The organism is Anaerotignum propionicum DSM 1682 (genome assembly GCF_001561955.1).
Taxonomy (GTDB): domain Bacteria; phylum Bacillota; class Clostridia; order Lachnospirales; family Anaerotignaceae; genus Chakrabartyella; species Chakrabartyella propionicum.
In genome coordinates this window covers 1,211,103-1,672,475 of sequence record NZ_CP014223.1, presented here as the reverse complement: position 1 = coordinate 1,672,475, position 461,373 = coordinate 1,211,103, and the positions used below count along the sequence as shown (strand labels likewise).

The 461,373-nt window shown below is 37.7% G+C and carries 412 protein-coding genes, 3 rRNA genes, 5 pseudogenes, 4 riboswitches and 5 other annotated features (1 of these 429 cut by a window edge); of the genes and pseudogenes, 140 read left to right on the top strand and 280 right to left on the bottom strand.

The annotated features are described in order from the left end of the window. Window positions 1-48 precede the first annotated feature (48 nt). From CPRO_RS07840 to CPRO_RS07810, 7 genes are all read left to right on the top strand, one after another. Entirely contained in the window at window positions 49-417 is a 369-nt protein-coding gene (locus tag CPRO_RS07840; RefSeq protein WP_066050001.1) for a VOC family protein, read from the top strand. A gap of 1,673 nt (window positions 418-2,090) precedes the next feature. After that, window positions 2,091-3,624: ribosomal RNA gene (locus CPRO_RS07835) — 16S ribosomal RNA — on the top strand. 237 nt (window positions 3,625-3,861) lie between these two features. Then, window positions 3,862-6,759: ribosomal RNA gene (locus tag CPRO_RS07830) — 23S ribosomal RNA — on the top strand. Between the two features lie 216 nt (window positions 6,760-6,975). Then, window positions 6,976-7,093, top strand: a 5S ribosomal RNA gene (gene rrf, locus CPRO_RS07825). Together the 16S, 23S and 5S rRNA genes form the textbook arrangement of a ribosomal RNA operon. Window positions 7,094-7,309: 216 nt before the next feature. Beyond that, entirely contained in the window at window positions 7,310-7,783 is a 474-nt protein-coding gene (locus CPRO_RS07820; protein ID WP_066049998.1) for a pyridoxamine 5'-phosphate oxidase family protein, read from the top strand. 91 nt (window positions 7,784-7,874) lie between these two features. Continuing rightward, window positions 7,875-8,870, top strand: a complete 996-nt coding sequence (locus tag CPRO_RS07815) for an SPL family radical SAM protein (protein WP_066053870.1) — start codon at window positions 7,875-7,877, stop codon at window positions 8,868-8,870. A 450-nt stretch (window positions 8,871-9,320) separates the two neighbouring features. Beyond that, on the top strand, window positions 9,321-9,962 hold the full coding sequence (locus CPRO_RS07810) for a peroxiredoxin (protein WP_072743579.1): 642 nt from the start codon (window positions 9,321-9,323) through the stop codon (window positions 9,960-9,962). A gap of 223 nt (window positions 9,963-10,185) precedes the next feature. Here CPRO_RS07810 and CPRO_RS07805 read toward each other — a convergent pair whose 3' ends face one another. After that, on the bottom strand, window positions 10,186-10,749 hold the full coding sequence (locus tag CPRO_RS07805) for a TetR/AcrR family transcriptional regulator C-terminal domain-containing protein (RefSeq protein ID WP_159430662.1): 564 nt from the start codon (window positions 10,747-10,749) through the stop codon (window positions 10,186-10,188). A gap of 165 nt (window positions 10,750-10,914) precedes the next feature. On the opposite strand from CPRO_RS07805, the gene CPRO_RS07800 reads away from it, so the two are divergent. Together CPRO_RS07800 and CPRO_RS07795 are read left to right on the top strand one after the other, a co-directional pair. After that, on the top strand, window positions 10,915-12,135 hold the full coding sequence (locus CPRO_RS07800; RefSeq protein ID WP_066049993.1) for an efflux RND transporter periplasmic adaptor subunit: 1,221 nt from the start codon (window positions 10,915-10,917) through the stop codon (window positions 12,133-12,135). After that, window positions 12,132-15,227 (top strand): efflux RND transporter permease subunit, encoded by a 3,096-nt coding sequence (locus CPRO_RS07795; RefSeq protein ID WP_066049990.1) that lies wholly within the window; start codon window positions 12,132-12,134, stop codon window positions 15,225-15,227. Before CPRO_RS07800 ends, CPRO_RS07795 begins: the two co-directional genes overlap by 4 nt. Before the next feature lie 200 nt (window positions 15,228-15,427). On the opposite strand, the gene CPRO_RS07790 is transcribed toward CPRO_RS07795, so the two are convergent. The 5 genes from CPRO_RS07790 to CPRO_RS07770 form a co-directional block, all read right to left on the bottom strand. After that, window positions 15,428-16,192 carry an MBL fold metallo-hydrolase gene (locus tag CPRO_RS07790; protein WP_066049987.1) on the bottom strand — a complete coding sequence of 255 codons (765 nt, stop codon included), beginning with the start codon at window positions 16,190-16,192 and terminating at the stop codon, window positions 15,428-15,430. A gap of 374 nt (window positions 16,193-16,566) precedes the next feature. Continuing rightward, window positions 16,567-17,901, bottom strand: coding sequence for an adenosylmethionine--8-amino-7-oxononanoate transaminase (gene bioA / locus CPRO_RS07785; RefSeq protein ID WP_066049985.1), 1,335 nt, complete (start codon window positions 17,899-17,901; stop codon window positions 16,567-16,569). A gap of 2 nt (window positions 17,902-17,903) precedes the next feature. Next, window positions 17,904-18,578 carry a dethiobiotin synthase gene (gene bioD, locus CPRO_RS07780; RefSeq protein ID WP_066049983.1) on the bottom strand — a complete coding sequence of 225 codons (675 nt, stop codon included), beginning with the start codon at window positions 18,576-18,578 and terminating at the stop codon, window positions 17,904-17,906. Beyond that, window positions 18,571-19,542, bottom strand: coding sequence for a biotin synthase BioB (gene bioB, locus CPRO_RS07775; protein WP_066049981.1), 972 nt, complete (start codon window positions 19,540-19,542; stop codon window positions 18,571-18,573). The genes bioD and bioB overlap by 8 nt, the downstream gene beginning before the upstream one ends. Before the next feature lies 1 nt (window position 19,543). Next, entirely contained in the window at window positions 19,544-20,110 is a 567-nt protein-coding gene (locus CPRO_RS07770) for a biotin transporter BioY (RefSeq protein ID WP_066049978.1), read from the bottom strand. Between the two features lie 521 nt (window positions 20,111-20,631). After that, window positions 20,632-20,752, top strand: a riboswitch (TPP riboswitch). 65 nt (window positions 20,753-20,817) lie between these two features. Here CPRO_RS07770 and thiS point away from each other — a divergent pair. The 7 genes from thiS (at window position 20,818) to CPRO_RS07735 (ending at window position 27,549) form a co-directional block, all read left to right on the top strand. After that, window positions 20,818-21,012 carry a sulfur carrier protein ThiS gene (gene thiS, locus CPRO_RS07765; protein WP_066049975.1) on the top strand — a complete coding sequence of 65 codons (195 nt, stop codon included), beginning with the start codon at window positions 20,818-20,820 and terminating at the stop codon, window positions 21,010-21,012. Continuing rightward, on the top strand, window positions 21,005-21,655 hold the full coding sequence (gene thiF, locus CPRO_RS07760; RefSeq protein ID WP_334292468.1) for a thiamine biosynthesis protein ThiF: 651 nt from the start codon (window positions 21,005-21,007) through the stop codon (window positions 21,653-21,655). The genes thiS and thiF overlap by 8 nt, the downstream gene beginning before the upstream one ends. 23 nt (window positions 21,656-21,678) lie before the next feature. After that, complete coding sequence (locus CPRO_RS07755) at window positions 21,679-22,452, top strand: thiazole synthase (protein ID WP_066049972.1); 774 nt, start codon at window positions 21,679-21,681, stop codon at window positions 22,450-22,452. A gap of 11 nt (window positions 22,453-22,463) precedes the next feature. Next, a complete protein-coding gene (gene thiH, locus CPRO_RS07750; protein ID WP_066049969.1) occupies window positions 22,464-23,717 on the top strand; it encodes a 2-iminoacetate synthase ThiH in 1,254 nt (417 codons plus the stop codon). After that, on the top strand, window positions 23,710-24,324 hold the full coding sequence (locus CPRO_RS07745; RefSeq protein WP_066049965.1) for a thiamine phosphate synthase: 615 nt from the start codon (window positions 23,710-23,712) through the stop codon (window positions 24,322-24,324). Before thiH ends, CPRO_RS07745 begins: the two co-directional genes overlap by 8 nt. Before the next feature lie 91 nt (window positions 24,325-24,415). Next, window positions 24,416-24,514: riboswitch (TPP riboswitch) on the top strand. 70 nt (window positions 24,515-24,584) lie between these two features. Then, entirely contained in the window at window positions 24,585-25,889 is a 1,305-nt protein-coding gene (thiC, locus tag CPRO_RS07740; RefSeq protein ID WP_066049962.1) for a phosphomethylpyrimidine synthase ThiC, read from the top strand. A gap of 598 nt (window positions 25,890-26,487) precedes the next feature. Further along, window positions 26,488-27,549 carry an NAD(P)H-dependent flavin oxidoreductase gene (locus tag CPRO_RS07735; RefSeq protein WP_066049960.1) on the top strand — a complete coding sequence of 354 codons (1,062 nt, stop codon included), beginning with the start codon at window positions 26,488-26,490 and terminating at the stop codon, window positions 27,547-27,549. A 281-nt stretch (window positions 27,550-27,830) separates the two neighbouring features. Here CPRO_RS07735 and CPRO_RS07730 read toward each other — a convergent pair whose 3' ends face one another. Continuing rightward, window positions 27,831-28,181, bottom strand: coding sequence for a hypothetical protein (locus tag CPRO_RS07730; RefSeq protein ID WP_066049957.1), 351 nt, complete (start codon window positions 28,179-28,181; stop codon window positions 27,831-27,833). Window positions 28,182-28,757: 576 nt separating this feature from the next. After that, the gene (locus tag CPRO_RS07725) at window positions 28,758-29,393 is read right to left on the bottom strand and encodes a GntR family transcriptional regulator (protein WP_066049954.1); all 636 of its coding nucleotides are present in this window, start codon (window positions 29,391-29,393) and stop codon (window positions 28,758-28,760) included. 282 nt (window positions 29,394-29,675) lie between these two features. Here CPRO_RS07725 and iorA point away from each other — a divergent pair, with 282 nt between their 5' ends. The 5 genes from iorA to brnQ (CPRO_RS07700) are packed head-to-tail and all read left to right on the top strand — an operon-like array spanning window position 29,676 to window position 35,929. After that, window positions 29,676-31,457, top strand: a complete 1,782-nt coding sequence (gene iorA, locus CPRO_RS07720) for an indolepyruvate ferredoxin oxidoreductase subunit alpha (protein ID WP_066049951.1) — start codon at window positions 29,676-29,678, stop codon at window positions 31,455-31,457. A gap of 5 nt (window positions 31,458-31,462) precedes the next feature. After that, on the top strand, window positions 31,463-32,035 hold the full coding sequence (locus CPRO_RS07715) for an indolepyruvate oxidoreductase subunit beta (RefSeq protein ID WP_066049949.1): 573 nt from the start codon (window positions 31,463-31,465) through the stop codon (window positions 32,033-32,035). Between the two features lie 19 nt (window positions 32,036-32,054). Beyond that, a complete protein-coding gene (locus CPRO_RS07710; RefSeq protein WP_066049946.1) occupies window positions 32,055-33,401 on the top strand; it encodes an acetyl-CoA hydrolase/transferase family protein in 1,347 nt (448 codons plus the stop codon). Window positions 33,402-33,419: 18 nt separating this feature from the next. Next, on the top strand, window positions 33,420-34,610 hold the full coding sequence (locus CPRO_RS07705) for a pyridoxal phosphate-dependent aminotransferase (protein ID WP_066049943.1): 1,191 nt from the start codon (window positions 33,420-33,422) through the stop codon (window positions 34,608-34,610). Between the two features lie 44 nt (window positions 34,611-34,654). Next, window positions 34,655-35,929, top strand: coding sequence for a branched-chain amino acid transport system II carrier protein (brnQ, locus tag CPRO_RS07700; protein WP_066049940.1), 1,275 nt, complete (start codon window positions 34,655-34,657; stop codon window positions 35,927-35,929). A gap of 574 nt (window positions 35,930-36,503) precedes the next feature. Here brnQ (CPRO_RS07700) and CPRO_RS16130 read toward each other — a convergent pair. Continuing rightward, window positions 36,504-36,877 (bottom strand): annotated as a pseudogene (locus CPRO_RS16130) (SDR family oxidoreductase); the annotation flags it as partial. 141 nt (window positions 36,878-37,018) lie between these two features. On the opposite strand from CPRO_RS16130, the gene CPRO_RS07690 reads away from it, so the two are divergent. From CPRO_RS07690 to CPRO_RS07665, 6 genes are all read left to right on the top strand, one after another. Continuing rightward, a complete protein-coding gene (locus CPRO_RS07690; RefSeq protein ID WP_082754282.1) occupies window positions 37,019-37,966 on the top strand; it encodes an AEC family transporter in 948 nt (315 codons plus the stop codon). Between the two features lie 901 nt (window positions 37,967-38,867). Continuing rightward, a complete protein-coding gene (locus tag CPRO_RS07685) occupies window positions 38,868-39,899 on the top strand; it encodes a lysylphosphatidylglycerol synthase transmembrane domain-containing protein (protein WP_082754281.1) in 1,032 nt (343 codons plus the stop codon). Further along, a complete protein-coding gene (locus CPRO_RS07680) occupies window positions 39,896-40,582 on the top strand; it encodes a CDP-alcohol phosphatidyltransferase family protein (protein WP_066049935.1) in 687 nt (228 codons plus the stop codon). The genes CPRO_RS07685 and CPRO_RS07680 overlap by 4 nt, the downstream gene beginning before the upstream one ends. Before the next feature lie 100 nt (window positions 40,583-40,682). Then, window positions 40,683-41,477 carry a phosphatidylserine decarboxylase gene (locus tag CPRO_RS07675; RefSeq protein WP_330383818.1) on the top strand — a complete coding sequence of 265 codons (795 nt, stop codon included), beginning with the start codon at window positions 40,683-40,685 and terminating at the stop codon, window positions 41,475-41,477. Between the two features lie 664 nt (window positions 41,478-42,141). Further along, complete coding sequence (locus CPRO_RS07670; protein WP_159430661.1) at window positions 42,142-43,722, top strand: methyl-accepting chemotaxis protein; 1,581 nt, start codon at window positions 42,142-42,144, stop codon at window positions 43,720-43,722. Between the two features lie 67 nt (window positions 43,723-43,789). Next, window positions 43,790-45,526, top strand: a complete 1,737-nt coding sequence (locus CPRO_RS07665; RefSeq protein ID WP_066053859.1) for a GGDEF domain-containing protein — start codon at window positions 43,790-43,792, stop codon at window positions 45,524-45,526. A gap of 155 nt (window positions 45,527-45,681) precedes the next feature. Here the strand turns inward: CPRO_RS07665 and CPRO_RS07660 are convergent, their stop codons facing one another. The 3 genes from CPRO_RS07660 to CPRO_RS07650 are packed head-to-tail and all read right to left on the bottom strand — an operon-like array spanning window position 45,682 to window position 50,477. Next, entirely contained in the window at window positions 45,682-46,923 is a 1,242-nt protein-coding gene (locus CPRO_RS07660) for a peptidoglycan-binding protein (protein ID WP_066049925.1), read from the bottom strand. Between the two features lie 22 nt (window positions 46,924-46,945). Then, window positions 46,946-48,676, bottom strand: coding sequence for a S8 family peptidase (locus CPRO_RS07655; RefSeq protein ID WP_066049920.1), 1,731 nt, complete (start codon window positions 48,674-48,676; stop codon window positions 46,946-46,948). Between the two features lie 13 nt (window positions 48,677-48,689). After that, window positions 48,690-50,477 (bottom strand): S8 family peptidase, encoded by a 1,788-nt coding sequence (locus CPRO_RS07650; protein WP_066049917.1) that lies wholly within the window; start codon window positions 50,475-50,477, stop codon window positions 48,690-48,692. Window positions 50,478-51,393: 916 nt separating this feature from the next. Between CPRO_RS07650 and CPRO_RS07640 the strand changes: the two genes are divergently transcribed. Both CPRO_RS07640 and CPRO_RS07635 read left to right on the top strand, forming a co-directional pair. Beyond that, window positions 51,394-52,038, top strand: coding sequence for an HD-GYP domain-containing protein (locus tag CPRO_RS07640; RefSeq protein ID WP_066049911.1), 645 nt, complete (start codon window positions 51,394-51,396; stop codon window positions 52,036-52,038). A gap of 686 nt (window positions 52,039-52,724) precedes the next feature. Continuing rightward, window positions 52,725-54,899 carry a methyl-accepting chemotaxis protein gene (locus CPRO_RS07635; protein ID WP_066049908.1) on the top strand — a complete coding sequence of 725 codons (2,175 nt, stop codon included), beginning with the start codon at window positions 52,725-52,727 and terminating at the stop codon, window positions 54,897-54,899. Window positions 54,900-55,144: 245 nt separating this feature from the next. On the opposite strand, the gene CPRO_RS07630 is transcribed toward CPRO_RS07635, so the two are convergent. Further along, window positions 55,145-55,819, bottom strand: a complete 675-nt coding sequence (locus CPRO_RS07630; protein WP_066049905.1) for a YoaK family protein — start codon at window positions 55,817-55,819, stop codon at window positions 55,145-55,147. A gap of 17 nt (window positions 55,820-55,836) precedes the next feature. Next, window positions 55,837-57,369 carry a YifB family Mg chelatase-like AAA ATPase gene (locus tag CPRO_RS07625; protein ID WP_066049903.1) on the bottom strand — a complete coding sequence of 511 codons (1,533 nt, stop codon included), beginning with the start codon at window positions 57,367-57,369 and terminating at the stop codon, window positions 55,837-55,839. A 197-nt stretch (window positions 57,370-57,566) separates the two neighbouring features. Between CPRO_RS07625 and dprA the strand changes: the two genes are divergently transcribed. The 12 genes from dprA (at window position 57,567) to CPRO_RS07565 (ending at window position 73,823) form a co-directional block, all read left to right on the top strand. Then, window positions 57,567-58,661, top strand: a complete 1,095-nt coding sequence (gene dprA / locus CPRO_RS07620; protein WP_066049901.1) for a DNA-processing protein DprA — start codon at window positions 57,567-57,569, stop codon at window positions 58,659-58,661. A gap of 13 nt (window positions 58,662-58,674) precedes the next feature. After that, window positions 58,675-60,819 (top strand): type I DNA topoisomerase, encoded by a 2,145-nt coding sequence (gene topA / locus CPRO_RS07615; RefSeq protein ID WP_082754280.1) that lies wholly within the window; start codon window positions 58,675-58,677, stop codon window positions 60,817-60,819. Between the two features lie 190 nt (window positions 60,820-61,009). After that, window positions 61,010-61,732 carry a 30S ribosomal protein S2 gene (gene rpsB / locus CPRO_RS07610; protein ID WP_066049897.1) on the top strand — a complete coding sequence of 241 codons (723 nt, stop codon included), beginning with the start codon at window positions 61,010-61,012 and terminating at the stop codon, window positions 61,730-61,732. A 90-nt stretch (window positions 61,733-61,822) separates the two neighbouring features. After that, on the top strand, window positions 61,823-62,758 hold the full coding sequence (tsf, locus tag CPRO_RS07605) for a translation elongation factor Ts (RefSeq protein WP_066049894.1): 936 nt from the start codon (window positions 61,823-61,825) through the stop codon (window positions 62,756-62,758). 200 nt (window positions 62,759-62,958) lie between these two features. After that, a complete protein-coding gene (gene pyrH / locus CPRO_RS07600; protein ID WP_066049892.1) occupies window positions 62,959-63,666 on the top strand; it encodes a UMP kinase in 708 nt (235 codons plus the stop codon). Window positions 63,667-63,692: 26 nt separating this feature from the next. Then, window positions 63,693-64,250: a ribosome recycling factor gene (gene frr / locus CPRO_RS07595; RefSeq protein ID WP_066049889.1), complete on the top strand. Its 558-nt coding sequence runs from the start codon at window positions 63,693-63,695 to the stop codon at window positions 64,248-64,250. Between the two features lie 63 nt (window positions 64,251-64,313). Further along, window positions 64,314-65,054, top strand: coding sequence for an isoprenyl transferase (locus CPRO_RS07590; protein WP_082754279.1), 741 nt, complete (start codon window positions 64,314-64,316; stop codon window positions 65,052-65,054). A 17-nt stretch (window positions 65,055-65,071) separates the two neighbouring features. Beyond that, window positions 65,072-65,890 (top strand): phosphatidate cytidylyltransferase, encoded by an 819-nt coding sequence (locus tag CPRO_RS07585; RefSeq protein WP_066049886.1) that lies wholly within the window; start codon window positions 65,072-65,074, stop codon window positions 65,888-65,890. A 14-nt stretch (window positions 65,891-65,904) separates the two neighbouring features. Beyond that, window positions 65,905-67,053: a 1-deoxy-D-xylulose-5-phosphate reductoisomerase gene (locus tag CPRO_RS07580; protein WP_066049883.1), complete on the top strand. Its 1,149-nt coding sequence runs from the start codon at window positions 65,905-65,907 to the stop codon at window positions 67,051-67,053. 18 nt (window positions 67,054-67,071) lie between these two features. After that, complete coding sequence (locus tag CPRO_RS07575; protein ID WP_082754278.1) at window positions 67,072-68,142, top strand: M50 family metallopeptidase; 1,071 nt, start codon at window positions 67,072-67,074, stop codon at window positions 68,140-68,142. Window positions 68,143-68,403: 261 nt separating this feature from the next. Further along, window positions 68,404-69,462: a flavodoxin-dependent (E)-4-hydroxy-3-methylbut-2-enyl-diphosphate synthase gene (gene ispG / locus CPRO_RS07570; RefSeq protein WP_072743576.1), complete on the top strand. Its 1,059-nt coding sequence runs from the start codon at window positions 68,404-68,406 to the stop codon at window positions 69,460-69,462. 29 nt (window positions 69,463-69,491) lie between these two features. Next, a complete protein-coding gene (locus tag CPRO_RS07565) occupies window positions 69,492-73,823 on the top strand; it encodes a PolC-type DNA polymerase III (protein WP_236782324.1) in 4,332 nt (1,443 codons plus the stop codon). Window positions 73,824-74,008: 185 nt separating this feature from the next. On the opposite strand, the gene CPRO_RS07560 is transcribed toward CPRO_RS07565, so the two are convergent. Continuing rightward, window positions 74,009-74,590, bottom strand: coding sequence for a DUF1836 domain-containing protein (locus CPRO_RS07560; RefSeq protein WP_066049879.1), 582 nt, complete (start codon window positions 74,588-74,590; stop codon window positions 74,009-74,011). A gap of 174 nt (window positions 74,591-74,764) precedes the next feature. Between CPRO_RS07560 and trhA the strand changes: the two genes are divergently transcribed. The 8 genes from trhA to CPRO_RS07520 all read left to right on the top strand — a co-directional run bounded on the left by trhA (window position 74,765) and on the right by CPRO_RS07520 (window position 85,077). Continuing rightward, a complete protein-coding gene (gene trhA, locus CPRO_RS07555) occupies window positions 74,765-75,418 on the top strand; it encodes a PAQR family membrane homeostasis protein TrhA (protein ID WP_082754277.1) in 654 nt (217 codons plus the stop codon). Window positions 75,419-75,566: 148 nt separating this feature from the next. Further along, the gene (locus tag CPRO_RS07550; RefSeq protein WP_066049877.1) at window positions 75,567-76,058 is read left to right on the top strand and encodes a MarR family winged helix-turn-helix transcriptional regulator; all 492 of its coding nucleotides are present in this window, start codon (window positions 75,567-75,569) and stop codon (window positions 76,056-76,058) included. Beyond that, window positions 76,055-77,791, top strand: coding sequence for an ABC transporter ATP-binding protein (locus CPRO_RS07545; protein WP_096348661.1), 1,737 nt, complete (start codon window positions 76,055-76,057; stop codon window positions 77,789-77,791). Before CPRO_RS07550 ends, CPRO_RS07545 begins: the two co-directional genes overlap by 4 nt. Further along, window positions 77,784-79,580 (top strand): ABC transporter ATP-binding protein, encoded by a 1,797-nt coding sequence (locus CPRO_RS07540; protein WP_066049874.1) that lies wholly within the window; start codon window positions 77,784-77,786, stop codon window positions 79,578-79,580. The genes CPRO_RS07545 and CPRO_RS07540 overlap by 8 nt, the downstream gene beginning before the upstream one ends. An 82-nt stretch (window positions 79,581-79,662) precedes the next feature. Beyond that, window positions 79,663-79,881, top strand: a binding site (T-box leader). A 155-nt stretch (window positions 79,882-80,036) separates the two neighbouring features. Beyond that, a complete protein-coding gene (leuS, locus tag CPRO_RS07535) occupies window positions 80,037-82,448 on the top strand; it encodes a leucine--tRNA ligase (RefSeq protein ID WP_066049871.1) in 2,412 nt (803 codons plus the stop codon). Between the two features lie 78 nt (window positions 82,449-82,526). Further along, a complete protein-coding gene (locus tag CPRO_RS07530) occupies window positions 82,527-83,192 on the top strand; it encodes a 4'-phosphopantetheinyl transferase family protein (protein WP_066049868.1) in 666 nt (221 codons plus the stop codon). Window positions 83,193-83,282: 90 nt separating this feature from the next. Next, window positions 83,283-84,458 carry a murein hydrolase activator EnvC family protein gene (locus CPRO_RS07525; protein ID WP_066049865.1) on the top strand — a complete coding sequence of 392 codons (1,176 nt, stop codon included), beginning with the start codon at window positions 83,283-83,285 and terminating at the stop codon, window positions 84,456-84,458. A 142-nt stretch (window positions 84,459-84,600) separates the two neighbouring features. Then, window positions 84,601-85,077: a GNAT family N-acetyltransferase gene (locus tag CPRO_RS07520; RefSeq protein WP_066049863.1), complete on the top strand. Its 477-nt coding sequence runs from the start codon at window positions 84,601-84,603 to the stop codon at window positions 85,075-85,077. Between the two features lie 187 nt (window positions 85,078-85,264). On the opposite strand, the gene CPRO_RS07515 is transcribed toward CPRO_RS07520, so the two are convergent. Beyond that, window positions 85,265-88,174 (bottom strand): insulinase family protein, encoded by a 2,910-nt coding sequence (locus CPRO_RS07515; RefSeq protein WP_066049860.1) that lies wholly within the window; start codon window positions 88,172-88,174, stop codon window positions 85,265-85,267. Between the two features lie 204 nt (window positions 88,175-88,378). On the opposite strand from CPRO_RS07515, the gene CPRO_RS07510 reads away from it, so the two are divergent. Beyond that, window positions 88,379-88,921, top strand: a complete 543-nt coding sequence (locus CPRO_RS07510; RefSeq protein WP_066049858.1) for an NADH peroxidase — start codon at window positions 88,379-88,381, stop codon at window positions 88,919-88,921. Window positions 88,922-89,393: 472 nt separating this feature from the next. Next, a complete protein-coding gene (locus tag CPRO_RS14900) occupies window positions 89,394-90,071 on the top strand; it encodes a hypothetical protein (RefSeq protein ID WP_236782323.1) in 678 nt (225 codons plus the stop codon). A 310-nt stretch (window positions 90,072-90,381) separates the two neighbouring features. Here CPRO_RS14900 and CPRO_RS07500 read toward each other — a convergent pair whose 3' ends face one another. The 8 genes from CPRO_RS07500 to tgt form a co-directional block, all read right to left on the bottom strand. Beyond that, window positions 90,382-91,314, bottom strand: a complete 933-nt coding sequence (locus CPRO_RS07500; RefSeq protein ID WP_066049855.1) for a nucleoside hydrolase — start codon at window positions 91,312-91,314, stop codon at window positions 90,382-90,384. Continuing rightward, the gene (locus CPRO_RS07495; protein WP_066049853.1) at window positions 91,311-92,252 is read right to left on the bottom strand and encodes a nucleoside hydrolase; all 942 of its coding nucleotides are present in this window, start codon (window positions 92,250-92,252) and stop codon (window positions 91,311-91,313) included. The genes CPRO_RS07500 and CPRO_RS07495 overlap by 4 nt, the downstream gene beginning before the upstream one ends. Window positions 92,253-92,323: 71 nt before the next feature. Next, on the bottom strand, window positions 92,324-93,268 hold the full coding sequence (locus CPRO_RS07490) for an ABC transporter permease (protein ID WP_066049851.1): 945 nt from the start codon (window positions 93,266-93,268) through the stop codon (window positions 92,324-92,326). Then, window positions 93,268-94,380, bottom strand: a complete 1,113-nt coding sequence (locus CPRO_RS07485; protein ID WP_066049849.1) for an ABC transporter permease — start codon at window positions 94,378-94,380, stop codon at window positions 93,268-93,270. The genes CPRO_RS07490 and CPRO_RS07485 overlap by 1 nt, the downstream gene beginning before the upstream one ends. Further along, window positions 94,370-95,941 carry an ABC transporter ATP-binding protein gene (locus CPRO_RS07480; protein WP_066049845.1) on the bottom strand — a complete coding sequence of 524 codons (1,572 nt, stop codon included), beginning with the start codon at window positions 95,939-95,941 and terminating at the stop codon, window positions 94,370-94,372. Before CPRO_RS07480 ends, CPRO_RS07485 begins: the two co-directional genes overlap by 11 nt. A gap of 275 nt (window positions 95,942-96,216) precedes the next feature. Further along, the gene (locus CPRO_RS07475; protein ID WP_066049842.1) at window positions 96,217-97,344 is read right to left on the bottom strand and encodes a BMP family ABC transporter substrate-binding protein; all 1,128 of its coding nucleotides are present in this window, start codon (window positions 97,342-97,344) and stop codon (window positions 96,217-96,219) included. 485 nt (window positions 97,345-97,829) lie between these two features. After that, entirely contained in the window at window positions 97,830-98,294 is a 465-nt protein-coding gene (gene yajC / locus CPRO_RS07470; RefSeq protein WP_066049839.1) for a preprotein translocase subunit YajC, read from the bottom strand. A 116-nt stretch (window positions 98,295-98,410) separates the two neighbouring features. Beyond that, window positions 98,411-99,547: a tRNA guanosine(34) transglycosylase Tgt gene (gene tgt, locus CPRO_RS07465; protein WP_066049836.1), complete on the bottom strand. Its 1,137-nt coding sequence runs from the start codon at window positions 99,545-99,547 to the stop codon at window positions 98,411-98,413. Between the two features lie 374 nt (window positions 99,548-99,921). Between tgt and CPRO_RS07460 the strand changes: the two genes are divergently transcribed. After that, the gene (locus tag CPRO_RS07460; protein WP_066049833.1) at window positions 99,922-101,055 is read left to right on the top strand and encodes a THUMP domain-containing class I SAM-dependent RNA methyltransferase; all 1,134 of its coding nucleotides are present in this window, start codon (window positions 99,922-99,924) and stop codon (window positions 101,053-101,055) included. Window positions 101,056-101,162: 107 nt separating this feature from the next. On the opposite strand, the gene CPRO_RS07455 is transcribed toward CPRO_RS07460, so the two are convergent. From CPRO_RS07455 to uvrC, 6 genes are read right to left on the bottom strand one after another with little or no spacing between them, the layout of a single operon-like run. Next, window positions 101,163-101,405 carry an HPr family phosphocarrier protein gene (locus CPRO_RS07455; RefSeq protein WP_066049829.1) on the bottom strand — a complete coding sequence of 81 codons (243 nt, stop codon included), beginning with the start codon at window positions 101,403-101,405 and terminating at the stop codon, window positions 101,163-101,165. Continuing rightward, window positions 101,402-102,361, bottom strand: coding sequence for a DNA-binding protein WhiA (whiA, locus tag CPRO_RS07450; RefSeq protein ID WP_066049826.1), 960 nt, complete (start codon window positions 102,359-102,361; stop codon window positions 101,402-101,404). The genes CPRO_RS07455 and whiA overlap by 4 nt, the downstream gene beginning before the upstream one ends. A 39-nt stretch (window positions 102,362-102,400) precedes the next feature. Then, a complete protein-coding gene (rapZ, locus tag CPRO_RS07445) occupies window positions 102,401-103,279 on the bottom strand; it encodes an RNase adapter RapZ (RefSeq protein WP_066049824.1) in 879 nt (292 codons plus the stop codon). 27 nt (window positions 103,280-103,306) lie between these two features. Then, the gene (gene murB, locus CPRO_RS07440) at window positions 103,307-104,215 is read right to left on the bottom strand and encodes a UDP-N-acetylmuramate dehydrogenase (protein WP_066049822.1); all 909 of its coding nucleotides are present in this window, start codon (window positions 104,213-104,215) and stop codon (window positions 103,307-103,309) included. Window positions 104,216-104,227: 12 nt separating this feature from the next. After that, a complete protein-coding gene (gene hprK / locus CPRO_RS07435) occupies window positions 104,228-105,160 on the bottom strand; it encodes an HPr(Ser) kinase/phosphatase (RefSeq protein ID WP_066049821.1) in 933 nt (310 codons plus the stop codon). Between the two features lie 54 nt (window positions 105,161-105,214). Beyond that, window positions 105,215-107,077, bottom strand: a complete 1,863-nt coding sequence (gene uvrC / locus CPRO_RS07430) for an excinuclease ABC subunit UvrC (protein WP_066049819.1) — start codon at window positions 107,075-107,077, stop codon at window positions 105,215-105,217. A 376-nt stretch (window positions 107,078-107,453) separates the two neighbouring features. On the opposite strand from uvrC, the gene CPRO_RS07425 reads away from it, so the two are divergent. Next, window positions 107,454-109,040, top strand: a complete 1,587-nt coding sequence (locus tag CPRO_RS07425; protein ID WP_066049816.1) for a CotH kinase family protein — start codon at window positions 107,454-107,456, stop codon at window positions 109,038-109,040. A gap of 184 nt (window positions 109,041-109,224) precedes the next feature. Here CPRO_RS07425 and CPRO_RS07420 read toward each other — a convergent pair whose 3' ends face one another. The 22 genes from CPRO_RS07420 to CPRO_RS07310 all read right to left on the bottom strand — a co-directional run bounded on the left by CPRO_RS07420 (window position 109,225) and on the right by CPRO_RS07310 (window position 140,615). Next, the gene (locus CPRO_RS07420) at window positions 109,225-110,853 is read right to left on the bottom strand and encodes a putative polysaccharide biosynthesis protein (RefSeq protein ID WP_066049813.1); all 1,629 of its coding nucleotides are present in this window, start codon (window positions 110,851-110,853) and stop codon (window positions 109,225-109,227) included. 27 nt (window positions 110,854-110,880) lie between these two features. Further along, complete coding sequence (gene typA, locus CPRO_RS07415; RefSeq protein WP_066049811.1) at window positions 110,881-112,710, bottom strand: translational GTPase TypA; 1,830 nt, start codon at window positions 112,708-112,710, stop codon at window positions 110,881-110,883. Window positions 112,711-113,009: 299 nt separating this feature from the next. Continuing rightward, complete coding sequence (locus CPRO_RS07410) at window positions 113,010-116,033, bottom strand: EAL domain-containing protein (RefSeq protein ID WP_159430660.1); 3,024 nt, start codon at window positions 116,031-116,033, stop codon at window positions 113,010-113,012. Between the two features lie 567 nt (window positions 116,034-116,600). Further along, window positions 116,601-118,241 carry a flagellin N-terminal helical domain-containing protein gene (locus CPRO_RS07405; protein ID WP_066049806.1) on the bottom strand — a complete coding sequence of 547 codons (1,641 nt, stop codon included), beginning with the start codon at window positions 118,239-118,241 and terminating at the stop codon, window positions 116,601-116,603. A 466-nt stretch (window positions 118,242-118,707) separates the two neighbouring features. Beyond that, window positions 118,708-121,107, bottom strand: a complete 2,400-nt coding sequence (gene pheT / locus CPRO_RS07400; RefSeq protein ID WP_066049804.1) for a phenylalanine--tRNA ligase subunit beta — start codon at window positions 121,105-121,107, stop codon at window positions 118,708-118,710. 40 nt (window positions 121,108-121,147) lie between these two features. After that, complete coding sequence (gene pheS, locus CPRO_RS07395; RefSeq protein ID WP_066049801.1) at window positions 121,148-122,167, bottom strand: phenylalanine--tRNA ligase subunit alpha; 1,020 nt, start codon at window positions 122,165-122,167, stop codon at window positions 121,148-121,150. Between the two features lie 49 nt (window positions 122,168-122,216). Next, window positions 122,217-122,428 (bottom strand) — a binding site (T-box leader). A 341-nt stretch (window positions 122,429-122,769) separates the two neighbouring features. After that, entirely contained in the window at window positions 122,770-124,092 is a 1,323-nt protein-coding gene (locus CPRO_RS07385) for an AAA family ATPase (protein WP_066049796.1), read from the bottom strand. A 12-nt stretch (window positions 124,093-124,104) separates the two neighbouring features. Next, window positions 124,105-125,139, bottom strand: a complete 1,035-nt coding sequence (gene queA, locus CPRO_RS07380) for a tRNA preQ1(34) S-adenosylmethionine ribosyltransferase-isomerase QueA (RefSeq protein ID WP_066049793.1) — start codon at window positions 125,137-125,139, stop codon at window positions 124,105-124,107. A 216-nt stretch (window positions 125,140-125,355) separates the two neighbouring features. Further along, on the bottom strand, window positions 125,356-125,622 hold the full coding sequence (locus tag CPRO_RS07375) for a hypothetical protein (RefSeq protein WP_066049790.1): 267 nt from the start codon (window positions 125,620-125,622) through the stop codon (window positions 125,356-125,358). 2 nt (window positions 125,623-125,624) lie between these two features. Further along, window positions 125,625-127,244: a SpoIID/LytB domain-containing protein gene (locus tag CPRO_RS07370; RefSeq protein WP_066049787.1), complete on the bottom strand. Its 1,620-nt coding sequence runs from the start codon at window positions 127,242-127,244 to the stop codon at window positions 125,625-125,627. Between the two features lie 503 nt (window positions 127,245-127,747). Continuing rightward, window positions 127,748-128,668, bottom strand: a complete 921-nt coding sequence (gene metA, locus CPRO_RS07365; protein WP_066049785.1) for a homoserine O-acetyltransferase MetA — start codon at window positions 128,666-128,668, stop codon at window positions 127,748-127,750. A gap of 279 nt (window positions 128,669-128,947) precedes the next feature. Continuing rightward, window positions 128,948-130,231: an O-acetylhomoserine aminocarboxypropyltransferase/cysteine synthase family protein gene (locus tag CPRO_RS07360; RefSeq protein WP_066049783.1), complete on the bottom strand. Its 1,284-nt coding sequence runs from the start codon at window positions 130,229-130,231 to the stop codon at window positions 128,948-128,950. Between the two features lie 58 nt (window positions 130,232-130,289). Beyond that, window positions 130,290-130,532: a binding site (T-box leader), on the bottom strand. A 295-nt stretch (window positions 130,533-130,827) separates the two neighbouring features. Further along, on the bottom strand, window positions 130,828-131,406 hold the full coding sequence (locus CPRO_RS07355; protein ID WP_066049779.1) for a dipicolinate synthase subunit B: 579 nt from the start codon (window positions 131,404-131,406) through the stop codon (window positions 130,828-130,830). A 17-nt stretch (window positions 131,407-131,423) separates the two neighbouring features. Beyond that, a complete protein-coding gene (gene dpsA / locus CPRO_RS07350; protein ID WP_066049776.1) occupies window positions 131,424-132,290 on the bottom strand; it encodes a dipicolinate synthase subunit DpsA in 867 nt (288 codons plus the stop codon). A gap of 162 nt (window positions 132,291-132,452) precedes the next feature. Beyond that, a complete protein-coding gene (locus tag CPRO_RS07345; protein ID WP_157881694.1) occupies window positions 132,453-133,133 on the bottom strand; it encodes an SbcC/MukB-like Walker B domain-containing protein in 681 nt (226 codons plus the stop codon). Window positions 133,134-133,213: 80 nt separating this feature from the next. Continuing rightward, the gene (locus CPRO_RS07340) at window positions 133,214-135,544 is read right to left on the bottom strand and encodes an AAA family ATPase (protein ID WP_066049771.1); all 2,331 of its coding nucleotides are present in this window, start codon (window positions 135,542-135,544) and stop codon (window positions 133,214-133,216) included. Further along, entirely contained in the window at window positions 135,541-136,671 is a 1,131-nt protein-coding gene (locus tag CPRO_RS07335) for an exonuclease SbcCD subunit D (RefSeq protein ID WP_066049767.1), read from the bottom strand. Before CPRO_RS07335 ends, CPRO_RS07340 begins: the two co-directional genes overlap by 4 nt. A gap of 337 nt (window positions 136,672-137,008) precedes the next feature. Then, window positions 137,009-138,055 carry an alcohol dehydrogenase gene (locus CPRO_RS07330; RefSeq protein ID WP_082754410.1) on the bottom strand — a complete coding sequence of 349 codons (1,047 nt, stop codon included), beginning with the start codon at window positions 138,053-138,055 and terminating at the stop codon, window positions 137,009-137,011. A 120-nt stretch (window positions 138,056-138,175) separates the two neighbouring features. After that, a complete protein-coding gene (locus CPRO_RS07325; protein WP_066049761.1) occupies window positions 138,176-138,766 on the bottom strand; it encodes an NAD(P)H-dependent oxidoreductase in 591 nt (196 codons plus the stop codon). A gap of 15 nt (window positions 138,767-138,781) precedes the next feature. Next, complete coding sequence (locus tag CPRO_RS07320) at window positions 138,782-139,705, bottom strand: ribokinase (protein WP_066049758.1); 924 nt, start codon at window positions 139,703-139,705, stop codon at window positions 138,782-138,784. Beyond that, window positions 139,702-140,178: a DMT family transporter gene (locus CPRO_RS07315; protein ID WP_066049755.1), complete on the bottom strand. Its 477-nt coding sequence runs from the start codon at window positions 140,176-140,178 to the stop codon at window positions 139,702-139,704. Before CPRO_RS07315 ends, CPRO_RS07320 begins: the two co-directional genes overlap by 4 nt. An 11-nt stretch (window positions 140,179-140,189) precedes the next feature. Beyond that, window positions 140,190-140,615, bottom strand: a complete 426-nt coding sequence (locus CPRO_RS07310) for a DMT family transporter (protein WP_066049752.1) — start codon at window positions 140,613-140,615, stop codon at window positions 140,190-140,192. Window positions 140,616-140,769: 154 nt separating this feature from the next. On the opposite strand from CPRO_RS07310, the gene CPRO_RS07305 reads away from it, so the two are divergent. Together CPRO_RS07305 and CPRO_RS07300 are read left to right on the top strand one after the other, a co-directional pair. Then, entirely contained in the window at window positions 140,770-141,516 is a 747-nt protein-coding gene (locus tag CPRO_RS07305; protein ID WP_066049749.1) for a nucleoside phosphorylase, read from the top strand. A 97-nt stretch (window positions 141,517-141,613) separates the two neighbouring features. After that, window positions 141,614-142,393, top strand: coding sequence for a hypothetical protein (locus CPRO_RS07300; RefSeq protein WP_066049746.1), 780 nt, complete (start codon window positions 141,614-141,616; stop codon window positions 142,391-142,393). Between the two features lie 119 nt (window positions 142,394-142,512). Here CPRO_RS07300 and CPRO_RS07295 read toward each other — a convergent pair whose 3' ends face one another. From CPRO_RS07295 to CPRO_RS07215, 16 genes are all read right to left on the bottom strand, one after another. Next, on the bottom strand, window positions 142,513-143,862 hold the full coding sequence (locus CPRO_RS07295) for an aminotransferase class III-fold pyridoxal phosphate-dependent enzyme (protein ID WP_066049743.1): 1,350 nt from the start codon (window positions 143,860-143,862) through the stop codon (window positions 142,513-142,515). Window positions 143,863-143,904: 42 nt separating this feature from the next. After that, a complete protein-coding gene (locus tag CPRO_RS07290; protein ID WP_066049741.1) occupies window positions 143,905-144,999 on the bottom strand; it encodes a YkvI family membrane protein in 1,095 nt (364 codons plus the stop codon). Window positions 145,000-145,391: 392 nt separating this feature from the next. Continuing rightward, the gene (locus CPRO_RS07285) at window positions 145,392-145,949 is read right to left on the bottom strand and encodes an XRE family transcriptional regulator (protein ID WP_066049738.1); all 558 of its coding nucleotides are present in this window, start codon (window positions 145,947-145,949) and stop codon (window positions 145,392-145,394) included. A gap of 229 nt (window positions 145,950-146,178) precedes the next feature. After that, window positions 146,179-147,096: an AEC family transporter gene (locus tag CPRO_RS07280; RefSeq protein ID WP_066049736.1), complete on the bottom strand. Its 918-nt coding sequence runs from the start codon at window positions 147,094-147,096 to the stop codon at window positions 146,179-146,181. A 95-nt stretch (window positions 147,097-147,191) separates the two neighbouring features. Beyond that, window positions 147,192-147,545, bottom strand: a complete 354-nt coding sequence (rplT, locus tag CPRO_RS07275) for a 50S ribosomal protein L20 (RefSeq protein WP_066049733.1) — start codon at window positions 147,543-147,545, stop codon at window positions 147,192-147,194. Between the two features lie 30 nt (window positions 147,546-147,575). Then, the gene (rpmI, locus tag CPRO_RS07270) at window positions 147,576-147,776 is read right to left on the bottom strand and encodes a 50S ribosomal protein L35 (protein WP_066049731.1); all 201 of its coding nucleotides are present in this window, start codon (window positions 147,774-147,776) and stop codon (window positions 147,576-147,578) included. A 77-nt stretch (window positions 147,777-147,853) separates the two neighbouring features. Next, the gene (gene infC / locus CPRO_RS07265; RefSeq protein WP_066049727.1) at window positions 147,854-148,348 is read right to left on the bottom strand and encodes a translation initiation factor IF-3; all 495 of its coding nucleotides are present in this window, start codon (window positions 148,346-148,348) and stop codon (window positions 147,854-147,856) included. Between the two features lie 281 nt (window positions 148,349-148,629). Continuing rightward, entirely contained in the window at window positions 148,630-150,537 is a 1,908-nt protein-coding gene (gene thrS, locus CPRO_RS07260; protein WP_066049724.1) for a threonine--tRNA ligase, read from the bottom strand. 497 nt (window positions 150,538-151,034) lie between these two features. Next, complete coding sequence (locus CPRO_RS07250) at window positions 151,035-151,955, bottom strand: magnesium transporter CorA family protein (RefSeq protein ID WP_066049719.1); 921 nt, start codon at window positions 151,953-151,955, stop codon at window positions 151,035-151,037. Between the two features lie 46 nt (window positions 151,956-152,001). Beyond that, complete coding sequence (locus tag CPRO_RS07245) at window positions 152,002-152,313, bottom strand: YbjQ family protein (RefSeq protein WP_066049716.1); 312 nt, start codon at window positions 152,311-152,313, stop codon at window positions 152,002-152,004. 225 nt (window positions 152,314-152,538) lie between these two features. Further along, window positions 152,539-153,285: an amino acid ABC transporter ATP-binding protein gene (locus tag CPRO_RS07240; protein WP_066049713.1), complete on the bottom strand. Its 747-nt coding sequence runs from the start codon at window positions 153,283-153,285 to the stop codon at window positions 152,539-152,541. Continuing rightward, entirely contained in the window at window positions 153,275-154,003 is a 729-nt protein-coding gene (locus CPRO_RS07235) for an amino acid ABC transporter permease (RefSeq protein ID WP_066049710.1), read from the bottom strand. Before CPRO_RS07235 ends, CPRO_RS07240 begins: the two co-directional genes overlap by 11 nt. A 265-nt stretch (window positions 154,004-154,268) precedes the next feature. Further along, window positions 154,269-155,075: a transporter substrate-binding domain-containing protein gene (locus CPRO_RS07230; RefSeq protein WP_066049707.1), complete on the bottom strand. Its 807-nt coding sequence runs from the start codon at window positions 155,073-155,075 to the stop codon at window positions 154,269-154,271. Between the two features lie 278 nt (window positions 155,076-155,353). Then, window positions 155,354-156,616, bottom strand: coding sequence for a chloride channel protein (locus CPRO_RS07225; RefSeq protein ID WP_330383882.1), 1,263 nt, complete (start codon window positions 156,614-156,616; stop codon window positions 155,354-155,356). A gap of 424 nt (window positions 156,617-157,040) precedes the next feature. Continuing rightward, window positions 157,041-158,162, bottom strand: coding sequence for an aminopeptidase (locus tag CPRO_RS07220; protein ID WP_066049704.1), 1,122 nt, complete (start codon window positions 158,160-158,162; stop codon window positions 157,041-157,043). Window positions 158,163-158,171: 9 nt separating this feature from the next. Continuing rightward, window positions 158,172-158,693: a cysteine hydrolase family protein gene (locus CPRO_RS07215; protein WP_066049700.1), complete on the bottom strand. Its 522-nt coding sequence runs from the start codon at window positions 158,691-158,693 to the stop codon at window positions 158,172-158,174. Between the two features lie 180 nt (window positions 158,694-158,873). Further along, window positions 158,874-159,077 (top strand) — a binding site (T-box leader). Window positions 159,078-159,338: 261 nt separating this feature from the next. Here CPRO_RS07215 and proS point away from each other — a divergent pair. After that, on the top strand, window positions 159,339-160,775 hold the full coding sequence (proS, locus tag CPRO_RS07210) for a proline--tRNA ligase (RefSeq protein WP_066049697.1): 1,437 nt from the start codon (window positions 159,339-159,341) through the stop codon (window positions 160,773-160,775). Window positions 160,776-160,823: 48 nt separating this feature from the next. Here the strand turns inward: proS and CPRO_RS07205 are convergent, their stop codons facing one another. Continuing rightward, window positions 160,824-161,096: a hypothetical protein gene (locus CPRO_RS07205; protein ID WP_066049695.1), complete on the bottom strand. Its 273-nt coding sequence runs from the start codon at window positions 161,094-161,096 to the stop codon at window positions 160,824-160,826. Window positions 161,097-161,349: 253 nt separating this feature from the next. On the opposite strand from CPRO_RS07205, the gene CPRO_RS07200 reads away from it, so the two are divergent. Genes CPRO_RS07200 through CPRO_RS14895 form a run of 3 tightly spaced genes read left to right on the top strand, consistent with a single transcriptional unit; the run spans window position 161,350 to window position 162,958 of the window. Then, window positions 161,350-161,634 carry a UxaA family hydrolase gene (locus tag CPRO_RS07200; RefSeq protein ID WP_066049692.1) on the top strand — a complete coding sequence of 95 codons (285 nt, stop codon included), beginning with the start codon at window positions 161,350-161,352 and terminating at the stop codon, window positions 161,632-161,634. 1 nt (window position 161,635) lies between these two features. After that, window positions 161,636-162,799, top strand: coding sequence for a UxaA family hydrolase (locus CPRO_RS07195; RefSeq protein ID WP_066049690.1), 1,164 nt, complete (start codon window positions 161,636-161,638; stop codon window positions 162,797-162,799). Window positions 162,800-162,817: 18 nt separating this feature from the next. Continuing rightward, a complete protein-coding gene (locus CPRO_RS14895; protein ID WP_072743557.1) occupies window positions 162,818-162,958 on the top strand; it encodes a VOC family protein in 141 nt (46 codons plus the stop codon). A gap of 284 nt (window positions 162,959-163,242) precedes the next feature. On the opposite strand, the gene CPRO_RS07190 is transcribed toward CPRO_RS14895, so the two are convergent. Continuing rightward, the gene (locus tag CPRO_RS07190) at window positions 163,243-164,919 is read right to left on the bottom strand and encodes a methyl-accepting chemotaxis protein (protein WP_066049688.1); all 1,677 of its coding nucleotides are present in this window, start codon (window positions 164,917-164,919) and stop codon (window positions 163,243-163,245) included. A gap of 451 nt (window positions 164,920-165,370) precedes the next feature. Here CPRO_RS07190 and CPRO_RS07185 point away from each other — a divergent pair, with 451 nt between their 5' ends. Genes CPRO_RS07185 through CPRO_RS07175 form a run of 3 tightly spaced genes read left to right on the top strand, consistent with a single transcriptional unit; the run spans window position 165,371 to window position 166,918 of the window. Continuing rightward, the gene (locus CPRO_RS07185; protein ID WP_066049685.1) at window positions 165,371-165,823 is read left to right on the top strand and encodes a MarR family winged helix-turn-helix transcriptional regulator; all 453 of its coding nucleotides are present in this window, start codon (window positions 165,371-165,373) and stop codon (window positions 165,821-165,823) included. Between the two features lie 58 nt (window positions 165,824-165,881). After that, window positions 165,882-166,370, top strand: coding sequence for a permease (locus CPRO_RS07180; RefSeq protein WP_066049683.1), 489 nt, complete (start codon window positions 165,882-165,884; stop codon window positions 166,368-166,370). Beyond that, complete coding sequence (locus CPRO_RS07175) at window positions 166,367-166,918, top strand: permease (RefSeq protein ID WP_312070280.1); 552 nt, start codon at window positions 166,367-166,369, stop codon at window positions 166,916-166,918. The genes CPRO_RS07180 and CPRO_RS07175 overlap by 4 nt, the downstream gene beginning before the upstream one ends. Before the next feature lie 136 nt (window positions 166,919-167,054). Here CPRO_RS07175 and CPRO_RS07170 read toward each other — a convergent pair whose 3' ends face one another. Then, window positions 167,055-168,302 (bottom strand): shikimate kinase, encoded by a 1,248-nt coding sequence (locus CPRO_RS07170; protein ID WP_066049681.1) that lies wholly within the window; start codon window positions 168,300-168,302, stop codon window positions 167,055-167,057. Between the two features lie 315 nt (window positions 168,303-168,617). Here CPRO_RS07170 and CPRO_RS07165 point away from each other — a divergent pair, with 315 nt between their 5' ends. The 3 genes from CPRO_RS07165 (at window position 168,618) to CPRO_RS07155 (ending at window position 171,784) form a co-directional block, all read left to right on the top strand. Beyond that, the gene (locus CPRO_RS07165) at window positions 168,618-170,222 is read left to right on the top strand and encodes a family 10 glycosylhydrolase (RefSeq protein WP_066049678.1); all 1,605 of its coding nucleotides are present in this window, start codon (window positions 168,618-168,620) and stop codon (window positions 170,220-170,222) included. Between the two features lie 373 nt (window positions 170,223-170,595). Next, on the top strand, window positions 170,596-171,156 hold the full coding sequence (locus CPRO_RS07160) for a PadR family transcriptional regulator (protein WP_066049675.1): 561 nt from the start codon (window positions 170,596-170,598) through the stop codon (window positions 171,154-171,156). Beyond that, on the top strand, window positions 171,134-171,784 hold the full coding sequence (locus tag CPRO_RS07155; protein WP_066049673.1) for a class I SAM-dependent methyltransferase: 651 nt from the start codon (window positions 171,134-171,136) through the stop codon (window positions 171,782-171,784). Before CPRO_RS07160 ends, CPRO_RS07155 begins: the two co-directional genes overlap by 23 nt. A gap of 255 nt (window positions 171,785-172,039) precedes the next feature. Here the strand turns inward: CPRO_RS07155 and CPRO_RS07150 are convergent, their stop codons facing one another. Next, the gene (locus tag CPRO_RS07150; RefSeq protein ID WP_066049670.1) at window positions 172,040-172,525 is read right to left on the bottom strand and encodes a metal-dependent transcriptional regulator; all 486 of its coding nucleotides are present in this window, start codon (window positions 172,523-172,525) and stop codon (window positions 172,040-172,042) included. A gap of 111 nt (window positions 172,526-172,636) precedes the next feature. Here CPRO_RS07150 and CPRO_RS07145 point away from each other — a divergent pair, with 111 nt between their 5' ends. Together CPRO_RS07145 and CPRO_RS07140 are read left to right on the top strand one after the other, a co-directional pair. Next, the gene (locus CPRO_RS07145) at window positions 172,637-172,870 is read left to right on the top strand and encodes a FeoA family protein (protein WP_066049667.1); all 234 of its coding nucleotides are present in this window, start codon (window positions 172,637-172,639) and stop codon (window positions 172,868-172,870) included. A gap of 25 nt (window positions 172,871-172,895) precedes the next feature. Next, window positions 172,896-174,290 (top strand): ferrous iron transporter B, encoded by a 1,395-nt coding sequence (locus CPRO_RS07140; protein ID WP_082754272.1) that lies wholly within the window; start codon window positions 172,896-172,898, stop codon window positions 174,288-174,290. A 253-nt stretch (window positions 174,291-174,543) separates the two neighbouring features. Here the strand turns inward: CPRO_RS07140 and CPRO_RS15750 are convergent, their stop codons facing one another. From CPRO_RS15750 to CPRO_RS07120, 5 genes are all read right to left on the bottom strand, one after another. Beyond that, window positions 174,544-174,909 (bottom strand): hypothetical protein, encoded by a 366-nt coding sequence (locus CPRO_RS15750; protein WP_236782408.1) that lies wholly within the window; start codon window positions 174,907-174,909, stop codon window positions 174,544-174,546. Window positions 174,910-174,966: 57 nt separating this feature from the next. Then, window positions 174,967-175,131: a hypothetical protein gene (locus tag CPRO_RS15285; protein ID WP_157881647.1), complete on the bottom strand. Its 165-nt coding sequence runs from the start codon at window positions 175,129-175,131 to the stop codon at window positions 174,967-174,969. A gap of 44 nt (window positions 175,132-175,175) precedes the next feature. Then, window positions 175,176-175,439, bottom strand: coding sequence for a hypothetical protein (locus CPRO_RS07130; protein ID WP_066049664.1), 264 nt, complete (start codon window positions 175,437-175,439; stop codon window positions 175,176-175,178). A gap of 79 nt (window positions 175,440-175,518) precedes the next feature. Then, the gene (locus CPRO_RS07125) at window positions 175,519-175,749 is read right to left on the bottom strand and encodes a hypothetical protein (protein ID WP_143148977.1); all 231 of its coding nucleotides are present in this window, start codon (window positions 175,747-175,749) and stop codon (window positions 175,519-175,521) included. Window positions 175,750-176,159: 410 nt separating this feature from the next. Continuing rightward, window positions 176,160-176,591: a VOC family protein gene (locus CPRO_RS07120; protein ID WP_066049654.1), complete on the bottom strand. Its 432-nt coding sequence runs from the start codon at window positions 176,589-176,591 to the stop codon at window positions 176,160-176,162. Window positions 176,592-176,728: 137 nt separating this feature from the next. Between CPRO_RS07120 and CPRO_RS07115 the strand changes: the two genes are divergently transcribed. Next, entirely contained in the window at window positions 176,729-177,223 is a 495-nt protein-coding gene (locus CPRO_RS07115; RefSeq protein WP_066049652.1) for an amidase domain-containing protein, read from the top strand. A gap of 40 nt (window positions 177,224-177,263) precedes the next feature. Here CPRO_RS07115 and CPRO_RS16215 read toward each other — a convergent pair whose 3' ends face one another. The 8 genes from CPRO_RS16215 to CPRO_RS07085 all read right to left on the bottom strand — a co-directional run bounded on the left by CPRO_RS16215 (window position 177,264) and on the right by CPRO_RS07085 (window position 185,500). Next, complete coding sequence (locus CPRO_RS16215; protein WP_422664669.1) at window positions 177,264-177,416, bottom strand: hypothetical protein; 153 nt, start codon at window positions 177,414-177,416, stop codon at window positions 177,264-177,266. After that, the gene (locus CPRO_RS16210; protein ID WP_422664673.1) at window positions 177,371-177,523 is read right to left on the bottom strand and encodes a hypothetical protein; all 153 of its coding nucleotides are present in this window, start codon (window positions 177,521-177,523) and stop codon (window positions 177,371-177,373) included. Before CPRO_RS16210 ends, CPRO_RS16215 begins: the two co-directional genes overlap by 46 nt. A 414-nt stretch (window positions 177,524-177,937) precedes the next feature. Next, complete coding sequence (locus tag CPRO_RS07110) at window positions 177,938-178,717, bottom strand: hypothetical protein (RefSeq protein ID WP_066049649.1); 780 nt, start codon at window positions 178,715-178,717, stop codon at window positions 177,938-177,940. Next, on the bottom strand, window positions 178,695-179,282 hold the full coding sequence (locus CPRO_RS07105; RefSeq protein ID WP_066049647.1) for an RNA polymerase sigma factor: 588 nt from the start codon (window positions 179,280-179,282) through the stop codon (window positions 178,695-178,697). The genes CPRO_RS07110 and CPRO_RS07105 overlap by 23 nt, the downstream gene beginning before the upstream one ends. A 446-nt stretch (window positions 179,283-179,728) precedes the next feature. After that, window positions 179,729-181,204: a Na+/H+ antiporter NhaC family protein gene (locus tag CPRO_RS07100; protein ID WP_066049643.1), complete on the bottom strand. Its 1,476-nt coding sequence runs from the start codon at window positions 181,202-181,204 to the stop codon at window positions 179,729-179,731. A gap of 409 nt (window positions 181,205-181,613) precedes the next feature. After that, window positions 181,614-182,966 carry an aldehyde dehydrogenase family protein gene (locus CPRO_RS07095; protein ID WP_066049640.1) on the bottom strand — a complete coding sequence of 451 codons (1,353 nt, stop codon included), beginning with the start codon at window positions 182,964-182,966 and terminating at the stop codon, window positions 181,614-181,616. A 155-nt stretch (window positions 182,967-183,121) separates the two neighbouring features. Then, the gene (locus CPRO_RS07090; RefSeq protein ID WP_066049637.1) at window positions 183,122-184,474 is read right to left on the bottom strand and encodes a putrescine aminotransferase; all 1,353 of its coding nucleotides are present in this window, start codon (window positions 184,472-184,474) and stop codon (window positions 183,122-183,124) included. 300 nt (window positions 184,475-184,774) lie between these two features. After that, on the bottom strand, window positions 184,775-185,500 hold the full coding sequence (locus tag CPRO_RS07085; protein WP_066049635.1) for a helix-turn-helix domain-containing protein: 726 nt from the start codon (window positions 185,498-185,500) through the stop codon (window positions 184,775-184,777). 788 nt (window positions 185,501-186,288) lie between these two features. On the opposite strand from CPRO_RS07085, the gene CPRO_RS07075 reads away from it, so the two are divergent. Genes CPRO_RS07075 through CPRO_RS07055 form a run of 5 tightly spaced genes read left to right on the top strand, consistent with a single transcriptional unit; the run spans window position 186,289 to window position 190,494 of the window. After that, the gene (locus CPRO_RS07075) at window positions 186,289-186,993 is read left to right on the top strand and encodes a lantibiotic protection ABC transporter ATP-binding protein (RefSeq protein WP_066049629.1); all 705 of its coding nucleotides are present in this window, start codon (window positions 186,289-186,291) and stop codon (window positions 186,991-186,993) included. Then, window positions 186,986-187,711 (top strand): lantibiotic immunity ABC transporter MutE/EpiE family permease subunit, encoded by a 726-nt coding sequence (locus tag CPRO_RS07070; protein WP_066049626.1) that lies wholly within the window; start codon window positions 186,986-186,988, stop codon window positions 187,709-187,711. Before CPRO_RS07075 ends, CPRO_RS07070 begins: the two co-directional genes overlap by 8 nt. Beyond that, window positions 187,712-188,464 carry a lantibiotic immunity ABC transporter MutG family permease subunit gene (locus CPRO_RS07065; RefSeq protein WP_066049621.1) on the top strand — a complete coding sequence of 251 codons (753 nt, stop codon included), beginning with the start codon at window positions 187,712-187,714 and terminating at the stop codon, window positions 188,462-188,464. It begins immediately after the preceding gene. Window positions 188,465-188,479: 15 nt separating this feature from the next. Beyond that, the gene (locus CPRO_RS07060) at window positions 188,480-189,139 is read left to right on the top strand and encodes a response regulator transcription factor (protein WP_066049618.1); all 660 of its coding nucleotides are present in this window, start codon (window positions 188,480-188,482) and stop codon (window positions 189,137-189,139) included. Further along, window positions 189,130-190,494 (top strand): sensor histidine kinase, encoded by a 1,365-nt coding sequence (locus tag CPRO_RS07055; RefSeq protein WP_066049615.1) that lies wholly within the window; start codon window positions 189,130-189,132, stop codon window positions 190,492-190,494. The genes CPRO_RS07060 and CPRO_RS07055 overlap by 10 nt, the downstream gene beginning before the upstream one ends. A gap of 249 nt (window positions 190,495-190,743) precedes the next feature. Here CPRO_RS07055 and CPRO_RS15275 read toward each other — a convergent pair whose 3' ends face one another. Then, entirely contained in the window at window positions 190,744-190,908 is a 165-nt protein-coding gene (locus tag CPRO_RS15275) for a BOW99_gp33 family protein (protein WP_157881646.1), read from the bottom strand. A 681-nt stretch (window positions 190,909-191,589) separates the two neighbouring features. Between CPRO_RS15275 and CPRO_RS07050 the strand changes: the two genes are divergently transcribed. From CPRO_RS07050 to hydF, 5 genes are all read left to right on the top strand, one after another. Then, on the top strand, window positions 191,590-192,993 hold the full coding sequence (locus CPRO_RS07050; protein WP_236782407.1) for a recombinase family protein: 1,404 nt from the start codon (window positions 191,590-191,592) through the stop codon (window positions 192,991-192,993). A gap of 394 nt (window positions 192,994-193,387) precedes the next feature. Beyond that, on the top strand, window positions 193,388-193,654 hold the full coding sequence (locus CPRO_RS07045) for a TM1266 family iron-only hydrogenase system putative regulator (RefSeq protein ID WP_066049612.1): 267 nt from the start codon (window positions 193,388-193,390) through the stop codon (window positions 193,652-193,654). A 1-nt stretch (window position 193,655) separates the two neighbouring features. After that, the gene (gene hydE, locus CPRO_RS07040) at window positions 193,656-194,699 is read left to right on the top strand and encodes a [FeFe] hydrogenase H-cluster radical SAM maturase HydE (protein ID WP_066049609.1); all 1,044 of its coding nucleotides are present in this window, start codon (window positions 193,656-193,658) and stop codon (window positions 194,697-194,699) included. Window positions 194,700-194,749: 50 nt separating this feature from the next. After that, window positions 194,750-196,168, top strand: coding sequence for a [FeFe] hydrogenase H-cluster radical SAM maturase HydG (gene hydG, locus CPRO_RS07035; RefSeq protein ID WP_066049606.1), 1,419 nt, complete (start codon window positions 194,750-194,752; stop codon window positions 196,166-196,168). A 9-nt stretch (window positions 196,169-196,177) separates the two neighbouring features. Further along, entirely contained in the window at window positions 196,178-197,389 is a 1,212-nt protein-coding gene (gene hydF, locus CPRO_RS07030; protein WP_066049603.1) for a [FeFe] hydrogenase H-cluster maturation GTPase HydF, read from the top strand. Window positions 197,390-198,053: 664 nt separating this feature from the next. Here the strand turns inward: hydF and CPRO_RS07025 are convergent. Then, window positions 198,054-199,076, bottom strand: coding sequence for a PQQ-dependent sugar dehydrogenase (locus CPRO_RS07025; protein WP_236782406.1), 1,023 nt, complete (start codon window positions 199,074-199,076; stop codon window positions 198,054-198,056). Between the two features lie 438 nt (window positions 199,077-199,514). Here CPRO_RS07025 and CPRO_RS07020 point away from each other — a divergent pair, with 438 nt between their 5' ends. Continuing rightward, window positions 199,515-199,709, top strand: a complete 195-nt coding sequence (locus CPRO_RS07020; protein ID WP_066049597.1) for a hypothetical protein — start codon at window positions 199,515-199,517, stop codon at window positions 199,707-199,709. 418 nt (window positions 199,710-200,127) lie between these two features. Here the strand turns inward: CPRO_RS07020 and CPRO_RS07015 are convergent, their stop codons facing one another. Continuing rightward, window positions 200,128-201,924, bottom strand: coding sequence for a methyl-accepting chemotaxis protein (locus CPRO_RS07015; RefSeq protein WP_082754409.1), 1,797 nt, complete (start codon window positions 201,922-201,924; stop codon window positions 200,128-200,130). Window positions 201,925-202,591: 667 nt separating this feature from the next. On the opposite strand from CPRO_RS07015, the gene CPRO_RS07010 reads away from it, so the two are divergent. The 3 genes and pseudogenes from CPRO_RS07010 to CPRO_RS07005 all read left to right on the top strand — a co-directional run. Next, window positions 202,592-203,737, top strand: a complete 1,146-nt coding sequence (locus CPRO_RS07010) for a recombinase family protein (RefSeq protein WP_236782405.1) — start codon at window positions 202,592-202,594, stop codon at window positions 203,735-203,737. Continuing rightward, a complete protein-coding gene (locus CPRO_RS15745; protein ID WP_236782404.1) occupies window positions 203,629-204,216 on the top strand; it encodes a hypothetical protein in 588 nt (195 codons plus the stop codon). Before CPRO_RS07010 ends, CPRO_RS15745 begins: the two co-directional genes overlap by 109 nt. Before the next feature lie 49 nt (window positions 204,217-204,265). Further along, a pseudogene (locus tag CPRO_RS07005) lies at window positions 204,266-205,018 on the top strand (nucleoside recognition domain-containing protein); the annotation flags it as partial. A 407-nt stretch (window positions 205,019-205,425) separates the two neighbouring features. On the opposite strand, the gene pflB reads toward CPRO_RS07005, so the two are convergent. Together pflB and pflA are read right to left on the bottom strand one after the other, a co-directional pair. Further along, complete coding sequence (pflB, locus tag CPRO_RS07000; RefSeq protein ID WP_066049590.1) at window positions 205,426-207,657, bottom strand: formate C-acetyltransferase; 2,232 nt, start codon at window positions 207,655-207,657, stop codon at window positions 205,426-205,428. 22 nt (window positions 207,658-207,679) lie between these two features. Next, window positions 207,680-208,393 (bottom strand): pyruvate formate-lyase-activating protein, encoded by a 714-nt coding sequence (gene pflA / locus CPRO_RS06995; RefSeq protein ID WP_072743541.1) that lies wholly within the window; start codon window positions 208,391-208,393, stop codon window positions 207,680-207,682. Between the two features lie 56 nt (window positions 208,394-208,449). Continuing rightward, a riboswitch (ZMP/ZTP riboswitch) is annotated at window positions 208,450-208,531 on the bottom strand. A 424-nt stretch (window positions 208,532-208,955) separates the two neighbouring features. Here pflA and CPRO_RS06990 point away from each other — a divergent pair. Next, on the top strand, window positions 208,956-209,840 hold the full coding sequence (locus tag CPRO_RS06990) for a LysR family transcriptional regulator (protein WP_066049587.1): 885 nt from the start codon (window positions 208,956-208,958) through the stop codon (window positions 209,838-209,840). Between the two features lie 474 nt (window positions 209,841-210,314). Here CPRO_RS06990 and hcp (CPRO_RS06985) read toward each other — a convergent pair whose 3' ends face one another. The 10 genes and pseudogenes from hcp (CPRO_RS06985) to CPRO_RS06935 form a co-directional block, all read right to left on the bottom strand. Further along, on the bottom strand, window positions 210,315-211,943 hold the full coding sequence (gene hcp / locus CPRO_RS06985) for a hydroxylamine reductase (RefSeq protein ID WP_066049585.1): 1,629 nt from the start codon (window positions 211,941-211,943) through the stop codon (window positions 210,315-210,317). Window positions 211,944-212,277: 334 nt separating this feature from the next. Beyond that, a complete protein-coding gene (locus tag CPRO_RS06975; protein WP_066049580.1) occupies window positions 212,278-213,078 on the bottom strand; it encodes a nitroreductase family protein in 801 nt (266 codons plus the stop codon). Window positions 213,079-213,604: 526 nt separating this feature from the next. After that, the gene (locus tag CPRO_RS06970; protein ID WP_066049577.1) at window positions 213,605-213,841 is read right to left on the bottom strand and encodes a thioredoxin family protein; all 237 of its coding nucleotides are present in this window, start codon (window positions 213,839-213,841) and stop codon (window positions 213,605-213,607) included. A gap of 118 nt (window positions 213,842-213,959) precedes the next feature. Continuing rightward, a complete protein-coding gene (locus CPRO_RS06965) occupies window positions 213,960-216,074 on the bottom strand; it encodes a methyl-accepting chemotaxis protein (RefSeq protein ID WP_159430659.1) in 2,115 nt (704 codons plus the stop codon). Window positions 216,075-217,088: 1,014 nt separating this feature from the next. Continuing rightward, complete coding sequence (locus tag CPRO_RS06960; protein ID WP_066049572.1) at window positions 217,089-218,300, bottom strand: AfsR/SARP family transcriptional regulator; 1,212 nt, start codon at window positions 218,298-218,300, stop codon at window positions 217,089-217,091. 368 nt (window positions 218,301-218,668) lie between these two features. After that, a complete protein-coding gene (locus tag CPRO_RS06955) occupies window positions 218,669-219,742 on the bottom strand; it encodes a type IV pilus twitching motility protein PilT (protein ID WP_066049569.1) in 1,074 nt (357 codons plus the stop codon). Between the two features lie 1,353 nt (window positions 219,743-221,095). Next, window positions 221,096-222,290: pseudogene (gene coaBC / locus CPRO_RS06950) on the bottom strand (bifunctional phosphopantothenoylcysteine decarboxylase/phosphopantothenate--cysteine ligase CoaBC). Between the two features lie 97 nt (window positions 222,291-222,387). After that, a complete protein-coding gene (locus CPRO_RS06945; RefSeq protein ID WP_066049566.1) occupies window positions 222,388-223,191 on the bottom strand; it encodes a DUF4397 domain-containing protein in 804 nt (267 codons plus the stop codon). A gap of 216 nt (window positions 223,192-223,407) precedes the next feature. Further along, complete coding sequence (locus CPRO_RS06940; RefSeq protein ID WP_066049563.1) at window positions 223,408-223,920, bottom strand: ferritin; 513 nt, start codon at window positions 223,918-223,920, stop codon at window positions 223,408-223,410. Between the two features lie 42 nt (window positions 223,921-223,962). After that, the gene (locus CPRO_RS06935; protein WP_066049560.1) at window positions 223,963-224,868 is read right to left on the bottom strand and encodes a hemolysin family protein; all 906 of its coding nucleotides are present in this window, start codon (window positions 224,866-224,868) and stop codon (window positions 223,963-223,965) included. Between the two features lie 220 nt (window positions 224,869-225,088). Between CPRO_RS06935 and CPRO_RS06930 the strand changes: the two genes are divergently transcribed. Further along, window positions 225,089-225,790: a beta/alpha barrel domain-containing protein gene (locus CPRO_RS06930; protein WP_066049556.1), complete on the top strand. Its 702-nt coding sequence runs from the start codon at window positions 225,089-225,091 to the stop codon at window positions 225,788-225,790. Window positions 225,791-226,050: 260 nt separating this feature from the next. Here CPRO_RS06930 and CPRO_RS06925 read toward each other — a convergent pair whose 3' ends face one another. From CPRO_RS06925 to CPRO_RS06910, 4 genes are all read right to left on the bottom strand, one after another. Further along, window positions 226,051-226,236 (bottom strand): FeoB-associated Cys-rich membrane protein, encoded by a 186-nt coding sequence (locus CPRO_RS06925; protein WP_066049551.1) that lies wholly within the window; start codon window positions 226,234-226,236, stop codon window positions 226,051-226,053. A 12-nt stretch (window positions 226,237-226,248) separates the two neighbouring features. Then, the gene (locus CPRO_RS06920) at window positions 226,249-227,403 is read right to left on the bottom strand and encodes a radical SAM protein (protein ID WP_066049548.1); all 1,155 of its coding nucleotides are present in this window, start codon (window positions 227,401-227,403) and stop codon (window positions 226,249-226,251) included. A 330-nt stretch (window positions 227,404-227,733) separates the two neighbouring features. Next, window positions 227,734-228,657, bottom strand: coding sequence for a pseudouridine-5'-phosphate glycosidase (locus tag CPRO_RS06915; protein ID WP_066049545.1), 924 nt, complete (start codon window positions 228,655-228,657; stop codon window positions 227,734-227,736). After that, complete coding sequence (locus tag CPRO_RS06910) at window positions 228,654-229,751, bottom strand: PfkB family carbohydrate kinase (protein WP_066049542.1); 1,098 nt, start codon at window positions 229,749-229,751, stop codon at window positions 228,654-228,656. Before CPRO_RS06910 ends, CPRO_RS06915 begins: the two co-directional genes overlap by 4 nt. Before the next feature lie 137 nt (window positions 229,752-229,888). On the opposite strand from CPRO_RS06910, the gene CPRO_RS06905 reads away from it, so the two are divergent. After that, a complete protein-coding gene (locus CPRO_RS06905; RefSeq protein WP_066049538.1) occupies window positions 229,889-230,503 on the top strand; it encodes a polysaccharide deacetylase family protein in 615 nt (204 codons plus the stop codon). A gap of 8 nt (window positions 230,504-230,511) precedes the next feature. On the opposite strand, the gene CPRO_RS06900 is transcribed toward CPRO_RS06905, so the two are convergent. Then, window positions 230,512-231,090, bottom strand: coding sequence for an SOS response-associated peptidase (locus CPRO_RS06900; RefSeq protein ID WP_066049535.1), 579 nt, complete (start codon window positions 231,088-231,090; stop codon window positions 230,512-230,514). A gap of 142 nt (window positions 231,091-231,232) precedes the next feature. On the opposite strand from CPRO_RS06900, the gene CPRO_RS06895 reads away from it, so the two are divergent. Both CPRO_RS06895 and CPRO_RS06890 read left to right on the top strand, forming a co-directional pair. Then, complete coding sequence (locus CPRO_RS06895) at window positions 231,233-232,471, top strand: DNA polymerase Y family protein (protein WP_066049532.1); 1,239 nt, start codon at window positions 231,233-231,235, stop codon at window positions 232,469-232,471. Between the two features lie 18 nt (window positions 232,472-232,489). Beyond that, the gene (locus tag CPRO_RS06890) at window positions 232,490-232,735 is read left to right on the top strand and encodes a hypothetical protein (protein WP_330383879.1); all 246 of its coding nucleotides are present in this window, start codon (window positions 232,490-232,492) and stop codon (window positions 232,733-232,735) included. Window positions 232,736-232,792: 57 nt separating this feature from the next. Here the strand turns inward: CPRO_RS06890 and CPRO_RS06885 are convergent, their stop codons facing one another. From CPRO_RS06885 to CPRO_RS06685, 43 genes are all read right to left on the bottom strand, one after another. Next, window positions 232,793-233,923, bottom strand: a complete 1,131-nt coding sequence (locus CPRO_RS06885; RefSeq protein ID WP_066049529.1) for a DUF4268 domain-containing protein — start codon at window positions 233,921-233,923, stop codon at window positions 232,793-232,795. Window positions 233,924-234,004: 81 nt separating this feature from the next. Continuing rightward, window positions 234,005-234,613 carry an ADP-ribosyltransferase gene (locus CPRO_RS06880; RefSeq protein ID WP_066049526.1) on the bottom strand — a complete coding sequence of 203 codons (609 nt, stop codon included), beginning with the start codon at window positions 234,611-234,613 and terminating at the stop codon, window positions 234,005-234,007. A 215-nt stretch (window positions 234,614-234,828) separates the two neighbouring features. Beyond that, window positions 234,829-235,167: a DUF6054 family protein gene (locus CPRO_RS06875; RefSeq protein WP_066049523.1), complete on the bottom strand. Its 339-nt coding sequence runs from the start codon at window positions 235,165-235,167 to the stop codon at window positions 234,829-234,831. A gap of 130 nt (window positions 235,168-235,297) precedes the next feature. Beyond that, window positions 235,298-235,726: a hypothetical protein gene (locus CPRO_RS06870; protein ID WP_066049521.1), complete on the bottom strand. Its 429-nt coding sequence runs from the start codon at window positions 235,724-235,726 to the stop codon at window positions 235,298-235,300. Window positions 235,727-235,796: 70 nt separating this feature from the next. Then, window positions 235,797-235,988: a hypothetical protein gene (locus CPRO_RS06865; protein WP_066053814.1), complete on the bottom strand. Its 192-nt coding sequence runs from the start codon at window positions 235,986-235,988 to the stop codon at window positions 235,797-235,799. Window positions 235,989-236,107: 119 nt separating this feature from the next. Next, window positions 236,108-237,139, bottom strand: a complete 1,032-nt coding sequence (locus CPRO_RS06860) for an HNH endonuclease family protein (RefSeq protein ID WP_066049518.1) — start codon at window positions 237,137-237,139, stop codon at window positions 236,108-236,110. Next, the gene (locus tag CPRO_RS06855; RefSeq protein WP_066049515.1) at window positions 237,120-238,607 is read right to left on the bottom strand and encodes an AAA family ATPase; all 1,488 of its coding nucleotides are present in this window, start codon (window positions 238,605-238,607) and stop codon (window positions 237,120-237,122) included. Before CPRO_RS06855 ends, CPRO_RS06860 begins: the two co-directional genes overlap by 20 nt. A gap of 53 nt (window positions 238,608-238,660) precedes the next feature. Continuing rightward, entirely contained in the window at window positions 238,661-240,811 is a 2,151-nt protein-coding gene (locus CPRO_RS06850) for an ATP-binding protein (protein WP_066049512.1), read from the bottom strand. Window positions 240,812-240,819: 8 nt separating this feature from the next. Further along, window positions 240,820-241,245, bottom strand: coding sequence for a hypothetical protein (locus CPRO_RS06845; RefSeq protein WP_066049509.1), 426 nt, complete (start codon window positions 241,243-241,245; stop codon window positions 240,820-240,822). A gap of 422 nt (window positions 241,246-241,667) precedes the next feature. Further along, window positions 241,668-241,916, bottom strand: a complete 249-nt coding sequence (locus CPRO_RS06840; RefSeq protein ID WP_066049506.1) for a helix-turn-helix domain-containing protein — start codon at window positions 241,914-241,916, stop codon at window positions 241,668-241,670. Window positions 241,917-242,024: 108 nt separating this feature from the next. Then, window positions 242,025-242,786: a DNA adenine methylase gene (locus tag CPRO_RS06835; RefSeq protein ID WP_066049503.1), complete on the bottom strand. Its 762-nt coding sequence runs from the start codon at window positions 242,784-242,786 to the stop codon at window positions 242,025-242,027. A gap of 119 nt (window positions 242,787-242,905) precedes the next feature. Next, a complete protein-coding gene (locus CPRO_RS06830; RefSeq protein WP_066049500.1) occupies window positions 242,906-243,619 on the bottom strand; it encodes a C39 family peptidase in 714 nt (237 codons plus the stop codon). After that, complete coding sequence (locus CPRO_RS06825) at window positions 243,619-243,873, bottom strand: hypothetical protein (RefSeq protein WP_066049496.1); 255 nt, start codon at window positions 243,871-243,873, stop codon at window positions 243,619-243,621. The genes CPRO_RS06830 and CPRO_RS06825 overlap by 1 nt, the downstream gene beginning before the upstream one ends. Next, the gene (locus tag CPRO_RS06820; protein WP_066049494.1) at window positions 243,839-244,156 is read right to left on the bottom strand and encodes a hypothetical protein; all 318 of its coding nucleotides are present in this window, start codon (window positions 244,154-244,156) and stop codon (window positions 243,839-243,841) included. The genes CPRO_RS06825 and CPRO_RS06820 overlap by 35 nt, the downstream gene beginning before the upstream one ends. Then, window positions 244,149-244,481 carry a serine/threonine protein kinase gene (locus CPRO_RS06815; protein ID WP_236782402.1) on the bottom strand — a complete coding sequence of 111 codons (333 nt, stop codon included), beginning with the start codon at window positions 244,479-244,481 and terminating at the stop codon, window positions 244,149-244,151. Before CPRO_RS06815 ends, CPRO_RS06820 begins: the two co-directional genes overlap by 8 nt. A 70-nt stretch (window positions 244,482-244,551) precedes the next feature. After that, window positions 244,552-244,692: an XkdX family protein gene (locus CPRO_RS14890; protein ID WP_236782401.1), complete on the bottom strand. Its 141-nt coding sequence runs from the start codon at window positions 244,690-244,692 to the stop codon at window positions 244,552-244,554. Next, window positions 244,692-245,024 (bottom strand): hypothetical protein, encoded by a 333-nt coding sequence (locus CPRO_RS06810; protein ID WP_066049490.1) that lies wholly within the window; start codon window positions 245,022-245,024, stop codon window positions 244,692-244,694. The genes CPRO_RS14890 and CPRO_RS06810 overlap by 1 nt, the downstream gene beginning before the upstream one ends. Window positions 245,025-245,038: 14 nt before the next feature. Beyond that, the gene (locus tag CPRO_RS06805) at window positions 245,039-246,337 is read right to left on the bottom strand and encodes a hypothetical protein (protein WP_066049487.1); all 1,299 of its coding nucleotides are present in this window, start codon (window positions 246,335-246,337) and stop codon (window positions 245,039-245,041) included. 3 nt (window positions 246,338-246,340) lie between these two features. Next, window positions 246,341-247,009, bottom strand: coding sequence for a tail fiber protein (locus tag CPRO_RS06800; RefSeq protein WP_066049484.1), 669 nt, complete (start codon window positions 247,007-247,009; stop codon window positions 246,341-246,343). Between the two features lie 13 nt (window positions 247,010-247,022). After that, window positions 247,023-247,586: a phage tail protein gene (locus CPRO_RS06795; RefSeq protein ID WP_066049481.1), complete on the bottom strand. Its 564-nt coding sequence runs from the start codon at window positions 247,584-247,586 to the stop codon at window positions 247,023-247,025. Beyond that, window positions 247,579-248,727 carry a baseplate assembly protein gene (locus CPRO_RS06790; protein ID WP_082754268.1) on the bottom strand — a complete coding sequence of 383 codons (1,149 nt, stop codon included), beginning with the start codon at window positions 248,725-248,727 and terminating at the stop codon, window positions 247,579-247,581. The genes CPRO_RS06795 and CPRO_RS06790 overlap by 8 nt, the downstream gene beginning before the upstream one ends. Then, on the bottom strand, window positions 248,720-249,010 hold the full coding sequence (locus tag CPRO_RS06785) for a GPW/gp25 family protein (protein ID WP_082754267.1): 291 nt from the start codon (window positions 249,008-249,010) through the stop codon (window positions 248,720-248,722). Before CPRO_RS06785 ends, CPRO_RS06790 begins: the two co-directional genes overlap by 8 nt. Window positions 249,011-249,022: 12 nt before the next feature. Continuing rightward, window positions 249,023-249,412, bottom strand: coding sequence for a phage tail protein (locus CPRO_RS06780; RefSeq protein WP_066049480.1), 390 nt, complete (start codon window positions 249,410-249,412; stop codon window positions 249,023-249,025). A 12-nt stretch (window positions 249,413-249,424) separates the two neighbouring features. Next, window positions 249,425-250,015: a hypothetical protein gene (locus CPRO_RS06775; protein ID WP_066049479.1), complete on the bottom strand. Its 591-nt coding sequence runs from the start codon at window positions 250,013-250,015 to the stop codon at window positions 249,425-249,427. A 28-nt stretch (window positions 250,016-250,043) separates the two neighbouring features. Continuing rightward, window positions 250,044-251,042, bottom strand: coding sequence for a phage late control D family protein (locus CPRO_RS06770; RefSeq protein WP_143148974.1), 999 nt, complete (start codon window positions 251,040-251,042; stop codon window positions 250,044-250,046). Beyond that, on the bottom strand, window positions 251,030-251,227 hold the full coding sequence (locus tag CPRO_RS06765; protein ID WP_066049474.1) for a tail protein X: 198 nt from the start codon (window positions 251,225-251,227) through the stop codon (window positions 251,030-251,032). The genes CPRO_RS06770 and CPRO_RS06765 overlap by 13 nt, the downstream gene beginning before the upstream one ends. Before the next feature lie 54 nt (window positions 251,228-251,281). Next, a complete protein-coding gene (locus CPRO_RS06760) occupies window positions 251,282-253,357 on the bottom strand; it encodes a phage tail tape measure protein (RefSeq protein WP_066049471.1) in 2,076 nt (691 codons plus the stop codon). Then, a complete protein-coding gene (locus CPRO_RS15910) occupies window positions 253,341-253,463 on the bottom strand; it encodes a hypothetical protein (protein ID WP_257721895.1) in 123 nt (40 codons plus the stop codon). The genes CPRO_RS06760 and CPRO_RS15910 overlap by 17 nt, the downstream gene beginning before the upstream one ends. A 38-nt stretch (window positions 253,464-253,501) precedes the next feature. Continuing rightward, a complete protein-coding gene (locus tag CPRO_RS06755; protein WP_066049469.1) occupies window positions 253,502-254,077 on the bottom strand; it encodes a phage tail assembly protein in 576 nt (191 codons plus the stop codon). Beyond that, window positions 254,077-254,595 (bottom strand): phage major tail tube protein, encoded by a 519-nt coding sequence (locus CPRO_RS06750; RefSeq protein WP_066049466.1) that lies wholly within the window; start codon window positions 254,593-254,595, stop codon window positions 254,077-254,079. The genes CPRO_RS06755 and CPRO_RS06750 overlap by 1 nt, the downstream gene beginning before the upstream one ends. Before the next feature lie 2 nt (window positions 254,596-254,597). Further along, entirely contained in the window at window positions 254,598-256,052 is a 1,455-nt protein-coding gene (locus CPRO_RS06745) for a phage tail sheath family protein (protein ID WP_066049463.1), read from the bottom strand. After that, window positions 256,042-256,332, bottom strand: coding sequence for a hypothetical protein (locus CPRO_RS06740; protein ID WP_066049460.1), 291 nt, complete (start codon window positions 256,330-256,332; stop codon window positions 256,042-256,044). Before CPRO_RS06740 ends, CPRO_RS06745 begins: the two co-directional genes overlap by 11 nt. Continuing rightward, entirely contained in the window at window positions 256,326-256,793 is a 468-nt protein-coding gene (locus CPRO_RS06735) for a hypothetical protein (RefSeq protein WP_066049457.1), read from the bottom strand. Before CPRO_RS06735 ends, CPRO_RS06740 begins: the two co-directional genes overlap by 7 nt. Further along, entirely contained in the window at window positions 256,790-257,401 is a 612-nt protein-coding gene (locus CPRO_RS06730; protein WP_082754266.1) for a phage tail protein, read from the bottom strand. The genes CPRO_RS06735 and CPRO_RS06730 overlap by 4 nt, the downstream gene beginning before the upstream one ends. After that, on the bottom strand, window positions 257,398-257,742 hold the full coding sequence (locus CPRO_RS06725; protein ID WP_066049453.1) for a hypothetical protein: 345 nt from the start codon (window positions 257,740-257,742) through the stop codon (window positions 257,398-257,400). Before CPRO_RS06725 ends, CPRO_RS06730 begins: the two co-directional genes overlap by 4 nt. Beyond that, the gene (locus tag CPRO_RS15570) at window positions 257,739-258,089 is read right to left on the bottom strand and encodes a hypothetical protein (RefSeq protein WP_066049452.1); all 351 of its coding nucleotides are present in this window, start codon (window positions 258,087-258,089) and stop codon (window positions 257,739-257,741) included. The genes CPRO_RS06725 and CPRO_RS15570 overlap by 4 nt, the downstream gene beginning before the upstream one ends. Before the next feature lie 11 nt (window positions 258,090-258,100). Beyond that, window positions 258,101-258,430, bottom strand: coding sequence for a DUF2190 family protein (locus tag CPRO_RS06715; protein ID WP_066049449.1), 330 nt, complete (start codon window positions 258,428-258,430; stop codon window positions 258,101-258,103). Window positions 258,431-258,450: 20 nt separating this feature from the next. Next, window positions 258,451-259,902 (bottom strand): phage major capsid protein, encoded by a 1,452-nt coding sequence (locus CPRO_RS06710; protein WP_066049447.1) that lies wholly within the window; start codon window positions 259,900-259,902, stop codon window positions 258,451-258,453. 11 nt (window positions 259,903-259,913) lie between these two features. Further along, window positions 259,914-260,495, bottom strand: coding sequence for an HK97 family phage prohead protease (locus tag CPRO_RS06705; protein WP_082754264.1), 582 nt, complete (start codon window positions 260,493-260,495; stop codon window positions 259,914-259,916). Next, complete coding sequence (locus CPRO_RS06700) at window positions 260,470-261,936, bottom strand: phage portal protein (RefSeq protein ID WP_066049444.1); 1,467 nt, start codon at window positions 261,934-261,936, stop codon at window positions 260,470-260,472. The genes CPRO_RS06705 and CPRO_RS06700 overlap by 26 nt, the downstream gene beginning before the upstream one ends. A 5-nt stretch (window positions 261,937-261,941) precedes the next feature. Continuing rightward, complete coding sequence (locus tag CPRO_RS06695) at window positions 261,942-262,160, bottom strand: hypothetical protein (protein ID WP_066049441.1); 219 nt, start codon at window positions 262,158-262,160, stop codon at window positions 261,942-261,944. A 12-nt stretch (window positions 262,161-262,172) separates the two neighbouring features. Next, entirely contained in the window at window positions 262,173-264,008 is a 1,836-nt protein-coding gene (locus CPRO_RS06690) for a terminase gpA endonuclease subunit (RefSeq protein ID WP_082754263.1), read from the bottom strand. Further along, window positions 264,008-264,544 (bottom strand): DNA-packaging protein, encoded by a 537-nt coding sequence (locus tag CPRO_RS06685; protein WP_066049439.1) that lies wholly within the window; start codon window positions 264,542-264,544, stop codon window positions 264,008-264,010. The genes CPRO_RS06690 and CPRO_RS06685 overlap by 1 nt, the downstream gene beginning before the upstream one ends. A 333-nt stretch (window positions 264,545-264,877) precedes the next feature. On the opposite strand from CPRO_RS06685, the gene CPRO_RS06680 reads away from it, so the two are divergent. Next, window positions 264,878-265,066, top strand: a complete 189-nt coding sequence (locus CPRO_RS06680) for a hypothetical protein (RefSeq protein ID WP_066049437.1) — start codon at window positions 264,878-264,880, stop codon at window positions 265,064-265,066. A gap of 165 nt (window positions 265,067-265,231) precedes the next feature. On the opposite strand, the gene CPRO_RS06675 is transcribed toward CPRO_RS06680, so the two are convergent. From CPRO_RS06675 to CPRO_RS06640, 10 genes are all read right to left on the bottom strand, one after another. After that, window positions 265,232-265,687: a hypothetical protein gene (locus CPRO_RS06675; protein WP_066049435.1), complete on the bottom strand. Its 456-nt coding sequence runs from the start codon at window positions 265,685-265,687 to the stop codon at window positions 265,232-265,234. A 31-nt stretch (window positions 265,688-265,718) separates the two neighbouring features. Then, the gene (locus CPRO_RS06670) at window positions 265,719-266,060 is read right to left on the bottom strand and encodes a hypothetical protein (protein ID WP_066049432.1); all 342 of its coding nucleotides are present in this window, start codon (window positions 266,058-266,060) and stop codon (window positions 265,719-265,721) included. Beyond that, window positions 266,057-266,587 carry a Holliday junction resolvase RecU gene (locus CPRO_RS06665; protein ID WP_066049429.1) on the bottom strand — a complete coding sequence of 177 codons (531 nt, stop codon included), beginning with the start codon at window positions 266,585-266,587 and terminating at the stop codon, window positions 266,057-266,059. Before CPRO_RS06665 ends, CPRO_RS06670 begins: the two co-directional genes overlap by 4 nt. Next, a complete protein-coding gene (locus CPRO_RS06660) occupies window positions 266,587-267,387 on the bottom strand; it encodes a DNA adenine methylase (RefSeq protein WP_066049426.1) in 801 nt (266 codons plus the stop codon). Before CPRO_RS06660 ends, CPRO_RS06665 begins: the two co-directional genes overlap by 1 nt. After that, window positions 267,384-267,548 (bottom strand): hypothetical protein, encoded by a 165-nt coding sequence (locus CPRO_RS15265; RefSeq protein WP_157881643.1) that lies wholly within the window; start codon window positions 267,546-267,548, stop codon window positions 267,384-267,386. Before CPRO_RS15265 ends, CPRO_RS06660 begins: the two co-directional genes overlap by 4 nt. Beyond that, on the bottom strand, window positions 267,517-268,245 hold the full coding sequence (locus tag CPRO_RS06655; RefSeq protein WP_066049423.1) for a rolling circle replication-associated protein: 729 nt from the start codon (window positions 268,243-268,245) through the stop codon (window positions 267,517-267,519). Before CPRO_RS06655 ends, CPRO_RS15265 begins: the two co-directional genes overlap by 32 nt. Before the next feature lie 238 nt (window positions 268,246-268,483). Further along, on the bottom strand, window positions 268,484-268,618 hold the full coding sequence (locus CPRO_RS15905) for a hypothetical protein (RefSeq protein WP_257721894.1): 135 nt from the start codon (window positions 268,616-268,618) through the stop codon (window positions 268,484-268,486). Window positions 268,619-268,743: 125 nt separating this feature from the next. After that, the gene (locus CPRO_RS06650) at window positions 268,744-269,016 is read right to left on the bottom strand and encodes a hypothetical protein (protein WP_066049420.1); all 273 of its coding nucleotides are present in this window, start codon (window positions 269,014-269,016) and stop codon (window positions 268,744-268,746) included. 26 nt (window positions 269,017-269,042) lie between these two features. Continuing rightward, complete coding sequence (locus CPRO_RS06645; RefSeq protein ID WP_066049417.1) at window positions 269,043-269,330, bottom strand: AbrB/MazE/SpoVT family DNA-binding domain-containing protein; 288 nt, start codon at window positions 269,328-269,330, stop codon at window positions 269,043-269,045. Window positions 269,331-269,377: 47 nt separating this feature from the next. Continuing rightward, window positions 269,378-269,557 carry a hypothetical protein gene (locus CPRO_RS06640; protein ID WP_066049413.1) on the bottom strand — a complete coding sequence of 60 codons (180 nt, stop codon included), beginning with the start codon at window positions 269,555-269,557 and terminating at the stop codon, window positions 269,378-269,380. A gap of 200 nt (window positions 269,558-269,757) precedes the next feature. Between CPRO_RS06640 and CPRO_RS06635 the strand changes: the two genes are divergently transcribed. Further along, window positions 269,758-270,039, top strand: a complete 282-nt coding sequence (locus tag CPRO_RS06635) for a hypothetical protein (protein WP_066049411.1) — start codon at window positions 269,758-269,760, stop codon at window positions 270,037-270,039. Here the strand turns inward: CPRO_RS06635 and CPRO_RS15260 are convergent. Both CPRO_RS15260 and CPRO_RS06630 read right to left on the bottom strand, forming a co-directional pair. Next, the gene (locus CPRO_RS15260) at window positions 270,023-270,193 is read right to left on the bottom strand and encodes a hypothetical protein (RefSeq protein ID WP_157881642.1); all 171 of its coding nucleotides are present in this window, start codon (window positions 270,191-270,193) and stop codon (window positions 270,023-270,025) included. The two genes, CPRO_RS06635 and CPRO_RS15260, sit on opposite strands and share 17 nt — an antisense overlap. Window positions 270,194-270,206: 13 nt before the next feature. Beyond that, window positions 270,207-270,425 (bottom strand): helix-turn-helix domain-containing protein, encoded by a 219-nt coding sequence (locus tag CPRO_RS06630; protein ID WP_066049407.1) that lies wholly within the window; start codon window positions 270,423-270,425, stop codon window positions 270,207-270,209. Between the two features lie 152 nt (window positions 270,426-270,577). On the opposite strand from CPRO_RS06630, the gene CPRO_RS06625 reads away from it, so the two are divergent. The 6 genes from CPRO_RS06625 to CPRO_RS06600 all read left to right on the top strand — a co-directional run bounded on the left by CPRO_RS06625 (window position 270,578) and on the right by CPRO_RS06600 (window position 276,059). Next, window positions 270,578-271,081 (top strand): helix-turn-helix domain-containing protein, encoded by a 504-nt coding sequence (locus tag CPRO_RS06625; protein ID WP_066049404.1) that lies wholly within the window; start codon window positions 270,578-270,580, stop codon window positions 271,079-271,081. Window positions 271,082-271,155: 74 nt separating this feature from the next. Beyond that, window positions 271,156-271,431: a nucleotidyltransferase family protein gene (locus CPRO_RS15740; RefSeq protein ID WP_236782400.1), complete on the top strand. Its 276-nt coding sequence runs from the start codon at window positions 271,156-271,158 to the stop codon at window positions 271,429-271,431. After that, window positions 271,424-271,816, top strand: a complete 393-nt coding sequence (locus tag CPRO_RS15735) for a nucleotidyltransferase substrate binding protein (protein WP_066049397.1) — start codon at window positions 271,424-271,426, stop codon at window positions 271,814-271,816. The genes CPRO_RS15740 and CPRO_RS15735 overlap by 8 nt, the downstream gene beginning before the upstream one ends. Before the next feature lie 127 nt (window positions 271,817-271,943). Next, a complete protein-coding gene (locus CPRO_RS06610; RefSeq protein WP_066049395.1) occupies window positions 271,944-273,098 on the top strand; it encodes an exonuclease domain-containing protein in 1,155 nt (384 codons plus the stop codon). A gap of 182 nt (window positions 273,099-273,280) precedes the next feature. Continuing rightward, window positions 273,281-274,465 carry a DUF4236 domain-containing protein gene (locus CPRO_RS15730; RefSeq protein WP_066049392.1) on the top strand — a complete coding sequence of 395 codons (1,185 nt, stop codon included), beginning with the start codon at window positions 273,281-273,283 and terminating at the stop codon, window positions 274,463-274,465. Between the two features lie 115 nt (window positions 274,466-274,580). Continuing rightward, window positions 274,581-276,059 (top strand): recombinase family protein, encoded by a 1,479-nt coding sequence (locus CPRO_RS06600; protein ID WP_066049390.1) that lies wholly within the window; start codon window positions 274,581-274,583, stop codon window positions 276,057-276,059. Window positions 276,060-276,966: 907 nt separating this feature from the next. Here CPRO_RS06600 and CPRO_RS06590 read toward each other — a convergent pair. Continuing rightward, window positions 276,967-277,959, bottom strand: coding sequence for a lipoate--protein ligase (locus tag CPRO_RS06590; RefSeq protein WP_236782399.1), 993 nt, complete (start codon window positions 277,957-277,959; stop codon window positions 276,967-276,969). A 149-nt stretch (window positions 277,960-278,108) separates the two neighbouring features. Beyond that, window positions 278,109-280,805 carry a transglycosylase domain-containing protein gene (locus tag CPRO_RS06585; protein WP_157881641.1) on the bottom strand — a complete coding sequence of 899 codons (2,697 nt, stop codon included), beginning with the start codon at window positions 280,803-280,805 and terminating at the stop codon, window positions 278,109-278,111. Between the two features lie 192 nt (window positions 280,806-280,997). Between CPRO_RS06585 and yunB the strand changes: the two genes are divergently transcribed. Further along, on the top strand, window positions 280,998-281,651 hold the full coding sequence (yunB, locus tag CPRO_RS06580) for a sporulation protein YunB (RefSeq protein WP_066049382.1): 654 nt from the start codon (window positions 280,998-281,000) through the stop codon (window positions 281,649-281,651). 66 nt (window positions 281,652-281,717) lie between these two features. Further along, window positions 281,718-282,293 (top strand): hypothetical protein, encoded by a 576-nt coding sequence (locus tag CPRO_RS06575; RefSeq protein WP_066049379.1) that lies wholly within the window; start codon window positions 281,718-281,720, stop codon window positions 282,291-282,293. A gap of 267 nt (window positions 282,294-282,560) precedes the next feature. Here the strand turns inward: CPRO_RS06575 and CPRO_RS06570 are convergent, their stop codons facing one another. From CPRO_RS06570 to CPRO_RS06530, 9 genes are all read right to left on the bottom strand, one after another. Continuing rightward, window positions 282,561-286,022, bottom strand: a complete 3,462-nt coding sequence (locus CPRO_RS06570) for a pyruvate carboxylase (RefSeq protein WP_066049376.1) — start codon at window positions 286,020-286,022, stop codon at window positions 282,561-282,563. A gap of 144 nt (window positions 286,023-286,166) precedes the next feature. After that, window positions 286,167-287,567: a DNA repair protein RadA gene (gene radA / locus CPRO_RS06565; protein WP_066049373.1), complete on the bottom strand. Its 1,401-nt coding sequence runs from the start codon at window positions 287,565-287,567 to the stop codon at window positions 286,167-286,169. A gap of 254 nt (window positions 287,568-287,821) precedes the next feature. Continuing rightward, window positions 287,822-288,235: an endosialidase gene (locus CPRO_RS06560; RefSeq protein WP_066049371.1), complete on the bottom strand. Its 414-nt coding sequence runs from the start codon at window positions 288,233-288,235 to the stop codon at window positions 287,822-287,824. Between the two features lie 157 nt (window positions 288,236-288,392). Continuing rightward, entirely contained in the window at window positions 288,393-290,840 is a 2,448-nt protein-coding gene (locus CPRO_RS06555) for an ATP-dependent Clp protease ATP-binding subunit (protein ID WP_066049368.1), read from the bottom strand. Window positions 290,841-291,080: 240 nt separating this feature from the next. Further along, window positions 291,081-291,749: an RluA family pseudouridine synthase gene (locus CPRO_RS06550; protein WP_066049365.1), complete on the bottom strand. Its 669-nt coding sequence runs from the start codon at window positions 291,747-291,749 to the stop codon at window positions 291,081-291,083. Window positions 291,750-291,751: 2 nt separating this feature from the next. Further along, the gene (locus tag CPRO_RS06545) at window positions 291,752-293,800 is read right to left on the bottom strand and encodes a glycoside hydrolase family 13 protein (RefSeq protein ID WP_236782398.1); all 2,049 of its coding nucleotides are present in this window, start codon (window positions 293,798-293,800) and stop codon (window positions 291,752-291,754) included. A gap of 340 nt (window positions 293,801-294,140) precedes the next feature. Then, window positions 294,141-294,680: a hypothetical protein gene (locus CPRO_RS06540; protein ID WP_066049362.1), complete on the bottom strand. Its 540-nt coding sequence runs from the start codon at window positions 294,678-294,680 to the stop codon at window positions 294,141-294,143. Window positions 294,681-294,776: 96 nt separating this feature from the next. Beyond that, window positions 294,777-296,000: a 6-phosphofructokinase gene (locus CPRO_RS06535; protein WP_066049360.1), complete on the bottom strand. Its 1,224-nt coding sequence runs from the start codon at window positions 295,998-296,000 to the stop codon at window positions 294,777-294,779. A gap of 408 nt (window positions 296,001-296,408) precedes the next feature. Further along, window positions 296,409-297,746 (bottom strand): NCS2 family permease, encoded by a 1,338-nt coding sequence (locus tag CPRO_RS06530; RefSeq protein WP_066049357.1) that lies wholly within the window; start codon window positions 297,744-297,746, stop codon window positions 296,409-296,411. A gap of 270 nt (window positions 297,747-298,016) precedes the next feature. Between CPRO_RS06530 and guaA the strand changes: the two genes are divergently transcribed. Beyond that, a complete protein-coding gene (gene guaA / locus CPRO_RS06525; protein ID WP_066049354.1) occupies window positions 298,017-299,555 on the top strand; it encodes a glutamine-hydrolyzing GMP synthase in 1,539 nt (512 codons plus the stop codon). A 204-nt stretch (window positions 299,556-299,759) separates the two neighbouring features. Here guaA and CPRO_RS06520 read toward each other — a convergent pair whose 3' ends face one another. Both CPRO_RS06520 and CPRO_RS06515 read right to left on the bottom strand, forming a co-directional pair. Then, entirely contained in the window at window positions 299,760-300,074 is a 315-nt protein-coding gene (locus CPRO_RS06520) for a hypothetical protein (RefSeq protein WP_066049351.1), read from the bottom strand. A gap of 51 nt (window positions 300,075-300,125) precedes the next feature. Next, window positions 300,126-300,638 (bottom strand): helix-turn-helix domain-containing protein, encoded by a 513-nt coding sequence (locus CPRO_RS06515; protein ID WP_066049348.1) that lies wholly within the window; start codon window positions 300,636-300,638, stop codon window positions 300,126-300,128. A gap of 145 nt (window positions 300,639-300,783) precedes the next feature. On the opposite strand from CPRO_RS06515, the gene CPRO_RS06510 reads away from it, so the two are divergent. From CPRO_RS06510 to CPRO_RS06440, 15 genes are all read left to right on the top strand, one after another. Next, window positions 300,784-300,972, top strand: a complete 189-nt coding sequence (locus tag CPRO_RS06510; protein WP_066049345.1) for a helix-turn-helix transcriptional regulator — start codon at window positions 300,784-300,786, stop codon at window positions 300,970-300,972. Beyond that, on the top strand, window positions 300,973-302,058 hold the full coding sequence (locus tag CPRO_RS06505; RefSeq protein ID WP_066049342.1) for a site-specific integrase: 1,086 nt from the start codon (window positions 300,973-300,975) through the stop codon (window positions 302,056-302,058). It begins immediately after the preceding gene. Continuing rightward, window positions 302,039-302,368 (top strand): plasmid mobilization protein, encoded by a 330-nt coding sequence (locus CPRO_RS06500; RefSeq protein WP_066049338.1) that lies wholly within the window; start codon window positions 302,039-302,041, stop codon window positions 302,366-302,368. Before CPRO_RS06505 ends, CPRO_RS06500 begins: the two co-directional genes overlap by 20 nt. 72 nt (window positions 302,369-302,440) lie before the next feature. Continuing rightward, a complete protein-coding gene (locus CPRO_RS06495) occupies window positions 302,441-303,442 on the top strand; it encodes an AAA family ATPase (RefSeq protein WP_422664672.1) in 1,002 nt (333 codons plus the stop codon). 216 nt (window positions 303,443-303,658) lie between these two features. Continuing rightward, window positions 303,659-303,892 carry a complexin-2 gene (locus tag CPRO_RS06490; RefSeq protein WP_066049335.1) on the top strand — a complete coding sequence of 78 codons (234 nt, stop codon included), beginning with the start codon at window positions 303,659-303,661 and terminating at the stop codon, window positions 303,890-303,892. Between the two features lie 73 nt (window positions 303,893-303,965). Then, window positions 303,966-305,153, top strand: a complete 1,188-nt coding sequence (locus CPRO_RS06485; protein ID WP_066049332.1) for a plasmid recombination protein — start codon at window positions 303,966-303,968, stop codon at window positions 305,151-305,153. A gap of 4 nt (window positions 305,154-305,157) precedes the next feature. Beyond that, the gene (locus CPRO_RS06480; RefSeq protein ID WP_066049329.1) at window positions 305,158-305,538 is read left to right on the top strand and encodes a TnpV protein; all 381 of its coding nucleotides are present in this window, start codon (window positions 305,158-305,160) and stop codon (window positions 305,536-305,538) included. A 391-nt stretch (window positions 305,539-305,929) separates the two neighbouring features. After that, window positions 305,930-306,205 (top strand): hypothetical protein, encoded by a 276-nt coding sequence (locus CPRO_RS06475; protein ID WP_066049326.1) that lies wholly within the window; start codon window positions 305,930-305,932, stop codon window positions 306,203-306,205. Continuing rightward, window positions 306,202-306,510 carry a DUF6809 family protein gene (locus CPRO_RS06470; RefSeq protein WP_066049323.1) on the top strand — a complete coding sequence of 103 codons (309 nt, stop codon included), beginning with the start codon at window positions 306,202-306,204 and terminating at the stop codon, window positions 306,508-306,510. Before CPRO_RS06475 ends, CPRO_RS06470 begins: the two co-directional genes overlap by 4 nt. A 163-nt stretch (window positions 306,511-306,673) precedes the next feature. After that, a complete protein-coding gene (locus CPRO_RS06465) occupies window positions 306,674-307,588 on the top strand; it encodes a Fic family protein (RefSeq protein WP_066049320.1) in 915 nt (304 codons plus the stop codon). Between the two features lie 24 nt (window positions 307,589-307,612). Then, entirely contained in the window at window positions 307,613-308,185 is a 573-nt protein-coding gene (locus CPRO_RS06460; protein WP_066049318.1) for a TIR domain-containing protein, read from the top strand. An 8-nt stretch (window positions 308,186-308,193) separates the two neighbouring features. Beyond that, window positions 308,194-308,610: a hypothetical protein gene (locus tag CPRO_RS06455; RefSeq protein WP_066049317.1), complete on the top strand. Its 417-nt coding sequence runs from the start codon at window positions 308,194-308,196 to the stop codon at window positions 308,608-308,610. A gap of 121 nt (window positions 308,611-308,731) precedes the next feature. Next, entirely contained in the window at window positions 308,732-310,159 is a 1,428-nt protein-coding gene (locus CPRO_RS06450; RefSeq protein ID WP_066049314.1) for an SIR2 family protein, read from the top strand. Between the two features lie 11 nt (window positions 310,160-310,170). Further along, the gene (locus CPRO_RS06445) at window positions 310,171-310,665 is read left to right on the top strand and encodes a TIR domain-containing protein (protein ID WP_066049311.1); all 495 of its coding nucleotides are present in this window, start codon (window positions 310,171-310,173) and stop codon (window positions 310,663-310,665) included. Window positions 310,666-310,718: 53 nt separating this feature from the next. Continuing rightward, window positions 310,719-311,216 carry a TIR domain-containing protein gene (locus CPRO_RS06440; protein ID WP_066049308.1) on the top strand — a complete coding sequence of 166 codons (498 nt, stop codon included), beginning with the start codon at window positions 310,719-310,721 and terminating at the stop codon, window positions 311,214-311,216. Window positions 311,217-311,451: 235 nt separating this feature from the next. Here CPRO_RS06440 and CPRO_RS14870 read toward each other — a convergent pair. After that, window positions 311,452-311,673: pseudogene (locus CPRO_RS14870) on the bottom strand (tyrosine-type recombinase/integrase); the annotation flags it as partial. A gap of 87 nt (window positions 311,674-311,760) precedes the next feature. Here CPRO_RS14870 and CPRO_RS06435 point away from each other — a divergent pair. Further along, complete coding sequence (locus tag CPRO_RS06435) at window positions 311,761-312,111, top strand: hypothetical protein (RefSeq protein WP_066049306.1); 351 nt, start codon at window positions 311,761-311,763, stop codon at window positions 312,109-312,111. A gap of 180 nt (window positions 312,112-312,291) precedes the next feature. On the opposite strand, the gene CPRO_RS06430 is transcribed toward CPRO_RS06435, so the two are convergent. From CPRO_RS06430 to CPRO_RS06385, 11 genes and pseudogenes are all read right to left on the bottom strand, one after another. Continuing rightward, a complete protein-coding gene (locus CPRO_RS06430; protein ID WP_066049303.1) occupies window positions 312,292-312,954 on the bottom strand; it encodes a TMF family protein in 663 nt (220 codons plus the stop codon). A gap of 137 nt (window positions 312,955-313,091) precedes the next feature. Then, entirely contained in the window at window positions 313,092-314,519 is a 1,428-nt protein-coding gene (locus tag CPRO_RS14865) for an S-layer homology domain-containing protein (RefSeq protein WP_082754256.1), read from the bottom strand. A gap of 131 nt (window positions 314,520-314,650) precedes the next feature. Then, window positions 314,651-314,914 (bottom strand): hypothetical protein, encoded by a 264-nt coding sequence (locus tag CPRO_RS06420; RefSeq protein ID WP_066049300.1) that lies wholly within the window; start codon window positions 314,912-314,914, stop codon window positions 314,651-314,653. A 102-nt stretch (window positions 314,915-315,016) separates the two neighbouring features. Further along, window positions 315,017-315,163, bottom strand: a pseudogene (locus CPRO_RS16205) (DUF4275 family protein); the annotation flags it as partial. Between the two features lie 55 nt (window positions 315,164-315,218). Continuing rightward, window positions 315,219-315,608 (bottom strand): hypothetical protein, encoded by a 390-nt coding sequence (locus CPRO_RS06415; RefSeq protein ID WP_066049297.1) that lies wholly within the window; start codon window positions 315,606-315,608, stop codon window positions 315,219-315,221. Window positions 315,609-315,706: 98 nt separating this feature from the next. After that, the gene (locus tag CPRO_RS06410) at window positions 315,707-316,012 is read right to left on the bottom strand and encodes a hypothetical protein (RefSeq protein ID WP_066049292.1); all 306 of its coding nucleotides are present in this window, start codon (window positions 316,010-316,012) and stop codon (window positions 315,707-315,709) included. Between the two features lie 178 nt (window positions 316,013-316,190). Then, window positions 316,191-316,781 carry a hypothetical protein gene (locus CPRO_RS06405; RefSeq protein WP_066049289.1) on the bottom strand — a complete coding sequence of 197 codons (591 nt, stop codon included), beginning with the start codon at window positions 316,779-316,781 and terminating at the stop codon, window positions 316,191-316,193. A 10-nt stretch (window positions 316,782-316,791) separates the two neighbouring features. Beyond that, window positions 316,792-317,679, bottom strand: a complete 888-nt coding sequence (locus CPRO_RS06400; RefSeq protein ID WP_143148989.1) for a hypothetical protein — start codon at window positions 317,677-317,679, stop codon at window positions 316,792-316,794. Then, a complete protein-coding gene (locus CPRO_RS06395) occupies window positions 317,664-319,634 on the bottom strand; it encodes an SIR2 family protein (protein WP_066049284.1) in 1,971 nt (656 codons plus the stop codon). Before CPRO_RS06395 ends, CPRO_RS06400 begins: the two co-directional genes overlap by 16 nt. Before the next feature lie 113 nt (window positions 319,635-319,747). Then, window positions 319,748-320,149 (bottom strand): hypothetical protein, encoded by a 402-nt coding sequence (locus tag CPRO_RS06390; RefSeq protein WP_066049281.1) that lies wholly within the window; start codon window positions 320,147-320,149, stop codon window positions 319,748-319,750. Between the two features lie 114 nt (window positions 320,150-320,263). Continuing rightward, window positions 320,264-321,208, bottom strand: coding sequence for a DUF2971 domain-containing protein (locus CPRO_RS06385; RefSeq protein ID WP_066049277.1), 945 nt, complete (start codon window positions 321,206-321,208; stop codon window positions 320,264-320,266). Between the two features lie 842 nt (window positions 321,209-322,050). On the opposite strand from CPRO_RS06385, the gene CPRO_RS06380 reads away from it, so the two are divergent. Beyond that, the gene (locus tag CPRO_RS06380; protein ID WP_066049274.1) at window positions 322,051-322,617 is read left to right on the top strand and encodes a recombinase family protein; all 567 of its coding nucleotides are present in this window, start codon (window positions 322,051-322,053) and stop codon (window positions 322,615-322,617) included. Between the two features lie 652 nt (window positions 322,618-323,269). On the opposite strand, the gene CPRO_RS06375 is transcribed toward CPRO_RS06380, so the two are convergent. From CPRO_RS06375 to CPRO_RS06365, 3 genes are all read right to left on the bottom strand, one after another. Next, window positions 323,270-323,533 carry a Txe/YoeB family addiction module toxin gene (locus CPRO_RS06375; RefSeq protein WP_066049271.1) on the bottom strand — a complete coding sequence of 88 codons (264 nt, stop codon included), beginning with the start codon at window positions 323,531-323,533 and terminating at the stop codon, window positions 323,270-323,272. Continuing rightward, on the bottom strand, window positions 323,526-323,792 hold the full coding sequence (locus tag CPRO_RS06370; RefSeq protein WP_066049268.1) for a type II toxin-antitoxin system Phd/YefM family antitoxin: 267 nt from the start codon (window positions 323,790-323,792) through the stop codon (window positions 323,526-323,528). The genes CPRO_RS06375 and CPRO_RS06370 overlap by 8 nt, the downstream gene beginning before the upstream one ends. Window positions 323,793-324,502: 710 nt before the next feature. Beyond that, on the bottom strand, window positions 324,503-324,685 hold the full coding sequence (locus CPRO_RS06365; RefSeq protein WP_066049265.1) for a hypothetical protein: 183 nt from the start codon (window positions 324,683-324,685) through the stop codon (window positions 324,503-324,505). Here CPRO_RS06365 and CPRO_RS06360 point away from each other — a divergent pair. Continuing rightward, window positions 324,660-325,283, top strand: coding sequence for an SLOG family protein (locus CPRO_RS06360; RefSeq protein ID WP_082754254.1), 624 nt, complete (start codon window positions 324,660-324,662; stop codon window positions 325,281-325,283). The two genes, CPRO_RS06365 and CPRO_RS06360, sit on opposite strands and share 26 nt — an antisense overlap. A 322-nt stretch (window positions 325,284-325,605) precedes the next feature. On the opposite strand, the gene CPRO_RS06355 is transcribed toward CPRO_RS06360, so the two are convergent. Continuing rightward, window positions 325,606-326,061, bottom strand: a complete 456-nt coding sequence (locus tag CPRO_RS06355; protein ID WP_066049260.1) for a DMT family transporter — start codon at window positions 326,059-326,061, stop codon at window positions 325,606-325,608. A gap of 14 nt (window positions 326,062-326,075) precedes the next feature. Beyond that, window positions 326,076-326,498, bottom strand: a complete 423-nt coding sequence (locus CPRO_RS06350; protein ID WP_066049257.1) for a DMT family transporter — start codon at window positions 326,496-326,498, stop codon at window positions 326,076-326,078. A gap of 94 nt (window positions 326,499-326,592) precedes the next feature. Between CPRO_RS06350 and CPRO_RS06345 the strand changes: the two genes are divergently transcribed. Further along, window positions 326,593-327,282, top strand: a complete 690-nt coding sequence (locus CPRO_RS06345) for a Crp/Fnr family transcriptional regulator (protein ID WP_066049255.1) — start codon at window positions 326,593-326,595, stop codon at window positions 327,280-327,282. Window positions 327,283-327,464: 182 nt separating this feature from the next. Here the strand turns inward: CPRO_RS06345 and CPRO_RS15560 are convergent, their stop codons facing one another. Then, window positions 327,465-327,602, bottom strand: coding sequence for a hypothetical protein (locus CPRO_RS15560; RefSeq protein WP_200777669.1), 138 nt, complete (start codon window positions 327,600-327,602; stop codon window positions 327,465-327,467). Between the two features lie 557 nt (window positions 327,603-328,159). Continuing rightward, on the bottom strand, window positions 328,160-328,291 hold the full coding sequence (locus tag CPRO_RS15900) for a hypothetical protein (protein ID WP_257721890.1): 132 nt from the start codon (window positions 328,289-328,291) through the stop codon (window positions 328,160-328,162). A gap of 101 nt (window positions 328,292-328,392) precedes the next feature. Between CPRO_RS15900 and CPRO_RS06340 the strand changes: the two genes are divergently transcribed. Further along, entirely contained in the window at window positions 328,393-328,638 is a 246-nt protein-coding gene (locus CPRO_RS06340) for a helix-turn-helix domain-containing protein (protein ID WP_066049252.1), read from the top strand. 155 nt (window positions 328,639-328,793) lie between these two features. Here the strand turns inward: CPRO_RS06340 and CPRO_RS06335 are convergent, their stop codons facing one another. The 3 genes from CPRO_RS06335 to CPRO_RS06325 are packed head-to-tail and all read right to left on the bottom strand — an operon-like array spanning window position 328,794 to window position 330,593. Further along, window positions 328,794-329,267, bottom strand: a complete 474-nt coding sequence (locus tag CPRO_RS06335) for a flavodoxin family protein (protein WP_066049249.1) — start codon at window positions 329,265-329,267, stop codon at window positions 328,794-328,796. A gap of 55 nt (window positions 329,268-329,322) precedes the next feature. Next, window positions 329,323-330,036: a 4Fe-4S binding protein gene (locus tag CPRO_RS06330; RefSeq protein WP_066049246.1), complete on the bottom strand. Its 714-nt coding sequence runs from the start codon at window positions 330,034-330,036 to the stop codon at window positions 329,323-329,325. Then, entirely contained in the window at window positions 330,033-330,593 is a 561-nt protein-coding gene (locus CPRO_RS06325; RefSeq protein ID WP_066049243.1) for a PadR family transcriptional regulator, read from the bottom strand. The genes CPRO_RS06330 and CPRO_RS06325 overlap by 4 nt, the downstream gene beginning before the upstream one ends. A 413-nt stretch (window positions 330,594-331,006) precedes the next feature. On the opposite strand from CPRO_RS06325, the gene CPRO_RS06320 reads away from it, so the two are divergent. From CPRO_RS06320 to abc-f, 3 genes are all read left to right on the top strand, one after another. Beyond that, window positions 331,007-331,840 carry an undecaprenyl-diphosphate phosphatase gene (locus tag CPRO_RS06320; protein WP_066049241.1) on the top strand — a complete coding sequence of 278 codons (834 nt, stop codon included), beginning with the start codon at window positions 331,007-331,009 and terminating at the stop codon, window positions 331,838-331,840. A gap of 110 nt (window positions 331,841-331,950) precedes the next feature. Then, window positions 331,951-332,373 carry a GNAT family N-acetyltransferase gene (locus CPRO_RS06315; RefSeq protein WP_236782397.1) on the top strand — a complete coding sequence of 141 codons (423 nt, stop codon included), beginning with the start codon at window positions 331,951-331,953 and terminating at the stop codon, window positions 332,371-332,373. 410 nt (window positions 332,374-332,783) lie between these two features. Continuing rightward, window positions 332,784-334,250, top strand: coding sequence for a ribosomal protection-like ABC-F family protein (gene abc-f, locus CPRO_RS06310; protein WP_066049238.1), 1,467 nt, complete (start codon window positions 332,784-332,786; stop codon window positions 334,248-334,250). Window positions 334,251-334,385: 135 nt separating this feature from the next. On the opposite strand, the gene CPRO_RS06305 is transcribed toward abc-f, so the two are convergent. From CPRO_RS06305 to CPRO_RS06230, 16 genes are all read right to left on the bottom strand, one after another. Then, window positions 334,386-335,843: a sensor domain-containing diguanylate cyclase gene (locus tag CPRO_RS06305; protein WP_066049235.1), complete on the bottom strand. Its 1,458-nt coding sequence runs from the start codon at window positions 335,841-335,843 to the stop codon at window positions 334,386-334,388. A gap of 465 nt (window positions 335,844-336,308) precedes the next feature. Beyond that, window positions 336,309-337,424 (bottom strand): hypothetical protein, encoded by a 1,116-nt coding sequence (locus CPRO_RS06300; RefSeq protein WP_066049233.1) that lies wholly within the window; start codon window positions 337,422-337,424, stop codon window positions 336,309-336,311. Further along, window positions 337,421-338,029: a TetR/AcrR family transcriptional regulator gene (locus CPRO_RS06295; RefSeq protein WP_066049230.1), complete on the bottom strand. Its 609-nt coding sequence runs from the start codon at window positions 338,027-338,029 to the stop codon at window positions 337,421-337,423. Before CPRO_RS06295 ends, CPRO_RS06300 begins: the two co-directional genes overlap by 4 nt. Before the next feature lie 206 nt (window positions 338,030-338,235). After that, window positions 338,236-338,532 (bottom strand): hypothetical protein, encoded by a 297-nt coding sequence (locus CPRO_RS06290; RefSeq protein ID WP_066049227.1) that lies wholly within the window; start codon window positions 338,530-338,532, stop codon window positions 338,236-338,238. Window positions 338,533-338,543: 11 nt separating this feature from the next. Continuing rightward, a complete protein-coding gene (locus tag CPRO_RS06285; RefSeq protein ID WP_082754253.1) occupies window positions 338,544-339,623 on the bottom strand; it encodes an FAD:protein FMN transferase in 1,080 nt (359 codons plus the stop codon). Between the two features lie 152 nt (window positions 339,624-339,775). Then, window positions 339,776-341,734, bottom strand: coding sequence for a complex I subunit 5 family protein (locus CPRO_RS06280; RefSeq protein ID WP_066049224.1), 1,959 nt, complete (start codon window positions 341,732-341,734; stop codon window positions 339,776-339,778). Between the two features lie 18 nt (window positions 341,735-341,752). Further along, window positions 341,753-343,231, bottom strand: coding sequence for a complex I subunit 5 family protein (locus tag CPRO_RS06275; protein WP_066049221.1), 1,479 nt, complete (start codon window positions 343,229-343,231; stop codon window positions 341,753-341,755). A 16-nt stretch (window positions 343,232-343,247) separates the two neighbouring features. Continuing rightward, window positions 343,248-344,714, bottom strand: coding sequence for a complex I subunit 5 family protein (locus CPRO_RS06270; protein ID WP_066049218.1), 1,467 nt, complete (start codon window positions 344,712-344,714; stop codon window positions 343,248-343,250). A 31-nt stretch (window positions 344,715-344,745) separates the two neighbouring features. After that, a complete protein-coding gene (locus CPRO_RS06265; protein WP_066049215.1) occupies window positions 344,746-346,251 on the bottom strand; it encodes a complex I subunit 5 family protein in 1,506 nt (501 codons plus the stop codon). Beyond that, window positions 346,251-346,625, bottom strand: coding sequence for a sodium:proton antiporter (locus tag CPRO_RS06260; RefSeq protein ID WP_066049213.1), 375 nt, complete (start codon window positions 346,623-346,625; stop codon window positions 346,251-346,253). The genes CPRO_RS06265 and CPRO_RS06260 overlap by 1 nt, the downstream gene beginning before the upstream one ends. A gap of 2 nt (window positions 346,626-346,627) precedes the next feature. Then, window positions 346,628-347,533, bottom strand: a complete 906-nt coding sequence (mbhE, locus tag CPRO_RS06255) for a hydrogen gas-evolving membrane-bound hydrogenase subunit E (protein WP_066049212.1) — start codon at window positions 347,531-347,533, stop codon at window positions 346,628-346,630. A 1-nt stretch (window position 347,534) separates the two neighbouring features. Further along, window positions 347,535-347,789: a hydrogenase subunit MbhD domain-containing protein gene (locus CPRO_RS06250; RefSeq protein WP_066049207.1), complete on the bottom strand. Its 255-nt coding sequence runs from the start codon at window positions 347,787-347,789 to the stop codon at window positions 347,535-347,537. Then, window positions 347,786-348,091 carry a monovalent cation/H(+) antiporter subunit G gene (gene mnhG / locus CPRO_RS06245; protein ID WP_066049203.1) on the bottom strand — a complete coding sequence of 102 codons (306 nt, stop codon included), beginning with the start codon at window positions 348,089-348,091 and terminating at the stop codon, window positions 347,786-347,788. Before mnhG ends, CPRO_RS06250 begins: the two co-directional genes overlap by 4 nt. Continuing rightward, window positions 348,088-348,408: an MrpF/PhaF family protein gene (locus CPRO_RS06240; RefSeq protein ID WP_066049200.1), complete on the bottom strand. Its 321-nt coding sequence runs from the start codon at window positions 348,406-348,408 to the stop codon at window positions 348,088-348,090. The genes mnhG and CPRO_RS06240 overlap by 4 nt, the downstream gene beginning before the upstream one ends. Continuing rightward, window positions 348,405-348,869, bottom strand: a complete 465-nt coding sequence (locus tag CPRO_RS06235; protein ID WP_066049196.1) for a Na+/H+ antiporter subunit E — start codon at window positions 348,867-348,869, stop codon at window positions 348,405-348,407. The genes CPRO_RS06240 and CPRO_RS06235 overlap by 4 nt, the downstream gene beginning before the upstream one ends. A gap of 854 nt (window positions 348,870-349,723) precedes the next feature. After that, window positions 349,724-351,052 carry an APC family permease gene (locus tag CPRO_RS06230; RefSeq protein ID WP_066049194.1) on the bottom strand — a complete coding sequence of 443 codons (1,329 nt, stop codon included), beginning with the start codon at window positions 351,050-351,052 and terminating at the stop codon, window positions 349,724-349,726. A 160-nt stretch (window positions 351,053-351,212) separates the two neighbouring features. Next, window positions 351,213-351,317: riboswitch (glycine riboswitch) on the bottom strand. Window positions 351,318-351,496: 179 nt separating this feature from the next. Between CPRO_RS06230 and CPRO_RS06225 the strand changes: the two genes are divergently transcribed. Continuing rightward, on the top strand, window positions 351,497-353,032 hold the full coding sequence (locus CPRO_RS06225) for a putative polysaccharide biosynthesis protein (protein WP_066049191.1): 1,536 nt from the start codon (window positions 351,497-351,499) through the stop codon (window positions 353,030-353,032). A 126-nt stretch (window positions 353,033-353,158) separates the two neighbouring features. On the opposite strand, the gene CPRO_RS14855 is transcribed toward CPRO_RS06225, so the two are convergent. The 3 genes from CPRO_RS14855 to CPRO_RS06215 form a co-directional block, all read right to left on the bottom strand. Continuing rightward, window positions 353,159-353,311, bottom strand: a complete 153-nt coding sequence (locus CPRO_RS14855) for a hypothetical protein (RefSeq protein WP_082754252.1) — start codon at window positions 353,309-353,311, stop codon at window positions 353,159-353,161. A 67-nt stretch (window positions 353,312-353,378) separates the two neighbouring features. After that, window positions 353,379-354,659 (bottom strand): methionine gamma-lyase family protein, encoded by a 1,281-nt coding sequence (locus CPRO_RS06220; protein WP_066049188.1) that lies wholly within the window; start codon window positions 354,657-354,659, stop codon window positions 353,379-353,381. Window positions 354,660-354,665: 6 nt separating this feature from the next. Continuing rightward, window positions 354,666-356,852, bottom strand: coding sequence for a DNA topoisomerase III (locus tag CPRO_RS06215; protein WP_066049185.1), 2,187 nt, complete (start codon window positions 356,850-356,852; stop codon window positions 354,666-354,668). 145 nt (window positions 356,853-356,997) lie between these two features. Here CPRO_RS06215 and CPRO_RS06210 point away from each other — a divergent pair, with 145 nt between their 5' ends. After that, a complete protein-coding gene (locus CPRO_RS06210) occupies window positions 356,998-357,882 on the top strand; it encodes a DegV family protein (RefSeq protein ID WP_066049182.1) in 885 nt (294 codons plus the stop codon). Window positions 357,883-358,043: 161 nt separating this feature from the next. On the opposite strand, the gene CPRO_RS06205 is transcribed toward CPRO_RS06210, so the two are convergent. The 8 genes from CPRO_RS06205 to CPRO_RS06170 form a co-directional block, all read right to left on the bottom strand. Further along, window positions 358,044-359,585 carry a D-alanyl-D-alanine carboxypeptidase family protein gene (locus CPRO_RS06205; RefSeq protein WP_066049179.1) on the bottom strand — a complete coding sequence of 514 codons (1,542 nt, stop codon included), beginning with the start codon at window positions 359,583-359,585 and terminating at the stop codon, window positions 358,044-358,046. A gap of 16 nt (window positions 359,586-359,601) precedes the next feature. Beyond that, window positions 359,602-360,510, bottom strand: coding sequence for a putative ABC transporter permease (locus CPRO_RS06200; protein ID WP_066049176.1), 909 nt, complete (start codon window positions 360,508-360,510; stop codon window positions 359,602-359,604). Window positions 360,511-360,529: 19 nt separating this feature from the next. Further along, window positions 360,530-361,474, bottom strand: a complete 945-nt coding sequence (gene miaA / locus CPRO_RS06195; RefSeq protein WP_066049173.1) for a tRNA (adenosine(37)-N6)-dimethylallyltransferase MiaA — start codon at window positions 361,472-361,474, stop codon at window positions 360,530-360,532. Between the two features lie 11 nt (window positions 361,475-361,485). Continuing rightward, window positions 361,486-363,423, bottom strand: a complete 1,938-nt coding sequence (gene mutL / locus CPRO_RS06190) for a DNA mismatch repair endonuclease MutL (protein ID WP_066049171.1) — start codon at window positions 363,421-363,423, stop codon at window positions 361,486-361,488. A gap of 17 nt (window positions 363,424-363,440) precedes the next feature. Beyond that, window positions 363,441-366,062 (bottom strand): DNA mismatch repair protein MutS, encoded by a 2,622-nt coding sequence (gene mutS, locus CPRO_RS06185; protein ID WP_066049169.1) that lies wholly within the window; start codon window positions 366,060-366,062, stop codon window positions 363,441-363,443. A gap of 267 nt (window positions 366,063-366,329) precedes the next feature. After that, window positions 366,330-366,731 carry a YlbF/YmcA family competence regulator gene (locus tag CPRO_RS06180; protein ID WP_066049166.1) on the bottom strand — a complete coding sequence of 134 codons (402 nt, stop codon included), beginning with the start codon at window positions 366,729-366,731 and terminating at the stop codon, window positions 366,330-366,332. Between the two features lies 1 nt (window position 366,732). Then, window positions 366,733-368,172, bottom strand: coding sequence for a tRNA (N6-isopentenyl adenosine(37)-C2)-methylthiotransferase MiaB (miaB, locus tag CPRO_RS06175; RefSeq protein ID WP_066049164.1), 1,440 nt, complete (start codon window positions 368,170-368,172; stop codon window positions 366,733-366,735). A 229-nt stretch (window positions 368,173-368,401) separates the two neighbouring features. Continuing rightward, complete coding sequence (locus tag CPRO_RS06170) at window positions 368,402-368,896, bottom strand: prolyl-tRNA synthetase associated domain-containing protein (protein WP_236782396.1); 495 nt, start codon at window positions 368,894-368,896, stop codon at window positions 368,402-368,404. A gap of 430 nt (window positions 368,897-369,326) precedes the next feature. Between CPRO_RS06170 and CPRO_RS06165 the strand changes: the two genes are divergently transcribed. Beyond that, window positions 369,327-370,574 carry a glycerate kinase type-2 family protein gene (locus CPRO_RS06165; protein ID WP_066049161.1) on the top strand — a complete coding sequence of 416 codons (1,248 nt, stop codon included), beginning with the start codon at window positions 369,327-369,329 and terminating at the stop codon, window positions 370,572-370,574. Between the two features lie 77 nt (window positions 370,575-370,651). On the opposite strand, the gene CPRO_RS06160 is transcribed toward CPRO_RS06165, so the two are convergent. The 10 genes from CPRO_RS06160 to CPRO_RS06115 all read right to left on the bottom strand — a co-directional run bounded on the left by CPRO_RS06160 (window position 370,652) and on the right by CPRO_RS06115 (window position 380,029). Then, a complete protein-coding gene (locus tag CPRO_RS06160) occupies window positions 370,652-372,160 on the bottom strand; it encodes a glutamate synthase-related protein (protein ID WP_066049158.1) in 1,509 nt (502 codons plus the stop codon). A gap of 419 nt (window positions 372,161-372,579) precedes the next feature. Continuing rightward, window positions 372,580-373,464: an SPL family radical SAM protein gene (locus tag CPRO_RS06155; protein ID WP_066049156.1), complete on the bottom strand. Its 885-nt coding sequence runs from the start codon at window positions 373,462-373,464 to the stop codon at window positions 372,580-372,582. Next, window positions 373,464-374,222: an N-acetyltransferase gene (locus CPRO_RS06150; RefSeq protein WP_066049154.1), complete on the bottom strand. Its 759-nt coding sequence runs from the start codon at window positions 374,220-374,222 to the stop codon at window positions 373,464-373,466. The genes CPRO_RS06155 and CPRO_RS06150 overlap by 1 nt, the downstream gene beginning before the upstream one ends. 15 nt (window positions 374,223-374,237) lie before the next feature. After that, the gene (locus CPRO_RS06145; protein ID WP_066049151.1) at window positions 374,238-374,696 is read right to left on the bottom strand and encodes a GyrI-like domain-containing protein; all 459 of its coding nucleotides are present in this window, start codon (window positions 374,694-374,696) and stop codon (window positions 374,238-374,240) included. A 67-nt stretch (window positions 374,697-374,763) separates the two neighbouring features. Beyond that, the gene (locus tag CPRO_RS06140; RefSeq protein ID WP_066049147.1) at window positions 374,764-375,663 is read right to left on the bottom strand and encodes a helix-turn-helix transcriptional regulator; all 900 of its coding nucleotides are present in this window, start codon (window positions 375,661-375,663) and stop codon (window positions 374,764-374,766) included. A gap of 156 nt (window positions 375,664-375,819) precedes the next feature. Continuing rightward, window positions 375,820-376,257 carry a hypothetical protein gene (locus CPRO_RS06135; protein ID WP_066049144.1) on the bottom strand — a complete coding sequence of 146 codons (438 nt, stop codon included), beginning with the start codon at window positions 376,255-376,257 and terminating at the stop codon, window positions 375,820-375,822. Window positions 376,258-376,356: 99 nt separating this feature from the next. Beyond that, entirely contained in the window at window positions 376,357-376,782 is a 426-nt protein-coding gene (locus tag CPRO_RS06130) for a DUF2000 domain-containing protein (protein ID WP_066049141.1), read from the bottom strand. Next, window positions 376,769-377,689 carry a DMT family transporter gene (locus tag CPRO_RS06125; RefSeq protein WP_066049138.1) on the bottom strand — a complete coding sequence of 307 codons (921 nt, stop codon included), beginning with the start codon at window positions 377,687-377,689 and terminating at the stop codon, window positions 376,769-376,771. The genes CPRO_RS06130 and CPRO_RS06125 overlap by 14 nt, the downstream gene beginning before the upstream one ends. A gap of 21 nt (window positions 377,690-377,710) precedes the next feature. Next, on the bottom strand, window positions 377,711-378,529 hold the full coding sequence (locus CPRO_RS06120) for an AraC family ligand binding domain-containing protein (protein ID WP_066049135.1): 819 nt from the start codon (window positions 378,527-378,529) through the stop codon (window positions 377,711-377,713). An 849-nt stretch (window positions 378,530-379,378) separates the two neighbouring features. Beyond that, on the bottom strand, window positions 379,379-380,029 hold the full coding sequence (locus CPRO_RS06115) for a YigZ family protein (RefSeq protein ID WP_066049132.1): 651 nt from the start codon (window positions 380,027-380,029) through the stop codon (window positions 379,379-379,381). Between the two features lie 214 nt (window positions 380,030-380,243). On the opposite strand from CPRO_RS06115, the gene CPRO_RS15255 reads away from it, so the two are divergent. Continuing rightward, window positions 380,244-380,420 carry a hypothetical protein gene (locus tag CPRO_RS15255; RefSeq protein WP_157881639.1) on the top strand — a complete coding sequence of 59 codons (177 nt, stop codon included), beginning with the start codon at window positions 380,244-380,246 and terminating at the stop codon, window positions 380,418-380,420. A 1-nt stretch (window position 380,421) separates the two neighbouring features. Then, entirely contained in the window at window positions 380,422-380,601 is a 180-nt protein-coding gene (locus CPRO_RS06110) for a hypothetical protein (protein WP_066049129.1), read from the top strand. 137 nt (window positions 380,602-380,738) lie between these two features. On the opposite strand, the gene CPRO_RS06105 is transcribed toward CPRO_RS06110, so the two are convergent. After that, window positions 380,739-381,833 (bottom strand): GGDEF domain-containing protein, encoded by a 1,095-nt coding sequence (locus CPRO_RS06105; protein ID WP_066049126.1) that lies wholly within the window; start codon window positions 381,831-381,833, stop codon window positions 380,739-380,741. Between the two features lie 356 nt (window positions 381,834-382,189). Continuing rightward, window positions 382,190-384,772, bottom strand: a complete 2,583-nt coding sequence (gene clpB / locus CPRO_RS06100) for an ATP-dependent chaperone ClpB (RefSeq protein ID WP_066049123.1) — start codon at window positions 384,770-384,772, stop codon at window positions 382,190-382,192. 1,118 nt (window positions 384,773-385,890) lie between these two features. Here clpB and CPRO_RS06095 point away from each other — a divergent pair. After that, complete coding sequence (locus tag CPRO_RS06095) at window positions 385,891-386,412, top strand: HD domain-containing protein (protein WP_200777668.1); 522 nt, start codon at window positions 385,891-385,893, stop codon at window positions 386,410-386,412. A gap of 591 nt (window positions 386,413-387,003) precedes the next feature. Here the strand turns inward: CPRO_RS06095 and CPRO_RS06090 are convergent. The 5 genes from CPRO_RS06090 to CPRO_RS06070 form a co-directional block, all read right to left on the bottom strand. Beyond that, a complete protein-coding gene (locus CPRO_RS06090; protein WP_066049121.1) occupies window positions 387,004-387,204 on the bottom strand; it encodes a cold-shock protein in 201 nt (66 codons plus the stop codon). Window positions 387,205-387,310: 106 nt separating this feature from the next. Beyond that, window positions 387,311-387,778 carry a ribonuclease HI gene (gene rnhA, locus CPRO_RS06085; protein WP_066049118.1) on the bottom strand — a complete coding sequence of 156 codons (468 nt, stop codon included), beginning with the start codon at window positions 387,776-387,778 and terminating at the stop codon, window positions 387,311-387,313. Further along, complete coding sequence (gene ispD / locus CPRO_RS06080) at window positions 387,775-388,476, bottom strand: 2-C-methyl-D-erythritol 4-phosphate cytidylyltransferase (protein WP_236782395.1); 702 nt, start codon at window positions 388,474-388,476, stop codon at window positions 387,775-387,777. Before ispD ends, rnhA begins: the two co-directional genes overlap by 4 nt. An 86-nt stretch (window positions 388,477-388,562) precedes the next feature. Next, the gene (locus CPRO_RS06075; protein ID WP_066049115.1) at window positions 388,563-389,642 is read right to left on the bottom strand and encodes a PIN/TRAM domain-containing protein; all 1,080 of its coding nucleotides are present in this window, start codon (window positions 389,640-389,642) and stop codon (window positions 388,563-388,565) included. Window positions 389,643-389,711: 69 nt separating this feature from the next. After that, window positions 389,712-390,179, bottom strand: coding sequence for a CarD family transcriptional regulator (locus tag CPRO_RS06070; RefSeq protein ID WP_066049113.1), 468 nt, complete (start codon window positions 390,177-390,179; stop codon window positions 389,712-389,714). A gap of 483 nt (window positions 390,180-390,662) precedes the next feature. Between CPRO_RS06070 and CPRO_RS06065 the strand changes: the two genes are divergently transcribed. The 3 genes from CPRO_RS06065 (at window position 390,663) to CPRO_RS06055 (ending at window position 395,125) form a co-directional block, all read left to right on the top strand. Beyond that, entirely contained in the window at window positions 390,663-391,556 is an 894-nt protein-coding gene (locus tag CPRO_RS06065) for a DegV family protein (RefSeq protein WP_066049110.1), read from the top strand. A gap of 359 nt (window positions 391,557-391,915) precedes the next feature. After that, window positions 391,916-392,608 (top strand): anaerobic ribonucleoside-triphosphate reductase activating protein, encoded by a 693-nt coding sequence (locus tag CPRO_RS06060; RefSeq protein ID WP_066049107.1) that lies wholly within the window; start codon window positions 391,916-391,918, stop codon window positions 392,606-392,608. A 120-nt stretch (window positions 392,609-392,728) separates the two neighbouring features. Next, window positions 392,729-395,125 carry a ribonucleoside triphosphate reductase gene (locus CPRO_RS06055; RefSeq protein ID WP_066049104.1) on the top strand — a complete coding sequence of 799 codons (2,397 nt, stop codon included), beginning with the start codon at window positions 392,729-392,731 and terminating at the stop codon, window positions 395,123-395,125. A 368-nt stretch (window positions 395,126-395,493) separates the two neighbouring features. Here the strand turns inward: CPRO_RS06055 and CPRO_RS06050 are convergent, their stop codons facing one another. Continuing rightward, window positions 395,494-396,858: a PhoH family protein gene (locus CPRO_RS06050; RefSeq protein ID WP_066049101.1), complete on the bottom strand. Its 1,365-nt coding sequence runs from the start codon at window positions 396,856-396,858 to the stop codon at window positions 395,494-395,496. Between the two features lie 37 nt (window positions 396,859-396,895). After that, entirely contained in the window at window positions 396,896-397,672 is a 777-nt protein-coding gene (locus CPRO_RS06045; RefSeq protein WP_066049099.1) for an HAD-IIA family hydrolase, read from the bottom strand. Between the two features lie 408 nt (window positions 397,673-398,080). On the opposite strand from CPRO_RS06045, the gene CPRO_RS06040 reads away from it, so the two are divergent. Continuing rightward, entirely contained in the window at window positions 398,081-398,632 is a 552-nt protein-coding gene (locus CPRO_RS06040) for a DUF2238 domain-containing protein (RefSeq protein ID WP_066049096.1), read from the top strand. Window positions 398,633-399,156: 524 nt separating this feature from the next. On the opposite strand, the gene CPRO_RS06035 is transcribed toward CPRO_RS06040, so the two are convergent. Continuing rightward, window positions 399,157-400,203 carry an FAD-binding protein gene (locus tag CPRO_RS06035; RefSeq protein WP_066049093.1) on the bottom strand — a complete coding sequence of 349 codons (1,047 nt, stop codon included), beginning with the start codon at window positions 400,201-400,203 and terminating at the stop codon, window positions 399,157-399,159. 403 nt (window positions 400,204-400,606) lie between these two features. Between CPRO_RS06035 and CPRO_RS06030 the strand changes: the two genes are divergently transcribed. After that, the gene (locus CPRO_RS06030; RefSeq protein ID WP_066049090.1) at window positions 400,607-400,957 is read left to right on the top strand and encodes a helix-turn-helix transcriptional regulator; all 351 of its coding nucleotides are present in this window, start codon (window positions 400,607-400,609) and stop codon (window positions 400,955-400,957) included. A 215-nt stretch (window positions 400,958-401,172) separates the two neighbouring features. Here the strand turns inward: CPRO_RS06030 and CPRO_RS06025 are convergent, their stop codons facing one another. The 21 genes from CPRO_RS06025 to CPRO_RS05925 form a co-directional block, all read right to left on the bottom strand. Next, on the bottom strand, window positions 401,173-401,520 hold the full coding sequence (locus tag CPRO_RS06025; protein ID WP_066049087.1) for a four-helix bundle copper-binding protein: 348 nt from the start codon (window positions 401,518-401,520) through the stop codon (window positions 401,173-401,175). 204 nt (window positions 401,521-401,724) lie between these two features. Next, window positions 401,725-402,126 (bottom strand): pyridoxamine 5'-phosphate oxidase family protein, encoded by a 402-nt coding sequence (locus CPRO_RS06020; RefSeq protein ID WP_066049084.1) that lies wholly within the window; start codon window positions 402,124-402,126, stop codon window positions 401,725-401,727. Window positions 402,127-402,367: 241 nt separating this feature from the next. Beyond that, window positions 402,368-403,291, bottom strand: a complete 924-nt coding sequence (locus CPRO_RS06015) for a diguanylate cyclase domain-containing protein (protein ID WP_066049081.1) — start codon at window positions 403,289-403,291, stop codon at window positions 402,368-402,370. Next, window positions 403,263-405,677 (bottom strand): ATP-binding protein, encoded by a 2,415-nt coding sequence (locus tag CPRO_RS06010; protein ID WP_066049078.1) that lies wholly within the window; start codon window positions 405,675-405,677, stop codon window positions 403,263-403,265. Before CPRO_RS06010 ends, CPRO_RS06015 begins: the two co-directional genes overlap by 29 nt. Beyond that, complete coding sequence (locus CPRO_RS06005; RefSeq protein ID WP_066049075.1) at window positions 405,670-406,602, bottom strand: diacylglycerol/lipid kinase family protein; 933 nt, start codon at window positions 406,600-406,602, stop codon at window positions 405,670-405,672. Before CPRO_RS06005 ends, CPRO_RS06010 begins: the two co-directional genes overlap by 8 nt. 21 nt (window positions 406,603-406,623) lie before the next feature. Further along, window positions 406,624-408,060: an alanine/glycine:cation symporter family protein gene (locus tag CPRO_RS06000; RefSeq protein WP_236782394.1), complete on the bottom strand. Its 1,437-nt coding sequence runs from the start codon at window positions 408,058-408,060 to the stop codon at window positions 406,624-406,626. Between the two features lie 591 nt (window positions 408,061-408,651). Next, entirely contained in the window at window positions 408,652-409,368 is a 717-nt protein-coding gene (locus CPRO_RS05995) for an FprA family A-type flavoprotein (RefSeq protein WP_066049072.1), read from the bottom strand. A gap of 178 nt (window positions 409,369-409,546) precedes the next feature. After that, on the bottom strand, window positions 409,547-410,212 hold the full coding sequence (locus tag CPRO_RS05990) for a Crp/Fnr family transcriptional regulator (RefSeq protein WP_066049069.1): 666 nt from the start codon (window positions 410,210-410,212) through the stop codon (window positions 409,547-409,549). Window positions 410,213-410,373: 161 nt separating this feature from the next. Further along, the gene (locus CPRO_RS05985) at window positions 410,374-410,931 is read right to left on the bottom strand and encodes a hemerythrin domain-containing protein (protein ID WP_066049066.1); all 558 of its coding nucleotides are present in this window, start codon (window positions 410,929-410,931) and stop codon (window positions 410,374-410,376) included. After that, window positions 410,932-411,537 carry a hypothetical protein gene (locus CPRO_RS05980; RefSeq protein ID WP_066053759.1) on the bottom strand — a complete coding sequence of 202 codons (606 nt, stop codon included), beginning with the start codon at window positions 411,535-411,537 and terminating at the stop codon, window positions 410,932-410,934. Between the two features lie 65 nt (window positions 411,538-411,602). Further along, the gene (gene hcp, locus CPRO_RS05975) at window positions 411,603-413,447 is read right to left on the bottom strand and encodes a hydroxylamine reductase (protein ID WP_066049063.1); all 1,845 of its coding nucleotides are present in this window, start codon (window positions 413,445-413,447) and stop codon (window positions 411,603-411,605) included. Window positions 413,448-413,503: 56 nt separating this feature from the next. Beyond that, window positions 413,504-413,845, bottom strand: a complete 342-nt coding sequence (locus CPRO_RS05970) for a cupin domain-containing protein (RefSeq protein ID WP_066049060.1) — start codon at window positions 413,843-413,845, stop codon at window positions 413,504-413,506. A 12-nt stretch (window positions 413,846-413,857) separates the two neighbouring features. Then, complete coding sequence (locus tag CPRO_RS05965) at window positions 413,858-414,046, bottom strand: ferredoxin (RefSeq protein ID WP_066049057.1); 189 nt, start codon at window positions 414,044-414,046, stop codon at window positions 413,858-413,860. A 369-nt stretch (window positions 414,047-414,415) separates the two neighbouring features. Beyond that, window positions 414,416-414,877, bottom strand: coding sequence for a chemotaxis protein CheX (locus CPRO_RS05960; protein WP_066049054.1), 462 nt, complete (start codon window positions 414,875-414,877; stop codon window positions 414,416-414,418). Next, window positions 414,870-415,733: a response regulator gene (locus tag CPRO_RS05955; protein WP_066049051.1), complete on the bottom strand. Its 864-nt coding sequence runs from the start codon at window positions 415,731-415,733 to the stop codon at window positions 414,870-414,872. The genes CPRO_RS05960 and CPRO_RS05955 overlap by 8 nt, the downstream gene beginning before the upstream one ends. Before the next feature lie 259 nt (window positions 415,734-415,992). Beyond that, window positions 415,993-417,117 (bottom strand): radical SAM protein, encoded by a 1,125-nt coding sequence (locus CPRO_RS05950; protein ID WP_066049048.1) that lies wholly within the window; start codon window positions 417,115-417,117, stop codon window positions 415,993-415,995. Between the two features lie 481 nt (window positions 417,118-417,598). Then, complete coding sequence (locus CPRO_RS05945; protein WP_066049045.1) at window positions 417,599-420,073, bottom strand: FAD-dependent oxidoreductase; 2,475 nt, start codon at window positions 420,071-420,073, stop codon at window positions 417,599-417,601. 333 nt (window positions 420,074-420,406) lie between these two features. Next, window positions 420,407-420,769 carry a CoA-binding protein gene (locus CPRO_RS05940; RefSeq protein WP_066049043.1) on the bottom strand — a complete coding sequence of 121 codons (363 nt, stop codon included), beginning with the start codon at window positions 420,767-420,769 and terminating at the stop codon, window positions 420,407-420,409. 435 nt (window positions 420,770-421,204) lie between these two features. Then, window positions 421,205-422,398, bottom strand: a complete 1,194-nt coding sequence (alr, locus tag CPRO_RS05935; protein WP_066049039.1) for an alanine racemase — start codon at window positions 422,396-422,398, stop codon at window positions 421,205-421,207. Between the two features lie 144 nt (window positions 422,399-422,542). Beyond that, a complete protein-coding gene (locus CPRO_RS05930) occupies window positions 422,543-424,456 on the bottom strand; it encodes an oxidoreductase (RefSeq protein ID WP_066049036.1) in 1,914 nt (637 codons plus the stop codon). A 483-nt stretch (window positions 424,457-424,939) separates the two neighbouring features. Then, window positions 424,940-425,425, bottom strand: a complete 486-nt coding sequence (locus CPRO_RS05925) for a QueT transporter family protein (RefSeq protein WP_082754247.1) — start codon at window positions 425,423-425,425, stop codon at window positions 424,940-424,942. Window positions 425,426-426,135: 710 nt separating this feature from the next. Here CPRO_RS05925 and brnQ (CPRO_RS05920) point away from each other — a divergent pair. Beyond that, the gene (gene brnQ, locus CPRO_RS05920; RefSeq protein ID WP_066049034.1) at window positions 426,136-427,455 is read left to right on the top strand and encodes a branched-chain amino acid transport system II carrier protein; all 1,320 of its coding nucleotides are present in this window, start codon (window positions 426,136-426,138) and stop codon (window positions 427,453-427,455) included. Between the two features lie 610 nt (window positions 427,456-428,065). On the opposite strand, the gene CPRO_RS05915 is transcribed toward brnQ (CPRO_RS05920), so the two are convergent. The 3 genes from CPRO_RS05915 to CPRO_RS05905 form a co-directional block, all read right to left on the bottom strand. Next, the gene (locus tag CPRO_RS05915; RefSeq protein ID WP_066049031.1) at window positions 428,066-428,743 is read right to left on the bottom strand and encodes an HD-GYP domain-containing protein; all 678 of its coding nucleotides are present in this window, start codon (window positions 428,741-428,743) and stop codon (window positions 428,066-428,068) included. Window positions 428,744-429,211: 468 nt separating this feature from the next. Beyond that, a complete protein-coding gene (locus tag CPRO_RS05910) occupies window positions 429,212-430,231 on the bottom strand; it encodes a tyrosine-type recombinase/integrase (RefSeq protein ID WP_236782420.1) in 1,020 nt (339 codons plus the stop codon). A 586-nt stretch (window positions 430,232-430,817) separates the two neighbouring features. Next, window positions 430,818-432,614 carry a methyl-accepting chemotaxis protein gene (locus tag CPRO_RS05905; protein WP_066049026.1) on the bottom strand — a complete coding sequence of 599 codons (1,797 nt, stop codon included), beginning with the start codon at window positions 432,612-432,614 and terminating at the stop codon, window positions 430,818-430,820. A gap of 975 nt (window positions 432,615-433,589) precedes the next feature. Between CPRO_RS05905 and CPRO_RS05900 the strand changes: the two genes are divergently transcribed. Continuing rightward, entirely contained in the window at window positions 433,590-434,303 is a 714-nt protein-coding gene (locus CPRO_RS05900; protein ID WP_066049023.1) for a LytR/AlgR family response regulator transcription factor, read from the top strand. A 1-nt stretch (window position 434,304) separates the two neighbouring features. Continuing rightward, window positions 434,305-435,576 (top strand): sensor histidine kinase, encoded by a 1,272-nt coding sequence (locus CPRO_RS05895; protein WP_066049021.1) that lies wholly within the window; start codon window positions 434,305-434,307, stop codon window positions 435,574-435,576. Between the two features lie 271 nt (window positions 435,577-435,847). Here the strand turns inward: CPRO_RS05895 and CPRO_RS05890 are convergent, their stop codons facing one another. The 4 genes from CPRO_RS05890 to CPRO_RS05880 form a co-directional block, all read right to left on the bottom strand. Then, entirely contained in the window at window positions 435,848-436,456 is a 609-nt protein-coding gene (locus CPRO_RS05890) for an accessory gene regulator ArgB-like protein (RefSeq protein WP_066049015.1), read from the bottom strand. A 44-nt stretch (window positions 436,457-436,500) separates the two neighbouring features. Next, entirely contained in the window at window positions 436,501-436,656 is a 156-nt protein-coding gene (locus CPRO_RS14850; protein WP_082754245.1) for a cyclic lactone autoinducer peptide, read from the bottom strand. A gap of 535 nt (window positions 436,657-437,191) precedes the next feature. Further along, complete coding sequence (locus CPRO_RS05885; protein WP_066049012.1) at window positions 437,192-439,744, bottom strand: EAL domain-containing protein; 2,553 nt, start codon at window positions 439,742-439,744, stop codon at window positions 437,192-437,194. A 7-nt stretch (window positions 439,745-439,751) separates the two neighbouring features. Next, window positions 439,752-440,114 carry an Hpt domain-containing protein gene (locus tag CPRO_RS05880; RefSeq protein WP_066049009.1) on the bottom strand — a complete coding sequence of 121 codons (363 nt, stop codon included), beginning with the start codon at window positions 440,112-440,114 and terminating at the stop codon, window positions 439,752-439,754. A 787-nt stretch (window positions 440,115-440,901) separates the two neighbouring features. On the opposite strand from CPRO_RS05880, the gene CPRO_RS15250 reads away from it, so the two are divergent. From CPRO_RS15250 to CPRO_RS05870, 3 genes are all read left to right on the top strand, one after another. Next, window positions 440,902-441,078, top strand: coding sequence for a hypothetical protein (locus CPRO_RS15250; RefSeq protein ID WP_157881638.1), 177 nt, complete (start codon window positions 440,902-440,904; stop codon window positions 441,076-441,078). Between the two features lie 309 nt (window positions 441,079-441,387). Then, window positions 441,388-442,134 (top strand): ABC transporter ATP-binding protein, encoded by a 747-nt coding sequence (locus CPRO_RS05875; RefSeq protein ID WP_066049006.1) that lies wholly within the window; start codon window positions 441,388-441,390, stop codon window positions 442,132-442,134. Continuing rightward, window positions 442,124-442,945 carry an ABC transporter permease gene (locus tag CPRO_RS05870; protein WP_330383875.1) on the top strand — a complete coding sequence of 274 codons (822 nt, stop codon included), beginning with the start codon at window positions 442,124-442,126 and terminating at the stop codon, window positions 442,943-442,945. The genes CPRO_RS05875 and CPRO_RS05870 overlap by 11 nt, the downstream gene beginning before the upstream one ends. Window positions 442,946-443,177: 232 nt before the next feature. Here the strand turns inward: CPRO_RS05870 and ligA are convergent, their stop codons facing one another. From ligA to CPRO_RS05845, 5 genes are all read right to left on the bottom strand, one after another. After that, a complete protein-coding gene (ligA, locus tag CPRO_RS05865) occupies window positions 443,178-445,151 on the bottom strand; it encodes an NAD-dependent DNA ligase LigA (protein ID WP_066049001.1) in 1,974 nt (657 codons plus the stop codon). Window positions 445,152-445,172: 21 nt separating this feature from the next. Beyond that, window positions 445,173-447,443, bottom strand: coding sequence for a DNA helicase PcrA (gene pcrA, locus CPRO_RS05860; RefSeq protein ID WP_066048998.1), 2,271 nt, complete (start codon window positions 447,441-447,443; stop codon window positions 445,173-445,175). A 254-nt stretch (window positions 447,444-447,697) separates the two neighbouring features. Further along, window positions 447,698-448,006 carry a YerC/YecD family TrpR-related protein gene (locus CPRO_RS05855; protein WP_066048995.1) on the bottom strand — a complete coding sequence of 103 codons (309 nt, stop codon included), beginning with the start codon at window positions 448,004-448,006 and terminating at the stop codon, window positions 447,698-447,700. 77 nt (window positions 448,007-448,083) lie between these two features. Next, entirely contained in the window at window positions 448,084-448,812 is a 729-nt protein-coding gene (locus CPRO_RS05850; RefSeq protein WP_066053753.1) for a phosphatase, read from the bottom strand. A 492-nt stretch (window positions 448,813-449,304) separates the two neighbouring features. Continuing rightward, window positions 449,305-450,546 (bottom strand): serine hydroxymethyltransferase, encoded by a 1,242-nt coding sequence (locus tag CPRO_RS05845; RefSeq protein WP_066048989.1) that lies wholly within the window; start codon window positions 450,544-450,546, stop codon window positions 449,305-449,307. Window positions 450,547-450,911: 365 nt separating this feature from the next. On the opposite strand from CPRO_RS05845, the gene CPRO_RS05840 reads away from it, so the two are divergent. Continuing rightward, window positions 450,912-451,937: a hypothetical protein gene (locus tag CPRO_RS05840; protein WP_066048986.1), complete on the top strand. Its 1,026-nt coding sequence runs from the start codon at window positions 450,912-450,914 to the stop codon at window positions 451,935-451,937. A 296-nt stretch (window positions 451,938-452,233) separates the two neighbouring features. On the opposite strand, the gene CPRO_RS05835 is transcribed toward CPRO_RS05840, so the two are convergent. Then, window positions 452,234-454,864: a valine--tRNA ligase gene (locus tag CPRO_RS05835; protein WP_066048984.1), complete on the bottom strand. Its 2,631-nt coding sequence runs from the start codon at window positions 454,862-454,864 to the stop codon at window positions 452,234-452,236. Between the two features lie 327 nt (window positions 454,865-455,191). Continuing rightward, window positions 455,192-455,412: a binding site (T-box leader), on the bottom strand. Window positions 455,413-455,659: 247 nt separating this feature from the next. On the opposite strand from CPRO_RS05835, the gene CPRO_RS05830 reads away from it, so the two are divergent. Continuing rightward, window positions 455,660-456,484 carry a chemotaxis protein CheW gene (locus tag CPRO_RS05830; protein ID WP_066048981.1) on the top strand — a complete coding sequence of 275 codons (825 nt, stop codon included), beginning with the start codon at window positions 455,660-455,662 and terminating at the stop codon, window positions 456,482-456,484. Window positions 456,485-456,593: 109 nt separating this feature from the next. On the opposite strand, the gene ftsW is transcribed toward CPRO_RS05830, so the two are convergent. The 4 genes from ftsW to CPRO_RS05810 form a co-directional block, all read right to left on the bottom strand. Further along, the gene (gene ftsW, locus CPRO_RS05825; RefSeq protein WP_082754244.1) at window positions 456,594-457,733 is read right to left on the bottom strand and encodes a putative lipid II flippase FtsW; all 1,140 of its coding nucleotides are present in this window, start codon (window positions 457,731-457,733) and stop codon (window positions 456,594-456,596) included. A gap of 288 nt (window positions 457,734-458,021) precedes the next feature. Beyond that, window positions 458,022-459,377 carry a UDP-N-acetylmuramoyl-L-alanine--D-glutamate ligase gene (murD, locus tag CPRO_RS05820; RefSeq protein ID WP_066048978.1) on the bottom strand — a complete coding sequence of 452 codons (1,356 nt, stop codon included), beginning with the start codon at window positions 459,375-459,377 and terminating at the stop codon, window positions 458,022-458,024. Between the two features lie 207 nt (window positions 459,378-459,584). Next, the gene (gene mraY, locus CPRO_RS05815) at window positions 459,585-460,571 is read right to left on the bottom strand and encodes a phospho-N-acetylmuramoyl-pentapeptide-transferase (protein ID WP_330383874.1); all 987 of its coding nucleotides are present in this window, start codon (window positions 460,569-460,571) and stop codon (window positions 459,585-459,587) included. Continuing rightward, window positions 460,572-461,373 carry the 3' portion of a UDP-N-acetylmuramoyl-tripeptide--D-alanyl-D-alanine ligase gene (locus CPRO_RS05810; protein WP_066048975.1) on the bottom strand. The gene runs 584 nt beyond the window's last position, so the window shows 802 of its 1,386 coding nt (coding positions 585-1,386); the start codon falls outside the window, past its right edge; the stop codon is at window positions 460,572-460,574.

Genomic DNA, 461,373 nt, shown 5'->3' with positions numbered 1-461,373 from the left:
ATTACCTTAGGCTTTTCTATCAATTTATATAAAGGAGAGATAAATATTATGAAGTTTTTATGGACAACAGTACATGTGAAAAATCTAGAAGAATCCATCGCTTTCTATACCCAAGTGATTGGCCTTCAGGTTGTGAACCGTTTTAAAGCAGGAAAAGGAGTGGAAATCGCATTCATGGGGAACGGGGTTGATGGAGAAACGTTGGTAGAACTTTTAGAAGATGAGAATCATGATAATGTCACCTTTGGCGGAGGTGTCTCAATAGGGTTTGCCATTAAATCTGTGGAAGATATGATTAAATCTTTAGAAGAGAAAAATATAAAAATATACTCAGGTCCTTTTGAGACTCCTGATGCAACATTTTTTTTCATAAAAGATCCCAGTGGTTTCAATGTTCAACTATTCCAATATAAATAAGTATTATAATACTGAGGTAATCTTAAAGTTTAAGATATGTTCTTCTTTATCCTCAGGAATTTAGAAGCTTTTGAAATCAAAGATATAAAACTAGAAATATAATTTTCATGACATAGAAAAAGTTGTTTACTTTATGATTAGTAAACAACTTTTTTTTGTATCTATAGAATTAGGAAAAGACAAGGGTAGTGGAAATGTAAGGAGTGTTCTGTTTTATGCATCTTCGTATAGCATACCAGCGGAAAAGTATACAGTGGGTTTTATATAAGTCTCAAAAGTTATAATTTGGACTGAATTCTGTCTAAAAGTCTTGAAGAGAAAAGCAGTCAATTTTAATTGGTAATGTAGCTCTCACAAACACATTAGACCTGAAAATCTATTTTTATATGTCGATTTTAATAGAAAAGAGGTTCTAATAATTAAAGCTTTTTCTTATGCCCTTTGGGGTATGGCTCTAAATAATATTGGCTGGCTCTTCGTTGTATATATTTTAGGTCATAGAATGAGCAAGGTTGTAACTAGTTTGAATGAGAAATATGATCCGGCATAGGTTAAAAAGCACCGTTTAAATATTATGAGAAAACACTAAGCGATTTTGTGTCATGTGACTATTTACCTCGTCATGATACTAACTTATACCGTGTTCTTCTGGAGATTACTTACTTTTTAAAATATGATATCAGCCAACTGAGCGTGATACTTTTGATAAGAAGATGACGAGAAGTTTTATAAAGAAATAGGTGTTGAATTTAGAGATCAGGGAAAAAAGAGGATAATTTTGATGAGCGTTTTTATCAAATTGCAAGGAGACAGGATTGAGTGCCAATACGGTTTACACAATATTCAGTAATATTACGAAGGAAGGAAAAACTGAATATACCTCAAAGGAATTATTGCCGTGTGAGTATTCGCACTATGTATAGAATTATTTTACGATTAACAGATGTAGGGTACTGCCAGGTGGTAGGTGAAAATTAATGAGCAAATATGGTAGACCTAGTAGAATCCTTCGATTCAAACCCCTGTTGCTATTCTGATACTTAAATAGATGATAGGGGAGATCAAGGAGTAGTAGGGAGCGTTATAAGATCGTTTTTGAAAGGGACGAAACATCAAGATGTAACAGGCTTTAAGGTGAGCACTTTTAGATGAGACATATTTTAATAGGCATGGATAATATAGTTTTTAGACGATTGATAATTTTTAAAAAGAAAAAGACATATTTTTGCTTGACAGAATAGAAAGGGCATGTTATTATATGATTCCTTGCTAAACAGCTTGGTAAATTTAAATATTTTTTGGCAGTAAGATTTTTATCCATATGATGAAAAAATGCGACAAAAAAGTTTAAAAAAATTGAAAAAAATATTTGACAAGATTGAATAAATCTGATAAGATAAACTTCGCTGCTGAAACAGCGACTTGATCCTTGAAAACTAAACAGTAGAGATACAAACACACAACCCATAGTCAATTCTGTCAGTGAGTTTCGAGCTGATTGCGAAGGACCGACCAACGCCGTAAGGCGAAAGAGGAAGCTGAGCGGCGAGAAACGAGCGGTTTTTCACGAAGTGAAAAAGACGACCGCAGCTGACAATAAAGAAGACAAAGAGTTTACCGATTTCGAAAAAATCGGAAGTAAGCCAGACATTAAGACTGGCAGGACAAAACTTTAATATAAGAGTTTGATCCTGGCTCAGGATGAACGCTGGCGGCGTGCTTAACACATGCAAGTCGAGCGGAAATATGCAATCGGAGAGCTTCGGCAGGAAGATTACATATTTTAGCGGCGGACGGGTGAGTAACGTGTGGGCAACCTGCCCTGTACTGTGGAATAATCACTGGAAACGGTGACTAATACCGCATGTCATTGCGAGAGGGCATCCTCTTGCAAGAAAAGGATTTATTCGGTACAGGATGGGCCCGCATCTGATTAGCTAGTTGGTGAGATAACAGCCCACCAAGGCAACGATCAGTAGCCGACCTGAGAGGGTGATCGGCCACATTGGGACTGAGACACGGCCCAAACTCCTACGGGAGGCAGCAGTGGGGAATATTGCACAATGGGCGAAAGCCTGATGCAGCAACGCCGCGTGAAGGAAGAAGGGTTTCGGCTCGTAAACTTCTATCAACAGGGACGAAAAAAATGACGGTACCTGAATAAGAAGCCCCGGCTAACTACGTGCCAGCAGCCGCGGTAATACGTAGGGGGCAAGCGTTATCCGGAATTACTGGGTGTAAAGGGAGAGTAGGCGGCATGGTAAGTTAGATGTGAAAGCCCGAGGCTTAACCTCGGGATTGCATTTAAAACTATCAAGCTAGAGTACAGGAGAGGTAAGTGGAATTCCTAGTGTAGCGGTGAAATGCGTAGATATTAGGAAGAACACCAGTGGCGAAGGCGACTTACTGGACTGAAACTGACGCTGAGGCTCGAAAGCGTGGGGAGCGAACAGGATTAGATACCCTGGTAGTCCACGCCGTAAACGATGAGTGCTAGGTGTCGGGGGGGAACCCTCGGTGCCGCAGCTAACGCAATAAGCACTCCACCTGGGGAGTACGATCGCAAGATTGAAACTCAAAGGAATTGACGGGGGCCCGCACAAGCGGTGGAGCATGTGGTTTAATTCGAAGCAACGCGAAGAACCTTACCAAGGCTTGACATCCCTCTGACCGGTGTAGAGATACACCTTCTCTTCGGAGCAGAGGTGACAGGTGGTGCATGGTTGTCGTCAGCTCGTGTCGTGAGATGTTGGGTTAAGTCCCGCAACGAGCGCAACCCCTATTCTTAGTAGCCATCATTCAGTTGGGCACTCTAGGGAGACTGCCGTGGATAACACGGAGGAAGGTGGGGATGACGTCAAATCATCATGCCCCTTATGTCTTGGGCTACACACGTGCTACAATGGCTGGTAACAAAGTGACGCAAAACGGCGACGTCGAGCAAATCACAAAAACCCAGTCCCAGTTCGGATTGTAGTCTGCAACTCGACTACATGAAGCTGGAATCGCTAGTAATCGCGAATCAGAATGTCGCGGTGAATACGTTCCCGGGCCTTGTACACACCGCCCGTCACACCATGGGAGTTGGAAGCACCCGAAGTCGGTGACCTGACCGTAAGGAAGGAGCCGCCGAAGGTGAAGCCAGCGACTGGGGTGAAGTCGTAACAAGGTAGCCGTATCGGAAGGTGCGGCTGGATCACCTCCTTTCTATGGAGTATTGGTTGTTAATGTATACTACTGTTTGGTTTTGAAGGATCAAACCTTCAATGCTGCACCTTGAAAACTGAATACAAGAAAAAAGAGTCAATCGAGAAAAAGTAAAATTTTCTTTAGAAATAAAAGTAATAAACGTTGGCAGACGATGCCAACAAAACCGTAGTATCGCTACTACGAAACATTCCAAAGAACAAGCTATTGTTTTGAATTTATTCAAAGCAAAAAACTGGTCAAGCAAGAAAGAGCACAAGGAGAATGCCTTGGCACTAGGAGCCGATGAAAGACGTGATAAGCTGCGATAAGCTTCGGGGAGGCGCAAATAGCCATCGATCCGGAGATTTCTGAATGGGGAAACCTACTTGAGCAAACCTCAAGTATCCATACGTAAATACATAGCGTATGGAAGGGAACGCTGTGAACTGAAACATCTAAGTAGCAGCAGGAGGAGAAAGAAAACTCGATTTCCTAAGTAGCGGCGAGCGAAAGGGAAAGAGGCCAAACCGAAGGACCTAGTTCTTCGGGGTTGCGGACTGTATAAGGTATTGGCAAGAGATAGTCGAACTGTTTTGGGAAAGCAGACCAAAGACGGTGAAAGTCCGGTAGACGAAATTTTGAGCCAGCTGACAGAATCCAGAGTACCACGGGACACGAGAAACCCTGTGGGAAGCCGGGGGGACCACCCCCCAAGCCTAAATACTCCCTAGTGACCGATAGTGAAGCAGTACTGTGAAGGAAAGGTGAAAAGAACCCCGGGAGGGGAGTGAAAGAGAACCTGAAACCTTGTGCTTACAAACAGTCAGAGGGCTTTGTGCCTGATGGCGTACTTTTTGTAGAACGGTCCGGCGAGTTACTAATGCTAGCAAGGTTAAGTGGTCAGAAGCCACGGAGCCGAAGGGAAACCAAGTCTGAATAGGGCGTATAGTTAGTATTAGTAGACCCGAAACCGGGTGACCTATCCATGTCCAGGTTGAAGGAGCCGTAAAAGGCTTTGGAGGACCGAACACACATCTGTTGAAAAAGGTGGTGATGAGGTGTGGATAGCGGAGAAATTCCAATCGAACTCGGAGATAGCTGGTTCTCCTCGAAATAGCTTTAGGGCTAGCCTCGAGAGGAGTCTAACGGAGGTAAAGCACTGAACTGACGCGGGGCCCAAAAAGGTTACCAACTCATATCAAACTAAGAATGCCGTAGAGATACCCTCGGGAGTCAGTCTGCGTGAGATAAGTCGCGTGGACAAAAGGGAAAGAGCCCAGACCGACAGCTAAGGTCCCAAAGTACGTGTTAAGTGGAAAAGGATGTGGGATTTCATAGACAACTAGGATGTTGGCTTAGAAGCAGCCACTCATTTAAAGAGTGCGTAATAGCTCACTAGTCGAGAAAACCTGCGCCGAAAATGTAACGGGGCTAAAACACGTCACCGAAGCTACGGATTTCCTACGAAGAGTAGGAAGTGGTAGAGGAGCATCCTGCAAGGACGAAGCCAAAGTGAAAACAATGGTGGACGAAACAGGAGAGAGAATGCCGGAATGAGTAGCGAGATACATGTGAGAAACATGTAGGCCGAATATCTAAGGTTTCCTGAGTAAAGCTAATCTTCTCAGGGTTAGTCGGGGCCTAAGGCGAGGACGAAAGTCGTAGTCGATGGACAACAGGTTGATATTCCTGTACTACGTATAATCAGAACTGTGGGGACGCAGGAGGATAGGAAAACCGGGGAATGGAAATACCCGGCTAAGCACAAAGTCAAGGGAGATAGGCAAATCCGTTTTCTGATGATGAAGTGCGATGGGGACTGAAAAAAAGTAGGGAAGTTTCCGAATCCACACTGCCAAGAAAAGCCGCTATTGTATTATACGTACCCGTACCGTAAACCGACACAGGTAGATGAGGAGAAAATCCACAGGCCGACGGGAGAAGTGTTGTTAAGGAACTCGGCAAAATAACCCCGTAACTTAGGGATAAGGGGAGCCACGAAAGTGGCCGCAGAAAAGAGGCTCAAGCGACTGTTTAGCAAAAACATAGGTCTATGCGAAACCGTAAGGTGATGTATATGGGCTGACACCTGCCCGGTGCTGGAAGGTTAAGAGGAGAGGTTAGCGTAAGCGAAGCTTTGAATTCAAGCCCCAGTAAACGGCGGCCGTAACTATAACGGTCCTAAGGTAGCGAAATTCCTTGTCAGGTAAGTTCTGACCCGCACGAAAGGTGTAACGATTTGAGCACTGTCTCGACAACACGCCCGGTGAAATTGAAGAACCAGTGAAGATACTGGTTACCCGCAACAGGACGGAAAGACCCCATGGAGCTTTACTGCAGCCTGATACTGGGATTCGATGATATATGTACAGGATAGGAGGGAGGCTATGAAGCCAGGACGCTAGTCTTGGTGGAGCCGCCGGTGGGATACCTCTCTTATGTCATTGGATTTCTAACCCATGTCCATTATCTGGATAGGGGACAATGTCAGGCGGGCAGTTTGACTGGGGCGGTCGCCTCCTAAAAGGTAACGGAGGCGCTCGAAGGTCACCTCAGAATGATTGGAAACCATTCAAAGAGTGTAAAGGCAAAAGGTGGCTTGACTGCGACAGCGACGGCTGGAGCAGGTACGAAAGTAGGACTTAGTGATCCGGTGGTAATAAGTGGGAATGCCATCGCTCAACGGATAAAAGCTACCCTGGGGATAACAGGCTTATCTCCCCCAAGAGTTCACATCGACGGGGAGGTTTGGCACCTCGATGTCGGCTCATCGCATCCTGGGGCTGAAGTAGGTCCCAAGGGTTGGGCTGTTCGCCCATTAAAGCGGTACGCGAGCTGGGTTCAGAACGTCGTGAGACAGTTCGGTCCCTATCCGTTGTGGGCGCTGGAAATTTGAGAGGAGCTGTCCTTAGTACGAGAGGACCGGGATGGACGTACCTCTGGTGTACCGGTTGCAGACCAACTGCACAGCCGGGTAGCTATGTATGGAACGGATAAACGCTGAAGGCATCTAAGCGTGAAGCCGCCCTCAAGATAAGATTTCCCATTCTTCGGAAGTAAGGTCCCTTGAAGATAACGAGGTAGATAGGTTGGAGGTGTAAGCATGGTAACATGTTCAGCTGACCAATACTAATAGACCGAGGGCTTGACCAATAAATCGATTGATAAAGGCGAGGTAATTTCTTTTCCTAACGGAAAAGACCGCTATATTTCCTTCGCATCAATCACCTCTTCACACCTTAGGTGTCTGGTCGGTGATTGGTAAACGCTTAGGAAAGCACTAATATTCTTGTATTCAGTTTTGAAGGTGTAGAGATACATCTGATAGGACAAAGAGGAAGCGAGAGCTTGCTCTAAGTCTTAAATATTTCTGGTGATGATGCGTTTAGGGGACACACCCGTTCCCATTCCGAACACGTCGGTTAAGACCTAAGCGGTCGATGATACTTGGTGGGAAGCTGCCTGGGAAAGTAGATGGTTGCCAGATTTCAATTTCGAAAAGAACTGCTGAGGCAGTTCTTTTTTTGTATTTATATCTAGAACTTTAGTAAAGAAAAATAAAAAAAAGGGAAATAGAGTTGCCAGCCACATTGAAAAATCACTTCTTTTGTCCAATACTGTATATGAATCAAAAACAAGTCTTAAAAACAAACGGCCTTTATGGTACAATAAAAATAAAAGCCAAAGTTGAGGAGAGATTTTTATGCAATATCGAATGAAAACACATCCATTATCTGAAGAACAAATAACCAAATTACTGGAGCGCTCACAGACTGGTAGCCTAGCTACAATAAATACTGATGGAACGCCATATGTGACGCCAATCCATTTTGTTTATTACAACAATAAAATTTATGCCCATGGACTACCAAAAGGAAAGAAGCTTGATAATATTGCCCATGACCAACGAGTAGGATTTTCTGTTTATGAAATGAATGAATTATTGCTAGATCCTAATGAGAAACCCTGCGACACAAATACGAAATATGAGAGTATTATTATTTCCGGAAATGCAAAACGCGTTGAGGATATTCAAGTTAAAGAAGATATTCTGAAAAAAGTGGTGGAAAAATACACACCTCATTTAGCAGGTAAGGAACTTCCTGCTCCGATGGTTAAAGGTACGGCAGTAATAGAAATTGATATAATGGAAATGACTGGAAAATACTATTCATAAAATGATACAAGTTTTAATTTGCCCTCTCTTGACGGAATATTTTTAGTTACTTACGGTAAACTATAACCGTTAGGAGGTGGTCTGCATGGACATGTTTTTTGATGCGGTATATTATGAGCCGGGTGCTCTTGATTATCAATTAGGGCAGATGTTACGGCATAAATTTGCAAGTTTATCATGGAGAGAGATAGAAAATCATAACCGCATAACGGAAATGACATCAGCAGAAAACCGAGATTTTCCAAAGTTAAAAAACCATCTAATTATTGGAATCAGAAAGACTCACAGATATGTACCCAATCATAAGGTTTCTGACTGGTTAGTTCCATATACATCCTCTGGGTGCAGGGCTATGTGCTTATATTGCTATCTTGTTTGTAATTATAATAAATGTGCCTATCTGCGGCTTTTTGTAAATCGTGAGCAAATGTTGGACAGATTGCTGAAAAAGGATGCAGCAGCTGATGTACCCCAAACTTTTGAAATTGGCAGCAACAGTGACTTGTTGTTGGAAAACACAATAACGGATAATTTGATCTATACAATCGAGCGTTTTGGGCGAGAGGGCCGGGGTAAGCTGACGTTTCCCTCAAAATTTGATATGGTTCAACCATTGTTGGGTCTTGACCACCGCCAAAAGACTATCTTTCGTATGAGTATGAATCCCCAGGAAATCATAAATAAAGTGGAGATAGGAACTTCCTCTCTGTCTGCAAGGATTCGTGCACTGAATGACATGGCAGAGGCAGGATATCCCGTGGGTATGTTGATTGCCCCTGTGATATTGCTACCAAATTGGAAGCAGCTATATGGCGAATTGATAGACCGTCTGGCAGATGAACTGAGTTCAAAGGTGTTGCAAAAAGGTTTTATTGAAATCATTTTAATGACTTATAGCTTCGTACAAAATGCTATAAATACGGATGCTTTCCCTAATGCTGTACAGCTGTACGATCGGGAAATCATGACAGGACGTGGGCGGGGTAAATATTGTTATCGTAACGATATTCGTGGAGAGGCAGAATCTTTTTTACGTCAAAAGCTTTCACAGAGATTAGGAACTATGCCAATACTGTATATTTCATAGATTTTGATAATTCAATTTGAATCTCAGAAAACAACTAGATAGTATGTCGTTTATATTGAAGATAATACTGAGATATTTTTGACTCTTTTGGAAAAAAGTCTTCAATGAATTCTAACAAAACAAAGTATTACAACCCCTTTGATTTTAGTATTGCCTAGATTTTAATTAGGAATTTAATTATGGTATCTAAGAGTCTTGAGTCGTCGTTAGATGAAAGGCTCTTTTTTATAGGTTGCGTTAAGTTATGAAGTTATAAATTATTATTGATGCCAAATAAATTTTCACTTTATACTATTAGATAATGAAATTGTCAAATTAGATAAGTAAGCAAAATAGTTTTTCAAGGGTATAAGTAAATGAAATAGTTTCAATTAAGAAAATGATTTGTATTTTATTGGATATGGTGTATAATTTTCATAGAAGAACAATTACTTTGTAAGGAGGAATTATATGAAAATATCACTTCGAGACAAGTTTCCAGAAATTACAGTACAAACTACAAAAGGAACGATACACTTACCAAATGATTATCAAGGGAAGTGGTTTGTATTATTCAGTCATCCGGCAGATTTTACGCCTGTATGTACCACTGAATTTGTTGCATTCCAAAAAAGAAAAAAACAATTTAACGATTTAGGCGTTGAATTGATTGGATTAAGTGTAGATAATTTAGAATCACATGAAAAATGGGTTCAATGGATTAAAGAAAATATTTATGTTCAGATAGAGTTTCCCATTATAGATGATGAGAAAAGAAAAATATCTGAAACTCTTGGCTTAATTCATCCAAATGAAGATGATACTGCCGCAGTCAGAGCAGTCATTATTGTAGATCACAATGGGAAAGTAAGGACTATTCTGGAATATCCCAAAGAGATTGGAAGAAATGTTGATGAAATATTAAGAACGGTGAAAGCATTAAAATTAGCATCGATCAAGAAGGTTTTTTCTCCCGCAAATTGGCCTCATAATGAAATTATTGGAGATAAGGTCTTATTCCACAGAGGCGAAAATGATGATCCGGAATTGGACAGGGAAAGAGGAATCTATAGTTTGTCTGATTGGTTTGTGTATAAGAATTTAGAAGAGTAAAAACGATTAGCGAAGTAAATACAAAGCATCAGAGTTAACCAGGTATCCATTATTCTGATTGATTAAAGCAAGACGTTTTGACTCTGACCAAGCTTGCAATAGTTCTATGGGTATTAATCTGATTTTCAGAAAGGTTAATTTAAGATATGTACATGAAAAGGAGTATTTTCATATGAGAATACTCCTTTTTTCTTACTCATCTTCGGCAAATCTAGGATTAAAATTACCAAACAATCATCAAACTTATGTAGTCCACCATTTGTTCTATGGAAATTTCCATGCCGTTTTGCAGCCACCACATAACCAATGCAATGGCGGCGCCTGTATAATACTCCGACATAATGGGAATAGGAATTGCACTGGGAACACCCAAACGTGTTTCATCCATTCGAAAACACCGTTCAAGATAGGTGCGAACAGTATTTCGTAGGAGATTTGCCATAAAGTCGTTTTTAATATGAGAAGCACTTTGTACGAAAAAAACTCTATTGTTTTTCACATATTCAAACATTTGCCTCAGGACACGTCGATAATATTCTTTTTCTGTTTCTCCTTCGCTAATATGTAATTCACTGAATTTACGCTGTTCTTCTGAAAATATAGTCTCCAGTAATTGATATTTATCTTGAAAATGCTTATAAAATGTGGTGCGGTGCACCATTGCCTTTTTACAGATATCTGTCACTGAAATTTCTTCAAAGGGCTGCTTCAGAATCAGTTCATAAAGGGCTTCACTAAGAAGCTTATAGGTTCTTTGCATACGCAAATCAATTGACTGTTCATCCATATTTTCGTTCTCCATTCTACACTTTTTTGGAAAATGTAGTTTACGCTACACTTTGCAAAGTTTGTTTCTTGCTTTTTCTTACAAAAAATAATATCATGCAATTCAACAAGTGTAAACAAAATACTTTTGAAAACTGAGAGACAAAAATAATAAAGGAGAAATGCAATGATTCAGAGAATGAGAAAATCCATTTGGGTGGCAGTACCCGTTTTATGTGCATTGCTACTAACCAGCTGCAACAGCGGCAAGGAACAAGAACAAGAGGACGGAAGAAGCGTTTCTGTTGCAACCGTAGGCGAGACGGCTTATACAGATACACTGAATCTGAGTGGCAATGTTGTTCTAATTGAAACTGCAAATCTTTCTTTTAAACTTGATGGAAAACTGAAAGATGTATATGTAAGGGAAGGCGATTCGGTGGAAATGGGGGAAAAGGTAGCTGAACTTTCAATGGATGATTACTCGTTACAGGTTCGGGCTGCTCAGGCACAGGTTCGGGCCGCCGATGCCCAGTATTCCACTGCAAAATTGCAGGCAAATACAGATGTTCCCTCAAAAATTGCCCAAGCAAAGGCACAGTTGGAGCTCACACAAAAAACTTATGACAGAGTAAAAAGCTTGTGCGATGCCCAAGTAGTGTCTCAAAGTGACCTTGATGAAATAGCGGCGAAGCTGACGGCAGATTTTGAGATATATCAGCAGGCATTGGAAGGTAAAAATATGGCTACTGCACAGCTTGAGGCGGCAGCAGCTCAAAAAGATCAGGCAACTGTGGCCGCAGATAAAGCAGTGAAGGATTTGAAAGATACAACACTAAATAGCCCTATGAGAGGTGTGATCTTAAAAAAGCTTATGAATGGAGGAGAGACGGCAGCGGCGGGATATCCTGTTGTGGTTATTGGACGAACAGATGAAGTTTACATAGAAATTGGTGTTCCCGATGAACGAATTAATGAAATGAAGCAAGGGCAGACAGCAGAAGTTTCGGTGTATGGCATAAAAAGAACCTTTCAAGGAAGTGTTTCTGAAATCGGTGCATTGGCAGACAGCAATACCCGTACATTTACTGTGAAAATCAACGTTAAGAATCCCGATGGCTTGTTAAAACCGGGGATGATTGCCAATGTGACAATTCATACCGGTTCACAAAGGGCAGTTTTGATACCCTTAGACAGTGTTTTGCAAAGGGCTGATGGTTCAGTGGTTTTTGTGTATGATTCCGTCAATAAGACGGTTAAGAGAAAAGTGATAACAACGGGAGAAATCTGTGGTAGCTCCATTGAAATTCTTTCCGGATTGGAATTTGGAGAACAAATTGTGACAGAAGGGCAATTTTTATTATATGACGGCGATGTTGTTCAGCTTGCAGAGGAGGTTAAGCCATGATTTCATGGAGTGTAAAGCACAAAAGTATTCTTGCTCTGCTGACCGGACTATTTATGATACTTGGTATTTATACCTTCACTGTGATGGAACGTCAGGAGAATCCCGAGGTGATCAGCCCCGTTGCCTCCGTTACCTGCATTTATCCGGGCGCAAGCCCCGAGGATATAGAAAAGCTGATTGTTAAGCCCATGGAAGAGAAAATTGACACCATAGCGGGAATTAAGAAGCTGGAAAGCTATTCTGTAGATTCAGCTGGGGTAATTCAGATTACGCTGAAAGATATGAGCGACAATGAGATCAATAAAAAGTGGGATAAACTGCGGGAAAAAATTGATGACATTAAGCCTGAGCTACCCGCTGATGCAGAGGCTCCTGTGATCAATACGGACTTTTCCAGCTCCTATGGACTCATTATGGGACTATCCGGAGAAGACAACACCAATCAGGAGATTGCTGATGTAGCAAAACAGATGAAAAATATGCTTTCCAAGGATACAGATGTGAAAGCAGTAGATATCATGGGGGATGAAAAACAGCAAGTAGAAATTGCATTAAATATGTCAAAGCTTCAACAGTATGGAATTGCACCTGCTACAGTGGCGGCTCAACTTACTGCCCGCAACATTAATATTCCCGGTGGAAATCTTGAGCTCTCAGGAATGAAGATTCCCATTCAGGTTTCCGGAGAATATCAATCTATGGAGGAAATTAAGGATACCATTGTTTTTGTTTCAGTGGATTCAGGCACTTCTGTTTATTTGAAAAATGTGGCTGAGGTTTTTCAGACAGAGGTAAAGCCTGAAAAACAGGTCTATGTGAATGGAAAACAAGGGGTTCTAATCGGTGTGAAATATGCAGATGGTATCAATATATTAAATGTTGAAAAGCGCCTTCAAGATAGCATTCGTGAGTTTGAAAAAACAAAACTGTATGCTGGAATGAAACTGACTGAGTTAAACAATCAGGCAAGCTTTGTAAAGAGTTCCATCGACATGTTTTCAGATAATCTAATGGTAGGAATTCTGTTGGTTTTCGTAGTTGTGTTGATATCTATGGGGTTGCGGTCAGCGGCTGTTGTATCGATTCCTATTCCGATTATCTGTATCCTTGTTTTTGGCTATATGTATCTTACCAGAATCCCCCTACATCAGGTGGCAGTTGCATCACTGATGATTTCACTGAGCTTAATGGTTGCCAATGGAATTGTCGCCAACGATAATATCCACGTTTATCTGGCTAAGGGTGAGTCACTGACAAACGCCTGCATCAATGGCGTAAAAGAGGTAAGCATCCCAATTTTAACCTCATCACTAACAACGGTTGCATCATTTCTTCCGTTGGCAATGATGAACGGAGATGCGGGGAAATTTGTAAAAACCCTTCCAATACTGGTTAGTGTGGCTCTGGCAGGTTCCTACCTGACTTCTTTGACCATCGTTCCGGCTCTGGGACATTTGCTTTACAAACATTCCGTTGACGACAAGCCTGTCAATACCAAATTCTCAAATATTAATGTTTGGAAACAAAAGATAATGAAAAAATTGCGTCTTAAGGCATTTTTTGAGAAGGGGAAAGCGTTATATGGGCAGTTACTGAATTTTGCATTGAAAAAGCCAAGGGAAGTACTGTTGTTTTTTGTTGCTCTCCTTGTTGTTTCCACCCTTATTATCCCCACCTTATCCGTACAGCTTTTTCCCCCGGTGGAGCGGGATCAGTATGTGTTGAATGTTACAACCCAAGATGGGAGTACACTGGAAAAGACGCTGGCACAATGTAAGAAGGTTGCTGGGGTGCTCGAGAATGAAAAATCCGTACAATCTTTTTCGAGTACTGTTGGAGATGGCTTTATGAAATATTATGTGACTTTTGAACCGGAACAGCAGGCTACGAATAAAGCACAATTTCTGATTAATGGAACCCGTGCAGAGGCAGCGGCTGTAGAAAAGAAAATTCTTCGAGAGGTTCCGGGAATTACTACGACGCTGAAATATTTGGAAATCAGTTTGCCTTTAACCTATCCCATACAAGTAAGAATATCCGGTGATGATATTGAAAAACTACGGAGTCTTGAAGTTGATATTGAAGATCGATGCCGTACTGTACCCGGTACCAGAAATGTGAAAGACAACTATGGAGATAACAGCTATCGCCTAAATGTTAATGTTAATGAGGAAAAGGCAAACCTTGTGGGTATCACCAACTATGATGTTGCCAGTACAGTAAGAATGGCTGTAAATGGACTAGAAATTGTGAAAATGAAACAGAAGGACTTGGAGAAAGACTCTCTGCCTGTGATTGCCAAAATATCAGATAAAGATAAAACAAGCCGTGAAATACTAAATACCATTTTTCTGACATCTCAGATTACAGGAAAAAATGTTCCCTTGACTCAGATTGCCACCATAGAAACCCAATCCTCGTTAAATCAGATTATTCGCAGAAACAGCCAACGGACGATTACCATTGGCAGTTATGTGGAGGATGGTTATAACACTGCGGCGGTGATGGAAAATGTGGAAAAGAGCATGGAAGGATTGAATCTTCCCGACGGATACACCTTGGAATACGGCGGTGAAAGCGAAAACAGCAAAGATGCATTTTCTTCTATGACATTACCAACAATTATTGCGGGTATTCTGATTTATATCATATTGGTATTTCAATTTGGTGATCTTTTGGAACCACTGATTATCATGGGCACTATTCCCCTGTCCTTTATTGGGATAATTTGGGGACTAAAGTGGATGAACTATCCCATTGGATTTATGGCGTTGCTTGGTGCAATCAGCTTAATGGGAGTTGTTGTAAATAATGGTATCGTTCTTCTGGATTATATCAAGGTGCTCCTTCCCCAGTCTAATGATTTTCGGGAAGCCATTGTTCAAGCATGTGAAACACGTATGCGCCCGATTATGATTGGAATGATTACAACAGTTTTCTCTCTTCTTCCTCTTATGATTTCAGGGGGACCGTTGTGGGCACCAATGGCTACGTCAGTCATATTTGGAATGATGCTGTCCACAGTTCTAACTATGATTGTTATTCCTTGTGCCTATGCCCTGATTGCCACTAGGCGAGCAGAACAAAAATAATTTCAAAGTTTCAAAAAAGTTGGGTAAGATTATATAAAAAGGCTTTGCTTATTCTGTTATGAACAAAGCCTTTTTTGCATTCACAGAAAGTTATCTTAAGCTGGGATTCTAGTAGAGGACTCTTGTGAAATCTTTTCTTACTTAATCGGAATAAAGAATAATAAGCAGAGAGTGATTGCTCTCTGCTTATTATTATACATCTACATCCAGATTGCCCAGTCGCCATAATCAAACGTACCACTTCCGTGGTGCAGCTTTCCCTCTGCTTTTAGCTTTCTCAAAGCATCTCTCATACGAATTATAATTTCAGGCTGAATGTCCAGTGTATGATGTGCCGGAAACACCTTTTCAACGGAAAGGCTTGAAATACTTTCGAGAGAACAAAGATAGGCCTGTGGATCTGTGGAAGGATAGTAAGCAAACAAGGTGTCCTTATAGATTAAATCCCCTGTAAAGAGATAGCCTCTTGCCGCCTCATAAAAACAAATATGCCCAGGGGAATGTCCGGGAGTATGGATTATCTCAATGCTTCTGCCTCCCAGGTCTATAACTTCATTACCATATAATACTTTTGTGGGCTCACCTTGGAAAAATTCATAAGTACCCACATCATATCCTTCGGGCGGGTCACAGCGATCTAATACCATTTCACGTATTGTGTCCATGGATAAAGGAAATCCTCCTCTCAACCAGACGAGTTCTTCTTCGTGGGCATAAAAATCCGGGAAATATTTGTGTCCACCGATATGATCCCAATGGATATGCGTTGCAACTGCCGTTATAGGTTTATCCGTCAACAGTTTCACTACATCATAAATATTAGAAATACCAAGTCCTGTGTCAATGAGCAAACTGCGGTCTTCTCCGTTTAGTAAGTAACAGTGTGTTTCCTCCCAGTGACGATATTCACTGATTATGTACGTAGCGTTATCGATTTTATCTATTGTAAACCAGTCTTCCTCCATTTCCACCCTTCTTTCATTAATTTCAAATTATTCTATCCACTTAAATCACCTAAAGTGAATTAAGCCATTCCATAAGTATACTACCAAGTAATTCGAAAAGAAAGGAAAATCTTGTAAAAAAGTATTTTGAGTTCATGCATGTTCAGGAAGCAGATCTTTTAAACTTATGCAGAAGTATTTAATTAACTGTATGATCTAATCTTATTCAACCACCAGGATATGTAATGAAAAATCATTGACTGCTATTGCAAGATGCAGGCAGAAGCGGTCTTGGAAGGCCTTGTCTGATTTCTCTGCCCCAAGCTGGGAAAATTGTGTGGGAGAGTGATGAATCAAAGGGAACAGGGATTTTGTTTCTCTTTTTTTATATAAACCTATAAGATTTTACGAATTGCTGCCATGCAACGTTCTACTGCTTTGTCAATTTCATCTTCATTGATAATCAGAGGAGGATTGAAATATAGCACATTTCCAAGGGGGCGCAACAGCAAACCTTCTTGGAGTGCAGATTTATAAATTTGATATCCAATGCGTAGACGGGGATCAAACCCGATTTTTTTTTTGTCTGTAACAAGCTCTATAGCATTGATAAGACCAATATTGCGAATTTCGCCTACATTAGGATGATCCATAAGGTTTTCCCATAGCTTTTGATGCAAATATTTTCCCCGAATAGCTGCTTTTTCCAGAACATTATCTTCTTTCAGAACTTTTTGCACTGCCAATGCCGCACTGCACCCCAGGGGATTCCCACTGTAGGTGTGACTGTGCATAAATGCTTTTCCTTCGTTGTAGTCTGCATAAAAAGCATCATAGATTTTGTTGGTGGTGATGGTAATAGCCATTGGTAAATATCCGCCGGTAAGCCCTTTGGATAAACACATGATATCCGGTGTGATTTGGGCATAATCACAGGCAAACATTTTTCCCGTTCTGCCAAAGCCTGTGGCGATCTCATCAACAATGAGCAAAACATCATATTGCTTACAGAGGGTATCCAGTTTTTTAAGATATATGGGAGGGTAGATGCGCATGCCCGCACTGCCTTGCAGCAATGGTTCAATGATGATTGCACAAGTTTCCTCAGCATACTGTTCAAAGGCTTTTTCAGCATGTTCAAAGCACTCGGCACCACAGGTATTGCGGCATTTACCGTAGGAACAACGGTAGCAATCCGGTGCTTCAATATGAATGGTATCCATCAGCATGGGTTTGTAGATACTGGCGTATAGATCCATACTGCCCACAGATAGGGCACCAATTGTTTCTCCATGATACCCTTCGGATAAACACATAAATCTTTTTTTTCTCGGTTTTCCTGTCTGATGCATATACTGAAAAGCCATTTTAAGAGCGCATTCCACGGAAGCAGAACCATTGTCGGAAAAATTGAATTTCGTCAATCCTTTTGGAATAATATCACTGAGTTCCTCGCAGAGTGATATTGCTGGCCCATGGGAAAAGTTTGCAAATATGACATGTTCTAGTTTATCAAGTTGTTTTTTGATGCTGTCATTGATTTTTTCATTACAGTGCCCCAGCAGATTGCACCACCAAGAGCTGACGATGTCTATATATTCCTTGCCATCTACATCATACAGATAGATACCTTTACCACGATCAATGATGATTGGAGGAAGTGCTTCATAATCCTTCATTTGAGAGCAGGGATGCCAAATATATTTGAGGTCTTTTTTAGCTAAGTCCATTTTTACTTCTCCTTAAAAATTTCGGATAACATAGTTGGATCTATCGTCAGTTCTTCATCATTTGGTGCAACCAAAGAGATAACTGTCAATCCAGTGAGTGCTTCAATCATTTTTATGTTGTCCTTTTGTAGTATAGTGCCGGTATAATGATTCATAATAATTCCTTTTATGCCGATATTTTTTTGACGCATGTATTCAACGGTAAGGACAACGGCATTGATGGTTCCCAGTCCCGCATTTGCAACAATCAGCGTGTCAAGTTCAAGGTTTTTGATGATATCTTCTAGAAAAATGTGTGCCTCATCATCATAACGGATGGGACAAACGATACCTCCACTTCCTTCAACGACTACATAATCGTACTTTTCGCTAACATGAATGAAATCCCTCTTTATCTGATTAAGCTCCACAGGATTTCCTTTAAGCTTTGAAGCAAGATGGGGAGAAACAGCATCTTTGTACAAATAGGATACAAGGGTTTCGGGCTCTTGACCTATTTGTGCCAGGTCATTGACATAGCCTGCATCGCTTTCGGAGATGTTTTTGGCTCCGCTAAGCACACCCTTATAATAGCCAGTGTTCATACCCATATCCCGCATTTTTTTAATCAAAAGTGCTGCAACATAGGTTTTTCCGATATCTGTTCCTGTTCCTGTAATGAAAATACCTTTACCCATTCCAGCGCACCACCTTATATCCAAGGTTTTGCAGCATTTTCATATCAGAGGATATTGAAATTCCTGCTGTGGTCAGCATATCTCCGGAAATGGCAGCGTTTCCACCGGAAAGGAAACAACTTTCTCCTTTGTCTGCCAAAAGACCACGTCCACCGGCAAGGCGAATAGATGCTTTTGGAAACAAAAACCGATAAACTGCAACAATGCGGCACATGTCGTCATTTGTTAATGGGGGATTATTTTCAAAGGGTGTACCGGGGATTGGGTTCAGCAGATTAATGGGAATGGAGTTTACACCCAGTTCCCTCAAAGTCAGTGCCATATCAACGCGGTCTTCTGCAGTTTCGCCCAAACCCATAATTCCACCGCTGCAAACCTCAAGCCCCACCCTTTGGGCAGCTTGGATAGAGGCGATTTTTTCATCATAACTATGGGTGGAGCAAACATTTGGAAAATATCTACGGGAGGTCTCCAAATTGTTATGTATACGTGTGACCCCTGCCTCCTTCAGTTTTTGAAATTGGCTTTCCTTGAGAAGCCCAAGAGAGGCGCAGACGGAAATTTTAGTTTGTTTTCCAATGATATGCACGCTTTCGCACAGGGAATCTAGCTCTGCATCATTCAGTGCCTTTCCGGATGTAACGATGGAATATCGCAGAACTCCGTTTATATCATTGTATTTTGCCTCAGTCAAAAGGGTATCTGTACTCAACATAGAGTATGACTGAATCTTTGTGTGATAGTGGGCGGACTGGGCGCAAAATTTACAGTCCTCTGAACAACGACCGCTTTTTCCATTGATAATGGTGCAAATATCAAAGGCAGAACCACAAAAATGAATGCGAATCTCATTTGCGGCTTGGCACAACTCTTCCAGTGGAGCATCATAGAGAGCCAGTGCTTCTTTTTTGGTTATGAGAGAGTTATTGAACACCTTTTCCTTTAATTCTGAAATGTACTCCATTTTATACCTCCAATTTTAGATTATGTAAAACAGGGATTAGCCTTTTGGCCAATATTGCAGCTAGAATGCAAAGCACGATGTCCCCCGGAACTGCAAGAAGGAAACAATATAGAAACAGAGGCCATAGGCCAATACCTGTACCTAGATAAAATGTGCTTATCAACCAATAATAAGCCATTCCAAAAAGATAAACGATAAAAAGACCTATAAAGTTAGCGATAAGCAGCCTTTTAAACGAAGGGATGGGGGAGTCTCTCCCAACCTTTCCGATAACAAGCGTACTGACGCAAAAACCAATTAAATATCCGAAGCTGGGTTTGAGAATATAAGCCAAACCGCCACCCTCTGCGAATATGGGCAGTCCCAAAAGACCCAGAATGATGTAAAGAAGGACGCTGATAGAACCGCGTTTTCCCCCTAATAATAGCCCCGCCAGCATTGTAAAGAGGAATTGTAGCGTGAATGGTACCATGGGAACTGGGATACGTATGAATGCCCCAATGGCAGTCAGAGATGTGAAAATGGCACACAGAATCATAGATTTTATTGAGAACTGTTTTTTTATCATTAAGATGCTCCTTCAAATTTTTTATGATGCTAGTCAATTTCTCTACGTAATTCAGATTTCAACGTTGAAATTTTTCATTTCTTTCTATGGAGAAATTAGATTGGTGATTTGGGTGACGCAGCTACCTCTTGCAAAAGTTAGTTATTGGAAAAAGTATAATAAGAACAGTTGCTATTGTCAACTTAATGAATTAAAAAGGTTTACAATAAATTTTGTAGTCTATGCTGAGAGATTTCACATATAGGATGATGTTAACTCAATTAGATGACATGAAAAACAATTTGGTTTATAGATTCATTAAATCTGGATTCTGAAATATCTGTGAAAACTCCGAAAGTTGTGGCCTTTCAAATTTTCTCGTCACTCCAACGAATGTTTCTTTCTTTTATCTAAGGTTGGTGGTACATAAGGTGAAATGGTTTTCGTTGTATTCACCAACTTTCATCAGAAATTATTATGAAATAAAAAAATTTAATATTTTTCTTGCGAAATGCTATATATCGTAGTATTATTGTGAATAACAATTAAATAAGGGGAGCTTGAGGGTGTTTACATCCAAACAGGCTGAGAGGAAGGTATGACCTTCGACCCATTAACCTGATTTGGATAATGCCAACGTAGGGACGACTGAGTTTAAATTTTATGGGAAGTTGCCAATCAGGTAACTTCCCATTTTTAATTTATTTTTATTAAGGAGGTTTTAAGCCATGGTAAAAATCAATGGAACATTCCATGAAGTTGTAGGAAAGACTCTGATGGAGTATTTGTCTACGACAAGCTATGATTCCAAACGGATTGCCGTTGAAAGAAATGGTGAAATCGTTCCCAAAGGGAGTTATGGCACAGTTGAGTTAAAAAAGGGTGATGTGATTGAAGTTGTTAGTTTTGTAGGAGGTGGTTGAATTGAACGGCATTCCAACAAAGGATGAAATGCGGCAGGCTCTTGATAATCGAAATGGAAGGAACCTGCAGGATAAATTTGCAAGAGCAACCGTTGCAATCTGTGGGCTTGGAGGACTTGGCTCAAATATCGCCGTCTCTCTTGCTCGTGCAGGGGTGGGTAAGCTGATTTTGATTGATTTTGATGAAGTGGATATTACCAACCTTCACCGCCAGCAATATAAAGCATCTCAAATTGGGTGTTTCAAAACCAAAGCCCTTGCTGACAATTTAAAGGAAATTTCGCCGTATCTTGCTATTACAACCTATACCCAACGAATTGACGAAAATAATTTTCAGGAGTTATTGCAGGGGGCAGATATCATTTGCGAAGCCTTTGATGTAGCCGAAGCAAAAGCTCTGTTGGTAAACGGTGTGCTGGAAAAGATGCCGGAGAAATATCTGATTGCAGCTTCCGGAATGGCTGGGATTGATTCAGCAAATAACATTCATACAAGAAGGGTAACAAACTGTTTTTATCTCTGCGGAGATGAAGTCAGCGATGTGGCTGATAATATTGGACTTTTTTCCTCCCGTGTTATGTTATGTGCCGCACATCAGGCTCATATGGTTCTGCGTATTCTTGGAGGAAAATTTGAAGTTTAAAATTGAGAAAGAAGGTATACATAATGCAATCAAACGATAAACTGACCATCGGAGGTAAGGCGTTTCAATCCAGATTCATTCTGGGTTCCGGCAAGTATTCTTTAAATTTAATCGAAGCGGCTGTAAAAGATGCCGGTGCGGAAATCATTACCCTTGCCGTTCGCCGTGCCAACACCAAGGAACAGGAAAATATCTTAGACTTCATTCCGGAGGGCGTTACGCTATTGCCCAATACCTCGGGAGCTAGAAATGCCCAGGAAGCGGTGCGTATTGCCAGACTTGCAAGAGAACTGGGATGTGGAAATTTTGTGAAAATCGAAATTATGCGAGACTCCAAATATCTGTTGCCCGATAATCAGGAGACAATCAAGGCCACAGAGATTCTTGCAAAAGAAGGATTTGTGGTTATGCCTTATATGTATCCGGATTTAAATGTAGCAAGAGATTTGGTGAATGCCGGTGCTGCTTCCATTATGCCCTTGGGTTCGCCCATTGGCTCCAACAAAGGACTTGTAACAAAAGAGTTTATTCAGATTCTAATTGAAGAAATTGACCTTCCCATCATTGTTGACGCTGGCATAGGCAGACCCTCTCAGGCTTGCGAGGCAATGGAAATGGGCGCCGCTGCAATTATGGCGAATACTGCCCTTGCCACAGCGGGTAATCTCCCCATGATGGCATCTGCATTTCGACAGGCAATCGAAGCAGGACGCAAGGCGTATCTCTCCGGTCTTGGCAGAGTCCTTGTACGAGGGGCATCTCCTTCCGATCCACTGACGGGTTTCCTACATAACTAGGAGGTAATTTTATGGAAAATCAATTTTTTGTAGATTCAGAGCATTTGTCTGAATCTGCCCTTGAAAAGAAACATTTGTTGGAAACTGATCCATCTTATCGTAAAAACCACATGGAGTATTTACCCGGGATGGAGCAAATTCAGTCCGACATCTGCAAAGATGTTATGACTCAGATGCATTCCTATGATTACACCCAATATACTGCATTTGATGTAAAAACGGCGCTAGAGCATGAGACTTGCTCCCTGGATGATTTCAAGGCTTTGCTATCCCCAGCGGCAGAGCCATTCCTTGAGGAGTTAGCTCAAAAAGCAAGACTGGAAAGCAGCAAGCATTTTGGTAATACAGTGTATCTTTTTACGCCACTTTATGTTGCAAATTATTGCGAGAACTATTGTGTTTATTGCGGTTTCAACTGCTACAATCACATCAAACGAGTAAAATTGACTATGGAGCAGATTGAGCATGAGATGAAGGTGATTGCAGAAAGTGGGATGGAGGAAATTCTGATTCTTACTGGGGAAAGTCGTAGTCAGAGTGATGTGGCCTATATTGGTGAGGCATGCAAATTGGCACGAAAATTTTTCCGTATGGTTGGGCTGGAAATCTATCCCGTTAATACTGACGAATATAGATATCTTCATCAATGTGGCGCTGACTACGTGACTGTGTTTCAGGAAACCTATGACCCAGAGAAATACGAAACCATTCATCTTTGTGGGCATAAGCGTGTTTGGCCATATCGTTTTGATGCCCAAGAACGTGCCCTTAGAGGGGGTATGCGGGGCGTGGGATTCTCTGCTTTGCTGGGTCTTTCGGATTTTAGAAAGGATGCCCTTGCCAGCGCACTTCATGTGTATTATTTACAAAGAAAATATCCTCAGGCAGAGATGTCTCTATCTTGCCCAAGACTTCGACCCATCATCAATAACGATAAGATTAATCCTATGGATGTGGGTGAAAAACAACTCTGTCAAATGATATGTGCATATCGTATTTTTTTGCCTTTCGTGGGAATTACGGTGTCTTCTCGTGAAAGTGCGTCTTTCCGTAATGGTATTGTGAAAATTGCGGCTACTAAAGTTTCAGCCGGTGTCTCAACGGGTATTGGAGACCATGAAAACAAATACAGAGGAAAGGAATCAGATGGGGCACAAGGCGACGAGCAGTTTGAGATTGATGACAGCCGCAGTTTAGATCAAATGTATCAGGATATTTCAGAGGATGGCTTGCAACCCGTTCTGAACGATTATCTTTATGTATGATTTTATTTGTGTTACCAACCGTCTGCTGTGTAAAGAAGAATTTCTGCACCGCATAGAAAAGATTGCCTCCAAACATCCAGCCGGTATTATTCTGCGGGAAAAAGATTTATCAGAAGAAGAATATAAACAGTTGGCAAAACAGGTGTTGGAAATTTGTGCGAAACACCAAGTGCCATGTATTCTACACAGTTTTGTGGATGTGGCCATGGAGCTGGGTGCCGAGGCAATTCATCTGCCGCTGCCTATGCTAAAAGAAGTCACCGAAACACAGAAAGTCCGCTTTAAAGTAATGGGTAGCTCCTGTCATTCGCTAGAGGAGGCCCTGGAGGCTCAGCGCCTTGGGTGTACTTATATTATTGCAGGGCATATCTTTCAAACTGACTGCAAAAAGGGTTTAGCAGGACGAGGGCTCCACTTTTTAGAACATATTTGTAACAGTGTATCCATCCCTGTTTATGCCATTGGAGGGATTGACTATCATAACATTTATTCTGTCTATGAAGCAGGGGCCAAAGGCGCTTGCGTCATGAGCGGCCTGATGAAATGCGATGATGTAGCGTTATATTTAATAGGTTTCGAAAAAGCAGATGGAAAATATAGTGTTTAGCAAGGCCAGCTTGTTCTTCTAAAGAAACTGCAAGGATTAACAAAGTATAGAAGAAACAGTTTTATAATAGACTTTCGACGTAAAAAAAATTGAATAGAAGCAGGGGGGCTTTATAGCTGAAAGGAAGTTTTACTTCGACCCTTAACCTGATTTGGATAATGCCAACGTAGGGAGCACAGTGCTGTTATAGAAGCAGAAAGTACCCTAATCAGGGTGTTTTCTGTTCTTTTTTTAACTAACTTTTTAAGAAAAGGGGATAAATTATGAATTATAACACCCAAATGGAAGCAGCAAAAAATGGAATTATTACACCACAAATGGAACTTGTTGCCAAAAAGGAATGCAGAGAGCCAGAGTTTATCAGACAGCATGTGGCAGAAGGTAAAATTACAATTTGTGCAAATAAAAATCATAAGTGCTTAGACGTAAATGGTATTGGCTCTATGCTCAGAACAAAAATAAATGTAAACCTCGGTGTTTCCAGAGATTGTAAGGATTATGATATTGAAATGAAAAAGGTTATGGCAGCTGTCAATATGGGGGCAGAGGCAATTATGGATTTGTCATCTCATGGAGATACATCAGGCTTTAGAAGAAAGCTGACTTCGGAATGCCCTGCCATGATAGGTACAGTGCCTGTATATGATTCTGTAATACACTATCGAAGAGATTTAGCAACTTTAACAGCAAAAGATTTCATAGATGTGGTACGACTTCATGCGCAAGACGGAGTTGACTTTCTAACTTTACATTGTGGAATAACACGCAAAACAATTGAGCAGATAAAATTACACAAAAGAAAAATGAATATTGTTTCAAGAGGTGGTTCGCTGATATTTGCTTGGATGTGTATGACAGGAAATGAAAACCCATTTTACGAGTATTACGATGAAATTCTTGAGATTTGTAGAGAATATGATGTTACGATTTCATTAGGTGACGCTTGCCGCCCAGGTTGTCTTGCAGACGCAGGGGATGTTTGCCAAATAGATGAGCTGGTTCGTTTGGGCGAATTAACAAAAAGGGCGTGGGCAAGGGATGTTCAAGTTATGGTAGAGGGCCCCGGACATGTTCCCCTAGATCAAGTTGAAGCAAATATGAAAATACAACAAACGATTTGTATGGGAGCACCTTTCTATGTGCTTGGCCCTATCGTTACAGATATTGCTCCGGGGTATGACCACATCACTGCGGCAATCGGCGGTGCGGTTGCAGCAATGGCAGGGGCGGCGTTCTTGTGCTATGTGACCCCGGCAGAACATCTTGCACTACCTAATATTGATGATGTGAAGCAAGGGATTATAGCAAGTAAAATTGCGGCACATGCGGCGGATATCGCAAAAAAAATTCCGAATGCAAGAGACATAGATGACAAAATGGGGGATGCAAGAAAAAAATTGGACTGGGAGGGACAATGGCAATGCGCCCTTGATCCGGAATATGCAAAATCTATCCGTGATGAAAGAACACCTGAATTTGATGACACTTGTTCCATGTGCGGTAAGTTTTGTGCTGTTAGAAGTATGAATAAAGCCTTAAATAATGAATATATTGATATTTTGTAATCGAAATATAAAAAAATGGAAATTGTAAGCATTGGTGATATGCAGGAAAATGGCATATTAGAACTGTTTCCTTAGAAATTTTTCCGAAAAGGCAGAAAAAATTAAAAAAATACCGTGACTGGTTCCTTGCACAACCAACGCAATTATCATTAATAGTACCCCCTCAATTCCCATAAAGTGAAGCTTGAAAAAGAAGGATCAACTAGAAAAAACGTGCAGAATCACAAAGTAAAAGGGTTTCCGAGGGGTGGAATGTATTTTTCCATCTCTCGGTTTTTGTTTTAGTTAAGGAAAAGTGGCATTTGAGGATGAAAGCTATGAAAGAAATCAAACATCGTTTTTTAAATGCCAAAAACTGAATTAAAGGAGGTGGTTATAATCTTTTTATAGAGTAATAAATTGAAATTCAAATGGGGAATATAGATTTGAAACCGCAGCGAAATAGTATCTGGATCAGAAGTACTCCAGCAACAAAAAAGATTACATTGATTGTTACAGAGGGCAGGCAAGATGATGTAGTTTCTATTGACAGATGATATGGTATATATTATCATATTATAAGAAAAGTGCTATCAATAAATACAAAACGAGGTGTATCATGATTAAACTCAAAGGGGTACGAATTGGTGACTTAGAAATAAAAGTGCCCATTATTCAAGGCGGAATGGGTATTGGTATAAGCCTTTGGCGTTTAGCCGGAGCGGTTGCTGCACAAGGTGGGGTAGGTGTCATTTCAGCGGCACAGCCCGGTTTTTTAAAAGAAAACTTTGGCAAAGAGCCCTTGAAAGCGAACTTAGAGGCATTGGCAGAAAATATAAGAAAGGCCAAAGAAATAAGTAACGGCGGCGTTATTGGTGTCAATATCATGCGTGTATGCAGAAACTATGACCAATATGTACAATGCTGCGTTGAAAGCGGTGCTGATGCTATTATTTCTGGTGCGGGGTTGCCTTTGGAGCTTCCTGAATTACTTAAGGATACAAAGGTGAAGTTTGCACCCATTGTTTCCTCTTTGAGGGCCATTCAATTAATGTTCAAAAGATGGGATAAGAAGTTTGGGCGGGTGTCCGACTTTGTGGTTATAGAGGGGCCAAAAGCAGGTGGTCATTTAGGTTTTACGCCGGAAGAAGCAGAAAATTTGACCAATGAGGAATACGACCAAGAGGTTGTAAAGATTGTTGAATATGTGAATAGCTTTGAAGAAAAATATGGACATATTCCAGTGTTTTTTGCTGGTGGTGTTTATGACAGAGCTGATATTGACCATTATATAAGCTTGGGGTGCAGTGGCGTACAGATGGCAACCCGATTTGTGGCAACGGAAGAGTGTGATGCAGCTGATGCCTACAAAGAAGCATATATTAATGCAAAAAAAGAGGATGTCATGATTGTGAAAAGTCCGGTAGGCTTACCTGGCAGAGCAATTCGCAATACCTTTACAAAGGAAAGAGAAGCAGGACGTCAGCCTGTGGAAAAATGTTTTGGATGCATCGAGAACTGTGATCCGGCAACAACTCATTACTGCATTTCTCGTGCTCTCATGGAAGCAGCAGTAGGAGAAAAAGAGAATTCTCTCCTTTTCTGTGGTGAGAATGTATGGCGGGTGGATAAAATCACAACGGTAAAAGAAATCTTTGATGAATTAAATGGTAATTCTTAAGTTTTAAATTCTTAAGTTTCAAAAGGAGATTAAATTTAAACAGCTTTTCCATAAACTGAAAGAGAGAAAGGTACTACTAATTTATTTGATATTTGAGAGAGGGAAAATGACAGATAGTTATTTTGACCATTGGATAGGTTAGTGGCTGGCTAATATCGCTGGTATGTCATCTCAGATTTGCTTTGAAACAAATAGAAGTGATATTTTTCTTCAAATCTAATGTCTCATCTTCATAAATTGGAATTTGAATGAAATGGTTGAATCAAAAAGAAGCACTGTTCTTACTTTAGAACAGTGCTTCTTTCGTATGCATAGACAAAAGAAGAGTTAACGCTTTCAACTCCACTTACTGTTTGAGTAACATAATACGCAGTTTTTTTAGGCACTACATTTGTAAAGGTATATGTTGATTCGGTTACATTTGTTGCAGTTGCGCATACTGTGTTGCTAACGATATCGTATAATTTAAGTATAGCCCCTGAAGTAAAATTATCTACCAATATGCTTTCTAGCTTTGGAGTTACCCCAGGTGCATTTGGTGCATCGGCAAGCGCAGTAAAAGGTATCATAGTTATTACCATAATCATTGTTAAAGCAAGTGCAATTGTTTGTCTGAATAATATTTTTTTCATTAGCAGCCCCCATTTAATTTGTTTGTATGAATTCTCCATTCTTGCATTTTATTTCGTAAAAATTTCAAATTAAATGTCCTTTTTCAACCTTCTTTCTAAAAAGATTACAATATTATATCACTATAAATTTAATATAAAACGTGATGGCATATTTTGTCAATCTATTAAAAAAAATATCAATTAAAGTTGTTTAAAAACATTTTATTTTTTGTTTCAGCGATATTTAATGGAGTTTTTTTAGATAGTCTTTGGAGTCAGCTTTTAGAAAATATGAATCATTGCTTTTTCTTTTAAGCTGCAAAATGAGCTAGTTTAAATATTACCTGCGAAAGATATTCACGCAAATATGAAAACTTTCGTTCCTTGCAGAGTAATAGTCCTAAGGTATAAGAAACCTCCTACACGCTATTGGATTGCTTAAATTTCAATAGAGCGAAGGAGGTTTTTATAATACGAACAAACAGCAGGGCAAATTGTTGATTAAGACCCTTAATATTGGATCAGTATAGGCGTCAGCGAGTGGCTAACACCTTTAAATTAATTAGCTTTTTTTATAAGACCAGACCATTTAGGCTTTCATACATGTTTATCATAATGAATAAAGAACCAATGTTTTGCAGCAGCAATATCATTTTTTTCAATACTTTCTAAAATCATGGAATGTTCAAAAATATTTCTTTGATGTTCCTCCTCGTTTCTTTGATTGATGTGTAAAGCCATTAAAAAGAAAATATCCTCCATTTGTTCATAAATCGAAAGCAGATAGGTGTTTTGTGTTGCGTAAACAATGCTTTTGTCAAAGGCAAGGGCATATTTGATAGAGGTTTGCATATCGGAATGATCATCAATATCTTTTTGCGCTTGCAAAAGCTGTCTCATTTTTTCGATAGCAATATCTATTTTATTTTGTGACAAGCATAACTCATATGCACCGTAAACAACGGTAAATAAAGAAAAACAAATTTCACGAAAAGCAGTAGGAGAGAAAGAAATAATGCGTGAGCCTACGTTGGGAACATATTCCACCAAGCCTTGCTTTTCCAGCATGGTGAGTGCTTCACGTATGGGGGAATTGCTCACATTTAATTCAGTTGCTAATGTGTCAATATTGATTTTTTCTCCTAATTGGTATGTCTGATTCAGAATCATTTCTTTGATTATTTCGTATACTTGGTCTTTCATTGTTGATTTTTGTATTTTTATTGAAGGCATTATTTAAAATAGCCTCCTTTCTTAGGCTTAAACTTATGATTGTAACTGAAATTATGTCATATTTTAAAGAAAAAATCAATGAATAAATGGGTGTATCAGTACCAAAGGAAACTTAGAAAGAATGAAAAGTAATATGTAAAAGCAATTTTTGCGATAATATGTTGACAAAACTTGTATGGTATGGTAATTATTTCATAGAAATCGTGCATGATGCACAATGCATCATGCATAATATATAAAGATTAGAGATATATAACGTTTTTTTAGGGAAGGAGAATGAAGATGAAACAGTTATTAACTGGGGATGAGGCAATTGCCCGAGGTGCATATGAAGCAGGTGTCCATTTTGCGTCTGCTTATCCGGGGACACCCTCGACAGAAATTTTGGAGAGTATTTCAAATTATAAGGAAGTTTGTGCTGAATGGGCACCAAATGAAAAAGTGGCACTGGAATCTGCCATTGGTGCTTCTATTGTAGGAGGGAGAGCATTGGCGGCAATGAAGCATGTGGGGCTGAATGTGGCAGCTGATCCTTTCTTTACATTTGCTTATACCGGGGTAAATGGCGGTACAGTTATTATTACCGCAGACGAACCGGGACAGCATTCTGCACAAAATGAACAGGATAACCGTAACTATGCCAAGGCTGCAAAAGTACCTATGTTTGAACCTGCTAATAGCCAAGAATGCAGAGATATGGTCATTGAAGCATATCACATCAGCGAACAGTATGACTGTCCAGTTCTTATCCGTATGACAACAAGGGTTTGTCATGGGAAATCAATTGTGACATTGGGCGAAAGAAAAGAAGTTCCCATCAAAGAATACTTAAAAGATGTAAAAAAATATGTATGTGTTCCTGCAAATGCTAAGGGTCTGCGCAGAAATTTAGAAGTGAAACTAGAAAAATTGAAAGCATTCGCAGAGACAACAGCATTTAACTTTACAGAGATGAATGACTCAAAAATAGGCGTTATTACCTCAGGTGCATGCTATCATTACGCAAAAGAGGTTTTTGAAGATAAGGCATCATACTTAAAATTAGGTTTTACATATCCTATGCCTGACGAAAAAATCATTGATTTCTGCCGCAAAATGGACACGATTTATATCATAGAAGAAAACGATCCCTATATCGAGGAACGAGTAAAGATTCTTGGCTTTAATTGCCATGGTAAGGATTTACTGCCAAAATACGGTGAAATGACCCCTGATGTAATCAAAAAAGCTTTTTTCAATTTAGAAAATTCTTTGATTACCTATCCCGATGGGATGATTGTAGACCGACCTCCCACTCTGTGCGCAGGTTGCCCTCATAGAGGATTTTTCTTTGAACTGGGAAAACGTAAAAATGTTATGGTCTCGGGGGATATCGGGTGCTATTCTCTAGGATTTGCAAAACCATATAATGCAATGGATTCATTAATTTGCATGGGTGGTGGATTTAGTATCGGTCATGGTGCCCAGAAAATCTTCAATATGAAAAAAGAAGAAAAAATGCGTGTGGTATCCGTTTTGGGCGATTCAACATTCTTACATTCGGGTATTACTTCATTAATGGATGTTGTTTATAACAATAGCAATACCGTAAGTGTGATTTTGGATAACCGCATCACAGGTATGACAGGTCATCAGGAAAATCCGGGAACAGGCTATAATGCAAAGGGTGAGGAAGCGTCTGCGGTGGACATAGAAGGCATTGTTCGCGCATTGGGCATTAAACATATTCGCACTGTTAATCCGAATCAGTTAAAAGAAATGGACAAAGTTTTAGATGAATTCTTGGAATTGGATGAACCTTCTGTTATCATTACAAAATGGCCTTGCGCACTTAAAAAATTCTCTATAGAAGATAAAAAAGAATTTGCTGGGGCTTTTACCTTAAAAATGGTGATTAATGAGGATAAATGTATTGGCTGCAAACTATGTATGAAGTGCGGCTGTCCGGCAATTCGTTTTGATAGTGATAAGAAACAGGCTGCAATTGACGGAATTCAGTGCTTAGGCTGTGGCATATGCAACCAGTTGTGTCCGAAGAATGCGATTGAGTGGAAGGAGGCGTGAGTGCCATGACAAAGAATGTTTTACTGGTTGGTGTAGGTGGTCAGGGTACCATTTTGGCAGCAAAGCTTTTAACACAAGGATTGATGGAAGCAGGCTATGATGTTAAGATGAGTGAAATTCATGGTATGTCTCAGCGTGGCGGCAGTGTTTCCTCTCATGTTCGTTTTGGTGATAAAGTAGAAGCAACTACCATTGATCCTGGTGAAGCGGATTTGTTGGTTTCCTTTGAAAGAATGGAAGCACTCAGGGCGCTGGCATACCTTAAACCTGAGGGGTTGGCTGTAGTCAATGAACATGAAATCCCGTCTATGCCAATTTTAACAGGGGATGCCGTTTATCCCAAAAATGCCGTGGAAGAAATACAGAAGCATGTGAAAACAATAGTGCTGGATGCTACCCGGATGGCATTGGATTTAGGGAATGTGAAGGCTGCAAATATCGTTTTATTGGGTACAATAATTAAAGCTATGGGACTAGAACATTTAGATTGGGAAAATATCATCAGAAAACAGGTAAAACCTGGGTTTGTTGATGTGAATTTGAAAGCGGTTCGCTGTGGCATGGATGCTGTTAAATAACGAAAATGGAGGAGCAACAATGGGTTTAAATCAGTTTTATCAGGAATATAAAGCAAAATTAAGGACACCGGATGAGGCTGTGCGCCTAGTGAAACATGGAGATTGGGTAGATTACAGTACAGGGGTCGGAGCTCCTTATTTACTGGACTTTGCGTTAGCCAAAAGAAAGGGAGAATTGAGGGATGTAAAAGTCAGAGGCAGTTTGGCGTTAAGTCCCATCCAAATTGTAGAGCAGGATAGGGAGCAGGAGTCTTTTACTTACCAAAGCTGGCATTGCACCGGCTATGAAAGAAAATTATGCGAAGAAGGACTTTGCTACTATATGCCAATGCTTTTTCGCAATGAGGCCTCCTATTATAGAAAATATTTAACTGTAAACGTAGCAATGATTTGTGTTGCACCAATGGATAGATTGGGTTATTTCAGCTTTTCATTTGTAAATTGCACAACAAAGGCTATTTTGGATACAGCGGATATTATTATTTTGGAAGTCAATGAAAATCTTCCCAGTGTATACGGCGGTAAGGATGATTGCATTCATATTTCACAGGTGGATGCGGTTGTGGAGGGGAAGCATCCCCCCCTTGCCCAATTACCCACTGCAAAAGCAACACAGATTGATGAAAAAATTGCTATGCAAATTATGCCCCATTTGTCTGATGGGGTAGTGCTGCAATTGGGAATTGGCGGAATGCCTAATTCTGTTGGAAAATTGATTGCAGAGTCAGATTTAAAGCATCTGGGCATGCATACAGAATTATTGTCTGATGGTTTTGTGGAGTTATATGAGGCAGGGAAATTGGATCATAGCTGTAAAACGCTCCATAAAGATAAAGGTGTGTTTGGTATTGCACTGGGCACGCAGAAATTGTATGACTGGGTTGAGGAAAATCGTGGGCTAATTTCTTTTCCCATGGACTATGTAAACAGCCCTGAGGTCATGTCTCAAATTGATGGGTTGATTTCCATCAATAGCTGTATCGGTGTGGACCTTTATGGTCAAGTATCTTCTGAAAGCTCGGGTACACGCCATATCTCTGGTACAGGTGGACAGGTGGACTTTGCCACAGGGGCATATATGTCTAGAGGGGGTAAAAGTTTTATTTGTATGAGTTCAGCATTTACAGATAAAAATGGGCAGACCCATTCCAGAATCGTTCCTAAGTTTACAGGGGGCGATATTATTACAACCCCTCGTACACAGGCATCTTATATCGTAAGTGAATATGGATGTGTAAATTTAGCGGGACGTTCAACTTGGGAACGGGCGGAAATGCTGATTTCTTTGGCACATCCTGATTTTAGGGATGGTTTAATTCAAGGAGCTGAAAGTCAGAAAATCTGGCGTCGTTCTAACCGAAGGTAAAATAGGGAGGGAATTCATTTGATAGCTGAAAAGATGAAAGAGCTCGTATCAAACAGTTCGGTCATTCGAAAAATGTTTGAAGAAGGTAAGCAAATGGCACAGATTCATGGGGCTGAAAATGTATGCGATTTTAGCTTGGGAAATCCCAATTTGGCAGCACCCAACACAGTGAATGAAGCACTGGAAGCTGTTATTAAGGAAGAGGATCCTGTTTTTCTCCATGGTTATATGAATAATTCAGGGTACGAAGATGTGCGCAATACCGTTGCAGATTCCTTAAATCGTCGGTTTCAAACGAATTTTACGTCAGAGTCCATTGTCATGACAGTGGGGGCTGCGGGAGGCATGAATGTTGCAATGAAGGCATTGCTAAATCCCGGTGATGAGGTTTTGGTTTTTGCTCCGTTTTTTGGGGAATACCGATGTTATGCATCAAATGTGGAGGCGAAACTGGTGATAGTTCCTCCCAATATACCATCTTTTATTCCGGATGCACATATCCTTGCAAATTACATTACACCCCGAACGAAAATGGTCATTATCAATTCCCCTAATAATCCTACAGGAGTAATATATCCTGAAAGTACCATTATTGAAATAGCAAAAGTGTTGGAGGAAAAACAGAAAGAGTATTCCACAGAAATCTATATTTTTGCAGATGAGCCATATCGTGAGCTGGTTTATGACGAAACAGTAAAACCGCCTTTTATTACAAAGTATTATGATAATACCATCGTGGGCTATTCGTGGTCCAAATCCCTTTCTTTGCCAGGGGAACGTATCGGCTATCTTGCAGTATCAGAAAATATCGTTGATTTTAAAGAGCTGATGAGTGCTTTAAATGTGGCAACAAGAATATTAGGCTTTGTCAATGCGCCATCCTTACAGCAAAGAATGATTGCACGCTGTGTGGATGAGGTTGCGGATTTGAATTTTTACAAAAAGAATCGGGATTCCCTCTATTATGGTTTGTCAGAGATGGGTTACACTTGTATCAAACCCGATGGCGCCTTTTACCTTTGGGTGAAAACACCAATTGCAAAGGATACAGAATTTGTAGATTTGGCAAAGAAATATCTCCTTTTAACAGTTCCGGGCTCTGCCTTTGGGTGTGGAGGCTACATAAGGTTATCCTATTGTGTCAGTCCTGAAACGGTTCAAATAGCACTGCCGAAATTTAATTTGTTGTTGGAGGAAATAGAAGGATAATAAACGAAACTCATTCCATAAAAGGGAAAAGTAGGAGGGTTTGGATGAAGACGAGCAAAGGGAAAACAATACTTATTATGGGTTTGGCACTTTTTGCAACTTTTTTCGGTGCAGGAAATTTGATTTTCCCCCCATACCTAGGGCGTGAAACCGGTTCATCTTGGTTTTTGGGATTCTTTGGGTTTTTTATTATGGATGTTGGACTTGGGGTTCTTGCTATTTTGGCGACGGTTTTTAATCGTCAAGGAAATATTCAAGGCGTAGTAGGTAAGATTGGCAAAATCCCAGGGGAAATTATGGCGGCAATCATTATTATCTGTATTGCCCCAGGTTTATGTATTCCAAGAACAGCAGCAACGACTTTTGAAATGGGAGTTTCCACACTGTTACCTGCTATCAATCCATGGATTTTTGGTGCAGTATTTTTTGCAGTTGTATTGTTATTAACGATTCGCCCAACAAAAGTTGTTGATATTGTTGGGAATTATCTAACACCGGTTTTGCTAGCCGTTATGCTGGCCTTGATTGTTTTAGGCATCATATCGCCCATTGGCCCCATAACTGCTACATCTCAGGTTGTTCCTTTGAAAGAGGGGATGCTATCTGGATATCAGACCATGGATGGCATTGGTGCTCTTCTCTTAACAGGTATTTTTACAACAGCGGCGTATCATAAAGGCTTTACGGAGAAACAAGAAGTGAGCCGAATGGTTGGTATGGCGGGGATTATCGCAGGTGGTTTGCTCATGCTGGTATACTGCGGATTAACCTATCTTGGTGCCACCTCGTCTGGGGGTGGTTTTGAAGATTTGAACCAAGCAGCTTTACTGTTGGCTATTGCACATGCTCTGACTGGGCAGTCGGGCATGGTTTTATTGGCTGTCATTGTCTTCTTAGCATGTTTGACCACTGCGGTGGGGTTGACTTCCGTAGCTGCCGATTATTTTCAAAATCTATTCAACAAAAAAATAAAATATAGCCATCTTGTAATTGGCATTTGTATCTTCAGTTTTGTGGTTTCCAACTTTGGCTTAACCAAAATCATTAATGTTTCTGCACCCATTCTTGGTTTGCTGTATCCGCCTATATTGGTTTTGGTGTTGTTGACATTTTTTGATGACGTTTTCAAGAATGACAATATTGCTCGTTTCGGTGCATATTTTGCATTTTTGACAAGTGCTTTAGAACTTGCCTCAAAATATGGGGTTCCGGTGGATTTCGTGAATCATATCCCCTTTGCAACGTATGGCTGTGCATGGATTTTACCCTCCCTTATTGGTTGCGCATTAGGTGCATGTTTAAGGAAAAAAGCTGTATAAAGTTAAAGTGTAGTCTAATGATATCTCTGATATAGAGGCGGACTGAAATTGTCTCTCGATCTATAAGGGTGTTTTCGACTTAAGAAAAGCCGTAGGATTTAAATTTCCTTCGGCTTTTCATTTGTCCCAAGCCTTGCCCATAAAAAAGAAAATCTTGATAGGAATGGTTTTTCTTCTAAAGCCTGCCGTGCTCATGCATAACAGACTCCTTCATCTTTTCAGGAATCAGTCTCTCTTATAAACACCGTTATCATTATGGGGATATTTTATAAAAAATGAGAAGGCATACTCCTATATTCCATAATAGGACACTCACTGTAGATAATTTTTTCTGTGTAAATATAAAGTTATATTTTAATAAATGATATTGGACAAACAGTAGGGATATGAGCCCTATTTTAAGATAGACTCGTGAGAAAGTTTGTGGTTTGACCTAGGTAATAATTAGTACTCTTGATACTGGAGGATGACAGGGTTGCATGATACCATGCAAAAGTAAAAAGACGATTCACAAAAGGAACCGTCTTTTTACAATGTAAAAAAGGAGACAAAGTAATGAAAAATCTTTTTTTAATTAACCGCTATTGACGGGAATTACCGCTCCGTTTTAGATAGTCAGATGCTTGGGATGCCAAGAAGATGGTTATGCCCTTCATATCTTCGCCATTTCCCCATCGTTTGGCAGGAATGCGACCTAAAATTTCTTTGTTTCTACTTTCATCATTGATCAAAGCAGTGTTCATATCGGTTGCCATATAGCTGGGAGCAATGGCATTACATTAACACCTCTAGAAGCCCATTCGTTGGACAGAGCTTTCGTAAGCTGGGCAACGGCGCCCTTGGATGCTCATAGGCGGGTACGGTAAAACCGCCAAAAAAGCTAAGCATGGAAGCCACATTAATTATTTTTCTATAACACTGCTTTAGCATCTCTCTGCCTGCCAATTGGCAGGTGCAGCAACATATGAAGCCAGCAGTGAAATGGGGGTTATGGCGGCGCTAAACATTCTGGACATTTTTCAAAAGTGAAAATGCACCTATACAGTGAACCCATAATGGGTTAAAATTTACATAAAAACTTGTAAGGGGATGGTCAGTGGCATGGGAGCAATTCTAACAGTGCTAAATAAATTATTGATTATATTCTTTTTGCTCTTAATAGGATATTTCTGTCGGAAGAAAAAAATAATGGGAGATAGCTTTGTGGAAGATTTTGCAGGGTTTTTAACCCGCATTATTATTCCTTGCTTTGTGATTTCTTCTTTACAGATTGACTATTCCTCTGAACTGTTTCGAGGTGGTGCTACGGTATTTCTTGTTTGTGTGATTATGCACTTTTGGGGGCTGATTGTAGGCTGGATTTCATTTCGTGTTTTAAAGGTACCTGAGAAAGCAAAGGGCATTTGGATTTTTAGCTGTATGTTTGCCAATATCGGTTTTATGGGGGTGCCTGTCATTGCTATGATTTTTGGTGGCAACAGTGTGTTTTACTGCGCCTTTGCCAGCTTTGCTTTTAATACAACGGCCTATACTTTGGGCGTGATTGTTTTGCAAAGATGTGGTGACAATCCGGAGGGAAGTAAGGTGGATATGAAAAAGCTGTTGCTGGCCCCTGTAAATGTGGCAACACTGGTAGGGCTTTTGCTTTTTCTAGGAAATATTCGCTTGCCGGCGCCCATCAAAGATACTGTTAGTATGGTGGGTGGGATGCTTTCTCCTTTGGCTATGATTTATATTGGTGCTATTCTTGGAAAATTTGATTTTAAGGAAACAATTATGGAAAAATGGGCGTATCCGGTCTCCTTTTTTCGTTTGATTTTCATGCCGTTATCTTCTTACATAATATTAAAACCCTTTATTCACGATCAGTTGATTTTGGGAGTAATTGTAGTGGGGCTGTCAACCCCCATAGGGGCATTTTGCGCCATATTGGCAGCGGAATTTGGTGCGGATGAAGCTTTGGCAAGTAAGTATATTTTTGTAACGACGGTACTTTGTATTTTTACAATGCCTATCTTTTTTATGCTTTTTCTATAAAAAGTTCTTATTTGAAAAATGTATCCTTTTGAATAAAGTCTTGAATGCTGAGAATTCTTTCAGAAAGAAATCATATGAGTGAATAAAAAGTAATGTAAGAAAGCTGTTATCAATTTCTCTGAGGCAAGATTTATTAGACAAAATAATATTGAAATTTTAGCAAATTTGCATTACCCCATCAAATTAAATATTAATCGTATGATAGCAGTCTGAGATATTCCTTTGGGAGGATTGACACGGAAAGTCGAACCATCTAACGAGTGATTCGGCGAAACTGACAGGTAAAGAAAAGGCTGTTTGATGTCACCCCGAGAAAGACCATCTTAGATGGAGCCAATGAGGCGATAACCAACTGGCAAAAAAGACAGAAGAAATTTTAGATTAGTAGATTTTCTCTATCTTTTTTATATATGCCGAGTAATTTTTGTTTTTGTAAAATGGGAACTTTATTTCCTTGTGTTGCAGAAGGTCCGTATTGCTCTATCTGCGATGATTATTGGCTTAGCGCAAAGCAGTTTTGATCCTATTTACTATTTAATGGCGACAATTGGGTGGGAGGAAATGCTAATGTGTTAAGATTCGTTTCTGTTGTGTCATGATGTTTATTGGTATTGCAGCATAGCACTGTATTCAGAATGGAAAATTTGAAGAACAATGATAACAGTCTAGCTGATTGAGGGTATTATTATTTGAAAAAAGATGGTAATATAATATAGCAATTTTTATTTTTAAATAATACCCAAATAATACCCTTTTTCAATTGCAGATATATACAAAATTATGTGAGGTAGTATCACTGTTCTTAAACTAAAGTTTTAAGTAACATAGGATGAAATAAATAAATCAGTAATCTGGGATACTGTGATATGCATGGTCCATGATTATTAGAAAGAGACTAATTATGAGTAAAAGAAAAATAGTTGGAAACTTTTTGTTTTTGGTTTTCCTTTTTATAGGTATGGTGTACTATGTTTTTCATGGTAAAGACATGGCAAAAATTATGGATCAGATAAGTAACGCAAATATGTTTTACTGGATATGCGCGGTTATTTGCGTTATTATGTTTATTGGATGTGAATCAGTTATTATATTTTACCTTATGAGAAATATTCGGCAAAAGATTAAGCTTACCCATTGTTTTCTTTATTCATTTATAGGCTTTTTCTTTAGTTGCATAACACCCTCGGCCAGCGGGGGGCAACCTGCTCAAGTTTATTTTATGAGAAAAGATAACATTCCTGTAGAAATATCTACATTAGTACTTATGATTGTGACTATCACTTACAAAATGGTATTAATCGCTCTAGGCATAGGCGTTTTAATTGCTAGACCACAGCAAATTCTGCATAGTATTGCTCCTGCCAAAGGGATTTTTTATTTAGGGTTGATTCTAAATATTGTGGTAGTTGGGTTTATGATTTTTATGATTTTTGATACAACCTTGGCAAAACACATATTAAACAATGTGATAGAGTTCCTTAGTAGTTTCAAGGTAATTAAAAAAACAGAAAAATTAAATATCAGAGTGCATACGGCAATTGAAAAGTACAAAGATGCCGCTTCTTATTTTAGAAGAAATAAAGTTGTTGTATGGAATGTATTTCTGATATCGGTTTTGCAACGCTTGTTTTTATTTTATGTTACTTATTTAGTGTATAAATCATTTGGTTTGCGTGGAACCGGCTTTTTAACAATTATTTTTTTACAAGGTGTAATATCGGTTGCGGTAGATATGTTGCCGTTTCCGGGGGGCGTGGGAATCAGTGAGAAATTGTTTTTATTGATTTTTACACCAATCTTTGGACATATTACGTTACCGGCTATGGTGGTAAGTAGAGGACTTAGTTATTATACTGAATTATTGCTGAGTGCTTTATTAACTGCTGTTGCTTATTTTAGAATGGTTTTAGACAGAAGGGAAGAAATAAAATGATTGGTTTTTATGATTATACGGTCATAGCTACTTATATTGGTTTGGCGAGCACTGTATTTGGTATGACACAGGTGATTGATGGCAGGTTTAGGACAGCTATTTTTTGTCTTGCATTATCAGGTCTTTGTGACATGTTTGATGGGAAAATTGCCAGGACCAAAAAAAATCGTACTGATGATGAAAAAATGTTTGGAATACAAATTGATTCTTTAAGTGATGTTGTTTGTTTTGGAATATTTCCGGCGATGATTGGTTATGTGCTGGGGGTTAAAGGTGTTTTTGGTGGACTTATTATAACATTTTATTGTGTTGCAGCTGTAATTCGATTGGGTTTCTTCAATGTTCTGGAAACAGGAAGACAACAAGTGGAAGGGGGCGGAAATAAGTATTATCATGGACTACCCGTTACCTCAATCGCAGTAATTTTACCACTGGTATTTCTTCTAAACTTCTTATTACCAACGGGGATGATTGAGTATGTACTTATGGGAACACTTCTTTTAGTGGGAATACTATTTATTGTAGATTTTAAATTTAAGAAGCCAACAAACAAACAACTTTTTGTTTTGGTTTTGATTGTTGCGTGTGCAGTTATAACAAATATGCTCTTTTCTGAGTATCGCATAAAGCATACCACAGAACGAGAAAGACCTTTGATTCAGACCATAGAGGATAATAAATGAGCAGGGGAGGGGTTAGATGAAATACGCTGACCGAAAGGGGAACATCGTTGAAAAAAATGGAGGGCAAGATGGTGTCCTCTCCTTTTTATATAGAAGCAGAATGGGAATGCTTTTGCTCCGTGAAATTGTAAAACCGAAATATTCAATTCTAATGGGCCGTTTCCTAAACCTCAGGATTTCAAAAATACTGATTACACCATTTATTGTTTTAAACAAGATTGATATGACAGAATATAAAGTGTGTAAGTTTAAATCCTACAATGATTTTTTTACTAGGGAAATTAAAAAAGAGAAACGAAAAGTAGACTTTTTACCTGAGCATTTTATTGCCCCCAGTGATGGCAAATTAAGCGTATTTGCAATTGATGACTCCAGTCATTTCAAAATCAAAAATACTTCCTACACGATAAGAAGTTTGCTAAGAAGTACAAGTTTAGCCGAAAAATATCAAGGTGGGACTTTATTGGTTTTTCGATTAACAGTAGATGATTATCATAGATATTGCTATATTGATGATGGACATAAATCGAAGAATTATCATATACCGGGCGTATTACACACAGTAAACCCCGTTGCAAATGATAAATTGAAAATTTATAAAGAAAATACCAGAGAGTTTACAATACTGAAGAGTAAAAACTTTGGGAATCTACTCATAATGGAAGTTGGCGCATTGTTTGTAGGAAAGATTATGAATCATCATGAAGAGGGTACTGTTGTACGTGGTGAAGAAAAAGGCAAATTTGAATTTGGAGGATCGACAATTATTGTCTGTGCAGAAAAAGGAACAATAAAAATTGATCAAGATATTTCGAAAAATACAAGCTTAGGCATTGAAACTATCGTAAAAATGGGAGAGAAGATTGGAACTGCTCAAACAGCAAAAAGTAGATAGTGTATTTATACAGATTTAATTGAGAAGAATCAGTGGATACTTTTAAAATTAGGTTAAGTCATGGTCAACTAAAAAGGACCTTTCGACTTAGCCTATTTTTTGCGAAAATTAGAAAGAGTGGTATTTTTTAGAGAAATGATTCCCACATCCTATGGGATTAATTCGTTTACCAATTCATTACTCCATTGGGATGGGGAAAGTTGTGTTATGCATAATAATTGCTAGTTGGGATAGCGGTGTTTATTATTCTGTTTTGATAATTCTTCTATCCACTTAGGCGACGTTTCTTTTACCCTATGATGAAATCTGATTAACATAAATTTAATAAATTATTTACCGGTCTTTGATAGTAGAAAAAATTTACCATTGTTATAATTATGGAAAGTTATGCAATTATTTGTTGTCTAGGTTTCATCATGGAGAAAAGAATATGAAAAAATATTTCGCTTTTATTATGCAGTGTTATTTAAAAATAAAAAAATTAATATTAAATTCCTTTCATGGTATCAAGATAAATACATTTCAATTTAATGTAAAAAAACTTCAAATGAAAGGGAAGTTGAAAATAAGTCAAAAATTGCGTCTAGTAAGTATTATTGCAATTGGGATGAATATTTTAACGATTTCCATTGTTTTCGGAGCACTAAAATCAGCGGAGGAAAGAATGGGATCTTTTTATAATATTGAGTATAAAAACAGCATTCAGCAAATGCAGATCCGTAATGATGTGGCTATGCTTGATCGTGGAATTATATCCGCTGTTTTTCGTAATGACCATTCGCAAAGCAATCAAGACGTAGAGCTTGCAGTGCAAAAGACCGTGGCAGATATCAATATTTTGAAAAAGAGTTTTCATGAAGAACAATTGATGCGAGAACTAAATACTGCTTTAAACAACTTTTTAACACAAGAAATGAAGGTTATGTCTTTTGCTTTTGCAGGACAAACAGAAAGGGCATTTGCCACGATAAATGGAGATTATGAAAAAAGCGTAGATGATTTGTATTTGATTTTGGATTCGGTTTCAGCAAAGGCAGAAGAGGCTTCAACGAAAGCTCTAGAAAAAACCGTACAGCAGCGAAAGCATATGACATTACTACTGATTTTTGTCATGGGCATATCTGCGGCTGTATTGGTATCTGCGGCGGGGATGCTGGAGAAAACATTACGCAAAGCCACACGTAAAATTTTACATATTGCTGATTCCATAGAAAAAGGGGAGTTAGCCATTCTGGAAAAAGGGCACTTGCCCGGTGATGAGTTGGATGAGGTAATTTGTTCTTCTGAGAAAATGGTACAGACGTTGCAGATACTTATTTCGGATGTTGCATGTTTGTTAGACGAAATGGCAAAAGGCAATATGGTTTATCAAACCTCTAACCGAGAATATTATGTTGGGGACTATCAAAGCTTGCTGATAGCGGCAGAAAATATGCAAGCTTATATCAATTATGCACTGAATAACGTGAGTGCCGCTACACTAAAGGTGGAGGATCATGTGAAGGAAGTTTTTGACGGAGCGCAGAATCTATCTTACCATGCCATCAAGCAGGATACCTCCATTACCCAGCTTTCAACGACACTTAATTCGATTTCTGACAGTGCAAATCTAAGTGGACAAAAGATTCAGAATATGAATCTGGCTGCTACGGAAATGAATGAACAGGTAAGTATTACGAGGGAGTATATGATGGAAACAACAAAAGCCATTCAGGATGTGACGGCACATACGGATAAGATTAAACGAATCATACGCACAATTAACGAAATTGCATTTCAAACAGATATTTTAGCCCTTAATGCTGCAATTGAAGCAGCCAGAGCAGGGGACTCGGGCAGAGGGTTCTCCGTGGTGGCGGGAGAGGTAAGGCTTTTGGCCAAGAAGGTAGCCGAAGCTGCCAAGGAAACCACAGAGTTGATTGATAATTCCTTGCAATTAACAGACAATTGTGGAAATATTGTTATTAATACAGCCCAGTCTTTGGATGCAGTTGTGCAGCGCACGGATGAAATTGCAGAAATGATAGCCCTAGTTTCAGAGGCCATTCAAGAGGAACAAGGTGAGATAGAAAGCATTTCTAGAGAGGCGGAGAAAATTCAACAGATTGCCCGGATGAATACGGAGACAGCCAAACTATTTGCTGATGGAAGCGAAGAGGGATATCAACAGGTTCATATTTTGAAAAAACAAATGCTGCAATTTGTTCGCCAGGAGGATTGTAGTTGTGATGCTGAAATCGGTTGACATAAATTTGAAAAGGTGTTTTACTTTGGATTTAGGAAGAAGGAAAGTAAATAGGGGGGAGCGAACGTTGAATGTAAATAAATTGAATGACGACTTATTCAAAATACTTTCAATCGGGGCTATTCATACAGTGTATCAGCCTATTGTTTCCCTTGATAACGGCAGTATTCTTGGCTATGAAGCCCTCAGCAGAATTGCGCTGAAGGAATGCGAATTAAATATAGAAGAGCTTTTTCAACTGGCATCACGCCAATATAAGCTTTGGGAGCTTGAGCGGCTTTGTCGGTCAAAGGCTCTTGAAAATGCCATCCATAAGCCATATCATGCAAAATTATTTATTAATGTAGATCCAAATGTGATTCACGATCCTGAGGTTTTTGCCGGATTCACTTGGGAAAAACTAAATCAGTATGGATTGCGCCCCGATGATATTATTTTCGAAATTACGGAAAAAAGTGCCATTAGCCACATGGATACCTTCACTGCTGCGGTCAACCATTACCAATCACAGCAATTTAAAATTGCCATTGATGATTTTGGGTCAGGCTACTCGGGGATGAATCGAGTTTGCGCTTTTTCACCAAACTTTCTTAAAATCGATATGCAGCTCATCCGAAATATTGATTCTGATACAGTGAAAAAATCAGCAGTTGCTGCCATTGTGAAGTTCTGCAAGGAATCTGGAATCGCAACCATTGCAGAAGGAATAGAGACCGAAGGGGAACTAAAAACTCTCATTGATTTAAACATAGATTATGGACAAGGCTATTATTTGGCCAAACCTGAAAATAAATTTCAGGAAATTTCAAAAGAACAGCAAATTTACATCGGAAATGCTAATTATGAGAAAAACACCATAGGTGTACTGGGGGAAATTGGGGCACTAGCCACGAAAAAGAATTGTGTATTGGAAAATGACAATATATTTGATATTTTTTTATCCATGAAGAATGATCCAAAGATTACCGAAGTTTGTGTATTAGACGAAAATAACCATATATGTGGTATGTTGACTAGGAGTTTTATCTTTGAAAAATTCAGTGGTCAATTTGGTTACAATCTAAGCAAAAGAGTGAAAGCAAAAAGCTTACTTAATCACGATTTTTTAGAAGTAGATAAAAAAACACCGATAGAAAAGGTTGCTGAGCTTGCAATGTCCAGAGCATTTTCTCAAGTATATGATGCTATTGCAGTCACCGAAAACGGTCGGTATTTTGGCATTGTCACAATAAAAGATTTACTGAATTCCGCAATCAGCATTCAGGTTAACAGAGCAAAATGCTCCAACCCTCTTACAGGCTTACCGGGAAACACAGAAATACAAAAAAGAATTTCAAGTAAAATGATTGATTCAAGGCCTTTTTCCTTAATTTATATAGATATTGATAGCTTTAAACCATATAATGATGCCTATGGGTTTAGCATGGGAGACCAATTGATTATCACCTTAGGCAATATTTTAAAGGAGTGTGCGGAACAAGGAGAATTTGTGGGGCATATAGGGGGTGACGATTTTGTAATCATATCGGATCGTCATCGTTCAGAGGTATTTTGTGAAAAAATAATAGATTTATTTTCAACACGAACCAAATCATTGTATACCCAAGAAGATGCTGACAATGGTTTTATTGTTTCCAGAAATCGCAATGGTTTCGTGGATACCTTTCCACTGGCAACCATTTCCATGGCAGTTGTTACAAATCGCATGGAAAAATTCTCTGATTTAAGTAAACTATCTAAGGTAATTGCCCACACAAAAAAATTGGCCAAAATGGAGAGCGGAAATTCCATTGTGGTTATTTAACTTGAATCAAATGAACGAATCCCCTTTAATTTTATCTTGCGATATTTACTTTGGGCGATAAGAAACCCGATGGAAGAATTTTACCAGAAACAGCAAATTCTTTCATCGGGTTTCTTTATTTTGAGATGGTTCATATCTGCTTTTGCTTATCTTTTTTAGGCAAGCCTTTGAATTGCCACATAAACATCGGAAATTTTATACCATGTGGGATAATTTACCGTTCCGGTTTGGGGCAGATTGAAAATCTGCTGAAATACCCGTACAGACTCTGCAGTGGTTTCACCGTAATAACCATCCTCTATCAATTTTGGTATGAGGGGATAGTTGTTAGATATGGCATTTAGCTGCTGCTGGATTGTTCTCACGGCATCTCCGGTTGAGCCAATTATAAGGGTACTGCCCGGGAAGGATATAGGGATTCCTTCCACCTTTTCTGCCTCTTTAATAAAGACATTGCTTCCATAATAGTTTCTTAAAATCTGTAAAGCATTTAATCCCTGATCCCCTAAGTCTTTTGAACCCCATTGGCTAAGCCAGCCTTCTCTGACAACTCTCCTTCCATCACTATATTGGGTAAATAACGGCTGTCGGATATCGGGTTTTCCAATATAGGTTGCAAAAATTTCATCTACCACATCGGATATTTCTTGAAAAATATTTCGTCCAAAAGTAAAAGCTTGATCAAAGGCTGTTGAGTTGGTTATGGTAAAATCAAAGCCTTTGTTTCGATACCATTCTGTATATACCCTGTTTAATGTAAAGGACAAGATAACATGAACATTTGCTTTAATGGATTCTACAGGCCATGTAGCATAAATTTCACTGCTGGCTACATTTTTGATATAGTCTTTAAAAGTAACAGTATAGTTTGCCGCAGAGGTGTCCTCCGGTCTACCGTCATGCACAACAATGATACTTGGTACTACGGGCTGGGGTAGTACCACTTGGTTACTTGGGAAGGGCAGTTTTTTAATTTCAGATTCCGGAATTTTCGGCGGATAATCTCCATACAACACAGGATAAGGAATATTAATATCTGAAAAGCTTGGTGTCAGTTTTACCTCTTGTACCGCAGTGGTTTCTGGGAAAATTTGAACATTATTTATCACTGCTTCTTCATAGTCCTCAAGCGCAACTCTCACGTTATATTGATTAAAAGGACGGGGCATGTCATATTCCATGGAATATTCAATGGGAGGTGCGCTTAGGGGGATTGGTGGAACCTCGCCCCAATCATTGGTGACTGCCTCTTCTATAACCGTATTATCATAGGGATCCATTACGGTGACCGTTGCACCTGCTGCAGGTCTGGCGATATTTGTTAGAAAGGTATTAATTCTAAGTAAACCAGTTCCGCCTAAATAATTTTCACGTAAAAAAAGCTTACCGTTTGCCATATACAACCTCCTTTGAGAAAAATTATAATACGTAGTAGTTAATGATAGATTCCCTTATGACAGCAAAGCTACCGTACAAATTAAGTCTCCCGTAACCCCATTTTGTGTTTGGATAGAGCATATTTTCCTCCCGGGTGGCACCGCTAATAAAGAATGTACGAATCAAGTCTCCGTCCATAGAAGGAATGTTCCCTTGAATAATTCCCCATTCAAATAAAAGGGCAGCTGCTCCGGCAGTGATTGCTGCAGCCACAGAGGTACCTGTTTTGGTTCCCACTCCTGTTGGATAAATTCCCTTAACATTAACACCGGGCGCAACCAAATCCGGCGCCATGCGGGGCAATCTTGTTGGCCCCCATGAGGAGGAAACATAAAGGCTATTATCATTGCTATTGTATGCGCCTGTAGTGACGGAACCTATTGCAGTTGCGGGATAAACAATGGTATACTCGGGAAAGGGTTTTAATAATTCCACATATTCACTCACTTGACCTGTAATGGGCAGCCATGCAAAATAGTCACCACTCACAACAGCATCTCCAAAAAGGGTGATGTCCCATATACCCTGGGTTGCTTCTCGAAATCCAATCCATATAAGATTACTGAAACTCCTATAATATTCAATGGATACTGTGCTAGCCTCAAACACTAGCTTCTCGCTGTATTTTAATCCTACTTTAAAAGGAAGCCTTGCAATAACCTCTCCTGTAGGTGAAGTAATACTGGCGGATAGTTTATCATATGCCGGCCCAAATATGGATAGGGAAAAGGATTCACCTTGTCTTCCCACTTTCACGCTGACGGTTTCCGTTGTTCCCGTTCTTGGCAACTTTCCTTGGGAATGGTGTCTTGCGTTGCTTTCATTTCCAGCTGCCGTTATAAAACAATAGCCGGCTCTCTGAGAAACGAATGTCATATAATCCTCTAAAAGTGTATTTCCATCATGTCCGCTGCTATTGGATCCCATTGCGATACATTGAACCACAGGCAGATTTAGTTCCTCTGTGCGGTCAAAGATATATTTTAGCCCCAAAACAAAGTCCGTAGACTCGTAAAGATTTGGATTATCCTTGGGCAAAAGAAATCGTTCAATATAAAATTCATTGGCGCGTTTCAGCTTTACTGCCATAATATATGCTTTAGGTGCGGCACCAATGTATTCGCCTCTATCGTTACTGGCTGCAACAGAGGCCAAAAAGGTTCCATGCCCATCCTCATCAATGGAGGGAACAATAGAATAAGGATTTTCGGAATTTAAAGCGCGGTTGATATCGTCCTGAGTATAGACGGAGCCAAAATATAGGTAATCCGGCCTATTTCCATCTATGGTTTGGTCCCAAAGAAAGAGTATTTTTGATGAACCATCTTCAAATCGAAAGGCTTCTTTCGTATAATCAATACCGGTATCAACAAAACCAATAACCACATTTCTTCCGGAAAGACTTAGAAAAGGTTGGTTTTGAATTTGCGTAATACCGCTATCTTCATTGCTTCTACTGTCTAAAGGGGACAAGATCTTGGGGAAAAATTCGTTAAAGTCATTTCCCAAATCCTCAAATAAAGAGGGTAGATTATCTCTGTGAGTATAAACAACAATTAACTCATTTGCCATTTCAGTCCCTAATTTTAAATAAGGTTTATCTTGGACATATAGCTTAAATCGGTCTGTATTTATGATATTGAAATCTACTGTTGTGGGAAGTTTTACGAATTCAGACAATGGTAAATCAATATTCTCTAAATTTACAGCCAAATATAATCACCTCCTAGGTAAGATTTAACCAAAATTGTTCACCTAATTCATATTCAACCAAATAATTCATTGTATTATATAAGCAAAGGGTACCATACCCAAAGGATGCATTTGGATAAGGAATACCCGCTTTTCTTTCTGCACCGATGCGCAAGAATGCCCTAAGTCGTTGACCATACAAATAAGGGTCATTGTTGTTAATAATTCCCCATTGCATCATAAGGGCCGCTGAGCCAGTAACAAAGGGTGCGGCAACGCTGGTTCCTGTGAATGAATCATATCCACCGCCGGTTCTTGCTGTTTGTATATCGATTGATGGAGCGGCAAGGTCAGGATAAGAGTTAGGATCAGCAAGATCACCTCTTCCTGAGAACAGTGCAATATTTCCTACACGGGCATTATACCCTGCAACACGAACCACTTTTTCGGCGGTTGCGGGTAGGGTGATGGTGTTATATATGGATGGGTCAGAAAAAAAAGTGTCTTCACCTACCTCTTCTAATGTTGGAAGCCAGATATCATAATTTCCATCAACAATGTTTCTGGCAATTAATCTTAGCTTGAAAATTCCCTGAGGTAAAGGCCCTTGGGTTGCGGTGATATTGAAAAACACTTCTTGCTCTAAGGAGTAGTGAGAAGGCTGACCATAAAATACATTTAGTATCAAGTTGGGCCTTCTAACTGTCTTGACCTGATTTTCAATATTTACCACTCCGGAGGAGCTTCCATCCGGAAAAATGATTTCAACGGCAAAATTGTCAGCAAAGTTTTTCCATAGGGATAAATAGGATGTTTCCAATCCGGGACCTGTAAAAAATTCAATTTCCTGTACTTCTCCGGTCTGTATTTTTCCATGATAATGATGCCCAGCGGAACCTTCATTCCCTGTGGGAATAATAATAGATGTTTTCCAATTTGTTGAAATCTCTGTAATAAAAGTTTCAAACAAAGAATCCCCTCTATGAGAACCGTTGTTCATACCAAAACTCATATTAATGCAGATGGGCTTACCAAAACGTCTCGCCTTGTCTATGACATATTTTAGTGCTCTCATTAGTTCCGTAGACCTTGCGAAAGACTCATATCCTCGGTAACCAACTTTTACCGCAATAATATCTGCTTCAAAAGCAACTCCTCGATTTATGCCATTGCTTGCCCTTCCGTTTCCTGCTGCAATGCCTGCTACAGCAGTGCCATGGCCATTTGTATCCCTGCTGGGAACAACTTGGTATGGAGTTTCAGAAAGAATGGCGTTATTGATTTGCTGGTTATTGTACTCTGCACCGCTGTTAAATCCAACCGGCGGCGTGCCCGTTTGCGTTTGATCCCAAATAAATAGAATTCTGCTGGTTCCATCACTGTTTCGAAAATCCGGATGCATATAATCTATTCCGGAGTCAATAATTGCTACGATAACTCCTCTTCCGCTTAAGTTGAATCCATCTGCTCTTTGTACAGACGGGATGCAGCTGCTTGTTAGGCTGCTGCTTAATTCAAAATATAAATTCTTAGGCAACTCAAGGTGTTCTATTTGAGGATAGGAGGCCAGTCTTTTAATCTTGTCTTTCGCAATTGTGATGATTGCGTAGTTTTGGTATATGATTTCCACCTCTGCCTCCAAAATTTCTGCGACCCTTACGATATCGCCGTTAAATTTTGCAATGACCTCTATTTTTTCTAAGCCTGGTTCTATGAATTCCGGGAATTCAAATTCATTTGATATTTCAGATTCATTTGAAATTTCAGACATAAATATATCTTTTCTGGAAGAGGCAGGAACATTCCTTGGTTCTTTGGACATAAATTTCACTCCTTGGCTTAGCAGAATTCGAGGATGTTAGATAGAAGAATCGTTTTATAAACCCACTTTTCATTAAGCTTTACAAAGCCAGTAAGTTGATTGTCGTTACAAGACTTTATGAAATACCAGTAACTTAAATTATTCTTTAAAGTTAGGTAAACGATAGTGTCCGTTTGGTTTTTTAGCAGGGAAATGTATTTTTCTGCTAAAATATGGTGGTGACGTGGAGTATACTTTAACACAGATTTTTGCGCATCATTAAAAAGGCATGATTGATATGACATAGCCGTCGTCCTCCTTTTGGTATTCTTACATTATATTAGCAAAAAACTTTAAAAATGCATGTATAGGAGGAAGGGATGCGATGGTGTTTTCTATAGAAAATTAAAAAAGAATCTTGATAAGATTTCTTAATTTTAATGGAATTGATACATTTTATGTCTACTTCTATACTCAATATTCTTCACAGTATATGTTAATTCACCTTTTAGCTTACGTAAGACTTGAGCTTCCTATTTCAATATGATTTTAGGGGGATGGTAGTTTTTCTTAGATGAAATACTGTTTCAGCTCTCATCCAATATTTATCTAAATATTGACAAAGCACTATGAGTTAGTATAAACTAATTACTTGAAAGAGTATTTGCTGGAGACCAATTTTGTAAGTGCACCTTATTACTGTAATAAATTAATACTGTACAAGGGTGGTTCGATACTTAGGCTTGGGGAAGCGGTTGTCATTTTTGATGGAAATGGATTTTCTGTCCTTGGAGGTAAGGTATCTCATAATCCTAAGAATCAGTTAGAGAAGTTAAGGTTTGAAACATACTTCATTGGCTTTTTCGAGAGATAAATAATTAAATTTTACTTTTATTGAATTTTGGGATTCAATTTTATTTAGAACGGCGGGTTGAATATGAAGAATAAAGCTTCTTTTTATAGAAATGGAATAGACTATCATGAAATTATTGAATGTATAACCAGTGCTTTGGATGCAAAGGACGCTTACACAGCCGGACATTCTCAACGAGTGAGCGATTTGTCTTTAGAGGTATGCAAAATTTTAGGTTTAAGCAGTAAAGAAGCAGAAAAAATACATATCGCTGCCCACCTTCATGATATCGGAAAAGTGGGTGTTCCTGATGGCGTATTAAATAAGGAAGGAAAGCTAACGACTGAAGAGTGGGAGTGTATGAAAAGGCATCCGCAAATCGGTGCTGAAATTTTAAGTAAATCACATCATTTGAATGAACTAAAGGATATGGTTTTATATCATCACGAGCGAGTGGATGGGAATGGATATCCCGGTGGACTTTCTGGCAATGAAATACCTTTCGGAGCAAAAATCATTGCTGTTTGCGATTCCATAGATGCCATATTATCAGATAGAAGCTATCGAAAGGCACATACCTATGATTATTGTTACAATGAAATCAAAAAGAATTTAGGTATTATGTATGATTTTGAAATTGGAAAAATGGTATTAGATCAATGGGACATTGTTTTTCATTTATATGAAAAATATAGGAAAAATGAAAAATTAAAAGAAATTGATTTATGATGCTATCATAATAAAATAATATTGAATATCCCACAAAAAATTTAATTAGGCAAGAGAAAAAATTCCTTGTTTTGATACTCAGTATAGGTTTAATGCTAACAGAACTTTTCACAAAGTAAAAAATATATTCCGGCATAAATAATTCTCTGTTTCTGAAGAAAGAAAAGTAAAGCTATGGCACATCTGATATAACGTTTGAAGTGAGGAATCAAAGCATCCGTTCATATTAGATGTGCCTTTTTTGTACTTTTTTATGAAAATATAACAATATATGCAAATAAATGTATTATTTTACTGTGAAAATATTGAAATAATTAATATTAAGGTATATACTATAATGTATAATTTAACAAACTTCGAGAATTTTCGACTATTATTCGAAGAATTTTCGAAAGGGATAGGTATGACTGTTCTTACATGATTACGAAGCTCCCAAACTGCTAAGTATTTAACGAATAAACGAGGGTGAGGAGGAATTATTTCATTGAAATGGCACATGACTAAATCAATCTCAAAAAATCCTGAACACTTAGGGGTGATGTTGAAATTACTTTGAAGAGGTGGTAAGAGCCCATACATGAAATGGGGATGGAAATCCAAGAGTTAAGAAGTGTTTTAGATCAAAGGGTAATCAACTTTTAGGCGCTGAAAGAAGCGCTTGTTATTTTTGGAATGGGGGTTCTAAAATGTTAAGAAGGATGAAGTTGGCGAAAAAAATTGCAATTTATATTGGGGGAACATTAATTGTATTTCTTGCTTTATTGGTTTCAGTCTCGGTTTTCCAAGCCAATAAAGCGTTAAGAACAACGGTGAACGAGGAATTTTCCGGACTAGCAACACAAAATGGACTTATCGTTCAAGCAATGATGGATGATGCAAATACTACTGCAAAAAATTTACAATACTACTTTCAGGATCAATACGAAAAAGAAAGTAAATATACACCAGAGGCGGATGCTGAGGTACTTACAAAGCCCAGCATTGTTTACAACGTTGCATTGCAGGAAAAGAACTATAAGAAAGAAAGCTTTTTTGCAAATACAGCTTGGCCTATGGTAAAAAATAATCAAGATATTTCTGGAATGGGAATTTATTTTGAACCATATGCTTTTGATCCCAGCGTTAGAGATTATGCAATCTATGTTAATACTGAGAGTGCCCAGGATCAAAGGGTGACATCAGAAGGGAACTATGAGAGTTATTCCAATGAAGAGTATTATCGCATTGCTAAGGAAACAAAGCAACAATACATAACAAACCCTATGATATATGAGGGGAATCAGCTTTGTTCTGTTTGTTATCCGATTCTTAATAATAATGAAGTAAAGGGCGCTGTCAATGTGGATGTGATTGTTTCCAATTTTTCGAAAATTGAATCAGTTAATGAAAAGTATCCTACCATGTTTGCTAATATATTGACGCAAGAGGGCATCTATGTATATGATAGCACCTCCAATGAACTCCCGGGGACAAACATGAAGGAAAGAAATTCCACCGAAGTTTATGAGGAAATTTTGGCAGAATTTGCAAAGGGGGAACCCTTTCAGCTGGAGGCACCGTATATTGGTTTGGATGGGAAAACCAAACAATATGCAAGATATTTTTATCCCATCGATTGTGGTCAGCAAACTTGGTGGGCACAAACTTCTGTGGAGACCAAGGATTTAAATAAAGATGTTTTTCGACTTACGGCAATTATGCTGATTATGTCAGTATTGGCGTTGCTTGTAATTATCATTATCATTATGGTGCTTCTGAAAAAAATGCTAAAGCCTATTGATAGTGTAGTGGAAGCGGCAGAAAATATTTCAATAGGTTGTTTTGATATTGATTTGGAGGCGGACTCTGAAGATGAAATCGGTAAATTGGCTGAGACATTCCAAGCAACGGCATTCAATTTAAAGACGATTATTCAGGATATTGGTTATCTCCTAGGACTAATGGCAAATGGTAATTTCCAAGTAGCCTCTCAATGTGAAGAGAAATATGTGGGTGAATACAGGGAGATTTTGCTTGCAATGAGAGGGATAAAAATCCAACTCAGCAATACTTTGTCAGAAATTAACCAAGCATCTGAACAGGTTTCTTTTGGATCGGATCAAGTGGCTTCAGGCGCACAGGAATTGTCACAAGGGGCGGCGGAGCAGGCTTCTTCCATTGAGGAACTTTCTGCAACAATTACAATAATCTCAGAGCACACGAAGCAAAATGCAGAAGATGCGGAAAATGCTAAATTGGTGGTGGCGAAAACAGAACATCAGGTTGAGGATTGCAATAAGCAATTAAAAGAGATGGTTACGGCAATTAAGGTAATCAATGATAAATCAAATGAAATTAATGAAATCATTAAAATTATAGATGCCATTGCTTTCCAGACCAACATTCTTGCACTGAATGCGGCTATTGAAGCAGCTCGTGCCGGTGAAGCAGGAAAGGGCTTTGCAGTTGTAGCAGACGAGGTTCGTAATCTTGCGGGGAAATCAGCAGAAGCGGCAAAAAATACTGCCCTTTTAATAGAAGAAACTGTCAATGCTGTTGAGGATGGAACGGTAATGGCAGCTAAAACAGAGAATGCCATGGAAGTGGTTGTGAATGGGACTTCTGCAGTCACTAAGCTGATTGAACGAATTGTAGGTGCTTCTAATGAACAAGCTCAGGCTGCTGGACAGATTACCTTTGCCGTTGAGCAAATCGCAAGCGTTGTGCAAAATAATTCTGCAACAGCAGAAGAAAGCGCCGCAACATCAGAGGAATTGAGTGGACAAGCCGAGACATTGAAAGACCTAGTTGGAAAGTTTAAACTCTTCGAAGAAGACAGACAGGAATCCAATTATGTTGTAGATGAAAATTCGGAACATTAAGATTAGTTACCAATAAATAAAGCATTTTAAAATAGTGCCAATGATCTGTTTGGATTTTGGCACTATTTTATGTCTATATAGTAGTAAAAGCTTTAGCAAAGACGCGAAGCATTCATTTTGGTTTTTATAAGTTGCAAACTCTGCTAAGGAGCTTAGATTACCATTTTTTCTAATTAATTTACTTATATGAAAAAATAAAAAGATAGGTTAAATTATGAATTCGCCCTATCTTTTTACATTTCAATTTATTCTAAATTTTTTCTCTCTAATGAGAGCATCACAAGTGCAAGAACTAAAAGAATGCAGCAAAAAAGAACTGATTTAGCGCCTATGATTGGTGTTACCATTGCTCCTGCACCGGCTCCTGCAATAAAGACAAAAATAATGGCAAAATAGAGAAAAGCCTTTTTGCCGGCAGCAGTATCTTTATGAAATACAAGGTGTACCAATTGGTCGGTACCGCTTCGCAGATTTCCTGTGCACATGGTTGTTGCATAAGGCAAACCATGTAGGGTGCGGAAGCTATGTGCTTGCATTGCGCAGATGAAGGAAATAAACACATTGGCTATGATATCTCCCTTTCCAAGAGGAAGAAACGCGACTATCACGAGCACAATATTTTCTATGAAAAGCACAATTTGCCGCCAGTGAAGCTTATGGGTTTGATGAAATCTTTGTTTAATGTATTCGTCAAGGAATATGCCGCAAACAAAAGCAGTTATAGGAATTAGATAGTACAGTGCATGGATAAACTGTCCCTGTACCAGCTGAATTGCCAATAAAATCATATTACCTGTTTGCGCATTTGCAAACACCCCACCTCTTGCGATATAAGTATATGAATCAAAAAATCCCCCAGCAAAGGCCAATAAAGCGCCAATTCGAAAGCTTTCCGACATTTGATTTTTCCATTGCTCCATTTTGAACTCCTTATAGATTAAAGCAGATATTTTCTGTCTAACGAACGGTATTGCAAAACCTCCGCCAGATGTGGCAGAGTAATTTCTTCGCTCCCTGCTAAGTCGGCTACGGTTCTGGCAACCTTTAGTATTTTGTGATATGCTCTTGCGCTTAAATCCAAGCGGGTAAAGGCCTGTTTCAGCATTTCCTTTTCTTTAGGACCTAGAGCACAGTATTTTTCTATTTGTGCCGCACTGAGCTGAGCATTAAAATAAATCCCTTCCTTTTGATAACGTTTCAACTGAATTTCATGTGCCGTCAGAACTCTTTCCTTTATGTTAGAGGATGACTCACCTTGTTCTACAATTTCTAAATCTTCATAGGAAACCCCCGGCATTTCTACCATAATATCAATTCGATCCAGAAGGGGGCCGCTGATTTTGCTTCGATATCGTATGATTTCGTTCATAGAGCAGTGGCATTTGTTTCCATCCCCTAAATACCCGCATGGACAAGGATTCATGGCAGCCACCAGCATAAAATCCGAGGGAAATGTGAGTGTTCCGTTTACTCGAGCTATGGTAACTTGTCCATCCTCAAGGGGTTGTCGCATAATTTCTAATGCAGCCCTCTGAAATTCGGGCAATTCATCCAGAAATAGAACCCCGTGATGGGAAAGGGAAATTTCTCCGGGCTTAGGAATTCGTCCACCACCGGTTAAAGCGGATGCGGAGATGGTATGGTGAGGGGAACGGAAGGGGCGAGTACGGATTAATGAGTTTTTGTTTCTCAATAGTCCAGCTATACTATATATTTTAGTAATTTCAATGCTCTCCTCAAAAGTTAAATCGGGCAAGATAGTGGGAAGACGTTTTGCGAGCATCGTTTTACCTGAACCGGGCGGCCCAATCATTAAAAAGTTATGTCCACCTGCCGCCGCAATTTCCATTGCTCGTTTTGCATTTTCCTGTCCTTTCACATGGGCAAAGTCCAAGATATCAGATTCTTTTTTATTACCAAATAACTCTTTTACATCTACAGAATAAGGTGGTATTTTATCTTTACCACTTAAATGCGCTACGATTTGTTTTAAGCTATGTACAGGGTAAACAGATATTCCATCAATCAGGGCAGCTTCGTCCATGTTTTCCGCAGGAATAAAGCATTTTTTTATCCCGTTTTGCTTTGCGCCATAGACCATAGGCAGTACGCCATTAACAGGCCTTACTGAGCCGTCCAGAGAAAGTTCGCCTGTAACAAAATAGTCAGCGGCGGCTTCGTTTTGCAGTGCGCCGCAAGCACAAAGAATGCCCAAAGCAATAGGCAAATCAAAGGAAGCTCCTTCTTTGCGTGTATCTGCAGGAGCAAGGTTTACCGTAATATGTTTGACGGGGAAGGAAAATCCTGAGTTTTTTACCGCTGTTCGCACCCGTTCTCTGGATTCTTTTACTGCAGAATCGGGCAAGCCAACAATATCAAAGGAAGGTAATCCGCTGCTCAAATCAACCTCGACAGAAACCGGATAGCTGTCAATTCCTTGCAATGCGGAACTTTTAATCATAGAAAGCATGGATAACGCCTCATTTCTCATACTAGTTGGAATTATCATATCAATAATTACTAAAATTTGCAATGATTCCAGTAATTTACTACGAATAAATAGCCATAATTACTGAAATTTCTGTCGATTATACATTTTCTTATTGAATTTTTAAAAAAATGGTTATATAGTTAAGGGCGTAACTCGATGTACGGAGGTGTGCTAGCATGGAAGAATACTATTTGATGTGGCTTTCAAGAATGGAAGGGATTGGAATCAAACGTATTCATTTGCTTTTGGAATATTTTCAAAGTGCCGAAGCAGTTTGGAATGCCCATCGCATGCAGCTCATCAATGTGAAAGGAATCCCTGAAAAAACCATCGATGCAATACTCTTTGGAAGGGATGAAGATAAACTGAATTCATGGATTGAAGAGCTGGAGAAAAAAGAGATACAGTTCTATTCTTTCTTGCATCCGTTATATCCAAGTTTGCTAAAGGAAATTTATAATCCTCCCATTGGAATTTATGTGAAAGGCACACTGCCTGATGATGCGATTGATAAAGTATCATTGGTAGGGGCAAGGCGTTGTTCTCGCTATGGAGCTAGTGTGACCTATCAGATTGCCAAGGACTTGGGCAAGGCAAACATTACTGTCGTAAGTGGCATGGCTAAAGGTATTGATGCCATGGCTCATAAAGGAGTATTGGACGGTGGAGGGCAAACCATCGCAGTGCTGGGATGTGGCGTAGACATCTGTTACCCTGCTGAAAATCGAGAGCTGATGGAAAGCATTGCAAAAAATGGCTGTTTGATTTCCGAGTATCCCCCAGGTACTGAACCGGCACCCCATCATTTTCCCAATCGAAATCGAATCATCAGCGGTTTGTCGAAAATTGTGGTGGTTGTAGAGGCAGGAAAAAAAAGCGGAACGCTAATTACAGCGGATATTGCATTGGAAAGTGGAAGAGAAGTATTTGTTGTTCCCGGAAATATTACCAGTGCTTTAAGCGAAGGTACGAATAATTTAATCAAACAAGGCTGTCCTGTTGTAACAGAAAGCAATGATATTTTGTTTGAATTGGGAATTACTTATAAAGAATATGAAAAACAGGCTTTTTCCAAGCAAATGGCTGTTAAACTTTCGGAGGAAGAAAAAGAAATTTATGAACAGATTCTTGATAAAGAACCTGTTTTAGCAGAAACCATTTGCAGGAAACTGCATAAAAATATACAGGAAGTGCAGTATATACTTTCCTTGTTGGAAATTTCAGGTTATGTACGAAAAATTCCTCAAGCGGGATATATCAGGGAAGGTTAATTTGAGGTGAAGTATGACAAAAGAGATCGCTGAAAAAAAGAATAAAACAACAAAGTCCACCGCTAAGGGGGCAAAAGCGTCAAAAAAATATCTGGTGATTGTAGAGTCCCCTGCTAAGGCCACCACTATTGGCAAGTTTCTTGGCAGCAGTTATAAAATAGAAGCATCCATGGGGCATATCCGAGATTTGCCCAAAAGCCAATTGGGCATAGATGTAGATAATGACTTTGAACCAAAATATATTACAATTCGGGGGAAAGGGGATTTATTAAGCAAACTGCGCAGAGATGCGAAAAGTGCGGATAAAGTGTTCCTGGCAACTGACCCTGACCGTGAAGGTGAAGCCATTAGCTGGCACTTGGTTCATGCGTTAAATCTTGGAGAAGATAAGGACATCAGCCGTATTACGTTTAATGAAATTACCAAAACGGCTGTAAAACGTTCCATTACAGAAGCCAGAGAAATTGATATGGATTTGGTGAATGCTCAGCAGGCAAGACGTGTGCTGGATCGTGTTGTAGGCTACACAATCAGCGACTTGCTATGGCAAAAGGTAAAAAAAGGTCTTTCCGGCGGACGTGTGCAGTCAGTGGCACTGCGTATTATTTGCGACCGGGAAGAGGAAATCTTAGCTTTTATTCCTACGGAATATTGGTCTTTGACAGCAAAGCTTTCAGATAAAAATGCCAAGCATTTGGATGCAAAGTTTTATGGCAAAGGCGACACAAAGATGGAATTGCCTGATGGCGAAATCACAGATGAAGTTGTAAAAGGCGTGGAAGGGCAAGATTTTCTGGTTACAGACGTAAAAACAGGCGTGCGCCAGAAAAAGCCTGTGGCTCCCTTCACCACCAGTACCTTACAGCAGGAAGCCAGCAAGCATTTGAATATGGCAACACAAAAAACCATGATGATTGCCCAGCAGTTATATGAAGGTATCAATATCAAAGGGGAAGGCACCGTGGGTTTGGTTTCTTATATTCGTACAGACTCCTTCCGTATTTCTGATGAAGCATATTCATCAGTTGTAGCATTTATAAAGGAAGAGTATGGCGAAAAGTTTGTAAACCCGGAACGAGTTATTTATAAATCCAAAGGAAAGACCCAAGATGCCCATGAGGCCATTCGACCCACAGAAGTATTGCGTACACCGGATAGTATCAAGGAATCCTTATCAAAGGATCAATTTCGATTATACAAATTGATATGGGAACGCTTTGTTGCCAGTCAAATGAGCCCTGCTGTGTATGATACCCTTTCAGTGAAAATGCAAGCAGGGGAATACAGCTTTAGAAGTTCCGGTTCAAGCTTGAAATTTAAAGGCTTTTTGGAGGCTTATAATAAAGGTGAGGATGAAGATGAAAAAATGATTCCTCTTTTAGAAAAGGGAGATATTTTAAAGGTAGAAACACTTTTGCCTGAGCAGCATTTCACCCAGCCTCCAGCCAGGTTTACCGATGCTTCTTTAATCAAGATGCTGGAGGAAATCGGCGTTGGTCGACCCAGTACCTATGCCCCGACCCTTACCACAATTTTGGCACGCCATTATGTAATCAAAGAGGCGAAAAACCTCTATCCTACAGAGCTTGGTGAAGCAGTAAACGATATTATGAAAGGCTATTTCTCAGATATCGTCGATGTTGATTTTACTGCAAACATGGAAAAGCGCTTGGATGAAGTGGAAAACGGCCATGAAGAATGGAAACAGGTTATCCGTGATTTTTATCCTGCCTTCCAAGATTGTGTACAGGATGCAAGAGAAAAGCTGGCAAAGGTAGAAATTAAAGACGAAGTGAGCGATGTCATCTGCGAAAAATGCGGAAAAAACATGGTGATTAAATATGGACGATATGGAAAGTTCTTGGCTTGCCCAGGTTTTCCTGAATGCCAGAATACAAAACCTTTCTTTGAAGAAGCTGGGGTAAACTGTCCCGAGTGTGGGGGAAAGGTTCTGATCAGAAAGACTAAAAAGGGTCGTATTTATTACGGATGCGAAAATAATCCTGAATGCGGCTTCATGTCTTGGAATAAACCAACAGGGGAAAAATGTCCTGTTTGCGGAAGCTTTATGGTTGAAAAGGGTCGTAAAAATGTGAAAATTGTTTGTTCCAATGAGAAGTGTGGTTATATAAAGGAAAAGCCCGCTGACGGGGAATAAAAAATAGAAAAACAACCATTTTACAAAAAGTTAGAAAAACTTTGGTAATAATGGTTGTTTTTTATATTTGTCTATGATATAATCCCAAAGGTAACTTTAAAACGCACGTATCTGTTGCCAGAGGAACGGTGCCGACAGGGTCGGTCTCTTCTGGAAAATGATGCGGAGGACAAACCACAGGAGGTGCGCTATGAGCGTAATTTCAATGAAACAATTATTAGAAGCAGGTGTTCATTTTGGACATCAGACAAGAAGATGGAACCCCAAAATGGCGGAATACATCTTCGCAGAAAGAAACGGCATTTATATCATCGACTTACAGAAAACTGTAAAAAAGGTTGATGAGGCTTATGCAGAAGTTTGCAAAACTATTGCAGACGGTGGCGAAATTTTGTTTGTTGGTACAAAGAAGCAGGCTCAGGAATGCTTGAAGGAAGAAGCTGAAAGATGCGGTATGTACTATGTTAACCAGAGATGGTTGGGTGGTATGTTGACAAACTTCACAACAATCAAAACAAGAATTGCAAGATTGAAAGAATTAGAGAAAATGCAGGCTGACGGCATTTTTGAAGTACTGCCTAAGAAGGAAGTTGCAGCTTTGTTACACGAGATGGATAAGCTGGAAAAAAACCTTGGCGGTATCAAAAACATGAAGAAAGTGCCTGACATGCTCTTTATTGTTGATACAAGAAAAGAAAGAATTGCAGTTCAGGAAGCACACAATTTGGGTATCCCTATTGTTGCTATCGTTGATACAAACTGTGATCCTGATGAAATCGATTATGTTATTCCCGGTAACGATGATGCAATCCGTGCAGTAAAGCTGATTGCTTCCAAAGTTGCAGACGCTGTTTTGGAATCCAAGCAGGGTGAGCAGGAAGCGCCAGCTGTTGAAGAAACAGTAGCTGAATAAGTTATTTACAAGGCATTTGCCCGAGCTTCAGCCAACTTACGGGCTGGAGCTCTTTTCATATTATAGAAGAAAATACGGAGGGAAAAAAACATGGCTATTACAGCAGCAATGGTTAAGGAATTGAGAGAAACTACAGGCGTAGGCATGATGGATTGTAAAAAAGCGCTGGCAGAAACAGATGGCGATATGGAAAAGGCAGTAGAGCTTTTAAGAGAAAAAGGTCTTGCCGCTTCCGCAAAGAAAGCTGGACGTATTGCTTCTGAAGGCATTGTAGATATTTATTTAAGCGATGACAACAAAATCGGTACAATTATTGAAGTAAACTCCGAAACAGACTTCGTTGCAAAGAACCAGATTTTCAAAGATTATGTTGCTGCAGTTGCAAAACAGGCTTCCAAGTCTACAGCAGCTGATATGGATGCATTCTTTGAAGAAAAATGGGATTTGGATCCTCAGTTCACAGTAAAAGATGCTTTGAGCCAGCAGGTTGCAATTATTGGTGAAAACCTTAACATCAGACGTTTTGAGAAATTTGAAAAAACACAGTCCGGCAAATTGGTTTCCTATATTCACGGCGGCGGCAGAATCGGCGTTATGATTGAATTGGCTTGCGAAAATGAAAGTGAAGAATTGGAAGAATTAGGAAAAAACATTGCAATGCAGATTGCAGCATTAAACCCTAAATTCATCACTGAAAATGATGTTCCTTCTGATTTTATTGAAAAAGAAACAGAAATTTTAACACAGCAGGCAAAAAATGATCCTAAAAATGCAAGCAAGCCTGATCAGATTATTGCAAAGATGATTGAAGGCAGAATGAAAAAGGAATTAAAGGAAATGTGTTTGGTTGAACAGCCTTATGTAAAAGATGGCGACCTAACAGTTCAAAAATATATTGATTCCGTAGCGAAAGTAGTAGGCGCTCCTATCCAAGTAGCACGTTACGTTCGTTTCGAAACAGGCGAAGGTTTAGAGAAAAAAGAAGAAAACTTTGCTGATGAAGTTGCAAAAGCTGCGTTAGTGTAAGATGCCTTCAAGTACCCATGCTGCATTTAGTGATGGGTACGTATTGTGGTTGTTTTTGTCAAACACGATAAAATTGAAAAGAAACGCCAAATTCTGGCGTTTCTTTTTTTCGGAAATTATGAAATGTTTTTTACTTTTGTAAAAAATGTGGTAATTTTAGTTAGATTGTGATACATTAGAATGGTAAGGAGGCTGTTACAATGTATAAGAGAATTGTCCTGAAATTAAGCGGCGAGGCTCTGGCTGGTGATAAAGAAGGCGTCACTTTTGATGATCGCATTATTTGGGGCTTGGTGTCTCAGATTAAAGAAGTCATAAACAGGGGCACCCAGGTATGTCTCGTTGTGGGCGGCGGCAATTTTTGGCGTGGCAGAAGTGCTACTTCAGGGATGGATCGAACGAAAGCTGACCAAATTGGGATGTTGGCTACGGTAATGAATGCTATTTATTTGGCAGATGCTTTCAGACAAAACGATGTATCAGCAACCGTTCAAACACCCATTCCTTTTGGTACCATGACAGAGCTTTTTTCTAAGGATGCTGCATTGGCACGACTGGAAAAGGGCGAGGTACTGATTTTTGCAGCTGGGCTTGGGCATCCATTCTTCTCAACAGATACAATTACAGCCTTAAGAGGGGCCGAGCTTGATGTAGATGGGTTATTTTTTGCAAAGAATATCGATGGCGTCTATGATGACGACCCTGCGGTGAACGTCAATGCAAAAAAAATAGATGTAATTAAATCGGAAGAAATTGTCAAAAATAATCTTAAGGTAATTGACATGGCGGCAGCCAATCTTTGCTTTGAGCGAAAAATTCCCGTTGTTATTTTTGGTTTGAATGAAGAGAAAAGTATTATCCGTGCGGTAAGCGGAGAAAAAATTGGTACAGTTGTTACAGTTTCTTGATAGAATAATCATAGGAGGCAAATGCTATGGCATCAGAATTAATGAAACCTTTTGAAGAAAAAATGGAAAAAACCGTTGCAGCTTTGATGAGCGATTATGCAACCATCCGCGCAGGCCGTGCAAACCCCCATGTCCTTGATAAAATCTCAGTTGAATATTATGGTACGCCTACACCGATCAATCAGGTGGGAAATATAACTGTTCCAGAAGCACGTATCATTCAGATTCAGCCTTGGGACAGCAGCACCCTGAAATTGATTGAAAAAGCAATCAATGCGTCAGATTTGGGCATCAACCCCAACAATGACGGTAAGGTAATCCGTTTGGTTTTCCCTGAATTAACAGAGGATAGAAGAAAAGAACTGACAAAAGAAGTGAAAAAGAAAGCTGAAAACTCAAAAGTTGCAATTCGAAACATTAGAAGAGATGCAATGGATGCTTTCAAGAAAATTGAAAAGAAAAAGGAAATTACCGAGGACGAATTAAAGGATCTGGAAGATAAAACACAGAAACTGACAGATAAATTTGTTGCAGATATTGATAGAAAATGCGACGAAAAGTGCAAAGACATCCTTGCGGTATAAAATATATAATCCGCCCCTCTGGTAATAAGAGGGGCTTTGTTACTTTGTTACACGGAGGAAATTATGTTTTTTCAAAAGAAGGAAAAAGCTGTATCCATCGATATGACACGCTTACCCAAGCATATTGCGATTATTATGGATGGGAATGGTCGATGGGCAGCTAAAAGAGCTTTGCCCAGAAAAGCAGGGCATAAGGCAGGAGCAGAGGCATTTGAGCGCTTGATTACTGATGCAAAGGACTTAGGAATCCAGCATATCACAGTTTATGCTTTTTCTACGGAAAATTGGAAGCGTTCCGATGAGGAAGTGAACGCCATTATGGATTTAATGCGCCATTATTTAAAAAACTCCTTTCAACGCTTTTTAAAAGATAATGTAAGGATGCATATAATAGGAGATATCTCTCGTTTGGACAAGGATATTCAAGAACAAATACAAGAGGTTGAAGAAAAATCCAGAGAAAAAGACGGCATGACGGTTCATATCGCTTTAAATTATGGCGGAAGAGATGAACTTTTGCGCAGTGTTCAAAAGATTACAGAGAAAGCATTGAATGGACAAATTTCTCTACCAGATATCACAGAAGAAACAATAGAAGAAAATCTCGATACTGCCGGCATACCTGACCCAGAACTGCTCATTCGCACAAGCGGTGAGGAACGGATCAGTAATTTTCTTTTGTGGCAGATTGCATATTCAGAATTTTATTTTTCCGATGTGTTATGGCCTGATTTTAATAAAAAGGACTTGTTAGAGGCAATTTACTATTATCAGAATAGAGAACGCCGCTTCGGCGGAAGATGAATTGAGGTGATTTTTCATTGAAAACTAGAATCATTTCCGCAGTAGCCCTTTTACCGTTTCTAATATTTGTTGTTGCATCTGGTGGTTTTTGGTTAAAAGCCTCAGTTATTATTTTAGGTCTGATTGGCATGCATGAGTTTTATCGTGCTTTCTCCAAAGAGAATGCAGGATTGCACATCATTGGATATGTTTTTGCATTATACTATGGTCTTTTTATGGAGCAAATTATAAACGAGAATAATTATTTTAATATTTTTGTTTCTTTTTTCCTAGTGGTATTATTGGTTTACACAGTGGTATGTCATGATAAAACAAATGCTTTGCAGGGCATGACAGGTTTTTTTGGATTTTTTTATGCGTTCTTCCTTTTGTCTCATATTTATTTAATTAGAGAATTTGCATATGGACAACAATTGGTTTGGCTTGCATTTATTGCAGCTTTTGGCTGTGACACAGGGGCATATTTCATTGGAGTTAATTTTGGAAAGCACAAACTAATCCCGTCCTTAAGTCCCAAAAAAACAATAGAAGGGGCAATCGGCGGCATTCTAACTGCAACCTTGCTTTCTTTGGCATATGGTCTATGGATCGGAAATGTGGTGGTGTTTGAGGATGTGAATTTGCTGTTGCTATGTGGTTTAGCAGGTTTTTTCGGCTCCTTTTTAGCACAAATTGGCGATTTGGCAGCCTCAGCCATGAAAAGAATAAACGGAATCAAGGATTTTGGGAAATTAATACCCGGTCACGGTGGTGTATTAGATCGCTTTGATAGTGTAATATTAACTGCTCCCGCCTTGTATTATATTATGTTCTTCTTAATTAAAGCAAAACCATAAAGAGGTATCTAAGTATGAGAGAAATTTCAATTTTAGGCTCAACAGGTTCCATTGGTACACAAACCTTGGAAGTAATTGAGAATATAGGTGACATCAAAGTTTCAGGAATTTCGGGGAACCATAATATTGATTTACTTGAGAAACAAGCAAGAAAATTTCAGCCCCGTTATGTTGCCGTTATGGATGAAAACCGCGGAAAAATCCTTCAAGGCCGTCTGCGTGATACCAAAATCAAGGTTTTAAGTGGTATGGAAGGGCTGATTTCTGTTGCAACATTAGATAGTGTTGATACTGTCGTTACCTCTGTTGTTGGAAATGTAGGTTTAAAACCTACTTTTGATGCTATTTCTGCCGGAAAAAACATTGCTTTGGCAAATAAAGAAACCCTTGTTTCCGCAGGCCAACTGGTAATGGATTTGGCCAAGAAAAAAGGCATTTCCATTTATCCTGTGGATAGTGAGCATTCTGCAATTTTTCAATCCTTACAAGGGAATGAAGATAACCCCATTCGCCGCATTTTGTTGACGGCATCAGGTGGTCCATTCCGTGGGAAGAAAAAGGATGAATTGATGCATGTTAGCGCTGCTGATGCTTTAAAACATCCCAACTGGTCTATGGGTAGAAAAATCACAATTGATTCTGCTACGCTGATGAACAAAGGGTTAGAGGTAATGGAGGCAAAATGGCTTTTTGATGTATCGGCAAACCAAATTGAGGTGCTGGTGCATCCCCAAAGTATTATGCATTCCGCAGTGGAGTATGAGGATGGTGCAATTATTGCACAGATGGGAGAGCCGGATATGAAGGTGCCTATTCAATATGCACTAACATATCCCAAAAGAAAAAAAAGCCCTTTTCCAAAGGTGGATTTTACCCAGAGAAATACACTGACCTTTGAAAAGCCTGATATGAAAACCTTTCGGTGTCTGGAATTAGCATACCGAGCTCTGGAAATTGGGGGAACATTACCAGCAGTTTTAAATGGTGCAAATGAAATAGCAGTAGATAAATTTTTAAATGGTAAAATATCTTTTTTACAAATTCCTGAACTGATAGAACTGACTATGAATGCATATACTGTGAAGTATGATTACACATTAGAAGATTTATTGGAAGCAGATGACTGGGCAAAAAACTTTGCCACAGGTGTGGATTTCCGGTAAACGAAAGGAGGCAGGAGCTTGTTCTCCATTTTGATTTCGCTGATTTTAATTGGTGTACTTGTAATTGCACATGAATTTGGGCATTTTATTGCCGCAAAGAAAAGTGGTATTTTGGTTGAAGAATTTTCCATCGGCATGGGCACAAAAATATTTTCACGCCAAATGGGAGAAACAGAATTTAGCATTCGGCTTTTACCCTTAGGTGGTTTTTGTCGTATGCAGGATCAGGAAGAAGACGGTACCATTGGCCCAAGGTCTTTTCTGAATAAATCAGTAGGCGTTCGGTTTATTGTCATGTTTGCAGGGCCGTTTATGAATTTTCTTTTGGCTTTTATTATGATTATAGGGCTTACATCAACCTCGTATACGGCTTTTCCTAAAATCAAAGAGGTTTTGCCGGGCACGCCTGCCCAAGAAATTGGCTTGCAAGCCGGCGATGAAATGTATAGAATTAATGGGAAGCGTATTCATATTTATGATGAGTTGGAAGCACAGATTTATAAAAGTGGTGGTGAAGAGTTGCGATTGGACGTCATGAGAGATAATCAGGTGTATACCTATAAGTTGACTCCTAAATATGATGCACAGCGCAAAGGTTACTTAATTGGATTTGCACCGGAAATTCATGTGGGCTTATTTGCGGAAGCAGTTGAGGGTTATAGTAAAATCTCAATATCTGATACCATGTACTACAGCTACTACTCTATGCTGAATTATGTGAAGCTTACCGCAGAGGGATTGGCACGAGTATTTACCTTTACCGCCGACAAGGATGAGTATGGTGGTCCCATTTCAATTGTAAAGATGGTTGGAGATAGCTATGAAGCCGGTATGACTTATGGCGTAAAGGAAGCAGTTCAAAATGTAATTTATATTGGGGCTGTGCTAAGTGCCAACTTAGGGGTACTTAATCTTTTCCCCATACCAGCATTGGATGGTGGAAGGATTCTTTTGTTGCTGGTTGAGGCAATCCGCAGAAGGCCTTTAAATCCCGATCTTGAAAGCAAAATACATTTTCTTGGATTTGCCTTTTTAATGGGATTAATGGTTTTTGTTCTATATGGAGATATTGTTAAGGTTTTTGCATAGTTAAAGAGTCATATTTTTAAAAAGCGATAACTGGTGAAGAAACGGGAGACTGTTTTGATATTTATGGTCTCCTGTTTTCTCTTTTCACGGAGTATGCTTTTGAATTAAATTCCTCCATTTTGAAAGTTCAGAAACGGACTTTCATGAGACATGGCTCAAATGACTATCATTTGGGCGTTTTTTACGCTTAAATAAGATATATAATGAAAAGTTTATTTTTAAATAAAAATATGAAATATTAATAGTGCAAGTAAAAAGGATGTGGCAAATATGTTGCGAAAAATGACAAGAGAAGTGCAAGTGGGAAACGTGAAAATTGGCGGTGGAAATCCCATCATCATACAATCCATGTGCAATACAGATACGCGGGATGTGGCAGCAACAGTGAAACAAATATTGCAGATGGAAGAAGCCGGTTGCGAGCTGGTTCGGGTTGCAATTTTAGATATGGAAGCCGCCAACGCTGTGGAAGAGATAAAAAAACATATACATATTCCTTTGGTTGCTGATATTCATTTTGATTATAAATTGGCTCTGCGTGTTATGGAATTGGGAATTGATAAAGTTAGAATCAATCCCGGAAATATTGGGGAAGAAAGCCGCATTCGCCAAGTGGTGGAAAAGGCAAAGAAAAAGGACATTCCCATTCGTATTGGTGTAAACAGTGGCTCTCTGGAAAAAGATTTGATTGAGAAATATGGTGGCGTAACTCCCCAAGGCTTGGTGGAGAGTGCACTTCGTCATGTTCGCATTCTTGAAAAGTATGATTTTCATAATATTATTGTGTCCATTAAAGCATCAGATGTACCGTTTTCTTTGGAAGCTTACAGTCTGCTTTCCCAATCCATTGACTATCCCATACATGTGGGGATTACAGAGGCAGGTACGGTTTATAGCGGCACCATTAAGTCCGCAGTCGGCATAGGGGCAATTCTTGCGGCAGGAATAGGGGATACCCTACGTGTTTCCTTAACAGGTGACCCTATTGAAGAGATTCGTGCAGCAAAAGAGATTTTGAAAAGCCTTGGATTGCGAAAGTTTGGCATCGAACTGATTTCCTGCCCAACCTGCGGAAGAACGCAGATAGATTTGATTTCCATTGCCAATGAGGTAGAACGCCTTTGTAGAGGCATTGATAAAAACTTAAAAGTTGCCGTTATGGGCTGTGTGGTAAATGGCCCTGGGGAAGCCAGAGAAGCCGATGTTGGTATCGCTGGGGGAAAAGGAGAGGGGCTTTTATTTAAAAAGGGCGAAATTATTAAAAAAGTAAAGGAACATGAGTTGGTTTCTGCTCTCATGGAAGAAATTGAACGATTTTAATTGGAATGGAATTGGAAAGGAGGGACAGTGTGACAATACAAAGTTTTCAACAAGTATTTCAAAAGATTTCTTTGTCTGTGGGCGTAAAAGAAACTTTTTGCGATACAGAAGTAAAAAAGTTAACCATATATAAAAAAGATCGCTCTGTGGATGTAAAAATTGTATCGCCTAAGCTGATCCCTTTACAAGAATCAGAACAATTAAAAACGGAGCTACGACAAGCACTTCCCGGTATTAAAGAGGTTCGCTTGTCTTTAGAATATGTATTAAATGAAATTGATGATGAGCATTTTTTATCCATCTATTGGGATAATATAAAAGAATTTATTTCTCAACAAAGCAAAATATGTTCTGGTGTTATTTCAGATGCAGTTTGGAAATATAAAGACGGCAAGTTATATATCCACGTAAAAAATAACATGGCATATTTTATGGCTCAAAAGAAGCTAGATATAGAATTACAGAAGTTGATTGAAAAAGAAACCGGACGATTGATTCTTACCCAATTTAAAAATGCAATTACTTCTGAACAAGAAACCAAATTATTTGAACAGGCAAAGGAAGAAAGAGCCGCTGAGTTTATTCAGAAAATAGTTGCTGCGCAAACGGCGGCAGAGCAAGAAAAGTCAGCCGCCGTGGCGGCGGGTGTTTCCGATTCTGTTCAAAAGGGAATCTTATTTGGGAAAGAATGCGTTGGGGCGAAAATACCTATATCTGAAAGTAAAATGATTGGTGAAACAGTTGTTATTGAAGGCAGTATTTTCAATGTGGAGAGCAGAGAGATTAAAGGAGAAAAATATATCATTTCCTTTGATATTACAGATAAAACAGACTCAACTACAGTCAAATTCTTTGTAAAGAAAAGTATTTATGACGGTGAGCTTCAGGATCGCTTTAAAATGGGCGCATTTTTAAGAGTGCAAGGTGACGTTCAATTTGATAAGTATGCCCGAGAAATGAATATTATGGCAAAGAATATTAATCTTGCACAAGCTCCCCCTACCAGAATGGATACGATGGAAGAGAAAAGAGTAGAGCTCCATTTACATACCCAAATGAGTAGCATGGACGGTGTAACTCCGGTAAAAAATTATATAAAGCGTGCTATAGATTGGGGACATAAAGCAATTGCCATAACTGACCATGGTGTTGTACAGGCCTTTCCTGATGCCATGAACGCCGCAGGCAAGTCCGATTTAAAAGTAATTTACGGTGTGGAAGCATATTTGGTGGATGACCTTGGCAATGTAGTTACCATGTCTAGGGGACAAAAGCTCAACGAAACCTTCGTTGTTTTTGATATTGAAACAACGGGGCTTTCCAGAGAAACAGAAATGATTACGGAAATTGGTGCCGTAAAATTAGAAGATGGAAAAATTATAGATCGATTCAGTACCTTTGTGAATCCCGGAAAACCCATTTCCGCAGAAATTACAAAGCTAACGGGCATTACCGATGAAATGGTTGCAGATGCTCCTAAAATAAAAGAAGTATTGCCGGAATTTTTAGAATTCGCAAAGGATGCTGTTTTGGTGGCTCATAATGCCAGCTTTGATATGGGTTTTATTCGGGTTGCGGCGGAGAGATATTGTCAAATTGAGGTGGAGCATACTGTCTTAGATACACTGGAACTGGCCAGAGCCTTACTGCCCCAGCTGAATAAGCATAAGCTTAATATTCTTTGTGACCATTTGAATATTTCTCTGGTGGGGCATCATAGAGCTGTAAACGATGCTGAGGCTACAGCAGAAATGTTTCTGAAATTTATTGATATGTTGGCAGAAAAAAATGTTTCTACACTGGATGAGATTAATATATTTTCCAGCCGAACGGTTAATTATAAAAAGCTCCGTGCTCATCATGCTATTATTTTGGTACAAAATTATACGGGCTTACGGAACTTATATGAATTGGTTTCCTTGTCCCATATTGATTATTTTTATCGAAGACCCCGTATTCCCAAAAGTCAGCTTTTGCGTCTAAGGGAAGGTTTGATTTTAGGCAGTGCCTGTGAGGCAGGAGAGATTTACCGAGCTCTATTAGACAATGCACCCAAAGAGGTTATAGAAAACCTTGTAGGCCTTTATGACTATTTGGAGATACAACCCCTAGGGAATAACAACTTTATGATTGAGTCCCCAAGGGTGGAATCCATACGTTCTGTGGAAGATTTGAAGAAAATGAATCAAAAAATTGTTTCCTTGGGAGAGAAATATCATAAACCTGTTGTTGCTACCTGCGATGTTCATTTTATCGATCCTGATGATCAGGTTTATCGAAAAATCATTATGGCGGCAGAAGGTTTTTCCGATGCGGATAACCAGCCACCTTTATATTTTCGTACCACGGAAGAGATGTTGAAAGAATTTCAGTATCTAGGGGAGGAAAAGGCAAGAGAAGTGGTTATCACCAATACAAATCGCATTGCCGATTGTATTGAAAAAATCAAGCCCATACCTGATGAAACCTTCCCGCCTAAAATTGAAGGGGCGGATGATGAATTAAGACGTATTTGTATGGATAAAGCCCATTCTTTATATGGTGAGCCCTTACCACCCATCGTTCAAGACCGTTTGGAAACAGAACTAAATTCTATCATCAGTAATGGTTATGCGGTACTTTATATCATTGCCCAAAAGCTGGTATGGAAATCCGTAGAGGATGGGTATTTGGTTGGTTCCCGTGGCTCGGTAGGTTCTTCTTTTGCGGCGAATATGGCGGGGATTACAGAGGTAAATTCCTTGCCTCCCCATTATGTGTGCCCAAACTGCAAATATTCGGATTTTGATTCTGAAACGGTAAAGGCTTATGCATTGGAGGAAGCTTGTGGGTGTGATATGCCGGATAAGGTATGTCCAAATTGCGGCGAAAAGCTTCATAAGGATGGACATGACATTCCCTTCCAAACCTTTCTTGGATTTGAAGGAGATAAGGAACCGGATATTGACTTAAATTTTTCAGGGGAATACCAGCAGAGTGCCCATGCCTATACAGAAGAGCTTTTTGGAACAGGACATGTTTTTAAGGCAGGGACCATTGGTACCCTTGCCGATAAAACTGCCTATGGCTTTGTAAAAAAATATTTTGATGAGCGTCAACAGACGGTGCATAATGCAGAAATAAACCGTTTGATATTGGGTTGTACAGGAGTAAAAAGAACCACAGGACAGCATCCCGGAGGTTTAATGGTAGTACCCAACGACCATAGTATATACGAGTTTTGCCCAATTCAGCGACCTGCTAATGATGTAAACTCTAAAATTACCACAACTCATTTTGATTATCATTCCATCAGTGGACGTTTGCTGAAGCTTGACCTTTTGGGGCACGACGATCCTACGGTAATTCGTATGCTTTACGATTTAACCGGGGTAAATCCACAAACGGTACCCCTTGGTGATCCGGAGACTATGTCTCTGTTTGAGTCTCCACATGCTTTGGGGGTTACGGAGGAGGATATCAATTGTAAAACAGGGACACTGGGCATACCGGAGTTCGGGACAAAATTTGTTCGTGGCATGCTTTTGGATACAAAACCAAAGTCTTTTGCTGATTTATTGCGTATTTCAGGGCTTTCCCATGGTACTGATGTATGGCTTGGCAACGCTCAGTCCTTAATCGAAAATGGCACCATCACTTTGAAAGAAACCATTTCTACTCGAGATAGTATTATGATTTATCTGATAAATAAAGGTGTAGATAAAAAGAAATCGTTTAAAATTATGGAGAAGGTACGTAAAGGGAAGGGCTTGACGGAGGAAGACATTGCTGATATGAAAGCCTCTCAAGTACCCGACTGGTATATTGAATCTTGCCAAAAGATTAAGTATATGTTCCCTAAGGCCCATGCGGCTGCCTATGTTATGATGGCTTTCCGCATTGCTTATTTTAAAATTCACTATCCTGAGGCATATTATGCGGCATACTTTACAGTAAGAGCCAGTGATGATTTTGATTATGCAACCATGTGTAAAGGGATGGAAAAGGCGAAAGAAGCAATCAAGGAGATTCAGGCAAAAGGAATGGAAGCAACAGCCAAGGATAAAAATAAAATGACTGTTTTAGAAATTATCGTTGAGTTTTATGCCAGAGGGTTTCACTTCCTGCCCATTGATCTTTATAAATCGGATAGCAAAAAATTCATCATTACAGAGGACGGGATGATACCTCCCTTTAACTCCTTGCAGGGCTTAGGTACCACTGCGGCTGAAAGTATTGTTGAAGGCAGGAAAGAAGGGGAGTTCCATACCTTAGAGGAGTTGAAAAACCGAACCACCTTGGGTCGATCTCTCATAGACCTTTTAAAGGAAAATGGTGTTTTAAACGGTATTCCCGAAACGAATCAGCTTAGCTTGTTTTGATGATCCCAAACTTTGTAATGGTGATTGAAAAATTGTTATTCCGCAATAGATGTTTCGGATGAAAAAAGTAAATAATCATTGCAATTTTAATTTTACTGGTTCTAATAAATGAAATTTATCATTAAATTTTTTCTGATAAAGCCTAAAAGCGATGCATCTATATTTTAAGATGCATCGCTTTTTTATCAAAAATATGTGTCTAATACTTTTTCTGCCAGTTGCTTTTCTGCATTGGCACGAATTGCAAGAAGCAAAACCAATAAAATCTTTTCTATCTTTTCATCTTGATATGCTTCAATAATTTCTTTCACAGGAATCGCAGTATCCTGAATGCCTTCTGCTGAGGACTGCATATTCTGTTGCGTTGACAGTTGCAGCTTGGTAAAGCCTGTATAAATATTATGAATCATCTTTTCCTGTTCTTCCAATGATTTTACCGAAAGCACAGGTTGAAATAGAATGCCGATGTCTCTGATTGAAAGAACGGTCTTTAAATGATAAATCATAATCAAAAGCATGATATGCATACGGCTATACTTCTTCTTTACTGGCGCGGGAAAAATCTTTGCCTTGGTGTAGTTGTTAATCATGGTTTTTGTTAATATCTTGTCTTCATCATAACGCTTATTTCTAACCAAAGCCTTATCCATAAAAGTGGTAACCTGATCCATATATAAATCAATATTTGGAATATCCTCAATATCTATACTTCCTGAAGACTTAATTTCTTGTGTAAAGTTATCTATAATTTTTTCAAGAGCTGTCATTTGTTCACCCCGACATTTTATTTTGTTAAATTTCTTGCTTTTATTTATTATACTTGATTTCAAACAATGCTTCAAGATTTTATTCCAAATTCTTCTTGCGCTATCTTAAATAATATGTTACTATATGGATATAATGATATGTAGTATCGATAACTACATGAAGGAGTGGAGAACATGAGTAAAATAATATTTAAAGTAAAAGATCCTATAAGTGCATTGACACATTTTGTTGGCTTTCTCGCAGTAATCCCATGCTTTATATTACTAATGTATAAGGCGAAGCTTGAGGCAAGCGTTTGGCATCAATGGGGTTTTGCTATTTTTGGGATTTCTTTATTGCTTTTATATGGAGCCAGCACAATCTATCATACATTAAAGTTGTCACAAAATAAAGTAAATATTTTACGCCGAATTGATCATATGATGATTTTCGTATTAATTGCAGGTACTTATACCCCAATTTGTTTGGTATCCCTGCACGGCACATGGGGCTGGACGATGCTGGTATTAATTTGGGCATTTGCGTTAACTGGTATTTTACTTAAGATATTTTGGATGAATGCACCCAGGTGGTTATCCACGTTGATTTATGTTGTCATGGGTTGGTTGGCAGTTATCGTATTTGTACCATTGGAAAAGGCAGTTAGTTGGAATGGCGTTGGTCTTTTACTTGCAGGGGGTATTGCTTACACTGTTGGGGCTGTGATCTATGGATTAAAAAAGCCTAATATTACTTTCAAACATTTTGGTTTCCATGAAGTCTTTCATATCTTTGTTATGGTTGGTAGCAGCCTTCACATAGCTTTTATGTTTGAATATGTATTATAATATTTTAATTTGACAATTATAAATAATGTGATAAAATAGTTAGGTATCTAATCAATTAGTTAGATGTCTAACTATTTTTTATTGCTACGTTTTTATTTTTTAGCGATATTACATATGTGAAAAAAACGAAAATTTAAGGAGGGATGGAATGTTTTGTTCTGATGCATTTGCAAAAAAAAGGGAAGTTTTAGGGGATCATGTTACGGATTTCTCTTTTATTTTAAGTGTGCTGTTTAAACTTTATCATATATATATGAAAAACAGTGCCCAGGAGATTGGCCTCTCATGGGGGCAACCACAAATTTTAATGTCTCTTGCGTCAAAAGACATGCAGACACAGAAAGAGTTGTGTGAATTTATACGTATAAAACCCGCTTCTATGACTGATATTTTAAAAAGAATGGAACGGGATGAATTGATTAACCGTATCAGGGATGAAAAGGATATGCGCAGTATTCGTGTTTGTATTACTGAAAAAGGTCGAGAGAAATTTCAGGCTTTCATTGAAAAGGGCACATCCATAGATGATGTGGCTTTACGTGGATTTACTGCTGAAGAAAAGGATTTATGTTTGCATTATTTAGGAAGAATATTAGAGAATATGAATAAGGATTTGAATGAAAAGAGGGAGAATGCTTGAAGATCGTTTTAAAATATATGAAGTCTTACAGAAAATTGGCAATCTTGGCGCCACTTTTTATGCTGATTGAAACATCATCTGAATTGATTATGCCAAAACTGATGACGCTTTTAATTAATCATGGTGTTGGTGCATCGAATTCCAATTATATATTGAAGATGGGCGCAGGAATGATTTTTGTGGCTCTTTTAGGTATTATTGGCGGCATTGGCTGTTTGATTGCAGCAAGTATTGTCAGTCAGAGGGCAGGAACAGATTTAAGAAAAGACCTGTTTACCAAAATACAGAATTTTTCTTTCCATAATATAGACACATTCCAAACACCCTCGTTGATAACCAGATTAACAAATGATATCACCCAAATTCAGATGGTTATATTGATGTCTTTGCGTATGCTGATTCGTGCCCCATTGCTATGTTTCGGTAGTTTAATTATGGCATTTTCCATTCATGCAAAGTTGGCCATGATTTTTGTGATTTCTATCGTTGTTTTGGCTATAGCAACTTTTTTGGTTATGCGTAAGGCAGTGCCGAAATTCAAAATGGTTCAGGATAAGCTGGACGGCGTAAATACAGTTATGAGAGAATGCTTGGCAGGCATGCGAGTGGTAAAGGCCTTCGTGCGCCATGATTATGAGATGGAAAAATTCAATGCTGCCAATGAAGATTATAAAGAAACCAGTGTGAAAGCATTTCGCATTGTAGTGCTTATGTTGCCTTTGATGATGCTGATTTTAAACATTTCGATTATTGCTATTTTATGGAATGGTGGAATTCAATTTTCCATTGGTAGTTTAAGAATTGAAGAGATTATGGCTTTTATCACCTATTTAATGCAAATGATTATGGCCCTGATGATGATTGCAATGGTATTTATGTATATCTCCAGAGCGCAAATTTCATTAAACCGTGTAAATGAGGTTTTAAATGAAGAAATTGATATTGCAGACCCCAATCATCCCATTGTGCCTGAAAAAAGTCAGGGGAAGGTTGAATTTAAAGATGTCTCCTTCCGCTATAAAGGCGGCAGTGGTGAGCCGGTTCTGGAGAATCTAAGCTTTACAGTAAATGGAGGAGAAACCATTGGCATTCTTGGCGAGACAGGTTCAGGAAAATCCACCTTGGTTAATTTGATGCCTCGTCTTTATGATGTTACCCAAGGAGCCATTTACATTGACGATATTGATGTGAGGGACTATTCTATCCACGACTTAAGAAAAAGAGTGGCTGTTGTACTGCAAGAAACCATTTTATTTACCGGAACAATCAGAGAAAACATCATGTGGGGAAATAAAAATGCAACAGAGGAGGAAGTTGTTGCTGCGGCAAAAGCTGCACAAGCCCATGATTTTATTTTGGAATTACCTAATGGCTATGATACTGAACTGGGGCAGAAAGGTGTAAATGTTTCCGGTGGACAAAAACAACGTATTTCTATAGCCAGAGCGCTGATTCAAAATCCAAGTATTATTATTTTTGATGATAGTACTAGTGCGGTGGACTCATTAACTGAAAAAAGAATTCGTCAAGCAATGAAAGATTCACATGACCGGTGTACAAAATTCATAATCGCCCAGCGAATCAGCTCAATTAAACATGCAGATAAAATTTTTGTGCTGAAGGATGGTAAAATAGCTGCACAAGGTAACCATAATTATCTTATGGAAACTAGTTTGGACTATCAGGAAATCTATCAATCTCAAATGAAGAAAGGGGTAGTTATTGATGCCTAATCCCCGCATGGGCGGAAAACCGCCAATAGAATCCAGAAAACCTAAAAATACTAAGAAAACACTTAGCAGACTCTTAAAGTATTTAAATAAGTATTGGTTTTATTTATTAATTTCATTTATTTGCATTGCTTTTGTTACACTGGGTACAGTCTATGCAACCCGCCTGATTGGTGTTGCCATTGATCAGTATATTACAAAGTATGATTTTGCAGGTTTAGCCAAAGTCTGTTCAATGCTTTTAGCCATTTATGTTGGTTCCTCTTTGTGTATGTGGCTTCAAAGCTATTTGCTTCTTTTGGTAGGGCAAAACGTTGTTGCCACAATCCGCAAGGAGCTCTTTGAAAAGATACAGAGACTTCCTTTGAAGTACTTTGACACTACAACCCATGGTGAAATCATGAGCCGTGTTACAAACGATGTAGATAATATTTCTATGGCTTTAAATAACAGCATCTCTCAAGTTTTGCAAAGCGGATTAACCTTAATTGGAACCTTCGCAATGATGCTTTATTTAAATATTTCTTTAACCATTGCTTCTATCGTGACCATACCAATATTGCTTATTGTTACGAAAGCCATAACAACTCGCTCCAGAAAAAATTATAAAGAAAAACAGGAGCGTCTGGGAAAACTAAATGGTTATATTGAAGAAATTATATCGGGACAAAAGGTTGTTAAAGTATTCTGTCAAGAAGATGAAATGACCCAGGCATTTTCTGAGAAAAATAATGATTTATTAAAAGTAGGCATTCGTGCAGAAATCTTTTCAGGAATCATAGCACCAATCATGATGGCTCTGAACAACATTTCATATGCCATTGTTGTGGCTGTTGGTGGTCTTATGATGGTTATGGGTATGCCTATGACATTGGGAACCATTTCGAACTTTATTATTTATTCAAAGCAATTTACAAGACCTTTGAATGAATTAGCAAACCAAGTAAATGCCATGATGGCGGCCTTCGCCGGAGCAGAGAGAGTTTTTGAAGTTTTGGATGAGCCGGAGGAAATGAAAGATCAGCCGAATTCCGTTGCTCTCAATGATGTAAAAGGCGATGTTGTTCTTTCAAGTGTTGATTTTTCATATGAAGAGGGTCATCCTATTTTGAAAGAAGTGAACTTGTATGCAAAACCGGGGCAGACCATTGCCTTAGTTGGGCCTACCGGTGCAGGAAAAACCACAATTATAAATCTGTTGACCCGTTTTTATGATATAGATAAAGGAACCATTACCATTGATGGAAGAGAAATTAAGGATATCAAGCGAAAAAGCTTGCGTTCAAATCTAGGTATTGTTTTACAGGATACCTATTTATTTACAGATACCATTCGTGAAAATATTCGCTATGGTAGATTAGACGCGAAAGATGATGAAATTATTGCTGCGGCAAAGCTTGCCAATGCCCATGAATTTATTCGACGCCTACCCGATGGTTATGATACCGTTTTAACCGACGGCGGCGGAAATCTGAGCCAAGGACAAAGGCAAATGCTTGCCATCGCCAGAGCCATTTTGGCGAACCCCTCTGTATTGATTCTTGATGAAGCAACCAGCAGTGTAGATACACGTACAGAGGTGAAAATTCAGGAAGCCATGCAGAATTTGATGAAGGGGCGTACCAGTTTTGTCATTGCCCACCGCTTAAGCACCATAAAAGACGCTGATCTGATTGCTGTAATCAACCATGGTGAGATAATAGAGCGGGGGAACCATGAAGAATTGATGGCGAAAAAAGGCTTCTATCATAGCCTGTATAGCAATCAGTTTGAATCAGAAAAAGCGGTATAAAAAATTGTGTAGACTGTATTCTTTTGAAAAACAACCAAAAACACTTGATTTTTATTGGTAAATATGATATAAATATTTTCATGAATAGACTTTGATGAGGAAGAGTACAATACGATTTGTTTTTTTCAGAGAGCCGACGGTTGGTGCAAGTCGGTAAAAACACGTTTTGGAACTGGCCTCGGAGTTTTGCCCTGAACATCTTTTTAGATTAGTAGGCGGCAACGGCTGCCACCGTTATCGGTTTTGAGTGTGCCTTTTGGCAAACTAGAGTGGTAACACGGAGTATCCCTTCGTCTCTAACTGAGACGAAGGTTTTTTTATTTTTTAGATATAAAATTTCCAGACCCTAAAGGTGTTTTATTCTGTTTTGTTAAATATGAATAATTAAACTGAAATTTGGGCTATGTTTAGGAAATAGATTTGTTTGGGAGATTGTTTTATTAAGGAGGAGATTGTATGAACAGTCGCTATGAATTTGGTGAAATTGAGAAAAAGTGGCGTAATGAATGGGAGAAGAATCCTATTAATGTAGAGGATGACAAAAAACCTAAGTTTTATTGTCTGGACATGTTCCCATACCCATCCGGTACAGGGCTTCATGTTGGTCACTGGAGAGGTTATGTTTTAAGTGATGTTGTCAGCAGATACAAAGTTTTGCAGGGTTATCAGGTGCTTCACCCCATGGGCTGGGATGCCTTTGGTTTACCTGCGGAAAACTTTGCAATTAAAAACAATATGCATCCTCGTATTGCCACTGCAAATAATATTACAAACGTAAAGCGCCAGCTCCACGAAATCAGCGCAATTTATGATTGGGATAAAGAAGTTGATACAACAGACCCTGGTTATTATAAATGGACACAGTGGATTTTTGTTCAAATGTTTAAAAAGGGCTTAGCTTATGAAAAGGAAATGCCTTTAAACTGGTGCCCTAGCTGCAAATGCGTTTTGGCGAATGAGGAAGCTGCCGGCGGTACTTGTGAACGTTGTGGTTCAACAGTAACAAAGAGAAATCTTCGTCAATGGATGCTGAAAATCACTGCTTACGCAGACAGATTGTTGGAAGATTTGCAAAAGCTTGATTGGTCTGAAAAAGTAAAGAAAATGCAGTCTGATTGGATTGGAAGAAGCTACGGCGCTGAAATAGAGTTTAAGGTAAGTGGAAGTGATAAAAATATCTCTGTTTATACCACCAGACCTGATACGCTTTTCGGTTGTACCTTTATGGTTTTGGCTCCTGAGTATAAAGGAATTGATGATTTTATTGCCCCTGGATACGAGGAAACAGTGAAGAAATATTGCTTTGATGCTTCCACAAAATCCTCTGTTGACCGTATGACAGATAAAGAAAAAACAGGTGTGTTTACTGGCACTTATTGCGTTAACCCTGTGAATGGCAAAGAAATTCCTGTTTGGGTTGCTGATTATGTATTGGCGGATTATGGTACCGGTGCGGTAATGTGTGTGCCCGCCCATGACGAACGTGACTTTGAGTTTGCCACAAAATTTGAACTGCCTATCGTCCAGGTAATTATGCCTGAAGGAGAAGAAGAAAAGCCCTTAACCGAAGCATATGTTGGTGACGGTGTTATTATCAATTCCGGTGATTGGAATGGAATGAAGGCATTTGAAGCAAAGAAAAAAGTGCCTCATTTGATGGAAGAAAAGGGCATCGGCAAGAAAACAGTTAACTATAAATTGCGTGACTGGGTATTCTCCAGACAAAGATATTGGGGTGAACCTATTCCAATTATCCATTGCGATCATTGTGGGGCTGTTCCCGTTCCCGAAGATCAATTGCCTGTGTTGCTCCCTGAAGTAGAGTCCTACAAGCCTACGGATACAGGAGAATCTCCTTTGGCTCATATTGACGAGTGGGTGAATACGACTTGCCCTGTGTGCGGCAAGCCTGCAAAGAGAGAAACAAATACCATGCCACAGTGGGCTGGTTCCAGCTGGTATTTCTTGCGCTATGTAGATAACCATAATGATAAACAATTGGCTAGCATGGATGCTTTGAAAAAATGGGCTCCCGTTGACTTATATGTTGGTGGAATTGAGCATGCTGTATTGCACTTATTGTATGCACGTTTCTATACAAAATTCCTGTATGATATTGGTGCGGTGCCTTTTGAAGAGCCATTCCAGAAGCTGTTTAACCAAGGTATGATTACAAAGAATGGCGGCAAAATGAGTAAGTCCTTGGGTAATGTGGTATCACCCGATGAATTGGTTGAGAAATATGGCTGTGACTCATTGAGAATGTATGAATTGTTCGTAGGCCCTCCTGAAATGGATTGTGATTGGGACGATAGCGGTATTGATGGGGTGTTCCGTTTCTTAAATAAAATTTGGAAAATGGTTTATACCTATAAAGATGCACCTGTGCAAGCAAGCAAAGAAGAGGCATTTGTTTGCAATAAGATGATTGCTGATATTACCAGCCGTTTAGAAGCTTTGACAATGAATACAATTGTCAGCGGTTTTATGGAATCTTCCAATAAATTTAATGAAATTGCGAAAAAGCAGGGTGGTCTTTCAAAGGAAACTTTGGAAACAGTGGTTACTATGCTGGCTCCCTTTGCGCCTCATATTTCCGAGGAGCTTTGGAGAGAATTGGGTCACGAAGACTCTGTTTTTGCAGCAGGCTGGCCGGTTGTGGATGAAAGTAAGCTTGTTCAGGATACCATTGAAATTGCCATTCAAATTGGTGGTAAGTTAAGAGGAACAATGGAAATTTCCTCTGATGCTGACAAGGAAGCAGTATTGGCACAGGCGAAAGAGACTTTGGGTAGTCGTTTAGACGGAAAAGAAATCGTAAAAGAGATTTATGTACCCGGTAGAATCGTAAATCTGATTGTTAAGTAAAACCATTGAAATATTATTGCAGGGTTGTGAGAGCTTGTTCTCTAGCAGCTCTGCTTTTTGTACTATGAGGTGATTGAAATGGTAGAATTGCTGATGATGGATGGGGATGTATTAAAAGATACTGCAAAATTTCAGATTGCCATGGAACTTGTGGGTGAGAAACGAAAAGCCAAAGTCGAAAAAATGGTGAAAGAGGAAAGTAAACGTCTGTCTTTGTCAGCAGGTCTTTTATTAAGTTATGCATTTTCAACAATGAATGAAATTTCCCTTTACGATAAGATAAAAATTACTGAGAAAGGGATGCCTTATTTGCCCAATCAGGAGTATTTCTTTAGTCTGTCTCACTCTGGACGGTTTGCAATTTGCAGCTTTTCTCATGAACCAATTGGTTGTGATATTGAAAAAATGAGAGCTAAAATACCAAAAGTTGCAAAAATTTTTTCACCGGAAGAAGAGCAAATATTTTTTCGTTTAGACGAAGCAAATAAGAAAGAATTCTTTTTTCAGCTATGGACAAGGAAAGAAAGTGTAACAAAATGGATGGGAAAAGGCATAGCCTATCCCTTTGACAGCTTTTCTGTAATGGATGGTTTACGCAACAGAAATATCATCGTTATAGAAAGTAAAAAATTGTTTTTAAAATCCTTGCAAATGGAAGACTATATGATTTCTTTATGCAATGAAAGGGGCAATTTCCCCCAGGAAATTAAAAAAATTAACTGGGATATTTTAACTGAAAATTAAAAACATTTAAATTGTGTTTTAAAGTTGAAAATTGTCACAAAATCTGTATAATATAAAGAGACAAATTGTGATAATAATGAGGTTTTTATAATGAAAATATTAAAAAAGGCTACTTGCCTTGTTTTAACGGCCTTTTTGGCCTTTGGTGTTTTTCCTACCCATCAAACGGGTGCTGCTACCGTTGCTGAATTAGAGGCAAAAAGAAAAGCACTATCACAGCAGACGGACAAAGCAAAAAAGGAAATTCAAAATTTGAAGAACAAGCAATTATCTGTGGAACAAGAAATTGATGCTATGGATAAGGTTATGAACAGCTTGCAGGCAGAACTGGATAATGCACAATCTGATTTAGATGAATTGGCTGCATCTTTAAAGGCTACAGAAAAGGAATTAGAAGAAGCAACAGCAAAGAGAGATAGACAGTTTGAGCTATTAGGCAGTCGTATGCGTTTTTTGCAGCAAAAGGGTTCATCTGGCTATCTAGAGATTCTTTTGGAGGCTGAAAGTTTTTCTGATTTATTTTTAAGAATGCAGTATGTGAATGATATTATGTCTTTTGATAAAGATATTTTGGATCAGCTTCAAGCAATTCAAACTACAATTCAGAATAAGAAAGAAGAAATTACAAAAAACCATGCAGCACAAGCTGTAGTAGTAAAAGTACAAAAAGAAAAGGTTGAAAGCATGAAGAGCGTCATTTCTGAAAAGGAAACTCTGATGGCGTCATATGCAAAGGATGTAAAGAAGCAGGAGCAGTTAATTGCTGCGAATGCAAAGGCTGATCAGCAGGTTCTAAATTTGATTGCTCAACAAACAAGTAACTCTACACCTTATTATACTGGAAATGGTTCTTTAGGATGGCCAGTTCCTGCAAAATCAGCATCTTCCTCAAGCTTAAGCAGTGGATTTGTACATAGAATTAACCCTGTAACAGGGAGAAGCGAAAACCACAGTGGTTATGACATTCCCGCACCATATGGTTCGGCTATTGTTGCAGCAGAAGCTGGAAAGGTTACATACTCTGGTTGGATGAATGGCTATGGCTATACAATTATCATTGATCATGGCGGCGGACTCTCCACACTATATGGACATAACTCATCCCTTGTTGTTTCGAAAGGTACAATGGTAAAAAGAGGGCAGACCGTTGCAAAATGCGGAAGTACCGGAATTTCAACGGGCAACCATTGTCATTTCTCAGTTTTGGTAAATGGAAAATATGTTAACCCTCAATCTTACTTAGGCGTAAAAAATATTAGCCGTTAATTGTATTAAAAAGAATATTGTTGATCAAACATCCCTCACAGATAGTCTATAAAACCATAGATAGCGTTTTGTGAGGGTGTTTTTTTAAAATTATGTTTATATATAACCATAATTTAATTATGTAAACAAAGGGGCATTTTGAATGGAAGTTAGAGTTTTGCAGCTTGAAAAAGAACATACAGTTTATATCGCAAGAATCTGTTCATGGTTTTATCACTGGTGGGGAGAACAAGAAGGTTTTAGCATGGATAAAATGGAGGCATATGTATTACATTCATTGTGTGAAGATAGAATTCCTCAAACATATATATTGCTGGCAGATGAAGAACTGGTTGGTGTTTATCAATTGTCTGTAATGGATCTTGATGTAAGACCAGACATATATCCATGGCTGATTAATGTCTATATTGATAAACCATATAGAGGCAAAGGCTATTTAAATCTTTTAATGCAATCGGCGAAAGAAAATTGTCGAAGATTAGGAATAAAAGAAATTTTTTTATATACAACTCATGAGGGGTTATACGAAAAATATGGCTTGAGATTTAAAGAAGAATTTGATACTTTTATAGAAGGCAATGAAATACAACGGCTATATAGCTGGAATATAGAGAATTAGGTTTTCTGGCATACAACTATTCGTAAAAGTGTCGTTTTGCGAATAGTTGTATGCGTACCCTGTTACATATTAAAGACCTCTTTAGTCAAATGACTCATCGAATCTTAATTTTGCTATAGCACTATTGTCATCGTAATTTATAAGAAACCCTTATGAGATATTTAATCATAAGGGTTTCTTATTCTTGTTATGGTATTAATTTTTGAATCGTATCAAAAAATTCTTTATTGGCTAGGATTTTTCCTTCGCCTCCGATTGTACAATAATTTCTTAGCAAAGAAATATCCTTCAGTAAATCCGTAAATTCCAAAACATCATTTTTTGTTGTGTGTATAATTTGATTTCTTTCCATAATTTCAAAATCTTCTGGAAAATCTCGATATTCTTTATTAATTGCATCATTAAGTTTTTCTGCATTTGTTTTAGGCTGATCTAAACGATTAATGGTTCCTAAAATATATTTTGTCATTTCTCTGTCTGTAGCATTAAAAGTCTCTAATTTCTTCCATAGATTCTTATAGATTTTATAGGTTTCGGTTACATTTGGGTCTCGGTAGGAATAAAAATAACAAATTCCATTCTGCTGGAAACTGCATCCACTTCCATATGCGCCGCCCTTTACACGTACTTCATTCCATAGATATTCCAAATTTAAAATGGTTCTCAGCACTTGCAACTTTCCGTTATAGCTATAACCCAGTTTTTTAAAATCTGCTGCAAAAATATTGTATTGTACTGTGCTATTTGCTGTAAATGCTAAGGAAGAAGAATTTTTGTCAAAAGAAAATTTTTCGAATTTGCTGTTTGAGCCAGGGTCTAAATTTTCATAAATAAAATCACGCATAGAAATAGCTTTATTAATATCTTCTTCTTCACACCCAAAGGAAATATGAAAACTTTTTTGGGTAAATAGACAATTTGCAGCTTTTTTTAGATTATTGATGACAACCTCAGGTGTTTCAGAAAGCATTTTATCAATCTTAACCAAAAAGTGAAAATAATCAATTCCACTTGTAATTTCGTTGATTTTTCCGCCGTTAGACAATTGGCCAACACTAAAGTGGATTGCCTCCAGATGAGAGTAATTGAGCAGATAGTTTTCCCCTTTAATTTTTGCAGCGCGAACAATCTTTTGCAAACTATTGAGGGAATCAAATTTTGTATTTAACAAAATCTCCTTCGTTAATTCAGCAACTTTTGCAATATCTTCTTTTAGAAATTTGCTTTTCACCGTTAAAAAACCGGTATAATCCTCAGTATTCTTACTAAAGACATCATTTTGAAAGGATAGCCCACCAAAAACTTCATTTGTTACCATGGGTAATTCTTGGTAGGAATACTTTATTGTATCCAATTTACCCAGGACATCAGTTAAAAGTCCGGCATAGGGCAAAAGCTCTTCATTTAAGCAATCCACATCAAAATGTAATTTTAGATATATGATTCCATTACTTTGCAGAGGGACAAATATCTGCTTCCCCTCTCCTACCCTGCTTTTTGTGTATACAGGAATCGAAGGCGCAGGATTAATCTGAGATAGCTGCAATATGGGAATTTGCTCAAGAATTTCAGGTGTATCTTCTGTATGTTGGAAAATCTCAAGTTTTTTGGTATCTTCCTTTATTTGCTTGATATCATTTTCGGTAAAAGAATCTTTCTTATCATGCATTTTCTTTAGGAATTCATCCTGAATTTCCTTCTCTTTATGCTTATCTGGAGAAAATACTAAAATATTCTTTTTCGTATTATGCAGAATATTTTTTTCTACCAGGATATTCCATTCATAATTTGGATCTTTTAATTTCTCCAAAGTCTCAAAATGCCGTAAACAGAAAAATGGGTTTTTCCCATGGAGCCAGCTCTTCATTAATTTCATCCCATAAATTAAGCCTTTTGGTGTGGAGCCATAGTCCTCTTCTTTTAGTAAGAATGAAAGCCTTCTAAGGCTGCTGGTCAATAATTCCTTGTCAAGACCATCTTTAAGAATTCTCTCTAGAGTTTGATTAATTGTTTTTTCAAATTCGGAGACCTTTGACAAATCTGCATTTTTTGCAACAATGCTGAACAGCATTTCATAGGTTGAAGAATCGAACCACCCTTCTACATCATCACAAATTTTTGCTTCCATAAGGGCAGTTTTTATCACTGAGGCATTTGTTTCCAACAAGACATAGGAAAGTGCTTGTAAAGCCATTGTAAGCTCTTCATCTGTACATAGACCAACGTTCACAGAATATGCTAAGTACCCTGTGTCCTCATCACTGTCTGTAGGAAAGGTTTCTTTTGATAATTTTTGTAGATAAGTTGCTTTTGTTTCCAGTATTTCTGGCAATTCAATGGTACGCATAAAATCATTCAAATATTCATCGCCAATATGCTTTAGACAACGCTCTATATCCATATCACCATACAAATAGATATAGGAATTTGACGGATGATAGTATTTTTTATGAAAAGCAAGGAATGATTCATAGGTTAAATTGGGAATTGTAGCAGGATCCCCGCCGGATTCAAAGCCATATGTGGTTTTGCCGAATAAATTCCTAGAAATAGCCCCTTGCAGTAAGCTTTCGGGATCAGAAAGCGCTCCTTTCATTTCGTTATAGACGACGCCTGTAACGTTAAGCTCACCTGTTTCTTCATTGACAATATACCGCCAACCTTCTTGCATAAAAATTTCTTTTTTCGTGTAAATGTTAGGATAAAAAACAGCATCCAAATAAACATCCATTAAATTATGGAAATCCTCTTCGTTGCAGCTGGCAATGGGATACATGGTTTTATCTGCATAAGTTAAAGCATTTAGAAATGTATTTAATGACCCTTTCGCCAATTCATTAAAGGGATCCTTGGAAGCATATTTTCTGGAACCACATAGAACAGAATGCTCCAAAATGTGAGGGGTACCACAATCATCTTCTGGGGGCGTTTTAAAGGATATAGAAAATACCTTGTTCTCATCTTTTGCCTTTATATAAATGAGCCGCGCTCCACTTTTTAGATGCTCAAACAAATACCCTTCTCCATGAATGTCTGAAATAACTTCTTTGTCTTTCAGTAAGAAGCCATGCATAATTGAATTAAGCTTTAATTCCATATAAGAACCTCCTTATTTCATTTGCAAATAGTTATTGTAAATTAATTATTTGTTTTATGAAGAAATATTAGAATGCAATCACTAGTTTATCACAGGATAGAAAAAAATTCTATATTTAAAATTTTGTGTTGACAAACGAGATAGGTTAGTTTATAATCATTATTAGTTAGTAAATAATATTAAAAATTCAAGGAGGAAAATTATATGAAAAAATTTGTTTGTTCCGTATGTGGTTACGTTCATGAAGGTGATTCTGCACCTGAAATCTGTCCAGTTTGTAAGGTAGGCGCTGAAAAATTTATCGAACAGGGCGGCGAAAAATCTTGGGCTGCTGAACATGTTGTAGGGGTTGCTCAGGGCGCTAGTGAAGATATTATGAAGGACTTAAGAGCAAACTTTGAAGGCGAATGCACAGAAGTTGGTATGTATTTAGCTATGGCAAGAGTTGCTCATAGAGAAGGATATCCTGAAATCGGTTTGTATTATGAAAAAGCAGCTTGGGAAGAAGCAGAACACGCAGCAAAATTTGCAGAGCTGTTGGGTGAGGTTATTACAAACTCAACCAAGAAAAACTTAGAATTAAGAGTTGATGCTGAAAACGGTGCAACTGCTGGTAAAACTGATCTTGCAAAACGTGCGAAAGCAGCAAACTTAGATGCAATTCACGATACAGTACATGAAATGGCTCGCGACGAAGCAAGACATGGTAAGGCTTTTGAAGGTCTTCTGAACAGATACTTTAAATAATAAGGGAAATTAGAACATATTGACCCCTTGACAGTAGGAAACACCCTGTTGTCAAGGGGTTTTTGTATTCTATTCATGGTTTGACTCTAGTATATGGTTGACGTTTCAACCATATACAAATATGCTTTTTAAAATCCTCAAGGGAAATTGAAGGAGAAAATTATCAATTTGGGGTGAGAATCCTCCTCCCTTGAGTATATTTATCGGGTGGACATACATGTTTATCATTACTCCCCCCCTCTTCTAAGACGATCGTAAATGTCAGAATACAAGGAATTAATCTTATTCTTGTAGCGTTTTACCCAGTTTGGTTGCTTATCTAGAACAGGACTTGTGAAAAAGCAGATTGGCACACCTTCTTTAAAAAATCATATAATAAAGAAATCGTAATTTTTCAAGAAGTAGGAGGATATGCATGGAGACGCATCTCAATAGAAGTTTCGCATATACAATTCGAAAAGGAGACACACTAATGTTGATTGCACGGCACTTTCATACGACTGTGCCAGCGATAAAGTTGGAAAATCCCCAACTAGGAAACAAACTGTACATTGGGCAATTAATCTGGATTCCACAAAAATGCAGTTATAGTGAAATTCCTCTACAGTGCCGCTCTATAATCAACGAGAAGCTAGCACTCAACAATCGTCTTCGGTTATTATGGGAACAACATGTTTATTGGACTAGAATGTTTATTACCAGCTTAGTTTTTGGATTGCCTGATGCGGAATATGTCGCAAATCGTCTTCTGCAGAACCCTAAAGATTTTGCAGTTGTATTGCGGGAATTTTATGAGGAAGATGATGTTTCAACTTTTGTTGAGCTATTTACAGATCACCTCAATATCGCTGCTGAACTTGTTAAGGCGGCAAAGGCCGGCGATAGTGCTGCAGCCGCTGACGCTGAAAAGCGATGGTATGCAAATGCAGATATGATAGCAGAATTTTTTGAAAGTATTAATCCGTATTGGTCGGCGCGTGAGTGGAAAAAACTACTATATAACCATCTTGCTATGACAAAAGAGGTGGCTGTCAATATGCTTAATCAAAAGTATGAAAATAGTATTCGTGACTTTAATAATATTGAGCAAGAGGCCTTGCTAATGGCCGACACAATGACACAGGGTATTCTAAAGCAGCTTGATTTCTAACAAATCCGACTAAGAAGTTGTTATGTATCCACATCTATTTTAATAAATACACAAGACCCTCTAACTTAGGTTGGAGGTTTTTTTGTAGACAATCGTTGGTCCATTAATTGATATAACGTTACTTTTTTCAAATTGTTAACAGGTTTTTGTAGAGTTAAATTATTTTTAAACCTAAAACTCTTTTTGTAATCTACCTTGATTGCAATCAGACTTCTGCAAATAAAAATTACATCAAACAAACAAATACCTCATTTGGTCATGTTTAATTACAAAAAAATCTCCTACCCGCTCATTGGATAGGAGATATCTTTTAGAATTTGGCCATTAAGGTATTTATTTTATCACGAAATGCATCACGATCTACATTTGTTACAATATAAGCGTTATGCTCAAATTGTTTATCACTATATAAATCTGTCACCGTTTTACCAAGGGTTATTTGACCTTTTGTTTCAACACGGATGCCCACATGATGGGTTTCAAATATACTATCATCTACAGCGTATAGTACTGCCGCAGGGTCGTGTAAGGCCACACCTTTATAACCCAACTCATGATAATGTTTCAGACCGCCCTGCATAACATCACGAAAAATCTTTGCCTGAAATGAACCTAAAGAACCTATTTCTTCAATCTCTTCTGCAGTTAAATAAGCCTTTAAGGTCACATCTAGACCACACATATAAACCGGCACGCCACAGCAGAACAACATATCTGCTGATTCTGGGTCAACGTAGATATTAAATTCAGCAGATGGTGTCACATTGCCGCCGATTGCAGCACCACCCATAATAATGATTCGTTTAATCAGTTTAGGCAGTTCACTATATTTAGACAAGGCAATACCAAGGTTTGTCATAGGGCCAACTGCGATGATAACCAATTCGCCATTGCACTCTTTTGCAATACGATAAATGGCATCCCATGCTTTTTCTTCTTCAATCTTTGTGTTTGTTACTTCAGCAGGATAGGAAACCCCACCAAATCCATCGACTCCATGAATTTTCTCTGCAGTTACAGGCTCACGAAACATTGGTCTGTCAGCTCCCATGTAAATGGGGATGTCTTTACCCATAGCATGTCTTACTTTCACAGCATTTGCTGTTGTTTTATCCACGCCAACATTACCAGCCACAGTTGTAATTGCACGAATATCCAATTCCTCTAAGCGGCTTGCCAACAACAACGCTGCTGTATCGTCAACACCTGGATCACAGTCGATAATTACTGGGAAACGATTCATTTCGCCACCTCCCCATATACACTGATTGCTTCAACCAACAGGTCAACAAAAGCTTGTCTGTCAATACCCATCAATACTTTAGCATTTGGAACTACATCTAAAACATGATCAAAGTCAGCCACCGTTGCGCCTTTACAGAAATCACCCGTGGTCTCTACCTCAACGTACAAATCTTTTGACTCCATAATGCCAGGCTTGATTAAGGCAGCCACTGCCACTGCATCATGGACAGGTGCGCCTTCGTAACCCAATGTTCTGTGGAATTGATAAAAGAATTCCAACCATTCAGCAACAATGATGGCAACATGATTACCCAACGCACGGATACGCTCAAAATCTTCAGGAAAAATCATTGCTTTTTCTGTTACATCTAAACCAGCCATAATAATTGGTATTCCGGATTTGAATACCACATCTGCAGCTTCAGGATCAACTAAAATATTAAATTCAGCCGCAGGTGTCCAATTTCCATATTGCACACCGCCGCCCATCAAGGAAATCTGCTTAATATTTTCTTTCAGTTCAGGGTGAGCTAACAATAATGCCGCAACATTTGTTAATGGGCCTGTAGGCACAATTGTAATAGGCTCATCACTCTCTTGAATAATCTTTGCCATCAGGGTAACTGCATCCATATCAACAACATCAAAATCTGGTTCAGGCAATTCTGGGCCATCTAATCCAGATTCACCATGAACAGTAGGTGCAATGATGGGCTCTGCTATCAAAGGTCTAACGCGGCCCTTTGCAGTTGGCACGTGCAAGTTAATCAATGTACAAATGCGAAGGGCATTGTATGTTGTTTTTTCAATTGTCTGGTTACCACAACAAGATGTAACTGCGCGAATGTCGAGAACCGGACTAGCATTTGCCAATACCCATGCAATGGCATCATCATGTCCTGGATCTCCGTCTAAAATAATAGGAATCCTCTTCATGTTAACCTCCTTATTTACTATAATTGGAGAAAATTAACAAGGCATGTCCTCGCCAATTTTCAAGAATATTATTATTTCGCCTTATCTCTAAAGCGCTTTACTCTTTTCAGTGTACTTAAAGCATAAATTACCAAACCGATAATCGTAACCGCATAGGGAATAGATGCCACCAGATATGAGGAAAAACCTTGCATACCCTCCATCTTACTGCCCAATGCACTGGCGAAACCAAATAGCAAGGATGCCAACATTGCACCAACAGGTTCCCCTTGACCCATTGCTTGCGCAGCCAAAGCGATAAATCCACGACCTGCAACAATACCGATATTCCAGCTTTGAGAATAATACATTGACATGTACGCCCCACCCAAACCTGCCAAAGCGCCGGAAATTGCCAAAGCAATATACTGAGTTCTTAATACACTAACGCCAACGCTATCTGCAGCATGAGAATTTTCACCTACAGCACGAATTCTAAGTCCCATTGCTGTTTTATACAATAAAATCCATACAAGGAATACTAGAAGGAACGCAACATAAGTCAACACTGAATGCCCTGAAAAAATTTGCCCAATGATAGGGATATCCTTTAATATAGGAATATGAACCTTAGGTGTTAGCATTTTTGGAGTTGTAAGGCTTGCTGTATTTCCCTTTAAACCTGTAAAAAGGTAAAGTAGGAAAACAGTGCCACCACCGCCTAACAAATTGACAGCAATACCCGATAGAATGATATCAGTTTTCAATTTCAGTGCAAATATGGCCATTATCATTGCCACAAAAACGCCTATTGCCACAGCACCCAGTACGCCAATGAGCCAACTATTTGTCCAATAGGAAAATAACACACCGAATAATGCGGAAATCATCATAATTCCTTCCAGACCGATGTTTACTACACCGCCCTTTTCAGCGACAACCGCCGCCAAAGCAGCAAATAAAATAGGAGAAGTAATACGAATGATAGAATAGCCAAAGCTGGCGGAAAATACCATGTTAATTAACTGTTCAAACATTATGCATTACCCCCTTCCTTTGCTGTTTCAAGTTGTTTTTTCTGCAACTCTTCTTTTGTTTCTTTTACAACAATCTTCTGACGTGTGCCAGATAGGAAATGCTCTGCCGCAAAGAATAGGAAGATAACAGCCTGAATAATATCAATCATTTCAGCAGGAACACCTGCGTAAATAGACATAAGTTCACATCCTCTATTCAAATAAGAAATAAAGAACGCCGCAAATGGAATCATAATGGGATTATTCTTGGCAAGAATTGCAACGGTAATACCGGTCCAGCCATATCCAGGCAAATCAAGCCACAAGAAGGTCTTATATCTACCCAGCATTTCGATGGCGCCACCCATACCGGAAAGCATACCACCAATCACCTGAGATAAAACAATGATACTGCCAACTTTCATTCCCGAATATTTGGAGAAGGATTCATTAATACCAATCATGCGGATTGAATATCCCCAACGTGTTCGATGCATAAAATATGCGGCAATGATGGTTGCAATAATTGCTATAGCAAAACCCCATGACAACTCAGTGTTGGGAATCATTTTAGGGATAGTAGCGGTATCCAAGAAAGGATACGTTTGGGTAGCACCTTTGCTTCTATCTGCAAAAACATTATTCAAAAAATGTAATATGATAAACATAATAACGTAATTCATCATTAAGGAGCATACCATTTCGCTGGCTTTTAGCTTCACCTTAATTACAGCGGGAATAATCATAACCAAACCGCCAATAATTGCTCCTGCTAATATTGCAATGAAAACATGAACACCAGCGCCCAAAGGAAGATAAATACCAATGACAGCAGCAATAAAACCGCCAAGCATTACCGCACCTTCGCCCCCCAAGTTAAACTGATTGGCTGAGAACATAACGCAAACTGCCAAACCGGTAAAAATAATCGGCGTCATTCGAGCTAAAATCGTAAAAATTGATTTTGCATTCAGTGCACCATTGCTAATAATAGGCCTGATTAACAGACATTCTAAAGCCTGACCAGGGTCATCAGCACAAATCAGAATTAAAATAAAAGCAACGAAAATTGCAATTGCAATGGCAACGAATCCACGGAAAAACTCAAACATATTTTGACGCTTATTTTCCATGTATAACTCCTCCTATCTCTTCAGCACTTTGTTGTTTTAAACCTAACATATATTCACCCATAATGGTGTCATTTAAAACAGCTGTATCTTCAAAATAAGCGGCGATTTTACCGTTATACATGATAATTAAGCTATCGGAAAGCTCCATTACTTCGTTCAAGTCGGCAGAAACCAATAGAACAGCAGCACCCTCTCGGCTCAGCTCAACTAATTTTTTACGAATAAACTCTGTTGCACCTACATCGATACCTCGAGTGGGTTGGTCTGCAATAATCAAAATAGGTTCGCTGGAAAATTCTCTGGCAACAACAACTTTTTGAATATTACCGCCGGAAAGCATACCAACCTGCTGTCTGCGAGATTTACAGAGTACTTTGTAGTCTTTTATCAATTTATCACTATCTTCATGCATGGCCTTCAAGTTAAATAAAGGTCCGTTGTTATATTTTTTATCAGCCGCACGGTCACTCATCAGGTTTTCCTCAATTGTACCTGTGCCTGCAATACCAAATGTCATTCTGTCTTCTGGAATTAATGAAACACCCATGTCTCGGATTTCCCTCTGGGGACGACCAAGAATGTTTTTTCCATTCACTGTTGCCAAACCATCGTCGGGAACGTTTAAGTTAAAAAGCATATCAACCAATTCTCGCTGACCATTGCCCTCAACACCTGCAATTCCTAATATTTCTCCTTTTCTTACGTCAAAGGAGAGTTTATCAAGCATTTTTTTATTCCAGTCATTGGTATATTCTAAATCACGTACGCTTAAAACGATATCTGTAGGCTGTGCTTGCTCTTTTTCAACCGTAAGCACTACATCACGGCCAACCATCAAACGAGAAATTTCTTCTTTTGAAATTTCCGCTGTTTCATGTACACCCATGGATTTACCACTACGCATAATGGTGAGTCTATCTGTAATTTGTTTGATTTCGTTCAGCTTATGAGAAATGAAGATCAAAGTATAGCCTTGCTCTTTTAAGTGCATTAGTTCTTTGAACAACTCTTCTGTTTCTTGCGTTGTTAATACTGCGGTTGGCTCATCCAGAATAAGTATTTTTGCCCCACGAACCAATGCTTTCAGAATTTCAACCTTTTGTTTCATGCCAACGGGAATGTCTCTCACCTTTGCATGAGGATCTACAAAAAGGTTATATTTTTTTGAAAATTCCTCCGTGATTTCAACGGCTTTTTTGTAATTGATAAATAATTTGTTCCCTTGCTTTGGTTCCATCCCCAAAACCATATTTTCGGCTACAGTTAAGCTCGGTACCAACATAAAATGCTGATGAACCATACCAATTCCCTTGGAAATTGCCACAGTTGGTGATGAAAGTGATACTTTTTCCCCATTAATGATAATTTCACCTTCCGTAGGCTGTTCCAAACCAAAAAGCATTTTCATTAACGTAGATTTACCGGCACCGTTCTCACCCATAAGCGCATGGATTTCTCCACGTCTTACACTAAAGTCAACCCCTTGATTTGCAGCAATCCCGTTTGGATAAACTTTGGTGATCCCTTTCATTTGAACAACATAATCATCGTTGTCAGACATTGCGGTTCCCCTCCTCTTTTGCATTTCTTTAAATTAAGCAGAAAGTCCATTACCTATTTTTTGACCATGCACCTTCAAAAAAATTCTTTTTAAGATCATCATAAAGAATTTTTTTCAAACTGTATAATGTTTAATATTTTATTAACCAAATTTATTAGAACTTGTCAAAATACTACAATAAAAGTAAATATTAGGAAATTTTTATTTAAAGGTAAAAGGGGAGCATAAAAGCCCCCCTACATTTTACCAGCATTCAAACGCTTTGATAAAAATCATCAAGGTTTTACTGATTCTCTTAACTGCTGAACTTCGTTTGTCTCATTTCCAATTGCTGTAGGAACTACAACATCACCCTTAGAAATAGCATCAATTGCAGCAGTTACTTTTTCTTTCACTGCATCAGGTGTTTTGCTGTCATAGTTTTTATCTGTAACAACACCAATGCCGCCTTCTTTCATGCCCAATAAAGTCTGCTGACCAAAATGTTCAACACCCTTATCCCATTCATCAAAGAACCAAACCAAAGAATTACCAATATTCTTCAAACCGGATGTTAATGTGATTGCAGCCATTTCAGGAGAGAAAGTCAATTCCTGATCGGAGTCAACGCCGATAAAGTAAGCTTTACCTGTTTCCAAAGCTGCTTCAGCAGCGCCATTACCTGAGTTACCAGCAACACCCCAGATGATGTCGCACTTTTTATCATTAATCATAGATTCTGCCAATTCTTTTGCTTTTGCTGGATCAACATAGCTGTTTACATATCTTGTATCAATTTTAATATCAGGGTTGGATTTCTGTGCACCCAGAATAAAGCCATACAAGAAGTCATTAATAACAGGGCTGTCAACGCCGCCAACAAAACCGATTACTGCATCTTCGTTAATACCTTCAACGCTTGTCTCTGTTGTCATTGCACCTGCGTAAACACCAACCAGATAACCTAAGTCATTTTGAGCATAGCTCAAGTTTGCAACGTTAGGCAGTGTATAGGTTGTGTCATCATAAATGAGGTACTTCTGATCAGGGAATTGCTCAGCAACATTTTTGAGGTAATCTGGCATCTGGTATGTACCACAGATAATCAGATCATATTCGCCGGAAGCAGAAACTTCTTCCAAATAACCCTGCCATTTTGCTTGATCTTCTGTTGTACCACCCATCTCGATGGTTTTGAAATCAATTCTGCCATCGGCTTTCAATTTCTCCAGACCTGCCTGTGCGGAGTCAAAGAAGGATTTGTCGCCCAAAGTGCCGTTTACCAAGTTGCAAACCTTGTAAACCTTTTTTTCTCCTTCTGCGGAATCTCCTTTATTAGCGTCTGTGTTGGCTTTGCTACCACAACCAGCCAGCATAGAAACAGCCAGTGCAGAAGCAAGAAGCATGGAAAGCAATTTTTTCATAGTTTTTCTCCCTTTCTTTTTGCATATTTTTTAATACTATTTGCAAAAGCGTCATAATCATACGAGCTTCTGCATATGGATATTTTACCTCTATTGCTCAATTTTGTCAATAAATTACCACTATCTGGTCTAAAATTTGTATGAAATGTTTGTTGTTTTACGACAAACACTGCGTTTTTCTACGTTTGTAATATGGCAGACTATGAATCAAAATGACTATTTGTGAAAAATTGAGTAATTATTTACCAATTTATTATTTATGCCTAAATCTATTTTTAGTAATGGGTCTCTGTAAGAATAATCTATCACGTATGTCAGCAATATTAAAACCAAATTTTCATAAAGAAAGCCCTATTTGCTTAGTTTTCACCTAATCAAACGGGGCTTATTCGGTTCATGAAAAACGTTTCAGAAATCATTTCATTAAAACAAACATCTTATTCAATTCTGTAATTATAGAAAAAGAAAGAATAAGAATTGTTTTTTTAGTTTTCCTCACCACGGCTAAAAAGACTTTTCTTCTTTTTAGGCTGTTCTGCCTGAGGTGGAGCTTCATTAGATAAGTTGGGCTCTCTTTTGCCAAAAACTTCACCCTTTACAACGGGAACTCGAACGCCTTTATTCATACCAAATTCAATGATAAAACATTCGTAAGTGATATCTACAACCTTGCCAAACAAGCCGCTATTGGTCACGATAGAGTCACCCACTGCAATGGAGCTTCTCATTTCAGCCATTTGCTTTTCTCTTTTCTGATTGGGTCTTACAGAAAGAAAATACATTACGCCTACTAAAAGAATGCAGTAAAGTACGATTAACATAACTGGGTTGCTGGCAGCAAGCGAACCAAATATATTGCCACCGGCAGAAGTTGTTGGAGCAGCAGCAGTACCGCCGCTACTTGGCAAAATTGTAGTGCTTGTGTCTAATAAAAATGGTACGAATGACATTTGTATCTCTCCTAACATATTTTTCTTTAGGTTTGAAGTGTACATAAGTACCATACTTCAAACTATGATTATGCAATAAAACAATTATATATAAAAATCAATTTTACGTCAAGGAATTATTTACCTTTCGATTTCTCAAATCCGTTTAACTTCGCTTTTTTATACGCAGGGAAACGGTCTTCATCCAGTGCTTGTCTAATTTCTTCCATCATTGTGTTAAAGAAGTAAAGATTATGCATAACGCACAGGCGCATTGCCAGCATCTCCTTTGCTTTAAAGAGATGGCGAATGTAAGCCCTGGTATATCTTCGGCAAACAGGGCAATCACAGCTTTCATCGATGGGTGCCTCATCCAGCTCATACTTTGCGTTCATAAGGTTCAGTTTACCCTTATTGGTATAGACATGAGCGTGTCGCCCGTTTCTTGCAGGTAAAACGCAGTCAAAAAAGTCAATTCCTCTTTCCACCGATTCTAAAATATTTTCCGGAGTCCCAACTCCCATTAGATAGGTGGGTTTGTTTTGCGGTAAATATGGCACAACTTCCTCCAATACATGATACATTTCAGCATGGGTTTCCCCTACCGCAAGCCCGCCCACTGCGTATCCATCTAAATCCAATTCGGAAATACGCTTTGCATGCTCAATGCGGATATCCGGGTAAATGGCGCCTTGATTTATGCCGAAAAGCATTTGTTTTTTATTAATGGTATCATCCAAGTTATTTAGTCTTGACATTTCTTTTTTGCAACGTTCCAACCAACGGGTGGTACGCGCTACGGATGCTTCCACATAAGGCCGTTCTGCAGGGATACCGATACATTCATCAAACGCCATAGCAATGGTAGAAGCGAGGTTTGATTGAATCTGCATACTCTCCTCAGGGCCCATAAATATTTTTCTTCCATCGATATGGGAATTAAAAAGTACGCCTTCTTCAGTAATCTTTCTAAGAGAGGTTAAGGAAAAAACCTGAAATCCGCCGGAATCCGTGAGAATTGGTTTGTCCCAAACCATAAATTTATGAAGTCCACCAAGTTGTTTTACTACTTTATCACCGGGGCGCAAATGTAAATGATAGGTGTTTGACAGCTCCACCTGACATTTGATTTGTTCCAAATCTTCTGTTGATAAGGCACCCTTAATTGCCGCCAGTGTTCCTACATTCATAAAAACTGGAGTTTGAATGACTCCATGGGGGGTGTGAAACTCACCGCGTTTCGCTCTTCCGCAAGTTTTTAATAATTTATACATAATTCTCCTCGTTTCTATTTTTACATACGTAAATACTATAATAACGTTTTTCCATTTTTTTATCAAGAATATTTATACTTTTCTGATAAATATAATCTCAATTCTTTTGTTTTTTCAAATAACATGATATAATAATCTGATTCATGGCATAAAAATGGAAATTTTTCTGATGAGGATTGACAGCAATTTTTAAATTTTCTTTTTTTGCTTTTATTCACTGGCTATGAATTCTTTCAATGGAGATTTATATCCTGTGAAATTTTCTGTGCAATTGGGCTAATTTTATTTATGAAAAATTGGTTATATTATGTTTAGTATATCAATGGCCCCCCTTCTATTTTATATAATTTGAGAGAATGAACGGAGTTAAAACAATGAGCATACAATTGATTGCAAGTACAACCTTTGGGCTGGAGTCTGTGGTAAAGCGTGAGTGTCAAGCCCTTGGATTTCAAGATATTAAAACTGCCGATGGCAAAGTAGAGTTTACAGGAGATGAAAAAGACATTGTAAAAGCAAATCTTTGGCTACGCTGTGCAGGTAGAGTATGGGTAAAAATGGGCAGCTTTACAGCGGTAACCTTTACCGAATTATTCGATAGAACAAAAGCTTTACCATGGGGTGAATGGATTCCCGAAGATGGAAAGTTTACTGTTGTTGGAAAATCTGTAAAATCGACGCTTTTTAGTGTGCCTGATTGTCAGGCTATTGTGAAAAAAGCCATTGTCGAAAAATTAAAGGAAAAATATCAAACCGACTGGTTTGATGAAACGGGTGCTTCTTATACCATTCAAGTCGGTATTTTAAAGGATGTTGTTACCTTGGCGATTGACACCAGCGGATCCGGCTTACACATGAGAGGTTATCGTGCTAACGCCTTGGATGCCCCTCTAAAGGAATCCATTGCCTCTGCTATGGTGCAGCTTAGCTATTGGCGTAAAGATAGAATTTTGCTGGATCCATTTTGTGGTTCAGGTACCATCCCCATTGAAGCGGCCATGCTTGCCAGAAATATTGCACCTGGTCTGCAAAGAAAATTTGCCAGTGAAGAATGGGGACGTATTGGTAAAGAGCTTTGGAAAAAAGCAAGAGCTGAGGCTTATCAAGCAATTGATTATGATGTTACCCCTGAAATTTATGGAAGTGACATTGACCCTGCTGCTATCGCCCTTGCAAAAGAAAATGCAGAAAAAGCGGGTGTGGATGATTGTATTACCTTTGAGGTGAAACCATCTCAGGAAATCACTTTGCCGGGAAAATACGGAGTTTTAATCACCAACCCACCTTATGGTGAAAGAATTGGTGAATTAAAAGAAGTTGAAGAAATGTATCGTGCCTTAGGCGCAACGATGAAGAGTGATCGCACATGGTCTACCTATGTGATTACTTCTATGGAATATTTTGAAACCTTGTTTGGGAGACAGGCCGATAAAAAAAGAAAATTGTTTAATGGTCGAATCAAGACGGATTATTATCAATTTGAAGGGCCAAGACCACCCCGTGCATAATAAAAAAACTGCTTTGTCACACATCGGCATTGCAGTTTTTTTGTTATGAAAATAGAAAAACCCTTCGTAAAACGAAGGGTGGAAAAATTATAAATTAAAATAATAGCTTAACACAAAACAGCTGCCAATTCTTCAACAGCCAGTGCCTCATCTGCGCCATCTGCAATGATTGTAGCAGTCTGGCCTTCCTTCATGTTTAACGCAATGGTACCCATTATGCTTTTTGCGTTAATCTTTTTTTCATCAATACTAACTTGGATTTCCGCATTGAACTTACTTGCAGTCTGCACGAAATAGGCAGCCTGTCTTGCGTCTAAAGATGTTTTAATTGTCACTGTTCTCTGAGTCATTTTTCTTCACCCTTACCCTCTCTGAGCGTCTCTGCTAAATTGCTGATTTTACGCAGTCTGTGATTTACACCAGATTTACCTACAGGTTCTGTTAAAAAGGTTCCCAATTCCTTAAGGCTAGTATCCGGATATTCCAACCGGAGCCTCGCAACCTCCTCTAACTGCTTAGGAAGCATGTCCAGCCCGATAGTTTGTTGGATATATGTAATATCTTCCAATTGTTTGACCGCCGCAAGTACCACTTTATTGAGATTTGCTGTTTCGCAATTGACTTTTCTGTTAATATCATTTCGCATTTCTTTTACAATGCGCACGTTTTCCAGATTCATCAGTGCAATATGGGCACCCATAACGTTTAACAAATCTACAATTTGCTCCCCTTCTTTTAGGTAAACAATAAAATGATCTTTCCGCTCTACCACTTTTGAGTCGAGATCAAAGGTATTTACCAAATCTCGAAGCTGTATCGCTAAATCGTAAGATGGTAAAACAAACTCTAAATGATAGTTTTTTTCAGGGTTGTTTACAGAACCAACCGAAATAAATGCTCCCCGGATGTACGCACGTCGGCAACATATACTGCTGACTACCGTGGGATACATCTTGTTTCGAATGATTGTAGTACCATTCTCGGTCAACCAAATACCCGTTGCTCTAAGTAACCTTTCAACCTGGTCAATATCTTTTAGTATAAGAACATAGACCTTTGATTTGCGTTTTTTACCGCCGGATCTGATAAATATTTCACTGTTAATATTAAAAGTATTTTTCAATAATGTAAAGCATTTTTTCGCGACAAGGTAGTTCTCTGTTTGAATTTTTAAACAAAAAATATCTTTAAAACAACGAATTTGACCACAAATATTTATAATGCCTGCAAGTTCAGCTATATTGCAATGTCTTGCATTCCCAAAATGTTCGAATAACTCTTGCTTTACCTTAGATGAAAATGACAAATTTGAGCCTCCTTGCAAGTTTTTACACATACGAAAAGATTATGATTGCTTTTTGTGACGTCCATCTTTCTCAATATCATTATGCTTTAATAAAAGTGTGTGTTTTTCTTTATCCAAAGCGTTATATAATGCATTTGCCAATGTAACTGATCGATGTTTCCCTCCAGTACATCCTATGCTTATTACAAGACTATTTTTCCCCTCTTTTACATAAAGAGGCAATAAAAATTCAACCATTTCCACCAATTTTTTCAAAAAATCTTGACTTTCCTGGAAGGACATTACATAATCACTCACAGGGGACTCGTTCCCTGTCATTTCCTTTAACTCCTGAATATAAAAGGGATTTGGCAAAAAGCGAACGTCAAAAACCAAATCACTATCTACAGGGATACCATATTTAAAGCCAAAGGAGCATACAGTAACCACCAGATTATCAAATTGCTGGTTTTCCACAAAAATGCGATTAATCTGAGCCTTTAATTCCCTCGTCAGCACATTGGTTGTGTCTAATATATAGGTAGCCTGACTCTTTACCTCTTGCAACATCTCTCTCTCAAGCAGGATTCCATCTTCAATGGAGCCCTTTTTGGAAAGGGGATGACTACGACGTGTTTCTTTATAACGCTTAATTAGTGCATTATCAGATGCATCTAAAAAAATAATTTCATATTGATAGCCTTTTTCCTCCAAGGAGAACAAAACCTGAAACAGGTCGTTAAACAGCTTACCACCACGAATATCAACTCCCATGGCAACCCTTTCAATTTCTCCTTCCTGCTCATAGCAAAGCTCGGCAAACTTTGGTATTAATGCAGGGGGCAGATTATCCACGCAGAAAAAATTGATATCTTCTAAAAACCTAAGAACAGAAGACTTTCCTGCTCCGGACATACCCGTAACAATAACGAACCTCATATAAAATCTTCTCCTTTGTAATTACACTTAAAATTCCCCAACAATTTTCACTTCCGTCTCCAAAGAGACACCGAATTTTTCAAATACTGTTTGCTGGCAAAAGGAAATTAAATCAAGGATATCTTGTGTTGTGGCATTGCCTTTATTTATCACGAAACCAGCATGTTTTTCGGAAACCTGCGCACCGCCGATACTCTTGCCCTTTAATTCTGCATCTTGTATTAGTTTCCCTGCAAAATAGCCTTCGGGACGTTTAAAGGTACTGCCAGCGCTTGGGAATTGCAGAGGCTGTTTCTCCCTTCTTTGTTCGCCAAGCTCCTTCATTCTATTCTTAATTTCTTCAATGTTCCCTTTTTTCAAACGAAGGGTAGCATTTAAAAGAATATATTCTTCCTCTGGTAAAATGCTGTGACGATAGGAGAGATGTAAATCCTCAGCTATAATGCTTTTTACTTCTAATTCTTTTGTTAAAACCTCTGCAGAAACTAAAACGTCCTTCATTTCCCCACCATAGGCTCCGGCATTCATCGTAACCGCACCACCCAGAGAACCGGGAATGCCCGATGCAAATTCCAGCCCTGTCAGGCTGTTTTCTGCGGCTTTTGCGGATAAAGTCGATAGTAATACGCCTCCTTGGGCATAAATGGTCTCTCCGTCTATTGCTATTTCAGACATTCTTCCACCAATATGCACCACTGCACCACGAATGCCCTTGTCACTAACCAAAAGATTGCTTCCGTTGCCAATGACCAAAATAGGTGTCTGATGCTTCTGCAAAATCTCAATGCTTGCTTTTACTTCCTCCAAGCTCTTTGGCATAATGAAAATATCCGCAGGCCCACCTGTACGAAAAGTAGTATGTCCACTCATTGGTTCCGCCAATGCAACGGCATCCTCTCCAAGCTTAAGGCGTAATGCCTCCACTACTGTATCCATATAGTCACCTTCCTATTCTGCCTCAGTACGATTGTTTTGTAATATTTTATTCTCAAATTCCACTGCTGAACTTGTTCCCATTTTCTTTTGGCGATTGCTGATGGCTGCTGATTCGCAAATTACCGCAACATTTCTGCCGGGGCGAATGGGAATGGTATTACATAGTACTTTATTCCCCAAAATCTCGATATATACCTCACTTAAGCCCAAACGGTCATAAGAGCATTGATTCCCATCCCAAATCTCAAGTTTGATTACCAGGTCAATGGATTTCAGCTGTTTTACTGCACCAATACCAAATAACTCTTTTACATTAATAACACCGATGCCTCGCAATTCAATGAGGTACCGAATGAGCTCTGGGCAAGTGCCTACAAGGGTTTGATCTGCAATTTTCTTGATTTCCACCGCATCATCGGCAATCAATCGGTGCCCTCTTTTAATCAGCTCCAAAGCGGTTTCACTCTTTCCAATACCGCTGGCGCCTGTAATTAGTACACCCTCGCCATAAATATCAACCAAAACACCATGCATCATAACACGATCTGCCAGTTCGCCTCGTAACCACATAATCAATTCGGCGGCAAGGTCGGTGGTGGTTTTATTTGTCCTAAAAATGGGAATGCCATATTTTCTCCCATAATAAAGCATTTCAGGAAATACTTCTAGGTTTTTACAAATAATTAAGCATGGAATATGATATTCGAACAATTGGCAAATTGCTTCATCTCTTGCTTGGGCATTCAAGGTTTGTAAATATCCATGCTCAACTCTGCCGATAATTTGCAATCTATCATTATCAAATCGATGATAAAATCCTGTAAGCTGTAACGCAGGACGATTGATCTCTTTACGGGTAATCACTCTTCCTGTAATATCTATTTCAGGTAAAATTGCTTCCAATTGAAATTCTTCAACTATTTTTGTTAGTTTTGCGCTGTACATAAAACCCTCCTAAGGCATCAAACTTATACCTACTGCTATCATAACCCAAAAAGGTTAATTTTGCAATTCATCCTGATGGAAAAAGGCATAAACCTGCTCCGCCGAAGGAATGTTCATTTCTGTTACTTCCAAAAGGTCTCCCACCTCTGCTCGAGCAATATCTTCAATGGAACCAAAATGCCGCATTAAAGCCTTTCTGCGAACTTCGCCAATACCCTTGATATCCTCTAAAACAGAATGAAGCCCTGCCTCTTGCCTTAGTTTTCGATGATAGGTTATTGCAAAGCGGTGAACCTCATCCTGTATTCTTGTTAGAAGCTTAAACCCCTCAGAAGTATAAGGTATTTTGATTTCTTCGCCATCAAATAACAGTCCTCGTGTACGATGCTTATCATCTTTTATCATGCCGCAAACAGGAATATTCATACCAAAGGATAGCAAAACCTCCTCGGCCGCGCTCACTTGAATTTTACCACCATCCATAAAAATCAAATCAGGCAGACGGGTAAAGCTGCTGTTTTTACCCTCAGCCTTTTCCTTTAAAGCATGATTCAGCCGACGGGTAATCACTTCTTTCATGGAGGCATAATCATTGGCACCAATTACTGTTTTGATACGAAACTTTCGGTAATCACTATTTTTCGATTTACCGTCTTCAAAAACCACCATAGAACCAACAGATTCAAATCCTTGAGTATTGGAAATATCATATGCCTCAACCCGGTGTAATGTCCCTTGGATTCCCAAAGCCTGACGCAGCTCCTCCATTGCCCCTTTCGTACGCTGTTCCTCTCTCCTCAGTTTTTCGCCAAACTGTTCAAAAATCAACATGGCATTTTTATGAGCCAATTCAACCAGTTTTTGCTTTTCTCCTTTTATGGGAACAGTAAAAATAACCTTTCCTTCTCTTTTTCCGGTGAAATACTCTGATAGAAGTTCTTTTTCTTCGGGAACTAGATCCTCTTGCAGAATAATTTCCCTGGGAATATAGGCAGTTCCAGTATAAAATTGCTGAACAAAAGCAGTTAATATTTCACTGCGGCTTTGTTCTTCCGAAGCAGTCATGGTGAAGTTTTCTCGTCCTGTCATTTTACCATCACGGATAAAGAAAACTTGAACTAAGCATTCGTGGAAAGCACGAACCATTGCAATAACATCGGCATCTCCCACTGACATGTTAGCCATTTTTTGCTTTTGAGCAACGCTCTGTACAGCTCGAATTTTGTCTCTTAATGCCGCCGCTTTTTCGTAGTCCATATTTTCTGCTGTTTCTGCCATCTCAGCTTCCATTCTTTTACGAATGCCGTCATGCTTTCCTTCCAGAAAATCCATGGCATCTTTAATAAATACTTTATAATCATCAGATGAAATTGCCCCACTGCATGGTGCTAAGCACTGACCGATATGATGATTGAGACAAGGACGTTCCTTTCCGATTTCTTTCGGCAAATTTTTTTTGCATTTACGAATAGGAAATAGCTTATGCAATGTTTCCACAGTTTCTTTTACTGCCAAACCATCGGTATAAGGGCCGTAGTATTTGGCTTTGTCCTTATCCAAACGCCTTGTAATAAAAATACGAGGAAATTCCTCTTGAATGGTCACCTTAATATAGGGATAGGATTTATCATCCTTTAGCATGATATTGTAATAAGGCTCATGTTGCTTAATCAAATTGCATTCTAAGATTAATGCTTCCAGTTCAGAATCAGTAACAATATATTCAAACTCCACTATTTGGGGTACCATTGCTCTGGTTTTGGCAGTAAGATTTTTGTTGCTCTGAAAATATTGACGCACTCTATTTTTTAAGTTAATTGCCTTCCCAACATAGATAATTTGCTCCTTATCATTTTTCATGAGGTAAACCCCCGGTTTTTGGGGAAGCTTCTTTAATTCTTCGCTGATATCAAACACGTTCTCACCTTCTCCATATGCGTATGTGTAGCTTTCCTAAAATTTCATTTTTACGAAATTTTACACATGTATTCTCTATTCATCCTATTTTAGTTTTATCTGAAGTGGATTCTATAAAAACCCTTATTTACATTTATTGATAAGTCACAATCTAAAAAAGACAAGCCGCAAAGGTTGTTCGTGGCCACCTTTTGTCTCTTGCCGAATACATAGTATTATAAAGGACTTCTTGTAAAATAGGAAGAGGTTTTGAAAATACTTTAATGGTTATTTGAGTTTTTGATGAAGTAAACGATACGTTATCTTTCGTCTTTTTAAGGTATGTTTAAATAAAAGGAAGTAAAATTAACCAAAAAGCTTTGAAAGGATGAAATAAATGAAACGAATGATATCAACTTTGCTTTGTTTTACGTTACTTCTTGGTACAACTGGTTGTAGTAATGCCCAAGGAGCAGAATCAGACAGCAAGGAATACGCCAATGCCCTTTTTGACGACAGCTATGTACATACCATAGATATCCAAATTGATGAGGACAGCTGGGCAGACCTACTGGAAAATCCAACGGAGAAAACGAAGTATAAATCTACCGTTGTAATTGATGGGAATACCGTTGAAAATGTTTCCTTTGCTACAAAAGGAAACTCGTCTCTTTCACAAGTTGCGGATAGTGAAAGTAACCGATACAGCTTTAAACTTAATTTTGGCAAATTTGTGGAAGGTCAAACTTATGTTGGTTTGGATAAATTAAATTTGCAAAATATATGTTCCGACGCCACTTATATGAAAGACTATCTTGCATATGAGATCATGAAAGAATGTGGTGTTGCCTCTCCCCTTACAAGCTATGTTTCCCTTTCCATTAATGGTGAGGTTTATGGTTTATATTTAGCTTTAGAGGATATAAGCGACTCTTTCTTGGAACGGACCTATGGAGTAGATTACGGAGAGCTCTATAAACCGGAAACGGAAATGTTAGGAAACATGGGACAACATGGCAAGAAAAACATGGAGCTACCTCAGGTTATGGAAAAGCCGGATGGAATGGAACGGCCTGAAAATGCGCAAGCACCAGCACCTACCAACGGAGAAAAAACTGATATGCCCAAAGGCGCAGGACAACGTCCTGAGGGAGGTATGGGTATGGGCGGAACAGCAAAAGGAGCTGACCTGGTATATACCGATGATGAAATATCCAGTTATTCCGATATTTTTGATAATGCAGAAACGGATGCTACAGATGAAGATAAGGCTCGCTTAATTGCATCTCTTAAGCAATTATCCACGGGAGAAAATCTGGAGAAATGCGTTGATGTTGATGCAGTGGTTCGCTATTTTGTGGCACACAATTTTGTATTAAATGGTGACAGCTATACTGGCTCCATGCTTCACAACTATTGGCTTTATGAAGATGATGGAATCCTTTCCATGCTTCCATGGGACTATAATCTTGCTTTTGGTGGATTCCAAATGAAAGGTTCTAATGATGCAACAAGCATTGTAAATACTGCCATTGATACACCCCTATATGAACAAAATTTAGGAAAGCGACCTATGTGGGATAAGGTTATGGCAAAGGAAGAAAATATACAGCTATATCATGACTATTTTAATACACTCATTGCTGATTATTTTGAGTCCGGCAAATTTGAGAATACTATCAACCGTGTCTCTACAATGATTCGCCCTTATGTAGAAAGTGATCCCACTGCATGGTATACCGTGGAGGAATTTGACACAGCAGTGGATACGATTACCAAGTTTTGTCTCCTTCGTGCCCAGAGCATTCGCACTCAGCTTGATGGTTCCCTCGCTTCTACCACAGCAGAACAAAAAACAGAAGATATGATCGATGCCGGCTCAATTGACATCTCTGCTATGGGTAGTCAGGGTAAAGGCAGAGGAAATGATGACAAAAGAAATCCGGAAGAAGGAAAAGCGACTACAGACAAAACAAAAAAATGAGAATTTAGTATTGATTAAGAAATATATAAAAGGCTTGAAATTGTTAAGTAGCAATTTCAAGCCTTAAAATTTAAGAAAGCCTTCTGTGTGGTTACACAGAAGGCTTTTTTATAAAAGACAGATGAACCTATCTCATTGGAATTTTAGAGAAACAATCTATTACCTAGGTAATCAAATCATATATTTATATCATACGAAAGCGCCTTAAAATACCAATGAGTTTTGTACCCATAGGCAAGCTACGTAAATCTTCCTCTGTAATTCCACCAATTAAAAGCATTACCAATCCATAAATGCCAACAGCAAACAAAATTGATGTTAGCGTCGCTAAAGTATTGCTTGGGTAGAGCATATTTACAATATGGTATATCGCAAGGGATGCGATTCCCATAACCGTTGAACCGGCAATGGGTTTTAAAAATGTACCCATCATGTCAAATTTAACTGCGGTAATTTTGGAAAGCATGATTACATCAAAAACACCTGCCACCAAATAGCAGCCTGTTGTTGATAATACAGCACCAAGCACATTCAATTGCGGAATTGCAATTAACACATAGTTCAAAATTATTTTAACAATTGCCCCTAACACCGCACCAATCACAGGTATTTTAATATGCCCGATTCCTTGAAGGATTCCTGTTGCAGTTTGGCAAAGCGCCAAAAATAGAATAGAAACTGCACCTACCATTAAAAGTGTGCCTCCTTCTTTGGCGTTGGGAAACAGCAATTGAATAATGGGATCACCTAAAACACCAATCCCCACGGCCGCAGGAACGGAAATAATCATAGAAAGACGAAATGTTAAATTCATTTTTCTACGAACTTGTTTGAACTCCTTTAATTTCACTGAAGACGCAATACTGGGCAAGGCAGCAGTTGCCAAAGCTGTTGAAATAGAAACTGGCAATGTTGTTAAGGTTACATACTTACCAGATAGTTGCCCATAAAGTAGCAAGGCATTCTCATGGGTATGACCTGTATTTTCCAGAATATGCATAACCATCTTCATATCAATTAAATTGGTAATACTAAATACTGCTGTACCGGCAATAATAGGCCAAGCTGTTTTCAAAAGCTGTAATATAGTATCTTTACGGCTTTCTTCATTAGCCTGATGGCATCTTTTTACCTTCTTTTTAATGGTTGGTCGAATCAAAAGGTAACTGAACAAAATTACCAAAAGTCCCGCCACTGCACCAATACCTGTACCCATCGTGCCACCGGCCGCACCTAAGGGAATATTTTTTTGTCCCGTCGGTACACCATAGCTTAAAAACAGATAGGCAAGATAGACACTGAAAAATGCATTAAACACTTGCTCAATAATTTGCGAAATTGCTGTTGGCACCATGGTGTTCATTCCTTGGAAATACCCACGGAATGCTGACATAATTCCGACGACAAAAATTGTAGGCGATAATGTTAAAATGCAATAGTAACCCTCTGGAGCATTAGAAAAGTTTGCCACCTCTTGGGCAAAAACGGCAAGTAAAACGGCAAATATAAGACCCAAAGTTCCTGAAACGATCAGTGCACTTTGAAATACTTTATGTGCATTTCGATATTCCTTTAACGCAAGTCTTTCAGAGACCATTTTTGAGATAGCAGCCGGTAAGCCCGCTGAGGAAAGTATGAGTAAAAAAGTATAGATATAGTATCCAGCACTGTAAATACCATTTCCAGAATCACCAATCATATTGGTTAAAGGTACTCGGTATACAAAGCCTAAAAAGCGTACAAGGATGCTGGCCGTCGCTAAAATGGCGGCCTGCTTGACAAAGGAAGTCTTTCTTTTTACTCTTTCTTCCATATCACACCTCTTACTCACTCATACTCATTAATTACTGCGTGCTTTTTGCTTTCTGCGAAGGTTATTGTCCAAAATCTTTTTACGCATACGCAGATTTATTGGTGTCACTTCCAAAAGCTCGTCCTCACCAATAAACTCCATGCATTGTTCCAAAGACATTTGAATTGGAGTAGTCAGACGCAATGAATCGTCGGAGCCGGAGGAACGTGTATTGGTAAGCTGTTTCTTTTTGCACACATTAATATCCATATCATCCACACGAGCATTTCTACCCACAATCATTCCTTCATATACCTTAACGCCCGCACCTATGAACAAATTGCCTCTTTCTTGGGCATTGTATAAACCATAGGTAATTGCCTCGCCACTTTCAAAAGCCACCAAAGAGCCTTGAGAACGCATGGGGATTTCCCCTTTATAGGGTTCGTATCCTTCAAAGATTGAGTTCAGGATACCATTGCCCTTCGTATCTGTCAAAAACTCATTACGGTAGCCAATCAAACCTCTAGCAGGAATGTTAAACTCCAAACGGGTATATCCACCCTTGGAGGGATACATATTTGTCATTTCACCTTTTCTGGAGCCAAGTTTTTCGATTACGTTCCCCACAAATTCTTCGGGAACGTCGATTGTAACAAATTCCATAGGTTCACATTGTTTTCCGTCAATTTCTTTGAATAAAACTTCGGGTTTAGAAACCTGAAATTCAAAGCCTTCACGGCGCAAAGTTTCAATCAAAATAGAAAGATGCAGTTCCCCTCTACCGGAAACACGCATACAATCCATGGATTCAGTATCTTCCACTCTAAGACTAACGTCTGTGTTCAATTCCTTATATAATCTATCTCTTACCTGACGGGAAGTAACGAACTTACCATCCTGTCCAGCAAAAGGACTATCATTAACAGCGAAATTCATCGACAAAGTAGGCTCTGAGATTTTAACAAAAGGCAGTGCCTCGGGTTTATCGGGAGAGCAAATAGTGTCACCAATCATAATGTTTTCGATACCACTAATGGCAACAATATTACCTACGCTAGCCTCTTTTACTTCAACTCTTTGCAAACCTTCAAAAAGATAAAGCTTAGAAATACGCAGTTTTTTCAATGAATCCTCATCATGCATATTCAAAACAACAACCTCATCATTCACATGAATTGTGCCGTTTTCAATTTTGCCAATACCAATACGACCTACATATTCGCTGTAGTCGATGGTAGAAATTAACGCCTGCAAAGGCGCATCTAAAATACCCTTGGGGCCTGGAACATGATTGATGATTGCTTCAAACAAAGGCATCATATCCCCTTCTCTGGCAGAGGAATCTGTGGAAGCGTAACCCCCTCTTGCAGAAGCAAAAACAAAGGGAGAATCTAACTGCTTTTCACTGGCATCCAGCTCCATAAAGAGCTCCAGCACTTCATCCACAACTTCATCGGGACGTGCTTCGGGTCTGTCAACCTTATTCACGCAAACAACAACGGGGTGGTCTAACTCAAGAGCCTTACGCAATACGAATTTTGTTTGAGGCATAGGTCCTTCAAAAGCATCAACAACTAAAACAACGCCATCCACCATTTTCAATACACGTTCTACCTCGCCGCCAAAGTCCGCGTGCCCGGGGGTATCAATAATATTGATTTTGGTGTCATGAAAGTTTACGGCAGTATTTTTGGAAAGAATGGTAATACCTCTTTCACGTTCAATATCACCACTATCCATTACTCGTTCTTGTACCACTTGATTTGAGCGGAAAATACCACTCTGACGTAGTAACTGGTCAACCAGCGTTGTTTTGCCATGATCAACATGGGCGATGATTGCCACATTTCTAATATTTTCGATCTTTTGTTCCATAACAAGCTCCAATCGTTTCTAAAATTTAAACATCGTTATATTGTAGCACAGGGTTTCATGCTATGCAATTATTCTTTGTCAAAAAATGATGTTTTTTTAAGATTTTTTCAATTTTCAATAAAACATAAATGAATAATCTCTACTTTCACTTTCAAAAGTATGAAAATAAGGGAGATAATAGTGAAAGCCCCACCAAGAATTATTCCCAGGGGGGCAGATGAATACTCTATGTTTTATAAAGGTTTTGGTGGTTTAGCAGAAGTACCAACAACTATCCGTTCCAACCATATGTATAGGGCTTATTGACAATGGTTAATAGCTGCATGCGCTTCACTTTCTTGCAAATAATATATAATTAGTCTTTTTCCATTCAAAATTGTTGGCTTTGCTTTTAAATGCACTTTCACATCTGCACCTTTTATATATTTATCTTCCTCATAAGAAGAATCTGAGAAATCCATATTTTGAAAAGCAAAATCAAAATTTTGATTCATCTCACCGAAAATAGCTGAGCAACTGGCGCCAATACAGCTTTCTCTTGATTTGTCAATTAATCGACATGCTGTATCGTTTATGTAGATAATTTCTCCGTTTAATGTATCGCATATGAATACGCCGTCGGAAACATCATCTAAAAACATAAAGGTTTGCTGCTGATGTTCTTCGTTTAATGGTGCTTTCATGCCTTTGTCATAAAAGAGAAAGCGTTTTTTGCGGTTAACCCTAGCATTCAGTAAAGCGATTTCTGCGTTACTGTACAGCTCTTCGTAGTTTGTAGCATGCTCCGGTGAAAAACAAACACCTGCGGAACAAGTGAGGGATAATTTCAAATTTGCATTATCATACGCAATGGCGTGGCAAATTTTTTCCAGCTTTTGCTCCAATATTTCCTGCTCTACACGGAATGGAATAAATATAGCAAATAAATCCCCGTCCATTCTGCTGATAAAGTTTGTTTCTTCAAAAATAGATTCCAACATTTCGCCAACGGCACATAGAACTTTGTCTCCCATGCCATATCCCAAAGCAATATTGATAGATTTAAAATGGTCAATATCGATTAAAATAAATACCCCTGTAAATTCTTGATTATGATTGAAGAAATCTTGAATTCTTATTTTTAATTCCGAGCGGTTTAAAAGCCCTGATAAAAAATCAACCTCTGCACGCTTTTTCATTTCTGCAATTGCATCATTGAATTGGACCTCTTTTTGAAACTGAGAGGTTTGCATGCGACACAGGGTATTATTTACTGTATTATCAAGGGTTTCTGATAAATACGGCTTGAAAATGCAGTCTAAGGCTCCAAAAGAAACGGCTTTCGCTACCAATTCCGTTGTTTCATGAATTGTAATCATAGGTATATCAAATTGTTTGGTTAAATAACTGATTTCGTGTAAGTCTTCCTCCGTTACATCGTTTGCAACAGAGAAAATTAATATGGCTATATTAGATTTCTCTTCCTTTAAGATGTCATGTAATTCCGGTAGCGTTTTTACTTGTAATAGAGCATACTTGTGCGCAAAAACACTCTGAAACCTTTCAAAATCCTCAGAATTTGGATCGAATATTAACATATATTTATTTTCAATATCAAGTTTCAAAATATTTTCATTGCTGGTAGCAATAAGTTCTGCTTCGGAATCAATCAGACTCAAGTTCACCTCGTTGATTAGTTCCTCAAAAGAATGTAACGGCAAGGGTTTGGAAAAAAAATATCCCTGAACACTATGGCACCCAAGAATTTTCAATAGGTTTACTTGCTCCTCGGTCTCAACCCCTTCAGCAATGACCTTTAGATTCATCCATTTTGCAAGACTGATCACAAAGCTCATGACACTTCTTTTATCTCTGAATTTTTCTTGATCCTGCACAAAGCGCATATCTAATTTGAGAACATCAATGGGTAGCTCAGATAGCATATTCAAAGAGGAATATCCACTTCCAAAGTCATCCATTTCGATGGTAAAACCCAATTCCTTTAGCTGCTTAATTCCGTTAATAATCTGCTCTGAATTTTCGGTATATGCACTTTCTGTAATTTCGATAAAAATATGACTGGGTGTTAAGCCGTATTTTTCAAGCAAAGACAACAAAATTGAATCAATGTTGGGATTATAAATATCAGCCCTTGACATATTAACAGAAACGGGAATGGCCGGGTTTCCTCGATCCATCCAAGAACGAATCCACCGACAGGATTCCTCCAACACATATAAATCCAACTCAGTAATAAACCCGTTATCTTCAAAAATTTTGATAAACCGATTGGGGGTAATCATTCCTTTTTCAGGGTGCATCCATCGAACCAAAGCTTCCGCACTGCATATTTTTTCATTCATCAAATCATACTTTGGTTGAAAATAAACAACAAATTCTCTGTTGTTTAAAGCAGTTTTCATATTTGATAAAATGAATTGTTCATCCAACAATTTTTGACGAATGTCATCTTTATAAAAAGCGAGATATGAAGCATATTTCCCTTTGATTGACTCCAATGCAAGGCAAGCTCTGGCGCACATAATACTAACAGGCAGTGTGGCATCATCAATTGTATATACTCCAAATTTTATTACACTATGTAAATTTTCATTAAAACGGTTGATATACTCAACACAATCAAAAAAGTCATTTTCGTTGTATTCTTCCCTATGCTCTACAAGAACTGCAAAAATATCACCGCCAATTCTGCCGCAGATACCTCCCCGTTGAAACTTATCTCGAATCATCAGGGCGACATATTTTAAAAGGGCATCTCCTTCGCTAAAACCGAACAGCTCGTTCACTAATTTAAACCGCTCAATATCGCAACAAATGATGTCATATTCTTGTTCAGGATTCTGTTTTATTGTTTTTTCGGCTAAGCTATAAAAGTGTTTTTTAGAATACAAACCCGTAAGGGTATCTCTCTGAACCAAATCAAGAATATTTGCAGTTTTTTTTAATAAAACGGTGTTCTCTACCCTTCGCTTAATCTCATCAGGGCCACACGCCATCTGAATAAAATCTTGCACCCCATATGAAAGGGCCTTGGCCTTTGCAGTAGCATCCAGAACCTCATTTTGAGAGATTACAACAACAGGAATATTGCGTAAAAAAGCATCTCTGTGTATTTCTGCTAAAAGTTCATACCCATTCATAATGGGCATAACCAAATCAAGCAGTATTACAGAAATGCCTGCATATGAATTCTGCAAAACTTCAAGGGCTGCTTCACCGTTTTCTGCTTCCAATATTTCATATTGAGAGCCTAAAATTAAGGATAGCATTTGTCTATTTACTTTATTATCATCAACAATAAGGACAGTCTTCGTTAAAGACACAGCAATATCCTCCTCAATTTTTTGGGGAAATCCGAATTTCATTCTTTTTCTTCATAAATTTCGATTGCAAAAAAGTAATAAAATCAATTAGATTTTTTCAATTCCTTTACCTAAAAAAAAGTGAAACCTCATTTTAATCAGCATTCTTTATATTGATAATTCATGAGTTTTCCATTAAATTCTAGCATTATATTCGACAAAAGTCAACCAGTTTCAAGTTTATAATAATTCATCAACATGCATTGCAAATTGTATTCTTAGGAAGCATCATTTGATAAAATTTTTCGTCAATAAAATGCTTAGTTCCTTATGATACTTCAAAATTCTTCCTTTTATAATATTCCTTTTTAGGAATTTTAGATTTGGCTTCACTTGAATTTATTATATTTTTCTTTTATTATTCGTGGAAAATTCACTTGATATTAAGATTTTTTGAGGTATACCAATCCCCTATCTGCATCACCTAATAAAAATAGTAATTTATTCAAAATAATGTAAATAGAAAAGAAAAACCCATACCAAAGGTATGGGCTTTTAAATTTAAAATAAGTACTGTTTCTTATTGGATTACTGCAATAACTGCAATACGCCCTGAGGCAACTGGTTAGCCTGAGCAAGCATTGCCTGAGAAGCCTGAGTCAAGATGTTATTCTTTGTGAATTCCATCATCTCTTTAGCCATGTCAACGTCACGAACACGGCTTTCAGCAGCTGTCATGTTTTCAGTTGCAACACCCAAGTTGTTGATTGTATGTTCCAAACGGTTCTGAACAGCACCCAAGTCACCACGGGTTGCAGATACAGTATTGATTGCTGCTTTGATTTTGTCAATCGCTGCGGAAGCGCTTTCCTGATTTGCAACAGAAATGCCTTCAATACCCAAGGATTTAGAGCTCATGTCGCCAACGCTTACTGTAACTTTCTGGTAGCTGTCGCTAGTATCGCCTACCTGAAGAGTTAAGCCGCCGCTAGAAACAGCTTTACCCTCTGTGGAAATACCCAATGTTTTAGCAACTTCACCGCCGTCTTTATCTTCAAAGCTTAACTTCTTATCAGTTGTATTTGCAAATTCTAAAGCACCATCAGCATTTAAGGATACTTTGATTTTATTAGTAAGAGCGTCAGTACCGGTTAAACCTTTTGCAGTGTCATAGTTAGTCAAAGCGGCATCAATACCAGCCTGAAGCTTTGCTACTAAATCGCCTGTAGTGCCGTCTGACAAACCTACGCTTACTTCTACAGTCTGATCATCAATCTTCATAGTAAACTTGCCTACTGTATCTGCAGGAGCAAATTTAAGACTGGTTGCAGGAGCAGCGGATGCAACTTCGGATGTTCCCATTGTTGCCCCTAAAACGCTGGTTGCAGTACCGGTAAAGGAAATCTTAGAATCTCCGTCTTTCTGACCACTTGTAAAAGCAAAGGACTTAGCAGCACCATCTGCGCCGCTTGCTTCAACCTTAATTTCGCTGAGGTTTGTGCCATTTGTAGCATTGTGTGCTTTAATGGCCTCGTTGATTGTGTTCTGCAAAATAGTTGCTGCAGTTTTGCTGTCTGCTGCCGAAGTAGAAGTATCATCCCATTTCTTATTAAGTGCAGCTTTATCCGAATCACTAAGTTTAGACCAGTCAACCTTAACCTCTGTGCCATCAACATTAATTGTATCCTTTTCAAAGAAATCAATAGTTGCAGCAGTAGCGTCTGCACCAGGTGCAGCACCAGTTGTAGCACCTTTGTATGTAACAATAGAAGCACCTGTCAAGCCACCAGCTGCACTGGAACCACCAACAGAACCATCCAACAGTTTGATACCATTGTAGTTTGTGGATTCGGCAATACGATCAATTTCAGACTTCAAGGATTCTACTTCCTTCTGAAGGTTTGCACGGTCTACTTTGTTATCGTATGTACCGTTTGAAGACTGTGTAGCCAATTCAACCATACGATTTAACATAGAATGAACTTCTGTCAAAGCACCTTCTGCTGTCTGAACTAAGGAAATACCATCATTAGCATTTTTTGTTGCTGTTTCCAAGCCCTTGATTTGCGCTCTCATTTTTTCGGAGATTGCTAAACCAGCAGCGTCGTCACCGGCTCTGTTGATTCTGTAACCGGAAGACAATTTTTCAAGGTTCTTGCCTACTGCACTATTGTTTGCGCCCAACTGTCTGTGGGAGTTTAAAGCTGCGATATTGTGTTGAATTCTCATGATAAAACCTCCTTGTTTGTCAATCGGAATGCATCCGTGCATTCCGTGATTTATTATCCAAGCAAAGCCCGTGCACTGGCTTCACCTGTTAAATTGGTAAGGATATCTCTTACCAATGCATATACAACATGTTCCATTTTTGTTGTACAACTATATAATCGGTAAAATTTTCTACGACTTAATAGTTTTTGTAAAATTTTTTTACTTTTTATTATTAATATTTATTTCGCAATTGACTTTCTTAGAAAAATTTATAAATGACTTATTCTTTTTATATCTACATAAGAAAAAGACCCCTTCATCCAAAGATAATGGGTCTCTTTCTTCATAGAACTATGTGTTTCTAAAGCTGTAAAGCTCCATAAAAGTTCGTTTATTCCTGCCTATTATCAGTATAAAAACTAAATACAATAAATCAGCTTTTCATATAAAAGGCATTTCTAAATTATTTCTTTGTTGCTTTCATTTATTTATCTCTCAACTGAGCATCCAATTCCGTAGACAAACCGCTCAAAATTGCTTGCATTGCAGCAGCGATATCTGCATCTGCCAAGGTTCTCTCGGCACTGCGGAAGGAAATGGAATACGCAACGGATTTATAACCTGCTTCAATTTGAGCACCCTTGTAAACGTCAAACAGAGTAACGCTTTCCAGATATTCTCCACCATTTTTCTTAATAATATCGCTGATTTCTTTTACGGTAACATCTTCTTTCACAAGCATAGCAATATCTCTTGTCATGCCGGGGAATTTAGGCAAAGGCTTATAAGTTACATTTCTATCTGCATAAGCAGTCATTTTTTCCAAATCAAGAACTGCCATGTACGCCTTTGTTCCGATTTCATAATTTTTCGCAACAACGGGGTGTAATTCACCAAAGTAACCTACGGTTTCTCCGTTTATTTTCAAGCATGCAGTTCTACCGGGATGCATCCAAGGAGTTTCCTTTTCGGGCAAATACTCTGCTTTTCCAGCCAAGCCCAAAACATCAACCAAATGTTCCACAATTCCCTTTAAGTCATAGAAATCCATATTTCCGTACATACCAACGGTTAATGTGGGGATTTCGTGGGGCAATTCTGTCAAAGGCAACGCCTTAGGCAAATAAACTCTTGCAACCTCGAATAAACCTGCCTGTTCATTACGTCTATTATAATTGGTGGACAGTGAGTTCAAAATACCATTGAAGGAAACAGTACGCATAATGCTGAAATCTTCACCCAAGGGATTGGAAATGGTAACGGTTTCTCTCAATTTACTGTCAGCAGGAATCAAAAGCTTATCGAAAATCTTAGGGCTTTCAAAGCTATAGGTCATTGCTTCGCAAAGACCATCGGCAATCATGGTATCCTTTACCAAAGAAGTAATGGTTTGCTCATAATTTTTCTTACCAACGGTAGGTGTACCCGCTGCCAAAGTATCGGGGATTTTATCATAGCCGAAGAAACGAGCAACTTCTTCTGATAAATCTGCCTGTGCTTCCAAGTCAGGGCGATAGGTTGGCACAATTACCGAATGTTTCACAGGGTCAACAATCATACCCAAGCGTTCAAAGGTTTCCTGCATTTCTTTTTCGGAAATCTCTGTTCCAAGGAATTTATTAATCCATTCAGGTGAATATGAAAGCTCCCAAGGTTTACGCTGATTGGGGTAGGAGTCCACCATGCCGGGAACAACCTCGCCAATACCCAACACTTCAACCAATTGAACTGCACGGTTTACCGCATCTATTGCCAAATTGGGGTCTAAACCCTTTTCATATTTGCTGGAAGCATCAGTACGCAGACCAACATTTTTTGCAGTAATACGCACGTTGGGGCCATTGAAGTTTGCGGATTCAAATAAAATCGCCTCTGCATCTTCGCTAATCATAGAGTTTTCGCCCCCCATGACTCCGGCAATGGCAACAGCCTTTTCAGGATCAGCAATGACCAACATAGATTCATTCAGAGTTCTTTCTACACCATCCAGCGTTACAATTTTTTCATCAGCTTTTGCATTTCTTACAATGATTTTTCTATCGGCAATACAATCAATATTGAATGCATGCATAGGCTGACCCATTTCCAGCATAACATAATTTGTAATATCTACGATATTGTTAATGGGGCGAACGCCTGCGGCTCTTAATCTTTTACGCATCCAGCGAGGAGAAGGCCCGATTTTTACGTTCTTTACTGCTCTTGCAATATATCTGGGGCAAAGATCAGGGTTTTTGATTTCAACGGAAATCATTTCTTCAATTTTACCTGTCCCCTCTTCTTTTACTGTGATTTCAGGGTATCTGAATTCACCTTTATAGGTTGCGGCAGTCTCCCTTGCCAAACCTAAAATGCTAAAGCAATCGGGACGGTTGGAAGTGATTTCAAATTCCACTACCACATCTTTAATGTCTAACAATTCTACGACATCTTTGCCCAATTCAACAGCTTCGGGGAAAATATAGATACCATTCTCAGGTGCTTCGGGGAAATCATGACGGTCACAGCCCAATTCCTCTACAGAACAAAGCATACCTTGAGATTCAACACCACGCAAAGCCCCTGTTTTGATTTCTTTTCCTCCAGTAATCACAGAACCATCTAAAGCAACGGGCACATAGTCCCCAACTTTGATATTTTGTGCTCCTGTTACAATGGTCAAATCCTTACCTTGCCCAGCATCAATGGTACAAATCTGAAGTTTATCTGCATCAGGGTGCTTTTCAATGGCTTTGATATACCCGGAAACAACATTTTTAATTTCTCCCGCTAAAGTGGTGTAACCCTCCACCTTAGAGCCGCTCATTGTAATATCTTCTACATATTCTTTAATGCCTACGTTTACATCGGCATACTCTTTTAACCATGACATCGGTAAATCCATGATAATAACTCTCCTTTCAAATAAAAGCTTTTGGTTTCCCTTAGAATTGTTTCAAGAATTTCACGTCGTTTTCAAATAGTAGTCTCATATCGGTAATGCCATAGCGCTGCATTGCAACACGCTCAAGGCCCATACCGAAAGCAAAACCGCTGTATTCGTCGGGATCAATTCCGCTCATTTTCAAGACCTTAGGATGCACCATACCACAGCCTAAAAGCTCGATATAGCCTTCTCCCTTACAAACACGACAGCCTTCACCACCACAAGCAAAGCAAGTTACATCCATTTCTGCACTGGGTTCTGTGAATGGGAAATGATGAGGACGGAAACGTACTTTTGTGTCTTCGCCAAATAATTCTTTCGCAAATACCGCCAAAGCGCCCTTTAAGTCGCCCATGGTAATATTTTTATCAATTACAAGGCCTTCTAACTGGTGGAACACAGGAGAATGGGTTGCATCCACCTCATCAGAACGATAAACCGTACCGGGGGAAATCATACGAATAGGCATTTTGCCCTTTTCCATGGTACGAACCTGAATAGGAGAGGTTTGTGTTCTCAATAAAATGCCATTGCCAATGTAGAAGGTATCCTGTTCATCTCTTGCGGGATGGTTTGCAGGAATGTTCAAAGCTTCAAAGTTATAATACTCTTGTTCTACCTCTGGGCCTTCAATCACTTCATAGCCCATACCCATGAAAATATTTGAAATTTCATCGATTACAATGCTCATAGGATGCTTATGTCCACTGGGTTGTGGTTTACCAGGCATGGTAACGTCAATTTTTTCGGTTTCCAAACGTTTAGAAATTTCAGCCGCTTCCAGACGTTTTTTTGCTTCCTCCAATTTATTTTCAATGTCCTGTCTTACTTCATTGGCCAGCTGACCAATAATGGGACGTTCTTCCGCAGAAAGCTTGCCCATTTCTTTTAAAATGGCAGTTAATTCACCCTTTTTTCCCAGATATTTCACTTTCATATCTTCAATATCTTTCATTTCCGTTGCTTCATGGAAGGCAGCAATTGCCTTATCATGGATTAATTTCAGCATATCCTTCATAACGCTTCTCCTCTCAATTCTTTTTCCAAAAAAAATAGTCCTCATCCGACAAAGGGACGAAGACTTCCGTGGTACCACCCAAATTCCTGCAAACACAGGCACTCTTATGCGTAACGAGCATGAATCGGATTTTCCTACTATGGTTCAGAAAATCAGCTCCGGTGGGAACTTCTACAAGCTTCTGTGCCAAAACGCTTTCAGCCGATGACGTTTTTCTCTGATGCCTTTTGCTTGTATACTTTTCACCTTCATAGCCATTCATTCTTTCAATATCAAAATAATTTTATCACAACAAAATAGAAAGTCAAGGGTAAAATAATATTACCACTGAAATTTCAGGAGAAAAGTTTTATTTCAATTTCAAACGGATAGTTGCTTGAGGGCGAAGCCCTCAAGGTTTACATATTTTCGTGAATTTGATCAATCACAGAGTCAAGGGTTCATTTTCGTGCTACATAAATTACGTCTTCCTCAGGAATAATCCCTGGTCAGCCATATGGGATAAATAATCCCCCAGCTGAACAACTTATAAATATTAACTGATATCAGTAGTAAAACAAAAAAAGGACCTCTTTGCTATGACAGTAACAACCATTGTGTATTTAAGAATCCCCTTTCAAGCGTCTCATGTACTCCTTAATTCTTTTTTCCACGCCACTGTCAGATAGTTCATAATATTTCGTTCCCAACAGTTCATCGGGCAGATATTGCTGTTTCACATAATGATTGGGGTAGTTATGGGCATATAAATAACCAATGCCGTTGCCCATTTCTTTTGAACCGCCATAACTGGAATCCTTCAAATGAGGAGGTACCGAGGAGACACGAATGTTTTTCACATCCTCTAAAGCTTTATTGATTCCCATATAAGCAGCATTGCTTTTGGGTGCGCAAGCAACATAAGTCACCGCTTGGGCAAGGGGGATTCGTCCCTCGGGCAATCCAATAAAATCAACTGCCTGCATGGCTGCAACTGCAACCTGAAGGGCATGAGGGTCTGCGTTCCCTACATCCTCAGAAGCACAAATCACAATTCTTCGAGCTATAAATTTGGGGTCTTCTCCGGCATAAATCATTTTTGCCAAATAATATAAAGCGGCGTCAGGGTCGGAGCCCCTCATGCTTTTGATGAATGCGGAAATGGTATCATAATGATTGTCACCGTTTTTGTCATAGTTTAATGCCCTTTTTTGAATGCATTCTTCGGCAACAGGCAATGTAATATGAATTTTACCATCATTCCCTTTATCAGTAGTCAGTATGGCAAGCTCCAATGCATTTAATGCCGTTCTAGCATCTCCATTAGCAGTGTCTGCAAGAAAAGCCAGTGCATCTAGGTCAATTTCTCCTTGATATGCGCCCATACCTCGTTCAACATCCTTTATGGCCCATAATAAAAGCTTCTCAATATCCTTTTGTTCCAATGGCTTCAATTGAAAAATAATAGAACGGGAAACAAGGGCTTTATTTACTTCAAAATAGGGGTTTTCTGTGGTTGCTCCGATTAATATGATGGTACCATCCTCCACATGGGGCAATAGGGCATCCTGTTGGGTTTTATTAAACCGGTGAATCTCATCAATAAACAAAATGGTTTTTGTTCCATACATCCCCTGTCTGTCTTTTGCTTCAGAAACAACCTCTTTAATATCTTTAATACCTGCAGTAGTTGCATTGATTTGACGGAATTCACTTTTCGTTGTGTTTGCAATAATTTTTGCTAGGGTAGTTTTCCCTGTGCCGGGAGGGCCGTAAAAAACAACAGAACTGATTCGGTCTCCTTTGATTGCACGGTATAATAATCTATCCTTTCCCACAATATGTTCCTGTCCTACAAATTCTTCTAGAGTTTTTGGGCGCATACGGGCAGCCAAAGGAGAATCTCCATTTCCTCTTAAGCTTCTATTATATTCAAAAAGATCCATTTCCTCACCGCCTTATGGTTTCGTCAAAAACAAGCAAGCATCTCCAAAGGAGAAGAAGCGATATTTTTCCTTCACTGCCTCGGCATATACTTCCATGGTCAAATCTTTTCCCATCAAAGCGGAAACCAGCATAATTAATGTGGATTCAGGCAAATGGAAGTTTGTAATCAGGCAATCCACAATTTTAAAGGTATAGCTTGGATAAATAAAAATCTGTGTCCATCCACTTTTTGCCTGTACTAAACCATTTTCATCCGTAACAGATTCCAGGGTTCTTGTACTGGTTGTTCCAACAGAAAAAATACGTCCGCCATTTTTCTTAGCTTGATTAATGATGTCCGCCTGTTCCTGTTCAACCACATAATACTCTGAATGCATTTCATGTTCCAAAATATCTTCAGCTTTTACTGGGCGGAAGGTACCTAAACCAACATGTAATGTAACATGGGCAATTTTCACTCCCATTCCCTCAATTTCCTTTAAAAGCTCAGGTGTAAAATGCAACCCTGCCGTAGGTGCTGCTGCAGAACCCTCATGCTTTGCATAAACGGTCTGGTAACGTTCTTTGTCCTCCAAACGGTGGGTGATATAAGGTGGCAAAGGCATTTCCCCCAATTCATCCAAAATCGCCTCAAAAACACCTTCGTAGGTAAAGCGGATGATTCGATTTCCCCCTTCGATGACTTCCAATACTTCAGCAACTAATTTACCTTTGCCAAATGAAATTTTATCTCCCGGTTTAGCTTTTTTTCCTGGACGGACTAAAACCTCCCAAGTGTCTAAATCCTTTCTTGTTAAAAGAAGAATCTCCATCACCGCTCCAGTGCCAACTCGTTCTCCATATAAGCGGGCGGGCAATACGCGGGTGTCATTAATGACTAAGCAATCGCCGTTACGCAAATATTCCTTGATGTCACGAAAATGTTTGTGGTGCCATTTCCCTGTATCTTTCTCAACAACCAATAATCTGGAAGAGGCTCTATCCTCCAATGGTTCCTGCGCAATCAATTCTTCGGGTAAATCATAATAAAAATCACTTGTTTTCATATTAAACTCCTAAATCTATCTAATTATTTAATCTAATTATTTTTGCCAATTATTTAAAAATTGAGTCACTTCATTAGAATCTTGAAGACTTCATATTTGACTATTCTTTATACCTTCTCCTTTAAGTAAAAGGAACAGATAAGTTTATTGAAAAAGACAATAGACTTATCTGTTTTGTTGTTTTTTAAAAATTTTGAAATTATGCTACAGCTAAGTTTACTTCTCTTTTTCCCAGACTTCAATATGTTTTAAGACTTTCTGCCACAAATTATTTTTGCCACAGCCTAATAATACCTCTTGTATATGTTCCTTGTCACAGGGGATTTTCCTTGCTGTGCCGCCGCATCGCAGGCCTTCGTCAAGAAAAATCCAAAATTCATTATCCTCGGGCTCTTGAGAAAGTCCTCTATCGGTAAAATAGACTTTGTTCTCGTTATCATCCGCAAAACCACGCTGTTGCAATAAGAATTCTCTTAATTCCATGCTTATCCCTCGATTGTAATACCTGTATAATAGTATTTCAGTATTTCATCATATTTATAGCCCAACTTTGCCATGGACTGGGCGCCTTTTTGGCTTAATCCCACGCCATGCCCCCTGCCGATTCCTTCAATGACAAACCGACCACTATTGTCAACTGTACTGATATTTACAGAATAAATTTCGTAATCAGAGGATTGGGATGTAGTTGTTCCTACTTTACTTCCACCGGAAATAGAGAGCGTTTTTTCATTGATTGCAGACAAGGAGCCTTCAGTATTGGCAACAATTCCGTTTTTTGCCCCTGCTTCTGCTAAGGTACCGCTACCCATATTGGAAGATTGGTTACTGCTTGAACTTTTCTTTGTACCTTCACCATAAATACCAATTTCGCCACCCTTGCCATTTATAGTAAACATCTTCCCTGGAAGACTTCCGCAGGAAGCGGAAGAAAAATAGGTACGAATTGCTTCTTTGGTGAGGGTTTTTGAACCTCTAGAGCCCACAATCTTCATTTCCTGCACTCTCCCACCCGTTGAAAGTTTCGTAATCACAATATCCTCAGCACTACCAATATTTTCACCCTTTGCCGAAAGCAGTGCATCCAAGTCGTTAAGGGTTAAGGTAACCTTCCAAGAATTGTCTCCATCCTCTGCTATTTCAGGTACCGCCTTCAAATATGGCAATGGGTTTGCCCAAACATTTTCACTGTTTTCGGTATAACCACCTGTGGAAGCACAGAAATATGCTTCAATAGGTTTCCCATCATAAACAGCAATTTTTCCCGAAGTTGCATTCACAGCCTGCGTACTTCTTGCGGATTCTCCGCTATAGCCATTGTAAACCTGACAACTTATCGTATCATTAAATTCATAGCCTAGGTTACGATAAGCACTTATCTTCATCATTGCATAAGTTCTTGCGGAAATGGTCTGGGCTTTTAATGCTTCCATTTCATAGGACGCAGGCATCTCGGCAGGAACAACACCATATAGATACATGTCCAAATCAACAACATTTACTGCTGTCATCGTTCCACCATGAATAACAAATGTAAGCATTCCCCGGTAGCTCTTGCCGTTTATACTGAAGGTATCCTGTTCCCCTGTTCCCATAAATGCAGGGTTTATTTCACTGGGGAAAAGAACAGAGGTCTGACTTCCATCTAAGCGTATTCCTGTAAAAGTTGTTCTAGTAGCACTGTATCGACTGGCAGATTCCACCTCAGAAACAGAACTGCCGGAAACATATACCGTCCATTTGTCATTGCCTAGATAAGCTGAGTATGCCCGGTGACCTAATCGTGACAAAATATCTGCTAAATCAGAAGCGTTCCTCTGACTCATTTCTTCCTCAATTGCAATGTATTCACCAGAGGCAATGGCAGCGGTAAAGCCTGTGCTTGAAGAAATCGATCCGTTTTCCTTGAATGATCCATTTTTTTCTGTTCCAATCAACAACTCTCTGCCGCCGATTAATGCAGTGGTTTTATTTTTGCAGATACTTTCAAGACCAATTCGAACCGCTTGGGGTACTTCATAAGCAAAAGCAACTTGAGACATGGACGAAAATCCAATTGTCAAAGTCAAAGCCGCTGTAATTAACTTTTTTATCTTCCTATTCATGGCAAGTCCTCCGATAAGGTAATTGTATTATTTTAGAAATTCCTTTTCCAGTATACCAAAATGTAATTATTTTCGATAGAGTAATTCTCAACAAAAACACTTCAGTTATTCCAATTGTTTTACCAATTTGTTGGAGAATCAAAATAAATGAATTTTAAAGTGATATTATAGGAGGCCTCATTACTTAAGACATCATAATATATTAGAAATAATTTTAAAGCTCTTTGAGCAATTAAAAAGGCAGGCAAGAGTATATCCTGCCTACCTTATACATGTTTATAAAGAACAACTTTTTTGTTTTCGTACCTATTTCGTATTTTAAATAATAAGATGTCTAAATAGTAGCGTAGTGGTCTACAGATGTTTCATAGTTTTTTACTCCAATTGCTATGAAATCGTACCCCATCTATACGCCAATTTCGTACAAAAATTCACTATTTTGTAATGCTTTACGATACTTTTTTCAATAATGCTTATGTGCTCAAACCCTTGTAAACACTGGATTATCTGTTGATTTTCGTTATATCGTAAGGGGTCGTCTGATACACATAATAATTCAGCCAATTAGAGTACAACAAATTTCCGTGGGCACGCCAGCGTACAAGTGGCTCTTTTGTGTCATCATCATTCGGAAAATAATTCGCTGGGACTGCAGTGTCCAACCCTGCATTCTTATCCCGTGTGTACTCATTATTCAGCGTGTAAGGATCATACTCCGAATGGCCCATGATGAAAATTTGCTTGCCATCCAATGAAGAAATTGCGTAAACGCCCGCTTCTTTAGAGGATGCAAGGATTTCCAAATTACCTTCTTTTTTAATATCTTCTTCTTTTACTGTTGTATATCGAGAATGGGGTGCAAAAAACACATCATCTGCTCCCCTTAAAAGCATTGAATTTTTCTTTTCAATGACATGGGGAAAAACACCAAAAAGCTTCTCATTCATTTCATGTTTTTGAATTCCATAATGGTAATAAAGCCCAGCTTGGGCACCCCAGCAAATGTGGAATGTACTATGAACATTCGTCTTGCTCCATTCCATCATTTCCTTCAATTCATCCCAATAGTCCACCTCTTCAAACTCCATTTTCTCCACAGGTGCACCCGTAATAATAAAGCCGTCGAAATTATCATTTTTGACTTCATCAAAGGTTTTGTAAAATGCCAACAAGTGTTCACTTGATGTGTTCTTAGCAATATGAGATTTAATATGAATCAATTCCAACTCAATCTGTAAAGGTGTATTCCCTAAAAGTCTGGAAATCTGGGTTTCGGTATCAATCTTTGTGGGCATCAAGTTCAGCAACAGCATTTTCAAAGGACGTATATCTTGGGTTATAGCTCTATGCTCCGTCATAACAAAAATATTTTCCTCAGTTAATACCTTTACCGCGGGCAACTCGTTGGGTATTTTGATTGGCATTTTTTATCACCGCTTTCTTTATTTATAAAAAATAATCCCTTACAAAAAATTGAAATGTTGCATCCAACATTATTTATGAGACAGATTATGATAGCTTAGAACATGAAAGATTGCAGGGATTTCAAATATTCATTAATCACTAATCCTCAATAAGAAATCTTTTTAGAATTAGTTTGAAGATTTTTTGAAAAATATAGATGACTATATACATTCTAAAAGCTCATCCTACGTTCAAGTCGTCTTCTTGGAGACTCCAAGAAGTTATTTGTTTACTGTGTTTTATATTGCATTCAAAGCCTGTTCAATATCATCAATTAAGTCCTGTGCATTTTCCAACCCACAGGAGAAACGTACAAGGTCACCGGATATCCCCGCCGCAACAAGTTCACTTTCATTCATTTGTCTATGGGTAGCGCTTGCAGGGTGTAGGCAACAGGTTCTTGCATCTGCAACATGGGTTGCAATGGAAGCAAGCTTTAGCCCGTTCATAAATTTTTCTGCTGCTTCTCTTCCGCCTTTAACACCAAAACTTACAACACCGCATGTGCCATTTGGCATGTACTTTTGGGCAGTTTCATAGAACTTATCACCCTCTAAACCGGGATATACTACCCATGAAATTCTGTCATTTTCTTTTAAATATTTTGCAACAGCAAGGGCATTTTCACAATGGCGAGGAACTCTTACGTGTAAGCTTTCCAACCCCAAATTTAAAAGAAATGCCGTTTGAGGAGATTGAGAAGCTCCAAAATCTCGCATGAGCTGAGCTGTTGCCTTGGTAATAAAAGCACCACCCTGACCGAATTTTTCCACATAAGTAATGCCGTGATAACTATGGTCAGGCGTGCAGAGACCTGGGAATTTTTCTGCATTTGCCTTCCAATCAAATTTGCCGGAGTCTACAATACAACCACCTACACCTGCACCGTGGCCATCAAGATATTTTGTTGTTGAGTGGGTAACAATATCCGCCCCCCATTCAAAAGGTCGGCAATTCACAGGGGTTGCAAAGGTGTTATCAATAACCAAAGGTACACCATGGGCATGGGCTGCACTCGCAAAGCGCTCAATGTCAAGGACAGTCAAAGCTGGATTTGCTATGGTTTCTCCAAAAACAGCTTTTGTATTTGGCTTAAATGCGGCTTTCAATTCTTCATCCGAACAATCTGGGGCAATAAAAGTAAAATCAATACCCATTTTCTTCATGGTAACGGAAAATAGATTAAAAGTACCACCATAGATTGTTGCGCAAGAAACAATATGATCTCCACAGGATGCAATGTTGAAAATGGCAAAAAAGTTTGCTGCCTGACCTGATGATGTCAGCATGGCTGCTGTGCCACCTTCCATTTCACAAATTTTTGCCGCAACATAGTCACAAGTAGGATTTTGCAGTCTGGAATAAAAATAACCGTTTGCTTCCAAATCAAAAAGCTTTCCCATTTCCTGACTGGTTTCATATTTAAACGTAGTGCTTTGAATAATAGGAATTTGTCTGGGTTCACCGTTTTGTGGTGTATAACCGCCCTGTACGCATTTTGTTTCTATTCTGTAATCACTCATAAATCTCAAATCCTCCTTTTTTCTGTCTGAAATTAAAAAAACCCGTCTCAAAGATAAACTTTGAGACGGGATATTCCCGCGGTACCACTCAAATTGCATTATAAAAAAATAATGCCACCTCTCAGGCTCAAACAAGCCCTATGCTTTTACGCAGCAATCACGGAAGGAGCCTACCGACATTTTCATGTTTTCGAACCTTCAGCTCAGAAGCCATAGGCATTAAGTATTTTTGTTATCGGTTTCCACCAAACCCGACTCTCTGTGAACGCAGCAACTCAGCCCTCTTCGTCATAGCTTTTATATTTAATTTGTTTTATTATAGCACCTGAATTTTGTTTGTCAATAAAAACTTTTTAAAAACAGTAAAGTCCAAGCCGGTTTTTGCTGAATATTAGGGTAAACAAGAAAGAAAACATTTTAAATATCTTTAATCATAAGCAACAGAGATACTATTCAAAATACTAGCTTTTTTTATAAATCTTAGTTTGCTATTTTACGAAAAAAGTACCCAACCGCTTGGGGACGAAGCAATTGGGTTTACCAATTTTTATTGCTACTGAGTATCTTTCTAAAAAAAATTTGCTTTCCCCCGAATTCTACTGTAGCAAAGGTTGAATTTGAATACCGTCAAATGCAAATTCTAAAGTTGGAACAATCAATTCTGTTCTGGCTATCATAGATTTGGGCTTTCCTTCATAGTTATCCTGCTGGAAGGGAACAAAATAAATACCCTTTGTGTTCATTAAACAGCCGATATTGGTTAAATTCAGTCCCAAAGCATCATTGGTAGAAATGGAGATAACTAAGGGCTTATTATTCCGCATGTGAGCCTTCGCCGCCATAAGCACAGAGGTATCGGTAATGCCATTGCTCAATTTTGCAATGGTATTTCCTGTACAAGGCGCAATAATCAGAATATCCAACATCCCTTGGGGCCCAAGAGGTTCTGCATCAACAATAGTTAAAACCGGTTCATTTCCTGTTATCTCCACAACCTTTTTTAAGAAGTCATCTGCCTTACCAAATCTGGTATCCATGGTTGCAGCATTTGTAGATAAAATAGGAATTATGTTAGCTTTTTCCCGCTTCAATTGTTCCAACTCTTTGATAATTTTATCAAATGTACAAAAGGAACCCGTAATTGCAAAACCGATATTTTTCCCTTCTAATTTCATCATTAACTCCCCCTAAATCAATTTTCCAATGAGGTCACAATACCACTCAATAAAATTCGTGCGCTGGTTTTTGGCGAATATCTACCAGGAATTCCAAGGGACAACTTTGCCGTAATCCCGTTTTTCTTACAAGCTTCAAAGTCGGTTCCTCCCGGTGCTGAAGCGATATCAATAATAACTGCATCGGGGTTTACTTTATCAATAATTTCTGCATCTAACACCATGGCAGGAATCGTATTAAAAATAAATTGCTGTGTAGAAATAAGCTCCGGTATATCTTCCAAAGAAATACCCTGATAGCCCTGTGCTTTCGCATTTTCTCTGGCAGTTTCTTTTCTTGCCCCAATGGTTACTTTTGCATCCAATCCTTGTAATCTTTTTGCAATGGCCTTTGCACATCGACCATATCCCAACACAAGACAATTTTCCTGATTCATATTTTGTGTGCTTAAGGTAATTGCCTCTGCAATAGCACCTTCAGCAGTTGTAATAGCATTTTCCACTGCTATCTCTTCCATTTTCATAAAATCATAGCAAAGCACATTTTTCGTTTGTGCTGCTTCCAATACAGAACTTGCGATATTTCCCCCAAAAAGAATTGTATTTTCTCTTAGCTGGTTAGAAAAATCAGACAACACTATGACTGTGTCATCCTTTGTCAAAAGATGGGTACCATCTTTCGTAAACGGTACAGGCGTAACTGTAATATCTGCCCATTGCATGGCACTTTCCAATGAATCAAACCGTTCAATCCCCGATAATTGTTCCGCACCATCTAAGGCATATGTTCCCACTTGGTGAAAAACATCTTTTAAGACATCAGCCAAGTAAAGAAGTCTAAGATCTCCTCCCAGTACGAGAATTTTTTTATCTGACCATTCCATTATCCCGCCCCCTATCTTTATTAAAATATGCACCATAAAAAATCATGTGTTTGTCTGGATAACAGCATGAAAGAATAGCTTGAGATTTCATCTTTTTGACAACATAAAAACAACAGGCCTGAAACACTAAGCCTGTTGTTTTCCATTTACTATGGATAAAAACTAAGAAATTACCTCAACTGAGCTGCCTTTGGAGCTGCGTTGAACCAATATTTTCTTTTCAATATTTTCCTTTAATTCCGTAATATGAGATATAATACCCACCAATCTATTCCCATAGGAAAGTCGTTGTAAGACCTGTACAGCCTGCTCTCTGGATTGCTCATCCAAAGCGCCAAAACCTTCGTCAATAAACATGGCATCAATTTGAACACCGCCAGCATGACTTTGAATTACGTCAGAAAGTCCCAAGGCCAAAGAAAGGGAAGCTTTGAATGCCTCACCGCCTGAAAGGGATTTCACGGAGCGGCTCTTTCCTGTATAATAATCCATAACTTCCATTTCCAAACCACTTTGACTTCGTTTATCGGAAGCGTTTTCTGCCCGAAACAAACGATATCTGCCTTCAGTCATTTCACCCAAGCGTAAATTTGCAGCCCGAAGCACACGATCAAAGTAAAACCCTTGCACGAAAGATTCAAAGGTTATCTTATCCTTACCTGAAAGCTCACCGTTTGCTGTTTTGGAAAGTTCAAGAATGGGCAAATATTGTTTTTCTAATTTTTGTCGAATTTTTAATTCAGCCCTTCCTTTTTGCAAAGCAATTTCTCGAATGGCATTGCTTCCGTTTAATCCTTCCAATGCATCATCAATATCTTTCATACGCAAAGTGATAGTATTCATCTCATCCTGTAGTTTTGTCAAATCATAGATTTTTGTTTCCTCACTTAATTCCGTACGTTGAACGAAATTTTCGAGTTGTGTCAATTGATAAAAAAGGCTTGAATCCTTTGCTCCTCCTGCTCTAACGTCTCTCTGCTTGCAGGCAGGCTCAAATGGTACTGCTCCTCGGTTGGAAACCCTTTTTCCTCCATCATGGAATAAAAAAGAGACTCGGCTTGTTTCAACCGTTTTTCCCCCTGTAAAGCCATACTTCGGCTTTCCTCTAACCGAGTTTCTAGTTTTTGCACTTCGTCTTTTTTCTCCTGATAGAGCGTAAGTATGCGTTTATATTCAACATCTGCCTTATCAATATACCGTTGCAAATCATCAATCGCCAGTTTTGCCTGTTCCGCAGTGGTATTTTTCTCAAGACGTTGTTCCAAAGAAATGAATTCCCCTTGCAAAAGTCCAAATTTTTCAAGATTGCTCTTGACTTTTGTTTCTATTGCTTCTAATTGTTTCTTTTGATCGGCTAGGGAAGTAGTCTCAATTTCCAACACTTTTTCCAACTCAGAAAGCTCCAATAATTTGGACTTGTGTGTTTTCAACTCAAGTTCCAAACTGTTTATATCCTTTTGTATACTTGTTAAATCTTCTTGTATCGTTTCAACGGATGTGGCTTCCTCGCTGCAAAATTTTAAGATGTTCTCTCTTTGCACTTGGCATCTTGCGGAATGCTCCTTTCCTTTTGAAGCAATTTCTTGCAAATTTGCACCGGCAAGCTCTTCATCGACTTTGGATTTTTTCCATTCTTCTTCAGTCGGTGCACTTAAGGAAAGCTCGGCTTTTCTCGGATGCTCTAAGGAGCCACACACAGGGCAGGGGGTGTCCTCTTGAAGCTTCTCAGCCAAAATGCCCGCTTGCTCTCCTAAATAAGCCGTTTCTATGGCTTCTCGATTATGTCTTGTTTCTTTCCACTGTAATTCCGCCAATTTGTATTGTTTTCTCAAAGTTTCCAGGGCTATCTCATCTACCTTTAAGGCTTCTTGCATGGAAATAATCTGTTTAATTCGTTTTTCTCTTTCTTTTTTTCCTTGTTTTGCTTGCTCTAGCACCAACTCCCCTTTCTCTAAAAGAGGCTTTTCTTCGAGCTTTGTTTTAACTTCTGAAATCGTATCTTCCAAAACCTTAATTTTGCTTTGTATCGCAATTAAGTCTTTCTCCAAAGCTTCCTTTTCTTGCTTTAAAATAACCTTTTCTTTTTGTAAAGCTTCTTTTCTAGAATAGTCTGCAAAATCATTTTCCATTTTCTTCAGACGAATTCTCTCTTCATTCAACTTTGGTTGGGCACTTTCTTGACTTTTCCGCTCATCATCTATACTCTTTAAAACAGGGTAAAGTGCACTTAATTTTTTACGAAAAGCTAAAGTCTGGGTTTCCGTTTCCGCCAGCATTTCTTTTTCATGAAGCATCCCTTTTTCCAGAGGGTGAATATAATCCTGAGCAATTCTTTGCTTTAAAAGAGACATTTGAGCCTCTTGTTGCTCCTCTTTCTTCTCAGTTAATTGTTGCAGCTCCTTTTTTGCTTTTTCTAGATTTTCAATGCGCTTATTATTGATTTCACCCTTACTGATATCCCTGGTAAGTTCCTGCTCCTTTTTTGAAAGACTTGCTTTCTCCTCTTTTAGGTGTAACACTTCCTTTTGCCCATCCGCAAAGGTCTTTTCTTCTTGCTCTAATATGGCTTCGGCTTGGTAAATTAAACTTTTTGCATCTAAACTTTCTTCGCGGAAAAGCTGTTGCAAATAGTGTAACAACCGTTTTTCACTATCCTCGAATTGGGCACGATTCAGCTTTTCCATTTCCTTTAACCTTTGCTGAAAATCTGCAAAAGTATTGGTATGAAAAACCTTTCGGAAAATTGCTCCCCTTTCGCTGCTCTCAGCGTATAAAAGCTTTAAAAACTCACCCTGAGCAATCATGGCAATTTGTTTAAATTGCTTTGAATCCACAGATAAGAGCTCCTCAACTGCTTTTTTCACCTGAACAAAGCCTGTGGAAACCGTTTCATCTTGGCAAAATAATGCCGCTTCCGCCACTTCCGTTGTCATTCCATCACCATTTTTTTTGGGGCGACGATAAGCAGGATTGCGGACAATGCGATAAATCTTGCCTTTATGTTGAAACAATAGTTCAATGTATGTTTTTGTATTTCCTTGGGCGAAATCACTGCGCACACTATCAATCCCTCGGTTAGATCCACTGGTTTCTCCAAAAAGTGCAAAACAAATGGCATCAAAAATTGTGGTTTTTCCCGCCCCTGTATCACCGCTTACAAGAAAAAGACCTCCCGCTCCAAGCTTTGAAAATGGTATCTCTATTGTCTCTGCAAAGGGGCCAAACGCAGAAATTGTTAAATGTATGGGCTTCATTCCATTTCGTCCCCCAATTCTTCCCAAACTTTTTTTACTGCTTGTTTTTGCAGATCATCCATTTCCTTTTGATTTTGCCTTTCGAAGAAAAGCTCAAATAATTCTTTGGGTGATGTATCTTCTGCTGAATAAGAAAATTCCCGTTCCTCATACGTTCTGGTTTCTACCTCTAATGACATTAAGTTGGGATAAAAAACACGCAGCTGTCCCAATGGGTCATTTAATGCTGTTGCATCAGTAAGTATCCCTCGGATATAATCTTCAGACCCACCCTCAGCTTTTGCAGCCTTCAATAACCCCTCCAGCGGGCCTTTTATCTCCCGAAGGGGTCGTTTTGGCGAAAGGAGAAGAGGATTTATCTGTATATCTTCTTTTTCTTTGAATTCTATTTTTGTGATTGCTTTTTTGCCAGAGATTTCAGAAAAAGAGTATGCCAAGGGAGAGCCTGCATAACGAATCGTTTCTCTACCAATCTTTTGTGGACGGTGTAAATGCCCCAAGGCGACATAATCAAAATCAAAAAAAACACTTGCATCAATCTCATCCACACCACCTAAAGATTTGGTTTCAGAATCACTCTGCTCCGCTTCTCCATGCCATGTCACAAACTGATGCGCTAATAAAATATTCCTTCGCTCTTTCTTGCGTGGGTATTCTTGCAAAACAAGCTCCATAGCTTTCTGATAGGAGGTAATCTCCTCTGTAAAAAAAGGACTTACTAATGCAGGCTTGATAAAAGGAAGTAAAAACACTTCAATTTCTCCGAATTCATCCTGCAATACAATGGATTTCAAAGAACCATCATAGCTACCGCAAATATGAATCTGATTCTCTTGAAAAAGTCGACTGCCAAAATCCAGACGATGGGCAGAATCATGGTTTCCTGCAATCATAAAAATTGCTATTTTAAGTTTGGATAGCTCTGTCAGAAACCAATCTAACAGTCGCACAGCTTCCACCGGAGGAACACCTTTATCATAAATATCTCCTGAGATTAAAATGCCGTCTATTTTTTCTTCCTCCGCCTTCTCTAAAATCTGGATAAGGATATATTTTTGGTCATCAATCATGGAAAAATCATAAACTTTCTTGCCCAGATGTAAATCCCCTATATGAAAAAATTTCATTGTCTTCCTCCTTTCTCAGATTCCGGTTTATTTAAAAACATTACGTTTTTCGTTCAAGCTTTTAGTACGCAGAAATAGATTATTTTAACACTTTATTTTATCTGATAGCAAATTCCCTCTTTCGGAATCCCTGCATTCTAATTCACGTTCTAAGCTGGGGCTAGACAATAAAATTGTAAAAAGAGTCTATGTACAAAGATAAGTTATCTTTTTCCTATTCCTCTCGGTTTATAAATGATCTTTACAGTTCAAAGCAGACACCCATTAGATGTCTGCTTTGTATTTAGCAATGGTTTTCAGCTTAAACCTCGGGGTTTTACGTCTTGTCCATCTCGCTTTAATTATGCTCAAAAGGTGTAATGACCCATTTTATACAGCCATCCAGTCTATTTTCAAAAATACGATATCCCTCCATCACATCATTTAAAGGCCCACGATGGGTAATCAGACAAGTAGTATCAATCTTTTTACATTGCACCATTTTCATAATCGCTTCACAGCTATTGGCATCTACCCCACCTGTCTTAAACACTAGGTTTTTACCATACATCTGATGTAATGGCAAGGTTTGCTCCTTTTCATAGAGAGCCACCAAAACCACAATGGCGTTTGGTCTTGCCACCTTCCATGCAAGTTGGAAAGTGTTTTCTCCCCCTGCCACTTCAAACACCCGGTCGGCACCTCTACCTTGCGTCAACTTTAAAATCTCTTCTTCTATATCCACTTCCAAAGGGTTTAGGCAGACATCTGCCAAGCCCTGTTCTTTTGCCAAATTTAATCTGTCTGTGCTTGTATCCACAACTATAACTGTAGCAGGACTATAGAGTTTAATGCTCATTAAAGTGCACAACCCCGTGGGGCCAGCCCCCAAAACAACCACCGTATCCGCGGGTTTTAGTTCACCGATGCTTGCTGCCCAATAGCCTGTTGCTAGGATGTCTCCGTTAAATAATGCTTCTTCATCGGTTACATCATCGGGAATTTTCGTTAAACCTTGGTCAGCCATGGGAATGCGGGCATATTCTGCTTGTCCCCCATCGATACGGCAACCCAGCTCCCAACCGCCGTGGATACAATTATTTACATAGCCTTGTTTGCAGAAAAAGCATTCCCCGCAAAAAGTTTCCACATTTACAGAAACTCGGTCACCAACAAAAAAATGCTTCACCTTTCTGCCAACTTCAACAATTTCCCCTACAAACTCATGTCCCAAAACTGTATTTTCCTTTGCTCTGGGCACAGCGCCATGCTTAATATGCAGGTCGCTGGAGCAAATTGTAGATCTGGTTACTCTTACAATGGCGTCCGTCTCTTTTTCAATCACTGGAATCGGTCTATCTTCCAAGCACACAATACCATTTCCCTTGTATACAACTGCTTTCATCGTTTCCCCCATTTTCAGCCCCCAATTCTAGATCGTAGACCCTTTTTTTATTTTGTAATATTATTTTCAATTCACTGGAACCTTTTTCGGCAAAAAGTATCGCAAGCCCTATAATTTCACTTAAAATGCGATTGCGATTTCTTTTCCTTTTTCTGCGGCTTCCTCAATGATTACCTCAACAGGACGAAGTCCCATATCTAAGCCCTCCGCAAAAATACAATCATATTTTTCAATGCCAAAAAATTGACTCATGGCTTCCATATATCTGGAGCCCATTTCCATAGGAGAGCCCTGATAAAAACCACCTCGTGTGGTAACATAAACCATATGATTGGCCTTACAAGTTCCAACACACCCCTGTTCGTTACAGCCAAAGGTGATTCCCTCAACACATAAATTTTCAATATATGTTTTCAACAAAGCAGGAAAGCTTAAATCCCAAAAAGGCGCCGCAACCACAATTTTGTCCGCCTTGGCAAATGCATGGGCATAGTGAAAACGAGGATGAGAAAAATCCTTGTTCGCCAGCAATGCATCTCTTTGGTGAAAATAACCTTCGGTCATATTGATTAGCGCTTCATCCATCAAGCAAAGCTCCTCTATTTCATATGTACCTTTTTTCTCCAATTCCTTTAGAAATAAATCCGCCAGTTTTTTGGTTCGAGATGCATCTCTGCGAATGCAGCAATTTACAAACAATACTTTTTCCAAAGAAAACACTCTCCTTTAATCTATTTTTTCTACGGCTAAAGAGCCAAGTTTGTTTTCCTTCAAAACATGGTCAACCTCTTCTTTTAAAGGAACAGAATCGGACGCACCTTTTTTACCAATGGCTAGAGCACTTGCCGTTGTGGCCAATAATAAGGAATCAGGAATGGATTCTCCATTCAGTATGCCGTATAAGAAATAACCGCTAAAGGTATCCCCCGCCGCAGTGGTATCCACAACCTCAACTTGATGGCATCCGATTTTATAGGTCTCCCCTTTGGAATAACAAATAGCACCTCTGCTTCCCAGGGTCAGAAGAATATTACCCTTAGGATATTTATGTTTTAATACAGGAAGAATTTCTTCATCTTTTTCGCATCCTGCAATCTGTCTTCCTTCGACCTCATTGACAATCAACCAATCCAAAAGTTCTAAAGGATATTTCAAAACCTTTTCATTCATTGGTGCTGCATTGAATGCAATTTTCAATCCTCTTTTATGGGATTCTTCAATCATATATCCCACTAAATTTGTTTCATTCTGCAACAAAACTAAACCTTCGTTGCCGAATTTATCTAAAGTTTCGCTGATATATTCTTTTGTATATAGCTGATTTGTACCACCATAAAGCAAAATACAATTTTGACCATGTTTATCCACTTGAATAATGGCATGTCCACAGTTTTCTGTTGTATCCATGAGCAAAGAAACATCCACATGATTTTCACCAAGTTTCGCTGCTAAGGCCTCGCCTCCCTTGCCCACAAAACCAGCGTGATAAACTAAATTTCCTGCCTTTACCGCCGCAATAGACTGATTTAAACCTTTTCCACCACAGTTGACAAATAACCCGTTAGAGGACATGGTCTCCCCAGGTTCAACAAAGTGATCCACCTCATAAACATAATCCATATTTAAAGAACCAAAATTCAGTATTTTCATTCTGCTTCCTCCTCATTTTTCATTAAAACAGCTTTTCTCAGTTCTAGCTCACGTATCTTTTCCTTCCATGCAATTCCGCTTAAAATCATAAAAATACCTAAAATTTGAATGGGACGAAAGGTTCCAAAAAAAACATAATCTAACACAATAGAGGCACTTAACTGTCCAAAAAGCATCAAAACAGTAGATGTCATGGCTCCTGTATTTTTCGTTCCCACAATTAAAAAAATCATGGCTACCAATCCACAAACACTGCCTAAATAAAAAAGCAGAGGTACTTCTTTTATAAAGGAAAGGCGAAACTCTCCGCCTTTTCCGGTGATATAAACAAGGCAAAAAGCAATGACAGAGGCTTCAATGTAATTAATTAACGCGCCCCTGGCTGTACCCAAACATTCCCCTGCCTTTACATTTACCATCTTATTGATAACAGATAAGAATCCGTTCGCAATCGCCGCTATATAATATATCATTTTTTTCCTCCTTAAGCGTAAACAACAATCAAAACCCCTGCCAACACCAATAAATAGCAGGGTAATTGTTTGAAACGAAACGGTTTTTTCACTGCATTAAACCATCCATAGTGGTCAACCAATGCTGATGAAATCATTTGCCCGATGATAGATAGGCTTAACAACTGGGTTGCACCAATGTGCAAGATGCACCAACTGCTGCTAGCTACCAATGTAACACCCATAAAACCCACCGCATACACATATTTTGGTACTCCGCCAAAGGTAATTGGTTTCTTTTCCTTAATCTTAATATAAAAGAAAAGAAGCACTGCCGCAATGACATGGACAAAAAAACAAACACCAAAAAGGCTGTAGTAATTTCCCAACTGCCCATTCAGCGATACCATAAAGCCTTGAAATATACCGGCCAAAATTAAAAATATATAATAAACCATCTTTCCCCTCCCAAAAACACATTCGGTTTTTCTCTCTCCAATGATTTTAACATATTATTCTAATAGATTCAAATTATTAGACTGCAAACATTGCATTTTTTCAAAAATTAAGGTAAATTATATCATACAAAAGAACTACAAAGGAGGAGCAAATATGCCAAATGTACAGCCACATATTCAGCTAGATGATACTCTTGAGGTGAAATATGCTTTACTTCCTGGGGATCCCGCCAGATTGGATCGAATTTCTCCGTTTCTGGAAAATGTTATGGAGTTAAAATTTAATCGTGAATACAGAAGCTTAATTGGTACTTATAAAGGTATTAAAATTTTAGCCATTTCAACCGGGATTGGTGGTGCCTCTGCAGGGATTGCAGTGGAAGAACTGCATAATATTGGTGTTGAAGCTTTGATTCGTATTGGTAGCTGCGGCAGTTTACAACCGAAAGTAAAAATGGGCGATATTATTCTGGTAAGTGGTGCTGTGCGTGATGATGGAGCATCAAAGACCTATGTGGATGCCATGTTCCCTGCCGTGCCCGATATAGATCTGCTATTTGCCTGCGTTGAATCCGCAAAAGAAAAAAATATTCCCTTTCATACAGGCATTGCAAGAAGCCACGACAGCTTTTATACCGATGATGAGGATGCAATTGATGCTTTCTGGTCAAAAAAAGGTGTTCTGGGATGTGATATGGAAACAGCGGCAATCTTTACAATCGGCCATCTAAGAGGGGTGAAAACTGCTTCTATTTTAAATAATGTTGTAGAATATCAAGGAGATACCTTAGATAGCATTGTAAATTATGTTGACGGTGAATCCCTTTCCATGCAAGGGGAAAAAAATGAAATTTTAGTTGCCTTGGAGGCTTTTGTAAAACTGGAAAAAGGCCTTTCATAAGGTTTCGTATCCACAACTTTTTTAAAACTAAAAATAATTTGAAACATTTTCTTCCTTTTATCGTCAAATCAAAAAGTACGATAAAGGAGCTGAGAAAATGGGAAAATATTTATACATGCTTGCATTTCTTTGCAGTTTGATTTTCTATGGTGGATGCGCAACGGTTCAGCCCGCAGAAACCGATGAAAAACCGCCCACTGCGGTCACCAATGAAAAACCCAAAGTGAAGTCTGTGCAAACGTTACATGGGAAAATCATCAAAATGGAAAAGGATATGCTTTTTGTAGCAATCACAGAAAAGAAGGATATCTGTCAAGTTTCTACTAACGCTTTTATAGGAGATATCACCCAAGTAGAACCGGGGGATATAGTAGAGATTGGGTTTAGCGGTGTGGTATTGGACATTTACCCTGAGATAATTGCCAATCCGGATTACGTAATTTTCACTGAAGAAGGTGAGGACTTCGTAGGCCTCTATTACAATATTCTTTTCGATTTATTTGAGGGGGATCCCGGACTAAACAATGACATAAATTTTGTTGCCCTAGATTTAACCGAGGACGAAAATCTTACCGACAGCGAGAAAAAAGCCCTTGTTTATTTGCTTTGGAATAGGACCCAAATAGAAACACGATTGGCAACCTATGATGAGCTACTAGCAGAAAATTTGATTGTGATTGAAAAAGACACGAAATTTGCAAAAATGGATACTGGAATATTGATGAACATGAAATCTTCTAAAATGGAAAAGGATACATTTACATTTTCTGCTCAAAAATGGCGTTCGTCTTTAGGGGCATATGGTTTTGTTGATTGTATCGCTAAAAAGGAGAATGGAAAATGGTCTTACATCGTAGGCGGAGAGATGATGTCTTAATGCCTATAACTACTTGCTAGCCTTTAACATTTGATAAAAAACACCCCCCAAAGCAATATTTGTGGGGGTGTTTTTAAATTGATTTTACTGTTTTTGCTTAAAATAATAGACTGCTTTTCTTACCAGCCTTTTTTAAATTTCAGAACTTCATCAGTAATTTTTCCATCAAGGTACTCCTGAATAGATTCCTCTATTATTTTAAAGCCACGTTCTAAATTTTCAGGTTTAATATTCAAAGGAGGTTGGATTCGCAATACATTTTTTCCAAGAGAAATGATAACCAAGCCCTTTTCATAAGAACGGAATAAAACCTTGTAGGTTCCCACATCATCTGGAATAAGTGTACCCTTTTCAGAGTCTCTTCTTGTTAAAGCCAAACCTCTGGACATTCCTTTTCCGCTTTTCCTTGTTGCAATATCAGGGAACTTTTCCATGATGTTTTTTAAATAGCGTTCCATTGCTTTTTCATTTTCCGCTAAAATATGTTGGAATTCTTCTCCTTGCATATAATCAAATGCGGCACAACCGGCAGCACAAGCCAGAGCGTGGCCGCCTAAAGTAAACAAATGTGCCGGAGCCGGTAAGGAATCCATAATTTCCTCCTTTGCCATAAAAGCACCCAATGGAAGACCTGCGCCCACAGATTTGCCCATTATAATGCCATCAGGCACTATATTGTAATGTTCAATGGAAAACCATTTACCTGTTCTAAAAAATGCCTGCTGTACCTCTTCAGCAATAAATAGTATCCCATATTTTTTGCAAAGGGCATATAATTTTTTCATAAAGATTTGATGTGCCGCGATTAATCCAGCATCTCCTTGAAGGGGCTCAATAATAACCGCTGCAACCTCTTCTGGGGGCAAATATGCCTCAAAAGCCCTTTCCAGCTCCTTTATGCACTCCCTTTCACAAACTTCATCCTCCAAATCATCCCCATAAAAAGGGAAATTATAAATGTCTGGAAGAAATGGCCCCATTTTGGAACGCATTCTTGTTGTAACTGCACTTAAGGAAATAGAACCGTATGTACTTCCATGATACCCATTAATAAACGTAATAATCTTAGTTCTTCCTGTGTATGCCCTTGCAAATTTAATTGCAGCATCGTTGGCATCGGAACCACAGTTGCCAAAGCAAACCTTTGCAGAAGCGCCTCCGGGATAGACTGATGTTAAGCGCTCAGCATAGCTAATATTTTTTGTGTTATAAATATAGGCGGGCGTATATTGGCTATACAATTCCAACTGCTCTTTGATTGCTGCTGTAACAGCAGGAAAACCACTACCCAGATTTAAAGACGATGCACTACTTAGAAAATCTATAAACTGATTGTCATCTTGATCGAAAATAATATCTCCCACAACCTTTTGTATTGTCAGTGGAAAATAGGAAAAATGCTGACATGGTGCAATTACTTTTTCATCGCGCTGGATCCAAGCGGCACTTTTTGTTGTTGTTAAGCCCATTTTTTCATCTCCCTGTCATTTCATTTTCTAGTCAAATCTTCTTCAGTTTCTTTTCATCAGCTTATATACACCAAGGGTCATAATTGGAACGACATATACAAAGAAGAATACCCATGCTAAAGTTCCATATCCCTTTGCAATTAAGTTAATCAAACCATAAGAAGAAATAAAGGTTGTTACTACCAAAAGAACCACGGCAACCACTGGTGTCATCCAACCAGGTACCTCCTGTCTGTTACTTTTGTAACTCTCAGAAATACGGTCAGTGATTGAGTAAATTAAGCCGGAACCTGTTTCTATCAAGGTACCGAACAATACAATTTGGAACATATAACGCAACCACGGCATATTCATTTGGGTTAAAATATAATCCACAGGGAGCTCCTGATCAATAATTGCAGGATAAAAACCTGCCATTGCCACGAATAAGATAATACCTGGTAATATACCAATGACTCCTGCAATCAATCCAGAGGTAAATGCCTCTTTGGAATTATCTGAATGCCTAATTGTATAAAGCACTGCAATAATGATTGCTAAATTATAAAATGCATATTGAAAACCACCCAAAGCCCAATTACCGCTAACCGGCACCGTAGCAAAATTGTGGCTGATGTCTGAGCTGTATCTGGAAATTACCAATACCAAAAACAGAATATAGACGCCATACAGTACAAAGGACCATAATGATAAGACCTTTTCAATCGCCTCTGAACCATTCATTACCAATAAAAACACCGCTGTAGACATACCGATAATACCAAACCATTTATTTAAGCCAAAAAGCTCATGAAGTATTGATCCTGCGGAAGCGGAAACAACTGCTAAAACGATTAAAATAAAAATTATGTAAGCAACTTCAAAAACTAACCAACCAGGCCCCATAAGCTTTTTCATAAAATTTTTGTAGTCGTATTTTTGGAACTTTCGCGCAAAAGCAAAGGAGACTGCGCAAACAATTGACCATGTCAACAGGGATACAATGGCCATGCCCAAAATACCGCCCAAAGGACCGTAGCCCATAAAATATTCAATCAGCTCTCTGCCTGTGCCGTAGCCTCCGGCTATTACGCAAGATTGAAAAACGATACCGGGTACAAAATACTTTTGAAATTTTTTTGATGATAAAATACTCATATGATTCCTCCTTTTTACCCCATATTTTCTACATTCTCTTTTGTAATTAATTATACTAAATTTAGTTTAATAGGATTATATATTTAATATATATAAATGTCAACGAAATATTAAATAAATTTTAGTATTTGTAAATTTTATATCTTTAGAATAAATAAATTTTTGATGAGCCTATTTTATTGTATATCTTTTTAAACATCACAAAAAAAAGAACTTGTCTTTTATGCATTTTCACGCAAAAAGAAAAGTTCTCATAGTTATTTTTTATTTTATTTTAATGCCATGGATTAAATAAATTTTAAAAGATTAAAAGTTACTCAAACTACGGCGAAATCCTTGTTTTATTATCATATTAAAAATTCAATAAATTTCATTTTCATAGTAAAATTTATTTAATATAAAGCAGGAGAAATAACTGCAACCGCCTCTACATCTTCATCACCGGGATTATACAGCTGATGATATGTTTGCTGGGGTACATAAATGCTATCCCCTTCGTTTAAGATATATACATCATCGCCAATATGATATTCCAAAGTTCCTTTTAAGACCAAAGTACACTCCGCTGCTTCCTCGTGATACTGCACCATGGTACTGCCCCAGCTTTTTGCACCTAATTTGAAACATAGCATTTCCATCTTCGTACAAGCATTCTTACTCCTGCTGTAGGGTGTTACAAACTGGTATTCCATATTAATATCAGCAAACTGAATTTTTGTACGATTATCTCTGGTAATTACTGTAACTTGCTCTTGTTCTTCTTGGGAAAAAAGGGAAACCAAAGGAATTTCAATTGCCTCTGCAATACGCATTAAAACAGACAGAGATGGACTGATTAAGTTACGTTCAATTTGTGAAATATATCCGGGGGTCACCTCAGCTTTTTCAGCCAAATCCTTTGCGGTGATTCCCTTTTCCACTCTTGCAGCCTTTATTTTTTCTCCAATCATGAAAAACATCCTTTCTGTTTCATATTCTCCCCTGCACAGCAACATAAACCCAATATTGGTTATATTCAAAATGAATTAAAAGATTGCAACTTATCCAATCTTTTACGTATTTCATAGCAATTATACCATACTATTTTTATAAACTCAAAGAAATAAGAGTTATTTCTATATATTCTAATACAAGCATAGCCCTTTCTTAGCCATTTTTATATTTTATCAATAATTTTATTTAGTACAGCTTTAAAACAATCAATAAAATAGTCATTATAATCAGACTAAATGGGAGCATCAAAGAATTCAAAACGGCAGCAGCTGAGCGATCGTAACCACAGCGTTCTGTATAAATCGGCGCTATACTTAGAATCGGTGAAAAAACTATAATCGAGAGTATTTGTCTATGTAATAAAGGCCCTGGTAAATAATGATAAATCAAAAAGGAAAAGACGCATGCAATTACAAGTCTTAATACAAAAACACTCCCCATATCCTTCAAAACACTTTTTTTCATTTTAGGTTCAAACATAATTCCAATTAATATCATTGCCAGAAATGTATTTGCCTGTCCCATCATGGTTGCAAGGTCAAATACAATATTAGGTAATTGAATTTTTAAGCTGCATAATGAAATCATAACCAGATATGCAACGAAGGGCATAGACGAAAATAGTGTTTTGAAAATTTCTTTAACGCTAACATTATCTTTTCCTTTGGTAATGAGGGTCGCAATGGTAAAGGTAATTCCAAAAACCATAATGGCGTTACCTACATCAAACATACAAACAACAGCCACTGCATCTGGAGCGAAAAAACTCTGCATAAAGGGCAACGTACAAAGACCAATGTTATAGCCGGAGGCATTAATAATAAAAAACGCCCGCTCTGAGGGTTGCTTTTTTCGGGTAAGAAGCAGAACCAAACTAATTGCCATAAGATTTGTAATAAAGCCTAAGGCAATGTCCGTTAGGAATGAAACATCCAGGCTAAGGGTTCTAAAATTACTTATAATCACCATTGGCAAAGTAATTTTCATAACCAACCTAGACAAAAGATCGGTATCCTTTTGAGAAAATAACCCGCCCCTCTTTAGTCCAAATCCCACGCCAATCATAAACAAAAACCCGAAAGCTTTTGTTAAAACGATTTCCATATGAGTGTCATCCCTCCCTCTACAACCCTATTAGTGCCATATGAATGAAAAAAGACCTTTTGCATAAAACAAAAGGTCGGTTTCTCGGTTGTGAATTACAGTTTTCCTTTTGCTGTAGCTACCAAAGTAGTAAATGCAGCAGGATCGGAAACAGCCAAATCAGCCAACATCTTTCTATTGATGTTAACGTCAGCCATTTTTAAACCGTGAATCAGCTTGCTGTAAGAAATATCATTCAATCTTGCTGCTGCATTGATTCTTGTGATCCAAAGGCTTCTGTATTCTCTTTTGGTCTGCTTTCTGCCGGCAAATGCAAATGCCATAGCTTTCATTACAGACTGCTTTGCAACTCTGTACTGCTTGCTTCTAGCGCCACGATAGCCTCTAGCCAGCTTCAATACTTTTTTATGTCTTTTTCTCGCGTTTAACGCGCCTTTCACTCTTGCCATGGTAAAGTCCTCCTAAAAATATACTCGAAATTATGCGTATGGTAACAGTCTCTTTTTGATGCTGTTCAATACAGTTTTATCAACAGTTGTAGCGTGTCTCAAGTTTCTTTTTCTCTTTCTGGACTTTTTGCCAAGAATATGCTGTGTATTGGATTTCTGTCTTTTCAGCTGACCTGTGCCAGTAATTCTGAATCTCTTCGCTGCTGCTTTTTTTGTTTTCAACTTAGGCATAATGTTAAAACCTCCTAAAATAATCCTAGCAGATAAATCTGCTGCTTATGTCTTGTTGCTTTCTTCCATCCTGCGGATCAGCTCTTTGGTGCAAGGAACATAACTAAGCTTCTACCTTCCATCTTGGGTTCTTTTTCAACCACACCAAACTCTGCAGTTTCGTTTGCAAAGTTCTCCAGAATGACCATACCCGCCTTGGAATGACCAATTTCGCGTCCTCTAAAACGAATACTTACCTTTACCTTATCCCCATCCTTCAGGAATTCATTCGCTTTTTTCACCTTTACCTGAACGTCATGAGTATCGATACCAGGAGACAAACGAAGTTCTTTCACGTCTACAGTTTTTTGTTTCTTTCTGGCTTCTTTTTCTTTCTTAGCCTGATCGAATTTATATTTTCCATAGTCCATGATACGACAAACCGGAGGCTTCGCAGTTGGGGCAATTTTAACCAGATCCAGCTTCTTTTCATCTGCCAGCTTCTGTGCATCTTTAGAAGACACGATTCCCAACTGTTCCCCATCTTCACCAATCAATCTAATTTCCTTGTCTCTGATTTGCTCGTTGATCATTAATTCTGTAATAGCAAAGCACCTCCCAAATTATTGTACCGTTATCCGCAAGTGCGCAAAAAAAATTGCGCCGGAAGAAACCCGCCGCACACAGAAAAACAGAGTAAAGCCCTGCTTTAAAAATCGTGTATTAACCTTATAAAGCCCATGCCATAAGGTGAGAAGCGGAACTTCTTCTTTATTACCATAGTAGTATAGCATTAATTGACAACCACGTCAATAATTTTCTGAAAAAATATTAAATACGGGTGCAGATAATTTGTTCTGCACCCGAAACCAGCTTAGTTCATACTTCTTGCTTTAATTTCTTCTTTCACTCTTGCGATAACATCCGCCAAATCTACCTGTCCTTCATCGCCATTCTTTCTGGAGCGCAGGGAAACCTTATTCGCTTCCACATCCTTTTCGCCCACAACGATAATATAAGGTACTCTTTCATTTCTAGCTTCTCTTATTTTGTAGCCAATTTTTTCTGCACGATAATCAGTTTCAACACGGATACCCTCTGCATCTAACTGATCTGCCACCTGCTTTGCATAATCAGCAAACTTTTCAGAAATAGGCAGAACCTTTACCTGTACAGGAGAAAGCCAAGTAGGGAACTGACCTGCAAAATGCTCAATTAAAATACCAATAAAACGTTCAATAGAACCAAAAGCAACACGGTGAATCATAACAGGACGCTTTTTGCTGCCATCTGCTGCCATGTATTCCAAATCAAAACGCTCAGGCATCTGCATATCCAGCTGGATTGTGCCACACTGCCATGTTCTACCGATGGAATCTTCCAAATGGAAGTCAATTTTAGGGCCGTAGAATGCGCCATCGCCTTCATTTACAATATAGGAAATTCCATTCTCATCCAAAGCGCTTCTTAAGCCCTCTGTTGCCAATTCCCAAGCCTCATCAGAACCCATGCTGTTTTCAGGTCTTGTGGAAAGCTCAATATGATAATTGAAACCAAACTGACGGTAAACCCCATCAATCAAACGGATAACGCCACTGATTTCATCTTTAATTTGTTCCTCTGTCATAAAGATGTGGGCATCATCCTGATTAAAGCAACGTACACGCATCAAACCATGAAGTGCACCGGATTTTTCATGTCTGTGAACCAAACCGATTTCAGCAACACGCATAGGCAATTCTCTGTAAGAATGCATATCCTGCTTATAAACCAACATACCACCGGGGCAGTTCATTGGCTTAATGCAATAATTCATTTCATCAATCATTGTGGTATACATGTTGTCCTTATAATGATCCCAATGACCGCTATTTTCCCACAAATGCTGATTCATAATGATAGGTGTTGAAACCTCCACATAGCCAGCCTCTTTATGAATCTCTCTCCAATATTCCAATAAAGTATTTTTGATAATCATGCCTTTAGGCAGGAAGAAAGGGAAACCAGGGCCTTCATCCAACAGAGCAAACAGCTTAAGTTCCTTGCCAAGTTTTCTGTGGTCACGCTTCTTTGCTTCCTCCATCATTGTCAAATACGCTTCCAATTCGGATGCCTTTGGATAGGAAGTGCCATAAATACGAGAAAGCATTTTGTTTTTCTCACTGCCTCTCCAGTACGCACCCGCTACGGAAGTCAATTTAATAGCTTTAATATATTTGGTACTCATTAAGTGAGGGCCTGCACACAAATCTGTAAAATCACCCTGCTTATAGAAAGAAATAATTGCATCTTCAGGTAAATCCTGAATCAGCTCAACCTTATATGGCTCATTTCTCTCTTCCATATATTGAATAGCTTCTCCACGGGGCAATTCAAACCGTTCAATTGCCAAATCAGCCTTTACAATTTTTTTCATTTCAGCTTCAATTTCTTCCAATTCCTCAGGTGTAAATGCCTTTTCACGGTCAAAATCGTAATAGAACCCATCTGCAATGGCAGGTCCAATAGCCAGTTTTGTATCAGGGTAAAGATTCTTTACAGCCTGGGCTAAAATATGAGAGGTTGTGTGGCGGAATGCCATTTTACCAGCCTCATCTTCAAAAGTGCAGATGCTTACTTCTGCATCTTTCTCTACAACAAAACGTAAATCCTTTATTTCTCCATCAACAATGCCGGCACATGCATTTCTTGCCAATCCTTCGCTGATTGCCTTTGCAATATCCAGTACAGATACTGCTTGTTCAAATTCTTTTACAACGCCATCTTTCAGTGTAATTTTCATAATTTTCCTCTCCTTCTCGAAATAAACAAGATTTTTCGGAAAGCAGACTGCAATAAAAAAGCTCCCGTCCACTTTCCTTTCGGAAAGGGACGAGAGCATAATACTCCCGCGGTTCCACCCTTTTTGTTAAAAAACCACTCATTTAAAACTGTAACGTAGTCAACGGGCTTTATTAGAGCCACTCCGAGGTGGTTTTCGTACTCTCTCTTAACGTAGGACATTTCCACCCATGATTATGAAATAATCCGATGTCCCTCTCTGGCCGTTTTGAAAGGACTACTGTCCTCATCAACGCTTTCTGTTCTTCAATTGAAACACTTCTGATTATAGCACTAAAAACTAACTTGTCAACACTTTTCCTGAAAAAATTAAGCTTCTAAATTAGTGGTAATTCCTCAATGATCCATTCATTTTTCTTTTCAAGTTACATAATCATCTTTTAATAAATTGCCCAAAAAACACAGCTTCTCTTTCTCTTCCAATATAAAATGAAAAGTTCAAAACCATTTGTTTTTCTTAAAAAAATAAATTCCTCCAATAATAAATAGTATGGAAATGATGATTACCGTAGCATATCCGTACTTCCAATCATACTCCGGCATAGTAAAATTCATGCCATACCAGCCTACAATTAAGGTCAAAGGCAGGAAGATCGTTGTCACTACAGTGAAAACCTTCATAGTGGAGTTTAAACTGATATCCACCTCTGCTTCATAAGATTCCCTCACTTGGGTAACAGAATCTCGTAAGTTTAAGACACTTTGAAATCTTCTCTCCGTTCTTCTATTTAGCATTTTGAAGGAACGCAACGTTTTGCCGTCAAAAATACTGTTTTCATTCTCTCCTAGTATATCCAAAACATTTAAATATTGTTCATAATATCGTTTTAGAAACATCAGCCTTTTTCTAAGGCTGATAATATCGGCTACACAATTGTGCTTTTGCGAGGTGATTAGTGCTTGTTCCAAATCCATAATCTCTTTTTCCAAAGAATCAAAGACCTGATAATCTTCTCTGGTTTGTGCCTCAAAGAATAAATAGATAATGCGGTTAAGAGAAATTTTTTCTCCCAAACTTTTTGCACTTTCCTCCAGCAACTCCATGACACGCTCTTTCTGAGAGGTAAAGAAAAAAGCCCGCCCTTTTTCCAGATAAATAATTACGCTACCAAAACTAATCATTACTTTTTTGAAATCGGGCATTTCAAGGCTGATGCAATCAAAATTTTCAAATGAGTCGTATTTCGCATAGCCGAAGCGCCGGGCTTCTTCTAAAATTTTCATGGAAATACCCCAAGTATTTGCCCTGCCTTCCATCTCTTCATATGTGGATATGGATAAAAATTCTGTATTTTTCCCTTGATTTTTTTCTAAGAACGGGCAGATTTTATAATTCCCCTCTTCAATTGTTATAAACACAGCGAACCGCCCTTTCAAGTAATAATATGAAGTTGAATATCCAATTTTATTTAAATTTCACGGCAGTTCCATATGCCATAACTTCTGCGGCCCCTGGTGTAACGGCACTTGTTGTGAATCGCACATTTATCACTGCGTCAGCACCCAATTTTTCTGCCATTTGAATCATGCGCTCTGTGGCAATATTTCTTGCATCTATCATCATTTCCGTATAACCGGCGAGCTCCCCACCAACAATGCTTTTTAACCCGGCACCAATGTCCTTTCCAATATGCTTTGACTGAATGGTCGCACCTTGAACTAATCCAAGCATATCAAACTCCTTACCGGTAATATAATCTGTATTCACTAAAATCATAATTATCCCCCTTTTCACTTTTGAAGTATACTAAAACAGACAATCATATTTATCATGCCCTCTTTCGAATTAGTATACGCTGCAAATACTCAATTTAAAGATATACATATTATACCATAATTTCATTCATGAATCATAGCTGAAAAATAAAAACTTCATTTTAAAACCCCGCACTTTGCAAAAATTATGCAACGAGCGGGGTTTTCATCTAAATTATTTTGAAACTTATAGCACCTTCGCAAGAAAAGTCTGTAAACGCTCACTTTTGGGTTTTTCAAAGATTTCTTTGGGGGAACCCTCTTCCACCTGTTTTCCGTCAGCCATAAACATTACCCTTGTGCCAACTTCCTTTGCAAAGCCCATTTCATGGGTTACGACTACCATGGTCATATTATCCTTTGCCAGTTGTTTCATTACTTCCAAAACTTCACCAACCATTTCAGGGTCTAAGGCCGAGGTGGGTTCATCAAAAAGCATAACCTCAGGCTGCATACACAGTGCTCGCACAATAGCAATACGCTGTTTTTGTCCGCCGGAAAGCTGAGAGGGGTAAGCATTGGCACGGTCCTCCAACCCAACTCTTTTCAGAAGCTCCATGGCAATGGCTGTAGCTTCGGCTTCGCTTTTCCTTTGCAGCTTCATGGGTGCAATAATCATATTTTTTAGTATCGTCATATGAGGAAACAGATTGAAATGCTGAAAAACCATTCCCATGCGTTGACGATGAATGTTGATGTTGGTTTTCGAATCAGTAATGTCCACATCTTCAAAATAAATGCTTCCCCCTGTTGGGACTTCCAATAAATTTAGGCAACGCAAAAAGGTAGATTTGCCCGAACCAGAGGGTCCAATTACAACAACGACCTCGCCTTTTTTTATTTCGGTATTAATACCATCCAAAGCTTTTATTGCTCCGCCGTTATAATATTTCTGAACATTTTCTACTTTAATCAAAGTTGTATTAGCGCTCACTGTTTCTCAGCCTCCTTTCAAGCTTGCCTACCAGCCAAGTAAAGAACATGACCATAACCAAATAAATAAGAGCCACGCCAATTAAAGGCATCATAGGAGAAAAAGTTCTGCTTCTGATAATATCCCCTGCCTTAGTTACATCTTGTAATGCAACATATCCGGCAACGGAAGTCTCTTTTAATAAAACGATAAACTCATTCGCCAAAGCAGGCAATACATTTTTAAAGGCTTGGGGAACGATAATATACTGCATGGTCTGAAAATAATTAAAACCCAAGCTGCGTCCAGCTTCAAACTGTCCGGAATCAACAGACATTATGCCACTGCGCACAATTTCTGCCACATATGCACCGGAGTTGATACCAAACGCCAATACAGCCACCAATATCTTATTATTGGAAGAGGCGAAAATAATATAATACATAATCATTAACTGCACAACAACAGGTGTACCGCGGATAACCGTCAGATAGACCTGACTCAAACCGTTCAGCACACTTAAAATAAATTTCCCAAAACCGGGACGCATTTCTTTTTTGTTTTTATCATATGTGGAACGTATAATTGCAATAAGTACACCAATCACAATACCCAGAATTACGGCAAAAAAAGTTACCTTTAGCGTTACAGCCAGACCATCGGTTATATAACGCCAACGGTCTTCGGTAATGAAATTCAATTCAAATTGGGCTTGCATTTTTTCCAGCCATTCAGCCATAGAAACCCTCCTTCTCTTTAGAAACCAAAATAGGGACGAAACTCGCCCCTATGAAAGTGTCAACAAAGTCATTATTCTTTGAAAAAAGCTCAAAAATTTTAAGCTTTTTTCAAAGAAGCAGAAGAAGGACCGAAAAATCACTTTGGGAGAAAAGCTTACGATTCACCAAAGCATTTTGTTCCTCAAGTCCTTCCGCTGCTTAAAAATGACTTTGCATTCATTCTGACAGGGGCAATACTCGTCCCCAATCCAAGCGTATCATAAATTATTCAGCCTTGATATATTTATCAATAATCTTCTGTACTGTACCATCAGCAACAAGCTCTTTCAACGCGCCATTTACTTTTTCAGTCAATTCGCTATCCTTTGCGAAGCAGATTGCATAATCCTCTACAGCATATTCTGTGTCAAGAATCTTTAAACCTTGATTTGCTTCAACAAATGCTTTAGCAGGTTCTTTATCAATAATTACACAGTCAATTTTACCTGTAGCTAAAGACTGCACTGCATCGGCGCCCTTATTATAACGTTCGATAGTACCAAGACCTTTGCCTTCAATATCATCGGAAGCATAAATATCACCGGTTGTACCTGTTTGAACACCAACTGAATGTTTTGCGCCTTCTTTAAGCAAATCATCAACGGATGTAATTGTAGAATCTTCTTTAACAATTACAACCTGAATGCCTGTTGCATAAGAATCGGAGAAATCCACACTCTCAAGACGATCAGGTGTTACTGTCATACCAGCCATACCAAAGCTTGCTTTGCCACTTGTAACAGCAGGGATAATGGAATCAAAAGCCATATCATCAATCTGGAAATTGTAGCCCAACTTTTCAGCAATGGCAGCACCGATTTCTGCATCAATACCCACAATGTTCTGACCTTCATGATATTCATAGGGAGGGAACTCAGCGTTCGTTGCCATAATTAAAGTTTCCTTTTCCCCATTTGCAGCATCTTTATCTCCTGCAGGTTGCTCTGCTTTAGAACCTCCACAGCCAACCAATGCAGCTGTCATTGCAAACACCATTGTTGTTGCCAAAATACCTTTCAAAAATTTTTTCATAATACCCTGCCTCCTGTTTTCCTTTTTCTATTCATACATGGAAATATTCATTTTTACTTAAGAAATTATACTCTAAAATTGCATAAAATACAATGATATTTTTTCACTATAAATTCTAATTTAAAAATATTTTTTTGTGCATTTTGCTTTATTAGGGCATCTAAATCTCTCCGACAAAGTAGTTAAGGAACCTTTCAATTACACATACTTCTAATAGTACAGTAACTTTAATGCATTTTTACTTGCATAAACATTGCATATTCATGAATTGGGTGGATTTATGCTACATTTCTATCAATAAATTCCGGTTTCACTTTTGAATACATAATTTTCTGTTCACTATAAAGCCCATAATAACCAGACAGCATATAGCTTATACCGCAACAAAGAGCACAGTAAACGATGCCTTTTGCACCGAATAACTCAATACAAAGAAACACTGAGGCAATGGGGCAATTAGTAACACCACAAAAAACAGCCGTTAAACCCATTCCAGCGGCAAACGATGGCGAAATTCCCAATAAGGGTCCTAAAACACAGCCAAGGGTAGCGCCTATGAAAAATGTAGGAACAATTTCGCCCCCTTTATACCCTGCACCCAGTGTAATTGCAGTCAGCAAAATTTTCAGAAAAAAAGCCTCAGGTCTCGCCTCTCCGCCTATAGCTTTCTGTATAATGTCCATGCCTGCACCATTGTAGTCTCTCGTCCCCAAGAGCAATGTAAAGCCTAGCATCAAAGCGCCACCAACGAAAACCCGTATATATGGATTTTCTATGTACCTTCTATAAGCGTGGGAGGTTTTGTCCATCACAATACAAAACAGCATACTCGCCAATGCACAACATATGCCAAGAATGCCAACAGAAAGTGCCAATTTTAACTTCAACCCTTCAGGAACACCAAGTAAAGTATATGCAACCGGCAGAAAACCTAATTTTTGAGCCAGTGCCGATGCAATAAATGCGGCAATTGTAGCAGGAACAATAGCGGAATAGTGCATAATTCCAACGGAAATTACCTCCATAGAAAATATAACCGCCGTTAGAGGTGTGCCAAAAAGGGAAGAAAAACCGGCAGCCATACCGCACATAGTGATTATTCGCTTGTCCTTCTCGTTTAAATGAATGATTCGTCCCAAAAAAGAGGCTATACTACCTCCAAGTTGTAGCGCCGCCCCTTCTCTACCTGCTGATCCTCCAAAAAGATGGGTTATGATGGTGCTAAAAAAAATCAAAGGAGCCATTTTGAGTGAAACAGCTTCATTTTGTCTTACAGCGACTAAAATAAAATTGGTGCCGCGGTCTTTTCTTATTCCTAACAAATGGTATAGCCCAATGATTGCAAGTCCCCCAAAAGGCAGACACCACAATATTTTAGGGTGTTCCATTCTAAAAGTCGTCGCTACCTCCAATAACCAATGAAATGTGATACCAATGACGCCAACAATTCCTCCGACCAAACACCCGATTAACACCCATTTCAAAAAAATAGTAAAAACACGCTCACAACTCATGATGTGGGCTTTCGTTTTTTCCCACACAACAGCCCCTCCTCCCATTAAATACGAAAACGCTTCTGAAAACCCCTTTCACTTGGTTATTAAATTTAATATAGAAAGGATGTGAAATGTTTTATAGAAACTCTTGAAATTCAAGACAGAAAAAAACACAGTTTTCAGAAAGGTTTTAAACTCAAAGCCTAGTATACAACGTTTCAGATGGTCATTCAAGAGAAGCTTGGAAATTTATTTCAATCTAAAAGTCAAGAATAAAACCAATTTCGGAACAGAGGGATAAAATTTTGTTTTAAATCGAAATCCTTATAAATATTTAATATAAATGCCTTAAAACCAAACTTTTACTAATAAAAAAGCTTTTTTACACACCTGTTTAGATGTAAAAAAGCTTTTTCACCATTTTAGGAAATAAAGAAATGAAAATAAACTCATTTTTCTCAAATTCAAACTACTTTTTTAAAAGCTCTTCCTTAAACTTACCGTTTTCATAGAAAAGCTCTCCATCTGCAAAAATTTTTCCTTCATTGGTCATATCTGTAATCATATCCCAATGAATGGCAGATTCGTTTTTACCACCTGCTTCATGAAAAGCCTCACCAATAGCCATATGCATTGAGCCACCAATCTTCTCATCAAACAAAATATTTTTTGTATGCTGTTGTATGCCATAATTTGTGCCAATGGCTACTTCTCCAAAATAGCGAGAACCCTCATCGGTATCAATAAAAGATAAAAGCTGTTTTTCTTTCACTTTATTCTTACAAGTAGCTTCTATAATACGTCCATTTTCAACAGTAAGGCAAACCTCTTCGAATTCGTTTCCATTCATAATAGAAGGATAGGAAAAAGTTATGTGCCCATTTATGCCATCCTCCACCGGGGAGGTGAATATTTCACCATCAGGAAAGTTTTCTTGTCCACAGCAATTAATCCATTTTCTTCCCGCAATGGAAACTCGTATATCTGTGTCTTTGGTTAGAATATGCAATTCCTTTTTATCATTTAAGTAGGTTGCCCACTTTTCTTGAATTCTGGCCATTTCTTCCCATTTGGCAACAGGATCTTCTTCATATAAAAAGCCGGCACGGTAAACAAACTCTTCATATTCATCTAAACTCATGTCTGCATTTTGGGCATCTCCATTGGTTGGGAATTGGGTACCACACCAACGTAAGGAGCCATTTCCCATGCGCTGGGAATAAATTTTACGATTTTCCCGATTTGCAAGTCGGCGGTTTTTCAATCTTTCTCCATCAATAGATTGAAAAACCTTAACGTTTTCACTTCCCCAAGCACTAATCCATACATCACTTTTTGCACATGCACCAAATCGTATATTTTCCCTCGCATATTGCTCTTGGGTACCATTTTTAATAATTTCCGCATCTACTTCAGGAATATCAATATAGTATTCTATCAAGGCACCTTTTTTCACCGCCGCACGGGTCACTGCTTTCACAAAGGGTAACGCCGCCTCCTCGCCGGAAATGGCAACACGGTCACCTGCTTTTACTTTCGTGGAATAGCTTACTAAAACTTCCGCAAGTTTTTCCAAACGTTCATCTCTCAAAAAAACACCTCATTTCACAGTAATTTGGCACATAGCCAAGGTTGTCAGCGCAGCCCGATGGGTTTCAGGGGTCACCCCTGCACAACAGGAAGAATCCACACAAATTTTCATTTCAGGCATTTTCGCTTTTAGTAAAATTGCATTGGACACGACGCAAATATCTGTACAAAGGCCCACCATTTCAACTTCAATCTCCTCGTTTTTTGATTCCTGATATAACAGCTCCGCCAGTTCCACAGAACCAAAGGTGGGCTTATCAAGTACCCGCACACCCTCCAAAGCCTCTGCAATTCGTTTATCCAACTGCCACCCTTCTGTGCCTCGCACACAATGAACAACAGGTAGATTTTTGCCTTCTTGGGTCTCCAGATAGTTTTCTTCATGGGTGTCTCTAGTAGCAATAATATTCTCTTTGGGATACTCACTAATTTTATTCAGTACGCAGTCCACAATTTTCTGCGCTTCTTTCGTTCCTAAAGAACCATCGATAAAATCTTTCTGCATATCAATAACAAGCAATATATTTTTCATGGCATACCCTCCAAACGTAGATTAACATTTTTAATGAATTAATCATACAACAAGCGTTCCCAAATATCTATATACATTTTCCCAATTATAAAACAAGATTGCTATAAATTATGGTCAAATGGTAAATTTCAAGGGAATCCCCTTGACAGGACATTTCTTTTCGGTTTATGATGATAACTGATAAAAACTGTGAAAGAGAATAGTAAAAAAGTCCATTTGTCTCCAGAAAATAGGCGGTTGATGCGAGCCTTGACAAACCTTTTTGAACCCCCCTCCTGAGTTCCGCAGGGAAAATGCGGCGTAACTTGGCGTTAACAAGGCTTAAGTGGACGGAATCTTTCCGTCAATGAGGGTGGCACCGCCGATTCGACCTTGGTCCCTTTTTATGGGATTAGGTCTTTTTTTGTGGAAAAAACATCATCACAGTCTAAGGAATAGCTAAGGCAATAACCAACTTCTGTATATAAATCTGCACCGTGCTGTTCATCCAAAAATAGAAAGCAGATATTGGATTCTGAAATATTCCCATGCATTTTAGCACAAATAATTGGTCAAGAAAATCCATTCAGATGATTATACAAAGCATTGCCTAAATAAATGTATTTGACAAAGAAGAAATTAAATGAAATGTTAGGAGGAACTATAATGGCAAAGGACAAAAAACTAGTTGAATCCATTACCGATATGGAGCAGGATTTTCCTCAGTGGTACACTGACGTAGTAAAAAAAGCGGACTTAACTGATTATTCAACCTTAAAAGGTTGTATGATTATTCGTCCATACGGTTATGCAATTTGGGAATTAATTCAAAAGGAACTGGACAGACGTTTTAAGGAAACAGGACATGAAAACGTTTACATGCCTATGTTTATTCCTGAAAGTCTTCTCCAAAAAGAGAAGGATCATGTGGAGGGCTTTGCACCCGAAGTTGCTTGGGTAACCCATGGTGGTGAAACCAAATTACAGGAGCGTATTTGTGTTCGCCCTACTTCCGAAACTCTATTTTGCGATCATTACGCAAATATTATTCAATCTTATCGTGACCTACCTAAGCTTTACAATCAATGGTGCTCCGTTGTGCGTTGGGAAAAAACAACCCGCCCTTTCCTGAGAACCACAGAGTTTTTATGGCAGGAGGGTCATACTGCCCATGCAACTGCTGAGGAAGCAGAAGAAGAAACCGTACGCATGCTTAACGTTTATGCAGATTTTTGCCATGAATATTTGGCAATCCCTGTAGTTAAAGGTGAAAAAACAGCAAAAGAACGTTTTGCAGGTGCAAAAGCAACCTATACCATCGAAAGCTTGATGCATGACGGAAAAGCTTTGCAGTCAGGCACAAGCCATAACTTTGGCGATGGATTTGCCCATGCTTTCGGCATTCAGTATACAGATAAGGATAATCAGCTGCAATATGTTCACCAAACCAGTTGGGGCATGACAACCCGTTTGATTGGTGCATTGATTATGGTTCATGGTGACAACAGCGGACTTGTTTTACCTCCTATGGTAGCCCCCACACAGGTTATCATCATTCCCATTGCCCAGCATAAGGAAGGCGTTCTGGAAAAAGCTGAAGCTTTGAGAGCAGCCCTAAGCAAAACCTGCCGCATTAAATTGGATGATACAGATAAATCTGCCGGTTGGAAATTCAGTGAATACGAAATGAAGGGTGTTCCTCTTCGTTTGGAAGTTGGCCCTAAGGATTTGGAGAAAAATCAGGCGGTGATCGCAAGACGTGATACAGGGGAAAAAATCATTGTTTCTCTGGATGAACTGGAAGAAAAAATTCCCGCACTGCTTCAAGAAGTTCAGGATAACCTACTGAGAAAAGCAACAGAAAGAAGAGATTCCAAAACCTACACAGCTACAAACTTGGAGGATTTCGAACGCACCCTAAACGAAACACCAGGTTTTGTAAAAGCAATGTGGTGTGGCGATCAGGCATGCGAAGATGCAATCAAAGAAAAAACCGCCGCAACAAGCCGTTGTATCCCCTTTGAACAAGAAGAAATCTCCGATACCTGCGTTTGCTGCGGAAAAAAAGCAACCCATATGGTTTATTGGGGCAGAGCATATTAATTTTATAAAGAAACCCGCCATGCAACATATGCTTTGGCGGGTTTTCCCTTACTCTTTTAAATCTTGAATATCTTTTTGCATTTTAGCAATGGCAGCTTCAATTTCTTCAATCTGTTGACAGAACTGCGTTAGTTCTTCAGATAATTCTATTCCTTGGCGAAATTGCTCGAAAACAATTCCTCCCATTCTTTCTTTCATAGAAGAAATATTCTGTCTTTGTGCCCCTATTTTAGAATTCAGCATTCCGATTTCAACCATATCTCCTGTTTTATCTGCGGCTTTTTTTGCTAGATTTCCCACCTTATCAATAAATCCAGTCATTGGCTTTCCCTCCCCTATCTCTCATTTTCTATTCTTAAGGTCATTCCTTTATGCATCCCATTTTTTATTTTGTGGAAATTGCTGATTAGATTGGTTGAAATCATATTGCAAGGATTTTCTCAGTGGTATATGATTAAATTATAGAAGTTTTCAGCAATAAAAGAACGATAAAAAAGGCAAGTTCGAGAGCTTCTAAACGGATGTGCTATACTTATGAGATGATTCTTGCCCTATACAAAAGAGGAGGATAAAAATGAACCCTATACTAAAGATTCACGAAAAAGACAACGTGGGTACCTGTTTAAGAAAATTGGAAGCCCAAGAAACCATTCCTTTTGACAAATGCAATATAACAGCCACAGAGCCTATTCCTCAGTATCACAAAATTGCACTTACACATATCCCGATTCACAATCCCGTTTATAAATATGGACAAATCATTGGACTTGCCACAAAGGAAATATCCCAAGGTGATTATGTGCATGTTCATAATATTGAAAGCAAACGGGGACGTGGGGATAAAAAGGAGGAATGCTGATATGATGCTCATGGGCTATGCACGGGAAAATGGTACCTTTGGTATTCGAAACCATTTATTAATCATTCCTGCCTCTGTTTGTGCAGTGGAAGTGGCAAATCGCATTGCCGAAAAAGTTGGCGGTATTTCCCTTCCTCATCAGCATGGGTGCTGTCAGATGGGTGCAGACTTTCGTCAAACGGTACGCACCCTTACTGGGTTCGGCTGTAACCCAAATGTAGGTGCTGTTTTGGTTGTGGGACTGGGCTGTGAAGGTATTCAGGCCGACCAGATTGCCCATGAAATTGAAAAGACGGGAAAACAAGTCTCATTCATTACCATACAAGGCTGTGGCGGAACAACAAAAACCGTGGAACAAGGAATTCGAATTACATCAAAAATGGCAGAAAACCTATCTTTGATGAAAAGAGTTCCCTTCTCCATCAACCATCTCATACTCGGCATGGAATGCGGCGGCAGTGATCCCACCAGCGGTATTGTTGCAAATCCTGCTATTGGCATTGCTTCGGATCTTCTAGTCTCAATGGGTGGAAGCAGCATTTTAAGCGAAACCACCGAGGTAATCGGTGCAGAACATATTTTGGCAGAAAGATTTTATGATTCCCGAGAAAGAGCAAAGTTTTTGGATATGGTCTCTAATGTGGAGAAAAGAGCTTTGGCTGTTGGGGAGGATTTACGGGGGTCACAGCCAACCCCGGGAAATATTCAAGGAGGACTTAGTACCATAGAAGAAAAATCATTGGGATGCATGCATAAAGCGGGAGATACAACACCTTTTATGGGTGCCTTGGAATATAGTGAGCCTGTTCCTTCCTCAAAACCTGGTCTTTACTTCATGGATACACCAGGAGAAGATATTGATTCTATTACAGGTATGGTGGCAGGCGGTGCACAGCTGATTGTTTTCACCACCGGACGGGGAACGCCCACTGGATGCCCCATTGCTCCTGTAATTAAAATTACAGGAAATCCAGAGACATATCGTAATATGGAAGAAAACATAGATATTAACGGTGGAAAAGTAATTCTTGGAGAATGTACCCTCGACTCTGTTGGCAAGGAAATTTTTGAAAAGATGGTTTCAGTAACAAATGGAGAACTGACTAAGGCGGAGAAATTAGGACAAAAAGAGTTCGGAATTTATCGCATTGGCTATACTTTTTAGTATTTGGAGGTGCCTTTAATGAAATTTAAAAGTCCATTACTTGTGGTTTCAAATTTGGAGGAGCCAAAGCAACTTTACACAGAGATTTTGGGCCTTCGAGTTATTATGGATTTTGGAGCAAACGTGACTTTAACAGGAGGAATTGCTTTGCGAACATAAGACTCTTGGCTTTCGTTCATTGATAATAATAAAAGACTATTAAGGTGACTGGCTATACCTACCATAACCTTGCAAAAAGCTCCCACAATCCACCAAAAAAGATGGAAAGCGGGAGCATAATTTATGGTAAAGCAGTTTCACTTCTACCAAAATGCAAATGAAATAAATAATAAACTTTACAATTTATTACGGACACTTATTTATATTCCTTGATTTTGGTACACTCCTTTTTAAAATCAAAAAGCTTATAGTCACTTCTTGTCATACCAAAATTTCCGAGAAAATTATCTTAATTTAAAGTTCGATATTTGACTTTGCAGTATTTCAGCCTGACCTGAAAGCTCTTCGCTGGAAGCGGCACTTTCTTCTGCTGTGGCAGAGTTTGTCTGAACCACACTGGCAATTTGTTCGACGCCAATATTAATTTGCTCGGCTGCTTCTGCCTGCTGTTGGGATGTTTCTGCTATCTCCTGAACCAGGACAATAACCCGATTGCCTTTCTCATCGATTTTATTTAAGGATTCCCGCACGCTGTCCACCAGCCTGGTGCCATTATTTACAGCAATAATTGTATTATCAATTAATGTTGTGGTATTCTTAGCGGCCTCAGCACTCTTACCAGCCAAATTTCGCACCTCATCCGCAACAACAGCAAAACCTTTTCCTGCCGCACCTGCACGGGCAGCCTCAACAGCTGCGTTCAACGCAAGAATATTTGTTTGGAATGCAATATCGTCGATGGCACGAATAATTTTTTGTACTTCATTAGAGGTATTTGTAATTTCATCCATAGCAGCAACAAGGTTTTGCATTTGTTCATTACCCAGATGGATTTCATCCGTGGTCTCTTTTACATTATCGTAAACCTGTTTTGCGCCATCTGCATTTTGTTTAATCTGCTCAGAAATTTCAGCAATATTGGATGCCAACTCTTCGATAGAGCTTGCTTGCTCCGTTGCTCCCTGAGATAAAGACTGTGCGCCAGAGGATACTTGATCAGCACCTGCCGTAACCTCCTTCGAAGAAATTTGAATCTGCGTAAGGGTTTCATTCAATGCAGCAATGATCTGTTCCATGGAAAGTTTAATGGGCGAAAAATCATTTTGATAATCAATATCCACCTTTACTGTCATATCTCCATCAGCCATACGTCCAAGAACATAAGAAATATTTGCTATATAACGATTTAAGTTCTCAATCAAAGTACGAATACTGTTGGCTAAAGAACCAACCTCATCTTTAGATTCATATGTAACGACTGCATTTAGATTGCCTTCTGCCAAGTCCTTCGCCGCAGCCTCAATATCTGCCAAAGGCTTACGAATACTTTTAATAATGTATAAACCCATAAGAATTGCAATAAGAAAACTTGCGCCGAACAATGTGAAAATAATCAAAGTAACAACTTGCGCGGATTTCTCCGACTTAAGATAAAAATTATTTGCTGTTTCCATTGCGATATTATTAATTTCATCTGCCAAGTCACGTGCTTTTTGTGCAGCTGGAATATATTCCTCGTTAATAATACGTCTAGCCAATTCAGTATCGTTTGCGTAAGCAGCAGTGATAACCCTTTCACGAATTTCAGCTCTTTTTGGTGAATCTGCTACAATCTGTGCCAACTTATCTTTACCTTCTTGCTGCACCAGCACACCCTCAAGCTTTGTCAATAAGTTTTCCAAATCAGCAGATCTGGTATCAATATCTTCATCCCAAGCCTTTAATTTTTCAGGGTCTTCTTCTATAACCATATAAGCTAAATCTTTTTGAATTCCTTGTATCTGCCTTCTGACTGACTGAGTATAGTTGGTTGCATGAAAAGGTTTTTCATAAAAATTCTTAAAATCATTTCTAATAGAGTATATCCCTAAAAAAACAGCACAAACTACCGTGATTACGTTTAAAGCAATCACTATCCCAAACGAAATGCTCAATTTCTTACTAATACTAAAATTCCTCATACTATCAGTCGCCCTCTCTTCTTATCCTTCGTATTGCCCCATAGTTTAAATACAATTACATACCAAATGATTTTGTAATTACTTTATGTAATTCTATTTTTTAAATATACTTGTTCATATATTTACAGTCAATATTTTTTTAGAAGATTATGTCGAATATTGTTAAATTATCCAACGATAACTTGCTATTTTCCATAATATTTCATAATCTTAATAAACAAAAAGACTTTTTTGGGGTAAAATTTCATAATCTCACTTTTGCCTACTCCTTAAAGCAATTCCGTATTTTATTATGCTTGCAAAGTCAAATTGTTTAACGTAAGAAATGAATATTAACTTAATTTAAAACTACTTGATAAATCAATAAAAATAATGATAAATATTTATGTTGAAAATTTATAAAGGTACCTGTATAATATGGACTATAAATTTATAAAAGAAGGGACACAACATGCAGGACAATTTGGAATTAATGGATCAATTCTTTCTAGTCAATCGGTTGATGCACCGGTATCATCATCAAAAGAATCGAATTGCCCAAAAGGAATCATTTCAAGGACAAGGGCGTATTTTATCCCTTTTGCTTCATAATCCCGGAATACGGCAAAAAGAGCTGTCGGATTGGCTGGATATACGCTCCCAGTCTATAGGGGAAATCATTATGAAACTGGAAATAAATGGTTACATCACCCGTATTCCCAGTGAAAAGGATCGGCGGGCCATGTGTATCTATTTAACAACAGAAGGGGAAAAAGCAGCACAATTCATGGAAAAAAACATTCAAGAAGCCGTGAGAGTCTTTGACTGCCTGAATGATGATGAAAAAAATAACTTGCATCAATATTTGTTTCGTATCATAAGTAAGCTTGAAAGGATAACAAAGGAGGATGTCCGAGAAATATAAACATCTTATTTTTGTTTCAGTTACATCATTTCAATTCATTTTCGTATGGAGATAAACTATGGATATTCAAACCTATTTATTTTATTTCGCAGCAATCATCGCACTTGTTATTTCCTTTGTGAAGGACAAAAAAAAATCCATGCTTGCATTAAAAAAAGCATGGAAATCTTTTGAGAATATTCTTCCACAAGTTCTGTCCTTGCTTGTAATAGTAGGAATTTTGCTTGCAGTTGTAAATACAGATGTTATATCCCAGCTAATTGGTGAAAATTCAGGATGGTTCGGCGTAGTATTGGCAGGTTCCGTTGGGGCGATTACACTCATTCCCCCTTATGTTGCCTTCCCTACGGCAGCTCTACTGGTTGATGCGGGAGCCGGATATATGCAGATTGGGGCATTTATTTCTACCCTCATGATGGTAGGCTTAGTTACAATACCAGTAGAAATGAAATTTTTCGGTAAAAAGCTTACGCTGCTGAGAAATTTATTCGCCTTCATTTTCTCGTTTTTCGTTGCAATTATAATTCGTTTGGTGGTGGGTTCATGATGAAAAAAGTGCTTACAATTCTCAAAAGATATCGTTTCTTTCTTTTCAGCTTGGTTATATTAGGCATCCTGACCACATTCAAACCTCAAGTGGGAATGAAAAGTGCAGGAATCTCCCTTTTTCAGCTTACGCAAATGCTTTTGGTTGTTCCTCCTGTGTTCATTTTATTAGGACTGCTGGACGTTTGGATTCCCAGAGAAACTATGGTTAAATATATGGGAGAAAATTCTGGGCTAAAAGGAATGTTTCTAGCCTTTATTATCGGCTCCTTTGCAGCAGGACCCCTTTACGGAGCGTTTCCCATTGCATCAGTCTTTATGAAAAAAGGGGTAAAATTTACAAATCTAATGATTTTTATTGGCGCTTGGTCCACCACAAAAATTCCTATGTTGATGTTTGAAATGACATACATGGGAATGAAATTTGCCTTGACTCGCCTCGCCGTGGATATCCCGGGAATTATTCTCATAGCTTTTACTCTAAATCGAACTCTCTCAAAAAAAGAGGTGGAAGAAATTTATAAAGCCGCCGAATCTCTGGATATATAAGACATAAAAAAATCACACTTTCGTGTGATTTTTTAGTTTATTATGTTTGGGTAACGGATTTTATCTGAAAAAACACTTAAGGTAAAACAATTTCTCATTTTTACATTATTGACCATTTCTTCTTAAGAATTAGAATTTAACTCAATAGTTGATTATATTTGTCCAATAGCTCCTTTAGTCCATCTTCAGCAGTTCTGTTGTTATTGCATACCATCTCTGCCGCCCTTTCATATAAAGGCAGCCGTTCCCGATATAAGCGAGCTGTGGCTTCAGCATCGGGCGCCAAAGGTCTGCCATTGCCGCTCTCCAGCAGAGAAACATCTCTCTTTACCCAAAGAATGCGACCATTTTGTTTTAAGTCACCAATGTTCTCCTCATTCTTGATTACACCACCCCCTGTAGCAATAACCAGTCCATTTTGCTTAGAAAACTTTTGAACCATGGCTCTTTCTATAAGACGGAATGAGGATTCACCCATTTTTGAAAAGTACTCTTTGATTGACATACCAATTTCCATTACAATTTCTTCATCGATGTCCACAAAAACCTTTCCCAAACGTTCAGCCGCCATCTTGCCCAAGGTAGTTTTTCCACAGCCACTCATCCCAATGAGTACAAGGTTGCCTCTCTCTTCCAATAAAGCTGTATATAGGTTTTGAATCAAAGTATTTTCCATCTTTCTACCTAAAAAAATTTCAACTGCACATTTAGCCTGGCCAATGAGCATTTCTAAGCCGCCCACAGCAGTCACACCTTTGGAAAATCCATCCAAAACAAATTTTGTCCGCAGGGGATTGTATACAACATCAACCACCGCCTCCAAATTGCCAAACCCTTTTAAATCAATAGGACTTTCTTCGGTGTTGGGATACATACCAACAGGAGTGGTATTGATAATGATTTGTGCATCCCTGTGGCTTTCATAACACACTTGGTAGGTAATTGTTTCTGGATTTTCTTTATAATACACAGTAAGAACCTCTTCTACGCCCATGTCTTTCACAACGGCGATGCAAGCCTTTGCCGCTCCTCCCCTACCCAAAAGCAAGACCTTTTTCCCCTTTGGGTTTACTTTGTGCTTCATTAACATATAACGAAAACCATCATAATCCGTATTATAACCGTAAAGTTTATTGCCTCTATGAACAACTGTGTTAACCGCCCCGATTGCCGCCGCCTTGGGATCAATACAATCCAAATATGGCATAACGAGTTCTTTATATGGGATTGTGACGTTTATTGCATGAAAATCCCTTTGTTTCATGAAATGATGAAAAGCCTCAGTTGAAAGAGGAATTAAATCATATGTATAATCTGCCAGTTGCTCATGTATGATTTTGGAAAAACTATGTCCAAGTTTTTCTCCAATTAAGCCGTATCTCATATAATGCACCTCACATCCTTAGGTATCCTCCTATGGTAATACACCTGTCAAAAATATGCAACGGTTTTATAAGGTTTTCTTGAATGAAAAAAACTCACTTCAAAAATTTTTAATTCTTTCAAATTTTGAATGATAAATTCAAACAAGTTTAAACAAGAAAAAAATAATTTTTATAAGGTTAAGAAAGACCTCTTTTTTGAATTTTTTATACCATCAAATACCAGTCCTTTGTAATATATTCTTAATGGCAAAATAGGAAAAAATATGTTAGAATAGGTAAAAACGGCAATAATGGTAATTTAATAGGAGAATATGATGAAAAAGTGGTTGAAAAAATTTAGAGCAGCTTTACTAACTGTAACAGTGTTAGCAGGCAACGTAAATTGCGTAACGGCTTTTGCCGCTGACTCAAAGGATTTTCGTGGTGTATGGATTTCAACGGTATACAGCGCAGACTACCCCTCGGTACAAAACAATATCAATGGTCAAAAAGCTGAATTCACACAGAAATTGGATAAGCTAAAGGCCATAGGAGTTAATGCAGTGGTGGTTCAGGTTAGACCGAAAGGTGATGCATTTTATGAATCAGACTTAAATCCTTGGAGTGCAGTTTTAACAGGAGTACAGGGAAAAGATCCCGGTTACGATCCTATGAAATTTATGATTGATGAAACCCATAAACGAGGCATGGAATTTCATGCGTGGATGAATCCCTATCGGATTACCACCTCTGGCACGGATTTAGCAGCTTTATCCTCCGATAATATGGCGAGAATGCACCCCGATTGGATTATAACCTATAATGGTGCTATGTATTATAACCCTGCAAAAACAGAAGTTAAAGAATATATCAGAGATACCGTTGGGGAGGTTGTGAAAAACTATAACGTAGATGCAATTCATTTTGATGACTACTTTTACCCCACAAATTACCCATTAGCGGAAGGTCAAACCAGAGACGGTACAGAAGCAAATGGGCGACGTCAACATGTTAATGACATGGTTCGTATGGTTAGTGAGAAAATCAAAGAAACGAACCCAAAGGTTCAGTTTGGAATAAGCCCTTTGGGCATATGGAAAAATAACAGCTCAGACCCTTCGGGTTCAGCAACAAATGGCGGTGAAGGCTATTATTCTGTTTATGGTGATGCAAAAACCTGGGTGGAAAAAGGCTGGATAGATTATATTACACCCCAACTTTACTGGGAACAAGGCAACGCATATGCTGATTATCAAACTCTCGTAAAATGGTGGAGTGATTTTGTAAAAAACACAGGTGTTACCCTTTATATCGGGCAAGGGATATATAAAGATGTTGTAGCGAAGGAGATTGCAGAGCAACTGAAAGTGAATGAAGGCTATAATGTAAGTGGAAGCATTTTCTTTAGTGCGAGAGATTTATTTGATGATCGCCAAGGTGCTGCCACGGCTTTAAAGAAATACTATAGTGCAGTTACACCAACGCAGCCTACAAAACCTGAATCACCAACTATCATTGAAAAGAAAAAGGCATACGCAACAAAAGCATCAATTACAGTAAACGGTGCTCCCGCAGCTTTCGAGGTGTATACCATTAACGATTATACCTACTTTAAGCTAAGAGATATCGCCAATTCCATTAGTGGCACAGCAAAACAATTTGATACTGTTTGGAATGATGAGGATGCATCCATCAATTTGTTGACAGGTTTAAGCTATTCCGGCACAACAGGGACGAGCGCTCTTGCAAAAGATACAACTGCAATCACATCAACTGCGAAGCTGTTTTTGGATGGCAATCAAGAAAACGTCAGCGCATTTACAATTAACGATTATACATATTATAAACTTAGAGATGTTGCAAAGCTTTTAGATGTAGGTGTAACTTGGGATGAGAAAACCTCTACCATCGGGATTGACACTACAAAATCCTACAAATAAAGCAGATTATAACTGTTTCTTAAGTAGTACTCAAAAATACTTATTGGCAGAGCCGTTTATTTCGGTTCTGCCTACTTTTTTTAATTTAAAGCATTTTTTAAGCTTTGTTTGGAGGTTCCCTCCCCTGTTGTTTACATATAAGCATCATGAACTCTATCACTATCTCTCTATCTACATATTAAGTTTACATAATGATAAGCTTTCGATAAACAGAACTAGATGCTGTTAAAAACAAATGCACAGTTTGGAATCAAGGAAAAATGTTCAGTTATTTAATAAAATATATCATTTCATATTGACAATACTCAGTACTGAGTATAAAATATAGTCAATACTGAGTATACAGAAAATTATATTTGTTAGGAGTATTTTTATGATTCCACTTTATATTCTTGGACTTCTCTTGCGGTTTGGACCCCAACATGGGTATCAGATTAAAAAATTGATGGAGGAACAGTTAGAGGACTTCACTCAAATTAAGCTCCCCACTGTCTACTATCATTTAGAAAAAATGGAAACTTTGGGTTATATCACTGCACAACGAGAGAAACAGGGAGCTCGTCCCGAAAAAACAATTTATCAGGTAAGTACCACAGGTGAAGATAAATTCAAAGAGCTTCTTCAACAGACTTTGAACATAGAATACCGTCCCACCTTTGATATTGACGGAACCTTTTACTTTTCTGATTATTTAGAAAACAACGAACTTATAAAAAGTCTTAGCAGTCACATTGCAAAGCTACAAAAAATCCTCTCTTCACTTGAAGCGCACCGTAATGAAACCATTAGATATATTCCCGAGGAGTACAAAACCACAGCCAACATCATTTTCGAGCACCATCTTTTCCACTATAGAGCCGAGCTGGCTTGGGCGGAAAAATCATTAAAATCATTAAAGGAGGATAAATTCAATGGTAAAAATGAGAATCATTGAAACAAATGAAGGTATTCAAGATGAACTGACAGTAGAATCCTTTGATATTTTCGCCAGGGAAATGCGAGACAAAGGATGGAATGGTGTCTCAGAGATGATTACTTCCGGCATCATGGGTGGAGATATATTGGAGCTTGGGCCAGGCCCAGGTTACGTTGGGTTAGAATTGACGAAAAAAATCAGTGTAACATCCCTTACAGGTTGCGAAATTAGCCCTGCCATGCTTTCCATTGCCCAAAAAAATGCATCTGAATATAATTTTCCGGCTCAATATGTTTTAGGAAGCTGTATGGAAATGCCTTTTGAAAACGAAAGCTTTGACACGGTTATCTCCAACGGCTCTCTACATGAATGGGAGAATCCTCTAGAAGCTTTTCAGGAAATTCATCGTGTTCTACGACATGGCGGCCGTTTTTGCATCACCGATTTACGTCGTGATGTAAATCCTTTAAAGAAAGCACTGGTTTATTATGTTACTCGACCAAAGGAAATGCGCCGAGGTCTTTTAACTTCGTTAAATGCAGCCTATACTGTATCTGAAATAATCGAACTCCTTCGCCATTCCGATTTAAGAAATGCAATAGTAACAAGAAACTTTTTTGGTCTTTGTATTGCAGGTGAAAAATAAAATACAACCCTTTTAAAACGCCCCTATTCAGAATTCAGCATTTTTTTGGGGCGTTTACTTATTTGGCATGCTTTAAAGTTGAAAGGTTAAGAGTACAAATAATTTTTTATATATTTCAATTCAATGCGTACAACTTCATTAAAAAAAGGAAAAATCCGCAATAATAAAGAACACTTACTTAATCAACTTGTCCATCGTTGAACTATGAGAAATAATCTGATAGAAAGCTATTTTAATTTTTATAACCATGATGATCTAAGAACCATTATTCTTTTTTATGTTCGTTTGTATGTCATTATGCTTAGGTTGATTCCATTCAGTCTCAAGGCGTTGGGTGAGCTTACTAATATTTTCAACTGTTTTTCGATTTAAAAAATGCTCAATTTTTTCTACTTGCTCCAATTCATTTTCGGACTGGTTTAAGATACATAAAAAACGAGAAATAACATCATGGCGGTATAGAAGATACTTTCCTGCTGAAGCCCCTACCTCTGTCAGTTCAATTTGTCCGTATTTTTCAGAATTTACGTATCCTAACTCTTTAAGGTGCTGTACCATTTTTGTTGCAGAGGAAGGCTTAACATTTAGCATCTTAGATAAATCGCTTACGCGGACAATTCCACTTTCCAATGAAGTCCGACATATCATCTCTAGGTAATCTTCCATTGCTGTAGTAAGTTCAGCTCCTTCATTCATTTGATATCCTTTTAGAGTATAAAACCCATTTACTTTCGTCATCATCAAATTCCCCTTATATTTTATTCACTTTGACAGTCACCTTTCCCAAATCTCGGAATACTATGTTCATAGAAAGTTTCCTTAACCTAAATTTATTCGAAAGGCGGATTTACTATGAATATGAATTCTTTGAATGATATAAATCCAGGAGAAAGCGCAATTGTAAATGCTCTTCTCTCAACGGGAAGTATGCGTCGTCGTTTATTAGACATTGGTCTGGTTGAAAACACAGACGTAGAATGTATCGGTCGAAGCCCCGGCGGTGACCCTACTGCTTTCTTAATTCGTGGTGCAGTAATTGCAATTCGATCTGAGGATTGTGAGAAAATCATTGTAACGCGCAAGTAAAGATTCGGTAAGGGGGATTAACAAGATGGGGCTGACGAATAGTTCAATTGGATTAAATGCCGTTGATTTTGGTTTGGAAATTATTAAGCAATCACCTACTGATAAGATTATTGCACTTGCTGGAAATCCAAATGTGGGAAAGAGCACTGTGTTTAATGGTCTTACAGGTATGAAACAGCACACCGGCAACTGGCCCGGAAAAACGGTTACAAATGCACAGGGTTATTGTTCTACAAAAAATCAGTCATACGTTCTAGTAGATATTCCTGGAACCTACTCTTTGATGGCTCATTCTGCCGAAGAAGAAGTTGCAAGAAATTTTATTTGCTTCGGAAATCCTGATGCAGTGATTGTAGTGTGTGATGCAACTTGCCTAGAGCGCAACTTAAACCTCGTACTGCAAACAATGGAAATTTCCAAAAATGTCATTGTTTGTATTAATCTTATGGATGAGGCTCGCAGAAAAAATATTAAAATCGATGTGGATAAACTATCCAAACATCTTGGCGTTCCTGTCATTGGCGCAATAGCAAGAAAAAGGAAGAGTCTTTCTGCTTTAATGGATATTGTTGACAAAGTAACCAATGGTACAATTCATTGTTCTCCCCTATCCATTCAGTACGCAGAAGAAATCGAAGATGCGATCTCAGCAATTGAGCCTATTCTAAGCAGAAAATACGGCAACTTACTAAATAGTCGATGGCTGAGTTTAAAAATATTGGAGCAAGATGAACAGTTATTGAAAGAGATCAACGCTTATTTAGGGGTTTCTCTTTTCAGTGACAGTGAGCTTTCTGCTGCTCTGGAAAACGCAAAAAATATTCTGGAGAACAGTAATCTTGATCCAGATAAATTGAAAGATAAAATTGTAACTTCTCTTGTTACTTTTGCAGAAAAAATATCTAAGGATACTGTTTTATATGAAAATCAAAACTATAATTCTTCAGACCGAAATATAGACAGAATATTAACCAGTAAGACGACAGGATATCCGATTATGCTGGCGCTCCTTGCATTGGTATTTTGGTTAACCATTACCGGTAGTAATTATCCTTCTCAGTTATTATCCAGCTGCTTATTTAAAGTACAAGATTATTTAACTGCTTTTTTTCAATTTGTGAATGCACCTGATTGGCTTCATGGTATCCTTGTGCTGGGAGTTTATCGTGTTTTAGCTTGGGTAGTTTCAGTTATGCTGCCGCCAATGGCAATCTTTTTTCCGTTATTCACATTGCTTGAGGATGCAGGATACTTACCCAGAGTTGCCTATAATCTGGATAAAACATTCAAACGTTGTAATGCATGCGGAAAGCAAGCACTTACCATGTGCATGGTATATATATTTTTGTATTATAAAAACCCCCATAAGGGGGTCTTAGTTTATCTAAAAAATCGCTATTATGTTATAATATGGTGTTGAAATATTACCTATAGTACTAAATATAAGAAAAGTGTGAATTTATTTCATTTCTAAAAGTCATATTTAAAATTCTCATTTACAAAATCAGCCATAGGGCTATCCTTATCTTTTCGTATATAATCTAAATCATAATCATAGAAATATAGATAAGCTATACTTTTTTCTTCATCAGATATTCCAATCATACCAAATGACTTTGGAAAGATTGCTTCATAATTGTCCTTTCCGTCAACAACTTTAAAATCGTAATTGTTTATCGAAAATTCGTATTCAGGAATATAATATTTATTTTTATCAAATCCGATACAACTTTGTGGTCTAAAAACTTATACTTTTCTGTCAATTTTCCTTTTTCCTTTTCATATGTTTCTTCATCATAGTGAACAACAAGTGTTATTGCCTCTGTCTCAAATAATATTATTGAAAAATGATTATATTTGTATGATATATCCCGATATTTAGGTAAATCCTCAATAGCAGGCATAAAGTTTTTCGCATATGTATCTATCTTAGTTCCGTTATTAAGATACTTCTTAATATTTGTTGTATTTGATATACTATAGCTAATAAAAAATAATATTAAAATAATAATAAATATAAAAAAATACTTTTTTTTCATTCTTTTTATTACTCCCATTATATTTAATATACATTTACTTACATTTTTAGATTAGTTTTATATGTTACTTATTAAAGAACCTATACTTCCAATACAACACCATATAAAAATAGCAATTAATACCGCATTTACTTTTGCGTAAACCTTCTCTTTTTCTATAGTATTAATATAGTGTATATAATATATTACGCCGCCTAAAATAGCATTAAAAATATAAATCATAATTTTACCTCATAACAAGTTAAATTAGAACAAACAACACTATATTATAAAATATATAGTGTGCCTTCGTCATATCGTTTTTTATTTATAACACTCTCCAATGTTTCATTTTGCAAGATTATACTTCCCACTTTTTCTATCAGCTGTCTCTTTTCTTCAAACTCACATATCTCAGTAATCTGTTGATCCATATAAAAAAACCATTTTCTACTACCATTTATAATAGCATAGTAATGACCACTGTAAACAAATTCAATCTCTCTGCCATTTTCTAAATGTCTCAACATATCAAGATAAGAATAATCCATACTCATGGCCTCCTCCCGACTAATCCATATAGTATTTTACAAAACTTTCATATAGCTATAGTCAATCAAATTTTTACTACTACTGGCTCTCTATTGGTACATTCAAATTCTGCCTTTGTCTTAATACTTCTTCCATCTTTCCTCCATTCAGAAGATATAGATATTCATCTTCTGATAATACGTAGGACTTACCATTATGTACACAAACAGCAGATGTAACATAACCGTTTTCAGACTCTACAAACATATGTTTATCTACGGCAAAGGAAACCTCGGTTGGGCCTTTCTCATTATCCTTGAATAGCTTCATCTGTAGTTCTATCGTTGTTATCAGTATTTTGGGGTACAAGAACTTTATTAATATATATAAAAAGTACGATAACACAACAAAAGTAACAAATAACTTTATTTTATTATTCATAAGGTCACCTGTCTATAAAATGATCTACTAGCATTCCTTGTTGTTCAAGAAATAATCTCAATGGTTAAAATTTCTAATATTATCCAATTTATCCAAATTAAAATCTTACTCAAATAGTCCTCTCATTTATTAGACTAGCCTTTAAAAAATTATAAAACTTAATCGAGCTTTCTCTATTTAAGCAAGCTAAAACATCTGATCGTATATTGTTTTTAATGAAATTGTCATTGAACTCCGTAAGTCTCCCTATTTTTGCAATGATTTAGAAGCTATTACTGTATTAAAATGAGCTTTAATTTTTAAAATATCAACATGCCATTTTCATCAAACTTAAAATCAGGCCCCCACACCACTTCCCAATAATAACCGTCCATGTCAGCAAAGTATGCGTGGTATCCTCCCCAAAAAACATCTTGAGGTTCTTTGACGATTTTGGCACCAGCACTTCTCGCCACTTCAATTACTTTTTCTACATCTTCTTTTTGTTTAACATTATAGGCTAATGTGAATCCACCAAAACCGCTGCATATTTCAGGTGGAGCGTCTTTACTGATATCCTGCGCCAATAATTCCAATGGAAAGAGCTCAAACTTAGTTCCTGGTGTGTTAAAAAACACAACAGTTGGATTATCATTCTTTTCCTCTGTTAGAAAACCTAGCTTATCTCTGTAAAACTGAATAGATTTTTCCATATTTCTTACACCTAAACAAATACAAGTTATTTTATTCATATCTATTTCCTCCTTATAAATTCAAGTAAATTCAAATTCCAACCTTATTTCTATGTTAACCTTTTTGTTACTACATTCATTACAAAACGATGATTCTCCCATTGCCATCCGCATACAATAGTTTAGAGGTGAAGACTATGAAAAAAACATATTATGATAGAGAAAAAGCTGTGGCATATGCCCACCAATGGGCGTACGGACGCAATCCACGATACTACAATTTTGATCGCCTTGGAGGAGACTGCACAAATTTCACTTCTCAGGTGTTGTATGCCGGCTCAGGCGTTATGAATCCCAAGCCAACCTTCGGCTGGTATTATTATAGCCTAAACAATCGGGCACCAGCTTGGACTGGTGTAGAATTTCTTTATAAATTTCTTGTAAAAAACCTAGGAGTAGGACCTGTGGGGGTAACGTCAGATATTTCTCAGGTAGAACCCGGGGATATTGTCCAGCTTTCTTTCGACGGAATGGGTTTTAGCCATTCCCCTACAATTGTTGCAGTTGGGGATATTCCCTCTCCTTCTAACGTCCTTGTCGCCGCACATACCTTTGACGCTGACAATCGCCCACTGGATACTTACCCTTACGTCAGCCTTCGCTTTTTACACATTACCCATGTGAACACTTAGTAACCTTTGCGTTACTTAGGTTGAACAAAATAACATACATTCAGCTGATTCTGTAATATCCAACAATATTATTGCGACTTTCTAGAATGTCCTCTTCATAATGAAGCTGATATGGGTACGCATGTTGAATTACAAAAGATAACCCATTTATATTTTTGTTATCGGACACAGTTCCAATATGCTTCTTAAGCACAACGACGTCCCACCTTGCCACTGTTCAATGACTGATATATCTGTTGTCAGCGAAATTAAGTTATTTGCAAAATACTCTTTTAGATTTTGAACCCTTCTAAAATCAATATTTTGTTTACCGTTTCTATGTTATACATTTCCCTATGATTCATTATACTCCCCTCATTACGAATTCCAATTTGCTCGCTAATCGGAATCTTTATTTTTAGTTCACCTTTGCGTTTTGTCCTTTATTATACATGTTTCTTCGTTATATTTCCATATATTTCTAAATTGTTAGGTAAATGTTAGTTTTGACTCAAGTATTATCCGGAAAAAGTCACGCTCAACTCTATATTACAGTTTATGTAATGCCAAAGATATCACAAACGAAATTATGTCTATGTTTTAAACTAAAAAATCACCCACGGATGTGAGTGATTTTTTAGTTTTTATCCTTTTGTTCTCATTTCTTTACTTGCTACTGAATTTAGATTTGCGAACTTCATACAGAATAGTTTTTTCACAAAAATAATTAAAGATTTATTTATTTACGATTTCTCCAGCCATTTTAACAAGTACATCTTTATCCACTTTATCATCTGAATTGATCAAAGAATAAGACATACCGTTGTCTTCCCATTGAATTTGCTGCATATGAAGAACTTCAACTTCTTCTGAACCATAAGAGAATACATATTTTCCACTTTCAGCATCAGCCTTATCCTGTTCAGTCATTACATAATCAGGTGGGAGAATTTTATACATATCACTATGATATCTTCCCTCAACATTAGCAGAAATCTTTACAATTTCTCCGTTTTCATCTGCACTAGGCATAATACCGTTTTCTACCAAAAGGTTTACAGTGGAATCTCCATTCTTATAAGAGAAATTGGCAGTTTTCAGTGTCACTACAGCACTTCCATCTTCTGTTTCAGCATTTGTTTCTCCTATACCACCATTATAAAACGCGTATCCCCCTGCAAGCTCATTGACATACTTTGGAACAAATCCAGCCTCTTTTTTCACTTCTTTTTCACTAGGAAATTCAGCAAAGGTACTATTTGTAGAATGACTGGTATAACTAACAATTTTTGCTGCTGCAAAACATGTGATTGATGTAAATGCTAACAGCATGCACGCTACTAAAATTCCTCTGGTTTTTTTTATAGAAAATAATTTCATATTCTTTTCCTCCATATTTTTATTTTTAATCTTTCTATTTATTTGCAGAAACATATCCTCTGAAGGACAAATTTTATCTGCCTCTGCATATATAGCTTTTCTTAGCTTATCTTCAAAATTTTCCGGTGATTTCATTGCATTTGGCCTCCATTCTATATGTGTTGTCACACTCGATGCTTTTTCTTAGAATTTTCCTAGCAGCATGGAGCCTTGATTTTACTGTTCCTTCAAAGCATCCCATGATTTCAGCAATTTCTGATACAGAGAAATTATTATAATAATAGAGAAGTATTGTAATCTTTTTCTTTATTTCCAAATGTTCTACCGCATCCATTAGATATTTAGATTCCTCTTTATCAATAATTTCTCCTTCTACTAAATGAGTATCTTCTGTTTCTGCAAACTCGAATATGTTGTCAACCGGTATTGATACTTTTTCTTTCGCAGACATTTTCCATGCAAGCCTTGTTAACATTCTGAAAAACCATGTTTTAAAACTCGTCGGATCTTTTAAATCTGCAATTTTGAAATAACATAGTATAAAAGCCTCTTGTACGATATCATCTGCCAAAGCTCTGTTGTTTGTAATCAGATATGCCGTTCTTACCGCTTTATCCTTATACAAATCAAATAAACCTTCAAAAGATGACTTATCGCCCTTTTGCAGTTTCAGAACAAGTTCTGCACTATTGTCTATCATTGCAATCTCCTTTCTGTGTACACATATATAAGAGACTTATAACCTAAAATCGGTTCATTAAAAAGTGAAAAATTTTCAAAAAAATTTCTAAATCCTTTGAAATTGGATGCAATACCTTCATTTTAAGAGTGAAATCTCAACTTGCCCTCAATTTTCCTCAAAATTGCAAGTCAAGGTACCGGATCTAATTTTAAGCATTGTATTATACTTGAGATATCACAAAATTTAAGCAACAATAAAGAAATATGTCTAAAAATCTTTATTACTTTGTCTGCTTCAGCTACAATACTTTGATTTTATCTTCTTTCAGCAATTCTTTCTATAATAATTTATAACGAAAAAAAGCAATCTCACGAATGAGGTTGCTTTGATAATCCGATTTTATTTCATTGTTGTGAGTTATATGATTATTCATCTAATGAATATCATATCACATGATATTCTCTTCAATATATCACATAACCTAAAACCAAATATCCTATTGCAGAAATTATACCAGCAATTGCTCCAAAGGGAAGCTGAGTAATCGCATGTCTAAAGTTATCACACCCTGTAGAAGCAGAAGTTAATATTGTTGCATCTGAATAGAAACAACAATGGCTCCCCCAAACACCAGCAGCTGCCACTGCACCAATAGTAACACCAATATCACCGCCTAAAGCAAGGGTAATGGGTGCAACAATGGGAATTGCGATAATATACATCCCCCAGTTAATCCCCATAATAAATTCGGTAGCTGCAAATATCAAGAAAACAGTTACAGGCAACAATGGCAGCGTAATATTTCTTACAGCTAAATCAATTACGTAGCTAATAAATCCAACCTGCTCACTTGCATCTGCAAAACAGAAAGCCAAAATCATAAGCAATATTGGTAAAAGCATATTTTTCAACCCCTGAATTACTGCTTCCGCATACACTTCCGGATCCATTCCCTGGAAGACAAAAAACAAGAAACCCAAAAAGATAGCCAAAATCACACCAATCTGCATATTAAAATCAAAGTAACAAACGCCAGCTATCAAAATAATAATCGGTACAAAGAAATTACGAAGTTTTGGATTTTCAGGAACTACCATGTCTTGGCCTGCACGAATGTCAATTTTTTCTGATCCCGGAGGAGCCAACGGTCCTCCTGCTGCTACTCTTTCATACGCCGCTTTCATTGGTCCAAATTTTGGAATCACTCCCAAAACTACAAGCACCATTACTATAAGAGTCAACATTGCGTAAAAGTTAAAAGGTATAGTTTTTACATAAGTTGCAAGCTGTTGACCCTCTTCAGCCAAACCGTTGGCAACCATAAGTCCACCTATAAATACTGCCCAAGTGGAAATTGGATTTAAAACAGAAACCGGAGCCGCTGTTGTATCAATTACATAAGCGGTCATTTCTCTGGGAATTTTATGCCTGTCAGTAACAGGTGTCATAGCAATACCAGAGGTTAATGAACTTAAATAGTCATCCATAGAGAAAAGTGCAGAACACAACATAGTTCCAAAAAGAGATGCTTTTTCTGTTTTTGCTTTCGATGCAACGAAATTACCAAAAGCAAATCCGCCACCATTCTTTTCTATAACAGCAACCAGACTACCCATTAAACCACACACAATGATTAGAAAAGCAATATCCTCATTCATCATTGTGTTAGTAGCAATTTCTGCAAACGCAACAAGAAAATCTAATTTATATACCATAATACAGCACAAAATAATCGCTAATGTCAAGCCTTCTACTATTCTTTTGGTTTTGAAAATAAAAATAATCAGAAATCCTGCCGGAATTACGGAAAGCATCCCAAAATCTGCTGGATTTTCAGGTACCAACATCCCTATAACAAAAAATGCAGCAAGCAAAATTCCATAAACAATTAAATTTTGCTTTATAAGGTCTTTTTTTGATGGCTCATTCATTTTTTCCATAGACCGAACCCCTTTTTATAATAAGGGCTTTCTGTAAACTTCATTTTATTGTCTTTTTGTCAAAATCATATTCAAAATGTGTAAAAAATCCTAGCTGATATCAATAGTAAATAAAATATTGAAAAAAGAGTTGATTTATCTCAAAAATATGTAAACCAAGGAAAAACGAGCATTTGAGAAAATCAGCGCCAAATCCATATTCTAGCCTACTGTCAAAACCATCTATATTTACCCACGAGTAAACGGTTTTGCCGTCATACAGTATAGATTTTTTCTAAAAAAACTGCAAAAGGAGTTTTCAAAAAGCCCCAAAATTAATTTGCAATTTTAACAAACACAACAATAAAAGCATATTTACACGAGATTATTCTAGTTTAGCCAAATAAGATGATTGCAAATTGGCAATCCCTTAATCTTTAAATATATCTTCCAAAACCAATGGCTCTACAGCAAGAGGCATAGCAATACGAGAAACATTCACCAAATGAAGGTAATCTACATTGGCAGACAGAATATTATTTCCCCAAGTGCCACAGCCTTCAGATACTGCTGGTGACAAACCATTCGTAGCAGGACCCCATGCATCTGGCGTGGGCTGATTTACCAATAAACGAGCCACAGGTATTTTTTCCCCTGCATATCTAATATGTTCTCTATTATTAGTAAGAATGCCTCCCGTATGGCCAATACCACCAGCTTCCACCATGTTTTTTACTGCCATATCAACGGCTTCTTCAAAGATTTTATAAGCCTTCAGCACAACAATAGGCCCCATTATTTCCTTGCATAAAATTTCATCCTTCCCTATGCCTTCAATTCTAAGTGCAAGTACCTCTGTTTCGGCAGGAATATCAAACCCCGCCGCCTTTGCAATCACAAAAGCATCCTTGCCAACCAAATCAGCATCAATTTTTCCACCGTGGAACAATGCTTCACGGAATTTTGCAACATCCTTTTTATCTTCGTAAACAACCATACCTACTTTTCTTAGCTCATCAAATAATCTATCCTCTTTTTCCTCAGGGTAAAGTAGAAGGTTATCTCCATCGCAAAGGATACCGTTATCACTGCCAACAGCTACTAATGTAATTTTGGCTGCCTCTTCAAGGTCAAAGTCTCTATCTAAAATTACAGGAGGGTTGCCTGGGCCTACGCCATAGGCAGGTGTTCCGCTGGCATATGCCGCCTTTGTGAGTCCCGGGCCTCCTGTTGCAAGAACCAAATCGCATTTTTCCATTAATTCTACAGATTTTTCGATTGTAGCACCGGAAACTACCTGAATTAAGTCCGCAGGCGCATTCTTATCTACCAATGCCTGTCGAATTAAGTTAATTGTATCCGTTGTAGTTTTCTCTGCACGGGGTGCGGGGGAAATAATAATAGCATTTTTACCTTTGATGGCATGCATAAAGTTACCCAAAGGTGTAACTGTAGGGTTTGTTGCTGGTGTAATCGCTCCAATAACACCTACCGGATGAGCCACTTCTATAATACCTTCCGAAGGAATTTCATTAATAACTCCAACGGACTTTTTATCCTTTAAGTAATCATAAAAAACAGCAGCTGTATCTGTATTTTTTGCAATTTTATGTTCAAACTTGCCTAAGCCGGTTTCCTCAACTGCCAGCTTCGCCAAAGGTACAGCATTCTCATAAATGATTTTTGCACTTGCATAAACTAATTCATCAGCCTGCTCTTGGGTGTAATCCTTTATTTTCTCCAGAGCTTTTCTTGCTTTATCAATTTTCTCTTGGATTGTCATGTTCGTCCTCCTTTTCCTCTCCAACATTCAACGATTCCCATAACCATAGCAAAAGGCTTTAAGAAATTAGTCAAATTGGAATAACAAAATTATCATCTACCCCACATGGAAATAGTCGTTGCCATGTGGGGAAAACATTGTTCAATTAGGTTCTATCACACTTGTAAAGATAATCTAGTGTCTGCTAAAGCAGCATCCATGTGTTGGATGACTTGTGCAATTTGTTCTTCTGTAATCACTGCTGCCGGCTCAAAACGAACACATTTTGCATTCACCAATGTGCCGGCTGTGATTACTTTGCGAGCAAACATACCTTTTGCTACTTCATAACCAATTTCAGAAGTTTTGAATTCAACTGCAAGCATTAAACCGATGCCACGCACATCATCAATCAAATCAGTATATTTCACTTTTAATGCATCAAGGCCAACTTTAAACAATTCACCTTTTCTTGCACATTCACCGGGAACATCGTTGTCAATCATATATTTGATAGTTGCCAAAGCTGCGGAACAACAAACAGGGTTTCCACCAAATGTAGGTGAACCAAGGAGCCAAGGATTGTCAATCAAATCCTGTGTCCACATATGAGGGCGGCAAATTAAGCCTGTGATTGGCATAACACCACCACCAAAGGCCTTACCAAAAGTTAAGACGTCAGGAACAACGCCTTCCCCTTCACATCTCCACATATGACCTGTGCGACCCATACCCGTTTGGATTTCGTCAAAGATCAATGCAACGTTATACTCATCACAAATTTCTCTTAGTTCTTTCAAGTATCCGGCTGGAGGAATGATAATCCCGGCTTCCCCTTGAACTGGCTCTACAATAAATGCGGCAACTTTTTCACCAACAGCAATTAAGTTTTTGATGGCTTTTCTAGCATCTTCTGCATTACCATATTCAACGTGCACTACTTGCTGTACCATTGGTGTATAAGGCGTACGATATGTACCTTTACCACCCATGGAAACCGCCCCCATAGATTTTCCGTGGAAAGCATTTACAGTTGAAATATACCACCGACCACCTGTTGCAACCCTTGCCAATTTCAATGCCATTTCATTTGCTTCCGCTCCCCCGTTTGTAAAGAAGCAATATTGTAAATCCCCCGGTGTAATTTCAGAAACAGCTTTTGCAAGATAGCCACGAAGAGGATCTAATAATTCTTGAGAATGAAGTGCTTGATGATTTAATTGAGCTTTCACTGTATCTACAATATATTTGTTTCTATGTCCACAAGTATAAATACCAAAGCCACCTAAGCAATCAATAAATTCTTCCCCATATAAACTTTCAACGCTGCTATCATAATCTTGCCATTCTAACATGGCGGAATTTGTGGATACAGATTTGCGATATTTTAACCAACCCGGGCTTACATAGTTATCAAAATGGTGTATCGTTTCTTTTGTCATCAATTCTTTGTCAGAAGAATCGATTTCATTTGAATGAATATAGCCTAAAATTCTTTCCAAATATCTGCTTGTTTCCTCAAATTTCATATGTATTCCTCCCTAGTCATCATACAATAGCCACCTAATACCTTTGACGTTGGTGTAAAGCAATCCCTTTACACTCCGATTCTTAATGGTTTTTATCCCTCCACTCTTCTCACACACAAAAGATTAATGGTACTTTTTTTCTAGGGTTATCACCTCAATTTGGCTTAAATGCGAATAGAATTTCAACTTATAGAAGATTACGGCATCCTTATTCATAATCCACTACTTTTATTTGAACTCACTGTAATCTTTTAAATAGATTAACAACGACTTCCAAATACGATACCTCTGATATTTTCGTTATGTTTCTATTATCATACGAAACAATTGCACTCTGTTTTTGATGCCTAACTTTCGATAAATATTCAAAACGTGTTTTTTTAACGTATTGTTGGAAATTGAACTTTTGTCACAAATCTCCTCGTTACTATATCCACTCATCATCAATTCCAATATGCCACTTTCTCTTTTTGTCAAACAAAAAAGCTCTACTGCATCTTGTATGGATATTTTATCTCCATACTTTGTAGCACTTTCTTGCTCTTTGTAGATTCTATAGGCAAGATGATCTTTTATCAGTTGCATCTTAAATACATCAACATATTTAAAATCTTCCTTTTCTTTATGTCTGTAAAACGTAATCACGCCAAGAAAGCGTTCATTATATCCCAAAATCAGTTGCAGTGAAAAATGCCAATTATTCACTTGGTATACATTTTTATAATACTCAGTTTCAACTCTTTTTTCGTCGGAGATAATGTCGGTTTCACGGTAAACCATACTTTTTCCTGTTCCCAGTATTCCCTGACTATAGTCAATCCCTTCATATACTCTAGAAAAATCAACAGAACCGCTGTTGTTATAAGAAACACGAGAAATCAAAGAAATGCTGCCATCACCTTTGGAAAGATGAAAATCTGCACTATCAAAGTCAATAATCATTTTCAATTGTTCCAGAAGTTCTTTTCTCATGGCTAAAAAATCAGTATTTGTATGTATTTTATAAACAATGCTATTTAGAATCATAAAATCATTATTATCAATTGTGTTCAGAATAATCCATCCCTTCGCATCTTGATTCAGGTGTATTCTCGCAAAGTAACGATTCCCATTTGTTATAAAAATCCATATTAATTCTAGATACTTTCAAATTTTAATTTGTATCAATGTTTCATTTCAATAAACTTTCATCTCGTAATAATTTTGATTTTATTAATTTTTTTAGCGTATTAAAATCACTTATTTTTCAACTTTTAATCCCTTAATTTTGACATTATTGACTATATTTATTTTTTTACACGCAAAATTAAATAAATTTCGCACTATATTTTGCTCTTTTATCTGCTTTTAATTATAATATATATCTAATAAATGGGCAATGATCTCAAAATGCCATTTTTCTACTCCTTTTGTACCATCTTTCATTTTTTCATACTAATTTCTTTTCCAAACCCAAATTATCATTATATTCAATTTTCATTTGAGTAGAATTTAAACTGCATTTAGATAGTTTTTCAAACTTTTCAGAATTCAATTTAGACATTTTCTCACGCACACTTTTCTTTTCTAGACATAAAATAGGCTTTGGCTCAGCAGAAATCCCTGCCAAACAAAAGCCTATTAATTTTCTTATGTGAAAAGAGCTAACCCCAATGGGTGAATTGTTTCTTTTTACTTATGACATGAAAAGTAGTAAATAGAATTTTTGTATATGGATGATTACAGTTATTGAAATAGAACTTTTAAAATCTTTATACTTTCTTTATAAATATTTTTTATTCTTGTTATATCACAAAGAAAAGAGAGGAATTTATATGGAAAACATATTGACTACAAAAGATTTATGCAAAAACTTTAAAAAGCAAAAAGCAAATGACAGTATTTCAATTACCGTTAGAAAAAACAGTATTTATGGTTTACTTGGTCCAAACGGCGCAGGCAAATCCACATTTCTTAAAATGATAACTGGTATGATTAACCCTTCATCAGGTGAAATTTATTTTAACGGTAAGCCTTGGAGTAGAAAAGATTTAGCAAATATTGGAGCTTTAATTGAATCTCCACCTATTTATGAAAATTTAACTGCATTTGAAAATTTAAAGGTTAGAGCATTACTTTTTAATTTACCAAACAGCAGAATAGAAGAAGTTCTTGAAATTGTAGAACTCACAAAAACAGGTAAGAAGAAAGCAGGACAATTTTCAATGGGAATGAAACAGAGACTGGGTATCGCTATGGCACTTTTAAATAATCCAACACTATTAATCCTTGATGAACCAACGAATGGGCTGGATCCCATTGGCATTCAAGATTTAAGAGAACTTATTTTGTCATTTCCCCAAAAAGGCATTACTGTTATTTTATCAAGCCATATATTGCCTGAGGTTGAGCAAATAGCAGATGATATTGGTATTATTGCAAACGGGAAGCTTTGGTATGAAGATTCCATCCATAAAAACGAGGATTTGGAAAGTCTGTTTATGGAAGTAGTAAGAAAGTCAGGTGATTATAATGGCTAATTATTTGAAAGCCGAATTTCTAAAACAAAAGCATCAATTTAGTCTAAAATTACTATGGTTAAGCCCATTGGTTGCAGTGGCTCTTGTAATCATTCTGATGGGTGGGCAATACTTTGTGGAAGGTGCATTTAACTGGTGGTATACAATGATTTTACCGGGTACCCTTTCCATGATTATAGCCTTTACTGTTTCAGCAGAAAAAAAGCATAATCATCATGGATTGTTTTCTGTTTCCATTGACAAAAAATTGCTGTGGATTTCACAGCTAATTATGAACACAATCTTGCTACTCAGTGCAAATTTAATCTTTTTTATGATTCTATCTTTAGTTGGAATAGCCATTGGTGTATCAATACCCTTTCTAAATTGCTTCATAGGAAGTTTTGTTCTATTTGTAACTTTTGCATGGCAAATACCTTTCTTTATGTTTATCAGTGAAAAGATTGGTTCTTTTTTCTCAATTATGCTAAGTTTGCTTTGTAATATGGGATTTGGTATCTTTTTTGCAGCAACAAGATTGTGGTATGTTCCCTTTGCAATTCCTGCACGTTTAATGTGTCCTATTATTAAAGTTCAGCCAAATGGTTTACCTCTTGGAGCAGGAAATCATCTAGGAGATTCCTCTGTTATTTTTATGGGTATTATGATAACAGTGGCATTGTATATGCTTTTCTCAGCTATAACTACATTGTGGTTTCATCAAAGGGAGGTAAAATAAATGTGTATTTATAGCAGTTTAAAATCAGATTTATTTAAAATTTGTCATTCTCCCCTGTTGCTGATTCATTTCATTGTACCTATAGTGGGAATCGTACTGTTTGTTTGGTACTATTCCATTTCTTCTTGGAATGAATTTAATATGTTGTCAGCATATATACAAATATTATCTGTCACTTTTCCCGTTCTAATTGGAATCATTACTTCGTTTTTAGCTGAATCGGAACAAAAAGCAGGTGGTTTCCAAATGCTTTTATCCACTGCGACACCAAAATATATACCCCATATCACAAAACTGATTTGGCTTATTATATTTGGCTTTTGTTCGTCTTTTCTTGCGTTAGTTGGTTTTGGTATTGGTTTTAGCTTATTAGGATACACAACTTTTGGATTTTTGTTTTATATAAAAACTGCGTTTCTCTTATCAATTAGCGTAATACCTTTATATTTCATACATTATATCATCAGTTTTATTGGTGGCAAAGGCTATAGCTTGGGTTTAGGAATTGTAGGTAGTCTGCTTTCAGCACTCCTTTTAACAGGATTGGGAGATGAAATTTGGACTTTTCTTCCCTGGGGAATCTGCGGAAGATTTTCCGAAACATTGCTAATATCAAATTTAAGGAATATTGATTTTTTACAGTTTGATGGTATGATACAAAGTGTGGTATTTATTTTAATTTTCACTTTTCTTTTTCTTATAACACTACTTTTATTATCTAATAAATGGGAAGGCAGAAAATCAGAAGATTAAAAGTTAGGAGATCCTATGGCGAAAATTCTTGTTATTGATGATGATATTGCAATTTGTAAACTAATTGAAACCGCACTCTTAAGAGATGGACATATTGTTATAACAAAAAACTTTGCAACAGAAGTTGCAGTAAAAGACTTTAAACAGATTGATTTGATTCTCTTGGATATTATGATGCCTCAACTTAACGGCATAACCTTTTGTAGAAATTATAGAGATATGATTGATTGCCCCATTTTATTTTTAACAGCTAAAACAATGGAACAAGATGTCATCGAAGGATTATCTGTGGGCGGTGATGATTATATCAAAAAGCCATTTAACGTATGGGAACTAAGAGCAAGAGTCAATGCACATATACGCAGAGAACATAGGGACAAACACCAGAGTTTAATTCTAAATGATTGTGTTTTTGATTTATCAGAAAAAACTGTAACAGTTAAAAACAATCTGATAAGCTTAACCAAAAGTGAATATGAAATTTGTGAGCTTTTGGCAAGAAATAAGGGGCAGATTTTTTCACTGGAAAATATATTGGAGAAAATATTTGGTTTCCATTCTGAAAGCGATATTTCCTCCATTCGTGTACACATAAAAAATATTCGCAGTAAATTTAATGCCGTCATAGATTGTCCCATAGAAACGGTTTGGGGGGTGGGCTATAAATGGAAATAAGAAAGAAAAAAACAATTTCCATATATAGATTATTTTTAGAGCATTTGATTGGACTTTCCGTTGCCATTATAGGTTTAATCATGGCATTTATTATCATTATTTCTGTTTCTTTTCAATCCGGTTTTGTTTTACCGGCAAATTATACGGATGTAAAATTAAATCAATTAGAAGAAACTTTCATTGAGGATTTTGATAGTACATTATTGCCTCCTTATTGCAGCTATGTTGTTGTAGACGTAAATGGTAAGGTTTTTGATAGTGATATGACCGAAAAGGATTTAAATAAAACAAAATCATATTTGTTAAGTGGCAATAAATCCTACTATGATTTTTATAAAGAAATAACACAAATGAATGGCAATATCATTATTATTCAGTATGATTTACTTGCCCATTTCAGGAATCCCCTCCTGCATAAAATGATTCCTTATCCTGAGCTTTTGATGTTGCTTTTACTTCTTGGATGTGTCATTTTGTTTGCAGTTATCACAGCTTCAAAGTTTAGTAAAAAATTAAAACAGAGTTTGATTTCTATTATCACAACCACAGAAAAAATAGGAAATCAAGATTTAGATTTTGATATTACCCCTACTCAAATTTCGGAATTTAATTCTGTTTTAAATACCATTGAAAAGTTAAAAGTTGCGTTATCTTCCTCACTGAAAGAGCAATGGAACAAGGAACAACAAAAGAAATCACAACTTTCTGCATTGGCTCATGATATTAAAACTCCTTTGACTGTGATTAAAGGAAATGCTGAATTATTAGAAGAAAGTGGCTCTTCCAAAGAGAATAAAGAGCTTATTACTTACATTCAATCAAGCTCAGATACCATTGAAAAATATTTGGAATTGCTAATGAGTGTTGTTAATAACAATTCGATACACATTGATAAAAACGTGATTTCTCTAAGAAACTTCCTTCATGATGTTTCTACTGAGTCAGTGGCACTTTGCAAAACTAAAAATATAGTGTTTCAGTTAAAAAATACTGTAAAATACGATACCATTTATGTAGATGGTGCATTGTTGAAAAGAGCAATTATGAATATTGTTGATAATGCTGTTCGCTATTCCGATACTAATTCTGAAATTGACTTTACCATTACGGAAAACGAATCTTACATTATATTCCATATTGCCGATACAGGAAAGGGGTTTTCTGAGGAAAGTTTAAAAAAGGCAACACAAGAATTTTTTACAGAAGACACCTCACGAACAAATCAGCACTATGGTTTAGGTTTAAGTTTCGCAAAAGCCATTGCGGAAATTCACCAAGGAATCCTTGAATTGAAAAATCAAATTGATGCAAAAGGTGCAATCGTTTCTATAAAAATATTAAAAAATAATAGCTAAGCTAATAATTACAAAAAAGCTAATGTACTTTAAAATCAGTACATCGGCTTTTTTTCGTTATACCCCAAATAATCCAATGTTTGACTAAAAAGGATGGTGGTGGTTATTTTTAGTATTTCGAAATAGCAACTTAATTTATGGATCATATTCCATTGGTTAATCAATCCATCATTTAATTTCCGTTTATAAATTTATCCTTTTAAAGGCTCGTCCGCCCTAAGGGCTTGCGCCCATTCAGTTTAATTAGAATCATTTTTTTTGATGTTTCCCCTGAAACATATCACTAAGTAATCGTCTTGCAGCTTCGGGCAGTTGGTCCACACTGGTTAAGTAACCGGCAACGCTATCTCTAACTTCACCATTAGCCATGATATGCGTAATTTTCCCTTTTCCCTTTGTTTCTTTTTCTTTCATACCAACACCTCCTGCTTATACTTATGTATTAAAAAAATTGTCCTATGCGTGTACATACTGTCCTTTCTTTAAGGATGAATTAAATGAATTCCCACGATATCTGCACCTTAGATTCCAACACATTCAGCGTCTTTGCAATTTTTATACCTACTCCCCTATTTTGTTTCGGCAGCACATTTTGCTTTTTTTCTATCAATTCTCCTTTCCTTTCATTCTAACATTTCACCAGTAAATAAAAAGGTAAGGAAACTCATTTCATTGGTCTACCAATTCCTTATAAACTGCATTTGAAGTTTTTCAGTTTTTTTAATAAGACGTTGTTGAAGAAAGCTTTGAAAGTCTCTCTTTTCATATCAAGGATTTCTGAAATAAGGAAAAAGGATTTCTCATGAAAGCAAGAAATATTAAGCCTAGGAATGGCATCACCGTAAAAGGCTAAAAGTCAAAAGTTATTTCTATATTTGTTTAATGTGTAATAGAGTTTTATATAACTGATTTTTTGACGCTATCAAAATGTTTAAAAAAGAAGGTTCCCTATAGAAACAATTCAAAATTTTACACTATTGGCTCACACAGCTTGTGATGAGCCACTCATGTTTATGAAGTGAAATCAAGATAACTATGCCATCTCACAAAATTAGAAGTAAAACTTAAGGGAGTCTGTTTAAAGGAGATGCCCAAATGAATGAAAAATATATGGTTTTTGGCTATGTCCGTGTATCCACCGATAATCAGCTTGAGAATTACAGCATTGACGAGCAAATCGACCGTCTTACGGCATATTGCAAAGCAAAAGGCTGGGTATTGGTAAAAATCTATACCGATGGCGGCTTCTCAGGAGGCAATACCAACCGCCCTGCTTTACGGCAAATGCTAGAGGATATGAAAAAGGCAGACATTAATGCTGTCATCGTTTATAAGCTTGACCGATTAAGCCGCAGTCAAAAAGATACCCTTATGCTAATTGAGGACGAGTTCCTCTCCAATAACGTGGATTTCGTATCCATTAACGAAAATTTTGATACCTCTACCCCTTTCGGGCGGGCAATGATTGGGATTTTATCGGTCTTTGCTCAGCTGGAAAAAGATCAGATTACAGAGAGATTTACAATGGGCAGAATTGGTCGAGGAAAAGCAGGTTACTTTCACGGCGGTGGAAATTCTCCCTATGGATATGATTATGTAAACGGAGAATTATTGGTGAACGAATATGAGGCAATGCAAATTGAGGAAATATTCGATTTATTCATCACAGGGAAAAGCATGAATGCAATTACAAAAATAATGAGGGGAAAATATGAGAACCGAAACTGGACGGCCACAGCAGTTCGTAATGCATTAAAAAACAGAATTTATATTGGCAAAGTGCAGTTTAAAGGTATCCAATATGACGGAAAACACACATCTATTATTTCTCCGGAGCAATTCAAAGAGGTACAACATCTACTTTACTCCAAAGAAAGAGAAAACAGAAAAACCACAGCGCAAAAGTCTCCTTTTCGTGGGGGATATCTCTTATCCAGCTTCATTTACTGCTCCCGCTGTGGCGCAAGATATAGTGCAAACCATGGCTATTACAAGTGCTATTCTCGCTCCAAATCTTCTAAAAAATTCATTACGGATCCAAACTGTAAAAATGAAAACTGGAATATTGTAGAACTGGATACCCTTGTAGTGGAAACCATCAGAGAGTTGATTGGAAACAAGGAAATGATTCACCAACTTACCTCAAAAATAAAGCCAAATAAAGATGATTTTGTAGACACAAAAAAAGTCAATGCCCGCATGGAAAGTATAAACAAGCAGCTAAGCAAGTTAATTGATTTGTACCAAGTGGGTACCCTACCTATGGAGATTTTGACAAGCAAGGTGGAAGCCCTAGTCCAAGAAAAAAATATGCTACTTGAAAGACAGAATGTCAAAGAGGACAAAATCCACACAGCCGCCAATTTTATTGACACTTTAAACACTTTTGAAACCTATTTTGAAACCTTCGATTTAGATGCCAAAAGAATGTTGATTGCAACCCTCATTGAGTGTATTAAAATTGATGGCAAAAACGTGGAAATCAAATGGAGATTATAATACAAAATTATTAACACCATGTGTATGGGATTCGGATGCAATGCCGCAGGAATTGTTGGCTGTCGCATTATCGACTCACCTAGGGAACGTTTACTGGCAATCCTCACAAACAATTTTGTACCCTGCAACGGTAGATTTCCGCAACCATACTAAGGGAAAGAATTGTTTTGGAATGTTAACAAAGAAAACCGTCTTTAGGAAACCTGAAAATTAATATTTAAAAAAGTAGTTAACCATTGTAAAAAAGACTAAAATTGTATATACTAAATAAGTAACCACTGACACCAAATACAGGATATGAGGTGAAAGGCTTGCGGTCACATAATTCATTATGGGAAACTGCGCCTTTGGGCGTATTTTTTTTTTGCTATAAAATGAAAAAGGAGCTAATCTTATGGAAACCAGAGTTGCAATTATTGGAGTTATCGTTGAAGAAGTTGATTCGGTTGAAAAATTAAATAATATTCTTCATGACTATGGTGCTTATATCATAGGAAGAATGGGCATTCCATATAGAGAAAAGGACATAAACATCATTTGTGTTGTTGTGGATGCGCCTAACGATATTATCAGTACATTATCAGGTAAGCTTGGAAAGCTACCCGGTGTCAGTACCAAAGCGGTATATTCAAAGTATTCTGCAAAAATAGAAGAGGAATGAAATGAAAGAACTCATAGATAAATTATATTTAAACAAGGAGCTTAAGTCAGAAGAATTCAAGGCTCTCATCCAAGGAAGAACCCCTGAACTTGCTGAATATCTTTTTGAAAAATCTCGTCAAGTAAGAATGACACATTACGGTAACGATATTTATATGAGAGGGCTCATTGAATTCACAAATTACTGTAAAAACGATTGCTATTATTGCGGAATTAGAAAAAGCAATTCCAAAGTGCAACGGTATAGACTATCAGAAGATGATATATTAATCTGTTGCCAAACCGGTTATGACCTTGGTTTTAGAACCTTTGTACTCCAAGGTGGTGAAGATTCTTATTTTTCCGATGAAAAATTAGTGCACATTATAACTTCAATTAAAAAACAACATTCCGATTGTGCCATTACCCTATCCATTGGGGAACGGAGTCATGAAAGCTATTTGGCATTCTTCAATGCGGGAGCGGAAAGATATCTTTTGCGCCATGAAACAGCCAATGCGCAACATTACAAAATGCTGCATCCCCCAAACCTTACCTTAGCCAGCCGTAAGGCATGCCTTTTTGATTTAAAGCAAATTGGATTTCAGGTTGGGGCTGGCTTTATGGTAGGTTCTCCCTTTCAAACAGTGGACAATCTTGTAGAGGATTTGCTTTTTATAAAAGAATTACAGCCTCATATGGTTGGCATTGGCCCTTTTATACCCCACCACCAAACACCGTTTGCTAAGGAAGCAAAGGGTTCCTTGGAATTAACGCTGTTTATGCTGGGGCTTATTCGGTTACTCTCTCCTGAGGTTCTTCTCCCTTCTACAACAGCTTTGGGCACCATTGATCCCTTGGGAAGAGAACTTGGCATTTTAGCCGGCGGCAATGTTGTAATGCCAAATCTATCACCTGTTTCGGTAAGAAACAAATATATGTTATACGACAATAAAATTTGCACCGGCGACGAAGCCGCTGAATGCAGATTTTGTATGCAAAAGAGAATGGAAAGCATAGGATACCAAGTTGTGGTATCCCGTGGTGACTGTATTTCTTTGCAATAAATTAAACTGACGGGGAAGAATATCTGACCCGAATAAGAAAGGATAAAAAAATGTATAATCCCAAATCAAACAAAGCAGAAGAATTTATCTGCCACGATGAGGTGTTGGCAACACTGAAATACGCAGAGGAAAATAAAAACAATGTAGAACTCATTGATGTAATCATTGAGAAAGCTCGCCTAAAAAAAGGCCTCACCCACAGAGAGGCTGCTGTACTATTGGATTGTCAAATTGAAGAGAAAAATCAAGAAATATATGCGCTGGCTGAACAGATTAAAAAAGACTTTTACGGAAATCGTATTGTCATGTTCGCTCCGCTTTATTTATCCAATTATTGTATAAACGGATGTGTTTACTGTCCGTATCACCTGAAAAATAAACATATTGCCAGAAAAAAAATGACCCAAGATGAAATTAGACGGGAAACCATTGCATTGCAGGATATGGGACACAAAAGACTTGCATTAGAGGCAGGCGAAGACCCCATAAACAATCCCATTGAATATATATTGGAGTCCATAAAAACAATCTACAGTGTGAAGCACAAAAATGGTGCTATCCGCCGTGTAAATGTAAATATCGCTGCCACTTCCGTTGAAAATTATAGAAAATTAAATGAAGCTGGCATAGGCACCTATATTTTATTTCAGGAGACCTATCACAAAGACAGCTATGAAAAACTACATCCAACCGGCCCAAAACATGATTATGCTTATCATACGGAAGCCATGGACAGAGCCATGGAAGGTGGCATTGACGATGTAGGCATTGGCGTATTGTTTGGTCTGGAATTGTATCGCTATGAGTTTTCTGCCCTACTCATGCATGCTGAGCATTTAGAAACTGCATTTGGCGTTGGCCCTCATACAATTAGCGTGCCCAGAATCCGCCCCGCAGATGATATTGACCCTTCTACTTTTGATAATGGTATTGATGATGATACCTTTGCAAAGCTAGTGGCTTGCATTAGAATCAGTGTGCCTTACACCGGAATGATTGTTTCCACACGGGAGAGTAAAGAATGCAGGGAAAGGGTTCTCCATCTTGGTGTATCTCAGATAAGCGGTGGCTCTAAAACAAGTGTAGGCGGCTATGCTGCGGCAGAGCCAGAAGATGAAGATTCTTCACAATTTCAGCCCAATGATAATAGAACACTAGATGAAGTTGTAAAATGGTTAATGGAATTAGGATATATTCCCAGCTTTTGCACAGCTTGCTATAGAGAAGGCAGAACGGGTGACCGCTTCATGCAGCTTTTGAAAAGCGGACAAATACAGAATTGTTGTCATCCCAATGCTTTAATGACTTTGAAAGAATATTTGGAGGACTATGCTTCCTCCGAAACAAGTAATCTGGGGAATCAATTGATTCTGGATGAAATTAGAAACGTTCCAAATGAAAAAGTTAGAAATATTGTTATTGAGAATCTTGAAAAAATCGGCAGTGGAAGCCGTGATTTTAGGTTTTAGGAGGTTCAAATGGGATTAAATGAAACACCGGCAGGAAATAGAATCCATATTGCGTTTTTTGGTAAAAGAAACGCAGGAAAATCCAGTATTTTGAATGCCATTACCAACCAAAACTTAGCAATTGTTTCTGATACAAAAGGAACCACTACCGACCCCGTTTATAAAGCAATGGAATTGCTTCCCCTTGGCCCAGTAATGCTCATTGACACACCGGGAATTGATGATGAAGGAGCACTAGGTGAACTCCGTATAAAAAAGGCACAACAAGTACTTAACAAAACTGATATTGCTGTACTTGTAATGGATGCTAAAGAAGGAGAATCTACGGAAGATGAAGCACTCATTCAATTGTTCCAAAAAAAAGAAATTCCATATCTTCTTGTTTTTAACAAGTGCGATTTGCTTCAGTACTATAAAAATCCAAAGGAGCACAGCATTTTTGTAAGTGCAAAAACAGGAGAACAAATATACGCTTTGAAAGAAAAACTATCAAAGCTTATCACAACAGATAACCCGAAGATTCGGCTTGTGGGGGATATTTTAGATCCTTGTGACTATGCCATACTGGTAGTGCCCATAGATAAAGCTGCCCCAAAAGGCAGATTGATTTTGCCCCAGCAGCAAACCATTCGGGATATTTTAGATGCAAATGCTATTTCCATTGTAGTGAAAGAAACTGAATTTGCAGAAACACTAAGAAATTTAGGAAGAAAACCTAGAATTGTTATCACTGACAGTCAAGTGTTTCATAAAATTAATGCCGAAACCCCAGAGGATATCTTTCTCACCTCTTTTTCTATCCTTATGGCCCGCTATAAAGGTGTTCTAAAAACTGCTGTGAATGGAGCAAAAACTTTAGACTTCCTCGAAGATGGAGATAAAATTCTCATTTCAGAAGGATGTACCCATCATCGCCAATGCGACGATATCGGGACGGTTAAACTTCCCCAATGGATTAAAAGCTACACGAATAAAAATGTCAAATTCGAATTTACATCAGGCAATGATTTTCCCGACAACCTTACCAGTTATCAATTGGTTGTTCACTGTGGTGGATGCATGCTTAACGAAAAAGAGATGAAATATCGGCAAAGATTCGCAGCAGAAAGTAACATTCCATTTACAAACTATGGCATTCTGATTGCCTTTATGCAAGGGATTTTACAACGAAGTATTTCTGTGTTTCCAGAGTTCCTTTCAGAAATGAAACCTCCAAGCTGAGTTATTATTCTCATCCTTTTAGAGGTCAAAGACTTTTGAACCTATAAAATCAGTTGCTCAATTATGATACTGTTTTCACCAAAATTAAAACCACCTAAAATGGGAGCTTGACGACAAAATGACGTGGGGTCTGCCCTGCAACCTTAAATGCAACCCTAACTAAGTCTCAGCCTACCTTGCTATACTTAACCATATAGACAAAAGCACCCGACAAATACCAATGATATTCGTCGGGTGCTTTCTAATTAGTATAACATAACGGGGGAATATAAATTAGATTTTGTAGCAATCGTTCTAACACCTTTCCGTGAAGTATAGATACTATTCTAATGAAATAATACAACGTTCACCCCAAATAAATCAATGTGTTATAACGTTATTTCATTTCATTCAAATTCATTGGTTCACTATATAACTTTTTCAAATAAAGCACCCCAAGCCTGAACAAGGAAATTATGAATCCCCAAATTCATGGTAACTCAATCGCAATTTAATACTTATACATATACAAATAAAAACTGTTTATATTATCCAGTGAAATATAGTCGATCTTTGTCATCCTTTAAATTACCTCTCTTAAGGAAAATCCTCCATTGCGAGACAGAGCTTTGGTTATCATGTACACTACCATACTAAAATAAATTTATTTCTCGTTACCCAAAGATCATATTTCAGGTGCTATTTGGAGTATCTTATCATCCCCAAAATGTATAATCCCTCTACCATCCTTATTGCTTGTTGTAAGGTAAATGGAACCATCACTCGCCTGATATACTTCCCTTAATCGACCATAGGTATCCAGTAATAATGGCTCCACATCAACCACCTGTGTTCCAGTCTCATCAAAGGTAATTGCCAAAAGCCCATTTCCTCTTAACATAGATACCAATAGTTGCCCCTTTCTCGGACCACTGCTAATGAAAGCTGCCCCACCGGGAGCCCATGTTTCATCTCCGCTTTGTAAGATAGGCTGAATGAAATCAAATCCCAGTAATTCCTCATCTCCAATAACCAGCGGCCAGCCATAGTTTCCACCATGTACTATGAGATTAATTTCATCATGATTGGTTTCTCCATGATCCGTAGCATATAACATATTTTTATCATTCCAAGCCAGCCCCTGAGGGTTTCTCAATCCTAATGCATAAACAGGTGAACCAGGAAAGGGATTGTCGGGCGGAATGCTTCCATCAGTCCCAATACGCAATATTTTACCTGCTAGGCTATTCACATCCTGAGCAAGATCACGAACACCTCCATCACCGGTAGCAATATACAGATAGCCATCCGGACCAATTTTTATTCTGCCACCATTATGAATGCGTCCCCCGGGGATTCTGTCCAAAAGAATCTCCTCCTTGAAAGCAGTATCACCCACTATACGCATTCGCACCACTCTGTTGTAAAACGTTCCTTTCTCTCCATAAGTGTACATAAGATAAATATACCCGTTTGTAAGAAAATCTTTGTCCAAAGCAATCCCCATAAGCCCCCCCTCTCCGCTACTAATAAAAGGCAGAACAAACGTATACACAGGCACAGGATTTAAAGTTCCATCCGTAATAACACGCAGTTTTCCATCACGCTCTGTAAAAAATATCTTGCCGTCTTCACTAATATCTATTGCCCATGGTATATTTAGGTATTCTATAATACTCTGAACTTGATTAGGCTCTTTGTTAACCATCATTTTCTCCCCAATCTTTTTTATCGGCACTTCCTGCCATATTTCCTATCATTATATATGATAATAAACTAAATCATGTGTAAAAATTGCTTTCTTACTAGATTACATATTAGTATCTCATTTCGTTTATTGTCAAAAAATGAATATTTCTTTCTCTTCCATTTTAAATCCTCAAAAATATTAAATTGGAAATTAATTTGATTTGTTTGCTTGAAATCCAAGGAATTAGATTGAAACATAAAGCATTTCAAAATAGAATCTTTATTTATTTAAGATGATAGGAAGACAAGGCACCCTCTCCTTACAAATTCTTAAATAAAATGAATGCAAAACAAAGCCTGACGTTTTACCGTAATGTTACAACGTAACGGGTATAGGTCAAGTTAACACTTTCATATTCTTAACTAAGAAATACTATTTTTTAAGGAGAGGGTATGCATGAGAAAAAACAAAATAAAGAATGTCATGGTTCATAAAGCGGATCTCTTTGATTTGCAGCCCCTTTCCAATAAAATAGTCGTATTTCATACTGACATAATTGAAAGAAAACTAAAGCAATCAGGTCTATCGAAAAAAAACAAACTAGAAGTTTTAGATAAAATCATAGATAACCTAAAATCTGCTGGTCTATAATTAGTACAAAAGTACACGCCCATTCCAATTCTTCCCCAGAAAAGAATGAACTGGGTATACAAATCCAGATTTATTAAATCTTAAAAATGGTGAAAATATGAATATTAAAGCATCATTCCCAAACCTAATTGCTTTAGGTGTGGCAGTTGCAATATAAAAGGACAACTCTTTGCTTTAAACATCGAGCCGTCCTTTTGCTTTGTATTCACATTGAAGCAATTTCATGGGATTGCTAAAGCAATCAAGGGAAATAATACTTCCTCTGTTACGTATAACTTTACCATTATTAAATTCTGCCAAAGAAACAATTAATTTCGTGTAAAACCTTTTTTAGCGTGATAAAAAGAGTCTCAGGAAACGGAAAGCTACGGTCATTATTAATTTTTATCCTGTTTTATCCCTTTTCTCAACTAATAAATCAGTATTTTTCATAATGATCTGTTTCATTGAAATAAGAATCTCCACCTAGCCTTTGCTCTCCAAAGGCACTTCTGTCTCGCCCAAACATCTTGTAACTTTCTGTATCGTTGCGTAACTTAAATTTTCCAATCTCTTGCTGCAATACTTGTGCCTGTGCGGCAAGTTCTTCGCTGGAAGCGGAACTCTCCTCCGCAGTTGCAGCATTGGTTTGTACCACTGCCGAAACCTGAGAAAGTCCCTGATTGATTTGCTCAATGGCCATTGTCTGCTCTGTTGATGCAGTTTCGATTTCTTTAATTGACGTTACAACCATGTTGGTTTTTTCCCCTACCGAAGCCAAAAGCTTTCGGGTATCCTCTGCAAGCTGCTCCCCTTCAGAAACGATGGACACAGATTTCTCAATCAGATGAGAAGTCTGCTTAGCAGCTTCTGCAGATTTAGCCGCAAGATTACGCACTTCATCGGCTACCACTGCAAAGCCTTTGCCCGCATTTCCAGCACGAGCAGCCTCTACAGCAGCGTTTAAGGCTAAGATATTTGTTTGAAAAGCAATATCCTCAACCAGCTTCGTAATTTTTGATATTTCCTGAGAAGATTGTCCGATTTCCTGCATAGCATTATTTAATTTATCCATATACTGATTACCGGACGAAACTCCCTGGGCAGCTTGCAACACATAGTCTCCTGCCTTTTGCACACTGTAAGAATTTTGTACTGCCTGCTCTGTAACACTAACTGCTGAGGCAGTCAGCTCTTCAATCGTTGCAGCCTGCTCTGTAGCACCGGAGGCTAACGCTTGCGCACCGTCAGAAACCTGTCCCGCACCAATACCCACTTGTTCCGCAGTGATTGATACCGAAGAAATGAGTGTATGAAGTTTTTCCACCAAATCTGTCAACGCTTTGCCCAGAACATCCTGATCTGACCTAATCGTAATTGTGGTGGTTAAATCACCATCAGCTATAACTCTTGTTTTCTGTGCCTGCTCATCAGTGCTCAGAACTAACTGGTCAAACGCTCTGGCAAACTCGCCAACTTCATCCTGCCGTAATGCCCACTTTATCCCATCTTCCCCCGCAACTTTTTTTACACCTAGGTCACCTACAGCAACCATACTGGCAATGGTGGCAAACTTCTGCATCGGTTTTCCTATACTATCTGCTATGTACTTGCTCAAAAATTGCGAAATAATAAAGGATACAATCATTACAGCAAGCATAATAATCAATTCAATCCATGCCATTGATTTATCCTTAGCAAGCTTTTCTTTTGCCATAGTATCGTTGTACTTAGATAAGGATCCAAACGCATCGGAAGCATTTTGAGAAGAAGATGCCGCCTTCTCAATTAAAGTCAGCAAGTTCTCCTTTGTTTCACCCGCCCGTGCAACTTTCAAAATTTCATCCGCAACATTCTTGTAGGCCTCAAAGGCTCCCCGTGTAGCATCATAATTTTGTTGATCCTGACTGTTGGAAATGGTTGCCGCATAAGAATCTAAATGCCCTTGGGTGTTTTCCAAGTCACTTGAAATTTGTTGGCAACGTATTTCTTTCTCTGTGTCATAATAAACATAGAGATAAACAATCGATCTTCTCAGGTCTTTGAAAGAGCTTTCCGCCTCTAAGGAATGTACCATTCCCATTGTGGTTTCATCATATGTTTTTTGCTGGCCTCGAATCATGCCTATCATGCTGATGATACCAACAATGCCAATGATTACGCCAAGAAAGGATGTTAACAAAAATCCTGTTCTCAATTTACCAGAAATTTTTAAATTTTCAAACCACTGTTTCATATTAATTTCTCCCCTCTTTTTAAATGCAGTATGGAATAAATCACGCTTTTTGCCCACAAATCTTCTTTTTAAAAAAAGCAACTACCAAAAAAACAATTTCATGAATTCTTTTAGCTCTCTTGAATTTTACATGCCATATCCACACACTATTTCTAACTAATCCTTACATTTTACATCTGTAATACTTTCATTTTAGTTTTTAATATTTAATCTCTCCCCTTTTTTAAAGCTGTTTATCATTTCTAAATGACCAAATCCAAAAATTTTTCTTTCGACAATTTTCGTCTTATATTTACAACCTATTTATATTTTACCTCAAAACAACCACCTTAAAATAGTGTCATGTGTCACAGTGCAAAAAATATTACTTAATTACAAGAATACATGTAATAAAATAATTATAAGGTTTTTCTATCACCGATTTAGGATATTACTAAAACCGGCGAATTTTTATTACTGTCTGCCCATCTGAATGTATATAAATATCTTAGACAAAGAAACGCTCATTATAGACTGGTTGGGGAATTAAGAAATTTTGGTTAAAAATAGCTCTTTGCAAAGGGTTTTCAGCCCTGATTAAAGTGGTTTCATCTTAAATTAATCCCAAGAAAATAATACGTTAAAACTTATAACAAAGTTTCTATGATACATAAAGGCGGTGGCAGGAATGAAGTTTTTTATATACAGTCGTAAATCTGTTTACACAGGAAAAGGTGAAAGCATTGATAACCAAATTGAAATGTGTAAGCAATATATCTATACAAAATTCCCAGATGCTATAGATAATGATATTTCAATTTATGAAGATGAAGGTTTTTCCGCCAAAAATACGGAAAGACCTCAATTCCAACATATGCTTGGCGATATTAAAATAAGAAAACCTGACTATATTGTTTGTTATCGCTTAGACCGTATTAGTCGTAATGTAAGTGACTTTTCCTCACTTATCGAAGAATTGAACCAGCGAAACATCTCCTTTATTTGTATTAAAGAAGAATTTGATACATCCAAACCTATGGGAAAGGCAATGATGTTTATCGCCTCTGTTTTTGCCCAATTAGAGCGAGAAACCATCGCAGAGAGGGTGCGTGATAATATGGTGATGTTGGCTCGCACCGGTCGTTGGTTGGGGGGCACAACCCCCACTGGATATACCTCTGAAAAACTTCAAGAAATAATTATTGATGGCAAGGTAAAGACGTCGTGTAAATTAAAAGATAACCCGGCAGAACTCTTTGCGATAGACTTCATTTTCGAAAAATACTTAGAATGCAAAAGCATTTCCGGTGTAAGTAAATATTTAATCAGTCAAAACATAAAGTCGCGGAGTGGCAAATTCTATTCCCTCCTTGGTATTAAGAACATATTACAAAATCCAGTATATTGCATTGCCGATCAAGATGCCCGTAACTATTTTGTTAAAAAAAACGCTGATGTATGTTTTGAAGAAAAGGACTGTTCCAATAAATATGGCCTTATTTCCTATAATAAAAGGGATTATAAGAAAAAGCATGCACCAAGACAATCCGTTGATAAGTGGATTATTTCCATCGGAAGGCACAGAGGGCGGATAGAGGGAAAAAAGTGGGTAGCAATCCAAGCCATTTTAGAGGAAAATATACCTACCGGAAAAAACCTTCAAAAATACATAATGACTATTCCCTGCTCTCAGGTCTCGTTTATTGTGATAACTGTGGTAGCCGTATGTTTGCAAAACAGCGCTCAGGCAGAAATGCAAACCCGGCATGGTTTGACTATATTTGCCACAGCAAGCTTCGTGGTGGGAAAAATCTTTGTAATTGCCAAAATTTAAATGGACAGGAAACGGATAATGCAGTTTGTCAGCATCTGATGGAATACATCAATGAAGATTCAAGTATCTTTAAGTTGTTAGAAAACCTAAAGCGTAATATTCAAAAAGAAGAAACGGATGACCCCTTAGAACGAATTCAAATTCAAATAAAAAAATGTAACGTAGAAATAGATAATTTAGTAAATTCAATTTCAGAAAGCACGCCTAGCCCAATACTTCTGGAAAAAATAAATTTAAAAATGCAGCATCTTGAGCAGGAATTATTTGAACTGGAGCAAAAGCAATATCAAGCAGAACAAGATATCTTTGCAACAGAGGATCAAATACGAAAAAAAGATTTATTGATTTCTAGCCTCTCAAATTTAACAGATAACTTTTCTGAACTGACAATTCAGGAGAAGCGCACCTTCATCAAACTGCTCATACATAAAATTATATGGGATGGAGAAAACCTGCATATTTTTATTTACAGCGAATAGCAACTTGTCTGCATACAAGTTTTTGTTCATAAGTTTATTACATCATCAAAATTTCCTTTTGGGTGGTGGCGCATTTCCAACGTTAATTGCAATGATTACAATGTTTTTTGTGGGTACAGCGGGTGGAATTTTCCCTTCCATTGTTTCTTCTGTTTTATTGACTGCTTTTATTTTATTAGGAATTATAATGACCTTCGTTGTAACAAAATTACTTTCCAATACAATTTTGAAAGGTGTTCCCTCCTCCTTTACTTTAGAGATGCCTCCTTATCGAAGACCTCAAATTGGCAAAGTAATTGTTCGCTCCATTTTTGACAGAACCTTATTTGTTCTGGGCAGAGCAATCGTGGTGGCAGCTCCTGCAGGCTTAGTGATTTGGCTCATGGCAAACATAAGCATAAACAATATAAGCGTGCTGAATCATTGTGCATCATTCTTAAATCCTTTCGCCCAATTGATGGGACTGGACGGTGTTATTCTGCTGGCATTCATTTTGGGTTTTCCTGCCAACGAGATTGTCATTCCAATTATAATCATGGCTTATATGTCTCAAGGAAGCCTTCTTGAACTAGATAGCCTTACCCAATTAAAAGAATTATTCGTCAGCCATGGTTGGACTTGGATTACAGCAGTCAGCACCATGTTGTTTTCCCTCATGCACTGGCCCTGCTCTACTACATTGCTTACCATAAAAAAAGAAACGAACAGTTGGAAATGGACAGCACTTGCCGTAATCATTCCAACGGCAATCGGCGTTACTGTTTGCATTTTATTTGCTAATATTGCAAAGCTTTTTGTTTGATATGTAGGTGAATCTCACGTGTTGCTCAAACATCCAATCATCCCATAATCCCCCTTCTTGGGATGCATCGCTATAAACCGCACCTTTTCAGGCAGTAAAGTTCTGACAAATCATTTTTAGGGGTTTGGGAAGCAAGACTTCCAGAATGGAATTCCCAGAATGAACTTGCCATAAGAAAAAACAGGAAGTTTCAAGGCAATCTTGCCTCAGAACGCACCTGTTTTTTCCTGCATCCGAAAGATATGAAAAAGCAAAGGGTGGCGACTATGTCGACACCCTCACTCCTCTTTTTCATGCGAGGTTAAAATTTAATTATGCAGTTAGCTATATATTTAAAAATCGTTATGCTATCGTATCTCTAACACTTCTCAAGTTCTTAATTTTTCAGTAGTCACACAAATTAACTGTTACATAGTTTCGTGGAAGGTTCTTTTGATTACCTCTAACTGTTGATCACGGCTTAGTCGATTAAAGTTCACCGCATATCCGGAAACACGAATAGTCAGCGTTGGGTATCTTTCGGGGTTCTCCATAGCATCAATCAGAATGTCACGGTTCATTACGTTTACATTCAAATGATGGGCACCTTGAATAAAATAGCCATCCAAAATGTGAATCAGGTTTTCAATCCGCTGCTCTTCTTCCTTGCCCAGTGCGTCAGGTACGACAGAAAATGTATTGGAAACGCCATCCTGGCATACGTTTCTATAAGGAATTTTAGCTACAGAGTTTAAGGATGCCAGGGCACCGTTCTCATCCCGTCCGTGCATGGGGTTTGCTCCCGGTGCAAGGGGTTCTCCATATTTTCTGCCATCAGGGGTGCTCCCTGTTTTTTTGCCATACATAACATTGCTGGTGATAGTCAAAGCAGACAATGTATGCTTTGCATTGCGATAAATGGGGTGTTGTTTTAACGCATTGGAAAAATGGGTTGCTATCTCCACTGCAATATCATCTACTCTATCATCGTCATTGCCGTATTTAGGGAAGTCTCCCTCTACCTTAAAGTCCACCGTTACTCCGTGTTCATCACGAATGGGCGTTACCTTTGCATATTTTATGGCAGAAAGGGAATCTGCCGCTACGGAAATCCCCGCAATACCAAAGGCTGTGAGACGTTCCACATCCCTATCATGCAACGCCATCTGGCTTGCTTCATAAGCATATTTATCGTGCATATAGTGGATGATGTTTATACTGTCAACATACAACTCAGCAACGTAGTCCATAACCTTTTTATAGCGCTCAAGAACCTCTTCATAGTCCAAAACATCTCCTTGGATAGGTGCAATGTTAGGCACCACAGGTATTTTTTGCAATTCATCCACGCCACCATTTACTGCCAAAAGAAGAGATTTTGCAATGTTTGCTCTTGCACCGAAAAACTGCATCTGCTTGCCCACACGCATCGCGGAAACACAGCAAGAAATTGCGTAATCATCCCCATACAAAGGTCGCATCACGTCATCATTTTCGTATTGAATTGAGTCTGTTTCGATACTCATTTTTGCGCAATATTCCTTGAAGGCATGGGGCAAATCTCTGCTCCAAAGCACCGTCATATTTGGTTCGGGAGCAGTTCCCAAATTGGTTAGGGTATGTAGGTAGCGGAAAGAGTTTTTTGTTACCAGAGATTCGCCATTTAGACTGATACCACCAATCGCCTCTGTAATCCAAGTAGGATCGCCACCAAACAATTCATTGTACTCTGGTGTTCTTAAATGACGCACCAATCTTAATTTGATAATAAATTGGTCAATTAATTCCTGTGCCTCTTTTTCCGAAAGAATGCCGTTTTTCAAATCTCTTTCGATATAAATATCTAAAAATGTGGATGTGCGTCCCAAAGAAATTGCTGCACCATTATTTTCTTTTACACCTGCGAGATATGCCATATACAAAAATTGTACTGCTTCCTTGGCATCTTTCGCAGGCTCACTGAGATCAACGCCATATTTCAAGGCCATAGACTTCATTTCTTTTAAAGCCTTTATTTGCATGCTCAATTCTTCTCTTGTACGAATACGTTCATCAGTCATTGCACCGTCAAACTCAGCCAATTCCCGTTCCTTTTCCTGCATTAGGAAATCTACTCCGTACAACGAAACACGTCTGTAATCCCCAATGACACGGCCGCGGCCGTAAGCATCAGGCAACCCTGTCAACAGCCCAACATGTCTTGCTACCTTTGTTCTCTCGGGATAGGCATCAAAAACACCTTCGTTATGAGACTTTCTGTAAGAATGGAAATTCTTCTCCACTTCCCCATTTAATTGATAGCCATACTGATCCAGTGCGCTTGTAGCCATTTTTAAGCCGCCATATAAGTTTACAATTCTTTTTAAAGGGGCATCTGTCTGCAAGCCTAAAATCAACTCATTTTCTCTGTCAATATAACCGGGAGCAAAATTATCAATGCCTGAAATAATATTTGTCTCCACATCCAAAATACCTGTTTTCATTTCTTCCACAATCAATACGTGGCACTTATCCCATAGCTTTTTTGTTCTATCGGTAACCCCTTCCAAAAAGGAATCATCGCCATCATAAAGGGAATAATTTTTTTGAATGAAATTACGAACATCAATTTCCTTTGTCCATCTGCCTGTTTCAAATCCCTGCCATGCCAATATATTCATGTTTTCAATCCTCTCTTTGTCTCTAGGAAATGCTATCTAAAATCAATTTCTGAAGTTGTTTCGTCTTTTCTTTACACATGGGCGGTGTATCTTTCAGGGGATAATCAACCCCCATAACACTGTATTTTTCCATACCCAACGTGTGATAAGGCAGAAGCTCTACCCTTTTCACATTGGGAATTGCTTTTATGTACCCCCCAAGCCCTTTGATATGCGCTTCACTGTCTGTAATATTAGGCACAACCACATGGCGTATCCAAAGGGAAGTTTGGCTTTTTCTCACTGCATTTAAAAACTCAGTAGTAACAGAAAAATCGCCCCCTGTTAAAGCTGTATATTCTTCTGCCAAATAATGCTTTACATCAAACAATACTAAATCGGTAACTTCCAAAAGCTCCTGATAATTTCCAAATCCATATCCTGCCGTGTCTAGGCAAGTGGAGATATTTTCCTTTTTACATTCTCTAAATAATTCCGTCACAAATTCAATCTGCAAAAGCGGTTCACCACCGGAACAAGTCACGCCCCCTGTATCGCCAAAATAGGGCTGAAAACGCCTGAGCTTTTTCATGATTTCGTCCACACCTATTTCTTTTCCTCCATGTAGCTGCCAAGTATCCGGGTTATGGCAATACTTGCACCGCAGCCCACAACCTTGGAGAAACAGAACGCTCCTTATGCCGGGACCATCCACCAGTCCCATGGATTCAATAGAGTGAATTTTACCTCTTTGCACAAAATCACCTCTTTCTAGTTCAAATTTCTGAATTAGAAAAAGCCGACAATCCGGGCTTTTTCTGCCCAGACGGTCGGCTTGTTAGTGATTATACTTCACGTGGTTGAACCCACTGTTCCGTCAGTCATATAATCTATGAGATGATTTTAGCATGCTTATTTTTTATTGTCAATGAAATTTATTGATTTTGAAAAAGAAAAATAAATGATAATCTGAAAAATTTTTTTCAAGGTTATCACCGTATTTACTTTTTTTATTTAAGTATATTTCTAAATCGCCAACAAAATTTTTTCTAACTCAAGCCATATGAAATAACGATAAGTTCTTGCTTTCATCATCTAATATTTATTCAAAAAGATTCATTTTATAAATTAATAAACGTTGGAATTTATATCCATTATATGGTAAAATTAGCAAGTATAAACATGACCACAGCGCAAAATTGTAAAATACATTATTTTTTTTTATTAATTATGACGAAAAAAGAAAAATATATAGATTCTTTCTATATTTTTGCTATAATGATTGCGAAGAGGTTGATAAAGAAAAAAGGAGGAAGGTAATGAATTTAAATCAATTATACTATTTTAAAACTTTGGCTGAATTGGAGCATTACACGAAGGCTTCGGAAAGATTAAATATTTCCCAGCCAACATTAAGCCATTCTATCGCTGCTATGGAAAAGGAATTGGGGGCAAATCTTTTTGAAAAGCAGGGACGGAACGTGGTTTTGACAAAGTATGGAAGAATTTATATGTTTTATGTGGAAAACGCTTTGACTCAGTTGGAACTAGGTAAAAATCAAATTGAAAGACTCATTACAGTGGGGGGTGGGCATGTAGGCCTTGCATACATGACCTCTGTGGGAGCAAATTTTGTACCGGAAATTATTGCAGGTTTTTTGGATGATCCCCAGAATAAGAACATCTCTTTTTCTTGCTATGAAGGAAATACAAAAACATTGCTTTACAATTTGAAAAGAGAAAAATATGATTTGGTCTTCTGCTCTATGGTTGAAAACGAAAGTGACGTGGAATTTATCCCTGTTTTTGAACAGGGATTGGTTGTAATCGTTCCCGAAAATCATGCTTTGGCAGGAAAAAAGAAAGTAAGTATTCAAGATATTTGTCCTTATCCTTTGATCTGCTATACAAAGGAAAGCGGTATGAGACGGATTATCGATGACTTGTTTTCAAAAGCGCAAATTATGCCTAATATTCTTTGCCAATTTGAAGATGTCAACTCAATGGCGGGTCTGGTTCAAGCAAACCAAGGAATCGCAATTATTACTGACAACCCGACAATCCAAAATTATAACGTAGTAAAATTAGATTTGGATACTGCTTATTCTAAGCGTATGGTTTACCTTGCTTATGTGGTAAATAGATATTTGCCACCTGCCGTTGAAAAATTTAAGGAGCATATTCTGGGAACTACAAAAAAATAAGTCGTCTTTGGTGTGTACGCTAAGACAGCAAACCTCTACAATGATGTATACAACTATTGTAGAGGTATTTTTTAATTAGAAACGAAAACAAATCCTTTTGTATAGAAATTGGTACCCTTTAAGCATCATTCTTTCATCCCATTCACCCATTCATTTATATCGGAAGAATAGCATTTCTTTTAAATGTCAAATATCAGCATCATTTGCTGGTGGTCTGATCTGCTACTATAAGGGACTTCCTTGCAAAGCATGGGGCATATTGATAAAAATTTCTTATGCAACATTCACCCTACTACCGTTAAAACGGTTTTTTAAACTTATTTTACATTTGCGAAAATTAATAATTTTTTATCAGCTAAAAAAACCTTACAGGTACAGCTAAACCATTCCTACCTCCTGTAGAGCAGGTGGTTTAATCAAGTTAAAGCAAACAAAAATTAAGTCCTGCCGATACTATCAGCAGGACTTTTTTGATTAAGCCATAAATAATTTAATATCCTCGTCTACTGTACCAATACCGCTGATTCCAAAGCTTTCAACTAGAACCTTGGCAACATTGGGGGACAAAAATCCGGGGAGTGTAGGCCCTAAATGGATATTTTTCACACCAAGATATAACAGCGCCAACAAAACAATAACTGCCTTTTGCTCATACCACGCAATATTGTATACAATTGGAAGCTCATTGATATCATCAAGGCCAAATACTTCTTTTAATTTCATTGCGATTACTGCAAGGGAATAGGAATCGTTACACTGACCCGCATCCAATACCCTTGGAATACCACCGATATCTCCTAATTGCAGCTTATTATAGCGGTATTTTGCGCAGCCCGCAGTAAGAATCACTGTATCTTTTGGAAGTTTTTCAGCAAATTCCGTATAATATTCTCTGGATTTCATTCTGCCATCGCAACCGGCCATTACAAAAAATTTCTTGATTGCACCGGATTTTACTGCATCAACCACCTTATCTGCCAGAGCAAATACCTGATTGTGCGCAAAGCCACCCACAATACTGCCTGCTTCGATTTCTTCCGGTGTTGGCAAAGTTTTTGCGAGAGCAATGATTTCTGAGAAATCCTTCTTCCCATTTTCATCAGCTACAATATGTTTGCAGCCTGGATAACCGCTGGAGCCTGTTGTAAAGATTCTTCCTCTTACTTCCTCGCTCCTTGGTGGAACAATACAGTTAGTGGTGAACAAAATAGGGCCACGGAAAGATACAAATTCATCTATTTGTTTCCACCATGCGTTGCCGTAGTTCCCTGCAAAATTGTTGTATTTTTTAAACGCAGGGTAGTAATGAGCAGGAAGCATTTCGCTATGGGTATACACATCCACCCCTGTATCCTTTGTCTGCTCTAAAAGCTGTTCCAAATCCGTTAAATCGTGACCGGAAATCAGTATAGCAGGATTCTTCCTCACACCAATGTTAACCTGAGTTATTTCAGGATTACCATATTTTGAGGTATTCGCCTCATCAAGAAGTGCCATTGCTTTCACACCGTGCTCACCGGTTTTCAGCGTAAGCGCAACCAAATCATTTGCTGTAAGGGTATCATCCAATGTTGCCGCCAATGCCTGATAGATAAATGTGTTGATATCCAAATTTACCTTGCCAAGGTTTCTAGCATGCTCTGTATATGCCGCCATACCCTTAACACCGTAAATTATCATTTCTCTCAAAGAACGTATATCTTCATTATCTGTAGCCAAAACACCTATGCTAGAAGCCTTTGTTAGCATAGACTCCGTAGAATCCACTGTAAAAGTTGCTGCATCGTGTAATCCACCTATGGATACCTTTTCTTTTAACGCATCACGCATACCAAGCACCTTTTGAATTTGGGCAATAATTGCTGCATCATCAAAATTTGCATTGGTTATTGTAATAAACAGGCTGTTAATGACCTCATCGTTAATGTCGCCAAGCTCATTTACATCCAGCTTTCCTTTCATAACAATTTCAGAAATTCCCTTTACGGAATATATGAGTAAATCCTGAAGCTTTGCAGTCGCTTCTGTTTTACCGCATACCCCTCTAACCATGCATCCTTTTCCACCTGCTGTTTCTTGACACTGATAGCAAAACATACTCATGGCTTTTCCTCCTTTTTCGTCCCTTTTCTTCCTATATTTTTCCAAAAAACTTCTATTCCCAGTATACAAGTATAAATTATATTTGTCTGTTGCATATACAACACAATTGTGTTTTTTTTATTTTTTTTGGAAGAAAATGCCGTTAGATTATAAAAGAAAATCTCTTCTGCCATAAAAAAACTTTGTCGTTTTCCGAAGACTAAAAGAGACTTCAAAAAGAGCCCCACAGGTACACAACATTCGGGCAATATAAAATTATAAGCCAAAATGACTTTGCGATTTATAAAATGAATTATATTTGCTCAAGGATAATTGCTTCCTAAATTTTTTTAAATCAATTATCTTTGTTTACAAAAATAACATCCAGTGGATTTCTATCTACCAATCTTGGATAAGTGTATTTTGGGTATCCCACCATAACAGCACCGGTGATTTTCTTATTCTCAGGAATTTGAAACAACTCCAAAAGCGGTGAACCTTCCCTCATAGCAATTCTCTCAAGCATTCCCGCCCAACAAGATCCCAATCCCAACGTTGGGGCATATAGCTCTAAATAAGTAAGTGCTATAATTGAGTTTTCTCTTGCTCTTTCAAAACTCGTATCTGCAGTGGTAAGAAAAAGGCATGGTGCACCTCTTAAAATAGGGTCTACCCCCTCTTCATGATATAATTTTGTAATATGCTCTAGCACATTATACTTCTCGAAGGCTTCAATTACAATGGCAACTGCCTTCTGAAGTATACTTCTATCCTCTATTACAACATAAGATACACCCTGGAGGTTATGCCCGCTTTGAGCATAATGAGCAACATTCACTAGGGCTTTCAGTTTTTCTCTTTCCACAGCCGTTTCCTTATAATTACGAATAGAGCGTCTGGATCGAAGAAAGAATTCTCCTTGTTCCGGAGTTAATTGGGTAAAATTTTTTATGCTGGTTTGCCTCGACAAAGGCGTTTTTATATGATCTATTGCCTCCTTGGGACAGACCGCAACGCAATGCCCACAAATCATACAAGCCTCTGGTAAAACTTCTTCCGGCCCAATTTTACCAAGCTTCAATACAAAACCAGGACACTCCTTCACGCACAATCCACATTTAATACATTTTTCTGAATCTACAGATATTAAACTCAATTTATCTACCCCTTTCGTTTTAACAATTCTATCGACAATCACTTTAAGATAGATTTATAATGGATATTGTAATATAAATACACTCTCTTGTATACAAATTTTATATTTGCTCTTACTCGTGTCAAATAAATGCCAAGTAATAAATTCCGTCTACCCTATCGCTATAGAAACTTACCCTAAAATCCCTTTTGTTCATGGGCTTTCCGAGATAATAACCTTGAAACATATCTCAGCCCATATCCTTTAGTATAGCCAGTTGCTCTGCGGTTTCAATTCCCTCAGCTATCAATTGGAAATGAAACCCCATGGGCTATGTTAATCATAGAAACAGAAATAAATTCCATCAAAGCTATAATAGTCAAAAGAAGCAACATCATTTGAACAGACAAACGGTTCATCATGGCATTAAGCTTTTACAAATCCCATATTCTATCACACCCATTTTATATAAGCATTTTTTTAACTTCATCAACGCTTTTCATCTATATGAAAAAACCAGATAGAAAACGCTCTGCCTTTGATTGATTTATTGAAGCATGGATAAAAGGGCTTGTTTAGACTGTACGCCTATTGCCTTTTTCTCAACCTTACCATTTTTAATTACAACTAAGGTTGGAATACTCATTACTCGAAAAACTTGGGCAAGCTCTTGCTCCTCATCAACATTGATTTTATCCACTCTCACTGTATTTAAGGTATCTTCACCACCTGTTCCACAATTGGCACTATGTATTCCACAAAAAAAGCCCCCAAACCATTTCATTCGATTACGGTTTGGGGGTTACATGTATCATTATTCTCCCTAGTAAAGTACTCCATGGGTACCCTAGGTGTAAACATATTAGAAGTAGAAGTTCATTTAGATATCAACTTCAGCGTAATTAATATTTGAATTCGTCGTCATTTTCGCTGTTGAAATCAAATTCTTCTACGCTCTTGGTATTAGAATAATTTGAATAGCTGCTCCTTGCAGAGCCATTTTCATCTAATATAAATCTTGACATAAGCTCTTTTAATAACTGAGCTTGTGCAGACAACTCTTCACTTGCCGCGGCCTCTTCCTCAGCCGTTGCGCTATTGGTTTGTACAACAGCGGAAATTTGCTCTACACCAAGGTTAACCTGATTGATTGCCTGAGCCTGCTCATTGCTAGCATCAGCAATGAATTGGATAATCCTTGTTGACTGTTCAGAACCCTGAACGATATCTTCTAGAGATTTCGCTGTTCCATTTACAATCTTTGTTCCTTTTTCAATAGCTCTTAAAGAACCTTCGATTAAAGCAGCTGTATTCTTTGCGCTTTCAGCAGATTTACTAGCAAGATTACGAACTTCATCTGCAACTACCGCAAAGCCTTTTCCTGCGTTTCCTGCTCGAGCAGCCTCAACCGCAGCATTCAAAGCAAGGATATTTGTTTGGAACGCAATATCATCAATATTCTTAATAATCTTTCCAATTTCATTTGAAGTACGGCTAATATCCTCCATCGCTTCAACCATATGCTTCATCTGCTCTTGCCCATATGTAGTAGCATTAGATGCTTCCATAGCAATTGCTTTTGCTTTTGTTGCATTTTCCGCTGTTTGAACAATCTGGTTAGAAATATCATTCATAGTTGCAGACAATTCTTCAATAGAACTTGCCTGTTCTGTTGCCCCCTGAGAAAGAGCCTGGGCTCCACTGGATACCTGATCGGAACCAGAAGCAACCTGTTCTGCAGCCAAATTGATTTGAATCAATGTCTCTCGAATCATTCCAGTAGTGGATACCAAAGCGTCTTTAATGACTGCAAATTCGCCCTCATAGCTTTGCTTAAATTCAAGATTAAAATTACCAGTACCAAGTTGTCTCAGCAATTCGGAAATTTCATTTATGTATGCGATATAGCCCTTTAATCGAACGACCGTTTTATCAAAAGATTCAGCTAAGAAAGCCGTTTCGTCATGGGTATTAATATCTATTTCAACATCAAGGTCTCCCGCTGCAATTCTATCAGAAGCAGCCACTAATTTACGCAAAGGATTTATCATTTTCTTTGCAGTAATATAGATAACAGCACAGAGAATAAGCATAATTACCGCAATGATACTATACAAAATTGTTCGCATTTCAATGTAAGGAATGTCAACCTCATCCTTTGGTATTGTAGAAATAACTCTCCAACCGGTATCGCCTACGGAAGAAGTAAAACCGCAAAGTGCCTTCCCATCTATTTCATATTCAACAACACTGGTAGAAGGACTTTTAACGAAACTTTTCACATCATCCGTTATTGGAAGGTCATCAATGTTTTTCATTACATAGTCACCATTGGGATGATATATTATGGTGTTGGTTTCTGTAACGAAACAGAAATAACCAGTATCCCCCAATTTTAAACTGCCTAAGATTGTGGAAACCTGATCCAGAGCCATATCAATACCAAAAGCACCTACCATCTGTCCATTGCTATAAACCGGAATTGCTATTGTTACGACTAATTTTTGTGTACTAACGTCAACATAAGGCTCAGATAAAGATAATCCTTTTTTCTCCATCATTTTGATGTACCAAGGCCGCTGGGTAATCACCCAATCGCCACCCAGTTGAGATACATACCCATCTGACATGATAAGCTGGCTAGAATCAAGATCGGCCATCCATACCGCCTGAATATTAGTGGTATCAATTTTTGCAAGTTCTTTCAATTCATTTAAAACATCGGGAAACTCAGGAAAATCTTTTACATTTGTTTCACGTGTGGCTTTTACCATTAAATTCTTAAACATAGAATCATTAGAACCTGTTTCAACTAAAGATAAATACTTTGCAAGGTACTGATTAATTTGCCATGAAGCACTATTGGAGGTTGTTTTTATTACCTCATTTGACTGTTGATTAATACTTTTTTTCACATGCCCGGACACCACTATAATTAAAATAAAAAACAAAATAACTAAAGGTACAACTGTCGCCAAAATCATTTTTCTTGCAATACTTTTTGTAAACACTTTCATTCTAACACCTCTTTTTCCCCTCTTTTTTGCACTCTCTACTTTCCGTTTAAAATCAGAAAAACAATATTCTCTATCCCAAAAAATATCGTTTTTAAACGGACGTTCCCCCTTTTTGCTTAATGCAGGCATTTTTAGCAAAAACAATTCCGACACTCCTTTTCATATAATTTTGAAAAAAGCAGTGTGTATGTTCTGCATAGCAAATTTGGACTGTCATTTAAAAAACTGAAATCCTTTCGAAGCTTCCCCTCCTTTATGCTAGTCCCCTTTGTCATCAACTTCTATTTCAACAAAATATAATTATATAAAATCACTTTTACTATAAGTACGATATCATTATTAATATAAAATCATGTTCATAAATAACATAAACATGGGTCAAATAAAAAAGGCAACTTAACGATAAATCGAGTGAACACCTGTTAAAAATTGTATACTCTTAATTTAACATAAAAGAAAGTATTTATCAATGAATTTACCCCAAAAAAATACCATTTCCTACAATTTTTAATTTAATTTGCCATAGTTTTTTTGCATAAACAATATATATATGATTTCAAACTATAAAATTCCATTCACAACCTTTATATATTATGTATAAAATTTCAAACATTTTTCATTATTTTTTATGCAGAAAATATTGGGCTAAATAGACTTTTTCCAAGGTTGTTATAGGAAAGCATACTATAATGCGCCATTATAATCTCTTAATATGTATAGAGTTTTATCAAATTCACTTTGATAAAAATGGTTTGGATATTCTAATGACTTCATTTTTAAGTTCAGATTTATGAAAAATAAGAACCTCCTATGAATTTTTTCATAAGAGGCCTTTTTTCATACTTTCATTTCTTCAACGAATATTATGCCAACACTTCGATTGTATGATGCCAAAAAAGCATGTCATTTTGATATTGTTTATCAGATTTTTTAAGCCTGCAAACTGAATCCTTTAGTTCACCTAATTAAACTTATAATAAAATAATTTTTCAAAATAAAACGTTCCACTTCAATTTATCTAAAACGATCTGAGCTTGGTGTAATTTGCTGAATCGAATAATTTAGAATGATATTTATATTAGGAAATTCCGTCCGAAAGGCTTTCAGCAATCGCTGAGCCACCATATTTGACGTTTCATCAGTGGTATTTGACAATATAATCAAATATTGATTTACACTGTATCTGGCAAATGCGTCCCCACCTCGTATGTTGTACTGAATTGTGGTTCTTAGTGCATCCATTGCACGGTTTAAAACTCTGCTGGTAGGAATGCTAATGGCATTTTTGTCTACAACTGAGATTAAACACAAATTTGAGGTGACTCCTGTTCTTCCGATGTTTTTAGACTCCAAATGGTAAACTAGCTTAAAAAATTCATACTCACAATACACACTTCCGATTTCATCTTTGCTTTCATCCAGCTTGTTTTTTATTACTTCCAGATTCATTTCAGGAGTTTTAATTGTTCTAACCACATCTTTATATAACGCCAAAAACTCCTCCGATGGAGTTATTCCCAACTCCTTCATAAACAAATCCGCCACATGATGGTATAAATCCAAGGCTTTTTCTAAATGTCCTGTACAAATCAATACTTGTATGAAATAAATATATAATTGCTCTTCATATGGTTCTAATAGAATGGCCTTTTGGCAAATTGCAGAAAGCTGCTCATATTTTTTATGCTCAAAAAGTAATTTAGCCAAATCAGCCACAACTCGATTATATAATGATCGATAAAAGGTTCCAATTGGTATAACCCAAGATTCGGAAGCCTTTTTTTGCAAAAAATGGCCTTTATAAAGGCTTTCTGCCTGTAGTAACAGGGAAATCTTTCGTGAAACGTCTTCTGTTTCCAATTCGCTTTCATAAATTAATCTTTGAAATTCATCGGCATCTGTGATACATTTATAATCCTGATTCCAGCCATAGGCTCCATTCCGATACAATATCATGCGACGGCTATTATCAAAATCCAGCTCATCTAAAGCAGCTCTAACGCGGTGCATCAGCACCTTTAATGTGTTAATTGGATCCCTAGAATTGCTTTCAGACCATAGCAACTCTATCAATTCATCCTGGGTTATAAATCGTTTTCGGTGAACAATAATATATTCCATTAATGTCCACACTTTCTTTGATCGGTTTGTTTGATCGGAAATAATACTATTTCCGTATTCAATGGTAAATTCACCTAATAACGTTACTCTAAATTCTTCGCCCACAGGCCTCCCCCTTTTTCTTATCACTTGAAACTTCAAATTACATACTCAATTGCTGTATAATAAATGAAGCTTTTTAAATAATCATGGAATTGTAATTTTCCTGATTGTTTCATTCATGAGCTCACAACATTGTTTTTCTTTTGTAATATATTTCTTTATTCATGAACAGCGTAATGCACACATCAATGAATAATATAACAACTTGGCCAAAAACATATCTAGTTAAGGATGTCTCCTCAATCGAAATTTTGAAACATGTCACATGATGCTAATTACTTCCTGTGCATAGTAAGTTGTATTTAATTGTACTCTTAAGAATCTTTATAAAGGCATATTTCAACACGCCCCAGTTTATTTGGCAAGCGTTTTTATCTCTTTAGGTTCATACGAATTCGTTTATCTAAAAGCTCCGGATGTAGGGCATATTGCAACGCCGTTTCTGCCAAAATCTTACCGTTTAAAACCAATTCGTACAAGCTGTTGTCCATTGAAACCATACCTTCTTCCCCCGACATCCCGATTACTGATTCAATTTGATGAACTTTAGAATCCCTAATCATATTTCGTACTGCATTATTCATATGCATAATTTCGAAAACAGGAATCAATGTATCATCAATAGCAGGGATAAGCTGCTGAGAAACCACGGTTTTTAAAACCATTGACAACTGGATACGAACTTGTTGCTGTTGGTTTGGTGGAAAAATATCAATAATTCTGTCTATGGTATTTACTGCTCCCACCGTATGTAGTGTAGAAAGAATAAGATGTCCTGTTTCAGCGGCCGCCATTGAAATTTGTATGGTTTCATAATCTCCCATTTCACCAACCAAAATCACATCAGGAGATTGACGTAAGCTGGAACGCAAAGCAGTTACAAAATTTGCGGTATCAAGACCAATTTCCCGCTGACTAAAAATGGACTTTTCATTGCGGTACAAAAATTCAATAGGATCTTCTAGGGTAATGATATGGTTACTTCTTGTCTCATTTATTCTTTGCAAAATACATGCGAGAGTTGTTGATTTTCCATTCCCAGCAGAACCCGTCACCAGAATTAAGCCTTTTTTTTGATTAGCCAAAGCCAAAACTTGTTCGGGTATCCCTATTGATTGATAATTGGGAATACCATAGGCCACGATGCGCAAAACCGCCGCAAGGGACCCTCTTTGTTTATAGCAACTTATCCTTAGTCTTGCTAAGTTTGGAACAGATAGTGCAAAATCATCATCCCCATCCGCTGCCAGACGTGTTAATTCACGCTGGGCAAGATTATATGCCTCTTCCACCAAATGCCTGGAGTAATCAGGCATGACCTTTTCCTCATTTAATTGATAAATCATTTTCCCTTTTTTATAGGACAGCGGTTTGCCGGCAACAATAAAAATATCAGATGCACCCAAATCCATTGTCTGCTTCAAAATCTCTAAAAATGAAAACATATGTGTCTCCTCAATTGTTCAATACCTATTCAACGCTTGCCTGCTGCTTAATTCAAACCCATACCTGAATTAATTGCAAATTAAAAGTTAATATATGAGCTTAACAAAATCAACTTCCAAGTGATTCTATAAATATATAAAGATGCTCCTGCACCCCAAAAGCAAAGAGCCTGCCCCTACTCATCCATTACCAATTTCACTCTATAGAACTATTCAAAAGGAACATTTCAGAAGGCAGATATTTCCTGACATCAGCTCAATATCAACAGAACTGCTCATGTAAATTGCCATATTAAAATGACGAGCACTAAACCGTGATTAAGCTTATCAAGCCTCTTATTTCTTTTCTTCTAAAAGAAATGTCAGATTTATTGTTTTGAATTTTACTTCGATAGGATTTATCTTACATAATTCTCTACTATTCTAAAGCTGACCAAATGTAAAGCACACTTATAATTATCCTAGGATAGAGAATACAAATTCGTCAAGAAAACAAGCCTTATAGTTTTTTTGACCTAACTTTTATGAATAATGATGGGTTGTATTTCCCTTGAAGGGAAAATTTAATTATGTGAAACCCCTGTATATACGACGAACCGCTGGAATTCAGCGGTTTCGTACTACCTTATCTTGAAAAACTGTATAACCCTTCTTAACATCACCGACACATTTCATAATATGCCTCATTTCTCTTGATATCACGACATAACAAAATGAGGATACATTATCTTCATTATTATTTCATCATAGGAATTTCAATTCACACTCACAATCTTAACTTGCATAGGTAATAAGCTACCACACGACTAATCAGAAAAATAAAATCTACCAAATAGTGTTCAAAAACAACAACTTTAATTTCATTTAAAGCCCGTTCTCTCTCCTGCTCCCATCAGCAATTGCATTACCCCATACATCAATGTGCGGACAATCTATCTGAAAACCCATCTATGCATTTGTATTTCTTTGCATATTTTACACTGTAACTCCGTCAAATTGTACGGTTAGATACATAAATAACCATTTTTTACTAAAATTTTAGCATAAAAAACAATTATCGTCAATAAACCCATTCAGGGAAAATCAAACCACCAATGTTTAATAACTCAGATTAAATAAAAACAAAGCAAATCTAACGTCCAATCACTTTCTCTTACCCTGTCGACTGCCTTGCCTATAAAGTGATTTGCTAATTAGAAAACATATCTTTCACAATAACGCCCAAGTACGTTATAATAATCTTACAACTAAAGTTAAAGCAAAGCCCTCCCCTACTAGCCACAGCGCAAGTGTCTTGCTATGAGATAGGAAACAAGAAAAAGCGTACCCTTTATTATGGCACGCCTTCCTTTCTTAAGCCTTTAGCTTTAGAATTTCATCCAAAATTTTATGAGCAACCATTTCTTTTGTCAAAAGTTCTAGTTGAACTTCTTCCTTTTTGGAAATCATCGTTACAACATTTGTATCCGTTCCAAAACCACTGCCTGCGACCTTTAAATTATTGGCAACTATCATATCAATATTCTTTTTCCAACTTAATTCTGGAATTTTCAAGCATATTTTGTGTTTCCATGGAAAAACCGCAGAGAAATTGTCCCCCCCTGCGATGCTCACCCATATATTTCAAGATATCCTCCGTCCGATCCAGCTCGATGCTCATTTCTCCGTCTTTCTTTTTCATCTTATCATCCGCTACGGTTTTTGGCTTATAGTCTGCAACTGCAGCCGCTTTAATGATAATGTCATTTTCAATAAATTGCGTTTTCATTGCCTCAAACATATCAGCGGCACTCTTTACCTGAATATACTTAATAAAGTAGGGTTTCTCTAAAGCCGTTACGCCACTTACCAATGTAACCTCTGCACCACGAAGCATAGCTGCCTTGGCCAGTTCATACCCCATTTTTCCCGTGGAATGATTTGTGATGTAGCGAACCGGATCAATACTTTCTTGGGTTGGTCCTGCAGTAATAATGATTTTTTGTCCAACGAAATCCTTTTCATATGCAATTTCACGAAGGATATGGGCAACTAAAACCTCTTCCTTCGGAAGTTTTCCTTCACCTGTATCCTTGCAAGCCAAAACGCCGCTTTCCGGTTGAATGATCTCGTAACCGTAACCAGCCAGTTTTTTTAAATTATCCTGCACAATGGGATTTTGATACATATTTGTATTCATGCTGGGAGCAACAATCTTCTTCGCTTTACAAGCCATAACTGTTGTTGTCAGCATATCGTCGGCAATACCACAAGCCAATTTTCCAATTACATTGGCAGAAGCAGGGGCAATGAGAAAAACGTCTGCTTTTTTGGCCAAAGAGACATGGGCAACATGAAATTGGAAATTCCGGTCGAAAGTATCTACAAGACATTTATTTCCTGTTAAAGTTTCAAAAGTTATTGGTGTAATAAAATGCGTTGCATTCTCCGTCATGATAACATGAACGTCGCACTCCAACTTTACCAGCATACTGGCTACATTAGCCATCTTGTATGCCGCAATACTCCCGGTCACACCTAAAACTACTGTTTTTCCTTTTAGTAACATAGCATACTCCTTCAAATCCGTATTTACATACATATATATTTGTCCATATTATAACAAACAATCCTAAGAAGGACTAGCCTTTTATGAAAAATTGCATTTAAAATGTTAGGTGACTGATACCATCCTTAGCGATTACTATTTGTAGACCTTCCTCTGAAAAAAAATCACCTAAAGTATAGGCTGTGTAAGCAGTCTCACTCTCCATACTAAAATCATGTACCTCTAGCAAAATTTGATCTGAAATATAGTCCCTAAATGTTATATCATGCACTTTGGCCGTTGCGGATAAATATCTGCTGATTTCTTTGTAATCTAATTCTGTCAAAATAAGATTATCGTCGAGATATACTTTTAACAACGGTGCATTGGGAGAAATCTGAACAAAACGTAAGTATGCATAATCCTCAGGAATAGGATAAATACAGTCATTTACCAAAAGCAGGCATGCATGACTCTCTAGCCCAGAAATTGTAACGGCATAAACGCGATAGCCAATCAAATTAATTATCGTTGTGGTAAACTCGTCTTCCATTTGACCAGCTTCAAAAATTTGAATGCGGTAGTATCCGGGGAAAACCACATAATATTCAGTAAATTCTTTATATTTTAGGTTTGAAATAACTTTTTTTCCATTTATATATATATCAATAGCAGGGACAGACACTAAGGCATTAAAAAAGTTCAGATAGCTATATAGTGTGATTCCGGCAATAATTGGTATTTCCATATCTTTTACGTCGGGAATAATATTAATTTCAGGTAATATTTTTCGTATTGGTTCAAGATTTATTGCAGGTGTCAGGACTTCCTGTTCAAGCTTCCAAAGTTCATCTTCAGGTATTGGTAGAGGCAGCATTCTTCCCACATAAGTTTGCATTCCTGCCACTTTATTTTCACACATAGTTGCAACCTCACCTTTCTTTTTTCTTTTACAATATGGCAGGACAAATTTTTTCGTGAAAGAGAGTAAAGTAGTAGGAAATGGATTTTGATCCTTTTGAAGGATTCCAATTTTATGAACACCAGAAATAGCTTACTGGGTTTTCAATCAAAGTTAAACGCAAAAAAGCGTATAACAAATATACGCTTTTCTAAATTTTCAAATCATTTTGGATGTTTAAAGTACCAATGAAGGTGCCGCATATACTCTTGCCTTCAATTCATTATCCAGCATATAAAGGCCTTTTGCATCACTGCCAAACAACTCCATCTTCGTAATTAAATTATTGGCATTTGTTTCTTCTTCACCCTGTTCTTTTACAAACCAATCCAAGAATTGAAGGGTACGATAGTCGTGAACCTCTTGGGCAGCTGTGTAGATGGTATGAATAGAATCAGTAACATATTCCTCATGGGCTAATGCAGCCTTTAAAGGATCCATCAACGATTCCATTTCTACATCAGGTTTACCGATAGCCTGAAAATCCACACGTTGGTTATTATTTTGCAAGTATTGATAAAAGAGCATTGCATGGTCTCTTTCTTCCTGTGCTTGAACCTTATACCAATTTGCAAATCCCTCTAAGCCTTTGGATTCAAAGAAGTTTGCAAAATCCAAATACAGGTAAGCAGAAAAAAATTCCTTGTTGATTTGTGAATTTAAGAGTTCTATTACTTTTTTATCTAACATTTTTATCCCTCCTGTGTTTTATATTATGAAAAGATTTTATCCTTACATAGCTTTTTCATGATTTGTCGTTTGTTCCTCTTCTAAGCGTAAGGCATAAACCTTATCTATCCGCTTTTCCTCAATGTTCTCTATGCGAAACAACCAATTTGCCACATGAATTTCAGGTTTTTCCTCTTCTTCAGGGATTCTCCCCAGACGGCCAATTAAGTATCCACCTAACGTGTCATAATTTTCTCCATCTTCAAAAGTTATATCCAACAATTCTTCCACATCAGACAAATCTGTTGTTCCATTGATGCGATATGCTTTTTCATCAACCACGCTAATATCTTCTTCCTCTTCCAAGTCATATTCATCAAAAATATTACCGACAATCTCTTCCAGCAAGTCCTCCATGGTGACTAGCCCCGCTGTTCCACCATATTCATCAATGACAATTGCCATATGAACCTTATCTCTTTGCATTTCAGTAAATAATTCATCTGTCTTTTTTGAAAACGGAACAAAATAGGGTTTTTTCAAAACTTCTTTCAGGTCAAAATTGGTTATATTGTGGTTATCAGCAATGAAAAACTTTACAACATCCTTTACATGAAACAGTCCAATAATATTATCGATATTGTCATCATAAACAACGATACGAGAATATTTTTCCTCTGAAATGACCTCCACTATTTCCATAATGGAAGCATCCGCAGGAATTGCAACAATATCCGTTCTATGGGTAGCAATCTCTCCTACTGAGGTATTCCCCAAATCAAAAATATTGTTTATCATCTTTTTTTCCGTTTCATCTATACTACCATTATCCCCTCCGGCATCTACCATCATGCGGATTCCTTCTTCTGTAATGATTGATCGCTTTTTTTCTTCTTGTAATTTCCATAATAAAAAAAGCAAAACCATATTCAGAATGATAGATATGGCCAAACCAATAACGGTTTCCAAAATATAATCATCCTCCAAAAAACACTAATATTTTCCGATAGCATTATTCTAGTCTGAAACGGAAATAATGTCAAGGTGTGGATATTTTGCGCCATTCCCCATTTCCACCTTTTTGTTTCAGTTTGTACAAAAAAACCTTGACAGACAACCTATATTATTGTATAATTATAACAACTTTTCATATGAATTATTCCAGTTATATAGTGAAAGGAGCTAAGGTATGGCTGAAAAAAACATCCCCCGTATTGATAGTAGATTAAGAAAGCATATTGTAACAATGCCAGAGGAAATTTGGAGTGCCAGTGGTATTGTTATTTGGGGAAAACGCATCAAGTCGTTAATATTTTCAACCGACATTGCGATTATCCGAAACTGTAATGCCGATGCAGTTCTGGCAGTATATCCTTTTACACCTCAGCAAATCATTGCAGATGCCATTGTTTCTGCTTCCAGCATCCCTGTTTTTTGTGGCGTAGGCGGTGGTACCACAACAGGCCCTCGAGTTGTTATGCTGGCAAAAGATGCTGAAGCATTAGGCGCCATGGGTGTGGTCGTCAATGCTCCCACCAGCAACTCAGTCATTCAGCATATCCATGAAATTATTGACATACCCATTATTGTCACTGTGCTTGATGCTGACAGTGACATAGACGGTAGATTGGCGGCGGGCACAAGTATACTAAACGTATCGGCTGCTGGGCGAACCCCCGATGTGGTTCGTGCCATTCGTGCCAAATACCCTTCCGTGCCTATTATTGCAACAGGTGGTCCCACTAGAGAGAGCATTAAGCAAACCATTGAAGCAGGTGCAAATGCCATCAGCTTTACACCACCAACAGCAATGGATTTATTCCATGGACTAATGAGCCGTTACCGTACGGAGCATGAAGAACAGCAAAAAACAAAGTCTACAGAATCTTAATACATCCCTCATTTAAAATCAAACAAGGAAGAGTGCCCATACTTGTGGCACTCTTTTTTATTTCTCCAATGTTTCTGGTTTCAAGAACATCGAATAAATAATCATCTCTATATAACAACACATTTATTTTGTAATTACTATTTAGAGGGCCATTTTTATACAGCTTGGGCCCGATAAACGTCGTTACGTAAATCAGGCCCTTTTAACAGCTTCTTTAAAATGAAAAAACCACTAATTCATATTTTAACCATTATTTAAAATCAGCTTTTCTCGTCTTCCTTTTCCGGCTTATTGCAGTTGCTACTATGGGCGCATCCACTACATCCTCCGCCGCAATCATTTTTCATTTTATTCAAATTCTTTTGCATTTTACGCATATTATAGTACACCATTCCAAGTATTAAAATAATTGGAATTACCGTGGTAAAAATCGCTTCCTTATCCAATTTTTCATCTCCTTAAATATATCTATCTGTAAAACGGTGAAGCAGAGCCTCCCATTCCTTCTCATCAACAATATTTTTGGACATCTCTTCCACACGAGCCTGATCCTGAGGCTGTAAGCGATATAGATATTTCCAATCTAAAGGGAAACCCATGCGCCTTGCCAGCTGATATTGCTTTTGCTCCCTATCAGGAAGAGCTAAAAAAGTATCGATATATTCCAGCATTGAAGATAAATCTTTATCTAAATAACCTGTTACTTCTTGCAATAAATTAATAATATGATCACTGGTAAGCTTTCCATGTGCTCTTTTGGGGTCAATATGGGCAAGCATCTTCCTGATTTCTACTAATTTATCAATATCCCTTTGCTCCTGATACAATCCTGCATCTCTTAGTTCTTCCATCAAAGAACCCGTTCTTAATATGAATGTACGTAAACGTACAAAATCCGGATTCACTTCATTGATAACCTTCGCCGTCTCAATGGCATTTTCATCAGATAAGGCTTTGCCGCCCACACCAGGCATAAAATAAATGGAAAGCTCGATACCGGCTTCCTTTACCTTTTTGCCGCCGATAATTTCATCTTCTTGGGTGGCTCCTTTTGATATCAATTGTAAAACTTTATCAGAACCCGATTCATACCCTGAATGGATACGATCCAGTCCCGCTTCTCGCAAACGTTTAAAATCTTCCTGAGATATGCGTGCTAAAGTATTTGCCCTGCCATATGAGGTAATCCGCTGAATTTCCGGAAAACGTTCTCTGACATAACTGACAATCTCAATCAGCCACTCGGGGCGCAAAACCAGTGTATTTGCATCCTGCAAAAAAATTGCTTGCCTATCCCCTTCTGTCAGCCAAGTAAAAACCATTTGATAACAAATTCTTGCATCATCAGTGGGCATGGATAGATATTCCTGACGAATGGCCTGCATGTCATACTCACCCTGATGCATATGTGCTAGGATTCTATCTCGATATTCCGCCATAACATCAATATCTTTTTTAACCTCAGCCACAGGCCGTGTATGAAATGTGCTGTTCTTATATAACATACAAAATTTACATTTATTCCAAGGACAGTTTTCCGTCACCCGAAGCAATAGGCTGTTTGCTTCACTGGGTGGACGAATGGGGCCAATTTGAAATACTCCCTGTTCCATAATCTCGCTCCTTTCAACAAACCAATACTCTTTCTTGCATTTTATATAATCTGCCCCAAAAAAGCAAGTTGAAGTTATAGGATGATGAAGAAATCAAAATAATTGCATCTGTTTCATATAAGCATTTTAAATCAGATAAATTGAGATGTATACCAAAATGTCTTAAAAATATATAAACCTTTAAAAAATATAAAGAAAAGACTCGTCATACAACACACAAACTTATGTATTGCTTACGAGCCTTTTTCATTATATTAAAATCCCAAAAAATATCTTCTCAATCTAATGGAAGGATTGACTTATCGGCATACAGCGCAACTTTAATAAATATCAATCAAGCTTTGCAAGCTCCACAGCAATTTTTGAAGCAACTCTTGCATTATTATAAGCTAGCTGTAAGTTGGAAGCAAAAGAAACGCCTTCTGTCATTTCTTTAATGTGCTTCAGGAGGAATGGAGTAGTCTCTTTTCCACGAATGCCCTGCTCCTTGGCTAACTCCAACGCACGCTGAATAACACTTTCTATTTCATTGAAATCCAATTCATATTCGGCAGGAATTGGATTTGCAATAACTGCACCACCTTCGAGATTTAAATCCCATTTTGTTTTTAATATCTTTGCAATAAGCTTTTCATCTTTTGCGTTAAAGTCAACCTTAAACCCGCTCTTTCTGCAATAGAACGCTGGGAAATCATCCGTATCAACGCCAACAACGGGCACGCCCATTGTTTCCAAATATTCCAAAGTGAGTCCAATATCCAGCAAAGATTTTGCTCCTGCACAAATTACGGCTACCGGTGTATGAGCCAACTCCTGCAAATCTGCACTAATGTCCATGGTTTCTGTGGCACCTCTATGCACACCGCCAATGCCACCTGTGGCAAAAACTTGGATACCAGCCATAGCTGCAATCATCATTGTCGTTGCAACTGTAGTAGCTCCTACCTTACCTGTTGCTAAGTAAACCGCAACATCACGACGGCTAACCTTGCCTACATTCTCTGCTTTGCACATAAGCTCCAATTCATCCGCAGTCAAACCAACCTTAAGCTTACCATTAATGATTGCTGTGGTAGCTGGGATTGCACCTTCACCACGCACGATTTCTTCTACCTTATGGGCGAATGCAACATTTTCTGGATAAGGCATTCCATGGCTTAAAATTGTACTCTCCAAAGCAACAACAGGCTTGTTGTTCGCAATTGCTTCTTGAATTTCAGGTGTAATGGTCAAGTATTTTTCTAAATTATTCATTTTCTTTCCTCCAATACTTTTTCAATCAAATTCACACTCATATTCGGATTTATAGTTCCTTTATAGGAGATGGCTGCAACACCTGCTGCTAAAGCAAAGTCCACCGTTTCATCTACATTAAAATCAAATAACCTTGCATACAGCACGGCAGCCATAAATGCATCTCCACCGCCGGTGGCATTTACCATTTGATCTAAGGGCTTTAGCGCTCGTTTTATTTTTACGCCATCCCGATTCATATAAAAACAACCGTCAGCACCTAAGCTCACATAAATATGCTTTAGACCTTTTTCCAAAAGCACATCTGATGCCCGCTCTAAATCAGTTTCACTTTGTATTTTCATCCCACTGATGACTTCCATCTCCATGCGGTTCGGTTTTAATGTATCGACCTTGCCTATAATTGGCTTTAGTTTCTCCGCATAGGTACAAGAAACCGGGTCAATAAAAACAGGGGTTTGGCTTCCATACACATCAAGAATCCCCTCCAAAACCTCTTCAGGAAGTCCTGCATCGCAGGTAATATATTTGGCTCCGCTGATGATGCCGGATTTTGACTTCAAAAATTCCATATTCATGCGTTGTAATACCGACATATCAGACATGGCAACAAACATATCTCCGCTTTCATCTAAAATTGAGATATATGTTGAAGAAGGATGCTTTTCAACTACCATGCTGTGAGAAAAATCAATACCCGCGGCAGTACATTCGTTGCGAATCTGATCTGCATAGATATCGTCACCCAAAGCCGTAATCAGCCTCACTGGTGCTCCAAGCCTTGCCAGATTTTCCGAAACATTTCTTGTAACCCCACCTGCGGAAGAATTCATATTTCCGGGGTTGCTGTCCCTTAAAATAATACTCTTTTTGCTCATGCCGTGGATATCCACATTTGCCGCACCGATTCCGATGATGTAATCCTGCTCCTTAAGCAAATAGCCTCGTCCCAGAATATATCCCTTCTTCTGCAAATTCGTGATGTGCACAGCCACGGAGCTACGGGTTATGTTTAGCTTCTGGGCAATTTCACTTTGCTCAATCATGGGCATATCACGGATAATTTCGTATATTTCCCGCTCTCTTTGTGTCAATTTTTCACCTTCTTTATATATGTTTAGTTAGTAAGCACATATTTATACTATTCTAATTTTTTGCATTTGTCAAGTCGTTTTTTTCATATTTTCACTCATAAATCGATATATTGGTAAAAAAGCTCGGAGGTAGCATAATGAAATTATTTAAAGCAATACATATCAAAAAAAAGCATATTTTATTTGCAGTGGCAGCAATTGCCTGCGTAGGTGTAGTTACCTGCGTTGTTCCCCCTGCTGCAACGAAAGTCTCCTTAATTATTTCTGCAAAGAACGAGAGGAAGCTACCCATTTACTGCGTCGAAACCGATAAACCACAAGTATCCATCAGCTTTGATGCCGCTTGGGGCGCTGAAGACACAGACCAATTATTACAAATTCTCGCAGACAATGAAGTAAAAGCGACTTTTTTCCTTTGTGGCTATTGGGTAACGGATTATCCCGAAGAGGTAAAGAAAATTGCAGAGGCAGGTCATGATTTGGGCAACCACTCTTCCACCCACCCTCATATGAATCAGCTTTCTTCAGAACAAATAGCCAAGGAGCTGGCTGACTGCCATAAAGCAGTAAAGGATTTAACGGGAATTGAAATGAACTTATTCCGTCCCCCTTTTGGTGAATACAACAATACTGTAATTGAAACATCTTTCGCCAATTCCTATTATCCAATTCAGTGGGACATAGATACACTAGAAAGAAAAACGACTGCCCAAAAATCAAGGCTTCTCAGGCAGTCGTTTATTCCGTTTTAACATGCTTTTTACACCTCAATTCTCTCCAATACAGGTTGCTCTTCATTCAATAACATCATTGCGTAATCTGTGTCTATTATCCAATCCTCAATCTTTTCTTTCTGTAAAACAATAGGCATCCTGTTATGAATATCTACCATTGAATTGTTAGCTGCTGTTGTTAAAATTACAAATCTCTTTTCATTCTTAAACTCATTCCAAATTCCAGCCATATAAAGATTTTCACTATCCGCTAAATTAAATTTATACTTCTTTTTTGAAACATCTTGTTTCCATTCGTAAAATCCTGTTGATGGTATTACGCATCTTCTTTCTAAAAGGTTCTTTCTAAATGTAGGTTTATCAATTGCTGTTTCTGCTCTTGAATTGATAATCACTCCTTTACTATGAAATTTGGGGAAACCCCAAATTGATAATTCTGGCATGATATTACTACTATCACACGAAAGTATAGGGACAACATTTGTAGGAAAAATTTCACCTGTTCTCATATTATTTTTTGCACCATATTTATTCTCTATGTCTTCCACAATACGCATCATTTCCCTATTTTCAGGACTAATAAACATCTCATAACGTCCACACATGTAAAACACCTCATATATAGTGTTGACTATTTAAGCAAATCAATTCTGACAGAATGTATATTTGATATTATTTCCACTTGATAAGAACATATATTTGTTTTATAATCCAAAACAGAACAAATCTTCTTTTGTGGTGGTGACTATGGATAGAATAATTTTGCACTCAGATTTAAATAATTTCTATGCTTCAGTTGAATGTCTTTACAATCCTGCAATCAGGAATAAGCCTGTTGCCGTTGCCGGAGATATAGAGAAACGCCATGGAATTATTTTGGCAAAGAATTATATTGCCAAGGCATATGGAGTTAAAACAGGTGATGCTTTATGGCAAGCCAGGGATAAATGTCCCGATATCGTGTTTGTACCACCTTCTTACGACAAATATTTAAACTACTCAAAAATGGCTCGGGAAATTTATTCGGATTATACAAACCAGGTTGAAAGCTTTGGACTTGATGAATGTTGGCTTGATATTTCCAATAGTACACAACTTTTTGGTGATGGCGAAAGAGTATCAAATGAAATCCGCCAGAGAATAAAGGATGAACTAGGGGTTACTGCATCTGTGGGAGTATCTTATAATAAGATTTTTGCAAAATTAGGCTCGGATATGAAAAAGCCTGATGCAACTACAATCATAACAAAGGATAACTTTAAAGAAAAAGTTTGGGTTCTTCCTGCAAATGATTTACTTTATGTTGGGCGTGCAACCTTTTCTAAACTAAGAAAACTAAATGTGCATACAATCGGTGATTTAGCCGCTACCAATCCAAAGTTTTTAAAACAAGAACTTGGTATTAATGGTATAATGCTGTGGCAATTCTCAAATGGTTTGGATCAGTCTAAAGTTTCAGAAATAAACTCCTACCCTGCTATCAAGAGTATTGGTAATAGCACAACCTTACCCTATGATGTTTCAATTGAGGAAGATGTACGAATTACATTATATATCCTTTGTGAAAGTGTGGCCGAACGCTTAAGAGACAGTGGATTTTTTGCTAATACTGTTCAAATTTGGCTAAGGGATAAAAACCTATTTTCTTGTGAACGACAAGGGAAATTGCTCTTTCCAACATGCGGCTCAAATGAGCTATTTGAGAAAGCATTCTCTATTTATAAGGCAAATAAACCTCACTTCGCATTAAGAAGTATTGGTGTAAGGGCTTGTAATCTGTCGGTAAGTAGCCAACGTCAATTGTCTTGTTTAGGTGAATTTGAAATAATGGTAAAAAAAGAAAAGTTAGAAATTGCGGTGGATGATATACGTCGGCGTTTTGGTCATTTTAGCATTCAAAGAGCAAGTATGCTAGTGAATCCAGTTCTGTCTAATCTCGATCCGAAAACCGATCACGTAATTCACCCAGTAAGTTTCTTAAAATAATTTTTAGAGGGGATTCATTTGGATAATTATGATAAAGTCTATGTTGAGGTAGTCGTTGAATTTAATATTGATGGTAAGATGATTCCAAAATCTCTAAAATGGGATGATGGGACTATTTATTCAATTGATAAAATTTTAGATGAAAGAAGAGCCGCCAGTTTAAAAGCAGGCGGCCAAGGGATACGATATTTATGCCGGATACACGGCAAAGAAAAATATTTGTTTTATGAAAAACCAAAATGGTTCGTAGAGGTTAAACGTTAGGCGAAAATTTAAATATGCTACACTTCAAACCAAAGTTAATCGATATTCTATTGCTCATTATTCGTCATATGCAAGTGCTTTATATGCTTCATCAAGTGGCTTTTTAAAAACTTTAACTAGTGTTGATATATTCTCAGCAATAAAATCTATCATCTTCGGCCAGTCTTCTTGATTTGCTAAACTAACACCATCCATGGAAATAGAAATTTTGGAAGTTGTTTTATTTTCATATTCATCCCACTTTAATCGTTTACCATATTCAGACTCCAGTTTATCTTTTTGTAGATATAGAGCTTGATAGATTTTTTTATTTTCTTCCTTTGAAGATCTACCTATATAAATTTCTGCTCTCGCACCATCTAATAATATGATAGAGTTAAAGCCGATTCCTGTATGTCCGCTGGCACCATTGATCCAATTATCTTTTGTTGCAGACACATTTTGATACAGCCCTGTTTTAGACACTAACTGGGGAATAGCATTGGACCAAAATGAATAGCGTAAATGGTGTCGTTCTGTTGCTTCTTCCCGAGCAATATTTTCTTCTTGCTTTTTAATTCCGAGTCGAATTTGGTATTCTTCTGTACTAGGAGGCGGAAGGATTTGTTCAGTATCTAAGAAAATTTGTTGACCCATTTGGTAAGGAGTTACACGAATACATTTAACATCGACATTATGGCTTTGAAGCCACAAAACGGTAGAAGTTACTTCTTTTCGAAAGTTTGCTGCCACCAAAATGACACGCTGATCGCTATCACTAGTGTTGATCTTTACCTCGCCAAAATCGGAACATTTATAAAATTCTGCAATTAATGCTCCCGCATCTCCAGCATCTTTGTAGCGATCAAGGTATTTTTGAAAAATTTCACGTATTTCACTTTTGGAAAGACTGGCGCAGTAGGAAACATATTTTAAAGCCTGCCATACTACATCCTTACCCGAATCATCCAGTTTGTTTTCAATCACTACTAATCGCCCAGACTCATCTAACGCCAGCAAATCTAAACGCTCCAATGTATCTGAGAATCCATTAAATTCTTTTTGTATGATAAGTAAATTCTCCCCCAAAATTGAAGTGTCCTGATCAATCCATTCTTGAAGATGATTTCTTTCAGTAAAATTCAACTCGGAAAATGTTTTTTTACAAAGAGGTAATGCTTGGTTTTTCTCTTTATCTACAACAAACATATTGTAGCCTCTCTTTCATCATAAATAATAAAACCTTGTTTTCAGCTTTTTATCGTCAAATTTACTTTAAATGCGTATCCATTAAGTTGATTCCATCTTACAAATAATACGCCCCTTGAACAATTCTTTACGAATTACACGTATTTTTGTATTCGGCGGAAAAAGAAGTTCATTCTCATCCATATCTGATATTAAATCTAAGTAAACACAAGCAGTATCCTTGGGCACATAAATTTCTAAAAGTACCGTGCCTTTTCGATTTGCATAATGCCTATCGCTTACACTATCTAGGCAAAGTGTGGTGCTAAAAAAGCCCCTGTCAACAAGAATTGATTTCTGTCTAATATTTTTTGCCCAGCTCCATGTCTTCATCTTTTTTAACAATGTTTTATCAACATATCTATAAACAACGATATTCTCTTTTAAATAATGATCTTTGATATCTAAAATACTGTCTTCAAACATCGATTTAGACATGCAACTGTCTTTAAAATCATATGTATCTATACTACAATCGCGCAGTAATCTATTAAAGACATAGTGTATACCTTGAGTATACTTCCTAAAAAACTTTTCTTTGTCCGTACAAGGTTGATAGTCTTGGTTTTGTAACCTCACAAGCCAATCCCCATAATTCTCTAACCCCCATTTTTTTGCTTCATGATGTGTAAACACTCTATAATCGTCCATAATTATTATTTATCCTCTCTAAAAGATAAATCTATCACTGATTCCACCACAGTATAAACAATGCATAAATTCAATAATAACCCCCGAACCATTCTGATTCATATCATAAACATAACATGAAGTTGGATTTACCTCGAGGTATGCTCAAATTTATAAATTTCCTAATCTCTCTTTTTAACCCGATTTTTTTCATAAAAAACTCATAGCCCAGAAAATTATAGTCCCATTTTTCTGATGCTATTCGCAACAACTTCTGATAGTTCGCTTTCTGCTCCTAAGCTAAAATTAAAAATTGCGCTACTGCCGCCCCCAGCACCAATAGCAGATATAAATACTTCTGTTCCAGTATCAATAATCGTCACACTTAAACTTGCTCTACTGCTATTTCGCATAAAATATTTATCGTATACTCGAACAGCCATTTTAACGTTTTCGCTCTGGTAATTACTTTTATCTACCAAGTTTACGCTTACCCCACTTTTAAATATATCTTCATCTAGTTGTTCGACTATTTTATCAAAATCCCCTTGCACAGACTTTTCATATTTTGCCATTTCTTTTCCTCCTTCTAAACAATACAATAGCTTTCTAAACATTACCAACAATTGAATTCGGCTACTAAACATAATGCGTAATTGAATCCACTACGGATTATGCTCATGATCTTACACAAAATGATATTGTTTATAGCTGATACCCCGTTGCTTCCAATATTCTACTTGTTGACTCTTTATCAAATTGATAAATTTGTTGTCCTTCATACTTTGTTCCCTTTATGACATACGATAATTCATTTTCAAAGAAAATTCCATACATGCCTGAAGTAATTCCCATGGAAGGAATGTTCCTAGTGATAATCAAATCAGGGACTGGAGGGAGTGTTCCTCTATCTACTGCCGTATTAGAGTAGCTTTCCAGTACATTCATTAGATACAAGTAAGCTTCTTTATTATTATTTGTATCAATGACGCTATCTACAGTGTAACCCCCACCATCTTTGAATGGGATACAAATATTTAATGAGTATATAGGAAGTTCCGTCTTGAAATTAAAATACAAACTTATAATCAGAAATAAAGTCAAAGTTCCTATAATAATTTTCATTTTTTTCACAAATACACCTCCGTCAAATAAACATAATGAGCAACTCCTATCAACCACAGGGGTGCTGGATATACTCATTTTATTCATTAAGAACATATCTTCCCTTAGTGCCATCCGAGTTTATATAAAAGCCGTCGACAATCTCGTTAATTCCTCCACCAAATGTCCAATCGTTAGCCTCTATGAAACCAATAAATTTATTCCAAAATACTTCTTGTGACAAATCAGCAGCAACCTCTACACAACCTTGAATCTCAAATTCTTTTCTCAAATCAATCACCTTTAATTTCTGAAATAATATAAACATAATGGGCAATTAACATAATCCAAAACTGATTAGCGTAATAAATTAGAATTTGCTAAACGTTCTTAAAAAATGGAGCCATTATCTTAAGTTATATTTTCTGCTACAAACTCTTTATATTTATCATAATCGCTATAAATATATGTGATTGCAAAATACATTGGATCATACTTAGGCTTAAGGAAACTCATATTTTTAATATAGTCCTTTATTTCTTCTTCTGACATATCATTTCCAAGTGCTTTATTACTTAGTATTGTTGAATATAATGTTTCACCTTTAATAAATACATTTTCATACACATTTTTATTCGAATATCTTTTTCTCAAGTTGAGTAAAGTAATAAAATTGTTTACTTCTTTTATATCCGATTCTAATTTGATTTCTTGAGTTTTTATTTCCATACTAAACTTAATTAAATCCCCGATTTGATTTGTATAAGGTGCAATTATTGGTGTTAATAAATTATCTGATTTTCCTTCAAAAGTAGAATTACATGCGATACAAGAAGATACAAGATTGTATGCATTCATTGATAATAGAGGATATTTTGATTTGGGAAGGAAATGTTCAACTTGGTTATTTCCAATATTATATGTAGTATCTATATCACAATAAGGGCAAACATGTATTCTATTCTCTTCTTTAAAATTGTCATGGAATTGTGCTCTTGTGAAACATTTACTTTTAGTTGATTTATTGATAATATTCCATATGGTTTGTTTAGCAAAGAATTCATCATAAAAATAATCCGTAAAAATTAACTTAATTTGCTTAGGTAAATGAAATAAAGGAACGTTATATATATGTCTATTAATAAGTGAATTCTGGTATTTATATATGAAAAATACTCTTTGTAACCTTTTGAAAGAAATATCTTTTAATAATTTATCAATTATTATAAACAATGAAGTCTGATCGTGCTTTAATCTCAGTAGTTTCTTTAAGTTTTTTCTGTTATCAATATCATATAAATCATCTTGTTCTAAATACTCCATTATGGAATTTTTAAAATTGATTTTTTTATAATGTAGTAACTCATTGAACAATGGTACTATTATACAACTGTCAAAATTTTTTAATATATTCATATTGTAATTATTTGTGATTTTCCACATTTGTAGGCTCATCTCCATTAAAGTCTTTATATTCTTTATAGATGAGAAATCTAAGTAATGATTCACCCATTTCATCAAGTAAGCATAAAAGATCATCTTTATTTCTACATTTTTTTATCTGTTTAATAACATTATTCTCCATTACATTGTAGTTAGTATTATGAGAAAAAAGCATATGATTTATAACGCTTTCATTTGCCATAAAGGTATTTATACAGGGATTACTAATATCGTTATTATCTATTAACAGAATTTGAGATTTAAATAGCATATTTATAAACGTTTGGCTATGTGAGCTAATTAATAAATGTATATCATAACCTTCAAATAATGTAATGAATATAGGCATAAGCTGTCGTATCCATACATAGTTAAGATGAGTTTCTGGTTCTTCTAATATTATGATGCTATTATCACATACTCTTGATAAAATGTAAAACAATCTAAAAAGAAATGTTTTTTCTCCGGTACTCATTCCAATTATAGATATCGCTTTATCATCCTTTATAATTGACAAATCATTTATGAATATAGATCTAGAGTTACACAGGTAACATAGTATATCATAGTTTTTTTCACCATCACTAAGGAACCTAATTATGTCAAAAAACACTCTATCATCTTTTTCTTTGGTGTACTTTTTTAACTTTTTGATAGCATCTTTTATTTCATTACTTACATTTCTGTCAAAGGACTCATTTGCTTCTTTACGTTCTTCAGGGGTAATGCTTTTATCATTCAAAAAACTCATAGTACTCTTATATTCTTCGTAATCATAATTCTGCATATGAAACTCACTATAAAAATCATTGTAAATAGATATAGTATTATTCAAACTAATTCCCAAATCATTTATTATATTATGAAAATCTTGATTTTGAATATAGCTATAAAAAAAATTAACTATACCAATGCTTAAATCCAATCCATAGCTTCCTTTAGCATAAACAGATTCTAACTGAAATTGTTGAACCAGTCGATCTCCTACGTAATTAAATGAATATTTCTGCGGATAATCTACGTCAAACCCAAGAGATATTATATTGCCTGGAAGATATTTACGCATTTCATCGTAATCTATTTGCATGATGTTATCTACAGATAAAGTAATATAGTCTTTCTTTTTTATGTCATATTCTTTTAAAAGAAAAGAGTTGTTGTCTTTTATAAAATATATTTTATCTTTATCCTTCTTTAAAGTTATATCATATATTTTATCTAATTCTATTTCATAATTAATCATATAGTCGCAAGGAACTCTCTCTCTGAATCTCTGTAAATAACGAAATATTAAAACAATAAAACTAAGAATTGTCGTTTTTCCTGATCCATTCAAACCTGCAAATAATGTTACTTTCATGTTACCATAGATACTTTTTTCAAACTGAGTTGCTTCTTGACTTCGAAATATAATGTGTTTGTCATTGAATTTTTTGTAATTTTTGATATATAAGTTTTTTATTTGCATTTTTTACCCCTTTAGTGTTATTAGCCTATTATTCATTTCAAGATTAGAGTTCTTTAGGCTTTAGTTCCAGAAACTATTCCAATATCAAAACGACTATCACAATATGTGTATCTTAAATAAGTAAAATAAGCTACAACAGTTCCATTTGTTTTTTCTTTTATCTCATCCATAAAATCATAATTTGGCATATTTTTATATAAACAAATATTTTGGGGTTCATCAAAAAATTGTTCAAAATCCCTCTCTTTTCTTTCATTATGCTGTTCCCAAAATTTTTGTGCATTTAAAGATTCAGCGTAGATTTGTGAAAAAGCGTTTTTATATAAGTATTTCATAGTTTCAGTTTTAAAACCATAATTGAAGTTTATAGCATTATAAAAATAACGTTTAATCTCCTCATTATCTACTACAACACCATTTGCGACTTCGATCAAAGTTGCTAAAGAAGATTTATCTGGTGTGAAAGTGTTAAAAATATATTTTTTATTAGAGTCCAAGTCACTTAATCTAAGTTTAGGATGCCCATTATAACCATATACTTCAATGAAATCACTGATATAATAGTTTGAATTCAGAATGCCAAACCCTTCATTTGTAAAAAATAGTGGAATATCTTTTATATATTCATTGTTATAAGTCGTACTTAAAATAGTACCATCTTCGCCTATAATATTATTTTTTTCTTTCACAAGAATTTTTAGACCCTTGCTTATAAGTTCGGCTTCAAGAGGTTTTTTTATTAAATCAAGACCACTTTCAATCTTGCTTCTCTCCAAATTTAAGCTGATGTCATGCGATGATGAAGATACCGCTATATAAGGCTTCATTTTTAGATATGTTGATGCCGGATTGTAGGGTTCAGGAACCATCAATCCATTATAGATAATTTGAAAACCTTTATTAAGTATAGTATTAGGTTTATCCAAATAGCTAATATTGTATTTATTATCATCTGATAGAGGTAACCAAAGATAATCTTGTCCTACAAAAGATACGATTTTCTGCTTCTCACCATCATAAAAATAATTTATTGCAACATCAGGTAATACATACCACTCGTTAATTTTTAACTCATCCTGAAAATGAGATTGATCTAATTTAGATAAAGAATCTTTCAAAACTATACTTACTTCTGTGCCACATGCAAAGTCTTCATCTTCCTTTATTGACACAGCAATAGAGTTATTATTTTTTGAAGTTAATTCATAATCAAATGTATAAACTGATGTACTTTTGTAATGCTTAGTTTTGACCGCAATTTTATCTCCAAGAAGAAAAGCGGCTAATGCACCTATTCCGAACTGACCAACTAGATTTGTAGTATTTCCTTTTTTTGAGCTTTCTCCAATAACAAAATATTTATTTAATAAAATATCTTCTGTCATTCCAATACCATAATCTCTGATAGTTAATACTGTTTTGTCCTCATTTTTGACAACAATCAGATCTATGTGCTTATCTAGCAAATTCACATCTGGTAATTCTTTAGTTGCATCGCACGCATTTTGAATAATCTCTCGCAAACCACATTCGGGACTATCTCCATACAATGGTTTGATTAAATTGGGAATTATATCATTGGATACACTAAATACAACTTCTTTCGGAATAAATGGCACTTTGCCTATTTTAGTTATAAATATATCTCCAAACTGAAAAAAATTGCCATAAGTTGTTGCACAGCGAATATATGGAATAATTTTTTTTATTAATTCTTCAGCAAATTTTGTTGTCTCGATATAAAGTTGATATGTTTCAATAGTATCCGAATAAGAAATTGATAATCCATTTACGGTAATTTTTGCAAGCAAATAATCATTCCCATTTACATATAAATATCCCTCATTGTTAGGTGGATATTTAAAATATTGGGATACATTTATAATACAGGATATTATTGACTTATACCCATCATCTAAAGAAGATATTGAAATTTCAGAATTATTTACCTCGTCCATCAGCTCTTCATACTTAGCACTACTTCCTAAAAATCTTTTTTTTAAAATGTCTTTTTGAATAAATAATTCAATTAGTTTCAATTTATTTTCAAGTTCTGAGTTTTGTTTTAGTTTTATTTCCGAATAATATCTAAATGGGTCATCAAAAATAATATTATTATATGTACCGGCATTAATAGCTGTTGAGTTTTCGTGTAATTCCTGAGTAGCTATAGTACAATTACCTGTATTATATATTCTTTCCATAATTTACATTATCTCCCTATATTTCCATTCCAAATTCCAGTATTAATTATATTGCCTGAACCAGTATTGGTTTGATTTCCAATATTAACTGATGCAGTTTGAGAAAATTTCAAAATAAGTTTTTCAAAATCTTCTTTGTTTTCTTTAAGCCATAATTCATATTCTTGAACAAATTTTATTGTTTCATTTTCCGTTATATCTACATAAACATTTTGTACATCTCTAAGTGGTTTCTTGTCGTTAAAAGTATCCTTGTTTGTTATAATTTCTAAAAACGCATCGCATTGATTTTCATCTTTAAAATACTTTTCTGATATAAATTTCAGTTTAAATTTACTCAATATTTCAGTCCCCAAAGTTTTTAATAAATCCCAAGTTATGCCACTTGCAATACTGGCTCCTACAAAATTTAAAGTTGATTCTAAAATTGTCATAATACTATCTCCTTTAATACTTTATTATATATCTAGTTTAGTTCGGGTGAGAAAACTTTTCCTGCCCATCGAATTTTCCGCCTTGAAAAGATAAAGTCTCAATATATCCGACGTGATTGAGGGACACTATCAGTGACTCTATTATCATAATCCTGTAGGATTTGAGTTGCCTATTATTGCTATAACAGGTTGTCCATAATACCTAATACCCTAAATAAGTACCCACAACCAAATCAAATGATTTACTAACATAATTATACACTTTTGGCTATAATTTACCAGTATTTTCAGAATAATCAATAGGTTTTTTCCTGTATTACCTGTTTTCTATTTATTTTGCCTAATTATCGACAATTTTCCACAAAAAAATAGAACCCTCTAAGAGGGTTTTTACTAATCATTGTTTAGACCTAAATATTATCCTAGACTTTTTTCTTCTGGGGCCTTCTTCTATACTTATAGTATTCCTCATCTGGTATGTATTGAAGTAAGTCCTCCACTTGACAATCAAGAGCCTCACATATTTTACTTAGGTACTCCAAGTTAATTCGTTCTATTTTTTCATTAAAAAGTTCATTTATAGTGGCTGGCCGAATCCCCGTTTTTCTTGAAAGCTCAATTTGAGTCATGCCATCCCTTTCTAAAATAGTTGATAGGTATATCTTTATCACCTGTCTGCCTCCATTCGTACTGGATATATAACTGCATTACAGTAATAGAAATATAGTATCAACTTTTGTCAAAAAATTACCCATATAGTAATTTAGTGTGTAAAAAAATTAGAAATTCTTGATAATCAATTCTTTATACCGTGCGTCTCCATCCCCCATGACCAATTTTAAATTATTAGACCGCTCCACTTCTTCAATCACGAAATCTTTATAAAGCTCCCTGATAAATTCATCATCGTTATACGATAAAATAAACTTCCCTTTAATTCCTTTCAGTGTATCCCTCAACAATATGTGCATTTCTTCATTGAAAACGTCCTCCCCGGTATCATAATATTTTTCTGTATTATGATAAGGCGGATCACAATAAAACAGAGTACCTTCTCTATCCTGGGAAGGAATCAACTTCGCAAAACTTTTATTTTCAATAAGTACCCCATCCAGACGTTTTTTTACTTTATGCAGTACATCCAAATCCACTGTTTCTCTAGCTCTGCACCCAAAGGAGCGAACGGTGGCACCATACGAAAGCTTTATCAAATATAAATATCTCGCCGCCCGTTGGATTTCTGTCATTTGGCTAACATCCGCCATCTTGTATTGTTCAAAAACTTCTCTTGCACTTAATGTAAACTCAAGCTCCTTTGCTACCGCTTCCGGGTGGAATTTTACATTTTTAAATAGGTTCACCAATTCTGAATTTATATCGTTGTAAACTTCTTTTTCGGCATGCTTATCTCTATAAAATAATACCCATCCAGCACCACCAAAGACCTCCACATATTTTTTGAATCCATCTTCAGGAAATCTATTTACGATTTCTTTTCTTAACAATTTCTTTCCGCCTACCCAAGCAATAAAACTATCCATAAGTCATCCCCCTATTAAATAAAACATTTCATACCGACTTAATTGTTTTATTGTTTTATTTTTTCTTTTCTTTTTTTATTAAAGCCCCTCGAATGAATCAAGGGGCTGACAGCTCCAACTTATTTCTTCTTTTCAAGATACCTTGTCACAAAAGCCATGGCACGAAGCATATCATCAGTGAGATCCATCTTGTTTTTGTCCGAAAAACATCCTGTGTCCTGCATATCTTTCACCATAGGTTTTGCCCAGTTTGGTACTTCGTTTAATGTGTTATATCTTTTCATATTCTCATCCTCCTTAAATTCATCCGGCACCTTAACCACCCAATAAAACTTCACCTGACTTTTGAACAAATTGAAATCCGCATTCGTCTGCGCTGGCTTATTAGACCATGGATCATTAATTAATACTTTTCCTCCTTCCATGCCATACCACAACACATAATGGCCACTGGTTGTCCAATTCCCTTTACCCATGCAAGCGATAACCAAATCACCCTTCTCAATTGCTTCCCTTGCCAACTCGTGATACTTGGAAGCAGGAGAACCATAAATATTGCTGCTGTTTATCATAGTAATTTCAATACCATAAGCCGCTCCCTGGGGCTTGAAATAGGAATAATATGTACCCTGCCCTTTGGCCTTATAACCTCGCTTCTTTGACCATTCCGCAGTAGTAACAGGAGTAACATTCTTGTCGGCAAGCGTTGCAATGACCATAGCGGTGCAAGTAATACCACACCCTTCCGCCTTAATCGTAGTCTTTTCTCCCGGTGCAGAATAGTCGTGGCTTGCCCATTTCGGATCATTCTGCATATATAAAACTGGTTTCATTATTCCTCACCTCCGCTATTTTTCTGATACTGGGTACCAAAGTAAAAGGCAATCACCACACTAAATATGGTTAAAAACTGCTCTCCACTAATCCGGCCAACAATGGCCAAATAGGAGAATACTGCCGTCAGCAATATTGTAACGATAGATTTCACTGTCATAAGATTCTGGATTGTTACCTTTGTGCTTTCCCTTAAGATTGCCGACCCTTGTTGTAGCTTACCCTGCGCTTTGTTCGTTTCGTTTTCGTTCATTCTCCGCTTCCTCCCGTCTCATTCTTCTTTCCTGCCGTTTCTCCGCTTGCTTATCCTGTCTATCCGCCCAGCGGTTGAATATGGTCATAACGCCACAAATGCCCAACTCTGTACCAAATACCGTCAAGGCATTCCCTACAATGGCAGAAACATCCACTCCGAAGAAAGCTAAAACCATACCCGCAACAACCACCGCAACGCAGAAAAGCAAAGACGACACCACAATGGTTGTCATGGTATCGTCATTAATACGAAAACGTCTGCGTTTTTTCCTCTCAGACAATCTTCTCCACCGCCTTCCGGTTAAGGAAGTTCTTTAGATCATGCTTTACCGTTGTGGTATAACTTAAGGCTGCCGTCATATCACCGTTACACTGTGCATCAGGAATCCGCTGCACTGCCTTTGCCGTTGCTTCCCCTAATGCAATGGAAGCATTCACCGCCGTTAAAAGATTGTACTCCATGTCCTCCCGTTCCTTTTCCCTCTTTTCGGCAGCATCATCCCGCTTTCCTAATTTCCGTTGAAGGTACCAAATCCCCATTGCAGTCACTACCCCTTGAATCATTCCAAAAACCACTGCATCCACGCACTTCACCTCTTTACGCAATAAAATCACTCCTTTTTTGCAATAAAAAAACCCGGATATGCTCCGAACCACTCAATGCCCTATGTAGTTATTATTCCGGCAAATCTTCACCGGTGATTTCTTTGTATTCCTCTGTAGTAATCTTGCCAAATCCAACAAACTTTTGAAGCTGGTCTTTCCTAACAAAATTCTTTTCAAACCTTAGCTTTAAATTCTCAAACATAGGACTCATTATCTGTCACCCCCCAATAGTGCCACTTCGATATCTGTCATCTGTTGTGCTAACAACTCCTGATTTTGCTGAATTACCAAGTCACGCAATTCAGAATCCGCCTGAGCTTGCATGAGCAATTCTAAATCTGTTGGTTGTGCCATGGCTGGTTCTGGTTCTGCGTATTCATAGAACTTCTTATTTTGTTTATCATAGTGCATGCCAATTGCCACATCCTCATCACAATTGACAGCAAAAACAGCATTGTTATTCGCATCGGGAGGGTATTCAGGAATTACATTAGATCCAACAATATCTATTACTCTGTTTTTTAACACCATAGCGTATAACATAAAATCGCCCCCATTTAAATTTTATAGCCTATATAAAACTCAACTATTCCACCGCCACCAGCAGCACCCGCATTGCCCCCAGCACTACTGCTACCGCCGCCACCACCACCTGCTCCATAACCGCCAAGACTTCCTTTTCCACCAATTGCACCACCTGCGCCGCCTACACCATAGCCACCGCCGCCGCCGCAACCAGAATCACCACTGCCTCCTTTGCCGGTAGGAATGACACTGTTTGTACCATTAATACTGTTTTTACTACCGCCAGCACCTCCGCCAGATCCATTTAAACCGCCACTGCCTCTGTCATAGCCACTACCTGCACCTCCCGCACCACCACCTGCCAAGGTAATCAAATTGCTAAGAATGGTCGGGTTTCCAGCAATACCATTTGTATTAACATTGCCACCACTACCACCATAATTAGTAATTGTAATGTCGGTGCTAAAACCCACCGATTTTGTATATTTAGCTAGATGAATGCAAGCACCACCGCCGCCACCACCGCCGCCAGCACCAGTACTGTTACTACTACTTGCGCCGCCCCCTCCGCCACCACACCCAGCGGCAGTAATATACATAGTTTTCACAGGAAAAGTATATGTCCCGGAATTTATAAATTTTTGAGTTAAAATATAATACTCAAAAGTATATATCTTGCCCAAGGTATCAACATCAATCGTTACTGTGTTTGAATTCACCGAAATTGAAGAGTTTTTGATGATGATGTCGTATATACTAAGTGGAACATCGACAAATTCAACATAATACCCTGAAGGCATCAAAATAGAATTTTCTGTTATCTCAACTAAAATTTCTGCAAAGTAGCCTTTTGTATCTTTTATAGAAAAAGTAGTACCAATGTCTCCGCAACATGCCAACTTAGAAGATAAATTAGAAGACAATGCATTTAATTTTCCAAAAACAGTTAAATCAGATTTATCACTAAACAAGCCGATCTTATTCAAAATGGCATTCTCTTTGGCCATGACCGTCCCAGCTGTTGTACTCCCACCTGTATCATCCGTTTTGCCGAACAAATTTAAAAACCAGTTTAATTTTCCATGGGCAGTAGCACCGATGGCACTATTTGCGACATCGCTGTTACTACCAATTCTGCTTATCAACGCACTGCACCAACTATATATATTTGCAATATAACTTGCTTGTAGCTGTGAAACCAAATAATTCAACTTCCCAAAAACACTTCCGGCGGTACTACTCCCCCCTGTGTCTGCGGTATTTCCTATTTTCCCTTTCACTTCATCCAGGGTGGCCTTATCCGCTATATAAAACTTGTCTCCACTGGCCATGGCCTACACCTCCTCTAAAAATAATCCAACTGCATCCATTCCCCATTTGTACTTTTCCCCTGTGGGTGAAATAATGAATTTCGCCTCCGCAACACCCATCTTTACAGCTTTTGGTGTGGCCGCTAAATCCTCTCTGTCGGAATCTATGGCACTACTCAACTTGGTATGTCCATAATTTGTGATACTGGCATTCTCTTGCTGATGACTTGTGAAGTCTGTAACTGAAACATAAATCAGACTGCCATCAATCAATGCTGTAACCTGACTTGCATTGCTTACGAAAATCGGAACACTAACCACTTTTTCTACAATTTCACTCCCCCCAGCAGGGATGTACTCCGCCAATTCATATGCATTACCATAGGCATATAACGCTTCTGTACCTTCTTCACCTACCTTTGCAAAAATACCAATCTCCCGCCAATAAAATCCTTGGCTCAGCTGGCCATTGTCAAAAGAGCCTTGTACATTCGCATACTTCTCCTTTGCTGTAATGGATGAAATACTGATATTCTTAATAGGGTTTATTAAAGCAGTCAATGCACCTATTGCCTGACCTGTTAATCTGCCATCCCCTAGCTGTATTTTGGTAAAGGTCAAAACCTTTCCCGCTACCGCTTCCTGCATCATTCTCCTGCCGCTGGCAGTAAATTGCACCGAATCAAAACTCATTCAGCTCTCCCCCTTAATTTATAAAACGGAACGTGTATCTTGTTCCGGTATGCAGTACAGCCGCCACAAAAATCTCTTGTTTCGCTGACAACGCAACCTCAATACCATCTAACTTAGCAGAAAGCCTTTTTACTCTCTCCGCCGTTTTAATAAACTCATTTATGGTATTATCGGTTACCGAAGGGCTGTTTGTGGTAATTTTGAAGTATCCAGGGCGCCCATTATACTCATACCACTCCAGCACCGCCGCATCTCCGAATATTTCCGCACAAACCACTTTTAATGCCTCTGCCGTCCCTGCATGGGAATAATACGCAAGCGTCCCTTTTACTAAGCTGCGCTTTACTTGCAAGCTGAAGCTTTCAGAATACCCCGGTGTGCGCATTTCTGCCGCCAACACATCCAAAACTTTGTGATCCCCCTGGTCTATGGCGCTGTAGGTTCTGCTTTTCTCCCCCGCAAGCATGGTTTTTCTGATTTGCTTCCGAATCACTTTGGCAAGGGCAATACACCAAGGCTGTTCTCCCAGAATGTCAGGAAGGCTTTGGGTAATCAATGCATCATATAGCTTAATCATCCTCCACCCCTCCAAAGTTTAATGTCTTTCCTGTACACTTTGAAACTTCATAATCATTCACCGCCCCATATGTAGGCGTTGTCAGCTCTACCCGCTTGGCTCCCGCTAAAATCACACGCTTAATTAATTCTGACGGATTAATATCACGCCCTAATTTCCGCTGCCATTTTAAATACTCCTCTACCGCCTGGGTCACTGAGGTTTGAATTGCTACCGCCTGCCCTTGATCAGAGCGATTGATAAAGTAATTCAGACTGACGGTATATTCTTTTTCCTGGGGCGGGGACACCGTCACATGATCCGTCAAAGGGCGGATTTTATCCTTACTCAAATGTTCCAACATTCCCGCCCGCTCTGTTTCCGTAGGCAATCGACCATCATTCATCAAAAATACAATGACAACTTGATTTTCAGAAGGGCTATATGCTTTCACATCGGAAACATTGGTATGGTAATCCTTAGCATGATACTCATAAGCTTCCGTTGCCCCTGCAGTGCTGTAGCCCGATGGTGAATTATAAATCCGCTCTGTAAAGGCGGCATCACTTTCCATTTCTGCACCACCCTCAGAAACCGTGATATTCTTCACACTTTTGATATAGGGAATAGGATCCACAATTTCCGTAATGACGCCAATAGGAATCTCGTTGCTTCTCACCCCTGCCTCAAGGGCTGTTCCCTTCACGAAAACAGCGGTTTCCCCTGCAGGAATTTCGGCATATTGGTCAGTCATAAAATAAACACCCTTTTGTGTTGCAACCCTAGTCCCCCCCGAAATGGACGTTGCTTGTCCTCGAGCACTATCCATGGAAAATTGTAAGGTTACCGTAGCAAATGACGGTTCTTTCCGGATAAGCTTTTTCAATGCCCCCACGTTGTCTAAGAAATTCCCATAGCTATATTTTAAAAGGTTCATTTTCCCCGCTCGGTCAACATATTGCATTGCTTGATACAACGCCATGGCAACACTATTTAAAACCAACCGCACAGGATCCCCTTGGGGAAGCTCTTGACTTTCTCCCGTCAACGCTTTCATTTCCTGATTATAATCCGCAAGCATTTCCTCCTTTAAGGCTGCTAGTGTCATGTTCTCAATAAAAGAAATCTCAGGAACATTTTTCAATAAATCAATATTAGACAATCTGAATCACCACCTTTGGCTTTAGCTCCCCCTCACCACTGGTTTCCCACTGCACTTCCTGCACCATAACCCTTGGCTCATATTTTCTCGTTTTCCCAATAATCTCCGCTGACATTTTTGCTTTGGCAACCTCCGTGGGTAAATCTACAAAATTCCAATCCAGCCCAAATTCTCGGTCTAATGCAACAGATCCCACAGGTGTTCCGTATAAAATCGTAAGACAGCGGCGAATATTCTCCGCCGCTGTTGATGTACCTGACATTTCAATTTTCACTTGCGCCAATCCGCACACCCCCTACACATATTCCTCTATCGACAGTGATACCGTAATTTCCGAAACCTCACCTTTGGAATAAATCCCCTTCCAATCGTCAGATACGGAAAGTAATTTCCAAAGGTTATTCCCCACAGGTTTTCCGCCTACAACAAAGGGATACACCACCCCATTCTCCGCCATTTGAACCAAGGTTTCCGCTGTTTGTCTTGGGCGTACCCCATGCATGGCGGATAAAGTGATTTCTAGGGAAATGGTCTGTAACACAGGGCCGATATATTCTGATCGCTTCTTTCCCCTCAGGGTTTCATGGGTAGCCCATTCACTGCCTGCTGATCGGGATAGTCTGGAAAAAGTCAATGCCATTTTATCCGATACAATAAAAATGATAGGGCCATAGGATCCAATCATAAAATCCCCCCCTTAATTGGCCTTTGAGCTTTCCGTTCCCGGTGCACTACAAGTATGGGTATGGTTCTTTAAGGAAATCCCATCCAAAATCACATCCCCTGTTCCCGAAATTTGCACCAAACCAGCAGAAATCGTAATCTGCGAACCACTCATCACAACAGAATCTCCTAGAAGAGATACGCCGTTTCCTTGAATGGTAACTTGGTTTCCCGCAAAGCCAATTTCCTCACCTGTTCCAGAAACGTTTTGTGTTTCTATGAAAAGGGTGTTTGTCAGTAATTTTATTTTTGGTCCTGAAAGCTGCACAATATCTTCTCCCTCTTTGTAACGAAGCATTGCCTTGCCCGCTTCTCGGCTTATATCCTTGCGGTATAACCCTCGACCACTTTCGGGTGGTATGTTTTTCTGTGACCAGAATCGACCTAAAATCACCCCTGCCGCCGCTCCGTTGGGCAAATGACAAACCAAAACCATGTCCTCCGCTTCAGGCATGCAATACTCGCTGGAAAGAAGGGGTAACTCTGTAGTTACCGCTTTGTCCTTATCCATATAAACCACTTGGGCGGTTCCCCCTTCATAATTAACAGAAGAAATCCTTCCCACTCTCATTCCCTCCAAAATGACACCCCTTTCAGATGATCTTACTCATTTCCAAAGCAGTCACATATCCCTCCCCTCTGGAAAGGGAATGCACCGCCTTATCAACAAAATAACGTCCCGATATTTCCACGCCAAAATCCACTATTTCTAAAACTACCCCATCCACCAAGTCAGGGTTTCCCATGACACTAAGGCTTAAACGAAATAAACCATGGTTTGCATTGGCAATGGCCGCTTCTAATTTCCGCTTTGCATCTCCTATGCTGTCCGCCTGTTCATTTAGCTTCAAAGGGCGTTCTTTGGTACCCACCTCATAGGAAATGTCCTTTTCTGTCCTGGCATCGGTGTAGGTTATTACACCCCCAGTGTAACTGCCCTCTAAATCTGTTTGGTAATTCCATCCTACTTCTCGCTTGATTGCAAAGCGTGAAATTTTTTTCACAGTTTTTTTCTTTTTATAAACTTCACGGTCAAAAATAACCAGCTTATCTCGATATATTTTTAGAATTAAGCCATAGCTTTGGCATAACTCTTGTAAAAATGCACCGTCTTCCTGTTCACTTTGCTCCTTGGCCGCTATCGTGATTTCAGGGGCATCATAAAATAATTTTAGCTGATACCGCCCTGCAATGGTTTCCGCTATCTTTTGCAATGTGGCCTTTTGCCATGTTTGGGTTCTCTGGGTAGCAGAAAAAGCCGCCTTAACAGGCTTTGCTACCGCTCCCACAGAAATCGCTACAGGCTCACCATTTATTCCTGCGCTATCAACGGTAAAGGTACCACAAGAGAGGGAACGGTTATCCCCGTCCCCTTCCCAGTCATATACAGATATTGTTGCTTCTATGGCATCCCCTTTTTTGGGGAATAAATCCCCCAACCACCGCTCGCCTCGATCCGCAATTTGAAAAGAACAATTGTCAGCGGTGCCCTCTGCGGAAAGTTCCAAAGAGAAACCTGTAATGGACGGCGTAATCTCAATACCGTTATACTTTAGTGTGGCTCCTGACCTACGTGCCTTCATATTCTCCACGGCGGCATAGTCTCATTAAGTGTTTCTGTCAACTCAGGGCATTCTACCACTATTCCCGCATCAAACTGAAAAATATCCAATAGCGGAAAATTCGCCGCCATTAATAGATCCGCCTTGTATTCGTCACCATATACATTTTTGGCAATGATGTCCCATTGATCTCCTGCCTTTGTGATATACTGCACCACCGCTTCCCCCTTTCCCCTAAAGCCGCAGGTGATTGCGGTTTTGGTATTTTTTTAGAATGCAAACCTACGCTTATCCTTTTCATAACGTGCCATAAAACCCTTGAATTTTTCATAGGCGTTGCTTAACGCCTCATCCACATCTTTTTTACTTGCTTCTCCCGAAATTTGTATCACAGGGGCAAAAGTAACGCCGCCCCCAACAGAGGAAGATGCACCCCCTAATATTTTTTCAAGCTTTGATAACGGAATAACCGCTTCCGGTTCACCACCTTCACCAATCAGAGAAAGGGTTGGGGCTGTGACCACGCCTCCTGATGCCAACGCAGGCACTTTGGAGTTTCCTGAAAGAGCATTTCCAACGGCTCCAACTCCACTTTTGAAACCTTTATATAGAGTTCCTACTACAGGAATAGAAGAGATTTTTTCATCCAAACTTGAAAGCTTTCCACCAATCCAGCTAAAAAAAGCAGCAACCTTTTCTTTCGCCGCATCAAAGGCTCCGGTAATAGCATCTCTTATCCCTGAAAAAACGGTTTTCGTTGCTTCCCAAAGCTCCGAGGCTTTCGCCTTTACCTTATCCCAGTTTTTATATAAAAGAACCCCTGCTGCAACTAAAAGACCAATCACAATAATGGCAATCCCCAAAGGGCTTGTCATAAAAGTAACTGCGGCACCAAAGCCTTTGGCAATGGCGGCACCCGCTGCTGTTACACCGTTCCATACAGTCTGTGCCACCGTGTGCGCCCCTGTTGCGATGATGCTAGCACCTCGCACAACGGCATCTTTGGCATACATGCCTTGTAAAATTGCGGTTTCTATGATACTTTTTGTTGTTGCAATTTTTTGAAGCATGAGTGCCTTGGTAACCCTCCCAATATTGATGGCAAAGCCAACCAGTTTTACTGCCGCAATTACACCGGCGAATGCACCTACCACCCTAATCACTGTAGAATATTTACTTACAAACTCCGGTGCGGCATCCACAAGTGCACCAACCTTTTCTGCTGCAGCACCAACCGCAGGAAGCAACTTTTGCCCTATTTCTATTTTCAAAGCATTGATTTGATTCTGTGCAATCTGTATCTTATTTGCGGTGGTATCAGAACGTGTGGCATATTCGTCCTCCATGGATCCTGCATATTGGGAAGCATCCCCCACTTTTTGAAATTGCTCTTCTAATACATCTAAATTTGACAATAGTGGCGCAATGGCGGCAACGGACTCTTTGCCGAAAAACTGGGTTAAAGCCGCTGCCTGCTCCGCTTCTGGCATAGCTTTGATCGCACCCAGTAAATCTAGAATTGCCCCTTTGGCATCCTTTTGCATTCTCTTTGCCATATTCGTTGCTGAAAACCCAAGAGATTTTAATAAGGTCTTTTGTTTATCCGTTGCCGCTTTTCCAGCCGTCATGGACAACATCAAATTTTTAATACCTGTTGCGCTGATTTCTTCTGTAACACCTGTCATACTGGCAGCCATCGCTGCAATTTCTGCCGCACTCAAGCCTGAGGTCTTTCCTAGTGCACCAATTCTTGTTACAACGCCTGATAGCTTTTGGGTGTTTTCCGAGGTTGTATTTCCTAGATAGTTGATTTGATCACCGAGCGTTTCTACCTCTGTTTGGCTCATGCGGAAGGAGGTTCGCCACGTGGCCATCCATTCCCCCGCCTGTTCCGCAGTGGTATCAAAAGCAATTCCCATTTTTGCGGCAGTTTTGGTAAACTGCATTAAGTCCTCATTGGCAATTCCAGCCTGCCCTGCCGCCGCTGTGATTTCTCCCATTTCAGAAACCGTCATAGGAATATACTTTGACATGTCTATTAGTGCATCGGACATTTCATAGTAACTCTCGGTAAATTTTCCATTTTTCTCCCGTAGCCCATCCACCACCTTAGCCACATCTGCCATGGTGCTTTCGTATTCTATGGCTTGGGTAACGCTATCCTTTAAAAAGCTTGCAGCTCCCAAAGTAATGGAAGCCACACTAATCGCAACACCAACCTTTTTCATGGTATCTTTCAGACCATTTAACTGCTTTTGCGCCTTTCCCACGGAGGAACCGAAATTCTTATTAACCCTGCCTGCAATTTCCACCATCATTTCATAGGTTTTACTTTTTCCTGCCATTTTTCACCACCTCGTCTGCAACCTCTTCCGCAACTTCATAGAGTTCTTCCAAGGTTAGATCCATGAAATAGTCAATTCCGGCGCCGGTAATACGCCCCAAATCCATACAGATTTTACGAAGCTTTTTTACGTCGGAGTGGGATTTTATTCCCTTGGGTAAAAAAAATCGCTCACTTTTGTCCTTACTTTAATCATGTCAGGTAGCTCCATGCACTCAAAAAATTCTACCGGCATTCCAGAAGCTCTGGCCGCCACACGAGCGGTGTACTCACTGTCCATTTCTTGAAGCAAACCGATATTCCCAGCATTACGGTAGTTTCTATTAATTTTCCAAACATCCTTTGCCCTCAAGCTCTTTAGCCCCGAAAGATCAACTCCTGCATAGGTTTTTCCTTCAAAATGATAAGGCTTTTGGAAACGGATGATGAAGTCTTCCTCCTCATTTACCTTCTTCTCCTCTTCCGGCTCCGCAACAATGCCGCTTCCAATGATTATATTGTCCTCTTGGAATTCTCCTTTGGCGATTTCTCCATCGTCAGTGTTGTTTTTAACTATCTGTATATCTTCTTGGCTTTCTGTGTAGTTTTCGGAAGTGTCTGTTGTTGCATCGTCATAACCCATGATTTTCTTTGCAAAAATCTCCAACTGCTCTTCAGAAACCTCCTGCCCCTCACACATGGCTTTTGCCACACTCATTGCTTCATCCCAAGTCCTTTTCATTAGCACAACGACCTCACTTTCTCTAAAATATCTTTACCATCAACAACGAAAACAGAATTCAATTTATCCAGCTCTAATTTCTTTTTTCCGTCAATTTCTAAAAGGAAATAGTAAACTTCCACCTTTACAGAGGATTCTGCCGCTTCACCAATTTTGAACTTTCCGAAGGCAGCCCCCTTTAAGCCGCCACGAACCACCATTCTTGCCCCTACCTGTTTTAAGGAGCCATCACCTCTCATAGCTTGAATTGCCCCTCGTACCGTTAAGTCTACGGGTTCATCGGGCTTGAAAATGCTGAAAAAATCATCCATAGGCATACGAAATGGCACCTCAAGCTCCATGCTGTCAAACTGTCCTAAGGTGGCGGTCTCAATATCCCCAAGAATTCCCGCCCCTGTAAGAGTACTTGTTTTTGATGAAAGCTCCGGAATGGGCATTTCTTCTCCCATGCCAATTAATCTGGTGCCCGATGCATAGACGTTATAATTTGTAATCTTATCTGGAATGTTTTTGTCCATTCTTATTCACCTCCGGTTAAAGCTGTTTCTAAAGCATTCACATCAAATTCCAAAAGGGTTTTCAATACCTCCGCAGGGGTATAGGGTGCCAAGTACATATGAAACTGAATTTTCCCACCTAAAATATCGGTACGAGGATTTTCTGCCTCAATAAACTCAATTCGGGCTGTAGCGCAAAACCCTCTGGCAACAAAACTATTTCCCCTAATGTTTTCGCTATCCACAATGCTTTCAATTAAGCGAGGATTCGCAGGACTATCCACCTTTTGAAAATAAGTGAGAATAAAGGTGTTTCCCCACCAACTAAAAAACCGCCTGCAAGCAAGCCAACGGTCCTTTGGATCTGTGGTGGAGGGATAAGCCGCCGTATTGTTCCCCCATAACTTAAAGCCGTTCATATTTAATGCTGTGGCCACACCAAAGCTATTGATGGTATTTGCCTGCTCTTGGTCAAGATCTACCGCCGTACCATCCTCCAAAATTGTTGCAGTAATGCGAATGTTTTTGTTGGATGGGGAGGTAGCCGGAACATCCTCATTATTTGCATCGGTATAGGCAGTGCAAGCTGCCGCTAGAGCTGACAAATAATAGTGCTTACTGCCCACTGCACCTTTCGGCCATAATGCAAAAGCATGGTTTGAACTTGCCCCAAGGCTTTCCTTGGCTTCCTTCACATCGGTATAAGTTTTCGCCCCATCCGTGCCACAGGGAATATCCAAAAAGCATTCGCAGGAAAAAACACCGTTGATTGCTTCACATTTCGCCTGTAACGCCGCCGCTACATTAGCATCCTGACTCCATCCGGGAGCCAATAAAAGCCCCGCTGTCATACCAAGCTTGGGGTAAATCTGACGAATGACCTCCATGCCTGTTTCTTCCCCCGTGCTGATTTGAATACCTCCAATCAAGTCTACCGCTTCCACCGCTGCGGGATCAATGGCAACCCCCGAGACCTGAATGGCAGAAATTTCACTGCTTGTGATTAGGGTAATCGTTACAAATCCATCATCGTCAAAGGTTGCAACATAATCCGTGTCCTTTGCCAATGTGGTTTGTCCATCCTCTGACTTTACAACCAGCTGATCCAAAAGCACGCCGTCTTCTTGCAAAACCGCCTGTTTTTTCAGCACAGACAGTGCTCTTGCTGCCAATGTCTTTTTGTGCTTCGTAGGATCCAAAACATTTATCAAAATGATGGGTGCAATGTTAAACACCCGAAAGCTGGCATCTACACTCTGGCACAGGGTGTATTTCTGAAAATCATCTAAATACCCCACCTGCTCCGCCGCTTCCGCAAAGCTGTAGCACAAAATAGGCTTATTACTGCAAGCATATGGATCCTTGGCAAGATGTACCGGTGCCGTGCCTAAAATCACCTGTAAGCCTGCCGTTCCCTCAATGGGTGCTGTAATGCTGGTTGCCACTTCTCCCACATACACACCATGTTTATAGGCCATATTCCTTTACCCCCTTTTGAATATATTCTTTTGCTTTTTCGTAGAGAATGCTCTCCGCAGAGCCTTTCTTTTGGAGCATCTTCCTTGTTTCAGCGTAGTCCTCCATTTTTACAAGCAACGCCCCAATGGCAGGGCATCGCTTTCCTAATTCTGTCAGCCGCAAGGGAACGCCATCTTGAAAAGCTGTTCCCTCCTTTGCCACAAAAGGAATGGACGGCCCACAATAAATAATTGTTGTTTTTCGTCCTGCTTTCTTCATGACATCCTCTTTTTTCAACACAAATCACCCTCCAATATAATGGCGGGACAATAAAAATTCATTTTTACTGCCCCATAAAAATATGGGAAAGTATCTTCCTCCTGTACCGCCCATTCAAAAGGCGGCTCAAAAAAGAAATACTCTCCCAGACGGAATTTTCTAAAAAATCGGTCTTTCACTCGTTGAATCATGTTCATTACATCAAGGTAGCCCTGGCGGTTTTCATTGGTTGACTTCACACAGAAAACAAGAATCATTTCCACCCTCTCCTGCTGGTTCAACTCCTGTATATTTCCGCTGTCTATCCGCACAATGATATAGGGTACCCGTTCCTCTTCATCACCGCCAAAAGCTATGGGCAAATCTTGGGGAAAGATATTAACCTGGCCACACTTTCCCACAACATCATCCGTAGAGCAAAAACCAGCAAACAACGCCTTTAATTCCTCAACCAAGCTCTTTTGTAAGAAGATAGGTGTCATTTCACATACATCTCCTTTCGTTTTCTACGGTCAATTTGGCGAAGAATTTCTTTTTGCAGAAAGTTACCTACCTCTGGCCGAATGACGTTTAATACATTCTTCTCACTGCCTAACATTTGAGAAATGGCAGGGGAATAAAGAGGTTTGATGGGATAGCGTTCTTTACCCACTCTCTCCACCACACCATAATTGTGTAAACCCGACCCTGTAAACTTGGTAAGGAAAGCCTTAATTTCATTTCTTTCCAACGGTTTCATTCTGCTTTTTCTTAGAACTTTTGCCTTTAGAATCTTGGGTCTGTTTTCTCCTGTTTGCATTTTGGCAGGACTGATTTTATGGTCACTTATAATGGTGGGGCTTCCCTTGGAAGAAATCACAGCCACAAGCTTTTTAGCCGTTGCTTTTTTGATTCTCATATATTTTTTGGCGCTTCCCAATTTCGTAGTATAAGCTTTTTGTACTTCCTTGCCCATAAGGGTTCTTGTTTTGTTTGCCGTTTCATTGATAGCCAACTTCAAAACAACAGGAGCATCTTTGGAGAGGTTCCCTAGTTTTTCTGCAATGCTTCTGACAATTACATCACTGTTTTTCACTTCAATTTTAATCAAACTTTATTCGCCCCCAGTGCAAGGGCATATACACCCATTTCTTCCGTCACCTCACGCACACGATACACCTTGCTTCCATCCAAAATTAAAAGCGCCCCCACCTTTGGAGACACCCCGAAATCTTCCGCTTTTACATACATCAAAACGTCAGCAGAAAATATCCCGTCAAAATGCTCGTTTTCCTTTCGGCTTCCCTTTCGCTCCATGAGCTCGTAATCATCCAAAAGCACATCCATCTCTGTGCCGTTTACCATATGCCGCTCCGAAAATTCCTCAGTAAGGAAAAATGTTTCTTTTAAATCATTTAACAAAATGGCCTTGAAATTAAATGACTCGCTCATTTTTCCTCACCATTTTCATCGGTTTTATTGGTGGCCTCCTTGGCTGCTTTCTCTGCCGCTTTTTTGGCCGCCTTCTCTGCCGCCTTTCTTTTCACCTCTTCAGCTACTTTTTGTGCTTCCTCCTCAGCCGCTTTTTTTTCCGCTTCCTCAGCTGCTTTTTTTTCTGCTTCCTCAGCTGCCTTTTTTTCTGCTTCCGCAGCCGCCTTTTCCTCCGGTGTCAGTTCCTCCCCAATTACAAAGCCTTTTTCTTCCCACCGCTTTGTTTTTTCTTCCTCGGCCATAACAATCTCACCGGGGCGATACTCCTTTTCACCATCATAAAAAAGACTATTCGCTCTATACTTCATAGTCCGCCTCCTTAACCTAGCAGCTTCACCAGTACTGTAGCGTCACTGCTTGTCGCCGTTGCAATTGCAAAACCCGCAGGAACATCTGTGTTGGTTGTTGTAATCTTGCCTTGGGTAGTATTGAAATACACCAACGCACCAAGGGCAATAGCGCCCGTTGCCTTTGGCATGGAAAACACGCCTGTTACAGCTACTGACCCAAGAGAACCCACTTCCATATCCGTACCGGCCACACCAACACGGGTGGTTAAACTGATAATATCCCCTGCCTCAATTTTCTCACTTCCTACATTTCTGTAGTCAAGGGAATTTCCTTCTTGCACATACGTTGCCTTTGCCATTTTCAATTCTCCTCTCTTAATTATACGGTTTTACCTGGATTTTTAACTAAACCTCTAAAATCAACCACACTTACGCCCCAATCCAGATAGATGTCCCAAGAAAAGCCTAAAACCCCCGCTTTTTCCATGCGCATGATGGTAGGAACCTCTTTCCCGTTCAAGTAATCCACATAGATGTGCTTGCCCCCTGCCATAAACCAAGGCAGGGCACCCGTACCCGCCAAAGCATTCAATTCAGCATCCTCAATGATCTCCATCTTATAATTTCTAAGAGGATTTACATCATTGTTGGCTGTTCCCGGCATTCCTGCGGAATTGAAAATGGTATACAAATCAAACTCATACCCAACAGGGGTAATGATGTATTTGGGGTTTATTCTAATTGCCTGTTCGAATGGATCCTTTTGCATCTTCATTTTCAAGATGGCCTCTTGAATTGCCTTTGCCGTGGGATCTGAACCTGTGGCAATTAAATTATTGTGGTCTGTATGGAACAGGGTTTTCCCATCGTAAATAGTGCCGTTCTTATACAAAACCTCGTAAACTTGACGATTGATTTTTCTTTTTGCCGCTTTGGCATAATACGCAGGCACTTCGGTAATAAAGCCAATATCATCATCAATAAAAGCTTGTCTAGTCATGGAGAAGGTGGTACCGTAAGTATCAATTTTTCTGGTAGGAAGTTCTTTTGTGAAAGGCTTACTTGCTTTTAACTCCCCATTTTCGGGTACCAACTCAAAACTACCCGAACCACCAATGAGATACTGACGGTCCTTTGTAGGTTTAAAGTCCTTTACGCTCCCCTTACCTGTCCAAAGCTGGAAGGTAGTTTCCTCTTCCTCATAAATCTTGACGATGCTTTTCTGTACAGCATTGTCCAAAATGGCAGGAAAAGCCGCTTCGGGGTTATAGGCTCGTCTACTTACCATTTCCAAAATTTCCTCATTGCTCTTACGGAGCAAACTGCCCTCACTTTCCCCATCTCTGCCTAAGCAAACAATGGCCATATCCCGCAGGCTCATATTGGAAAAGCTTCTTGCCTCCGGGGTGGCGTTTTTCAAGCTCTGCCCTGTTCTGATTAAAATTCCATCAGACAAATCCTGACGGAACGCTTCTTCCCCTGTATTGCTTACTCTGGCACTGCTTCGTAAAGGAGAACCATTTTGCTTCAGCTTTTCAATAACTGCTTGGCGCACGCTTTCCACGGTATCCCCTTTTTTGATAAAGTCCCCTGCGTCCATTCCAAACTCCCTGCACAAATCTGCAATTTCCCCTACTCGTTGGCGTTCCGCTTCCACAGCTCTTTGGGCATCGTCACCTCCTGTGGGTTCAGGATTTTTCATTTTTTCAATTTCTTTTTGCAGATCTTCCATTTCTCTTGCTTCCTCAGCATTTAACACCCTGCCCTCTGCCTTAGCTTGGTTTAAAATTGCCTGCTGACGGCTGATTTTTTCTAAAAGTTCCTTTTTCATGTTCTTCCCCCTCATAAATAATTTCGATTGATCTCCAACTGCCGCTCCATGTGCCACATTTTCAATTCCATTTCTTCTAAGCTTCTGCCAACGCCTACGGATGGATCCGCAGGTACCGTAGCAATAGAAATTTCAAAAGCCTCCCACTTTTTCGCAATGCTGCATGGACCTACGTGCTTTCCATTTGAGGAAGTGGCACCAGCTTCAACCTCCTCCCACACACTGACACGGTAAGAAACGGACACCCCTTTTAAGGTGCCGCTGGCAACTTTCTTGCGTATGGTTTCTGAAAATTCATCATCATCAAATTCCACCTCAGCCATACCACGACCATTTTCAATCCATGCACGCAAAACCTTTCCCACAACCTGATCTCTGTGATGGTTAAACAGCAGCACACCCATTTCATTCAGACGGCCTAAATCCATGGCTCCCTCTTCATGGGATAAAATCTCGGGACCAAACCACCGCAAGTATGGTTCTTCACTGGAAAAACTTATAATAAACTTCCTTTCGTTTTCCTCCTCCGTTGCGGCTCGAATCTGTGCGCAAAAACAACGCTCTCCACTACTTTTTATCTTTTTTTGGCTCAAATAGCTCACCCCCTAACTGAACGCCCATATCCCGGGCATATTGAAACACTTCTGCCATATCGTCAATTTGTTCCTTCCAATCCCGACCGCCCTCTGCCGCAATCTGCTTAAAGGTTTTTTGCCCTGTTTCCAAGGCGATACGGTTTGCATTGGCTTCCTTCAATGGATCAATCCATTTCTTAGGGCTTGCCACCCATTCATGATACAGGTATTCCTGCTTGTTGCTCCAAAAATCACGAATGCTGATTAAGCCCGATAAAAAAACGGAGATCACGAAAGTTTCGTATATCTCCGACATGACATTCTCCTGTAATAATTCAATTTCCTCCACAAAGGTCAATTCGTCTTCAATACTTGCCTGCCTTGCAGAGCTGTAATTTGTCTCCGACATATCTCTAGAAACCGCTTCATAACTAAGCCCTTGGCCTGCACCCATCAAACGAAGCTGCATTTTTAAATGCGCAGTTGCATCGTCACTGCTTCCCTTCGGATCAACTACCTGTATTTCATCCCCGGCATTTAACTCTGTAATCATACCCGGGGTAAGCATTTTCCCCGAATAAGTTTTTGAGCTGCCTATGGATTCTACAGCACCCCGACCATATCCGCCGCCTGGGGGCGCAACTTTTTTTACAAAGACAGCCAAACAAGCAGCAATTCTTTCTTTTACGGAAACCGCTGTAATAAATTCATTGGTATCTCGAATTCTTGGGATGGTGCTTGCTAAGTCTGAAATTTCTCTGATTTGAGAAGGACGCTTCTTGTCAAAATAATAAATCATATCCTTGGCAGGAACATACTGGGCTTCAGGAATGACAAACCCATCAATGGAATATTGGGTAATCCAAAAACCCTCTGGCTTGTTATATTCGTTGTACTCCACACCGCCAACCACCTTATTCCCTTTTTTCATGGGCGTTGTAATGGAAATGTCCAGCTCATCCACTTCGATTGCCTGCAATTTAAACGGCACCAAACCGCCCTCGGTATAGCATTTTTTAAACAGAATGCCGCCGTCTACCATTTTGCGAACCGCTGACATTCGCATCATCTGATTGAAGCTCTGCTGTCCTGTCACATCACAATTTTTGGCTTTGCACCAAGCTTTCCACAATTTTTCAACAGAATTGTTGAAATTTTCATCATTCGTTCTTGCCTGCAAGCCGAAGCCTCGGCCTACGACATTTCTTTTGTACGCACGAATAATGCTTGCCGCCATATCGCTGTTTCGTTCCAAATCTCTGGCTCTGGCTCTGATGGTGTCCCTGTCATAGCGGTCGGTCATTTCCGCCGATTGATTATAAACACCCCATCGTGCATTCCGTCTACCAAAGCCCCCTGCATCATAGGATTTCATTTCCTCATATTCTTGCCGCCACGCTTCTCTGCGGCAGGCGGTTTCCGGCGAAATCCAGCTGATTAAACTTTCCAATGCCCCCATAGGCCTCACCTTCCCTCAAAAAAAACTACGCTTGTATTTGCAAGTAGCTGTCCTCCACCAGCCTGCACTTGCATCAATAATTCATTCCTCAATTTTGTCAGCGTTCCCAAATCTGCCCTGGTAAGGCTTCGGGAACCGATTTTATAGCTTTGCCCACCTTTCAGAATTGTGGAAATTGCCGCTTCCACTTCATTCAACAAAGCCGCTGGTTCTTTTGAATCCATAATTCATCCTCCTTATATCCAACTGCCATCACCGGAAATCCAGCTATTTTCCTGTTGTGTTTCTTCCGGTTTTTCCGGTGTTTCCTTTTGTTCCTCGTTATAAAGAAAAAGGCTACGAACCCCCATGATTTCTGCCGCTGCTGCCGCATAAACCTCTGTGTCTAAATAGTGGTTGTCTGCATGTGTGGTTTTCTTCACCCAAACTTGAGTACTTTGCCCCTTTCCACGCTCAGTAACTTTATGCTCTGATGTAACTTGAAAAGCATAATCCATATCACAGCCTTGATAAACCATCCAAGCACCACTCCCCTGCTTTTTCTGCATCCTGGCAGCAATCATATCTTTGTATTTCCCAACATCAATTAAAACCAAGGTCATACCCATGGCCGCAGAACCGGCTTTATTGATGGTGCTTAATTTATAATTGCTTAACATAGCACTGCGCCCCTTACAAGGTAGAACCCATTCCTGATTCTTTACACAGAAATCATATACCTGATCTGTTTGGTCACCGGAGTCCATTAAGGCCAAGCTCACCAAATACCCCTCTCCGTTTCGCTTACGGTAAGGAATACCCATAATCCGCTCTGCTTCTTCCATACTCAGCGCTTGTCCATGGGCAATATTTTGCGAAGTCATAAAATCACCCCAAGCACGAATTGTCCAGTAAATACAGTTTTCTTGAACATCTATCCCTCCAGTCAGTAATTTCGCCCAATCCGGCACTTCCAGTTCTTCATATTCGGTCTGACATTCCATAACCAAATCCTCGCTGGTTTTTAGTTTTGTATTTTCCCATGGCTCAGCAAGCCATGAGTTGACAAAGTTTTGCAACCGTTCCGGATCGTCTTTACTGCTCAAAAACTCGAGTACAATTTCCTCCCATGTTAAAAATCGGCTGTATAGAGCATTCAACCAAAAAGAAACACTTCTCGCTCTGCCGCTACAGGTTTTATTTGTGGTGCGCCATTCCCCTTTCTGGATAATTTGATACTTTTCTTTATCTGAAATTTGTTCTCCGCACTCCTGGCAAAGATAAACCGCCTCTTTGGCACGATCTGTGGGTGACATATTTTCTTCGCTAGGAAAAATAATCTGCTTAAAAAATAGGGTTATCCATTTCCCACAACGAGGGCACTGAACAAAATACTGTCTTTGTTCATCGGCATTTTCATGGAGCATCCAAACATAGTTTGTTTTCAACGTTGGTGTGGATGTAGTAAATATTTTTTTGGAAAAGGTAAATGTCCTTGTTCTTTCTTTCGCCAAATTGTAAGGGGAAGCCTCTTTCTTGCTTGCGCCACCAAGCTTGTCAATTTCATCAAAAAACAGATACTTAATAGACTTGGATGCTAGCTTAGACGGTGAACCCGCTCCACGAAGATATAAGTTCATGCCATAAAATTTCAACGCCAATTCCTTGGATTCATTCTTCCGAAATTTTTCTGCAATTTCTTTTGTTTTCAGCAAGGACGGCTGCAAGCGATCCCTGGAAGTATCCTTGGCCAAATCGTCCGTAGGGTAAACAATCATGGTGGGTGCAGGGCTTTGCATAATGATATAACCTAACATATTCAGTAAAGCCTCAGTGCCGCCTACCTGGGTGGGCTTAACAAAATTAATTTCTTGCACATAGGCATCATTGAAAACGTCCATAATTCCAATCAAATAGGGCGTGATCATATTTGACCAACGCCCCTTGAAATTGCTGCTTTCATCCAACACTCTATATTTTTCAGCCCATGAGGAAACTGTCAGTTTTTCAGGCTTTCGCAATGCTCTTTTCAGCACAGTAACAAATAAATTCCTTGTCCTTTGGCGGGATCTCCGTTTGTCTGCCGTAGGCACTATGATTCCTCCTCCTCATCCTCTTCCATTTCTTCCAGCCGCATATAGTCCTTTTCTTTCTCAATCTTCAAGGGATCGTATTCGGAAAGCTCATCCAAAGCCTCGCAAACCTCCCCCTCCAATAAGGACAAAATTTTATTTACATCATCCTCTGCTGCTAAAATCGGGGCGGTCTTTTGGGGTATAGACAATAAACGGTCACGAAAATTAACCAGCATATCCGTTAAAAATTCCTCCACATCTCCGGCAGCATGGAGTTGTCGGCGGAGGCGTTTTAGCTTCAACATGGAGATCTTTTTTTTGATTTCTTCGTGCTCCGTTGAAACCTGTTCCTTGTTTAAAGATGCCCCCCTGTTCGTTTCCGCATCCACCTGGTATTGGATGAACTCTTGAACGCATTTTCCAAGGTCGTATCGTTTTTCCCTTTTTCCACCATGCTCATAGCTTTGAAAAAGCCCAAATTCATTGATTAGCTGGCGAATTCTCCGATCCGTCACACCTAAAATTGTGGATAATTGCTTTTGATTGACTTCCATATAATGTTCTTACCCCCTTTCCGCCCTCCATTTTCCTTCGATAGCGGAAGGAAGTACCAAGAAAATTTTTATTTTTTAGAGCAAAATGCCGCGGTCACATGGACCCGCAGTCTATTACGGCCCCGGTAGTACCTAACGTTTCCCTCTAAGGGTTCTGCCTCATACCGCTCCTGCTGTCACCTAACCACCTATGAGAAACAAGAAGAGAACGACCAGCCTGCCACTTCATTCGCACACACTTTCAATGATACTACAACGATTAATAGTTACTTTTCATCTATTGACTAGCACGCCACAATGTGCTCTAATATCATAAAAAGGAGGTGAGAAGATGTGGGATACTACAAACCACATCTAGTACAAATGAAAAAATACTTACTTGATATATCTTTTGCAATATTATCTGTTTTGTTTATGTTTAAAACAGATTACAGTAACCTAACTCCAACTACTTACTTTGCATTTTTTCTTATAGCTGCCTGGATAGCACTTCTCATGTACAGAATCAGGAAGGAAAAATGAAGTTAAAGGATATACTGCAATTAAGCTTGCAACGGTTCTAAATGTTTAATTGAATTAACAGTGTGCACTAATGAAGAAAAGACCGAATAATCTCGGTCTTTTTTCTTTGCTACTCTTTCGATGATACTATATTACCACAGAATTTACCCCCACTACTAACAACATTCATTTTATAATGCGCAACCCTCTTTCTTTTGAGAAAATATATCTTGCATTTCGTAGCCATCTGTAAATAGACATACTACTTGCAGGAATTTCAATTTCAGCCTTATGTACTCTTTTGCTGATATCTCCCTTCTCCAATTCTCTTCCCGCATCTGTAAAATAAACAATCTCGACAGCTTTCTTTTGATCACATGTCAATTGTTTCATTGTTTTTTCCACTGCAATAATATCTAAGAACTCAGCTGCCATTTCATACATTTCATCATCTGCCGCCATAACTGAATATGCTGTATAGTCAGAGTGTGCGCCGCTTCCAGAGCGGATTCTTTCCCGCTTCGACTGGTCATAAATTTGTTTCTTCACTTGCTGTTTTAATTCCTCTGACGTTCTTTGCCCACAAGCTGCATAGTAGCGAAAGGCTTCCGTTGCGTAATCCCTTATATTATCTTTTTTCATGAGATACCTCCCTTCACTTGTCAAAAAAGATTTATGACAAGTCATTTCCCATACATCCAATTAGCTCCACAATCTCAACAAATTCTTTTTCTATGAGGATGCTTTCGTCAGAAAAATATTCCCCGTCTTCCCAATCTTTATCAAATCTTTCTCTTTCGTCTATATATGAACCATCCATTTCATCTTGCTCTAACAAATATATAGCTTCTTTATATTTTGGATCATCACTCCCTATAATAGAAAACACACTGGCAAAGATATTTTCTGCAACAACGCACTTCACCCCATCCAACAGCTTATAAAAATCATTTATAATCTTATCGCCTTTATCTAAATGGTTTTCTGTATGAAGAATTGCATTATAAATATTCATTTCGCATTTACCCCCTTAATGTAATCTAAAAACATCACAGCTCCATTAAACTTAACCTGGTATTCCTCAACATCAATTGCAGTGATATATTTCCGGCCAAAATGCTCTTTCATATCCCGCCATACCTTCCAAGGGATGAAGAAAAAATTATCTTCAAGCCCAACACATACCGCCGCAACCGCTCCCAAACTCATATGGCTTTCTAAAGCATTCTGCTGCTCTGCAGTTAATACGTCCCTCTTCATCCGGTCGGAAGTTGTGGTCTTCGCTTCAAATACGATAGACCTTCCATCCTCAAGGGTTCCTTGAAAATCCGGTTGAGCATGTGCGGTAAATCTCCCCATGAACATTCCATCAATACCTTTATTCAAAACCCGAAATGGCTCAGGCGTTTTATTAATTTCTGCCCGACCGTTTTCTCTGTATGTATTGCACCCCGCCAGAATTGCACTTTCAAATAAATGCCCTTGGGCATTATTTACTGCATTTTGATGTTGCCGCTTCGCTGTTAGCTGATTGTAAGCCATTACCTTTCCTCCAATTCCAATTGTCCTTTAGGTTCAAAATTCATCCAAACGACTTCTTTCCCTTTTGTTCCCGCTCTTGTTCTTACTTGAAAATATTCCTTATTCCATCCCTTTAAACAACGATTGTATAGTTCCGACTCATAGCCACTTATTACAACCGACCCCTTATGGTTTATCAATACATTCAATAATTCCTCATGGTCACGATCTGACATTTCACAATGATACTGTTTTCCATATCGGGTACCCAAAATATAGGGAGGATCACAATACACTAAAACCTTTGGGTTGTTAAACCTTCTTATCAATTCAACTGCAGGGCGATTTTCTATTTGCACACCCCGTAACCTTTCAGCGGACTCAATAATTTTTTCAGGAAGATTACACCAGTCACTAGCTGCATAGGCTCGTTCCCTTCCCTGGACATCATTTTTCCAGCCAACTTTCCCCCCTGTGGTTCTATAACCATGCCCCATGTTTAGCTTTATGTAAAAATTTCTAGCACGTTCATAATTGTTTAATGGCTTTTCTTCAAATGCATTCTCATATACTTGCCGTGCATATGGTGTAAAATAAACCTCTCTGGCAAGTTGTTCTGGATCACGCCTGATACAATCAAAAAGATTAATCACTTCACCGTCCAAATCATTCACCGTTTCAATATTGCTTCTGGGTTTATTGAAAAGAATGGCTCCGCTCCCGAAAAAAGCCTCTAAATAACTGTGGTGTTCAGGGAAAAGAGAGATTATTTCTTTTGCCAAAGACCACTTGCTTCCTGGATACTTCATAACAGCTTTCATGGCTGCCTCCCAATAAAATCACAATCCATCAAACACCAAACCTTATTGGCTCCACCGTTTTCTTTACATCGTTCACAGTTCATGCAAGTACCATCTTCCTTGCTGAAATACCTCCAGCACAAGCATTTTTCACAATTCAGTTTTTTCTTTTCCTGTTCCATAATCATCACCGCCTAATCTAATCGCTTTTAAATATCTTATAGGGCCAATTTCCTCTGAAAAATATTCACTGCTTTCTACAACCAGATACCCCTTGGGAGGTTTGGGCTTCTTTTTCGGGTTAGCTGAATTTATTTTTTTTACAACAACTTTTGGTTGTACCAAGTTTCTACTTGTGGACCATCTTTTTTCATACTCTTTTATATTTTCCTTGGTTATGTATCTGGCCAGACCTGTATAATCTCCGCCTGGCTCTAATTGGGAAATCATAACTCTTCCGTTTCCCCACAGCTCCGTTAATTCCTTAAGGGTAATATCCATGGCATTTACCAAAAGATGATGGTGCTCACGGCCACTTTCTGACTCTGTCACAACGATGTACTTCACAGACGAAAGACCTTTTTTCTTTCTCCACCGTCTCAAGCGGCTCAAAAAGTTCCGCAGCTCCCTTTTGATTTCTTCTCTGGATAATCGTTTACGGTATGTAAGAGTAATAAACAAATCCCCCTGCCTGAAATTCGCATTAATCAATCTGGATAATTTCCTTCTCGCTAATTTCAGATTTCGTTCTTTCTGTTCCTCAGAGGTAAGCAGTTCATTTTGCCCTCTGTTATATTTTTTTCCTATGGCTCTTGGTGAGTAATATTCCTCACACTCATAAACGTCTCCTGCCCATATGTGTTTTCTATATCTTGGCATTGCTTTACCCCTTTCAATAAATAACCATAGCCCTAATGTTAATCTTGTTATCGAGGAGTTAAAGGGCAACTCTGCCCCTAAATTCCTAGGTTTTAGAAAAAGGCTTTTTCATGGAAAGCAACCCAAAATACTTGTAAAACAATGTACTCTGTTGTATAATATAAGTACTATATCTTGGGTTTTATCTAAAACCTTGCCCCCCTCTTGTTACCGCAAGAGAGGGGCACTTTTTTTGCATCTATTCCATTTTCTCTTCATTTTGGCAAACACAGATTTCTTGCGTTTCTTCCTTAATAGATTTACATCTACAATCACAGGTTTCCCCATGGTCTAACGTTGCGCCACAAAAAGGGCATATATCAAACTTACTCATAATAACCTCCTAGCATCTATATAGAGAATATGCTTGTCCCAAAATAGAATCTATGCTATAATAATTTTGTGGTGGTGCTGGGTTTCCCAGTGCCTTTTTTATTGCATAAATTCCTCATTGGTTTCTCACTTCTTTCTCCTTGGCTTGTCCAACCAAAAACTAACTAAAATAATGATTGCAAAGACAGCGCAGAACTCATAAATAATCAGAGCCTTTTCGGGTGCCGCTTCCGACTTCGGCACAATAATCGCCGCTGAAAGCATTGCAACAACCATCAAAAAAACACACTTAAAAAGTTCTGAAAAAAACTGTTTCCTATTCTTCCGCTTGCCTCGCTTTTCTTTCCTTGTTTTTAAGTCAAATATTTGCTCAACCTCCTCTATTTCCCTTGGGTCCATGGCTACCTCCTTATTTTTATGTAATACTAATACTTGTCCACTTCACTCATAAGCAATTTTTCAACCTCAGAAAGCTTGTCCAATAAAACAGGCTTCATTTCGCCACAATCTTCAACAACGACTCTATCTTTTAGCCGAACTGCCATGGTAAGCAAATCATCCACGGCATTATACCGTCTCAACACAATCATTTCTTTGTCTGTAAATATCTCTAGGGTGTCACCAATGCCAATACCTAAATTCCTCCGAAGCTCTATGGGCAGAACCACCCTGCCCAAATCATCTACTTTGCGTGTAATCCCCGTTGATTTCATAAATTCATCCTTTCTTAAAGCTTGTCCTTATCAAAGGGCTTGCGCCCCTATTTACTAACTACATTAATAGATTGTGCCGCTTTGGCTTTTATAGCTTCCGCCGCTTTCATCTTTGCTTCAATAAGTACACGAGCACAATTTCTTTCGTGAATCTCCGCTTCCTCTTTGGTCTTTTCCTTATGGCGTACCGTTACAGTGTATTCAGTTTTCTTAGCCTCTCTTGGCATCTTAAACACCCCCTAGTAAAAGCTATGCTTTATAGAATTTGTCCTATTCTGCATATTTGTCCTATTCTAAAAATAGGTTCTTTTTCTAATCTCACATACCTTAAGTAGCTTGTAATTATTGTGGAATATTTTGTCACATCGTGCTATCCTTTCTGTACAAGCACTGCAATGCCGAGTAATTAAGAAAGGAGGTAATGCCAATGGGTATATTACCAGTCCCTGCCAAACTGTTTTTTGAAGATTTTTCTAACGATTTGCTCACTTATGAAATTTTTAATTTGCAAGAGCAAATTGGTGTATTTAAAGGCTTAGAAAATACCGATGAATCAGGCAAACATATAGAATTTTTAGTTGAAGACAAACCCAATATTCAAGTTGGAAATACAATTACAACCCAAGATAAACTCAATACATATACTGTAAAGAATATTGAGTATGACCATTATGATGGCAAACCCGAGCTTATCAAAGCGTACTACTAATTGCTCTTCCCGCTTGAAGATAAAATTGGTGTGCGCTGCATGCAATGAAACTGAGTGTTTCTCTCATTTCTTCATCTGTGGAACACTCAGTTGTTATTTCCATTTTCACCTCCGTCCCATTTTTGGTTTTAAAAACTTCACTATACTTAGTCACTGCTCCCCCCTCCTTAGCTAGCGGTTTTTTCTTCCTCCTCTGTTCTAAATAAATATGTCATTGTATATTCTGGAAACAAAAGTGAACTAATTTTTATTGCCTCGGGATAAGTAAAATCCGTAACTCCATTTAATTTGTTTTGAGCTGTTTTTTCAGATACTCCTAAAAAACTTGCAAATGCAACTATCGTAATGTTTTTCTTTTGTAATTCATTTCTTAAATTTTTCATCATACTCTCCCCTCCTTTTACCCCGCAAGGTATTTACAATCACATAATATACCCTGCATCGTAAATTGTCAATACTTTTTTCCGTTGCAGGGTAATTTTTTACTTGACTAGATAATAAAACAGATATACTATGGAAAAGTAAGGAGGGAAGTATTATGAATTTCCTAGAAAAACTTGATTTCCTAATGAACAAAAATGACATAAACAAAAATGTTTTATCAAGAGAAAGTGGAATACCATATACAACCATTGATGGATTTTATAAAAAAGGTTATCAAAACGTTAAGTTATCTACTATCAAAAAATTAGCTGAATATTTTGATACCACTCTAGATTATTTAATGAAGGACGAAATAACAGATATTAATTTTGGTAGAGTATGTAATTTTGATTTAGACCACAACGAAATAAAACTAATTTCTAAATATCGATGCTTAAATGAATCTGGCAAAGATATGGTTAATTTAGTTTTAGAAAAGGAATATGAACGCAGTAATCTTACAAATAGGAACGAAGAAATAGCAGAAGAGCTTTTCCCCGCCTCAGTGACGAAGCTTACCGCTGAGGATGAAAAAGAATTAGAATTGATAAAGCAAGAAATGCTGGCCGAGAAAAAGGGCATAACGTCTATAGCTTCCATCTCCGCAAAAGACGCCTAAAAGCGAAAAAGTTATTTCAATATTCATAAGACATGAAAGATGGTATTACTATGAAATAAGAAAGGATGCTCCCTATGGAAACAATTTACCAAGAAATAAAAGCCCTAGGCAAAAAATATCAAGCACAAAAAATTGTTCTCTTTGGCTCTCGTGCCCGTGGGGATAATCATTCACGAAGTGACATTGATTTGGCTATTTACGGTATGAAGGATTGTAACCAATCTCGGTTTTGGTCTGATGTTGATGATCTTCCTACTCTTTTGAAATTTGATCTGGTATTTATAAGTGAGACTACAGACCAGGAACTAATTAAAAATATTGAAAAGGATGGTGTGCTGCTCTATGAGTAATTTTCAAAAGAAAGCTGAAAACTTTGAAAAATCAGTATCTCGTTTGCAGGAAGCGTTAGAGGAGTATAATCTGAATAAAAGCACTACAGTTCGTGATGGCGCGATCCAAAGATTTGAGTTCTCAGTGGAACTTGCATGGAAAACAGCGAGAGAGTATCTTATAGAACAAGGCTTTCTTGATCTGAATAGCCCAAAAACCGTCATGCGTGAAGCATATTCATATAAAATCATCAATGATGAACGTACTTGGATTCAGATATTAAATGACCGTAACCTAACCTCACATGTTTACGATGAAAAAACAGCAGATGAAATCTTTGTTAGAATATGTACTTCACATATGCAAGCTTTAAAGGAACTATCAGAATATTTTTCGGAAAACTAAAAAATCCCTCACAGTACCGCAAATACTGTGAGGGTAAAAACAGATTTGTCATGCCACAAACCCCTTAATATTATTATAAGTAATATGTATTATATTGTCAAATTTTGAATTTTAAGGGGTGTTGTTTATGTACGACTTTATAGCGATTGACTTTGAAACTGCAAATAATAATTTGAATAGTGCCTGCTCCATAGGAATAGTTGCGGTTAAAAATCAGGAAATTGTAAAAACTGAATATTTCTTAATAAAGCCTCCTACAGCTGAATTCTTAATGAAGAATGTCGACATTCATGGAATAACCTTTGAAATGGTGAAAACTGAGAGTAACTTTTTTGAAGTCTGGGAGCAATTAAAAGAATATTTCGCTAATACACATTTTGTAATTGCCCATAATGCTCAATTTGATATGTCTGTATTAAAATGTTGCTTTAATGAATATTCAATTGATATTCATAACTTTCATTACATAGACAATATCCACATTACGCATCTGTGCTCTCCTGGCAATTTACAAAACAATACACTAAAGACAGCAGCAGATCTCTATGGCGTTGATATCGACAACCACCACAATGCACTTAGCGATGCATTAGCCGTGGCAAACATTATTATCAATATACTTAAAACTCATAGACATGAAAGCTTTATATTACTTGCAGCTCATAGAAACTTTACAATTAAAAATTTTTATGAACTTAACTGCACAAACTTTTTTATTTCTTCCAAAAATAGAATTAAATACTCAAATAATACTATTTCTATGCAAGAATTAAAGGAATTAGCTGAACAAATAATCAGTGACAATTTAATTGAGATTGATGAAATAATATTCATTAAGGATTGGATTCAAGAGCACCAGTCGTTAGCTGGAAACTATCCATTCGATAAAATTTCCGCACTTTGCTCTCTAATACTGGAGGATGGTATTTTAACCGATTCTGAAGCTGATGAGATGCTTTGCCTATTATCACAATTCGTAAACCCAATAGAAACATCTTGCACGGAATGCTCGATTATATTTGAAGAGAAATTATTTGTATTAACGGGAGACTTCGACTCAGGATCTAAAAGTGATATCACAGAAATGATTATTTCAAAAGGTGGTTCCTGCAAAGACAACCTTACTAAAAAGGCGGATTATCTTATTGTTGGCGGTGCTGGGAGTGATAATTGGAAATATGGGAATTATGGTGGTAAGGTCGCAAAAGCTCTTGAAATGCAAGAAAAAGGTCACACTATTTTAATATTGAAGGAAAAAGACTTGATAAATTGTTTAGAATGATTTTATTAGAGTTTGCACTTCTCATATGCAAGCCTTAAAGGAACTATCAGATATTTTTCCGAAACTAAAAATCCCCACAGTACCGCAAATACTGTGAGGGTAAAAAACAGATTTGTCATGCTACAAACCCTTAATACATTATAAACTTTATAGAATATTTTGTCAATTAAGGGGGAATTTGTATGGGTTTTAGGTTTAGAAAGAGTATAAAAATTGCTCCAGGCATAAAACTTAATTTAAGTAAACGTGGTGTAGGAATGAGTGTGGGCACAAAAGGTGCTAGAGTTTCCCTCAATTCGAAAGGGAAAGTTACAAAATCTTTTAGCATCCCTGGTACCGGTATTTCTCATGTAACAACCACTTCTTTAAAGCCTTCTAAAAAGAAAGAGAAAAAGGCAAAAGAAGGAGGATCTGCTCTTTCAGAGAATAATTATAGTTATTCGCCATATTCAAATGAAAACAACGCTACACCTACAGAGATATATTCAAATTTTTCAGGTGGAGGCAATCTTCCGCCTAAAAAGTTCAAGCGTTGGATGATATATGTTGCCATTACTTTGATTGCCACATTGATAAACGTACGGTTATTTTTTCCTGCCGTCTTTATTCAAAGTATTTTCCATTTGCTACATGTAAAAAAAGATTTATTGAATCACCCAAATAGTAAAAGATATACTTTCATTACAATCGGTGTAATTATATTTTCAACAATTGGTTTGTTTGTACATACCTTTGCATCCCCTTCCATACCGGTTGAAACAATTGCACTTTCAGTTGGTAATGACACCATGGATATAAATGAAAATCAATTTGTCCAGTTGCACTATACTCCTGAAAATGCAGATATATCCGAAATCCGTTTTGAGGTAACTGACGATTCTTTAGCTGAGATCTCCAAGCTGGAAAACGGAGAACTTGAGCTGAAAACATTCAGCAATGAGGGGGATTTATCTATCCTGGCTGAAACATCGGATATTAAAAGTAATGAATTACTTGTCACAATTGTAGATAAGGAAAAGCAGGAAGCCGAACGCCTTGCCGCTGAAAAAAAAGCCGAGGAAGAAAGAATTGCTGCTGAGAAAAAAGCTGAAGAAGAGAGACTTGTGGCAGAAAAAAAAGCCGAGGAAGAAAGAATTGCCGCTGAACAAAAGGCTGAAGCTGAAAGACTTGCTGCAGAACAAAAAGCTGCAAGTGAGACAGTTCGTGTTACTAATACTCAAAAAAGTAATGGTCGAACCATTTATGTAACTCCAACCGGTAAAAGATATCACTACGACGACTCATGTAATGGTGGCCACTATACAGAATCTACATTAGAGGAAGCGCTTTCAAGAGGATTAACACCTTGTAAAAAGTGTGTATATTGATTTATTTATTAAGAAAGCTGCGGTCATGCTTGGTACTAAAACCTTTATAAAATTGGTTGTACTGCAAGACCGTTTTTTTTAGAGTAGTTAAATAGAAAATGAAAGGTGTCCTAACATGATATATATATATGCGAGACAATCCATTGATAAAAAAGATAGTATCTCCATTGAAACGCAAATTGAATATGCAAAACGTGAAGTATTCAATGAAGAGTTCAAGATTTATGAAGATAAGGGCTACAGCGGAAAAAATACGAACCGCCCTGCTTTTGAACAAATGATGAAGGATATGGACATCGAAGAAGTTTCAAAAGTAGTTGTTTATCGTCTCGATAGAGTTAGCCGCTCCATCGTTGACTTTGGTGACTTCATTAATTCTTTGGAGGAAAAAGGTATTTCCTTCGTGTCTGCTACGGAGAAATTCGATACTTCAACGCCAATGGGACGTGCAATGCTGTATATCGTTATTGTCTTTGCCCAGTTGGAACGTGAAACGATTGCCGAACGTGTTAAGGATAATTACTATGCACGAGTGAGGAAAGGTGCATGGGGAGGCGGACCCGCCGCATACGGCTTTAATTTGGTGCGTACGGTTATTGATGGCAAGAAGGCAACATCTTATCAACCTAATGAACAATTAGCCAATGTGGTCAAGATATTTGAGTTGTACAGGCAACAATATACTTCTTTGGCAGACGTGCAAAGATTTCTTGTCTCTGAGGGTATACTCTCTGCTGGTGGTGTTAATTTTGACAGTGCTAAATTATCCTCTATTTTAAAGAATCCTGCATATGTAAAAGCCGATATCGCTATTTACAACTTTTATAAATCCAAAGGAGCCATTATGGCAAACGATGTTGAAGAGTTTGACGGTGTGCATGGTTGTATCCTGGTAGGTAAAAGAGATGGAAATGAGCGAAAATATAAAGACGTGTCAGAGCACCTCTTGGCCATTGGTACCCACGATGGCATTATAGACAGTCAAACCTTCTTAGCTTGTCAAACTAAACTAGCATCCAACCGTCAGATTAAAAACACCTACAAGGGCAAATATTCATGGCTGACAGGGCTTGTAAAGTGTGGTTACTGCGGATATTCCTTTTCTGTTCGCTTTGGTGCCGTTAAAGAAGGACGTATCCCCTACTTTGCATGTTCTGGCCGCTACCTCCATAAAAGTTGCGATGCAATACAGACACACCGTGTTTACGATGTAGAGGCCTTTGTAGAAAACCAGCTTGTAAACGAAGCTGAAAATATAAGACTGCGGAATGAAAATACCGAAAATCACAATCAAAAAGACCAGAATAAAAAACTTATGCTTATCGAAGAGAAAATAAATAATTTAATTCTCTCTCTTGAAAATGCAAGTAGCGTCACCGCTGAATATATTAATTCAAGAATTGAAGCCTTACACCAAGAGAAACAGGATATCATGAAAAGTTTTACTCATATCCCACAAAAACAAAATGAGATTGCCAATTTTAGCGATTTCGACTGGGAGAATTTATCCATTGAAGAGAAAAATAAGGTGGCAAGAAGCTTTATAGAGAAGGTAATTTTAACTAAGAATAATGTTGAGATCGTTTTTAAATAGAGTATAAAAATAGAATGTCTTCTAACACAATACAGTGTTTGGGACATTCTATTTTCGATAATAATTAATTAGAAATACCATAATTACAACTACAGCTGATACAGCAGAACTGAAACAAGCATAAACTAAACCAGAATCAAAATATTCAGCATGATACATTGATACCCTCAAATTGATAAATACAAAAAGAAATAAAATCCAAAATAGTACTATTCCTAGAAATGCAAATAAAAAATAATACGTTTTTCTATTATTGTTATTAGTCTTAAATTTTTTATATAAGAACAATAAAACACAAATTAAAATGCTTGCTAAAAAAATAAAAATCAAATTATTGCGCATCAGAAAAGTAATAAGTATCCCCCCTATTTTCATGGAAAATATTAACTTTCAATAAATATACAATAACATATTTAGATTAAAATTGAAATTATAATTTATATAGTATCTAGTCAATAATCGACTTTTCTTTTTGTTTCTAACAGGGACAGCTTAGACTGGAAAGAATTAGGAGCAGACCATGAAATAAACCAAGTTTTAAATCATAAGCATCTTGGCAATGGTTCAATCGTCCTTTTCCATAATGATGCCAAATATACACCTGAGGTTTTAGATACCATCATCAAGGGATTGAAAGAAAAGGGTTACGAAATCGTTCCCATTTCTCAACTCATCCTTAGAGATAATTTTGAAATGGATCATGAGGGTAGACAAAGAAAAACCGTCAAGGCATCCTAAATTTGCGCAAACGAAAAATGTGGAACATTTGCCTAAACATTCTACCCTTTTATTTAGCAATTGATGTAAACGATTACATATATTGATTCTAATGGGATATACAATTTTAAAACATTAAAAAAGAATGCACCAAAATGTTGTAATTCTCATTTTGATGCATTCTTTGCGTTTAAAGCAAAATATCTATAAATTGATTTACGGAAATCCCATGGAAATACTTTTCAATTTCTGTATTTACCAACATTCTTTCTAAAGCCTCCCTTTTTAATTCACAGCCCTCCAATAACTTTGATAGCTCTCCATGGTCACTTACCCCAAAGAAATCTCCATAGAACTTCACCTCAACAATTTTACCATCCTTCGTATTCATATGTGCCTCAATTTTACCACAACCATCAATACGACGTTCCTTTTGCACAGTATATTCAGGTGATTTTCCATAATTCCAATCCCACTGGGCATAGCGTTCCACCTTAATTTTTTCGATTTCCTCTATATCTTTTTCAGTCAAACTATAGGTCTCCACAGGCATTTTCCCAAAAACGTAGGAAACCAGCTGATTTTGAAATTCCTCTAACGTTAAATCCGGTTTTAAATAAGGTTTCACATTTGTTACGCGGCTTTTTACCGATTTTGATGCCTTAGACTGAAATTTGTCCCCCGCAACATTAAGTACAGCAGCTACCACATCCAAATCAGAATTGAACATAATTGTTCCATGATGCATCACTCTGCCTTCTTTTAAATATTGCGAATTGCCCGAAAACTTCTTTCCGTCAATTGTGATGTCATTCCTGCCATTTACTTGTGCATCAGCACCTAATTCCTGTAGTAAAGAGGCAACCGGCTGACAAAACAGTTTAATATCCAAATCACTTGCTTCTTTTGCATCCATAATAAATGTAAAATTCAAATTCCCTAAGTCATGGTAAACTGCTCCCCCGCCAGAAAGACGACGAATAACCTTTACCCCTTTTTCTTCAACTACTTTGGGATTCACTTCCCCAAAAGTATTTTGGTTTTTACCAACAATTACCGCATTATTATTTTGCCACAGCATAAAATACTCTTTGCTGCGATCCATCTTATCAAAAACAAATTGCTCCAACGCTAAGTTAAACGCTGGATCCGTACTGGGTGATTTTAAATAAACCATTGACATATTGATTCCTCCTCTGGCCAGAAGCCATTTCTTTCGTAAAATTTGCTTTTATTTTACCATTATTAAATGAGAAAATCTATCCCTTTCTTTAGGTATTAAAAAACAAAAAAATCTTCCTCACACCCTAGGGGCTAGGAAGATTTTTAAATTTAATTTATTCCAAAGTTATTGTTCTGCCAAGTATTTTCATCAGGAATTCCATCATCATAATTAGTATCTCCGGGTGTATTTGTACCCGGACTATTCCCATTATTACCACCCCATCCACCATTGTCAATAGGAAGATTATCTTCGAAGGGCGGAGGTGAATTGGTATGGTCATAATCGCAAGTCTCCTTGATATTAATGTCCATTTTGCCTTCCGGTATTTTAGAAGGCTTACTTAAAATTTTACCCTTTTCATCAACTGCAAGGACAACATCCATACGGCTGGAAGCAGGGCAATTGTCAGAAGCAAGCTTACCAGATTCCTTGCAAATACTAAACACCTTGTGCACGGTACAAACTTCACCGGGTCCTTTAAAATCTGCCGCGGCGATATCCGTATGGGCTGTGAGTCCATAATAGTCCTGACCACATAGATCAGTTGCTATTCCCCCACAAGCAGAGCAATACGACTGGTTGACAAGACCACTTGGTTTTGTAAAGCCCTTATTAGAAAGCCCCTGATGCACCTGACTCATAACTGTGCGCCAAATGTTTAAGTGGGCACTTCCTCCATTTGCAATGACTTTTGAAGTATCATACCCCATCCAAATACCTGCAGTATAATATGGCGTATACCCATAGAAGGTTAAATCCTTGGTATCATTGGTGGTACCCGTTTTACCTGCAACAGTCATGCCGCTGATTGCAGCTCTATGACCTGTAGCACTACCGCCACCTGTAATTACGTCCTTCATCATATCCGTCAACATATATGCCGTTGTTTCCTTGATTACTCGATGGGTATCTATTTTTGAATTATCCAACAAAACATTGCCATCGTGGTCATATACAACCGTATAATACTGTGGCTCATTATAAATACCGCCATTTGCTATTGCTGCATAGGCAGCAGTTCCTTCTAAAACAGAAATACCTTGGGTTAAACCACCCAATGCTGTTGTTGCGGCCTTATCTGCATCCACCAGGGTTGACAGGCCGAAGCTCTCCATATATTTGAAAGAGGATTCCGCCCCAACCATCATAAATGTTTTAATCGCCAAAATATTCATGGAATCACGAATACCCTGTCTTACAGTGCAAGGACCTAAAAATCTGCCATTCCAGTTTCTTGGTGACCAACTGCCATAGGTAACCGGCTCATCAATAATAACAGAACCGGGCATTAAAAGCCCCATATCAATTGCAGGTGCATAAGAAGCCAATGGCTTCATTGCTGATCCCTGCTGACGCAGGGCTTGGGTTGCTCTGTTAAAAACAGAATCTCCGGGCTTTTGCCCTCTGCCACCAACCAAAGCTTTAACTTGTCCGTTATGTTGATCCATAATTACCATTGCAGCCTGTAAGGACCTAGATGTGGTAACCTTATCCAAAACCTTAACATGAGTATCATCTAAAAGTTCTTTTTTCACAGACTCAACAAATGCATCTACCTGATCCTCACTGGTAACCGTGGTTTTTCTTTCATAATGAGACTGATTACTTTTTGTATCCGGGTTTGTTGTATCCATAACCGAAATCAAATAAGTAACATCTAGGGTACCATCGGATGCAGGGAATAACGAATCATCAGTAAATGCAACTTCCATGGTATTTTGCATGGCTGCATCCATGGTTGAATAAATCTGGAGGCCACCACTATAAATTAAATCGTATGCTTGTGCCTTTTTATACCCTTTCTTCTCAACCAAATCGTTGGCAACTTGAGCAATCATTGCCTCAACAAAATAATTATGATTTGCTTTTTTCGTATCATCTTCTGTTTTACTGCAAACTAAGGTAGAAAAAACATCTTCAGCAACAGCTTGATCATACTCTCCTTGGGTAATATAGCTTAAATCCAGCATTTTCTTCAAAATTGTTGTCTGTCTCTCTTTACTTTTTTCTGGCTTCGTATCAGGTGCATATTGGCTCGGATTTTTTGTAATCCCCGCTATGACTGCACTCTCTGCCAAGGTAAGCTCGCTGGCATTTTTTCCATAGTAATACTGCGCCGCCGCCTCAACACCATTGAGTCCATGGCTTAGGCCAATTGTATTTAAGTACAATTCCAGAATATAGTCCTTTGCCGCTTTCTTGCTACCCAGTTGCTTTGCCAAAGACTTCTCAAAGGAAACAGCTAAATATTGCTCTTTTACTTTTCTCACAAATGTTTTTTCGTTGGTTAATACTTCGTTTTTAATCAACTGCTGGGTAAGTGTACTTGCACCCTGAGATAAACTAAGATGCCTAATATTTTGTATCGTAGCCCTCATAATCCCCCGCATATCAATGCCGTTATGGTCATAAAAACGTTCATCCTCAATAGCTATTACAGCCTCCTGCATATATGGGGCAATTTGAGCTAACTTAACGTATTCTCTATTTTCATCCCCATGAAGCTTATCGAATTCATCTCCTTTAGCATCATATATAATTGAAGTATATGATTCCGGCGTAACATCCTCTGTATTAAGCATATCTGTGCCATTTAGAATTCCAAACACCGTGCCCAGTCCGGCACCCACAACTGCAAAACCGACAATTACAGCAATCGCCAGAAGCACTTTAAAAAAACCACTGCTTCCTCCTTTACGTTTGCGTCTTTTTTTCTTTCTCGGATTTGATCTAGTTGAACGAGATGACGAACTGCTTCTCGGAGCGCCTTCAGGTGGGCGTCTCCTTTGATGCGTTTCACTCATGTACATAAACCCCCTTTAAATTCAATATGATTATAGCAGAAATCAACAAAGAGGAAAAGAAAAATTTCATTACAACAATCTTAATCCCCTTTTCTGCTGACGCAAAATGAAAACAAAAAAAAATTTGTGATATTCGTTCTTTTGATATTCTAAGGCTTTCCCACATACTCTTGTTTTAAGGAGATGAAAAAATTGAAGAAAAAATTTCGAAAAAAAAATAAAAAAAGTGGAGCTCTAATTCTGCTTTTCACATTTGTTTTTGTTTTTTTTATTACTATATTGTCTTTAAAGCAATTTGAAAAACAGATAGTGCCTTCTCTGCAAGAGATTTCCCATACCCGTTCCATGGCAATTGCCAACGAAATCATTAATCACTGCGTTCAAACTGTACTGACAGATTTGCCTTTATCCACGGAAGACTTTTTGACCATAACCGAAACAAACCACACATATACCGCAAACACACAACAGATTAATCTGTTTTGCACCCAATTAAATAATGAAATAAATGCTGCTATGCAAACTTTGCCCAATGAAAGAATATTAATTCCTTTGGGAGCAGCATTAGACAGTGCTTTTTTCGCAAACCACGGGCCTAAAATTCCCTTTACCCTAATGCCTGTAGGTGCAGTTACATCGGATTATGAAACTTCATTTACATCCGCAGGCATTAATCAAATAAACTATAAAATTTGGGTAAATTTATCTTTTGAATTGCAAATTGCAAACCCTCTTTTTAAAGAAAAAATAGTATTTTCAAAAAAAATAATGTTGATTGACACAATTATTAGCGGAAAAGTACCAGATTATTTCTTCGGTACAGGACAAAACAAGAATATCTATTGACAGATTGTGCAAAATATTATTAAATGTTAGTTGATTAGGATTTACTATTTTTTGGAGGTACTGGAAATGGTTAAAACACTAAAGGATTTTTTTTATGAGCTTGGCAGTCTATCTTACGATAATGGTGACTACGCCATTCTAAAAATTAAAGTGAAAGAAAATGAAGTAAAAGGCTTTGTAGACTGTTTCCTTCCGGGAACAGAAATATTAAGCGACGGTAAAAACGGCAAGCCCTTAACATTAAAAGGTGCTGCGAATACAGACAAGGGAGCTACCGGTGAAGAGGAATTGGAATTCACAGGTCTTCAATTATATGATTTTTCAGATGCAGATGGAAACTGGTATCTGATTACATTCCCTACTGTTGAGAAATTGGAGGAATACCTTTTAAGTGAGGCTGGATATTTGAATTTTTACAGCACACAAATGTTTGTATTTGAAAATGGCGTTGAGAAGCCCTTTGAAATCATGTTCAACGGTGACAATGATACCGTAATCGGCATCGATAAGGACTCTATGGATGCCCCCTTAGATATTCCATCTTTGAAAGACCGAATTTGGGTTAGATGGAGAAATCCAGACGAATTAAAGCCTTTGACAGATGCTGATGTTGCTGCGTACAAAAAGTCAATCGGCAGATAAAATCCCCGTCAGTGAGCTTAGAATGCCCAATAGGGCACATTGAAAGGTTATTGCAATTTATGTTTTCAACATTTTGCAATAACCTTTTTTACGTCTTTTTAAATTTCTATAGTCCCAAGTCTATTGGAATCCATTACAAATACTTCTCTCTTTTTTCAACGAAAAAAAGGATACCTCTGCAGTATTTCACTTTCGAGATATCCTTTTTCATTTTTATAGATGTTGCAAAAAAATTGATACTTTTTACTTAAATCAATAGAATTTTCCTTATTCTTTTACGAAGGAAACCAATAAATCTCCTTGGCTAACCTTTTCACCCTCAACAGCATAAATCTTATCAATCACGCCATCTTCTTTGGCAACAATTGAGGTTTCCATTTTCATGGCCTCAACAGTAAGCAAAGGTTGATTTTTCTTTACTGTATCCCCTTCTTTTACAAAAACCTTACTGATTGTTCCTGGAATGGAAGAACCTAAGTGGAAAGGATTATTTTTGTCCGCCTTTAATTTGCGGTCACTCTTTACTTCCAAGTTCTGATCCAGCACCTTCACCTCACGCACTGCACCGTTAATTTCAAAAGTGAGTGTGCGGAAACCTTCAGCATCAGGGTCAGACATATCAATATACTTAATCAGAATGTTTTTACCTTCACCGATTTCAATTGAAGTTTCTTCCCCTTTTGCTAAACCAAAGAAATATACATCGCTGGTTAATTTAGAAACGTCAGTGTAGTATTCCCAATGGAAGCAATAGTCATCGTATACCTTAGGATACATAGCGTAGCTGATAATATTTCTGGGGTTAATACGTTTCATTGTATGGGTTTCAAGCAAATGCTTCTCAATTGCCTTCAAGTCAGCAGGAGGTAGTAAAGCACCCGCTCTGCCCTCAATTGGTTTCTTGCCTTTTAATACAATTTTTTGTAATTCTTCAGGGAAACCGCCTTCTGGTCTACCAATATTCCCCATAAAGTAATCCACAACGGAGTCAGGATAGGATAAATCCTTACCTTCTGTCAAAATGTTATCCTGGGTCAAACCGTTTTTGGACATAAAGATTGCCATATCGCCAACAACCTTAGAAGAAGGAGTTACCTTGATGATATTGCCCAAAAGGTCATTTGCCTGCTTATACAACTGCTTAATTTCTTCAAAATTATCAGCAGAACCCATGGCTTTTACCTGTGCCAGTAAGTTTGAATACTGACCACCGGGAATTTCATATTTATATATTTCAGTATTTGGTGTTTTCATTTCGCTTTCAAAACCAGTGAAAATTTGACGAACACCCTCGTAGTAATGGCTTAATTCTGTCAACTGGTCAGTATCCAGTCCTGTATCTCTTTCTGTTCCTTTCAGCGCCTCAGCTACAGCATTCATGGAAGGCTGGCTGGTTAAGGAACTCATAGACTGAATTGCCAAATCCACAATATTTACGCCTGCTTCTGCTGCCATTAAAACTGTGCTAACACCATTGCCTGTTGTATCATGAGTATGGAGATGCAAAGGAATGTTTAATTCAGATTTTAAAGCAGTGAACAGCTCTTTTGCAGCATAAGGCTTCATCAAACCTGCCATATCCTTGATGGCAAAAATGTGACAGCCCAATGCTTCCATCTCTTTTGCCTTACGCACATAATAATCCAAAGTGTATTTTGTTTCTTTGGGATTCAAAATATCACCAGTGTAGCAAATTGCGCCTTCAACAATTTTTCCTGTTTTCAAAGATTCTTCAATGGGCATCTTCATATTTTCTACCCAGTTCAAGCTATCAAAAATACGGAATACATCTACCCCTCGTTCCGCAGAAATTTTGATAAATTCCTGTACCACGTTATCAGGATAGTTTGCGTATCCAACTGCATTAGAAGCACGCAAAAGCATTTGAATCAATGTGTTTGGCATAGCCTTTGAGAGCTGCTGTAAACGAATCCAAGGGGACTCTTTTAAGAAACGATATGCAACGTCGAAGGTTGCGCCGCCCCATGCTTCCACGGAAAAAGCTTTTTCCATTGCCATATTGGTAGCGGGTGCCGCTACGATTAAATCGTTGGTACGTAAGCGTGTTGCCATTAAGGACTGATGGGCATCACGCATGGTTGTATCTGTAACAAAAAGGCGTTTTTCCTTCATTAAACTCTGGGTATAATCCTTTGCACCCATCTTTAAAAAAGCATTCTTTGCGCCGTTTACTTCAATTGTAGAGCCATCCTCATTTTTACCAAAGGAAGGTACTGGAATTTTATCAAATTCAGGTTTATTACCCTTAGACTCATTCACAATTTTATTACCGATAAATTCTGCAATTTTCGTAGCACGGTCTTTACCGGGCACAATATGAAACAGCTCAGGTGTACTTTCAATAAATGTTGTTGTACACTTTCCATCATTCCAAATCTGGCTCTGCAACACATTAATCAGGAAAGGAATGTTGGTCTTTACACCACGAATTCTAGTTTCTTTTAACGCACGAATTGCTTTTTTGGTTGCGTTCTCAAATCGTCTGTCATGGGCAATCACTTTTACCAGCAAGCTGTCATAATAAGGTGTAATTTCCGCACCTGTGTATGCAGTGCCACCATCCAAACGAATGCCATTTCCTGCGGGAGAACGGTAAACATTGATTTTTCCTGTATCAGGTAAGAAGTTATTTGCAGGATCTTCTGTTGTGATACGAAGCTGAATGGAATAACCGTTACAGCTAATATCTTCCTGAGAAGCAATTCCGATTTCAGGGGAATTCAAAGGATACCCTTCTTCAATCAAAATCTGAGCCTGAACAATATCGATACCAGTCACTTCTTCCGTTACGGTATGCTCAACCTGAATTCTTGGGTTCATTTCAATGAAATAATAATTTTCATCGGCATCCACCAAAAACTCCAGTGTTCCTGCGTTTTTGTAACTTACATGCTTTGACAAACGCACTGCATCGGCAAAAATCTTTTCTCTAACACCATCGCTTATAGTAAAGGCAGGGGCAAATTCCACTACCTTCTGATGACGTCTTTGTACAGAACAGTCACGATCTAAGAGATGAACCACGTTGCCGTATTTATCACCCAAAACCTGAACCTCAATGTGTTTAGGATTACGAAGATATTTTTCAACGAAAATTTTATCGTCACCAAATGCTTTTTTTGCTTCATTTCTTGCTTCTTCAAATTCCTTTGCCATTTGCTCAGGTCCGTTCACAATACGCATACCGCGACCGCCCCCGCCGTTGCTTGCCTTCAGCATTACGGGATAGCCAACTTTTTCGGCAACAGCCATCACTTCATCCAAATCACGAATTGCATGGTCTACACCTGGAATGATAGGCACATTACATTCAATTGCCATTTGCTTGGATGAAATTTTATCACCCATGGCATACATAACTTCAACCTCTGGGCCGATAAAAGCGATGCCTGCCTTTTTACAAGCAGAAACAAAATCAGGATTTTCGGAGAGGAAGCCATAGCCGGGATGAATTGCATCTGCCCCCTTAGCCTTGGCAATCTTAATGATATTATCAATATCCAAATATGCGTCAATAGGCCCTTTTTCGGGATTTAGCAAATATGCCTCGTCGGTTTTGGTACGGAAAAGAGAGTATTTATCTTCTTTGGAAAAGATACCTATAGTTTGAATCCCCAGCTCATTCAAAGCACGATATACGCGAATTGCAATTTCGCCACGGTTTGCCACAAGCACCTTTTTAAACTTCTTAATTTGTACTTCCTGCATCTTTATACCTCCTTAATCATTATGCTTTACATTCAAAACCCAAAGTTTACAATTAAAAACCTTGTTCTCTATTATAATATACGATAGCTTATTCGTAAACTAAAAATCTGTAGAGATTTATATAAGTAAAACTTATATGCTTCGTCATTTTTTCCCCTTAGGGAAAATTTTTCCTAATAAATGTGTGAGGTTTTTACATTCAACCACTTCCAAATTATCCAATTTTACTTTTCTGGCACCTTCAGAGGCCAGAAACACCTTTGTAAAGCCCATTCTGTCTAGTTCTCGAATTCGCCCTTCCATTGCAGGAATTTTTTTTAATTCTCCTGTTAAACCAACATCGGCAATGAATGCCCAATCGGAGGGCAACGGAATGTCTTTTACCCCGGAAACTATGCTCATCAGCACAGCCAAATTCGCTGCCTGCTCCTTTAAAAACAGACCACCTGTTGTCTTCACAACCACATTTTTATCATATAGTTTTAACCCGCCACGCTGTTCCAATACAGACAAAAGAGTATTTAAAGTATCTTTTTTCATATTTTCGCTGATTCTTAACGGATATGCCGTAAAAGAATTGGAAACCAGACTTTCAATTTCAGCCACAACCGCGCGGGAACCTTCCCGCAAAACAGTGATGGCACTACCTGAAACAGCATCTTCTTTTTTTCTTTTAGTAACAAAATATTCTGATGGATTATCTATGGAAGTAAGCCCCTTTTCTGTCATAGCGAAGAAGCCCATTTCCCCAGTGCTACCAAAGCGGTTCTTTGTAGCAATTAAACTTCTCAGCTCTTCTGCTCCTTCCCCTTCCAGAACCAAAACGGTATCTACTAAATGCTCCAAGGCTCTAAGACCTGCAATTTCATCGTTTTTATTCATCTGTCCAATCATAAATACAGCCCTAGGTCTGACTTTGTTTTTTGCACTTTGCACTAAGGCTGAGGCGCATTCCATGGTTTGGGTTGGATTTCCTGCTCTGGATGGATAAAACTCCGATAAAGCAAAGGTTTGGATACTGTCTAAAATGATAAAATCAGCGTCCACCTCAGAAATTGCCTCCAAAACCCGATCCATAGAAGTATCTGCCAAAATCCAGATATTATCCTCCACCTTTTCCAATATTCGGTCAGCACGGCTTTTAATTTGGCTGTCGCTTTCCTCACCGGAAGCATAAAGCACCCGCTTACCGCTTTTGGCCAATTGGCTTGCCACCATAAGGGATAAGGTTGATTTGCCACCACCAGGAGGAGACGTGATAATTGACACGGAATCTCTTACTATACCTCCACCCATCACTCTATCAAACTCAGTAATACCAGTTAAAAGTCGCTCATCCCCTATGATTTCAACCTCAGACAATCGAGACACCACTTGATTGGAAGAGCTTTTCGCCACAGTCCTTGCAAAAGCCTGTCCCTTTTGGCTTTTTGTCTCTTCTCGTTCTTCAAATGTATTCCATGCTCCACAGCTGGTGCATCTACCAGCCCATTTCGGACTTTTATATCCACATTCAGAACAAACAAATACCGTTTTTGTCTTCATATCTCCACTCCCAGCCTATTCTATCATTAGAAAAAAGTGGGCTGCACGCTTATACAGTCCACCTGAGGAAACCCAATTTTTTTGCATTTTCATAGTAGTTAGGGAAAATCAGCAATCTTTTTGATGCCAATCCTTCCCCGCCCCTCCGACATAACCTGAAATCAGGAAAGCTATAATTAAATAACAATCAAGCTAAAAAAATCGGCCTATAATCTGAAGTGGACTGTATAATTATACAGTCCACCTTAGCTTTATCAACCTATCTTTTCAACCTTTACATAGGGCATATTATTTTGCAATTCAACACCAATGGTTACCTTGCCTGCCATATTTGTTTTTACCTTGCCTACATTTACATCGTCAATTAAAATTTTATATTCACTAGAAGGTTCCATTTCCAAAGTCAACTGAACATCCTCGTGACCCTCTATCATGAAAAATGCACCCTTTTCATTTAATGAAAATTTATGTATGGTAGCGCCGGGCACTACCTCCATAAGCATTTTACCGTTTTTCTCAAGCTTTGTAATTTCATTGTATGTTTTAACCTTATAAAGATCGCCTTTTACCTCAAAATCCAAAACCTTTTTCTTTTCATCCATCAAATAATTGCCGAAGCTGATACTTCCATCTTCTTCCTGACGAATCAATTCCTCGATTACAGCCATTTCGCTACCTCCCAAAATATCACTTTCACAGTATACTTTCGATAAAAAATCCGAAATATCGCCAAATTTCTCTCTTCATTTGGATTAGGTTGATTATAACACAAAACATGACTTTGGTATATAGCTAAATTCATTATTTCAATAGGAAAAATTTCAATTATTTTACAGTTCTAAAAGAAAATCCATTTGTCTTAACCCCAACAGAAACCTTACTTCCCTTTTGGAAGTTTCCACTCAAAAACTCCTCTGCAAAAACATCCTCAATCTTTGTTTGCAGAGCACGGCGTAAAGGTCTGGCGCCATACGCTTTATCGTAGCCAACCTCCGCAATTTTTTCAATGGCTTTATCTGTAAAGGTTAACGTAATATCCATGTTTTCCTCAACTCTTTTACAAAGTGTCTTTGCCATAATCTTAACAATCTCAACTATATCCTCCTGTTCCAAAGGATGGAACACAATGATGTCGTCAATACGATTGATAAACTCCGGCTTAAAGATGTTTTTCACCTCATCCATAACACCCTTTTTCATAACTTCATAGCTTTGTTCTGCCGTTTCCACACTGGTAAAGCCCATTCTTTTCGGTGCGGCAATGCTTCTTGCTCCGGCGTTGGATGTCATAATAATAACTGTATTCTTAAAATCCACCTTACGCCCTTGACCGTCCGTGATATGTCCGTCATCCAGCACCTGCAAAAGGACATTAAACACTTCTGGGGAAGCCTTTTCAATTTCATCAAAAAGTACTACCGAATAAGGGTTTCTGCGAACCTTTTCGCTGAGCTGACCCCCTTCTTCATAACCAACATATCCAGGAGGTGCACCCACCATTCTGGCTACACTGTGCTTCTCCATATATTCAGACATATCAATACGAATCATTGCACTTTCGTCACCAAAAAGTGCCTGAGCCAAAGCTTTGGAAAGCTCTGTTTTGCCCACACCTGTTGGTCCTAAAAACAAGAAGGAGCCAATGGGTCTATTTGGATCTTTTAAACCAACTCGGCCACGGCGAATTGCTCTTGCCACTGCCTTTACCGCTTCATGCTGACCCACTACCCGTTCATGGAGTGTATCTTCAAGGGCGAGCAATCTAGCCGTCTCTTCCTCTTTTATACTCTGTAAAGGAATTCCCGTCCAACGAGAAAGCACTTCTGCCACTTCCTCCGGTGTTACTGTATGGGCATTGATGTCGTTATTCTGCTCCCAATCTTTTTGGGCTTCCTTCAATTGGGTACGTAAAGCATCCTGTTGTTTTTTAATTTCACATGCTTTTTCAAAATCTTCTGTTTTGATAGATTCCTCTTTTTCCTTCTCCATCTCCGCCAGTTTCTTTTGCAAATCCTTTACCGCTAGGGGTGCTCCATAGGTTTTTAAACGCAGGCGTGAAGCAGCTTCATCAATCAGATCAATTGCCTTATCCGGTAAAAATCGATCCGTAACATAACGCATAGAAAGCTTTACCGCCGCCTCTACCGCTTCGTCAGTAATGGTTACTTTATGATGCACCTCATATCTATCCCGTAGGGCACGAAGCATATCAATGGCAGCCTGCTCCGTTGGTTCTTCCACCTTTACAGGCTGGAAACGGCGTTCAAAGGCCGCATCCTTTTCAATATATTTTCTGTATTCATCCAGTGTTGTAGCACCAATCAGCTGTATTTCACCTCGTGCAAGAGAAGGCTTTAAAATATTGGAAGCATCAATAGCTCCTTCCGCAGCACCTGCGCCGATTATGGTATGAATTTCATCAACAAAAAGAATGATGTTACCATCTGCTCGAACCTCAGCCAAAGCTTTTTTCATTCTGTCTTCAAATTCACCACGATATTTTGAACCCGCAATGACAGCAGACAAATCAAGGCTGATAATCTTTTTATTTTTTAATACTTCAGGAATGTTTCCATCTACAATTTTTTGTGCCAAGCCTTCCACAATAGCAGTTTTTCCCACACCAGGATCCCCCACAAGACAAGGGTTATTTTTCGTTCTTCTGCTTAAAATTTGTATGATACGTTCAATTTCCAAATCTCTGCCGACAATGGGGTCAAACTTATTGTTTTTCGCCATTTCCGTTAGGTTACGGCTGAATTTATCCAGCGTTTCCGTTGGGCTTTTTTCCTGTGTCTCGCCGTTTGTATTCATACCTCGAATACCTGAGGTTTCATTTTCACCTGCACCCAGCATGCTCATAATATCAGCGTATACTTGCTGACGATTTACATTTAGATCCATCAGAATTTTTGTTGCAATGTTGTCTTCTTCTCGAATCAAGGATATCAACATATGTTCTGTTCCAACATAACCCATACCCATTTTTACCGCTTCCTGAAGACCAAATTCCACAACCCGTTTTGCTCTGGGTGTGTAGTCTACGGGGACATAAAAGGTTCTGTTGTGCTCATTTAACGTAACAATGCGATCCATAACCTGATGATAGGTTACCCCTTGGATTTCCAAGGCTTTTGCCGCTACACTTTCTTGTACTAGGGTTAGCCCAAGTAAAATATGCTCTGTTCCAACGTACTTATTTCCCAGTTTTAACGCAGCCTCTTGAGCTCTTGCCAAAACCTCTTGCGCTTTTTTCGTATATCTTCCTTCCATGTTTTTCACCTTCCTTAGCTTGTTAGCCATCAAAGCTTGTGATTGCTAATTGTATGTTTAAAATAAAAGAACTTTTCAGTTCTTTATTCTTTTTCCAAATATACTTAATTATACGAAAGAAATGATAAGAGGATACCTGAAATCAATCGTTTCTCAAAAGAAACACAGAATATTTTCACCACTCACCATAAATTGATACACACATTATAATACACACAAAGAGAAAATGCAAAGCTTGTTTTATGAATTTCCATAAAAAAACTGAAAAATGCCATCCTTAGGCATATTTACGAAGGACCATGGCTGATTTGTTGCAGGATGTAATCCTTTTAAAGAATACGCCCAAAGAGCGATTTCCGTGCGTCCTCTTCTTTGAAACTGGGAGTTATATTTTTTATCTCCCCAAATTGGTGCTCCTGCATGTGCAGTTTGTACCCGAATTTGGTGATGTCTGCCTGTCTCCAGTTGGATTTCCACCAAACTTAGAATCTGATTTTCTTCAACCTTAGTTTGGAAAACCTCGTAATGCAATACAGCCTTTTTTCCCATCTTATCCTTGGGGGAAACTACCTCTGAAAGATTGGTACGCGTATTTTTTTTCAAGTAATCAATCAAGGTACCTTTTTCTTCAGGCATTTTACCCAATAGAACGGCAAGATAACGTTTTTCCAAAATCCCTTCCTGCATTTGTTTTGCAAAAGCAGCCTCTGCCCTTTTTGTTTTTGCGAAAACAAGGAGACCCCCTACCGGTCTATCTAGGCGGTGAATCAAACCCAATGGATGACCGCAATGCTGTTCCAACGCAGAAAGTAAATCCAAATCTCCTGTTTTATCTGCCTGTGTTGGCATACCTTGAGGCTTTTCCGCCACCAACATTTCCCCATCCTCAAATATTATTTTCCAATCCATCATTACACTTCCTTTAAAAGAATTCCACTCTTAGGCTCCAATGGCAAACAAATATGCCCGTTTTCCACACTAAAGTCCACGCTTTCCAAATGATATCCCCTCTCATCCGTCAAAATCAAGCGTTTCATTCTGCCTTTTTCTCTAACGCCAATCTGCCATACAGGCACAAAAATTTCTTTAAAATGATCGCTGTTATTCAATACAACTACACAGTGGTTTTGTTCCGTAAACCTTCCATATCCTATGATACCATATTCTCCAAATAATTGCTTTAAGGAACCCAATCGTAAAGCTTCATTTTCTTTTCGCAAAAAAATGCATGCTTTGTGGAATGCAATTAATTCGTTATTTTCTCTGCCCCAAGGATAAGGTCTGCGATTATCAGGATCAGTCCATCCCGCAACTCCAGCTTCATCCCCATAATAGATGGTGGGTGCACCAAGCCAAGTCATTTGGAACAAGACTGCCTCCCGCATCACAGAAAGTTGAATACCCTCCGAGGCTCTTTCTGCGCCATCATGCTCCAATCTACCCAATTGGCGGTTTGTTCTTGTTAAAAAACGAGAATGGTCATGATTAGAAAGCTCATTCATTGCTGTAGTTAAGGCCTGAATAGGCAGCTTTGACATTTGATAAATCATACTGCCCCAAAATACATCAGCATTATTGTACAAATCATCTCTGGCGTCTGTACTGTGCTTTGATACCCCTGTAAGAAACCAAGTCAACGGCTCCATAAAGGCGTCATAATTCATAATGCTATCCCATTGATCGCCAAGTAACCAAGCTTTTGCCTCTCCGTAATGCTCTGCTAAAATTAAAGCATTTGGATTGGCTTTTTTCACGGTTTCCCGAAATTCCCGCCAGAAAGTATGGTTAAATTCCTCTGTGGTTCCTAAATCTGCCGCCACATCCAGCCGCCATCCGTCTGCACAAAAAGGAGACGAAACCCACTTTGCACCAATCTCCATAATTTTATTTCTTAACTCCAAACAGCCCTCAACATTTAGCTTAGGATGGTTTTCATATCCCCACCACCCCTCATAGGTAGTTCCATCCTGATTCCATATAAAATAAGGATGAAATGGACTGTTTTTATCTTGAAAGGCACCTTTTAATTTATCCTTATAAATCCCCTCTCGATCCATCCATTTATGGAATGCACCGCAATGATTAAAGACACCGTCAAGGATTACTTTCATTCCTCTTTTATGCGCCTCTGCAACCAAGGAAGCAAAAAGCAAATCACTTTTTTGCAGATTTGTTTCATTAGTAATACGAGTGATATATCTGGTTGCTTCTTGATTCTTTTCCGAACCAAAAACCAATGCTCCTTCATCCACCTCAATCACACCAAGATGAGGATCAATATGCTCATAATCCTGAATATCGTATTTATGATTACTGGGGGAAAGAAAGATTGGGTTTAAATATATTGCATCTATGCCCAAACTTTCCAGATAGTTAATCTTCGTCAAAATGCCTTGCAAGTCACCGCCATAAAAATTCCGAATATCCTCTGATTCCAGATTTTTGTTCCAGTCTACAATTTTTTTCACCGGTTTACCCAAATACATATATTCATTGCTCAGAACATCATTTTTTTCATCTCCATCAAAAAAACGATCGGGGAATATTTGATACATTACCGCTCCCCTTGCCCATTGGGGTGTATGATAGTCCCTCAGAATTTCGAACCATCCCTCCCCCTGATAGCTGTCAAACACACCAAATTTTGTATAATAAAGGGTGAATCCCTCCCCCTCGATACAAAAATAATAACATTCCTTCTCGTCAGTTGGGGGTAATTCTACTTGATAAAATTCAAATATAAAGCTTGACCACATTTTTTTCATGGGAAGGCGCTCTGCTTCCCTACATAAAAAAGGCCGCAGCTGAAGATTTCTGCCCGTCCTTAAAGTAATTGTAACTGTATCAAACCTGGAAGGCTCCGGCGGTATTCTATAATTTATAGTTTCATCGCTGAAAATTGCTTGGGAACAAAAATAAGGAATATTTACTAACCAAGAAAAATTATCATAATTTGGCAAAAACCCACCACCTTTGTTGTATTTGATATGGCTTATAATAGCCGAAACGGATTTTCATTGCGGTAATTATACCATAAACAATTGAAAATAAAAGTAAAAATAAGATTCCCCTCATAAATTCATTTGAATCAGGAAAAATAATTCAAATAAACTTAATTTTTTCCATGCATGGAAAAAAGAGCAGTCTGCCGATGACTGCTCTTCTTTCAAAAAGAGAAGGTATTTCTTATTGGGATTACGGATTTACCGCAATGTGAAAATATTGGGGAGTTTTCACATGCTCATTATATCATGTGGGACAAAAAATGTCTAGGAAAAAATAATAAAAATTTAACAAAAATTAACTTGTAAAATCTGAAAGTAGCTTCACTAAGTTTTCTTCGCCTAAAACATAGATGCCCTCTATGAGCTGTTGCCGCTCCGGATCAGGCAAGACAGAAATCGGAACTTTCGTCAATTCCTTTAATCTCATCTTTTTATCAATATCTTCTGTAAACACAGCTAAATTGCCTTCATACTCTTTTAAAACAAAGACCTCACTGCTTTTTCCCTCAACAGAACACCGCAGTATTACCTTTTCAGGTGAAAAATAAACAATTTGCCACCCGTTATAAATGCTTTGCATCTGCCGGCGGTTCAACCCTTCAAGAAAATCCGGAACTGGCTCAGTAACCTCTTTTGTGATTGCGTCCTTTGTATAGTAATATTGGTAAATTATTTTACCCTCTTTTTTCACAGTAACTTCTTTTTTTCCAACCAAAACGGTATGTTCCTGTGTTGGAAGCTTTTGCTTTTCTTGTTCTTTCGCTGTTAAAACATAACCTAGCCCCAACGATAGAAAAAAGCCGGCAAGGGCCAGAAGTACAACTTTTTTCTTCATAATTTCCACCTCGAAAAAAGTATGTACCCTTTTGGAAAATTTTATACAAAAACATGAAAAATTTTGAATTCATTGATTTTTTCTTTAAAGAACCTTTTAAAACAGTCTAAAATGCACAGGAACCCCATTTTCGTAGGTACAAGGCAGCTCTCCTTGAATCAACGGAAGCAAATAATCAATCATTTCTTGAGTAACATCATTCCCCTGCTCATGAATCCATTTCAAAGGAACGGTTTTCACTTGGTTGGCAATTTTTTCAATTTCTACAAATTCAATTTCAAATTGATACGGCTTGGTGGATATTCTTTTGATTGCTGCCATTTTTCCACTTCCGCCTGCCATAGCATAATCCGCCGCTGCCATGCCAAGCAGTCTGGATTCATAAATATCCGCTGCACTTGCCACGTGGGATGCACAACGCTGCATCAAATTCAGCTCTACACTTCTGACCTTACACCCAATCTCTTGGCGAACGATTTCTTCTAAATACTTTGCCGCACCTGCCAAAATTTTATGCCCGAAGGCATCTGTTGTTCTATCCTGAAGGCAATCGGTAATATATTCTCCCGCCTCATTTTTAATTCCCTCACTTACCGCAATAACCACAGCATGTTTTTCCCCTAACTTTTCTCTTACATCCCGTAAAAATCCGTCTACGGAAAAAGGCTTTTCACAAAGATAAATTAAATCAGGTGCGGAGTCTCCGTTTATTCTACCCAAAACGGAAGAAGCAGTAAGCCATCCTGCATCTCGCCCCATTACTTCCACAATGGTGACAGCAGGTAGAGCATACACATTGCAATCGCAGGCAATTTCTGAAAAAGTGGTGGCGATATATTTTGCTGCCGAGCCAAAGCCCGGGCAATGATCCGTTTCCATCAAATCGTTATCAATGGTTTTTGGAGCGCCCATAATACAAATATCATTTATCTTGCGCAAGCGGCAATATTCTGAAAGCTTATGCACTGTATCCATGGAATCATTTCCACCAATATAAATAAAATAGCCAATATTATATTTTCTGAAAATAGAAATTATTTTTTCAAATTCAAAGGTACTTTCCTCCCAATGTGAAAGCTTCATTCTACATGAGCCCAATGCCGAAGAAGGTGTTTGACATAACAGCTGTAAGGATTGAGGGTTAGAAAGCAGCGCATTCAGTTCAACCATTCGTTCAGCCAAAATTCCAATGATACCATTTTGTGCGCCATAAACCTTATCAATATTTTTATCAGCCAATCCTTTTTCAACCACACCGCATAATGTGGCATTAATTGCTGCAGATGGGCCGCCCGATTGCGCGACCAGTAAGTTTTTCATTGCTATCCGCCTTTCCAAAATTTATCTCATGATAGATACTACAAGTATTATAGATTTTATTTCTCTAAGAAACAATAAGAATTTTAACGATTTCCATTGCTTCCATATATTACACGTTCTCAGGCTCCCTATTTCCAAAATGCAACAAAAGGACTACTGCTCAAATGAACAGTCGCCCTTTCTGCTTCAATCACGCATCCACTATACATGTCCCAGAAGAGAATCATTTTATCTACGGTTACCCATAGGATTCCTATTTTATGTCTAATGAATAGTCTCAAGAAAAATATATTATGAGTTTGCGCATTATTGTATGTCTCATTTGATCATTCCTAAGCTGTTATAATCTCACTTTAACGAAACGAACGAAGATATTCCATACAAAATAAATATTGCTCAAACTGCCTTTTATCCTAAAATCAACTTAATAAAGAATAAAATTCCGATAATAACGATAACTGGATTCAGTTCTTTTTGTCTGCCGCTGAGCAGCTTCAACAATACATAAGAAATTACACCAAAAACCAAGCCTTCAGATATGCTATATGCAACAACCATCATCAGTATTGTCATAAATGCAGGGAATCCCTCTGTATAATCGCTAAAATCAATCTCTCTGATGTTTTCAACCATAAATAGACCTACTACCACCAAAGCAGGCGTTGTAGCAAAGGATGGAATTGTTGTTAAAATTGGGGAAAATAACAATGCAATTAAAAATAGTACGCCAGTGGTAAATGCAGTCATACCTGTACGTCCGCCATCAGATACGCCGGAAGCACTTTCCACGAAGGTGGTAACTGTGGAAGTACCTAATGTCGCACCAATTGTTGTTGCACATGCATCTGCAAATAAAGCTCCTTTGATATGAGGCAATTTGCCATCTTTATCAACAAAACCAGCTTTTGTGGATACACCGATTAAGGTACCCAGGGTATCAAATAAATCAACAAATAAAAATGCAAATACAACAGTTATAAAATCCAAAATATTTACACCTTGAAAACTCAGCTTCATTGCGATAGGTTCGATACTTGGAGGTGCCGAAATAATTCCCTGAGGAATTAAGGAATACATTCCTGCATCAATATCTACTACATAAATTCCAGTAAGCTGACAGATAATACCTAAAACCCAAGTTAAAATAATTCCCAAAAACAAAGCGCCTTTTACTTTTTTTACCACCAGCGCCAATGTAATAATTGTACCAATTAAGGATAATGCCACAGAAATATTTTTAATGTCCCCTAATGCAACACAAACGGTACTGTTTGGAACAATAACACCTGCATTTTGTAATCCAATGAAGGCAATAAACATACCAATACCAACACTGGTTGCTTTTTTCATATTAGATGGTATTGCGTTAAAAATTGCTTCTCTCACTTTTACAGCGGAAAGCAAAATAAAAATTATACCCTCCACAAATACTGCCGTTAAAGCCACTTGCCAGCTGTAACCATACTGTCCGCAAACAGTAAAAGCAAAATATGCATTCAGCCCCATACCAGGAGCCAATGCAAAAGGATAGTTGGCAAAAAAGGCCATAAAAAATGTACCCAGTGCAGAAGCAAGACAGGTAGCAGTTAGAAGAGCATTGGCGTCCATTCCCGATGCACTTAAAATACTGGGGTTAACCACCAAAATATATGCCATTGTCATGAATGTAGTTAATCCAGCAAAAATTTCAGTTTTCATTGTAGTGTTATTCTGTTTTAGCTTAAAACATTTTTCGAAAAAACCCATGTTTTTCCCTCCTTATAGTAGGTATGAATAAAAAAAGTAAAATTAAGACAATGACTTTAAGATGATAACAAAGTAAAGCTGACCTGTCAACGGTTTACAACTGTATATTCTACAAAGATTCCAAATAACAGGCAATATATTTCATGGTTTTTTCTCTTGTCAATATTTGTGGCCTATGCTAATATAAATAGAGAATCTGCCGTCGGAATTTTTCGGCGGCTTTTCATTTCAAGAAATCGGATGACATTGAAATTTGTATGGAGGTTAATGATGAACCACGAAATGATTATCGTATTAGACTTTGGCGGCCAATATAATCAGTTGATTGCGCGCCGTGTCAGAGAACATCATGTATATTGTGAAATCATGCCTTGGAATAAGCCTATGGAGGAAATCAAGGCTAAAAATCCCAAGGGCATCATTTTCACCGGCGGACCTAATAGTGTGTATGATGAAAAATCCCCTCACTGTGATCCTGAAATTTTTGAGCTTGGCATTCCTGTTTTAGGAATTTGCTATGGCTGCCAATTAATGGCATATACCCTAGGCGGAAAAGTTGGGAATGCCCAGGAAAAAAGTGAATATGGCAAAACAGAGGTTTCCTTCGATACAAGCAGTAAATTGCTTAAAGGTATTAGTGAAAAAGAAATCTGCTGGATGAGCCATACAGACTTTGTAACAGAAATGCCTGAAGGCTTCCGCATTGTAGGCAAAACAGGAACCTGCCCTGCCGCGGCCATTGAATGCCCTGAAAAAGGCTTTTACGGTGTACAATTCCATCCGGAAGTAAACCATACGCCAAGAGGTACCGATATGATCCACAACTTCTTATATGAAGTGTGCGGTTGTAGCGGTGACTGGACTATGACAAATTATATTGACGATCAGATTAAAAAAATCCGCAAACAGGTTGGCACAGGCAAAGCCCTTTGTGCCCTATCAGGTGGCGTTGACTCCAGCGTTGTTGCTGCTTTGGTTTCCAAAGCAATCGGTAAACAGCTGACTTGCGTGTTCGTTGACCACGGCTTAATGCGTAAAAATGAAGGCGATGAGGTAGAATCTGTATTTGACGGTTTCTTTGATTCTCATTTTGTGCGTGCCAATGCACAAGAACGCTTTTTGAATAAGCTGAAAGGTATCACTGATCCTGAGGCTAAAAGAAAAATAATTGGTGAAGAATTTATCCGAGTTTTTGAAGATGAAGCGAAGAAAATCGGTAAAGTTCAATATTTGGTTCAGGGCACCATCTACCCTGACGTAATTGAAAGCGGTCTGGGTGATTCAGCTGTGATTAAGTCTCATCATAACGTTGGAGGGTTGCCCTCCGTTGTTGATTTCGAGGAGCTGATTGAGCCTTTGCGTCTTTTATTTAAAGATGAAGTACGTCAGATGGGTATTGAACTTGGCTTACCTGAAAATCTAGTATGGCGTCAACCTTTCCCTGGCCCCGGCTTAGGTATTCGTGTAATTGGCGAAGTGACTGAAGATAAATTATCCATATTGAGAGATGCCGACGCTATCTTCCGTGAGGAAATTGCAAATGCTGGATTAGACCGCAGCATTAATCAGTATTTTGCAGTAATTACGGATGTTCGTTCTGTTGGTGTTATGGGTGATTTCAGAACCTATGATTATACTTTGGCACTGCGTGGTGTAACAACAACGGACTTCATGACCGCTGACTGGGCGCGTATTCCTTATGATGTATTGGACCGCATCAGCGTTCGTATTGTAAATGAAGTAAAACACATTAATCGCATTGTGTATGACATTACTTCTAAACCCCCCGCTACGATTGAGTGGGAATAAGTATTAAACGGCTTAAAAGTGGCTTAAACACTGGGTTTGTGGCACTTTTAAATAGTCTGTGATACTGCTATGATACTAAAAATTATTTTGACCAATAATTTAAGGTGTCACCATTAATAAAATAAACAGAGGAAAACCCTCTCGTTTAGCTAAGTTTTATGACTTAGTTTAGCGAGAGGGTTTTTGTTTTGTAAAAACCAACCTTTATAATGAATGATGATTTTTATTATCCCAAAAGTCAAAAAAATATTTCAATGCAGCTTTAATAAATCTTTTTCTGAGATAAGATGATTGTCTACGATTATCTAAGAAACTTAACAGTTCTTCATAAAATTGGCTGTCAGGAAGAGATAAATAAGGTTCGATACTTTTCATTTTTATTACAACTTCTTCATTAATATTTTTTTCGTGTAAAAAATCACACAGATATTGCACCGCTTTTGAATAAGATCTTGCTTTTCCAGAATCTACTCCAGGTGTTTGGCAATAAGTTTCAAATTCATTAAGTAATTTATCCATTTTAATCCTTCTTCCTGATTATATAGAAACATTAGCTATTCAATAATAATATCAAAGAAGATCTGCATTCTTAGACATTTCCTCTTTCGTAAGGTCAAGTAAAAATTTATCTGTTAAAAGCTGAGTTTTAGTATTTTCGTTATCTATACCGCCAAGCGACTGCTTTAACTGCTCTGCCATTGCTTCCTCTGTGGCAATACGCTCAAGACAATTATTGATTTTATCGTTTTTAAAGTGGATATAGATTGAAGTTGGATCAATGCTACCCTCAGATGTTACGTCATAGGAAAAGTCCATGCCTAACTTCTCTTTTAGAAGATAAAACAATGTCATGGCGTCACCAACAGTTTCTACTTTTACGGCATCAAGTTCTATCTCTAAAAGCTGATTACCGCCAATTTCAAGAACAGAAGCAATTTTTTTAAGTTGTTCAGGTTTAGGAAACCTGTCCCCTGCTTCATATTTGCGTATAGAAATCTCACTAACTCCTGAAAGCTCGGATAGTTGCTTTTGGGTCAGCTTGTTGGCTTTACGATAAAATTGTATTTTCTCACTTATATTCATGATGCACACCACCCTTATAGATACTATTGTATCAGAAACAATAAAGTAAGTAAATAAAATATTTGACAGATACAAAAGTATATGATACATTAAAAACACACATAAGATACAAAAGTATCTTATCAAGATGAAAGGATGATTTGATATGACAAAAACAGCGCTTATTAACGCAAAGGAAGTAGCAGAAATTTTAGGAACTTCCAAATCCCACGCTTACAAGCTGGTACAGCAGCTCAATGATGAATTAAAAAAGCAAGGCTATATTGTCATTGCTGGAAAGGTAAGTAGAGCTTATTTTGAAGAAAAAATTTATGGATTACAAGGAGGTAATTAAATGCCAGCGTATAAAGATGAACGCTACAATACTTGGTTTACTGCGTTTTATTACACTGATTGGCAAGGAAAACGTATCAAAAAGATGAAACGTGGTTTTACCACCAAAAAGGAAGCACTAGAGTGGGAACGAGTATTTCTACAACAGCAAACACAGGACTTGGATATGCCATTTTCCTCGTTTTATGAACTGTACAAAAATGATATGAAAGCAAGGCTCAAACTCAATACCTGGCTAACCAAAGAGCATATTATTGAAAAGAAGATTTTACCCTACTTCAATGATAAGAAGATGAACGAAATCAAAGCCACCGATGTGATGGCTTGGCAAAATGCAATGATGAACTATCGTGATGATAAGGGCAAGGGGTATAGTATGACTTATCGAAAGACCCTACATAACCAACTTTCTGCCCTATTCAATCATGCAGTCAAATTCTATGAGCTCAAAAGCAACCCTGCGGCTAAGGTTGGCAATATGGGTAGTGAGAAAACCAAAGAAATTGAATTTTGGACACAAGAAGAATATGAAATTTTTATTGATGCCATGAGAGACAAGCCTATGTCCTACTATGCTTTTTCCTTAATGTATTGGACAGGCTTAAGAATTGGTGAACTATTGGCACTGACACCCAAAGACTTTGATTTTGAAAAAGGGACTGTAAGTATCAATAAATCCTATCAAAGGTTACAGGGTAAAGATATTATCACGGAGCCTAAAACACCAAAAAGCAACCGCATTATTAAAATTACAGATACCTTGTGTGAGGAAATACAGGAGTATATCCGTCATCAGTACAAACTTAAACCAAAGGATAGGCTCTTCCCCACAAATAAAAGTTATCTAACCAATGAAATGATACGAGGTTGCAGGGAAACCGGAGTAAAAAAGATAACTTTGCATTCTATCAGGCATTCTCATGTAAGTCTATTGATTAACCTAGGTTTTAGTGCCGTTGCTATAGCTGATAGAGTTGGTCATGAGTCAATAGATATTACTTACCGCTATGCTCATCTATTCCCAAGTAAGCAGATTGAGATGGTAGACAAATTGGAGGAATTACAAAATGTCGGCAAAAAATCTTGATAAGAAAAATCGCTTTCGTAGTAAAACAGTAGCTTTCAGAGTATCGCCTGAAGAATGGGAGCAATTCGAAATTGCTGTGAAACTATCAGGACTGAACAAGCAAGATTATTTAATAAACCGCATATCAGAAAGAGATATTGTTGTTCAGGGCAATCCAAGAGTATATAAGGCTCTGCGTGACCAACTAAGCAACGTCTTAGTAGAACTAAGCCGTATTGATGGATTGATAGATGGATTAGATACAGAATTGCTAGAAACAATTAACCTAATTACATTAACACTGCAAGGACTACAAAATGAGCAAAAATAAAAGCCCCTATCCGGCAAGATAGAAGCTTTTGAGATAACAGCGAAACTGTGGTATCCCATTAACAACTTAAGTATATCACGGTTTCCACCCAATATTCAAGAGGAGGAAACACGTTTGAGCAAACTGAAAATTATAAACATGGAAGATATTGAAACAAAAGAGGTGGAATGGTTGTGGTATCCATACATACCATACGGAAAAATCACAATTATTCAAGGTGATCCTGGAGAAGGTAAAACCACAGTAGTTTTAAAACTTGCCGCCCTACTTTCTAATGGTGAACCACTACCCTACGATGATAGAGAACGTGATCCCATTAACATCATCTATCAGACCGCAGAAGATGGGCTAAATGATACCATAAAGCCAAGGCTTGTAGAGGCAAATGCTGACTGCACCAAAATTAAAGTTATCGATGAAAGTACACAGGCACTTTCTATGGTTGACGAGCGACTGGAGCAAGCCATTGTAGAAACTAAAGCAAGGTTGGTTATCTTAGATCCCATCCAAGCTTATTTAGGTACTGATATCAATATGAATGTGGCAAATGAAACACGTTCTGTTATGTCTAAATTAGGTAGTATTGCTGACAAATATTCTTGTGCCATTATCCTAATTGGCCATATGAATAAAGGTGGTAGTAAAGCATCTTATCGTGGTTTAGGATCTATTGATTTTCAAGCAGTTGCACGCTCTGTTTTAATCGTGGGAAGGCTGAAAGATAACCCTGAAATCAGAGTAATTGCACAAGGTAAATCAAGCTTAGCACCTGAAGGAGATTCTATTGCTTTTGAATTAAGTAAAGAGACTGGTTTTCGCTTTCTAGGTAAATACGACATTACAGCAGATGACCTGCTAAATGGTATTCAAAAAGATAATAAATCACAGCTAGCCGAACAACTTTTAAATGAACTTTTAGCCGATGGTAAACGACCTCAAAGTGAAATTATGTCAATTGCAAAAGAACATAGAATTTCTAAACGTATACTTGATGAAGTCAAGAAAAATATGTATATCAAGTCCTTGAAAATCGGAAACAAATGGTACTGGGAACTTATTAAAAGCGACTCTTAAAGGTAGGTTGCAAGGTTGCAGGTTTCTAGAGTGTTGCAACCTTGCAATGTTCCTTATTGCGTAGCAATATGCCAATGCAACGGCACGTTGCCCCTCGGAGAGCGCAGGCACTTTTGATACGAAGTGTCGAAAGTGCTATTGCGTTACTTTTGACAAAAGTCACAAAAGGAGCTGACGCTCTAGTTAGTTAAAACTGTAAAAGGATGGATTGAGAGATTGAAAAACGTACAGATAAGTTATGACCTGTTTCTAATGCTTGTGAAATTCCATTTAGGCGGTGACGAAATTTGGCAGGAAGAAATTGAAACTGAGCTTAATAAAAAAATCGAAGCCATCGTTGCCAGAAATACATACACAAAATATAAGACTGCACCCACAAAAGAAGAACAGGAAAAAGCAAGAATTGAATACCTAGATTTGAAGGGATACCATAAAGATTGGCGGTGGTGATTTTCTCTTTATCAGCAGTATACAGGAGCGTGGCACGCTCCTGTATTAATAGTTAAGAAGGAGGAATTTGCATTTGAAGCGAACAATCAGTATTGCAAAAGGCAAAGGCTCTATTGGGCATAATTCTAGAGATTTTAAAGCTGAGAATATTGACCCTACTCGTATCCATTTAAACACCTGTTTTATTAAGGAAGATATAAAAGAAGTGTATCACAAATTATTTGATACTGCCCTTGAAAATTACAATGCCAAACAGAAACGCAATGATAGAAAAATCCCAGATTATTATGAGAAAATACGCACTTCAAAACAAGAGAAGTTATTCTATGAAATCGTTGTACAAGTGGGTAACTTTGAAGATATGAGTGCTACTGATGAAAACGGAAAAATCGCTGAAGAAATCCTCCATAAATACATGGCTGACTTTCAACAAAGAAACCCTACCCTATATGTATTTTCTGCTCACCTTCATATGGATGAAGCCACTCCACATTTACATATTGATTTTGTGCCATATACAGATGGTAACAAACGTGGTTTAGATACGAAAAACACCCTGAAAGGTGCATTGGAGAAGTTAGGTTTTAAGGGTGGTACTCGTGGTAGTACTGAGCTTACCCAATGGCAAGATTCCGAGAAAGAAAAACTAGCTGAAATTATGCTTGAACATGATATCGAGTGGGAGAAAATAGGCTCCAATAAAGAACATTTATCTGTTCTTGATTACAAAAAAGAAAAGCGTGCTGAAGAAATAATGCAGCTAGAAGAAAAGATTGATACTTTGGAAGATAAATCTACAAAAATGGATGCTGTCATTGAGGAAAAATCAGATAAAGCAAAGCATATTGAAGCTAAGTTATATAATCTTATGAAACAACACAAAGATATTCAGACGAATATTCATGCTTATTATGAAGAAACAGAGTGGCAGCTCCCTGAAGTGACAGGATTTGCTACTGCAAAATCGTATAAAGAAAAAAAGGCCCAGCCCCTGGTAAATTCCCTAAAGGAAGTCATTAAAGGCTTAGTGGTCAGAATAGTCAATCTAAATCAGAAATATAACACTTTATTAAAAGAGAAAAACTATTGGTATGATAAAGCAAATCGGGTACCAAATTTACATGACACAAATGCTCTAAAAGCGGAAAGCTATATGAAACTTGAAAAAGTGTTAGGTAAAAGCAAAGTTGATGCTTTAATTCAAGAGTATCAGCAAAAGCCAGTACCTTCAATAACTAAAAAGAGAGATTATGAGAGGTAAAATAATGGAAAAGCATATTTATGACGACAAAAACGGATTACACTATACCCTAGCTGAAGATAGTATGTATTACCCCGATTTAGCTCTGCCACAGGAAGAAGATGTGTGGGTAGGCAAATATGGGTTACTTTGTGAAGCCTATCTGAGAGAGCATAGAAACAGCTTGTATATGAGTTTGTATCTATCAGGGAAACTCAACAAGCATCTACTTGAAATCAACGAGCAAGCACAAACACAGATTGATAAAATGGTTGCTCACTGGGCAAAACTCAATGGATGTGATGAGAAATTTAAAGCTACCAATCAAACGGCTTGGGTTGCTAGAATGAATAACTACAAAATGATGGCTGAAGAACTTATAATGAAAAAAAATATTTATATCTAACTCATTGACAAATAGGTCTGCCCTATTCTATAATTAAGGCAGACCTATTTCTTAGAGGGGGTGCTATTCTGGAAAAAGGTAAGAGAGGTCCTAAAACTGACAACCCAAAAAGTCACAAAGTAACAGTCAAATTAGACGACACTTCAAAGAATATTCTTGATGAATATATGGAGCAAGAAGCAGTGTCTGCTGCCGAAGCTGTTAGACGTGGAGTTATGAAGTTAGAAAATGACCTTAAAAACAAATAAAAAAAGTGACGCTCTCCGATCAAAGATACACGTCACTTCCCAGTGCAGCAACTATCTAAAAGACAGTTACGACATAAATATTATACACTATGTTGCACTTTCTTTCAAGTTGGTTGTTACAAACAAGGAAAGGAAGTATTTTTATGGATAAAACCAAAGTATGGAATGAGATTTTAGAGACCTTGATTCGAGCGAATTTTGATGCATTTCAACAAACAAAAGAACATGAGTATTTGCACCAAAGAAAACTGTACTTAAATGAATTGATGGAAAACGAATTGAGTACCAGTCAAAAGACCATGATTGAAGAAATCATCTATGAGTTTGGCTCGATGGAAGAAGCTAACGCAGACCGTATGTACGCACAAGGCATGAAGGACTGTGTGATTATTTTAAAGAACTTGGGGGTGTTAGAATGAACATTATTGAAGAACTGTATCATGGCAATATTCACACCAATGAAAAGTGCTTTTCTCGTTCTTCTCACTATACAAAGTTTGTTGCAATCGTTAGCGAGAATGAAGAAAAGATCACAGAGTTTTTACAGGCACTACCCAATTCCGAGCAGGAACAACACTTACTTTCTCAGATGATGAATGCCCAGAGTGAAATCAATCTCTTTGAGGGTCGTGAGAAGTTTATAGAAGGATTTCGATTAGGTGCAAGGTTTGTATTAGATACTTTTGTAGTTCCACAGCAAAGTGTCATTCGTGATATTGAATGATAATCTATCAATAGTACAACTCCCTGCATTTTGTGGGGAGTTCTATTTTAAAATAGGAACAAAACAATAAATCACAAGAAATATACTTCTCATTCAGTCCTGTATTTATTCCTAATATTGTGTTATACTATTCCTATACAAATATTTCCACGAGGTGAACAATATGGATTACATGAAAGTATCGGAAGCAGCGGAAAAATGGGAACTATCTGCTCGCAGAGTACGAATACTCTGTCAAGAAAATCGTATAGAAGGTGTCATCCGTAAGGGCAATCTTTATATGATACCAACCGATGCTAAAAAGCCTGAAGATGCTCGTAGCAAAGGTAGAAGTCGCACAGCACTGAAAAAGCTACTGAAAAATATAGATGAAAATCTTGAAAAGCTCTCTAGTATGCGTCCTTTAACAAAAGGAGAAGTTGAGCGTTTGCGACATGAATTTTTAATTGAGTTCACTTATAACTCTAATGCTATTGAGGGTAACACTCTCACTTTGCAAGAAACAGCCATGGTTTTAGAGGGTGTCACCATTGACCAAAAGCCGTTAAAAGAGCATTTAGAGATTATCGGACATCGAGATGCATTTCAATATGTAGAAAGCCTTGTCAGTGACAAGGTAGAGTTTTCAGAATATGTAATTAAAAATATCCATTCCTTAGTTTTGATAGATAGACCTGAAGATAGAGGGACTTATAGGCGTATCCCAGTACGCATCATGGGTGCTTTTCACGAACCACCACAGCCCTATATGGTTGAGCCTATGATGAATGATTTAATAGTTAATCACAGTCAGAGGAAAGAGAAAATGCACCTTGTAGAAGCTGTTGCACTATTCCACCTTGACTTCGAGGGTATCCACCCTTTTATTGATGGCAACGGACGTACTGGCAGACTTCTCATTAACTTTGAGCTGATGCAGCATGGCTACCCTGCTATTGACGTGAAGTTCTCAGATAGACGTAAATACTATCAGGCTTTTGATGATTATTATCGTAATCAGAATGAGATACCAATGGTGGAAATGGTTGCAGGGTATGTGAATGAGAGGTTACAGAAGTATTTGAAGTTGTTAAATTAGAAACTATATTTAAGGGGGATAATTATGAAAACTATATTTGAACAAGGAACATTTAACGCATACCAAGAGCGTAGTTTACAACATGCAATGAATGAAGTTGTAAGATTTTCTGCACAGACCACAGTTTTTATCTCACACAAGCATGATGATCTTGGTGATTTGCAAGGTGTATTAGGTTTTCTAGAAAAACACTATAATGTAAAAGTATATATTGATAGCCGAGATTCCTCTATGCCAGCTATTACTTCCGAAGTTACTGCAAACAATATAAAATCTAGAATTGAAAAATGTGATAAATTTATTTTGCTTGCAACAAATGGAGCCATAGAATCTAAGTGGTGTAATTGGGAATTAGGATTTGGGGATGCGAAAAAATACAAAAATCATATTGCTTTATTTCCAATGAAGCCTCAAGGAACATATGATAGCTCATACAAAGGAAATGAGTATATGCGAATTTATCCATATATATGTTATTTCGATGGAACAGAACGCTATACAAATGGGACATCTATATCTAAAGGATACTATATTGGAGAATTTAAGGAAACAGGAAATTACATAACACCATTGAGTGAATGGTTTAATTCTAAATAATAAAAAGGATGAGTGAAATTGGAGGAAAAATACGTTATCTTGAAATGATTCAGGGTATTATTAATAGGATGGCTAATAATTCATTTATGTTAAAAGGATGGGCAGTCACTCTCGTAGCAGGTATTTTTGCTTTAGCTAGCAAAGAAGCGGACAAGAGTTATTTTCTTATTGCTTACGTACCGATAATTATCTTTTGGGGAATGGATTCATACTACCTGTTCCAAGAACGACTCTTCAGAAGTTTGTATAATAAAGTGCGAAATTTAGAGAGCAATAAAATTGACTTCTCGATGAAGGCCACCAAAGAAGAATTTAACGAAAAGAACAATCAGTATTTATGCGTCCTGTTTTCGCCAACAGAACTTTGGTTCTATTTTCCTTTGGCAGCATTAAGTGCAGGAATTATAATACTGACTCATATCTGATGTATTTTCAATTGTTAATGGTGGTTATATGGTGGTCAAGCGTGATGGTGATGTAGTTGATTTTCACTCTTGTATAGCAGATGAATTTATTTTTTTAGAATCATAGAAAGGTAGGAAATTTATGAGTAAAAAAGAAATAGATAGCTTTATCAACAAATTTGTCAAAGAAATGAAAGATGATAATGTTGCGATTTTTGCCGGAGCGGGTTTTTCCAAGAGCGGTGGTTTTGTAGACTGGAAAAACTTGCTCAAAGGAGTAGCGGATGAACTGGATTTAGACATAATAAAAGAGTATGATTTAGTAACATTGGCACAGTATTATGTAAATAGGAATGGGAACAGGAGCACCTTGAATGATATTATTTTTGAAGAATTTACGAAAGATGCAGAAATAAGTGAGAATCATAAAATCCTTGCGCGTTTGCCAATCAGTACATTTTGGACCACTAATTACGATTCATTATTAGAAGATGCATTAAAAGAAACACATAGAGTAGTAGATGTAAAATATACTAATAAGCATTTATCAATAACAATGCCTCGTAGAGATGCTGTTGTTTACAAAATGCATGGTGATAAAAGTCATCCAGATGATGTTATACTAATAAAAGACGACTATGAGAATTATTATAGGAAGCATTCACAGTATATAACTACATTAAGCGGTATGCTTATATCTAAAACATTTTTATTTGTTGGCTTTAGCTTCACTGACCCAAATATTGATTATATTTTGAGTAGAGTTAAAATTGATTATTCACAAGAAAACCAAAGACAACACTATTCTATCATGAGAAAAATATCTGCAAATGATTTTACTGATAATGCTGAATTTGAATATGTAAAGAGAAAGCAAACCTTTTTTGTAGAAGATTTAAAGCGATATAATATTAAAACTATTTTAGTTGATGAATATGATGATATTACAAAAATATTATCAACTATTGAAAAAAAGCTAATAGTAAACAATATTTTTATATCAGGAAGCGCACATGAGTATGGTGATTTTGAGGAAAAAGAAGCGAAAGAATTTATATCAAAGTTGAGCAATAGTCTTATAAAATCCGACTTCAATGTTGTGTCAGGCTTTGGGGTAGGTATTGGAAGTGCTGTTATCTCTGGGGCATTAGAAGAAATATATATGAAAGGTGGAACAATTAAAGAAGATCGATTATTGCTCAGACCATTTCCTCAAGGTGAAGACTATAAACTATTATGGCAGGCATATAGGGAAGATATGATTAGTCGAGCTGGAGTTTCAATATTCTTATTTGGAAACAAATTAGTTGACGGGGAAATTAAATTAGCGGACGGTATCCAAAATGAGTTTCTAATAGCTAAAAATAAAGGTCATTCTTTGTTGCCTTTAGGATACACAGGTTATAAAGCTTTAGAATTGTGGAATGAAATAAATGATAATTTTGAAAAGTACTATCCAAACGATGATAAACTAAAAACAGTTTTTCAGCAGTTTAATTTAAAGAAATCAACCCTAGAAAATATTCAAGATGTTTTGCATTTTATTAAATTATTGAAAGAAAAGATGTGAGGAGATATTTTATGGCGAGAAAAGTGTTTTATAGTTTTCATTATGATAATGATATAATGAGGGTTATGACTGTAAGAAATCGATGGGTAACGCAAGGTGGGCAGCTCGCATCGGAAGTAATTGATAAAGCAGAGTTCGAGAAAATAAAGCGACAAGGCGATACTGCAGTAAATAGGTGGATAGATAAACAGTTAGAAGGAACAAGTGTAACTGTGGTATTACTTGGTGAGAAAACTTTAAGCAGACCATTTGTAAAATATGAAATATGTCAGAGCATTAATCGAGGAAACGCTATTATCGGCATTCACATTAATAATATTCGAGATGCTCGAACTATGAGTATTTCCAAAAAAGCTGATGTACATCAAATGGTGGGAACATATAACGATGGAAAACCTGTATATTTCGATGAAATTTGTGATGGTATTTTTAATTATCTAAATAATGATGGATATAATAATTTAGGAAAATGGGTAGAAAATGCTGCTCAAAAAAAGGGTAAGTAATGATTTTAATAACGGCATACATTTAATTTGAAAAGAAAAGGAGTGTATTATTTATGGCAAAACGACAGGTGTTTTTTAGTTTTGAGTATAACAAAGATGTATGGAGAGCATCACAAATTAGAAATATGGGAAAAGTATCTAATTCGTCAACTTTTTCTGATAACGATTGGGAAGAAGTTAAGGAAAAAACAGATAGTAAAATAAAAGAGTGGATAGATGAGCAAATAGCTCTGCGCTCATGCTTGGTAGTTTTAGTGGGTAAAACAACTTCATCTCGTAAATGGGTTAAATATGAAATTGAAAAAGCTTACGAGTTGGGTAAAGGAATAGTTGGAGTCTATGTACATGGGCTGAAAGATAGTCAAGGTAACCAGACTGATCAAGGAAGTAACCCTTTTTATAGTTTGTTAAATAAGGATGGCAAGCGATTATCAAATTTTATAACATGCTATGAATCACCATATAAATCAAGCAAATATGTCTATGATGATATCGAAAGCAAAATAGAAGAATTGATAGAAAATGCGATAGATGACAGAGGTACTTACTAATATCACGTTAAATTTATAAACAATTTAATGCTACTACTGTGATACTAATAATTTGACTTCTCAAAAATACAGGGTATAATAGAGAAATAAAGCAAGCAAATTGACAGTATGTAGATACAAAAGTATCGTAAATTACATAAAACTTAGCGAGTGGGAATAACAAACAAAACGCCTTGGAGTGCTGTTTTTACGGCATTTCCAAGGCTCTTTTTTATCAATTCGTACTAAAAACGTACTATTCATGTAAATTATATAAGTTTTGAAGTTTTTCAGCTAAATCCCTTTGTTTGTTCGGGTACAGGTGAGAATAAGTCCTAAGTGTAGTTTCAATGTTTTCATGTCCCAACCGTTCAGAGACTAACAGCGGAGAATACCCGAGTTCAATTAATAATGAAGCATGAGAATGCCTTAAGTCATGCACTCTAATTTTTTTCACTCCCGAAAGCCTACACCCTCTTTAAAAACCTTATTTATTATTTATGACTTTTTAAAAGGTCTTATAAGAAAATGAAAGGAGTTTACCAATTTTGAAAAAACTAAAATTATGCTAAAAATGCCCAACGGTGAAACAAAAGAATGCAAGCTAAGCAAAAACAAACCCGCTTTTCTTTATTTCAAGGCCGTTGACGAATACCGCTTCAATACAGTTATTGAGTGCCTAGAAAAGAAAATTAATGGAGAATGGCAAGAATGGCCTTTCTGGGATGAAATATCATACCATGAAATGCTTTCCTGCAACCCCTTATGGTCAGACGAACGAAAAGCGTTATACAATAAAATCCTATGTATCAAGGATGAACGGAAAATACAGCTAATTGCAAACCTTGCAAATATTTTAATGACCGCCCGAGAACTGAACAGCTACAAGGAATTTACTACAGGGTTAAACAACTAATACATAATATCCAACGCCAAAAGAGCCCGCTCCAGTATGGAACAAGGCTCTTTTTCAAAACTTACTCAGGCTACTTAACAACGGAGCGTATACTAGGGGATTCTATATGCAAGCGATACAAAAGCCTTTCCATGCACTCACGCTTTTTTAATTTCAGAACGATTTCTCCCTAAGTTAGTTTCAAGAAAAATATAGAAATTTGATATCTAACAAATCCTCTCTTAATGCTAAAGCTGCATCATAATCTCTACATAATAATGTGCGTACGATCATAGATACGCCTCCCCATGAAATCCTTATAAATCCCAGGATCAATACCACCATAATTGAGTATGAACATATAATTTCCCAACGAAGATTTCCCAAATCATTGGAATACACTCCCGCAATAAAAGTAATCATAGGAAGAATTATTGCTTTTCCAAAATTGACAACACTATAAGTGAAATTTTTAAGAGTATCTCTCTTTTCTATACGTTCTGACAAGCGTTTTACCAACTCGTCAATTTGAACTTCGTTACGAAGATCTTGTGTTTCCATGGTGGTTTTTAAATATAAAATAGTTTTACTAAGTCTATCCTCTTTTTTACTAAGGAATTTTCGATACTGCTTCACTGTAAATCGATCCATCCTATAAACAGTAATCCCTTCAGCAAAAATTATGAGAATTAGAATAACGTTCGATTGAGTTATGTAGTACAGACATATTAAAAATACAGGTGCTACAATAAACAATATTAAACATAATACGAGAGCAGTGTCATTCTTAAAAAGTGATCGCCACTCAGCCCATGTCCAATCATAGATTTGCGCTCGATATGCTGATATTAATCTATCAACCATTACAATACCCCCACCAAATATAATTCTTTGCTATTACCATCATTCATTGCAAATATAATATCTTTATCCATTATAAACATAATGCACAGTTAAATAAGTTAGTTAATATCAAAATAGTTAAAAAGAATTTCTTGATTTTATTCTTCTAAAGCTCCACCCCATTCAACAGCAACAAATCCATTTCTTTCAACCGCACTTAATTGCTGTTTCTTTATGCTCTCATTTCCATTTGCAACTTTATATACCATAAATACCCTAATTATACTATCAGGTTGAGGTACAATGTTAAGAGAAGCTTTCGAAGCATATTCCTCTGTATCAAATTTAATGATATTAAAATTATTTTTTATTAGTTGGGGTGTCCAATATGTAATAAAATCTGTCCGTTCTTTTTCATTGAGACCTAGTATTTTCAATTTTTCCTCTAAAAAAGAAACCGTTTCTTTTCTACTAACTAAAAACCCTTCATCAAATTCGGGTGAATAATTCATTACTTTTCCTTCCCAAAAAAGGTAAGGATATTCCGTTGTACCACTGATCACGGTTCCATCCGGTCTTGCCGTTACAGCCCAACCGTCCTTGTATTCGGGATATGTAAACGTAAAATCCCCCATAAAAGAAACTTTTACATTTACATCGGTTTCTTTTTCTGGATAAAGATATATAACAGGTTTGGCAGCCTTAATATATGTGATAGTTGCTTCATGATTATAGGCATTGTACAAAATTCTGGCAATATCCCCTCTGGAAGCAATTTTCTCAGGTAACTGATCTGCAATAAGCCCATTTCCCTTGGCAATTTTTAAATATCCATCAGGATAACCGCCTAAAGTCTTAGCAGTGTCTAAAAGAAGTTTGCGTTGTTCTTCGTTTTTTGCACTGGCTTTCAACAAAACAACAATATAATCTCTTATGGTGATGCTTTCGTCGGGGGCAAAGGTATCTTTATTCTTTCCGCTTATCATTCCATTGGCGAATGCACATATAATACGCTCTCTAGCCCAATGGTCTTTTGGAATATCCTTAAATGGAAACTCAATTTCGTCCTCTTCCTTTGATGTATACGTATGGTAAATTTTCACCATAAGTGCAGTAAATTCGGCTCTGGTTATATTTCGCTCCAAATGTAGTTCCCCGTCCTCATACCCATTCAAAACGCCTATTCCTTCCAAGAATTTCGCCATTTCTACAACGGAAATTTCTTGGTCTTTCCTCTGATAAGCCAAAAGCTCAAATGTATAATCATCTTCGTCAATTTCTGTTCTATAATCAAGCATAATATTAGTTTGGAAATATGCCCTTATTACATCCCCGTCACAAAACTCTGTATCCTCAAAATTCGTTGTGTCAAGAATAATATAGTTTGCCTTTTGCGTTCCAATAATATCACTCCAAAGATCATCACTTATTTTTGTAAGCTTTATTCTTCCATTGGTTATTTTTTCGACTTTACCCGTTAGTACAGAATATCCGCCTTGTATTTTTTCAAATTGATAAGTATCTTCTGCAAAAACCGTAACAGACGCCGAAAAAAGCAAACCTAAACAAAACAAAAAATAATACATTTTTTAATCATATTAAAAACCCCCTCCACATCTTCCTGTATTAAATATATTAAAATGCTGACCCCTTACATCTCTCTATCGCAACCTCTATCAATTGTATTTTATAAACATAATCGGAAATTAACAGGAAGTTATTTTTCATTCAACTTATATACCGCCAATATTGAGGAAAAACCACCGAGTACAGATAAAATTGCTCCGAAAATTTGAAAACCTAATGTGTTGGATTGCTTAATCCAATAAAACTCTTGTGTGTCCATACTGCCGCCATTATTATTTATAGCGCCTTGTGCCATTGCAGCGCCAAAATTAGTTCCGTTGAATAGGGCAATAATTCCTATTATAAAAAAGAGCAATCCTACTATCAAAAAGATCTTTTTTGAATTTGAATTCATCATTACCACCTTTCTATTATAATAATTAATTAGCATTTTGTATCTTCATAATAATTACTGCCTATAAACATACTAAGAAATTGAATTTATTGTGAAGTATGCTCAATTAATACTGTAGAAATATGGTCCACATGAATCCTCGTGTGTCTTTACATATGTCCATTTTCCTACTGGATCAAAAACATATATGTCCGCCTTACTCATATCACTATCAAAGTCTAAGTCTTTTGCTTTAAGCAAAGAAGCATTCTTTACAAAATAACATTCCTCTGCATACTGAAAAAATAAATAGACTGCATCTTTTCTATTGTATCAAAATCTCTCTTGCAGCGTCCAATTTTAAGGCATCTAGTAAATCAAAGCTAAAGAGATGCCATTTATATTGGTCATTATAGTGTTTTGCATGCTTCTTTGTTTCTTCTGAAACCGCTGATGTAAATACTTCATCCCAATTCGCTACCACAGGATTCTTTTCAACTGGAACAAATTCTAACCCTCGCTTAGATAGCTCAATAATATGTTGTTTATATTCATAATCAAGTATATGTGCATCATATTCGTATATTTTATCCCAGATAGCATCAAGCAATCGCTCTCTGACATCTCTTTCTGTTGAATCCTTGAGCTGGTCAATTTCTTTTTCCAATTTTCTCAATCCATTATTATTAACTATTTTAAGAGCAATACTTTCCACATATTTCACCTCACGATATTAACAATCCATAACTCTTAGTGTACAATCATAAACATAATGAGCAATTGAATTGCTGTATGGTATTTTCTACCTAAAAGTTACTTGCTTTCATTATTACATGAATAAGTTCCTATAATATTAAGTACAAAAGTAATGACAACAAGAATAACAGATACAACAGAGATTGCCCCAATCGTGTCCATAATGGTACTAAAATCTTCTATATCCACTCTGTGTCTTATTTCAAATAATTGAAAAACCAGTGCAATGGCACAAGTAGTGAAGCTATAAATCGAAAAGTTTTTTGGGTTACACCCCTTGTGATATTGTCTTACTGCATGCATTGGTATTATCCATGATACAGTGCCTAGAACAATGCTACCCACATTAAAAAATCCGCTCATTCGGTTTCTCCTTCTCACAATATAATAAATTTGCAACTCATTAATGTACACCCTAAACATCCCTTTAAGTAATGACGCAATTATCAGGGTACTAGCGCACACCCTTCAGGCTGGTTCCGCTGTATAAACATAATGAGAAATTTATGTTTATAACATCCTTAACTATATAAGTATAAATTCAATTCCTATTCTCCAACATTTTAAATACCTCATCAACCAAGTCATTTATATTATTCAAAGATTTCGGATCAAATTTAAATCTTATATTTACTTTATCATCTGAGCAAAAAAGTGTTCTTTCTGGTGTGAAATATGCATTTGAATTATCTAAGTTCTGTTTTGAAGCTTTCTCGTCAAGATGTTCCATGAAATTACGAAGATTATTATCGTAGTTTTTATCATTAATAGCTATCAATGTTTTTAGTCTTTTCCAATCTTCACTTTGTTCTATATTTCTACAATTTTTTATGCAAGTTATAATTCTATGGGCAGATGTGATTAATGTAATTAAATTGGCAGTTACCTTTATCTTTAAAACTGTTTCATATTCCAGATGCTTTTGTTCACCAAATAAACCATCTGTCATATGGCAGCTTTGCACCTTTGCAAAATTATTATAATTAAGATTTTTCATATTACTATTAATTCTCATTACAGAATCTTTGTATATTTCAAAATTGATAAGAGTTTGGTAATACAAAGCTTTAGCTTTTTCTGTTATGGCTTTTTCATTTATAAGATTTATCTTTTTCTGCTCCTCTATGAACATCTTTTCCCCCTCAATAGATTTCAGTGCTATTTTTTATAAATGCTTTTTCCTTCATCCAATTAGGAATTGTGTCTACCCTTGCTTTCAAGAGGGTGAATAAACGTTCTTGATCTCCGTACTTTGTTGTCTCAATAAATCCATGTCGGCAAAGCCACAATAAAACAAGAAACCCTTCATCTTCATCCCAATTGGCCATTCCTGTCCAATAAGATTCAATACTCTTCACCTCATCTTCAGCAATCATAGCTAACAATTCATCAGCTTGCGACCAATCTTCTTTACTACATCTGTTCATGGCATAGTGTAGTGCCATATTTACCAATGGAAAAGCTTTTTTAGCTTTAATACTATCCTTCAAAATGTCCTCAACTGTAAGCCCATATGGTTGGTTCACTTCTTTTCTACGAAGCATATAAGCAAAATCATTCTTTACCAAATAACTGTCATTCCCCAGCATAATTGATCCGTAATAAAGGGCAGCAGCAGTATTCTTCATAGATAAACAATCAAATTCATCAGATTCCATATCTTTTTCTGTCTTCAAACTACGTCTTTGTTCTTCATCTCTAAACCTTGCGTCTGCCAACGTATATGTTAATGATGCACTCATACCAAAAGACACATAACTTTTATGGCATTCTTCTTCTGAAAGATTCGTAATTTCAGATAAAAATTTCTCCTTTATCTTCAAGAAAACTTCACCTCTACTATTTGCCATTATTTCGCACAATAATGATAAATACCAGCCTATTCTATCCTTACCTGGGTTAGTTGTAATAACATTATATAGCTCAGTATTCTCTAGTAGTAGCGTGTTATAAGTTATTGCCATTCGCGATAGATAATCATGAGTACGCCTTTGTTCATTCCAAGCTTTTTTAATTAAGGCCTGTAACATTCAAAACGCATCTCGCTTTTCAATACATGTACTACAAAATACTCTCCAATCAAGTCAGGTTTAATCGGTTTGATTAAATTACCGTTATCTTCTATTACATATATTTTTTTTAAAAATGAGATCAAATCATCATTATTATATTTTTTTAATTTCTCATATAATAAATTATAATCATATATATCAAGATAATTTTCTAAATTATTTACATCAATGCCCCTTACTATAGTAGCAATCACTTTAATGCGTAGAATCAATTCTTCAAATTGGTCATCCGAAGCGTTAATTTTTGCTTTTAATAAATTTGAAATAATTTTAATTTCTCTTAAGACCAATATTTCTAAAACACTATTTATATCCTTTGGCAATGTAAAATTGTTTTCAAAATAAGTGTCAACTAGAATTAGTGCATACAGCGGCCTATGTAAAGTTCCATCAATTTTCTCCAACCCTTGATATATTTTATCTGCCTGCTCATCATCTATACATTCATGTACACTAGCCGCATAATTCTTTATGATGTCCTTAGTTATATCTTTGGGTAGACTTGATAATCTAAGAAATTCGTTTTGATAGCAAATCCCATTAAGCATGTTATCCGATAAACAAGATTTTTTCATTGATTTTACCCAAGGGGTTTTAATATTATTACCTTCACGTGCAATCAAAATAATTCTTTTTCTAATTGTGCTCGTAGGTTGATTTAGACTTTCTATCCATTTTCCAACTTCTTCTGGATATGCCTCTATAGAGTCAATAATAAATATGGTACTCTTGCATATTTTTCTTGAAGTTGCTTTTAGATCAGTAAAGTCCATCTTGTCATGTATATATGACTCCCAGCCTAAACTATTGAGTTTTTTTTCCAGTTCCAATGCCAAACGACTTTTTCCACATCCGCCATCTCCGGTAACGGCCCACCACTGCAAATGTACGTTATTATTATTTTCACAGAAAGCTAATAACTGGTTCATTTCATTTTCTCGACCAAAGAAATCAACAGTTGCTGCATCATATTGATATCGTTGTATGGGACTATTTATTAAGGGCTTTCCGTTGCGGTATTCTAACTTAAGATATTCATCACGATCTATACGCTCTAATAATGCCTCTAAAACTATCCGAACTGAGTGGTGACTGTTTTCCGGGTATAAAATTGCACGAATACCCCTTTGCCCAAAACTTTGCATTTTAGCATACTTATCAGAAGCACTACATGGATATATAGTATAATCAGGAACTACCCTGTTTTGCTTTTTTTGAATATTCTCTAAAATAGGAACTGTACGATCAGCTTGTAAACTGCAACCCAAAAAAAGGTGGATTTTATTTTCAAAGCATTGACTTAATTGGTCAATCAATGTGCAATCTTCTACATATGTTTCATCATATTGTTCTTTTGTGAGAACTAAGTTGTTCTTTGATGAAATATCACCATGTATTTTAAATATTGTTGGGGTTCCTCTTTTCATAGCTGATATAAAAGGCTCAGAGTTGCCAGGAAAACAAGAAAATATTTCTTTTTTGTTTTCTGAAAATACACGCTCTAATATTCTGTCAATATTAGTAGTAATAACTAAATTATTAAATAATTTTGGCAAAATATACACAGCTTGCTTGTATAAATTAACTTCATTAAGTTCTGTTTCTGAAAATATTCTAGAAATATCAGCATTAAAATTTGAATACCCCCTTTTATCACATAAAAGTGAGGCGGCTTCTTCATACTTAAATTCTTTCAGTAAAAACTCAATGCTATCGTAATCACGCTCTGAAAGCTTCTTGGCAATTTCCTTTAAGAAATCTGACCAGCATGGATATACAAATGATGAGAGACCTGCTCCAACAAAAGGAACTAAGTTATTATTCTTCATATGTTCAAGGATTTCTTCAAAAACATCCTTATTATCTGGACTAAATTTCATTATTGTATCAAAAGTAATATCATCCTTTTTCAAAACTTGCAATCCTTTCTTTAATGAGATATCTAGTCTAATATTTTATTAAAATTATTTTATAATCTAGTGTTTCAATTCCATAATGGGACTAATTTTCATTATATTCTTTCTGGTCAATCATTTTCTTTAATGTCGCCCATACCATGAACATTTATCTTTCTTTTTCTTAAATTTGCAACTATTATTGCAGTAACTAAGGCGCCTGCACTAATCCCTATCAGCACCCACCATACCCAATAAGGTACATTTAACACAAGCTCATAAACCCAAATGAAACCTCGTATCAAATAAGCACAGAAAACATATGTAATCAATCGGATGCTCCAGTGGATGCAAGAACCACTAGTTCTTCCCTCTATGGCTCCAATACTATATAAATTTCCAACAAAACTCCAAGCTAGTTGATATGCGATTTCGCCCACCACAAGCAGTATTAAATAGTTGTATATCAAATTATCCATTACTGCAACATTACCAGTAATAAATTCGAACAATGGTTTAAAGATTATCCTCATATAGTTACTACCTCTCACTAATTTTCAGATTATATCTACTTATTATTGAACTAATGCTTTATTGCTGCAAAGTATCTTGTCCACCATAGACATATTGAGAAGCCCTATGTCTTTCTAACGATAAGATGCCTCTGACCTTTTAATCTCAATATTATCATCAAACCCATTAGTCAATAAAAACTGACGGATATCTATATCCGATACCTTTGATTTAGGTCCAATTACAATTTCTTTAATAATTCCAGCGTCTAAACAGTTCTTAAAACATAAATCCGAATAAGCCACTAATTTATCTTCCTTAACCTGATATTGCATGGGTTGGAGGATAAGTTCTTGATTAATTCCAATTTTAAATTCTTCTCTCAATATTTCGCTCAAATCTTTTGTACTAATTTCTTCATAAATTCCAGTATTGTAAACAATTCTCACTTCTTTTTCTTCTTCAAATGTCGGGTTTTTTAAAAATGTAAAAACTTGTTCTGTATATGTATATAAAACCTCACAAAAACAATCAAACTCCTCAACAAAGAATTTGTTAAAGTCATCAGAACACCTTACCGCAACCCGTTGAAACATATCACGCATATAATTTACAGCTGGCAAAAACAATTTGTTCCTGATTAAATTTTCCTGCTTGCTTTTCTTATAAATCACCTTATCAATTGAAATCTTACTGTGCCCTTTTAACAAACGTTTTAAATAGTCATAATTGAATCCTATTGCCATACCTTCGCCATCTTGTCCATAAGCACGCCATTGACTTAAAATATCTTTTTCTAAAGAAAAGCATGCAATAAGTGTTTGATGATCTAAATAATAGCTAATATTATTATTTAATTGTTCAAGATGATTATGTGCATCATCACTATACCAATAATCTTCTAGCAAATTCATAGATATACTGTTACTTACTAGCTCTTTTTTTAAAGCCTCCTGTAACAAATCCATCCCCCATCTTTTTTCCATATAATCATTTGTTTTATCTAAGTCAGACAATCTTATTGTTTTATTCTTAATAACTTCTGCAAATGTATCTAGAGAACAATAATGATAAATCATACCTACTCCTTTTCTATACTCTCACCTAAATCTGGCTCTTAAAATTATATTGATAATTAATTTCTAACTTCGTATAATTGCTATACTCTACCGTTTAGACTAACTTCGTATAATTGCTATACTCTACCGTTTAGACTAACTTCGTATAATTGCTATAATACGCTTTGACCGAGTTTGGTCTAATTGCTATAATAGGTTTGCCTCTATAAATTATTTATATAAACCACAATTTCCACCTTATAGTATTAATTATACACTTTTAGCCAACTTTTTCCAGCATTTTGCAATTTTCTTATTAATATTTTCTTATTATTACTTCTCATATTCTTATCCCTAATTGAACTCAACCCAATATTGGACGGTTTAATTATATCAAACTAACACAAAAAGAGCCTGCTCCGATTAAAAACAAGGAACTAGGCTCTTTTCCAAATCTAAAGAACATATTCAAGCTACTTAACAACGGGGTCTAATTCCCCGAGTTGTACACTTGAATATTTATATACATACTCAATTCCCTAACCAGAGGCTACATTGCCTAGTCGTTCTATTGAGCATATTTCTTTTTAAAGGGGCTGAGGTGCTAAATGCAATGCCCTTAGCTGACGTCCGAAACGAAGCCCAGTCACCCATAATTTTAGTATACGTTATGAAAACGAAAAAAACAACTTCATATATCTGTTCAAGTATAAAAATAGGGTGTACCCTAAATTTACATCTTTACCCCGCCCTTTTTCAGTAAAATTAAAGTTACTTTTATAATTATTTTACATTTTGTAAATAAAGTTATTGACTTATAATTTACATATAGTTATAATTATAAATAGAAAAGGGGTGTTCTTATGAATCTTGCTTATGTTAGAGTTTCCACTATTGAACAAAATGAGGGTAGACAGTTAGAGTCACTTAAAAGATATAATATTGATAAATGGTATACGGAAAAAATAAGTGCAAAGGATACCAAAAGACCACAACTGCAAGAAATGCTAGATTTCGCCAGAGCGGGAGACACAATTTATATACATGACTTCTCTAGAATTGCCAGAAGCACGAAAGACCTGCTTGCTATCGTTGAGCAACTTACAGAAAAAGGAGTTCATCTTGTTAGCACAAAGGAAAACATTGACACAACCACACCAACAGGAAAACTCATGCTAACCATGATAGGCGCAATAAATGAATTTGAGCGCACCAACCTTTTAGAAAGACAAAGAGAAGGTATAGCCCTTGCCGTAAAGGATGGCAAATACAAAGGCCGTAAGGAAATTAAAGTTGAAAATTTTCAAGATCATTACGAAAGATATAAGAGACGAGAAGTAAACAAAGTACAGCTTGCAAAAGAACTAGGCATAACACGCCCAACCTTGGATAAATTCATAAAACAAATGGAAGCTGAGACAAAATCTTAAAGCATAAATATTCGATCGGCACTTATAATGAAAAAGTGCCGATTTGCTATGTATATCAATGCATATCGATTTTCAGTTCAGTTAATGAAATTATGTTCATTGTTGTCCAAAAACCTTGAAATCCCATAAAATCAGTATTTACTGCCATTTTTTCTACTTTTCCTCACGTGAAAAATACAGTATCATTTCATCACAAATCGGCACTTTTGCGTTTTTTAGGTGCTCGCATAAAACAGTTGAATATAATTCATTATTTACTACAAATGCTCAAAACCCGCTCCATACAAGGGTTACAGCCATTATCCAAGTAAATCTCTTATTTAACATATTACAGGATTGTGTTAAGTAAGGTTTTTTGTGACATATATTGTAGGCAAATTTAAAACACAAATCTTATTTAACAAACTCTTTTTATGTTAAATTGATTTTTCCAAATGTTTAAAATCCTATAGTATTAGCGTGTTCTATGCAATAAAGCATATTAAAAATACAAAATAATTATTTTAAAACTCATAATTATTTACCTACACTTAAATCTTTTAGAAATTTTGTTGCCTGACATTCAGAATGGTTTAGATCTGATTGCCATCACTGCCTTTCAAAATTAACACAAAAAAGGACTCCATAAGAAGTCCCCTTCATCCACACATACTTATTTATCTCCGTAGTGATACCTACAAGCCAATATATAAATATTCTTATCATCAATTCTATAAATCAGCCTATCCTTATCACTGACTCTTCTACTCCAATACCCTGATAAATTACCTGTCAATGGTTCAGGCTTACCTATGCCAATATTTCCATTTCTCTCAATATCCTGCAAAAGAAGATTTATTTTCTTTAAAGTTTTTCTATCCTCCGTTTGCCAATACTCATAGTCCTTCCACCCGTTTTCAGTAAATACCTTATTCATCCTCATTTACCTCAACCAGCTCATGAGTTTTAGTATTACCATTTTCAAGTTGAGCTTTTGACTCCATCAACCAATCATAGTTATGTTTATTATCCATAACATAAATGTTTTCAATTAAATTATTATAAGCTTCTTCAGAAATCATGACCACATTCTTGTTATCCTTTCTAGTGACAATCATAGTTTCATAATCATCTGTCACCTTATCCATATATGCTTTCATGTTTTCCCTTAAGTTAGTATAGTTGACAGCCAACATAATATACACCTCCACTTAGTACAATATTCTGTACGTTTACAATTAAATTATACAGTACAATATTCTGTACGTCAATAGTGTGTTCAAAATATTTGAGTATTTCTCAACCGCCCTTCTAAAATGCTTAAATTAATCATTAATTTAAGCGTACTAAAAACGTACTATAAACCCTAAAACCCCTATTCTGCCCTATATTTAATACCTTTTCATATACGTTTTTAAGCCATATAGAATGAAAATAATCGAATTTAAACTGAGTGGGAATAATGTTGTGAAACGCTGATAACCCAATAAAAACGGGTATATGGAATTGAGAACAGCCTTATGGCAACGTTTTGGCAACACTATTATATAAAAGAGCTAACTGATTTGGAATGTCAGTTAGCTCTTTTTTGCTGTCTTTTGTCAAAATCCTTTGGAGAATTTTGAATTTTTCCTAGCGGTAAATCATATGTTCTCTTTCCGAAAGGTCATTAGCACGAATATAGCTGAAATTTCAAAATTCACACAGGAATTAAGTTTTCGTTCTGTCAAGTCAGCTTAATAAGGGCAAATTACAGCAGAAAAAACGCTGACTTGAATAAACAGTAAGCAAAACAGCTTTTTCAAATCCATCATCGAACAGAATGGTCTTGCTCATTTACTTGGAAAAGCCAGAAAAGGAAAACACATGATGCAAGCTGATAGGATGAGGCTTGTGGTGACGAGCCTCATTTTTCTGCTTTATCAAGCAATTCAATTGCACCATGCTTTTCTTCAAATTCTCTTATGCAGTTGTTAATGAGATACATTATTTGCCCACTGGCGGAGCGGTCCTCATATTTAGATACATAGTGGAATTTTTGCAATACATCTTCATCAATTCTAATGCTAATATGTTTGTTTTTCTTCAAATCACTCACCCTCTCAAAACTAAATATGCACTTAATATACCTTTATTTTAAGTATATAATGTGCTATTATTCTTATAATGCACTAAAAATTAGTGCATTATATTTCAAGGAAGGGTTGATAAATATGGAAAAAACAAAAACATGCTGTTTTGCAGGTCATCGCAGGTTACCGAAAGATAATATCCAGCGCATTATGATACGCCTTAACCAAGAGATAGACAACCTCATCAGTCAAGGCGTAACGGATTTCATATCAGGCGGTGCCCTTGGATTTGACCAGATAGCAGCTTCAGTGATTACTGCAAAAAAGGAAATGGGATATGATGTCAAGTTAGTATTTGCCTTGCCGTGCAGAAATCAGGATGTACTTTGGACTACAGAGCAGAAAAAGCTATATCATGGGTTGCTTGATGAAGCGGATGAGATTGTTTATGTTTTAGAGACTTACACCAATGATTGCATGAAAAAACGAAATCAATACATGGTGGATAGGTCATTGTACTGTATCTGTGCCCAGATATATTCGACTGGAGGAACGGCTCAGACTGTACAATATGCAAGGCAAAACCGTGTAAAAGTAATTAATATAACAATATAGATGCATGAGAAATACTCACGCATACCTAAATTATCTTCATATATATTCTTCTTTATGCTACATATATGAGAGAACAAAAATCACGCTTTTGGACTTTGAAATATAAATGAGAAAGTCAAAAATATATGAATAGCTGATATAACAGAAATAAGCATGAGCTAAATCATCTAAACAAAATTTTTTAACTTATAGATTTCAGGAGAGAGTTGAAATTAAAACAAAATGCCTTGGAATGCTGTAATTACCGCATTCCCAAGGCTCTTATTAACTACACCAGAGCTATTTTACATAAGTTCTTCCCATATTACCCTCACAATTCTTTTCAAACTTCCATTTTATCATGCGTTAAGTCTGTCCTTTCCCCACCCTTTATATAAACGTTTAATCCAGCTAAGATCAACATTCCCCCTATTACTTTTCCCACAGGTAAATCACCCGCCTGTAAATAATCGATAAAAACGCCTATGGAAAGCTGTCCAATAAACACCAAAACAGTTACATAAACGGCTGACAGATTATTTATTATTATACTATTTAAAAGCATAATTACTGACCCCACTACCCCTCCTAAAAAGTAATAAAATGGAATGCTTGAATATAAAAAATCAATGGGCAAACCATTACTTGTTATAATAAAATAAACAATTGAACAGATAAGCCCCACTAGATAATTCGTTATACCCGCTTGAATTAATCCAACTTTGATAGCCAGCCTCCCATTTATTGAAATACACAGAATTACTAAGCATCCTGCTAATAATGAAAAGAATATGTACATAGTAAGAAGCCTCCTTAAATTAATATCATGGCTATAATTCCTAAGGTCATTATTGCAACTCCAAGGAGTTTTAGAAAATTAACCTTATTTATCTGTTGACCCAGCAGACCAAAATGATCTATTATCATAGAAGCGAAAAGTTGTCCAAGCAAATTTAGGCAAAGCGTAAGAGTGGCACCAAGCTTTAAAAAACTAATATTGTTAAAAAGCACAGTAAAAATGCCCAATGCCCCAGCTGTAAAAAGATAATAAGGCAACCCCTTAATACTTTTTAGGCGGGTACGACTACCTATAAGTAAAACGATGGATCCTAAGAAACCAACTCCATGGATTATTACAAGGGACTGGGTATTTCCCGTTTTAGAAGCTAAAATTCCATTCAGCACTACCATTAAACCAATCAAGACACCATCTAATGTAGCCATAAATTTATACATAATTGTTACTCCCTTCTGCGTTGAATAGATATTATCATACAGATTAAGAATACAGATAGGACATTTGTCAGTTTAAAAAAAATTTGGAGATACTATGAAAAGATATAAAGACAATCTAAGATTAAGCAACTATTTAGAAAAATTTACTTTGAGAGAGATTATTGACGAAAATCTTGAGCTGAGTCATGAATTTTTTCAATTTAAGAAAGGCGATCTGATCTGTGTATTAGGCGAGAAAATCGAGCATTTTTACATACTATTAGAAGGAAATGTAAAGGTATTTACCGTTTCAGCAGATGGTAAAATATTGTGTTTGAGAATATTTGATTCAATCACTAATTTAGGTGATATCGAGCTTTTTACTGAAACCAGATATAGATGTCATGTAGAAGCTCTTTCAGACTGTTTATGTATAGCTTTTCCTATAGATAAGATAAAAACTTACGGACTGAACAATAGCATTTTTTTAAAATATCTATGCATTGATTTATGTAATAAATTTGATGCTATCAGCAGCATAAGTTCAAATAACATCTTATATCCACTGAAAAACCGTTTAGTTGGATACATTTTGGAATATATGAATAAAACTTCAAAATTAGCTGAGTTTCCTTTTTCCTATAAAGAACTATCCGAAATCCTCGGAGTAAGTTATCGGCATTTAAGCAGATGTATAAATGAACTGGAAGCTCAAGGACTCATTAAGAAGATGGGAACTAAAATAAAAGTACTAAAGGAAAATGAAATGAAAAGTTTTGAATTTGATAGTTATCCCCATAAATAGATTTATATATTTCCAATAATAACATTACGTCTATATTGGTACCGCCTCACTCCTATAAAAATTATTGTATAAGAAACAATAAATAGATGCGGAAAAACAAGAGTATTTCTACCTAGTTAACGGCAAATACTCTTGTTTTTACTCTCCCTTTTTAATTGTAGATATGAACTTTTTTTATCAAGTTACTCAACGATTCTTGTAACACTATCCTCTTGTGCTAAGTACATATCCTCTGCCTGTTGCTGAACTTCCTGCAAATCTTTGATAATATCTGTTATTTTATTGAGCAACAGAAAATACATATCTTTATAATCCGTCATTATTATCACCTCAAAAATACTATATCAAGTAACACATATAATATAAAGTGTAAATACAGCGTATATAATTTGTAATTCTTTGCACTATACTATATATGTGAGGTGATATCAATGTTTGAGATAAAGAAAACTGAATTCGTAAATAAAACTTTTAGATTAGAAAAGACTTTGGTAGAGCGATTATCAAAATGTTCAGCAGAACATAACATATCTGTAAATTCTCTAGTTGCCCAGTGTTGTGAATATGCACTTAACCATATGAAAATTGAAGAAAAGGATTTATAAAAGAAAGTGATTTTTTGTTGTAACCTCTATACTTTCATTAAGAAATACTCAAAAGGACTTATGAACGGATATATCATAAGTCCTTTTCTGCGCTTATCTACATTATCAAAATAGATTAAAAATTAAAACTCATATCAATAAAGTTTTGTTTTGCTTGTAAAGGTTATGTGTCCAATAAAAAAATATGTCAAAAGAACTCAATAGCATCTATCCAAATTCATCAGGTAGATGCTCTTGTTTCAGTCGGATAACTATTCGTTTACTTTCGTTGGTTACTCAACTATCCTCGCATCTTCTTGCGCCATGTACAATTCTTCCGCCTGTTGTTGAACTTCCTGCAAATCTTTGATAATATCTGTTATTTTATTAAGCAACAAGAAATACATATCTTCATATTCAATCATTAACATCACCTCTTTTGACATTCAGTAAATGTCATAATAATAACAATTTACCATATAATAAAGCTATTGACAAGCAGAAGATGTCAAAACGGAGGTGGAAAATGTATAAAAATAAAAATTCGGATGGCTCATTAAATCTCTGTGGTAATAAAATTAAAGAATTAAGACAAGCCATAACCCCTACAGTATCCCAGAGAATGCTTGCAAATAAATTACAGCTCATAGGAATTGATTTAGATAAGAATGCCATTCAAAAAATTGAAAGTGGCACAAGATTTGTAACAGACATTGAAATTGTTGCTTTCGCCAAGATATTTAATATTACCACAGATGAACTATTAAAATAAGACTTACAGAAAATAAAACCTATATAAATATCTATATTGTGATTAAAAACAGTGAGGCAACCATAAATGGCAGCCTCTTTTTGTGCCCCATAAAGAGCTTACATTCCATAATAAAAAACATCTCATTAAATTTCCGATATAGATTTCAAATTTTTTTAAAGTTCTGACGCCCACTTGGCAGCTTCATTAGAACTCACCTCAGAATTTTTCTTAGGTTCCACAAAAGCAATCTCTCCAATAAACTGATTTTCAGGAAAAGCTTCTTTCAATTTTGAAAAACACTTCTTTGCTCCGCCTCCACCATGGCATGCAAACAGGGCAATCCGTTTCCCCTCCATTTTATATTGTGTTATAAAACTTTTTATTGGAGGCGCAAAAGAACCTGCCCAAATCGGTGTTCCGATAACAACCGTGTCGTATTTGCTCAAATCAATTCTTTCGTTAATAAGTTGGGGCTTCTCACCAAAAAGAACGCTTTTGCCTCCCCAAAAAAACTTTCCAAATCCCTCTGTTGGATACTGTTTGCTGGTTTTTAACTCCACCGTATCTGCTTTCATTGTTTTGGCAATGACATCTCCCACCAACTTTGTGTTCCCCTCAAAAGAAAAAAATACAACCAATGTGCTCATCTAAACTCTCCTTTCTAATCTGAATTACTATATTAATATCATGCTTTAAAATTACTTATCGCTGTTTTTGATATATTCCGAAGCTGATTGCTTTCTTGGGACATCCATCCACGCACTCCAAACAATTGATACATTCGTAAGAATCCGTCACCTCTTCTTTAACCATGGCTGCTACATCCAAACCCATAGGACAATTCTTGGTACATTTACCACAGGAAATACAGTCTTCAGCTTTTGCTTTTAGTCTAAATCTGGGGATATGCAAAAAATCTCCTAGCTTTTCACCAATTACCATAAAAGGTGCCATCCAGCAAAGACTATGGCACATTCCCCGTCTACCGGTCATAATTGTAAACAAATAAATTAAGGTCATTACAATGGAATATATAATAAAAAATTGCAGATTAAATTCAATAAAATACAAAAAATTTCCCTTTAGTGGACGATTTTGCAGCCATAAATAAACAATGAAAAAAAACCAAATTGTCCATATCATATATTTAGACATGTTTTTTCCTTTACTATTCCAGTGGCGACTATTGACCACGGTAATATGCTCCTGTAAGGCACCGCCGGGACAAAGCCATCCACAAAAAAGACGACTACCAACCATAGAAAACAATAAAAGTGTCCCAAAAATCATTGCACTCCCATTCAGTACACCATTCGACGCAGATACTACAATCACAAAAGGTGATAAAAGCATAAATGTTATGGGAAACATAAGTAAGGAAAAAATAAGTATACCTTTGCGAATCCGCTGTCTCATTTAGAATCAACCTCCCGCTCCGAAATAATTCTTTTGGCCTCCCCAGCCCAATCTCTCATTGCGGAATAGATGTAAACACCACAAAGTGCAGTCAGGTGGCTATAAGTACAGTCTATCCCCTGCTCTTTCAGAAGTTCAAAATACTGCAAATACTCTTTCATATCACGAATCATATTTTCATTTCTCGTGGCAAAATCATCTAAATGCCCAAGTAACACATTCGGCTCTGTATTCTCACCGAAGGAAACTTTCAGCAGTATTTCATATCGAAGCTTTTCTATTTCCGGTGCTTTCCGCAACCAATGATCAAGCTCTTTCCTACCGTCATCCGTTATACTATATGTAATCTGCCCTCGCCCATTTCCCTGTTCTTCCGAAGGAACAGCCAGCCCTTCGGCAACCAATTTTTTCAATGTAGGATAAATTTGACCATAACTCTCCTGCCAAAAATGGCTGTATTCTTTCTCGATCCATTTTTTCATGTTGTATCCCGTTTGTGGCATGCGGGCAAGCATTCCCAATATCACATATTTTGATTTCCCTGTGTTTTCTTTCATATATACACGCTCCATTGATTAATATATCTTTATAATATATCATAAAAATATATACGTCAAGAGTATTTAAATTCGCACTGCTAAAACCAATGACAAATTTAAATCTTTTGAATCAGAAAGGATACCTATTCTCCTTTTCTCCTACAAAAAAGCACGAAATAATAAACGGAAAATGATTTTCTTATAAGATTCGACTCACTGGATTATTCATATGAAAACATACTGAAACAGTTTCAGCTGCGAAAAGAAATACAAAAGAAATTCATAAAAGGTAGAAAATTATTACGCAAATCTTAAAGTATCCTAAGATAAAATTGTGGTATACTTGGTAGAAACGCCCAATAACTAAACACACTGATTCCGTCCATAGTTGGCTTTCATATGTTTTTTACATTTAAAGGAGGATTTTAATAATGTCACTTGAGTTCATAGAAATTTTAAAAGTTATTTTTATTGGTATTGTAGAGGGAATTACTGAGTGGTTGCCAATCAGCAGCACAGGACATATGCTTCTGGTTGACCAGTTTATTGCCCTGAATATGAGCATTCCATTTAAAGAAATGTTTTTTGTTGTAATTCAGCTTGGAGCAATCCTTGCAGTTGTGGTGATATTTTGGAAAAAAATGTTTCCCTTTCAGTTTGGAAATAAAGCACAATCTATCATAAAGAAGGAGACCTTTTCCCTTTGGTTCAAAGTGGTGATTGCATGTGTCCCTGGGGCTATTGTAACTATCCTTTTTGACGATTATATTGAAGCCAATTTACACACTCCTATGGTAATTGCTCTGGCCTTAATTTTTTATGGTGTTGCGTTTATTGTAATTGAACTATGGAATAAAAAGCGCTTGCCAACCACCACAAGGTTAAATGACATCACCTACAAAACAGCGTTTATCATCGGACTATTCCAAGTGCTTTCCATTATTCCCGGCACTTCTCGTTCAGGAGCTACAATTATTGGTGCATTACTGATTGGTATATCAAGAGTGGTCGCCGCAGAATTCACCTTTTTCCTGGCAGTTCCTGTTATGTTTGGCTTAAGTGCCCTTAAAATACTGAAATTTGGATTTTCCTTTACAAGTGCAGAGCTGCTTATCTTAGGCATCGGTATGGTAGTAGCCTTTGTAGTATCTGTTATAGTCATAAAATTTCTCCTTGGATATATTAAAAAGCATGATTTCAAGGTATTTGGCTGGTATCGGATTATCCTTGGTATCATTGTGATAGCATACTTTGCTATACTTTAAATTTAAGTCAATCTAAATTGATCGATACAGCTTTTATATGTGGTATGCTAAAGGGTAAGTAAAACCCAAATCGATTCAAAAAAGATTATTAGATGTTTGGAGGACAACAGATGAATATGCAACTTATTTATGAAGTACCATCAGCACAAGATTATGTAAGTCTTCGGATGCGCTCCGGAATGGGAGGTAAAGATATAAATAGAAGCCAAATAGCTCTAAAAAATTCTTTATTTACAGTGTCCATCTACGATAAAGAGGAACTGATTGGCTTTGGAAGAATTGTTGGCGATGGCGGTATCACCTACGTTGTAAGTGACATTATGGTAGACATGGCCTATCAAGGTAAGGGATATGCCAAGGAAATTATGAAAGCGATCAACTGGTATTTTGAGGAAAATTCCCTCGAAGACAGTTATGTTTGTTTAATAGCAAATTATCCTGCAGACCTATTATATCAAAAGTATCAATTCGACTACTTACCAGAGAACAAGTGCGGCATGTTGCGCAATCAAAAAAAACAGACATTTATTTAGTTCATTCCTTCATGTTGCATAATAATTGTACTGTATAGATATATACTTAATGAAGGGCACCGACTTTTTATCATCCTGCATGATGCTCTAACAAAATCTATTTGCAATCAGTAACCTAATTTTCAAGCCCCCTCACAGCTAAATAAAAAACAACTTGTATTTCTATTGAAATCGTAGTAATATAAAATCATACTATGAAGATTGGAGTTGAAAAAATGATTAACTTTTCTTGCTAATAATTTAGGCAAACAAACAATTGGTTTACCATTGGTTTTGTTGTGCCAAATTGCAAGAAAGTAATTCATTTTTAAAGCTCTTATATTATACGGACTTTTTTTGTATTGTCTCGTTTTATTTAGGCTGTAAGAATTTACTTTCTTGCAGTCTATTTTTTTTAAGGAGGACAATGCATGTCACAAATAAATATTAAAAACCTGACTTTTTCATATGATGGAAGTTATGATACAGTCTTCGAAAATGTAAGTTTTCAGATTGATACTGATTGGAAACTAGGCTTTACCGGCAGAAATGGCAGAGGTAAAACTACGTTTCTAAACCTTTTACTTGGTAATTATGAATATGGAGGCACCATTACGAAATCAGTAGAAATGGCATACTTTCCCTATCCCATTGAAAATATGTCTCAACTTACAATTAATGTGATAGAAGATATCTACCCTAATTATTTACAATGGGAATTAATAAAAGAATTAAACTTTTTAGAACTATCTGATGAAGTATTATATCGCACCTTTGATACGCTTTCAAAGGGAGAGCAAACCAAAATTTTGCTGGCTGTTTTATTTCTAAAAGAAAATACATTTTTGCTGATTGATGAACCAACCAATCATCTGGATGCCCAGGGCAGGCAAATTGTAAGCAAATATCTCAGCCAAAAGAAAGGCTTTATTTTGGTCTCTCATGATAGGGATTTCTTAGATTCCAGTATTGATCACATTCTTTCCATTAATAAGAACAACATTGAAATACAAAAAGGAAACTTCTCTTCTTGGTACCAAAATAAACAGCTACAAGATTCATATGAGATTGCTCAAAATGAGAAATTAAAAACAGAAATTTCCAGACTAAATAAAACCGCAAAAGAAAAACGATCGTGGTCAGATAAAACAGAAGCAAGTAAGTTTGGAGAAGGCCCCTGCGACAGAGGCTACATTGGGCATAAAGCGGCTAAAACCATGAAAAGAGCCAAATCTATTCAAAAACGTATGGAAAGCAGCATTGAAGAGAAACAGAAATTATTGAAAAATATTGAAATCGCTGAAGATCTAAAAATGGAACAATTCACGCATCATAGTAAGACATTGATTACATTTGATGATGTCTCAGCATATTATGGCGAAAAAATTGTGTGTGAACATATTTCTTTTTCCATAAATACAGGTGATATTATATCTGTATGGGGCAAAAACGGTACAGGCAAATCAACAATTTTAAAATTAATTTGTGGGGAAAATATTTCCCATACAGGTACCATTTATATTGCACCAGAGCTGAAAATCTCATATATTTCACAAGATACCTCTACCCTTCGCGGTAATTTAACTGAATTTGCAAAGGAATGTGATATCGATGAGAGCTTATTCAAATCAATATTACGAAAATTAGATTTTTCTCGAATACAGTTTGAAAAAGATATCTCTGTTTTCAGCGGCGGTCAAAAAAAGAAGGTCCTCATTGCCAAAAGCCTATGTGAAAAGGCCCATATTCATATTTGGGATGAACCCCTTAACTTTGTTGATGTGCTATCACGCATTCAATTAGAACGAGTGATTCATGATTTTAAACCTACCCTCTTGTTTGTTGAACATGACAAGGCTTTTTGCGAAAATGTAGCAACCAAAAAAATTATACTTTAGATTTTAAAAGCAATTTCCAATGGGATACCCTTATTTAAAATTGAAGTCCATGCCCCTATACTCACAAAAACAGACCCTCTATGACTTTAATAATCATAGAAGGTCTGTTTTTTCAGACTATATTTTACGATGAGATTAATGATTAGGTTTATAAATTGTAATTTGATTCCTTCCGTTTTGCTTGGAAATATAAACGGCTTCATCCACCTTTTGTATCAGTTGCTCCGCACTGAATGGTTTATGAATTTCTGCAATACCTACGCTGACAGTCACTATATACCCTTTCTCCTTCTCCAGATTCCTTAAATCCTCCATAAATCCTTTGAGTATGCCCTCTGCCTCTTGGGGCCCAGTATCAAGTGCACCAATGAATTCATCTCCGCCCCATCGGGCAGCAATTCCATGGCCCTCAACTGTCTTTTTCAGTGATTCTCCCACCTTAGCAAGTACTTCATTTCCAAATAAATGCCCCTGCGTATCATTCATATCTTTGAAATTATCTATATCAAACATAAAAATAATCTTTCTATGCTCATGATGCTTTCTCACAAAGGAACGATACTGCCTATAAAACAGTTTGCTATTGGGTAACCCCGTCAATTCATCTGTGTTTTCCATTTCAATGGTACGATGGTTAAAATTCAAAAAAACAGCTGTTGTCACCATAATGCATGCAGCGAGGGAAATAAGCATAAAAATTATATTATCCATAATTCCTTTTTGAAAGGAACGATTGATTGAAATTGTATCTTTTTCCAAAATCAAATACCAACCCAGGTTTTCATCATATTTCGTTATAATACATTTTCTTTCATTTGGGGAGGTAAACCATTTCATATATGGCTCAGTGGAAAAATCAGTTAATATTTTATTCTGTATTCCTGTTCGCCTTGCCAATTCCTCCTCGCTCACAAAAACATCCGTATCTTTACCAAAAGAGTTTTCAGAGCCTCTCACATTCACAACATATACAGATAAATTGTAATTTTCTTCATAGGAACGAACAATGCCCTCTATATCAGAGATTTCAAGGCCTACTCCAATGACACCAAGAAGTTCTCCGTCTTCACTTTCCATACGAAAATTAACAAAGGAAGTAATGGTGTTGCCATCCGCTTCGTTAATATCAATTTGAATATCGTATTCATTTCCGGATTTGATAAAATTATAATACCAAATATCATGTTCATCATTTTCCGAAAGTTTCTTATTTAAACCATCTTGAAAATAATAATTTCCCGTTTGTTCTGATACACAGAAAACCGTTGTATAGCCGTATTTTTCCTTGTAAGCATTGAGATAGCTGTATAATTCATTCATATAACCATCCCTATTTTGATTTTCCTTTTCATTGCCGAACCATTTTTTCAAAAATTCATCGTTTGCCATTGTCTTTGACACCATCACAGGTTTTGTCATGGCGTTTTCAATTTGCTTTGTAATATCAACCTCTGCGATGCTAAGAATATTTGCCAGGTATTCTTCAGCCAAATTTTGATACGATTTTGTCTGTTTATATACCACTCCAATAAAACCGGCTATTAAAGAGAAAATAATAATTAAGTTACTTATCAGCAAGATATGTTTTTTCACATTCGGCTCCCCAATTTCAATATTTTAAAACCCGATGCAGCTATATTACAACCATTCACTTTTAATCAAACATAATCTACATATGGGGCATTCTGAAGGGGATATATGTATCCAAAGCTCTTAAGCACAAAAATAATCCTATTTCATGGTTGGCCATGCTTATCATTCTTTAGAACACGTTATGACTTATTTTTTCACAGTAGATCCTCAGTTATTTTACTATAAAATTTGTGGAAAATCCAGAATATATTTTTTATTTAGAATTCCCTTAATCTAATTTAATTGGAACATATATTTTTTATATAAAAAGAAATAGTCTTCTAAATGAAATGTTTTACCCCATTAATAAAATGATACATATCAGAATTGTTGCTTAAACAGCTTCGCCTTGTCTTTATAGAAAAAAGCAGACTTTTGTCTGCTCTAGTTCCTTTTCTTATGACTTCCATCATTTAAAAGAAGGGATTATTGTATAATGATATCCATAACTTGGTGGCGTACAGAATCATGATAGCCTGTTCCTCTTTCTGTAAAACCAAGGATTAGCATAACCTCTCCTTGAATACCAAAAGTTTCTTTCATTTCACTGTAGACCTCATTCATCCCTTCTAATGGTTCCATCAGCTGAACAGCAGGTTTTATTGTGTACCCTTCTGTATGAAGTCCAAGGAAAGAAAGTGCCTCACCCACCCTAATGTAGTCAGAATGTGTTGGGTTCTCAAGGGAAATGATCATATAAGCCTTTTCATTCTTCAATCGTTGTTTAAAAGCAGTGACAGAATTTTTTCCAAAGCATTCCCATTCCTGACTGGCTCCTACTAGGGGTTCCACAAACATCCTTAGCGCCGGGGACATGGTATTTAATGATAAACCATATCTATATTGATTCTTTGCCCACTTTGTAAATCGAAAAATCTGCAAAAGTTCTTCCGTAGCTTTCTGATTTCCCCCTTCAATCATCGTACCTTTTAACAAGTATTCCTGAAGAAGTAATTTTTGCTCCTCCATTATCCAAAGCTTTTGATACCCTTTTAAAGGAGTTTCCATAAAATCTAAAATTACTTCTTCCTCTAGCTTAGGAGTTACTTTTTTCATCCCTTGGGTAGCCGATGTAATCCCATCAACCTTACTTTCTGCTTGCCCTAAAATTTGAAATGTTGCAATCAGATTTAGCTTTTCACTTGTATAAATGGGTGCATACTGCACATCCATATCCAATCCTTTCTTCTTTGCCGTTTCCTTAACCGAACCTATAAAAGTACCCAAACTCATAAGAAGCTGTTGGTTTTCAGGATCAATGATAGGCAAGGTTTTATCCATATCCGCATATAATGAAAATGTATTTTCATCCTGAATTTTTATCTTCCATGGCTGCATATTATGGCTGCTGGAAGATGCAATCCCCCCACGAATCAGTTGAAATTCCTCTTCTGACATTATATTTTTTTCAATGTCATACTTATCTTCTCCGATATTGTATTTCGTTTTCAAAAAGGCTCCATCCCAAGAAGCCATACCAAAAATTACAATTGCAATTGCTGATAAAAATACAATAATTATCATTCTTTTTCTCCTACTCATTTTAATCCTCCAAGCATCTGTCTTGTTAGCTTCATTTGCCCTTCAATAATATTCTCAATGGAAACACCATAATATTCCTCCATCCATTTCCCTTTGCTGTGGAGTAACTGAGCAATACCTTGAATATGTGCCCATAAAAAAACTGCCAGATTTCCGTCAAATACCGTGGTATTCAAATTCAATTCTCGAAATAAATGCATCAATTCATATTGATTTGCAATCAAATGAATTTCATTTACTTGTTTCTCATACTGATTCTCATACCTTTTTTCATCAAATCCAAGGATTAATGCGCCCTCTCTTGGATTTTCCAGCATAAACTTTATGTATGCCTCACCTAAGTAAATGATTTTGTCAAAAGCGCAAACCTTTTGTGTCATGGCATCACCCATGGCAACATTCATTCGTTCAAAACTTCTTTTTACCAATTCTAAATACATCTCATCTTGACTATGAAAATAGGCGTATAAAGTTCTTTTACTGACGCCGGCTTCCTCACATATTTCATTGCTAGACAAGCTTGCCCAGTTTTTTTCTAAAAGTAAAGAAAAAATCCCATCGATAATTGCATCTTGAATGTATTCTTTTTTCTTATTTCGTTCCATACAACCTCCGCAAAAGTATACTATTAGTTTACTTTTTAAATATATATTGTCTTTCAGTTATTGTCAAGCGCTAAAACATAAAAAAGCCGATGAATAATCGGCTTTCATTTTTCTTTTTCTTATTGAAATCTCCGTTGCAAGATGCCGACTGCTGATAAAAAGGCTGTAAGAACTAAGCAATCTAAGTCCTTACAGCCTTTATCATTTTACTCGTCTGCCGCACTTATTTTCATGACTAATCCGTTTTCATCATCGTCATCAAAATCAAATTCTTCTTCCTTTTGGCAAAATGGGCATGAAACGTCAAATAATCCACAAAACAAAAGGATTGTTGATACAATAAACACTGCCCCACTCGCTGCTAATATCGCTTTTTTATTTTTTCTGGGTAAAGAAATTCCAATCATTATCCCAAAGGCAGTGAGGCAAAGCTTAAAAATAGTGATATCTTTCCAATCAAATTCTACAATAAAGCTTTCCAAAAATTCTTTAATTCTTCTCATTGTACCCCTCCTCATCTTTCCACTGTTTCAAACTTAAAGTCATTATCTCTACCTTCAAAAGTAAAAATGTTCGCCGCACCCTCTGTGGCAATCACGCGCCCATCCTCTGTTACAAAAACCGCTTCAAAGTCGTTACTGCTTCGCCATAGCTGCACAGCTTTATCTAAGCCCATAACAAACAACGCGGTTGATAACCCATCAGCTTTCGTACCATCCTTGCTAATAATGGTAACAGATAAAAGACCTCTATCAGCAGGATACCCAGTATTAGAATCAATTATGTGATGATAACGTTTTCCTTTTTCCTCAAAATAGCGTTGATAGCCACCAGAAGTTATGACGAAACAATCCTGAATGGCGAGTAATCCTACATAATCATTGGCATTTAAAGGATTTTCGATGGCTACCTTCCAATTTTCGCCGTTTGGCTTCGTTCCGATAGCACCAATATTGCCACCCAAAGAAAATAAACCACTGGTTACACCTTTTTCTTTCAATAATGCCGCAACTTTATCAGAGGCATATCCCTTTGCAATTCCACCTAAATCAACCGCCATACCTTTTTTTAGTAATTGAGCGGTTGATGTATTTTCATCAATCACTAAATCATCAATATTTGTTAATGGCAGAAGGTTTTCCAAGGTTTCCTGCGCCGGAACATGCTTCTCACCATCAGTGGTAAAGCCCCATGCTTTTACCACCGGTGATATGGCAATATCGAATGCTTGATTCGTCAGCTCTCCAATTTCCTTTCCATGCTTCAATACCTCTTCTGTATCCGCAGAAAGCTTAACTGAATCTAAACCTGACTGTGCATTCAATTTGGAAATCTCACTGTCTTCCAAAGTTACAGAAAATAATCTTTCCAGCCTGCGTATTTCCTGCTCCGCATCTGTTAAAATTTCTTCACCATTTTCATGGTATATGGTAAATTGCATCACAGTGTCCATGGAAAATGTTGTCATTTCATGCAGGTTTGCCTCTGCATGTTTGTTTAGCATGTTCTGGGCTTCATCTCGCTTTTCTGCACACCCAGTAGCAAAACTAAATGTAAAGCACAGTAGGATTGCCATTGCTATTTTTCTTTTCATTTATCAGTTCTCCTTGCCCACTACTTGTTTCTTTCTACATTCTAACCAATTTCATTCCCCATGTCAAATAAAGAAAGGTCGTATCATATTTTGATACAACCTTTTTATTCATTTGAAAGTTCCTTTGCTTTTTCAGCAAAAGATTGAACATTTTAAAATAATATATAAAGCATTGCCACAGCAAGGCCAACGCCAATCATGAGTAAACTTTTTGCAAAGCCCTCACCATACACAATTTTATCCGTCTCCTCATCAGTATAAGCAGAGAAATAACGATCCTCGGGGGGAACAACTCTACCACTGTCATCATTAAAAATTGCCATACGCAAGATGGAAATCACGCCATCCGTCAAAGAACCTGCAATACGGGCAAAAAAGGCACCAATGAAGGGAAGGATTTTTAACAAAACAGGGCGATAAATTCTATTTTCCAAGTTAAGTCCCTTTGGCCAGCGGTCAATATAAACTAAATTTCCATTATGATCCCTCTCCATAAGTACTTTTCGAATAAAGAGAAGATAGACCAAAGCCCCAATCCCAACTGAAACTACAGCACCCTTAACATTCACCCAAGCAAAATATTGCACTACGTGTTCTGGCGCATGGGCACCCATAAAATGATAACTGGCATCAGCAATTTTATCTGCTGTTAAATAAGGGAAAATACCCACAATGGGTAAAGCCACTGCGCATAGGGTCAAAATAATTCCGGATACTTTGCTTAAATAATCCCCTTTCCTAGAAGGATAACAACTGTTGGCATAAGGATTTGTTTCCACAAAGATAGCCACAAAGATTTTTGTCATATATGCCAACGTCAACCCACCTGAAAATAGGAAAATCCATTCAACGGATTGCATATAAATCGTAGACTGTCCTGCTTCATGCAACAGCTCAATATATTCCACAATGCTTTCATGAATTAAGGTTTTGCTGATATACCCATTCCAAAAAGGAATACCCGTGATACCTAACACACCCATAAGAAAGATAAACTTCAAAAGAGGTTTATCTTTTCCCCAGCCTCTGATTTCATTGAGGTTAAGCTTTTGCAAATTCATGTAAATTACGCCAGCAGATAGGAATAATACCAACTTCAATAAAGAGTGATTCACAATATGAAGAATGGTTCCTCCTGCAGCCAAAGCATTATGAGAGCCCAGTAGACCTTGCATACCAATGGCTATTGTTACAAACCCAATTTGAGACATGGAAGAACAAGCCAATGTTCTTTTCAAATTGACAGAGAAAACAGCCAAAATAGCCCCTGTAACCATAGTAATCACGCCAAGGAGCAAAACAAAGTTGCCCCAGCCTGCATCATAAAGGAATATTTTGCAGCTCAAAACCAAAATGCCGAAAATACCAGCTTTTGACAAGATACAAGATAACAAAGTGGTGGCAGGTGTAGGTGCCGCAGGATACGCCTCAGGCAACCATGTGTGCAATGGAAAAAGGCCTGCTTTTGCGGCGAATCCAAATAAAATCAGACCACCAACAATATAAAATTTGCTCTTATCCTCTTGTGTTGCCATAAATTCTGCTAAGGCCTCAATATTTAATGTCCCTGCCATATGATACATCATAAACAGACCCATTAGCGTCACCAAACCGCCGATAATGGCAATTCCTAAATAGCTTTGTGCCGCCCTGATTACTGCATCACTTTCTTGATGAATCACCAGTACAAAGGAAGTAAAGGACATCATTTCAAAGAAAATAAAAGTAGTATATAAATCTGCGGAAAGGAAAATGCCCAATGTTGCACCAAGGGTCATCAGCATAAAGAAATAGTATCTGTTTCTGTTATGATAGTGAGCAAGGTATTCCTTGGAAAATACCGTGGTAATAAACCAGATGGATGAGGTCAGCACTGCTAAAATCACCCGCAATCCATCCCCTTCAAAGTTTAGGCCCAACCCGCAAAATTCAGGCAAAGAATAGCTGGCATGCTTCCCAATTAACAGCAATGTACCACCCATCACCAAAAAGGTAGCAAAACAAGCCCAATTATTTCTTGTTTCCTTATGTTTTCTACCAATTGCATATCCCAAAACAGCCTCCACCATCGGGAAGAAAACCAATAAAGGCAAAAGTATATTCTGATGCATATCCGTTTTCCTCCTTTCTTAAATAATTCCTGTCGCAACCTTCTCTAATACAGAAAGAAGGTTCGAGGGAAACAATCCGATTAAAACTGTAATAATTGTCAGCATAATGAGGGGAACCGTCATATATGCATTGGGATCAGAAACATGGTCATAATATCCCGCGGGATACTCTCGTTTTCTTGGGAAATACGCACGCACAAGTACATAAAGGATATACAGTGCCGTTAAAACCGCAGAAATAATCAGCGCCACAATGCCAAAATAAGCCATAGGGTTTTCCGATTGTACTGCCGCTGTAGCCAAGGCCCACTTGCTATGGAAGCCTGCAAAAGGCGGTATACCCACCAAACTAATCCCTGTTAGTGCCATGCTTAAGAAGGTGATAGGCATAAGCCTGCCAAAGCCTTCAATTTCATATAAATACTCTCTATGGGTCTTGTATAAAATAGCACCAGCAGTAAAGAACAGCGTTATTTTAATTACAGCATGATAAATCATATGCAAAAGCCCTGCTGTAAGCCCTGCTGGCGTCATCAAAGCCGCACCAAATACAATATACGAAAGATTTGAAATCGTAGAATAGGCAAAGCGCCTTTTAATATGAGGCATTCTCAAGGCTAGGGTGGAACCGAATACAATGGTAATCGCCGTGGCAATCAAAATAACATTTTGAGCCCAGCTACCGATAAGATAATCTGTGCCAAAGCTAAAATAAATCAAACGGACAATTGCAAAAATGCCGGATTTCACAACAGCAACCGCATGGAGCAATGCAGTAACCGGTGTTGGTGCAACAGAGGCCTTTGGCAGCCAACGATAAAAAGGTAAAACAGAAGCCTTAACACCAAAACCAAAAAATGCAGCTAAAAATACAATTTGCAAAGTTTGTTCGTTCCCTCTAATCATTTCGGGAATCAACACACCGCCATAAGTAAATTCCAGTCCATCACCGTAGCAGTATAAAAATACAAAACCGATAAATGCCAGCGCTGCACCGAACATCATATAAAAAATGTATGTTTTCCCTGCGTGCCTAGCTTTATTATCCATAGCGTGCATAACCAACGGAAGGGTCGCCAATGTTAAAAACTCATAAAAAAGATACATGGTAAGGAAATTGCCTGAAAAAGCAACGCCCAAAACTACACCATAGGTCATTGTGAAAAAGGCAAAAAATTTGTCCTCTCTGCCTTCATGGGTCATATACTCAAAAGCGTAAACCGTAGTAATCACCCATAAAATAGAAACCATAGTGGCAAAAACCTTTGACAGACCATCAATGTGCATTGTCAAAGACAGCTTCTCACTAAAACGTATTAAAGTCACTACACCCGCATCCGCAAAATAAATTGCATAGAGGGCAAAAATTGTATTTAAAATTGTGATTGAGAAAACCCAAATTTCCCTTTGCTTTCTGTTACTAAACTTTACCGGCAGCAGCGCAACACCTGCTATGATCGGAAAGATCACCGGTAAGATCGTTGCAAATTTATCCATAACGTCCCACCCTTTCCTAAAAAATTACGCCGCTTATATTGTTAATGAAAATTTCTAAACAGTTTGGAAAAATACCAAAAAAAACAACTGCTATTGATAAAATTAACAAAGGAATTGTCATCAAATAATTCGGTTCTCTTTTTTGAACGGCAGAATAGTTAAATGTATTTCCCGGGAAAAAACCATCCATCACTATGGAAAACAAATATCCGGCTGTTAACAGCGCACTAACCATTAGGATTGCCACACCAACAATTGCAAGGGTGCCTACCGAAGAACCTAATGCACCTTGAGCCAAAAACCATTTGCTCACAAAACCACCCATAGGTGGAATACCTACAAGAGACAAGGAGGCAATGGTAAAGCACCCCATCACAATGGGCATTTCTTTTCCAATTCCCCGCAGTTCTTCCACGAGGGTACACCCTTTTTTGTAGATGATTGCGCCGGCGCAAAGGAACAGTATGTTTTTCGCCACTGCATGAAATGCAACCTGCAGTAATGCTCCTGTAAACCCAACTGGGGTAAGCAACATTAAGCCGAAAATTACGTATGAAACCTGACTCACCGTGGAATATGCCAATCTTTTTTTCAAAATCTTTTCTTTATAGGCCAGCATAGAACCCATAAAAATCGTGATTAAGGATAAAACCAGCACCGCCGTTTGTGCCCATGAACCTCTGATAAAATCCGCACCAAACAGATAAAACGTTACACGAATAATACAGATTATACCGCCTTTTGTAATAATACCCGAAAGTACTGCTGATGCCGGTGACGGTGCAACCGGATGGGCGGTAGGCAACCATGCATGTAGGGGAAACATACCTGCCTTGCAGCCAAAACCAACTGCCATTAGAAAGAATACAGAAAGTAAAAGATTTTCATTCCCTGCAATAAGGACCATGTTTAGCGTTCCACCAGGAGCAAATTCTGTGGTGATGCAATAGGTATTCAGGAAGAAGAATCCCAAAAGACCAAGGCCTGCACCAAAAATAGAATATCCCAAATATTTCATGCCTGCTCTTACTGATTGTGGCTCTTGGGAATGAATCACCAGAGGGAACGTTAACAGGGTCATAAGCTCATATGAAAAATACATTGTCATCATATTGGCTGAAAAACATAGGCTAACCAGTGCACTTAAAGACATTACATAAAACATAAAAAAACGTGCAGGCTTATTCTCATGTTTCATATACTCCATGGAAAAAACCGCGGCCAAAAGCCATATTACACAAATTAGAACCGCAAAATATCTGGCAATTCCATCTATATGATAGGCAATAGAAAGCCTATCTGTCATGTTCCATACTGTTAGGGAACTTTCTCCCATTGCCACATAAAGAACCAAAGCCAGTTCTACAGCAATTGTTACAAAAACCGTCCTATTTCGTTGCTTTTCATTATTTATAAAACCGATTATTATTCCTGCGATAAACGGCAGAATTACCGGAAGCAACAGCATCGTATCTCCAGACATTTTATCACCTCATCCTCTCACCGTTTTGCAATTACTGTGCTAACAATTCAATGCTTATTTGAATAATGTGGGTTATTGGGCGATAGCAAATGCCTAATATTAAATTTAATATGATAAACCCAACAATAGAAGTAGCAAAAGCAGGTGAATTGGTAACAGCAGGTTTCTTCTCCTCTCCTTTTACTGGAGTCCAGATTGCAATAACAGATGGCAGGAAATATAAAGCATTTAATACCATACTAACACCTAAGACAATTAAAACCGCAGCCATTTTGCCCGAAGAGTATACAGACGCAGTGGCAAAATATATCTTTGAAATGAAACCTGCCAAAAGAGGAATACCAATCATAGACAATGCCCCAATGGTATACCCGATACCTGCCAGAGGATTACGTAGTGCCACCCCTCTCATATGATATATCTTTTCTTTGCCATCGCTATCCTCGACGAAGCTGCCACAGCAGATAAACAATAGGGTTTTTGTCACCGCATGGGCAAGAATATGGAAGCAAGCCGCCGTCATGCCAACAGGGGAAGCCATTCCAATGCCCATATAAATATATCCAATTTGCGCTACAGAGGAATATGCCAGCATACGCTTCATTTTACGTTCTCTCATAGCATAAACAGAGCCCATTACCATTCCCGCCAAGCCAAAAGCAAACAATACCTCAGTAATTTTTAATGTATGCATTACTTGGGCAGAGAACACGCAATAAATTAACTTAATTCCCAAAATTATATAGCTTTTCAGCACCAAACCTGACAAAATACCACTGGAAGTTGGAATTGCTGCTTGATATGCTCCCGGTAGCATGGAGTGGAAAGGAAAAAGTGCACTTTTTATTGCAACACCAATAAACATAAAGCCAGTTACAACCAAAAGGGGCATCCTGTATGCCTCTGTCTTAATCAATTCTAAAATCGCTTCCTGCATTTGAGGAAACAAAAGATGACCTGTAATGCTATACAATATACAAACACCCAAAAGGAACAAGCCTGAACCCAAAAGACTGATTACCAAGTAGTGGGTTGTACCAACCATAGACTGGGGTGTACCCTTCGCCATAATCAACGCACAGGAAGCGATTGTATTAATCTCAATAAACACATATGCCGTAAAAATATCATTTGTATAAACCAAAGCAAGCATGGCTCCAAACAACGCATTTAACATGATAAAATACAAAGGTTGTTTTTCTTCCACTACATCCTTAAAAATAAATTGAGAACCTCCACTTACCGTCAATAGCATTACAACACTAAAGGTAGTTGCCATCAAAGCCTCCAGTGGGCCTGCCCGTAATTCATTGCCCCATGGTGCGGGAAAGTGTCCCATCATGAATGTAAACATCTCATTCTTCACCGATACACTTACCAGCAAGAGTCCAGACATAATACAAACCACAAGAACCATTCCTAAATGAATTTTATAAGCAGTCTTCCCTTTTTTTACTAAGGCTGTTACAATACCGCTGAGCATGGCCAAAAAAATACTGAAAAAGGGTATATTATGTATCCAATTTAAATGCTCCATTATTCCCCTTCCTCCTCTCTGGATAATTTCATAATTTCGTCCATATTCAACGAACCATAATGTTTATAAAGTCGCTGAACCAAAGCCAGAGAAAAGGCAGTAATACTAACAGAAACAACAATACCTGTTAAAACCAATCCTGCGGGAATAGGATTCACATAGTAGGTAGCATCTACAACTCCATCGGTTAAAATCGGCGCTACTCTGCCAAAAATATATCCTTGAGCCGCTAGAAACAAATATACCGCCGTATCCATGATATTTAAGCCAATGAATTTCTTGATCAAGTTATTTTGCAACAGCAGATTCATAAAGCCGATTCCAAATAGAATGACCGAAACTGCCTCGTAAAAATTTGTTCCCAGATGATTCATAGTTAGATATCTCCTTTAGTAAACAATGCATAAAAACCATACATGGTACATGCAACAATTAATCCAACACAAATATTCAAAGGCAAAATAAAACCTGCACTTAAAATATTTCCGGGTATTCCCTTGGGAATTTCATATCCCACATGGTTAGCCCCTGTAAAGAAGGAATAACTTTTGCAGGCAAAGTATGTCAGCAAACCCGCTGCGCATATTTTTGTAAATGTACGGAATGTGAAAAATGTTTGCATCTTCTTCTGTCCATAAGCAGAGGCATAAAGAATCAAGCCTGCGCCTATAATGGAGCCACCGGAAAAGCCGCCACCGGGTGAAAGGTGTCCATTTAGAACCACATAAATTCCATAAAGGATAACCATCGGCGCCAGCATTTTTGCACCTATCTGCAAAATAGGACGTTTTTCATTGGTATCAAAAAAATCATCCTCTTTATTTTCCTGTTCTTCTTTGGCGGAATAATTCTTTTTATCTTTCTTTAGTAAGAGAACAACACTCATTACTGCCAAAAACAATACATTTGCTTCACCGAAGGTATCGAATGCACGGTAATCTAAAATCATACCGGCAACAAAATTCACAGCCCCTGTTTCTTCAATTCCCTTTTCCAGATAGCGCACCATTACTTCGTTATTTGAGGGATTGTATGGACTTCCAAATTCCGGCAAAGCATTCACAACCGAAAGCATAATTCCTATAAAAAGAGCGGAAATACCAACGCTTAATATTGCATAATTTCGCTTGTTTTCTTTTACATTTTGTACAGAAAAAAACTTGCGCCAATTCAAACTCTCTTTAGGCGTTCTGGTAGCAATATATTTATCCGCATTCAAGATGACTTCCTCACCATCCACCCATGCCTTTAAATGCTTCCAAAATGATTTTTTGTCCTTCATATCAACCCTCACGCGTACCTTTCAAAATATGAACTTTTTTCAGTGTGAGGAAGAATAAAACACTGTCTACACCTGCGCCCACCGCAGCCTCCGTAATGGCTAGATCGGGAGACTCCAAAAATAACCAAATAACTGCCATAATAGAGCTATAACCCATAAAAATAATAACTGCTATGAACAGATTTTTTGTAAGAGAAACACCCAAAGCGCAGGCAACTAAAAACGCCAGCAATATAATCTGGATTACCGTACTCATTTTTCATGCACCCTTTCCTCGTAGTTCTTATTTGTTAAAACTTCAACCTTGGCAATGCTATGGGTTGCAATAGGACTGGAAAGCCAAAAAAATAAGATGATTAAGAATAGCTTTGCAATAGCAAAAAAATCAAGGGTCAAAATCATCACACCTATTACAATTAAAACCAATCCTAAGGTATCCCCTAATGCAGCCGCATGTATTCTGTTTAAAACATATTTAAAACGAAAAACTCCAATCACAGAAAATAAAAACACAATAAGTCCTGCAATGATAAAAAACGTAGCCAATATTTCTCTCATTTTTCTTCAGCCTCCGTTTCCACCCTTTTTAAAAACAGTTCTCTGCCTTTGTGATGCAGTGACACAACATGACAAATAATTACGACTGCAAGAAAGCTTAATAATGTATAAACCAATGAAACATCAATTAAACAAATCTCTTTTAAATAAACTGAAAGAATGCAAATCGTTGCTGTGGTCATAGTACCAATCATATTAATTGCAACAATTCGATCTGTAAATCTTGGTCCTATGATTGCTCTAACAAAAATGACACATATTCCAAGTGCTAAAACGCCCAAAGCAATTTCCAGCACTGTTTTCATAATTTCGCTCATTGCTTCGCCTCCAACTCCCTTATTTGTTTCGCAAAAATAGACTCACCCAAATCCTTGCCAAAAGATTTATCCAGTGCATGAATTAAATATTCATCATCCTCCAATTGAATGGTAAATGTTCCAGGTGTTAAGGTTATTGAGTTTGCAAGAATTACTTTTCCTAAGTCTGACTTTAAATCTGTTTTAAATTTTACAAGGGATGGTTCAAATTCTTTTTTAGAAGATAAGACGAGACGAATAACAGCTAAATTGGCTTTTATGATTTCTAGTGTTAGTATTATAAAATACTTTATATAAAGATGAAAATTTTTTAGAATTTTAATTTCATGATCTGCTCGATAACCCAAATGCTTACACATAAACCAGTACAGCCATGCGCAAATAATAATGCCAAACAATAAAATTTCAAGAGTCACTTTTCCATTAAAAATTATCCACAACAAAAGAAGCAGTAAAAACATATTCTCATCCTTTCCCCCTGTCAATAAACTGTCTTAAAGTAAATCGTGTTAGATTTTCTGTGTATTTTTTATACATAAATTCCCCCAGTGACTGTGCTTTGCAATTCATCAATCTTTCCTCCAAAGCAATAGTTCTGCAATTTTCTCCATAAAGAGACATAAGAATCTAAAAAAGGATACAAACTCCTTTACAAAATTTTACGAAATCTTAACACCCTACTTACAACAAATTAAAATAATTTACCTAAACTACATTCAACTACTATATTATGGTCTAACTAAGAGTAGTTGTCAAGCACTGCATAATATGTAACAACAATAATTGAACATTATTCTAACTTCCAACACTTATGCTATCATATTTACACATAAGCTAAATTAATCCGCTTTTATTTTTGTCTATTATTAATAATTTCATAGGTGATTCTATAGAAAAATTCTTTTTATAAATGAAATTTTCCCTTTAAAATCAACAAAAAAAACAGTTCATTTAAATCTTATCTTATCTGACAAGAAGTTAGTAAATATGTATTTTATAAGCTTCTGTTACACCATTGTTTGCGGATTTTTTCTTATAAGTTTACATTAAATTTTTTCAAAATAATAATTTTGTGCATTTTGCTACCTATAGAAATTTTAAAAAATATATATGCAAATATTCTTATAACCATCATTTCTATCATTTTTTGCATCACGTTTATGCAGATTTACTCTTCTTTTTTCATAACAATCTGCTGTTAAAAATAAAAATTCTTCAATATTAGACAATCATATTCTGTCTTTTACATAAAAAAAAGACATATGGGTGGGGACCATATGTCTCATTGGGAAAAATGGAAAGCAATATAATACGATTAATTTGCTTTCTTTCTTGTTGTCATGTTGTAAATTGGCAACCCGATTAAAGTAAGAATGATGCTGCCAATTGCCAATAGTCTAGTTGTTGAACCAGACATAAGCAACTGATTTAATACTACATAAATGCCACTGATAATGGCAATTGCAGGAATCACAGGATACAGAGGCACCTTATAGGTTCTGACTGCATCAGGTTGGGTTTTTCTTAAGCGAATTACCGCAAAGAAAGTTAGTGTATAAAAAATCCAGCAAGAAAATACCGCTAAATCTGTTAATCTATTAAACTGTCCGCTGATTGCAAAAAGACAACCAATGCCACCTACCAATATAATGGAGTTTGTAGGAACCTGTGCTTTGTTGATTTTTCCAAGGCTGCTGCTAAAAGGCAGTGTGCCCACCTCAGCCAAAGAATAAGTTACACGAGAGCCGGAAAGGATAAAGCCGTTTGCCGCACCCAAAACGGAAATCATAATACCTACGGAAATAATTTTACCGCCTATATCACCAAAAATTGCAATAGCAACCGCAGATGCAGGTGCAGATAAATTCATCAATTCATTTGCAGGCAAAACCCAAAGGTATGCCAAGTTAATTGTAAAGTATACTGCCATGATTCCTGAAACACCACCAACGATTGCAACTGGCAAATCTTTGCCGGGATTTTTCATTTCCCCTGCGATAGCGCCAACATTGGTCCAGCCTTCAAAGGCAAATAAAATCGCAATCATCAACTGACCTAAAATAACTGCTGGGTTAAGTCCTTCGCTTACCATGGGTGTAAAGATGGGATTCGCTCCCGAACCACGAATAAAACCAAATACCATAAGTAAAATCAAAGGAATTAATTTACAAATTGTAAATATAATCTGCGCTCCACCGCCAACAGCTGAACCCAAACTATTCAAAAAAATAAGAAAAATAATAGCGCCAATTGCCATAGGCAATTTAAAACCATCGCCTACAAAAAGAGTTGCCTGCTCCGCAAAAATTACGGCAAGAGCTGCAATCATTGCAGGATAAAACAAAATGCTCTGCATCCACCCGGCTAAAAAGCCAACTTTCTTGCCAAAGGCTTCTTCCAAATAAACAACCATACCCCCGGTTTTGGGAATCATAATTGCTACCTCTGCGAAAGTCATCGCTGCAGCGATACAAACCAAACCGGTAATAATCCACGCCAGCATACCCAAACCTGGCGCACCTCCTGTTGCTGTATAAATTGCCTGAGGCTTAAAGAAAACGCCTGAACCAATTACGCAGCCTACAACTGTAGCCATCGCCGTGGACATTCCAAGATTCTTTTTCAGCTCTTGTTTTTTTTCCATAGTTTACCCTCCAATAGATAATAATCAGAATAAGTGCAAATTTGCCAGTTTTTCGCAAGAAAAAAGGACATACAAGCAGTATTATGCCTATATGTCCTCTGTATCTTCACCTGAAAGCATTACTTCGACGGCGGCCTCAAAAAGGCTCTTTCCAGAGTTCCATCCACACAAGGTCCCTTGCACCTGAAAGTTTCTTCAAAAGCGGCTCTTTTGAATTGCTCCATCGGTTCTTACTTCTACTTATAAGATCTCCCTTGCGTATCAACTGGCTTTATGTAATTTGTAAAATGAGTATACATTTTTCATTGGAAAATGTCAATAGTTATGCTGTATTTTTTTTAACTCATATTAAAATTTCTTATAAATAGCGAAATACGAAAAAGTATTTCTGTTTTGCCGAAATTCTTCATATTATGTAACAATACCCGTACATAAGGTGATGGAATGAGCAGAAAAACAATTATAACAGGGACGTTGATTTTAACAGCGGCCAACTTAATTACAAAATTGATGGGTTTCTTTTACCGTGTATTTATGTCAAATACAATCGGGGCAGAAGGTATTGGCTTGTATCAGTTAATTATGCCAATTTATATATTAACGTGGAGTATTACTTCTGCCGGATTCACAACAACGATTTCCCGTCTGTCAGCGCAAGAAAATGTACTTGGGCAATCGGGTAACATCGGACGCATCGTAAAACAATCCATTATGCTTTCCTTAATGGTTAGCATAATCGTTTCCGGTTGCCTATTTCTGTTTGCAGACAATATCGCTTTGTTTGTATTAAAAGACGGTCGCGCCGCCCTATCCTTACGTTTGCTGTCCTTTGCAATACCCTTTATGGCCACTGGCTCGTGCCTTAGGGGCTTTTTTCTTGGTCTCCAAAACGCAATGGTACCTGCCTTTTCTCAAGTCTTAGAGCAGGCAGTGCGTATTTTAACTATTTATCTTCTTGCAGGTATTTTTGTTCCTATGGGTTTAACCTATGCATGTTGTGCTGCCGTAGCCGGTATTGTTTTGGGCGAATTTCTTTCCTTTGCCTTTGTTTTTGTAAGCTACTTGCGCTTTAAAAGACGGAAAAAGATGATTAAAAGACCAACGCTTTCTTCATACGCCGCCTGCAATATGATTTTGGCCATGGCTTTGCCCCTTTCTGCAACAAAAATTGCAGCCTCTTTGCTTTCAACTGCAGAAAATATATTAATTCCTCGGCAGTTGCAGCTTTATGGTCAAAATGCAAAGGAAGCCCTCATTTCCTATGGTGAATTAACAGGTATGGCTCTACCACTGATTCTACTGCCTTCTGCCTGTCTAATGGCGGCCTCTGTATCCTTAGTACCGGAAATTTCAGAGGCTTGCGCAGTCAAACAAAACCAAAGAATTAGCCGTACCGTTTCCGTTACCTTTCTTTTTACCTTTATTGTTGGCATTGGTGCGGCCTCCCTTTTTGCTGTTTTTCCCAGGGAGATTTGCTATATTGTCTATAATCGGCAAGGCTTAGGGGAATTATTATTTCCGCTGGCGTTCCTTTGTCCGTTTTTGTATGCCCAAACGACAATGCATGGGCTTTTAAATGGCATGGGAGAGCAGATGTTTTTATTTCAAAACAACTTGATTAGTTCGGTAATTACCATTATGGGAATTTGGTTTTTTATGCCCCTATATGGTATTCCAGCTTTTTTAATCTCTTGGGCGGCAGGAATGGCCTATTCCGTAGGTTCTTGCCTACGAAAGCTTTACATACGCACAGGTGTTTTTCCGGACCTTGCTGACTGTTTCCTAAAACCCCTATTGGCAGGGGCAGCATCAGGATTGCTGATTCGTTATATCATCCGTATCTCCACGCCATCAAAGCTTCTTTTTTTCCTATCCTTAACGGCAATGGGATTGCTATATCTCTTCTTCTTGATGATGCTGGGCTGTTTTTCGAAAGAAAATATGACGGCTTTTTTTGGAAAGCAGAAGAAAAAAACTTAATTATGATGATTAAAATACAAAATCGGAGCACCGACTTCTGGCGCCCCGATTTTTATTTATCTTTTTATAATTTCCCTAATTATCAATAAACTCTAGAGTTCCACTATCTCTCAGAACTTGAAGTATCTAACGAATCTTTGCTTTGATATTTTTGTTGTTGGGATACAAATTTGACAGCTTTCCTTCAAATTTATATACTTCCTGAAGGGTAAAAACGTCACTTTCAATGTGTTGAATGAAATCTAAAACATCAGTCGTCCAATCTCTCGTTTCTTCCATATTAACCTTCTTTCTAGCTAATATTTTTTCATCAATAGACTAATCATTTACCCTTCAATACTGATAGCTACATTTTGATTTCCACCAGATTTTTTTCATACAACTTTTGCAATGACATCATAATACCGAATTTTGCATGAAACCAAGTTAACCCACCTTGAAAATAGACAGAATACGGTGGTCGAATAGGGCCATCGGCGCTCAGTTCTATAGAAGAACCCTGTACAAACGCCCCAGCGGCCATAATAACATCACAATTATAACCTGGCATTGCATAAGGCACAGGCTTAACATAGCTATCCACAGGTGCCGCCGCCTGTATGCCCTCGCAAAAAGCAATAACGCCCTCTGCAGTACCCAACTCCACCGCCTGAATGATGTCGTGGCGAGATTCCAAACTGTTTGGGATTACACGGAATCCAAGCTTTTCATAAACATTTGCGGCGAATATGGCTCCTTTTAGTGCTCCTGCCACCACATTAGGGGAGAGGAAAAACCCTTGATACAAAGAACGCATCAAATCTAAGCTGGCACCAACTTCTTGACCCAATCCCGGTGCACTCAAACGATAAGCACAGCGGTCAATACAAGCTTGTGTTCCACAGATATAGCCACCTACAGGTGCCAATCCACCTCCTGGATTTTTAATCAAAGAGCCGACAATCATATCTGCACCAACATTGGAGGGTTCTATTTTTTCAACAAACTCACCATAGCAATTGTCAACCATACAAATTACATCTGGTTTTATTTCCTTTACAAAGGCTATAAGCTCACCGATTTTTTCAACCGAAAAGGTTGGGCGCATCTGATATCCCTTGGAACGTTGAATGGTAATCAGCTTGGTTTTTTCATTGATTGCCTTACGAATATTTTCATAATCAAAGGATCCACCCTCTAACAAATCAACCTGACGATAGCTCACACCATATTCCTTCAAAGAACAGGGTGATTCACGAATACCTATGACCTCCTCCAAAGTATCATAAGGCTTTCCTGCCGGAGAAAGAAGCTCGTCCCCAGGCAATAAATTCGCCGAAAGAGCAACTGCCAGCGCATGGGTTCCGCAAGTGATTTGAGGACGTACCAAAGCCGTCTCCGTTTGAAAACATGCGGCATACACTCGCTCCAAAGTATCCCTGCCTGCGTCATTATAACCATAACCTGTGCTTCCTGCAAAACAGGAGGCATCCACCCGTTCCTTTTGCATTGCCGCAATGACCTTGCACTGATTGTACTCCGCTATAGAATCAATACTCTGAAAACGTTCCTTTAAGTCTTCCAATATCTGTTCACAAAATGCTTCTACCTCTGGGGCAATTCCTAATACTTGATACATACTGCTCATTTATTTCTACTCTCCTTCATTTGCTTGGGAAGATTCCTTTCCCTCTATCATTTCATCCCTTGTAAAATCCATCAATTCAATTTGACCCTTACCATCCGCTGAAAAAATCATAGTTGACTTCCCTTTTTCACCAGTTTGAGGTAAGGTAACCGAAACATCGGGAATTTTCTCTTCTTTTAATAACTTCTGAATTGTTTTGCTATTTAGCTCGATTCCATAGGGGGTAAGGCTGTCCTTCCAAACGGTGAATTTGCAGCCAGTTTTCCACTTCCCGCAAAAATATGCTTTACTGTTCTCCAGCACGTCACCATCCTTACAAATTGGACATTTCCCAAGAGACTTTCCACCCTTTTTTGCCCCCATTTTTGCTTCTTCCGGAAAAACAATATCTGTTTTCCTTTTTATTGCATCTTCCACAAGGAAGGATACATACCGCTTAATGCTTGCCATAAACCGTTCTTCCTCCATGTTTCCCTTGGCAATGGAGGAAAGACCCTTTTCCCATTTCCCTGTTGTTTGGGGAGAACGTAATTCCTCAGGTACAACTTGAATTAATTGCATACCCTTTTCCGTAGGTATCAGATTTTTTCCTTTTCTTGTGATGTAGCCAACGGAGAGCAATCGCTCAATAATTGCTGCTCTAGTTGCGGGAGTTCCTAAGCCACTGTCCTTCATTTGTTCTTTCAAAGTTTCATCTTCCACGAAGCGGCCTGCATTTTCCATTGCGGAAAGCAAACTGCTTTCTGTATATGCTTTGGGAGGGGTTGTTTTCTTCTTCAACACCTTGGCTTCCTTAATTTTATGAAGCTCTCCCTCTGTCAAAGGAGGAAGCTTTTGTTCCTCGTTTCCCTTTTCTTTTTTCCCTTTCATCGGAACAAGCTTTCGTTCCACGCCTTGCCAGCCCTCTTCCAAAACTACTGTTCCTTTGGATAAAAGACGTTCATCCTGACAAGTAAAATATACCTTAGTCACCTCATAGCGATAATGAGGATAAAATGCACTGATAAATCTGGCGGCTACCAAAAGAAACACATTTTTTTCCTCTTCCGCTAAGCTATCTAACCGAGGTCGCACATCCGTTGGTATAATGGCATGGTGATCCGTAACTTTAGAATTGTCAATAATCCTCTTGGTAAACAACAGTTTTGCTCCATTGATCAACGGGGTGGCAAATTCTTCAAAGGGCTGGCTCTCGCCAAGTCGTTTCATGGTATTTTGAACCTTTCCCTTCATGTCATCGCTCAAATAACGGCTATCTGTTCTGGGATAGGTAATCATTTTTCTTTTTTCATAAAGACTTTGGGCAATATCTAATGTCTTCTTTGCAGAATATCCGAACTTTCTATTGCATTCTCGCTGAAGCTCCGTTAAATCATACAACAGAGGGGCTGGTATCCTTTTCTCTTCCTTTTCCACTTTAGTCACAAGCGAATCTTGTGCATTTATCTTATCAGATATTTCTTTCGCTACAGCTTCATTTTCAATTTTGGTTTGTTCCTCTTCATCAATCCAAAAGCCATGAAACCCGTCAAAAACCGTCTGTATTTCATAATAGTCCTTAGAAACAAAGGCATTGATTTCTTTTTGCTTGTCCACGATTAATGCCAAAGTAGGCGTTTGCACTCGACCAATGCTTAAAAGAACATGATAACGCAATGTATATGCCCTTGTGGCATTCATGCCAACCAGCCAGTCCGCTTCCGAACGGCACTTGGCAGAATGATATAATAAATCATAGGCTGTGCCGTCCTTTAAGTTGGCAAAACCCTCTTTGATTGCCTGTTCTGTCATACTTGATATCCAAAGGCGTTGAAATGGCTTATTGCACTTTGTGATTTCGTATATATATCGGAAGATTAACTCGCCCTCTCGTCCGCTATCTGTTGCGCAAATGATTGACGTAATCTCTTTGTCATTCATCCACTTATGCAATACCTTCAATTGAGAACGGGTATTTTTAATCGCCTTTAGTTCCATTTCATCGGGAATAATGGGCAAGGAAGCAAAGCTCCATTTCTTAAAATTTTCGCCATATTCCTCTGGCTCTGCCAGCGTAACCAGATGACCTATTGCCCACGAAACCACATACTTTTCACCCAGTAAACAACCGTCGCCTTTTTGCCCTGCGCCCAGTGTTTTAGCGATATCCCGAGCCACCGATGGCTTCTCCGCTACCACTAATATTCTGCCCATTTATCCACCCCCTTTTTTCCTTTCCAAAGTATACCACCCTTCCCCGAGAAAGGCAAATACTCCTTTTCGTTTATTGACATAGAATTAAATATGCTTTAGAATAAGATAACTTAACCAAAGATTTACATATACATGGAGGTACTCTATGAGACCATATCAAGTTATTTCCGACAGCTCTTGTGATATTGGGCCGGAATATATAAAGCAAGCCAATCTGGGGGTAGTACCCTTTTTTGTTTCCTTTGATGGGGAAACATATTATAAAGAAATTTATGAATTAACACCAGATGCTTTCTACGACAAAATTAATGAACATGGCATATTTCCAAAAACATCTCAACCAACCATTCATGACTATATTGATGTTTTTGAACCATATCTAAAAGAAGGTAAAGATATTCTATGTTTATGCTTAACTTCTAATTTTAGCGGCTCTTACCAGAGTGCAATGAATGCAAAAAACATTTTATCCGAAACTTATCCTGAAGCTCGCATTGAGGTTTTGGATTCCAGAAATGTGACAGGCATTCAAGGCTTACTGGTTTGGGAAGTAATCCGAATGCGGGATGAAGGATATACTTTAGATCAGCAACTAGAAAAAATTGATGCTTTAAAAGTCACTACCAAAATCAACTTTACCGTGGATTCTTTGGAACACCTGCAAAAAGGTGGGCGCATCGGCAAAGCCGCAGCTTTAGCTGGAACCATTTTAAACATCAAACCAATTATTGTTGCACAGCATGGTGAACTATTCCCGGAAAGTAAGGTGAGAGGTCATAAAAAGGCGCTTCGCACCATTATGGAAATGACCCGTGAGGAAATTGGCAATAAAAAAGACGAATATCGTGTACTTTTGATTTATGCAGAAAAAGAACGTAAAGAAGCCACAGAAGAGCTGGCAGAAGAATTATCGGCTGAAGGCTTTGAATTAGCTGTTCCCCCATTGGCACAAGTGGGCATTACCATTGGAACCCATGCAGGCCCCACTGCGATTGGAATTTGTTACATCAAAAAACATGAACTCATTTAATTAATATAATAAAAGTAAGGCTGGTATCTTTTCAATGGATACCAGCCTTTCTATAGCACTTTTAACTGTAACAAAGTTTACTACATACAGTTCTACTGGAAAAGTTTTACTGTACAGAATAAATTTCAGAAGTACAGACAAATGAATTCGTGCCTAAGTCTTTAGAATCTCCTTTTTCCTCTTCTATTGCCCCTGCGGGAAATAGGCTGGCGGAAAGAATATCCCCTTGCTGACCTTCTTCTGCGGCCTCCAATGAAACGAGCACCTAAGAAAATCAATGCCCCCACAGCAACAATGACACCTAAACCAATCAAACCCTTCACGGAGAACACAACAGAGGTAAAGTTCTTGAAGAAATAATGAATACTGCTCCAAATGGTGCCCTTAGATACTTCACGGCCTGCAAAAACAGGCTCTGTCAGTACTGTTTTACCGCCAATTTGGAAGGAAGCCGTTCCTACTTTCGCATCCTTTTTAATGGGGGCTTTTAATTTTACCACGTTATCCTTGCTCTCAGCTAAATATTCCTGCTCATATTCCATGGTCTTTGTTACTTTTGAAGCTTCACCAGTAGGAAGATAAGCTACAACATCCTGATGGAAAACAACATCAAGGGTATCACCTTCTAAACGTTTATGCTTCACCAACGGAACAGCCTCAACCACAGCTGCAGCCTTTCCAAGCTCTACTTTTTCATATCCATTAAAACCATATTCAAATAAGCTCTTTGCATCCAACCATCTTGCAGGATCAGGAGAATTAAAGATAATGGCAATTAAAGTAACACCATCTTTCATCGCCGCTGCGGATACACAGTCACCTGCTTCGTTGGTAAAACCTGTTTTAATACCTGATGCATAGCTATAGTTATATTCATTGCTTGTTATTAATAGGTTATGGCTTTTCCATGAATAATCTTGCGTCTTCTTTTCTTTGTTCTGGGCAAACATATTATCTGCACCATTTCCGGAAAAGCTCTTTTCATTAGCTATTTCCGCAAGGGTACTGTTTGCAAGATACGCCCGTCCAAACAATGCCATATCATAAGCACAGCTATAATGATTTTCATCGTGATAACCATGGGCATTGGTAAAATGAGTATTCACTGCACCCAAAGCCTTGGCTTTGTCATTCATAAGGCCTGCAAAAATATCCTGACATTCCGCAAAAGATAAGCTCTGATTATTTTTTACTTTTTTTGCAACTGCAGTGGCTAAAACATTGGCAGAATCATTTCCTGATGGAATGATTAAACCTCGAATTAAGTTTTTCACTGTCAAGGTTTCACCATTCACATGACCCGCTTTGCTGGAATCAAGGGATACCTCATTAATCTCAGTGCCTACGGTAATCAGCTCTTCCGCTTTAAAATAATCCATAACCACCAGGGCAGTTACCATCTTTGTCATACTTGCGGGATACATTTTATCCTTGGCATTTTTGTCAAACAGAATTGTCCCTGTGGATTGCTCCACCAAAATCGCAGTTCCTGCGGTAATCGTAGGCGCATTATTTGCCTGTAAAAAGGCTGTTTGCAGCGCCGGTGTTTCAGGAGTAGCAGCTTGATCCGTGGACTCTACATTCTGCACATTTTTTTCTGGATTTTCAGTTTTTGGCTCCTCCTTTTTTCCACATGAGGCAGTACCCAAACATAAGGTTATCGCCATAAGCAAGGCGATTTTTTTTGCAAATTGCTTTTTCATTGCCCATTTCCTTTCTTCACTTATTCTTCTTTTTTTTCAAAAGCTCTTCTTTTAATGTGGCAAAGGCCTCGTTGTAGTTTTTAAAATATAAGCGAGGAAATGCCTTTGCAATACGTCGTTCTGTTAAGGTGTTCTTCTTTAAAATCCTTTCACGCTTTTCAAGCTTATCTTTCATTTCGGACAGAAAAAATTCAAATCTCAGTCGCTCTTCCGTTCTTAGTTTCATTAACTGACCATTTTGCTCCTCAAGCCTTGTCTTCAGATTGTTCATAGCTTCTGCAATTGGCAAGCCTTCCAGATAATCCAAAAGTTCTTTTTTGGCTTCAAATAAGTTGATTGTTTCCATCTTTTCACGCAAACCAAGCCCAGCTTCCTCTATCCTTGCAATTTTTTCCTTTAGTTGGAATATCTTCATTATCGTAACACTAGCATCTGCCATGAGATACATCAGTAGCAACACCCCAACAAATTCTCCGCCAGCACGAGGAATCCATGCTACAAAACGCTGAATTGGAGGTTGAATTAAGTGCATCATTACAACCGTAAGTGCACCCCATTCCAAAGATCGCCTTAAACAAATTCTACCTTGCAACTGAAATCGCATTTGGCTGTAATCCCACCATGTGGCATGAAAAATTTTCTCCAGCAATAAAGCAATTACATATTCAACAACCGTTGCAATAAATACGCCGCCTAAAAACATCAGCAAAAGGTTATTCTTAAAAGGTGTTAGAGCCACAATTACCAATGTTGCTCCTGTTCCATAAATGGGGCAAAGAGGGCCACTGATAAACCCACGGTTTGTCCAAGTTTTATTGGAGGCAGAAACATATGCAGACTCTAATGCCCAACCAAGAAAGCTATATATCATAAAATAGAAATAAAGATCAAAAATTGTAAACCCAAATATTTCCGTAGTCATCATAGGCATCACTTCTTTTCAATTATTCTTCCAGAATTTTTCTTTCCTTCAAATATTCCATTACATCGGTCATAGCCAAATCGAAATCAGCCTTAGATAAATCCACCCATAATCCATCAATCTGACGACGGAACCAAGTCAATTGACGTTTTGCAAAATGCCGTGTACCCTTTTTTAACTGCTCAACTGCATCATCTAAGCTGCATTCTCCCCGAAAATAAGGCATGAATTCCTTGTATCCCAGCCCTTGCATGGAAACCAAATCCGATGAGTAGCCCTTTTCTAACAAGTCCTTCACCTCAGCCAACAAACCTTGCTCCATCATCAAATCAACCCTATGATTAATCCGTTGATAAAGCTTCTCTCTCTCCATGGTTAAAATGATAACAGCGGCTTGATATGGGCTTTCTTTCTCCTTTTGCTCAGCATTATGCTGGGAGAATTTTTCACCAGTTAGGAAATGGTATTCCAAAGCTCGGGCAACACGTTTCACATTGTTTGCATGGATAGTCTGGGCATATTCTGGGTCAATCTTTTTTAGTCTTTCAAATAAAACTTCAGCCCCTTCACTCTGGGCTTGTTTGTAACATTCTTCACGAAAAGATGTGTCATTTTCCGTTTCTGTAAAATCAGTATCATTCAGCAAAGCATTCATATAAAAACCTGTACCGCCTACTATGATAGGTACTTTGCCCTTTGCCCAAATTTCATTCATATAGTTTTTTGCTTTTTGCTGAAAAATCATTACGTTATATTCCTCATCGGGATTCAGTTCATCTACCAAATAGTGAGGAATGCCTTGTTTTTCTTCCTCTGTTACCTTGGCAGTTCCAATGTCCATATAGCGGTATATCTGCATGGAATCCCCGGAAATCACCTCTCCGTTGATTCGTTTTGCCAATTCTATGGACATGGCAGTTTTTCCGCAGGCGGTAGGGCCTCCAACCATTACCAAAGGTTTTTTCATTTTATCACCCTTTAATTCTGGATTCGCTTGAATTTTTTCTCCAGTTCATACTTTGTCATTTCAATAATTGTTGGTCGTCCGTGGGGGCAGGTAAAGGGATTTTCCAGTTTTAACAGCCTTCCAATCATAGCCTCTGCTTCCTGAAAACTCAGACGATCGTGGCCTTTTACTGCTGCTTTACAAGCCATTGTTGCCACAGCCAACAACTTCATATCGTATACGGAACGAATTTTTTGCTCCGAAAGACTATCCAAAATTTCTGTAAAAAACCCTGCTCCGCTAGGTTCTTTTAGCAAATAAGGCACAGCCTTCAGGGCATATTGATTTTGCCCAAAGGTTTCAAATTCAAACCCAAACCCTTCTAAAAGGGATTGATTTTCCCTTAAAACTTCAATTTCAGATGGAGTTAAATTCAACATTTGGGGAAGCAAAAGTTTTTGAGAAACCATATTTTCCTCTTTGAAACGGTTCATGAATTCCTCAAACAAAATACGTTCATGGGCAGCATGCTGGTCTATCAAATAAAGACACTCTCCCTGCTCAATCATCCAGTAGGTCTGAAAAATCTGCCCAATCATTTTATATTGCTTAAAAAACGGCTCAACTTTAGGTTCTACAACCCTTTCCCCCACCTGATTATTAAGAATTTGGGGATTGGAAATTTGATTCACAAGGGGCTTCTGTTGGGTTTTAGTTATTTCCACATTTTCTCTTACAATTACAGGGTCAATCAAAAACGCCTCTGCACTTTGTCGCACCTGATTTTGAGTGCCTTGCTGCCTATTCAGCAGTTGGTCAACGCTCTTTCCCATTCCTCCTGAGGCTGCTCTGTCTTGTGTAAAAGAGCTTGGCAAACTTTTATACACAGGTATGTCTTCAATCTTTTGCTGTTCTATCTCTATGTGTTTTTCCGCCGTTTTCACTGCAGGAGCTTTATCCCAGCCAACTTGGGGGATTAAAACCAACTGGTCTAAGGTTTTGGAAACGGCATCATGAAAAAATTCATAAATTTCGTCATCATTTTTGAAACGCACCTCAAGCTTTGCAGGGTGTACATTAACATCTACCTGACTAGGGTTCATTTGAAAATTTAACACAAAAATTGGAAACTTACCAATTAACAAGCGTGTTTTGTAGGCATCCTCTACCGCTGTTGCAACCACCTTGTTTTTAATGAAGCGACCATTAATAAACAAATTCTCATAATTTCGGTTTCCCCTTGAAAGTTCAGGCTTACCAATTAATCCTGAAAGAGCATACTCACCTTTTTTATATTCTAAGGGAACCATACTGTTGGCGGCTTCCTTGCCATATACATAAAAAACCGAAGCCTTAAGATCACCATTTCCTGCTGTATGCAGCATAGTTGTATCGTTATTAATAAAGCGGAAGGATACTTCTGGATGCCCTAAAGCCAATTTATTCATCAGGTCTGAAACAAATCCACTTTCCGTTGCCGGCTTTTTCAAAAATTTTCGCCTGGCAGGAACATTGTAAAATAAATTCTTAACAGTTATGGTGGTTCCTTCTGTACAGGAGGTATCTTGTATATTCTTGATTTCCCCTCCGCTGATTTCAATAGATGTACCCGTCTCTTCATCTCTCGTTTTTGTCAGCATTTCAACCTGGGCAACTCCGGCAATGCTGGCCAAGGCTTCTCCACGAAAACCCAATGTGAAAATATGCTCTAAATCTTCAATTTCACTCATTTTGCTTGTGGCATGGCGCAAAAAAGCCGTTTTCACCTGCTCCTTGGGTATACCGCATCCATTATCCATAATACGAATATAGGAAATCCCGCCTTCTTTTATTTCTACGGTTACAGCGGTAGCTCCGGCATCAATGGCATTTTCCACTAATTCCTTTACAACAGATTTTGGTCCTTCCACAACCTCTCCGGCGGCAATTTTATTGATGGTTTTTGTGTCTAAAATTCTGATTGATTGCAAGGATATCCTCCTTTCTTTTACAGTCCCTTTGCCTTTTTATGTAATTCAAAAAGGGTCTGCAATGCTTCAATGGGTGTCATTGCCATAACATCCAGCTTGGAAATTTCGTCTATCATTTGATTTTCTTTTACAGAAAACATATCTATTTGCTTTGCCAAATCCTCTGCCTGTTCTTGAGCTTCAACTGCAATTTTCTTTGCTTTCTTCGTTATATCCGCAGCATTCAGCTGTTTTAATATCTGCCCACTGCGACGGATTACCTTTGTCGGAAGGCCTGCAAGCCTTGCAACCTGCACACCATAGCTATGGTCTGCCCCGCCCCGCTTTATTTTACGGAGGAAGATAATATCCTCACCCATTTCCTGCACGGCAATGCAATAATTCTTCACACCGGGAAGCTTTCCTTCCAGTTCCGAAAGCTCATGATAATGGGTGGCAAATAGGGTTTTTGCCCCAATTTGCTTCTCATCAGCGATGTATTCCAAAACCGCCCAAGCAATGCTTAATCCATCAAAGGTGCTGGTTCCTCGCCCAATTTCATCTAAAATCAAGAGGCTTTTTGACGTAGCATTATTTAAAATATTTGCAACCTCGGACATTTCTACCATAAAGGTACTTTGCCCTGCACTCAAATCATCGGACGCGCCAACTCTAGTAAAAATACGGTCTACTATTCCAATATGAGCGGCATCCGCAGGAACAAAACTGCCAATTTGCGCCATCAAAACAATTAACGCTGTTTGACGCATATATGTTGACTTACCTGCCATGTTGGGGCCTGTAATAATTGCCAATCTTGTTTCTTCCTGATCTAAATAGATGTCATTGGGAATAAATTGCCCCTTGGTCATCTTTTCTACAACGGGGTGGCGCCCACCAGTAACAGTGATAACATCCCCCTCGTCAACAACAGGCTTTACATAATTCATATTCTGGGCAACTTCAGCAAAGGATTGAAGGGCATCTACCACAGATACCATATAAGCGCAGTATTGTATGCGCTCAACCTCTGCCGCCACCGCATTTCTAATTTCTGTAAATATCTGATATTCCAAGGCAGTAATTTTTTCCTCTGCACCTAAAATCAATTCAGCCAATTCGTTCAGCTCCGGCGTTATGTAACGTTCGCAGTTTGCTAGGGTTTGCTTGCGAATATAATGCTGAGGAACCTCTTTCATGTTTGATCTTGTGACTTCTATATAATAACCAAAAACCTTATTGAATCGAATTTTTAGGTTTTTAATGCCTGTTTTTTCTTTCTCCTCTTCTTCCATTTGGTGAATCCAAGTGGTTCCTTTTTCCTTCGCTTGGGCAAAAGTATCCAACTCACTGTGGAAACCCGGCTTAATCATACCACCCTCTCTTACAGAAAAAGGAGGGTCTTCCACAATCGCTTGGGCGATTAAGGTATGTATATTTTCCAGAGGGTCAAGTTTCTCACAAATCTCCGCCAAATAAGGACTTTTACACCTTGCTAATATATTTTTTAATAGGGGCAGATTTTCAATGGAATTCTTTAATGCCGCCAAATCTCTGGCGTTTGCATTTTGAAAAATCACGCGGCTCATAATGCGCTCAAAATCATACATGGAGTGTAAAATGTCCTTGATTTCTTCCCTTAGAAATAAGTCTCCAAAAAGCTCTTCCACGCCATCCAACCTCTTATGAATTTCTCCTGCGGATAGCAAGGGCTGTTCAATCCATTTACGAAGCAATCTTGCCCCCATGGCAGTCTGGGTTTTGTCCAGAACCCATAATAAAGAACCCTTTCTGTTTTTTTCCCGCATAGTTTCTGTTAGTTCTAAATTTCGTCGACTGGAAACATCCAAAAGCATAAAATCCCCAGTGGTATAATATTTTACCGTTGAAATATGGTTCAATTCGTTCTTCTGGGTCTCTAAGAGATACCAAAGCAAGCCCCCTGCTGCCGCAACGGCTGAAGGTTTCTTACTCAAACCGTATCCATCCAAGGTTTTTACTTGAAAATGCTTCAAAATGGTGTCTTTCGCCGTAGCAAAATCAAACATCCGATTGTCAATATCATTTAAAAAATAATAAAACCGATCCTTGATTTCATTGCACAAAGGGTTATTTAAAAAGGACTCATTGCAAATAACCTCCGCAGGGGCAAAACGTGCAATTTCATCCAAAATTTTGTTCGCCGCTTGTATGCTTGTAAACTCCGTGGTTTGAAATTCTCCTGTGCTCACATCGCAGGCGGCAATGCCATAACCTGCACCACTGCTATACACTGCAAGAATATAGTTGTTTTTCCGTTCATCCAAAACAGCATTATCTAAAACAGTTCCCGGGGTAATTACCCGTACAACATCTCGTTTTACAATGCCTTTTGCCAATTTCGGGTCTTCAACTTGTTCACAAATGGCAACCTTGTACCCCTTCTCCACCAATCTGGCTATATATCCATCGGCAGAATGGAACGGAACACCACACATAGGTGCCCGTTCTTCCTGCCCCCAGTCCTTCCCCGTAAGGGTAATTTCCAATTCCTTCGAGGCGATCACCGCATCTTCGAAAAACATTTCATAAAAATCACCTAAGCGAAAAAATAGCAGGCAATGCTTATAATTTTCTTTAATCTCAAAGTATTGCTGCATCATAGGCGTGATTTTTGCCATGATCGTTCCTCCTTTTTCATTCAAAATATATATATAATTATTGTATCTGGTGACTTTCTTTGCAAAATATATCACCAAATAGCAACTTTCAATTTTCTAAGTTAGTTGCAGTTCCAGCCTATTTATTTCCGAAATGATACCTTTTACCATCAAAGCGATTTAGGTTCTTAGCAATCATGTATGCTATCCTGTTATTTCAACTATGTAAAAGCCCGAACCCCGCAAGGGAGCTCGGGCATCTATCCAACGCTTTATCCGTTTGAGTGCTTAGTGGCAGCCGCCGCCGCAAGAAGCGCAAGAGCTAGGGCTGCATCCGCTCTGTGCAGGATCTTCGCCTGTCAAAGTAGAAGTTACAATTGTAAATATAGAATTCATAAAGTTATTAAAGTTCATTTCTGCGGCAAATAATTCAGATGCAATTTTATTGTTTCTGATTTCTTCGCCTCTTTTTGCCATATCTTCGGAGAAAGCCTTTTGCTCTTCTGCGGAAATACCACCAGCCTGCATTTTCGCCTCAAATTCCTGATGCAGCTTTGTATATTCCTCTACTGCTGTTGCGATTTCAGGGCTTTCCTCATACGCCTTTTTTGCTGCTAGCAAAGTTTCAACTTGGGGAGTCTTCTTTAATTCTTCGCCCAAGTTTCTCGCCAATTCATAAACAGATGTCATTTTAGTCACCATTAACCCTTTCTGCAATAAAATAGAATGTTTTATTTTCAATGATCCGAACGGGAACAATTTGCCCGATTAAATCTTTACTGCCTTCAAAATGAACCAGAGCATAATTGTCTGCTCTGCCCGTTAATACATCTTTATTGGACTTACTGGGTTCTTCCACCAGCACATGAACGATTTTCCCCACCATTTTTTCATTTAATTCATGAATCATAGGGTTTAAAACGTTTAACATACGGTCAAAGCGATCCTTAATTAAGTCCTCATCCACCTGATTGTCCATAGTTGCCGCAGGGGTTCCTGTGCGCTTGGAGTAAATGAAGGTATACGCCGTGGTATAACCTACTTTGCGAATAACATCCAATGTTTCTTGGAAATCTTCTTCTGTTTCCCCAGGAAATCCTACGATAATATCAGTGCTTAAAGTAATATCAGGCATTGCCTCTTTTATCTTTCCCACTGTTTCTAAATAGGATTCCTTGGTATAGTTACGGTTCATTCGGCGCAAAATTTCACTACTGCCCGCCTGTACAGGCAAATGCAAGCTTTTACAAACCTTCGGACAATCTTTCATAGCTTCAATCAACTCATCAGATAAATCCTTAGGATGAGAGGTCATAAAACGAATTCTCTCTATTCCCTCCACATCATTTACCATACGCAAAAGTTTTGCAAAGCTAACAGGTTCACTCAAATTCTTTCCGTATGAGTTTACATTTTGGCCCAAAAGCATAATTTCTTTTACGCCATCTGCGGCAAGCTTTTTCACCTCAGCTATAATATCCTCTGCCTCACGGCTTCTCTCTCTTCCCCGCACATAAGGCACGATGCAATAGGTACAAAAATTATTGCAACCAAACATAATATTGACAGCTGCTTTGTATGGGAAATGTCTAATGCTAGGCAAATCCTCTACTATCTCCTCTTGCTCTTGCCAAATATCATAAATGGTATCGCCGCTTTCCATGCGGGTATTCATCAATTCAGGCAATTTATAAAGATTGTATGTTCCAAAAACAATATCAACATGACGATACTTTTGTCTTAATGTCTTAATCACACTATCTTGCTGCATCATGCAACCGCATAACGCAATAACAGTGTCAGGCTTGTCCTTTTTATAATGTTTCAGCCAGCCTAATTTACCATATACCTTTTGCTCCGCATTTTCACGTACACAGCATGTATTGTAGATAATAAAATCTGCATCTGTTTCTTCGTCTGTTCGCTCATAACCCATTTTATCAAGCATGCCTTCTAGCTTTTCCGAGTCATGGGCATTCATCTGACATCCCATAGCCAGACTAAAAAATTTCTTCTTTTTTCCTGTTTCCGTTTCAAAGGCATCGTTGATCTTTCGAATGCCCTGCATATAATCCAGCTGTCGTAACAGTTCTGTTTCATCAACAGCTATATCTTTTCTTGTATCCTTCATAGCTCTTCCCTTTCAATGCTATTTTTGGCAAAACCGCTATATTTTAGTATAACATAGAAGTTTCCTAGGCTCAACGAATTTTTTCTTAAACATACAATTCCTTAAACTTAACCACATGAAGAATTTAATGACAAAAAAACATACTCGACTTCCTTCCCTTCCAAGACTATTCAACCACTAAAATACAGCAGGCAGTCTACAAATCATCGCCCCTTAAGCCAAACTTTTTTTATTGGGGAATCCCAACTACCTTTAACTGATTTCCATTCTCTTTTATTATTTCCAAAAGGTCTTGGATTAGCAAATAAACCGTTGCAGTATTATCATTAGGATGAACACCAATTATCTTCATTTCCAAAAAATCCTGATCAAAGAACACCCTTACTTGTTTTTCCGTATCATTCAAAACGCCTAGGGGGGTTACTGCACCCTTTTTCAATCCCAAGTACTTCATCAAACGTTCTTCCGATGCAAAAGAAAGCTTAGACAAACCAAATGCCTGTCCAAATTCCTTTAGATTTACCTTTTTATCAGAACGCACTACAATCAAATAGTGATTTTCTCCTTTACCATCTCGCAGAAAAAGATTTTTTGCTACATCAAGTTCTTTATCAAAACCCATACGAACCATATCTTCAATGGTAAAGGCGGCTTCATGTTCTACCCATTCATAAACAAATCCTTTTTCATCCAGCATCTTCTTTATTTCCTTTTTATCATACACGGCATTTACCCCTTTCTTTTTAAATCCTGCTAAGTCATTCCTTATTATAGCATAAAAATTCCCTAAGAAAAATTTGTAAGATAAAAAAACAATGAAAAAAGAGCCATAAAGGCTCTTTTAAAAGGGGAGGGTATGTATTACTATGTTATTTGCTTTATCCTTGCTTCTTTTAAGGATGATTCTATGATAAAATAGCTTTATGAATTGGGTATGTAGGGAATATGAACATTTTGTAAACATTTTAAAACACTAGGAATACACAGCTTTTCTGGGTATTTTATTCACACAAAAATAGATTTTCTATGCTTTCCAGTGTTTCTTTGTAGAATTAAATTAGATGTTGCAAAAACTAAAAAGTATAAAATTAAAAAACTATTTAAATCCACTACAAATTTAAAATTGTAATAAAAAATATCAAAGAGGTGAAATAATGGCAACCATAAAAGAGGATGCATATAAAATTATTCAAAGCTCAATCAAACGCGTTCTGCCCGATTCTGCAGTCAAACGTGCTTTGGCAGGGCAAACCTTTCAAGGTGAAGTCATTGTAATTGCAATTGGGAAAGCTGCATGGAATATGGCAAATGCCGCCGCCGAAATTCTCGGAGAACGTATAAAAGAAGGCATCGTCCTTACCAAATATGAACACAGTCAGGGAGACATTAAGGGTTTCTGTATTTTAGAAGCCGCTCATCCCCTACCTGATGAAAACACCATAGTAGGAACAGCAAAAATTATTGAAGCTGTTTCAAATCTTTCTCCGATGGATACTGTCATATTTCTAGTTTCCGGTGGCGGCTCCGCTTTATTCGAGAAGCCCGCAGGTAATTTAAAATTAGACGACTTTTTGCAGATTACAGACCAATTGCTAAAATGCGGTGCGGATATTGTAGAGATAAACACCATTCGCAAGCATCTTTCTGCTGTAAAAGGCGGAAAATTTGCCACACTGTGTGCTCCAGCTAATGTTTACACCATCGCCCTTAGTGATATTCTGGGAGATAGACCCGATTCCATTGCTTCCGGCCCCACATGTGCTGATTTTTCAACCTCCGCTGAAGCGTTTGCCATCGTGGAAAAATATGGCCTTAAACTGACTGATGAAATGAAAAAAGAGCTTTGTATTGAAACCCCCAAAGAAGTTGTGAATAATACAATGCTGATTACAGGAAGTGTAAAAGAGCTTTGCCTAGCAGCGGCTGAGGAGGCTAAGCACCTAGGCTATAACCCCCTCATCCTTTCCACCTTCGTAGATTGTGAAGCAAAAGAAGCGGGTCGCCTATTGGCTTCCATGGGTAAAACAATTCAAAAAGATGGGTTTCCATTAAAACCGCCATGTGTCATTATTTGCGGAGGGGAAACCATTGTGCGCATTACCGGAAAAGGCAAAGGCGGAAGAAATCAAGAACTTGCACTATCCGCCGCCGCATCCATTGTTGGAATGGAAAATATTGCAGTCTGTGCAGTTGGTTCAGATGGTACCGACGGCCCTACCGATGCCGCTGGAGGTCTAGTGGATGGTCACACAAAAGAAATTTTAGACCAGAAAGGTATTTCCATCGATGCAATTCTGGCAGAAAATGATTCTAATAAGGCCTTGGCTCTTGCTGACGCATTAGTCATGACAGGTCCTACAGGAACAAATGTAAACGACTTATATTTCCTTTTATGCAAATAACATTCTTCTTATATAAAAAATAGGCTCATATGAGCCTATTTTTTATATTGATTTTCTTAGATTATCGTTTCGGATTTCTATTTCTGTAACAGCAGTTCACTTTCCCCTGTTAGGGGAATTAAGTCACCGCAATTCAGAAGAGATACATCGAACTTTCGGTTCAAGGCCGCGAAGTGCTGAATACCAAAGCCAATTTTATTTAAATAAGAGAATACCCCAATGGCACCTGTTGAAAAGGTTTCCGCTTCTTTACCATAAATTGACCGCAAATCAGGCAAGTCACTATAAATTTCCTCTACAGTTTTCCCGAAAGCTTTGAACAATTCAGGAATTTTGCCTGCCTTGATTTCTTCACCAATTTTACGACCTGTCATAGCGGCGGCCATAGCCGATCTGCACAACCCTACAGATGTGATAAACCCTTCCCCAAGAGCCAGTGCCTTAAACACCTGATCTTCACTGGCAAAACCACCGGTAATTGTAATTGCAGGCAAATTTAAACCTTCTTTTTTCAACCTTCTACAAATCTCTACCACCTTTTTTTCTAGAACAATGGTGGGATAAGACCACTCATTCATCATCTTAGAAGGGCTGTATCCCGAGCCACCCCCGGCACCATCCAACGTAACCATATCCACCTCATTTGCACAAGCCATTCTAAGCACCCGTTCCAAATCTACCTGATCATAACCGGCCATCTTAAAATAGATATTTTCTGCACCTATTTTTCTCAAATTGTTGATATGTACTTTTATATTCTCCTCTGTCCATGCAGGAAATCTTCCGCAACTATAAAAACTTGGACAGACACCCTTTTCATAAGCTTCTTTTATTTTGGGGTCTAAAGGATTCGGATGCACCAAACACCCACTTGCTTGTTTCTCCAATGCCATTTCATAATTCTTTAATCGCTTCAATGGCTGAACGCCCTTTGCCCCTTGTCCAAACTTAATTTCAATAGCCTTGTAGCCATATTTTTTAATAGCAATTTCAGGCACACCCATAAGGTTATCATCAGCATTGCATTGTAAAATTAATTGCCCCAATCCACGACAAAACGGTGTATAGCAATCCATAATTTCTTGTAAAAGAGGAAACTCTTTAACCTTGCCATCCTCAATAACCAAGGCAGAATCATTGTTTCTGGCGTCCTCACCAATGACACAGCTCACACCTGCCATTGCCGCACCGGCAAAATAATCTTTCCAATTTAGCTTTATCAATGCAGGCAAAATAATTGGAAGATTCATATTTATTTTATTCTTTGTGCCATATGTGGTTTTCAAATTCACATCAAAAACAGTTAATTCTGCCTCAGATTTATCTGTTCCCTCTGCGCCAAAAACTCGGCCATTAATATTAAAATGGGAATAGTCTATGGGATAATCTTTTTCACTGGCAATTTGATTATTGCCTGTGGTAATGGGATATACCGTTCTGGCACCTAATACTGCCGCCAATGCAATTTCACAAGTTCCATTACAATCCTCAGTGCAAAAGGAACACATTCCCGATTGAGGTGATACAAATCTACTGGAATTTCTTCCTGCCGTGAAGCCAGAGGATAGTGTTGGAGAATAAGACATAATAAACACCCTTTCTTGAAATATATCAGTAAACTGTAATACTTGCATTTAGTAAAATATTACCATTTTCTTGTTGAATTGTAAAGGAAAATAAGGAAACTATTCACAAATAAAATATTTCAATCCACAGTATTCATGTATGAAATGTATAATTTCTTTCAAAATCCCCACTTAATTTATATACTATCCAATTGAATATCCCCTATAAACCCGACTATATTGACTAACAAAAATTATTTCTTTTAATATTTATTGCATACTATTTTTTCATATTCTGTTTTCACTAAAAAACAGCAATACATTATAAAGTCTAACTTTTTCATTCAAAAAAAAGTAAGGCTTACTTCATCTCTTGAATTCAGTAAACCTTACTTTTTTAGTATTTACCTTTTGAGTTCCCCTCATTTCTCTAAAAAAAACTAAAACCATGAAAGTTGAACCGGTTGTCCATAACTTTTATACCCCTTAATAATCTCATCCATTTTATATAAAATTCCGTGTCGTTGGCACGTTTCAACAAAAATCTTCCACAATTCTTTTCCTTTAGGAGATTTGCATTCGTAAGAATTCCCATAGGTTATCATATATTTTTCTTTTAGTGAGGGAAACAATTCATCCAATTTATCATAATACCATTCCCGCTGATTCTGCCTTAAGGTTACACCAAATGCAGGATAAATAAACTTTGCACCATTTTCATGTGCCTGCTCCACAATAGCTCTAATATTATTTTCATTGTCTTCTATAAAGGGTAGTATGGGCATGCACAAAATTCCTGCAAAAATCCCTGCCTGAGACAGTGTCTTGATGGTGGCAAAACGTTGTGAAGAAAGGGCTACATTGGGCTCTATTTTTTTGCACATGGCATCATCAGCCGTAGTGATTGTTAGTTTTATCAAAACAGGAGAGTGGGTAGATATTTCTTGGAGCAAATCAATGTCTCGCTCCACCAAATTGCTTTTTGTTGCAATGGCAACTCCATAACCATACCGATTGATCTGCACCAATGCCCCCCTGGTAAGCTGATATTCCTTTTCAAAGGGGTTATAGGGATCACTCATTGCTCCCGTGCCAACAACACCCCTCTTTCTTTTACATCTCAACTCTCGCTCCAAAATAGAAAGGGCATTTTCCTTGGCTCGAACTTTATCAAAGATTTCCACGCCATAGCAATCACTTCTGCTATCACAATAAATGCAACCATGGCTACAACCTTTATAAAGGTTCATGTTATAGTTCGTCCCAAACCATAAGTTATTTTCACTGTATCCGGAAAGGATTGTTTTTGCAGGTATCCAATCCATCACAAACCCTTCTTTTCCAAATATTTTTTAAATTTGCTGCCCGAAAACATTTCATTTGTAACAAATTCTCCATCATCAAAAAAGCCATAGGTTGTAAATGGCGTGGGGGCATTTTGTGCCTGCTTTGCACTTTCAAATTTTATCAGCCTTACCGTTTGTCCCTTTTCCTTGGCTACCTCAGCCATAAGGGGAACATATTTTTCTGTATGAGGACATTGATTTGTATAATAAAATACCATGCCTTTTTCCGCTATACTTGCACTTTTACAGCAGTCTTTAAACTTTGGTTTAAGTGCCTCGTTTTCAAAAGGATAATACAAAAGCTGAAAAAATGGTTCTGCGCTATCGCAAACTTGAAACCCTTTATATTTTAAATACTTTGCATCAGATAAAAAAGGCATCTTTTTTTCAGAAGAAAGGATAACAAGCCCCTTTCTTCCCTGCCTCTTAGCATCATCAATACACGCTTGCAGTAGATCATTTGCATAGCCATGTCCTTTCAACTGTCCAGAAACCCAAAAACAATTGATATACAGATACCCATCCGCATCAATGGGGCACCATGCATTTTCTGCGGGAATATATTCTATAAATGCCTTCCCCCTTACATTCACTTTTATGAAGGTAAGCCCATGTTCAAACTGGCTTTTCATCCAGTTTTTCTTAGAGGATGTACAAGGGTCTCCCTTTTTGTCTGAAATGGCACAACAAATATGTTCCTTTTCGATGTTGCCACTGTCAACAGAAATTAGTTCCACGCACTCAGCTCCTTTTTAATTTAATGATATATACACATGTATTTCTGCTTGTGTCAAATTGTCTCCACCTTGATATTCTTCAAAATCGCAGCTATATTTTCTATCCAATTCCATATTCCAAAGCTCCATCCAAAACGCCTGTACTGCTTCTTTCACGTCACCATGAATTACAAACTTGGCATATTTGCCTTTGGGAATGGTTTCTGCTGATACATCCACAGGAAGTTTTGCATCTGCCTCAACCTCACAGCAAACCACTACATCATAGGCTCCGTTTACATCCTTTTCATAATTTGTGTAAACACCCAAGGTTTTATCATTTATTTTTCCTGGTATGGAAGCGTAGACTCCCTCTTCAAAAAACTTTTGCCAAGCCAATCCGATTTGTGAACTCATATCTTCATTATTATTACTTGTTCTAATCCGAATGCCGGCAATCTTCTTTTCACTTAACTCAACCACTTCATATTTCATATGCAGTACCTCTTTTCTATTTAATAAAAGAAGTATACCTCACAAAAACTGACATCATTATGTCATATTAAATATATTTCTTTAAGCTATTTTCTAAAATTTTACGAATGCTATCCCGAAGATTCTTAGGTTCCAGTACCTGGGCAGAGGCTCCAAAAGACAAAATATATCCATACACCCAATCATTTTCAGGCAATGTCTTTGTTACCGTGAAACTGCCATCATCGTTCTTCACAATTTCTGAGTGTTCAAATTCATCGTAAACACGAAATGCCATAAAAGGGTCAATTTGCAAGACCATGGTAATAGGTTCCTTTATCTCTGCAACAAAAAATCGATTTTCCTCTTCTAAGCATCTCTCAAAACTCTCATCAGTAACATTGAGCTTATTGATTCGTGTTACCCGAAACATACGATAAGCGTTTCTAACCATGCAAAATCCATAAACATACCAAGCTTGTCCTTTAAAAATTAATTGCAGTGGTTCCATAATTCTTTCGGAATACTCACCATTGGTACTATAATAATCAAATTGAATTCTTTTTTTATAAATAATGGCACTTTTAAGCTTCATAAATTTTTCTTTTTCATCTTCTCCACTGCCCCAATGGGAAAAATCTACATCAATCCATTTGGACTCATTGCGTTGAAACAAAACGCCAAGTTTTTTTAGAACCGGCTCTACTCCTGGTACATTTAATGCATTCATACCTTGCAGGGAAGAAATAATCTCCAGTTGGTCCTTATCGGTAACCATTGATTTTTTCATCACATAACTGTCCAATAAGCGGATACCCCCACCCTTGCCCTTACTGGTGTAAATAGGTATTCCTGCGGCACTCAGTGTTTCCAAGTCTCTATAAATGGTTCTCTGTGATACTTCAAAATAATTCGACAGTTCCTTGGCTGTCACGTTTTTTTTCTCAAAAAGCACATAAACCATTTCAAGTAATCGATCAATTTTCATATTTTATCACCGATATTATTTTAACACAATTAAATATGCTCTGCATGCAATATCTTATTATTCTAATCTTATTTCTTTTCAAATAAAAAAGAAAAGCATTCAGCAATTTTACTCACGGAATGCTTTGCTCTAATTTTTCACCTCATTTAGGTGGCTCTACTTTACATATTTCTCAACAATATATTTCATATTGCCAAAATGATAGATGTCAACAGTGCATTCTTTCATTTTGTCCCCCTCATAAAAATATCCTGAAAACTTAGATTGATTGTACCCATAGGTCTCATCTATGATTTCGAAATCCATGTGGGGAAATTCATGAATAAAAGCATCAAGCCTGTACTTTTCACCGGAAAACTGTCCGCTATTTCCCACTGAATCAAACAAATAGACTGTACAGAAATCTAAATCCGAACCTTCAATACTGATTATACCTTTTCCCTCAACTGCTAAATAGTCATTATTTCTGGGTTCATAAAAGCCTTCACTAAAATATAAGATGATTTTCTTCTCTTCCAACGTGATTTTACTCACTCTGGCATCATGAAGACTATATGGTAAATCTAAAATATTTTTACGGATAACTTCTTTCATGGCTTCCTCCAAAACTATTAATGAACTTCAGACTATTGATGTAATGATACCATTGCTCTTCTATTCTAACAACCCCATGCAAGGAAGGCTATAAAAATATTAACCTCTCAAAAGAGGCATTGCACCTGTCAATTTATTTATCTTCTTCTTTTCACCATAAATTCCAATTCCTAAATAAGTATGCTCTTGGGTGGAAAGGGATGCCAATTTACGCACATAGTCATTATAAATCTGAGAGGTCTGCGCCGCATCTGTAAAATCAACAACCACTAGATCACTAAATTCTGGTGCATATAACCTTTCTCTTAAATCTCTTAGCCCAACCTTGCTTTCTTTTAACATTGTAATGGGAACTGTAACAATACCTAAATGTGTTCCATTCAAGGCATCCGTGGCATTCTCCCCCACCAAATTGGGTACTTGTTCCCCCAAAGTGACACCTAAAATTGCAGATGTATTTGCTACAATCCCTATTGGCAATTCGAAATCTATAATCATTACGCATTTCATGTCAACAGCATTCATTCTTCACCTCGTTCTTTCTCCCCATTGAAAACTTATTTTCTGAGATAAATAACCCCGCTAATGTAAGCCCAACGCCAACAACACCCATCCCTGTTATTTTTTCATGTAAAATCAGAATGGAGGTGATAATCGTTACCACAGGAACCAAATAAATGTATACACTGGTTTTCACCGCTCCCAGAATTTTTACTGCCCAATTCCACGTAGCAAAGCATGCCGCAGAAGCACCTAATCCTAAAAATACCATATTGAAAAGGTTTATAGGTTTTAAAAGTATAGTAACATTGGGTTCAAATTGGAAAATAAACAAAGCGGGTATCATAAATAACAATCCATAAAAGAAAATTCTCCTGGTTGCCTGCACCGTATTATATTGAAATCCACTGATCTTTTTTGTCAAAATGGAATAAAGAGCCCATACAAATGCGGCTAAAACTGCCAACAGATCCCCCATAGGGTTTAGTTTCAAAACACTGGCTCCTTGATAGCTCATTAGGAAAATGCCAACCAATGCAATCAAAAATCCAACGAAAAATTGGGGCTTCAATTTCTCTTCTTTCAAAAAGAAATGGGCACATAATGCAGTAAAAAACGGAGCCACGGAAATAATCACACCCACATTAGATGCAAAGGTGTAGGTCAGAGCGATATTCTCCAACAAAAAATATAGGGTAATTCCGCATAGTCCTGCCCCAGCAAAATATAATTCCTGCTTTCGATTTTGGATCTTTAATCTGCGAGGATGCACAAGGATTAATGCAATCCACCCAATCATGAATCGGATAAACAATATTTCTATGGGGGTCATGGTTTTTAATAAAATCTTCGTAGAAATGAACGTGGTTCCCCAAATAATAATAGTGACAATTGCCAGTATATGCCCTGTAATTTCATTTTTTCTATCCATAATAGTCCTTTCTTGCACTCATCAAAACTGATTTTTAAAAATGCTCTGATATTGTTTTGGTGACAACCCAATAAACCTCTTGAAGAAATTTGAAAAATGACTTTGATCACTAAAACCTGTTCGCAAAGCAACATCAATGGGCAACATGCCCTGCTCCAAAAACTTCTTCGCCTTGTCAATTCGTATTGTTTCTAAGTACCTATAAGGGGAAATTCCCATTTGTTTTGTAAAAGTACGCAATAAATAATATTTGCTCAATCCTGTTAAATCACTCAATTGATCCAGAGTAATACTATCCCTATAGTTATTTTCTAAATAATCACAAACAGTCCTAACCTCCGTACTTTGTTCCGATTTTTTGGAAGGAGTCTCTGCAGCATGTTCTTCAATCAACTGTTCTATAAGCAAGAAAAATAATTCCTCCTTTCTAAAATCCTTTTCTTCCTCCATAATCAATGAATGAAGCTCTTTAATCTGTGATGCAAGCTCACTGCAATAAACCACTGTTGTTGCAAAATAAGGTAACTCTTCTTTTCCTGTTATCTCAAAAACCGCCTTTGCCATAACCTGTGGTTGTATATTGATACTGCGATAATCCAACGTTTTACCATCTACTTGTTCACAGGTATGGTTATCCCCCGGATTAAATAGAACCAACTCGCCCGGAACAACAGTATATTCATTATTTTTGCAGGAAAGGTACCGATTTCCCTCTTCAATAAATCCAAATACATAATATTCATGAAAATGGTTGGGGAATTTTTGCATAATTCCTTGAAAATGATAGGCCTCTACCCTCAGCTCAGCATCAAATTTTACTGTTCTGATTTCCTTTGTCATATGTACATCCTCTCCTAGTTCTTGCGGCTTGCTTACACTATATCATAAACCCATTAAGCATTCTTGAACAATATTGCTCTTTCAGATTTCTGTTCTATTAGAAATATGAAATCTTGCGTGGAACTCCCTTTCTGTCAATGAAAACAAGGCCTCAAGCGTAATTTCAGCTAACAGAAAATCCATTGCCTGAGTAAGCTACGCAATTCAACACTTCTTTAACAAAACCTTCTTCTCCAGTAACTGTTATTTCAACAATAGGATCATCCAAAAATTCTTGAACCATTTTTGCTGTTTCTGCCGTTGTGGCTTACCTATTTTTACAACTGTTCATCCATTGGGACGTACAGAATTTCGTAGCTTAGGGTCAATATCAAAATAACTCAAATAAGCATGGCAAACTCAATTCTCCAGGAAAGAAACATTTTTATCTCTCCATTCTTTCACTCTTTTGTCCAAATTCTCGACTTTGTAAATTAAATGACCTACTCTCATAATATTTCACCTATTCTTTCTTGTTAGATCATGTCCTAAATTCACTATTTTCCATAGATCGTTTCAGCGCCACATGTAAGCGATGACTAACTGGTGTGCAAAAAACTTTCCTCCCTCTTCAAAAATGAACCTTCCAACTCCTATTTTCCGAAAAGGAATCTCTTTCTCTTTTGCTCCATTCTTTTAAAGTTAAACTAGCACTCTCCAGTTCATGGAACGAAAAGATTCTTATCTTTATTTCTCATTCACGAGAAAAATTCGTAACTCCAAAAAAATTACTTTTTTTCTATTTATTTTTCCAGAATTGCTATCTCCTTGAGAATTTAAACTTTCTTAATCTTCTTGCAAGCAACTTCATTACAGTAAAGATAGCTCTCCATCCTGCCACACCCCATATTGCTCTCCTTGTTTTTCAAAAGGGGTATTTCCTTTAAAAACATCTGTCATCTTTTTCTCAAAAGTGGTAGTCTCTTCAACTTTAACAAATACTACGAAAACAACCTTTTCAGAATACTGGGTGTCAAAAAGAATATGTCCTTCTTGGAGAATTTCGTATTGCACTTTTCCCGAATCCGTATACTCCGTTGTAATTTCATATTTTGAATACAAAATTAATTGGACTATCCCTGCGGTCAGCAACCCTACTTTCGCAGCCTTTCCATAAGCACGAACCAATCCACCTGTGCCCAGAAGCGTTCCTCCAAAATATCTGGTAACTACAACTGCTGCATTTTTAATATCCTCTGCCTTAAGCACATTTAAAACAGGCATGCCTGCCGTTCCCTGAGGCTCACCATCATCACTGAATCGCTGAATCTCATTACGTTCCCCAAGCTGAAATGCAAAAACGTTGTGGGTGGCATTCCAATATTTCTTTTTCATTTCTTCTACGAACAGCCTTGCTTCTTCTTCTGATTTTACAGGGCGTACCGTGGCAATAAAGCGTGATTTTTTTTCGATTATTTCAGCTTCTGCTTCTGTTAAAATTGTTTTATATTCATACAACATGTCTTTCACCAACCAATTCGTTTTTAATACCTACAGCAATTTAATGAAATTAAATTATTATTTTCGTATTCAACTTAATCATTAGAAAATGATTTTTTCTATCGATCAATTGCAATATTATATCACACAAATTACCAACCACAAAAGTATTTCCTACTTTTTAATTAAGAATGAAACTCTTTTTTTTGCGCAAAATAACGTTGAGGTGATAAAAATGGCTCAAGAATACACAAACCTTGATGATTTGTTAAACCGCAATCCAAAAGCAAAGGATTTTTTTGATTCTCTGCCGGAAGACCGCCAATTTAACGTTCGTCAGTACGAAAACAACATCCACTATGACTTAGACCTTCGGCGCTATGCCGAGCATCTTTTGAGAGGAGGTTATTAAAATGTTTGGAAAAGAATACAGAGACTTAGCCGACTTACTTTTAAACAACGCAAGAGCACAGAACTTTTACAAAGGGTTACCCGATGAAATTCAACAGACCATTTCACACAGTAGTTCTGAAATCACAACCATGAAATCCTTGCGTCACTTTGCAAAAACTGCACAGAAAACAGGACGTTAATCTCCACTGATTATAGTACAAAAGCGATACTTTTAACTTTAGTATCGCTTTTGTATCATTGCTCCTTTTTGTTCGTAAAATGTACTTATCCTTTTACCTCATCTTAAATTGAATCTCTAAATTTATCTCACTGAAAATTATTTTTTAATAACGCAACAGCCCTTGCCGGAATTTTTTGCTACATATAGGCACTGATCACTTTCACGATAGAGACGATTAAAATCAACCTCTTCTTTGTCATTAATGGCACAGCCAATACTAAAGCTTACACTGATGCCTTTTTCCCACCCTATGGCAGAAGAACGTAAAGAGTCCAATAAATTTTCCAAGCCTCTTCTGCATTCATTCATTTCAATAAGATTAATGGAGTAAACAATGAACTCATCACCGCCCATACGCAAAACGATATCTTCCTCTGAAAAATAGCCTTTGATTAGATGACTGATTTCTTTGATAACAGAATCACCATACATATGTCCAAAATGATCATTTATTTTTTTGAAATCATCTATATCCAAAATTATAAAAGAGCCCTTTATTTGGTTGTAAATTAATTGCTTTATTTTAAGAAGCCCGACTTCTCTGTTATATACCCCTGTCATAAGATCTATTTCCGACTTGCTTTTGTATTTTACAAAGCTTTCCACATTTTCTATTCGCTCATTTAAAGTCAAGAAATTAATCCCCAATGCCAAGCAGTAGAAAGCAACCAAATGCATCATATCAGAAAGAAACAGTGATTTTGGCTTGGCATAATAGCATAAAATAGCATAGATCATTGCTGAACATGTGATATAAAAAAAAATTCTCCATGGTTTGTCTATCATAAACAATGTTAACACACATAAAAATACCATGATTGTGATAGAAGGAACCTGACTATCCAAAAATGTACCCATTAATATTCCCATGAACATAACCGGGGATAATGCACAATAGAAAATGAGTGTGATGTACTTCTTTTTTTTATGAAGATAAAACTTGGCTATTAAATATAAAATTACACAAAAACCTAATAGTACAAATATCTGATTATTAAATGTAAAATATTCGGATAAAGGTAAGCCCACTAATAAAATTCCGCAAGTAATAATAATACCTACGGTTGTTAATCCGAGAAAATTGTTATAATTTCTATTACATATTTCTTCTTTATATAAATCAACCTTCTCAGCAAGCAAGCTCTCTTTCCAATGGCCTAACCCTCTCAAGAATTTAGATAAATGATCCATTTATATTCCTTCTCCAATTTCATTATTATGACTTCCAATTAGCAGTCTACCTCTCTTTATTTGCTCCGCTATAACATACAAAAATGAATTGTTTCTTTGGCCAATGCATAAAGTTTCATTTTCTTTTACTAATTTATAATATTATAACAGAACTAAATAGCAAACACAATCTTCGACAGAAACTCTTGCAATAATTTGTAATTTTCTTAGTGCAAAATATAGCTGTCTGAGCATCAGATTATAAAATAAAAAAGCCCCCATGCAATAGGCGAGCTTTGCTCCCTACCCTGCAATGCGGACTTTTTTCATTAGATTTCATTTACAGAAATATTTCTTCATTTTTTTAATCTTGATACTCAAATTATTTTGTATTCACCATTTTCCACATCAATCGTTAAAGTGGTTCCTGGAGCAACCTCGTCAGCAATAATTTTCTTTGCCAACAGTGTTTCAATATTTCTTTGAACCATTCTCTTAAGGGGTCTTGCACCAAATGCAGGATCATAACCTTCATCCACGATAAATTCTTTTGCTCTTGTCGTCAATTTACATTGGAGCTGTTTATCAACCAGTCGTTTATTCAAGTCAGCTATAATTAAGTCGACAATATGAGTGATGTTATCTTTTGTTAATGGTTTATAAAATACAATTTCATCCAAACGGTTTAAAAATTCCGGTCTGAAAGAACGACGCAGCAATTCTTCCACCGCCAAACGAGCGTCCTCTTTTATTTCTCCCGTATCCTCCATTCCTTCTAATAAATAGGAAGAACCTAAGTTGGAGGTAAGAATGATTACTGTATTTTTAAAATCCACTGTTCTTCCTTGGGAATCTGTAATACGTCCATCATCCAAAACCTGAAGTAAAATATTGAATACATCAGGATGGGCCTTTTCAATCTCATCAAAAAGAATCACAGAATAAGGCTTTCTGCGAACAGCCTCGGTAAGCTGACCACCCTCCTCATAACCAACATAACCCGGAGGGGCACCAATCAAACGAGATACGCTGAATTTTTCCATATACTCAGACATATCTATACGAACCAGATTTTTTTCATCATCAAACAAGCATTCTGCCAAAGTTTTTGCCAACTCTGTTTTTCCAACGCCCGTTGGGCCAAGGAATAAGAATGAGCCAATGGGCCTATTTGGACTTTGAATTCCTGCACGGCTTCTTAAAATGGCTTCCGAAACCTTCATTACCGCCTCATCTTGACCAACCACTCTCTCGTGCAAAATCTCCTCCAAATGAAGAAGCTTTTCTCTTTCGCCTTCCATAAGTCTTGCTCCGGGAATCCCCGTCCAACGTTCAATAATACGTGCAATCTCTTCCTCAGTTACTTTATCCCGAAGGAGTGTATTCTTTCCGCTGTTTTCCTCGGCAAGATGTTCTTTTTCCTCAAGCTCCTTTTGTAATTGGGGCAGTCTTCCATATTTTAACTCGGCGGCTCGGTTCAAATCATATTTTCTCTCTGCCGCCTCAATTTCAGCGTTTACATCTTCTATTTCCTCTCTAAGCTTTTGCACAACGCCAATGGAGTCCTTTTCATTTTCCCATTTTGCTTTCAAAGCGGCAAACTTATCCCGCATTTCTGCCAGTTCCTTTTGGGTTTCAGTCAATCGTTCCTTAGAAAGCTTATCATTTTCTTTCTTAAGCGCCGCCTCTTCTATTTCATGTTGTATAATTTTTCTTTGAATAATGTCTAGCTCCGTTGGCATAGAATCCATTTCCGTACGAATCATAGCACAAGCTTCATCCACCAAATCAATTGCCTTGTCAGGAAGAAAACGGTCACTGATATATCTGTTGGACAATGTTACTGCTGCAATAATTGCTTGATCCTGAATTTTAACACCATGATAAACCTCATAACGTTCTTTCAGCCCACGCAAGATGGAAATGGTATCTTCCACCGTTGGTTCGTTGACCAAAACTGGTTGAAATCTTCTCTCCAATGCAGCGTCCTTTTCGATGTACTGCCTATATTCATTCAGGGTGGTTGCACCGATACAATGCAGTTCACCTCTGGCTAGCATTGGTTTCAGCAAGTTGCCGGCATCCATGGCACCGTCTGTCTTTCCTGCCCCAACAATGGTATGCAGCTCATCAATAAAGAGAATAATTTTACCTTCACTTTTACGGACTTCATTTAAAACCGCTTTCAATCGTTCTTCAAATTCCCCACGGAATTTTGCCCCTGCAATCAAAGCCCCCATATCTAATGAGAAAATGGTTTTATCCCTTAGGCTATTGGGCACATCCTCTTTGACAATACGCTGTGCTAAGCCTTCGGCAATCGCCGTTTTTCCCACACCGGGTTCACCGATTAAAACAGGGTTGTTTTTCGTCTTACGTGATAAAATTCGTATTACATTTCTGATTTCATCATCACGACCAATAACGGGATCCAGCTTTTTGCTTCTCGCCCTCTCCACCAAATCTGTACCATATTTTTTCAAAGCATCATACGTGGCCTCCGGAGAATCGCTGGTCACACGGGTGTTTCCCCGTACAGAAACCAATATCTTCATAAATGCATCTTTGCTCACGTTGTATTGCTTGAAAACTGGCTTTAGCACTTCATTTGGTGCATTCAACATTGCTAAAAAAATATGTTCTACAGAAACATATTCATCTGTCATATTTTCAGCAAGCTTTTCGGAGGCAACTAAAGTTTTTTCTAATCCCCCGCTGGCATAGGTCTGTCCCCCTGACACACGAGGAAGTTTTTTTATTTCAGCTTCTACTGCCTGAAGCAAGCCATTCACATTTACATCCATCTTCTGTAATAACTGAGGAATCAAACCATCTTCCTGGGTTAATAGCATTGCCAACAAATGCTGCTGGTCAATTTGTGGATTTCCATATTCCACAGCAACAGACTGGGCATTTTGAATGGCTTCCAAAGACTTTTGGGTAAATTTTTGCAAGTTCATAACCATTCCACCTTCCTATTACATACATTAAATGTATCTTCAATATGGGTATATTATACATTGTTAGCACTCACTTGTAAAGAGTGCTAACAATTCTTTTTTATACAAAAAATTTGGCTTCTCAAGCTTATAATCATCATTTTTGCCGAAATAGTCAATAAAAAACCTACTTTAAAAAATAAAGGGTTCTAGTATCTAGGTATTCAAATAGCAATTTCATTTACAGATAAAAAGTTGCACCATTATTCTAATAAAATATCACCCCATATCTTTTCTTCGTAGAATACGGCCTAAGGCTTATCAATAAAGTCGATTTCTAGCCATGCTAAAAACATCAAAAGTGTTTCTTACATTCTTGTGCAATCTGACAAAAGATCTACTAGCTGGATAGCTACGTTTTTATAAGGAATTGTGTAATATTTCCTTTGATGAAATAGTTGGATTTCATCTTTACTATGTTCCAAATTCAATCAGTCATTTTTGAAAAAAACATATTTTCTCGATAATTTGTGAAAACATCTACACCCCCATGATGATAAGAGGACTCAAAAAAATTTTTCGTAAATTTTCTTCTATTCAGAAAAATATCACTTACTTTAGAATAAATATACCTTAAAGCATACATTCTATGTCATAGCCCCTCTAAAAATCTAAGTATCATTATTAAAATTTGATTTTCTATTATAATATCTAAAATATCTCCATGTTTTATGTTAATTAGCATGTTAAATAACTGACGATTTTGAATACAAAAAAGACAGTGTATTTTAAGATAAACTCATAATTATTTTCTTTTAAAATTGAGGGGAACAGACTGATTTCTCTCCTGTTTTATTGTTGATTTTTGAAAGATTTTGTCGGAGCAATAATGATCAATGGTCACAAACATAAGGGAATGATTTACTTGAAATTTGCTTGTTTTGTTCCTTGTGCGTTATTTATTCATATGCTATAATAGAAAAGTCAAAGCAAAGAAACTTGAAGTCGGGGTCATTTGATAATGCTGAGGAAAAACATAGCAGTGATTGGGAAAAAAAGTTCTTTTTCCTGGTTTCCCCCGTCTTTTTTCTTCGCCGTTGTGGTATACTTATGTAAATCTCAAAAAGGACGTGATGCCAATGCACAAGGCAATTGGTTCCAAAAAAGATTTTGGCAACTTAAGTGAGGATGAATTATTAGCAGAGTATAATGAATGCGTACAGGATCTCCTTGATCATGAAATGGTTAGAAAAATGGACTCCTTCGTACAGCATTGCAATACAAGCAGATTGCAGCATAGCATTAATGTATCCTATTACAGCTTTTTGGTTTGCTATCGCATGGGCTGGGACTATCGTTCCGCAGCCAGAGCTGGTCTTCTTCATGATCTGTTCTTCTACGATTGGAGAACAAAGAAGGGGCTTCGCACCCATCATGCATCTTGGCATCCCAGAGTTGCTCTGGATAATGCAAGAAAAATTACAGAGCTGAATAAAGTCGAAAAGGATGCTATCTCTAAGCATATGTGGCCATGCACCCTCGTTCCTCCCAGATATATTGAATCCTACGTCATTACCTTTGTAGATAAGGTTTGTGCTGTTTGCGAGGTTGCAGAGCGCAAATATAAAGGAATCCGAGTGGGAAAGGTTGCTGTTTCTTAAAGGAACAAAACAAATTGTATCAATTCTAAATCAGTAAAGTTAATGGCGATAAACCAAGTGTCTTTTGGTTATCGCCATTGTTTTTTTCTTTAGTTGCTATTTTTTAGGTTTGATCTTTTATATCTAATATAAGCTTGATTTTTTTCATCTGCAATGTTTTTACAATTTTCCACTTACAATTGTTTTAATGACCACATATATCAATTATCAATCTTTAGAGCCAATCATTTTTTATCACCAAATATATTACTCTTCGCAGTACCTAAAAACATCTATACTTTTTATCTTTCGCATTCAATATAATTTGTATTTGTTTCTATATTATTTTTCCCTTTAGAGAACTATATGTCTTTCCAGAAATACCACAAAGAAAGCACTTTTAAAACACATTTAAGTTTTATTTGAATCCTTAAGTATTTAGTTGTGTAAGGGTACTTTTACATAACAAAAAGGCACAGGTGCAAACCTATGCCTTCCATGGAAGTCTAGCTTCCTAACTTTGTCCAACGGTATAAAGCGTTGTTTTTTGCATAACCAAAAAATAATTTATATTATCAATGCCTAAGCATCTTCAATACAGAATCAAATCGATTAAGCACGTTTTACGTTAGCAGCCTGAGGGCCTTTTGCACCCTGAACAACTTCAAATTCAACTTCCTGACCTTCTTCAAGTGTCTTGTAACCTTCAGACTGAATAGCAGAGAAGTGTACAAACACGTCGTCTTCACCGGGAACGGAAATAAAACCGAAACCTTTTTCTGCGTTGAACCATTTAACTGTACCCTTTTTCATTGAATAAATCCTCCTACATAGATAGATAAAAAACTTTTACAAGACAATACTACCATATATTTCATAAAGTGTCAACGCAAATTTCCTACTAAGTCACTGTTCTCATTTACATTGTTTCATAATTTTCGTCATTTTCTAACGTATTTTTCTGTATTGCAGCCCTTGCTAATTGGTCACATCGCTCATTTTCAGGATTATCAGCATGTCCTTTTACCCAAATAAAGGAAACATGATGAATTTCAAGCAGTGCCAACAGTCGCTCCCATAAATCTACATTTGAGGCCTTTTCCTTGTTATTGCGCATCCAACCTTGACTGCGCCATTTTTTTGCCCAACCTTTTTCGATCGCATCTACTACATATTTTGAGTCACTATACAGCTTAACGGCACAAGGCTCCTTTAAGGCCTCCAGTCCTTTAATCACAGCTAAAACTTCCATACGATTATTAGTTGTTTTGCGATATCCTCCTGACAGCTCCTTTCGGGCAGTGCCATATAGCATTACTACGCCATATCCTCCTGCGCCTGGATTTCCGGAGCATGCACCATCTGTATATATCACAATTGTCTTCATTTCCTCTCCTCCTCCAAAAAGCAAGCTCCCATTAGGATATCCTCCCTTGTGGTAATCTTGATATTTTGATAGCTGCCATGAATGACCTTTATCTTGGCGCCATAATGCTCAACGACAGAAGCATCATCCGTGCCAAAAAAACCATCCTTCTCCGCCTTTTCGTATGCCTTTTCTATCAAATCTCTGGAGAACGTCTGGGGTGTTTGTATGTGCCATACTGTACTGCGATCAGGTGTTTCAAGAACCATCCCATCTTTGTCGCAAATCTTAATGGTATCCTTTGCTGGTACACCAAGTACACATCCATCAAAATTTTGCGCTGCATCTATGGAACAGTTAATCATTTCTTCTGTTACAAATGGGCGCACACCATCATGTATTAAAACGACTTCTGAGGCTAGGGAAAGTGCCTTTAGACCACACTTCACAGAATCTTGTCGTTCCTTCCCTCCACAAACCACAGCACTAATTTTCTTCCAGCCGTATTTCCTTACCATCGCCTTAACACTCTCTATATCATCTCTGCCTATTACCAAAACAATCTCTTTTATTTTGGAAAACTCCTCAAAACGATCTACCGTATGAGCTAAAATTTCTTTTCCTTCCAACATCAAGAACTGCTTTCGGGTTTTCCCACCCATGCGCTTGCCCTGCCCCGCAGCAACAATAATTGCAGCAGAAATACGTTCACCCTCCACACTTCTTCTCTCCCTCTATCAATAAAAGCCCCATGCAACCCTTTTTGACAGGGATCGTTTGCTTTGGGGCTTTCATTCTCTTCATTTTATGAAGCAGCAGCAACCATTTTTGTAAAAATCATTCGGCCTGCTGCTGTTTGCAACACGCTGGTTACTACAACATTCTTCGTTTCACCAATAAATTTATTACCGCCATCCACAACAATCATGGTGCCATCATTCAAATACGCAATGCCCTGTCCCATTTCTTTGCCGGCTTTAATAATCGTAACTTGCATTTCTTCTCCCGGAAGCACTACAGGCTTTATGGCATTTGCCAGTTCATTGATATTTAGAACCCGAACACCCTGAAACTCAGCAACTTTATTTAAGTTATAGTCGTTTGTAACAACAAAGGCATCCAGACTTTCCGCCATCTTGAGCAGCATGGAATCAACCTCCATTGACTGCTTTGTGGAATATTCTTTGATTTCAACGGGTACTGCCAACTGCTTTTGAATTTCATTCAAGATATCTAAACCTCGACGACCACGGTTTCTCTTCAAACCATCGGCAGAGTCCGCAATATGCCGTAATTCTTCCAGAACGAAATTTGGAATAATAATTTTGCCCTCAATAAACCCGGTTTGCAGCAAATCCAGAATTCTACCGTCAATAATTACACTTGTATCTAATATCTTAGGTTGTCCATAAACGGAAATTTTCTCTTGTGGTGCCAAAGCAGGAATAATCATTTTTTGTAAGCTTTTTACATTAAATTCGTCCTTCTTTCTTCTTGCCACACGAATTCCCAAAAACCCAAACAGTAAGTTTAACAATACCACAATGAAAGTTCCGATTGCACCAAATCCGCTAAAGGCAATGCCGATAAGGTTTGCAATGATCAAACCAACAACACAACCAAGAATTGTCAATGCCAATTCCTTTACATTCATTTTGGTTAATCTTTCTTCTGTTTGAGAAAGCCTTTTTAACATCATTTCCGTTAAGGGCGATGATAAGATAAGATAAAATATAAGTCCGGTGAATACTGCTAACCCCATTGGCACATAAAAAGGCATGGATATATGCCATTGGAAAAAGTTAGATATGAATAGAATATGCAAGAGCGCATAGCTCGCCGCCATAACGATTAAACTCATAATAATCTCAACAAGTCTTTTCATTCTTCCACCTCCTTCCCCCATTTTTGGCAAAAGGGTAAAATACCCATACTTTACCATAAAGAAATAGTATCAATTTTCTAACCATTTTGCAAGCAATTCTTCTGCTTTTTCGCTATTAATTTCATAAACAGATATAATTTCACTGAGTACAATCTGTCTAGCCATTCCTAAAAGCCTGCATTCCGCCGAGGAGAGCTTCTTTTTCTTTTCCTGTTCATAAAGCGCTTTAATGACTTCTGCGGCCTGATCCAGTTTCCCTGTTTTCAAACGACAAAAATTCTCCTTCTGTCTTAAATTCCAGTTATCTGATAAGGTTGGCCTGCTTTTTCCTACCCGAACCAACGTTTCCTCTACAATGTTCCTTTCCTCCGGCAGGCGAATTCCGGATTTTTCTGCACCATCTTTTGGAATACGAATCATTACGTTGCCAGTGGGTATACGGATAATATAATATTCTCCATTTTCTGTTCCTTCAATTTCCTCAATATATCCTGCCCCATGCAAAGGATATACAATTTTCTGTCCTGCTTGAAACATAATCAATTCACTCCTTTTTTCTAATTTTTTCCGAAAAAGGAGATTCTTATGCCAATTATAGGACTTTATTATCATAAATCATTTTTCGACGGAAGTCTTTAAGTTTTCCTGACAATTTATTTAAAATTTATTGTCATATTTTAATAAATCCATTTTCTCACTAATCTTTTTGTAATATAAAAGAATTCAATAAGGAAATATAAGAATCTTGTAGCAAAAAACAATCCCCTAATAATAGCATTTTTTGTTCTTTTTTAAAAAAGAATGCTCATATTTTAAGTAGAGAAAGTATGTTATTATGAGGAATAATTTTCAACGAAAAAACTAACCTTAATTACGAAAAGTTTTCCGTTCCCTTTTTGTAATTTCACAAATTTCACAAAACATAGTTATTTAAACTACGTTCTGCGTTTTAATATTGCAATTCCTTAACTTTTTTGCTATTATAATGTTTATTGAAGTACAGCATCGAAGGAGGACGTTATGGCAGACTATCAAATTTTCAGTGACGGCGCTTGTGATATCGGGAAAGAACGAGGAGAGGAATTCGATATATCTTTGATTCCTTTTTATGTATCCCTAGATCACCAAAAATATTTTAAGGAGATTGAAGAAATATCCTTAGATGAATATTATAGATTTATCATCGACGAGAACGGATACCCCAAAACCTCTTTGCCCTCTGTTCAAGATTTTATTGATGCCTTTCGTCCGGCTTTGCAACAAGGCAAAGATATTATTTGTACAACTGTTACACATTCCCTCAGCAGCTCAATACAGTCCGCCACCACAGCAAAATTAATGCTGGAGGAAGAGTTCCCCAATGCAAAAATTTACGTTGTGAATTGCTGGCATATTACAGGATCTCAAACACTGATACTTATGGAAATGGCTAAAATGAAAAAAGCCGGTAAAACAATTGAAGAGGTTATGGAATACGTTGAAAAAGCCAAAGTGGATGCCCGTATTCATTTTATGGTGGGTGATTTAAGCCATCTTGAAGTTGGAGGAAGAATCGGCAAGATTGCCGCTCTGTCGGGAAGCATTTTAAAAATCAAGCCTTTGATTATTCTCAAAGGTGGAGAAATCAGTGTTGGTGGAGCTGTCAGAAGTAGGAAAAAGGGTCTGGCAAAGCTAGTTGAAATTTCAATCAATCACTTTAAATCAACTGGTGAAAATCCAAAGGATTATATTGCTCACATTGGAACAACCAATGTTTGGGATGAAGTTCCTGAATTTGAAGAAGCATTGAAAAAGGCTTTTCCCGAAATGGAATTCATCTCTCCTTTCCAAATCGGTGCCACAGTAGCTTCTCATACCGGTCCGGGAACAACAGGTTTTTGCTTCGCAAAAAAATATGAAGCTTACCACTTATAATTTTGTTTACAGCGGCAATCACAGCTTTGTGACTGCCGTTTTTTTGTTTGAGGAAGCAATATAAATTACATTGGGCAGGTATTTCTAAGAGAAATTTTGACTTTATAAGGTTTGTTTTACAAGTAGAAAAAAGATATTTTCACCCTGCGCAATTCGATAAAATAAAAAGGAAGAGCCCATAAGTTCTCAATTTTCTGTAAAGACTTATGTCGCATCTTGCGGTAATCAATACAAAATAATCCCGTAGAGCGATTGTTTTTTTCTTTTCATTTGATACAATAGGTGAAGTGCAAATGAAATTTTTAACAACATATTAGTCAATTTTGAATGGGAATGATTTTACTACAGGGGGAATTTTAATGCAAATTGGTGGACTTCAAAAGCTTTCTTTACTCGACTATCCCGATAAAACTTGCTGCACTATTTTTACCGTCGGGTGTAATCTTAGGTGCCCATTTTGCCATAATGCCTCTATTATACACCTTCCTTTTTCCGGAGATATCATTTCTGAAGAGGAACTGTTTTCTTTTTTGAAAAAAAGGAAAGGACTTTTGGATGGTGTTTGCATCACCGGAGGAGAACCCCTGCTGCAAAAAGATTTAGAACCCTTTTTTTATGAAATAAAATCCCTTGGCTTTTCAATCAAGTTGGATAGCAATGGCAGCTTTCCAGAAAGATTGCAACAGCTTATCTCAAGCAAACTTGTGGACTATGTTGCGATGGATATAAAAAATGCCCAAGATAAGTACAGCCAAACCATTGGAATCAAAAACTTTGATCTTGGGCCAATCAAAGAAAGTGTGTCCATCTTAATGGCAGATGTGGTACCTTATGAGTTTAGAACCACCGTGGTACGTGAATTACATACAGCAGAAGATATGCTGGCACTGGCCCAATGGATACAGGGCTCTGAAAAATATTATATTCAAAGCTTTGTGCATTCAGATGATGTGTTGGCAAAGGATCTCAGTGGTTATTCTGAAAAAGAATTACGGAATCTCCTTCAAAGCATTCTTCCTTTTCTACCTTCAGCCGAACTGCGGGGGATATAATTCATTCCATAAGTTGTGGTTCTATCTAAAATTAATACTACATATTGTATTTTATGATTGTATGTATAAGCCATCTGTGCTACAATGATAAAAATAAAAAAGGAATCGAGGTTAAGAGAGATGTATAGAGTAATTAAAAGAGACGGTCAGTTTGCTGAGTTTGATTTAATCAAAATCAGTAAGGCAATCACCAAGGCTTTTGAATCACAAAATAAGCAATATCATCCACAAACCATTGATTTTTTATCTTTAAAAGTCACAGCCGATTTCGAACCTAAAATCCAAAACGGTTTTATCTCTGTAGAAGATATCCAAGATAGCGTTGAAAATATTTTGATTAAAAGTGGATACGCTGATGTGGCTAAGGCTTTTATTTTATATAGAAAGCAGCACGAAAAAATGCGGAATATGAAATCTACTATTTTAGATTTTAAAGAAACCGTGGACAGCTACCTAAATGTAACGGACTGGCGAGTAAAGGAAAATTCCACTGTTACATATTCCGTAGGGGGGTTGATTTTGAGCAACTCCGGAGCCATTACTGCAAACTATTGGTTAAGCGAAATTTATGACACAGAAATTGCCCAAGCCCACCGCGATGCAGATATCCACCTCCATGATTTGTCCATGCTTACAGGGTATTGTGCAGGGTGGAGCTTAAAACAGCTCATTCAAGAGGGCCTAGGGGGAATTCCCGGAAAGATTACCTCCTCACCTGCCAGCCATTTAGCAACCCTTTGCAATCAAATGGTGAATTTTTTGGGTATCATGCAGAACGAATGGGCAGGTGCTCAGGCGTTCTCTTCCTTCGATACCTATTTGGCTCCATTTGTAAAAGCAGACAACCTTTCCTATGATGCAGTAAAAAAATGTATTGAGAGCTTTATCTATGGGGTAAATACCCCATCACGTTGGGGAACACAGGCTCCTTTCTCCAACATTACCTTGGATTGGGTCGTTCCCAATGACCTTGCTGAGCTGCCTGCAATCGTAGGCGGTAAGGAAATGGATTTCAAATATAAAGACTGTAAAAAAGAAATGGATATGGTAAATAAGGCCTTCATCGAAATCATGATAGAAGGAGATGCAAACGGACGGGGATTCCAATATCCTATCCCCACATATTCCATCACCAGAGATTTTGACTGGAGTGACACAGAAAATAATCGTCTGTTATTTGAAATGGCAGCCAAATATGGCACCCCCTATTTCTCAAATTATATTAACAGCGAATTGGAACCCAGTGATGTGCGAAGCATGTGTTGCCGTTTACGTTTGGATTTACGGGAGCTTCGAAAAAAATCAGGAGGATTTTTCGGTAGCGGAGAAAGCACAGGTTCTATTGGTGTTGTAACCATTAACCTGCCCCGCATTGCCTATCTAGCCAAGGATGAAAAGGATTTTTATGCCCGCCTTGATAAGAAGATGGATATTGCGGCAAGAAGCCTTAAAATCAAGCGTAATGTTGTAACGAAACTGCTAGAAGAAGGTTTGTATCCTTATACAAAGCGTTATTTGGGGGGATTTGGCAATCATTTTTCCACCATTGGCCTAATCGGAATGAACGAAGCGACCCTCAATGCAAACTGGATAAAAAAAGATATCTCCCATCCTGAAGCCCATGCCTTTGCCAAGGAGGTTCTGAATTATATGAGAGAACGTCTTTCCGACTATCAGGAGAAATATGGAGACTTATACAATTTGGAAGCCACTCCTGCTGAAAGTACAACCTTCCGTTTGGCAAAGCATGATGTAAAGCGTTATCCGGATATCATTACTGCAGCTAAAGCTGGTGAGACACCTTATTATACAAATTCCTCCCATCTTCCTGTGGGCTTTACCGATGATATTTTTGAAGCATTGGAATCCCAGGATGATTTGCAAACACTTTATACCTCAGGCACTGTTTTCCACGCTTTCTTAGGTGAAAAGCTACCGGGATGGAAAGCCGCTGCAACGTTGGTGCGAAAAATAGCTGAAAATTATACCCTGCCCTATTACACCCTTTCTCCTACCTATTCCATTTGTAAAAATCATGGATATATTAATGGAGAAAAGTATGTTTGCGATAAATGTGGAGGCACAACAGAGGTATACAGCCGCATAACAGGTTATTATCGTCCGGTGCAAAACTGGAATGAAGGAAAAACCCAAGAGTTTAAGGATAGAAAACTATATGATTTAGACAAAAAACATTTTGTAAAACATACTTTCAAACAAGAGAACCTCAAACTTGACAGCTTTCCCATAAAGAAAAAGCAAAATCCAGAAACGGAAAATAGGATTATGCTTTTCACCACCAGCACTTGCGTAAATTGCAACATGGTAAAATCCTTTTTGTCTCAAGCAAATATAACTTATGAGCTGATACAGGCAGAAGAAAATAGCGAACTTGTGGAGCAGTACGGAATTAGAAGCGTACCTGCGATGGTTGTGCAAAATGGATTAGAATTCACCCTATATGTGAACCCATCTAATATAAGAAATTATATAGAAACACAAACAGCACTGGTGTAATTTATAAAACATCCCATAATGATAGCATCTAAAATTATCATTCTTAAGAATTGAAATAAAAGAATACATATAATGCCGTGACGATCCAATGTCATGGCATTGTTTTTTATTTCTTCGCCAAAACCCTTTATGGTGATATCCTTAGAAAATGATCGTGACCCTCCCTATTTCTTTGACAGATCTTTTTCGTCTTCCTTAAGATATCTACCACTCCCCTCACTGCATTAAAGTCTAATTCTTCTGCTACCATCTTTCGTCTCTTCTCCTCTCATCCTTATAACACGCAAAGGACATTTCACAAAAAAAATAGGTTTCATCTTTATTTAAGATAAAACCTATTTAAACCAATCTAACTTTCAAATTGTTAATTACATTCTGTTTGCAGCATCAAAAGCTAATTTTGACCGTTCACATTCATCAGCCCTCATTGTAATCTGATAGCAAAGAGGACTACCTTTCATTTTCTCGCTGGCATAACTTAGACCATTGGTTCTCTCATCCAATAATGGATGGTCTATTTGCTGAGGGTCTCCAAGTAAAATCACCTTCGTTCCCTCCCCTACACGGGTAATCAACCCTTTGGCCTGCTTCGGTGTTAAATTTTGTGCCTCATCAATGATTAAATATGTATGTGTCAAGGTTCTACCACGGATAAAATTCATCGCCTCTGCACAAATGGTATTTTCAAAAATCTCATGAATTTTAGATTTTATTGCAAGGTCATCCAGAGATTTTTCACCTTTGTTTCTTCGCAGCAATACTTCCAGATTGTCAAGAATTGGTCGTAAAAATGGCGCAATTTTTTCTTGTTCCGTACCGGGTAAAAAACCAATATCTTCGTCAAATTGTACATTCGGTCGTGTAACCAAGATTCTTCTGTATTCTCTATCATTCTCCTGCAAGGTTTTAGCTAATCCCACGGCAAGAGAATAAAATGTTTTTGCTGTTCCTGCTGTCCCTTTTATAATGACAAGGGGTGCTTTTTTGGCAGTTTCCATTAAAGCTTCCTGTAAAAAATATTGCCCTAAATTCTTTGGTTTCACTCCAAAGGGCTGTAGTTTTGAATAATTCAAAGAAATAAATTTGTTACCGTCAAAGCGAGCTAACAATGTTTTTTGTTCATTTATTTCCGAGCGCAGTGTGTAAAATTCATTTATAATGGGGGTTAGAGATTTCTTTTCATTGGCTATATATGTATAGGCATCTTCTAAACAAATTCCTTTTTTCTTAAAGGAAGCCATTGCTTCATCTGATACAAAACATTCATTTCGACCGGTATATTGCCCTTCTAAGGATGGTGCTTGTTCATTTGCAAAATCCTGGGCTTCTATTCCCAGCATCTGGGCTTTCAGTCTAACCAAAATATCCTTTGTAACTAAAATAACGGACTCGCCATTTTCGCAAAGTCCTCTGCAAACCTGTAATATTCGATTGTCATTTTTATTATTTGAAAAATCCGGCGGAAGCTCTATATTAACAAAATTAGGCTCTATGCGAAGACATCCTCCATTAGAAAGCAAAATACCTTCAAGAAGGTTACCCTCTTGTCTCAATTTTTCTAAAAAACGGATACAAGACCTCGCATTTGAACCGCATTCTCCATCCTCTGTTTTAAGCTTATCCAACTCCTCTAAACATACAATAGGCAGAACCAAATTGTTTTCCTCAAAGCATAGCAGTGAAGCCGGCGACTGTATCAATACATTCGTATCCAAAACATAGGTTTTTTTCATATATTCTCCCCTTTAACAGAATTTTTAATATTCTATGTTATTCCCTAACCAAATCCCCGATTCCATCTATAACAAGTCGTGGTCTATAGGGGTATAAGTCTATCGTCTCTTCAGAGGTAACACCACTTAAAACAAGAACCGTATCCAAACCACTTTCAATCCCCGCAATAATGTCTGTATCCATCCTATCTCCTATCATAACGGCATCTTTAGAATGTACCCCAAGCATTTGTATTCCCGTACGCATCATCAGGGGATTTGGCTTTCCTACGAAATAGGCATTCTTTCCTGTTGCCGCTTCAATTGGGGCAACCAAGGCTCGGCATGCCGGTATGATTCCACTTTCCGACGGCCCTGTTAAATCCGAATTTGTACCAATTAGCTTTGCGCCGTTTAGCACAAACTTTACTGCAAGGCAAATACTTTCATAATTATAACTTTTGGTTTCACCCACAACCACATAATCAGGATTTGTATTACTAATGGTAATGCCTGCATCATAAAGAGCATGGTAGAGACCCGGATCACCAATCACATAAGCACTGCAATTAGGCATTTGCTTGCTTAAAAACTTGGCAGTGGCAAGGGCACTGGTATAGAAATGCTTTTCATCCACCTCTAATCCCAACATCTGTAATTTCTGTTGCAGTTCCTTGGGCGTACGATTGCTAGAATTCGTCAAAAATAAAAATTCTTTGTTTTCACGGTAAAGCCAATGGACAAATTCTTTTGTACCGGCTAGCAAGTTGTTGCCATGGTAAATCACACCATCCATATCACATATAAATCCCTTTTTCTCTTTTATTTTATCCAAATCAAAACTCCTTCCTCAAAATAGGTTTATTGGTACAGTTTTATTTTAAAATATAACTGTTAATTCTAAAGCAAATTGGGGTTAGTAATTCGTAAAACATCCTCATATATTTAAAATCCTCACAAAGTTCATCGCCTTATCCCCCTAGGAATGTAAATCTAGAATCACTTATTACGTCATATGGGAAAAATTCTTTTAATGAAGCACAAGAAAACTTCCTTCTATGTTAATACCAAATGGCTCAGTGCCAACTTGAAAGCAGCAGTGAAATCCTTCCCTTTACGATACATCGCCGCACTTACCTCATCATTAGCAAATATTTTACAAAACCCACAAATTCAAGTATATTTTTACAAAAAATAATAATATTAAATAGCAGACTAAAAAACCTGAACGGAAGTGAACAGTATGCCCTTATGGATTATAATTACTTATTCCATTGTAACTGCTCTTTGTATTTTTTCAGTAATAAAGCTTTTCGCAAGGGGTGATACACCTTTTGCAAAGGAAGCATTATCAACTTATATATTTTACACAATATTTTTTGTGGCAATTTGGGTTTTTCGTATAGAAATTCCAGGCTATATATTGCTCTTGGCCATGCTCACCATTTTGGGTGCTTGTTTTTTGGGTCACTATTTAGGAGGCTATACTAAATCCAGAACCTTCGATCGATATCTTCATGCATTTGGTTCTTTTTCATTCTCACTGATAACTTATTGTACCTTGGATAACTTTATAATTACCGGAAGCTCTGCCTTATTTCAGGCAATCTTTATATTTTGTGTCGGCAATACCCTTGGTGTTTTCTTCGAACTCATGGAGATGTACCATGATGTTTCAAAAAAAGACGAACCGAAAACACAAAAAGGACTTCGGGATACAGATATGGATATGTTGTTTAACTTAATTGGTTCTACGCTTGCAGCGGCCTTCTCATTTTTCTGGCTCTTACAATAAAAAAGCGGTGCCTGATTTATCAGACACCATTTTTATTGCTTTGAATCATATTTCAAATTTGCCACTCTAAATATTTTTTATATTAATCTTACAGTTTCATTTTTATTTAAGATAATCAAATCAGCTTCTAAATAACACTATTTTATCCTTTTATGATATGAAAAATGCTTTTCACGAATCTTTGCATCTTATCAAAAACATTCACTTTTCCTCCCAAAAACATCAACAATTTTGCAAAGCCTATTGATATAATTAAAAATCGTAATGCATTCCCTATTAAATCCAAGCTTCATATCTCCTTTGAAAGAATTTTCACCCACAACACGTATTATTCCATAAAATGAATTGGGGGGTTGTAAGTACCTCATATCAGTTTCGACTCAGGATTTACTTTCTCTATTCCCTTTCTTACTTAAAATGAAACTATTGAATTGCCTAGCTTTGGTCAAGTAAAGTAAAAGGATATTCCATTGAAAGAAGCCACATTATTTTAAATCCTAACGTTTCATTCATATTTGTACTGCTCATTTCACATCTATTGATGTAAAACCACTTAACATAACAAGCTTACGCAACATCGGATGATACATAAAAGGGCATTTGATGATTTTTTTGAAAATTTTTAAACGGAGATGAAATGTTTTTCTAAGATATTTTTTCTCCTTATTTTTACTTTGAAGGGCAAACGTCTCAGCTAATAGTATTGCACTATCTATGGCAAAGCTGATACCTTCAAGGGAGCTGGGGCTAATAAATCCGGCCGCCTCCCCAATCAAAAAAGCTCTGTTTTTTCCCGTGCAAATATCAAAATAGGATTTCGGGCGCAAAACAATACAAGCCTCCGTTTTAATGGGCTTTCCAAAACGGAAACCGTATTTCCCCAGTCGTTGTTTCTGCTTCTCAAAGTCGTTGCGACAATTTTGAGGGGCAAAAGCACCGCCAAATATAAGTACATCATCTTTAGAGATAGACCACGAACAGCAATCACTTGTTTTTTTATCAAAAATGCAGGAGTAAAAAGGCGTTTTGTGCTGTTCACGAAAGCTTTGCTGTATTGCCACATAACTTGGCATAGTCTTATTAGGATATAAAGTCTTACGAACTATGGAATTGGCACCATCTGCACCAACAAGATATCGGGTATGAAAAACGCGGCCATCAAAAAGCTCTACTGTATATCCCTTTTCATTTATAGAAAAATTGCGAACAATTCCATTTGTCTTTTCCACATTGTCAGGTATCAAGCTTAACAGCCACATATCAAACTTGTGCCGATCCAAATTTATATAGGTTCTTTGATAATGACGTATCAAACCCGACTCTACATCTATGGTTTTAACAGAAAATATTTGAGGGTCAGCCAATATATCCTTAGGCATTGTAATATTTAATTGAGCCAAAGAACGCTGTGCATCCTCTGAAAGAAGTCCACCGCAGGGTTTTTGAAATCCACTATCTTTCTCCTTTTTATCTATTAAAATCACACGATATTTTTTAGGCAAAAGCCTTGCTAATGTTGCACCTGCCGGCCCCCCACCAATTATCAAAATATCATAGCACTCACTTTTCATAGTTTCCTCCTTTGTGTTCATATATCATTGGTATATAATCGAAACTATTTTAAATTGTAATTTAGATAAATCCATATTCTTTAAATTATACAAGTTTCCAACTGTAAATTCAACTGGTAAGACTACGCATTCCATAATAACCCAATTTTTTACATTACCTACTGATAGTCCTAATGATGAAATTTATGAAAAAACTTCAGTCTTTAATTATTGTTTCTCTTGGTTGTGCTAGTGTCTTCACTGTGGTAAAATGAAAAAAAATTTTTAAAGTCCTCTTAAAATTTAAGAGGTAAAAAACTACTGAACATCGACTTTATTACATACGCAACCGATAATTGCGCTATAGTTGGTTTAAGCAACACAGATTATCTGTTAAGCTTTTTCTCAGAAAGGAGGCACAAAAATGAATATTAGCATATCACTTTTACTTGGGGGCATTTTCATTTATCTGGCTATTGGGGCAATTATCATTTATTTGATTGTACTTATCATAAAGGCCCTAAAAAAATATATCCGTTCCGATGGGGTGCGAAAAGAAAAAGACAGAGTAACTAAATCCCTAGGGGAAGCATTGAAAGAAAACCGTACTCGCTGTAAAATGACCCAAGAATTTGTAGCAGAAAGCGTGGGCGTCAGTCGGCAAGCTGTATCAAAATGGGAAAACGGCACTTCTGACCCCAGCACTTCAAATCTATTGGCCTTGGCAAACTTATATGACATTTCCGCGGAAGATTTACTAAAGACAGTCAAATGAGCTCTCTTTCTTTTACAAGCTCGTAAATCAAAATCTCCAACGAACAATAGTCAGAAAAATAGACTGAATCTATGTGAACCATGGATTCAGTCTATTGAGTCGTCCAATTTTTACATGCGCCATATCTGCGCCTAAAATAGTTATTTTTTATTGTTATTATACATTGGTTGTTTCAGAACTTCCCCCACATCATAGGGAGTTGTCAATTGCAAGCATTAAGTTGACGATACCTTAATACATTCGTCCGCACAATCTTTGCAAATTGCTGCACATTTTTTGCAATGCTCATCTTCCATAACGCCACACTCCTGAGCACACTTTGCACAAATTTTTCCGCATAACTCACAATATTCATATGCCTGATGTCCATTCATTGACATCAAAGCAACTGATGTTTCACACATCTTAGCGCATTCCATCAAAATAAAAAGGCATTTCTTCCTTTTGGTTACATCTGTCTCTTTTAAACATGCGTCAAAGCATTCATAGCAAGCCTGAGTACATTTCACACAGGCATCAATGCAAAGCTGAAATTTATCTGTTGCTTTCGTAACCATTCCCATTCTAAAACCTCCTAATTGTTTTTCTTTTTTATCATTTGAAATTAAGGCAATTCTATTCATAATTTTAAAGAATTCCTAATGCTTTTGACTAAATATTAATCATTAATCGGAATAACAAAAAAACATCTATCCGTTTAAAACTACTGAAAGAATAGATGTTTTTTAGATTTCCTATTATTATATTAAAGCATTTCTGCTAATTCGTTAAAAGCTTTCTTTCGTCACATTATCATTCATATGATGATGCAACATGGACTCACCATGATTCAGCTTAAACACTTCCATTTTGTCCAAGCCAATGGTATCAAATACTTTTTTTGCAAAATGACTATTTTTAAGCACATTCTCTTTATCTTCTTGGTTGTTGCTAAAGGTAATTTCACCTGTAACTTTTACATAGTCATATTTATCATTGGTTGCGCAAAAGCAAATTTGGGGATTTGCCTTTAATTGTTTGCTCAAATCTGTATCAGATGACACATAGAATAAAAGTCCCTGATCTGTTATATGAGCCACTTCAAAAGGGCGAGTATCAGGTTTGTTTCCGTCACAAGTTGCCAGATTACCGAACTTATTTTTGTTTAAAAAATCAATAGTCTCTTTCATAGCTACCTCCAAATTATGATATCTTTTACTCTATTTTTAACGATTTGTGAATAGTTATACACATTATTTTCACCATAAATTGGAATGTTATTTTTCAGAAATTATTTATATAGATAAAACTTCAGGTTTTGAAAACATAGTAAAGGAGATTTTTCATATCAAACCTTATTTTCTCACTATTAATCTTTTTTATTTATTTTTTTCGGCACTTCTCAATAGATATTTATATTTTAAATTCATTTTAGAAGATATCAAAAATATGATAGGAGTTTTTACCATTCTGTTTAATATAATAAAGTGCCTTATCCGCACAACTATAAAGCATCTCAAAATTCACCTCATTTTCTCTTGCAAACGCAATTCCCATGGAAACAGAAAACCTTCCGTCAGGATTAATTTCTGTTTCATCCTTACGGAGCTGTTGCATAATCGCAGTTGCTCTGTGATGAATCTTCTCGTAGGAATGGGTGCCCTCTTTAAATATAACAAACTCATCCCCTCCAAGCCTGGCCGCTTTCTCATCACTACATAGGCATTCCTGTAACTTTTTAGCAAAATTGATTAATACAGTATCCCCGGCAATATGTCCGAAAGAATCATTGATTTGCTTGAAATTATCGATATCAAGAATGAACAGACATCCTCCTTTCTCCCTTTCAAGGTAGAAATTGACTTGTTGACGTAAATATCCTCGTTTCCAAAGCCCCGTCAGCTCGTCAGTACTGGAGATATTCTCCATATATCTCACCTGTTCTTCTTTTGATTTTAGCTCCAGCTCCAAATACTTTCTTAAAGTAAAAAGTTCTAAAATGCGCTCTATTCGAGCCATCATTATTTCGGGAACAAAGGGTTTAGAAATAAAATCCTGAGCGCCAACAGAAAGCCCTTTTAACTCCAGTTCCTTATCTTGCTCAGCTGTAAGCAAAATAATAGGAATAGCAGCAGTTTTTGGATTATCTTTTAGGATGTCTAATACCTCAAATCCATCCATCTCCGGCATCATAATATCCAAGAGAATTAAATCCACCGTTTTTTCTTGCAAATACTCAATTGCTTTTTTCCCCGATTTTGTACAGACAACATCATAAGATTGTTCTAAAGTTTTGGCAACATATTTTAAGTTTGTAACAACATCATCAACAACCAAAATTTTCTTCTTCTCCATTATTTTCCTCTCTTTCTATTTGGGCATATGCTAACTTTAATCGCTCTATGGCTTCTTCAAATTCAAAATCAGCAATGTAAGTAATGGCCTCCTCAACCAGCTCCATTACTTTTTCCTGAGAGTAGTGACAGGCATTCCATTCTTGTGCCAAAATATCTGCATCATTAATTGACATATTTTCGCAAACTTCTAGAAAAGAAGTAATCATCGTTTTCGCTTTTTCTGTTGTTACCTCCTTTTTCTTTTGTAACAAGGAGGACTGTTTATACAACTCTACTGCCTGTTGTAACTGGAATATTAAGGTTTTATACTGGGTTAAAAACATAGCGTGATGATTTTCCACATACAACCTATCATTTTGTTTTCCCGCCATCTCCAATTTCCCCGCTAAGTTTGATAGTGCAGTTGCACCGATGCTTTCTGCCGCACTTTTTACGCCATGTACTTCTATTACATAACGTGAAATATCTTTGTTGGCGTAGGCATATTCAATTGCCGAAAGAGAAGTTTCCCTTGCAAAAGCCTGCACTATACTAATATATATTTTTTCGTCACCACGGCAATTGACCAACCCCTTCATCCATTCATAATGCTCTATATTGCTAAAATATTTCTTTAAGCTCTGAGATGGCGATGGGTCAGCCTCTGCCCCCTTGGATGCTTCAATAAACTCAATTTTCTCCATTGGCAGCCAGCGCTCAAGGACTGATTGCAGCCTATGGGGATCAATTGGTTTTGTTAAATAATCATCCATTCCATTTTCTAAAAACATTTTTTTCGCATCATTCACAGTATTTGCCGTTAATGCTACCACCGGTGTGCAATGATAGTCTTTTTCGGAGGAACGAATGAAAGTTGTTGTCTCTATGCCATCCATGCCCGGCATCATATGATCCATAAAAATAATATCAAACAAAATTCCATCTTCTAATAGCGTCAGTGCCTGTTGACCGCTGGTGGCCGTTTTACACGCAATGTGATAACCTTCCAAAAGAGCCGAAATTACCTTTAGGTTTACAACATTGTCATCCACCACCAAAATGCTTGCATTTGGAGCATAAAAAAATGTTTCCGAAAGCCCTGTCGTTTTTCTGCCTCTTTTCGTTTCAAATTGCTCTTCTCCAATGCCTTGGGGAATACTAAAATAAAAATTACTCCCTTCCCCATAAACACTTGTTACCCCAACATTGCCTTCCATGGCATTGATTAAATTCTTACAAATAGCCAGTCCAAGACCTGTTCCTTCTAATTCTCTATTTCGTTTGGAGTTCACTTGGGTGAAACTATGAAATAATTTTTGAACATCTTCCTCCCTAATACCGATTCCGGTATCTATAACTTCCACCAAAAGAACACCCTCCTTCTTCCCAGTGAAAGTCCAGTCAAGCACCAATTTAATTTCGCCGTGATCGGTAAATTTTACTGCATTGTTCAATAAATTCGTTAAAATTTGCCGCAACCGCATAGAATCCCCTAATAGCACCTTTGGGATATCTTTTTTCATCTCCAAATTTAAAGAAACTTCTTTTGTTTCCAGTTTATATTGCACAATATTTAAAACATCCTGTACAGCTTCTAAGAGAACATATTCAGATGTTACAATTTCAATTTTTCCTGATTCGATTTTTGAAAAATCCAAAATATCATTAATAATGCCCAAAAGATTATTAGACGCACTTTTAATAATTTCCACATATTCTCTTGAGGCACCATCCAAATCACGAGATAGCAGAATTTCACTCATACCGCAGATTGCATTCATTGGCGTTCGTATTTCATGGGAAACATTCGCTAAAAAATCTGCCTTTGCCTGGGCAGATACCTCTGCTTGCTTTTTCGCCTCGGACGTTTCTTCCATTTTTATTTCAACAATTTTCAGTAAATCTTCACTGGTCTGCATGCTGTCAAACGCCAGCTTTTGAAACCGCTGGTTCCAAGAAATCACCAAAATAAGTAAAATATGGGCTATGAGAGAAGCTGCTGTAATAATCAATATTTTCTCTTGTGCCCCTTGCCGCAGAGAATACACAGAAAATAAGACCGTACATAATAGAATAAAATAGTTATATTTTAGATATTGAAATAATGAAATCATACATGCAGTTACCAAAAGCAAAACATAGCTCAGGTAAGGCATGGGCTCGGAGAAAGAAAATATCAACTGTGTTCCCAGTAAGGAGCAAGTTATAATCCAGCCTTGCAGACGCATTGAAAGCAAGTTTGAGGTGGTAAGTACACCGACAACCAAAACCATAACAATTAAAAAAGTGGCCGTATAAACGCTGAGATTCATCTGCTTGAATCTCAATGCCAGATATAGGCAAAAGTATGTATAAAAGCGAAAGGCAACTTTCGTAATATTTTTGCTGTCAATCAATTTATCCATCTACGTCCTCCTTGCCAATTACCCCGACCCCTTTGGGTAACACAAAAGGTATTCCCCCCTGTTGCAGATTTCCTGACATTTCTTCACAATAATGTTCAACGCCATCACACTGAAAGATTAATTTTTTACCATCAGAAGAAGCGATTCTAAAATTCTTCCCTTTCAGTTGAATCAATACATCTGAAAGGTTTGCCAAATTCCCCATCCGATAAGAGGTATACCCTTCCAACCAGCGCATGGTTGTAGATTCTTTCCAAAGGAGTATGTCCAATTCCCCATCCATGGGTGTATGTTCTTTGGCAGGATAAAATATGGAATTATAACGCCTACCATTTGCAATATGCACCAAAAGATAGTTGCCATTATAATTTTTCCCGTCAATGGTTATATGTAATTCTTCCGGCTTAAAACCTACCAAGGTATCTAAAAACAAAGCAAGACGATAAGCAAAATTGTCGTTAATGGACATGGTTTTTTTGATCCTATCAACAATTGACTGCATACGGACATCTGCTCCCACAGAAAGGGAGTTACAGCAAATGGCATCCTGTAACTGCACATAATCTAAAAAGGCTGCCTGCCCCTCTATTAAACAATCTAAATCCATAAAAAGATGTCTCTCTTTAAAATTCTCTAAAAAATCCGACCTTCCTCCATTATGAAAAAATGCAATTTCCCTATTTTGAAAAGAGTCTATGCCTCGCAAAACATGAAACAAGGTAGTGGCATCGCCACAAGAATAAAATCGGATATTTTCCTCTTGAAATAGACGACACATTTTAGAAACCAATTCCGCTTCATGACCAACATAATTACGATTAAACACAAGATATTCGAAATTTTCTTTGTTCATCAAAAAACTACGAATTTCATTTCCGCTCATAATCGCTTTACATTCCTGATTGATGATAAAAATATGTTTCATGGGAATCCTCCCTTTATGTACTTATTTTTTTATTGACTCTTCTAAATAGCTTCGCATAGGTAAAACGGAATTTCCTTTTTTTCGTTGTAGAAAATTATCTGTAATTTTAAATACCTTTCCTGAAAGAGCTAGAATTGCAATGGCATTGGGTACAGCCATTAAGCCATTACAAGTATCTGCCAAGGCCCATACAAACTGTGCATCTGTATTGGCACCAATAAAAATAAGCACAACAAACAAAATTTTAAACATAAGGGTATATCTGGAACCGCCAAAGTATTCCCCCGCTCGCATACCATATATTGACCATCCAATCAGTGTGGTAAAGGCAAACAATACAACAGCAATGGTCACAATCGCGGCGCCGCCTCTGCCCAGAACAGTATGAAAAGCATAGAAGGTAATGTTAACACCCGTTAAACCAATAACCTTGTCTGCATCTGTGGTCAAAATAGCCAGTGCCGTTAAAGTACAAATAATCATAGTGTCAATAAAAACTTCAAATCCTCCCCAAATGCCTTGAATAACAGGTTCCTTTTGCTCGGAAAGGGTGTGAATCATAACGGAGGTTCCAAGGCCAGCCTCATTTGAAAAAATTCCTCGAGCCATTCCGTAGCGGATGGATTTAGAGACTATATAGCCCGTTATCCCGCCCCCTACAGAGCCAAGGCTAAAGGCCTCTTGAAAAATATCCATAAATACACCGGGAATTTTGTCTACATGGAAAAAAATTATTATTAAAGCACTAATACTATAAAATCCGGCCATAAAAGGCACCAATTTTCTTGAGAAGGAAACAATTCGCTTTAACCCGCCGAATACAATAATTCCGGTGAATATAGCCACACAAGTTCCTGTCAGCATGGGATCAATCCCAAAGGTGGACTCCAAAGAAGTAGAAATGCCATTAATTTGCGCTATATTTCCTATCCCAAAAGTTGCCACAAAACAACAGCATGCAAAAATTGTAGCAAGAGATTTCAGTTTCATCCCCCGCTCAATATAAACCATGGGTCCACCCATCCATTCGCCTTTACTATTGCGATACCGATAGTAAATACCAAGTACATTTTCAGCATACTTAATAATCATCCCCAAAAAAGCCGAAATCCACATCCAAAAGACAGCGCCCCGTCCTCCTGCTTGTATGGCGGTTGCCACACCAATAATGTTGCCCGTTCCAATCGTTGCGGCCAATGCAGTCAACAAAGCTTGAATTTCTGAAATAGAATTACCTTCCTTTTCATATTTCATTTCTTTGTAATGTTTTTTCGCCTGACGCCAATTTAGATAACTGAACCATCTGAGTTGAAAAAATTTTAAGCCGAAGCTAAAGTAGATTCCTGTTCCCATTAAAATGATAATCATGGGAACTCCCCATACCAGTTGGTTCAGTACTTGATTGATTTCCATAAAATTCGAAAACGTTTCTTGCCAGTAGATGCCCCACTTAATCACATGAAATCCTCCATCCATTTTGAGGAAATGAAATTGTGTTCTCTTCATTCGCCATTGCCATTGCTCAATGGTAAAAAAGCAATTGGTTTTAACTAAGTTCCAATGGTTGTTTCAATTATATAATACATATACTAAAAAATTTGCAAGCCCATTAGTTTCTCTATTTTCCCAAATTATAGTAAAATTAAATAAAAACACTTCCATTTTAAAATTATTTTTAATAAAAATGTAATTACTTCTATTTTTTTCTAATTTAATTATAGTGTATTTTTTTTAATTATTCAATACGAGAAATTTTCGCCGCTCTTTGGAAAACCTGAAATCCATATAAACGAATAAGAGATTTATTCAAGATGTCAAAAAATTTCTGCTCACAAAAACCTCCTATGTTTTATTGTGTCTTTTCCAGACCCCAACAAATATCTCATAGGAGGTTTTACAATGCATATTTATATTCATTGTTTGTTAAGTCTAAAAACGAATCAACTGTTTAACAAACGATTTGAAATTAGGTGAGCACTTTTATGGTAAGAAAAATTGACAGTTACTTTGACACCAATTTAAAATCCATATCTCACTGCTTATGACTTATTATCTGATCTCAGACGTCCCAGCGCATTCCTTTTCATAAAGTGCTAAAACATCCTCTAACTTTTCTTTTAAAATTACACCATGCCCAGGTGCAACACATTTTAAATCCAAATCTCTTATTTTCAAAACTACCTGCTTTTCCTCAATGGTAGCTGGCGCAAACACCTTATCAAAATATGATTTTGCTCCCTGCAAAACATCCTCTACGGAATAGTCTTTGTCAAGGGGTGGCTGACAACCTAAATACTGCCCAAACAAATCATTTGAGAATAAAATTTTCTCATTTTCAAAATAAGTAACCATATTGTCATCCCAGTGCAGTCCCGGAGTATGGGTAAAACGAAATTGGAATGTTCCTATTTTCAGCGTGGATAAATGCTCTACCGCTATGAATTGCCCATTTGGGTAACGGGAAATTAGGCGCTGTTTACATGCCTCTGTACAGTAAATGGAAATATCCTCTTTTTCAGCCAGCAATAAACCTAGGGCACCACTATGGTCTTCTTCAGAATGATTCAAAATGATAGCATCCAACTGGCTAATGGGAATCAGTGCTTTTAATTCAGTTAAAAACACCTCCCCCGCCTTTTCAGGGACAGTATCAATTAACACATTCTTTTCTCCTTGCAAAAGATATGCTAAAAAGGAAAAACTTAAATTTGGTTTTTGTATAACCTTTCCGAGAACTGAAATTTTTTCTGAAATTGGATAATACATAATTTTTTTCCTCCTTTATTTTAAACAAACTCACTGTTTTATAATAACTTTCGTTTTTAAATTTTTAGAAAATTGAAAAGCGGTGAGAACCAGAAAGTCTGTTCTCACCGCTTTTCATTCTTGTTTCACACAAGAGAAACAGGCTGTTTTCTGTAAATATCCGAAACGAAACAAAATATCAATCCAGATCAGACATGATACAAAAATGATTTTTATGCACCGTAATCAATCCTTCTTGTTGCATTTTACTCAGCTCATTGGAAAGGGCGCTGCGGTCTACACTCAAATAATCGGCAAGTTGCTGTCGGTTAAAAGGGATATCAAATTCACGATTTCCCTCCCGTGTGGCTTGGTAAGATAGATAAGAAAGCAGCCGACCACGAATGGACTTTGCAGAAGTATGAAAAATACGGCGGGAAAGAATTAAGTTTTTCTGGGAAGAGATTGTCAGTAAGTTGCGAATCAACTTCCCATGATGCCCACAGGCAGAAGAACATGGCTGCAAGGTCTTCGTTACATCCAGAAACAAGACCACCGTATTTTCTGCCGCCACTACACTTACCATCAGGGGTTCACCAGGAGCGCAGGCATAGGTTTCGGCAAAAACCTGACCTGAACCAATCTTATCTAAAATGCTTTTATTTCCCCAAATATCGTCATTCTCAATTGAAACACTTCCCGTTATTACCATGCCAATTTTATGAATAACATCACCTGTACGGTAAATCACTTCATCTTTTTTAAAGCTTTTTTCTTCCGCCATAAGGCAATCCAGCATGGATGCGATTTCCTCCGGGGTGGTACCCCGAAATAAATTTGTATTTGATAAAAATAAAGTATCCATTTTCCCACCCCCACTTCCTACTAAAATATTTCTTATGATGCGACTGAAATAGCACACAAAATTCTATCTTCGAAAGAGTATAAATCAAAGCCTTTTCTATAAAAGGGTTTATTCCTTTTCCCACTCGCGCCTAACCAATTACACCACGTTGCTTTTCATCCTTAACAATATTTATCCGTAAGCTTTTTCAGCAGGCTCAAAGCAGTTTCCTGAACACTATCTTTTACCGCCTGTCCTTCAAATTGCTCCACTTCACTGTTTATGCTCTGCAAAACATCCTCAGCTAGACTACGGCGGGCAAAGGTATAAACAACATTATTCTCTTTATCGATATGGCGCTGTAATAAGTCCGCCCAAGCAGCAGCATTTACCAAAATTTCCAGCTTGTCAAATGTTTTTTTGTCAACTTCATAGCGGGCTAATGCACTTTCAAGCTCACCCAAATGAAAACGTCCCATATCATGCTCAACATACATGCCATGTTGAATCAGCTTAACAGCAGCAGGCCCCAACCGTTCCATCATCTCACGGAATAAAATTTGTTCCTCTTTTCCGTGATGATGTTTGTCTGCATAAGTTCGTGCAAAGGTAATCATATCTCGAAAATCATTCACTTCCACAGGAGCACCCTCTAACACACCACAGCATGCATTGCGAATTACCGATACAAGAGAAAGAATATTTTCGTGTTCCATCACCATTAATTCAATTGAGTCCATTCATGACACCTCCTGAATAAGAAATTCCTTGCCTACTTGCTGAAAGTTGAAGGGCTTGCCTGAGAGACTTCCAGAAATAAAAGCATTACGTAATAAATAGTAGTTTTCAATATTTCCCCCTACCTCATCCCAAAAAGGCAAATGCAAATCCACCGTTTGGTTCCAGATAACACGCTGTTCACTTTGCTCTAAGACTTGATTCACATGGTCGCAAGGCATTCCCTCCAGCAAAACATCATTCAATGCCCGATAGATACTTTGGGCATCTTCAGTGTCCGGCAAAGGATTTCCCTGCCCCATTTGGTAAGCCACTTGTTTGAGATTCTCCACTTGGATCGAATCTTTTTTCAGAATTGTTGTAACAGCGAAAGCAAAACGTTTTTCTGCAATGGCAATCTGGCCTTGCAGCCAACCATGGATATTACCGTTATCAATTACCTCTTCCAAAGGTCTGCGTTCCACAACACCGCATTCTGCATCTAAACTTTTTTCCAAGGTAATACGTTCTTCCTCAGAAAGAACCGAAGTCAGGGCTTGTGTTAAGCTCTCCTGCAACTGAATTTTACGATATAGCCAGTAATGAATTGGTCCTAAAAAAGCACTCATTTTTTCATCCCTTTCTGAAAATTTGGTCATGGAACAACAAGTGTCCCATGACCACAATCTTAGTATTACCCGTTTATTTTATCATTAACAGATTTTAATACATCTTCAACATTTAATCCATGAACCATACATGCATCTGCCAAAGACTCCATCTGAGAAGAAGGACAACCCAGACAATGCATGCCACACTCCATCAATGCAGAGGCGGTTTCAGGATATTTGCGTAAAATATCTCCCATAATCATGTCACCTGTAACAGCGGGGCTTGCAACTTCATCACCGAAGAACAACTTTAAGTCATCCTCAACTGTACCAATACCTGCAATTCCAAAATTCTCCACCAGTACCTTTGCTACATTTGGGCTAAGGAAAGCAGGAAGTGTTGGCCCTAAATGAATATTCTTTACACCTAAGTGTAACAAAGCCAGAAGTACAATAACTGCTTTTTGCTCATACCAAGCAATGTTATATACGATAGGCAAATCGTTGATGTCATCAAGTCCGAATACTTCTTTCAGTTTTAGAGCAATGACTGCCAAGGAGTAAGAATCGTTACACTGTCCCGCATCCAATACCCTTGGGATACCACCGATATCACCCAAATCCAATTTATTATATTTATATTTTGCGCAACCTGCGGTGAGGATCACTGCATCTTTTGGTAAAGCCTTAGCGAAATCAGTATAATAATTACGGCTTTTTGCACGACCATCACAACCTGCCATAACAACAAACTTCTTAATTGCACCTGATTTCACAGCCCCAACCACTTGGTCAGCAAGTGCTAATACTTGATTGTGGGCAAAGCCGCCGATGATTTCTCCCGTTTCAATTTCTACAGGAGATGCACACTGTTTTGCATGTTCGATAATTGCAGAGAAATCTTTTTCCTCCCCAATTGCGCCAGAAATATGCTTGCAACCTGGGTAACCTGCCGCTCCCGTTGTATACAGGCGATCTATATAGCTATCCTTCGGAGGTACAATACAGTTTGTTGTCATAAGAATAGGACCATTGAAGGATTCAAATTCTTCTTTCTGTTTCCACCATGCATTTCCGTAGTTGCCCACAAAATTAGGATACTTTTTGAAAGCAGGATAGTAGTGTGCAGGTAACATTTCAGAGTGGGTATACACATCAACGCCGGTTCCTTGTGTTTGCTTCAACAACATTTCCAAATCCAATAAGTCGTGCCCGGAAACCAAAATGCCTGGGCGAGTTCCAACACCAATATTTACTTTTGTAATTTCAGGATTACCATAAGCTTCAGTATTTGCTTTATCCAACAAAGCCATACCGGAAACGCCGTACTTACCGGTTTCCAATGTCAGTGCCACCAACTCGTCAGCGGAAAGGCTGTCATCCAAAGTAGCAGAAAGCGCACGCTGTAAAAATGCATCTACTTCGCCATCCTCTTGAAGCAAAACATTTGCATGCTTTGAGTAGGCGGAAAGACCTTTTAAACCATAGGTAATCAGTTCTCGCAAAGAACGAACATCTTCATTTTCTGTAGAAAGTACGCCTACTACTGCGGCTTTGGCATCAAATTCAGCCTCATCACCTTCCCAGATTGCCGCTTCGGGCAATGCTTCTTTGTTTTTTACTTGGGCAAGCAATTCCTTTTTTGTGTCCAAAGTGGCACGAATGCGGGCTGTGATAGCTTCTTTATCAAAATTGGCGTTTGTGATTGTTGTAAAAAGATTCAAAGTAATTAAGTGATTGATTGCCTTGGAAACCTCTGCTCCTTCAGCACGTAATGCAGTTGTAACAGCAGACAAGCCCTTGGTAACATAAATCAACAAATCCTGCATAGCTGCAACATCAGGCTTTTTACCACATACGCCTACTTGGGTACATCCTGTGCAACCTGCTGTTTCTTGACATTGATAACAAAACATTTTATTTTCCATGGTTATTCCTCCAAAATTTTATTATTTATTTTTGTATTTTCTAAGTTGCATTCCCATCAAACTGCGGATGGGAAAACAACGGTAAGCAACATCTTGAATGCTTCTTTTGCAAAGACAGCATGTGGCTTCTTTGCAGGCATGATCAGGGATTCACCTGGGTTCAAAACATATTCAGTCCCATCCACTGTGAACTGTCCTGTCCCCTCCAGAATAAAAACCATTGCATCACCACTGGAATCATGGGAGCTGATTTCTTCGCCTTTATCAAAAGCAAAAAGGGTAACGCTGACATGAGGATTTTGGGCTAATGTTTTACTTACGACTTGACCCTTCTGAACAGTAACTTCATTGGCTAACATTAAGACTTTTTCATGTTCCATATTTTTAATGTAGCTCATGCAATCGCCTCCTTAGTCTGCATTTTCAATGGCACCCACAGGGCAACCACCCTGTGCCTGAGCTGCGGCCTCCATTACTTCTGCGGGAACTTCACTTTTAGAAGCAATTGCTAAGCCTGCATCATTCATTTCAAAAACCTCGGGACAAGCCATTGCACACAATCCACACCCAATACAACTGTCATTTACAAAATACTTCATAAGAAACTCTCCTCTCTGGAAATCACTTTTTATATTTTTTGCTTCATTTGTTGAACTTAGTATATCATGGCGCAAACAACATTTATGTTGTTTTAACAACGAAATTAAAATAATTTGAAAAATAAGGAATAAAATAAATCCAAACTTGTCGGAACATTTCCTGGTAAAAAGGCTTCTACTCATTTGCATAATGAATCCTTACATAATGGGTAACTCCTAAATAAAAACAGACAAGATATCTCTACACAAAAAACTGAGCTTATAAGTCCATGCTCAACAAAATGGAACAAAAAGGCCGCCCAAACCATGCAAGGTCTTGGCGGCTATTAATGTTTGTACAGAGAACCAATGTTATTATGTAAATTTAGACTACTTTTCTTTAATAGACAAATAAATATTAAAAGGCATATCCTCTATTAACATACTTAAGCTTATTACATCCGGCAAACTTGAAATTACCGTAAACTCCCCTGTCATCAATGTTGGTGTAGAAATGTCTGTTTTTTTCCCTGTTTCGGAAAGGGAAATACTTGCATTTGCCGCAAGCATATTACTTAATTCGGAAATAGCACTTTGGGCAAGCTCATCAAATGCCACTACCTCCATGCCAAACATCATATAAGAAGCAATTTTTTTAGCACATTCCTCTTCCATAGATAAAAACACATTCCCAGTTAAATCTCCAATAATGCCTATAATGCTAATAACACCACTGGATGCAATTTGTTTTTTATGATTTTCTTCACCAATAAATTTTACATCACTAATCCCTAACATTGGGACTACATTAAATACAGCATCTTTAAATGCATTTACAATCTCTTCATTCATTACATTCGCTCCTATTAAAACCTACACTCATATAAATTTCGCCAAAAAGGGAATCTGCTTCTACTGAAGTGACAGTATCTAATTTTAATTTAGAAATGGTAATGGATTCACCATGTACTACGGTAGGCGGAGCAACGCGCAATCCAAAAATTTCATTGTTTTTATTTAACATAGAGCATGCATTTCCTGCTATAATGTTGGCCATTTCTCCCAACACATTAATTACATACTCTTCTGATAACTCTTCTTTTTTAAGCACACTGGAGGCAGCCTTTCTTGCAGAATCAAAAGACATATCCAAAATCATTCTGCCGGAGTACTTGCCGATTACCCCCATAACCACTGAAACCCCTCTCGATGTGTATTCATCATTACAGGTTCTTGCCTCATTATAAGTTGGAACAGCCTTGAAAAATTTATTAAAGGTATCTGTCAAGGCTTCTTTAAATGCAGTAAAATATAACTGTTCCAGTTCTGCAAACAATTCCTCATCAGCCATAATACGGCGAATCAATAAAGAAAGCTCGTCCCCATCAACAGGTTTTTGAACGTAACCGGATACCTTTTCTTTCTTTGCTTTTCGCAGAATTTCTTCGTCCATCATGGAGCTGATTACCACTACCTTTAAATCCGGATCAATTTTTCGAAGGGCTTTTGTGCACTCAAGGCCGTCTGCATCGGGCATTGTCATATCCATTGTTACAAGATCAGGCTTTAAAGCAGAAACTACTTCAACTGCCTCTTTCATAGAATTTGCACTTCCGATGACCTCAAAACCTTTCTCCTGAAGGATATTGCTTATCATTGCCACCGAAAAAAGAGAATCGTCAACTATAACTATTTTTATATCTTTCATTATGCACCTACCCTTATCCCACTTAAAAATCAGTAAACGTTTTCCTCAACCCACAAAACTGATTGTTCTCTAGTTTTTAAACCCTCTCTCCTTTCTTTTTTACAAGTTTACCTTTTTTTGTATTATTTCTATTATAGCCTATTCTTTTTCGTGCGCATAGTGCTTAATAGTAATTTATAGAAATTTATTGTAAACCATCAGAAATTTATAAATCATCTGAAAGACAGAAGCTTTCCCCAAACAATTCCAATTATTCTAATTAAAACATCATTTCTCCCGGCTTATATCCCTTGGGCAGCTCTTCTTCTATTAAAAATTGAAACTGATCATCCCGTAAAATAGGTAGAAACACTTCACAAGGTATTCTTGTGAATTCACAAGCATAGTTATTAGAGCCGAACCAACCGCCTTCTTTGCCCCGTAGATTCATTCCTCGAATAAACTTCGTGTGATTAGAGCAATCATGTACGGCCAAATCCCAATTTTCATCATCAGCAATCTTCATGAATTTTAGGGTCAACTCCCTGCTCCAGATGGGAGAAATATAACCATGACGGGATATATACATATTTTCACCAGCATAATTATCTATGTTGTTTCCGTTTAAATGCAATTCGGCACAATTGATAAAATCTAATTTTGTATCCAAGATTGCTTGTTTTTTCTTGAAAAAAGCGTCAAAAAGCTCAGGTGTCATAGGTGTTTCTATGCCAACACGCTTGATATATTTCTTTGCAATTCCAATATTTTCAATTACTTTATCGGAACAGTTGGATGCGCCTAAATTAAAGCGTATTTCATCAAGGCCTGCTTCTCCCAATGCCTTCAAGGTTTCTTCTGTTGCCAAAATACCATTTGTATACAAATGCTGATGAATTCCGGCATTTCGGAATTTTTTAACAATAGAATAATATTTTTCGATTTCCATAAATGGTTCTAAATAAACGTAGGAAATACCTGTTGGCTTTTCTTGAATAGACAGCAGTAAATCAATATCCTTTTCATAATATTTTGTGCCGCCAATATCCCAAAGACCTTCTCCAATGGGCGCTATGTCGTCAAGCTCTCCATAGTTGTAGCAGAACTTGCATTCCACATTACATTTGTTGGTTTTTCTGATGGCACTCAGCCCAGTACCAAGCAAGCAAGAACAGCATCCCTTGGGAAATTTGCTGTCATTTCCTACATACAAAGTTCGATGATTTAATGTTTTCAAATTTTTTATTTCTTCCATAAGCTTTTCATTTCTATCATCAACTGCTGCTTCAATTTGTGCAAAAACAGCATAAATAATTTCTTGCTGTTTTGTTAAATACTCCTCCTCTTCTGGCAAAGCAGAGAAAAATTCAAACCACAATAAAGCATCTTTTTTGGAAATTTTCATATCTTTTTATTCTCCTTTAATAAATCCCGCAAAGCTTAAATTATTATCTATGCAGGTTTCCATCTGTGTTATGCTACATATTTACCCTTTAAACACAAGACTCTTCTTTCATGTCGCTTCAGAAGCCACTACTTCTCCAATAATACAGTGCAAAAAAACATGCAACGAATCCCTTGATATTTTCTTTAGATTGAATCAATTATAGCACACGGTTATCCAAGGGAATAGTCGTCTTAAGTATTTTTTCTTGTTTTTTCTGTATTCTAAAATTTCAATGAAATAAAGTCGGGAATAAAATAGTTTTCATTCTGATTTTTCAAGGTAATCGTATTCATTTTCTCTTTGCTCTTAAAATAAATGCGAAATGTACGCACTGTACCATATTTACACGCTTCTTATTAAATTTTATACAATGTAAAAACGACTATCTGCTTCTCATCAAACAGATAGTCGTCGTCTCGCTTTATTTTCACATCTCGTTTTAGATGAACAAATTTACATTTGACTCTTCCGCATCTCCAAGATAGGATGCTACCCCTGCAAATTCCACTCCATCAATGAGCTCATCTTTTGTGATTCCCATAATATCCATAGACATGGTGCAGGCAACCAAACGAATTCCATTTTTCAGCCCATGCTGCATCAAGGTTTCAAGTGAATCCACATTTTTATCGTTCATAACCTTTTTCATCATAGCTGTTCCCATGCCTGCCATATTCATCTTAGAAAGCTTCAGTTTCTTACTTCCCTTGGGCATCATAGCCCCAAACATTCTATCCATGAAAGGCTTCTTTACAGAAGGCCCATTAGACTTTCTCAGGGCATTCAATCCCCAGAAGGTAAAGAACATGGTTACAGGTCTACCCATAGAAGCTGCGCCATTGGCAATAATAAAGGAAGCAAGCACCTTATCTAAATCACCACTGAAAACGATAATAGTTTTTCCCTGAGGGGTTTCAATAATCTGATTTTCCTTTTGGGACATATTTTCCGTTCCCTTTTTGATATAAACAATATTCTCTTTGTTTTGTCTTTCTGTTTTTACCAGTGTATTTCCTGTTCTACGACACCAAGAATCAATATCTGCGGCGAAGCCCATATCTGTAGCGGAAACCTTTAGCATTTCATTCTCATTCATGCCGGAGATTGTTTCATGCACCTTCATAATAGGTCCGGGGCACTGTAAACCACAGCAATTGAGCACCTTCATCTCTTTATCAGAAGTCGGCATTGGTTCTACTGTTTTTTTTTCCGCCGCCTTTAACTGAACTTTGCTTTTTTCATAGTGCATTGATTTATAGAAGCTGGTTCCACATGATAAAACCGAAACATCTTTAAAGCCTTTTTGAATTAAGACCCTAGCCGCATTATAGGAACGAACACCAATGGTACAGTATAAAATTATCATTTTATTTTTGTCCAATTCATTCCATCTGTCATGAATCTGTCCTGAAGGGATGTGAATAGAATTAGGAACTGCAAATACCATTCGCTCCATTTCTTCTGTAACATCTAATACAGTATAAGAGTTCTTTTTGCTTTCGTCCGCCAAAAGAGTATCTAATTCACTCCAGTCAATGAATTTCACCTGTCCCCGCAAAATATTTTCTGCTACATACCCCAGCATATTCACAGGATCCTTTGCAGAGGAGAAGGGCGGTGCATATGCAAGTTCCAATTCCTCCAATTGATATATGGTTCCATCCAGCCGCATAGTTGTGGCAAGGGTATCGATACGTTTATCTACACCATCTTGCCCTACAATCTGGCCGCCAAGGATTTTTCCTTCTCCATCAAAAAGCATTTTTAGGGTTAAGGGTGTTGCCCCGGGATAATACCCTGCATGGGATTTCTGATTAATCAAAGCCACGAAATAATCCTGATTTTTCACCTTGCCCATAGCCTTTAATTGCTTTTCATTGAGACCTACGCTAGCAACATCCAAATCAAATACCTTAGCCACAGCAGTTCCCAGTGTTCCGTTATATTTTTTCTTATCTCCTACGATGTTGTCCGCCAAAATTCTCGCCTGTTTGTTCGCAGGACCTGCCAAAGGAATCATGGTTTTATCTTTTGTTACATAGTGGGTAACCTCAATCACGTCGCCCACGGCATAAATGTCAGGAATAGAGGTCTGCAAGTAATCGTCCACCAGAACTCCGCCTTTTTGATTCAAAGCAAGACCAGCCTGTTTTGCCAGCTCATTATTAGGACGAACGCCGATAGATAAAATAACCATATCAGTCTCTACCATGTTTCCACTGGTTAGCTCAATTTGAATTGTATTTCCCTTATGATGGAATTCCTTTACCCCATCTCCCAAGATCAAGTTCAAGCCATTCATTATCATATTTTCATGAACCAGGTTTGCCATCTCAGGGTCAACAGGAGCCATAACTTGACTTTGCATTTCAATCACAGAAACCTCTAAGCCTTCTGCATGAAGGTTTTCCGCCATCTCTAAGCCGATAAACCCACCACCGATGACTGCTGCACTTCTAGGTTTTTTCTCTGTAAGGTATGCTTTAATTCGGTCAGTATCCGGCACTGTCCATAAAGTAAAAATATTATCTGCATTGATTCCGGGAATCGGAGGTTTAATTGGCGAAGACCCTGTTGCCAAAACCAAATTGTCATAGGTTTCTTCATACACCTCTCCGGTTTTTTTATTGGTTACTTCAATCTTTTTCTCTTCAGGAATGATTTTTGTTACCTCACTGGATACCCGTACATCAATATGAAATCTATCTCGCATTACCTCGGGCTTTGTTACCAGCAAAGCATCCCTAGACTCGATTACACCACCAATATAATAAGGCAATCCGCAGTTTGCATAGGAAATATAATCGCCACGCTCGAAGATAACAATCTCCATGGAATCATCTCTTCTGCGAAGTCTTGTTGCTGTGGTAGCACCTCCGGCCACGCCGCCTACGATAAGAGTTTTTTTAGCCATATCTATATCCCCCTTAATAACGTTGTTATTTTCTAACTAATCTTTGAACTCATTATAATCTTTATCGAAAGATTTTTCTGTAACCTTGTCACAAAGATGTATCCTGTACAAATAACATAATCCACTTTTATAAAATTGCAAAATACTTTTTTAAAGAAAATTGAGTTTTCACGATTTTTGGGGTTTTGCTAAAGTTTGTTTGATAATCATATATATTTTTTTAAATAATTCTCCAGTGCTTTACAAAAACGCAGGTTTATTTAAACATTCAGACTTTACATTTAATCGCAACAATTTACTAAATCAAATGCCTTAATGTCCAAGAGCATGTCCCTATTTCTCTTTGCAATACAATCTCACGCCAACCAAGGCACAGCCCTCCAAATATGGCGTATGTGTTTTATCCAAGTATTCCAGTATTTCTTGACTTTCAGCGCCGGGTTGAATCAGGATATATTTATAATCTTTATTGCATTCCTTCAACAGCTTCAGACCCTTAGAAGGATGAATGCACAAATCAATGACATCAATTGCATCAGGGACATCATTGATTGAAGGCAGTTCTTTTCCTACGCTGTAAACCTTGTATCCATGCTCTGTTAATTCATTTTTTATTTTATAAGCGTACTTCTCCTCATTTAAAGTATCACCCACGACTGCAAATACTTTTTCCTGCATAATATCCTTTAAATCCATATATTCACCCTCCACTGTTGTATTTTTCTTTTTCACTATAAACTTTTCTTATTTCCTTTTGTTTCCATTCAACCATTAATAATTATCATTATATATCTTTTTTCTACAAATTCAACACGAAGTACTTCCAAACTACTTCTTTTTTGAAAATCATGAAAAAGTCGGTAGATTTAATGAAAACTTTTTCCGAAAAAAGCATATAATCAAATTCTGTATTATTTAAACAAGTCTATACCAGTTTTTCTTAATTTCACTCTTTTATTCCTTACAAAATTGATTCTTTGTATGCTGTACAATTGAGTGGCATAAAGCCTATTCTTGTAAAAACTTACATACAGAATGAAATTCTTTATATTGTTCTTTTAACGAAAAAAGCCTCTACGCTGAAATTTATATCAGCCTAGAGGCATATAGTCTTAAAAAATTTTCTTAAAATTACTTATATTGATGCAATACATGATCAACAACGCCAATTACCTTGCCACCTTGTATAAATACACGGGGTACTCTTTTTGTAACAACACAAGTAAGTTCATAGTTGATGGTTCCTAACATATCTGCCAATTCTTCGATAGGCAACACCTGATCACCCTGATGGCCGAAAACAACCACTTCATCACCCATTTTTACATCAGGAATTCCTGTTACATCCAGCATTAGCTGATCCATGCAAACACGTCCCACAACAGGTGCAAAGTGTCCGTTTACAAGCATTCTAGCTTTATTGGATAAAGAGCGATTATATCCGTCGGCATAACCAATGGGAACTGTAGCAATAACTCTATCTGTTTCGGCTGTATAAGTTCTTCCGTAAGAAAGCTGTGAACCGCCCTTAACGTGCTTCACTAAGCCTACTGTGGTTTTCAATGTCATTAATGGTTTTATGTCAATCATGCCTTCACACTCGCCGGAGGGGAGCATACCGTATGTAATAATTCCGGAGCGGCACATGCCTAAATGTTTTTCGGGGTAAGCAATGGTGGTTGCGCTGTTTGCACAATGAGGAATGCCAACATCCACACCTGCATCCTTTAACGCATTTACCATTTTGTTAAAGCGGGTAAACTGCATTTCTGTAAATTTAGGGTTGTCCGCCTGATAAGCATCTGCAACTGCATGGTGTGTAAAAATACCTGTAATATGAAGATTGGGCATTTTACTCACTTCAATCAATTCCTGTAAAGAACCATCGAAATGTTCTTCATCTGCTTGGAAACCTACGCGGGTCATACCCGTATCCAATTTAACATGAACGTCAATAACTACGCCGGCTTTTTCTGCTTCTTTTTGCAAAGCTTTTGCATAATCTATGCCAACCAAAGCCTGTGTAATCTTTTTTTCGTTCATAATACTTACAGTTTCAACCGGGGTATAGCCTAAAACTAAAATAGGTTTTACAATCCCTTCATTACGCAAACTCATGCCTTCTTCGATATTAGAAACGCCAAACCAATCAAAACCTGCATCTTGCAAAGCACGCGCTACAAAACCATCACCATGGCCATAAGCATCGGCTTTCACAATACCCATTACCTTTTCTCCCGCAGCCAACTTGGACTGGATACTTTTGATATTATGCGCCAATGCATCCATATCAATTTCTGCCCAAGTTCTTTTGATAAAATCCATCTCATTTCCCCCTTTGCTCTCTCTTCTGAATCATCCACAAAGTACTTTAGAATAACATTTGTTACCATTAAACCTCATATATTATAGTACAATTACCGAGAATTAGCAATAAACTTCTAAATTTCTGTTCACTTTTACTATACTTTAAGCCAGATAAAGTCTTTTGAACAATTCATATGCGGATTTGATTGCATCACCACCATCTCCGAGATTTTCAGCATCACCAACCAAGGCGTAAGATAGCCGTTCATCCATCAACGGCATTGTTAGATCGGCATATTCACTTGCTTTTGCTCCTGTTGCCAAGAGAATAGCATCCCCTTGGAGAAAAAACTTCTGCTCCCCGATGGAAATAAAAACTTTCCCAGTCTCTAAGGCATCCGCTGTGGTGTCCGCCATTAGCTGAACGCCATTAGCCCGTAATTGGGAAATTAAAGGTCTGGATAACGCTCCAAGGTCTTTTCCAAAGGTGGTCTTAGCTTCAATGATTTTAATTTTACGTTCCTGATCCGTTTCCTTGATAAAAGCCGCTGTTTCCAGTCCCACAACACCGCCACCGATGATTACAATCTGCCCTTCTTCCGACTGGGGAGGCAGTGAAACCTTACCTGAGAGAATATCGTTAGCAAAAATCCCATTTTCTATTCCCTTGATAGCAGGGCTGCTTGGCTGGCTACCCGTTGCAATAACCGTAAAATAAGGTTTTTTTGAAAGTAAAAAATCTGCATCACATTTCTGACCAAAAATAATCTGGACCCCTAAATTCTTTAATGTTTCTTCCATATAAGCCACATACTCAGAAATCCCGTCTTTTTTCGGAGGTTTTGCAGCTAGAATAAATTGTCCGCCCAAGGAAGATTCCTCCGTAATCAAGGTTGTCATAAAACCACGCTCTGCCGATTTCTTTGCGGCCTCCATGCCCGCGGGACCGCCTCCCACTACAACTACCTCTTTGCGTGTTGCAATTTTCCTGCGCTGATTTTCGAAGTATTCCTGCCCTACTTCCGGATTAAAGCCACACCATATTTCCTGACCCTTTAGCACACTGGTTATACAGCGGTTACACCCTTGGCATGGTAAAAATAATTCCTTTTGTTCCACTCTATTTGCAAACTGAGGGTCTGCCAAAAAAGCTCTTGCAGTTCCAACAAGGTCACAAAGACTCTCTTCTAACAGTCGCTCTGCCGTCTCGCCATCATGAATACGATTACAGGCTATTACAGGCAAGGCTGTGTATTTCCTGATTGCCCCTGCAAAAGGAGCATAAGCACCTTTAGAGACATGATAAGAAATCTGGTCAATAGGAGATTCATGCCATCCGCCTGTTACCGTAACGCAGTCAATATATTTTGAAGCCAAGCGACAGAAAGAAATGGTATCCTCTAATTCGTACCCACCCTCCATCATTTGTGCACCGGAAACCTTAAGAATAACAGGCAGTCCTCCAACGTTCTCTCGAACAGCGTGAATCACTTCCAAAGGAAAATTCATTCCCTGATTTGTTCCATAGCCATAGGCGTCTGTTCGTAAATTCGTGTTTGGTGATAAAAATTCGGATAATAAGTAGCCTGCTGAAGCGCTAATCTCTATTGCGTCAACACCTGCACTTTTGCAAAACCCCCCTGCAAAAGCAAAGGCCTCGATTGTTTCTGCCAACGCCTTCTCACTCATTTCCTTTGGTTCGGCCTTAAAAATTGGTGAAGGCACTGGTGAAGGCGCTACCAAAGGCCTATCCTCATGGTTTTCTAAGCTTTCATTCCGTCCACAGTGAAACAACTGTACAATCAGCTTACAATCATATTGATGTATGCGTTCCGCCAACTCTTTCAGACTTTGCAAAGATAAATTACCAATCTGGTGCATTCCCTTTAAACCTCCGGCCTCATTTACAGCCAAAGTCAACGTTATCCCCGCAGCCCCACCTTTGGCTCTTGCTTCATAAAAGGCAAATTCTCTTTCGCTAATCTCATTGCCCTCTGCAAAGCCTGTATGCATCGCCAACATAATCCAACGGTTTTTTAGTTCCATCTCTCTTATTCTAAATGAAGAATATAACATAAAATCCCTCCGTTATTCTGAATACATAATCAAGTTCTCAAATCTATGGTTGTACTAAAGAAACAAGAGCGGTACGGTTTCGGAAATAATCTTTAAGCTTGTGCACTTCCGAAGAAACAGGCTTCATCGCAATGCTTATTCAAATGGAACTATCCTGCTACAGCATGTTCTTATTCAAAATTTTCAGCAATTCAGCAAGCCTTGTCTTAAAAATTATACCATAAATAATCTGTTTTCAAAATGAAAGATGAAAAATACATACACAATAACTAACGAATTCAATATATTGTTTACTCGATTCTGTTAATGAATAATCCATTCGACGAATTTTATCATGGTCACTGCTATCCTGCCCTTTATAGAAGGCAACCTCCAATATCCAATTTTTCAATGGCGAAAATAAATCCTTACAGTCAAGGCAAACAAAAAAAGAGCAACTTCGTTTTCAATACAAAGTTACTCCTTAAAAACCATACTATTATTTTAAGCGAATTTCAACCTCGCCATAAGACTGGGATTTTTCATGATTTGGCGAAACAAAACATATCCCACGCAGGATACTGCTAAAAACTCACCAATCGCAACAGTGGCCATTCCGAAAAACAAAGGACACTCCCCTAAAATATAAAGCTCAACGCCGATAAAGGCATTACAAAATACCGGCCATAAGCTGGCGCCAAATAAGGTTTTACTGTGGGTAATCCCCCAAAGGGCAGCTGCTGTACAAGCTGTTCCGAAAAACACGTCTATCATCCCAAAAGGACTAAATAAATTTGCAATAAAACAGCCCAATATTAGCCCCGGTACATACCGCTTGTCAATAAATGCAAGAAGCACCAGAACCTCCGAAATACGCATTTGGATAAACCCAAAAGACAGTGGTGCAATGGCCATGGTCATCACAAAATAGACTGCTGCAATCATCGCAGTAATCACTAAAAACTTAACAGATATCTTATTTCTTCCCATAAAAAAAACCCCCTGTTTTTTATTCACGAGATGGTGGGACAGACTGTCTGTCCTTCGCAAGGAACATCTCATATATTTTGTTTTCTTTAACAAAATAATTATATAAGGTTTTCGCAAATATTGCAAGGCTTATTTCACCAGTAGACGACTAAGCAATAACCTATGGATATTGATTCGATTTCTTCATTTTATTTTTTGCCCATCATATCACCTTTCAATTTTCAATAAAAAATCTACAACTGGCTTTTATAAACCAACCAATCCATAAAAATAAAAATCAGATAAATTCATATTAATCAAGGAACATCATTCATTTGTCAGAATTTCTACTAATTCGAACAAAAATTTAACACTTTCGGCGATTTTAACATAGAAAAAAAGTCAATGAATTCTTACTTTTCACAGTGCTTCAATCAAAAAAATGAAATATTTTTTAGCAAAAAGCAAGCTTTTATTTGGCAAAATTCCCAAAAAATTTTATTACTTCTTATTTTTTGCCATTTAAAGCATATTTTTTGGTGAACTTTATAATTTTTTTATAAAAAACCTTTTTTACCTTGGCTTATTTCACTGAAATTTTTTTTACCCTCTTGAAATCTTCGCCATTTTGTAACATAATGTAAAGCGTCCGCAATTTTTTTAACAATGATTATTGTGCGACAAAAGAGGGAAAAAGTATATGTTCAATTAGTACAAGGAGGAATTAGTTAATGAAAGAAAAGAAAAAAGGCATCGGTGACATTGCAGTAATCGGTATGGCATTATTTGCAACGTTCTTTGGTGCAGGCAACCTGATTTTCCCCCCATACTTAGGGATAAATGCAGGTAGTGATTGGTTTATCGGCTTTTTATGTTTCTTTGTTGCTGACGTAGGGGTGGCATTAGCAGCAATCTTTGCAATGATTAAAACGGGTGATATTTCAATAAATGGTCTCACGGGTAAATTGGGTAAAGCGCCTTCATTCATCATGAATATTTTAATTGTTTTATGTATCGGGCCCTTTTTATGTATCCCTCGTACAGCAGCAACCACTTTTGAAATGGGCGTTATGCCAATTTTCCCTTCTATTAACTCTTGGGTATTTGGCGCAATCTTTTTTGGCTTGGTACTTCTCTTTACAATCCGTCCATCTGGCGTAATCGACGTAATTGGTAAATTCTTTACACCTGCATTGGTTGCCTGTCTTTTGGGATTAATTGTAATCGGCTATTTACATCCAATTGGTGACATTGTAGCTACAACCAATTTTGATACTGCAAAAGAAGGCGTTCTTGCAGGATACCAGACAATGGATGTTTTAGTATCTATCGTATTCATTATCACTATTGTTACTACAGCGCAAAGCAAGGGCTATTCAGAAAAAAAGTCAACTGTAAAGATTATCACTCAATCCAGCTTTTTTGCTGCCGTTGCTTTGTTTATCGTTTATGGCGGTTTGTGTTACTTAGGTGCTACAACATCTGCAGGCGGCTTTGAAAACTATAATCAGTCTATACTGCTTGTAGCTATTACCCAAAAACTGATTGGCAGCTATGGTATCTTAATTTTGGGAATCATTGTTTTCTTTGCTTGCATGACCACAGCAATCGGCTTGGTATCTTCTTGTGCATCCGTTTTTGTTGAGATGACTAACAATAAGATTTCCTATACAAAAATTATTGTCATTGAAATTATTTTCAGCTACTTTATTTCAAACTTTGGCATTTCCACTATCATCAGCATTGCAGGGCCAATTTTAACTCTATTGTACCCAGTAATTCTTGTTATGATTATCTTAAGCTTCTTTGCAAATAAAATTAAAAACAATAACATCTATATTGGTGCTGCGGCTCTGGCTTTATTGGCAAGTGCTGCTGATGTATCAATAGGTTATGGATTACCTTTTGAATTTGTTAAGAATCTTCCTCTTGCAACATTCCAGTGTGGATGGGTTATTCCTGCAATCATTGGCGGTATTATAGGTAAATTTATCCCAATGTCCGAAAAAGCTCTTCTTGCATCAAAAAATGAACAAGCAGATTTAGCTTAAGATGAACGGGCGCTAGTCGTAATGACTAGCGTCCTACTTTTGTAAGCATTTTAAATTTATTTGCAATAAAATGAACAATTTCAAAAAAGAAAGCATACCATGCTTTTAAAAAAAGATACCCTCAAAATCCTCACTGAAATCTTAGCATCCATAGCTATTTTCTTTGAATATTACATGTTTGTTGTAATAAATTTATATCTTTTATGAAAATTAGCATTGCCTGTATTCAAATGATTTCTACTCTCTTATTACCTAATCTAAATGTTTTAACTCGTGGAAGATTCGGCATTTTAAAAAATCTTTCGATTTGCTCATATGACCCTATCCTAGAGATAAATTCTTCTTTCATTTTTTTTAATCTGTTATGATTCATACAGGGAAACTCAGATCTTTTACAATACCTTACCATCATTTAATCCTGGTTTTCAAATTGAGTATTTTATTGCAACCTCTATAACTATGTCGTCAATATATTAAAATTACGGATTATAAATAAGTCCTTCTAATTTATTGAGTTTCAAGACCCTTACTATATTACTATAATTCTTGAAGTATAAAAAAAGACCACGTCCTCTTTAATCAAAAGATATGGCCTCAGTGAAAATAAAATTTAATTCTGCTTGGTAATTAAAAGTCGTTTTATTTCAAATTCAAGCTTGTCCGTTGGATATGTGCAAATTTCATTAATAATGCGTGCAATTTCTTTTTTATGCTTTAAAAACACCTTTGCAAGCACTGGGTCGAACTGGGTGCCAGCACCCCTCCTAATCTCTTCACATGCGTACTCATGGGTAAATGCCAGATGATATGGGCGATTGCTTACCATTGCATCATATGCATCACATATGGAAGTTAGTCGTGCCACATATGGAATATCTGCACCGCTTAACCCATAGGGATATCCCTTCCCATTCCACCATTCATGATGATAAACAGCCGCCTGTACAGTGAGAGGAAGAAGAAATAAAGGAATTTCTCCCGAACCACTCTCCCTGTAAAAAGCAAGCAAGTCCTGGGCGTAGATTGTGTGGCATCGAATAATATAGCGTTCTTCCACCGTTAACGCCCCTGTTTTATTCAGTATATAAGGAGGGACACAAACCTTCCCTATGTCATGGTAATAGGCAGCTCTACTGTAATATTCAAACAATTGTACTTCCTCAGGCTTTGGCAACCATTCTACTAGCTTCCCAACAAGTATTTCTACATTTAAGCTGTGCCTAATTTGATCTTCAGGCAGCATATGAATCAATTCATCTGCTGTTAAACCTTGAAAAAATTCAAACAAAATTACGTCCCCCTTTACGCTTTTTTCTCTTTAGGCCATATTTATGATTTTGATTTATCTCTTCCTTATAATCTTCTTACCTTTTATAGTTTCACTAAAATAGATTATCCAATTATGAGTTTATCTTCAAAAGAATGAACCCATTTCTTGAATATTTATCGTCTGTAAAATAGACCTAAGGCTTTATTGTGATACATTCTTATGGTGTAATTTAACAGAATAGATAAGTTCCGAATTTTAAGATATAAATTTGCAAAAAATATTACGTTACATATTCATTTGCGGTAAAATAAATCTTTCAAAAGTGATTTTATCCAATTATCATCATTGGAAGTAACATAAAAAAAGCACATAAATCAATTCGTATGGGGGATATTTATTTAGACTTCAAGAACGCAGTATACTTGATACTGCGCCCTAAACATAAAACATCCAATTTCAGGGCCTTTTTTTATTATACACTATGTTTTAGACGGCGTATTTAGAGATTTCAGCCGATGCAATATGCATGGCATTATATTTTTCCATTGCAGCCTTTTTCTGCTCTATTAAAGAATGGGCATATATATTCAGGGTTATAGAAACGTTAGAATGTCCTAATATCTCACTAATCGTTTTAATATCTACACCTAATTCTAATCCTCGCGTAGCAAAAGTGTGTCGTATAGCGTGAAATTTACGATCTCTCAAATGTGCGTCCACCAGTAATTTTTTATACAGTTTTTGAAATATTCTGGGATCAATTGGAGTTTCTTTACCAGAAAGAACAAAAGCATCTTCATTTTCTTCCCATAGTTTCCGATGCCGAACTAATTTTAACAGAAATTCCGGCACAGGAATCTTACGCATTGAATTACGACTTTTAGGGGTTCCTACTATCAATTCAGTCTTTTTTGTATCCTGCTTAAAGGTTTTCACTCTTGATACTGTTTTTGTAATTGACATAAACCCACTATCCCAATCAATGTCCCCCCACGTTAGAGCACAAAGCTCCCCCAGTCTGATACCGGTATATAGGCATAAAATAATGCCTAAGGCACGTTGATCCTGTGACTGTAGTGCAGCCGCTTCCAAGCTCCGTTGTTCTTTTATCGAAAAAATTTCAACCTCTCTTGTCTCCAGTTTTGGAGATTTTACAGCTGCCAGAATAGAGGCGCTGTTTAGCTCGTCTTTTAAAATTTCTCTCAAAGCAATTTTAAAAATGGTGAATATTTTTTTCTTTGAGGTGTCCGCAAGTAATTCATTCTCACTGACAGTTTTCGTAAATTGCGAAACAGTTTCTATTGTGATTCTATTTGTTTGCTCATTTTGAAAAAATGGCATGATATGCTTGTGCATACAATGGTAATAACTTTCATAAGTTAATGGTTTTACATTGTTTAAGGTCACCTGTTTTTGAAGCCACCCCTCAAACAACACATATGCATTTGTTTTCTGTTCAGCTTGTTTCTCTTTATGAATTTTTATATTTTCTTGAAACAAGCGCATTTTTAACTTTGCCTCTTTATAAGTTTTACCGTAAAAGTATCTATACTTTCCCTTCTGGATAAGCAATCTTGCCTCCCAGCGACTATCCTTTCGTTTATAAATGTTTTCTCCTCTACGTGCCATTGTCATTCTCCTTTTCCTTGATTAAATTTATTGCTTCCATGACGTCGCTCTTGACGGCGAAACTTGTAATTGCACTGAAAAAGCACCATGTAATAATCAAAATACAAATTATTATTTTTGTTTTCGTGATTTTTCGACAAAAATGTCGCACGAATTGACAAACTGAAAGCAGTTGTTATATAATAAATTGTATTATATTATACTTAATTGCAGTTGCACAGTATCAAGTATACTGCGGTTTAATTCTATTTTTCAATGTTAAACTGAACGCCCCTTTACAAACTGTAAAGGGGCGTTTTAACGCTCACTATTTTTAAATCTTCATCAAGGCTTTTAAATAAATGATTAACCTATTCCATCAAATCAGCTTTGTTATTTTCATTTGATTTGCTAAAAGATATTTCTGTCCCTCTTTTTCCTCGTTTCGTTCAAGACTCTAACTTTAGATTTGACACCACAATTTTTAATATTTTACATAGTCATTGATTGAGGGGTTCAAATAAACAGTTTGTTCACCCTGATTTTCGGAGAAAGCGGTTTCATTTTCTCTTATGCTGTAGTTTTCTTTCTCTCTGGTTAATTTAAAGTGGGTAATCTCTTGCTTCAAAACTTGTGCCTGTGCCGCAAGCTCTTCACTGGCAGCGGAGCTCTCTTCCGAAGTTGCTGCATTTGTCTGAATAACGGCCGATACCTGAGAGAGTCCCTGGTTAATCTGCTCAATTGCAGTTGCCTGAGATGATGAAGCAGACTCTATTTCAATTATAGAGTTTTCTACCATAGCAGCTTTTTCTGAGACATCGATTAAAAGTTGCACAGTTTTATCCGCAAGTACTTCCCCTTCGGATACCAATATTGTAGATCTCTGAATCAAATCTGCTGTCTGTTTCGCTGCTTCAGCCGACTTCGCCGCAAGATTGCGGACTTCATCCGCTACAACAGCAAAACCTTTGCCCGCATTTCCTGCCCGAGCAGCTTCTACCGCAGCATTCAATGCAAGAATATTTGTCTGAAATGCTATATCCTCTACCAATTTTGTAATCTTAGAAATTTGCAAAGAAGACTGCCCAATCTCCTTCATAGCATGGTTCAACTTCTCCATCTGTTCACTACTGGAAACAACACCTTTACCAGCCTGATTTACATACTCACCCGCTTTTTGCACACTGGCAGCATTATTTACAGCCTGCTCAGAAATATTAGCAACCGCAGAAGTCAACTCCTCTAACGATGCTGCTTGTTCTGTGGTGCCGGCAGACAAGGCTTGTGCTCCATCAGAAACCTGCCTTGCACCAAAGTCAACCTGTTCGGAAGTAATCGCTACAGATGAAATTAGGCTATGAAGTTTCTCAACTAAATCTCGCAACGCTTTGCCAATAATATCTTTTTCGCAGCGAACCGTTACGGTTGTGGTCAAGTCACCTGTGGCAACCGTTTCTGCCTCTTTACTTAACGCAATATTTGCCTGAATTAATTTATTAAAAGCTAATGCAACCTTACCAATTTCATCTTTTCGGTATTTTACCTTTTTATCCTCTTCAGACATTAAATTGTAAACATCAACATCTCCTATTTCTAAATGCTCAGCTACCATAACCAGCATCTGCATAGGCCTGCTGATTATATTGGATATAAATTTGCTCATAAGAATTGCTATAATCACAGATATCACAATCGTCACAGCCATCAAAATAATTGCAATCCAAGATGTAGTTTTTTCATTGTCCAAATTTTCTTTTGCTGCCAAATTATTATATTCTGTAAGTGTATTAAATGCGTTGGATGTATCATTCCCAACTGATGCACCCTCTTTAATTAATACCAATATAGAATCCTTAGAATCTCCATTATTAGCAGCTTGTACAATTTCATCTACAACATTTTTATAGTTTTTAAATGCCTGCTGAGCTACATCAAAATTCTGTTGATCCTGCTCATTAGCAATTCTACTTGCATAGTGATCTAATTGCGTCTGAATATCATTCATTTCATTTGTAATCGCATTACAGTATTTCTGTTTATTTATATCGTAGTAAATATAAAGATCTCTTATGGAAGTCCTAACATCTTTAAAACTAATTTCTGCCTCCGTGGAATAGGCAATTCCCAATGTATTCTGATCGTAAGTTTTTTGTTGGCGGCTGAGCATGTTAAGCATGTTTCCGATTCCAACAATGCCAATAATAAGCCCTAAAAACACTGTAAGAAGAAACCCGATGCTCAACTTTTTCGATACTTTCGCATTTTCAAACCACTGCTTCATTCCATATCCCTCTTTCTTTTATTCTCACTAAAAATAATCGGCTTACAATTCTTTACATTAGATTTCACTAATACATAAACAAAGAAATTCTCTACTCTTTTTATATCGAGATTCATTTTTGTCATATATCCTCCTTCCAAAAGTAATGGTTCTAACTTAGTTTTACGATCATATACTTAGAATTTCTATAGTGTATGTTTGAAAAAGCATTATGTTCTCATCATAGGATATCTGCCTCCCATGAGATACTTGAATACATAAATACTCTTTTTAAAAACGCAGTATAAATAATACTGTGGTAAGTCGTAAAAAACCTTGTTCTTAAAAGGATTGAAATAATATAAGACAAAAAAAAGACGATTTATTTTGGTATGGTACAATAGAATTTTTAAGCTAATTATTTCTTAATTTAATTTTTAATATTAAGGATTTATACGAAACACCTAAGTTTCTTAAGTGACAGTATGTTTCAATGATAGAAAACTCTTTCTATTTATATGACGTTTGTTCCGACGGCGTAATCACAATATAAAGGAAATATTTCACATAAATCAAAGAAAATTATCATAAAAACTTATAATTTAAGGTTTTTTATTGTTGTAACGTGATGATTGACAATAAACAAACATTAGATATATAATATAACATGACAAAATATGGCAAAATTCCTCACCACAGTATTATTTATACTGCGTTTTTATAGGCATTTTTTCTTAGCTTAAAAAAAGCGTATTAACTGAGACCTTTATAAAACTCAGTTATATACGCTTTTTCAAACTTTCATAGATTTACAATTGTGACATACTAATTATTTTCATCACTAATATTTAAAACCGGACTTAAAAAAGTCTCAACAACTTAATTAAAGTTCTTTGAATGTTGTAATTCGAAAAATAATTATCTGATTTTAAAATTATTAAAATTATGGTAATATATTAATATTAAATTTTCAGATTTTTAGGTGGGATGGCTGAGATGTTTAAAATTGCTATTTGTGATGATAACAAAATATTATGTACTCAAATTGAAAAGCAGATTGATGAGTTTTTTTCAACAGAAATGATAAATTATGATATTGAAGTGTTTTTTACCGGAGAAGAAATACTCACAAACTTAAAAGAAAAGGAGAAATATGACTTAATTTTTCTTGATATTGAATTAGATAGGATAAATGGCATTCATGTTGGACGTTATATTCGAGAAGAATTGTTAGATGACAACACACAAATTGCTTTTATTTCTGCTAAATCATCTTACGCTTTGGATCTTTTTCAAGTTCGACCTATTCACTTTTTGATAAAACCCATAGCAAAAGACCAAATTTTTAAAATAATAGAAAAAACCTTGGAACTACAGGGTCGACAAACAAAATTCTTCTGTTACAAAAGTGAGAGAACAGAAAAAAGAGTATCTTTTAGAGATATTCTTTATTTTAGTAGTGAAGGCAAAAAAATATTTTTACATATGAAAAATGGAAAGGACTACTTTTATGGAAAATTGAGCGACTTAATCGTACCATCAGAAGACTTTTTATGTATCCACAAATCTTTTATTGTAAATAGGCATTGTGTAATTCAATTCAAATTTGACAGGGTTTTATTGAGTAATTCCCAAGAATTGCCCATCAGCCGTATTTATCGGAAAGAAGTAAGAAAACAATTAAATTTACTACAAAGAGAGGTTTTGTAAAATGGAAGCAATTTCCTATAATGAAGTGATTTATTTAATTTCGAATGCTTTTCGTATCTTTGCTATTAAACTATTTCTAGAGTTTTTCTTCTTCAAAAAAAACCTGAGATGGCAGCCATGGACCCAAACAGCGGTATTATTTCTTTATTTTATTATCAATAGTGGAGTTTATTTATTCGCACGAAATCCTGTTTTAACAGTCATTACGAATGCAGTTTTATTTGTAGTGTTGACTCTCCCCTATAGGGCATCCATCGGCCGTAGATTATTTGCAACCTGCTCCATTTTTATGATTGGTGTAATTTGTGAGGGAATCGTAGCAAGAACTGCAATTCTACTATATGGCTTGTGCCCTAAGATTGAAATTATTACATATGTGGTTAGTAATTTTTTGTTGTATTTTATTATTTTAATTATGAGACGATTCTTCATAGAACGGGAAGATATTTACCTTCCTAAATTACATTGGCTTTGTATTACTATTATTCCATGTATATCATCAATAGCAGATATTTCTCTTATTTTGGGTGGATATGAACAATGGGTAAACGTTACCGTTATTTCAAGCCTATTCATCATTAATATAGCTTTTTTCTACCTATACGCACAAGTAGTGGAAAAGTATGAAGTGGAGATGCAAAATCAGTCCTTATCACACCAAAATAAAGCTTACCAGCAGCAACTTGTCGTGATTCGTACCGCAGAAGACAACATGAAAAGGTTGCAACATGATTTCAAGAATCATTTGATTGCAATAAAAGAATTGTCATCAAATTGTAATACAGAAAACTTTAAGGAGTATTTTCAAGCATTAGAAGAAAAAATTGATATGAAATCCGAATTTGTAATGACAGGAAATGAATCTCTAGATGGTTTAATTAACTATAAGCTACAAACTCTATATGATTTAGGCGTAAAAGTAGAGCTAAATATCAATATACCGCAAAATATTAATATTCATGCTTTTGATGAAATTGTTATATTAGGAAATTTACTTGATAATGCAATTAGAGCACTACAAGAACAGGAAAATGGATTTTTCCGAATGGACTTTGTGTATGATAGAGGAACCATTTTATTACATATTAGAAACTCATTCCTTGGGGAAATCAAAAAGAAAGGAAATACTTTTTTCAGCACAAAAAAAGATTCCAATGAGCCCCACGGTATCGGTTTAAGCAACGTAAAAAGAATTGTCGAAAAATACAGTGGTGTTTTAACCATTCTCACTGAAGAAAACTATTTTGATGTAGAAATAGTTATGTATGTATAGACATATCTATTTTTTCCATCAAAAATAAAGATATGAAATGTTAAAAACCAAGTTTATACAATATCTGTTGATAGTAGATGCCACCCTATAGTATCGTTTTAAAGCTGGTACAGACCTAGTGATAGAGCTGTGCCAGTTTTTTTCAAAGGCTTTCTTAGTGCCATTTAAGTCTCTACCTGTTACTCATACTACTTTAAACTAAACCCAAACAAACAACTATCCCCCGATGTGCCTGCACTTTAGATTATAATTATAAATAGCAGTCTTATTCTTATTTATTACATTCCAATTCTTCTATGTTATTACAATGTACTTTGTTTTTATAAATTCCCATAAGTAAAATGACCGAAAGAAAACATACTGATACTTCTATTACTGTGCTGATAATGTTAAAACCTAAAAAATATGTCAACGCAGCAATCCCTGTTAGAAGCAATAGTACTTTACGAACCTTTTTTTGATAAATCACATGCTCCTTCTCCAGCAAAGGCTTATTCGCATCTGCCACCGGAGCAAATCTCCAAATAATTCCAAAAGAAACAATATAACTTAAGAACTCCCATATACTTTCTTGTTGCTGTAAAAATTGAATTCCCAACAAAATAATTACTGTTGTAAAACTTGACATGATATAGCACCTAAGCTGTGTCTTAGCGTGATAACCTCCAGCAAAAATGCGTAGTGGAAGAAAGCAAATCAAGTAAATAACTATTTCAAGAAGCATGTTCAGGGCGACCCCAATGAGCAGAGCTGTACAAATATTCAACAGTAAAATTGCACCCTGGTAAACGCCGAATAAATAAATATCCTTATCGTCTTCCTGCAGTCCTTTTGATAGCTGCATTTGTTTCCAAATTCCATCCATCAGTTTCTCAGTCATGTGCAATCACCCCGAACAGTACACCATTAAATTTAATATTAATCTTATTCTCTTCTCAACTTTTCACTTCCTTGAGGTAGTTTGGGTTGGTAATATTCAAACATACAGGTTGTATTAACCGATATTGTTGTAATCACCATCGCCAATGAGGCAATCACCTTCCATAGTTCCGTACACACTTTATTTGTTCCTTTTTTCATAAAAAAAACACCCCATTTCTTTAAGAATAGTTGGAATAATTTGTACAAGAAAAGAATACCACTTTTTTAGCCCAAATTTACAAAATGCCAAAATTTGCACTGTTTTTTACAAAATTGACAACTGAAAAAAAGTATAATTTCAGTTTCATTTCTTTTTTGGTAACTCACAACAATATTTTATTCATAGTTTTGAGCAAAAAAAATCATAAAACAATTATTCATTTATTTAATAAGTTTACCCTTAATATAAAAAATCAAAAGAGGGTATAGATTTACTTAATTTTAATGAAAACTGTAACATAGTATCTTCATCGTCTACTTTTTCCTTCATCAAATGAACTAACTCACTTTTTTTACTTTACAAATAATAACCAAAAGATAAAAGTCAGCACCTAAATGGCACTGACTCAATGAATGCTTACCTTATTATAATAGAATACTTTAAAACTCCTTTTGGCAACATTATATTATTTTGTTATCTGTCTCAAAGACTAATACTTGATTTAAATTTCCCTTTACTATAAAACAAATTATTTTAATACCTTTGTTTATTTTCATCATCTTTTTCAATGGTGGTACAGATGCAAATATGATCTTTCTCTGTTTCAACGACACAACCAGTCATGCTAACCCACTCATAATAACCGTTTTTGCAAGTCTGTCGATAAATTCTCCTTCCTACCCCATTACCGGCCCTTAATATTTGCTCAAAATTTTCCCTCGCCAGTACCTTGTCATCGGGATGAATGGACAGAAGAAAATCATTACCAAAAAGCTCCTGAAATTCTTTTTGTGTATAACCAAACATTTCAGCTATTCTCACATTTGAATATTGGATTTTTATATTCTCAGAAAGTTCAAGCACCAAAAGCCCTTCATCCACATGATTCGTTAGTGCGCTCAGACAATGCACTAATTTTTCATTTTCTACGGTTTGCTCTTTATATATTGTAATATTTTCCATGGTTACATAGAAAAAATGCTTGCTCATGCTATTCTTGAGGAGTCTTGCCCGAAGTTTAAACCAGTTATCTTCCATATCATGCAGTTTGGATTTTCTCATTATTTCACAACATGTTTCTTTTCCCGTATGAATGGCCTCTTGTAACATAGAAATTACCAGTACCCTATTTTCACCTTCATAATAACGAAAGATACTTTGCCCATCCTCCGCGTATTCCATTCTGGTTATACCGATTTCCCTCAGAAATTGGTCATTAATCCTTAAGGCTAATAATACTTCATCTTTTTCGTCATATTCTACTACCGCTGCTCCGCCAACAAAGCAGTTAAATAATAAAGTGGATTGAGATGTAAAACTTAACAAATCAATTGAACCTTGAAAGCTCTCTACATAACTTTTATCCAATGCTGAAACTGTTTGGGAACCATCTAAAAGCTTCTCGAAATCCTCAACTGCCATTGGTCTTGAGAATAAGTATCCCTGCATTAGCAAACATCCAATACTCCTTAAAAACTCTGCCTGTTCCTTCGTTTCTACACCCTCTGCTAGCACAGGGAGCCTTAATGCTGTTGCCATACGAACAACTGCATTTAAAATATTTCCACTTCTTTCATCCTTATAATCTCCCCCTAAAAATCTCATATCCAGCTTCAAGATATCTACCGGAACGTTCTGAAGCATGTTTAAGGATGAATATCCACTACCAAAATCGTCCATATGTACTTCTATTCCATGTATTCTTAGAAGATTTACTGTATTAACCAGCTGCTCTGCATTTTGCGTATAGGCACTTTCCGTTATTTCTAAATGAAGCATTTCAGGACTTAATTCATATTCTTGAAGCAGGGAGAGAATATTCCCAACTAGGTGGGGATTATAAATATCTCTGCGGGATACATTTACGGAAATAGGAACCAAGTTCAGCCCTTTCCGCTCCCAATCCTTTAATTGAATACAAACCTGCTCCCACATATACTCGTCCAACCTAGAGATAAATCCATTACGTTCAAACAGTGGGATAAACTTATTTGGCAAAATTGTTCCTTTTCTTGGATGCTGCCAACGAACCAAAGCTTCTGCCCCAATCATTTTACCTGTTTCGTAATTATATTGCGGTTGAAAATATGTAATAAACTGTCCATCTCGCAGAGCAAATTCCATTTCGTTTACAATTTCTTGTTGTTCTAATAGCGCCTCTCTCATAGAATCATCAAACCATGCATAGCGCTTTCCATAACTATCTTTAATTGAACGTAAAGCAAGTAAAGCCCTGTCGCACATTAACGCCACATCCAGGGATGGATCGTTAATCAGATAAAGTCCAACACGAGGGGTATACTCAAATTCAATTGTTTTTAAATGGGTCATATAGTCATCAATGATTTGTGTAATTTCCTCTGGATCAAACCCCTCAGCCTCTTGGCAGCAAACAAAATGATCTGCATCATATCTGGCATAGGTCTTGACTGAATCGTTCTTTTCTTCGTATTCCCGAAAAAAATCCCCGATTTTCTTCAAATAAGTATCTCCAACTTCAGTTCCAAACCAATCGTTAAACACCTTAAAATTATCGATGTCCCAGCGGATTAAAACAAACTTTTTGTCTGAATTTTTCTGGAGCATCTTTTTTGTATATCGATGAAATGCATTTTTATTAAACAATCCCGATTTCTCATCGGTATCCATAAGTTTCAGTTCAAGTCTATAAGCTCGGTTCTGCTCCGCAAGTTTTTCAGAATCTTTACGAGCCATTATATTTTTAATACGATGTAGGATAATGAGAGGACTAAAAGGTTTGGCCATAACATCAGTAGCACCGCAGGATAATGCTCGAATTTGGATATCTTCTTCGTTATTAGCAGTAATCACAACCGTAGGAATGGTACGTAATATTTCATCCTTCTGCATCTCTTCAAGCACGCTAAATCCATCCATCAACGGCATCACAATATCCAATATTAATATCGCAACATCTTCTAACTGCCGCAACTTCTCCAAGGCCTCAACTCCATTTACGGCCTCTTCCACATAATATTCTCCGCCAAATATTTTTTTCAGCAATAAGCGATTTGGCTCAGCATCATCAGCAATTAGAATTGTCTTTTTACCAATATCTGCATCCATTGATTCATCATGCCTCCTTTGCGGCTGCAATGCCTTTCATTACAGCATAATATGCCTCTTCCATTCCACAAAAAAGATGAAAAACTCTATCTTTTTCAGGAACCTCACATTTTCGCAGATACTCACTTAATACTGCTGTAGTTAGATACAAAGTGGTCATATCTGTATTACCTGCAACCCCTTTTAGCGTATGAACAAATTCATATAAGTTTTTATAATTTTCTGTTTCCAGTGCTGCTTTTCCCTTCTCGAATGTATCATCATACAAAAAGGTAATTAATATGCTTTCATATAGCTGCCTGTCACCAAGAAAACGGGCAACACCTTTATCAAAATCAATGCCAGAGCTTTTCAGAATTTCACTGTCCATCTTACATCCCATCCTTTTATCCCTCACTGGGAAAGAAAATAATCCATTTATTTTCAATATAAGCTATCCTTCATACACAAAAAGTTTATCCCCAAACTTAAGTGCTATCACAGGTTGTCTCTCAAATATAAGTAACAAAAATGTATCCTTAACGAATACTCAACTACTAGGGCCTTAAATCTTATAAGCAGGTATTTCACACTTTGTGTTTTGTTCAGAAAAAGTAATTTAAAGTGAATTGATTCATTGTTAATGATTATTGAACAGTGGAGCAGAAAACCTTGCGTATAAAAGGTGCACATAATAAAGTAAAATTTCTATTACCATTGTTCCTAGGTTTATAAAGCCTTAAACGAAATACGAAACACCTATGTGAAACATAAATATTTTTTAATTTATTAATTATATCAAATTTTCCAAATTTTTTCTATATATATCGCTCCACAAAACAAAAAAGGTGGTCTTTGAAAAGTATATAAAACCAAATTACTTGGTAACAGTCTAATGAAATTAATGTTTATAAAGGTATTTCTTCCCCTCTTATTGTTTTTTAAATTATTATGCATTCACCAATTTGTCCCTTCTTTCATATTTTATAGAAAGAGAAACAACCACCCATTTCTCTCAAAAAAGAAAGGAGGATAAAATATGATTGGACAAACATGTCACAGATGTTGTAGAGGTTGCTGCCACAGAGGCTGTCGGTGCTGCAGATGCAATCGTTGCTGTTGTAGATGTAACAGATGCTAAAACTATGTAATCAAACGGAAAGGAGGATATATCATGTGTGATCAACGAAGATCAAGTCACAGACGGTGCAGACATTCTTGTTGTGGCTGCCACTGTTCCTGCAAATATTGGTGGTGGCAGCAATACTGGTTGTGGCAAAGCTGCAGACCTCGTAGAGAGCAAAATGTTCTTGCATCAGAGTATGATTATTGGGAAATGGAAGAGGATTAAATAATTTATTAGAAAATAAGAATAGCCAGTAAATTTTAGTAAGAGTGTTATCCTCTGTATTATGAAAGTGAAGTTTTCTGTATTTTTCAGAGTCTTTATCATTTTTCAATAAAAAGCCCGATTGCAATTGGAAAATCTCCTAAAATTTCCTTGCAATACGGGCTTTTGCATTTTGATCAAACGATGTTGTTGTGAACGCTTTATAATCCTTAAAAAATGTATTTGCTTTTCTGTATATTCTTTAAATAGGAAAAGCACTTTTTGTCCTGTAATTGATATAATGGGAATATAAGTCAACAAGGAGGTCGTTTCCATGCACCCTATCGTTTCTTTAGAAGATGTCAGCCTACGTTATCATAGTGTGAATGGCGAAACATTGGCTGTTTCTAATTTAAATCTCTCCGTTCAGGCTGGTGAATTTCTCAGTATTGTCGGCCCCAGTGGATGCGGTAAATCCTCCCTGCTTTCCATGTTGGCAGGACTAATCACACCTTCCCACGGAAAAATTTCTGTGAACGGAGAAATTGGTTATATGCTGCAAAAGGATTATCTTTTGGAATGGCGTACCATACGCAATAACGCCCTACTGGGCTTGGAAATACAAAATAAGCTTACTTCCGAAAATATTGCTTTTGTTGAAGCATTGCTTGATCAATACGGTCTTGCTGATTTTAAAGAGCATTATCCCTATCAGCTTTCTGGAGGGATGCGACAACGGGTCGCCCTCATTCGTACATTGGCCATACGACCTGATATACTGCTGCTTGATGAACCATTTTCCGCCTTAGATTATCAGACGCGCCTTTCCGTTTCCGATGAAATCGGGTCTATCATACGCAAAGAAGGGAAAACTGCAATTTTAGTCAGCCATGATATTTCTGAAGCAATCAGCCTTGCAGATAGAGTCGTTGTTCTTTCTTCTCGCCCTGCACAAGTAAAAAGGATTTATGATATTCAACTGTCAATTGATGAATATAGTCCCATAAAGGCTAGAGAAGCACCCGAATTTCGGGAATATTTCAATGCAATTTGGAAGGAGTTAGATGTTCATGTGGCATAAGCAAAAGGATACAAAATTCATGTCAAAGGAGCAGGCAGCTTTTTTAAATCGCTTACAGCGAAGAAAAAATGCTATACATGGCATTCAATGGATTCTTCTGATTGGTTTTTTTCTACTATGGGAAATTGCAGCTCGTGTTGGCTGGATTGATCCGTTCATTTTTAGTCAGCCAAGCAGAATGCTATCAGCTGGAATGCAAATGGGAAAAGACGGCACATTATGGACTCACATTGGAACAACCCTTTGGGAAACTGTAGCTGGTTTTGTACTGGGAACAATCCTCGGCACTTTGACTGCAATTCTATTATGGTGGAATCGTTTTATTTCGGATATTGCAGAGCCATATTTGGTAGTATTAAACTCCTTACCCAAAACCGCCCTTGCTCCAATTATTATCGTTTGGTTAGGAAATAACCAAACTTCCATTATAGCGGTTGCTTTGTTAACTTCAGTCATTGTTACAGTAATGAGTGTCCTGAATGGTTTTTTGCAAGTGGATGCTGAAAAAATAAAGCTGATACAAATTTTTGGCGGCACAAAAGCACAGGTGCTAAAAAAAGTTGTTTTTCCAGCGAACATCCCTTGTATCTTAAACGCACTGAAAATTAATGTGGGGTTATCTTTTGTAGGTGTTATTGTCGGAGAATTTTTGGTTGCCCAATCCGGATTAGGATTTTTAATTGTATACGGAAGTCAGATATTCAAACTAGACTGGGTAATGCTCAGTGTCATTATACTTGCTATTCTTGCCGCCCTTATGTATGAGGGTATCGCTTTGCTTGAAAAAAAGTGTTTAAAATGGCAGCAATAAAAAAATCTCCTTTGACTGTAAAAATTCTTAAACATTCAAAGGAGAAACTTTTTTGCAAATATCAAACTCGATTTCACTATTGCCACTTCTAATACATCATCTATCTGATTAACAAAATTATGCTCGTTTTATTAAGGTCTATCAAAAATAATAAAAAGACAGGTACATAAAAGCACCCGCCAATCTACTCTACAATGGTTTAAGATTCCTATCTCGTCTATATTAGATTTGTTTAAATGTTTTTAGATTCATCTGGCATTATCTTAAATTGAAGTATAAAATCATTCTCGCTAATAATCGGAATTCCCAATTGTTTGGCTTTTTCATTTTTTGAAGATGCTGAGAAAACGTCATTATTAATTAAATAATTCGTCTTCTTCGTAACACTTCCTGTTACCTTTCCTCCCAGTAACTCTATTGCCTCTGAAAGAGCTTTTCGGTTTGAAAACCTTTCTAAGTCTCCTGTCACTACAAAAGTTAACCCTTGTACAAGAGATCCCTCCGTTTTAATTTCTACCGGAACCTTTATTTTCAAATACTTCAAAGCACAATTTAACAGTGTTTTATGTTCTTCTTCTCCAAAATAATGATGAATGCTATGGGCTATTACAGTTCCGAATCCATCAATACCAATCAACTCATCTTCTGAAGCGTGAATAATTTTATCCAAATCATAATGATATTTACTACATAAAAGCTTGGCATTGCGCAAGCCCACCTGATCAATGCCTAAAGCATAAATAAAATTCGGAAGCTCCACTTGTTTTGCCTTTTCAATGGACTTTATCAAATTACTATAAGATTTTTCCCCGAAGCCTTCCATTTTTTTTATTTGTCCTTCATATTTCTCCAAACAAAAAATATCAGGATATTGCTGAATAAAGCCCATCTCCAGAAACTTCTTTATGGTCTCCTCAGAAAAGCCCTCCATATTCATGGCATCTCTTGACACAAAATGAGTAAGTCTCTGAATTCTTTGGGCAGAACACTCTGGGTTTGTGCAGTATAAAGCTTCCCCGTCTCGTTGTTTTTTGATTTGGGTCTCCCCACCGCACACAAAGCACTCCTTTGGAATTTCAGCTGAGTCAGAGCACGTCAAATTCTCTGCAATTTGGGGGATAATCATATTTGCTTTATAAACTTTGATACTATCACCAATACCCAGCTTGAGCTCCCGCAAAATACTAACGTTATGCACACTGGCTCTGCTGACTCTAGATCCCTCCAATTCCACAGGATCAAAGATTGCAATGGGGTTCATCAAACCAGTTCTTGAGGTATTCCATTCAATTTCCCGCAAGGTAGTCTCTGCCATTTCATCCGCCCATTTAAAGGCAATGGAATCTTTGGGGAATTTCGCTGTACTGCCAAGATTTTCACTATAATCAATACTATCGAAGGTTAAAACCAAACCATCGGATGCAATGTCATTCTTTTTTACATAGGCACGAAACCATTCCACTTCCTGCTCTACAGTTTCAGCGGTCACAATCTTATGGTCAACCACATCAAATCCAAGCCCCGCAAGCCACTTCAAATTTTCTGCCTTGCTATCGGACAATAATCTACCCTCAGCACTTACCAATGTAAATGCAAAGAACTGGACTCTTCTTTTCGCGGCAATTTCACTATTAAGCTGTCGTACCGTACCACTGCAAAGATTTCTAGGATTCTTGTATTTCTCTTCTTCCTGAGCTCCTTCGTTTATGCGATGAAACTCTGTATAAGAAATCACGCCTTCTCCACGAAGAACCAAGCTTCCTTTAAAGCTAATTTGCAACGGTAAATTAGCAAAGACCCTTGCATTATGGGTGACATCCTCGCCGATTTCCCCATTTCCCCGGGTTATTGCCTGCTGAAGTGTCCCATTTTCGTATGTTAATACAATGGTTAATCCATCTAATTTCCAAGAAAGAATTCCCTTTTCTCCGCCTAAAAAGCTTTTTAATTTTTGTGGTTCTTTTGTTTTATCTAAAGATAATATGGGGCTGTCATGCTTCACCTTTTGCAAATTACTCAATACGGTATAACCAACCCTTTGGGTAGGGCTATTGGCCAGTATGATGCCGCTTTCCTTTTCCAAATGCTCCAGTTCATCATACAAACGATCATACTCCTGATTAGACATTATTTCTGTATCCTTTTGATAATACGCTTCAGCCGCCTTATTCAAAAGAGAAATCAATTCCTTTATCCGGTTTACCATTCAGCCTCAACTCCTAAATCTTTATTCGGTTACTTTAATCAGCTTTGATAATTTCGCCATAAATTTCTTGGTTCCCTTCTCACCAAATGAAACCTCAACTTCATAATCCGCACCGCCATTTTGAATGGATTTTACTACGCCAATGCCATACTTTGGTGCACGCACCTTATCGCCTTCTTTATAATTCAATTCAAAATCCTTAGGGGCAGGCATTCTCTTATTTTCCTTAGAAGCCGTAATAAAAGTTGCAGGGATTCCTGTGCCTCTTCCGCCAATACGTTGCTGTTTTAAAGATGTAATTGGTGAAAGCTTCATGCTATTTTTCATGGCATATTTCTTTGCCATCTCAGAAATTTCCCTTGTAGGCATATCCACCAGCTCTTGAGGAATTTCCTTTAAGAAGCGTGATGGTGGATTGTATTGTGTAATTCCATGTTGCATACGACTTTTTGCATGGGTAAGAAACAATTCTTCTCTTGCACGGGTAATACCAACATAGCAAAGGCGTCTTTCTTCCTCGATATCCTTTTCTCCACCATACATTACTGCACGGAAGGTAGGGAACATGCCTTCCTCCATACCAATCATAAATACATAAGGAAATTCCAAGCCCTTGGCGCTATGTAATGTCATAAGCACAGCGGCGTCCTCCCCCGGCTGATAACTATCAATATCCGCTACCAAGGAAACCTCTTCCAAAAATCCCATCAATCCACCCTCTGGATTATTTTTATCGTATTCCACTGCTTTATTCACAAATTCATCAATGTTTTGCAAGCGTGAAAGAGCCTCTTCTGTCCCTTCTGTCATCAACAGTTGGAAATATCCTGAACGTTTTACCACTGTATCAATCAATTCCGCTGCAGATAAATCAGCTGCGTCCTTTTGCAAGCTAGTAATAATTTCAAGAAAATCTCGGAATTTTGATGCTCTTGTTTTTAATTCCGTAATCTCATCCAGCCTTAACAAGGCATCAAACAAAGATATTTGGTTTGCTTCTGCAAATGCTGCAACCTTGTCAATAGAAGCCTCACCAATTCCTCTTTTGGGAACATTAATAATGCGGCGCAAAGAAATGGTATCCACAGGATTGGCTAAAACCTTGAGGTATGAAAGAATATCTCTTACTTCCTTACGCTCGTAAAACCGAACGCCCCCAAATAAACGATAAGGAATCCCTTTTTTCACAAATTGATCCTCCACCGCACGGGACTGCGCATTGGTACGATACAGAACAGCCATATCCTTAAATTCTCTGCCATTATTTACAATTTCCTGAATCTGCTCAGCAACAAAACGCGCCTCGTCGTATTCATTTTCCCCTTTATAAATATGAAGAATATTTCCACCATCATTCTCTGTCCAAAGAGATTTATCTTTTCTTGTCTGATTATTCTGAATCACGGAATTTGCAGCTTCCAGAATTTTTTGGGTAGAACGATAATTTTGTTCCAGCTTTATTACAACGGTTTCAGGGAAATCCTTTTCGAATTCCAAAATATTTCGTATGTTCGCACCACGCCAACCATAGATACTTTGGTCATCATCTCCAACAACACAAAGATTTTTATATTTAGAAGCCAGCATACAAACTAATTCATACTGAGAGGTATTTGTATCCTGATACTCGTCCACCATAATATAACGGAATCTATCCTGATACTTCTCCAAAACCTCAGGATGATTTCTAAACAATAAAACAGTTTTATATATTAAATCATCAAAATCCAAAGCATTGTTTTCTTTCAAACGTTTTTGGTAAGTACGATAAACTAAAGCGATACGACTTGCTTTTTCGTCTTCTCGATCAGCGTTTTTGGAATAATCTTCCCAAGAAACCATTTCTTCCTTTAGGTTGCTGATGATGGACATAGCCCCTCTCACAGAAAAAGATTTATTCATGGTATCAAAGCCCAGCTGTTTAAAAACCTCACGCATAAGCTTTTCCTGATCATCAGCGTCATAGATAGAAAATTGCCCATCATAATCCAAAAAATGAATTTCTCGGCGCAAAATACGAACGCAAGTGGAATGGAACGTACTGATCCAAATATCCTCTGCCCCGTTTGGTACCAGCTTAAGCACACGCTCTCTCATTTCCTTTGCAGCTTTATTTGTAAAAGTAATCGCAAGGATATTCCAAGGCTTCACTCCTGTCTCCAGCAAATGGGCAATACGCACGGTTAACGCTCCGGTTTTTCCACTGCCTGCCCCAGCCAAAACCAAAACGGGACCATCCTTTTGTAAAACTGCCTTTTGCTGCATCGTGTTGAGCTGCTCAAACCCTATCATATTATTCTCCTCTTCCTAATTAAACTCCACTATATATACTTTCAGTTACGATATATTAAAAAAACAGATGAAATTTTACGAAACGATTCGCTGGGCAATTTTGCTCCTAAAATCTTGTACCATTATCATCTGGATAAATGCTCACATAAGCTTCAAAAAAGCGCCAAGAAAGGCTGATATCGATGAAGTCCGGATTCGTTTTCCACTGCTTCGTCAATAATCAGCCCCACGCTTTATTCATACATTCATAAAACCTAATTTTCTTCCTTCTGTTCCAATGCCTTCACGCGATCTATCGCCAATTTATATCCGTCAGTCCCATAATGAAGACATCGATTTACTCTGCTGATCGTTGCAGTTGAAGCACCGGTTTTTTCTGCGATCTCTACATAGGTACATTTTGCATCCAGCATAGCTGCAACCTCCATACGCTGGGCAATGGCCTGAATCTCATTCACCGTACAAAGATCCTCGAAAAGCTGATAGCATTCTTCTACTGTATTCATGCACAAAATACTTTGAAAAAGCTTATCTGTAAGTTCTGTTTTAATTTTTTTATTCATCTGTCAAGGCCACCTCTTTTGCACTATAATCCTTTTTATATTAACATACTAAAGTGCTAAAGTAAAGGGATTTCCTTCTATTTTTTTTGCCTTTTATTGCGTTTTATTGCATACAAAAGCTTTTCAAGGTCTGTATTTAAAACCAATTCTTCTGGGAATCCGATTTTTTCCAATAGGCGTTCCACATAATATATATCACCAATTCCAGTATAAAAATGGGCATCACTACCCACCACAATCGGTACATTTTCTGCTATGGCCATATGCAATAATTTTTCAATATTTTCATCGCTTCCGGAGCGGAAACCACCTGGCACCAAGGATGCATTATTGATTTCAAGTAAAGTACCTGTCCTTTTTGCTGCTTTAAAAATTTCGTCATAATCCAAAGGATATCTGGGATCACCCGGATGTCCTAATATATCTACATAGGGATTTTCCATTGCACGGATGCAAGCATTTGTATTTTCCTCCATGCTTCCCGGTGCAATACAAGGAATATGTAAGCTTGCAATAGAAAGATCAAGACCAGAGAGGATTCGCTCATCCATATCAACGCTTCCCTCAAAGTCAAGAATATTAAGCTCTACACCTTTTAGTACACGTACACCAAAAAGCTCATCAGGAATCACATGGAGATTTGCAAAATAAGCATGGGAAGTAGTATTTTGCATTGCAGGTGCATGCTCCGTCAAAGCAATTAGCTTAAGCCCCTTTTCTGCCGCCGCACGAACGTTTTCTTGAATGGTGCTATAGGCATGTCCGCTAGCCAGACTGTGGGTATGGGTATCCGCTAAAATTTTCATATTTAATCTCTCACCTCCAATTGCAAAAAAAATCATGTTACATATTCTCAGTGGGATTCACTAAAAAGCATCCCTTGATAAACATTTCATTCCGTCAAAGTCAAATACTTATAAATCATCCATTTTAGAGTGATTTTCCACTCAAGTCTAAAGTATAGCATAAAATTGATAGAAAAGCAAAAAGCATATGAAAATTTCTTTTTGCTTCTACACAATACGTTTTTACTCTACTAAATATTGTAACAAGTCTACAATTCCCGTCGCTAAAAACCTCCCAGTGGCTTAGGCTACTCCATATTCAATTATAAAACAAAAGTCTCCTCACCATTCACGGCAAGGAGACTATTTTGTTAAAGATACTTAGGTAAGCCGCAAATTTTCTACATTCCGCTTGCAGTTAAATTTTCATAAGGAAAATATATCAGAAATACCCACTATTTTGGAGTACTTATGTGGATGTAGACGGCATCTGCTAGAATTGAACAGGCCGATTTAATCCTCATAAATAGGATATCTATCTGTTAACGCTTTTACACGTTTTTTTGCTTCATTCTTATTACCCTCAAAGTCCTTCAAAACTAGGGCTATGATTGCTGCAATCTCCTTCATGTCATCCTCCACCATGCCTCTTGAAGTAATAGCAGGAGTGCCAACACGAATACCACTGGTTACAAATGGAGACTGGGGATCATTTGGAATGGTATTTTTATTTACTGTAATTCCAACCTCATCCAATTTTTTCTCAGCTTCCTTGCCTGTAATATTCAAGGAACGTAAATCAACCAGCATTAAGTGATTATCTGTGCCGCCGGAGACGATATCTACACCATTTGCCTGAAGGCTTTCTGCTAAAACCTTTGCATTTTTAACAACCTGACCAATATATTCCTTGTAGGAAGGGTCCAGCGCTTCCTTAAAGCATACTGCTTTAGAGGCAATGGTGTGCATCAAAGGACCTCCCTGAATACCGGGGAAAATTGACTTATCAATCTTTTGCGCATATTCCTCTTTGCACATTATCATTCCACCACGAGGACCACGCAGGGTTTTATGGGTTGTAGTTGTAACAAAATCAGCATGAGGCACGGGGGAAGGATGGAAACCCGCTGCTACAAGTCCGGCGATATGGGCAATATCCACCATGAAGTACGCGCCCACTTCCTTTGCCACCTTGCCCATAAACTCAAAGTCAATGGTTCTTGCATATGCACTGGCACCAGCAACAATCATTTTTGGTTTAACCTCTAATGCCTTATTGCGAAATGCTTCATAATCAATAAATCCATTATCATCCACGCCATAGGCTACAAAGTTAAAATATTTGCCGGAAAGGTTGACAGGGCTGCCATGAGTTAAATGACCGCCATGATCCAAATTCATCCCCATAACAGTATCACCGTATTGAAGCATTGCAAAATAAACAGCTTGATTTGCCTGAGAACCGCTGTGGGGCTGTACATTCACATGATCGCAGTCAAATAATTCTTTTGCCCGATCTCTCGCCAAATTTTCAACAATATCAACCTTTTCACAACCACCATAATAACGCTTGGCAGGGTAACCTTCAGCATATTTATTTGTTAAGGGCGTACCCATTGAAAGCATAACCGCCTTGGAAACAATATTTTCCGATGCAATCAACTCAATATTATGCTGTTGACGTACAAGTTCAGCCTCAATTGCCTGTGCAACCTCAACATCCACATTTTTAATTTCTTCAAAATTCAAACCCATTCTTCATCCTCCTATTCCTTTTTAAGGTGCCTTTTTATTTTTGTTTCTCAAATAATTTCATCAGCGCTGCTTATCAGCACAAGTTCTCTGTTCTTTTCATATTAAGCATATTCCCTTATTCTGAAGAAAGTAAAGTGGCATCTCCTGTAAAGGACTATAACCAGAGTATAACATTTTAGGCAGAAAAAAGTACTTGGCAAAATAGATAAAAAAATATTTACATTAGATGAATTTAAGGTTAAATCTTCCAACCCCCGCTGAAGAAAGCTAAAATACTGCAAATATATTTATTTTACTCCTATCACCCATTTTCCCACTTTACATACTATATATAAGAACATATACAACTTAAAGGAGGCAATCTTATGGGAGCTTTTGAATTTGATAACAATACAGAGCTCAGTAGTAGAAGCTGTGGCTGTGGCTGTGGCTGTGGAAGTGGAAGTGACTCCAATACTGGAGCTGGCGAGGTCTGTATCATCGCGCAAAAAATCTTCGACCAATGCCGTATTCAGAAATGTTTAACCCCCGATATTTTGGGACCCGCTAGAGCTGCAAGGAATAGTGGTCCTGGTGGAAAAGAAATGATTTGTGAGGGTGACATCATCGTTCCTCCTTGCAATGCAACTGATGTTATCATCAAACATCTTGTGCTCAAAAAAATCGAAATTATTCGCAAGACTCCTAGCCCTTTACAAATTGGCTGCTGGGATATTGAACTAAGGTATGTTTTTGAATATACTTTAGAGTTCCGTCGTTCTGATGGCTGTTTTATCGGACGTATTGATGCAACAAGCAGTTACACCTTAAAAACTACACTGTTTGGCTCTACCGAAACAGATACAACAACAGTAAACGAAATGTTTAATTGCTGCTTTAGCGGCATCGGCGGCCCCTTTGTTGTGGCAGAAGGAAAAGCTATCGCTTTAGCTGCTGAATTAAAGTATGCTAGTCCTAGTAACAACTGCTGCTGCTGTTGCTGTAGTTGCATTTGCGACTGCGAAAGCGGATGCGGCTGTGACAATGGATGCAACGACTTCTGCAACGACTGCTGCGGAGACGTTTCTCAAACTACTCCTGTAGCTGTGAATGTCACAATCGGTTTGTTTACAATTATCAAACTGTATCGCCCTGTAAACATGGTAGTTCAGTCCTTAGGCACATGTTTGCCTGAAAGCTGCGTATCACCTTTGCAGTCCGGCGATCCTTGTGCAAACTTCAATGCTTTGAGTTTCCCTTGGGATGCATTTGTACCTTCCAAGGAACCTAAATCCTGCTGTGCATTTACACCAACCTTCAGTTCTCCAAACTGCGATTTCGATGACAATACTAATTCCGTAAATAACAGCAACAATAACTGTAATTGCAACAACAGATGCAACTGTAAATAAAAATGTAGCTCCACATCATTCCCCCGGCCAATGCCGGGGGTTTTTAAATATTTCAATATATAGTAATTTTATTAGCTTTTTCATCTTCAACAAAAAAGGAATGCGTGCGTGAAAATTTACCAATCGATATGAACACGGAATGGTGCAAATTTTTATTAGTATACTTTCTTAATCAACTATAAAGATAAAAAATCCCTCTCCAAATCTCTCATATAATATAATAAGGACTGAGTTCTCAGCGAACCCAGTCCAATCACAATTATTTTATATTTTGGCTGTTTCTTTATTTCATTTTATTACTTCATCTGAGCCAAGCGTTCCTCAATCTGCGCCAACATTGCTTTGTATTTTTCACCCTTCGCCTTTTCCTCATCAATCAAAGACTTAGGTGCTTTTGCTACAAAGCCCTGATTTTCCAGCTTCTTCTCCACACGCTGAATTTCTCCCAGCATTTTATCCCGCTCTTTTTCTAAACGCTCTATTTCCTTGGAAATATCAACCAATTCTGCCAAAGGCATATAAATTGTTGCATTGGAGATTACCACTGAAACTGCATCTTCACCAATGCCTTCTCGAGTGCTTTGAACCATAACCTCGCTGGCATATGCCAAAGTTTTAAAGAACACCTTTGCATGCTCAAAAATATGGCTGATTTCTTCATTTTCAGTAACAACAAATACCTGCACCTTCTTGGAAGGAGCTACGTTCATTTCACCACGAATATTACGGATATTACGAACGGCTTCTTTTATCGTATCGATTTCCATTTCATTTTCTTTATAGTTCCACTCTTCCTTGTATACAGGCCAATCGGAAATCATGATACTTTCTTCGGCATCCTGAATGTGTAAAAACAGCTCCTCTGTGATGAAAGGCATAAATGGGTGCAACAGCTTCAACGCATTTATCAAAACGGTTTTCAGTGTCCAAAGGGCAGCCTCTCTGGTATGATCTTCCTTATTGTACAAACGAGGCTTAACCATTTCAATATACCAGTCGCAATATTCATCCCAAAGGAAATCATAAACCTTCTGGGCAGCCAGAGCCAATTCATAATGTTCCATGTTATCTTCAACTTCTTTTGCCAAAGTATTTACCTTTGAAAGAATCCACTTATCCGCAGAAGTCAACATGAGAAGTTTTGTTTCTACTTTTTCATCCAGATTCATCATAACAAAACGAGTTGCATTCCAAATTTTATTACTAAAGTTTCTGCAGTTCTCCAATCTTTCCCAATAGAAACGCATATCATTTCCGGGTGCGTTTCCAGTAATAAGCATCAAACGCAGAGGGTCAGCACCGTAGTTTGCAATAACCTCCAATGGATCAATGCCATTGCCCAAAGATTTGGAGAATTTACGACCCTGATCATCACGAATCAAGCCATGAATTAATACATCATGGAATGGAATTTCACCAATCTGCTCCATGCCGCTAAATACCATTCTTACTACCCAGAAGAAGATAATATCATACCCTGTAACCAGAGTGCTTGTCGGATAGAAGTGTTTCATCTCCTCGGTATTTTCAGGCCAGCCTAAGGTTGAAAAAGGCCATAAAGCTGAGCTGAACCATGTATCCAACGTATCTTCATCCTGTCTAAGATTTGTAGAGCCGCATTTTTCACATTTATCCGGTGTATGCTTGTCAACAGTGATATGTCCGCAGTCTGCACAATAATATGCAGGGATGCGGTGTCCCCACCAAAGCTGACGAGAGATACACCAGTCACGAATATTTTCCAGCCAATGCATATAAACCTTACCAAAGCGGTCTGGCACAAAGCGAAGCTTCTGGTTTTCATATACTTCCATTGCAGGTTTTGCCATTTCTTCCATTTTAACAAACCACTGCAATTTAATCATCGGCTCAATGGGAACATTACAGCGTTCATGACATCCTACAGCATGGGTAATGTCCTCAATACGAACTAAATAGCCCTCTTCTTTCAGCTTGGAAACAATTGCTTCTCTGCATGCATAACGATCCATGCCTGCATATTCTCCCGCCAAATCGTTCATTGTGCCATCATCATTCATAACACTGATTCGAGGCAGATCATGTCTTAGACCAACTTCAAAGTCATTAGGGTCATGGGCAGGTGTGATTTTTACAACACCCGTACCGAATTCACGGTCAACATAATCATCAGCAATAATAGGAATCTCCTTATTTAACAAAGGCAAAATACAGTTCTTACCAATTAAATGTTTATATCTTTCATCCTCAGGGTGAACGGCAACAGCAGTATCCCCCAGCATTGTTTCAGGTCTTGTTGTTGCCAATCGCAGTTTTTCCTCAGAACCTACAATGGGGTAATCAATATGATAAAAATGTCCTGCCGAGTCAACATGATTTACCTCAGCATCAGAAATTGTGGTCTGACACTCAGGGCACCAGTTAATGATTTTTTCACCGCGATAGATATAGCCTTTTTCATATAATCGGCAGAATACTTCCAGAACAGCGTCAGAACAGCCTTCATCCATGGTAAAGCGAACTCTGTCCCAATCGCAAGAACAACCTAATTTACGAAGCTGGTTCAAAATAATACCACCATATTCTTCTTTCCATGCCCATGCACGATCCAAGAATCCGTCACGACCAACATCGTCCTTGCTCAAACCCTCGGAGGCCATCTTTTGAACTACCTTTAATTCAGTAGAAATACTGGCATGATCAATACCCGGTACCCATAATGCATTAAAGCCCGCCATTCTCTTCCAACGGATTAGAATATCCTGCATGGTGTTATCTAAAGCATGGCCCATATGCAGCTGTCCTGTTATGTTTGGGGGTGGCATAACAATACAGAAGGGTTTTTTGCTTTTATCAACCTCTGTGTGAAAATATTTCTTTTCCATCCATCTTTCATAAAGCTTTTCTTCAACAATTGATGGATCATAACTTTTAGCCAATTCTTTCATAATACTCTCCTCCTAATAACTTCCTATAATATTTCTTTTCATCAAACAATGCAGTTTGTTTATTTCTTAAATATTAACGGTAAAAACTCCTATAAAAAGATTATCTATGTTTGTTATAACCATGTCCCGTCTCTTTTATAAACAAGGTTTCAATATAAATAAAATAAGATAAATTTTCATTTATATCTAGCCAATGCATTTCATTGAAAAAACAATGCATTTTATTTCTCAAAGTGTTTTCTGCTTCCTTACAGTGGTTATTCCACCTTTCAAGGATTTAAAAAAACTTTTACCAGATAGAATTATAAAAAAAAAGCTTCCATCCCTAAAAAGGACGAAAACTCGCGGTACCACCTTAATTTCTGCCCAAAGGGCAGACACTCAATAACCGATAACGGGGTAAACCGTTTTTGCCTACACAGAAATAATCCTTCAGCAAAACAACTCAAAAGCTACCTTCTGTATCCTATTTTGAAAAGGGCTTACAGCCGATGACCCTTTCTCTCTGGCAATGATCGATACATACTCCTCTTTTTCACTGTCTTTTGCAGTTTCTATATCACAAGATTTTAGTCAATTCTTTTAAATTTGTCAAGCATCTTTTTATCAAATTACCGATAAATCGGAATTATTCCACTTATAAGAAAAAAGTTGTTTTCTATGTATCCTTTTAATGAAAACAGTATACAAATAAAGGGCTTCTTTTCTCAGGTGTATTACAGTTGAAAAATGGTAAAACCTGTTGTATGATGAATGTAATATATAATATAGATACACAGAAAGGAGTGATCCTACATGCTGAACCAAAAAGATGAATTTATAAATAAAACGAACCTATGGCTTAGCTTAAAACTTGAATCCCAATTATATGCCATTGATAGTTCTTATGTTGAATCAATCTCTGTATTAGAAGAGCCAGTCAGCGTGTTACCGGATAGTAATATTATAAAACGTGGCATCATTCATTCAAGGGGAAATGTAGTCCCAATTATCGATTTAAGACCCGCATTGGGTTTAAAAACTCTTGAACAGGAACAAGATGCCTTTGATGAAATGTTAGAGCAAAGAAAAAATGACCATATTCTTTGGGTGCGGGAAATGGAACGATGCCTTTTGGAGGACGATACCTTTCGGTTGGCTACTGATCCTCATAAATGCGCCTTTGGGAAATGGTATGATGCCTATCAAACCAATAACCATTCCATTGCGTTTCACTTAAGCAAAATAGATGAGCCCCATAAAAAGCTCCATGAAACTGCTCATTTAGCTTTCGAATGCCCTCGTCAATGTGATGATTGTGAAAGAGAAAAATGCCTGCGCGATCAGCTTAAACAAGATGCACATACCTATAAAGATATTGTTGTAAGACTTTTGGACGAAACAAAAAGAATATTCCGTGAAAACACCAAAACCATGTGTGTCACTGTAAGGGATAAGCAGGACTCATTATTGGGGTTACTTGTTGATGAAGTTTTAGCTGTGGAGACAATTACAATGAAGGATTTGCCCCCCAGCTGCATGAATACCTCAGGACCTCAGCTACTCTCACATATTGGAGAAAAACAAGGTTCAGACGCCACATTTCTTGTATTAAACATGAGTGGTATTTTCAGCCTTTAGTGCTACATAAAGATCGATATTACTAGTAAGCAGACAAAACTTCTCAGGAAAAATTACTAAATTTAAGAAAAAACAGCACAATCCGTTTGGATACTGTGCTGTTTTCTTTTTAGTCTTTTTGATATCTTGAAATGTTCAAAAGCAAACCAATCATAATTGTTAAAAATAAAAGTGATGTGCCGCCATAACTGATAAAGGGCAAAGGTTGCCCCGTATTTGGTATGGTATTCGTAACAACACCGATATTAATAATCGCCTGAAATGCAATGACCGATGTAATGCCAGTGGCCATCAATGTTCCATATGTATCTTTGGCATTCATGGCAATTTTGATGCCACGCCAAATTAAAACTGCGAATAAGATAATCACGAGTGCTGCACCAATAATGCCCAGCTCTTCGCAAATAATCGCAAAAATAATATCGTTATGAGACTCGGGTACAAAGGTTTTCTGCCTGCTCTGCCCCAAACCAAGGCCAAAAATCCCACCAGATGCAACAGCGTAAAGCCCCTGAATGGTCTGAAAGCCCTTTCCTGTGGGGTCAGACCAAGGGTCTAACCATATCCTAATTCTACTTAGGCGATATGGGAATAATACAACAGCAAGAACACCTGCCGGAATAATTGCCCCCGCTCCCGCAACAAAATACCAAATTTTAGGGCTCCCGATGAACAGCATTGTCAGACCCATCAACATAATCAACAAAGCGGAAGAGAAGTTTGAAATTGCAATCAATCCTACAGGTAAAGCCAAAACCATCAGCGCCTTAAAAAACCCTCGGAAATTCGCCAAATCCTGTCTATGACTTACAATGTATTGGGAGAAATAAAGGACCAATGCCAATTTTGTAAATTCTGATGGCTGAAACTGCAACATGCCTACCCCCAGCCAACGTTTCTGCCCACCGGCCTCAATCCCAATAAAAGGCAGCAAAAGCAAGAAAACATTTGAAGCCCAATAAGCCAATAGGGCAAAGCGCTTCCAGAAACTATAAGGAATATTCATGCAAAAAACCATCGCCACGACACCCAAAACCACCCAAACACTTTGACGCTTTAGGAAAAAAAACATATCATAGTTATACTTGGCACCGGTCATGGTTGTGTAGTAGCTAGCGCTAAAAATCATTACTACACCAAATAACATCAGTGTCAACGCAACGAACATTACCGTGAAATCGAAGGAATCGGGTTTAATTCGTTTTCTTTTTGCAGTTGAACCCTTCCTTTGGCTATACCCTCTTCCCATTTCCTCACTCCGTTTCTTCCGATTTATTTAAAAGACATCAATCTAAGGTCTTAAACCTGAGGCTTTGTCTCAAACTCCACAAGGGATTTCATCCCTTGACCCTTTTCTCGAAAACTACGTTTTTAACAGATATACATTTAATATTTAATGCTTATCCTTGGAAACAAAGTTTTCCCTATTGGGTCAAGGGCAAAGCCCTTGCTTGGTTTTAGGGATAGCGTCCCTAAGGGTCTTAGCCCTTGCTTGGTTTTAGGGACAGCGTCCCTAAGATCTTAGCCCTTGCTGAGTTTAAAGTCTAAACCCCTTTACTTGCTCTTTAAACATATCTCCCCGCTGCTCGTAATTATCAAACATGCCCCAGCTGGCGCAGGCAGGGGAAAGCAAGACACAGTCCCCTTCATTGGATGATTCTCGGCAAAGATTAACAGCTTCCTCGAAAGTTTCACAGATAGAAATATCAGTGAAACCAAATTTCTCCGCAGACGCCTTAATTTGCTGGGCCGTAACACCAATTAAAACAAGATGCTTCACTCTGCCTGGAAAAAGCTTCGTCCATTCATCAAAGGATACACCTTTGTCATAGCCTCCACCAATCAAAACAATGGGTTTTCTCATGGCAAGCACAGCACGGATAGAAGCATCCGTATTGGTGCCTTTGGAGTCATTATAATAATCTACGCCATCAACTGTTGCAACATACTCAATTCTATGGGCAACGCCGCAGAAATTTTTCAAAACATCTCTGATGATAGCCATAGGCACTTTTGCAACAATAGCCATTGCCGCCGCCGCCATGGCATTCTCATAATTATGAATGCCCAATATTTGCAGGTCATGAACAGAAACTAAATTTTCCTGCATGCCATCCCAGCGAACACAAATCATATCACCATCCAGATAAATTCCCTCATTCAAAGGCTCTTGACTGCTAAAGAAAAATACCCTCGCCTTTGTTTTTGCCGCCATCTTTCGGCATACCTCATCACTATAATTTAGGATACAAAAATCTTCTTCCGTCTGATTCTCAAAAATGCGTTCCTTCATGGCAATATAATTTTCCATGGTTTTGTGACGATTTAAGTGGTCAGGTGAAATGTTCAATACTGCACTGATATGGGGAGAAAAGGTTTTTGCCTTTTCCATCTGGAAACTACTGATTTCCGCCACTACCCAATCATTTTTCGTCAACCGTGATACCTCACCACTGTAAGAAACACCAATATTCCCTACCACCGCCGTATTAGGCTTCATCGCCTGCATAATCTGCCCCACAAGGGTAGTGGTAGTCGTTTTTCCGTTTGTACCTGTAATTGCTGTCACAGGACAGGGCGTAAGAGTGTATGCCAATTCAACCTCACCAATGACAGGAATCCCTCCAGCCTCTGCCTTTAGAATAAAAGGAAGATCACAAGGAATCCCGGGGCTTAATACAATTAAATCCTGCTTTAAAACAATTTTATCTGGATTTTCTCCCAGAAAAAGGGAAATTCCCTCTTGCTCCAAAAGCCGAGAATCTTTTATTTCCTCTTGCTTTTTCATATCCTGAAGGGTAACACTCGCCCCTAGTGTATTTAAAAGCTTGGCAGCAGAGATGCCGCTTTTCGCCATACCGCAAACCAAAACTTTTTTATCCTTATAGTCCAATTTAGATTCCCTCTTTCCAAAAGTTTTCAGCAAATCAAAGTTCTTTTTTCCGCCAAATATAATCCAATATTTTATTATGAAACTACCATATTCTGCGAATTTTATGCAAAATATTAAAGCTATAGAACAATATTAATGTAAACCTAATTTTAATCTATTAATTCAGTTCTTTCAAATCAACAAATATTTTTTCTTAGAGAATCCCTCTTAAAAAATACCATTACTTCCTAAAAAACCAATTAAACAAAGCATAGCCGTGGCCACATAGAAAAGTGTGACAACCTTTGTTTCTCTCCAGCCGCTCTGCTCCAAATGATGATGAAATGGCGCCATTTTAAACAATCTTTTACCTGCGCCACATTTTCGTTTTGTCAGCTTAAAATAACCAACCTGAAGCATTGTACTGATGGATTCCAAAAGATAAATGAAGCCAACTATTAAAATAAAAATTGGCATCTTTAATATAAAAGCCGTAGAGGCAATGAATCCACCTAAGGCAAGGGAACCTGTGTCCCCCATAAAAACCTTTGCAGGATAGGAATTAAAAATCAAAAACGCCAGCAATCCACCGATAATTGCTCCACAAATGGGTGAAACGGTGCTTCCTGCCGCCCAAGCTACGACTGCAAAAAAAGCTGCCACAATTAGCGTAACACCGCCTGCCAGACCATCCAAACCATCGGTCAAGTTAACCCCATTTACTGTCCCTAGTATTGCGACAAATAAAAATGGTACAAAAAGGATTCCCATATCAATGCTTGCGCCATGTCCAAAAGGAATATATACCTCAGTGCCAATTCCGCTATAATACATATACCAGCAAAAAGCCCCTGTCACAATGAGCTGTAACAATATTTTCTGTATAGCCCGCAGTCCTAGGGAGCGTTTTTTCACAACCTTGATATAGTCATCCAAAAAACCAATAATACCATAACATACCGTTACCAAAACAATAACGGTGCCATCGATATTTCCTCTCATAAAAAATGCTGCTGCTACAGCAAATGCAATTAAAAAGGCAATGCCGCCCATAGTTGGCGTTCCTTGCTTTTGCAAATGGCTTTGAGGTCCATCATCCCTTACATTTTGCCCAAATTTTAATTTATGCAGCATAGGAATCATAACCGGACAAAGGATAACCCCTACCACGAAAGATATAATGATTGCGTATACCGCCTGTTCCAAAGACCCCACTTAGTTCACTCCCTGTATTTTTTCTACGGTTTTTTCTAATGCCATGCTTCTGGATGCCTTCACCAAAACAGCATCCCCATTTTTCAGCAAAGCCAAACCTTCGTTCCAAAAATCCTCTTGACTAGCAAAGCAATAAACCGCTTTGAGTCCACCGTCTCTTGCGCCTTGCTCCATTTCAACATTGAACTTTCCTATACAGAATAAGAGATCAATTCCTTTTTCTGCGGCATAGACTCCAACTTCTTCATGCATTTGAGATGCATATTCTCCAAGCTCTCCCATAAACCCTAAAATTGCCACCTTACGACCATCCGCATTTGCAAGAATATTCAGTGACGCCTTCACGGATACAGGGTTTGCATTATAAACATCATTTAAAACCGTTATACCGTTTTCCAGCTTCATAATATTCATGCGGTTCTTCGTTGGCACAAAATTTTCAATGCCCTCTTTTATCTCTGCAAAACTAAGACCCATCTCAAGCCCTACAGTAACCGCAGATAGGGCATTCAAGACCATGTGCTCTCCCGGCATAGGTATAATTGTATCGAGAGAACCCACGGGGGTATGAATGGTGCACTTTGTTTTTTCCATGCCCATAAGTTCCAAATGATCAGCATAAATATCTTTTTTATTGTCAATGCCAAACCAGCGCAATCTTTGAGGAAGCTTACCCTCTAACGTGCTGAGCATATCATTATCTCCATTTAAAACTGCAACGCCATCCTCCGGCATGAAATCGAACATCTCGCATTTGGCCTTCAAAATACCCTCTCTACTACCCAAATATTCAATATGAGCA

What these genes read in the sequence shown, in the direction of transcription:
- CPRO_RS07840 (WP_066050001.1), top strand. Translation starts at nt 49, where the DNA reads ATGAAGTTTTTATGGACAACAGTACATGTGAAAAATCTAGAAGAATCC.
- CPRO_RS07820 (WP_066049998.1), top strand. Translation starts at nt 7,310, where the DNA reads ATGCAATATCGAATGAAAACACATCCATTATCTGAAGAACAAATAACC.
- CPRO_RS07815 (WP_066053870.1), top strand. Translation starts at nt 7,875, where the DNA reads ATGTTTTTTGATGCGGTATATTATGAGCCGGGTGCTCTTGATTATCAA.
- CPRO_RS07810 (WP_072743579.1), top strand. Translation starts at nt 9,321, where the DNA reads ATGAAAATATCACTTCGAGACAAGTTTCCAGAAATTACAGTACAAACT.
- CPRO_RS07805 (WP_159430662.1), bottom strand. Translation starts at nt 10,749, where the DNA reads ATGGATGAACAGTCAATTGATTTGCGTATGCAAAGAACCTATAAGCTT.
- CPRO_RS07800 (WP_066049993.1), top strand. Translation starts at nt 10,915, where the DNA reads ATGATTCAGAGAATGAGAAAATCCATTTGGGTGGCAGTACCCGTTTTA.
- CPRO_RS07795 (WP_066049990.1), top strand. Translation starts at nt 12,132, where the DNA reads ATGATTTCATGGAGTGTAAAGCACAAAAGTATTCTTGCTCTGCTGACC.
- CPRO_RS07790 (WP_066049987.1), bottom strand. Translation starts at nt 16,192, where the DNA reads ATGGAGGAAGACTGGTTTACAATAGATAAAATCGATAACGCTACGTAC.
- bioA (WP_066049985.1), bottom strand. Translation starts at nt 17,901, where the DNA reads ATGGACTTAGCTAAAAAAGACCTCAAATATATTTGGCATCCCTGCTCT.
- bioD (WP_066049983.1), bottom strand. Translation starts at nt 18,578, where the DNA reads ATGGGTAAAGGTATTTTCATTACAGGAACAGGAACAGATATCGGAAAA.
- bioB (WP_066049981.1), bottom strand. Translation starts at nt 19,542, where the DNA reads ATGGAGTACATTTCAGAATTAAAGGAAAAGGTGTTCAATAACTCTCTC.
- CPRO_RS07770 (WP_066049978.1), bottom strand. Translation starts at nt 20,110, where the DNA reads ATGATAAAAAAACAGTTCTCAATAAAATCTATGATTCTGTGTGCCATT.
- thiS (WP_066049975.1), top strand. Translation starts at nt 20,818, where the DNA reads ATGGTAAAAATCAATGGAACATTCCATGAAGTTGTAGGAAAGACTCTG.
- CPRO_RS07755 (WP_066049972.1), top strand. Translation starts at nt 21,679, where the DNA reads ATGCAATCAAACGATAAACTGACCATCGGAGGTAAGGCGTTTCAATCC.
- thiH (WP_066049969.1), top strand. Translation starts at nt 22,464, where the DNA reads ATGGAAAATCAATTTTTTGTAGATTCAGAGCATTTGTCTGAATCTGCC.
- CPRO_RS07745 (WP_066049965.1), top strand. Translation starts at nt 23,710, where the DNA reads ATGTATGATTTTATTTGTGTTACCAACCGTCTGCTGTGTAAAGAAGAA.
- CPRO_RS07735 (WP_066049960.1), top strand. Translation starts at nt 26,488, where the DNA reads ATGATTAAACTCAAAGGGGTACGAATTGGTGACTTAGAAATAAAAGTG.
- CPRO_RS07730 (WP_066049957.1), bottom strand. Translation starts at nt 28,181, where the DNA reads ATGAAAAAAATATTATTCAGACAAACAATTGCACTTGCTTTAACAATG.
- CPRO_RS07725 (WP_066049954.1), bottom strand. Translation starts at nt 29,393, where the DNA reads ATGCCTTCAATAAAAATACAAAAATCAACAATGAAAGACCAAGTATAC.
- iorA (WP_066049951.1), top strand. Translation starts at nt 29,676, where the DNA reads ATGAAACAGTTATTAACTGGGGATGAGGCAATTGCCCGAGGTGCATAT.
- CPRO_RS07715 (WP_066049949.1), top strand. Translation starts at nt 31,463, where the DNA reads ATGACAAAGAATGTTTTACTGGTTGGTGTAGGTGGTCAGGGTACCATT.
- CPRO_RS07710 (WP_066049946.1), top strand. Translation starts at nt 32,055, where the DNA reads ATGGGTTTAAATCAGTTTTATCAGGAATATAAAGCAAAATTAAGGACA.
- brnQ (WP_066049940.1), top strand. Translation starts at nt 34,655, where the DNA reads ATGAAGACGAGCAAAGGGAAAACAATACTTATTATGGGTTTGGCACTT.
- CPRO_RS07690 (WP_082754282.1), top strand. Translation starts at nt 37,019, where the DNA reads ATGGTCAGTGGCATGGGAGCAATTCTAACAGTGCTAAATAAATTATTG.
- CPRO_RS07685 (WP_082754281.1), top strand. Translation starts at nt 38,868, where the DNA reads ATGAGTAAAAGAAAAATAGTTGGAAACTTTTTGTTTTTGGTTTTCCTT.
- CPRO_RS07680 (WP_066049935.1), top strand. Translation starts at nt 39,896, where the DNA reads ATGATTGGTTTTTATGATTATACGGTCATAGCTACTTATATTGGTTTG.
- CPRO_RS07675 (WP_330383818.1), top strand. Translation starts at nt 40,683, where the DNA reads ATGGGAATGCTTTTGCTCCGTGAAATTGTAAAACCGAAATATTCAATT.
- CPRO_RS07670 (WP_159430661.1), top strand. Translation starts at nt 42,142, where the DNA reads ATGGGATCTTTTTATAATATTGAGTATAAAAACAGCATTCAGCAAATG.
- CPRO_RS07660 (WP_066049925.1), bottom strand. Translation starts at nt 46,923, where the DNA reads ATGGCAAACGGTAAGCTTTTTTTACGTGAAAATTATTTAGGCGGAACT.
- CPRO_RS07650 (WP_066049917.1), bottom strand. Translation starts at nt 50,477, where the DNA reads ATGTCCAAAGAACCAAGGAATGTTCCTGCCTCTTCCAGAAAAGATATA.
- CPRO_RS07640 (WP_066049911.1), top strand. Translation starts at nt 51,394, where the DNA reads ATGAAGAATAAAGCTTCTTTTTATAGAAATGGAATAGACTATCATGAA.
- CPRO_RS07635 (WP_066049908.1), top strand. Translation starts at nt 52,725, where the DNA reads ATGTTAAGAAGGATGAAGTTGGCGAAAAAAATTGCAATTTATATTGGG.
- CPRO_RS07630 (WP_066049905.1), bottom strand. Translation starts at nt 55,819, where the DNA reads ATGGAGCAATGGAAAAATCAAATGTCGGAAAGCTTTCGAATTGGCGCT.
- CPRO_RS07625 (WP_066049903.1), bottom strand. Translation starts at nt 57,369, where the DNA reads ATGCTTTCTATGATTAAAAGTTCCGCATTGCAAGGAATTGACAGCTAT.
- dprA (WP_066049901.1), top strand. Translation starts at nt 57,567, where the DNA reads ATGGAAGAATACTATTTGATGTGGCTTTCAAGAATGGAAGGGATTGGA.
- topA (WP_082754280.1), top strand. Translation starts at nt 58,675, where the DNA reads ATGACAAAAGAGATCGCTGAAAAAAAGAATAAAACAACAAAGTCCACC.
- rpsB (WP_066049897.1), top strand. Translation starts at nt 61,010, where the DNA reads ATGAGCGTAATTTCAATGAAACAATTATTAGAAGCAGGTGTTCATTTT.
- tsf (WP_066049894.1), top strand. Translation starts at nt 61,823, where the DNA reads ATGGCTATTACAGCAGCAATGGTTAAGGAATTGAGAGAAACTACAGGC.
- pyrH (WP_066049892.1), top strand. Translation starts at nt 62,959, where the DNA reads ATGTATAAGAGAATTGTCCTGAAATTAAGCGGCGAGGCTCTGGCTGGT.
- frr (WP_066049889.1), top strand. Translation starts at nt 63,693, where the DNA reads ATGGCATCAGAATTAATGAAACCTTTTGAAGAAAAAATGGAAAAAACC.
- CPRO_RS07590 (WP_082754279.1), top strand. Translation starts at nt 64,314, where the DNA reads ATGTTTTTTCAAAAGAAGGAAAAAGCTGTATCCATCGATATGACACGC.
- CPRO_RS07580 (WP_066049883.1), top strand. Translation starts at nt 65,905, where the DNA reads ATGAGAGAAATTTCAATTTTAGGCTCAACAGGTTCCATTGGTACACAA.
- CPRO_RS07560 (WP_066049879.1), bottom strand. Translation starts at nt 74,590, where the DNA reads ATGACAGCTCTTGAAAAAATTATAGATAACTTTACACAAGAAATTAAG.
- trhA (WP_082754277.1), top strand. Translation starts at nt 74,765, where the DNA reads ATGAGTAAAATAATATTTAAAGTAAAAGATCCTATAAGTGCATTGACA.
- CPRO_RS07550 (WP_066049877.1), top strand. Translation starts at nt 75,567, where the DNA reads ATGTTTTGTTCTGATGCATTTGCAAAAAAAAGGGAAGTTTTAGGGGAT.
- CPRO_RS07540 (WP_066049874.1), top strand. Translation starts at nt 77,784, where the DNA reads ATGCCTAATCCCCGCATGGGCGGAAAACCGCCAATAGAATCCAGAAAA.
- leuS (WP_066049871.1), top strand. Translation starts at nt 80,037, where the DNA reads ATGAACAGTCGCTATGAATTTGGTGAAATTGAGAAAAAGTGGCGTAAT.
- CPRO_RS07530 (WP_066049868.1), top strand. Translation starts at nt 82,527, where the DNA reads ATGGTAGAATTGCTGATGATGGATGGGGATGTATTAAAAGATACTGCA.
- CPRO_RS07525 (WP_066049865.1), top strand. Translation starts at nt 83,283, where the DNA reads ATGAAAATATTAAAAAAGGCTACTTGCCTTGTTTTAACGGCCTTTTTG.
- CPRO_RS07520 (WP_066049863.1), top strand. Translation starts at nt 84,601, where the DNA reads ATGGAAGTTAGAGTTTTGCAGCTTGAAAAAGAACATACAGTTTATATC.
- CPRO_RS07515 (WP_066049860.1), bottom strand. Translation starts at nt 88,174, where the DNA reads ATGGAATTAAAGCTTAATTCAATTATGCATGGCTTCTTACTGAAAGAC.
- CPRO_RS07510 (WP_066049858.1), top strand. Translation starts at nt 88,379, where the DNA reads ATGAAAAAATTTGTTTGTTCCGTATGTGGTTACGTTCATGAAGGTGAT.
- CPRO_RS14900 (WP_236782323.1), top strand. Translation starts at nt 89,394, where the DNA reads ATGTTGATTGCACGGCACTTTCATACGACTGTGCCAGCGATAAAGTTG.
- CPRO_RS07500 (WP_066049855.1), bottom strand. Translation starts at nt 91,314, where the DNA reads ATGAATCGTTTCCCAGTAATTATCGACTGTGATCCAGGTGTTGACGAT.
- CPRO_RS07495 (WP_066049853.1), bottom strand. Translation starts at nt 92,252, where the DNA reads ATGAAGAGGATTCCTATTATTTTAGACGGAGATCCAGGACATGATGAT.
- CPRO_RS07490 (WP_066049851.1), bottom strand. Translation starts at nt 93,268, where the DNA reads ATGTTTGAACAGTTAATTAACATGGTATTTTCCGCCAGCTTTGGCTAT.
- CPRO_RS07485 (WP_066049849.1), bottom strand. Translation starts at nt 94,380, where the DNA reads ATGGAAAATAAGCGTCAAAATATGTTTGAGTTTTTCCGTGGATTCGTT.
- CPRO_RS07480 (WP_066049845.1), bottom strand. Translation starts at nt 95,941, where the DNA reads ATGTCTGACAACGATGATTATGTTGTTCAAATGAAAGGGATCACCAAA.
- CPRO_RS07475 (WP_066049842.1), bottom strand. Translation starts at nt 97,344, where the DNA reads ATGAAAAAATTGCTTTCCATGCTTCTTGCTTCTGCACTGGCTGTTTCT.
- yajC (WP_066049839.1), bottom strand. Translation starts at nt 98,294, where the DNA reads ATGTCATTCGTACCATTTTTATTAGACACAAGCACTACAATTTTGCCA.
- tgt (WP_066049836.1), bottom strand. Translation starts at nt 99,547, where the DNA reads ATGTATAAATTATTAAAAACTTGCGGAAGAGCGAAACGCGGTGAGTTT.
- CPRO_RS07460 (WP_066049833.1), top strand. Translation starts at nt 99,922, where the DNA reads ATGAGCATACAATTGATTGCAAGTACAACCTTTGGGCTGGAGTCTGTG.
- CPRO_RS07455 (WP_066049829.1), bottom strand. Translation starts at nt 101,405, where the DNA reads ATGACTCAGAGAACAGTGACAATTAAAACATCTTTAGACGCAAGACAG.
- rapZ (WP_066049824.1), bottom strand. Translation starts at nt 103,279, where the DNA reads ATGAGGTTCGTTATTGTTACGGGTATGTCCGGAGCAGGAAAGTCTTCT.
- murB (WP_066049822.1), bottom strand. Translation starts at nt 104,215, where the DNA reads ATGGATACAGTAGTGGAGGCATTACGCCTTAAGCTTGGAGAGGATGCC.
- hprK (WP_066049821.1), bottom strand. Translation starts at nt 105,160, where the DNA reads ATGTACAGCGCAAAACTAACAAAAATAGTTGAAGAATTTCAATTGGAA.
- CPRO_RS07425 (WP_066049816.1), top strand. Translation starts at nt 107,454, where the DNA reads ATGAAACGAATGATATCAACTTTGCTTTGTTTTACGTTACTTCTTGGT.
- CPRO_RS07420 (WP_066049813.1), bottom strand. Translation starts at nt 110,853, where the DNA reads ATGGAAGAAAGAGTAAAAAGAAAGACTTCCTTTGTCAAGCAGGCCGCC.
- typA (WP_066049811.1), bottom strand. Translation starts at nt 112,710, where the DNA reads ATGGAACAAAAGATCGAAAATATTAGAAATGTGGCAATCATCGCCCAT.
- CPRO_RS07405 (WP_066049806.1), bottom strand. Translation starts at nt 118,241, where the DNA reads ATGAGAATTCAACACAATATCGCAGCTTTAAACTCCCACAGACAGTTG.
- pheT (WP_066049804.1), bottom strand. Translation starts at nt 121,107, where the DNA reads ATGGATTTACCGATGTCATGGTTAAAAGAGTATGCCGATGTAAACGTA.
- pheS (WP_066049801.1), bottom strand. Translation starts at nt 122,167, where the DNA reads ATGAAGGATATGCTGAAATTAATCCATGATAAGGCAATTGCTGCCTTC.
- CPRO_RS07385 (WP_066049796.1), bottom strand. Translation starts at nt 124,092, where the DNA reads ATGGATCTTTTTGAATATAATAGAAGCTTAAGAGGAAATGGAGATTCT.
- queA (WP_066049793.1), bottom strand. Translation starts at nt 125,139, where the DNA reads ATGAAAACAAGTGATTTTTATTATGATTTACCCGAAGAATTGATTGCG.
- CPRO_RS07375 (WP_066049790.1), bottom strand. Translation starts at nt 125,622, where the DNA reads ATGGAATTAAGAGAATTCTTATTGCAACAGCGTGGTTTTGCGGATGAT.
- CPRO_RS07370 (WP_066049787.1), bottom strand. Translation starts at nt 127,244, where the DNA reads ATGAATAGGAAGATAAAAAAGTTAATTACAGCGGCTTTGACTTTGACA.
- metA (WP_066049785.1), bottom strand. Translation starts at nt 128,668, where the DNA reads ATGCCAATCAAAATACCCAACGAGTTGCCCGCGGTAAAGGTATTAACT.
- CPRO_RS07360 (WP_066049783.1), bottom strand. Translation starts at nt 130,231, where the DNA reads ATGAGTGATTACAGAATAGAAACAAAATGCGTACAGGGCGGTTATACA.
- CPRO_RS07355 (WP_066049779.1), bottom strand. Translation starts at nt 131,406, where the DNA reads ATGAAATTAGAAGGGAAAAATATCGGTTTTGCAATTACGGGTTCCTTT.
- dpsA (WP_066049776.1), bottom strand. Translation starts at nt 132,290, where the DNA reads ATGGAATGGTCAGATAAAAAAATTCTCGTACTGGGAGGAGATCTTAGA.
- CPRO_RS07345 (WP_157881694.1), bottom strand. Translation starts at nt 133,133, where the DNA reads ATGAATACTATCACTTTGCGTATGAAAGATATTGATGATGCATTGGAA.
- CPRO_RS07340 (WP_066049771.1), bottom strand. Translation starts at nt 135,544, where the DNA reads ATGAAGCCCATACATTTAACAATTTCTGCGTTTGGCCCCTTTGCAGAG.
- CPRO_RS07335 (WP_066049767.1), bottom strand. Translation starts at nt 136,671, where the DNA reads ATGAAATTTTTTCATATAGGGGATTTACATCTGGGCAAGAAAGTTTAT.
- CPRO_RS07330 (WP_082754410.1), bottom strand. Translation starts at nt 138,055, where the DNA reads ATGAAAGCAGTTGTATACAAGGGAAATGGTATTGTGTGCTTGGAAGAT.
- CPRO_RS07320 (WP_066049758.1), bottom strand. Translation starts at nt 139,705, where the DNA reads ATGAAAATACTGAATTTTGGTTCTTTAAATATGGATTATGTTTATGAG.
- CPRO_RS07315 (WP_066049755.1), bottom strand. Translation starts at nt 140,178, where the DNA reads ATGATATATTATATAGCGGCGATTGCGAACGGATTCTTATCTGTTATC.
- CPRO_RS07310 (WP_066049752.1), bottom strand. Translation starts at nt 140,615, where the DNA reads ATGGTTTATTATATATTTTTAATTTTGGCCGGTATATTTCAAGGCTTT.
- CPRO_RS07305 (WP_066049749.1), top strand. Translation starts at nt 140,770, where the DNA reads ATGCCAAATGTACAGCCACATATTCAGCTAGATGATACTCTTGAGGTG.
- CPRO_RS07300 (WP_066049746.1), top strand. Translation starts at nt 141,614, where the DNA reads ATGGGAAAATATTTATACATGCTTGCATTTCTTTGCAGTTTGATTTTC.
- CPRO_RS07295 (WP_066049743.1), bottom strand. Translation starts at nt 143,862, where the DNA reads ATGGGCTTAACAACAACAAAAAGTGCCGCTTGGATCCAGCGCGATGAA.
- CPRO_RS07290 (WP_066049741.1), bottom strand. Translation starts at nt 144,999, where the DNA reads ATGAGTATTTTATCATCAAAAAAATTTCAAAAGTATTTTGTACCCGGT.
- CPRO_RS07285 (WP_066049738.1), bottom strand. Translation starts at nt 145,949, where the DNA reads ATGATTGGAGAAAAAATAAAGGCTGCAAGAGTGGAAAAGGGAATCACC.
- CPRO_RS07280 (WP_066049736.1), bottom strand. Translation starts at nt 147,096, where the DNA reads ATGGAAATCGTTTTAACAAAAGCTTTCGGGTTTTTGTTTATGATTGGC.
- rplT (WP_066049733.1), bottom strand. Translation starts at nt 147,545, where the DNA reads ATGGCAAGAGTGAAAGGCGCGTTAAACGCGAGAAAAAGACATAAAAAA.
- rpmI (WP_066049731.1), bottom strand. Translation starts at nt 147,776, where the DNA reads ATGCCTAAGTTGAAAACAAAAAAAGCAGCAGCGAAGAGATTCAGAATT.
- infC (WP_066049727.1), bottom strand. Translation starts at nt 148,348, where the DNA reads ATGATCAACGAGCAAATCAGAGACAAGGAAATTAGATTGATTGGTGAA.
- thrS (WP_066049724.1), bottom strand. Translation starts at nt 150,537, where the DNA reads ATGAAAATTACACTGAAAGATGGCGTTGTAAAAGAATTTGAACAAGCA.
- CPRO_RS07245 (WP_066049716.1), bottom strand. Translation starts at nt 152,313, where the DNA reads ATGATTTTAGTGAATACAGATTATATTACCGGTAAGGAGTTTGATATG.
- CPRO_RS07235 (WP_066049710.1), bottom strand. Translation starts at nt 154,003, where the DNA reads ATGGCTGAATGGCTGGAAAAAATGCAAGCCCAATTTGAATTGAATTTC.
- CPRO_RS07230 (WP_066049707.1), bottom strand. Translation starts at nt 155,075, where the DNA reads ATGAAAAAATTTTTGAAAGGTATTTTGGCAACAACAATGGTGTTTGCA.
- CPRO_RS07215 (WP_066049700.1), bottom strand. Translation starts at nt 158,693, where the DNA reads ATGAAAAATATATTGCTTGTTATTGATATGCAGAAAGATTTTATCGAT.
- proS (WP_066049697.1), top strand. Translation starts at nt 159,339, where the DNA reads ATGGCAAAGGACAAAAAACTAGTTGAATCCATTACCGATATGGAGCAG.
- CPRO_RS07205 (WP_066049695.1), bottom strand. Translation starts at nt 161,096, where the DNA reads ATGACTGGATTTATTGATAAGGTGGGAAATCTAGCAAAAAAAGCCGCA.
- CPRO_RS07200 (WP_066049692.1), top strand. Translation starts at nt 161,350, where the DNA reads ATGAACCCTATACTAAAGATTCACGAAAAAGACAACGTGGGTACCTGT.
- CPRO_RS07195 (WP_066049690.1), top strand. Translation starts at nt 161,636, where the DNA reads ATGATGCTCATGGGCTATGCACGGGAAAATGGTACCTTTGGTATTCGA.
- CPRO_RS14895 (WP_072743557.1), top strand. Translation starts at nt 162,818, where the DNA reads ATGAAATTTAAAAGTCCATTACTTGTGGTTTCAAATTTGGAGGAGCCA.
- CPRO_RS07190 (WP_066049688.1), bottom strand. Translation starts at nt 164,919, where the DNA reads ATGAGGAATTTTAGTATTAGTAAGAAATTGAGCATTTCGTTTGGGATA.
- CPRO_RS07185 (WP_066049685.1), top strand. Translation starts at nt 165,371, where the DNA reads ATGCAGGACAATTTGGAATTAATGGATCAATTCTTTCTAGTCAATCGG.
- CPRO_RS07180 (WP_066049683.1), top strand. Translation starts at nt 165,882, where the DNA reads ATGGATATTCAAACCTATTTATTTTATTTCGCAGCAATCATCGCACTT.
- CPRO_RS07175 (WP_312070280.1), top strand. Translation starts at nt 166,367, where the DNA reads ATGATGAAAAAAGTGCTTACAATTCTCAAAAGATATCGTTTCTTTCTT.
- CPRO_RS07170 (WP_066049681.1), bottom strand. Translation starts at nt 168,302, where the DNA reads ATGAGATACGGCTTAATTGGAGAAAAACTTGGACATAGTTTTTCCAAA.
- CPRO_RS07165 (WP_066049678.1), top strand. Translation starts at nt 168,618, where the DNA reads ATGAAAAAGTGGTTGAAAAAATTTAGAGCAGCTTTACTAACTGTAACA.
- CPRO_RS07160 (WP_066049675.1), top strand. Translation starts at nt 170,596, where the DNA reads ATGATTCCACTTTATATTCTTGGACTTCTCTTGCGGTTTGGACCCCAA.
- CPRO_RS07155 (WP_066049673.1), top strand. Translation starts at nt 171,134, where the DNA reads ATGGTAAAAATGAGAATCATTGAAACAAATGAAGGTATTCAAGATGAA.
- CPRO_RS07150 (WP_066049670.1), bottom strand. Translation starts at nt 172,525, where the DNA reads ATGATGACGAAAGTAAATGGGTTTTATACTCTAAAAGGATATCAAATG.
- CPRO_RS07145 (WP_066049667.1), top strand. Translation starts at nt 172,637, where the DNA reads ATGAATATGAATTCTTTGAATGATATAAATCCAGGAGAAAGCGCAATT.
- CPRO_RS07140 (WP_082754272.1), top strand. Translation starts at nt 172,896, where the DNA reads ATGGGGCTGACGAATAGTTCAATTGGATTAAATGCCGTTGATTTTGGT.
- CPRO_RS15750 (WP_236782408.1), bottom strand. Translation starts at nt 174,909, where the DNA reads ATGAAAAAAAAGTATTTTTTTATATTTATTATTATTTTAATATTATTT.
- CPRO_RS15285 (WP_157881647.1), bottom strand. Translation starts at nt 175,131, where the DNA reads ATGATTTATATTTTTAATGCTATTTTAGGCGGCGTAATATATTATATA.
- CPRO_RS07130 (WP_066049664.1), bottom strand. Translation starts at nt 175,439, where the DNA reads ATGGATTATTCTTATCTTGATATGTTGAGACATTTAGAAAATGGCAGA.
- CPRO_RS07125 (WP_143148977.1), bottom strand. Translation starts at nt 175,749, where the DNA reads ATGAAGCTATTCAAGGATAATGAGAAAGGCCCAACCGAGGTTTCCTTT.
- CPRO_RS07120 (WP_066049654.1), bottom strand. Translation starts at nt 176,591, where the DNA reads ATGAATAAAATAACTTGTATTTGTTTAGGTGTAAGAAATATGGAAAAA.
- CPRO_RS07115 (WP_066049652.1), top strand. Translation starts at nt 176,729, where the DNA reads ATGAAAAAAACATATTATGATAGAGAAAAAGCTGTGGCATATGCCCAC.
- CPRO_RS07110 (WP_066049649.1), bottom strand. Translation starts at nt 178,717, where the DNA reads ATGAAATCACCGGAAAATTTTGAAGATAAGCTAAGAAAAGCTATATAT.
- CPRO_RS07105 (WP_066049647.1), bottom strand. Translation starts at nt 179,282, where the DNA reads ATGATAGACAATAGTGCAGAACTTGTTCTGAAACTGCAAAAGGGCGAT.
- CPRO_RS07100 (WP_066049643.1), bottom strand. Translation starts at nt 181,204, where the DNA reads ATGGAAAAAATGAATGAGCCATCAAAAAAAGACCTTATAAAGCAAAAT.
- CPRO_RS07095 (WP_066049640.1), bottom strand. Translation starts at nt 182,966, where the DNA reads ATGACAATCCAAGAGAAAATTGATAAAGCAAGAAAAGCTCTGGAGAAA.
- CPRO_RS07090 (WP_066049637.1), bottom strand. Translation starts at nt 184,474, where the DNA reads ATGAAATTTGAGGAAACAAGCAGATATTTGGAAAGAATTTTAGGCTAT.
- CPRO_RS07085 (WP_066049635.1), bottom strand. Translation starts at nt 185,500, where the DNA reads ATGATTCTAAATAGCATTGTTTATAAAATACATACAAATACTGATTTT.
- CPRO_RS07075 (WP_066049629.1), top strand. Translation starts at nt 186,289, where the DNA reads ATGGAAAACATATTGACTACAAAAGATTTATGCAAAAACTTTAAAAAG.
- CPRO_RS07070 (WP_066049626.1), top strand. Translation starts at nt 186,986, where the DNA reads ATGGCTAATTATTTGAAAGCCGAATTTCTAAAACAAAAGCATCAATTT.
- CPRO_RS07065 (WP_066049621.1), top strand. Translation starts at nt 187,712, where the DNA reads ATGTGTATTTATAGCAGTTTAAAATCAGATTTATTTAAAATTTGTCAT.
- CPRO_RS07060 (WP_066049618.1), top strand. Translation starts at nt 188,480, where the DNA reads ATGGCGAAAATTCTTGTTATTGATGATGATATTGCAATTTGTAAACTA.
- CPRO_RS07055 (WP_066049615.1), top strand. Translation starts at nt 189,130, where the DNA reads ATGGAAATAAGAAAGAAAAAAACAATTTCCATATATAGATTATTTTTA.
- CPRO_RS15275 (WP_157881646.1), bottom strand. Translation starts at nt 190,908, where the DNA reads ATGAAAGAAAAAGAAACAAAGGGAAAAGGGAAAATTACGCATATCATG.
- CPRO_RS07050 (WP_236782407.1), top strand. Translation starts at nt 191,590, where the DNA reads ATGAATGAAAAATATATGGTTTTTGGCTATGTCCGTGTATCCACCGAT.
- CPRO_RS07045 (WP_066049612.1), top strand. Translation starts at nt 193,388, where the DNA reads ATGGAAACCAGAGTTGCAATTATTGGAGTTATCGTTGAAGAAGTTGAT.
- hydE (WP_066049609.1), top strand. Translation starts at nt 193,656, where the DNA reads ATGAAAGAACTCATAGATAAATTATATTTAAACAAGGAGCTTAAGTCA.
- hydG (WP_066049606.1), top strand. Translation starts at nt 194,750, where the DNA reads ATGTATAATCCCAAATCAAACAAAGCAGAAGAATTTATCTGCCACGAT.
- hydF (WP_066049603.1), top strand. Translation starts at nt 196,178, where the DNA reads ATGGGATTAAATGAAACACCGGCAGGAAATAGAATCCATATTGCGTTT.
- CPRO_RS07025 (WP_236782406.1), bottom strand. Translation starts at nt 199,076, where the DNA reads ATGGTTAACAAAGAGCCTAATCAAGTTCAGAGTATTATAGAATACCTA.
- CPRO_RS07020 (WP_066049597.1), top strand. Translation starts at nt 199,515, where the DNA reads ATGAGAAAAAACAAAATAAAGAATGTCATGGTTCATAAAGCGGATCTC.
- CPRO_RS07015 (WP_082754409.1), bottom strand. Translation starts at nt 201,924, where the DNA reads ATGAAACAGTGGTTTGAAAATTTAAAAATTTCTGGTAAATTGAGAACA.
- CPRO_RS07010 (WP_236782405.1), top strand. Translation starts at nt 202,592, where the DNA reads ATGAAGTTTTTTATATACAGTCGTAAATCTGTTTACACAGGAAAAGGT.
- CPRO_RS15745 (WP_236782404.1), top strand. Translation starts at nt 203,629, where the DNA reads ATGTTTGCAAAACAGCGCTCAGGCAGAAATGCAAACCCGGCATGGTTT.
- pflB (WP_066049590.1), bottom strand. Translation starts at nt 207,657, where the DNA reads ATGAATATATTGGCATGGCAGGGATTTGAAACAGGCAGATGGACAAAG.
- CPRO_RS06990 (WP_066049587.1), top strand. Translation starts at nt 208,956, where the DNA reads ATGAATTTAAATCAATTATACTATTTTAAAACTTTGGCTGAATTGGAG.
- hcp (WP_066049585.1), bottom strand. Translation starts at nt 211,943, where the DNA reads ATGAGTATGTTTTGCTATCAGTGTCAAGAAACAGCAGGTGGAAAAGGA.
- CPRO_RS06970 (WP_066049577.1), bottom strand. Translation starts at nt 213,841, where the DNA reads ATGAAATGGTTTGGGGGCTTTTTTTGTGGAATACATAGTGCCAATTGT.
- CPRO_RS06965 (WP_159430659.1), bottom strand. Translation starts at nt 216,074, where the DNA reads ATGAAAGTGTTTACAAAAAGTATTGCAAGAAAAATGATTTTGGCGACA.
- CPRO_RS06955 (WP_066049569.1), bottom strand. Translation starts at nt 219,742, where the DNA reads ATGTTTTCATTTTTAGAGATTTTGAAGCAGACAATGGATTTGGGTGCA.
- CPRO_RS06945 (WP_066049566.1), bottom strand. Translation starts at nt 223,191, where the DNA reads ATGTGTGAAAATAAAGTGGCAGGAATGCAAACTTATGTGGGAAGAATG.
- CPRO_RS06940 (WP_066049563.1), bottom strand. Translation starts at nt 223,920, where the DNA reads ATGTTAGATAAAAAAGTAATAGAACTCTTAAATTCACAAATCAACAAG.
- CPRO_RS06930 (WP_066049556.1), top strand. Translation starts at nt 225,089, where the DNA reads ATGGCTGAAAAAAACATCCCCCGTATTGATAGTAGATTAAGAAAGCAT.
- CPRO_RS06920 (WP_066049548.1), bottom strand. Translation starts at nt 227,403, where the DNA reads ATGGAACAGGGAGTATTTCAAATTGGCCCCATTCGTCCACCCAGTGAA.
- CPRO_RS06915 (WP_066049545.1), bottom strand. Translation starts at nt 228,657, where the DNA reads ATGAATAATTTAGAAAAATACTTGACCATTACACCTGAAATTCAAGAA.
- CPRO_RS06905 (WP_066049538.1), top strand. Translation starts at nt 229,889, where the DNA reads ATGAAATTATTTAAAGCAATACATATCAAAAAAAAGCATATTTTATTT.
- CPRO_RS06900 (WP_066049535.1), bottom strand. Translation starts at nt 231,090, where the DNA reads ATGTGTGGACGTTATGAGATGTTTATTAGTCCTGAAAATAGGGAAATG.
- CPRO_RS06895 (WP_066049532.1), top strand. Translation starts at nt 231,233, where the DNA reads ATGGATAGAATAATTTTGCACTCAGATTTAAATAATTTCTATGCTTCA.
- CPRO_RS06885 (WP_066049529.1), bottom strand. Translation starts at nt 233,923, where the DNA reads ATGTTTGTTGTAGATAAAGAGAAAAACCAAGCATTACCTCTTTGTAAA.
- CPRO_RS06880 (WP_066049526.1), bottom strand. Translation starts at nt 234,613, where the DNA reads ATGGACGATTATAGAGTGTTTACACATCATGAAGCAAAAAAATGGGGG.
- CPRO_RS06875 (WP_066049523.1), bottom strand. Translation starts at nt 235,167, where the DNA reads ATGGCAAAATATGAAAAGTCTGTGCAAGGGGATTTTGATAAAATAGTC.
- CPRO_RS06860 (WP_066049518.1), bottom strand. Translation starts at nt 237,139, where the DNA reads ATGTGGAAAATCACAAATAATTACAATATGAATATATTAAAAAATTTT.
- CPRO_RS06855 (WP_066049515.1), bottom strand. Translation starts at nt 238,607, where the DNA reads ATGCAAATAAAAAACTTATATATCAAAAATTACAAAAAATTCAATGAC.
- CPRO_RS06850 (WP_066049512.1), bottom strand. Translation starts at nt 240,811, where the DNA reads ATGGAAAGAATATATAATACAGGTAATTGTACTATAGCTACTCAGGAA.
- CPRO_RS06845 (WP_066049509.1), bottom strand. Translation starts at nt 241,245, where the DNA reads ATGACAATTTTAGAATCAACTTTAAATTTTGTAGGAGCCAGTATTGCA.
- CPRO_RS06835 (WP_066049503.1), bottom strand. Translation starts at nt 242,786, where the DNA reads ATGGATAGTTTTATTGCTTGGGTAGGCGGAAAGAAATTGTTAAGAAAA.
- CPRO_RS06830 (WP_066049500.1), bottom strand. Translation starts at nt 243,619, where the DNA reads ATGAAACCAGTTTTATATATGCAGAATGATCCGAAATGGGCAAGCCAC.
- CPRO_RS06825 (WP_066049496.1), bottom strand. Translation starts at nt 243,873, where the DNA reads ATGAACGAAAACGAAACGAACAAAGCGCAGGGTAAGCTACAACAAGGG.
- CPRO_RS14890 (WP_236782401.1), bottom strand. Translation starts at nt 244,692, where the DNA reads ATGAGTCCTATGTTTGAGAATTTAAAGCTAAGGTTTGAAAAGAATTTT.
- CPRO_RS06810 (WP_066049490.1), bottom strand. Translation starts at nt 245,024, where the DNA reads ATGTTATACGCTATGGTGTTAAAAAACAGAGTAATAGATATTGTTGGA.
- CPRO_RS06805 (WP_066049487.1), bottom strand. Translation starts at nt 246,337, where the DNA reads ATGGCCAGTGGAGACAAGTTTTATATAGCGGATAAGGCCACCCTGGAT.
- CPRO_RS06800 (WP_066049484.1), bottom strand. Translation starts at nt 247,009, where the DNA reads ATGAGTTTTGATTCGGTGCAATTTACTGCCAGCGGCAGGAGAATGATG.
- CPRO_RS06795 (WP_066049481.1), bottom strand. Translation starts at nt 247,586, where the DNA reads ATGATTAAGCTATATGATGCATTGATTACCCAAAGCCTTCCTGACATT.
- CPRO_RS06780 (WP_066049480.1), bottom strand. Translation starts at nt 249,412, where the DNA reads ATGATTGGATCCTATGGCCCTATCATTTTTATTGTATCGGATAAAATG.
- CPRO_RS06760 (WP_066049471.1), bottom strand. Translation starts at nt 253,357, where the DNA reads ATGGCAGGAAAAAGTAAAACCTATGAAATGATGGTGGAAATTGCAGGC.
- CPRO_RS15910 (WP_257721895.1), bottom strand. Translation starts at nt 253,463, where the DNA reads ATGGATTTGGGGCGTATTACCGGCGCCGGAATTGACTATTTCATGGAT.
- CPRO_RS06755 (WP_066049469.1), bottom strand. Translation starts at nt 254,077, where the DNA reads ATGAAAAGGACTTGGGATGAAGCAATGAGTGTGGCAAAAGCCATGTGT.
- CPRO_RS06750 (WP_066049466.1), bottom strand. Translation starts at nt 254,595, where the DNA reads ATGGACAAAAACATTCCAGATAAGATTACAAATTATAACGTCTATGCA.
- CPRO_RS06745 (WP_066049463.1), bottom strand. Translation starts at nt 256,052, where the DNA reads ATGGCCTATAAACATGGTGTGTATGTGGGAGAAGTGGCAACCAGCATT.
- CPRO_RS06735 (WP_066049457.1), bottom strand. Translation starts at nt 256,793, where the DNA reads ATGACACCTATCTTCTTACAAAAGAGCTTGGTTGAGGAATTAAAGGCG.
- CPRO_RS06725 (WP_066049453.1), bottom strand. Translation starts at nt 257,742, where the DNA reads ATGAGCGAGTCATTTAATTTCAAGGCCATTTTGTTAAATGATTTAAAA.
- CPRO_RS15570 (WP_066049452.1), bottom strand. Translation starts at nt 258,089, where the DNA reads ATGAAGTATAGAGCGAATAGTCTTTTTTATGATGGTGAAAAGGAGTAT.
- CPRO_RS06715 (WP_066049449.1), bottom strand. Translation starts at nt 258,430, where the DNA reads ATGGCAAAGGCAACGTATGTGCAAGAAGGAAATTCCCTTGACTACAGA.
- CPRO_RS06710 (WP_066049447.1), bottom strand. Translation starts at nt 259,902, where the DNA reads ATGAAAAAGGAACTTTTAGAAAAAATCAGCCGTCAGCAGGCAATTTTA.
- CPRO_RS06700 (WP_066049444.1), bottom strand. Translation starts at nt 261,936, where the DNA reads ATGGGGGCATTGGAAAGTTTAATCAGCTGGATTTCGCCGGAAACCGCC.
- CPRO_RS06695 (WP_066049441.1), bottom strand. Translation starts at nt 262,160, where the DNA reads ATGGATTCAAAAGAACCAGCGGCTTTGTTGAATGAAGTGGAAGCGGCA.
- CPRO_RS06685 (WP_066049439.1), bottom strand. Translation starts at nt 264,544, where the DNA reads ATGGAAGTCAATCAAAAGCAATTATCCACAATTTTAGGTGTGACGGAT.
- CPRO_RS06675 (WP_066049435.1), bottom strand. Translation starts at nt 265,687, where the DNA reads ATGAAAAAAGATAATATAAGGGATTACGCAACGGAAGCCTTTCGCTAC.
- CPRO_RS06670 (WP_066049432.1), bottom strand. Translation starts at nt 266,060, where the DNA reads ATGAATATTTATAATGCAATTCTTCATACAGAAAACCATTTAGATAAA.
- CPRO_RS06665 (WP_066049429.1), bottom strand. Translation starts at nt 266,587, where the DNA reads ATGGCTTACAATCAGCTAACAGCGAAGCGGCAACATCAAAATGCAGTA.
- CPRO_RS06660 (WP_066049426.1), bottom strand. Translation starts at nt 267,387, where the DNA reads ATGAAAGCTGTTATGAAGTATCCAGGAAGCAAGTGGTCTTTGGCAAAA.
- CPRO_RS15265 (WP_157881643.1), bottom strand. Translation starts at nt 267,548, where the DNA reads ATGGAACAGGAAAAGAAAAAACTGAATTGTGAAAAATGCTTGTGCTGG.
- CPRO_RS06655 (WP_066049423.1), bottom strand. Translation starts at nt 268,245, where the DNA reads ATGCCAAGATATAGAAAACACATATGGGCAGGAGACGTTTATGAGTGT.
- CPRO_RS15905 (WP_257721894.1), bottom strand. Translation starts at nt 268,618, where the DNA reads ATGAGTAAGTTTGATATATGCCCTTTTTGTGGCGCAACGTTAGACCAT.
- CPRO_RS06650 (WP_066049420.1), bottom strand. Translation starts at nt 269,016, where the DNA reads ATGGACCCAAGGGAAATAGAGGAGGTTGAGCAAATATTTGACTTAAAA.
- CPRO_RS06645 (WP_066049417.1), bottom strand. Translation starts at nt 269,330, where the DNA reads ATGAAATCAACGGGGATTACACGCAAAGTAGATGATTTGGGCAGGGTG.
- CPRO_RS06640 (WP_066049413.1), bottom strand. Translation starts at nt 269,557, where the DNA reads ATGCCAAGAGAGGCTAAGAAAACTGAATACACTGTAACGGTACGCCAT.
- CPRO_RS06635 (WP_066049411.1), top strand. Translation starts at nt 269,758, where the DNA reads ATGGGTATATTACCAGTCCCTGCCAAACTGTTTTTTGAAGATTTTTCT.
- CPRO_RS06630 (WP_066049407.1), bottom strand. Translation starts at nt 270,425, where the DNA reads ATGATGAAAAATTTAAGAAATGAATTACAAAAGAAAAACATTACGATA.
- CPRO_RS06625 (WP_066049404.1), top strand. Translation starts at nt 270,578, where the DNA reads ATGAATTTCCTAGAAAAACTTGATTTCCTAATGAACAAAAATGACATA.
- CPRO_RS15740 (WP_236782400.1), top strand. Translation starts at nt 271,156, where the DNA reads ATGGAAACAATTTACCAAGAAATAAAAGCCCTAGGCAAAAAATATCAA.
- CPRO_RS15735 (WP_066049397.1), top strand. Translation starts at nt 271,424, where the DNA reads ATGAGTAATTTTCAAAAGAAAGCTGAAAACTTTGAAAAATCAGTATCT.
- CPRO_RS06610 (WP_066049395.1), top strand. Translation starts at nt 271,944, where the DNA reads ATGTACGACTTTATAGCGATTGACTTTGAAACTGCAAATAATAATTTG.
- CPRO_RS15730 (WP_066049392.1), top strand. Translation starts at nt 273,281, where the DNA reads ATGGGTTTTAGGTTTAGAAAGAGTATAAAAATTGCTCCAGGCATAAAA.
- CPRO_RS06600 (WP_066049390.1), top strand. Translation starts at nt 274,581, where the DNA reads ATGATATATATATATGCGAGACAATCCATTGATAAAAAAGATAGTATC.
- CPRO_RS06590 (WP_236782399.1), bottom strand. Translation starts at nt 277,959, where the DNA reads ATGTCAATGGTTTATTTAAAATCACCCAGTACGGATCCAGCGTTTAAC.
- CPRO_RS06585 (WP_157881641.1), bottom strand. Translation starts at nt 280,805, where the DNA reads ATGAGTGAAACGCATCAAAGGAGACGCCCACCTGAAGGCGCTCCGAGA.
- CPRO_RS06575 (WP_066049379.1), top strand. Translation starts at nt 281,718, where the DNA reads ATGGTTAAAACACTAAAGGATTTTTTTTATGAGCTTGGCAGTCTATCT.
- CPRO_RS06570 (WP_066049376.1), bottom strand. Translation starts at nt 286,022, where the DNA reads ATGCAGGAAGTACAAATTAAGAAGTTTAAAAAGGTGCTTGTGGCAAAC.
- radA (WP_066049373.1), bottom strand. Translation starts at nt 287,567, where the DNA reads ATGAAGACAAAAACGGTATTTGTTTGTTCTGAATGTGGATATAAAAGT.
- CPRO_RS06560 (WP_066049371.1), bottom strand. Translation starts at nt 288,235, where the DNA reads ATGGCTGTAATCGAGGAATTGATTCGTCAGGAAGAAGATGGAAGTATC.
- CPRO_RS06555 (WP_066049368.1), bottom strand. Translation starts at nt 290,840, where the DNA reads ATGGAAGGAAGATATACGAAAAAAGCGCAAGAGGTTTTGGCAAGAGCT.
- CPRO_RS06550 (WP_066049365.1), bottom strand. Translation starts at nt 291,749, where the DNA reads ATGGATTGGAAAATAATATTTGAGGATGGGGAAATGTTGGTGGCGGAA.
- CPRO_RS06540 (WP_066049362.1), bottom strand. Translation starts at nt 294,680, where the DNA reads ATGAAGAAAAAAGTTGTACTTCTGGCCCTTGCCGGCTTTTTTCTATCG.
- CPRO_RS06535 (WP_066049360.1), bottom strand. Translation starts at nt 296,000, where the DNA reads ATGAAAAACTTACTGGTCGCGCAATCGGGCGGCCCATCTGCAGCAATT.
- CPRO_RS06530 (WP_066049357.1), bottom strand. Translation starts at nt 297,746, where the DNA reads ATGGGTTTTTTCGAAAAATGTTTTAAGCTAAAACAGAATAACACTACA.
- guaA (WP_066049354.1), top strand. Translation starts at nt 298,017, where the DNA reads ATGAACCACGAAATGATTATCGTATTAGACTTTGGCGGCCAATATAAT.
- CPRO_RS06520 (WP_066049351.1), bottom strand. Translation starts at nt 300,074, where the DNA reads ATGGATAAATTACTTAATGAATTTGAAACTTATTGCCAAACACCTGGA.
- CPRO_RS06515 (WP_066049348.1), bottom strand. Translation starts at nt 300,638, where the DNA reads ATGAATATAAGTGAGAAAATACAATTTTATCGTAAAGCCAACAAGCTG.
- CPRO_RS06510 (WP_066049345.1), top strand. Translation starts at nt 300,784, where the DNA reads ATGACAAAAACAGCGCTTATTAACGCAAAGGAAGTAGCAGAAATTTTA.
- CPRO_RS06505 (WP_066049342.1), top strand. Translation starts at nt 300,973, where the DNA reads ATGCCAGCGTATAAAGATGAACGCTACAATACTTGGTTTACTGCGTTT.
- CPRO_RS06500 (WP_066049338.1), top strand. Translation starts at nt 302,039, where the DNA reads ATGTCGGCAAAAAATCTTGATAAGAAAAATCGCTTTCGTAGTAAAACA.
- CPRO_RS06480 (WP_066049329.1), top strand. Translation starts at nt 305,158, where the DNA reads ATGGAAAAGCATATTTATGACGACAAAAACGGATTACACTATACCCTA.
- CPRO_RS06475 (WP_066049326.1), top strand. Translation starts at nt 305,930, where the DNA reads ATGGATAAAACCAAAGTATGGAATGAGATTTTAGAGACCTTGATTCGA.
- CPRO_RS06470 (WP_066049323.1), top strand. Translation starts at nt 306,202, where the DNA reads ATGAACATTATTGAAGAACTGTATCATGGCAATATTCACACCAATGAA.
- CPRO_RS06465 (WP_066049320.1), top strand. Translation starts at nt 306,674, where the DNA reads ATGGATTACATGAAAGTATCGGAAGCAGCGGAAAAATGGGAACTATCT.
- CPRO_RS06460 (WP_066049318.1), top strand. Translation starts at nt 307,613, where the DNA reads ATGAAAACTATATTTGAACAAGGAACATTTAACGCATACCAAGAGCGT.
- CPRO_RS06455 (WP_066049317.1), top strand. Translation starts at nt 308,194, where the DNA reads ATGAGTGAAATTGGAGGAAAAATACGTTATCTTGAAATGATTCAGGGT.
- CPRO_RS06450 (WP_066049314.1), top strand. Translation starts at nt 308,732, where the DNA reads ATGAGTAAAAAAGAAATAGATAGCTTTATCAACAAATTTGTCAAAGAA.
- CPRO_RS06445 (WP_066049311.1), top strand. Translation starts at nt 310,171, where the DNA reads ATGGCGAGAAAAGTGTTTTATAGTTTTCATTATGATAATGATATAATG.
- CPRO_RS06440 (WP_066049308.1), top strand. Translation starts at nt 310,719, where the DNA reads ATGGCAAAACGACAGGTGTTTTTTAGTTTTGAGTATAACAAAGATGTA.
- CPRO_RS06435 (WP_066049306.1), top strand. Translation starts at nt 311,761, where the DNA reads ATGCTAAAAATGCCCAACGGTGAAACAAAAGAATGCAAGCTAAGCAAA.
- CPRO_RS06430 (WP_066049303.1), bottom strand. Translation starts at nt 312,954, where the DNA reads ATGGTTGATAGATTAATATCAGCATATCGAGCGCAAATCTATGATTGG.
- CPRO_RS14865 (WP_082754256.1), bottom strand. Translation starts at nt 314,519, where the DNA reads ATGTATTATTTTTTGTTTTGTTTAGGTTTGCTTTTTTCGGCGTCTGTT.
- CPRO_RS06420 (WP_066049300.1), bottom strand. Translation starts at nt 314,914, where the DNA reads ATGAATTCAAATTCAAAAAAGATCTTTTTGATAGTAGGATTGCTCTTT.
- CPRO_RS06410 (WP_066049292.1), bottom strand. Translation starts at nt 316,012, where the DNA reads ATGAGCGGATTTTTTAATGTGGGTAGCATTGTTCTAGGCACTGTATCA.
- CPRO_RS06405 (WP_066049289.1), bottom strand. Translation starts at nt 316,781, where the DNA reads ATGTTCATAGAGGAGCAGAAAAAGATAAATCTTATAAATGAAAAAGCC.
- CPRO_RS06400 (WP_143148989.1), bottom strand. Translation starts at nt 317,679, where the DNA reads ATGTTACAGGCCTTAATTAAAAAAGCTTGGAATGAACAAAGGCGTACT.
- CPRO_RS06390 (WP_066049281.1), bottom strand. Translation starts at nt 320,149, where the DNA reads ATGAGGATAATCTTTAAACCATTGTTCGAATTTATTACTGGTAATGTT.
- CPRO_RS06385 (WP_066049277.1), bottom strand. Translation starts at nt 321,208, where the DNA reads ATGATTTATCATTATTGTTCTCTAGATACATTTGCAGAAGTTATTAAG.
- CPRO_RS06380 (WP_066049274.1), top strand. Translation starts at nt 322,051, where the DNA reads ATGAATCTTGCTTATGTTAGAGTTTCCACTATTGAACAAAATGAGGGT.
- CPRO_RS06375 (WP_066049271.1), bottom strand. Translation starts at nt 323,533, where the DNA reads ATGAATAAGGTATTTACTGAAAACGGGTGGAAGGACTATGAGTATTGG.
- CPRO_RS06370 (WP_066049268.1), bottom strand. Translation starts at nt 323,792, where the DNA reads ATGTTGGCTGTCAACTATACTAACTTAAGGGAAAACATGAAAGCATAT.
- CPRO_RS06360 (WP_082754254.1), top strand. Translation starts at nt 324,660, where the DNA reads ATGCTAATATGTTTGTTTTTCTTCAAATCACTCACCCTCTCAAAACTA.
- CPRO_RS06355 (WP_066049260.1), bottom strand. Translation starts at nt 326,061, where the DNA reads ATGTACATATTCTTTTCATTATTAGCAGGATGCTTAGTAATTCTGTGT.
- CPRO_RS06350 (WP_066049257.1), bottom strand. Translation starts at nt 326,498, where the DNA reads ATGTATAAATTTATGGCTACATTAGATGGTGTCTTGATTGGTTTAATG.
- CPRO_RS06345 (WP_066049255.1), top strand. Translation starts at nt 326,593, where the DNA reads ATGAAAAGATATAAAGACAATCTAAGATTAAGCAACTATTTAGAAAAA.
- CPRO_RS15560 (WP_200777669.1), bottom strand. Translation starts at nt 327,602, where the DNA reads ATGACGGATTATAAAGATATGTATTTTCTGTTGCTCAATAAAATAACA.
- CPRO_RS15900 (WP_257721890.1), bottom strand. Translation starts at nt 328,291, where the DNA reads ATGATTGAATATGAAGATATGTATTTCTTGTTGCTTAATAAAATAACA.
- CPRO_RS06340 (WP_066049252.1), top strand. Translation starts at nt 328,393, where the DNA reads ATGTATAAAAATAAAAATTCGGATGGCTCATTAAATCTCTGTGGTAAT.
- CPRO_RS06335 (WP_066049249.1), bottom strand. Translation starts at nt 329,267, where the DNA reads ATGAGCACATTGGTTGTATTTTTTTCTTTTGAGGGGAACACAAAGTTG.
- CPRO_RS06330 (WP_066049246.1), bottom strand. Translation starts at nt 330,036, where the DNA reads ATGAGACAGCGGATTCGCAAAGGTATACTTATTTTTTCCTTACTTATG.
- CPRO_RS06325 (WP_066049243.1), bottom strand. Translation starts at nt 330,593, where the DNA reads ATGAAAGAAAACACAGGGAAATCAAAATATGTGATATTGGGAATGCTT.
- CPRO_RS06320 (WP_066049241.1), top strand. Translation starts at nt 331,007, where the DNA reads ATGTCACTTGAGTTCATAGAAATTTTAAAAGTTATTTTTATTGGTATT.
- CPRO_RS06315 (WP_236782397.1), top strand. Translation starts at nt 331,951, where the DNA reads ATGAATATGCAACTTATTTATGAAGTACCATCAGCACAAGATTATGTA.
- abc-f (WP_066049238.1), top strand. Translation starts at nt 332,784, where the DNA reads ATGTCACAAATAAATATTAAAAACCTGACTTTTTCATATGATGGAAGT.
- CPRO_RS06300 (WP_066049233.1), bottom strand. Translation starts at nt 337,424, where the DNA reads ATGAGTAGGAGAAAAAGAATGATAATTATTGTATTTTTATCAGCAATT.
- CPRO_RS06295 (WP_066049230.1), bottom strand. Translation starts at nt 338,029, where the DNA reads ATGGAACGAAATAAGAAAAAAGAATACATTCAAGATGCAATTATCGAT.
- CPRO_RS06290 (WP_066049227.1), bottom strand. Translation starts at nt 338,532, where the DNA reads ATGAGAAGAATTAAAGAATTTTTGGAAAGCTTTATTGTAGAATTTGAT.
- CPRO_RS06285 (WP_082754253.1), bottom strand. Translation starts at nt 339,623, where the DNA reads ATGAAAAGAAAAATAGCAATGGCAATCCTACTGTGCTTTACATTTAGT.
- CPRO_RS06280 (WP_066049224.1), bottom strand. Translation starts at nt 341,734, where the DNA reads ATGCATCAGAATATACTTTTGCCTTTATTGGTTTTCTTCCCGATGGTG.
- CPRO_RS06275 (WP_066049221.1), bottom strand. Translation starts at nt 343,231, where the DNA reads ATGGATAAATTTGCAACGATCTTACCGGTGATCTTTCCGATCATAGCA.
- CPRO_RS06270 (WP_066049218.1), bottom strand. Translation starts at nt 344,714, where the DNA reads ATGTCTGGAGATACGATGCTGTTGCTTCCGGTAATTCTGCCGTTTATC.
- CPRO_RS06265 (WP_066049215.1), bottom strand. Translation starts at nt 346,251, where the DNA reads ATGGAGCATTTAAATTGGATACATAATATACCCTTTTTCAGTATTTTT.
- CPRO_RS06260 (WP_066049213.1), bottom strand. Translation starts at nt 346,625, where the DNA reads ATGAATCATCTGGGAACAAATTTTTACGAGGCAGTTTCGGTCATTCTA.
- mbhE (WP_066049212.1), bottom strand. Translation starts at nt 347,533, where the DNA reads ATGAAGGACAAAAAATCATTTTGGAAGCATTTAAAGGCATGGGTGGAT.
- CPRO_RS06250 (WP_066049207.1), bottom strand. Translation starts at nt 347,789, where the DNA reads ATGAGTACGGTAATCCAGATTATATTGCTGGCGTTTTTAGTTGCCTGC.
- mnhG (WP_066049203.1), bottom strand. Translation starts at nt 348,091, where the DNA reads ATGAGAGAAATATTGGCTACGTTTTTTATCATTGCAGGACTTATTGTG.
- CPRO_RS06240 (WP_066049200.1), bottom strand. Translation starts at nt 348,408, where the DNA reads ATGAGCGAAATTATGAAAACAGTGCTGGAAATTGCTTTGGGCGTTTTA.
- CPRO_RS06235 (WP_066049196.1), bottom strand. Translation starts at nt 348,869, where the DNA reads ATGTTTTTACTGCTTCTTTTGTTGTGGATAATTTTTAATGGAAAAGTG.
- CPRO_RS06230 (WP_066049194.1), bottom strand. Translation starts at nt 351,052, where the DNA reads ATGGAAAAAAAACAAGAGCTGAAAAAGAATCTTGGAATGTCCACGGCG.
- CPRO_RS06225 (WP_066049191.1), top strand. Translation starts at nt 351,497, where the DNA reads ATGAGCAGAAAAACAATTATAACAGGGACGTTGATTTTAACAGCGGCC.
- CPRO_RS14855 (WP_082754252.1), bottom strand. Translation starts at nt 353,311, where the DNA reads ATGGAAGAAACGAGAGATTGGACGACTGATGTTTTAGATTTCATTCAA.
- CPRO_RS06220 (WP_066049188.1), bottom strand. Translation starts at nt 354,659, where the DNA reads ATGAGCAGTATGTATCAAGTATTAGGAATTGCCCCAGAGGTAGAAGCA.
- CPRO_RS06215 (WP_066049185.1), bottom strand. Translation starts at nt 356,852, where the DNA reads ATGGGCAGAATATTAGTGGTAGCGGAGAAGCCATCGGTGGCTCGGGAT.
- CPRO_RS06210 (WP_066049182.1), top strand. Translation starts at nt 356,998, where the DNA reads ATGAGACCATATCAAGTTATTTCCGACAGCTCTTGTGATATTGGGCCG.
- CPRO_RS06205 (WP_066049179.1), bottom strand. Translation starts at nt 359,585, where the DNA reads ATGAAAAAGCAATTTGCAAAAAAAATCGCCTTGCTTATGGCGATAACC.
- CPRO_RS06200 (WP_066049176.1), bottom strand. Translation starts at nt 360,510, where the DNA reads ATGATGACTACGGAAATATTTGGGTTTACAATTTTTGATCTTTATTTC.
- miaA (WP_066049173.1), bottom strand. Translation starts at nt 361,474, where the DNA reads ATGAAAAAACCTTTGGTAATGGTTGGAGGCCCTACCGCCTGCGGAAAA.
- mutS (WP_066049169.1), bottom strand. Translation starts at nt 366,062, where the DNA reads ATGGCAAAAATCACGCCTATGATGCAGCAATACTTTGAGATTAAAGAA.
- CPRO_RS06180 (WP_066049166.1), bottom strand. Translation starts at nt 366,731, where the DNA reads ATGACATCTGTTTATGAATTGGCGAGAAACTTGGGCGAAGAATTAAAG.
- miaB (WP_066049164.1), bottom strand. Translation starts at nt 368,172, where the DNA reads ATGAAGGATACAAGAAAAGATATAGCTGTTGATGAAACAGAACTGTTA.
- CPRO_RS06165 (WP_066049161.1), top strand. Translation starts at nt 369,327, where the DNA reads ATGGCAACCATAAAAGAGGATGCATATAAAATTATTCAAAGCTCAATC.
- CPRO_RS06160 (WP_066049158.1), bottom strand. Translation starts at nt 372,160, where the DNA reads ATGTCTTATTCTCCAACACTATCCTCTGGCTTCACGGCAGGAAGAAAT.
- CPRO_RS06155 (WP_066049156.1), bottom strand. Translation starts at nt 373,464, where the DNA reads ATGGATTGGATACCTGCAAAAACAATCCTTTCCGGATACAGTGAAAAT.
- CPRO_RS06145 (WP_066049151.1), bottom strand. Translation starts at nt 374,696, where the DNA reads ATGAAATATGAAGTGGTTGAGTTAAGTGAAAAGAAGATTGCCGGCATT.
- CPRO_RS06140 (WP_066049147.1), bottom strand. Translation starts at nt 375,663, where the DNA reads ATGAAAATTGATCGATTACTTGAAATGGTTTATGTGCTTTTTGAGAAA.
- CPRO_RS06135 (WP_066049144.1), bottom strand. Translation starts at nt 376,257, where the DNA reads ATGAAAGAAGTTATCCGTAAAAATATTTTAGATTTACCATATAGTCTT.
- CPRO_RS06130 (WP_066049141.1), bottom strand. Translation starts at nt 376,782, where the DNA reads ATGAATGCTGTTGACATGAAATGCGTAATGATTATAGATTTCGAATTG.
- CPRO_RS06125 (WP_066049138.1), bottom strand. Translation starts at nt 377,689, where the DNA reads ATGGATAGAAAAAATGAAATTACAGGGCATATACTGGCAATTGTCACT.
- CPRO_RS06120 (WP_066049135.1), bottom strand. Translation starts at nt 378,529, where the DNA reads ATGACAAAGGAAATCAGAACAGTAAAATTTGATGCTGAGCTGAGGGTA.
- CPRO_RS06115 (WP_066049132.1), bottom strand. Translation starts at nt 380,029, where the DNA reads ATGTTGTATGAATATAAAACAATTTTAACAGAAGCAGAAGCTGAAATA.
- CPRO_RS15255 (WP_157881639.1), top strand. Translation starts at nt 380,244, where the DNA reads ATGGCTCAAGAATACACAAACCTTGATGATTTGTTAAACCGCAATCCA.
- CPRO_RS06110 (WP_066049129.1), top strand. Translation starts at nt 380,422, where the DNA reads ATGTTTGGAAAAGAATACAGAGACTTAGCCGACTTACTTTTAAACAAC.
- CPRO_RS06105 (WP_066049126.1), bottom strand. Translation starts at nt 381,833, where the DNA reads ATGGATCATTTATCTAAATTCTTGAGAGGGTTAGGCCATTGGAAAGAG.
- clpB (WP_066049123.1), bottom strand. Translation starts at nt 384,772, where the DNA reads ATGAACTTGCAAAAATTTACCCAAAAGTCTTTGGAAGCCATTCAAAAT.
- CPRO_RS06095 (WP_200777668.1), top strand. Translation starts at nt 385,891, where the DNA reads ATGCACAAGGCAATTGGTTCCAAAAAAGATTTTGGCAACTTAAGTGAG.
- CPRO_RS06090 (WP_066049121.1), bottom strand. Translation starts at nt 387,204, where the DNA reads ATGAAAAAGGGTACAGTTAAATGGTTCAACGCAGAAAAAGGTTTCGGT.
- rnhA (WP_066049118.1), bottom strand. Translation starts at nt 387,778, where the DNA reads ATGAAGACAATTGTGATATATACAGATGGTGCATGCTCCGGAAATCCA.
- CPRO_RS06075 (WP_066049115.1), bottom strand. Translation starts at nt 389,642, where the DNA reads ATGAAAAGACTTGTTGAGATTATTATGAGTTTAATCGTTATGGCGGCG.
- CPRO_RS06070 (WP_066049113.1), bottom strand. Translation starts at nt 390,179, where the DNA reads ATGTTTCAAGCAGGACAGAAAATTGTATATCCTTTGCATGGGGCAGGA.
- CPRO_RS06065 (WP_066049110.1), top strand. Translation starts at nt 390,663, where the DNA reads ATGGCAGACTATCAAATTTTCAGTGACGGCGCTTGTGATATCGGGAAA.
- CPRO_RS06060 (WP_066049107.1), top strand. Translation starts at nt 391,916, where the DNA reads ATGCAAATTGGTGGACTTCAAAAGCTTTCTTTACTCGACTATCCCGAT.
- CPRO_RS06055 (WP_066049104.1), top strand. Translation starts at nt 392,729, where the DNA reads ATGTATAGAGTAATTAAAAGAGACGGTCAGTTTGCTGAGTTTGATTTA.
- CPRO_RS06050 (WP_066049101.1), bottom strand. Translation starts at nt 396,858, where the DNA reads ATGAAAAAAACCTATGTTTTGGATACGAATGTATTGATACAGTCGCCG.
- CPRO_RS06040 (WP_066049096.1), top strand. Translation starts at nt 398,081, where the DNA reads ATGCCCTTATGGATTATAATTACTTATTCCATTGTAACTGCTCTTTGT.
- CPRO_RS06035 (WP_066049093.1), bottom strand. Translation starts at nt 400,203, where the DNA reads ATGAAAAGTGAGTGCTATGATATTTTGATAATTGGTGGGGGGCCGGCA.
- CPRO_RS06030 (WP_066049090.1), top strand. Translation starts at nt 400,607, where the DNA reads ATGAATATTAGCATATCACTTTTACTTGGGGGCATTTTCATTTATCTG.
- CPRO_RS06025 (WP_066049087.1), bottom strand. Translation starts at nt 401,520, where the DNA reads ATGGGAATGGTTACGAAAGCAACAGATAAATTTCAGCTTTGCATTGAT.
- CPRO_RS06020 (WP_066049084.1), bottom strand. Translation starts at nt 402,126, where the DNA reads ATGAAAGAGACTATTGATTTTTTAAACAAAAATAAGTTCGGTAATCTG.
- CPRO_RS06015 (WP_066049081.1), bottom strand. Translation starts at nt 403,291, where the DNA reads ATGGAGAAGAAGAAAATTTTGGTTGTTGATGATGTTGTTACAAACTTA.
- CPRO_RS06010 (WP_066049078.1), bottom strand. Translation starts at nt 405,677, where the DNA reads ATGGATAAATTGATTGACAGCAAAAATATTACGAAAGTTGCCTTTCGC.
- CPRO_RS06005 (WP_066049075.1), bottom strand. Translation starts at nt 406,602, where the DNA reads ATGAAACATATTTTTATCATCAATCAGGAATGTAAAGCGATTATGAGC.
- CPRO_RS05995 (WP_066049072.1), bottom strand. Translation starts at nt 409,368, where the DNA reads ATGTATTATCCAATTTCAGAAAAAATTTCAGTTCTCGGAAAGGTTATA.
- CPRO_RS05990 (WP_066049069.1), bottom strand. Translation starts at nt 410,212, where the DNA reads ATGGATACTTTATTTTTATCAAATACAAATTTATTTCGGGGTACCACC.
- CPRO_RS05985 (WP_066049066.1), bottom strand. Translation starts at nt 410,931, where the DNA reads ATGGACTCAATTGAATTAATGGTGATGGAACACGAAAATATTCTTTCT.
- CPRO_RS05980 (WP_066053759.1), bottom strand. Translation starts at nt 411,537, where the DNA reads ATGAGTGCTTTTTTAGGACCAATTCATTACTGGCTATATCGTAAAATT.
- hcp (WP_066049063.1), bottom strand. Translation starts at nt 413,447, where the DNA reads ATGGAAAATAAAATGTTTTGTTATCAATGTCAAGAAACAGCAGGTTGC.
- CPRO_RS05970 (WP_066049060.1), bottom strand. Translation starts at nt 413,845, where the DNA reads ATGAGCTACATTAAAAATATGGAACATGAAAAAGTCTTAATGTTAGCC.
- CPRO_RS05965 (WP_066049057.1), bottom strand. Translation starts at nt 414,046, where the DNA reads ATGAAGTATTTTGTAAATGACAGTTGTATTGGGTGTGGATTGTGTGCA.
- CPRO_RS05960 (WP_066049054.1), bottom strand. Translation starts at nt 414,877, where the DNA reads ATGAATGAAGAGATTGTAAATGCATTTAAAGATGCTGTATTTAATGTA.
- CPRO_RS05955 (WP_066049051.1), bottom strand. Translation starts at nt 415,733, where the DNA reads ATGAAAGATATAAAAATAGTTATAGTTGACGATTCTCTTTTTTCGGTG.
- CPRO_RS05950 (WP_066049048.1), bottom strand. Translation starts at nt 417,117, where the DNA reads ATGAAAATTTCCAAAAAAGATGCTTTATTGTGGTTTGAATTTTTCTCT.
- CPRO_RS05945 (WP_066049045.1), bottom strand. Translation starts at nt 420,073, where the DNA reads ATGGCTAAAAAAACTCTTATCGTAGGCGGCGTGGCCGGAGGTGCTACC.
- CPRO_RS05940 (WP_066049043.1), bottom strand. Translation starts at nt 420,769, where the DNA reads ATGGATTTAAAGGATATTATGCAGGAAAAAGTATTTGCAGTCGTGGGT.
- alr (WP_066049039.1), bottom strand. Translation starts at nt 422,398, where the DNA reads ATGGATTTTATCAAAAGAACTTGGGCAGAAATTGATATGGATGCATTG.
- CPRO_RS05930 (WP_066049036.1), bottom strand. Translation starts at nt 424,456, where the DNA reads ATGTTATATTCTTCATTTAGAATAAGAGAGATGGAACTAAAAAACCGT.
- CPRO_RS05925 (WP_082754247.1), bottom strand. Translation starts at nt 425,425, where the DNA reads ATGGGAAGAAATAAGATATCTGTTAAGTTTTTAGTGATTACTGCGATG.
- brnQ (WP_066049034.1), top strand. Translation starts at nt 426,136, where the DNA reads ATGAAAGAAAAGAAAAAAGGCATCGGTGACATTGCAGTAATCGGTATG.
- CPRO_RS05910 (WP_236782420.1), bottom strand. Translation starts at nt 430,231, where the DNA reads ATGCGCTTGTTTCAAGAAAATATAAAAATTCATAAAGAGAAACAAGCT.
- CPRO_RS05905 (WP_066049026.1), bottom strand. Translation starts at nt 432,614, where the DNA reads ATGAAGCAGTGGTTTGAAAATGCGAAAGTATCGAAAAAGTTGAGCATC.
- CPRO_RS05900 (WP_066049023.1), top strand. Translation starts at nt 433,590, where the DNA reads ATGTTTAAAATTGCTATTTGTGATGATAACAAAATATTATGTACTCAA.
- CPRO_RS05895 (WP_066049021.1), top strand. Translation starts at nt 434,305, where the DNA reads ATGGAAGCAATTTCCTATAATGAAGTGATTTATTTAATTTCGAATGCT.
- CPRO_RS05890 (WP_066049015.1), bottom strand. Translation starts at nt 436,456, where the DNA reads ATGACTGAGAAACTGATGGATGGAATTTGGAAACAAATGCAGCTATCA.
- CPRO_RS14850 (WP_082754245.1), bottom strand. Translation starts at nt 436,656, where the DNA reads ATGAAAAAAGGAACAAATAAAGTGTGTACGGAACTATGGAAGGTGATT.
- CPRO_RS05885 (WP_066049012.1), bottom strand. Translation starts at nt 439,744, where the DNA reads ATGGATGCAGATATTGGTAAAAAGACAATTCTAATTGCTGATGATGCT.
- CPRO_RS05880 (WP_066049009.1), bottom strand. Translation starts at nt 440,114, where the DNA reads ATGGACAGTGAAATTCTGAAAAGCTCTGGCATTGATTTTGATAAAGGT.
- CPRO_RS05875 (WP_066049006.1), top strand. Translation starts at nt 441,388, where the DNA reads ATGCACCCTATCGTTTCTTTAGAAGATGTCAGCCTACGTTATCATAGT.
- CPRO_RS05870 (WP_330383875.1), top strand. Translation starts at nt 442,124, where the DNA reads ATGTGGCATAAGCAAAAGGATACAAAATTCATGTCAAAGGAGCAGGCA.
- ligA (WP_066049001.1), bottom strand. Translation starts at nt 445,151, where the DNA reads ATGGTAAACCGGATAAAGGAATTGATTTCTCTTTTGAATAAGGCGGCT.
- pcrA (WP_066048998.1), bottom strand. Translation starts at nt 447,443, where the DNA reads ATGATAGGGTTTGAGCAGCTCAACACGATGCAGCAAAAGGCAGTTTTA.
- CPRO_RS05855 (WP_066048995.1), bottom strand. Translation starts at nt 448,006, where the DNA reads ATGAATAAAAAAATTAAAACAGAACTTACAGATAAGCTTTTTCAAAGT.
- CPRO_RS05850 (WP_066053753.1), bottom strand. Translation starts at nt 448,812, where the DNA reads ATGAAAATTTTAGCGGATACCCATACCCACAGTCTGGCTAGCGGACAT.
- CPRO_RS05845 (WP_066048989.1), bottom strand. Translation starts at nt 450,546, where the DNA reads ATGGGTTTGAATTTTGAAGAAATTAAAAATGTGGATGTTGAGGTTGCA.
- CPRO_RS05840 (WP_066048986.1), top strand. Translation starts at nt 450,912, where the DNA reads ATGGGAGCTTTTGAATTTGATAACAATACAGAGCTCAGTAGTAGAAGC.
- CPRO_RS05835 (WP_066048984.1), bottom strand. Translation starts at nt 454,864, where the DNA reads ATGAAAGAATTGGCTAAAAGTTATGATCCATCAATTGTTGAAGAAAAG.
- CPRO_RS05830 (WP_066048981.1), top strand. Translation starts at nt 455,660, where the DNA reads ATGCTGAACCAAAAAGATGAATTTATAAATAAAACGAACCTATGGCTT.
- ftsW (WP_082754244.1), bottom strand. Translation starts at nt 457,733, where the DNA reads ATGGGAAGAGGGTATAGCCAAAGGAAGGGTTCAACTGCAAAAAGAAAA.